This window comes from Streptococcus cristatus (genome assembly GCF_003944225.1).
Classification (GTDB): Bacteria; Bacillota; Bacilli; order Lactobacillales; family Streptococcaceae; genus Streptococcus; species Streptococcus cristatus_K.
Genome location: NZ_RJPN01000001.1, coordinates 57,672 through 519,044 on the forward strand (window position 1 = coordinate 57,672; position 461,373 = coordinate 519,044).

The 461,373-nt window shown below is 42.7% G+C and carries 451 protein-coding genes, 5 tRNA genes, 1 other RNA gene, 13 pseudogenes and 2 riboswitches (1 of these 472 cut by a window edge); of the genes and pseudogenes, 85 read left to right on the forward strand and 385 right to left on the reverse strand.

The window, feature by feature from the left end:
- Positions 1–157: 157 nt before the first annotated feature.
- Both D8797_RS00320 and D8797_RS00325 read right to left on the reverse strand, forming a co-directional pair.
- Positions 158–331, reverse strand: coding sequence for a transposon-encoded TnpW family protein (locus tag D8797_RS00320; RefSeq protein ID WP_125378843.1), 174 nt, complete (start codon positions 329–331; stop codon positions 158–160).
- Between the two features lie 174 nt (positions 332–505).
- The gene (locus D8797_RS00325) at positions 506–1,270 is read right to left on the reverse strand and encodes a class I SAM-dependent methyltransferase (protein WP_125378844.1); all 765 of its coding nucleotides are present in this window, start codon (positions 1,268–1,270) and stop codon (positions 506–508) included.
- Positions 1,271–1,486: 216 nt separating this feature from the next.
- Here D8797_RS00325 and D8797_RS00330 point away from each other — a divergent pair, with 216 nt between their 5' ends.
- Positions 1,487–1,657 (forward strand): tyrosine-type recombinase/integrase, encoded by a 171-nt coding sequence (locus D8797_RS00330; protein WP_257001501.1) that lies wholly within the window; start codon positions 1,487–1,489, stop codon positions 1,655–1,657.
- 83 nt (positions 1,658–1,740) lie between these two features.
- Here the strand turns inward: D8797_RS00330 and D8797_RS00335 are convergent, their stop codons facing one another.
- The 42 genes and pseudogenes from D8797_RS00335 to D8797_RS00535 all read right to left on the reverse strand — a co-directional run bounded on the left by D8797_RS00335 (position 1,741) and on the right by D8797_RS00535 (position 38,869).
- Entirely contained in the window at positions 1,741–2,622 is an 882-nt protein-coding gene (locus D8797_RS00335; RefSeq protein ID WP_125378845.1) for a class II fructose-bisphosphate aldolase, read from the reverse strand.
- Between the two features lie 182 nt (positions 2,623–2,804).
- Positions 2,805–2,890, reverse strand: a tRNA-Leu gene (locus tag D8797_RS00340).
- Between the two features lie 131 nt (positions 2,891–3,021).
- Positions 3,022–3,372 carry a 30S ribosome-binding factor RbfA gene (rbfA, locus tag D8797_RS00345; protein WP_005590924.1) on the reverse strand — a complete coding sequence of 117 codons (351 nt, stop codon included), beginning with the start codon at positions 3,370–3,372 and terminating at the stop codon, positions 3,022–3,024.
- A 174-nt stretch (positions 3,373–3,546) separates the two neighbouring features.
- Complete coding sequence (infB, locus tag D8797_RS00350; protein WP_125378846.1) at positions 3,547–6,348, reverse strand: translation initiation factor IF-2; 2,802 nt, start codon at positions 6,346–6,348, stop codon at positions 3,547–3,549.
- Positions 6,349–6,364: 16 nt separating this feature from the next.
- Complete coding sequence (locus D8797_RS00355; RefSeq protein WP_061911094.1) at positions 6,365–6,664, reverse strand: YlxQ-related RNA-binding protein; 300 nt, start codon at positions 6,662–6,664, stop codon at positions 6,365–6,367.
- Positions 6,657–6,953, reverse strand: a complete 297-nt coding sequence (gene rnpM, locus D8797_RS00360; protein WP_045498837.1) for an RNase P modulator RnpM — start codon at positions 6,951–6,953, stop codon at positions 6,657–6,659. The genes D8797_RS00355 and rnpM overlap by 8 nt, the downstream gene beginning before the upstream one ends.
- Positions 6,954–6,964: 11 nt before the next feature.
- A complete protein-coding gene (gene nusA / locus D8797_RS00365) occupies positions 6,965–8,215 on the reverse strand; it encodes a transcription termination factor NusA (RefSeq protein ID WP_310437722.1) in 1,251 nt (416 codons plus the stop codon).
- A gap of 63 nt (positions 8,216–8,278) precedes the next feature.
- Positions 8,279–8,767, reverse strand: a complete 489-nt coding sequence (gene rimP, locus D8797_RS00370; protein WP_045498833.1) for a ribosome maturation factor RimP — start codon at positions 8,765–8,767, stop codon at positions 8,279–8,281.
- Positions 8,768–8,913: 146 nt separating this feature from the next.
- Entirely contained in the window at positions 8,914–10,791 is a 1,878-nt protein-coding gene (gene pknB, locus D8797_RS00375) for a Stk1 family PASTA domain-containing Ser/Thr kinase (protein ID WP_125378848.1), read from the reverse strand.
- Complete coding sequence (locus tag D8797_RS00380; RefSeq protein ID WP_125378849.1) at positions 10,788–11,528, reverse strand: Stp1/IreP family PP2C-type Ser/Thr phosphatase; 741 nt, start codon at positions 11,526–11,528, stop codon at positions 10,788–10,790. Before D8797_RS00380 ends, pknB begins: the two co-directional genes overlap by 4 nt.
- A gap of 18 nt (positions 11,529–11,546) precedes the next feature.
- On the reverse strand, positions 11,547–12,863 hold the full coding sequence (rsmB, locus tag D8797_RS00385) for a 16S rRNA (cytosine(967)-C(5))-methyltransferase RsmB (RefSeq protein ID WP_185780813.1): 1,317 nt from the start codon (positions 12,861–12,863) through the stop codon (positions 11,547–11,549).
- Complete coding sequence (fmt, locus tag D8797_RS00390) at positions 12,853–13,791, reverse strand: methionyl-tRNA formyltransferase (protein ID WP_125378851.1); 939 nt, start codon at positions 13,789–13,791, stop codon at positions 12,853–12,855. Before fmt ends, rsmB begins: the two co-directional genes overlap by 11 nt.
- Before the next feature lie 100 nt (positions 13,792–13,891).
- On the reverse strand, positions 13,892–16,297 hold the full coding sequence (locus D8797_RS00395) for a primosomal protein N' (protein ID WP_125378852.1): 2,406 nt from the start codon (positions 16,295–16,297) through the stop codon (positions 13,892–13,894).
- A 51-nt stretch (positions 16,298–16,348) separates the two neighbouring features.
- Complete coding sequence (gene rpoZ, locus D8797_RS00400) at positions 16,349–16,663, reverse strand: DNA-directed RNA polymerase subunit omega (protein WP_005590937.1); 315 nt, start codon at positions 16,661–16,663, stop codon at positions 16,349–16,351.
- A gap of 26 nt (positions 16,664–16,689) precedes the next feature.
- The gene (gene gmk / locus D8797_RS00405) at positions 16,690–17,322 is read right to left on the reverse strand and encodes a guanylate kinase (RefSeq protein ID WP_005590938.1); all 633 of its coding nucleotides are present in this window, start codon (positions 17,320–17,322) and stop codon (positions 16,690–16,692) included.
- Between the two features lie 112 nt (positions 17,323–17,434).
- The gene (locus D8797_RS00410) at positions 17,435–17,968 is read right to left on the reverse strand and encodes a DUF177 domain-containing protein (protein ID WP_125378853.1); all 534 of its coding nucleotides are present in this window, start codon (positions 17,966–17,968) and stop codon (positions 17,435–17,437) included.
- A gap of 145 nt (positions 17,969–18,113) precedes the next feature.
- A complete protein-coding gene (locus D8797_RS00415) occupies positions 18,114–19,499 on the reverse strand; it encodes an amino acid permease (protein ID WP_185780814.1) in 1,386 nt (461 codons plus the stop codon).
- A gap of 181 nt (positions 19,500–19,680) precedes the next feature.
- A pseudogene (locus D8797_RS10610) lies at positions 19,681–19,842 on the reverse strand (DUF7716 domain-containing protein); the annotation flags it as partial.
- Positions 19,843–19,873: 31 nt separating this feature from the next.
- Positions 19,874–20,617, reverse strand: coding sequence for a GNAT family N-acetyltransferase (locus D8797_RS00425; RefSeq protein ID WP_125378854.1), 744 nt, complete (start codon positions 20,615–20,617; stop codon positions 19,874–19,876).
- Positions 20,618–20,637: 20 nt separating this feature from the next.
- Positions 20,638–21,336 carry a 3-oxoacyl-ACP reductase gene (locus tag D8797_RS00430; protein ID WP_125378855.1) on the reverse strand — a complete coding sequence of 233 codons (699 nt, stop codon included), beginning with the start codon at positions 21,334–21,336 and terminating at the stop codon, positions 20,638–20,640.
- Positions 21,329–21,565, reverse strand: coding sequence for a DUF2829 domain-containing protein (locus D8797_RS00435; protein WP_002899859.1), 237 nt, complete (start codon positions 21,563–21,565; stop codon positions 21,329–21,331). Before D8797_RS00435 ends, D8797_RS00430 begins: the two co-directional genes overlap by 8 nt.
- Before the next feature lie 62 nt (positions 21,566–21,627).
- The gene (locus D8797_RS00440) at positions 21,628–22,086 is read right to left on the reverse strand and encodes a GNAT family N-acetyltransferase (protein WP_125378856.1); all 459 of its coding nucleotides are present in this window, start codon (positions 22,084–22,086) and stop codon (positions 21,628–21,630) included.
- Between the two features lie 15 nt (positions 22,087–22,101).
- Positions 22,102–22,527 (reverse strand): GNAT family N-acetyltransferase, encoded by a 426-nt coding sequence (locus D8797_RS00445; RefSeq protein WP_125378857.1) that lies wholly within the window; start codon positions 22,525–22,527, stop codon positions 22,102–22,104.
- 63 nt (positions 22,528–22,590) lie between these two features.
- A complete protein-coding gene (locus D8797_RS00450) occupies positions 22,591–23,601 on the reverse strand; it encodes a S41 family peptidase (protein ID WP_125378858.1) in 1,011 nt (336 codons plus the stop codon).
- A 71-nt stretch (positions 23,602–23,672) separates the two neighbouring features.
- A complete protein-coding gene (locus D8797_RS00455; RefSeq protein WP_125378859.1) occupies positions 23,673–23,942 on the reverse strand; it encodes a hypothetical protein in 270 nt (89 codons plus the stop codon).
- Positions 23,943–23,983: 41 nt separating this feature from the next.
- Positions 23,984–25,384 carry an amino acid permease gene (locus tag D8797_RS00460; RefSeq protein ID WP_125378860.1) on the reverse strand — a complete coding sequence of 467 codons (1,401 nt, stop codon included), beginning with the start codon at positions 25,382–25,384 and terminating at the stop codon, positions 23,984–23,986.
- A 130-nt stretch (positions 25,385–25,514) separates the two neighbouring features.
- Positions 25,515–27,503, reverse strand: a complete 1,989-nt coding sequence (locus tag D8797_RS00465) for an ABC transporter permease (RefSeq protein ID WP_125378861.1) — start codon at positions 27,501–27,503, stop codon at positions 25,515–25,517.
- Complete coding sequence (locus tag D8797_RS00470; protein ID WP_125378862.1) at positions 27,496–28,263, reverse strand: ABC transporter ATP-binding protein; 768 nt, start codon at positions 28,261–28,263, stop codon at positions 27,496–27,498. The genes D8797_RS00465 and D8797_RS00470 overlap by 8 nt, the downstream gene beginning before the upstream one ends.
- A 527-nt stretch (positions 28,264–28,790) precedes the next feature.
- Positions 28,791–28,922 (reverse strand): hypothetical protein, encoded by a 132-nt coding sequence (locus D8797_RS10320; RefSeq protein WP_005590956.1) that lies wholly within the window; start codon positions 28,920–28,922, stop codon positions 28,791–28,793.
- A gap of 196 nt (positions 28,923–29,118) precedes the next feature.
- Positions 29,119–29,466, reverse strand: a complete 348-nt coding sequence (locus D8797_RS00480; RefSeq protein ID WP_125378863.1) for a class Ib ribonucleoside-diphosphate reductase assembly flavoprotein NrdI — start codon at positions 29,464–29,466, stop codon at positions 29,119–29,121.
- A gap of 9 nt (positions 29,467–29,475) precedes the next feature.
- Complete coding sequence (locus tag D8797_RS00485) at positions 29,476–29,823, reverse strand: hypothetical protein (RefSeq protein ID WP_185780830.1); 348 nt, start codon at positions 29,821–29,823, stop codon at positions 29,476–29,478.
- A 162-nt stretch (positions 29,824–29,985) separates the two neighbouring features.
- Positions 29,986–30,552 carry a TetR/AcrR family transcriptional regulator gene (locus D8797_RS00490; protein ID WP_125378864.1) on the reverse strand — a complete coding sequence of 189 codons (567 nt, stop codon included), beginning with the start codon at positions 30,550–30,552 and terminating at the stop codon, positions 29,986–29,988.
- Positions 30,553–30,736: 184 nt separating this feature from the next.
- Positions 30,737–31,138 carry a DUF3021 domain-containing protein gene (locus D8797_RS00495; RefSeq protein ID WP_125378865.1) on the reverse strand — a complete coding sequence of 134 codons (402 nt, stop codon included), beginning with the start codon at positions 31,136–31,138 and terminating at the stop codon, positions 30,737–30,739.
- 10 nt (positions 31,139–31,148) lie between these two features.
- Positions 31,149–31,604 (reverse strand): LytTR family DNA-binding domain-containing protein, encoded by a 456-nt coding sequence (locus D8797_RS00500; protein WP_125378866.1) that lies wholly within the window; start codon positions 31,602–31,604, stop codon positions 31,149–31,151.
- A 20-nt stretch (positions 31,605–31,624) separates the two neighbouring features.
- Positions 31,625–32,488, reverse strand: coding sequence for an ABC transporter permease (locus D8797_RS00505; protein WP_125378867.1), 864 nt, complete (start codon positions 32,486–32,488; stop codon positions 31,625–31,627).
- Positions 32,489–32,710, reverse strand: coding sequence for a hypothetical protein (locus D8797_RS10590; RefSeq protein WP_376739405.1), 222 nt, complete (start codon positions 32,708–32,710; stop codon positions 32,489–32,491).
- Positions 32,695–33,355, reverse strand: a pseudogene (locus tag D8797_RS00510) (ABC transporter ATP-binding protein); the annotation flags it as partial. The pseudogene D8797_RS00510 and the gene D8797_RS10590, both read right to left, overlap by 16 nt.
- 149 nt (positions 33,356–33,504) lie before the next feature.
- Positions 33,505–35,505, reverse strand: a complete 2,001-nt coding sequence (locus D8797_RS00515; RefSeq protein ID WP_125378869.1) for an ABC transporter permease — start codon at positions 35,503–35,505, stop codon at positions 33,505–33,507.
- Positions 35,486–36,265 (reverse strand): ABC transporter ATP-binding protein, encoded by a 780-nt coding sequence (locus D8797_RS00520; protein WP_005592422.1) that lies wholly within the window; start codon positions 36,263–36,265, stop codon positions 35,486–35,488. The genes D8797_RS00515 and D8797_RS00520 overlap by 20 nt, the downstream gene beginning before the upstream one ends.
- Before the next feature lie 83 nt (positions 36,266–36,348).
- A complete protein-coding gene (locus D8797_RS00525; protein WP_125378870.1) occupies positions 36,349–37,107 on the reverse strand; it encodes a TraX family protein in 759 nt (252 codons plus the stop codon).
- Between the two features lie 111 nt (positions 37,108–37,218).
- Entirely contained in the window at positions 37,219–38,199 is a 981-nt protein-coding gene (locus D8797_RS00530) for a sensor histidine kinase (protein ID WP_125378871.1), read from the reverse strand.
- Positions 38,183–38,869: a response regulator transcription factor gene (locus D8797_RS00535; RefSeq protein WP_037615348.1), complete on the reverse strand. Its 687-nt coding sequence runs from the start codon at positions 38,867–38,869 to the stop codon at positions 38,183–38,185. The genes D8797_RS00530 and D8797_RS00535 overlap by 17 nt, the downstream gene beginning before the upstream one ends.
- 205 nt (positions 38,870–39,074) lie before the next feature.
- Between D8797_RS00535 and D8797_RS00540 the strand changes: the two genes are divergently transcribed.
- Positions 39,075–40,334 (forward strand): NRAMP family divalent metal transporter, encoded by a 1,260-nt coding sequence (locus D8797_RS00540; RefSeq protein WP_125378872.1) that lies wholly within the window; start codon positions 39,075–39,077, stop codon positions 40,332–40,334.
- A 117-nt stretch (positions 40,335–40,451) separates the two neighbouring features.
- On the forward strand, positions 40,452–41,657 hold the full coding sequence (locus D8797_RS00545; protein WP_125378873.1) for a DUF2974 domain-containing protein: 1,206 nt from the start codon (positions 40,452–40,454) through the stop codon (positions 41,655–41,657).
- 241 nt (positions 41,658–41,898) lie between these two features.
- Here the strand turns inward: D8797_RS00545 and D8797_RS00550 are convergent, their stop codons facing one another.
- Together D8797_RS00550 and metG are read right to left on the reverse strand one after the other, a co-directional pair.
- On the reverse strand, positions 41,899–42,309 hold the full coding sequence (locus tag D8797_RS00550; RefSeq protein WP_061910048.1) for a DUF805 domain-containing protein: 411 nt from the start codon (positions 42,307–42,309) through the stop codon (positions 41,899–41,901).
- Between the two features lie 354 nt (positions 42,310–42,663).
- On the reverse strand, positions 42,664–44,661 hold the full coding sequence (gene metG, locus D8797_RS00555; protein ID WP_125378874.1) for a methionine--tRNA ligase: 1,998 nt from the start codon (positions 44,659–44,661) through the stop codon (positions 42,664–42,666).
- Between the two features lie 365 nt (positions 44,662–45,026).
- On the opposite strand from metG, the gene D8797_RS00560 reads away from it, so the two are divergent.
- Positions 45,027–45,497 (forward strand): DUF805 domain-containing protein, encoded by a 471-nt coding sequence (locus tag D8797_RS00560; protein WP_125378875.1) that lies wholly within the window; start codon positions 45,027–45,029, stop codon positions 45,495–45,497.
- A 125-nt stretch (positions 45,498–45,622) separates the two neighbouring features.
- Here D8797_RS00560 and D8797_RS00565 read toward each other — a convergent pair whose 3' ends face one another.
- The 31 genes and pseudogenes from D8797_RS00565 to D8797_RS00715 all read right to left on the reverse strand — a co-directional run bounded on the left by D8797_RS00565 (position 45,623) and on the right by D8797_RS00715 (position 72,427).
- A complete protein-coding gene (locus D8797_RS00565; protein WP_125378876.1) occupies positions 45,623–46,207 on the reverse strand; it encodes a hypothetical protein in 585 nt (194 codons plus the stop codon).
- Positions 46,208–46,252: 45 nt separating this feature from the next.
- Positions 46,253–47,089, reverse strand: a complete 837-nt coding sequence (locus D8797_RS00570; protein WP_125378877.1) for an energy-coupling factor transporter transmembrane component T family protein — start codon at positions 47,087–47,089, stop codon at positions 46,253–46,255.
- Positions 47,082–47,885 (reverse strand): annotated as a pseudogene (locus D8797_RS10595) (energy-coupling factor ABC transporter ATP-binding protein); the annotation flags it as partial. The pseudogene D8797_RS10595 and the gene D8797_RS00570, both read right to left, overlap by 8 nt.
- A 27-nt stretch (positions 47,886–47,912) precedes the next feature.
- Positions 47,913–48,767 (reverse strand): annotated as a pseudogene (locus D8797_RS10600) (ATP-binding cassette domain-containing protein); the annotation flags it as partial.
- Positions 48,768–48,773: 6 nt separating this feature from the next.
- A complete protein-coding gene (locus D8797_RS00580; protein ID WP_005591826.1) occupies positions 48,774–49,535 on the reverse strand; it encodes a nucleoside phosphorylase in 762 nt (253 codons plus the stop codon).
- A gap of 332 nt (positions 49,536–49,867) precedes the next feature.
- Entirely contained in the window at positions 49,868–50,779 is a 912-nt protein-coding gene (locus D8797_RS00585) for a DUF4299 family protein (RefSeq protein WP_045500798.1), read from the reverse strand.
- A 162-nt stretch (positions 50,780–50,941) separates the two neighbouring features.
- Positions 50,942–51,550 (reverse strand): DJ-1/PfpI family protein, encoded by a 609-nt coding sequence (locus D8797_RS00590; RefSeq protein ID WP_005592293.1) that lies wholly within the window; start codon positions 51,548–51,550, stop codon positions 50,942–50,944.
- A 317-nt stretch (positions 51,551–51,867) separates the two neighbouring features.
- Complete coding sequence (locus D8797_RS00595; protein ID WP_125378879.1) at positions 51,868–52,239, reverse strand: TfoX/Sxy family protein; 372 nt, start codon at positions 52,237–52,239, stop codon at positions 51,868–51,870.
- Positions 52,240–52,248: 9 nt separating this feature from the next.
- The gene (locus D8797_RS00600; RefSeq protein ID WP_125378880.1) at positions 52,249–52,665 is read right to left on the reverse strand and encodes a VOC family protein; all 417 of its coding nucleotides are present in this window, start codon (positions 52,663–52,665) and stop codon (positions 52,249–52,251) included.
- Between the two features lie 56 nt (positions 52,666–52,721).
- Complete coding sequence (locus tag D8797_RS00605; RefSeq protein WP_125378881.1) at positions 52,722–53,525, reverse strand: helix-turn-helix transcriptional regulator; 804 nt, start codon at positions 53,523–53,525, stop codon at positions 52,722–52,724.
- Positions 53,526–53,683: 158 nt separating this feature from the next.
- Positions 53,684–54,670 carry an oxygen-dependent tRNA uridine(34) hydroxylase TrhO gene (trhO, locus tag D8797_RS00610; protein WP_045500789.1) on the reverse strand — a complete coding sequence of 329 codons (987 nt, stop codon included), beginning with the start codon at positions 54,668–54,670 and terminating at the stop codon, positions 53,684–53,686.
- Between the two features lie 136 nt (positions 54,671–54,806).
- Positions 54,807–55,297 (reverse strand): annotated as a pseudogene (locus D8797_RS00615) (DUF6773 family protein).
- Positions 55,298–55,306: 9 nt separating this feature from the next.
- Positions 55,307–55,984 carry a CPBP family intramembrane glutamic endopeptidase gene (locus D8797_RS00620; protein ID WP_125378882.1) on the reverse strand — a complete coding sequence of 226 codons (678 nt, stop codon included), beginning with the start codon at positions 55,982–55,984 and terminating at the stop codon, positions 55,307–55,309.
- Positions 55,981–56,457 (reverse strand): DUF6773 family protein, encoded by a 477-nt coding sequence (locus D8797_RS00625; RefSeq protein ID WP_125378883.1) that lies wholly within the window; start codon positions 56,455–56,457, stop codon positions 55,981–55,983. Before D8797_RS00625 ends, D8797_RS00620 begins: the two co-directional genes overlap by 4 nt.
- Before the next feature lie 44 nt (positions 56,458–56,501).
- Complete coding sequence (locus D8797_RS00630; protein WP_125379194.1) at positions 56,502–56,996, reverse strand: DUF6773 family protein; 495 nt, start codon at positions 56,994–56,996, stop codon at positions 56,502–56,504.
- Between the two features lie 19 nt (positions 56,997–57,015).
- Positions 57,016–57,213 (reverse strand): helix-turn-helix transcriptional regulator, encoded by a 198-nt coding sequence (locus D8797_RS00635; RefSeq protein WP_005591814.1) that lies wholly within the window; start codon positions 57,211–57,213, stop codon positions 57,016–57,018.
- Positions 57,197–57,388, reverse strand: a complete 192-nt coding sequence (locus D8797_RS00640) for a potassium transporter (RefSeq protein ID WP_125378884.1) — start codon at positions 57,386–57,388, stop codon at positions 57,197–57,199. The genes D8797_RS00635 and D8797_RS00640 overlap by 17 nt, the downstream gene beginning before the upstream one ends.
- A gap of 134 nt (positions 57,389–57,522) precedes the next feature.
- The gene (locus D8797_RS00645) at positions 57,523–58,086 is read right to left on the reverse strand and encodes an ECF-type riboflavin transporter substrate-binding protein (protein WP_125378885.1); all 564 of its coding nucleotides are present in this window, start codon (positions 58,084–58,086) and stop codon (positions 57,523–57,525) included.
- 11 nt (positions 58,087–58,097) lie between these two features.
- Positions 58,098–58,943, reverse strand: coding sequence for an SAM hydrolase/SAM-dependent halogenase family protein (locus tag D8797_RS00650; protein ID WP_015605665.1), 846 nt, complete (start codon positions 58,941–58,943; stop codon positions 58,098–58,100).
- A gap of 225 nt (positions 58,944–59,168) precedes the next feature.
- A complete protein-coding gene (locus D8797_RS00655; RefSeq protein ID WP_125378886.1) occupies positions 59,169–59,762 on the reverse strand; it encodes an MptD family putative ECF transporter S component in 594 nt (197 codons plus the stop codon).
- 512 nt (positions 59,763–60,274) lie between these two features.
- Complete coding sequence (locus D8797_RS00660; protein WP_125378887.1) at positions 60,275–60,967, reverse strand: methionine ABC transporter permease; 693 nt, start codon at positions 60,965–60,967, stop codon at positions 60,275–60,277.
- A gap of 1 nt (position 60,968) precedes the next feature.
- The gene (locus D8797_RS00665; RefSeq protein ID WP_005591808.1) at positions 60,969–62,033 is read right to left on the reverse strand and encodes a methionine ABC transporter ATP-binding protein; all 1,065 of its coding nucleotides are present in this window, start codon (positions 62,031–62,033) and stop codon (positions 60,969–60,971) included.
- The gene (locus tag D8797_RS00670) at positions 62,023–63,399 is read right to left on the reverse strand and encodes a M20/M25/M40 family metallo-hydrolase (RefSeq protein ID WP_125372465.1); all 1,377 of its coding nucleotides are present in this window, start codon (positions 63,397–63,399) and stop codon (positions 62,023–62,025) included. The genes D8797_RS00665 and D8797_RS00670 overlap by 11 nt, the downstream gene beginning before the upstream one ends.
- A gap of 206 nt (positions 63,400–63,605) precedes the next feature.
- Complete coding sequence (locus tag D8797_RS00675; protein ID WP_045500767.1) at positions 63,606–64,481, reverse strand: MetQ/NlpA family ABC transporter substrate-binding protein; 876 nt, start codon at positions 64,479–64,481, stop codon at positions 63,606–63,608.
- Between the two features lie 86 nt (positions 64,482–64,567).
- Positions 64,568–65,401, reverse strand: coding sequence for an amino acid ABC transporter substrate-binding protein (locus tag D8797_RS00680; protein ID WP_005592302.1), 834 nt, complete (start codon positions 65,399–65,401; stop codon positions 64,568–64,570).
- Between the two features lie 204 nt (positions 65,402–65,605).
- Positions 65,606–66,742 carry an amidohydrolase gene (locus tag D8797_RS00685; RefSeq protein ID WP_125372467.1) on the reverse strand — a complete coding sequence of 379 codons (1,137 nt, stop codon included), beginning with the start codon at positions 66,740–66,742 and terminating at the stop codon, positions 65,606–65,608.
- A 109-nt stretch (positions 66,743–66,851) separates the two neighbouring features.
- Entirely contained in the window at positions 66,852–67,946 is a 1,095-nt protein-coding gene (locus D8797_RS00690; RefSeq protein ID WP_185780816.1) for a DUF4352 domain-containing protein, read from the reverse strand.
- Between the two features lie 454 nt (positions 67,947–68,400).
- Positions 68,401–68,961 (reverse strand): hypothetical protein, encoded by a 561-nt coding sequence (locus D8797_RS00700; RefSeq protein ID WP_125378889.1) that lies wholly within the window; start codon positions 68,959–68,961, stop codon positions 68,401–68,403.
- Positions 68,962–68,990: 29 nt separating this feature from the next.
- The gene (locus tag D8797_RS00705) at positions 68,991–69,401 is read right to left on the reverse strand and encodes a peptide deformylase (RefSeq protein ID WP_125378890.1); all 411 of its coding nucleotides are present in this window, start codon (positions 69,399–69,401) and stop codon (positions 68,991–68,993) included.
- A gap of 80 nt (positions 69,402–69,481) precedes the next feature.
- Complete coding sequence (scrK, locus tag D8797_RS00710; protein ID WP_005591797.1) at positions 69,482–70,381, reverse strand: fructokinase ScrK; 900 nt, start codon at positions 70,379–70,381, stop codon at positions 69,482–69,484.
- A gap of 159 nt (positions 70,382–70,540) precedes the next feature.
- On the reverse strand, positions 70,541–72,427 hold the full coding sequence (locus D8797_RS00715; protein WP_125378891.1) for a sucrose-specific PTS transporter subunit IIBC: 1,887 nt from the start codon (positions 72,425–72,427) through the stop codon (positions 70,541–70,543).
- Positions 72,428–72,626: 199 nt separating this feature from the next.
- On the opposite strand from D8797_RS00715, the gene D8797_RS00725 reads away from it, so the two are divergent.
- Together D8797_RS00725 and D8797_RS00730 are read left to right on the forward strand one after the other, a co-directional pair.
- Complete coding sequence (locus D8797_RS00725) at positions 72,627–74,081, forward strand: sucrose-6-phosphate hydrolase (protein WP_125372472.1); 1,455 nt, start codon at positions 72,627–72,629, stop codon at positions 74,079–74,081.
- Positions 74,062–75,027, forward strand: a complete 966-nt coding sequence (locus tag D8797_RS00730; protein ID WP_125372473.1) for a LacI family DNA-binding transcriptional regulator — start codon at positions 74,062–74,064, stop codon at positions 75,025–75,027. The genes D8797_RS00725 and D8797_RS00730 overlap by 20 nt, the downstream gene beginning before the upstream one ends.
- 344 nt (positions 75,028–75,371) lie before the next feature.
- Here the strand turns inward: D8797_RS00730 and D8797_RS00740 are convergent, their stop codons facing one another.
- From D8797_RS00740 to D8797_RS00780, 8 genes are all read right to left on the reverse strand, one after another.
- Positions 75,372–79,190 carry a pullulanase gene (locus tag D8797_RS00740; protein WP_125378892.1) on the reverse strand — a complete coding sequence of 1,273 codons (3,819 nt, stop codon included), beginning with the start codon at positions 79,188–79,190 and terminating at the stop codon, positions 75,372–75,374.
- A 549-nt stretch (positions 79,191–79,739) separates the two neighbouring features.
- Positions 79,740–79,946, reverse strand: coding sequence for a hypothetical protein (locus tag D8797_RS00750; RefSeq protein WP_125372475.1), 207 nt, complete (start codon positions 79,944–79,946; stop codon positions 79,740–79,742).
- Between the two features lie 55 nt (positions 79,947–80,001).
- Complete coding sequence (locus tag D8797_RS10325) at positions 80,002–80,217, reverse strand: hypothetical protein (RefSeq protein WP_125372476.1); 216 nt, start codon at positions 80,215–80,217, stop codon at positions 80,002–80,004.
- Between the two features lie 761 nt (positions 80,218–80,978).
- Entirely contained in the window at positions 80,979–81,416 is a 438-nt protein-coding gene (gene nusB, locus D8797_RS00760) for a transcription antitermination factor NusB (protein ID WP_005591788.1), read from the reverse strand.
- The gene (locus D8797_RS00765; protein ID WP_005591787.1) at positions 81,409–81,798 is read right to left on the reverse strand and encodes an Asp23/Gls24 family envelope stress response protein; all 390 of its coding nucleotides are present in this window, start codon (positions 81,796–81,798) and stop codon (positions 81,409–81,411) included. Before D8797_RS00765 ends, nusB begins: the two co-directional genes overlap by 8 nt.
- A 30-nt stretch (positions 81,799–81,828) precedes the next feature.
- On the reverse strand, positions 81,829–82,389 hold the full coding sequence (gene efp / locus D8797_RS00770) for an elongation factor P (protein WP_005591786.1): 561 nt from the start codon (positions 82,387–82,389) through the stop codon (positions 81,829–81,831).
- 61 nt (positions 82,390–82,450) lie between these two features.
- On the reverse strand, positions 82,451–83,512 hold the full coding sequence (locus tag D8797_RS00775) for a M24 family metallopeptidase (RefSeq protein ID WP_125378893.1): 1,062 nt from the start codon (positions 83,510–83,512) through the stop codon (positions 82,451–82,453).
- A 66-nt stretch (positions 83,513–83,578) separates the two neighbouring features.
- On the reverse strand, positions 83,579–84,985 hold the full coding sequence (locus tag D8797_RS00780; RefSeq protein WP_125378894.1) for a Cof-type HAD-IIB family hydrolase: 1,407 nt from the start codon (positions 84,983–84,985) through the stop codon (positions 83,579–83,581).
- Between the two features lie 66 nt (positions 84,986–85,051).
- Between D8797_RS00780 and D8797_RS00785 the strand changes: the two genes are divergently transcribed.
- Positions 85,052–86,014: an asparaginase gene (locus D8797_RS00785; protein WP_125378895.1), complete on the forward strand. Its 963-nt coding sequence runs from the start codon at positions 85,052–85,054 to the stop codon at positions 86,012–86,014.
- A 456-nt stretch (positions 86,015–86,470) separates the two neighbouring features.
- On the opposite strand, the gene D8797_RS00790 is transcribed toward D8797_RS00785, so the two are convergent.
- From D8797_RS00790 to glyQ, 3 genes are read right to left on the reverse strand one after another with little or no spacing between them, the layout of a single operon-like run.
- Positions 86,471–86,728 carry a DUF896 family protein gene (locus tag D8797_RS00790; protein ID WP_039975732.1) on the reverse strand — a complete coding sequence of 86 codons (258 nt, stop codon included), beginning with the start codon at positions 86,726–86,728 and terminating at the stop codon, positions 86,471–86,473.
- Positions 86,729–86,748: 20 nt separating this feature from the next.
- On the reverse strand, positions 86,749–88,788 hold the full coding sequence (glyS, locus tag D8797_RS00795; RefSeq protein WP_125378896.1) for a glycine--tRNA ligase subunit beta: 2,040 nt from the start codon (positions 88,786–88,788) through the stop codon (positions 86,749–86,751).
- Between the two features lie 2 nt (positions 88,789–88,790).
- On the reverse strand, positions 88,791–89,708 hold the full coding sequence (gene glyQ, locus D8797_RS00800; RefSeq protein ID WP_015605691.1) for a glycine--tRNA ligase subunit alpha: 918 nt from the start codon (positions 89,706–89,708) through the stop codon (positions 88,791–88,793).
- A gap of 791 nt (positions 89,709–90,499) precedes the next feature.
- Here glyQ and D8797_RS00805 point away from each other — a divergent pair.
- From D8797_RS00805 to serS, 5 genes are all read left to right on the forward strand, one after another.
- Positions 90,500–91,489, forward strand: a complete 990-nt coding sequence (locus D8797_RS00805; protein WP_005591780.1) for a PTS sugar transporter subunit IIB — start codon at positions 90,500–90,502, stop codon at positions 91,487–91,489.
- Between the two features lie 44 nt (positions 91,490–91,533).
- On the forward strand, positions 91,534–92,340 hold the full coding sequence (locus D8797_RS00810; protein WP_002908912.1) for a PTS mannose/fructose/sorbose transporter subunit IIC: 807 nt from the start codon (positions 91,534–91,536) through the stop codon (positions 92,338–92,340).
- Between the two features lie 18 nt (positions 92,341–92,358).
- Positions 92,359–93,300, forward strand: a complete 942-nt coding sequence (locus tag D8797_RS00815) for a PTS system mannose/fructose/sorbose family transporter subunit IID (RefSeq protein ID WP_125372482.1) — start codon at positions 92,359–92,361, stop codon at positions 93,298–93,300.
- A gap of 70 nt (positions 93,301–93,370) precedes the next feature.
- Positions 93,371–93,742 carry a DUF956 family protein gene (locus D8797_RS00820; RefSeq protein WP_125378897.1) on the forward strand — a complete coding sequence of 124 codons (372 nt, stop codon included), beginning with the start codon at positions 93,371–93,373 and terminating at the stop codon, positions 93,740–93,742.
- A gap of 212 nt (positions 93,743–93,954) precedes the next feature.
- Positions 93,955–95,232 (forward strand): serine--tRNA ligase, encoded by a 1,278-nt coding sequence (gene serS, locus D8797_RS00825; protein WP_125378898.1) that lies wholly within the window; start codon positions 93,955–93,957, stop codon positions 95,230–95,232.
- 283 nt (positions 95,233–95,515) lie between these two features.
- Here serS and D8797_RS00835 read toward each other — a convergent pair whose 3' ends face one another.
- Positions 95,516–97,474, reverse strand: a complete 1,959-nt coding sequence (locus tag D8797_RS00835; protein WP_185780818.1) for a peptide ABC transporter substrate-binding protein — start codon at positions 97,472–97,474, stop codon at positions 95,516–95,518.
- A gap of 279 nt (positions 97,475–97,753) precedes the next feature.
- Between D8797_RS00835 and pbp3 the strand changes: the two genes are divergently transcribed.
- A complete protein-coding gene (gene pbp3 / locus D8797_RS00840; RefSeq protein ID WP_125378900.1) occupies positions 97,754–99,031 on the forward strand; it encodes a D-alanyl-D-alanine carboxypeptidase PBP3 in 1,278 nt (425 codons plus the stop codon).
- Between the two features lie 190 nt (positions 99,032–99,221).
- Here the strand turns inward: pbp3 and sufB are convergent, their stop codons facing one another.
- From sufB to D8797_RS00885, 9 genes are all read right to left on the reverse strand, one after another.
- A complete protein-coding gene (gene sufB / locus D8797_RS00845) occupies positions 99,222–100,634 on the reverse strand; it encodes a Fe-S cluster assembly protein SufB (RefSeq protein WP_125378901.1) in 1,413 nt (470 codons plus the stop codon).
- A 17-nt stretch (positions 100,635–100,651) separates the two neighbouring features.
- Positions 100,652–101,089 carry a Fe-S cluster assembly sulfur transfer protein SufU gene (gene sufU / locus D8797_RS00850; RefSeq protein ID WP_125378902.1) on the reverse strand — a complete coding sequence of 146 codons (438 nt, stop codon included), beginning with the start codon at positions 101,087–101,089 and terminating at the stop codon, positions 100,652–100,654.
- Positions 101,076–102,308: a cysteine desulfurase gene (locus tag D8797_RS00855; RefSeq protein WP_125378903.1), complete on the reverse strand. Its 1,233-nt coding sequence runs from the start codon at positions 102,306–102,308 to the stop codon at positions 101,076–101,078. The genes sufU and D8797_RS00855 overlap by 14 nt, the downstream gene beginning before the upstream one ends.
- Before the next feature lie 40 nt (positions 102,309–102,348).
- Positions 102,349–103,611, reverse strand: a complete 1,263-nt coding sequence (gene sufD / locus D8797_RS00860; protein WP_125378904.1) for a Fe-S cluster assembly protein SufD — start codon at positions 103,609–103,611, stop codon at positions 102,349–102,351.
- A gap of 41 nt (positions 103,612–103,652) precedes the next feature.
- Complete coding sequence (gene sufC / locus D8797_RS00865) at positions 103,653–104,423, reverse strand: Fe-S cluster assembly ATPase SufC (protein WP_005591767.1); 771 nt, start codon at positions 104,421–104,423, stop codon at positions 103,653–103,655.
- Between the two features lie 83 nt (positions 104,424–104,506).
- Positions 104,507–105,679, reverse strand: coding sequence for a glycosyltransferase family 4 protein (locus D8797_RS00870; protein ID WP_045500708.1), 1,173 nt, complete (start codon positions 105,677–105,679; stop codon positions 104,507–104,509).
- Positions 105,670–106,413 carry an adaptor protein MecA gene (gene mecA, locus D8797_RS00875; protein WP_125378905.1) on the reverse strand — a complete coding sequence of 248 codons (744 nt, stop codon included), beginning with the start codon at positions 106,411–106,413 and terminating at the stop codon, positions 105,670–105,672. Before mecA ends, D8797_RS00870 begins: the two co-directional genes overlap by 10 nt.
- Positions 106,414–106,524: 111 nt before the next feature.
- Entirely contained in the window at positions 106,525–107,367 is an 843-nt protein-coding gene (locus D8797_RS00880; RefSeq protein ID WP_125378906.1) for an undecaprenyl-diphosphate phosphatase, read from the reverse strand.
- A gap of 88 nt (positions 107,368–107,455) precedes the next feature.
- Complete coding sequence (locus tag D8797_RS00885) at positions 107,456–109,351, reverse strand: DUF2207 domain-containing protein (RefSeq protein ID WP_125378907.1); 1,896 nt, start codon at positions 109,349–109,351, stop codon at positions 107,456–107,458.
- 130 nt (positions 109,352–109,481) lie between these two features.
- Here D8797_RS00885 and D8797_RS00890 point away from each other — a divergent pair, with 130 nt between their 5' ends.
- Together D8797_RS00890 and D8797_RS00895 are read left to right on the forward strand one after the other, a co-directional pair.
- Positions 109,482–111,047 carry an ABC transporter substrate-binding protein/permease gene (locus D8797_RS00890; protein WP_125378908.1) on the forward strand — a complete coding sequence of 522 codons (1,566 nt, stop codon included), beginning with the start codon at positions 109,482–109,484 and terminating at the stop codon, positions 111,045–111,047.
- Positions 111,044–111,784, forward strand: a complete 741-nt coding sequence (locus D8797_RS00895) for an amino acid ABC transporter ATP-binding protein (protein WP_125378909.1) — start codon at positions 111,044–111,046, stop codon at positions 111,782–111,784. The genes D8797_RS00890 and D8797_RS00895 overlap by 4 nt, the downstream gene beginning before the upstream one ends.
- A 93-nt stretch (positions 111,785–111,877) precedes the next feature.
- On the opposite strand, the gene D8797_RS00900 is transcribed toward D8797_RS00895, so the two are convergent.
- The 18 genes from D8797_RS00900 to D8797_RS00990 all read right to left on the reverse strand — a co-directional run bounded on the left by D8797_RS00900 (position 111,878) and on the right by D8797_RS00990 (position 126,345).
- Positions 111,878–112,093 carry a capsule biosynthesis transcriptional regulator gene (locus D8797_RS00900; protein ID WP_001130035.1) on the reverse strand — a complete coding sequence of 72 codons (216 nt, stop codon included), beginning with the start codon at positions 112,091–112,093 and terminating at the stop codon, positions 111,878–111,880.
- A gap of 110 nt (positions 112,094–112,203) precedes the next feature.
- Entirely contained in the window at positions 112,204–113,100 is an 897-nt protein-coding gene (locus D8797_RS00905; protein WP_048766446.1) for an SPFH domain-containing protein, read from the reverse strand.
- Positions 113,101–113,193: 93 nt separating this feature from the next.
- Positions 113,194–114,444, reverse strand: coding sequence for a threonine ammonia-lyase IlvA (gene ilvA / locus D8797_RS00910; RefSeq protein WP_062005023.1), 1,251 nt, complete (start codon positions 114,442–114,444; stop codon positions 113,194–113,196).
- Between the two features lie 66 nt (positions 114,445–114,510).
- Entirely contained in the window at positions 114,511–115,533 is a 1,023-nt protein-coding gene (gene ilvC, locus D8797_RS00915; RefSeq protein ID WP_125378910.1) for a ketol-acid reductoisomerase, read from the reverse strand.
- 171 nt (positions 115,534–115,704) lie between these two features.
- Positions 115,705–116,181 (reverse strand): acetolactate synthase small subunit, encoded by a 477-nt coding sequence (gene ilvN, locus D8797_RS00925; RefSeq protein WP_005591757.1) that lies wholly within the window; start codon positions 116,179–116,181, stop codon positions 115,705–115,707.
- Positions 116,174–117,874 carry an acetolactate synthase large subunit gene (locus D8797_RS00930; RefSeq protein WP_048766450.1) on the reverse strand — a complete coding sequence of 567 codons (1,701 nt, stop codon included), beginning with the start codon at positions 117,872–117,874 and terminating at the stop codon, positions 116,174–116,176. The genes ilvN and D8797_RS00930 overlap by 8 nt, the downstream gene beginning before the upstream one ends.
- A 161-nt stretch (positions 117,875–118,035) precedes the next feature.
- The gene (locus D8797_RS00935) at positions 118,036–118,635 is read right to left on the reverse strand and encodes a response regulator transcription factor (RefSeq protein ID WP_125378911.1); all 600 of its coding nucleotides are present in this window, start codon (positions 118,633–118,635) and stop codon (positions 118,036–118,038) included.
- Entirely contained in the window at positions 118,632–119,738 is a 1,107-nt protein-coding gene (locus D8797_RS00940) for a sensor histidine kinase (protein WP_125378912.1), read from the reverse strand. Before D8797_RS00940 ends, D8797_RS00935 begins: the two co-directional genes overlap by 4 nt.
- A gap of 4 nt (positions 119,739–119,742) precedes the next feature.
- Entirely contained in the window at positions 119,743–120,477 is a 735-nt protein-coding gene (locus tag D8797_RS00945; RefSeq protein ID WP_125378913.1) for an ABC transporter permease, read from the reverse strand.
- An 11-nt stretch (positions 120,478–120,488) separates the two neighbouring features.
- Positions 120,489–121,364: an ABC transporter ATP-binding protein gene (locus D8797_RS00950; protein WP_125378914.1), complete on the reverse strand. Its 876-nt coding sequence runs from the start codon at positions 121,362–121,364 to the stop codon at positions 120,489–120,491.
- Positions 121,351–121,545, reverse strand: coding sequence for a hypothetical protein (locus D8797_RS00955; RefSeq protein ID WP_125378915.1), 195 nt, complete (start codon positions 121,543–121,545; stop codon positions 121,351–121,353). Before D8797_RS00955 ends, D8797_RS00950 begins: the two co-directional genes overlap by 14 nt.
- 2 nt (positions 121,546–121,547) lie before the next feature.
- Positions 121,548–121,724 (reverse strand): hypothetical protein, encoded by a 177-nt coding sequence (locus D8797_RS10155; protein WP_185780819.1) that lies wholly within the window; start codon positions 121,722–121,724, stop codon positions 121,548–121,550.
- Between the two features lie 147 nt (positions 121,725–121,871).
- Positions 121,872–122,462, reverse strand: coding sequence for an SP0191 family lipoprotein (locus tag D8797_RS00960; protein WP_125378916.1), 591 nt, complete (start codon positions 122,460–122,462; stop codon positions 121,872–121,874).
- A gap of 263 nt (positions 122,463–122,725) precedes the next feature.
- On the reverse strand, positions 122,726–124,390 hold the full coding sequence (gene fakA, locus D8797_RS00970) for a fatty acid kinase ATP-binding subunit FakA (RefSeq protein WP_125378918.1): 1,665 nt from the start codon (positions 124,388–124,390) through the stop codon (positions 122,726–122,728).
- Between the two features lie 2 nt (positions 124,391–124,392).
- Positions 124,393–124,758 (reverse strand): Asp23/Gls24 family envelope stress response protein, encoded by a 366-nt coding sequence (locus D8797_RS00975; RefSeq protein WP_005591747.1) that lies wholly within the window; start codon positions 124,756–124,758, stop codon positions 124,393–124,395.
- A 145-nt stretch (positions 124,759–124,903) separates the two neighbouring features.
- Entirely contained in the window at positions 124,904–125,092 is a 189-nt protein-coding gene (gene rpmB / locus D8797_RS00980) for a 50S ribosomal protein L28 (protein WP_001140948.1), read from the reverse strand.
- Positions 125,093–125,227: 135 nt separating this feature from the next.
- A complete protein-coding gene (locus tag D8797_RS00985; RefSeq protein WP_125378919.1) occupies positions 125,228–125,893 on the reverse strand; it encodes a LiaF transmembrane domain-containing protein in 666 nt (221 codons plus the stop codon).
- 5 nt (positions 125,894–125,898) lie between these two features.
- Positions 125,899–126,345 (reverse strand): LytTR family DNA-binding domain-containing protein, encoded by a 447-nt coding sequence (locus D8797_RS00990; RefSeq protein WP_015605723.1) that lies wholly within the window; start codon positions 126,343–126,345, stop codon positions 125,899–125,901.
- A gap of 404 nt (positions 126,346–126,749) precedes the next feature.
- Between D8797_RS00990 and D8797_RS00995 the strand changes: the two genes are divergently transcribed.
- Complete coding sequence (locus D8797_RS00995; protein WP_005591744.1) at positions 126,750–127,013, forward strand: SemiSWEET family transporter; 264 nt, start codon at positions 126,750–126,752, stop codon at positions 127,011–127,013.
- Positions 127,014–127,065: 52 nt separating this feature from the next.
- Here D8797_RS00995 and D8797_RS01000 read toward each other — a convergent pair.
- Positions 127,066–127,138: transfer RNA gene (locus D8797_RS01000), tRNA-Thr, on the reverse strand.
- Between the two features lie 208 nt (positions 127,139–127,346).
- On the opposite strand from D8797_RS01000, the gene D8797_RS01005 reads away from it, so the two are divergent.
- From D8797_RS01005 to D8797_RS01015, 3 genes are all read left to right on the forward strand, one after another.
- Positions 127,347–127,799, forward strand: coding sequence for a DUF3290 family protein (locus tag D8797_RS01005; protein WP_125378920.1), 453 nt, complete (start codon positions 127,347–127,349; stop codon positions 127,797–127,799).
- Positions 127,799–128,428, forward strand: coding sequence for a DUF421 domain-containing protein (locus D8797_RS01010; RefSeq protein ID WP_125378921.1), 630 nt, complete (start codon positions 127,799–127,801; stop codon positions 128,426–128,428). The genes D8797_RS01005 and D8797_RS01010 overlap by 1 nt, the downstream gene beginning before the upstream one ends.
- Positions 128,429–128,562: 134 nt before the next feature.
- On the forward strand, positions 128,563–128,766 hold the full coding sequence (locus D8797_RS01015; protein WP_125378922.1) for a CsbD family protein: 204 nt from the start codon (positions 128,563–128,565) through the stop codon (positions 128,764–128,766).
- 346 nt (positions 128,767–129,112) lie between these two features.
- Here the strand turns inward: D8797_RS01015 and D8797_RS01025 are convergent, their stop codons facing one another.
- The 13 genes and pseudogenes from D8797_RS01025 to truA all read right to left on the reverse strand — a co-directional run bounded on the left by D8797_RS01025 (position 129,113) and on the right by truA (position 140,062).
- A complete protein-coding gene (locus D8797_RS01025; RefSeq protein WP_125379196.1) occupies positions 129,113–129,631 on the reverse strand; it encodes a GNAT family N-acetyltransferase in 519 nt (172 codons plus the stop codon).
- A 5-nt stretch (positions 129,632–129,636) separates the two neighbouring features.
- Positions 129,637–130,686 (reverse strand): DUF389 domain-containing protein, encoded by a 1,050-nt coding sequence (locus D8797_RS01030; RefSeq protein WP_125378923.1) that lies wholly within the window; start codon positions 130,684–130,686, stop codon positions 129,637–129,639.
- 273 nt (positions 130,687–130,959) lie between these two features.
- Positions 130,960–131,286 (reverse strand): annotated as a pseudogene (locus tag D8797_RS10330) (DUF898 family protein).
- Positions 131,287–131,631: 345 nt separating this feature from the next.
- Complete coding sequence (gene rpsI, locus D8797_RS01040; protein WP_002902303.1) at positions 131,632–132,024, reverse strand: 30S ribosomal protein S9; 393 nt, start codon at positions 132,022–132,024, stop codon at positions 131,632–131,634.
- Positions 132,025–132,042: 18 nt separating this feature from the next.
- Positions 132,043–132,489, reverse strand: coding sequence for a 50S ribosomal protein L13 (gene rplM / locus D8797_RS01045; RefSeq protein WP_003026230.1), 447 nt, complete (start codon positions 132,487–132,489; stop codon positions 132,043–132,045).
- 183 nt (positions 132,490–132,672) lie between these two features.
- Entirely contained in the window at positions 132,673–133,536 is an 864-nt protein-coding gene (locus D8797_RS01050) for a DegV family protein (protein WP_125378924.1), read from the reverse strand.
- A gap of 142 nt (positions 133,537–133,678) precedes the next feature.
- Entirely contained in the window at positions 133,679–134,323 is a 645-nt protein-coding gene (locus D8797_RS01055; RefSeq protein ID WP_125378925.1) for a hypothetical protein, read from the reverse strand.
- Positions 134,323–135,054, reverse strand: coding sequence for a 23S rRNA (guanosine(2251)-2'-O)-methyltransferase RlmB (gene rlmB, locus D8797_RS01060; protein WP_125378926.1), 732 nt, complete (start codon positions 135,052–135,054; stop codon positions 134,323–134,325). Before rlmB ends, D8797_RS01055 begins: the two co-directional genes overlap by 1 nt.
- Positions 135,055–135,802: 748 nt before the next feature.
- The gene (gene tig, locus D8797_RS01065; protein ID WP_005591726.1) at positions 135,803–137,086 is read right to left on the reverse strand and encodes a trigger factor; all 1,284 of its coding nucleotides are present in this window, start codon (positions 137,084–137,086) and stop codon (positions 135,803–135,805) included.
- A 427-nt stretch (positions 137,087–137,513) separates the two neighbouring features.
- Positions 137,514–138,077, reverse strand: a complete 564-nt coding sequence (locus D8797_RS01075) for a TIGR01440 family protein (protein WP_125378927.1) — start codon at positions 138,075–138,077, stop codon at positions 137,514–137,516.
- Positions 138,078–138,089: 12 nt separating this feature from the next.
- The gene (locus D8797_RS01080; RefSeq protein ID WP_125378928.1) at positions 138,090–138,572 is read right to left on the reverse strand and encodes an ECF transporter S component; all 483 of its coding nucleotides are present in this window, start codon (positions 138,570–138,572) and stop codon (positions 138,090–138,092) included.
- Positions 138,562–139,323 (reverse strand): bifunctional hydroxymethylpyrimidine kinase/phosphomethylpyrimidine kinase, encoded by a 762-nt coding sequence (locus D8797_RS01085; RefSeq protein WP_125378929.1) that lies wholly within the window; start codon positions 139,321–139,323, stop codon positions 138,562–138,564. The genes D8797_RS01080 and D8797_RS01085 overlap by 11 nt, the downstream gene beginning before the upstream one ends.
- Positions 139,313–140,062, reverse strand: a complete 750-nt coding sequence (gene truA, locus D8797_RS01090) for a tRNA pseudouridine(38-40) synthase TruA (RefSeq protein ID WP_125378930.1) — start codon at positions 140,060–140,062, stop codon at positions 139,313–139,315. The genes D8797_RS01085 and truA overlap by 11 nt, the downstream gene beginning before the upstream one ends.
- Positions 140,063–140,183: 121 nt before the next feature.
- Between truA and D8797_RS01095 the strand changes: the two genes are divergently transcribed.
- Positions 140,184–140,711 carry an NUDIX hydrolase gene (locus tag D8797_RS01095; RefSeq protein ID WP_125378931.1) on the forward strand — a complete coding sequence of 176 codons (528 nt, stop codon included), beginning with the start codon at positions 140,184–140,186 and terminating at the stop codon, positions 140,709–140,711.
- A gap of 111 nt (positions 140,712–140,822) precedes the next feature.
- On the opposite strand, the gene D8797_RS01100 is transcribed toward D8797_RS01095, so the two are convergent.
- From D8797_RS01100 to D8797_RS01130, 7 genes are all read right to left on the reverse strand, one after another.
- Positions 140,823–141,974 carry an FtsX-like permease family protein gene (locus tag D8797_RS01100; protein WP_125378932.1) on the reverse strand — a complete coding sequence of 384 codons (1,152 nt, stop codon included), beginning with the start codon at positions 141,972–141,974 and terminating at the stop codon, positions 140,823–140,825.
- A 3-nt stretch (positions 141,975–141,977) separates the two neighbouring features.
- Positions 141,978–142,658 (reverse strand): ABC transporter ATP-binding protein, encoded by a 681-nt coding sequence (locus tag D8797_RS01105; protein ID WP_125378933.1) that lies wholly within the window; start codon positions 142,656–142,658, stop codon positions 141,978–141,980.
- The gene (locus D8797_RS01110; RefSeq protein WP_125378934.1) at positions 142,655–143,233 is read right to left on the reverse strand and encodes a TetR/AcrR family transcriptional regulator; all 579 of its coding nucleotides are present in this window, start codon (positions 143,231–143,233) and stop codon (positions 142,655–142,657) included. The genes D8797_RS01105 and D8797_RS01110 overlap by 4 nt, the downstream gene beginning before the upstream one ends.
- A 270-nt stretch (positions 143,234–143,503) precedes the next feature.
- A complete protein-coding gene (locus D8797_RS01115; protein ID WP_125378935.1) occupies positions 143,504–144,859 on the reverse strand; it encodes a bacteriocin secretion accessory protein in 1,356 nt (451 codons plus the stop codon).
- A gap of 14 nt (positions 144,860–144,873) precedes the next feature.
- Positions 144,874–147,027: a peptide cleavage/export ABC transporter ComA gene (comA, locus tag D8797_RS01120; protein ID WP_048765893.1), complete on the reverse strand. Its 2,154-nt coding sequence runs from the start codon at positions 147,025–147,027 to the stop codon at positions 144,874–144,876.
- A gap of 364 nt (positions 147,028–147,391) precedes the next feature.
- A complete protein-coding gene (locus D8797_RS01125; RefSeq protein ID WP_260471185.1) occupies positions 147,392–147,616 on the reverse strand; it encodes a hypothetical protein in 225 nt (74 codons plus the stop codon).
- A 68-nt stretch (positions 147,617–147,684) separates the two neighbouring features.
- On the reverse strand, positions 147,685–147,858 hold the full coding sequence (locus D8797_RS01130; protein ID WP_125371132.1) for a class IIb bacteriocin, lactobin A/cerein 7B family: 174 nt from the start codon (positions 147,856–147,858) through the stop codon (positions 147,685–147,687).
- 225 nt (positions 147,859–148,083) lie between these two features.
- Here D8797_RS01130 and rnhC point away from each other — a divergent pair, with 225 nt between their 5' ends.
- The 4 genes from rnhC to D8797_RS01150 all read left to right on the forward strand — a co-directional run bounded on the left by rnhC (position 148,084) and on the right by D8797_RS01150 (position 153,076).
- Entirely contained in the window at positions 148,084–148,968 is an 885-nt protein-coding gene (gene rnhC, locus D8797_RS01135; RefSeq protein WP_125378936.1) for a ribonuclease HIII, read from the forward strand.
- Positions 148,969–148,971: 3 nt separating this feature from the next.
- Complete coding sequence (gene lepB / locus D8797_RS01140) at positions 148,972–149,604, forward strand: signal peptidase I (RefSeq protein ID WP_125378937.1); 633 nt, start codon at positions 148,972–148,974, stop codon at positions 149,602–149,604.
- 77 nt (positions 149,605–149,681) lie between these two features.
- Positions 149,682–152,039, forward strand: coding sequence for an SF1B family DNA helicase RecD2 (recD2, locus tag D8797_RS01145; protein WP_125378938.1), 2,358 nt, complete (start codon positions 149,682–149,684; stop codon positions 152,037–152,039).
- A 92-nt stretch (positions 152,040–152,131) separates the two neighbouring features.
- Entirely contained in the window at positions 152,132–153,076 is a 945-nt protein-coding gene (locus D8797_RS01150; protein WP_125378939.1) for a hypothetical protein, read from the forward strand.
- A gap of 96 nt (positions 153,077–153,172) precedes the next feature.
- On the opposite strand, the gene dinB is transcribed toward D8797_RS01150, so the two are convergent.
- On the reverse strand, positions 153,173–154,237 hold the full coding sequence (dinB, locus tag D8797_RS01155; protein ID WP_125378940.1) for a DNA polymerase IV: 1,065 nt from the start codon (positions 154,235–154,237) through the stop codon (positions 153,173–153,175).
- 393 nt (positions 154,238–154,630) lie between these two features.
- Here dinB and pflB point away from each other — a divergent pair, with 393 nt between their 5' ends.
- The 3 genes from pflB to D8797_RS01170 all read left to right on the forward strand — a co-directional run bounded on the left by pflB (position 154,631) and on the right by D8797_RS01170 (position 158,300).
- Positions 154,631–156,946 carry a formate C-acetyltransferase gene (gene pflB, locus D8797_RS01160; RefSeq protein WP_125378941.1) on the forward strand — a complete coding sequence of 772 codons (2,316 nt, stop codon included), beginning with the start codon at positions 154,631–154,633 and terminating at the stop codon, positions 156,944–156,946.
- Positions 156,947–157,063: 117 nt separating this feature from the next.
- Positions 157,064–157,837: a threonine/serine exporter family protein gene (locus D8797_RS01165; protein ID WP_125378942.1), complete on the forward strand. Its 774-nt coding sequence runs from the start codon at positions 157,064–157,066 to the stop codon at positions 157,835–157,837.
- Between the two features lie 4 nt (positions 157,838–157,841).
- Positions 157,842–158,300: a threonine/serine exporter family protein gene (locus tag D8797_RS01170; RefSeq protein ID WP_045498515.1), complete on the forward strand. Its 459-nt coding sequence runs from the start codon at positions 157,842–157,844 to the stop codon at positions 158,298–158,300.
- Positions 158,301–158,471: 171 nt separating this feature from the next.
- Here D8797_RS01170 and D8797_RS01180 read toward each other — a convergent pair whose 3' ends face one another.
- From D8797_RS01180 to fabM, 22 genes are all read right to left on the reverse strand, one after another.
- Positions 158,472–159,752, reverse strand: coding sequence for a hydroxymethylglutaryl-CoA reductase, degradative (locus tag D8797_RS01180; RefSeq protein WP_125378943.1), 1,281 nt, complete (start codon positions 159,750–159,752; stop codon positions 158,472–158,474).
- Positions 159,749–160,927 (reverse strand): hydroxymethylglutaryl-CoA synthase, encoded by a 1,179-nt coding sequence (locus tag D8797_RS01185; protein WP_125379198.1) that lies wholly within the window; start codon positions 160,925–160,927, stop codon positions 159,749–159,751. The genes D8797_RS01180 and D8797_RS01185 overlap by 4 nt, the downstream gene beginning before the upstream one ends.
- 291 nt (positions 160,928–161,218) lie before the next feature.
- Positions 161,219–162,529, reverse strand: a complete 1,311-nt coding sequence (gene der, locus D8797_RS01190; RefSeq protein ID WP_048765864.1) for a ribosome biogenesis GTPase Der — start codon at positions 162,527–162,529, stop codon at positions 161,219–161,221.
- A gap of 42 nt (positions 162,530–162,571) precedes the next feature.
- Positions 162,572–163,288 carry an NADPH-dependent oxidoreductase gene (locus D8797_RS01195; RefSeq protein ID WP_125378944.1) on the reverse strand — a complete coding sequence of 239 codons (717 nt, stop codon included), beginning with the start codon at positions 163,286–163,288 and terminating at the stop codon, positions 162,572–162,574.
- A complete protein-coding gene (dnaI, locus tag D8797_RS01200; protein WP_125378945.1) occupies positions 163,285–164,184 on the reverse strand; it encodes a primosomal protein DnaI in 900 nt (299 codons plus the stop codon). Before dnaI ends, D8797_RS01195 begins: the two co-directional genes overlap by 4 nt.
- Positions 164,185–165,339, reverse strand: coding sequence for a replication initiation and membrane attachment family protein (locus tag D8797_RS01205; RefSeq protein WP_125378946.1), 1,155 nt, complete (start codon positions 165,337–165,339; stop codon positions 164,185–164,187).
- 6 nt (positions 165,340–165,345) lie between these two features.
- Positions 165,346–165,819 (reverse strand): transcriptional regulator NrdR, encoded by a 474-nt coding sequence (nrdR, locus tag D8797_RS01210; protein ID WP_005591110.1) that lies wholly within the window; start codon positions 165,817–165,819, stop codon positions 165,346–165,348.
- A 148-nt stretch (positions 165,820–165,967) separates the two neighbouring features.
- On the reverse strand, positions 165,968–167,299 hold the full coding sequence (locus D8797_RS01215) for an alanine/glycine:cation symporter family protein (protein ID WP_125378947.1): 1,332 nt from the start codon (positions 167,297–167,299) through the stop codon (positions 165,968–165,970).
- A 90-nt stretch (positions 167,300–167,389) separates the two neighbouring features.
- Positions 167,390–167,479: riboswitch (glycine riboswitch) on the reverse strand.
- Positions 167,480–167,908: 429 nt separating this feature from the next.
- Positions 167,909–168,457, reverse strand: a complete 549-nt coding sequence (locus D8797_RS01220; RefSeq protein ID WP_185780820.1) for a carboxymuconolactone decarboxylase family protein — start codon at positions 168,455–168,457, stop codon at positions 167,909–167,911.
- A 182-nt stretch (positions 168,458–168,639) separates the two neighbouring features.
- Positions 168,640–169,410, reverse strand: coding sequence for an acetyl-CoA carboxylase carboxyl transferase subunit alpha (locus D8797_RS01225; protein ID WP_125378949.1), 771 nt, complete (start codon positions 169,408–169,410; stop codon positions 168,640–168,642).
- Positions 169,407–170,270 (reverse strand): acetyl-CoA carboxylase, carboxyltransferase subunit beta, encoded by an 864-nt coding sequence (gene accD, locus D8797_RS01230; protein ID WP_125378950.1) that lies wholly within the window; start codon positions 170,268–170,270, stop codon positions 169,407–169,409. The genes D8797_RS01225 and accD overlap by 4 nt, the downstream gene beginning before the upstream one ends.
- A gap of 65 nt (positions 170,271–170,335) precedes the next feature.
- Entirely contained in the window at positions 170,336–171,703 is a 1,368-nt protein-coding gene (locus D8797_RS01235; RefSeq protein ID WP_125378951.1) for an acetyl-CoA carboxylase biotin carboxylase subunit, read from the reverse strand.
- 18 nt (positions 171,704–171,721) lie between these two features.
- A complete protein-coding gene (fabZ, locus tag D8797_RS01240; RefSeq protein WP_008809611.1) occupies positions 171,722–172,144 on the reverse strand; it encodes a 3-hydroxyacyl-ACP dehydratase FabZ in 423 nt (140 codons plus the stop codon).
- On the reverse strand, positions 172,141–172,638 hold the full coding sequence (gene accB / locus D8797_RS01245) for an acetyl-CoA carboxylase biotin carboxyl carrier protein (protein WP_125378952.1): 498 nt from the start codon (positions 172,636–172,638) through the stop codon (positions 172,141–172,143). The genes fabZ and accB overlap by 4 nt, the downstream gene beginning before the upstream one ends.
- Positions 172,639–173,871, reverse strand: coding sequence for a beta-ketoacyl-ACP synthase II (fabF, locus tag D8797_RS01250; protein WP_045500616.1), 1,233 nt, complete (start codon positions 173,869–173,871; stop codon positions 172,639–172,641).
- Positions 173,872–173,923: 52 nt separating this feature from the next.
- The gene (gene fabG, locus D8797_RS01255; protein ID WP_125378953.1) at positions 173,924–174,658 is read right to left on the reverse strand and encodes a 3-oxoacyl-[acyl-carrier-protein] reductase; all 735 of its coding nucleotides are present in this window, start codon (positions 174,656–174,658) and stop codon (positions 173,924–173,926) included.
- Between the two features lie 12 nt (positions 174,659–174,670).
- Positions 174,671–175,591 (reverse strand): ACP S-malonyltransferase, encoded by a 921-nt coding sequence (gene fabD, locus D8797_RS01260; RefSeq protein ID WP_125378954.1) that lies wholly within the window; start codon positions 175,589–175,591, stop codon positions 174,671–174,673.
- Entirely contained in the window at positions 175,584–176,558 is a 975-nt protein-coding gene (gene fabK / locus D8797_RS01265) for an enoyl-[acyl-carrier-protein] reductase FabK (RefSeq protein WP_005591707.1), read from the reverse strand. The genes fabD and fabK overlap by 8 nt, the downstream gene beginning before the upstream one ends.
- Positions 176,559–176,687: 129 nt before the next feature.
- Positions 176,688–176,912, reverse strand: a complete 225-nt coding sequence (locus D8797_RS01270) for an acyl carrier protein (RefSeq protein WP_005591706.1) — start codon at positions 176,910–176,912, stop codon at positions 176,688–176,690.
- Between the two features lie 54 nt (positions 176,913–176,966).
- On the reverse strand, positions 176,967–177,941 hold the full coding sequence (locus D8797_RS01275; RefSeq protein ID WP_125378955.1) for a beta-ketoacyl-ACP synthase III: 975 nt from the start codon (positions 177,939–177,941) through the stop codon (positions 176,967–176,969).
- Positions 177,941–178,375, reverse strand: a complete 435-nt coding sequence (fabT, locus tag D8797_RS01280; RefSeq protein WP_045500607.1) for a fatty acid biosynthesis transcriptional regulator FabT — start codon at positions 178,373–178,375, stop codon at positions 177,941–177,943. Before fabT ends, D8797_RS01275 begins: the two co-directional genes overlap by 1 nt.
- Positions 178,376–178,492: 117 nt before the next feature.
- On the reverse strand, positions 178,493–179,284 hold the full coding sequence (fabM, locus tag D8797_RS01285) for a trans-2-decenoyl-ACP isomerase (RefSeq protein WP_048763491.1): 792 nt from the start codon (positions 179,282–179,284) through the stop codon (positions 178,493–178,495).
- 245 nt (positions 179,285–179,529) lie between these two features.
- On the opposite strand from fabM, the gene D8797_RS01290 reads away from it, so the two are divergent.
- Entirely contained in the window at positions 179,530–180,897 is a 1,368-nt protein-coding gene (locus D8797_RS01290; protein ID WP_125378956.1) for an aspartate kinase, read from the forward strand.
- A gap of 66 nt (positions 180,898–180,963) precedes the next feature.
- Here D8797_RS01290 and D8797_RS01295 read toward each other — a convergent pair whose 3' ends face one another.
- The 10 genes from D8797_RS01295 to D8797_RS01340 form a co-directional block, all read right to left on the reverse strand.
- Positions 180,964–181,875 carry a DMT family transporter gene (locus D8797_RS01295; RefSeq protein ID WP_125378957.1) on the reverse strand — a complete coding sequence of 304 codons (912 nt, stop codon included), beginning with the start codon at positions 181,873–181,875 and terminating at the stop codon, positions 180,964–180,966.
- 103 nt (positions 181,876–181,978) lie between these two features.
- The gene (locus tag D8797_RS01300; RefSeq protein WP_125378958.1) at positions 181,979–182,272 is read right to left on the reverse strand and encodes a hypothetical protein; all 294 of its coding nucleotides are present in this window, start codon (positions 182,270–182,272) and stop codon (positions 181,979–181,981) included.
- A 48-nt stretch (positions 182,273–182,320) separates the two neighbouring features.
- Positions 182,321–182,677, reverse strand: a complete 357-nt coding sequence (locus tag D8797_RS01305) for a hypothetical protein (RefSeq protein ID WP_125378959.1) — start codon at positions 182,675–182,677, stop codon at positions 182,321–182,323.
- Positions 182,678–182,767: 90 nt separating this feature from the next.
- Positions 182,768–184,201: an Asp-tRNA(Asn)/Glu-tRNA(Gln) amidotransferase subunit GatB gene (gatB, locus tag D8797_RS01310; protein WP_125378960.1), complete on the reverse strand. Its 1,434-nt coding sequence runs from the start codon at positions 184,199–184,201 to the stop codon at positions 182,768–182,770.
- Positions 184,201–185,667, reverse strand: coding sequence for an Asp-tRNA(Asn)/Glu-tRNA(Gln) amidotransferase subunit GatA (gene gatA, locus D8797_RS01315; protein ID WP_062003963.1), 1,467 nt, complete (start codon positions 185,665–185,667; stop codon positions 184,201–184,203). The genes gatB and gatA overlap by 1 nt, the downstream gene beginning before the upstream one ends.
- Positions 185,667–185,969, reverse strand: coding sequence for an Asp-tRNA(Asn)/Glu-tRNA(Gln) amidotransferase subunit GatC (gene gatC, locus D8797_RS01320; protein ID WP_005591696.1), 303 nt, complete (start codon positions 185,967–185,969; stop codon positions 185,667–185,669). Before gatC ends, gatA begins: the two co-directional genes overlap by 1 nt.
- Before the next feature lie 202 nt (positions 185,970–186,171).
- Positions 186,172–187,908 (reverse strand): aspartate--tRNA ligase, encoded by a 1,737-nt coding sequence (aspS, locus tag D8797_RS01325; protein WP_125378961.1) that lies wholly within the window; start codon positions 187,906–187,908, stop codon positions 186,172–186,174.
- A gap of 311 nt (positions 187,909–188,219) precedes the next feature.
- On the reverse strand, positions 188,220–188,777 hold the full coding sequence (locus tag D8797_RS01330; protein ID WP_125378962.1) for a cysteine hydrolase family protein: 558 nt from the start codon (positions 188,775–188,777) through the stop codon (positions 188,220–188,222).
- Positions 188,777–189,565 (reverse strand): GTP-sensing pleiotropic transcriptional regulator CodY, encoded by a 789-nt coding sequence (gene codY / locus D8797_RS01335; protein ID WP_005591692.1) that lies wholly within the window; start codon positions 189,563–189,565, stop codon positions 188,777–188,779. Before codY ends, D8797_RS01330 begins: the two co-directional genes overlap by 1 nt.
- A gap of 211 nt (positions 189,566–189,776) precedes the next feature.
- On the reverse strand, positions 189,777–190,991 hold the full coding sequence (locus D8797_RS01340) for a pyridoxal phosphate-dependent aminotransferase (RefSeq protein ID WP_048763466.1): 1,215 nt from the start codon (positions 190,989–190,991) through the stop codon (positions 189,777–189,779).
- A 257-nt stretch (positions 190,992–191,248) separates the two neighbouring features.
- Between D8797_RS01340 and D8797_RS01345 the strand changes: the two genes are divergently transcribed.
- Positions 191,249–191,704 (forward strand): universal stress protein, encoded by a 456-nt coding sequence (locus D8797_RS01345; protein ID WP_048763464.1) that lies wholly within the window; start codon positions 191,249–191,251, stop codon positions 191,702–191,704.
- Positions 191,705–191,817: 113 nt separating this feature from the next.
- On the opposite strand, the gene uvrA is transcribed toward D8797_RS01345, so the two are convergent.
- Complete coding sequence (uvrA, locus tag D8797_RS01350) at positions 191,818–194,643, reverse strand: excinuclease ABC subunit UvrA (RefSeq protein ID WP_125378963.1); 2,826 nt, start codon at positions 194,641–194,643, stop codon at positions 191,818–191,820.
- 122 nt (positions 194,644–194,765) lie between these two features.
- Between uvrA and D8797_RS01355 the strand changes: the two genes are divergently transcribed.
- Complete coding sequence (locus D8797_RS01355) at positions 194,766–195,710, forward strand: magnesium transporter CorA family protein (protein ID WP_125378964.1); 945 nt, start codon at positions 194,766–194,768, stop codon at positions 195,708–195,710.
- A gap of 18 nt (positions 195,711–195,728) precedes the next feature.
- A complete protein-coding gene (locus D8797_RS01360) occupies positions 195,729–196,403 on the forward strand; it encodes a DUF1129 domain-containing protein (protein ID WP_125378965.1) in 675 nt (224 codons plus the stop codon).
- A 32-nt stretch (positions 196,404–196,435) separates the two neighbouring features.
- On the opposite strand, the gene D8797_RS01365 is transcribed toward D8797_RS01360, so the two are convergent.
- The 11 genes from D8797_RS01365 to gla form a co-directional block, all read right to left on the reverse strand.
- Complete coding sequence (locus D8797_RS01365) at positions 196,436–196,945, reverse strand: GNAT family N-acetyltransferase (RefSeq protein WP_125378966.1); 510 nt, start codon at positions 196,943–196,945, stop codon at positions 196,436–196,438.
- A 97-nt stretch (positions 196,946–197,042) separates the two neighbouring features.
- Complete coding sequence (gene rpsR / locus D8797_RS01370) at positions 197,043–197,282, reverse strand: 30S ribosomal protein S18 (RefSeq protein ID WP_000068664.1); 240 nt, start codon at positions 197,280–197,282, stop codon at positions 197,043–197,045.
- Positions 197,283–197,322: 40 nt separating this feature from the next.
- Positions 197,323–197,817: a single-stranded DNA-binding protein gene (locus D8797_RS01375; RefSeq protein WP_061908743.1), complete on the reverse strand. Its 495-nt coding sequence runs from the start codon at positions 197,815–197,817 to the stop codon at positions 197,323–197,325.
- Between the two features lie 11 nt (positions 197,818–197,828).
- Positions 197,829–198,119 (reverse strand): 30S ribosomal protein S6, encoded by a 291-nt coding sequence (gene rpsF, locus D8797_RS01380; protein WP_002896497.1) that lies wholly within the window; start codon positions 198,117–198,119, stop codon positions 197,829–197,831.
- Positions 198,120–198,295: 176 nt separating this feature from the next.
- Positions 198,296–199,300 (reverse strand): type 2 isopentenyl-diphosphate Delta-isomerase, encoded by a 1,005-nt coding sequence (fni, locus tag D8797_RS01385; RefSeq protein ID WP_125378967.1) that lies wholly within the window; start codon positions 199,298–199,300, stop codon positions 198,296–198,298.
- A complete protein-coding gene (locus D8797_RS01390; protein WP_125378968.1) occupies positions 199,284–200,303 on the reverse strand; it encodes a phosphomevalonate kinase in 1,020 nt (339 codons plus the stop codon). The genes fni and D8797_RS01390 overlap by 17 nt, the downstream gene beginning before the upstream one ends.
- The gene (gene mvaD, locus D8797_RS01395) at positions 200,293–201,240 is read right to left on the reverse strand and encodes a diphosphomevalonate decarboxylase (RefSeq protein ID WP_125378969.1); all 948 of its coding nucleotides are present in this window, start codon (positions 201,238–201,240) and stop codon (positions 200,293–200,295) included. The genes D8797_RS01390 and mvaD overlap by 11 nt, the downstream gene beginning before the upstream one ends.
- Positions 201,222–202,100, reverse strand: coding sequence for a mevalonate kinase (gene mvk / locus D8797_RS01400; protein ID WP_125378970.1), 879 nt, complete (start codon positions 202,098–202,100; stop codon positions 201,222–201,224). The genes mvaD and mvk overlap by 19 nt, the downstream gene beginning before the upstream one ends.
- A 179-nt stretch (positions 202,101–202,279) precedes the next feature.
- Entirely contained in the window at positions 202,280–203,212 is a 933-nt protein-coding gene (locus tag D8797_RS01405; RefSeq protein ID WP_125378971.1) for a serine hydrolase domain-containing protein, read from the reverse strand.
- Positions 203,209–203,946 (reverse strand): CppA N-terminal domain-containing protein, encoded by a 738-nt coding sequence (locus tag D8797_RS01410; RefSeq protein WP_125378972.1) that lies wholly within the window; start codon positions 203,944–203,946, stop codon positions 203,209–203,211. Before D8797_RS01410 ends, D8797_RS01405 begins: the two co-directional genes overlap by 4 nt.
- A 191-nt stretch (positions 203,947–204,137) precedes the next feature.
- Positions 204,138–205,034 carry an aquaglyceroporin Gla gene (gene gla, locus D8797_RS01415; RefSeq protein WP_125378973.1) on the reverse strand — a complete coding sequence of 299 codons (897 nt, stop codon included), beginning with the start codon at positions 205,032–205,034 and terminating at the stop codon, positions 204,138–204,140.
- 102 nt (positions 205,035–205,136) lie between these two features.
- Here gla and D8797_RS01420 point away from each other — a divergent pair, with 102 nt between their 5' ends.
- The gene (locus tag D8797_RS01420) at positions 205,137–207,428 is read left to right on the forward strand and encodes a Xaa-Pro dipeptidyl-peptidase (protein WP_125378974.1); all 2,292 of its coding nucleotides are present in this window, start codon (positions 205,137–205,139) and stop codon (positions 207,426–207,428) included.
- Between the two features lie 36 nt (positions 207,429–207,464).
- Here D8797_RS01420 and D8797_RS01425 read toward each other — a convergent pair whose 3' ends face one another.
- On the reverse strand, positions 207,465–207,878 hold the full coding sequence (locus D8797_RS01425; protein ID WP_185780821.1) for a glycosyltransferase: 414 nt from the start codon (positions 207,876–207,878) through the stop codon (positions 207,465–207,467).
- A gap of 169 nt (positions 207,879–208,047) precedes the next feature.
- On the opposite strand from D8797_RS01425, the gene D8797_RS01430 reads away from it, so the two are divergent.
- On the forward strand, positions 208,048–208,347 hold the full coding sequence (locus D8797_RS01430; RefSeq protein ID WP_125378975.1) for a YbaB/EbfC family nucleoid-associated protein: 300 nt from the start codon (positions 208,048–208,050) through the stop codon (positions 208,345–208,347).
- A gap of 118 nt (positions 208,348–208,465) precedes the next feature.
- Here D8797_RS01430 and purH read toward each other — a convergent pair whose 3' ends face one another.
- From purH to rsgA, 22 genes are all read right to left on the reverse strand, one after another.
- Positions 208,466–210,013: a bifunctional phosphoribosylaminoimidazolecarboxamide formyltransferase/IMP cyclohydrolase gene (purH, locus tag D8797_RS01435; RefSeq protein WP_125378976.1), complete on the reverse strand. Its 1,548-nt coding sequence runs from the start codon at positions 210,011–210,013 to the stop codon at positions 208,466–208,468.
- 21 nt (positions 210,014–210,034) lie between these two features.
- On the reverse strand, positions 210,035–211,087 hold the full coding sequence (locus D8797_RS01440) for a PDDEXK family nuclease (RefSeq protein ID WP_125378977.1): 1,053 nt from the start codon (positions 211,085–211,087) through the stop codon (positions 210,035–210,037).
- Positions 211,087–211,638, reverse strand: coding sequence for a phosphoribosylglycinamide formyltransferase (gene purN, locus D8797_RS01445; RefSeq protein WP_125378978.1), 552 nt, complete (start codon positions 211,636–211,638; stop codon positions 211,087–211,089). The genes D8797_RS01440 and purN overlap by 1 nt, the downstream gene beginning before the upstream one ends.
- Positions 211,635–212,657 carry a phosphoribosylformylglycinamidine cyclo-ligase gene (gene purM, locus D8797_RS01450; RefSeq protein ID WP_125378979.1) on the reverse strand — a complete coding sequence of 341 codons (1,023 nt, stop codon included), beginning with the start codon at positions 212,655–212,657 and terminating at the stop codon, positions 211,635–211,637. The genes purN and purM overlap by 4 nt, the downstream gene beginning before the upstream one ends.
- 38 nt (positions 212,658–212,695) lie before the next feature.
- A complete protein-coding gene (gene purF / locus D8797_RS01455) occupies positions 212,696–214,138 on the reverse strand; it encodes an amidophosphoribosyltransferase (protein ID WP_125378980.1) in 1,443 nt (480 codons plus the stop codon).
- A 12-nt stretch (positions 214,139–214,150) separates the two neighbouring features.
- Entirely contained in the window at positions 214,151–217,876 is a 3,726-nt protein-coding gene (locus D8797_RS01460; RefSeq protein WP_125378981.1) for a phosphoribosylformylglycinamidine synthase, read from the reverse strand.
- 56 nt (positions 217,877–217,932) lie between these two features.
- Positions 217,933–218,640, reverse strand: a complete 708-nt coding sequence (gene purC, locus D8797_RS01465) for a phosphoribosylaminoimidazolesuccinocarboxamide synthase (RefSeq protein ID WP_125378982.1) — start codon at positions 218,638–218,640, stop codon at positions 217,933–217,935.
- A gap of 184 nt (positions 218,641–218,824) precedes the next feature.
- Entirely contained in the window at positions 218,825–220,171 is a 1,347-nt protein-coding gene (gene glnA, locus D8797_RS01470; protein ID WP_125378983.1) for a type I glutamate--ammonia ligase, read from the reverse strand.
- 30 nt (positions 220,172–220,201) lie between these two features.
- Complete coding sequence (locus D8797_RS01475; protein ID WP_125378984.1) at positions 220,202–220,567, reverse strand: MerR family transcriptional regulator; 366 nt, start codon at positions 220,565–220,567, stop codon at positions 220,202–220,204.
- Between the two features lie 75 nt (positions 220,568–220,642).
- Complete coding sequence (locus D8797_RS01480; protein ID WP_005591664.1) at positions 220,643–221,167, reverse strand: FUSC family protein; 525 nt, start codon at positions 221,165–221,167, stop codon at positions 220,643–220,645.
- A gap of 243 nt (positions 221,168–221,410) precedes the next feature.
- Positions 221,411–222,610 (reverse strand): phosphoglycerate kinase, encoded by a 1,200-nt coding sequence (locus tag D8797_RS01485; protein WP_125378985.1) that lies wholly within the window; start codon positions 222,608–222,610, stop codon positions 221,411–221,413.
- A gap of 244 nt (positions 222,611–222,854) precedes the next feature.
- Positions 222,855–223,862, reverse strand: a complete 1,008-nt coding sequence (gap, locus tag D8797_RS01490; protein ID WP_005591661.1) for a type I glyceraldehyde-3-phosphate dehydrogenase — start codon at positions 223,860–223,862, stop codon at positions 222,855–222,857.
- Between the two features lie 239 nt (positions 223,863–224,101).
- Entirely contained in the window at positions 224,102–226,180 is a 2,079-nt protein-coding gene (gene fusA / locus D8797_RS01495; RefSeq protein WP_125378986.1) for an elongation factor G, read from the reverse strand.
- Positions 226,181–226,451: 271 nt separating this feature from the next.
- Positions 226,452–226,922, reverse strand: coding sequence for a 30S ribosomal protein S7 (gene rpsG / locus D8797_RS01500; protein WP_005591659.1), 471 nt, complete (start codon positions 226,920–226,922; stop codon positions 226,452–226,454).
- A 19-nt stretch (positions 226,923–226,941) separates the two neighbouring features.
- The gene (gene rpsL / locus D8797_RS01505) at positions 226,942–227,355 is read right to left on the reverse strand and encodes a 30S ribosomal protein S12 (protein WP_005591658.1); all 414 of its coding nucleotides are present in this window, start codon (positions 227,353–227,355) and stop codon (positions 226,942–226,944) included.
- A 303-nt stretch (positions 227,356–227,658) separates the two neighbouring features.
- Positions 227,659–228,276: a hypothetical protein gene (locus D8797_RS01515; protein ID WP_061908702.1), complete on the reverse strand. Its 618-nt coding sequence runs from the start codon at positions 228,274–228,276 to the stop codon at positions 227,659–227,661.
- A 15-nt stretch (positions 228,277–228,291) separates the two neighbouring features.
- Positions 228,292–229,107 carry a pur operon repressor gene (gene purR, locus D8797_RS01520; RefSeq protein ID WP_061422196.1) on the reverse strand — a complete coding sequence of 272 codons (816 nt, stop codon included), beginning with the start codon at positions 229,105–229,107 and terminating at the stop codon, positions 228,292–228,294.
- Between the two features lie 201 nt (positions 229,108–229,308).
- Positions 229,309–230,253, reverse strand: a complete 945-nt coding sequence (locus D8797_RS01525) for a 3'-5' exoribonuclease YhaM family protein (RefSeq protein WP_045500508.1) — start codon at positions 230,251–230,253, stop codon at positions 229,309–229,311.
- Complete coding sequence (locus D8797_RS01530; protein WP_125378987.1) at positions 230,243–231,499, reverse strand: DNA recombination protein RmuC; 1,257 nt, start codon at positions 231,497–231,499, stop codon at positions 230,243–230,245. Before D8797_RS01530 ends, D8797_RS01525 begins: the two co-directional genes overlap by 11 nt.
- A 1-nt stretch (position 231,500) precedes the next feature.
- Entirely contained in the window at positions 231,501–232,133 is a 633-nt protein-coding gene (locus D8797_RS01535; RefSeq protein WP_125378988.1) for a thiamine diphosphokinase, read from the reverse strand.
- Complete coding sequence (rpe, locus tag D8797_RS01540) at positions 232,126–232,785, reverse strand: ribulose-phosphate 3-epimerase (RefSeq protein WP_045500502.1); 660 nt, start codon at positions 232,783–232,785, stop codon at positions 232,126–232,128. Before rpe ends, D8797_RS01535 begins: the two co-directional genes overlap by 8 nt.
- Before the next feature lie 14 nt (positions 232,786–232,799).
- Entirely contained in the window at positions 232,800–233,678 is an 879-nt protein-coding gene (rsgA, locus tag D8797_RS01545; protein ID WP_125378989.1) for a ribosome small subunit-dependent GTPase A, read from the reverse strand.
- Between the two features lie 99 nt (positions 233,679–233,777).
- Between rsgA and D8797_RS01550 the strand changes: the two genes are divergently transcribed.
- Positions 233,778–233,860, forward strand: a tRNA-Leu gene (locus D8797_RS01550).
- Positions 233,861–233,977: 117 nt separating this feature from the next.
- On the opposite strand, the gene rsmA is transcribed toward D8797_RS01550, so the two are convergent.
- The 5 genes from rsmA to D8797_RS01575 all read right to left on the reverse strand — a co-directional run bounded on the left by rsmA (position 233,978) and on the right by D8797_RS01575 (position 237,598).
- Positions 233,978–234,850 (reverse strand): 16S rRNA (adenine(1518)-N(6)/adenine(1519)-N(6))-dimethyltransferase RsmA, encoded by an 873-nt coding sequence (rsmA, locus tag D8797_RS01555; RefSeq protein WP_125378990.1) that lies wholly within the window; start codon positions 234,848–234,850, stop codon positions 233,978–233,980.
- Positions 234,847–235,182, reverse strand: a complete 336-nt coding sequence (locus D8797_RS01560) for a hypothetical protein (protein WP_125378991.1) — start codon at positions 235,180–235,182, stop codon at positions 234,847–234,849. The genes rsmA and D8797_RS01560 overlap by 4 nt, the downstream gene beginning before the upstream one ends.
- A gap of 217 nt (positions 235,183–235,399) precedes the next feature.
- Entirely contained in the window at positions 235,400–236,254 is an 855-nt protein-coding gene (locus D8797_RS01565; protein ID WP_125378992.1) for an SDR family NAD(P)-dependent oxidoreductase, read from the reverse strand.
- Positions 236,255–236,265: 11 nt separating this feature from the next.
- Positions 236,266–236,862 (reverse strand): ribonuclease M5, encoded by a 597-nt coding sequence (rnmV, locus tag D8797_RS01570; RefSeq protein WP_125378993.1) that lies wholly within the window; start codon positions 236,860–236,862, stop codon positions 236,266–236,268.
- Entirely contained in the window at positions 236,828–237,598 is a 771-nt protein-coding gene (locus D8797_RS01575; RefSeq protein ID WP_125378994.1) for a TatD family hydrolase, read from the reverse strand. The genes rnmV and D8797_RS01575 overlap by 35 nt, the downstream gene beginning before the upstream one ends.
- Positions 237,599–237,832: 234 nt before the next feature.
- On the opposite strand from D8797_RS01575, the gene D8797_RS01580 reads away from it, so the two are divergent.
- From D8797_RS01580 to D8797_RS01590, 3 genes are read left to right on the forward strand one after another with little or no spacing between them, the layout of a single operon-like run.
- Positions 237,833–238,309: a DUF2975 domain-containing protein gene (locus tag D8797_RS01580; RefSeq protein WP_041826919.1), complete on the forward strand. Its 477-nt coding sequence runs from the start codon at positions 237,833–237,835 to the stop codon at positions 238,307–238,309.
- A gap of 8 nt (positions 238,310–238,317) precedes the next feature.
- The gene (locus D8797_RS01585; RefSeq protein ID WP_005591644.1) at positions 238,318–238,536 is read left to right on the forward strand and encodes a helix-turn-helix domain-containing protein; all 219 of its coding nucleotides are present in this window, start codon (positions 238,318–238,320) and stop codon (positions 238,534–238,536) included.
- Positions 238,537–238,538: 2 nt separating this feature from the next.
- Positions 238,539–239,957, forward strand: coding sequence for a DUF4153 domain-containing protein (locus tag D8797_RS01590; protein WP_125378995.1), 1,419 nt, complete (start codon positions 238,539–238,541; stop codon positions 239,955–239,957).
- Between the two features lie 422 nt (positions 239,958–240,379).
- Here the strand turns inward: D8797_RS01590 and rpmH are convergent, their stop codons facing one another.
- From rpmH to D8797_RS01675, 15 genes and pseudogenes are all read right to left on the reverse strand, one after another.
- Positions 240,380–240,514 (reverse strand): 50S ribosomal protein L34, encoded by a 135-nt coding sequence (gene rpmH / locus D8797_RS01600; protein WP_000831905.1) that lies wholly within the window; start codon positions 240,512–240,514, stop codon positions 240,380–240,382.
- A gap of 139 nt (positions 240,515–240,653) precedes the next feature.
- Positions 240,654–241,286 (reverse strand): ribonuclease P, encoded by a 633-nt coding sequence (locus D8797_RS01605; protein WP_125378996.1) that lies wholly within the window; start codon positions 241,284–241,286, stop codon positions 240,654–240,656.
- Positions 241,287–241,337: 51 nt separating this feature from the next.
- Complete coding sequence (jag, locus tag D8797_RS01610) at positions 241,338–242,348, reverse strand: RNA-binding cell elongation regulator Jag/EloR (protein WP_125378997.1); 1,011 nt, start codon at positions 242,346–242,348, stop codon at positions 241,338–241,340.
- An 18-nt stretch (positions 242,349–242,366) separates the two neighbouring features.
- Positions 242,367–243,182, reverse strand: a complete 816-nt coding sequence (locus D8797_RS01615) for a YidC/Oxa1 family membrane protein insertase (protein WP_125378998.1) — start codon at positions 243,180–243,182, stop codon at positions 242,367–242,369.
- On the reverse strand, positions 243,166–243,525 hold the full coding sequence (gene rnpA / locus D8797_RS01620) for a ribonuclease P protein component (RefSeq protein WP_125378999.1): 360 nt from the start codon (positions 243,523–243,525) through the stop codon (positions 243,166–243,168). The genes D8797_RS01615 and rnpA overlap by 17 nt, the downstream gene beginning before the upstream one ends.
- 328 nt (positions 243,526–243,853) lie before the next feature.
- Entirely contained in the window at positions 243,854–244,495 is a 642-nt protein-coding gene (locus D8797_RS01630) for a DUF6287 domain-containing protein (RefSeq protein ID WP_125379000.1), read from the reverse strand.
- A 97-nt stretch (positions 244,496–244,592) separates the two neighbouring features.
- The gene (gltX, locus tag D8797_RS01635; protein ID WP_125379001.1) at positions 244,593–246,050 is read right to left on the reverse strand and encodes a glutamate--tRNA ligase; all 1,458 of its coding nucleotides are present in this window, start codon (positions 246,048–246,050) and stop codon (positions 244,593–244,595) included.
- A 111-nt stretch (positions 246,051–246,161) separates the two neighbouring features.
- On the reverse strand, positions 246,162–246,941 hold the full coding sequence (locus tag D8797_RS01640; protein ID WP_125379002.1) for an alpha/beta hydrolase: 780 nt from the start codon (positions 246,939–246,941) through the stop codon (positions 246,162–246,164).
- 159 nt (positions 246,942–247,100) lie between these two features.
- A complete protein-coding gene (locus D8797_RS01645; protein WP_005592096.1) occupies positions 247,101–248,768 on the reverse strand; it encodes a ribonuclease J in 1,668 nt (555 codons plus the stop codon).
- A 458-nt stretch (positions 248,769–249,226) separates the two neighbouring features.
- Positions 249,227–250,264, reverse strand: a complete 1,038-nt coding sequence (locus D8797_RS01650; RefSeq protein ID WP_125379003.1) for a zinc-binding dehydrogenase — start codon at positions 250,262–250,264, stop codon at positions 249,227–249,229.
- Between the two features lie 798 nt (positions 250,265–251,062).
- Positions 251,063–251,269 (reverse strand): CsbD family protein, encoded by a 207-nt coding sequence (locus D8797_RS01655; RefSeq protein ID WP_125379004.1) that lies wholly within the window; start codon positions 251,267–251,269, stop codon positions 251,063–251,065.
- Positions 251,270–251,303: 34 nt separating this feature from the next.
- Positions 251,304–251,903: an Asp23/Gls24 family envelope stress response protein gene (locus D8797_RS01660; protein ID WP_125379005.1), complete on the reverse strand. Its 600-nt coding sequence runs from the start codon at positions 251,901–251,903 to the stop codon at positions 251,304–251,306.
- Positions 251,904–251,916: 13 nt separating this feature from the next.
- Positions 251,917–252,090 (reverse strand): DUF2273 domain-containing protein, encoded by a 174-nt coding sequence (locus tag D8797_RS01665; protein WP_005591614.1) that lies wholly within the window; start codon positions 252,088–252,090, stop codon positions 251,917–251,919.
- A 12-nt stretch (positions 252,091–252,102) separates the two neighbouring features.
- Positions 252,103–252,669 (reverse strand): alkaline shock response membrane anchor protein AmaP, encoded by a 567-nt coding sequence (amaP, locus tag D8797_RS01670; RefSeq protein WP_125379006.1) that lies wholly within the window; start codon positions 252,667–252,669, stop codon positions 252,103–252,105.
- 57 nt (positions 252,670–252,726) lie between these two features.
- Positions 252,727–252,966 (reverse strand): annotated as a pseudogene (locus D8797_RS01675) (GlsB/YeaQ/YmgE family stress response membrane protein).
- A 283-nt stretch (positions 252,967–253,249) separates the two neighbouring features.
- On the opposite strand from D8797_RS01675, the gene D8797_RS01680 reads away from it, so the two are divergent.
- On the forward strand, positions 253,250–254,731 hold the full coding sequence (locus D8797_RS01680) for an AcpB/EbpR/MafR family transcriptional regulator (protein WP_125379007.1): 1,482 nt from the start codon (positions 253,250–253,252) through the stop codon (positions 254,729–254,731).
- Positions 254,732–254,894: 163 nt separating this feature from the next.
- Here the strand turns inward: D8797_RS01680 and D8797_RS01685 are convergent, their stop codons facing one another.
- From D8797_RS01685 to D8797_RS01760, 14 genes are all read right to left on the reverse strand, one after another.
- Positions 254,895–255,653 (reverse strand): ABC transporter ATP-binding protein, encoded by a 759-nt coding sequence (locus D8797_RS01685; RefSeq protein ID WP_125379008.1) that lies wholly within the window; start codon positions 255,651–255,653, stop codon positions 254,895–254,897.
- Positions 255,650–256,516, reverse strand: a complete 867-nt coding sequence (locus D8797_RS01690; RefSeq protein WP_125379009.1) for an ABC transporter permease — start codon at positions 256,514–256,516, stop codon at positions 255,650–255,652. The genes D8797_RS01685 and D8797_RS01690 overlap by 4 nt, the downstream gene beginning before the upstream one ends.
- Positions 256,517–256,618: 102 nt before the next feature.
- Complete coding sequence (locus D8797_RS01695; RefSeq protein ID WP_125379010.1) at positions 256,619–257,113, reverse strand: beta-class carbonic anhydrase; 495 nt, start codon at positions 257,111–257,113, stop codon at positions 256,619–256,621.
- Positions 257,114–257,280: 167 nt separating this feature from the next.
- A complete protein-coding gene (locus D8797_RS01700) occupies positions 257,281–257,976 on the reverse strand; it encodes a TIGR00266 family protein (RefSeq protein WP_125379011.1) in 696 nt (231 codons plus the stop codon).
- Between the two features lie 75 nt (positions 257,977–258,051).
- Entirely contained in the window at positions 258,052–259,416 is a 1,365-nt protein-coding gene (gene radA / locus D8797_RS01705) for a DNA repair protein RadA (RefSeq protein WP_125379012.1), read from the reverse strand.
- 10 nt (positions 259,417–259,426) lie between these two features.
- On the reverse strand, positions 259,427–259,942 hold the full coding sequence (locus tag D8797_RS01710) for a histidine phosphatase family protein (protein WP_125379013.1): 516 nt from the start codon (positions 259,940–259,942) through the stop codon (positions 259,427–259,429).
- Between the two features lies 1 nt (position 259,943).
- A complete protein-coding gene (locus D8797_RS01715) occupies positions 259,944–260,387 on the reverse strand; it encodes a dUTP diphosphatase (RefSeq protein ID WP_125379014.1) in 444 nt (147 codons plus the stop codon).
- 85 nt (positions 260,388–260,472) lie between these two features.
- Positions 260,473–260,922: an 8-oxo-dGTP diphosphatase gene (locus D8797_RS01725; protein WP_125379015.1), complete on the reverse strand. Its 450-nt coding sequence runs from the start codon at positions 260,920–260,922 to the stop codon at positions 260,473–260,475.
- Positions 260,923–261,176: 254 nt separating this feature from the next.
- Positions 261,177–261,866: a gamma-glutamyl-gamma-aminobutyrate hydrolase family protein gene (locus D8797_RS01735; RefSeq protein WP_005591601.1), complete on the reverse strand. Its 690-nt coding sequence runs from the start codon at positions 261,864–261,866 to the stop codon at positions 261,177–261,179.
- Between the two features lie 169 nt (positions 261,867–262,035).
- Entirely contained in the window at positions 262,036–262,779 is a 744-nt protein-coding gene (locus D8797_RS01740; RefSeq protein ID WP_125379016.1) for a 16S rRNA (uracil(1498)-N(3))-methyltransferase, read from the reverse strand.
- Entirely contained in the window at positions 262,780–263,733 is a 954-nt protein-coding gene (gene prmA / locus D8797_RS01745; protein ID WP_125379017.1) for a 50S ribosomal protein L11 methyltransferase, read from the reverse strand.
- 143 nt (positions 263,734–263,876) lie between these two features.
- A complete protein-coding gene (locus D8797_RS01750; RefSeq protein WP_125379018.1) occupies positions 263,877–264,347 on the reverse strand; it encodes a GNAT family N-acetyltransferase in 471 nt (156 codons plus the stop codon).
- Positions 264,344–264,796 carry an NUDIX hydrolase gene (locus D8797_RS01755; protein WP_125379019.1) on the reverse strand — a complete coding sequence of 151 codons (453 nt, stop codon included), beginning with the start codon at positions 264,794–264,796 and terminating at the stop codon, positions 264,344–264,346. Before D8797_RS01755 ends, D8797_RS01750 begins: the two co-directional genes overlap by 4 nt.
- A gap of 9 nt (positions 264,797–264,805) precedes the next feature.
- Entirely contained in the window at positions 264,806–265,276 is a 471-nt protein-coding gene (locus D8797_RS01760) for a DUF3013 family protein (RefSeq protein ID WP_125379020.1), read from the reverse strand.
- A gap of 87 nt (positions 265,277–265,363) precedes the next feature.
- On the opposite strand from D8797_RS01760, the gene D8797_RS01765 reads away from it, so the two are divergent.
- The 4 genes from D8797_RS01765 (at position 265,364) to D8797_RS01785 (ending at position 269,191) form a co-directional block, all read left to right on the forward strand.
- Positions 265,364–266,632, forward strand: a complete 1,269-nt coding sequence (locus D8797_RS01765; RefSeq protein WP_125379021.1) for a replication-associated recombination protein A — start codon at positions 265,364–265,366, stop codon at positions 266,630–266,632.
- Positions 266,633–266,897: 265 nt separating this feature from the next.
- A tRNA-Lys gene (locus D8797_RS01775) sits at positions 266,898–266,970 on the forward strand.
- 456 nt (positions 266,971–267,426) lie between these two features.
- Positions 267,427–268,236: a Cof-type HAD-IIB family hydrolase gene (locus tag D8797_RS01780; protein WP_125379022.1), complete on the forward strand. Its 810-nt coding sequence runs from the start codon at positions 267,427–267,429 to the stop codon at positions 268,234–268,236.
- 10 nt (positions 268,237–268,246) lie between these two features.
- Positions 268,247–269,191, forward strand: a complete 945-nt coding sequence (locus D8797_RS01785) for a LacI family DNA-binding transcriptional regulator (protein WP_125379023.1) — start codon at positions 268,247–268,249, stop codon at positions 269,189–269,191.
- A 268-nt stretch (positions 269,192–269,459) separates the two neighbouring features.
- Here D8797_RS01785 and groL read toward each other — a convergent pair whose 3' ends face one another.
- From groL to D8797_RS01810, 5 genes and pseudogenes are all read right to left on the reverse strand, one after another.
- A complete protein-coding gene (gene groL, locus D8797_RS01790) occupies positions 269,460–271,082 on the reverse strand; it encodes a chaperonin GroEL (protein ID WP_062123359.1) in 1,623 nt (540 codons plus the stop codon).
- Between the two features lie 23 nt (positions 271,083–271,105).
- On the reverse strand, positions 271,106–271,387 hold the full coding sequence (groES, locus tag D8797_RS01795; RefSeq protein ID WP_005591589.1) for a co-chaperone GroES: 282 nt from the start codon (positions 271,385–271,387) through the stop codon (positions 271,106–271,108).
- Between the two features lie 141 nt (positions 271,388–271,528).
- Positions 271,529–271,711, reverse strand: a pseudogene (locus tag D8797_RS01800) (DUF202 domain-containing protein); the annotation flags it as partial.
- Between the two features lie 57 nt (positions 271,712–271,768).
- On the reverse strand, positions 271,769–273,547 hold the full coding sequence (locus D8797_RS01805) for an ABC transporter ATP-binding protein (protein WP_125379024.1): 1,779 nt from the start codon (positions 273,545–273,547) through the stop codon (positions 271,769–271,771).
- A 1-nt stretch (position 273,548) separates the two neighbouring features.
- The gene (locus D8797_RS01810) at positions 273,549–275,255 is read right to left on the reverse strand and encodes an ABC transporter ATP-binding protein (RefSeq protein WP_125379025.1); all 1,707 of its coding nucleotides are present in this window, start codon (positions 275,253–275,255) and stop codon (positions 273,549–273,551) included.
- Between the two features lie 157 nt (positions 275,256–275,412).
- Here D8797_RS01810 and D8797_RS01815 point away from each other — a divergent pair, with 157 nt between their 5' ends.
- Both D8797_RS01815 and galU read left to right on the forward strand, forming a co-directional pair.
- Positions 275,413–276,429, forward strand: coding sequence for an NAD(P)H-dependent glycerol-3-phosphate dehydrogenase (locus D8797_RS01815; RefSeq protein WP_125379026.1), 1,017 nt, complete (start codon positions 275,413–275,415; stop codon positions 276,427–276,429).
- A gap of 29 nt (positions 276,430–276,458) precedes the next feature.
- Positions 276,459–277,361: a UTP--glucose-1-phosphate uridylyltransferase GalU gene (gene galU, locus D8797_RS01820; protein ID WP_005591576.1), complete on the forward strand. Its 903-nt coding sequence runs from the start codon at positions 276,459–276,461 to the stop codon at positions 277,359–277,361.
- Between the two features lie 290 nt (positions 277,362–277,651).
- Here the strand turns inward: galU and D8797_RS01825 are convergent, their stop codons facing one another.
- From D8797_RS01825 to D8797_RS01885, 13 genes are all read right to left on the reverse strand, one after another.
- Complete coding sequence (locus D8797_RS01825) at positions 277,652–278,335, reverse strand: rhomboid family intramembrane serine protease (protein ID WP_125379027.1); 684 nt, start codon at positions 278,333–278,335, stop codon at positions 277,652–277,654.
- Entirely contained in the window at positions 278,319–278,855 is a 537-nt protein-coding gene (locus D8797_RS01830) for a 5-formyltetrahydrofolate cyclo-ligase (protein ID WP_125379028.1), read from the reverse strand. The genes D8797_RS01825 and D8797_RS01830 overlap by 17 nt, the downstream gene beginning before the upstream one ends.
- A 20-nt stretch (positions 278,856–278,875) precedes the next feature.
- A complete protein-coding gene (locus tag D8797_RS01835) occupies positions 278,876–280,009 on the reverse strand; it encodes an N-acetyldiaminopimelate deacetylase (RefSeq protein WP_125379029.1) in 1,134 nt (377 codons plus the stop codon).
- A gap of 90 nt (positions 280,010–280,099) precedes the next feature.
- Entirely contained in the window at positions 280,100–280,798 is a 699-nt protein-coding gene (gene dapD / locus D8797_RS01840) for a 2,3,4,5-tetrahydropyridine-2,6-dicarboxylate N-acetyltransferase (protein WP_125379030.1), read from the reverse strand.
- A 124-nt stretch (positions 280,799–280,922) separates the two neighbouring features.
- Positions 280,923–281,747, reverse strand: coding sequence for a hypothetical protein (locus tag D8797_RS01845; protein ID WP_125379031.1), 825 nt, complete (start codon positions 281,745–281,747; stop codon positions 280,923–280,925).
- A gap of 52 nt (positions 281,748–281,799) precedes the next feature.
- Positions 281,800–282,690 (reverse strand): hypothetical protein, encoded by an 891-nt coding sequence (locus D8797_RS01850; RefSeq protein WP_125379032.1) that lies wholly within the window; start codon positions 282,688–282,690, stop codon positions 281,800–281,802.
- Between the two features lie 113 nt (positions 282,691–282,803).
- The gene (locus D8797_RS01855) at positions 282,804–283,781 is read right to left on the reverse strand and encodes a hypothetical protein (protein WP_125379033.1); all 978 of its coding nucleotides are present in this window, start codon (positions 283,779–283,781) and stop codon (positions 282,804–282,806) included.
- A gap of 75 nt (positions 283,782–283,856) precedes the next feature.
- Entirely contained in the window at positions 283,857–285,206 is a 1,350-nt protein-coding gene (locus D8797_RS01860) for a hypothetical protein (protein ID WP_125379034.1), read from the reverse strand.
- A 598-nt stretch (positions 285,207–285,804) separates the two neighbouring features.
- Complete coding sequence (locus D8797_RS01865) at positions 285,805–287,154, reverse strand: glucose-6-phosphate isomerase (RefSeq protein WP_000018243.1); 1,350 nt, start codon at positions 287,152–287,154, stop codon at positions 285,805–285,807.
- 375 nt (positions 287,155–287,529) lie between these two features.
- Positions 287,530–287,615: signal recognition particle sRNA small type (gene ffs / locus D8797_RS01870), an RNA gene on the reverse strand.
- A 38-nt stretch (positions 287,616–287,653) separates the two neighbouring features.
- The gene (gene tadA, locus D8797_RS01875; RefSeq protein WP_185780822.1) at positions 287,654–288,121 is read right to left on the reverse strand and encodes a tRNA adenosine(34) deaminase TadA; all 468 of its coding nucleotides are present in this window, start codon (positions 288,119–288,121) and stop codon (positions 287,654–287,656) included.
- Positions 288,122–288,302: 181 nt separating this feature from the next.
- Positions 288,303–288,959 carry an HAD family hydrolase gene (locus D8797_RS01880; RefSeq protein WP_125379036.1) on the reverse strand — a complete coding sequence of 219 codons (657 nt, stop codon included), beginning with the start codon at positions 288,957–288,959 and terminating at the stop codon, positions 288,303–288,305.
- 213 nt (positions 288,960–289,172) lie between these two features.
- A complete protein-coding gene (locus D8797_RS01885; RefSeq protein WP_048792129.1) occupies positions 289,173–290,465 on the reverse strand; it encodes an adenylosuccinate synthase in 1,293 nt (430 codons plus the stop codon).
- 301 nt (positions 290,466–290,766) lie between these two features.
- On the opposite strand from D8797_RS01885, the gene gshAB reads away from it, so the two are divergent.
- The 3 genes from gshAB (at position 290,767) to D8797_RS01905 (ending at position 295,370) form a co-directional block, all read left to right on the forward strand.
- The gene (gene gshAB, locus D8797_RS01890; RefSeq protein WP_185780832.1) at positions 290,767–293,019 is read left to right on the forward strand and encodes a bifunctional glutamate--cysteine ligase GshA/glutathione synthetase GshB; all 2,253 of its coding nucleotides are present in this window, start codon (positions 290,767–290,769) and stop codon (positions 293,017–293,019) included.
- Between the two features lie 224 nt (positions 293,020–293,243).
- Entirely contained in the window at positions 293,244–294,089 is an 846-nt protein-coding gene (locus D8797_RS01900) for a hypothetical protein (protein WP_125379039.1), read from the forward strand.
- Between the two features lie 24 nt (positions 294,090–294,113).
- On the forward strand, positions 294,114–295,370 hold the full coding sequence (locus D8797_RS01905; protein WP_125379040.1) for a toxic anion resistance protein: 1,257 nt from the start codon (positions 294,114–294,116) through the stop codon (positions 295,368–295,370).
- 142 nt (positions 295,371–295,512) lie between these two features.
- On the opposite strand, the gene tpx is transcribed toward D8797_RS01905, so the two are convergent.
- The 4 genes from tpx to D8797_RS01925 form a co-directional block, all read right to left on the reverse strand.
- Positions 295,513–296,004 carry a thiol peroxidase gene (tpx, locus tag D8797_RS01910; protein WP_125379041.1) on the reverse strand — a complete coding sequence of 164 codons (492 nt, stop codon included), beginning with the start codon at positions 296,002–296,004 and terminating at the stop codon, positions 295,513–295,515.
- Between the two features lie 152 nt (positions 296,005–296,156).
- The gene (scbA, locus tag D8797_RS01915; RefSeq protein ID WP_125379042.1) at positions 296,157–297,086 is read right to left on the reverse strand and encodes a metal ABC transporter substrate-binding lipoprotein/adhesin ScbA; all 930 of its coding nucleotides are present in this window, start codon (positions 297,084–297,086) and stop codon (positions 296,157–296,159) included.
- An 18-nt stretch (positions 297,087–297,104) separates the two neighbouring features.
- Positions 297,105–297,953, reverse strand: a complete 849-nt coding sequence (locus tag D8797_RS01920) for a metal ABC transporter permease (protein WP_312023856.1) — start codon at positions 297,951–297,953, stop codon at positions 297,105–297,107.
- Between the two features lies 1 nt (position 297,954).
- Positions 297,955–298,674: a metal ABC transporter ATP-binding protein gene (locus D8797_RS01925; protein WP_125379044.1), complete on the reverse strand. Its 720-nt coding sequence runs from the start codon at positions 298,672–298,674 to the stop codon at positions 297,955–297,957.
- Positions 298,675–298,822: 148 nt separating this feature from the next.
- Here D8797_RS01925 and D8797_RS01930 point away from each other — a divergent pair, with 148 nt between their 5' ends.
- Positions 298,823–300,715, forward strand: a complete 1,893-nt coding sequence (locus tag D8797_RS01930; RefSeq protein WP_125379045.1) for a M13 family metallopeptidase — start codon at positions 298,823–298,825, stop codon at positions 300,713–300,715.
- 71 nt (positions 300,716–300,786) lie between these two features.
- On the opposite strand, the gene D8797_RS01935 is transcribed toward D8797_RS01930, so the two are convergent.
- A complete protein-coding gene (locus tag D8797_RS01935; protein ID WP_125379046.1) occupies positions 300,787–301,488 on the reverse strand; it encodes an ion transporter in 702 nt (233 codons plus the stop codon).
- Between the two features lie 180 nt (positions 301,489–301,668).
- Here D8797_RS01935 and leuS point away from each other — a divergent pair, with 180 nt between their 5' ends.
- The gene (gene leuS / locus D8797_RS01940; protein WP_125379201.1) at positions 301,669–304,170 is read left to right on the forward strand and encodes a leucine--tRNA ligase; all 2,502 of its coding nucleotides are present in this window, start codon (positions 301,669–301,671) and stop codon (positions 304,168–304,170) included.
- A 63-nt stretch (positions 304,171–304,233) separates the two neighbouring features.
- Entirely contained in the window at positions 304,234–305,295 is a 1,062-nt protein-coding gene (locus D8797_RS01945; RefSeq protein WP_125379047.1) for a GTP pyrophosphokinase, read from the forward strand.
- 306 nt (positions 305,296–305,601) lie between these two features.
- On the opposite strand, the gene tsf is transcribed toward D8797_RS01945, so the two are convergent.
- Both tsf and rpsB read right to left on the reverse strand, forming a co-directional pair.
- Positions 305,602–306,645 (reverse strand): translation elongation factor Ts, encoded by a 1,044-nt coding sequence (tsf, locus tag D8797_RS01950; protein ID WP_005591546.1) that lies wholly within the window; start codon positions 306,643–306,645, stop codon positions 305,602–305,604.
- Positions 306,646–306,726: 81 nt separating this feature from the next.
- Entirely contained in the window at positions 306,727–307,509 is a 783-nt protein-coding gene (gene rpsB / locus D8797_RS01955) for a 30S ribosomal protein S2 (protein ID WP_015605907.1), read from the reverse strand.
- A gap of 275 nt (positions 307,510–307,784) precedes the next feature.
- Between rpsB and D8797_RS01960 the strand changes: the two genes are divergently transcribed.
- A tRNA-Cys gene (locus tag D8797_RS01960) sits at positions 307,785–307,855 on the forward strand.
- A 355-nt stretch (positions 307,856–308,210) separates the two neighbouring features.
- Here D8797_RS01960 and nusG read toward each other — a convergent pair.
- From nusG to pbp2a, 4 genes are all read right to left on the reverse strand, one after another.
- Positions 308,211–308,747 (reverse strand): transcription termination/antitermination protein NusG, encoded by a 537-nt coding sequence (gene nusG / locus D8797_RS01965; protein WP_125379048.1) that lies wholly within the window; start codon positions 308,745–308,747, stop codon positions 308,211–308,213.
- A gap of 294 nt (positions 308,748–309,041) precedes the next feature.
- A complete protein-coding gene (gene secE, locus D8797_RS01975; RefSeq protein ID WP_005592084.1) occupies positions 309,042–309,221 on the reverse strand; it encodes a preprotein translocase subunit SecE in 180 nt (59 codons plus the stop codon).
- A gap of 9 nt (positions 309,222–309,230) precedes the next feature.
- On the reverse strand, positions 309,231–309,383 hold the full coding sequence (gene rpmG, locus D8797_RS01980; RefSeq protein WP_015605910.1) for a 50S ribosomal protein L33: 153 nt from the start codon (positions 309,381–309,383) through the stop codon (positions 309,231–309,233).
- A 60-nt stretch (positions 309,384–309,443) separates the two neighbouring features.
- Positions 309,444–311,666 carry a penicillin-binding protein PBP2A gene (gene pbp2a / locus D8797_RS01985; RefSeq protein ID WP_125379049.1) on the reverse strand — a complete coding sequence of 741 codons (2,223 nt, stop codon included), beginning with the start codon at positions 311,664–311,666 and terminating at the stop codon, positions 309,444–309,446.
- A 151-nt stretch (positions 311,667–311,817) separates the two neighbouring features.
- Here pbp2a and D8797_RS01990 point away from each other — a divergent pair, with 151 nt between their 5' ends.
- The gene (locus D8797_RS01990) at positions 311,818–312,708 is read left to right on the forward strand and encodes an RluA family pseudouridine synthase (RefSeq protein ID WP_125379050.1); all 891 of its coding nucleotides are present in this window, start codon (positions 311,818–311,820) and stop codon (positions 312,706–312,708) included.
- A 323-nt stretch (positions 312,709–313,031) separates the two neighbouring features.
- On the opposite strand, the gene D8797_RS01995 is transcribed toward D8797_RS01990, so the two are convergent.
- From D8797_RS01995 to D8797_RS02240, 49 genes and pseudogenes are all read right to left on the reverse strand, one after another.
- Complete coding sequence (locus D8797_RS01995; RefSeq protein WP_125379051.1) at positions 313,032–314,225, reverse strand: acetate kinase; 1,194 nt, start codon at positions 314,223–314,225, stop codon at positions 313,032–313,034.
- 35 nt (positions 314,226–314,260) lie between these two features.
- A complete protein-coding gene (locus D8797_RS02000; protein ID WP_125379052.1) occupies positions 314,261–315,226 on the reverse strand; it encodes a class I SAM-dependent methyltransferase in 966 nt (321 codons plus the stop codon).
- 80 nt (positions 315,227–315,306) lie between these two features.
- The gene (comGG, locus tag D8797_RS02005) at positions 315,307–315,705 is read right to left on the reverse strand and encodes a competence type IV pilus minor pilin ComGG (protein WP_125379053.1); all 399 of its coding nucleotides are present in this window, start codon (positions 315,703–315,705) and stop codon (positions 315,307–315,309) included.
- Positions 315,686–316,123, reverse strand: coding sequence for a competence type IV pilus minor pilin ComGF (gene comGF, locus D8797_RS02010; RefSeq protein WP_125379054.1), 438 nt, complete (start codon positions 316,121–316,123; stop codon positions 315,686–315,688). The genes comGG and comGF overlap by 20 nt, the downstream gene beginning before the upstream one ends.
- On the reverse strand, positions 316,107–316,400 hold the full coding sequence (comGE, locus tag D8797_RS02015; protein ID WP_185774100.1) for a competence type IV pilus minor pilin ComGE: 294 nt from the start codon (positions 316,398–316,400) through the stop codon (positions 316,107–316,109). Before comGE ends, comGF begins: the two co-directional genes overlap by 17 nt.
- Positions 316,366–316,800 carry a competence type IV pilus minor pilin ComGD gene (gene comGD / locus D8797_RS02020; protein WP_125379056.1) on the reverse strand — a complete coding sequence of 145 codons (435 nt, stop codon included), beginning with the start codon at positions 316,798–316,800 and terminating at the stop codon, positions 316,366–316,368. Before comGD ends, comGE begins: the two co-directional genes overlap by 35 nt.
- Positions 316,760–317,077 carry a competence type IV pilus major pilin ComGC gene (comGC, locus tag D8797_RS02025; protein ID WP_125379057.1) on the reverse strand — a complete coding sequence of 106 codons (318 nt, stop codon included), beginning with the start codon at positions 317,075–317,077 and terminating at the stop codon, positions 316,760–316,762. The genes comGD and comGC overlap by 41 nt, the downstream gene beginning before the upstream one ends.
- The gene (gene comGB, locus D8797_RS02030) at positions 317,074–318,090 is read right to left on the reverse strand and encodes a competence type IV pilus assembly protein ComGB (RefSeq protein WP_125379058.1); all 1,017 of its coding nucleotides are present in this window, start codon (positions 318,088–318,090) and stop codon (positions 317,074–317,076) included. The genes comGC and comGB overlap by 4 nt, the downstream gene beginning before the upstream one ends.
- A complete protein-coding gene (gene comGA / locus D8797_RS02035; protein WP_125379059.1) occupies positions 318,038–318,979 on the reverse strand; it encodes a competence type IV pilus ATPase ComGA in 942 nt (313 codons plus the stop codon). Before comGA ends, comGB begins: the two co-directional genes overlap by 53 nt.
- 84 nt (positions 318,980–319,063) lie before the next feature.
- Positions 319,064–319,435, reverse strand: a complete 372-nt coding sequence (locus tag D8797_RS02040) for a DUF1033 family protein (protein ID WP_061910210.1) — start codon at positions 319,433–319,435, stop codon at positions 319,064–319,066.
- Positions 319,436–319,567: 132 nt separating this feature from the next.
- The gene (locus tag D8797_RS02045; RefSeq protein ID WP_125379060.1) at positions 319,568–320,836 is read right to left on the reverse strand and encodes a CapA family protein; all 1,269 of its coding nucleotides are present in this window, start codon (positions 320,834–320,836) and stop codon (positions 319,568–319,570) included.
- A gap of 242 nt (positions 320,837–321,078) precedes the next feature.
- Positions 321,079–321,306 carry a sigma(X)-activator ComW gene (gene comW, locus D8797_RS02055; RefSeq protein WP_185780833.1) on the reverse strand — a complete coding sequence of 76 codons (228 nt, stop codon included), beginning with the start codon at positions 321,304–321,306 and terminating at the stop codon, positions 321,079–321,081.
- 256 nt (positions 321,307–321,562) lie between these two features.
- Positions 321,563–322,249, reverse strand: coding sequence for a sugar phosphate nucleotidyltransferase (locus D8797_RS02060; protein ID WP_125379062.1), 687 nt, complete (start codon positions 322,247–322,249; stop codon positions 321,563–321,565).
- A 31-nt stretch (positions 322,250–322,280) separates the two neighbouring features.
- Positions 322,281–323,204 carry a DMT family transporter gene (locus D8797_RS02065; protein ID WP_125379063.1) on the reverse strand — a complete coding sequence of 308 codons (924 nt, stop codon included), beginning with the start codon at positions 323,202–323,204 and terminating at the stop codon, positions 322,281–322,283.
- Complete coding sequence (locus tag D8797_RS02070; RefSeq protein ID WP_125379064.1) at positions 323,176–325,062, reverse strand: NTP transferase domain-containing protein; 1,887 nt, start codon at positions 325,060–325,062, stop codon at positions 323,176–323,178. Before D8797_RS02070 ends, D8797_RS02065 begins: the two co-directional genes overlap by 29 nt.
- Positions 325,063–325,325: 263 nt before the next feature.
- Positions 325,326–325,532 (reverse strand): annotated as a pseudogene (locus D8797_RS02075) (transposase family protein); the annotation flags it as partial.
- Between the two features lie 211 nt (positions 325,533–325,743).
- The gene (locus tag D8797_RS02080) at positions 325,744–326,571 is read right to left on the reverse strand and encodes a LicD family protein (RefSeq protein WP_125379065.1); all 828 of its coding nucleotides are present in this window, start codon (positions 326,569–326,571) and stop codon (positions 325,744–325,746) included.
- 15 nt (positions 326,572–326,586) lie between these two features.
- On the reverse strand, positions 326,587–327,426 hold the full coding sequence (locus D8797_RS02085; RefSeq protein ID WP_125379066.1) for a glycosyltransferase: 840 nt from the start codon (positions 327,424–327,426) through the stop codon (positions 326,587–326,589).
- Positions 327,427–328,902, reverse strand: coding sequence for a flippase (locus tag D8797_RS02090; protein ID WP_125379067.1), 1,476 nt, complete (start codon positions 328,900–328,902; stop codon positions 327,427–327,429). It abuts the gene before it with no gap.
- Positions 328,895–330,193 (reverse strand): hypothetical protein, encoded by a 1,299-nt coding sequence (locus D8797_RS02095; RefSeq protein ID WP_125379068.1) that lies wholly within the window; start codon positions 330,191–330,193, stop codon positions 328,895–328,897. Before D8797_RS02095 ends, D8797_RS02090 begins: the two co-directional genes overlap by 8 nt.
- Before the next feature lie 10 nt (positions 330,194–330,203).
- Positions 330,204–331,340, reverse strand: a complete 1,137-nt coding sequence (locus D8797_RS02100) for a glycosyltransferase family protein (protein ID WP_125379069.1) — start codon at positions 331,338–331,340, stop codon at positions 330,204–330,206.
- A 32-nt stretch (positions 331,341–331,372) separates the two neighbouring features.
- Positions 331,373–332,470, reverse strand: coding sequence for a non-hydrolyzing UDP-N-acetylglucosamine 2-epimerase (gene wecB / locus D8797_RS02105; protein ID WP_125379070.1), 1,098 nt, complete (start codon positions 332,468–332,470; stop codon positions 331,373–331,375).
- Positions 332,471–332,540: 70 nt separating this feature from the next.
- A complete protein-coding gene (locus D8797_RS02110) occupies positions 332,541–333,533 on the reverse strand; it encodes a stealth family protein (RefSeq protein WP_125379071.1) in 993 nt (330 codons plus the stop codon).
- 18 nt (positions 333,534–333,551) lie between these two features.
- Positions 333,552–334,553 (reverse strand): glycosyltransferase family protein, encoded by a 1,002-nt coding sequence (locus D8797_RS02115; protein ID WP_049508892.1) that lies wholly within the window; start codon positions 334,551–334,553, stop codon positions 333,552–333,554.
- 137 nt (positions 334,554–334,690) lie between these two features.
- Positions 334,691–335,683, reverse strand: coding sequence for an acyltransferase family protein (locus D8797_RS02120; protein WP_446677492.1), 993 nt, complete (start codon positions 335,681–335,683; stop codon positions 334,691–334,693).
- 195 nt (positions 335,684–335,878) lie between these two features.
- Positions 335,879–337,033 carry a glycosyltransferase family 4 protein gene (locus D8797_RS02125; protein ID WP_125379073.1) on the reverse strand — a complete coding sequence of 385 codons (1,155 nt, stop codon included), beginning with the start codon at positions 337,031–337,033 and terminating at the stop codon, positions 335,879–335,881.
- A 3-nt stretch (positions 337,034–337,036) separates the two neighbouring features.
- Positions 337,037–338,212: a beta 1-4 rhamnosyltransferase Cps2T gene (gene cps2T, locus D8797_RS02130; protein WP_125379074.1), complete on the reverse strand. Its 1,176-nt coding sequence runs from the start codon at positions 338,210–338,212 to the stop codon at positions 337,037–337,039.
- A gap of 37 nt (positions 338,213–338,249) precedes the next feature.
- A complete protein-coding gene (locus D8797_RS02135) occupies positions 338,250–339,626 on the reverse strand; it encodes a sugar transferase (protein ID WP_125379075.1) in 1,377 nt (458 codons plus the stop codon).
- 3 nt (positions 339,627–339,629) lie between these two features.
- Entirely contained in the window at positions 339,630–340,343 is a 714-nt protein-coding gene (locus tag D8797_RS02140) for a tyrosine-protein kinase (protein WP_125379076.1), read from the reverse strand.
- A gap of 8 nt (positions 340,344–340,351) precedes the next feature.
- Positions 340,352–341,047, reverse strand: a complete 696-nt coding sequence (locus D8797_RS02145) for a CspC family polysaccharide chain length determinant protein (protein ID WP_125379077.1) — start codon at positions 341,045–341,047, stop codon at positions 340,352–340,354.
- Positions 341,048–341,075: 28 nt separating this feature from the next.
- On the reverse strand, positions 341,076–341,807 hold the full coding sequence (gene cps4B, locus D8797_RS02150; RefSeq protein WP_125379078.1) for a capsular polysaccharide biosynthesis protein Cps4B: 732 nt from the start codon (positions 341,805–341,807) through the stop codon (positions 341,076–341,078).
- A gap of 3 nt (positions 341,808–341,810) precedes the next feature.
- Complete coding sequence (gene cpsA, locus D8797_RS02155) at positions 341,811–343,268, reverse strand: LCP family glycopolymer transferase CpsA (RefSeq protein ID WP_125379079.1); 1,458 nt, start codon at positions 343,266–343,268, stop codon at positions 341,811–341,813.
- Between the two features lie 327 nt (positions 343,269–343,595).
- Entirely contained in the window at positions 343,596–344,195 is a 600-nt protein-coding gene (gene nrdG, locus D8797_RS02160; RefSeq protein ID WP_185780823.1) for an anaerobic ribonucleoside-triphosphate reductase activating protein, read from the reverse strand.
- Positions 344,161–344,706: a GNAT family N-acetyltransferase gene (locus tag D8797_RS02165; RefSeq protein ID WP_125379081.1), complete on the reverse strand. Its 546-nt coding sequence runs from the start codon at positions 344,704–344,706 to the stop codon at positions 344,161–344,163. The genes nrdG and D8797_RS02165 overlap by 35 nt, the downstream gene beginning before the upstream one ends.
- Positions 344,707–344,715: 9 nt before the next feature.
- Complete coding sequence (locus tag D8797_RS02170; protein ID WP_125379082.1) at positions 344,716–345,213, reverse strand: GNAT family N-acetyltransferase; 498 nt, start codon at positions 345,211–345,213, stop codon at positions 344,716–344,718.
- A 55-nt stretch (positions 345,214–345,268) separates the two neighbouring features.
- Positions 345,269–345,406, reverse strand: a complete 138-nt coding sequence (locus D8797_RS02175; RefSeq protein WP_005592063.1) for a hypothetical protein — start codon at positions 345,404–345,406, stop codon at positions 345,269–345,271.
- 1 nt (position 345,407) lies between these two features.
- Positions 345,408–347,603 carry an anaerobic ribonucleoside-triphosphate reductase gene (nrdD, locus tag D8797_RS02180; protein ID WP_125379202.1) on the reverse strand — a complete coding sequence of 732 codons (2,196 nt, stop codon included), beginning with the start codon at positions 347,601–347,603 and terminating at the stop codon, positions 345,408–345,410.
- A 121-nt stretch (positions 347,604–347,724) separates the two neighbouring features.
- Positions 347,725–349,281: a heme transporter CcmD gene (locus D8797_RS02185; RefSeq protein WP_125379083.1), complete on the reverse strand. Its 1,557-nt coding sequence runs from the start codon at positions 349,279–349,281 to the stop codon at positions 347,725–347,727.
- Positions 349,282–349,749: 468 nt separating this feature from the next.
- Positions 349,750–351,285, reverse strand: a complete 1,536-nt coding sequence (gene cls, locus D8797_RS02190; protein WP_125379084.1) for a cardiolipin synthase — start codon at positions 351,283–351,285, stop codon at positions 349,750–349,752.
- Between the two features lie 182 nt (positions 351,286–351,467).
- On the reverse strand, positions 351,468–351,965 hold the full coding sequence (locus tag D8797_RS02195; protein WP_061909721.1) for an SP_0198 family lipoprotein: 498 nt from the start codon (positions 351,963–351,965) through the stop codon (positions 351,468–351,470).
- 60 nt (positions 351,966–352,025) lie between these two features.
- Positions 352,026–353,258: a bifunctional folylpolyglutamate synthase/dihydrofolate synthase gene (locus D8797_RS02200; RefSeq protein ID WP_125379203.1), complete on the reverse strand. Its 1,233-nt coding sequence runs from the start codon at positions 353,256–353,258 to the stop codon at positions 352,026–352,028.
- A gap of 224 nt (positions 353,259–353,482) precedes the next feature.
- The gene (locus D8797_RS02205; protein WP_125379085.1) at positions 353,483–353,794 is read right to left on the reverse strand and encodes a DUF1292 domain-containing protein; all 312 of its coding nucleotides are present in this window, start codon (positions 353,792–353,794) and stop codon (positions 353,483–353,485) included.
- 20 nt (positions 353,795–353,814) lie between these two features.
- Positions 353,815–354,234 carry a Holliday junction resolvase RuvX gene (gene ruvX / locus D8797_RS02210; RefSeq protein WP_005591497.1) on the reverse strand — a complete coding sequence of 140 codons (420 nt, stop codon included), beginning with the start codon at positions 354,232–354,234 and terminating at the stop codon, positions 353,815–353,817.
- Entirely contained in the window at positions 354,234–354,500 is a 267-nt protein-coding gene (locus D8797_RS02215; protein ID WP_005592119.1) for an IreB family regulatory phosphoprotein, read from the reverse strand. Before D8797_RS02215 ends, ruvX begins: the two co-directional genes overlap by 1 nt.
- 167 nt (positions 354,501–354,667) lie before the next feature.
- On the reverse strand, positions 354,668–355,225 hold the full coding sequence (locus D8797_RS02220) for an SP0191 family lipoprotein (protein WP_125379086.1): 558 nt from the start codon (positions 355,223–355,225) through the stop codon (positions 354,668–354,670).
- Positions 355,226–355,268: 43 nt separating this feature from the next.
- On the reverse strand, positions 355,269–355,835 hold the full coding sequence (locus D8797_RS02225) for an SP0191 family lipoprotein (RefSeq protein ID WP_005591494.1): 567 nt from the start codon (positions 355,833–355,835) through the stop codon (positions 355,269–355,271).
- A gap of 106 nt (positions 355,836–355,941) precedes the next feature.
- Complete coding sequence (spx, locus tag D8797_RS02230; protein ID WP_005591493.1) at positions 355,942–356,340, reverse strand: transcriptional regulator Spx; 399 nt, start codon at positions 356,338–356,340, stop codon at positions 355,942–355,944.
- Positions 356,341–356,425: 85 nt separating this feature from the next.
- Positions 356,426–357,574 (reverse strand): recombinase RecA, encoded by a 1,149-nt coding sequence (recA, locus tag D8797_RS02235; RefSeq protein ID WP_048763545.1) that lies wholly within the window; start codon positions 357,572–357,574, stop codon positions 356,426–356,428.
- Positions 357,575–357,632: 58 nt separating this feature from the next.
- Positions 357,633–358,889: a competence/damage-inducible protein A gene (locus D8797_RS02240; RefSeq protein ID WP_185780824.1), complete on the reverse strand. Its 1,257-nt coding sequence runs from the start codon at positions 358,887–358,889 to the stop codon at positions 357,633–357,635.
- A gap of 270 nt (positions 358,890–359,159) precedes the next feature.
- Here D8797_RS02240 and relB point away from each other — a divergent pair, with 270 nt between their 5' ends.
- A complete protein-coding gene (gene relB / locus D8797_RS02250; RefSeq protein ID WP_125379088.1) occupies positions 359,160–359,570 on the forward strand; it encodes a type II toxin-antitoxin system RelB family anti-toxin in 411 nt (136 codons plus the stop codon).
- Positions 359,571–359,613: 43 nt separating this feature from the next.
- Here the strand turns inward: relB and D8797_RS02255 are convergent, their stop codons facing one another.
- The 4 genes from D8797_RS02255 to ruvA form a co-directional block, all read right to left on the reverse strand.
- Positions 359,614–360,171, reverse strand: a complete 558-nt coding sequence (locus tag D8797_RS02255; RefSeq protein WP_125379089.1) for a GNAT family N-acetyltransferase — start codon at positions 360,169–360,171, stop codon at positions 359,614–359,616.
- Positions 360,172–360,254: 83 nt separating this feature from the next.
- Complete coding sequence (locus D8797_RS02260; protein ID WP_125379090.1) at positions 360,255–360,908, reverse strand: CPBP family glutamic-type intramembrane protease; 654 nt, start codon at positions 360,906–360,908, stop codon at positions 360,255–360,257.
- A 4-nt stretch (positions 360,909–360,912) separates the two neighbouring features.
- Complete coding sequence (locus D8797_RS02265) at positions 360,913–361,467, reverse strand: DNA-3-methyladenine glycosylase I (protein ID WP_125379091.1); 555 nt, start codon at positions 361,465–361,467, stop codon at positions 360,913–360,915.
- Between the two features lie 9 nt (positions 361,468–361,476).
- Positions 361,477–362,067: a Holliday junction branch migration protein RuvA gene (gene ruvA / locus D8797_RS02270; RefSeq protein ID WP_125379092.1), complete on the reverse strand. Its 591-nt coding sequence runs from the start codon at positions 362,065–362,067 to the stop codon at positions 361,477–361,479.
- A 169-nt stretch (positions 362,068–362,236) separates the two neighbouring features.
- On the opposite strand from ruvA, the gene D8797_RS02275 reads away from it, so the two are divergent.
- Together D8797_RS02275 and D8797_RS02280 are read left to right on the forward strand one after the other, a co-directional pair.
- Positions 362,237–362,743 (forward strand): helix-turn-helix domain-containing protein, encoded by a 507-nt coding sequence (locus D8797_RS02275; RefSeq protein WP_125379093.1) that lies wholly within the window; start codon positions 362,237–362,239, stop codon positions 362,741–362,743.
- On the forward strand, positions 362,727–363,248 hold the full coding sequence (locus tag D8797_RS02280) for an RDD family protein (protein ID WP_185780834.1): 522 nt from the start codon (positions 362,727–362,729) through the stop codon (positions 363,246–363,248). Before D8797_RS02275 ends, D8797_RS02280 begins: the two co-directional genes overlap by 17 nt.
- 35 nt (positions 363,249–363,283) lie before the next feature.
- Here the strand turns inward: D8797_RS02280 and mutL are convergent, their stop codons facing one another.
- Entirely contained in the window at positions 363,284–365,227 is a 1,944-nt protein-coding gene (gene mutL / locus D8797_RS02285) for a DNA mismatch repair endonuclease MutL (RefSeq protein WP_125379095.1), read from the reverse strand.
- Positions 365,228–365,411: 184 nt separating this feature from the next.
- On the opposite strand from mutL, the gene D8797_RS02290 reads away from it, so the two are divergent.
- Both D8797_RS02290 and D8797_RS02295 read left to right on the forward strand, forming a co-directional pair.
- A complete protein-coding gene (locus D8797_RS02290) occupies positions 365,412–365,852 on the forward strand; it encodes a LytTR family DNA-binding domain-containing protein (protein WP_125379096.1) in 441 nt (146 codons plus the stop codon).
- Positions 365,849–366,319, forward strand: coding sequence for a DUF3021 family protein (locus D8797_RS02295; protein ID WP_125379097.1), 471 nt, complete (start codon positions 365,849–365,851; stop codon positions 366,317–366,319). The genes D8797_RS02290 and D8797_RS02295 overlap by 4 nt, the downstream gene beginning before the upstream one ends.
- A 191-nt stretch (positions 366,320–366,510) precedes the next feature.
- On the opposite strand, the gene mutS is transcribed toward D8797_RS02295, so the two are convergent.
- Positions 366,511–369,060 (reverse strand): DNA mismatch repair protein MutS, encoded by a 2,550-nt coding sequence (gene mutS, locus D8797_RS02305; RefSeq protein ID WP_125379098.1) that lies wholly within the window; start codon positions 369,058–369,060, stop codon positions 366,511–366,513.
- A 72-nt stretch (positions 369,061–369,132) separates the two neighbouring features.
- The gene (argR, locus tag D8797_RS02310; protein WP_125373085.1) at positions 369,133–369,573 is read right to left on the reverse strand and encodes an arginine repressor; all 441 of its coding nucleotides are present in this window, start codon (positions 369,571–369,573) and stop codon (positions 369,133–369,135) included.
- A 125-nt stretch (positions 369,574–369,698) separates the two neighbouring features.
- Between argR and argS the strand changes: the two genes are divergently transcribed.
- The gene (gene argS, locus D8797_RS02315) at positions 369,699–371,387 is read left to right on the forward strand and encodes an arginine--tRNA ligase (protein ID WP_125379099.1); all 1,689 of its coding nucleotides are present in this window, start codon (positions 369,699–369,701) and stop codon (positions 371,385–371,387) included.
- A gap of 51 nt (positions 371,388–371,438) precedes the next feature.
- Complete coding sequence (locus tag D8797_RS02320; protein ID WP_125379100.1) at positions 371,439–371,705, forward strand: MarR family transcriptional regulator; 267 nt, start codon at positions 371,439–371,441, stop codon at positions 371,703–371,705.
- Between the two features lie 47 nt (positions 371,706–371,752).
- Here the strand turns inward: D8797_RS02320 and nrdI are convergent, their stop codons facing one another.
- The 4 genes from nrdI to malQ form a co-directional block, all read right to left on the reverse strand.
- A complete protein-coding gene (nrdI, locus tag D8797_RS02325; protein WP_376739406.1) occupies positions 371,753–372,229 on the reverse strand; it encodes a class Ib ribonucleoside-diphosphate reductase assembly flavoprotein NrdI in 477 nt (158 codons plus the stop codon).
- A 62-nt stretch (positions 372,230–372,291) separates the two neighbouring features.
- A complete protein-coding gene (locus D8797_RS02330; RefSeq protein ID WP_125379102.1) occupies positions 372,292–372,810 on the reverse strand; it encodes an ABC transporter permease in 519 nt (172 codons plus the stop codon).
- 192 nt (positions 372,811–373,002) lie between these two features.
- The gene (gene glgP, locus D8797_RS02335) at positions 373,003–375,264 is read right to left on the reverse strand and encodes a glycogen/starch/alpha-glucan family phosphorylase (protein WP_125379103.1); all 2,262 of its coding nucleotides are present in this window, start codon (positions 375,262–375,264) and stop codon (positions 373,003–373,005) included.
- Positions 375,265–375,304: 40 nt separating this feature from the next.
- On the reverse strand, positions 375,305–376,822 hold the full coding sequence (gene malQ / locus D8797_RS02340; protein ID WP_260471189.1) for a 4-alpha-glucanotransferase: 1,518 nt from the start codon (positions 376,820–376,822) through the stop codon (positions 375,305–375,307).
- A 318-nt stretch (positions 376,823–377,140) separates the two neighbouring features.
- Between malQ and D8797_RS02345 the strand changes: the two genes are divergently transcribed.
- From D8797_RS02345 to pulA, 6 genes are all read left to right on the forward strand, one after another.
- Positions 377,141–378,400 carry an extracellular solute-binding protein gene (locus D8797_RS02345; RefSeq protein WP_125379105.1) on the forward strand — a complete coding sequence of 420 codons (1,260 nt, stop codon included), beginning with the start codon at positions 377,141–377,143 and terminating at the stop codon, positions 378,398–378,400.
- A gap of 145 nt (positions 378,401–378,545) precedes the next feature.
- Positions 378,546–379,835 carry a carbohydrate ABC transporter permease gene (locus D8797_RS02350; RefSeq protein ID WP_015605972.1) on the forward strand — a complete coding sequence of 430 codons (1,290 nt, stop codon included), beginning with the start codon at positions 378,546–378,548 and terminating at the stop codon, positions 379,833–379,835.
- A gap of 1 nt (position 379,836) precedes the next feature.
- A complete protein-coding gene (locus tag D8797_RS02355; RefSeq protein ID WP_125379106.1) occupies positions 379,837–380,679 on the forward strand; it encodes a sugar ABC transporter permease in 843 nt (280 codons plus the stop codon).
- A gap of 104 nt (positions 380,680–380,783) precedes the next feature.
- Entirely contained in the window at positions 380,784–381,596 is an 813-nt protein-coding gene (locus tag D8797_RS02360) for a DUF1189 family protein (RefSeq protein ID WP_125379107.1), read from the forward strand.
- 9 nt (positions 381,597–381,605) lie between these two features.
- Entirely contained in the window at positions 381,606–382,589 is a 984-nt protein-coding gene (locus tag D8797_RS02365) for a LacI family DNA-binding transcriptional regulator (protein WP_061910722.1), read from the forward strand.
- Positions 382,590–382,604: 15 nt separating this feature from the next.
- Positions 382,605–384,680, forward strand: a complete 2,076-nt coding sequence (gene pulA / locus D8797_RS02370) for a type I pullulanase (protein ID WP_125379108.1) — start codon at positions 382,605–382,607, stop codon at positions 384,678–384,680.
- A 130-nt stretch (positions 384,681–384,810) separates the two neighbouring features.
- Here pulA and D8797_RS02375 read toward each other — a convergent pair whose 3' ends face one another.
- From D8797_RS02375 to D8797_RS02400, 6 genes are all read right to left on the reverse strand, one after another.
- On the reverse strand, positions 384,811–385,746 hold the full coding sequence (locus tag D8797_RS02375) for a YitT family protein (protein WP_125379109.1): 936 nt from the start codon (positions 385,744–385,746) through the stop codon (positions 384,811–384,813).
- The gene (gene aspS / locus D8797_RS02380) at positions 385,733–387,487 is read right to left on the reverse strand and encodes an aspartate--tRNA ligase (RefSeq protein WP_125379110.1); all 1,755 of its coding nucleotides are present in this window, start codon (positions 387,485–387,487) and stop codon (positions 385,733–385,735) included. Before aspS (D8797_RS02380) ends, D8797_RS02375 begins: the two co-directional genes overlap by 14 nt.
- A gap of 167 nt (positions 387,488–387,654) precedes the next feature.
- Positions 387,655–387,867 carry a hypothetical protein gene (locus tag D8797_RS02385; protein ID WP_005591462.1) on the reverse strand — a complete coding sequence of 71 codons (213 nt, stop codon included), beginning with the start codon at positions 387,865–387,867 and terminating at the stop codon, positions 387,655–387,657.
- 183 nt (positions 387,868–388,050) lie between these two features.
- Positions 388,051–388,269 (reverse strand): hypothetical protein, encoded by a 219-nt coding sequence (locus D8797_RS02390; RefSeq protein ID WP_125379111.1) that lies wholly within the window; start codon positions 388,267–388,269, stop codon positions 388,051–388,053.
- A 124-nt stretch (positions 388,270–388,393) separates the two neighbouring features.
- A complete protein-coding gene (locus D8797_RS02395; RefSeq protein ID WP_125379112.1) occupies positions 388,394–389,398 on the reverse strand; it encodes a hypothetical protein in 1,005 nt (334 codons plus the stop codon).
- An 82-nt stretch (positions 389,399–389,480) separates the two neighbouring features.
- On the reverse strand, positions 389,481–389,918 hold the full coding sequence (locus tag D8797_RS02400; protein WP_260471192.1) for a hypothetical protein: 438 nt from the start codon (positions 389,916–389,918) through the stop codon (positions 389,481–389,483).
- Between the two features lie 189 nt (positions 389,919–390,107).
- Here D8797_RS02400 and D8797_RS02405 point away from each other — a divergent pair.
- Positions 390,108–390,341: pseudogene (locus D8797_RS02405) on the forward strand (transposase); the annotation flags it as partial.
- Positions 390,342–390,356: 15 nt separating this feature from the next.
- Here the strand turns inward: D8797_RS02405 and D8797_RS10520 are convergent.
- The 16 genes and pseudogenes from D8797_RS10520 to hisS all read right to left on the reverse strand — a co-directional run bounded on the left by D8797_RS10520 (position 390,357) and on the right by hisS (position 408,623).
- A pseudogene (locus D8797_RS10520) lies at positions 390,357–390,927 on the reverse strand (DUF6572 domain-containing protein).
- Between the two features lie 176 nt (positions 390,928–391,103).
- A complete protein-coding gene (locus tag D8797_RS02415) occupies positions 391,104–391,988 on the reverse strand; it encodes a DUF4299 family protein (protein ID WP_125379113.1) in 885 nt (294 codons plus the stop codon).
- A complete protein-coding gene (locus D8797_RS02420) occupies positions 391,985–392,452 on the reverse strand; it encodes a UCP033725 family protein (protein WP_125379114.1) in 468 nt (155 codons plus the stop codon). The genes D8797_RS02415 and D8797_RS02420 overlap by 4 nt, the downstream gene beginning before the upstream one ends.
- 1 nt (position 392,453) lies before the next feature.
- Complete coding sequence (locus tag D8797_RS02425; protein WP_125379115.1) at positions 392,454–394,694, reverse strand: hypothetical protein; 2,241 nt, start codon at positions 394,692–394,694, stop codon at positions 392,454–392,456.
- 2 nt (positions 394,695–394,696) lie between these two features.
- Entirely contained in the window at positions 394,697–395,344 is a 648-nt protein-coding gene (locus tag D8797_RS02430) for a hypothetical protein (protein ID WP_125379116.1), read from the reverse strand.
- Position 395,345: 1 nt separating this feature from the next.
- Entirely contained in the window at positions 395,346–396,002 is a 657-nt protein-coding gene (locus D8797_RS02435; RefSeq protein ID WP_125379117.1) for a hypothetical protein, read from the reverse strand.
- An 11-nt stretch (positions 396,003–396,013) separates the two neighbouring features.
- On the reverse strand, positions 396,014–396,346 hold the full coding sequence (locus D8797_RS02440; protein WP_125379118.1) for a hypothetical protein: 333 nt from the start codon (positions 396,344–396,346) through the stop codon (positions 396,014–396,016).
- Positions 396,347–396,356: 10 nt separating this feature from the next.
- Positions 396,357–396,746 carry a hypothetical protein gene (locus tag D8797_RS02445; RefSeq protein WP_125379119.1) on the reverse strand — a complete coding sequence of 130 codons (390 nt, stop codon included), beginning with the start codon at positions 396,744–396,746 and terminating at the stop codon, positions 396,357–396,359.
- A gap of 2 nt (positions 396,747–396,748) precedes the next feature.
- A complete protein-coding gene (locus D8797_RS02450; RefSeq protein ID WP_125379120.1) occupies positions 396,749–397,276 on the reverse strand; it encodes an MFS transporter in 528 nt (175 codons plus the stop codon).
- Between the two features lie 14 nt (positions 397,277–397,290).
- Complete coding sequence (gene essC, locus D8797_RS02455) at positions 397,291–401,706, reverse strand: type VII secretion protein EssC (RefSeq protein WP_125379121.1); 4,416 nt, start codon at positions 401,704–401,706, stop codon at positions 397,291–397,293.
- A 23-nt stretch (positions 401,707–401,729) separates the two neighbouring features.
- Complete coding sequence (gene essB / locus D8797_RS02460; protein WP_125379122.1) at positions 401,730–402,986, reverse strand: type VII secretion protein EssB; 1,257 nt, start codon at positions 402,984–402,986, stop codon at positions 401,730–401,732.
- Entirely contained in the window at positions 402,979–403,227 is a 249-nt protein-coding gene (locus D8797_RS02465) for an EsaB/YukD family protein (RefSeq protein ID WP_125379123.1), read from the reverse strand. The genes essB and D8797_RS02465 overlap by 8 nt, the downstream gene beginning before the upstream one ends.
- 94 nt (positions 403,228–403,321) lie before the next feature.
- Positions 403,322–403,786 carry a type VII secretion protein EssA gene (gene essA, locus D8797_RS02470; RefSeq protein ID WP_125379124.1) on the reverse strand — a complete coding sequence of 155 codons (465 nt, stop codon included), beginning with the start codon at positions 403,784–403,786 and terminating at the stop codon, positions 403,322–403,324.
- An 11-nt stretch (positions 403,787–403,797) separates the two neighbouring features.
- The gene (esaA, locus tag D8797_RS02475; RefSeq protein WP_125379125.1) at positions 403,798–406,776 is read right to left on the reverse strand and encodes a type VII secretion protein EsaA; all 2,979 of its coding nucleotides are present in this window, start codon (positions 406,774–406,776) and stop codon (positions 403,798–403,800) included.
- Between the two features lie 76 nt (positions 406,777–406,852).
- Positions 406,853–407,140 (reverse strand): WXG100 family type VII secretion target, encoded by a 288-nt coding sequence (locus tag D8797_RS02480; RefSeq protein ID WP_061587820.1) that lies wholly within the window; start codon positions 407,138–407,140, stop codon positions 406,853–406,855.
- A 202-nt stretch (positions 407,141–407,342) separates the two neighbouring features.
- Positions 407,343–408,623, reverse strand: coding sequence for a histidine--tRNA ligase (gene hisS / locus D8797_RS02485; protein WP_125379126.1), 1,281 nt, complete (start codon positions 408,621–408,623; stop codon positions 407,343–407,345).
- A 184-nt stretch (positions 408,624–408,807) separates the two neighbouring features.
- On the opposite strand from hisS, the gene D8797_RS02490 reads away from it, so the two are divergent.
- Complete coding sequence (locus tag D8797_RS02490) at positions 408,808–409,149, forward strand: metal-sulfur cluster assembly factor (protein ID WP_005591447.1); 342 nt, start codon at positions 408,808–408,810, stop codon at positions 409,147–409,149.
- Positions 409,150–409,218: 69 nt separating this feature from the next.
- On the opposite strand, the gene ilvD is transcribed toward D8797_RS02490, so the two are convergent.
- Positions 409,219–410,925: a dihydroxy-acid dehydratase gene (gene ilvD / locus D8797_RS02495; RefSeq protein WP_125379127.1), complete on the reverse strand. Its 1,707-nt coding sequence runs from the start codon at positions 410,923–410,925 to the stop codon at positions 409,219–409,221.
- 267 nt (positions 410,926–411,192) lie between these two features.
- On the opposite strand from ilvD, the gene rpmF reads away from it, so the two are divergent.
- Complete coding sequence (gene rpmF, locus D8797_RS02500; protein ID WP_000290416.1) at positions 411,193–411,375, forward strand: 50S ribosomal protein L32; 183 nt, start codon at positions 411,193–411,195, stop codon at positions 411,373–411,375.
- A gap of 15 nt (positions 411,376–411,390) precedes the next feature.
- Positions 411,391–411,540, forward strand: coding sequence for a 50S ribosomal protein L33 (gene rpmG, locus D8797_RS02505; protein ID WP_001265622.1), 150 nt, complete (start codon positions 411,391–411,393; stop codon positions 411,538–411,540).
- Between the two features lie 78 nt (positions 411,541–411,618).
- Here the strand turns inward: rpmG (D8797_RS02505) and D8797_RS10340 are convergent, their stop codons facing one another.
- Complete coding sequence (locus D8797_RS10340) at positions 411,619–411,804, reverse strand: hypothetical protein (RefSeq protein ID WP_002892741.1); 186 nt, start codon at positions 411,802–411,804, stop codon at positions 411,619–411,621.
- A 28-nt stretch (positions 411,805–411,832) separates the two neighbouring features.
- On the opposite strand from D8797_RS10340, the gene D8797_RS02515 reads away from it, so the two are divergent.
- The 3 genes and pseudogenes from D8797_RS02515 to D8797_RS10345 form a co-directional block, all read left to right on the forward strand.
- Entirely contained in the window at positions 411,833–412,441 is a 609-nt protein-coding gene (locus D8797_RS02515) for a CadD family cadmium resistance transporter (protein ID WP_261082950.1), read from the forward strand.
- Between the two features lie 17 nt (positions 412,442–412,458).
- Positions 412,459–412,797, forward strand: a complete 339-nt coding sequence (cadX, locus tag D8797_RS02520; RefSeq protein ID WP_000711078.1) for a Cd(II)/Zn(II)-sensing metalloregulatory transcriptional regulator CadX — start codon at positions 412,459–412,461, stop codon at positions 412,795–412,797.
- 50 nt (positions 412,798–412,847) lie between these two features.
- Positions 412,848–412,937 (forward strand): annotated as a pseudogene (locus tag D8797_RS10345) (helix-turn-helix domain-containing protein); the annotation flags it as partial.
- A 462-nt stretch (positions 412,938–413,399) separates the two neighbouring features.
- On the opposite strand, the gene D8797_RS02535 reads toward D8797_RS10345, so the two are convergent.
- Both D8797_RS02535 and D8797_RS02540 read right to left on the reverse strand, forming a co-directional pair.
- Positions 413,400–414,017 carry an SAP domain-containing protein gene (locus tag D8797_RS02535; RefSeq protein WP_125379129.1) on the reverse strand — a complete coding sequence of 206 codons (618 nt, stop codon included), beginning with the start codon at positions 414,015–414,017 and terminating at the stop codon, positions 413,400–413,402.
- Positions 414,018–414,104: 87 nt separating this feature from the next.
- Positions 414,105–414,309, reverse strand: a pseudogene (locus D8797_RS02540) (phosphomethylpyrimidine kinase); the annotation flags it as partial.
- A gap of 268 nt (positions 414,310–414,577) precedes the next feature.
- On the opposite strand from D8797_RS02540, the gene D8797_RS02545 reads away from it, so the two are divergent.
- Together D8797_RS02545 and D8797_RS02550 are read left to right on the forward strand one after the other, a co-directional pair.
- Positions 414,578–417,340, forward strand: a complete 2,763-nt coding sequence (locus tag D8797_RS02545) for a serine-rich family protein (RefSeq protein WP_260471193.1) — start codon at positions 414,578–414,580, stop codon at positions 417,338–417,340.
- 40 nt (positions 417,341–417,380) lie between these two features.
- The gene (locus tag D8797_RS02550) at positions 417,381–418,553 is read left to right on the forward strand and encodes a family 1 glycosylhydrolase (RefSeq protein ID WP_125379131.1); all 1,173 of its coding nucleotides are present in this window, start codon (positions 417,381–417,383) and stop codon (positions 418,551–418,553) included.
- A 100-nt stretch (positions 418,554–418,653) separates the two neighbouring features.
- Here D8797_RS02550 and D8797_RS02555 read toward each other — a convergent pair whose 3' ends face one another.
- The 4 genes from D8797_RS02555 to D8797_RS02570 form a co-directional block, all read right to left on the reverse strand.
- On the reverse strand, positions 418,654–419,301 hold the full coding sequence (locus D8797_RS02555) for a Maf family protein (RefSeq protein ID WP_125379132.1): 648 nt from the start codon (positions 419,299–419,301) through the stop codon (positions 418,654–418,656).
- Complete coding sequence (locus tag D8797_RS02560) at positions 419,298–419,525, reverse strand: helix-turn-helix transcriptional regulator (protein ID WP_125379133.1); 228 nt, start codon at positions 419,523–419,525, stop codon at positions 419,298–419,300. Before D8797_RS02560 ends, D8797_RS02555 begins: the two co-directional genes overlap by 4 nt.
- 2 nt (positions 419,526–419,527) lie before the next feature.
- Positions 419,528–420,130 carry a DUF3796 domain-containing protein gene (locus D8797_RS02565; protein ID WP_125379134.1) on the reverse strand — a complete coding sequence of 201 codons (603 nt, stop codon included), beginning with the start codon at positions 420,128–420,130 and terminating at the stop codon, positions 419,528–419,530.
- A 151-nt stretch (positions 420,131–420,281) separates the two neighbouring features.
- Positions 420,282–421,142, reverse strand: a complete 861-nt coding sequence (locus D8797_RS02570; RefSeq protein ID WP_125379135.1) for a cation diffusion facilitator family transporter — start codon at positions 421,140–421,142, stop codon at positions 420,282–420,284.
- Positions 421,143–421,313: 171 nt separating this feature from the next.
- Here D8797_RS02570 and D8797_RS02575 point away from each other — a divergent pair, with 171 nt between their 5' ends.
- From D8797_RS02575 to D8797_RS02590, 4 genes are all read left to right on the forward strand, one after another.
- Positions 421,314–421,835, forward strand: a complete 522-nt coding sequence (locus tag D8797_RS02575; RefSeq protein ID WP_125379136.1) for a TetR/AcrR family transcriptional regulator — start codon at positions 421,314–421,316, stop codon at positions 421,833–421,835.
- 76 nt (positions 421,836–421,911) lie between these two features.
- Entirely contained in the window at positions 421,912–423,084 is a 1,173-nt protein-coding gene (locus tag D8797_RS02580) for a CynX/NimT family MFS transporter (protein WP_125379137.1), read from the forward strand.
- A gap of 231 nt (positions 423,085–423,315) precedes the next feature.
- Positions 423,316–424,062 (forward strand): DeoR/GlpR family DNA-binding transcription regulator, encoded by a 747-nt coding sequence (locus D8797_RS02585; protein WP_125379138.1) that lies wholly within the window; start codon positions 423,316–423,318, stop codon positions 424,060–424,062.
- A 41-nt stretch (positions 424,063–424,103) separates the two neighbouring features.
- Positions 424,104–424,931: a Cof-type HAD-IIB family hydrolase gene (locus tag D8797_RS02590; protein ID WP_125379139.1), complete on the forward strand. Its 828-nt coding sequence runs from the start codon at positions 424,104–424,106 to the stop codon at positions 424,929–424,931.
- A 30-nt stretch (positions 424,932–424,961) separates the two neighbouring features.
- On the opposite strand, the gene D8797_RS02595 is transcribed toward D8797_RS02590, so the two are convergent.
- From D8797_RS02595 to D8797_RS02620, 6 genes are read right to left on the reverse strand one after another with little or no spacing between them, the layout of a single operon-like run.
- A complete protein-coding gene (locus tag D8797_RS02595) occupies positions 424,962–425,441 on the reverse strand; it encodes a GNAT family N-acetyltransferase (protein WP_125379140.1) in 480 nt (159 codons plus the stop codon).
- Positions 425,442–425,465: 24 nt separating this feature from the next.
- Positions 425,466–426,737: a D-alanyl-lipoteichoic acid biosynthesis protein DltD gene (dltD, locus tag D8797_RS02600; protein WP_125379141.1), complete on the reverse strand. Its 1,272-nt coding sequence runs from the start codon at positions 426,735–426,737 to the stop codon at positions 425,466–425,468.
- On the reverse strand, positions 426,730–426,969 hold the full coding sequence (gene dltC, locus D8797_RS02605) for a D-alanine--poly(phosphoribitol) ligase subunit DltC (RefSeq protein WP_005591431.1): 240 nt from the start codon (positions 426,967–426,969) through the stop codon (positions 426,730–426,732). The genes dltD and dltC overlap by 8 nt, the downstream gene beginning before the upstream one ends.
- Positions 426,970–426,990: 21 nt before the next feature.
- Positions 426,991–428,235 (reverse strand): D-alanyl-lipoteichoic acid biosynthesis protein DltB, encoded by a 1,245-nt coding sequence (dltB, locus tag D8797_RS02610; protein ID WP_125379142.1) that lies wholly within the window; start codon positions 428,233–428,235, stop codon positions 426,991–426,993.
- A complete protein-coding gene (gene dltA / locus D8797_RS02615; protein ID WP_125379143.1) occupies positions 428,232–429,782 on the reverse strand; it encodes a D-alanine--poly(phosphoribitol) ligase subunit DltA in 1,551 nt (516 codons plus the stop codon). Before dltA ends, dltB begins: the two co-directional genes overlap by 4 nt.
- A 20-nt stretch (positions 429,783–429,802) precedes the next feature.
- Positions 429,803–429,934, reverse strand: coding sequence for a teichoic acid D-Ala incorporation-associated protein DltX (locus D8797_RS02620; protein WP_125379144.1), 132 nt, complete (start codon positions 429,932–429,934; stop codon positions 429,803–429,805).
- Between the two features lie 266 nt (positions 429,935–430,200).
- On the opposite strand from D8797_RS02620, the gene D8797_RS02625 reads away from it, so the two are divergent.
- The 4 genes from D8797_RS02625 (at position 430,201) to D8797_RS02640 (ending at position 433,076) form a co-directional block, all read left to right on the forward strand.
- A complete protein-coding gene (locus D8797_RS02625) occupies positions 430,201–430,527 on the forward strand; it encodes a PadR family transcriptional regulator (RefSeq protein ID WP_125379145.1) in 327 nt (108 codons plus the stop codon).
- Positions 430,514–431,113 (forward strand): DUF1700 domain-containing protein, encoded by a 600-nt coding sequence (locus D8797_RS02630; protein ID WP_125379146.1) that lies wholly within the window; start codon positions 430,514–430,516, stop codon positions 431,111–431,113. Before D8797_RS02625 ends, D8797_RS02630 begins: the two co-directional genes overlap by 14 nt.
- Positions 431,106–432,005 carry a DUF4097 family beta strand repeat-containing protein gene (locus D8797_RS02635; protein ID WP_125379147.1) on the forward strand — a complete coding sequence of 300 codons (900 nt, stop codon included), beginning with the start codon at positions 431,106–431,108 and terminating at the stop codon, positions 432,003–432,005. Before D8797_RS02630 ends, D8797_RS02635 begins: the two co-directional genes overlap by 8 nt.
- Positions 432,006–432,122: 117 nt before the next feature.
- On the forward strand, positions 432,123–433,076 hold the full coding sequence (locus tag D8797_RS02640) for a S66 family peptidase (protein ID WP_125379148.1): 954 nt from the start codon (positions 432,123–432,125) through the stop codon (positions 433,074–433,076).
- A gap of 39 nt (positions 433,077–433,115) precedes the next feature.
- Here the strand turns inward: D8797_RS02640 and D8797_RS02645 are convergent, their stop codons facing one another.
- The 5 genes from D8797_RS02645 to D8797_RS02665 form a co-directional block, all read right to left on the reverse strand.
- Entirely contained in the window at positions 433,116–434,366 is a 1,251-nt protein-coding gene (locus tag D8797_RS02645) for a S41 family peptidase (RefSeq protein WP_125379149.1), read from the reverse strand.
- Positions 434,367–434,471: 105 nt separating this feature from the next.
- On the reverse strand, positions 434,472–435,719 hold the full coding sequence (locus D8797_RS02650; protein WP_125379150.1) for a carbohydrate-binding domain-containing protein: 1,248 nt from the start codon (positions 435,717–435,719) through the stop codon (positions 434,472–434,474).
- 20 nt (positions 435,720–435,739) lie between these two features.
- Positions 435,740–436,420: a DUF4956 domain-containing protein gene (locus tag D8797_RS02655; protein WP_061421930.1), complete on the reverse strand. Its 681-nt coding sequence runs from the start codon at positions 436,418–436,420 to the stop codon at positions 435,740–435,742.
- Complete coding sequence (locus D8797_RS02660) at positions 436,413–437,138, reverse strand: polyphosphate polymerase domain-containing protein (RefSeq protein ID WP_125379151.1); 726 nt, start codon at positions 437,136–437,138, stop codon at positions 436,413–436,415. The genes D8797_RS02655 and D8797_RS02660 overlap by 8 nt, the downstream gene beginning before the upstream one ends.
- Before the next feature lie 245 nt (positions 437,139–437,383).
- Positions 437,384–439,783 carry a YhgE/Pip domain-containing protein gene (locus tag D8797_RS02665; protein ID WP_125379152.1) on the reverse strand — a complete coding sequence of 800 codons (2,400 nt, stop codon included), beginning with the start codon at positions 439,781–439,783 and terminating at the stop codon, positions 437,384–437,386.
- Between the two features lie 141 nt (positions 439,784–439,924).
- Here D8797_RS02665 and D8797_RS02670 point away from each other — a divergent pair, with 141 nt between their 5' ends.
- On the forward strand, positions 439,925–440,455 hold the full coding sequence (locus tag D8797_RS02670) for a TetR/AcrR family transcriptional regulator (protein ID WP_125379153.1): 531 nt from the start codon (positions 439,925–439,927) through the stop codon (positions 440,453–440,455).
- A 104-nt stretch (positions 440,456–440,559) separates the two neighbouring features.
- Here D8797_RS02670 and rpsD read toward each other — a convergent pair whose 3' ends face one another.
- The 16 genes from rpsD to D8797_RS02750 all read right to left on the reverse strand — a co-directional run bounded on the left by rpsD (position 440,560) and on the right by D8797_RS02750 (position 458,703).
- Positions 440,560–441,171, reverse strand: a complete 612-nt coding sequence (gene rpsD, locus D8797_RS02675) for a 30S ribosomal protein S4 (protein ID WP_125379154.1) — start codon at positions 441,169–441,171, stop codon at positions 440,560–440,562.
- A 253-nt stretch (positions 441,172–441,424) separates the two neighbouring features.
- A complete protein-coding gene (locus D8797_RS02680) occupies positions 441,425–442,147 on the reverse strand; it encodes an ABC transporter ATP-binding protein (RefSeq protein WP_125379155.1) in 723 nt (240 codons plus the stop codon).
- Complete coding sequence (locus tag D8797_RS02685) at positions 442,147–443,145, reverse strand: ABC transporter substrate-binding protein (protein ID WP_185780825.1); 999 nt, start codon at positions 443,143–443,145, stop codon at positions 442,147–442,149. Before D8797_RS02685 ends, D8797_RS02680 begins: the two co-directional genes overlap by 1 nt.
- A 43-nt stretch (positions 443,146–443,188) precedes the next feature.
- A complete protein-coding gene (locus tag D8797_RS02690) occupies positions 443,189–443,941 on the reverse strand; it encodes an ABC transporter permease (RefSeq protein WP_125379156.1) in 753 nt (250 codons plus the stop codon).
- A complete protein-coding gene (locus tag D8797_RS02695) occupies positions 443,904–444,194 on the reverse strand; it encodes a thiamine-binding protein (protein WP_125379157.1) in 291 nt (96 codons plus the stop codon). Before D8797_RS02695 ends, D8797_RS02690 begins: the two co-directional genes overlap by 38 nt.
- Positions 444,195–444,416: 222 nt before the next feature.
- Positions 444,417–444,519: riboswitch (TPP riboswitch) on the reverse strand.
- Between the two features lie 84 nt (positions 444,520–444,603).
- Positions 444,604–445,227 carry an HAD family hydrolase gene (locus D8797_RS02700; protein WP_185780826.1) on the reverse strand — a complete coding sequence of 208 codons (624 nt, stop codon included), beginning with the start codon at positions 445,225–445,227 and terminating at the stop codon, positions 444,604–444,606.
- A gap of 204 nt (positions 445,228–445,431) precedes the next feature.
- Positions 445,432–445,704: a Veg family protein gene (locus tag D8797_RS02705; protein WP_061909899.1), complete on the reverse strand. Its 273-nt coding sequence runs from the start codon at positions 445,702–445,704 to the stop codon at positions 445,432–445,434.
- A gap of 1 nt (position 445,705) precedes the next feature.
- Positions 445,706–447,061 carry a replicative DNA helicase gene (gene dnaB, locus D8797_RS02710; protein WP_005592121.1) on the reverse strand — a complete coding sequence of 452 codons (1,356 nt, stop codon included), beginning with the start codon at positions 447,059–447,061 and terminating at the stop codon, positions 445,706–445,708.
- Positions 447,062–447,086: 25 nt separating this feature from the next.
- A complete protein-coding gene (gene rplI, locus D8797_RS02715) occupies positions 447,087–447,539 on the reverse strand; it encodes a 50S ribosomal protein L9 (RefSeq protein ID WP_061909903.1) in 453 nt (150 codons plus the stop codon).
- Between the two features lies 1 nt (position 447,540).
- Complete coding sequence (locus D8797_RS02720) at positions 447,541–449,526, reverse strand: DHH family phosphoesterase (protein ID WP_185780827.1); 1,986 nt, start codon at positions 449,524–449,526, stop codon at positions 447,541–447,543.
- Positions 449,527–449,815: 289 nt separating this feature from the next.
- Positions 449,816–451,726 carry a tRNA uridine-5-carboxymethylaminomethyl(34) synthesis enzyme MnmG gene (gene mnmG / locus D8797_RS02725; protein ID WP_125379159.1) on the reverse strand — a complete coding sequence of 637 codons (1,911 nt, stop codon included), beginning with the start codon at positions 451,724–451,726 and terminating at the stop codon, positions 449,816–449,818.
- A 146-nt stretch (positions 451,727–451,872) separates the two neighbouring features.
- Positions 451,873–452,304 carry an SseB family protein gene (locus tag D8797_RS02730; protein ID WP_125379160.1) on the reverse strand — a complete coding sequence of 144 codons (432 nt, stop codon included), beginning with the start codon at positions 452,302–452,304 and terminating at the stop codon, positions 451,873–451,875.
- A gap of 21 nt (positions 452,305–452,325) precedes the next feature.
- Positions 452,326–453,471 (reverse strand): tRNA 2-thiouridine(34) synthase MnmA, encoded by a 1,146-nt coding sequence (gene mnmA / locus D8797_RS02735; RefSeq protein ID WP_260471198.1) that lies wholly within the window; start codon positions 453,469–453,471, stop codon positions 452,326–452,328.
- Positions 453,472–453,729: 258 nt separating this feature from the next.
- Entirely contained in the window at positions 453,730–454,266 is a 537-nt protein-coding gene (gene apf, locus D8797_RS02740) for an aggregation-promoting factor (RefSeq protein ID WP_125379162.1), read from the reverse strand.
- A 144-nt stretch (positions 454,267–454,410) separates the two neighbouring features.
- Positions 454,411–457,005 (reverse strand): YfhO family protein, encoded by a 2,595-nt coding sequence (locus D8797_RS02745; protein WP_125379163.1) that lies wholly within the window; start codon positions 457,003–457,005, stop codon positions 454,411–454,413.
- Positions 457,006–457,080: 75 nt separating this feature from the next.
- Positions 457,081–458,703: an ATP-binding cassette domain-containing protein gene (locus D8797_RS02750; protein ID WP_125379164.1), complete on the reverse strand. Its 1,623-nt coding sequence runs from the start codon at positions 458,701–458,703 to the stop codon at positions 457,081–457,083.
- Between the two features lie 238 nt (positions 458,704–458,941).
- Here D8797_RS02750 and trpS point away from each other — a divergent pair, with 238 nt between their 5' ends.
- Both trpS and guaB read left to right on the forward strand, forming a co-directional pair.
- Positions 458,942–459,967 (forward strand): tryptophan--tRNA ligase, encoded by a 1,026-nt coding sequence (gene trpS / locus D8797_RS02755; RefSeq protein WP_125379165.1) that lies wholly within the window; start codon positions 458,942–458,944, stop codon positions 459,965–459,967.
- 166 nt (positions 459,968–460,133) lie between these two features.
- Positions 460,134–461,373, forward strand: partial view of an IMP dehydrogenase gene (gene guaB / locus D8797_RS02760; RefSeq protein ID WP_005591397.1) — the 5' portion only. Its footprint extends 242 nt past the window's final position; only the first 1,240 of its 1,482 coding nucleotides appear in the window; the start codon lies at positions 460,134–460,136; its stop codon lies beyond the right edge, outside the window.

Below are 461,373 nucleotides of genomic sequence, written 5' to 3' on the forward strand. Positions count from 1 at the left end.
CATTATACAAGAAAAATCCCACTGGAGCGAGATTTTCTATCTATAGCCTGATTATTCGTTTATATTTCCTATATTATGCAAGCCTTGCACTACATGAAATTAGAATAGACTTCACTGTTTTTCCTGTTGCTACTTGCCAAGGACTTTTTAATCAAAATCATCTTTTTTCATCCAATTTTCTCCTAAGCTCCCTCAGCATTATTCTTGTAAGTTTTTCTTGCATTGCTTCAGTTGCATTTTCATTGAAATGGACAAGAACCTCATAGGTGGTCTTTCCAATCTTTCTCTTTGTGCTAATGCCTTGTTTATCTGTGTTCTTCAGTTCTTCCATAAATTCTCCTTTCCGTTTTTGAATGTTTGACAAGAAAAAAGGAAGTATCAGCTATTTGCTTTTACTTCCTCTCTATCATTTTATTTAATTGTTTTGCTTCGACAAACTGAGATTTAGATTTTAACCCTTAAGGAAAATAAAATGGGCTATTCTCCTGAAGTATGTTCTATAACATTATAGTTTAATGCAAAGTGTAGCTATATAGTCATTTCCATAACGTGATAATCTATTTCTTTTATCACATGATTCATAAAAATCTATCATAGCGAGACCATTTTTAAGTTGTCCTCTAATCTGAGTTTCTAAGGTATGGCTAAATTCATATCCATATTCTGGATTTATGGTTATCTTGCCTTCCTCTTCAAGCTCTTTTGAATTAAAAGGTATTGAAAACTTTAAAAGTAATTCCTCATCAGGTTTGTCCCATACAATGTCAGCATCATACATGTATATCCAAGGGTTCATAAATCCGACCATTAACAGTCCACCCTTTTTCAATACTCGAGTGGCTTCTTTATACATGTTTTCTAAATCTTCTATATATACATTTGAAACCGGGTTAAAAATAATATCAAAAGTTTCATCTTCAAAGGGAAATGCTTTTGTCATATCGCCTTGAATCGTCTTGATTTTTAATCCTTCTCTTTTAGCAACCATCTCGTCTCTTTCTAATTGTGATTTAGAAAAATCCATTATGGTGACATCATAACCTTTTATAGCAAAAACTGGCCCCTGCTGTCCACCACCACAAGCTAACCCTAATATCTTTTTTCCATTTGCTTTTTCAAACCATTCTTTCGGAACTTTTTTCCCAACAGTTAAAGCAACAGAAATGGGATTATTTCTAGCTTCTTCTAATTCTTCATGTGTCAGTGGCTCAGTATAGTCATTTTTTACATTATTCCATCTATCTTCATTTAATTTTATATAATCGGTCATCTTATAATCTCCTCGTAATTCTATACTATTTCGATTAAGTTGAATATATTGCCATTACTTGATTTCATTCTATTATATCATATGTTCAATTACTATGTTTTATGCCATCTTTAAAATATTTGAAGCTTTTGTACTAGCTATTCTTATCATTCTGATTCAAATGTTAAATATCATCGCTCAAACTCTCGTACTAATGATGATTCTATTTCAACTCACATTTTTCGTCACACACATATCAGCTTTTTAGCTGAGCAAGGAATTCCACTCGAAGCAATTCAAGATCGTGTTGGGCACACACGAGGAAGTCGTGTTAGAGATATCTATTTGCACCTTACACAAAAAACAAAAGATCTAATTATTCCTGTATTAGATTCGTTAACTAAATAAGTATGGCAAATTTGTGGCAAAACAAAGAAAAAAGGTTTATCCAAATCGGATAAACCCTGTTATATCAAGCTTTTACAAGCTTCTTATGCTTTACCTTCTGAACCGAATACGTCGATACGTTCTTCAACTGATGCTTGGATAGCTTTTACACCGTCAGCCAAGAATTTACGTGGGTCGAAGAGTTTCTTCTTGTCGTATTCTGCTTCGTTTGCTTCGTAGTCACGAGCAAATTTACGAGTTGCGTTAGCGAATGCGATTTGGCATTCAGTGTTAACGTTAACTTTTGCAACACCAAGTTTGATAGCTGCTTGGATTTGGTCATCAGGGATACCTGAACCACCGTGCAATACGATTGGGAATCCTGGTACAGCTTCAGTCAATTTTTGCAAGTGGTCAAGATGAAGACCTTTCCAGTTTGCAGGGTATGGACCGTGGATATTACCGATACCAGCTGCCAAGAAGTCGATACCAGTTGCAACCATTGCTTTAGCATCTTCGATTGGAGCCAATTCACCATCACCGATGATTCCGTCTTCTTCACCACCGATAGTTCCAACTTCAGCTTCTACTGATACACCATTTGCGTGAGCAAATTCTACAACTTTACGAGCTTTTTCAAGGTTTTCTTCAACTGGAAGGTGTGAACCGTCAAACATAACTGAAGTATAACCAACTCGGATACACTCAAGTGCATCTTCGTAGTGACCATGGTCAAGGTGAATCGCTACTGGTACAGTGATACCCATTGATTCAACAAGGTTAGCGATCAAGTTGCGAGCAACTTTGTAACCACCCATATATTTAGCAGCACCCATTGAAGTTTGGATCAAAACTGGTGCTTTTTTAGCTTCTGCTGCACGCAAGATAGCTTGAGTCCACTCAAGGTTATTTGTGTTAAATCCACCAACTGCATAACCATTGTCACGAGCTGCTTGGACAAATTTTTCTGCTGAAACGATTGCCATTTGTAATAGGCCTCCTCTAATTTTTTGTGGAATGAACCACTTACATTGTTTATTTTATCACTTTTTCATTAAAATTGCTAGTTTTTCCTGAAATTTTAAGTAATTCCCAAGCAATTTTTGAATTCAGACATCTTCAGCTTCTTTGAGAAAACAAAAAAACTGACCGAAGTCAGCTAATCCTATGCGGAGAGAGGGACTTGAACCCTCACGACCTAAAGCGGTCACAGGATCCTTAGTCCTGCGCGTCTGCCAATTCCGCCATCCCCGCGATTGAGTACTTTACTAGTATAACAGGATAATCTCCACTTGTCAACACCTTTTTTCAAAACTTTTAAAAAGTATTTGCAAAAATAAAAATGAGACAGGGCTCGTAAACACTGCCCCATCTCACTCTTTTCATTAATGTTTTTCTAAATTGCGTAACATTTGATCAATCTTATTACCGTACTCAATAGACTCATCTTTGACGAAGGTCAAATCTGGAATCTTATACATCTTGAGGTTTCGGCCCAGTTCACGCTTAATGGTACCGGTTGCCTTTTCCAAGCCCAGCTGTGCCTTTTGATTATCTGAAGCCAAGTCACTCATGATGCTATAGTAGACCTTGGCCATAGACAGATCGCCCAACATTTGGACATCGGTAATGGTCACACCTTGGACACGTGGATCACGGACCTTCTTTTGCAAAATCTCATTGACTTCACGCTTGATTTCCATTCCTACACGGTCGGTACGAAAATGATTTGCCATAGGATTTCCTTTCTAATTTTTTCTTCTGCAATATAAGCTAGGCCTAGCCTAGCTTATATTTTTAATTTTAGTTGAATGAAATTCGCTCTAAACTCTTTGCGAAAAGGTGCTTGGGATAGAAGTATCGACTTCCACTCAATATGCTTTTCACTGGGAGTTTTCGGCGGAATTCTCTTATTTCTTGATTTCTTCCATGATGTAGGCTTCAATCGTATCATCCACTTGGATATCGTTATAGCCGTCAATCATGAGACCACCTTCGCGGCCGTTAGTGACTTCTTTCACATCATCCTTGAAGTGCTTCAAGCTAGCCAACTGACCGTCGTAAATTACGACGCCATCACGGATAACACGAACCTTGGAATCACGGGTAACTTTACCATTGATAACCATAAATCCACCGATAGTACCAACCTTGGAAACTTTGAAAGTTTCGCGGATAAGGGCTTCCCCGATGATTTTTTCTTGGTATTCTGGGTCCAGCATTCCTTTCATGGCATCTTCCATTTCTTCGATAACCTTATAGATAATGCTGTGAAGACGGATTTCTACATCATCAGCTTCTGCTTGCTGACGAGCTTGCGGTGTAGGACGAACGTTAAATCCAATAATAAAGGCATTTGAAGCTTCTGCCAAAGTTACGTCGGATTCATTGATAGCACCAACCGCTGAGTGGACAATGGTGATCTTAACACCTTCCACTTCAATCTTCTGCAAGGAAGCAGCCAAGGCTTCTACAGAACCTTGTACATCGGCTTTGATAATGACGTTAACAGACTTAACTTCACCGGCTTTGAGGGTATCAAAGAGATTTTCCAGACTGACACGATGAGTAGCTTGACGTTGCTTGAGAAGGGCACGTTTAGCACGTTCCTCACCAGCTGCACGCGCAGCTTTTTCATCTTCATAGACGGCAAAGTGGTCACCTGCCATCGGAGTTTCGTTGAGACCAGTGATAGAAACCGGCGTAGATGGACCTGCCGCTTTGACACGACGACCTAAGTCATTAGTCATAGCACGAACACGTCCGAAGGTATTTCCGACAACAATTGGATCTTGAACATTCAGCGTACCTTGTTGGACGAGAAGGGTTGCAACTGCACCTTTTCCTTTATCCAAACGGGCTTCGATAACAGTACCGATAGCACGAACTGTCGGATCTGCCTTGAGTTCTTGAATTTCTGCTACAAGCAGAACTGTTTCCAAAAGTTCATCGATGTTTTGGTTGAACTTAGCTGAGATTTCAACAAACTCAGAATCTCCACCCCAAGCAGTTGACATAACACCATGCTCAGCCAATTCACCAATCACACGCTCAGGATTGGCACCTGGCTTATCGATCTTGTTGATGGCCACAATAATTGGCACATTAGCGGCTTTAGAGTGGTTGATCGCTTCAATAGTCTGAGGCATAACACCGTCATCAGCTGCTACGACCAAGATGGTAATATCGGTAACAGAAGCACCACGCGCACGCATCGAAGTAAAGGCCGCGTGTCCAGGTGTATCCAAGAAAGTAATCTTCTTGCCATTTTCCTCAATCTGGTAGGCACCGATATGCTGAGTGATACCACCTGCTTCACCTGTCGCAACGCGAGAGTTACGTAGAGTATCCAAGAGGGTTGTTTTACCATGGTCAACGTGTCCCATGATAGTCACAACTGGCGGACGCTCTACTAATTCATCTGGATTGATGTAGCCTTCTTCGACAAAGAAACGCTCAATATCAGCTGTATCCACTTCTACCTTCTTCTTAGCTTCGATACCGTAATCCACCATTAGGAGCTCAATAGTATCACCGTCAAGAGATTGGTTTTGTGTTGCCATCACGCCCATCATAAAGAGCTTCTTAACAATTTCAGCTGGCTCGCGCTTGATCCGTTTTGCAATTTCCGCAACGGTCATGCCATCTGTGTATTCGAATTCGCTTGGCAACTCATGGAACTTGCGTTCTGTAACAGGTTTTGGAACCTGATTCTGGTTACCTTTTCCTTTTTTATTTTTCTTATTGTTATTCCAGTTACTGTTTCTTTGATTTCTCACTTGATTTTGACTATTTCGATTCTTTTGTTGTTTTCTTGGACCTTCTTCTTCGCGATCAAAATCATCGCGCTTCTTATCTGGTCGAGCTTGTTTTTTACGACGAGTATCTACCGCAGCTTGTGCTGGTGCAGGAGCAGCCGGTTGGACTGTTTCAGCCGGAGTAGCTTTAAATACTTCAGCAGTTGTTGTCTCTGCTTGGACTGGCTCTTTTCGTCTATTCTGGCGTTCCTGTGCCTCTTTAGCTGCTTGGGCCTGTTTAAAACGCTCCTCACTAGAACGTGCATACTCCGCATTTTGCTCTGCTTTCAGAGCTGCTGCCCGAGCCTTAAAGTCAATTTTCGGACTTTGAGGCTGTTGGCGGTTTTGACCCTTAAATCCTTGATGATTCTGACCATTCCGACGGCCATCTTGACCACGATTATCACGACGGTCATTGCGGTGCTCTTGGCGATCGTTGTTGGCCTTGCGGTCATGACGATCACGCTCTTTACTTTCCTTCTGGTCAGAATTTTGTGGTTTCCGATTTTGTTGCTGCTTACGTCGCTCTGCTTGTTCCTTGGCACGCGCTTCACGCTCTGCCTTAAAATTTCGACTTTGTGGCCGAGCTGGAGCCGGTTTAGCAGGGGCTTCAGCCACCGCTGCTTCAACAACTTTTGGCTCTTCTTTTCTAGCAGGGGCCACTTCCTTTTGGACTGGAGCAGCTGGTTTTTCAGCTACTTTATTTGGTGCTGGCTGGGAATTCACCTCTTTTTCTGGAAGAGGCTTAGCAACTTCTTTAGTTGCGAAGCTAGCCTTAATGCGCTGGCTTGCTTCTTCTTCTACGCTGGAAGAATGGCTTTTGACTTCTAGGCCTAATTCCTTAGCCCGAGCTACTACCTCTTTACTTTCCTTCCCCAATTCTTTTGCGATTTCGTACAATCTAATTCTAGACAATTCTTGTCCTCCTCTTCTATTGCATAAGAGACCTCATTTTCTTTGTAAAACCAGCATCTGTGATGGCGGCTACTTTACGAGCCTTGCCAATCGCAGTGCTTAATTCCAGTGTTGAAAACACGGTTGACACTTCTATCTTGTAATAATGGCTTTTATCAGTAATCTTTTTCGTCAGATTTGGTCCTGCATCTTCAGCTAGAAAGATCAGATGAGCCTTGCCTTCTTGGATGGCTTTGATGACCAATTCTTCTCCTGAAATGATGCGGCCAGCCCGCTGGGCCAAACCCAGCAAGTTTGCTAGTTTTTCTTTATTCAAGACCCAACTCTCTTCTCTTGACCTTGTGATCGACATAGGCAATCAGTTCGTCGTAGAAGCTTTCTTCTACTTCCATACTGAAACTACGATTAAAGACCCGCTTTTTCTTGGCCTGCTGAGCTTCTTCATTATCTAGCTTGATATAAGCACCTCGCCCATTAGCCTTGCCTGTCGGATCAATGAAGACCTGACCTTCTTTATTCTTGACGATGCGCAACAGATCACGCTTGTCAATCACTTCATTTGACACAACTGATTTTCTTAAAGGGATTTTTCTTGTTTTTGCCATATCTGCCTCCCTTATTCTGCGGCTACTGCTTCACTTTCTTCGAGTTCGATTTCAGTTGCCACTTCTGTACCATCTGCCAGCTCTTCTGCTTCAAATCCTGCTGAAAGGGCATCGACTTCGGCTGGTACTTCTTCTGCTACGTAATCTTGGCCAAATCCACCAAGCTCGTTGGCTGCTTCCATTGCTTCAAATTCGCTGGCTGACTTGATATCAATTCTGAAGCCAGTCAAATGAGCTGCCAAGCGAACGTTTTGACCACGACGGCCGATAGCCAGAGAAAGTTTATTATCTGGCACAACAACCAAAGCTCGCTTGTTGTCTTCTGCATGGAAGATAACTTGATCGACCTCTGCTGGAGCAATGGCATTGTAGATGTACTCGGCTGGATCAGCAACCCACTCGATGACATCGATATTTTCCTCAGTCGGAATCATACGACCACTTTTAGCATCGTATTTGGCTGGGTGGAATTTGCTGGTAATCTTCTTGATATTGGCACCACCACGTCCGACGATGGTTCCGATAGCATCCACGTTTGGATTGTGGCTGCGAACCGCTACCTTGGTCCGATCGCCCGCTTCACGAGACACGCTCATGATTTCTACCGTTCCGTCGTAAACCTCAGGAATTTCCTGTTCCATCAAGCGCTTGATCATCTCTGGATGACTACGGCTAACAAAAACATTGACACCACGCGGATTGTCTTCTACTTTGTAGACAAAAACTTCGATGCGGTCATGAGAAGCAAAGACTTCACCAGGAATCTGGTCTTGTTTAGATAATTGTGCTTCAATAGTGCCCAGGTTGACATAGATAAAGCGATTGTCAAAGCGCTCTACTGTTCCTGACATGATTTCATTTTCATGTTCTTTGTAGGTATTGTAAGTGATGGCACGAGTTTGTTTGCGCATCTTTTCCATGATGGTCTGCTTGGCAGATTGAGCTGCTACCCGGCCAAATTCAGCTGGCGCTTCTTCAAACTTGATCTTGTCTCCTAGCTCATAGGCAGAACTGATAGCCAAGGCGTCCTTGAGACTGATTTCCAAGCGGCTGTCAAAGACCTCGTCCACGACTTCACGGACAGTATAGACATGGAAATCACCTGTTTTTTCATTAAACTCAATGGCTGCGCTGTCTGCCTGACCGTAGCGACGACGATAAGCAGAGCGAAGGGATTCTGTCACTGCTTCGATAATATCTTCTTTTTTAATACCTTTGTCCTCTTCCAAAATACGGAAGGCCTCTAGCATTTCTTTACTCATCTTCATGTAACTTTTGCTGAAGCAAAAGTATTCCTTTCTTCATTATATTATTGCGATCTGTTACTAAAATTTAACGGCCAGTCTTGCTTTTGACACTAGATTATATGGAATTTCAACTTCTTTTTTGCGTGTTTTATCCATATATTCCATGAGCAAGACATCATCTTCAAATCCAAGCAACGTTCCTTCGAAAACCTTATTTTTATCCAGTGCCTTATAAAGGCTGACATGGATATAGCTTCCAACTGCAGCTGCCACAGCTTCCTTGGTCTTCAGCGGACGCTCCAAGCCTGGGCTAGTCACTTCCAGAAAATACTGGTCAGGAAAAGGATCGGGCTTGATAGAGTCCAACAGAGGACTGATAATATCAGTCAAATCTGCTGTATCATTGACCGTAATCCCCTCGGGCTTGTCTACAAAAACACTGAGAACATAGTCACCGCCCATCTTGCCGTATTCAATATCTACTAATTCATAGGGGTCTTGGATGGCTGGCTCAATGACTTCTCTTACTAATTCAACAATCGTTGCGATAAGACTGCACCTCCTCACAGACAAGAGGCGAAGATACTTCCTCGCCTCTCTTTTATATTCACTAAAATGATTATAGCATAGTCTGCCTTGAAAATCAAGGGATATACTTCTATTTCTCTACAAAGTCTAAAATAGACTAGATAGGATAACTGTAGCTAGTCGCCTTATTGATGGTCCGTAGATGCTGTTGTAGAGCTGCTGGAAGAGCTAGAGTGACTTTCACTCTCACTCGTGGTGCTGCTGGAAGGCGATGACGACGATGAACGTTCGCTTGTACTAGAAGAACTTGTTACCGTACCATCTGTCACGTAGAAAGTAATCTTGGTATTTGATTTCAATTTAATACCTTGACCAGCTGCTGGAGACTGGGCTGTCACCAAATCAGCTTGACTGGACTCCACGGAGCGATCAATCACTCGCTCAATACGAGACGAAGCGATTCCCATCTCCATCAGATAGGACCTCGCATAGGCATACGAAACTTGGAGATGACCAAAGTCCGGCATTGGAACAGTAGTCACTGTTTTAGCAACGGTCAGAGTAATCTGTTTATTTGACGTCACATCATAAGAAGAACCTGCAGCTGGAGTTTGGCTGATGACCACTCCTTCTTCAACATCAGAACTTTCTTCTTCTACGATCTTGATCAGCTTCTCAGGAATATTGTAAGTGCTTTTCAGATGTTCAATCGCCTCTGAGGACTTCTTACCGACGTAATTTTCTACTGTAAAGGTTTTTGCTCCTTTGGAGACAATCAAATCCACTTTACTGTTTTCACGACGTTGACTATTGGCTGGTGGATCTGTCTTGATGATCTTACCTTCCGCCACTTTATCACTGTAGTCCTCCTTGATCTCTCCTACCTCAAGACCCTTAGCAGTAATGGTCGAACGGGCTTCTGCCACTGTTTGTCCTGCTACATCTGGAACCGTAGTATTAGCAGGACTCTTGTAGATCAGAAAGAAGAAGGCTGCAAAAACTAAGAGAATAGCTAAAAACATAACTTTGTATCTAGCTCTTAAATGACGTTTTTTCGGCTTTTTGACTGGAGCTTTTAAAACAGGGGCCTCTCTCTTCACATCAGCCGCAGCTTTAGGAGCCACTGCTTCTGCGACAGGACTTGGAGCTGACTGAGGAATTGGAGGAACTTTTGGCAAAGTTTTAGTATCTGCCTTTACCCCATCATCAAAGACCAGTTTCTTTTCATTTCGACGGTCATAAGATAAGCTACTGGACAAATCAACATACATCTCTGCAACGGATTGATAGCGATCGCTCAGCTTTTTAGCCGTTGCCTTAATGACCACATTTTCCAAGGCCTGAGGTACATTCGGATTTTCTGCGATGATTGAAGGCAGGGGCTTTTGGAAATGCTGCAAAGCAATCGTCACAGCACTATCTCCGTCATAAGGGATATGCCCTGTCAGCATCTCATAGAAAATAATCCCCATGGCATAAATATCACTCTGAACAGTGGCTTTGGAACCCCGTGCCTGTTCTGGTGAAAGATAATGCACCGACCCCAGCATCGAATTGGTCTGGGTCAGACTGGTCTCTGCGAAAGCCACGGCAATCCCAAAGTCTGTTACCTTAGCATCGCCATCTGGTGTCAAGAGGACATTTTGTGGTTTTAGATCACGGTGGACAATCCCGCGTGTATGCGCCAGGCGCATAGCCAGTAGGATTTGCCCCATGATTCTGACTGCTTCTTCGTTTGAAAGTGGAGAATTTTCTTTGATATAGCGCTTAAGGTCAAGCCCAGACACATATTCCATGGCCAGATATTGCTGACCATCTTCTTCTCCAATATCGGAAATCCGGACAATGTAAGGATGATCCAAGTCCGCCATTGCTTTGGCTTCTCTTTGGAAGCGGGCAACTGCAATAGGATCCGTCTGATAATTGGTTCTAAGAACCTTTACAGCAACCTCCTCACCATCAAGTATCAGATCTCGAGCCAGATAGACATCTGCCATGCCTCCACGGCCAATCTGTTTGATGATTTTATATCGCCCGGCAAAAATCTTGCCGATTTGAATCATTCCTGTTCCTCCTTGTCAAAATGAACCAGAGCAACTGTGATATTATCCAGCCCTCCAGCATTGTTGGCAAAGCGAATTAAGGTTTCAGTTTTTTCAGATAGGCTGATATCGCTGGTGACAATATCATAAATTTCGCTGTCTGAAATCATATTGGTCAGACCGTCACTGTTGAGCAAAAGGTAATCACCATCTTCTAACGTGATCATGCCATAGTCAGGCTGCACTTCGTCTTTTTGACCGATAGATTGAGTGATAATATTCTTCTGTGGATGGCGTTCCGCCTCTTCTTGTGTAATCTGTCCAGCCTTGAGCAAAGCATTAACAAGTGAATGGTCACTGGTTAATTGGCTATATTCCTCACCACGAATCAAGCCAATTCGAGAATCACCAATATGAGCATAGATAGCTTGATTATCAATAATGGCTAAAGCTTCTAGCGTCGTGCCCATGCCCTTGTATTCTTCGTCTTGACCAAATTGGTGGATGCGCCGATTTTCTTGTTCCAAATGCTCTGCAAACCATTCACGGACTTGGTTCACTGAGTCAATCTGAGTATCAACCCATGCGGCACCCAGGTCTGTTACTGCCATTTCGCTGGCAATGTTACCAGCTCTGTGACCACCCATACCATCAGCCAAGATAATCATGGTCTTGCCAGCCCTATTCACAAAAAGATTGGCATAATCCTGATTATTTGTCCGCTTTTGACCAACATCTGTTAATATTGAAATTTCCATACTATCAGTTTCCTCCTCTTAGTCTGATATCTTCCTAAATTGACTGATAAAAAATCCATCGCTTCCATATAATTCCGGCGTAATCAAGATACAGCCGTCTTTCACGATATCTTCTCTTTCATGTTCTAGTCTAACTTGCTCAAAATTTGGGTGTCTCTCTAGAAATTTCTTAACTACTTCAAAATTCTCTGCAGACACAATCGTGCAAGTACTATAAGCTATTATACCACCTTTACGTAGACTTTGACAAACGCTGTCTAGTATATCCAGCTGAATTTTTTGTAAATTTTCAAAATCAGCGTTTTCTTTATTGTACTTAATGTCTGGTTTGCGGCGAATTAAACCGATACCAGAGCAGGGAGCGTCTACTAGGATTTTATCAAATGCATTTGGTCCAAAAGTCTCAAACACCTTGGTCGCATCCAGTTTTTTAGTGGTGATTTTATCTGTCAAGCCTAGACGTTCTGCATTTTGACGAATCAAGTCCAGCTTATGGTCGTAAAGATCCAAGGCTGTAATCTGACCACTCGTCAAATAGGAAGCCATGTGCACAGCCTTGCCACCCGGCGCACTGCAAGCATCCAAAATCTGCTCATGGCCTTCGATATGCAAGGTCGGAGCAACTAGCTGGCTAGACTCGTCTTGAATAGTGATCAAGCCTTTTTCAAAGAACTCATGACCAGCAAAATGGCCTTGCCTCTTGACCAAGGCTGAAGGAGCCAAGAGCGAATCGTCCGCATCCAAAACTGCTTTAATTTCTTCCTTTCGAGTCACATCCGTCACTCGAATGCTGGCCTTGTTGCGCTCAAAGAGACTAGCAAAGATGGATTCCGCGCGTTCTTCCCCGTATTCGTCAATCAAAACCTTGACCAACCAGACCGGCAGAGAATACTGGACTGAGTAGCGCTTGTTCTTGCGTTTGATGGTAGTCGGATCAGCTGCGCCTTCCCGCTCGATCTTCCGCAGGATCGCATTGACATATTTTTCACTGCCACGCTTACGGCCTTTTGCAATCTCAACGGCTTCATTGACAACAGCATGCTGGGGGATTTTATCCAGATAGAGCATCTGATAAAGGCTGAGCTCAAGCAGGATGTAAAGCCAAGCATCCAGCTTGTCTCTATCCTCCACAAAATGAGCCAATTGCCATTCCAGAGTGATTTTCCGAGCAACTGTACCATAAACCAGCTCGGTAACCAAGCTTTTATCAGCTGAACTGAGGGTACTCTGTTTCAGAGCCTTATTAAGGGCAATATTGGAATAAGCTCCCTCTTCAAAGACTTCTTCCAGAATTTCCAGAGCAAGCTCGCGGGCTCTTTTTTGCTTACTTTCCAAATTCATCACCTACTGCTAAACTTCGACCCAGACCGTTGAGGAAGTCCTTGATGTCCATCTTAGGCTTGCCGAATGGCTGCACCGTCTTTAGAGAAAGGGCACCCTGCCCCGCTGCGATCACTAATTCTTTCTTGCTGATCGTCAGGATTTCACCTGGACGACCGCTGCCTTCTACTTGGCTAACTTCGTAAATCTTGAAGCGCTGGCCAGCTAGTAAGGTATGGGCCACCGGCCAAGGATTCATGCCCCGAACCTGATTGAAAATCTGGCGACTGGTCTTTGTCCAATCAATCCTCTCTTGCTCTGGGCTGATATTCGGTGAAAAAGTCACCAGCTCTGGATCTTGAGGCTGGGCTTGAATCTCTCCCGCTACATAGGCTGGCAAGACTTCTAAAAGAAGGTCGCGACCAATCATAGCTAGTTTTTCAAAGAGAGTTCCGACATTATCAGACTCTTCAATGGCTGTCGCTCGACTGGCAATCATATCACCAGCGTCCATCTCCTTGACCATCTCCATAATGGTCACACCAGCTTCTTGGTCACCATTTATCAAAGCATAATGAATGGGCGCTCCGCCACGGTATTTAGGCAAGAGAGAGGCATGGACATTCACCGCGAAGTTAACGCTGTCCAGTAAGCGGCTCGGCAGAAATTGACCAAAGGCTGCTGTCACGATGCCGTCAGCTCCCAAGCTCATAATTTCTTCCAAGTCCGCGCTTTTAGCTAACTTTTCTGGTTGGTAAACTGGCAAGCCGTTAGCTAAAGCCACTTCCTTGACCGGTGTCATGCGGATTTCCTTTTTACGACCCACCGCTCGGTCTGGTTGAGTGACCACTGCTAAAATTTCATATTGTTCGCTTTCCAGCAGGCCTTTTAAGACCGTTGCTGAAAAGTCAGGCGTTCCCATAAAAATTAATTTCACTGTCATTTCCTCAAATCTGTCGCAGAATCCTGTCCCCTGCGACTGTTTTTCTTTCTATTATATCAAAAAAGCGAGCAAAGATGATAGCTCTCGCTCACTTTCGCCATCAGATAAAATTCTGGGGTTCATTATCAATACTGAGTCTCAGGTCCTTGTTTTCCGCTTGCTGCGTTAGTTCCAAGACCCGATTGAGTGTGGCTTGCAGGTCATCCTCAAAGCGATACTTCAGTAAAATCTGATAGTGGTAGAGATTGTGGGTTCGGGCAATGGGCTTGGGTGTGGGGCCCAAAATTTGCACCTTGTCCGATAAGCCACTCCGTAGAATATCCATGACCTGATAAGATTTCTTGACTACCGTTTCCTCATCTTTGTGGGATAGGGTCAGCCCGACTGTATAGTAATAAGGAGGATAGCCCAACTGCCGACGAATTCCCATTTCATAAGCGTAAAAGCCTTCGTAATCCTGCTTTCTGGCAAAGTCAATGGCATAGTGATGCGGGTTGTAAGACTGGATAAAGACTTGCCCAGCTTTTTCAGCCCGACCTGCCCGACCTGCTACCTGAGTCAGCAGCTGAAAGGTTCGTTCTGAAGAGCGAAAATCTGGCAGATTCAAAGCCGTATCCGCATTGAGCACACCGACCAGGGTCACATTAGGAAAATCCAAGCCCTTGGCAATCATCTGAGTTCCCAGCAGAATGTCTGCCTGTCCCTGACCAAAAGCCTCTAGGATTTCTTCATGACTGCCTTTCTTACGGGTCGTATCCACATCCATCCGCAGAATGCGAGCCTCTGGAAAGAGGGTCGCCAGCTCATCATAGGCCTTCTGCGTTCCCGTACCATAGTAGCGGATACTGCGACTGGCACAATTAGGGCAGGCTTGCGGAATATCCTTGGTAAATCCACAGTAGTGGCAGTTCATGGTCTTGGTATCCATATGCAGGGTCAGGGAAATATCACAGTTGGGGCAGGTGTCCACCGTGCCGCATTCCCGACACATGACAAAGCTGGAATAGCCTCGCCTGTTGAGCATGAGAACCGTCTGCTCGCCTTTATTTAGACGATCCTGAATAGCTTCTAGTAGGACTGGAGTGAAATTACTAGCTTCATTTTGCCCGATATAATCTCGGAAGTCCACCACTTGAACCTGAGGAATCTGTGCCAGCGGATTGGCCCGCTTAGTCAACTGCAAAAAGTCATAGACGCCACGGCTGGCTCTGGCCCTGCTTTCCAAACTCGGAGTCGCCGAACCCAGCACCAAGACAGCTTGATTGTAACGAGCTCTCAGAAGAGCCACCTCTCTGGCATGGTAGCGAGGATTGGAATCCTGCTTGTAGGAGGACTCATGCTCCTCATCAATGATGATAGCTCCGATATTTGTCAGCGGAGCAAAGATGGCTGAGCGCGCACCAACAACGACCTGAGCTTCTCCCCGCTCCACCTTGCGCCATTCATCGTACTTCTCACCGTCAGATAGACCTGAATGTAAAATAGCCACCTTGTCACCAAAGCGCGAAATAAAGCGATCGGTCACCTGAGGAGTCAGAGAAATCTCCGGCACCAACATAATCGCTGTCTTTCCTTGACCTAGAGCCTCCTCAATCACCTTGAGATAAACCTCAGTCTTGCCACTCCCCGTCACTCCTTCTAGCAAAACGGGTTGAGCGTCAGCTTGACCAATTTTTTCACAAATCGCAGCGACTGCGGCTGCCTGCTCCTCATTGAGAAGCAGTTTTTTATCCTGTCGCTCCTTTTGGAAATGCGCTGCAGACCGGCTGACCTCTCTCTCCTCTGTATGAAGAAGCTCCTTTTCTAAGAAAATATTGACGACTGCAGGTGAAAAGAGTTTTCGTAAGTCTTTGAGAAGACCTGATTGCGGATTTTCCAGCAGAAATATCTGAAGTTCCTGCTGCTTTTTCGCTCGGGCAGAAGGCAGGAACTGAGTCAATTTCTCTCTGTTCACATGATACCAAGTTTCAGTCTTGATATGCTTACGGTCCGTCGCTTGGTATTCCAAGCGAATCTTACCAGCCTGAGTCAACCGCATGAGCTTGGACTGACTTTTCTTGTCCAAATCAGAAAAACGAAGACTAGCTTCCTGACCAAAAATGGCCTGCCGCTCCTCAGAAGAAAGCTGCTCCGTTGGATAAAGCAACTTGTCATAGCTGGAATTAAGAAGACTCGGCAACATGGCCTTCAGGATGGAAATTTTATAGGAAAAGACAGACTGGCGCAATTGGTCAGCTAGCCAGAGCTGCTCCGCATTTAGAACCGGCCTAAAGTCAAGAACTTCAGCAATATCTTTCAATTCTCCGATATGCCCCGCCAAATCTTCAGCTTTCTCATCAGACAAGCCAACAATCAGCCCCTGAATCAACCGACCGCCCTTGCCAAAAGGCACATGCACCCGCATCCCAGCTTCTAGCATCCCAGAAAACTCCTCTGGAACCGCATAGCTGTATGGTTTATCCGTCTGCATCAGAGGAACATCGACAATAACCTTGGCAACTTTCACACTCTCACCCCGCTTTCCCTAAACGAAAAATAAGATTGAGTAACCCCAACCTTAAATTTTCTCACCCTCTTCTTTTTCTTTGGCAATTTGTTCTTTGATCTTGCGCTCTTCTTCTTCTTTGCGCAGGCGTTCTTCTTCCGCACGTCGGCGAACTGCTTCACGTTTTCCTTCTGGATCTGGGTGAATCACAACATTACCAGATTCAATTTCTTCTAAAGCACGTAGCGTTGATTTTACTGATTTAAAATCTTGAGTTGGCTTAGCGCCAGCTTCTAGCTCATGGGCACGCTTAGCTTCTAAGATAACCAAAGAATATTTTGACGGTACCTTGTCCAACAAGGTATCAATAGACGGTTTTAACATCATAACTATTTACCTAATTTCTAACTTTATTAACGGACGACTGCTTCATCTTTAGGAAGCATGTCTTGGTAGTGACCGATGACACGGTCCACACGAAAATGCTCGGCTTCAATCACACGTTTCACACGTTCAGCTGCCAAAGGCACTTGGTCATTGACAATAGCGTAGTCATACTCTCGCATCAAGGCAATTTCTTCTTTTGCTTTCTCAATCCGCTGAGCAATAACATCTGCGCTGTCTGTACCACGACCAACCAAACGGTCTTTCAGCTCTTCCAAGTCTGGCGGAGTCAGAAAGATAAACACAGCATCGGGCACTTTTTTCTTGACTTGGAGTGCTCCTTGAACTTCGATTTCCAAGAAAACATCTATACCCTTATCCAAGGTCTCATTGACATAAGTGAGTGGAGTCCCATAATAATTGCCGACATACTCTGCATACTCGAGCATCTGCCCTTGACGGATCAACTCCTCAAACTCTTCACGAGTGCGAAAGAAATAATCAACACCATCAACTTCTCCAGGACGCTGCGGACGAGTCGTCATAGATACAGAATACTGAAACTGATTGTCCGTACTCTCAAAAATTTCCCGTCTTACTGTCCCTTTTCCAACGCCTGAGGGGCCAGAAAAGACAATTAACAAGCCTCGTTCTGTCATCATATCTCCTTCACAGTCTTTCTATCTAGTGTAACAAAATTGCGCTCATATTTCAAGAAGATTCAAAGAGATTTCCTTGATAATCCTCCAGAATTCTGCTAGATTTTAGACGCTTTTATTCATCAAATAAGCCTTGAAGACTGGCGAAAGGACTGTTGGCTTCTTTCTTCTCCATTTGCTGCTTTTGGTAGTCTTCCTCCGTCAGCACCTGCCAGTCATTTCCCGTAGGCATACTCGCACCAGCTTCCTCTTCAGGAGTCAAAACTTTTAACGGAATATGAAGCAAAATATTGTCCGCCACACTGGCTGCCAAATCAATCGTATCTCCCTCAAATGGTAGAACCAAATCATCTTCCAGCAAATCCTTTTGCACAGAGCCATCTTCGACAGAAGCAAAGACTTCATGAACCGTGTAGGCTTCCTCCCTATCAACCGGAGCCATACTGCGACTAGAAGCCAGGGTAATCTTGTAGGTCAAGGTGTAATCCAAAAAATATAGCCCATTTTCATACTGAGCCTGACCTCTAGCCACGATGTTCTGGATATCTAGCACTTCACGATTACGCTCTTGTAGCTCTTGCGCCAAATCAAACTCTTGATCAAACTGCAAGCCGCCAGCATTCTTCTTAATTTCTTGAATATTTAACATTTCAGCCTCATTTTACATTATTTCTTTCTTCATTATATCATTTTCTCAGCCAAATACCTATACCCCAAACAGCCAATGAAACAACTAAAAACAAAATCTCTCAGCCAGCTGGACTGAGAGAAAATACATTTTTCCTAAAAAGGGATTATTTTCGGAATTTGAATTGGCTGTAAAGACCAAAGACGACGATCCAAACAGCTGAACCGATCGCTCCCACCACCGTTGACTCTTGTAAGAAAAGAGTGACAAAGACAAAGGCAAAGAAGAGCATGGTCAAAGGATTGAGAAACTTGTAAGCTGGCATGAGATAACCATCTGCCATAAAATCTGGTGACTTACGATATTTGAGGTGGGCCAGCATAGTCAGACCATAGATAGCGATGTAGACACCAGATGAGGAGGCCGTAATCAGAGCAAAGGAGTCTGATACTCCCGGAAGAATCTTGATAAAGGCCGCAAAGGCAATGGTAGCCGCCGAAGCCAAAATCGCATTCTGCGGAACATTTTGCCGAGATAGCTTCCCAGCTCCTATTTTCTCAAGAAAAGGATTGGGCGTATCGTGGGCAATCTGATACAAATGGCGGCCTGTTGAGTAGAGGGTCGAGTTCAGTGCGGAGGCCGCTGAGGTCAGAACCACGAAGTTAATCAAGGCTGCCGCCCATTTGAGACCCGCTAACTTAAAAACGATAACAAAGGGAGAGTCAGCCGTTGCTAGTTTTTCCCAAGGAATGATGGCCATAATGGCAAGGAGAGACCCCCCGTAAAACAAGACAATCCGCAAAGGAATTTCTTTGATGGCCTTTGGCAAGACCGCTCGTGGATTAGCCGTTTCAGAAGTGGTAATCCCGATAAATTCAATAGCCTGATAGGCAAAGAAGACCATCTGGAAAGCCATGACAAAACTTACAAAGCCATTAGGGAAAAGCTGAAAACCTCGACCAATATTCCCAAGACTAGCTACTCCGTGAGGCGTTTTAAAGCCTGTCAATACCATAAAAACAGCCGTTGCAATCAAAGCAATAATAGCTACAATCTTTATCATAGCAAACCAAAATTCGACCTCGCCAAAGACTCGAACCGCTATCAGATTGACCAAGCTAAGAAGGGCTAGAAAGACAAGCTGAATCATCCAAGCTGGCCAGTCAGGAAACCAGTACTGCACATACTGGGCAACAGCCGTAATCTCAGCCATTCCGATAAAAATCAGAGAAATCCAGTAGGACCAACCAGAAAAATACCCCCAGCCAGTTCCCAAATATTTGGTAATAAAGTTGATAAAGGTATGCTGGTCAGGGTCGTAGTAAAGCATTTCCCCAATCGCCCGCATCATCAGATACATGAAAAGGCCCGTCAGCATGTAAATCAAGATAATGGATGGACCCGTCAAACTAATCGAGCGACCCGCCCCCAAGAAAAGACCCGTACCAATGGTTCCAGCAATGGCTATAATCTGAACATGCCGATTTTGTAAGCCACGTTTCATCCCGTTCTTTTCTGTTTTTTCGTTGTTTTTCAACTCAGTTTCACTCATTCAATCATTTCCTTTCACAAATCGCTTTATTGTATCACAATTCAAGCAATTCTGCTAGATTTTTTCATTTTATATAAACATTTACTCTAGAAAATTTATGCAAAAAGACAGACTCATAGTTCGTAGAATCATTATAACAGACAGAATAAGGCATTGTATGCTGTTCTTATGAAGAGGCTCTATCTAGCTCTAACTCCCTTACTTGTCTAGGATAAACATCCCTATTATCCACCACTTGATGATAATCTGCAAGCAAGTAGCAGTCCTGAAAATTCAGTTCTTCATTTTCCTTAGCATACAAACAGAAATCATCCTCTAGCTCTTCCGATTTTACAGCCTCCATGATATATTTTAAGAAATAGGTTTAGTTTTCTTCATTGGTCAAAAGTCCCTTTCCATTCATAGGCCAGATAAGCTCCTAGACATTGATAGTCCAAGCTTTCTGCAACCTTCTTGGAAGCTTCGTTGTGCGCATCCCATAGTGGAAAGAGTGAGCGTTTTTGAGCTTCTAAAATCATCCGGGCTCCCAAGATTTTGGCCAAGCCCTGCCTTTGGTAGGCTGGCTTGGTAGCAATTTCAATCTCAAGAGCTCCATGATAGACCAATCCTGTCGATACAGCAGCGATGATTTCCTTATCTGAATAGAGTAAAAAACCAAAGCCACCCGACGCTTTAAAATGGTCAAAATCAGAAAAATCACCCCGCAAATCCTGAGACCAGACTTCCTCAGCCAAACGCTCATAACTCTCCTCAACAATCGGACAAAGGTGGTAGTTTACTGGTAGACTGCTCTGACATTTCTCCAAGGCCTCTGTGTCAAAGTCTGCCCTGTCAGCAAAAGCGTAGCGAGTAAACCGTTGCAACTCACTCTGACTATCCAGAAACTCTTGCCAACTGGGCTCCTCAGAGATAATGACCTTGTCAGCCAAGCTGTATTTTGTGCTATAGTCCTGCCACAAATCCGGATCCACCTGACCAGCTGGAAAAAGAAAGTTCCCTAGTTGGTAAAGACAGGATGTCTCAGGAGCATTCATAAAGAACTGCCCTAGACCAGCATCCAAACCGTAAATTACCATATTTTTGGTCCAGATTTGGAAAAGGTTCTTAGCTTTTTTCATTGTTCGCATCCTTCATTCACTTACTTCAAACTCCAGCCGCCGTCGATTTTGATAATCTCACCTTGCATAGCAGCTGCCTTACCGCTTGCCAAAAAGAGACTGACATCAGCTACTTCTTGAGGGTCCAGCCAGCGCTTGATCGGCGTTTCCTCAGCAACCCAGTCTGCCAGTCCGCCTGGCTCAAAATCTGCAGCAGTCATAGCTGTCTTGACAGCGCCTGGCGCCAGGCCAAAAACTTGGATATTTTGATCCGCATAGTCCAAGGCTATCTGCTTAGTCAAACCAGCTAGAGCATGCTTAGAGGCTGTATAGGCTGCACCGCCTCCGCCAGCCAAAAAACTAGCAATCGAGCACATATTAATGATGATACCAGACTTTTTCTCCAGCATTTTCTGAAGGTAAAAACGAGTGATTTTCATGGTTGCGGTCAGATTCAGCGCAAAAATCCGCTCCCAATCCTCGTCACTTGTCTCGTGCAAGGGACGATAATCGTCCAAAATACCGGCCGTATTACAGAGAATGTCCACTTCAGGCAAGCTAGTGAAAAGTGGTGTCAAATCATCTGTCAAATCCATTTTAAAAAAACGTAATTCATTTAGAAAGCCAGGATTTTCACCCTTATCTACTCCATAAACGCGGTAGCCATTTTCTAAAAAGGTCATAGCCTGAGCTCGGCCGATGCCAGAGCTAGCTCCCGTCACCAGTACTGTCTTAGTCATCCACTTCCACCCAATCTGTCGCGAGGACATCACAAGGAGTTGGACTCCACATGGAGAAACCCTCCCCTTCGCCTGAAACATTGATGAGGAAATAAGGTGTCACCTCGAGAGCTACCCCATTTTGCTCAATCGTATCAAAGAGCTGGACATAGTTTTCCGCTCCGCCCCAGCCTGTCCTCACATATTTTTTCTTGGCCTTAAGGCCTGGTAAAATTTCTTCAAATGTCATGGTTTTCTCCTTTTGTTTATTAATACTCTTATCAAAATTTGCTATTAGCAGTCATAGGTATTTTAGACTTTCTTCTCCATTTCCACAAAGAGATGAATATCGCCATTGCTTTCCTGCGGAATGCGTCTCACCACTTCAAAGCCCATGTTGAGATAAAGCTGCTGGGCTCGGTGATTGAAGTCAGCCACGGATAGGCTTATGACTTGGGGCGCAAAATTATCCATGATAAAGTCCAGAATTTCCTGCAGAAATCCCGCGCCCTGGCCTTTTCCGCAGTTCTCTGGCTTCATCCCCAAACCAAGCTCCAAAGTTCGATCTCCTTTCTGCTCTAAGCAGAAAAATCCATAGAGTTTCCCTTCTCTCAGGACTTGATAATAACGGTCCCCACGCGCTTCTTGGGAGACTATTTCTTCATAATCCTCCAGATCATTTTCCATATCATAAAAGTCATAAGGCGTCTCGTAATGCCAGTCGTTAGCAATTTCTAAAGCATGCTGCTGGCTTAATTGTTCAATCTCCATCTTCTCCTCTTTTCTCTAAAATTCCCAATAAAATCGTTTCTGGTCTGCTTTTTCGTTGCAGCCGAGGCTGCGGTAAAATTCATGGGCTGCGGAGCGGGAAATACCTGAATTAATCCGAATCCCTGTGTAGCCTGCGGCTTTTGCCTCCTCACGCAAGGCCTGCATCAGCGCTCTGCCATGTCCCTGCCCTTGAAAATCCTGAGCGACTGCTAAAGCCAAGAGATTGAGCAAGGACGGGAAATAGAGACAGTCGTAGCTAGCCGCATGAGCGTATCCTATGACCTGACCGTCTTCTTCAACTACCAAAATCAAATGCTGGTCATTCTCTAGTAACTTTTTCAGTTGAGCCTCCGTCGCTTCCCTATCGAAGTCATAGCCCAGGCACTCAGCATTGAGCCGCTGAATAGCTGCAGCGTCTCTTAGTTTTATCTTACGAATCATCTGTCACCTCGTTCTTCTCTTTATTATAGCAGAAAAGCAGTCTCTTTGACTGCTTTCAATAAACTATTCTCCCATCTGTCCCTTCAACCAAGGCTCCGCCTCTTCTAAAGGCTGGTCTGTTAGGACATCGGGCTGGATTGCCTCATTCTCATAAAGCTTGCCCGTGCGATCTAAGATACTCGAGGTGGTCAAGAGCAAAACCGCTCCATCATACAGTTGATAATAATTATTTCCCGTAGTATAGCTTGCCGTTGGCTGACCAAATATTTTAACATTTTCAAGTCCCTTAAAAGCTAAAACAGTCATCTCTCCTGAGCTACCTGTCTTCCCATTGATAAGAACAGCTATGGGCACTTTCTTTGCTTTTTCATCAGTCTGCTCCAGACCAAGCTGCTTAAGGACATCTAATCGCGAAACCGCGCTCTTGCTTCCGTTTTTATAAACGAATTGGAAGAGGTCTTCATCAGGCAAAAGAGAGGACAGCCCAGCAATCATCGGATACATATTCCCGCCAGTATTGTCTCTCAAATCCACAAGAACCGCCTGATAGTCATCCTTTTTAAGAGCTGCTGACAGCTTGTTGGCATAAGCTTTCGCTGCCTGTGCGTCACCAGTGAAAGCAGGAACTTTTACATAGAGAATACCCTCCCGATTCTGCACTTCAGGCTGATTTTTGCTTTCTGGACTGTTTTCAGGATTATCCTGTGGGCTTAAAAAATAAGAATGCTTCCCGCCAGCTTCTTTGGTTAATTTTTCCAAGACAGGATAGGTGTCTTGATAAGTCTTGGCTGATTCAAGCTTCTCTAAAGCTTTCTTTTTCTCATTTTCCCAATCTTTATCCGTATAAAGACCAAAATCAAGCTTTTTCACAACCGAGCGAGCGTAGTCCTGCGGACTAGGTGGAAAAAGAAAAATTCCATAGTCTGGACCAAAGTAGACTAGAAAACCTATTAAAAGAGCAAGCAAAACCAGTACTGTTCCCAAGCAACCTAAAAGAACTTTTTTCATAATTGCACAACCTTTCTTGTGAGGATTCCTGAGCTGATTATAGCAAAATAGAGACACGTTTTCCATGTCTCTACCTTACATTTATCATCGTCAATCTTACATTTTTGTAAGATTATTTTATTTTAATCTACAAAAGCTTATTTCCATCTTTCACTCTTGGAAAGCGCAATCATGAGACCAGAACCAGCTAGAACCGCTAAAATGACAAGACAGATATTTTTCAGAGGATATAGCCAGTCTTTATTTTCCTCATGCCATCTTGACTTCCAAAGGCCAACATAGTCAGCGCCCATATGTTCGGGTTGATTCATCTGAATATTGATCACAATGGCTAGTAAGATAAGGGCAAGCAAAGCAAGCGCAATCAGCCAAACTTTCTTCTTTTTCGTTAGCTTAACATTCTTCATTCTTTTCTCCTTCTACTTTCTGTTTAAAACAACTCTTTACACTACTTTTCTTTCACTTCTATTTCCGAATGACGATAGCCGTAGCTAAAGTAAATCAAAATTCCCAAAAGCAGGGCAATGCCAAAGGCCAACCAAGTGTCCCAGGTGTACTGAGTCATAAAGGAAAGGCAGATGACAATGGACAAAATCGGAGTTAGAGGCACCAGCGGAGTTTTAAACTCTCCTGCCTTGGGCTGCCCCTTTTCCTTGCGCAACTTCAAAATGGCAAAGGCCAGCATAATCAGATAAGTCAAGGTACAGATATTGAGGAAAGAGGCGATGCTAGCAAGAGGAAAGATACCCGCACAAATAGCTGAGGCAATCCCCACTAAGATGGTAGCATTTTGAGGCACGCGGCTAGTAGCAGTTAATTCCTTGAAAGACCGTGGTAAAAGTCCATCACGCGCTATACTGTAAATCATCCGAGACAAGGCATAAGTCATGGAGATGCAGACAGTGATCAGGGTCAAAATCGCTACGATAGAAACATAATTGGCAGCCCAATCTAGTCCAATACTGCGAAGTGAAAAGGCTACTGCATCTGGAACATTCAGCTTGGTATAGTGTACCAACCCCGTCAAGACTAAGGTTACCAATATATAGAGGATGGTTACAATCCCAAGGGAAAGAACAATGCCGCGTGGCACATTTTTTTGCGGCTCTTTGATCTCATCCACAGACATAGAAATCGACTCAAAGCCCAGAAAAGCAAAGAACATCAGAGAAGCTCCAGCCATAATCCCCGTCTGACCGCCATAGATCTGACCAAAACCGAAAGGTGCAAAGTTAGACCAATTCTCAGGTCGAAGATGGAAAAGCCCAACGAGAATAAAGAGAGCCAAGGCTGAGAATTTGAGGACGACCAAGGCTGAATTAAAGCGCAGGGCTGCTTTTGAGTTTAGAAGTACCACGCCTGTCACAAAGACCAAAACCAGAATAGGCAACAAATCTACATAAGTCCCTGCTTTTGGATTGAATGTGCCATTCAAGGCTGTCGGTAGCTGGATATGAAAGCCGCTCAAAAGCCCTTTCAAGTAAGAACCCCAGCCAGAAGCTACACCTGATATAGCTGTCATAAATTCCATGATGGTCAGCCAACCAGCCAGCCAAGCCGGAAATTCCCCTAAAACAGCGTAAATATAGCTGTAAGCTCCGCCATTAGCCGGAACTCGAGAGGCAAACTCCGCATAAAATAGGGCAGAGATGCTGACACACAGGGCAGAAATCACGATCGACACAATCAGAGCTGGACCAGCATAAGTCGCCGCCCCAATTCCTGTAACCGTGAAAATCCCTGTACCAACCATGGCACCGATCCCTAAAAGAATCAAATCCATCAGTTTCAGGTGCCGCCGCATTCCCGTCCTGTTTTTACTGGCATCTTTTTTTCGAAAAATATTCATAAAATCTCCCTCCAAAGCATAGATGGTTTATTATATCATAGATTATTGGATTTACCAAAGTCTCTTTTAAAATGCCACTTTATCGTTTGGCAAAGAAATGCAAAATAAGAAGCTGGGAAATCCCAACTTCTTACATAGAGACAATTTTACGATAACTGCGAGAAGTAATCATGAAGACAATCACATAGCTGATAAAGAAGATTGCACAGACACCCAGTGTCACAGCCAGCATGAGAGCTGAGTTAAGAACACCAAGAGCAGACAAGATCAAGCTCAGCATATGATAGGCAAAAGTCAGATGGATAAAGGCGAAAGCCAGTGGTAGGAAAAAAACAATCAAGATCTGTTTCCGAATGGTTTGTCTGATTTGCTTCTCATCCAGACCGACCTTTTGTAGAATCACAAAGCGATCCCGATCCTCGTACCCTTCTGAAATCTGCTTGTAGTAGATGATGAGGATGGTTCCCAGCATAAAGACGATTGATAGGAAGATACCGATGAAGAACATACCGCCCAGCATGCCTTTGATTTCTTGCTTATCAAAAGCTGTTACCGAACCATAGACTGCTTGATTTTCAGGCAAGGTCTGATTAAACTGCTGCAATTTTTCTTGGTAAGCATCCCTCAGATTACGCTGTTCTTCCGTTGACAGCTTTGTATCAAGCCAGCCATAATAATTAAGGTTTACAGCATATTTATCTGTCATTGTAGAGAAGATTTGGTCAGGATTTTTAAGAACCATGTAGATTTTCTCTGGGACGATCATGTTCATCTGATCGGGTAAATGACCAAAGATAAAGTCTTCTTTGAGTTCTTCTTTTATTTTAAAGGTCTGACCAGCCAGCTGCAAGTCTTGCTTGGAATCTAACTTCACTCCTTGCTGATAGAGAGCCACTTCATCATCCCCAAGATTCAGAGTTTTCCCCGTCATACTTTGATAGTCCGCTTCTGAAATAGCCAGAATATACGTTTTCGGTGTGACGAATTTTTGAGCGGCAGCATTGATATCGAGCTGGTTGCCAGCACGACTTGTCACTCCCATCGTATAGTATGGATAGACACCTTTCTTTGTGACCGGTAACTGCTGCTCATTCACAAACTCTGTCAGCACTTGGTCCATCTGCTCACCTGTGGTTCCTTTTCCTTGAATGCTAAAATCATGAGGAAACATAGCCTTTTGCATGTAGTCACCACCGGCATAGATATTAGCTCCGCCAGATAAGGTTACCAAAACCATGGTTGATAGGATAGCAATTGTTGCCAAGCCCACTGCATTTTTCTTCATGCGGAAAATCAGGTTGGAAACGGAAATCATGTTATTAGGTTGGTAATAATAGGACTTCCTCTTTTTCAAAAATTGCAGAAAGACTGTAATTCCAGCATTAAAGAGCAGATAGGTGCCTAGAATCACAAAGAGCACTGCGACAAAGAATGTAAAAATTGCTGATAGAGGATTGGTCACTCCTAGTGCAAGAAAGTAACCATAAGCCAAGGCTGCAAGCCCAAGTAGTGTCTGCAGGAATAAAAAGCGACTTTTCTTTTCTCCGCTATTCTTTTCTTTGACCAATTGCAACGCATCAAGCTTTCTCAGACGCAGACCATTGCTAATCATCAAGCAGAAAAAGACAAAGGCATAGAAAACAGCAACCGCGATAACGACAGCAGGCTGAAAAGTTGACACCAAGACGACCTTTATCGCCATGATTTTCAGCAAGAGAGCATAGATCAACTGGTCAAATAAGAGTCCAATCCCTAGTCCAAGGATAAGAGTGACCAGACCAAATACCAGTAATTCAATTACCACCATGACAAAGAGGTGGAATTTATTGAGCCCTAGCACACTGTAGAGGCCCAGCTCTTTGGAGCGATTCTTGAAAACAAAGCTATTAGCATAAAAGACGATAATGCTGGTCGTGATGCTGACAATCACCATCCCAAAAGATAGCACCATAGAAACGGCGCTTGCCCCCGTCATTTTTACTAAATTAGGATTAAAGGTCAGAGAGAAAAAGATGTAGGAGATGGCGATAGCCAGACAGGTCGCCAGAGCGAAAGGATAATAAAGCTTACGATTCTTGATTAAGTTAGAAAGCGCAAGCTTACTAGTTAATCTAAGCATGAGCTTCCACCTCACTTGCCATGACCGTCAGAGTATCGGAAATCTCTTGGAACATCTGCCGCTCGGTCTTGTTGCCACGGAAGATTTGATTATATAAAATCCCGTCCTTGATAAAGAGCACCCGCTTGGCCCGACTAGCTGCCGAAGTCGAGTGAGTCACCATGAGAATGGTCTGGCCGCGGTCATTGATGTCGTCAAAGACATCCAATAGAGCTGCCGAGGACTTAGAATCCAAGGCTCCCGTCGGCTCATCTGCCAGCAAAATCTCAGGCTCAGTAATGATAGCGCGGGCAACTGCCACCCGTTGCTTCTGACCACCAGAAATTTCATAAGGAAACTTTTCTTGGAGTTTGTTAATCCCCAACTCATTGCAGGTGGTGACCAGCTTTTGCATCATCTCGGTAATAGGACGACGAGAGAGCACTAGTGGCAGCAGGATATTATCCTTGACCGACAGAGTATCCAGCAAGTTGAAATCTTGAAAGACAAAGCCTAATTTCTCCCGGCGGAAGCTGGAAGCCTGACTGTTTTTGATGGTTGCCGTGTCAGTTCCGTTGAGAAAGACACGGCCTTCAGTCGGCTTGTCCAACATGGCTAGGATATTGAGCAGGGTGGACTTCCCAGAGCCTGACTCACCCATGATGGCCACATATTCGCCTTTTTCTATCGTAAAGTGAATGTCCTTCAGTGCCTCAACTTGGCTGCCCTGAAAGCGAGTTTTATAAATCTTTTTCACATGTTGTACATCTAATAATGTCATTACTTGAACCTCTTTTTTTATTTATATGTAAAATGGTTATTTAGCTTAGCTTTCAATGCTTTATTAGCTAGCTCTGCTCTACTGTTGCCTGAGCTGCTGCTCCCTACTGAAAGCGAAATAAAAACGATACTATTATCATACCGAAAAGCCCGATAAGTTTCCATAAGCTAATCTTTCATTTTGGACTCTAATCTTACATTTTTGTCACTTAGCGGTCTTCCCGTTATGGAAAAACCTGATGTTCATTAGAGAGAGCAGGCTGTATGATTGGCTTGCTTTGCAAATTTACCTCTCTAAACTTTCAGTTCCATTTGGGAAAAAAGGTGGTGGGACTGGGAAAAAAGTCCTAGCCTCTCAATTGTCTTTGGATTGTCGAGCAAGACGCAGTGGTTGAGCGGGCTCTACTACGCTGATTTCATCAGCTTTTACAGCCCTACTCAACTGTGCGGAGGTGGGACGACGAAATCGAATTCTAACGAATGACCGATTTCTGTCCCACTCTCCAGCCCCTTCACTGCATCTGCTTCTTAATGACTATACTGTAGCCAGAAATAATACTGGCTTGATGCACAGCCCAGTCTAGTTTTTTCGATTTCTTCTTTGGAAATCTTTTGCGCCATTTGTGTTTTTTGTTTATGGTTGAAGAGATTTGTTTTCATAGTGGGCCTCCTTTTATTTGGATATTATTTGTGATTTGTTTTTCCTTACACCTATATGATATAAAATTCCCCGTCCCGCTACCATCGAATAACCTTTCATTTTAGGATTTAAACTTACATTTTTGTCATTTTAAAAAAAGATGAGTGATTATCACCCATCCTTTTCCCATATATTTATCATATAAATCATCCGCTCTTAGAGTTTAGCTAGGTATTTCTGTACAAGTTTGATGTCTTCTTCCTTGCCACCTCGGTCAATATCGCAGATATGCGCCAGCCCATATTTTTCGATAATCAAAGGTGTCGCCCCGCAGAAGGTCCGTCCATGCTTCACCGAATCTCCATTATTGACAAAACCCTTAATCAAGCTTGAATGTTTCTTAATAAAGCGCTTAGTGGACCAGGGAATTTTCCCAGCCCCAGCATTTCGCGTAATCAGAATACAAGGTTCTTCCAACTTTTCCTTGATAGTTTGTGTCGGATAGCCCAGCGATTCTGCAAATTGCTTCCCAATGCCCGTTACTGAATCATAAACTATGATCATTTCCTCTACCTACTTTCTCAATAAAAGCACTGCCCAAAAAGCAGCAAAGCCTACAACAGCCACATCCGATATTAGTTGTAAGAGAAATGCTAAATCAGGCATACTGTGAATATAGAGCAAGATACTGATCGTCGTCAAGGCCAAGACCACCAGCTTGACAGCTACTGCTACACCTGGCATCACAAGCAATCCAACCAAGATACAAAGGAGACCACCAATCAGAAAAGACTGAAAGCCCAAACTTAGGTCAAAGCCAAATTCCACCACGCCATAACCAAGGGTCAAAAAACCAATCGCAACTAGGCAAACTCCCAAAATAGTCCTTCCACTCAATAGATTTCCACCTTGTTTCATCATCATTTTCCTCACTTTCTATTTGAATGAATGTTATATGCTATTCATTCAAGCATTGTCTCTAATTTAATTAATCTATCGCTCTATATCACACAAATCCACCTCCTTATCTGAATGAATATTCTTATAAATTCATTCACATCATCTTCCAAGAAAAGGAAATTCTTATTTAGAAAAAACTCCCTTTAAAAAATATTTCACCAAAGTCTCGATACTCTCAAAATAACCTGGAAAATCCTGCTCTGTCACATGCATGTCAATGTAGTAGATCAGATCGTAAGCCTTCATGATTTGGGCGACTTCCTCTTGTGAAAAGCCCTTCTCCTGCAAACGCTGGCTGAAAGTCCGAATCAGAAACTGGTGAAAGGCATTGGCCGCGCGGCCAGCATCCTGATTATAGTAGTCGTGCAAGATCTGAGAAATGCCCGGCTTGCTCCACTCAGCCAAAATTTTATTAGGCGAAATCAATTCAAAAGTGACTGCAAAAAGCTGCTCAACGACTGCCTCTGGCTCACCCTGCCAATCCACGCGCTGCATGGTTTCCTCACGTATGCGATTATTCTCCGCTACATAGACCTCTAAAAAAATAGCTTCCTTGGACTCATAATACTTATAAAAGGAACCAACAGCCATGCCAGCACGCTTGGTAATATCTGAAATATTCGTCTTTTTATAGCCTTTCTCAGCAAACACCTGCCTAGCCTCAGCCAATAATTCAGCTTTTTTGTCCATGATCTTCTCCTTTTATGAATGAATTAAATTTTATATTCATTCAAATTATAACACTTTAAAAATCTTTGTCAAGAAAATCGGAAATCGTACTTTGAAAGGAAGACAGCAGTTTGAAACAATAGCTCCTTTGTTAAATAAAAAAACAAACAAGTTCTCGAAAAAACTTGCTTGCGTCTTGGATACATTAGTGTTTTCTACGATTTTTCAAGGCCTCGTTGATTTTCTTGGTTTTAATCATCGAATCAATAGTGACAAGAAACCAAACCAAGAGGTAGATCAAAACAAAACTTAGCCAGAAGGGCCAACCAAAGAGCATGGTCCCCCAGCCATTGCAGATCATAGCTAGACTAACGATGGTCGCTGTCACTACAAAGTGGCAGAAAAGTAGGAAAGGAAATGGAAAGCGGTCTGTCGCGTCAAAGATATAGCTTGCTACTCCAATTAAGGCACTGACAAGGAGGACATTGAGAATTGAACGCGGAGTCAAGAGACTTGTTTTTCCTGAAATAAGGCTTACCAGCAGAAAGACCAAGCTACCTGTTCTCAAACCATCTTGCATACCGATCAGAATTTTTTTAAAGGTCATGATTTTCCTCCTAAATTCCCAAATAGTCCATGAGCAACTTGACATAACGGCGACTGACATCGGTTTTGAGCTGATTGGTCAGCTTAGCAGTCATGTTGCCCGAAAAGCTATCCGACAAGGATTCCAGATGATCGATGTTAATGACTGCGTGGCGAGATACCTGGATAAAATTGCGACTATTGAGACGATTTTGAAAGCGAGTCAGCGTTTCTGTCGTTGTATAAACGCCTTCGGTGCTGTAAATCATCAGGGTTGTCTGGTTGATATCGGCCAAGATAATGTCTTCCGTCTTGAGCATGACCAGCTTATCATCCGACTTAATAGGCAGGACACCACTTGGTCCAGCCTTGAAGTGTTCCAGATAGTCTAGGACGACCTTGGCCTCGCCAGTCAGCTGATCAGCTCTCACGACCACCAGCGGGTCTTGGGAGGAAATCTGGGCATCTTCTTCAAATCTTGTCTGCAAACCTAAGCCTCCTACTTTCTTTACTTGAAGCTCATCCGTCGATTCAGCAGCCAATTTTGACCTAGCCAGAACAGGGCTGCTACCGTGAGCACTACTCCAACTATATAGTATGTTTCTTGGCTTGTCAAGAGCTGTTGCCATTCGATACGGATACCTAGGAGCTTCTCAAATTCTTGCTGGAGCTGACTCTGGTCCGCAAAAACTTCTGTCAGAGAATCCTTCATCAGGACTTGTCTGAAGAGGGAGGCCATGTAGGTTGAGGGAGTCAGTTTCATGAGATTTTGGGCAAGGCTGGGCAAAGTCCCGATTGGAATATAAGTTCCTACTAGAAAACCAGAGGCCGCACCGATGACCGTTGCGTATTGCCCCAAGGAATTCACCGATTTAAAATAAGGGACAACTAGCGCATTGAGGAGACTTGCCAGCAAGCTATTGAGCATCATGAGGCCGACCAGCTGGGGAAGAAGACCCCAGTCAAAGGAAATCTTGTCTGCTAGAATAAAGTAGGTCAGCATGACAGCAAACATGAAGACTTGCATGACAAAACCAATCACAAGGGCACTGATTAAGTAGCTAAACCGCAAGCCCCATTGCCCCAAATCTGTGATAAAGAGGTCAGCGGTCACCTTTCTTTCTCGGTCTTCAGTTTGTTGTGAAAAAGCTGATAGGGTGGTTGTCAAGGCAGTAACAGCCAGCGTTCCGCTAATCAACCAGAAGTCGAGCAGTTCCGTCGCATGGCTACTGTCTGACCAAGAGCCTTTCATGTTGTTCTTTAGGAAAACCAGATATAAAACAAAGGGAATAATGGCTCCAAAGAGAGAGAGAATCACCCCACTATGATTTCGAAAATAAAGTAAAAAGTTTCGTTTGATCAACATTAACATTTAACGTACCTCTCTTCCTGTCAGAGCCATAAAGGCATCATCCATCGTCCCTGGTTGGAATTCAAATTGTTCAATATAGGAGCCAAGCTGGCTCAGCAACGTCAGCGCTTCTTGGGTCGTCTCTGGATAAAAGAAGAACTCATTTTCCTTGCCTTGCTCCCATTCGCAGCGAGCCTGCAAAGCAACCTTCAAGTCCTCTGAATCCGAGGTCTGAATCCGCAAAACATTGCGGGCATAACGCTCCTTGATCTGGTCAGCAGAGCCTTGCGCAATGACTTGACCATGGTCTACGATATAGATCTTATCCGCATCATCAGCTTCATTGAGATAGTGTGTGGTCAAAACTACGGTCATCTTTTCCTTCTGCTGCAGGTCTTTGAGCAGCTTCCAGATACTTTCTCTAGTCTGGATATCCAAGCCTGTCGTCGGCTCATCCAGAAAAAGTAGGTCAGGGCTATTGAGCAGCGCACGGGCAATGTCCACCCGTCGCTTTTGTCCACCAGAAAGCGTCCCGTAGCGTTGTTTGGCAAAGCTAGCCAGTCCTAGTTGCTCGATCAATTGCTCAATCTTACCAGTTTCCACCTGCTTGTACTGCTTAGCACGGATTCGCAGATTTTCAACTACTGTCAAATTGGCATCTAGCACACTATTTTGAAAGACTACGCCCAGCTTGGTTTGTTCTGCATAAATGATTTGTCCCGATGTCGGCTGCAAAAGTCCAATCAGCATCTGAATCGTTGTCGATTTTCCTGCTCCATTTGGCCCTAAAATTGCTGTGAAACTACCTGCCTCAATTTCTAAATTCAGGCCATTAACTGCTACCTTGTCTCCATAAACTTTGGTAAGATTTTTTACTTGGACTAACATGATCTTTTCTCCTGTCTTAACTTCTGAGACTATGATAGCAAGTCTTTTTTGAAAAATCTCGGCTTTTTGGACAAGTGGTAAAATGAGGGAGATGAGAGGTAAAAATCCAGACATCAAAAAATCCCCGACCAAGGGTCAGGGATTTGCTCTTATCTGGCGACAATCTTGCGGTAACTGCGAGAAGTTAGAAGAAAGACCAGAATATAGGTCAGGAGGAAGACGCCGCAAGTCGCAAGTGTTGTCTGGATTAAGAGAGGAAGATTGGTCACTCCCAATAGAGCAACTATCAACCGCAGCATATGAAAGACTGCTGCTATATGTAGAAAAGCAAAGATAAGAGGTAGGAAGAAAACAGTCAAAATCTGCTTGCGAATGGTACTTCTAGTCTGCTTTTCATCTAAACCAACCTTTTGTAAGATAATAAAGCCATCACGGTCTTCATAGCCTTCAGAAATTTGCTTGTAGTAAATCACAAGAACAGCTCCTAGAAGGAAGATAACGGAGAGGAAGACACCGATGAAGAGCAAGGTTCCAGTAAGTTCCTGATAGCTCTTTTCTGCGCTATGACGATCACTAGCCATTGCGTAGCTACCATCTTGGGCCTGTTCCTGATCCAAAGTGTCCCTCAGTCCCAGCTGGACTTGCTCAACAAATTTCTTACTGCCCTTAGTCTCTGAAGCAACTCCAATGTAGTAATAATGTGCAACATTAAGTCCAACTTCTTTACTATCATTGACCACCATATAAAGGCCCTGTTCCATGACCACGTCGTTTGGATTAGGGATTTCCCCATGCGTGAAATTCGACGGTAAAATCTGCTTAATCTTCCAGTCTTTACCATTTACTCGGAGAGGTTTATCCTTATTTAAGGAAACATTTTTTCCATAGACAAGAGTTTCATCATCTGCCAAGTCTATCTTTTTCCCTGTCATTTTTTCATAATCCTGACGATTGATAACTGTAATCGTGCCAGCAGACTTGGTCAAGATACTTGGATCCGAATCCAGCTCGCTTTGCGCTGGAACCGTGATATCATTTCCAGCTAGTTTCATGATGAAGGCTGATTGGTAGAGATAGGTAGTATAGCTTGGCTTCTTCAGGCCTGCGTCCTGAGCGACTTGCTGAACCTTATCCAACAGAGCTTCCGTCTGATCGGTCGATTTTGGCAAGACGACGCTAACATTGTAATCCTTTGGATGCAAGGTAGTAATATAATCCTGACCTCCAACATAGATATTGATTGTACCAACCAGAGTCACTAAGAGCATGGTAGATAGAATGGAGATAGTTGCCAATCCTGCTGCATTTTTACGCATCCGCGAGATGAGATTGGAAACAGAAATGAAATTCTGCGTTTTATAATAGTAGCCTTTGCGCTTTTTGAGAAATTGCAATAGTGTAATCGAACCTGCATTAAAAAGCAGATAGGTTGCTAGAATAACCATGATCACGGCTATAAAGAAATTGCCGATAGCAGCGACAGGCTTGGTAACGGTCAAAGCCATGTAATAAGCCACACCCATGAGTAGGAGCCCCAGCAAGGTTTGCACCCAAAGGAAGCGTCCCTTCTTCTCGCCTGCTTTCTTTTCTTTCATTAGGTTAAGAGAGCTATAGCGTAGAAGGCGAGTCGAGTTAAGCAACAAAATCACCGCAAATGCGACACCTAGACTGACTAGAGTCATCCAGACATTTTGCCATTGGAAGGTCGAGGCAAGAACTGCCGGCATTCCCATCAATTTCAAAAGAACGGCGTAGAGCATCTTATCTAAAGCTAGTCCAGACAAGACTCCCAGACCGACCGTGCCCAGATAAAAGACACAGAGCTCAAAGAAGGTCATAAGTAGCAGGTGGCGTTTTTCCATCCCCAGCACGCTATAAACACCGAGCTCCCGCGAACGGTTCTTCATAACAAAGCTATTGGCATAGGTGATAAGGATGAGCACCGCAATCTGAATGACCTGGATACCAAACTGCAAGGTCATGCGAGCCGCTGTACCACCATAAGAGCTCTCCATATTAGGGCTATGAGCCAGTGAGACAAAACTATACAAAATCGCTGTTGCCAGTACCGTTGCCAAAGCAAATGGATAATACAAACTGCGATTTTTGATCAGATTTGATAAAGCCAGTTTACTCGTTAGTTTGAACATAATTGCCCACCTCACTTGCCATGACTGTCAGAGTATCGGAAATCTCTTGGAACATCTGCCGCTCGGTCTTGTTACCACGGAAGATTTGATTGTAGAGAATCCCGTCCTTGATAAAGAGCACCCGCTTGGCGCGGCTAGCCGCTGAAGTCGAGTGAGTTACCATGAGAATGGTCTGGCCGCGATCATTGATGTCGTCAAAGACATCCAAGAGAGCCGCCGAAGACTTGGAATCCAAGGCTCCTGTCGGCTCATCCGCCAACAAGATCTCAGGCTCAGTGATAATAGCGCGGGCTACCGCCACCCGCTGCTTTTGACCACCAGAAATTTCATATGGAAACTTCTCTTGGAGTTTATTTATCCCTAGCTCATTGCAGGTTGTGACCAGCTTTTGCATCATCTCGGTAATGGGACGACGAGAGAGCACCAAAGGCAGCAGGATATTATCCTTGACCGATAAGGTATCCAGCAAGTTAAAATCTTGAAAGACAAAGCCTAATTTTTCTCGGCGGAAGCTGGAAGCCTGGCTGTTTTTGATGGTTGCCGTGTCAGTTCCGTTGAGAAAGACGCGGCCCTCAGTCGGCTTGTCCAGCATGGCTAGGATATTGAGCAAGGTGGATTTCCCAGATCCTGACTCACCCATGATGGCGACATATTCGCCTTTTTCCACCGTAAAGTGAATGTCTTTCAAGGCCTCTACTTGGCTGCCCTGAAAGCGAGTTTTATAAATCTTTTTCACATGTTGTACGTCTAATAAGGTCATCATGATCTCCTTTTCTATAATTCCATTTTAATACAGAAACAGCTTTATTTCCATATTTTACTAATTTTTAAATGCCAATATTTTTATCTCTGCACTAGATAAGCAATCAGTGCGATGATCCAGAGATGGGCTGGGTAAAAGATATAGAAGAAATACTTGCCCCACTTGCCATCATAGCCTCGCTCGCCATTGTAGAGATGGAGGAAGGGCAAGACAGTAATAAAGGCCCAATCTGAATTGTAGAGCATCATCGAAAGGGTCGCTCCCATGCTTGGGTAGATTTCAATGCTTAGGCAAAAGAGCAGAAAAGCCAAAACCATGTAAGAGAAAGTTCTAAGAGCAGGCTGATTGCGGAAGATATAGCTAATCAGCATCAAAGGAATAATGGTCATGCCTCCTTCTGTCAAAAAAACTCCTGCCAAACCAATTAAGACTGCCGCTCCAATCCGCAAATAGCGCTTCTCATCCATAACCTCTTTACTATTTTTTGAAAGGCCAAATACAAGATTAAGCACTAGAACGCCGCAGGCTAAGCTGAGAAAGATATTATTCTCAAGATGAATCCCCTTGCTATGAAAAAGCATGGTCAGGATGGTATTGCCCAGCTGCATGATAGCCGCCCAGATAAACAAGCGTGCATTGTAGGCCAAGCGGTTGCGCGTATGCAGAAAGCCTTCTACTGCGCTAAAAGCAAACCAAGCGGCTACACAGCGGGTCAGCAGGTGAAAAATCCCGTCCCAGCCCGTCGGCAAAAGCCCTGGAATCTTACCAATATGATCAAAAACCATTAAAAAGGCCATGAAAAGCTTGAGTTGGAAAGCATTTAATCCTCTTGTTTTCATTTCATATCTCCTTGTCTTCTTTATACATCTATCTTACAAAAAAAGAAAGGTCGGTACCATAACCTAACCTTTCAATTTCACTGGCCAACCTTACAAATTTGTAAGAATGCCTTATTCAAATATCATCTTCTTCTCTGAAAAGCTAATCATGACAGTTGTTCCCTGTCCAACCTGCGAAGCGATGCTAATCTGATGTCCCAGCTCATCTGCGATTTTCTTGGACAGATAAAGTCCCAAGCCAGACGATTGCTGGGTCAAACGACCATTATAGCCCGAAAAGCCTCGCTCGAAAACCCGCAGCAAATCCGCATCTTGAATGCCCAAACCGCTGTCTTTGATATAAAGCGTATCCTCCTGAAAATAAATTTCAATCCCGCCTTGGCTGGTGTATTTCAGACTATTTGACAGCACTTGCTCCAAAATAACGACAAACCACTTTTTATCTGTGATGATGGTTCGATCCAGATCATGCAGATTGAGGCTCAAGCCCTTTTGGATAAAGAAAATCGCATACTTCTTGACAATCTCCTTGACCAAGTCTTCAACATTTTCCTTTTTCAAGATCAAATCCTCGTGGAAACTCTCCAGACGAAGATACTGCAAGACGATATTGACATAGGACTCGATCTTGAAGAGCTCTTGCTCCAGCTGGTTCTTGACCTTCTTGTCCTCAATCTCTCCGACCAGCAATGAACTAGCTACAATAGGCGTCTTAATCTGATGAGCCCAGAGCGTATAATAGTCCATCAGGTCATTTAACTTCTCCCTCTCCTCAATCGCACGGTTCTTCTTGTCCATTTCCAAAAGAGCCAGTTTCTCAAAAAGGAGAGCCTCTAAGGCTGTCTGAGGCCGACCCGAGGCATAAAAGAGCTGGTTACGATATTCCTTATAGGCACTAGCTAGATCCATTCCCAAGAAAAAGCTAGCGAGGAGAAAGGCTAAGAGCAACTGATACTCTAGCAGACTGCGCCCATCCTCGAAAATAAAGGCAAACATCCCCATAATTGAAAATACAATCAGTAAGAGCAACAAGATGAAGCGACGGGAGTACAGATGATGCTTCAAAAAGAAAAATTTATCCTGCATGTCCATTGGTTAAACCGTACCCTATCCCTTTTTTCGTCTCAATGAAATGCTTCAGACCGTGCTCCTCCAACTTCTTGCGCAGGCGGGCAACATTGACGGACAAGGTATTGTCATCAATAAAGAAATCACTGTTCCAGAGCTCCTTCATCAAGTCATCACGCGCCACGATGCTACCGGAATGCTCAAAGAGCACCCGCAAAATCTGAAATTCATTCTTGGTCAGCGTTACAAGCTCGCCCTCATAGACCAAATCCATGGATTTAAGATTTAAAATCACGCCCTGATATTCCAAAAGGCTTTGATCCGTCCCAAACTCATACGAACGTCGCAGCAGGCCTTGAACTTTTGCCAAAAAGACATTATTATCAAAAGGCTTGGTCACATAGTCATCTGCACCCATATTGATGGCCATGACGATATCCATGGACTGGTCGCGCGAAGACAGAAACATAATCGGTACCGTCGAAATCTTCCGAATTTCCTGGCACCAATGGTAGCCGTTAAAGAGGGGCAGGCCAATATCCATCAGCACCAGCTGGGGCTCCTCCTTGACAAAGGTTGTCAAAACCTGCATAAAATCTTCAATCGCCACAACCTGATAGCCCCATTGCTCCAGCATTTTTTTGATCATTTGACGGATGACCGCATCATCCTCGACCAGTAAAATCTTGTGCATTCCATTTCCTCACTCATTTTTCTTACTGCTATTATATCAAATTCTCCCTTAAATCACAGAGACTTTTTTGATCTGAGATTCATCTTATTTTCAGAAAGTTTCAAGAAATCCTTCAAGGAGTATTGACAAAAATAGAGTAAAAAGATAAAATAACACTACATTCAGAATTGTCTGAAAATTCATTTTTTATAATAAGGAGATTATTATGCTAGAACAAACTCAGACATCTACCTGGCAGTCAAAACTGAAAGCCCTCGGTCCTGGGATCCTCATGGCCTCTGCTGCTGTTGGTGGCTCTCACATTGTTTCCTCTGCTCAAGCAGGCGCCAAGTATGGCTGGGCCTTGATGGGACTGGTCATCTTGGCCAACCTCTTCAAATATCCCTTCTTTCGCTTCGGTGCTGAGTACACCTTGGAAACTGGCCACAGCTTGGTTGAAGGCTATGCTCAAAAAGGAAAAGTCTACTTGGGCATCTTCTTCGTTTTAAATGTCTTCTCCGCCTTGGTCAATACAGCAGGGGTCGGGATTCTCTGTGCTGCTATCATCGCCAGCGCCTTTCCAAATGCCCTTGGACTCAGCATTACTCAATGGTCTCTGATTCTCATCATCCTGATCTGGGCAATGCTACTCTTTGGTGGCTACAAGTTTCTGGATGGCCTTGCCAAATGGATCATGTCCGCTCTAACCTTTGCAACCGTTATTGCGGTCATCGTTGCCATTATCAAGCATCCTGAGTACGGAGCAGACTTCGTTGAAAAGACACCTTGGCAGATGGCTGCCTTGCCTTTCATCGTTTCTCTAATGGGCTGGATGCCAGCTCCAATCGAGATTTCAGCAATCAACTCCCTCTGGACTGCTGAAAAAGGAAAATCTGTCAATATCTCTGTCACGGACGGACTCTTTGACTTTAACGTTGGCTATATCGGTACAGCTATTCTGGCCATCTTCTTCGTCGCTATGGGCGCTCTTATCCAGTATCCAACTGGTCAAGCAGTTCAGGATGCTGGGGCTGCCTACATCCAGCAATTCGTTGGGATGTACGCATCCGTTCTTGGCGACTGGTCACGGATCCTGATCACATTCATTGCCTTTCTCTGTATCTTCGGTACCGTTATTACCGTTATCGATGGCTATTCCCGTGTAAATGCTGAATCTCTACGCCTTCTTCTCAATGAAGAGCAGACTTCTCAAAAAACTCTGCATATCTGGATGACCGCTACAGCTATTATCGGTGGCGTTATCATCTACTTCTTCCAAGGTAGTGTGGCTCTCATGCTTCGTTTTGCCATGATTGCTTCCTTCCTGACTACTCCATTTTTTGCCCTTCTAAACTATCTCCTCGTTACAAGCGAGAATAAACATCTGAGCAAATGGCTAAAAGGTCTTTCCATCCTTGGTTTGATCTTCCTCTTTGGCTTCGCCTTATTCTTTATCTACGCCATCCTCATCGGTAAGGCTTACTAGATCAAAAGAGCTGGAAATTCTGAAGGATATCTTCAGGTTTCCGCTCTTTTCTTTTTCCTTTCTGACAACCTGCCCCACTTATGCTATACTGGAAGAAGATAGAATATGGAGATAAATATGGGAATAATTTTTGATTACCTAGACCAAGTAGCTTACGACAGTATCTACGACACCCCCTTTAATGAACTGGATATGCTGATGCTAACCGAGATAACTTATCTGCCTTTTGACCAGATCGTGTCTGATCATATGTCCCCCGATTGTACTTGCCGCTTCTTTGAAGCTGCTGAAAAAGTGCCTCAGGATTTATCCATGTTGGTAACTAAAAATCGTCTGAAACTTTTAGAAAAGGTAGCCAGCTCCACCCGCTTCAAAAATATCAAGCTCATGGGCTATGTCAATGACATTGATCCTGATGTTCAAAAGCAATTTGCAGCTATGATTTTCAAAATCAAGCCTGAGACCTATGTCCTGACCTTCCGCGGAACCGACGATTCCATTATTGGCTGGAAAGAGGACTTCCACATGACTTATATGGATCAGGTTCCAGCTCAAAAAACGGCGGTCAATTATCTGCGAAAAGCTATGGATGCTCTGCCTGGACAGTTCATCCTGACGGGTCACTCGAAAGGAGGCAATCTGGCTTCCTACGCTGCTAGTCAGATCGAGCCAGAATACCAAGAGCGGATTCAGAGTATTTACAGCTATGATGCTCCCGGACTGAATCATTCGGTCATCACCAGTCAAGGCTACCAGACTATTTCAGAGAAGATACAGCGCTACATTCCACAGGGCTCTATCGTCGGAATGATGCTCGAAACGCCCAAGCAGGCTCAGATTGTCAAAAGCACAGCTTTCGGCGGTCTGGCTCAGCACGATACCTTCACTTGGCAGATCATTGACCAGACTTTTGTCCTACTGGACAACCTCAATCCAGATAGCCTTCAAGTAGATAAAACTCTAAAAAATTGGGTTGATAGCGTTTCTGATGAGGAATTAAAAGACTTTTTCGATCTCTTTTTTGGCCTCATCCTAGATGCTGGCATCAGCTCCATCAATGACCTCACCAAGCTGGAAAATTTCAAAAAAATCCTGGCTGTTTTTGAAAATGCCAATGCTCTCACAGACCAAGAGCGGGAAATGCTGACGCGCCTGGCCAAACTACTGGTAGACATGCGCTACCAGTCTTGGAAAGACGACATGAATCTGCTGAAGCCTAGTAAACTTGTTCAAGAAGTCAAGGAAAATCTATCCGAATTCACTAAGAATCTTCCTTTTACAAGCAATGATTTCGCTCAAACAGATAAACCCGATGAGCAATAAGCTATAAATACAGCACTTGGAAACTCTCTAATATAAAAGAAAAACACTCCTGTCAAAATCTAGAAAACTAGATTCAGGAGTGTTTTATTATGACTAACAAGTTAATTCTCTAAAATTGGACGCAACATGTAGTATGATGAAGCAAGTTAAGCTCTCATCAAGGAGAAATCAACTATCGAACAGCATCGTACAAGAAAAACAGCTAATGCAGGTAACATAACGATTAAGCACGCTGCTTTTCTTAGTTAATATTAAGCGACTGCGTTTCTTGGTCGGTTTTAACATCTAATTCTACCGTATTCTTGCTTGGAAAAGCTAACAAAATAAGGAGTGCAATTGAGCCTACCCCAGGAATAAAAGCGATAAAAATCAGAGCCCAGTGAAAACCAGCATCTCTTAGACGACGAATGATTAGAGCCAAGGTAGGCAAGAAGAAAATGACTATCAGAAAGATACTAAAATAAGTTAAGGAATTTACTGTTTCAATTGCCTCAATACTGTTTGGATTAGATACTACAGTTGAGTAAGTTATCATGTACAAAAAAAAAGCAAGAATCAGATTGGTTAGGTAGATCCACCAATACTCAGCACGTGTAGAGCGACCAGAAAAATCCACATAACCTTTGAAAAAATTTTTATAAGCATTAATCATACAATAAACCTCTTTATTTTTTTATCATTTTATCATATGTAAGAAATTTTTACAAGATTTTCAGAAAATAACTTTCTTATATAAATAAATACCATGTGCCTTAATCCACATCAAGTGAGGAAAACTACTCAAACAAATTCTTCTTTTCCCTTAGTGTAAGACAGGTAGTAATGCTATTTCATAGTCCTGAACCATGGATTTCCAGAAGCTTGTGACTCCATTCTCTTCCTCTATGTTCTACCAATCGTCTCATTCGATCAAAAGAACCCCCAGCAAAATAAACTTGCTGGGGGCTTTACATTAGATGAGATTAACACAAATGTTATCAATTGAAATAATGGGCTACAAAATTCTCTACCCAATCAAACTTCCATTTGGTACTTTCTCGTCCACAGTTAGGAGAGTCAGTTGGTCGCCGTGCTCGGCTGATAGAATCATACCTTGGCTGATGCGGCCCATCATTTTGCGAGGTTTGAGGTTGGCTACGATTTGAACTTTTTTACCAACCAGTTCTTGCTCGTTTGGATAGTATTTCGCAATACCAGAAAGGATTTGACGATCTTCGCCGTCTCCTGCATCCAAACGGAATTGAAGAAGCTTGTCAGAACCTTCAACTTTAGAAACCTCTTTGACTTCTGCGACACGGATTTCCACCTTATCAAAGTCGTCAAACTTGATCGCTCCACGGTGAAGTTTGAGCTCGACTTCTTCTGGATTCCATTCTTTTTCAACCGCTGGTTTGCCAACTTCCATTTGTCCTTTGATATAGTCGACTTCTTCTTCCATATCGAGACGCGGGAAGATTGGTGTCCCTTTTTCTACAACTGTCAGACCTGCTGGGAGCTGGTCAATTGCTAGGTTTTCCAGCGAGGTTGCTTGAGGCAAGCCCAGTTGACTGAGGACAGCCTTGCTGGTTTCCATCATGAAAGGTGCGATCAAGTGCGCCACAACACGAAGACTCGCTGCCAAGTGGCTCATGACTGCTGCCAGTTCTTTGACCTTGGCTTCATCTTTTGCCAGAACCCAAGGAGCGGTTTCATCGATGTATTTATTAGTACGGGAGATGAGCGTCCAGACTGCTTCTAGGGCGCGTGGGTAGTCCACTGCATCCATGTGTTTGTAGTAGTCAGTGATGGATTCAGCTGCTACTTGAGCCAGAGTCCCATCAAAGTCCGTCACATTTTCTTCATAGGCTGGCACTTGACCGTCAAAGTACTTGTTAATCATGGAAACAGTACGGTTGAGCAGGTTTCCAAGGTCGTTGGCTAGCTCGTAGTTGATACGGCCAACATAGTCCTCAGGTGTGAAAGTTCCATCAGATCCCACGGGAAGACTGCGCATGAGGTAATAGCGCAAAGCATCCAAGCCATAACGTTCTACCAGCATTTCAGGATAGACCACGTTTCCTTTAGACTTAGACATCTTGCCATCCTTCATAACAAACCAACCATGGCCAATCAAACGTTCTGGTAATTTCACATCCAACATCATAAGGAGAACTGGCCAGTAGATGGAGTGGAAACGAAGGATGTCTTTCCCAACCATGTGGAAGACTGTTCCGTTCCAGAACTTATCAAAGTTACCGTGCTCATCTTGACCGTAACCAAGAGCAGTCACATAGTTGAGCAAGGCATCGAACCAAACATAGACAACATGTCTTGGATTAGATGGCACAGGCACGCCCCAAGTAAAGGTCGTCCGAGAAACTGCCAAATCTTCCAAACCAGGTTCAATAAAGTTTTTCAACATTTCATTGAGACGGCCGTCTGGCGTAATGAAGTCGGGCTGTGATTTGAAAAATTCTACCAAACGGTCTTGGTACTTGCTGAGACGGAGGAAGTAAGACTCTTCTGATACCCACTCCACTTCATGTCCAGATGGCGCAATCCCACCCGTTACATTTCCAGCTTCGTCACGGAAAACTTCTGCCAGCTGGCTTTCGGTAAAGAATTCCTCGTCAGATACAGAATACCAACCTGAATATTCACCCAAGTAGATATCATCTTGGGCCAAGAGTTTTTCAAAGACATCAGCTACAACCTTTTCGTGGTAGTCATCGGTCGTTCGGATAAAATTATCATACGAAATGTCCAGCAGTTTCCAGAGTTCCTTGACCCCAACTGCCATGCCATCGACGTAAGCTTGCGGGCTGATACCAGCTTCCTCCGCTTTTTGCTGGATTTTTTGGCCATGCTCATCAAGACCAGTCAAATAAAAAACATCATAGCCCATGAGACGCTTGTAGCGAGCCAAAACATCACAAGCAATGGTCGTATAGGCAGACCCGATATGGAGCTTGCCAGACGGGTAATAAATAGGTGTCGTAATATAAAAGGGTTGTTTTGTAGTCATTTTTTAATCCTTTCAAGGCTAATGAAACCTTTTTTGATAACACTTCATTATATCATATTTCCTAGCGATTGAAAGAGGATAACTGACATTGATTTTAGGCCTTCTTCTCTTAAAATAAATAAGGACGATAGGTTTTATTCCATAGTTTCTTTCGACGATAGTAATAGTAAAGAACAGCTCTATTCATCAAATCGGTTGAGAAACGATCTTCTTAGTTTGTTCATAATTCTTTTCTAGGGCTATAATAAAACACCTTGATTTAGCCATCTATTTTGTTCTGGCCAAAGATCGCTATTTCCCCAAAACTTGCCAATTCTTGCTAAATTATAGTAGACTATATAAAAAATATTTAAGGAGATTACTACATGATTGATGCATATAAAAAATTTTGGAAGGGCTATGTGGATTTCACCGGTCGCTCAACTCGCCCAGAATATTGGTGGCCAATTCTCTGCCATTTTTTAGTAATGATACTAATACTTTGTACTGCTCTTCTGATTGAGACGGTTTTGAACTCTGAGACTGGAGGAGCCTTATCTACCGCCTTATCTAGCCTGATAGTTGTCTATTACATTGCAATTCTGCTTCCCTCTCTCGCCATTCAAGTTCGACGATTGCGAGATGGTGGCTATCATTGGGCTCTTCTCTTTTTGTACTTGGTCCCACTTTTTGGCCGTTTGATTCTGTTTATTTTTTATTGTCAGCCTACAAAATATGAACTCGTTAGCAATGATTCCTATAATAATACAGACTACCGAGATCAGCAATTTAGCCAAAATCCCTATCAAGAGCAGCAAAATTACCAACAAAATTTTGTGGTAACTGAAAACGAGTAAAGTCCATTTGAATAAAATAAAAACCATTCTACTTTAACAGGCCTCCCGAAAAGTTAGATTTTTTATGTCTAACTCTTTGGGAGGCCTGTTAAATTCATCTGATTTTTTATGTTTGTTAGACCATGCTATTTTTCCACAGCTTCATTATAGATTCGAATCCGAGGGGCAACTTGATTTATCACATCTAAAAACTGTAATAAGTCAATATATTTTTGATCCGTATAAGGCCCAAAAGCTAGACGAATATCTTTGTTAGAACTCATTGGATTGTAATACAGATACAGGTGATGAACTTTTGCATACTTTGTTTCTTGCACTTCCTCAATCTTAATGGTCACATCAACTAAATCAGAAAGCATGAGAAATTGGAAATAAGCATCCACCCGTATGATGGCATCCTTGTAGAGATAAAGAGATAGGCTTTCACGCGCATAACGAGAATCGCTATAAATCAGTTGAAAATCCTTTTCAAGCTCTGGAAAGTGAGAATAAAGTTCTTGACAGCGTCGCAAACTCTTTTCTCTATTGACTATAGCAAGGCAAGTAAAGAGACCACTCATTGCCATTAGCAAGATGATTAAAATCAGGGTCATTCTCCCACCGATTTCATCTGTCTGTGACAAAGCCAAGAGCAAAACGAAAGCCCCTAGACCACAAAAAACAGGAAAAAGTAATTCCTTATAAAATTTAAGATTTATTTTTTCTTGCACCAATTATCCTCTCAATCCAAATATGGCTGGTTTTCCATCTTTATCCTATGCCCAAGGATTATAAAAGCGTCCTTGATTGACAACGAAAAGAAGAAGGCCGAGGGCTAGTAGAAGGACGGACACCATGATTACAAGTTTGTCTAGTTTTCCGAAGGCTTGCTGGGTGTACCAGGTCCGCTTTTTATTTTTCCCAAAGCGACGCAGCTCCATGGCTGTTGCGATAGTGTTGATTCGCTCGAGCGAGCTGAAAATCAGGGGAATGACGATTTGCAGATTGCCCTTGACCCGCTTGCTGAGGGGAGCTTTTTGGGATAATTCTTGCCCACGCGCCTCTTGAGACATCTTGATGAGGTAAAATTCTTCCTGCAAATCTGGAATATAGCGCAGGGTCAGACTGACCGCATAGGCAAGCTTATAGGAAAGGCCGATTTGATTTAGACTGGAAGCAAATTGACTGGGATGGGTGGTCATGAGAAAGATCACCGCTAGGGGAATCGTTGAGAAATACTTGAGCAAAAGATTCAAGAGATAAAAGAGCTCCTGAAGCGTGAGATTATAAGCTCCCCATCCTGTCCAGAGCAGATTCTTGGCTCCGTAAATTTCCACCCCATACTGAGGGGCAAAGAGATAGACCATGAGAATATTCAGCGCTGCAAAAGTTCCCGCAAAAGCTAAAACGAAAGAAATGTCTTTCAGCCGAATCTCAGACACTCGAAATAACATCAGGGAAAGCAGGGCCACAAGAAGGAGGAAACGCGTATCGTAGCTCATCATGGCCGCCACCGAAACCAGGATAAAAAAGATTAGTTTGCTGGCACCAGAAAGAGCATGGAGAAAAGTCCTTCCGGCATGGTAGCCAATCAATTTCTGTTGATTAAACATGACTTTCCTCCTTTTTTCGCATGTAAAATTGAGTCAGAGCTAGCGGATCCACTCCCAGCTTCTCAGCTAGGCTAAAAATCGAAGTTTCCTTTAGATTGGCCACTGCAATCAACTCATGATTGGACAAAACCTGAGCAGGCGACTGGTCTGCTAAAATCTGGCCGTCCAGCACCACGATTGCCCGATCAGAATAATCCAGCATAAGCTGCATATCATGGGTAATCATGATAATCGTATGTCCCTGCTGGTTTAGCTCATTGAGAAAGTCCATCATCTCTGTATAATGGCGCTGATCCTGACCAGCTGTTGGCTCATCCAAAAGGATAATCTCTGGATTTAGCACCAAAATAGACGCAATGGTCACCCGCTTCTTCTGACCAAAAGACAGGGCTGAGATTGGCCAACTGCGGAATTCATAGAGACCACAAGTTTTGAGCACAGCATGAACCCTTTCTTCAATTTCCGCCTCTGCCAAACCACGCAACCGCAGTCCTAGAGCTACTTCATCAAAGATCATTGTGGTCGAAATCATCTGATTAGGATTTTGCAGGACATAGCCAATTCGCTCCGCTCGCTCCTTGATAGAGTCGCCCTTGATATCCTGTCCCTGCCAATGATATTGCCCTTCTGTATCAATAAAACGACAGAGAGCCTTGGCTAGCGTAGACTTGCCAGCTCCATTTTTCCCAACGATGGCTATCCGCTCACCCTTGAAAATCTTCAGACTGATATCCCGCAAAATAGGTTGATTACTCTGATAGGCAAAGGAAACATGATCGAGCTCTAAAAGAGCTTCGTGACGATTGTCAATCTGCTCTGTTTTTTGCTCGGTCAGTCTCTGCGAAAGTCCTGTAAGTTCCAGCTTGGTCAAATCAGCCAGATGAGTCGCGCTTGCTACATCAAAACCAAGTTGCCGCAAGGCTGTGATATAGAGGGGTTCTCGAATCCCATTTTCTGCTAAGAGTTCCGTCTTGAGCAGATCATCCGGCGCGCCGTTAAAAAGGATTTGCCCATCATTGACAAGAACAACTCGATCAACAGGTCGATAAAGAACATCTTCCAAGCGATGCTCGATGATGATGGTCGTGGTCGCAGCTTCTCTATGAATCTGATCAATCAAGTCAATCGTGTCCTGACCAGACTTGGGATCGAGATTGGCCAAAGGCTCATCAAACAGCAAAATTGGACTCTCATCGATCAAGACACCCGCCAGACTGACCCGCTGCTTCTGCCCGCCAGACAAGTCTTGAGGACGATTGTCCAAAAGCTGCTGCAGATCTAACTGCTTCGCCCAACGCAGGACTTTCTCTCGCATCAAGGGCAAGGCCACCATATCATTTTCCAGGGCAAAGGCCAGATCCTCTGCCACACTGAGCCCGATAAACTGACCATCCGTATCCTGCAAGACCGTGCTGACTAGATTTGACTTGTCATAAATACTGGTGTCAAAAGCTGGCGCCCCCTTAATCAAGAGATGTCCACTGGCCTGACCCTTGTAAATATTGGGAATAATGCCGTTGAGACACTGACCTAAGGTTGACTTACCAGAGCCAGACGGCCCAATCAGCAGCACCTTTTCCCCTTCATAAATGGTCAGATTGATATGCTTCAAAGTTGGCTCCGACTGAGCCTGATATTGAAAACTAAAATCTTCAAATTGAATAATTGGTTTTTTCATGTTTTTCTATAAGGCCAGAGCGATCTGAATCGCCAGATTGGCCACCTTGTCTTTCTCGTCTAAGTCCGCGTGATTAGCCAGGTTGCGCATATCCCAAGCCTCCTCAGACAGATGATCCGCCGCATAAAAGAACTGGCAAACTTGAACGCCACGAAAGGCCGCCAGAGCTGCTACAGCCGAGCACTCCATATCCACACAGATAGCTCCCGCCTCTTTTCGCCTGCGCAGCTTGTCCGCAGTTTCTCGGAAAATACCGTCGGTCGTCCAAACCTTTCCCAAGCTATGGGAAATCCCTCGCTGTTCAAGGAAATTCACGAGAAAATCCTGCAAGCCGACATTGACCGCTATCTCCGAACTAGCCGGCTGGTAATGATAGCTAGTCCCCTCATCGCGCAAGGCTGCTGTCGGAATAATGACGGATGTTGCTTTGATATCCTCGTCCAGCACACCACAAGTCCCAAAGAGAACCAGCTTTCTCATACCAAAAGCAATCAAATCTTCCAGAATAGCCACACAAGCAGAAGCCCCAACTGGAGCGTTGAAAAGAGCTAGCTCCTGCCCATCCGCAAAAACCCGATAGATAGGAATTTCAATGTTAGCCATAGACGTCGTCGTAATCAACTCATGGTCAAAATCCGCCAACATTCGGGCAAAGGTCTCCCGAGCAAAGCAGGACACTGCCGTCTGAGGAAAGCCTTCAATAGGCTCTATCAAATCCTCTGGATTGATGATGGCCTTACGGTTTTGGTCAAACTCTTCAAGAATCATAAACTTCTTTTGTCCATTTCTTTAGCATAAAATAGCCAGTTAATCTCCACTGACTCTATCCTACTATTGTATCATAAAAAAGCAGGCTCCTGACTATCACCAGCATATTTTCTAGCTAGCCAAGGATATAGGCAGACTCTATAGCAAGGATGGGCTCAAGCGCATTTCAAAACAAAAAAATTGGGATAAAGCAACTGCCCCCATGCGCTAGATTAATATCTAGCTATCGGAGGGCAGTCAATCTGAACAAGAATTTTCACATAAAAAGATTATTTATCCATAATAGAAGCTGAAGCTAAACTGGCTGAGTCCAGTTTTGGCATGAACAAAGACTACAAAACAAACTCCTGGCAATCTTCAAAGAGAGCTTTCATTTGGGCAAAAGTCATAGCAGAAACAAGAACTTTCTCAGCATCAAATAATTGTGTCATATTTTCAGGAAGCTTGTCCAAAAAATCTGAATATGAAATTCTCTTGTAAATAAAGAATTTCTCCAGATTGTCCGGGTCTGCATCATCACATCCGACCAGATTACAGCACCAGCTAAGTTTTGATTCATCAATATATTCAGTATCTTCTGGTGCGAGAGTAGGTACGAGAGGAAGGATTGTATCAACACCAGCAGTTAGCGTATAGGTCCCTAAAATTTTTTCACTCTGCTCACTTCCATAAAATTTACTTTGAGCGTCATAGGCACCAATATACTGTCGAGTGGTGAAAAAATCACTATAACTCTGAGCAGGATTATCTGCCTTCAATAAACCTTCCACCAGATGTGGACTCAGGGCAAGCGTTCTCCGAATACCATCTTGATACACAAGCTCATAGCCTGATTTTAGAAAGTCCTCCAAGCCAAAAACTATGTCCTCTTGATAAGGGTAGTCCCAGACACTTGAACTGCTATATTCTCTACCATGTTCATCACGGATGCTTGTCCCCAAACGACTTGATAACTTAGAAATCAAAGTAAGGGTCTGAGACCAATCAGCAAGTGTTGAAGGAGTCAGAATCCGCACATTGTAAGTTTGTTGAGTCTTATCATATTCCAAGTCAATATAACGGCCTGACTTTGCAGGAACCCAGCATTTCAATAGAGCAAGCTTATCTAGTCCAAGGTACATAAACTCTTTCTGTATAGGGTGGGGTTCCAGTCCATCAACAAATCCAAGCAATTCACTGATTTTTAAAACTTTCTGAAATCCTAGAAACCCCCGTTTATTTGGAATAGAAAATGTAATACTCATAAAATAATGCCCCTACCATATTTTAACTATATTATAGCATAAATTGCTATGGGGAAAATTAGAATATGAAACAAGCTTTTCCATTTTTAATTCTTCATTTTGACATGGCAGTACAAATTACACAATCACTAAAAAAACAATCCGATCTCCTCAGATTGCTCTTTATTTACTAGAAAAAGGGTCTTGGTCAGCCTTGTTTTGCCACACGTATTCTGCTTTTTTAGCCAATTCTTCTGCCAAGTCCTGACCCCAGAAATTAGCCACAAAGCCTAAGGACATATCCATACCAGCCGAGACACCTGACGAAGTGTAGAACTTCCCATCTACGACCCAGCGTGCTTGATCTTGCCAAAGGACTTCTCTATCATGTGAAGCGACCCAAGACAAGGCAAGCTTGTTGCTAGTGGCTTTACGCCCCTTGAGTTGACCAATCTGAGCTAAAAGAGCTGCTCCTGTACAAATACTTAAGACCAACTCAGCTTGCTGGACAGCCTTTTCTAGCGAAGATAGGAAAATCTTATCCTCCACCATCTTTCTGACACCTTGACCACCAGGCAATAAGAGAAGAGAATTGGGAGGTAAGCTTTTAAAATTATCCGTCATGATTTGAAAACCTTGCCGACTAGAAATCAGACCACCATCAAGGGAGACATATTTCGTCTCTACATTGGGTAAAGTAGCTAAAAACTCTACTGGCCCCATCAAATCTAGGGTCTCAAAATCATCAAAGAGAAATGAAACCATCGTAATTGGTTGCTCTATTTTTAACATTGATCTCCTCTCATTTTCCATTGGTTCATAGCAGTCACTTATTCTACTTTCGATAACGCCCCAGTAGGAATAAAAGTACCACCAAACCAATAACAAAGAAGACGATCCCTAGAATCAGCTTAATTATAAAACCTACAAAATAGAATAAAAAGATTAAACCTAAAATAAATAGAAATAATAGAATTCCCATAAGATCACCTCTGGCTACTATTATACCTAAAATAACGAGATTGGGATAGTTTTTGCTTATTCTTAGCATATCATAGTAAGGCAAAACTCATTTTTTATACCAACAAGTCTAATAATCTTCTAGACTCTCAATTAACGGGATATCTAGTGCAAAAGTATATAAACATTTGTATTAAAAAAAAGGCTAGCTTGATCCAGTAAGACAGTTCCTTTTGTCCCTCGACATCTAAATCAATATAGCCATGATAAAGCCTGCCTTTCATCACTGTGACACTGGTACCATTTTTAGGTAGGACCTGCTTTTCCATTTCCTTACCGATGCGGACCATGACAAGCTCTTGACCTCTCGAACTCACAGTAACGGTCATCTTCCCTCGGACCATAAAAGCCAAGCCACCAAACATCTTCTTCTCTTCTACCTCTTCTTCAAAAACACGAGGAGAAAGTTCAGTAGCTAAAATGGTACGAATCTGTTGAGCCAAAGATTTACTATATGCCATCGCTCTCCCCTACTTCATCATCACATCCCAGCCGATACCAAAACGGTCAATCAAGCGGCCATAAAACTTAGCAAAAGCCTGATTCTCTAGAGAAAAGAGAATCTGCCCACCTTCAGCAAGCTTAGCAAAGAGCTCATCGGCTTCTTCTCTACTGTCTGGGCTCAGAACTAACCATTGATTAGGCTGATGATTGCTAGGAATAGATAGGTCGTTAAAAATGCCTACATCCTCACCATGCAGAGTTAAGTTTTCCGTATCTAAGGCAATCCAGGCAACCTTATCCCGTTTTTCTGCAAGAAGATCTGCTAGATCCATCATCTCACTAGCTCGGACAAGTCCCTTTATCTCTGTCTGAAAAAGATCTGCATAGAAACGAAAAGCTTCTTCGGCCTGACCATTAAAACTTAAAAACACGTCTAATTTCATTATTGTTCCTCCAATTGTTTATAACTGAGAATAAATCTCTAGTATCAGTTTATCAATTAAGATAAAAATTTTCTTATTCTCAATTGCGCTTGTTTGGCTAGGGAACGCATGATTAAAACTGGAAGATTAACTGTAATAGGTGGATCGCTTGGCAAGGGCCTGCGCATGCTGATTTCCTCTTGATAGATGCTATCGCCTGAAAAAGTGAGAGGCTCATCGCTGCCCCAGCGAAAGTTATGCTTCAAGACATAGTTTTTAGTTAGGCGTAAATCCTCCAGCAATTCACAGGCCAAAAGATAGTAGTGACCATCTGGTACATTTTCAAAAGTAAACTGTCTCTCCTGACTCAGTGCTACTCCGATAACCGGCTCTTCTTTGGGTATGCGGGTTTTAAACAGCCCGACACAGCTAATGCGTGGTTTATACCCCTCAGGATAAGATAGCGCCACAGTCAAGCGATTGCCACTTTTACAGTCGGGATCCTGATGTAACAAAGCTCCCTTCTCCTCCAGCTGTTTGACCATAAAATCATAAGCCTTGGTTGATTCTTGATAGTATTTTTTAGGCGAAAGTCCAGTATGCCGCTTAAAAGTATTAGAAAAACTACCCAGACTATCATAACCAGCGTCCATAGAGGTCTCGGTCACATTTTGCCGGCCTTCTACAATCTCCTGAATTCCTTTTTCCATCTTAAGAGCTTCTACATATTGCTTGATAGAAAAGCCCATCTTTTTCTTGAAAGTTCTGGATAGATGGGAAGGGCTATAATGGAAATACTGAGCCAAATCGGTCAGACTCAACTCTTCATCTGCATGCTGACGCAGATAGGCTGCCACTTTTTCCATGATAGCTTTAGACATAGACTTGCTCCTTTCCCATTTATTTAAGCCCATTATATCACATCAAAAAGAAGGGACAAAACATCGAAACCTGAATAAAGAAGAGCTAAGCTGCAACTAAATAATGAAAAAACTTTAGACGCTTGAAACATCTAAAGTTTTTTATCTTCACGATTAAATTACTGAGCTACCAATGTTTCCAAGCTTTCTCCAATCGCAGCTAAACGCTCCACTACTTCTGCTTGGCTCAGGCCGTTTTCAGTCACATAGCGGTTGCGAGGGTGAACACGGCATTCGTGAGAACAGCCACGGAGGTACTTGTCTTCGTTTTCTTCTGAAGTCAGGATGCGGCGGTTACACTCTGGATTGCCACAGTTGACATAGCGCTCGCAAGGAGTCCCGTCAAACCAGTCTTTCCCAATCACAACTGGGTCAACATGGTTGATATCAACGGAGATACGCTCATCAAAGACATACATCTTTCCATCCCAAAGCTCACCTTGAACTTCTGGATCCTTGCCATAAGTCGCGATACCGCCATGAAGCTGACCGACATCCTTGTAGCCTTCACGGACCATCCAGCCTGAGAATTTCTCACAGCGAACACCACCGGTACAGTAAACAACCACACGCTTGTCCATGAATTTTTCTTTGTTATCACGAACCCATTGCGGCAACTCACGGAAGTTGCGGATGTCTGGACGGATGGCTCCACGGAAATGTCCTAGATCGTACTCGTAATCGTTACGTGTGTCTAGGACAACAGTGTCTTCGTCCAAGAGGGCTTCCTTAAATTCCTTAGGTGACAGGTAAGCTCCTGTCGTCTCCAGCGGGTTGATGTCATTGTCAAAATCATTGTCTTCTAAGCCCAAGTGAACGATTTCTTTCTTGTAGCGAACAAACATTTTCTTGAAGGCTTGCTCGTTTTCTTCGTCAATCTTGAACCAAAGGTCTTCCATGCCCGGAAGGCTGTGCACATAATCCATGTATTTTTGAGTGGTTTCATAATCACCAGAAACCGTTCCATTGATTCCTTCATCTGCCACTAGGATACGGCCTTTAAGACCGATAGATTTACAGAAGGCCAGATGATCAGCTGCAAATTTCTCAGCATTCTCAATCGGAACATATTTGTAGTAAAGTAATACGCGAATATCTTTTGCCATAAGATTTCAACTCTCATTTCTCTATAAATTTTCTGAATTTTTTAATTCATCTATTAATTATAACCTGATTGAAAAAACTGGGCAAAAAATTTGTTTGGAAAATAGCAGAGCTAGAATCTCTACGCAGAAAAGCAGGTTAGCCCTCTTTCTCCAATTCTTCCAAATACTTTTCAAAGCGCTTCTTCTGCCACTTGCTGAGACTCTCCAAGAGAATATTGACCAGCAGCATCAAGGGAAGTGAATGACAAAAGTAATTAAAATAACAAATAGAAACATGGGGTGAAAAACACTATTGTGATAAATAGCATGATTGAGCTGAAAATTCTGGCAGGCAATCAAAAGGGTCAGAAAGCCTGTTGCAACCAGTACGCCCCAGATAGTCAGACTGAAACTATTGTAATAATTGGCTCCCAGATACTGAGTTCGACACATGAAATAAAAGCTAGTGATGAGAATCAAAAGCAAGAAGGGCTGATAGTGAACGACTCCCCCATTCATAGCTACAGAACCCATATATAAAGCTAAACTACCACATAGCATGAGACTGAAACTCTCCATACCAGCCTTGTTGACCAGTTGTTCTTCGCGTTCGTCTAAGATTTGACGTTTAATAAGTTTCATTTTCATTTCAAACTCCTATACTTCTACTCCAAAAATAGGGACTGACAACATAAGAATGGCAGGAATTCCGTTATTTATCATGTGAACTGCGATACTGACTTCCAAGCGCCGAGTTCGACAAGCCAGCAAGGTCAAAATCACAGAAGCACCGCCATAAATCACAAAAGACATGATATTGGTTGGACCATGAAAAATCGCAAAAAGCAGTCCGCCTATGATATAGCCCCAGCTTTCATAGCCTTTAAAGATTTTTTGAGGAATAATGCCACGGAAAATAATTTCTTCTGCGATAGGCGCCAAAACTCCAAGCATGATGGACAATAAAACTATATCTCCTCTTTGGAATTCCTCCATCAAAGATGCCTGATTAGCCGTTGTAACTTCTCCATGCAGCCACCGAAGTAATACCGCCCCAAGGACAGATATGAGCAACATGCCAAAGAGGCCTAGAGCAATTCGCTTCCCGTCTCCTTTTTGAAAGATTTTCCCAGACGGAGATAAGATGCCAGTTTTCTTTGCTGCCACGACAAAGACCAGTAAAATGAAGATTATCAGCAAAAGTCCAAGACCAATGGTCCACTGTTTAGGAAATTGATAAGTTATGGCTACCTGCTGAAACAGCATAGGGAGGATATACAAGCCCAAGGCTAAAAAAGCGCAGCCAACCCAGAGCAATCGTTTCCACCAAGTCATTCTTCATCCTCCAATTCCTGATCGAGCTTTTCCTGACCTTTACTGTTTAGATAAAGACTGATCTTGTCCATGGTCAAGCTTCCAAGCATAAACAGTATCATTGCAAGAGCCAGCTTGAGCAGATACAAAATGCTGAACATGCTTGCCAGACTTTCTCGCTGAGCAAAGGAATCAATGCCTATAACGATGAGAACAAAGATGACTCCACCGCCAAAACGCTCTGGCCATTTTTCTTCTCTCACCATATCACCAACGTCAATGCCCAGGCTTACGCGACGAAGCAAGGCATATAGACCTACTAGGGTAAGTAGAATCCCTTCTGGCAGATAGGCCAGCAAGCTTAGATGGAGGATATAGGCTTTGAAAAATACAGAGATAGCCAAGAAGAGGAACATTCCTAGCACTAACTCCCCTGCAACTTTGCCGTCTAATTTTTCTGTTCGTTCATCTTTTATAACAGGCTGCTTCTTCATTTTCTTTCTCACTTTCTTATTTATAAGTTAAAGATTCATTGATTCTAATTCTCATCATTTTCTAGTTCTTGGTCTAATAAAAGCTGTCTCTTCTGATAAAAATAATCGACCAACTGATCAAATATACTAGAAAAGGCAGTTAGCAAAGCTACAATAAAAATAAATTGCAAAATTGGATGATGGCGAAAGAATGGTCGAAGAGCTGAATTTCCACTCCACATCTGAACAGCCACGATTACAATCGCTAAGATAGCTCCGTTAGCCAAACGACTTCTGAAACTCCTATGCCCAATAGATGGCTTGTCGCGTCTGATATCAAGTCCCAACTGCCAGCTACGAATGCCAGCATAAATTTCCATACTCAAAATAACTAGAATTTCTGGTAAGTAGCCTTCGACTGGCACATGCCAAATCATAATTTTGATAAAAATAGAGATAAGGAGCAAGATAATCGCAAAAAATGCAACTTCATTTCCTAATTTTCGCTCAAGTTGTAGAGTCCGCTCGTCTGTATAGACTTTTTGTGGTTTGTCCTTCATTTTCTTTCTCACTTTCTTCCTATTCTTCCCAAAACAACTGATCCAGCGTTTTATTGAGACATTTGCAAATGGCCAAGCATAGACTGAGACTGGGATTGTACTTGCCTGCCTCAATCAGGCCAATGGTCTGACGAGTCACACCAATGGCATCAGCCAAGTCGCCTTGAGTCATGTCATGCTCAGCCCTTGCCATTTTTAACCTAAGATTTTTTGCCATGGCCACCATCCTTTTCGTATTTCTTTTGCCCACCTACGGCATAGAAAGTGCAGCAAAGGGCGACATTACTAAAAGCAAGTATGATAAAGGTTTGATTTTTCTGAATCGTGCCAACAACTGGTAGAACTATCGCCGATACAAGACAGATAAGCAGGACACTTACTTTCTTATTCATATCTGCGCTCCTTTCATCTTCATAAGTACATTATACAATATATTTTAAATAATGCAATATATAAATTACATTTTGTTTTTTATTTTGTACAAAAAAAGATTGGGACTTTCCCAATCTTGTAATATCTAGTTTGATTAATCTTTCTTAAGGCTGCCTGAGCGAGTCTGAGTACGGGCGTAGGCTAGTAAGAGCAGGGTTCCTGCTACGGCAACTGTCACTCCATTGGACAGAGTTGCTACAAAGCCTTGCACAAAGACCTTATTGACTGGCTCGCTATAAATCAAGATATCGCCAATCGGAGCGATCAAGAGCCAGACAAAAGCATTGGCCAAAAGCTGGAAGATATTGAAGTTGACGATGTCCTTCACTTCAAAAACACCTTCTGCTGCACGAATGCGATTTTTAAACAAACCAAGAATGAAACCAAAGAAGGCACTAGCGATAATCCATGACCACCAGAGACCGTAGCCAGCCATAGCGTCTTTGATAACGTGGCCGATCAAGCCCATCAGGAAGCCAACAAAGGGACCAAAAACGACACTGAAGAGGGCCTGAACCGCATATTGCAGCTGAATACTGGTATTTGGGACAGGTGTTGGAATGCTAATCATTCCGATAACTACAAAAAGTGCAGCTCCAATCCCCGTTGCAACGACTTCTTTAATGGTAAACTTTGTATCTAACAATTTCTTTTTCATAATGTTCTCCTTTAATTTTCTATACGTTTAATCTCAATATGCCATTGAGCACCAACACCGACATTGTAGGCCTTGGCAAAGGAACCTTGGTTGATAGCCAAGCCCACCCGATAGAGGGAATTGATGTACAAAATCGGCTGACCAATACGGACATCCGCAAAGGACTTGCCATAGGTCACTTGGTTTTGATAAACCAACATATCATTGTTGTAAATGGTGACTTCAAAACGGTCACCAAAGTTGGGCTCTAAGGTACAGAATTCCTCACGCGTAATCGAAGTCCAAAGGGAACCAAAGCGAACATCCAAAATATCAATGGCTCCGCTGACCAAATTATCCGCCAGCCTTGTTTCCACAACAGGGATTTCAACAATTTCTTCGACACTCAGTTCTGGACCAACTTCCTCAAAACTGATGTGGCCGCTAGCCAGCTTGGCACCTGTGTAGGCATAGACATCTCGCCCGTGGAAGGTATAAGAATGCTCGGTATTCTTGCGGCGATTTTCCACTTCTGAAATCTCACGAATAGCTACGATACCGACATGCTTTTTGATAAAGGACAGAGTACCATTATCAGGTGTCACGATATATTGATTTTTACTGGTCTTAGCAACCACGCTTTTCCGCTTGGAACCCACTCCCGGATCCACGACCGAGACAAAGGTCGTTCCCTCTGGCCAATAATCTACCGTTTGAAAGAGACGATAACTACCCTCAAAAATATTGTAGGGGGTGATATCATGGGTCAAATGATGGATTTTCAGCGTTGGTGATTCCTCCAAAGCCACTCCAATCATAGCCGACACTGCTCCATCTACCAGACCGAAGTCCGACTGCAGCACTAATATGTTGTTCATCTTATTCCTCCCAGGCCTTGAGCCTGATATTCTCCAAGTCTTCTAATCTTACCAAAATTAGGCTCTTTTCGCTAGAGCTGGAGGCATAGGATTTTTTTATAACTGTCTATTTCTCAAAGATATAGCATGCAAGCTAGGGCATTTCTGGATCCAACTTATGTCAGAATAATTCCTTGAGCAAGCCGGGATAAGAAAGTCCGGAAGCTTTCGTCTTGCTTAACTTTTTTATGACTGAGAATCAGCTTTTTCACTGCGTTTCTTTACCAGATATTGACCGAGCAGACCACCGATTAAAGCACCTGCCACTACCATCACGATAAAACTAGCAATGGTCGGGAAATCCAACGGCAACAAAATCCGATTGATGTATTCTGCTGTCTTGCCACGCGCCACCAAGCTATCAATATAAGCTCGCCGCGCTAACCACATGAGGATAATAGGGCCTGAATTGACAAAAGAGAAACAAACAAAGGAAAGCAGATTCAAGAATTTATTTTCGTATTTGCCTAAGCCTGCAATCGTGTCCGCCAAGAGACCGAACACCAAGCCCGGCAGACCAGCAATCATAAAATGACCAGACAGGAGGAAAAAGCCTCCCATTATTAGGCCTACTAAGCTGATCGCTCCAAATTTTTTAATCTTGCTTTGCAGCAACATATAAACGCTTCCGCCAAAAACTGCAGCAAATACTGGAGCATAGAGCATATTGCCAGCATTGTCAAAAAAGTGCCCTACTAGTACTCCTAGTCCGACACAGAGAAAGTAGAGCAGAGTAAAGACTCCCGTCCATTTTAACTCTTTCAGTGTTAACGATGTCATTATCGAATCCTTTCTAATTGTGAAGCTAAAACTTCATAAAACTATTGATAGCTATATCCTTGATACGTGCAAATGCGCATTTCATGCTTTGCCATCCTTCCTGCAGGAGGAAGTTCTAGCAAGGTTTGTAGATCTAGCATCCTTGATAAGCTTTCTTCCTAGGAAAACTAGTTGTTTATTAAAGCAACTTTCCTCGGCATGGGCAAAATCCAGCACTGCCAAGAAGTAATGTATTATGCTATTTTTCTATACTTAGCTTTATTTATTATAGCATTATGAAAATAGAATGTAAATTAAATTTTCAGACTTTTCAAAAGATGATAGCTGACAAAAGGAGGCTGGGACAAAAGTCCTAGCCTCTAAATTGTCTTTGGATTGTCGAGCAAGACGCAGTGGTTGAGTGGGCTCTACTACGCTGATTTCATCAGCTTTTACAGCCCTACTCAACTGTGCGGAGGTGGGACGACGAAATCGAATTCTAACGAATTACCGATTTCTGTCCCACTCTCTGTCTAGCGATGACTGATCTTTCTAGTTAGGAAATCTCCCAGAAACTGGATAAAGAAGATAAGAAACAAGAGCAAAACAGTCGCTAAAATGGTCACATCTTGGTTGAAACGTTGATATCCGTAGGCAATCGCCACATTTCCAAGACCGCCTGCACCGATCGCTCCCGCCATAGCTGTTTCACCAACTAGCGAGATTAGGGTCACTGTTGTCACCCGAATCAAATCTGGCAAACCTTCGCGCAGATAAACACCGATGATATCCCATGAGTTAGCTCCAACCGCCTGCGCTGCTTCAATCACACCGCGATCTAATTCTGATAGAACCACCTGCACCTGACGGGCAAAGAAAGGGAAGACCGCCAAAGATAGCGGTACCAAAGCCGCTGTTGGCCCAATCCCTGTGCCCACAATCATCCGTGTGAAAGGATTGATCAAAGCTAGGAGAATGATAAAGGGAATTGCCCGAAAGATGGATGTGACCTTGTCCAAGATGAAAAAAGCTGTTTTATTTTCTAAAATACCACCTGGCGCTGTCAATACAAGGAAAAGTCCAGCGATCAAGCCTAGAATCCCACCGATCAGGAAGGAAATAATTGTCATATAAAGGGTCAGATAAATCGCTGTGCCCCAGCCAGCCTGACCAGCCCAGCCCATTTTATAGACGTTAGGCAAAAATGTTTTAATCAAGTCTATCAATCTAAATTCCTCCCTTAAGCACCTTTAATTCTACGCCAGCAGCTTGTAAATTGCTTTGAGCAGACGCAAGATTTTCTGCATTTCCTGACAAAATGACTACCATCTCCCCGACAGGCACATTGTCTAAAATCTCAATGTTAGCATGTAAAATATTGGCTGAAACTTGATACTGCTTGTAGATATCGTTGATAATGGCTGTATCTGTCACCGTACCAGCATACTTCAAATGCGCCAATACAGAATCTGCTGGCAGATCTTGCACAATCTTCTGTTGATTGATTTTAACCATCGCTTCAGTGATGCCTGTTGCCGTTGTGATAAAGTCTTGGGTCAATTCATTCTGTGGATTGGTAAAGATATCCAAAACCGAGCCTTCCTCGATCAATTTCCCATTCTGCATAACAGCTACACGATTGGCAATATCTTTGACAATCTGCATTTCGTGCGTGATCAGTACAATCGTCAGCCCCAGCTTTTGGTTCAAATCCTGAAGCAAGGCTAAAATTTGCTTGGTTGTTTTAGGATCCAATGCCGAAGTCGCTTCATCTGAAATCAAGATTTTCGGGTCATTGGCCAAGGCTCTAGCAATCGCCACGCGCTGCTTCTGCCCACCAGACAGTTGAGACGGATAATTATCCGCTCGATCTTCCAGACCAACCAGTTCTAAAAGTTTGCGAACCTTCTCCTCTTTTTCAGCAGCAGACAAAGTTGAGTGCTTCAAGGCAAATGCGACATTTTCCTTGGCCGTCATCTGAGCCATCAGATTGAAATGCTGGAAAATCATGCCAATATCCTTGCGCTTTTCCCGCAGTTGAGCCGCATTCAGCTGGACAGTCTCCTTGTCGTATAGGACTGTCCCATCCACAGTGATGCGACCAGCAGAGGGCTTCTGCAAAAGATTAATAACCCGCACCAGAGTGGACTTTCCGGCACCAGAATAACCCACGATACCGTAAATATCCCCCTGATTGATATGAATGGTCACATCTTCAACTGCCTTGATGACACGATTTTTCTGCGTGAAAGTGACATCAATACGGTCTAATTTGATAATTTCATTGCTCATAACTTCTGATTAACTCCTTGATTAATTCAATATGGGTATAATAATCGGCAATCTTGACATTTTCATCGCCACCATGATCCCGACTGTTGGCATTTCCCAAGCCAAAGGCAGCCATCGGAACTTCCAAAGCCTCAAAGACTGTATGCATGGGTCCTGTTCCTGCAGATGTCGGAAGCACTGAGATGCCTTCTGGATAAAAATCCTTGGCCAGTTCAATCACATTCAGGATAGAAGGGGCACTCATATCGCTACGATAGCTCATTTCTCCCAATGTATAAGTTAATTCTATCTTATCATAGCCATTTTTGTCCAGTTGCTTGCGAATCTTGTCCAAGACATCATGGGGCTCCAAGCCTGGTACCAAGCGTACTTCCATCTTGGCAGATGCATATGCTGGGAGGATGGTTTTGACTCCTTGTCCCTGATAGCCCGAACCGAAGCCTTCAATGTTAATGGCTGGCTCAAAATAGAAGCGACGCAGAAATTCCTGCCTTTCCTCCTTCAAGACTGGAAGCTGGAGGCCGTAAATTTCCTTCAACTCTTCTGGTGTCTTCAGAGCGTACTGGGCAATCAAAGCCAGCTCTCGCTCATTGGGCTCCTCTACTTGTTCATAGATGCCCTCCACTAAGATTCGACCGTCCACACTACGCAGGCTAGAGATAGCATCCATCAAGTACCAAGAAGCTGAATTAATGACACCGCCATAGCTAGAATGGATATCGACTTCTGCACTGCGAACAGACATATCAAAGGTGACAATGCCCTTATTCCCACCAGAAATCTCCAACTGACCTAGATTATTACGCGTGCCCTGCTCCCAGACCAGCAAATCTGCTCCCCGCAAATGTTTCTTATGCTTGGCCAGATATTTATCCAAGTCTGTTGAAGCCGACTCCTCTGCTCCCTCCATCATGAAGATGATATTGACTGGCAGCGAACCATGCTCTCGGATATACTTACGTACCGCTGTCAAACGCGCAGTAATGTGCCCTTTGTCATCATCGACCCCGCGACCATACATAACACCGTAGTGGACTGACAGAGTAAAGGGGTCGTTGGTCCAAGGCTGGTCATTATCGGCCGGAACCGTATCATAGTGGTGATAGAAAATGATAGTCTTGGCCTCAGGATTGTCCGACTGAAACTCTGCCAATACAAAGGGAGCCGTGTAACTGTCATCAATCATCACTTTAGCACCCGCGGCAGTGAAAATTTCTCCCAGATAGGTAGCTACCTCCTTGAGCCCAATTTGCTGGGCAAAGATAGACTTTTTAGAAATCAAGGTCCGCAACACCTCAAAATAGTGCTGGGCTACCTCATCATTTTCAAACTTTTTAATTTGTTCACTCTCAGTTGAGAAAGGCATGTGTAACTCCTACTAATCGCATCTCTTTAAAGATTATCTGCTATGATTCACGAAAGAGCAAAGACTTGCTGTCATGTAAGTCTTTGACTCCGCGTTTTAATATTGCTAAACCATATCTGTTGATAAAAACTCTAACTAATAGCAGATAAAGGGCTGGAGAAATCCATTCCCCGCCCTTTCTATCTTCAATTATTTTCTATAAAATCTTACCAAACTGGTTGATCCATACCATCTGAAGACTCTTCAATGACTTTTTTAACTTCGTCAGTATGGTAAGCCTTGATGATTTTCTTGATGGCGTCTGCCTTGTCAGATTTTTCCCAATCTTTCTTAGCAGCAATCAGGTTGTACCACAGTTTAGAATTTTCATCTGTCTTTTCTTTGTAAAGAGCGCTCTTGTAGTCAATACCAGCTTCGCGAACGAAAGTATTGTTGACAACCGCTGCATCTACAGAAGTAAGAGAAGCTGCTGTTTGAGAAGCATCCAATTCAGAAATTTTCAAGTTTTTCTTGTTTTCTTTGATGTTAGCAACAGTCGCAAGTTTAGTTGAATCCACATCTAACTTGATCAAACCAGCTGCTTGAAGAAGGTTCAAAGCACGGCTTTCGTTTGTCGCATCATTTGGTACGGCAATGCTTCCGTTTTCTGGAATATCTTTTACATCAGTATATTTGTTTTTACCATCTTTAGTACCAGAGTAAAGGCGGATTGGTGCGATATATGTATCTGCTACAGACACCAAATCAGCATTGTTTTCTTTATTCCAGTTTTTCAGGTAGTAGTAATGCTGGAAGGCATTGATATCTACATCGCCGTCACGAACTGCTTGGTTAGGTTGAGAATAGTCTGTAAATTGGGTAAACTCCAATTTAACACCTGCTTTATCCTTATCAAGGATTTCCTGAACCTTGTTCCAGCGCGCTTCTTCTGTATCGCTGAGGCTCATCACACCAACTTTTACAGTCACTGTTGCACTGTCTGCTGACTTAGCGTTTTTTGATGTTGAAGACGAGCAAGCTGCCAAACCAAATGCTGCTACAGCTAAGAGCGCTGTTGCACCAAACCATTTTTTCAATTTCATGAGATAATCTCCTTATAAAATATATTTTTTTCTAATGAAAGGGTTGTAAGTTATTTCCGATTGCCTAGGGCAAAGAAAATCAGAACTTACTTGATATCCTTGGCATCTGGCAAATAAGTACCGCCAAAGAATTCTTTTGATAATTTTTCAAGTGTGCCATCCTCATAGAGTTCCTTGATCCGCTTGTTCATGAAGGTTTGAAGCTCTTCTTGTCCTGAAGCAAGGATTGGATAGACATATGGTTGTTGGTCACTTGGAAGTTCAATCACTTCGACATTATCCAGACCTTGGTCTTTGATGATGGTATCCACCGTGATACGTTCAAAGATCTTGTAGTCTGAGCGGCCATCATTCAAATTAGCCAAGATTTGCTGGATTGTACCATCTGTGTAGTTGATGGTTGTTGGATTTGAACTGTGTTCTTCATTGTACTTTTCCAGTTGTTTGGCTGTTGAAGTACCTTGAACAACCTCAGTGGACTTGCCTCCGATATCGTCCAGCGACTTGATATTCACTCCTTTACGAACCACCAAGACGGTTGGGTTTTTAGCGTAAGGGTTGGTATAGAGGTATTTACCAGCACGGTCTTCTGAATAACTGATGTTATTGGCACCAATTTGGTAGCGGTCACTATCCAAGCCAGAGAAAACAGAAGCCCATTTGGTCTTGTTGAAGTTGACTTCGTACTTATCTGAACCTTTGAAGATTTCACGAAGCACTTCAATTTCGTAACCAGTTAGTTTTCCGTCCTTATCTTCATAAGAGAAAGGCTTAGTTGTTCCAACCGTTCCGACTTCAATCGTCTTTTTCTTTGTAGCACTATCTTTACTTGCAGAAGACGAGCAGGCCACAAGCAGCCCAACTGCAAGACTTCCTACCACAGCAGTGGCAGTGTATTTCAATATTTTTTTAATATTCATATCTCTATCTCCTCCTAAAGAGCATGTTTCTATCATACCAAAAGTCGAAAATCCTGACCATTATATATTTTTTATCAAGGTGATAGATTTTCTTTATCACTGATTCGATTATTCAAACTATTTGAAAAGATCGAAATCTTGTTTTTCTATGATAACAAAAGAAGAGAAGCTTGCCTAGTTCTTATTTCCTATGAAAGACTATAGTTATTTCTTATAGTGCTTGAGGAGAAAGAGGGCGTTTTCGACATAGTAAGGCACAGAGACCTGAAAGGCTGCATCGTCAATCGTCATGCTATCATGGTGCAGGTCAGGCGCATCTGCTGCACCATTTGAGCCGATAAAAGCAAAGACACCAGGGATTCTTTCTTGATAAAAGGCAAAGTCTTCGCCAGCTGAAGATGGCTGAGCAGTCAATAGCTCCCCGATGTTCTGGGAGTTTTCAAAAATAAGCTCGGCCAATTCTGGATCATTATAGGTCACTGGCGGAGTCTGATCCCAGACAATAGTGACCTTAGCACCGAAATTCTCCGCCGTATGCTCCACAATACGGATAAAATCTGCTTTCAAACGCTTTTGCAAATCAAGGTTAAAACAACGAATCGTGCCTTCAAAGAAGCCATTTTGCGGCAGAACATTCCAAGTCGCCCCAGCCTCAATGTGGGTCACAGACAAAACAACTGGCTCAAAGGGCGAGACAGTCCGAGAAACCAGAGCTTGGAGATTTTGAATCATGCTGGTCAGAGTCAGCACCGTATCTACTCCCAAATCTGGCCGAGCCGCATGGCTACTGACTCCCTCCACAGTCACCTTGAACTTTTCCACACCTGCCATCATGGCTCCCGGCTTCAAGGCTATTTGTCCAGCTTTTAACTGGGGCATATTGTGAAAACCGATAATCGCAACTACATCGTCCAGCAAACCCGTAGCCAGAACTTGACTGGCTCCTTGAGAGGTCTCCTCAGCTGGCTGAAAAATCAGGCGAATGGTTCCCTGTAAATCTTCTTCCATAGCCTTGAGCAACTCTGCCGCTCCCAGAAGACTAGTCTGATGAAAATCATGACCGCAGGCATGCATGACACCAGGATTTTGGCTAGCGTAAGGCAGACCGGTCTGCTCTAAAATGGGCAGGGCATCAATATCTGCTCTCAAGGCGATAACTGGTTCTCCCTGACCGATTTCGGCAATCAAGCCCGTCTCTAGGCCAGAGTCCAAGATTTTTATCCCCAAGTCTTGCAAATAACGGCTTAGAAAGGCCGTTGTTTCATACTCTTGGCCAGACAGCTCTGGATGCTGATGAAGATAATGACGCGTTTTTACTAATTTATCATAGAATTGTTTCATGGCAGGCTCCTTTACTCTACATATCTATTCTCCAGTATAACACAAAGCTAGACTAGGAAACAAAATAAAATAGAGAGCAGAATGAAGCATCTGCCCTCTCATCTTGCTATTAGGATATATCGCCTTCAAAAGCTCTGACGATGGATTCATAAGAATAATCACGCTCTAGAACCCATTTGCCATCTGTTTTGACGAATTTCAACTGATAATCGCGTTCTGGCGTAAGAAGAGGACGTGAATCCATTCCAGCCATCATATCATTAGCATAGCTCTTATCGGTAGCTTTGTAGACGTCACTCAGACTTCCATATTCAGAACGATGCTTATCATAAAAATCTTGACGGTAGGTATACATGGTTTTATTTAGACTGACCGTTCTCGGTTTGATCTTGATAACGATTGAATTTGGCATGTACTGGGCTACTGTGTAATCAATTTCTGAGCGTTTGGCATTACTTTTCACATAGGCATCAATGAAAGCGTTGATTTCATCATCACTAAAGGGATAATCATGCAATTTACGTGTGAAATCTGCTGCAAAAGCTGCTCTATAATCTTTTTTATCTTGCTCCAAATCGCCACCTAAGACCAAATCGCCTTTGTCTTTGGAGGATTTTGTCTTTGCTTCTCCTCCCAAGAAAACAGCATTGAGATAATCAGAAGCTAATTTCTTTGATTCGTCAACGTGATTCGGATATTTCGCAGGATCAACTTTTAGTTTGATGGCTTCTGCTTTTTCATCGGAGCCGTAGGATTTCTTCTCATAGTGAAGTTCATATTTCTTGCCATCTTCAACCTTAAAGACCAGATTACCAGAAAGAGTCTTTCCTTCCGCTAAATCTTCATAGCTTAGTGTTTTAAAGTTTTCTTTGTCGTCATAGACTCCGACCGGCTGGATCTTCTCTCCCTCTGAATCATAAAAACCAATGTCTGAGGAGGAAATCATAATCTTATCATTTGTTTTATTCTTAATTTCCAAAGATAAGGCCAAGTATTTTGCATCAGCTGATCCGTTGCTTGGCATAATAAACTGACCTTCTTTAATCTGGATATCAACCTGCCCATTGCTGGCTGATTTTTTAACAGTCTTCTCCTGACTTGGCTTACCAGAATGTTTTTTATTTGGACTTGAAAGCAAAGCACAAGCAGTCAAGCTCACACCTGCCACAAGCAAGGCTGTGTATTTAAATACTTTTTTCATCATTGTCTCCTTAATTTCTTAATACTGTGACTTTTCTATTTTATCATACTTGGCTAAACTGGTAAATACCGTTTGAAATTATAAATATATAAAAATGTACCTTCGCAATTGCTAGAATGACTAAGCAGCTCAAAAAACTTGAAAAGTGAAGGCTTAAATAAAATATGCAAAACGCCTATCGCCCATATAAAGAATTGCTTACAAAAAAAGAGAGTGGGACAGAGATCGGTAATTCGTTAGAATTCGATTTCGTCGTCCCACCTCCGCATAGTTGAGTAGGCCTGTAAAAGCTGATGAAATCAGCGTAGTAGAGCCCACTCAACCATTGCGTCTTGCTCGACAATCCAAAGAAAATTGAGAGGCTAGGACTTTTGTCCCAGCCTCCATTATCTTCGATCCAACTGAGATTATAGAAAGTAAAATAAGCAGATCAAATCTCTACTCTATAATAATATTTCTATGGAAAAAGCCACTTGATATGAGGAGCAAGTTGAGAAATTTCTTGATGAAGTTCATTGAAGCTAGCATTTTTCACATCATCCAAGTCCAAAGAGACCGCACTCTCCTCTTGATTTTTGGGATAGAAATATAAAATCCGACCGGTCGGTCCTGAGCTAGATCGATAGATATCGTATTCAATTTGCTCAATCTCCTGCCACAAGAAGTACTTCTCTCTTTTAGCAGATAAGCCTCTCAGCCTTATTCCCATTTCATCCATCTCTAAAATCGGTGGTTTATGATTCGAAATATAGCCTAGAACGATCATAAAAATAGCGGTTATGCCCATTCCCCAATAGAGCGGATTGAGCATATTGTTGCTTTCTTCAGTAGTCTGCCTGCTTCTTTGGTCTTCTTTGCTGGTAGGACTCCTATGAACCAGTTGATTGCTACTATTTTGACTTGTTGACTCAGGGGAGACCTTATTCATAGATACAGAAGCCATGAAAAAAAAGATACCAAAGAGTAAGGCAAAGCCCATGGCATAAAATGTATCTCCATCGCGCTGATATACTTTCATTCTATTCCTATCCTTTCCAGATATATTTCCTATATGAGAATGCCTTCCAAATGGTCCAATTCATGCTGGCAGATTTGCGCTGGAAAATCCTCTAAAGTAATGGTCTTCTTCAGCCAATTCTGATCCAGATATTCGACCGTGATTTTCTGGTAACGAATGGTTGACCGACTGCCTGTCAAGGACAGACAGCCTTCTTCCGTCTCATAAGCTCCTGATTTCTGAATGAGAACTGGATTGAACATGATCATGGGCAACATACCATACATAAAAATAATCACCCGCTTTTGGAAACCAATCATATTGGCAGCAAGACCGACACAAGACTCTCTATGAGCCAACAAGGTATCCTGCAAATCCTGAGCCAAGAATAGATCAGCTTTCGTGGCAGGAACTGATTTTTGCTGTAAAAAGAAAGGATCTTTCACAATTGCTTTTTGCATCTTTCACCTCAAATGGAAGAGGCTGGATTCCCTATCTCAGCCTCCTTCGTTTATTTGAACACTCTCAACGCCTTGTTTACTTATTTTGCATAGCGTTCGCTAATATCTTTTGCGAGGACAAAATTTCCTAGTGTGGCTGAACCATTTCCTGCGACAGCCGGTGTGACAATGTAGTCACGCACATCTGGCACTGGCAGGTAGCCATTGAGCAGGACAGTGAATTTCTCACGAACACGGTCCAGCATGTGCTGCTGTGCCATCACACCACCACCAAAGACAATAACATCTGGACGGAAAGTCACCGTTGCTTGAATAGCTGCCTGCGCAATATAGTAAGCCTGAATATCCCAGACAGAATTATTGAGCTCGATATTTTCACCACGCACACCAGTCCGCGCTTCTAAGCTAGGACCAGCTGCTAAGCCTTCCAAACATCCCTTGTGGAAAGGACAAACGCCATTAAAGCCTTTTTCTTCATCCATCGGGTGCTTAGCCACATAGTAGTGACCCATTTCTGGGTGGCCTGTCCCCCCAACAAATTCACCACGTTGGATAGCACCAGCGCCAATTCCCGTTCCAATCGTATAATAAACCAGATTTTCAATGCGACCGCCAGCATTATTGCGGGCTACAACTTCACCATAGGCAGAGCTGTTGACATCTGTCGTAAAGTAAATAGGCACATTCAAAGCACGACGAAGCGCTCCTACGATGTCTACATTTGCCCAATGTGGTTTTGGAGTTGTCGTAATGTAGCCATATGTTTTTGAATTAGGGTCAATATCAATTGGACCGAAAGAGCCCACTGCCAGACCTGCTAAATTATCAAAACGAGAGAAAAACTCAACCGTTTTATCTAACGTCTCAATCGGCGTGGTCGTAGGAAATTGTGTCTTTTCTACAACATTAAAATTTTCATCACCCACAGCACAGATAAACTTCGTTCCACCAGCTTCTAAACTTCCGTACAATTTTGTCATTTCAAACACCTCTTGTATTCTTTATACTCCATTATAGCATATTTCCATATTGGAAATGGCTCTATATTTTAGATTTTCCTCTGTAAATCTTAGCACTCAAGTAAAAAACGAACAAACATAAGTTGTTCGTTTTCCTTTGTTGACTTTGTCTAGCTAAGATTAAGCTTTCACTTCAATAATCGCATCGCCTTTAGCAACCGTTCCTTCTGCTACTGGAGTCACAGAAGCGTAGTCAGCTGTGTTAGTCACGATAACCATAGTCGTGTCATCCAGACCAGCTGCTGCGATTTTAGCTGAATCAAAAGTTCCAATAATATCGCCAGCTTTGACTTTAGAACCTTGAGAAACTTTTTGATCAAATCCTTCGCCATTCATAGACACTGTGTCAATACCAACGTGGATCAGGATTTCAGCACCATTAGCTGTCTTCAAACCATAAGCATGGCCTGTCGCAAAAGCAATTGTCACTTCTGCATCGGCTGGGGCATAAACAACACCTTCAGTTGGTTTAATCGCAATCCCTTGACCCATTGCACCACTTGCAAAGACTGGATCATTAACATCAGCTAAAGCAACTGCACTACCAACGATTGGAGAAATGATTGTTTCATCTTGGAGAGCCGCTGGAACATTACCAGTTGTTTCTTCTTTGACCAGACGCTCTGTAGTAGCATTCGTAGCAACTTCAGCTTCATCTTCGTAACCAAACATGTAAGTAAGGGCAAAACCAAGAGCAAATGATACAGCTACCATGAAGAGATATTGGAAGAGTTGTCCATTACCAATGTAAAGCATTGTACCTGGGATGATGGTGATACCATTACCAGTACCAGCAAGGCCAAGGATAGAAGCCAAGCCACCACCGACAGCACCAGCGATCAATGAAAGGAAGAATGGTTTGCGGTAACGCAAGTTAACCCCGAAGATAGCAGGCTCTGTAATACCAAGGAAGGCAGAAAGAGCAGCTGGGAAGGCAAGAGTTTTAAGTTTAGGATTTTTAGTTTTGACACCAACAGCAACGGTTGCAGCACCTTGAGCTGTCATAGCAGCTGTGATGATTGCGTTGAATGGGTTAGCATGGTCAGCTGCAAGCAATTGCACTTCAAGCAAGTTGAAGATATGGTGTACACCTGATACGACAATCAATTGGTGAACTCCACCGATCAGCAAACCACCTAGACCGAATGGCAAACCAAGAATAGCTTTTGTACCAATAAGGATGTAGTTTTCAACAACGTGGAATACTGGTCCAATCACGAAAAGTCCAAGAATTGACATCACCAAAAGGGTTACAAATGGTGTGACCAAAAGATCCAAGACATCTGGAACAACCTTACGGACAGCTTTTTCAAACTTAGCTCCGACAACCCCGATAATGAAGGCTGGAAGAACAGAACCTTGCAAACCAACGACTGGGATGAAGCCGAAGAATTTCATTGCAGTCACTTCACCACCAGAAGCAACAGCCCAAGCATTTGGAAGTGAGCCTGAAACAAGCATCATACCAAGAACGATACCAACGGCTGGATTTCCACCGAATACACGGAAGGTTGACCAAACCACCAAACCTGGTAGGATAATGAAGGCTGTATCTGTTAAGATTTGAGTATAGGTCGTTACATCATCTGGAAGTGTCATACCAAGGGCAGTTAACAGCCCACGAACACCCATGAAGAGACCAGTTGCTACGATAACTGGGATGATTGGTACAAATACGTCACCGAATGTACGGATGGCGCGTTGGAACCAATTCCCTTGCTTAGCAGCTTCTGCTTTCATGTCATCTTTTGATGAAGTCGGCAAACCTAAGGCTACAACTTCGTCATAAATCTTATTAACCGTACCTGTACCAAAGATGATTTGGTATTGGCCTGAGTTAAAGAAAGCTCCCTGAACTTTTTCTAGGTTCTCGACAGTATTTTTGTCGATTTTACCTTCATCTTTAACCATGACGCGCAGACGAGTCGCACAGTGGGCTACACTGTTAACGTTCTCACGTCCACCCAAGGCTTCGATGACCTTTTTTGCAATTTCAGTATTAGTCATTTGCAAAAATCTCCTTATAAAAATATTGTAAAACTTTTTGAAAGCGATTTTATCACCTTTACGAATATTATTTTACCATGATTCAGAAATATGTCAAGCGTTTTACAGAAAAAATATTTTTTTACTGTTAAATGTTGATTTTTCAGCAGAAAACGTTTACTATAGTAATAAGAAATAATATGATTTGGAGGACAAAAGATTGGCTTGGACGACTGAAAAACGCTACAAACGCTATGAAGACTGGACTCAGGAAGAGGTACAGCAGATCAAAGAAAACATCGCTAAATCTCCTTGGCGGGCTAACTACCATGTGGAGCCTCAGACAGGTCTGCTCAATGACCCCAATGGCTTTTCTTACTTTGACGGCAAGTGGGTGGTGTTTTATCAAAACTTTCCTTTCGGGGCAGCACACGGTCTCAAATGCTGGGTTCAGATGGAAAGCGATGACCTAGTCCACTTCACCGAAACTGGCCTTCGAGTGCTGCCAGATACTGCTCTGGACAGCCACGGCGCCTACTCTGGCTCTGCCATGCAGTTTGATGACAAGCTCTTTCTCTTCTACACTGGCAATGTCCGTGATGAGAACTGGGTGCGTCACCCTTATCAAATCGGTGCCTTGTTAGACAAATCAGGCAAGCTCGAAAAAATTGACAAGGTTTTGATTGAACAACCTACTGAGGCTACTGACCACTTCCGCGATCCACAGATTTTCAACTACAAAGGGCAATCCTATGCTATTGTCGGTGGGCAAAATCTAGACAAGCAAGGCTATGTCAAGCTTTACAAGGCTGTTGATAACGACTATACCAACTGGGAAGCCGTCGGTGATTTGGACTTTGCCAATGACAAGACAGCCTACATGATGGAGTGTCCAAACCTTGTCTTTATCAATGACCGGCCAGTCCTGCTCTACTGCCCTCAAGGCTTGTCCAAGGAGGTGCTGGATTATGACAATATTTATCCAAATATGTATAAAATAGGTCAATCGTTTGACACAAACAAAGCTGCTATGATTGATCCTAGCCCTATCCAAAATCTGGACTACGGTTTCGACTGCTACGCGACCCAAGCCTTTAACGCACCTGACGGCCGTGCACTCGCTGTCAGCTGGCTAGGCTTGCCTGATGTGGAATACCCTTCTGACCGCTTCGACCATCAAGGAACCTTCTCACTCGTCAAGGAATTGACCCTGAAAGACGGCAAGCTCTACCAATACCCAGTCCCAGCCATCAAGAATTTACGAGCAGAGGCTCAGCCTTTCGCTGCTTTGGCAGAAAGCAAGAACAGCTATGAACTAGAGCTGAATCTTGCTGCAGACACTGAGCATGAAATCGTCCTCTTTGCAGACAAGGATGGCAAAGGCCTACGCATCAATTTTGACCTCAAGGCTGGGCAAGTGACAGTTGATCGTAGTCAGGCGGGTGAGCCATTTGCACTGGACTTTGGAACTATCCGAAGCTGTAATATTAGCAAAGAAGCCACAAGTGCTACTATCTTCATCGATAAATCAATTTTTGAAATTTTCATCAATAAAGGAGAGAAAGTATTTTCCGGTCGTGTCTTCCCGAGAGAAGACCAAACAGGTATTGCTATTACTAATGGCAATCCAACCGGTACTTACTATGAATTAGATTATGGTCGCAAAGCTAACTGATGTAGCAAAACTAGCAGGAGTCAGCCCCACAACTGTTTCCCGCGTCATCAACAGAAAAGGCTACTTGTCTGACAAAACGATTTCGAAGGTTGAGGCGGCCATGCGAGAATTGGCCTACAAACCTAACAATCTGGCACGTAGCCTCCAAGGAAAATCAGCCAAGCTAATCGGGCTCATCTTCCCCAATATCAGCAATGTCTTTTATGCAGAATTGATTGGCAAGCTAGAGCACGAGCTCTTTAAACAAGGCTATAAAACCATTATCTGCAATAGCGAGCACGACTCTGACAAGGAGCGTGAATACCTTGAGATGCTGGAGGCTAATCAGGTGGACGGCATTATTTCCGGTAGCCACAATCTAGGCATCGAAGACTACAATCGCGTGACTGCTCCTATCATTTCCTTTGACCGTAACCTTTCACCAGATATTCCAGTTGTCTCCTCAGACAACTATGGTGGTGGAGTGCTGGCTGCTCAGACCTTGGTCAAGGCTGGCGCTCAAAACATCATCATGATCACCGGCAATGACAACTCCAACTCGCCGACCGGCCTGCGCCATGCTGGTTTCGCCTCTGTCCTGCCGGACGCTCCTATCATCAATGTGTCCAGCGACTTTTCTCCAGTCCGAAAGGAAATGGAAATCAAACACATTTTGACCCACAAGAAGCCAGATGCTATCTTCGCTTCAGATGATTTGACAGCTATTCTAGTCATGAAAGTCGCTCAGGAGCTAGACATCCAGATTCCTGAAGATTTAAAAATCATCGGCTACGACGGCACCTACTTTGTGGAGAACTACTACCCTCAGCTGGCAACCATTAAGCAACCGCTGAAAGAGATTGCCAAACTTCTGGTCGATTTACTGCTACAAAAAATTGACAAGCAAGAAGTCACAACAACGGGCTACTTCCTGCCGGTGAACCTCTTGCCAGGCAAGAGTGTGTAATTTTCATTCAATCCCTACTAAATAAGAAAATGGAGTTTGGGACAAAAAGATTTCAATTTTTAAAAGTCTTAATTATTAAGCCCTTAAAATCTATAATTAAATGCGAAAAGCGAACAAAACAGAATTCTGATTACCAGAAAACTAGTTTTGTTCGCTTTTTATATTTGAGGTCGGACTTTTGTCCCAAACTCCTCAATTGTCTTTGGATTGTCGAGCAAGACGCAGTGGTTGAGTGGGCTCTACTACGCTGATTTCATCAGCTTTTACAGCCCTACTCAACTGTGCGGAGGTGGGACGACGAAATCGAATTCTAACGAATTACCGATTTCTGTCCCACTCTCACTTTATTGCTTCTTTCTAAAAGTGAACAAGCCAGCCAAGAAGGCAAGAGAACCACCTAAAATCGCCAGCAGGGAAGTTTCTGTGCCCGTTTTCGGCAAGACTTTTTCTGTCGAAGCTGTCACACTAGGACTTACTTTGTCCTGCTGTGGCTCTGCAGCAAGTGGCTTTTGACTCTCTGACGATAGAGATGTAGATGGAACTTGAACAAGCTTATTGGACAAGCTAGGACTAGGGTTTTGTTCTTTTTGAAGCTCCTTAACGCTGCCTTGAGACGGTTTTTGCTGGGTGTCTTTACTTGTATCTTGAGGCTTTTCTTCTTGAGCTGGACTCGCCTTTTTAATCCGCAAAATTGTCGCTGTCAGCGGAGCTAGGGTCAAGCCATTGCTGTTTCTGGTGACACCAGCTGGATTCGAAATAGCTGTAATTCCTGCGCTATTGCCATCAGCCACAACCTCTGCACCTGCTAGATGTTTGTAGGTTTCACCAAAGTTGAAGTTTCGCTCCTTTTTGTCTGCATTGACAAAGACTGCATAAATATCGCCATTTGAAGCAACCACTTGGTAGCCGAGAACAAGATCCTCTTTCTCAACGCCATCCTTGCCAGGCTGGGTAATGAGAGTCACATTTTGATCTACTTCATCTTTGGAACTGCGAGTGAAGGCGTCCGTTGATTTCCGCAGACTAATCAAGCCCTTCATATAGGCACGGCTCTTGGCATTTTCTGGGAATTTCTCCGAATCAGTCGCCTTGGTCCAATCAAAATGATTGACCGCGTCGCTCGAATCATAAGAATCATGAATGAAATACGGATATTCAAACGGCGTGCCGTCCTCATTGGTCAACAAATGCGCTTTGTTTGGGACCTTGTCTTCGGAAACAGGATATTTATAGGCAGGATCGCGGAATTGCTTGGTTCGGCCGTATTCTTGTCCAGAGTGGATAAATGGTGTTCCTTGCGAAGTCAGCATCATCAGATTTCCCAGGCGCAGACGGCGATGGATCTCTTGATTATTGGCAGCGACTGCTGGATCTTTCTTGATTGACTGGGCAATGATATCAAAGAGGGTCAGATTATCATGGGCTGCAATGTATTGGATCACATCCCCTGGGCTATCTGCCTCAAAATTGGTTGGCTGTGCCTTGATATTCTTGAAAACATCTTCTACATTTCGTTTACCACCAGTGATAAAGGCTGGTGTTCCCTCATTTGGATAACCTGATTTCAAGGTGTTGCGAATATCATCTGAGAAGACCGCCACCGTGTCTGTTGACTTCATCCAAGTTTGGTCAGCAGGCTGGACTGCTTTATTTTCATCACCTGCATAAGTCTTCCAGCCCTCACCCAGCATAATGAGATTTGGATTGAGCTTTTTAGCTTCTTCAAAAGCTTTTTGAATGGACTCTGCATCATGGTCTCCCATCATATCAAAGCGGAAACCATCTACCTTGTACTGCTCTGTCAGATACTTGATCGAATCCACCAAGACCCGTCTGCTCATATAGTGAGTAGTCCCCAAGCGGCCGCCACCAAAGCTGGTTCTCGGTGTACCATCCGCGTCCATAAAGTGGTAGTAGTTGGGCTCCAAGTCCTCAAAGATAGAGGTCTTGGCTGTGTGATTATAGACCACATCCATGATAACGCCCATGCCACGCTTATGAATTTCATTGACAAGATTTTTGAATTCCTCAATGCGCTTAGCTGGGTCTGTCGGTGTGCTCGAATACATACCTGTCAGCGAGAAGTAGTTTTGCGGGTCATAGCCCCAGTTATAGTTGCTGTTGCTGGAAGCATACTTGTCCATGCGCTCAGCATTTTTCAGCTCATTTACAAAGTAATAACTCAGAACTGGCAAGAGCTGAACATGAGTCACTCCTAGTTCTTTCAAATAATCCAATTTCTCAATGAAAGCTGAGAAGGTTCCAAATTGAGATTTCAAATCCTTTGAAATAGCTGGATCTGAAGTGAAATCACGGACATGTGCCTCATAAATCAAGGCATCTTCCCGCTTCTTGAAGTTCGGAATAGTAGCATAGGTCAGATCTTTCGGTCCATATTCACTTGGATCTACAAAGGCTGCCTTGGCAATCTTGTAGGCATCCCCCTTGTCCGCATCTTCATTGTTCCAAGCTGCTAAAGACTTGGCATATGGGTCTAGCACAAGAACTTTTTTACCACCACGGCTAATTTCATAATGATAGAAATATCCACGATAGTCAGAAAGACCTAGCCCGCTCTCAGGCGTCAAGCTACTAGTCCATGTGCCAGACTCCCCCTTCTGCATAGCTATGCGCCCAAGAACCTTGTTCTGATCTTTTTTGTCATAGACCACCAAATCGACTTGGTCCGCACTTGGTGACCAGAAGGTCAGATCCACTTGTTTGCCCGCTTGAGAAACACGCGCGCCCAAATCACCATCATACTTGTAAAGGCTGTCCTTCAACTGCCAGTTCATGCTGGTTTTGAATTGGTCATTGCCATATTTGATAAGGTAAGGTGACTGAGCTTGATTAAAATCACCGATTAATTTTGCGCTTTTATTCTTAGAGTCCAGAACCACATCTTTAACAGTGACTTCTCCACCATCTTTGTTGGTAATTTTTAGGTTTTTCAGAATATCTTCTTTTTTAGCATTTTCTAAGGTAGAGAAAGTCGCCTCAATTTCTGTCAGGCTAACATGCTGGGCTCCTGTCATGCGGATATCATTGACAAAGTATGGGTTGGTATAAACCGTTGGATCCGCATCACGCAAGAAAATCTGGCTAGTTTTACCCAAATTTGCGAAATTATAATCCTGTTTTTGAATCTTCACATCATCTCCTGACTTACTTTCATCTAAAAGCAGGAAACCAATCATCTTTGCAGCCTCTTTCAAAGGAACATCTACGTAGCGACCGTATTTCCCAGTCTTTTCAAAGTCCACGCCATCAGGCCAATTTTGACCTGGACGTTGCACATCTCCCCAGAGCCAGAGGGATTTCTTATCATACTGACCATCTGTACGATAATAATTGATGCGAAGCATTCCTTCTTTCAAAGGCTCGGAGGTATGAGGATTATAGTCTTTGTCAAACCAAACTTCATTCATCTGAGGGCTCAGCAGCTCAACTGTCTTATCACCTGTAATGTTTTGACCTGCCGTATTGTTGATTAAGAGACTAACCTTGCTTCTTTTCTCTGCCATCTTGACATCAAGGTAATAGCCATAATCATCTTTTTTAGCTGTCGCAAAACTAGTCGCACCAGTCGGCCAACCTCCCTTTTGACCAGAAGGCGTTTCAACATCATCCCAAGTCCATAAGCCTAAGCTATCCAGATTTTCGGATGGCAGATTTTTGAAATGGAAACGCATATGGCCATCTGCGATAGCATCCTTGGTCGATGTCTCCGACTGACTAGTTGACGCTGGCTTTTCTTTCTCGTCAGATACAACTGTTTCCTTTGCTTCTTTACCAGCTGCTTCTGGGGTCGCACTAGATTCTGCACCCTCTGTCGGCTGAGCAGCTTGATTTACTACTGCTTCAGGCTGGGCGCTTTTCTCAATATTGACTTTTTGTTTGCTTTCTTTTTGCGCTGAACTATCCACTTCCTCAGTTTTGGCTTCAACCTCTGGCTTAGGCAAAGCTTCTGAATTAGCAGCTGATACTGCTTCCGTTGCTGGGCTAGTCGTAGCCTTTGTCTCATCTGCTTTGGCTAACTGGGCACCTCCAAAGAGAAAGCCAGACGCAATCACGACAGATGCTACTCCGACTTTTAAGCGACGAATCCCAAAATAATGACGCTTTTCACTGGTCCGAGACTGTAGATGATAGTTTCTTTTCATAAATAAAAAAACTCCTTTATTTTTTCCTATAGAAAATACGTATGCAAACGTTTTCTGTATTTATTATACAGATTCTCTATCGAAATGTAAAGGTTTTCATAGACCATTTTTTTATTCCAAAGCTTTATGTATGATTTCAGATTCCTTTTATAGGAAATCCACTGGCTCTCTCTTTGTTGTTTAAGATAATGAAACGAAATATTTCTTTAGACTCATCAAAAAAAGAGTGGGACAGAAATCGGTCATTCGTTAGAATTCGATTTCGTCGTCCCGCCTCCGCACAGTTGAGTAGGGCTGTAAAAGCTGATGAGATCAGCGTAGTAGAGCCTACTCAACCACTGCGTCTTGCTCGACAATCCAAAGACAATTGAGAGGCTAGGACTTTTGTCCCAGACTCTTCTTTTAAAGTCTTTTTAATGTCGTTCAATCCCTGATTGCCTTTTGGTGTTAGAATCACTAGCGCTTTCCTTAGGCTATCACCTGCATTTCAATAGCACTGTCCGTTTTTTTAGAAAGATAAGATTTTCCCAAACTTTAAAGAAAATCGAACTAATCTATATAGAAAAATCTTCTATAAATTCGAGCAATTGTTAAAACAATGATTAAAAATATAGCTATTATAGACAATACTATTTTCCCAAAACTTACTTCCGAACGAATTATAAAAATGTGAAAGAGAGGTGCCAATCCTACACCTATAGCAATTAGATAACTAGCAAAGTTTATTGCACCAAGACCTGCAAAAAAATGTTTCATTTTTAATACCTAACTTTTTACCTTTCATTTTATAGTGACTCTCTCTAAATCAGTTTTATTGTTTACTTCTAACCTTTTCAAAGAAATTTGATAGTAAATGTACTCCACTGAGGGCTATTACTATATCAATTGGTAAGAAATGGTAATCCCATATAAAATGAGACAAAATCAATGATAGAAATAAAATACAATCCATATAACTATTCTTGAAATGTTCTGCGATTTTATGATATAGAAATGCAATAATAACTGAAATCAAAATAATCGCCATACTTGTCCTCTTGTAATCTGCAAATAATCCATATATTTACCTGCTCTAAGCTCTTCCTCTTCTTGGAATTTTTCAAGTACCTTAAAGCTTTTAACAATACAATCTATTAGATACTTCCTGTTTCCTATTATAGCAATTATTATTTAATCCATAAAGTTTATATGTAGAAATAGCATATAAAAACAGACAGGAACTTTTTCAACATTATCAAGTTTACTAGCAATTTAAATTTCCCCACGTAGCCGTATTCAATCCAAAGATCCCCCTCAAAAACTCTCTTCTGAAGAATTGCTCTTCAGGCGATTTTCTCTTATATCTTTCTTTTCTTACTTAGACTGACTAGACCATTCCTCATCTCTAAAAAACCTAGTAAAAATCGTAAGAAACGAAAGCGATTCATCCTATAAATAGAGATGAAAAGCACATTCGAGGTCTAGCTTGCCATGAATCTATAGGAAAAGTAAGCAGCCAAGGCCTAGATTCCCATGAATCTATAGGAAAAGTGAGCAGGCGAGGCCTAATTTACCATGATTTTATAGGAGAAGTGAACATCCGAGACCTAGATTGCCATGAATCTATAGGAAAAGTGACCAACCGAGGCCTAGGTTACCACGAATCTATAGGAAAAGTGAGCAACCGAGGTCTAGGTTGCCATTAACCTATAGCAAGCTAGACTAGTCCAGCCATAGACCTACAGAAACTTTCTTATGATTTGTCAGCGACTGCAACTATCAAAAACCAAAAAAGCTGAGACAGTCGTCTCAGTCTTTTTCTTCTGTTATAAATTGACTCAAAATCCCATTGATAAACTTACTTGATTTTTCATCAGAAAATTGCTTGGAAAGTTCAATGGCTTCATTGACCGCTACTCGCTCGGGAGTATCGAACTCTGTCATTTCAAAGATGCCTAATCGCAGGATATTCTTTTCCACCAAAGTTAGACGCTCAACTGTCCAGCCTGCTTTCAAGTGCTGGGCGATTTTCTTATCTAACTCTTCCTTGGACTGGAGCACTCCTGTGACCAAATTGAGTAGAAATGCTGGGATATTGACCTCAGCATCCGTCTCTTCTTCGTCCTTATCATAGGTATAGGCAAAGCGGCAAGCCTCAATGGCATCACCCTCATACTCCAGACTCATCAAAGCCTGAAAAGCCCGCTGACGTAGCTCTCTTCTAGATTCTAACAAAACATCAGTCATTGAGGAAATCCTCATCAAATAGATCTTTCAAATCTGGTTTTGGTGATTTTTCTGGAACAATGCCTGCCACATGGATATTGACAGCAGACAGCTCCACTTCAGCCATATCGCTTACAGCACTCTTGACTGCTTTTTGGATTGCAACTGCAACTGTTGGCACACTAATACCGTACTCCAGATAGAGGTAGATATCAACTGATATGTCGCCACTTTCATCCGTATGCAGCGCAACACCGCGTCCAAGCGTACGCATAGAAAGGCTATCTGACATGCTTTTATTTGCAAAAGAATGAACGCCCTCTACCTTAGCCGTAGCAATGGCAATAATTTTTTCCAAGACTCGTGGCGCAATAACGATTTCGCCTAATTGTTCGTTTGCCATAAGAATTCCTTTCTATATGAAAGATTGAAATTACGCACGAGAAACGTAAGTTCCTTCTGCAGTATTGATGACCAATTTTTGTCCAACTTCGATGAAGTCTGGTACGTTGACAACAAGACCTGTTTCAAGAGTTGCTGGTTTACCAGAACCTGTTACAGTAGCACCTTTGATAGATGGTTGTGTTTCTGTTACCACCAATTCAACAGTTGTAGGTACTGTCACACCGATCACTTCTGATCCGTAGAATTGGATTTTCACATCTGAGTTTTCAAGGATGTATTTCAATTCTTCCTCTACGTTGACTACTGGGATTTCGTATTGGTCATAAGTCTCAGTATTCATGAAATAAGCAGTGCCATCCATTTGGTACAAGTATTGTGCTGGTACTGTTTCGATGATAGCTTGTTCAAATTTTTCTTCTGGACGGTAACTAGTCTCAAATGTAGAACCAGTACGAACATCACGCAATTTCATACGCATGATGGTATTTCCCTTACCTGGTTTGTGGTGGCTTGCTTCCAAGACACGGATCAATTTACCATCAGCAGTTTCAAAAGTCATTCCAGCTTTCAGCTTGCTTGCTTCAATCATTTGTTTTTTACCTCTTTAATAAATAATTTACTCTTTATTCTACCATAAAGCTTGATAATTCTCAAATCACAATCAATTCTTTTGGAGCAAGGGTCAAGACCTCACAACCAGTCTCTGTGATCAGAAGGTCATCTTCGATCCGAACGCCATATTTGCCATCCAGATAGATACCCGGCTCATCGGTCAGAACCATGCCAGCCTTGATCGGCTCTTCTGACTTGCCAAAGTAAGGAATCTCATGGATGTCCAGCCCAATTCCGTGGCCAATTCCGTGGCTAAAGTAAGGGCCGTAGCCTGCATCGTTGATAATCTGGCGTGGAATCCGATCGAAGTCGATATAACTGAGTCCGGCTTTAGCTGCTTCTATCAGGGCTTGATTGCTGCGCAGGACAATGTCATAAATCTCTCGCTCTTCATCTGTCACCTGCCCCACATGAACAGTCCGTGTCATATCGCTGACATAGTGGTTATAATAGCAGCCAAAGTCCATGGTCAAGGTCTCACCATTTTGGATGACCTTGTCACTGGCCACACCGTGCGGCATAGCAGAGCGGTAGCCCGAAGCGATGATGAAGTCAAAGGAGGCACCTGAAGCACCTAATTGGCGCATACGGGCATCTAAAAAGTTCATAACAGCCAGCTCTGTTGTCTGACCGGGCTTGATAAAGTCCAGCACGTCTAGGAAGGCTTGATCCGAAATCTGACAGGCCTTGCGAATGGTCGCAATTTCTTGCTCATCCTTGATCATGCGCAGATTTTCGATAAAGGCTGTCATCGGCACCAACTCATGACCAGCAAACACACTTTCCAGCATCTTGAAGTAAGCATAGGAAATTTCATCATCAAAACCGATTTTTTGCAGCTTGTCGTCTGCAATGATTCTAGCAATTTCTCCAACTGCATCCCGTGTTTCAACAATATCAAAGCCCTCAACCACCCCCTTGGCAATCAAGGTATAGCGAGAATCCGTCAGGAAAATCCGTCGTGACTTGCTGATGAAAACCGTCGCTTCTGTGCCACTAAAACCAGTCAGATAGTAAATATTTTTCAGATTGGTTACTAGGACAGCATCGCATTCTGTCTGAGACAAGGCTGCTTCAAATTTTTCAACTCTTGATAACATGAGAAAACCTCCGTAAAATAATTCGATTGAGTATCGTAAAATAAAAATTTAGCTGATGAAGAGTCACTACTCTTCGTCTTTTGTTTCTTTTTGCGCCTTTTCCATATTGCGCTGATAGGCCTGAATCTGCCGCTCCAACTCTCTTTTGATTGCAGGCTCTGGTGCGTAATTTTCTTCCCAATCATCCGGCTTGAGGATTTTATGGGTCACTGGATCAAAATGAGCTTTTCCATCTGGGAAAATTTTCCCCATATTGGCCTGATGGACAATATCAAAAACCCGCTCAGGATCGACTCCCATCAAGACAAAACTACCATAAGTAAAATACAGCATGTCGATCAGGGCATCTACTTGCCCAACCAAGGAAACCTCGGCCTCTCGCTTGCTCCGCACCTTGGCAGCAGCCTTATCTAAAGCCTCATGCATTCTAGCCATCGACTGGTCAAATTCTTCTTCTGAAGAGCTGGCAGCTCTGAGAAATTCAACTACTTCTTCCAGCTTAAAGTCAGCGCGGTGCCGTGCTTCTTCTGGTGTCCAAGCGATAGGTTCTTCCTGCGTACACTCATCCATGACTCCATGGAAGGTCTTGACCTTATTGAAATGGTGATCGCGGGACACAAAGACTTTCTCACTGGCCAAAATACCGAAATGTTCCAGCGCCCGATGAATCCCATCCTGACTATTGCTGCTAGTCGTATGCTTGGCTACTTCCTTGACAGAGCTGGTGCCATTTCCCATGGCAATAGACAAGCCAACTCCCGACAGCATTTCCAAGTCATTGTCAGAGTCGCCGAAGGCCATGACCTGATGGATATCAAAGCCGTATTCTTGACCGACTAGACGAATCCCCTCTAGCTTGGACATCCCTTGATTGATAATGTCCGCCGCATAGGGGCTCGAACGAGTAAATTTCAAATGGGGAAAATCCGCTTCAATTTTTTCACTCTCAGCTGGATCCGCCAAAATCAGCACTTGATAAATAGGCTCTTGAATCAATTTCAACAGGTCTTCTTCATGCTGAGGCAAGGCCTTGCTCACAATCTTGTTAAAACCGTGGCTCACCGTCCGAGTCATGCTCCTAGGGATAAACTGGATAGCCCACTGAGAAAGGGAACTCATACCAAAGGTCATAATTTTTGAACCTTGCATGGCCTGTTCTGTCCCCAAGGAAATCTCTTTCCTGTGCTCCTTGGCATAGGCAATCAAATCACGCAGGCTCTGCTTATCAATCGGTGTGGCAGAAATAACCCTGTCCTTTGAAAAAATATACTGACCATTGTAGGTGACAGCAAAGTCTAAATCCAGCTTGTCCATAAAAGGCTTGACAAAGAAGGGGCCGCGGCCTGTCGCTAAACCGACCAAAATCCCTTGTTCTTGCAAACTCTTAATGGCGGCCTCTGTCGATTTCAAGACGGTTCGACTGTCATTAATCAAGGTTCCATCTATATCAAAAAAGACGGCTTTTATTTCCATTGATTTTCTCATTCTTTCCTTTTATGATACAATAAATTATAACACAATTCACGGAGAAGCACATCTATGAATAAGCAGATTTTAGTTTTACATACTGGTGGAACCATTTCCATGCAGGCTGACGGAAGTGGTGCCGTCAATAGCAGCCAAGACAATCCCATGAACCATGTGGCTGTTCCCTTAGATGGTATTGGGGTGACAGTGGTTGATTTCTTCAACGTTCCCAGTCCTCACATCACTCCCCAGCATATGTTAGAACTCTACCAAAAAATCAAGGCTGACGCTAACCAATACGATGGAGTGGTCATTACCCACGGAACCGATACTCTGGAGGAAACGGCCTACTTCCTTGATACCATGGACCTGCCTGACATCCCTGTCGTTTTGACCGGAGCTATGAGAAGTTCAAATGAACTCGGCAGTGACGGAGTTTATAACTACCTGACTGCTTTGCGGGTGGCCAGTGATCAGAAAGCCCGTGGCAAGGGTGTCCTCGTCGTCATGAATGATGAAGTCCATGCTGCCAAGTATGTCACCAAAACCCACACCACCAATGTCAGCACCTTTCAAACTCCGACGCACGGTCCTCTAGGCCTCGTTATGAAGCAGGAAATCCTCTATTTTAAAACAGCAGAGCCCCGTGTCCGCTTTAACCTGACTAGCATTTCAGGTCTGGTGCCCATCATTCCAGCCTATGCTGGCATGACGACAGAACTGCTGGATTTGCTGGATTTGCAAAAGCCGGATGGTCTCATCATCGAAGCCTTTGGTGCTGGCAATCTGCCAAAAGAAACTGCGGAAAAATTAACAGAGATGGCAAAAGCTGGGCTCCCCATCGCTCTGGTTTCTCGCTGCTTCAACGGCATTGCTGAGCCTGTCTACGCCTATGAAGGCGGCGGTGTCAAGCTACACCAAGCCGGAATCATGTTTGTCAAAGAGCTCAATGCACCGAAAGCCCGCATAAAATTGCTGATTGCCCTCAATGTCGGTCTAAGTGGTCAAGCATTAAGAGATTATATAGAAGGATAAAAAAAACAAGCTTGTTTACTCGCTTGTTAGGCATTATTTCTTGATTTTCCTTTATAAATGCTGTATTCTTCGGTATAAAGTTCCAAGTTCATAAATATTCTTATCCTCAAGCGAAGTTATAAATTCAAAAAAAGAGAGTGGGACAAAAGTCCAACCTCAAATATAAAAAGCGAACAAAACTAGTTTTCTGGTAATCAGAATTCTGCTTTGTTCGCTTTTCGCATTTAATTATAGATTTGAAGGCCTTAATAATTAAGATTTTTAAAAATTGAAATCTTTTTGTCCCAGACTCCTCAATTGTCTTTGGATTGTCGAGCAAGACGCAGTGGTTGAGTGGGCTCTACTACGCTGATTTCATCAGCTTTTACAGCCCTACTCAACTTTGCGGAGGTGGGACGACGAAATCGAATTCTAACGAATTACCGATTTCTGTCCCACTCTCTCTTTTTCTTGTTGTTATGAATTTGGGTCATCCAGACTGCGGCCATGAAGACCTTTCTCGCGCTGAACTTGGCGCAATTTTTCAGGCGTCACATCATTGCCATCCTCGTCAACTATCTTGATACCTTCAATGTGATGGCGAACAGAGCGACGGTAGCCCTCGATATACTCTTCACGAAGCTTGGCTTGTTCCACTTTTTCCTCAGCAGTTAAGCCTTCCGTTTTTTTCTTTTTAGCCAGTTCGTTGATGCGTTCAATTTTTTTAGGATCCATGATTCTACCTCTCTTACCTTTTATTTGGTATTAATCTGATTAAATTGCGCCATTTGTCCCGCCTTAGCCGTCAATGAAGCTAGGAGAGCTAGGCGGTTGTTACGCACAGCTTCATCTTCTGCCATAACCATGGTATGGTCAAAGAAAGCGTCAATAACTGGACTGAGGGCAAAGAGTTGGTCCAAATTGGCAGCTAAGTCTGTAGTCAGCTCCACTGCTTCAATGGCAGCTGCCAAGTCTTTTTCCTCTTGATTTTCAAAGAGTGCTGGATTGACAGCTGTCTGCCCTTGGGCTTTCTCAGCTAGATTGAAGACACGAGACAAGCTCTCTACCGCTGACTTGAAGTTATCTTCCTTAGCTTTTTCTGCTAGAAGCGCAGCTGTTTCTACCAAATCGCGTACAACGAAATGAGTGCTTTGAAGAACAGCTGTCACGATATCCTTCGGAATGCTGCGGTCCATCATTTTCTCAACACGGGCACGGAAGAAGTCCAGCACGGCCTCTTGATTGTCATAGCTTAGACTATCAAACTTGAGTTCGTAAAGTCGACCAAGAAGCTGAGCCAAGTCAATGTTCCAGCCAAACTTGTCCAAGATACGCACAACACCTTGAGTCGCACGGCGCAGTGCATAAGGGTCATTGGAACCACTTGGAATCAAGCCAACTGAGAAGAAGGACAGAATGGTATCCAGCTTATCAGCCAGCGCCAAGACGGCTCCGACCTTGGTGTCAGGCAATTCGCCATCGGCTGAAGTCGGCATATAGTGCTCCCGAATGGCAGCCGCCACCGCAGCATTCTCACCAGCCAGAAGAGCATACTTCTCACCCATGATGCCTTGCAACTCATCAAACTCACCGACCATGCCAGTCAGCAAGTCAAACTTATAAATAGCCGCTGCACGAGCCAAGTCAGCTGTCTCAGCAGCATCCAATCCTGCTTCTTGCGCCAAGAGAGCCGCAATCTTGCCCGTCCGCTCCATGTGCTCTGCTAGAGAGCCTATCTTTTCGTGGAAGGTCACATTGCTCAGCTTTTCAACCAAGTCAGCAATAGCCAGCTTTTGGTCTTCCCGCCAGAAGAATTCCCCATCTTCCAGACGAGCCACCAAGACCTTCTCATTTCCTTTGATGACATTTTCTAGATGCTCTGCATTTCCGTTGCGGACAGAGATGAAGTGCGGCAAAAGTTTGCCTTTAGCATCGCGCACAACAAAGTAACGCTGGTGCTCTTTCATGGAAGTTACCAAGACTTCTTCTGGCACCTCTAAGTATTTGGCATCAAAATTACCTAAGAAAGCAGTTGGATATTCGACAAGATTCAACACTTCATTGAGCAAGTCTTCGTCAATTTCGATAGAAACACCGTGCTCCTCTTCCAGTGCTCGAATCTGCTCGACAATCATATCTCCCCGCTCAAGAGGGTTGGTTATTACAAACTGAGCCCGTAGATCATCTTCATAGGAATCAGCTGAAACAATCTCCGTCTCTTTGCCCAAGAAGCGATGTCCACGGCTTGTACGGCTGCTCTTGATGTCCAAGAAATCCAAGTCAAAGGCCTGCTCATCTAAGAGTACAGTTAAGGTGTGGACCGGACGGATGTATTCAAAGGTGTTGTTAGCCCAGTGCATGCTGACAGGGAAGGTCAAAGCTTGCAGAACTTCTGTCACTGCTGGGATGATTTCCTCTACCGGGCGACCGATCTCTTCCTTGGTCACATAGACGTATTCCTCGTCCTTGATTTCACGGAAAGTAATGTCCTCAACCGTCAAGCCCTTGCCACGAACAAAGCCTTCGGCAGCCTTTGTAAAGTTGCCATCAGCATCAAGCGCGATTTTCTTAGAAGGGCCTTTGAAATCTTCGGTCAAGTCAGACTGCTTGTCCGCCAAGCCAACTACGCGCACCGCCAGACGACGAGGCGTTGAGAACATTTCAATTTTCTCAAAGGTCAGACGATGGTCTGTCAGGAAGGCTCCCATCTTGTCGCGCAGCTGCTTCATGCTCGGTGTCACGACATAGGCTGGCATTTCCTCCAAGCCTAACTCAACTAATAAATTTTTTACCATGATTATTCTCCCTCCTCTGCCAAGAGTTTCTCACGAGTCTCTGCATCCAAAAGCGGATAGCCCAGACGCTTGCGCTCAGCCACAAAGGTCTTGGCCACAACACGAGCCAGGTTACGAATACGGGCAATATAACCAGCTCGCTCTGTCACAGATACAGCGCCACGTGCATCCAAGAGGTTAAAGGTATGCGAGCATTTTAGAACATAGTCATAAGCTGGGTGCACCAGATGTTCGTCCAGACAGCGCTTGGCTTCTGCTTCAAACTTCTCAAAATTCCCCAAGAGCAAGTCTTGGTCGCTGACCTCAAAACTGTACTTGGAATGTTCATACTCAGGATGCGTGAAAATTTCGCCGTACTTAACGCCATCAGCCCACTCAATGTCATAGACAGAGTCTACTTCCTGGATATAAGAAGCCAGACGCTCCAGACCATAAGTCACCTCAGCGGTCACCGGCTGAGTTGGCAGACCTCCGACCTGCTGGAAGTAAGTGAACTGAGTGATTTCCATCCCATCCAGCCACACTTCCCAACCCAGACCGGCTGAACCAGTTGACGGGTTTTCCCAGTTATCCTCAACAAAGCGAATATCGTGCTCCAGCGGATCGATGCCCAAAAGCTCCAAAGACTGCAAGTAAAGTTCTTGGATATTGCTTGGAGATGGCTTCATGACCACCTGAAATTGATGGTGCTGGTAAAGACGGTTTGGATTTTCCCCATAACGACCATCTGCTGGTCGGCGAGACGGCTCTACATAGGCCGCATTCCAAGGCTCTGGCCCAATTGCCCGCAGGAAGGTATAGGGACTCATCGTTCCCGCCCCCTTCTCATTATCATAGGCCTGCATGAGCATACAACCCTGATCATTCCAGAACTGCTGTAAAGTCAAAATTATTTCTTGAAATGTTAACTTCTTAGACATTTTTTACTCCTTTATTTTCTTGAGATTCTTGCGAAGCGTTCAAAAGGGAACGATTATTTCCCTTTTGAAAAGCTAGTACATCGCCTAGACAAACCGCCCATAGCGGTTGTCGTTAGTCAATCGAGCCCTTAGGTTCGCAATTGACTTTGGCGAGGTGAAATGTTAATTTCTTAGACATTTGTTACTCCTTTATTTTTATTTCTAGCACTAGGCTCATCCTCTGTTCTGTTTGAACAAGCAAAAGAACCACATCCGACAGTCCTAGGCTATTGTGACCTAGGGGCGTCAAGACGCGGTTCCACCCTAATTTATTACTTCATTACGTTTTAAAATGTTAACCGAAAGCGCCACCTGCACTGCTTCCCTATCCGGCTCACACTATCCCGAACTCGCTAAAAAGTAGACAATGAGAATTCTCTCTGTAAAAGATTATAGCAGAAAATAGATGATTTGTAAAATACTTAATAATCTTTAAATAGGAATCCAAAGTAAGTTATTTCTATAATATAGGTTATAAAATTGAATAAGTATCTGTTTTCATAGAAATTTTCAAACACTTTCATATATTAACCTACTTACTTTAGAAACCTAATCTTTATCTAATTATTTATTAGGAAGAAACAGCCAGAAAAGCTTGATAGAATAAGATTTCTCTACAACAATAAACTTTGAAAATCTTTGTTGCTTTGACTCAGGTACTTGCATTTTTCATGAAAACGTTTTATAATAATAGTTAGCCTTAAAGTTTTCTTAAACTTAAGTCAAACATTTTATAAGGAGGAAAAACAATAATGAGTATTGGAATCATTATTGCCAGCCACGGTGAATTTGCTGCCGGCATTCATCAGTCAGGTTCTATGATTTTTGGTGAGCAAGAAAAAGTTCAAGTTGTAACTTTCATGCCAAACGAAGGTCCTGATGATCTGTATGCAAAATTCAATGACGCTGTGGCTTCGTTTGATGCGAACGATGAGGTATTGGTCTTGGCTGACCTTTGGAGTGGGTCTCCATTTAACCAAGCTAGCCGTGTCATGGGTGAAAATCCAGACCGCAAGTTCGCGATTATTACAGGTTTGAACCTACCTATGCTAATTCAAGCCTACACAGAGCGCATGATGGATGCAAACGCTGGTGTAGATGCTGTCGTTGCAAATATCATCAAGGAAGCTAAGGAAGGCGTAAAAGCACTTCCAGAAGAGCTAAATCCAGTCCTAGAAAGCGCTGCTCCTGCTGCTGCACCAGTTGCTCAAGCGGCTATTCCAGAAGGAACTGTTATCGGAGACGGCAAGCTCAAAATCAACCTTGCTCGTATCGATACACGTTTGTTGCACGGACAAGTTGCGACAGCTTGGACTCCAGATTCAAAAGCAGACCGTATCATCGTTGCTTCTGACTCTGTGGCTAAGGATGAACTTCGTAAAGAACTCATCAAACAAGCTGCACCTGGTAATGTTAAAGCAAACGTTGTTCCAATTGATAAGCTGATTGCTGTTTCAAAAGATCCACGTTTCGGTAATACGCACGCTCTTATCTTATTTGAAACTCCGCAAGATGCCCTACGCGCTATCGAAGGCGGTGTGCCAATCAAGACTCTCAACGTCGGCTCAATGGCTCACTCAACTGGTAAGACAATGGTCAACAACGTTCTGTCAATGGACAAGGACGATGTGGCAACTTACGAAAAATTACGTGATCTCGGAGTTGAATTCGACGTACGTAAAGTACCAAATGACTCTAAGAAAGATTTGTTTGACTTAATTAACAAAGCCAACGTTCAATAATCTGAAACGTTTCGCTCTCATATTATTATGAAAGGATTTAAAACATGTCTATTATTTCTATGGTTTTAGTAGTCTTTGTTGCCTTCCTAGCTGGTCTTGAAGGTATCTTGGACCAATTCCAATTCCACCAACCGCTGGTTGCTTGTACCTTGATTGGACTGGTAACTGGTAATTTGGCAGCCGGTGTTATGCTGGGTGGCTCTCTCCAGCTGATCGCTCTTGGCTGGGCTAATATCGGAGCTGCTGTAGCACCTGATGCTGCCCTCGCTTCTGTTGCCGCTGCCATCATCATGGTACTGGGTGGAGACTTCTCAAGCAAAGGAATCGCTGTAGCACAAGGTGTTGCTATTCCACTTGCTGTTGCTGGTCTCTTCTTGACTATGATTGTCCGTACTTTGTCAGTCGGTTTGGTTCACGGTGCAGATGCTGCTGCGAAAAAAGGAGACTTCAAAGGCGTTGAACGCGCTCACTTCATCGCTCTCTTCATGCAAGGAGCACGCATTGCTATCCCTGCAGCACTGCTTTTGATGATTCCTGCTGAGTCTGTTAAATCTGCTCTTGAAGCTATGCCAGCTTGGCTATCAGAAGGTATGCAAATCGGTGGTGGTATGGTCGTTGCCGTTGGTTATGCCATGGTTATCAACATGATGGCAACTCGTGAAGTATGGCCATTCTTCGCTATTGGTTTCGCTTTGGCTGCTGTCAGCGAACTCACTCTAATTGCCCTTGGTGCAATTGGTGTCGCTATTGCCCTCATCTACCTTGCCCTGTCTAAAAAAGGCGGAAATGGTGGTGGCGGAGCAACAGCTTCATCTAACGATCCAATCGGCGACATCCTAGAAGACTACTAAGAAAGGAGACACACTATCATGACAGAATTAAATACTGTAAAACCTGATGAGTCAGGAAAATTGACTCTTTCAAAGGCTGACCGTCAAAAAGTTTGGTGGCGTTCTACTTTCTTGCAAGGTTCTTGGAACTACGAACGTATGCAAAACCTGGGCTGGGCTTATTCACTGATTCCAGCCATTAAGAAACTTTATACTAAAAAAGAAGATCAAGCTGCTGCTCTTGAGCGTCACTTGGAATTCTTCAATACTCACCCGTATGTTGCAGCTCCAATCATCGGAGTTACACTTGCACTTGAAGAAGAAAAAGCAAATGGTGCAGCAATTGACGATGCGGCTATCCAAGGGGTTAAAATCGGTATGATGGGACCTCTGGCTGGTATCGGAGACCCTGTCTTCTGGTTCACAGTTCGTCCTATCCTTGGTGCACTTGGGGCATCTCTTGCTTTGACAGGAAATATCATCGGTCCACTTATCTTCTTTGTAGCTTGGAATGCTATCCGGATGACTTTCCTCTGGTACACACAAGAATTGGGCTACAAGGCTGGTTCTGAAATCACTAAAGACATGTCTGGTGGTATCCTCCAAGACATTACCAAAGGCGCTTCAATCCTAGGTATGTTTATCTTGGCTGTTCTGGTTGAGCGCTGGGTATCAATTAAGTTTGTCTTTAACGTTTCATCTGTTAAGCTAGATGATAAAGCATATATCCATTGGGACAAATTGTCTAGTGGCTATAAGGGTATCCAAGAAGCCTTTGCTCAAGTTGGTCAAGGACTATCTCAAACCCCTGAAAAAGTTACAACTTTCCAACAAAACTTGGATTCCTTGATTCCTGGTTTGATGGGACTACTTCTAACTTTCGCTTGTATGTGGCTGCTTAAGAAGAAAGTATCCCCTATCACTATCATCATCGCCCTCTTTGTAGTTGGTGTACTAGCTCACGTTGCTGGTTTGATGTAATCAAAAAGAAGGTTTCGGCCTTCTTTTTATTGTGGTATAATAGCTATATCATTTAAAAGGGAGATGTTCTATGGCGCAATCGCAAAATAAATCGATTGAATTTCAAACGACAGGAGTTTCCTATCTGGGTTTGGGTGGCAAGGTTGGGAAGTTTTTGATCGGTGATGTCGCACTGGAATTCTACGCTGACGCCAATGTAGAAGACTATATCCAGCTACCTTGGTCTAGCATTCAGCAGATCGGTGCCAATGTCTCTGGGAAAAATATCAGTCGACATTTCGAAGTGTTTACGGATAAGGGCAAGTTTCTCTTTGCCTCAAAAGACACTGGAAAGATTCTCAAAATTGCACGGCAACATATCGGGAATGAGAAAGTCGTCAAATTGCCTACTTTGATCCAAACAATTGGCCAATTCTTTAAAAATATATTTGCAAAAAAATAGAAAATCCTGTATAATCTAGGAAACGGATAAGTAAGACTATCGCTTCTTTCAGAAAGTCTGCGGGTGCTGCGAGCAGATAGGAGCCTAGTGTGAAATTCTACCGTTGCAATACAACTACATACATAATCAAGTGCACACCTGTGAAGTTGGATGGAACCGCGGCCTAGCCGCTCCAACAGTTTCCTCGGTGTGCTTTTATTTTTGGAGGTCTTATGTTAGATTTAAAACGTATTCGTACAGACTTTGATGCTGTCGCAGAGAAATTAGCTACCCGTGGCGTAGCAGCTGACGTGCTCAATCAAATGAAGGAAATTGATGAGCAACGACGTGATTTATTGGTAAAAGTAGAAAATCTCAAAGCAGAACGCAACACTGTTTCTGCAGAGATTGCCCAAGCCAAACGCAACAAAGAAAATGCAGATGACAAGATTGCAGCCATGCAAAAACTATCTGCCCAAGTCAAGGATTTGGATGCTACTTTGGCTGAATTAGATGCTAAATTGACCGAGTTCACCACAACCCTGCCAAACATTCCGCACGATAGCGTGCCAGTCGGGGCAGACGAGGATGACAATGTAGAGGTCCGTCGCTGGGGTACACCGCGCCAATTTGACTTTGAAGCTAAGGCTCACTGGGATTTGGGCGAAGATTTGGATATCCTGGACTGGGAACGTGGAGCAAAAGTTACGGGAGCCCGCTTCCTCTTCTACAAGGGCTTGGGAGCTCGTTTGGAACGCGCTATCTACAACTTCATGCTGGATGAGCATGGCAAAGAAGGTTATACAGAAGTCATCACTCCCTATATGGTCAACCATGACTCTATGTTTGGTACCGGGCAATATCCTAAGTTCAAAGAAGATACCTTTGAGCTAAGCGATACCAACTTCGTGCTCATTCCAACTGCTGAAGTTCCACTGACTAACTACTATCGAGACGAAATTCTAGACGGCAAGGAATTGCCAATCTACTTTACAGCTATGAGCCCATCTTTCCGTTCTGAAGCTGGTTCTGCTGGTCGTGACACACGTGGTCTCATCCGCCTGCACCAATTCCACAAGGTTGAAATGGTGAAATTTGCCAAGCCAGAAGAATCTTATGAAGAGCTAGAAAAGATGACTGCCAATGCAGAAAACATCCTACAAAAGCTCAATCTGCCTTACCGTGTCGTTGCTCTCTCTACTGGCGACATGGGCTTCTCAGCTGCTAAAACCTACGACTTGGAAGTCTGGATTCCAGCTCAGAACACCTACCGTGAAATCTCTAGCTGCTCTAACACAGAAGATTTCCAAGCTCGTCGAGCACAAATCCGCTACCGTGACGAAGCAGATGGCAAGGTCAAACTCCTTCATACTCTCAACGGGTCTGGACTGGCTGTTGGACGCACAGTCGCTGCTATCTTAGAAAATTACCAAAATGAAGATGGTTCTGTGACCATTCCTGAAGTTCTACGTCCTTACATGGGCGGTTTGGAAGTCATCACACCAAAATAAGCAACGAAAGGTCCGAAACAATCGGACCTTTTCTTATTCTACTTGAGGAGAAATCCAACAGTTCAAAAAAATAAACGAAATACAGGATTTTCTACTTTAAAGAGGCTGGGACAAAAGTCCTAGCCTCTCAATTGTCTTTTGATTGTCGAGCAAGACGCAGTAGTTGAGTGGGCTCTACTACGCTGATTTCATCAGCTTTTACAGCCCTACTCAACTGTGCGGAGGTGGGACGACGAAATCGAATTCTAACGAATGACCGATTTCTGTCCCAGCCTCTTTTCTGTTACTTAACGTGACTTGCTAACTCTTCTTGAGCTTTTTTAGTTGATTCTTCTTTTTCTTTTTCCCATTTTTTCAAAGCTTTTTGATAATCAGCTACTGTCAGAACCTTATCTTGAAGCTCCATTCCCTTAAATACATAGACATCACCCTTGATACCTACATAAGAGTAGGCTTTGGTAAATGGTACAACCTTTTGAACCATTGGTGAAGCACCTGCAGAAATAGATGGGATCACAATAGAACTATCTGTTAACCAAGCCTGCGCTGCTGCATATTTCGTATAGCGAGCATTGGTATCTTGCTTTTCTGCATCTGCCTGATCCAAAAGCGCTTTGTAGTCCGTTAAACCAACTTTGGAAGCAAGGTCTTGGTTTTGGCCTTTTGTCAGACCAATATTGTCCAAGATATCCCCTGTCTCTGGGTTAAAGATATTCAGATAAGTCACTGGGTCTTGGTAGTCTGCCGACCAACCAGACATATTGAGGTCATAGTCCTTTTGGGCAGCTGTTTCCGCAAAGTAAGTAGAGTTATCAAAATCGTCTGATGACATTTGATGCACGTCAATCACAACGTTTTCTTGGCCTAGAGCTGCCTCAACAGATTGTTTGAAGGAATTGGTCCGCTGCACCATGATTTTATCAGTTTGGTCAACTGGTACATCTAGATGAATCGGGAATTCAACTCCCTGTGCTTGCAAAGCTTCTTTTGCTTTAGCAAATTCTGCCTTGGCCTTTTCTGGGTTGTAAATGCTATCTTGGGCATCAGCTAATTTGACACCTTGCCATTCATCTCCATAAGAAGCTAACTGTGATTCAACGATATCTGAGAAGTCCTTGCCATCTACTTGCACAAAACTAGGAGGTACAAGCAAGCTTCTGATGATTTTCGTTGCTCCTTCATTACCATTCATCTGGGCACCAAAGGATTTACGGTCAAAAGCGAAGTTAATTGCCTGACGGAAGTCTTTATTTTGAATCGCTTCTTTGCTAGCAGCCTTTTGGGCATCTGTCTTAGAAGTGTGGCTATAAGCCTGACGATTCAAGTTAAAAGCATAGAAATAGCTAGTTGAGTTTTGTGGAGTAAAGATGATGTTGTCTTTGTATTTCTTCTCTACTGATGCGTAGTTTGAGCTAGTCGGATAGAGACGAGCTTGTGTGTAAGCACCATCAGTAAAGTTACGGATCAATGACTCCTGGTCAGAACCATCGTAGTAAGTCAACTTGACATCTTCGATCTTCACATTGTCCTTGTCCCAATAGTTTTGGTTTTTAGAATATTCGATAACAGACTTAGAAGTAAATGACTTTAATACATATGGACCATTGTAGAGGATACCTGAAGGTTTCACGGTACCAAAATCTTTGCCTTCTTTCTTCAGAAATTCTTCGTTAATTGGGAAGAGAATGCCCATCGTTGTCTTAGAATTCCAGTAGCTTTCTGGCTGATTCAGGGTGTATTGAACTGTATTGTCGTCGATTGCCTTGACACCTACAGTAGAGAAATCATTGCTTTCCCCTTTGATATAAGCATCCAAGCCCTTGATAGAGTTTTGCACGATTGGTAGTGCTTCTGATTTTTCATCTGCAGCGTGCTTGAGCCCTGTGACAAAGTCTTGTGCCTTGACAGCAGCATATTCTTCACCTTCTGCTGTGTACCATTTAGCATCCTTACGCAACTTATAAGTATAAGTTAGGCCATCTTTAGACACAGTCCAGTCTTCAGCCAATGAAGGGATAAGATTCCCATATTGATCATTTTCTAAAAGACCGTCGACCAAATTGGCAATAACGTCAGAAGTGGAGGCGCGATTGGAGTTTACATAATCCAATGTATCTGGATCTGTATTATAGACATAAGAATATGTCTTTGCCGAGCTGGTGCTTGACTTGCCACAAGCAGCTAAGAATAGCGCTGATGCTGCAACCAAACCAGTAATAGCCAACCATTTAGATTTTTTCATGAGCAAATCTCCTTCTTTAGATTATGTATTATTATACATCATTTCCAGACAAAAACAAGTCTTATTTAAGAAAATTTTAAAATTCTATGCATTTTTCTTATTTTTATTGAAACAAAGTATAGGAAAATTTTTATGCATTTTCATATATTTTCATAAACATGCAGAAAATCTTATAAATAAAAATTTGTTCAATATTTTACAAGGATTCTTGAATAGGATTATCAAAAATATCGGCTTTTTTATGTTACAATAGATTTATTACTAATCTAGGGGAAAGAAATGAAAAAACTTTTTGTATTCTTACTGCTATTCTTTGGCCTGATTGCCAAGCCTGTTCTGGCAGATGACTATGAAATTGCCGCTAAAAGCGCCATTGCTGTCGATGCAAACTCAGGAAAAATCCTCTATGAAAAGGAGGCTACAAGCCCACTAGAAGTCGGTGCTATTACTAACATTTTGACTGCTTATCTGGTTTACGAAGCCATTGCTAATGGCAAACTGAGCCTAGAAACTGAGGTTGATATTTCTGATTATGCTTACCAGCTGACAGTAAATCCCTCTATCGCGAACCTACCTCTGGAAGCGCGACGCTACAAGGTAAAGGACTTACTGAATGCTTCTCTTTTAGCAAGCGCCAACAGTGCTACCATCGCTCTGGCAGAAAAAGTTGGTGGAAGTGAAGAAAATTTTGTCAAAATGATGAAAGCCAAACTCAAGGAATGGAATATTTCTGATGCAATCATTGTAAATGCTACTGGTACGGATATTCGTTTACTAGATGGTTCGCTAGAAACTACTAATACCGAAGAGGAGCCCGCAGAGAATTCTAAAAGCAAGAAAAAACAAGAAACTGTCAATAAGTTCAGTGCTTATGATATAGCCGTGATTGCCTCACATCTGATTGATGACTACCCAGAGGTCCTTGGCGTCACTTCCAAATCTCATGTGAATTTTGCAGGAATCCAACTAGAAAATCCTAATTTAATGTTGGAAGGTTCTCCTAGTTTTCGGACAGGAGTGAAGGGTTTGAAGACAGGCGGGTCTGAGCAGAATGGTGTTTCATTTGTCGGTGTGACCAGTGAAAAAGGGATGCGATTGATCACAGTCGTTTTAGGGGTCGCACAGGAAGATAACGACCCTAATACCCGTTTTGGCGTTACATCTAGCCTAATGACCTACGTTACGCAAAATTTTTCTCCGACAGTCTTGGTCAAAAAAGGGGAAAGATACAACAACTCCCAAGTAGCTGTTAGAGACAGCCAAGAGGATAAGGTCGCTGCAGTTGCCAGTGAGGACTTGGTAATCTTAGAAAGGATAGCCAATCAGGCTGAACATAAAGTCACTTTTACTCCAAGCCCGCAGGAGCTGCAGGCACCTTTGAAAAAGGGTAGTGTAGTAGGTACCCTCACTTATACAGATTCTGAACCGATCGGCCAGGGCTACATTGAAAATAAGAAAACTTCTATTTCTATGGTTACAGAAAAAAAGGTTGAAAAAGCGATTATTTTTAAAGTCTGGTGGAACGACTTTGTCCGCTTCGTCAATGAGAAGTTATAAAAGAAATACCGCGAATCAATTGATTCGCGGTTATTTGTATAGTTTGTAAACGTTTAAAGTAATCAAAAAAAGTTCTTTGAGGGGTAAGCAATATAGTATTCTGCTACTGTTTAACAGGTCCTCTGAATTTTTTAAACACTTTGCTTAAGCAAAGATTTATTCACAATTAAAAAGAGGCCAACGCCTCTTTTTATCCAACAGACCCTTCCATTTCATAGCTGATGAGACGGTTCAGCTCAACAGCGTATTCCATTGGCAGTTCCTTGGTGAATGGCTCAACAAAGCCCATGACAATCATTTCAGTTGCTTCGGATTCAGATAGGCCACGGCTCATGAGATAGTAGAGCTGCTCTTCTGAAATCTTAGAGACTTTAGCTTCATGTTCCAAAGCTACTTGCGAGTTGTGGATTTCATTAAATGGAATGGTGTCTGATGCAGACAAATCGTCCATGATAATGGTATCACACTCGATATGGCTGACAGATTTCTTAGAATTGCGAGCAAAGGTCACTTGTCCGCGGTAGTCTACCTTACCTCCGCCCTTAGCAATGGACTTAGAAACAATAGACGAGCTAGTGTGTGGCGCATTGTGGATCATCTTAGCCCCTGTATCCTGATGCTGACCAGCATTGGCAAAGGCAATAGAAAGCATGGTACCACGCGCTCCTTCTCCGTCCAGATAGACTGATGGATATTTCATGGTTGTTTTGGCACCCAAATTTCCATCAATCCACTCAACTGTCGCATCTTTCATAGCCCGTGCACGTTTGGTTACCAAGTTATAGACATTATCAGACCAGTTTTGAATAGTCGTATAACGCATATAGGCGCCGTCCAGGGCAAAGATTTCGACAATAGCAGCATGCAAGCTGTTACTTGAATAAGTAGGCGCTGTACATCCTTCTACGTAGTGAACACTTGCTCCCTCATCAACGATAATCAGGGTCCGTTCAAACTGACCGGAATTTTCATTGTTGATACGGAAGTAGGTTTGAAGCGGAATGTCTACCTTAACACCTTTTGGCACATAGATAAAGGTACCACCAGACCAGACGGCAGAGTTGAGAGCTGCTAGCTTGTTATCTGTTGGAGGGACCAACTTAGCAAAATACTGTTTGAAAAGCTCTGGGTATTCCTTAAGAGCTGAGTCAGTATCTGTAAAGACGATTCCTAGCTTTTGGAACTCTTCCTTCATATTGTGGTAGACCACTTCGGACTCATACTGGGCAGCTGCACCAGCAAGGTAAGCTCGCTCCGCTTCTGGGATCCCAATCCGCTCAAAGGTTTCCTTGATCTTCTCAGGCACTTCATCCCAGCTTCTAGCTGGCTTATCAGAGGCCTTTTGGTAATAAATCAAGTCATCAAAATTAATTTCCGACAAATCCGGCCCCCAAGTCTGCATTGGCATTTTCTTGAAAACCTCGTAGGACTTAAGACGGAAATCCAACATCCATTCTGGTTCATTCTTGGCTGCAGAGAGCTCGCGAATAACCGCTTCATTCAGCCCTTTCCCTGTCGAGATAACAGGCTCAACATCGTCATGGAAACCAAACTTGTACTCACCAAGATCAATTGGTTTTGGTTCTACTCTTTCTTCTGACATAATTTCCTTTCACATTCTTACTTTTTATCTTCTTCAATTGCTCGCTTGAGGGCATTCCAACCCAAGGTCGCACACTTAATCCGCTGCGGGAATTTGGCAACGCCAGCTAAAAAGGCTCCATCTCCCAATTCTTTCTGGCGACTATCTTTCTGGCCCTGAACCATCTGCGAGAAGACTTCTGCTAATTCCAGTGCCTGCTCTTTTGTCTTGCCCAGAACCGCATCCGTCATCATGCTGGCCGAAGCCGTTGAGATAGTACAGCCTGAATTCACAAAGGCAATATCCTCAATCTGATTTTCAGCATTAAACTTCACAGACAGACTGATAACATCGCCACAGGTTGGGTTATTGAGAACTACCTGCTCCACATCTTCCAGTTTCCCATGATGATGGGGGTGAGCCGAGTGATCGGTCACAACCGCCTTGTAAAGACTGTCTAACTTAGAAAGTGCCATTGAAAAACTCCTTTGTCTTTTCTAAAGCATCTACCAGCTTGTCGCAATCCGCATAAGTATTGTAGATATAAAAGCTGGCCCGTACAGTCGCTGGTACCTGCAGATAGGTGAGCAAAGGCTGGGCACAATGGTGACCTGCTCGAACAGCTACTCCTTCGTAGTCCAGAGCTGTCGCGACATCATGCGGATGGAGACCATCCAGATTAAAGGCAATCACGCCGGAGCGCTGAGCTAAATCTTGAGAACCATAAATAGTCAAGCCTTCCACAGCCTGTAGCTTAGGAAATACGTAGGAAATCAGGTCCTGCTCATGCTGGGCAATGGCATCCATCCTCAAGTCTTCCAAATAATCAATGGCCGCCGCAAGACCGATTGCTCCAGCCATATTCGGAGTACCGGCCTCAAACTTCCACGGGAGCTCCTTCCAAGTCGCTTCCTGCTCATAGACAAAATCAATCATCTCGCCACCGAACTCGACTGGCGACATCTGCTCTAGCAGCTCTTCCTTGCCATAGAGAACCCCGATACCAGTCGGACCTGCCATCTTATGTCCCGAAAAGGCGAAGAAATCCGCATCCAAATCCTGCACGTTAATCTTCATGTGTGGAATGGATTGAGCCCCATCCACCACCAAAAGCGCTCCTTGCTGATGAACCAGTTGAGCAATTTTCTTGATGGGATTGATGACACCGAGGACATTGGAAGCATGAGCCAGAGAGACAAACTTGGTCCGTTCATTGAGTTTGGCACGGAAATCCTCCATATCCAGAGCCCCGTCCTTTAGATAGACATAGACTAACTTGGCTCCGGTCTTCCTACAAGCTTCCTGCCAGGGAATGACATTGGAATGATGCTCCATGATAGAAATCATCACTTCATCACCAGGCTGCAACCTTTCAGCCGCAAACTGAGCCACCCAATTGAGACTCGTCGTGGTTCCTCGCGTAAAGAGGACTTCTCTGCTAGAAGCCGCATTGATAAAAGAACGAACTCTTTCTCTGGCTGCTTCATAAGCTGCTGTCGCCCGCTCGGCCAGCGTATGCACACCACGGTGGACGTTAGCATTGTCTCTAAGATAGTAGTTTTCGATAACTGCCAATACCTGCTTGGGTTTCTGGGTTGTCGCCGCATTGTCCAAATAAACCAAAGGCTCATCATTGACAATTTGGTCCAAAATGGGAAAATCTTTCTTGATTGCTTCTGCATTAAATCCAGACATGAAGACTCCTATCTACTTATACGGGACAAGGCCCAGCTTTTTATCTTTTTGCGAGAATAATATCGATATTTTCAATCATTTCATCACGAACTTCTTTAACAGGGATTTCCACAATCACTGAACCTAAGAAGCCGCGCACGACTAAGCGCTCGGCTGTCGCCTTATCAAGACCCCGACTCATGAGGTAATACATATCTTCTGGATCCACCTGACCGATAGAAGCCGCGTGACCAGCCGTTACATCGTTCTCATCTATCAAGAGGATTGGGTTAGCATCTGAGCGTGCTTGGTCAGACAGCATGAGAACCCGGCTTTCCTGCTGGGCGTCTGCACCCTTAGCACCCTTGATAATATGGCCGATACCATTGAAAGTCAAGGTTCCTTTTTCTAGGATAACCCCGTGCTGCAGGATATTTCCGATAGAGTTGCAGCCATAGTTAGTTACGCGGGTGTCAATCCCTTGAACCTGCTTGCCGCTAGAGAGAGCCACCACTTTCATATCCGCATGGCTGCCGTTTCCATAGAGGTCGCTGTCAAAGTCAGCTACGACATTGCCTTCGTTCATAACGCCGATGGCCCAGTCAATCATGGCATCGTTGTCCAGCTTACCGCGACGGCTGATATAAGCCGTTACATTTTCGCCCAAGCGGTCAATAGCTGAAAACTTAATCTGAGCTCCAGCCTGGGCAATGACTTCAACGGTGATATTGGCAGTTGCTGGAACAGTTCCCTCACCGTAAGTTTCCAAGCGTTCCAAGTAGTTAACCTTTGAATGCTTGCCTGCGATAATCAAAATATGCTTGTTAAAAGGAACATCGCTTTCGCTATCCTGATAAAAAATTCCTTCAATCGGCTGGTCAATCTCAACATTGTCCGGCACATAAAGAACCGCACCACTGTTGAAATAGGCAGTGTGGTAAGCCGCCAATTTGTCCTCGTCATACTTGACTGCGGACATAAAATGCTTCTCTACCAACTCCGGAATTTCTTCCAAAGCAGAGTGGAAATCAGTGAAGATCACACCTTGCTCTGCTAAGTCAGCTGGCAATTGCTCAAGGACAGTTTGGGTTCCCATTTGGATAAACTTGAGATTGTCTCCGAGAGCCGTAAAATCTGGCACACTGGTCAAAGGCTCGCTATCAGAAATACGGCCGTCACCCAGATTCCAGCGATGAAATTTAACCCGCTCAATAACTGGCAAATCCAGCTGGTCCATCTTGTCAAAAGCCTGCTGACGAATATCAGCTAACCATGCTGGTTCTGCGTGAACTTGTGAAAATTCGTGAATCAATTCTTTTGTCATGTCATTCTCCTATCTTTTATCAAAGTCAAAAGAATGTTTGACTAGACTTCTTCAGTATAGTTGAAGCCCAACTCTTCAGCCAATTTGGCATAGCCTTCTTTTTCCAAGCGAACTGCCAATTCTGGACCGCCAGAAAGAACAACTTTCCCCTCCATCATGACATGAACTACATCTGGAGTAATATAGTTGAGCAGGCGTTGGTAGTGGGTGATAATCATAGCCCCAAAACCTTCACCGCGCATAGCGTTGACTCCTTTAGAAACGACCTTAAGAGCGTCGATATCCAGACCTGAGTCAATCTCGTCTAAGAGCGCAAAGGTTGGCTCTAGCATGAGTAACTGCAGGATTTCGTTGCGTTTTTTCTCACCACCTGAGAAGCCTTCATTGAGGTAGCGCTCAGCCATTTCTTCCTTCATGTTGAGCAGTTCCATCTTTTCATCTAGTTTAGTAATGAAGTCACGGACAGAGATTTTTTCGTCGTCTTCCTTGCCAGCATTCATGGCCGCACGGAGAAACTCCGCATTGGTAATACCAGGAATTTCACTAGGATACTGCATTGCAAGGAAGAGTCCCATACGAGCCCGTTCATCCACTTCTAGCTCCAAGATATTAACCCCATCAAAAAGCACCTCTCCTTGAGTTACTTCGTAGTTAGGATTTCCCATAATGGCTGCAGACAAGGTAGATTTCCCTGTTCCATTTGGCCCCATGATCGCTGCAACTTCTCCCGTTTTCAGAGTAAGATTTACCCCTTTGAGAATTTTTTTCCCTTCAATTTCAACATGAAGATCTTTGATTTCTAAGACAGACATTTCTTTTTCCTTTCTTTGCTTAGCTGATTTACATACTTTAGTATACCAAAAAAAAGCCTAAAAGGCTTTTATTTTGTTTAGAACTATTCTTGTTTATGTTTCTTTTGGTATCTCTTCTCTCGAACTTCTTCTCGATAAGAAGAGTTTCCTATAAAGCGCAGAATATTGAGCAGAGGCGTCCTCTGTGGACCCAGAACACCTATTAGTTCTACTAAGAGTTCGACACCTAGCAGAAGTCCAATTACGAGGAGGAGTCCACCGATGCGAGTCGATACATTTAGCAGGAGGGAAATCATTGAGAAAATCATCGAAATTCCATAGATAACCAGAACTGTTCCCCGATGTGTTAATCCCAAGGACAAGAGTCTATGGTGAAGGTGGTGACGGTCAGGCTGGTAAAATTTCTGGCCAGACAAAGTCCGACGAACGATTGCTAAAAAGGTATCGGTAATCGGTACCCCCAAGATAATCATAGGTGTAACAATCGCTACTGCCGTTGCATTCTTCAAGCCTTGTAGAGACAGGACCGAAATCATAAAACCGATGAAAAGAGCCCCCGTATCCCCTCCATATATAATGGCTGGATGATAATTGTAAGGAAAGAAGCCAGCAATAGACGCTACTAAGACCAAGATTGTCAAAGTCAGGAATAAATTATGGCCCGGCAAGAAAAAGTAGGAAACAATCCCCATGGTTAGCAAGGAAATAATGGAAACCCCGCTGACAAGGCCATCTAAACCATCCATGAGATTGACCGCGTTAGTAATAGAGACAATCCAGAGAATGGTCAAAATAAAAGATAGCCAAGGTGGGAAAAAAAGATGGGGACCACCAAACGGAATCTTAAAGTCATCCAAGCGGAAATCCGTCAGCCACCAAATCAGGCAGGCAGCCAGCACAATCCCCCCTAACTTCATCAGGGGACTTAATTCTTTAATATCATCGATAAGCCCCGTCAGGGCTACAATCAAGCCTCCTAGCACTACTGGCCAAATATAGTCAAAATAGGTCTGTTCAAAAAAAGTGACGCCAACAATCTGCGGCATGAAGACCAAAGTTGCCAAGGTAAAAGCCGCTACAACCGCCAGACCGCCTGCACTCGGCATGGGCTTTTTATTGATTCGTCGAGCATTAGGATAGTCGACTGCATCCATTTTAAAAGCCAAGAGCCGAACGAGGGGAGTCAGCAAAACTCCGACAAAAAATGTCGCTAGCAGCACCAAAATGAACTTCAATGGAAAAGCAATCATACGCATTCAACTTTCTGCAACTGTTGGATGGCTTCTGTCACCAAAAGCAGACGTCCGTGTTCTTGTAGGACAGAACGAGTAATATCTGTATCCTCAGCAAATTCACGCATTTTAGCCAGTAACCAAGCTGGATAAAGAGCAGGTTGCTCTTCCAAATCTACCAAAATAGTCAGGTAGTAGGCAGAGTCATATTTATAGAGTTCTGATAGGTCTATTGGGTAGTCAACCGTTTTGGCGAAAGAAACCGCACTCTGCAAATCAGTAAATGACAAAATATAGTAGACATAACGGTCTAGATTTTCTTCCCTATCTTCTGAAGAATCTACAGAGACCTCCTGATCAGCCTCTACTGCTTCTAAAGATTTGACTGCCTCAAGGTCATCCTTACTCTTTTCAAAGATATTTTTCTCTAAAGTCTTTAAGAACTCATCTGGAGACATCTGACTGAGCTCATCCATGTCTGGTAGATTTCCCAAATCTTCAAAATTCAAATTCTTATCAATCTTGGATCTCGTCACAAAGACATCCAGCTTGTCTGGCTTAGGCGTCACTCGAAAGCTGAGCATGCCACTGTCTAAAAAGCTTTCCGGCATTTCCAACTCATCCAAAATAGTATAGAAAAATTCTTCTGTTTTTTCTTGGGGCACTAGGAAATCTGCAATTTCCATTCCGTGTTCTTCCAAATCTTCCAACTGGATGGTGATTTTAATCGTCGAATCATTAATCTGTTTCACTTCCATCTCATCAACCTCATACTTTCATAGTCTTTCTATTATACTAAAATTCTAAACTTATTTCAAAAAAATAACTGGTCAAATAAGAAAAGGCTGGGAAAATTCCCCAAGCCTTGATTAGCCAATAATAACCTTAATCAGACCGTAAACCAACAGCAAAACTCCGAGTCCGATCCGATATTTACCAAAGATTGTAAAGTCATGATTCTTGACATAGTCTGTCAGGAAGCGAATCACATAAAGACTGACCCCGAAAGCCACTCCCATAGCAACCAATAAAAGGAATAATTGATCGAAACCTAAAGAATTACCCTTGATAATAAATTTTAGGATTTTCAGCCCACTTGCACCAAACATGATTGGAATCCCCAAGTAGAAAGTAAACTCTGTCACAACTGGTCGGCTGACACCATTCAAGAGACCACCAACAATGGTCGCACCTGATCGGCTAGTTCCTGGAAAGAGGGACAAGACTTGGAAAAGACCGATATAAAGGGCTGTTTGATAAGGAAGTCTACTCAATTCTGTAACAGTCGGTTCCACCTGCTCTCGTTTTTCCAGATAGATAAAGGCAACCCCGTAGATAATCAGCATGATTGCAACGGATACCAGATTATAAAAATGCGCTTCAAACCAATCGTCAAGGAAGAGACCGATGATTGCAGCTGGCAAAGCAGCAACGACTACCTTGGCCCAGAGCTGCCATGTCAGCTGAATTTGACGAGCTGTTTTCCCTGGTTTAAAAGGATTGAGCTTATCAAAATAAATCACCACAACCGCCAAGATTGCTCCCAGCTGAATGACTACATTGAACATTTCCATGAAGGCTGGATTTTCATTTTTATACTTGATAAAATCTTGAATCAGAATCAAGTGGCCGGTACTCGAAATGGGTAGCCACTCTGTAATTCCTTCAACAATTCCATAAATAATGGACTTTAAAATTTCAATAATAAACATAGATAACTCCTAAAACAACTTTAACATTTATTATACCACATATTGAAAGAGAGGAAAAGCTTTCTCAAGGGCTTTGGCAAGCTTTTTATCAAAAGGCTCCACCCCCGCCGCCTCCACCGCCACCAGAGAAGCCACCTCCTGCTCCGCCTCCTGATGAAACCGAGAAATGACTGGCCGTCGAGGCAATGTGTCCATAATTTGAAAAACTATGGGAACTTGCGTAGAAAATAGGATGAAGATTGTATTGTAGATAAGTATTCATAGACGCGTTCTCCAAGGAAATCTGACGCAGCTTCATGACCCGACTAACACGATCCGCATAGCCAAATAGGGTAGCATAGACCAAAAGTCGGTTCCACAGGACAATGCCCTCCACCTCGGTATCGTATAGGCGAGCGATGTAGCGTAGCATATTCGCAAAGCTATTCCAGAGATAGAAATCATGAGCTCCCTCATCGCTCAAGACACCATCCTGCTGATATAGCTGCAAGGCTCTGCCCAGCAGAACGGTCAACACCGAAGCAACAACTGCAAGTGGAAGATAGGACCAAATAAAACCGTCTAGCTTGATTAAATAGACAAAAAATGTCAAGAGAGACAAGCCAAAAGCAAGGAAACTTGCCATTAGAGCCAACCACAAGAGAAGCTTTTCTCCTCGTTTCAAAGGACGATAGTGATCCAGCAAGTTCAGCTCCCGAATCTCCTTTAATACTTGTTCAGACAAAAGGTTCAAATCAGTTGAAAAGCGATTTTTTATCCGATTGCCTATTTGACGGATTCGTGCTTCATCTGTTGATTTTTTATTTTTATAAAGATCTTCTGAAATCTGATAAGATTCAAACAAGTCTGCTACAGCAGCCTGTTTATGGTCGCCAAATGCCATCTGTAAGAATTGACCTTCAAACTCTGACAAACCTTTTTTATAAGTTAGTTTCAAGATTGGCTTGTCTGCAGTTCCTAAAAGCTCGATATAGCCTCGATCCATCAAATCCAGCAAGGTCGCCTGCACCAAATTTTCAAATTTCAAATGCGCCCGTCCGCCACTGGTCGGATCGACTTCCCTCATATCCACAGCAAAGATATTGGCCGCTACAATGAGCGGGGCCAGATCTTGCGGAGCTTCATAGAGGCGAGCGTCTTTTGGAAAGGCTTGTCTAGGGCGAATCTTAATCCGAAAGATCAGATAAAATATTCCCGAAAGCATCAGCAAGAAAAGACTTAAAAGTGGCAGATAAACTTCCCCCAAGCGATGATAAAACTGGCTCTTAGCTACAATCTCTTTCTCAACTGCTTGAAAAGTCTTTAGATAGTCGGTCGCTTTTGGATCCTCTGCTGCCTGATGCAGAGCTTGACGATGCCAATATCCATGCAGTTCAACCTTCTTCCTGCTAGGCAAATGAGATAGCTGAATCCGATAATCACCACGATTTTCATCTATGGTGGCCGATTGGCCAAAATAACCTGTATGAACATACATGTCCGTTAAGGTCCAAGTTCCTAGGCCCCAAACCTTAATCGTCACATTTTGCAGCTCTTCTTCCCAATCACTGATCGGCGTCCATTTGAGCTCTGCAATATCTTTATGGAGAAACAGAAGATTGGTCAGGTTCCATGTGACTGTTACTTTGACCGTGTCACCTTCTTTACCCGCATTGTAAATCTTAACCTCGTAGCCATCTCCTAAATCTGTGACTCGTGGCTCAAAGTCATATTTTACGACTCCATTCGTTTTCACGGAAACTTTTGGATCTGAATCAATAGCAAAGCCTTCTGGCATCTTTCCTGCTGAGCCTAGGGAGACCATCTGGCCATTGTAATCATCATCAAAATGATAAGTCACCTCTTCTGTATAGGTGGCTGTATTATCGGCGTGGATCTCCAAATCTCCTTGATAAGACTGGATTTGATAGTCTAAAGCTGACACCGTTCCAGCAAAAAATAAACTCAAAAAAAGAATAAAAATCCCTAACAAGTACCTTTTCATAAACCATAGTCCTTTTCTAAATCTTTATCCTATTATAGCATTTTTCTCAAGTAAGGGCTTACCGGGATTGAAAAGTCAAATATTTTTCGGTAGAATAGAAAGAACTATTTTAGAAGGACTAGGAGAGAATATGAAAAAATTCATTTTAACCTTATTGACAGCCCTCCTCGTCTGTCTGGGAACCCTTACCGTAGCTCAGGCAGATGATTATCTTAGAATTGGGATGGAAGCGGCCTATGCCCCTTTCAACTGGACCCAAGATGATGATTCAAATGGTGCTGTTAAAATCGAAGGAACAAATCAGTATGCCAATGGCTACGATGTCCAAGTTGCTAAGAAAATTGCTCAGGAAATGGGCAAGGAACCTCTAGTTGTGAAAACCTCTTGGAACGGACTGATTCCAGCCTTGACATCTGGTAAAATCGATATGATTATCGCTGGTATGAGCCCAACAGCCGAACGGAAAAAAGAAATCGCCTTTTCTAACAGCTACTATACTAGTGAGCCTGTTATGCTGGTTCGAAAAGACGGCAACTACGCCAATGCCAAGACCCTCAAGGACTTTAAAGATGCTAAAATCACCTCTCAGCAAGGTGTCTATCTTTACAATCTGATTTCTCAACTGCCAGGTGCTAAGCAAGAAACAGCTATGGGAGATTTCGCCCAAATGCGCCAAGCTCTAGAATCTGGTGTTATTGACGGTTACATTTCTGAACGTCCCGAAGCTCTGACAGCTGAAGCTGCCAACTCTAAGTTCAAAATGATCCAATTTAAAGAGGGCTTTGAAGTTGGCGAAGAGGATGCTTCCATCGCCGTCGGTATGCGTAAAGACGACAGCCGAATCGAGCAAGCTAATGCAGCTATCGCTAAACTATCAACGGATGACCAAGTCCAGCTGATGGATCAGATGATTAAAAATCAACCGGTAGATACTGATACCGACGATGCTGAAGACACATTCTTCAATAAAGTTTTTAAGATTTGGAAGGAAAATTGGCCACAGTTCTTACGCGGAGCTGGTTTGACCTTGCTCATTTCCATCACAGGGACAATCGCTGGCCTCTTTATTGGCTTGTTGATTGGGGTCTATCGGACAGCGCCCATTTCAAAAAATAAGGCTTTAGCCTTCTTACAAAAACTATTCGGTTGGTTCCTCAATGTTTACATTGAAATCTTCCGTGGTACTCCTATGATTGTACAATCCATGGTTATCTACTATGGAACGGCTCAGGCTTTTGGTATTTCGATTGACCGGACGGCCGCAGCCATCTTTATCGTTTCTATCAATACTGGTGCTTACATGAGTGAAATTGTCCGCGGTGGTATCTTTGCCGTTGATAAAGGACAATTCGAAGCGGCTACTGCACTCGGAATGACCCACGGCCAAACCATGCGCAAGGTCGTCCTGCCACAGGTGATCCGCAATATTCTACCTGCGACGGGGAATGAATTTGTCATCAATATCAAGGATACATCTGTCCTGAATGTTATCTCTGTGGTGGAGCTCTACTTCTCAGGAAATACCATTGCAACTCAGACCTATCAGTATTTCCAAACCTTCACCATTATCGCAGTTATTTACTTTGTCTTGACCTTTACCGTCACTCGAATCCTACGTTTCATCGAGCAGAAATTTGACACAGATCATTACACAACAGGTGCCAACCAAATGCAGACGGGAGAATTGAAACAATGACCGAAACAATTTTAGAAATTAAAAATCTCAAAAAATCTTATGGGAAGAATCAAGTCTTAAAAGACATTTCTCTAACTGTCCACAAGGGCGAGGTTATCTCCATTATCGGAAGTTCAGGTAGCGGAAAATCAACATTTCTCCGCTCCATCAACCTTCTAGAAACACCTACTGCTGGCGAAATTCTCTACCGCGGAAAAAATGTCTTAGACGAAAACTACGACCTGACTCATTACCGCGAAAAATTAGGCATGGTGTTCCAAAGTTTCAATCTTTTTGAAAATCTCAATGTCCTAGAAAACACTATAGTAGCTCAGACAACCGTGCTCAAAAGAGAACGTGCTGAAGCAGAAAAAATTGCCAAAGAAAATCTGGAAAAGGTCGGTATGGGTGAGCTCTACTGGCAAGCCAAGCCTAAACAACTCTCAGGTGGACAAAAGCAGCGGGTTGCTATTGCGCGTGCGCTTTCTATGAACCCTGATGCCATCCTTTTCGATGAACCAACTTCAGCTCTTGACCCAGAAATGGTCGGCGAAGTCCTGAAAATCATGAAGGAATTGGCTAAAGAAGGCCTGACTATGATTGTCGTGACCCACGAAATGGAATTTGCCCGCGATGTTTCCAGCCGTGTTATCTTTATGGATAAGGGCGTCATCGCAGAAGAAGGCACTCCACAAGAATTCTTTACCAATCCTAAAGAAGAACGAACCAAGGAATTCCTACATCGCTTCTTGAAATAAACAACCAATCAAACAAACAAGACGGAAAAAGATACATCCGCCTTGTTTTTTTATTCGCAAAATAAAAAAGCGGGTTTCCCCACTTTCCGAAGATTAGTCTTCAAACTTTTCATGATTCTTATCGTAGAAATCAATCAAGCCAAGAGCTGTTTCAAAAGAAATATTCTTTACTTTTGCACGTCCTTGAGCAAGAGCAATAATTGACATTTCACGCGCGTTTGTTTCTTTACTAATACGGTAACCTGTAATTTTTTTGTCACGAACCCATCCAACGACTGACTCTACTTTTTCAAAATTTGATTTAGCCATTTCTTACTCCTCTCTAACTTATTTCGAATACTAATATAATGGTTTTTATACAGTTTGTCAACTTAGAAAAACCAAAACAAACAAATTAAATAATTCTGAATATTCTATATTTATTTAGCTTTGAGGGCTGAAAGGATCTGGGTGCGAATACTCTCCACTCCATCAGGATTTGCTGGAAGGAAGATCGTGTTATTTCCTTGCTTATCTGCAAAATTATTCAAGGTATCTAAATACTGGTTAGTCAAGAGGATGGACATAATCTGTTCTTCTGTCAACTCAACATTGGCGCCTTTAAGCTCCTTAATTGAATCTGCTAAGCCGTCTACGATTGCCTTCCGCTGCTCTGCAATACCGACCCCATGAAGACGATCTTTCTCAGCCTCAGCTTCTGCAGCAGTTACAATTTTAATCTTATCTGCTTCTGCCAATTCCTGAGCTGCCACGCGCTTGCGTTGAGCGGCGTTGATTTCGTTCATCGATTGCTTGACTTCTGCATCTGGCTCAACCTTGGTAATCAGGGTTTTAACAATGATATAGCCATAAGTCGACATTTCTTCAGCTACCTGCTTTTGAACTTCTAGGGCGATCTCATCTTTCTTTTCAAAGAGCTCGTCCAAGGTCAGTTTTGGAACTGAGGAACGCAGAGCATCTTCGATGTAGGACTTAATCTGCGCTTCTGGCCGCATGAGTTTATAGTAAGCATCTGTAACATTGTGTTCATTTACCCGATATTGGGTCGCCACATTCATGGTCACAAAGACATTATCCTGAGTCTTGGTCTCAACAATAATGTCGCTCTGTAGCAAACGCAACTGAACACGAGCGGCGATTTTGTCAATTCCCAAAGGCAAACGGACATTCATCCCACTTGTGCTAGTCTTGTGGTACCGACCAAAACGCTCAATGATGGCAACAGATTGCTGGCGCACGACATAAAGCGAGCTAAATGCCAATAAACCACAAAGAAGGACAAAAATGAGAAAGAAGAAAAAGAAATTCAGTAACATAAGCGCATCTCCTTAATTTAATATAGTATATTCTAGCACAGTCCTCACTCACTTGCAATTAAAAAGTGGGATTTTGCTAAAATATTTTTAGGATCAGACTAACATGTTATAAAGCGTTTCATTTCCGTTTAGATTGATGAAGGAAGGATCAAAATGCTCGATTCGATTGATCAGACCCGCATAGTCATGCTTATTGGCCAAGGCAATCCCAATCAAGACCGGACCTGTTCCCTTGCTGGCCCGCTTGATGTATTCAAATCGAGTGATGTCATCATTTGGCCCTAAGATATCATTTACAAATTCACGTAAGGCACCAGGCCGCTGCGGGAAATTTACTACAAAATAATGCTTGATTCCATCATAGATGAGGGCACGCTCTTCCATTTCAGGCATACGGTTAATGTCATTATTTCCGCCCGAAATGATACAGCAGACTGTTTTTCCTTTGATATATTCTCGCAACACTTCCAAGGCTGCCACGCTAGCTGCACCAGCAGGCTCTGCGATGATTCCTTGTTTAGAATAAAGATCAATCAGGGTTTCTGAAATCAAGCCTTCATCAACCCCGATAAGTGTTTCTACATTCTTCTTCGTTGCTTCATAAGTAGAGGCCCCTACCTTTTGGACTGCGATACCGTCCGCAAATTTGTCAATTTCATTGAGTTTGACAGGACCGCCAGCTTCAAAAGCTGCTCTCATACTGCGAGCTCCATTCGCCTCTACCCCAATCACTTCAATTTGTGGCTGGCTTTCCTTGATGTAAGTGGATACTCCTGCGATGAGACCGCCGCCCCCTACTGGTACCAAGACCAAGTCTAAATTGATGGACTCCCGAGCTGTATCTTCTAGGATTTCATAAGCAACCGTTCCCTGGCCTGCTTGAACATGTGCATCATCAAAAGGATCGATGAAAGTCCGATTTTCCATCCGTGTGAACTCCATAGCCGCCCGAGCAGAAGCATCAAAAGTATCTCCTACTAGCTTAATCGTAACAAAATCACCACCAAAGAAACGAACCTGTCCAATTTTTTGTTGAGGAGTTGTGATAGGCATAAAAATAGTCGCTGGGATTTTCATTTCATTACAAGTGTATGCGACACCTTGAGCGTGATTGCCCGCAGAAGCGCAGACAACCCCACGTTCTCGCTCTTCCTTGCTCAACTGAGAAATAGCATAATAGGCACCACGTATTTTGAAAGAACGGACACGTTGGGCATTTTCCTTTTTAAGATAAATCTTTGCCCCATACTTCTCTGACAAGTAATGATCATAATCAAGTGGTGTATTGACAACAACATCTTTTAATACCTTATGAGCACGGACGATATCTTTTGCTGTTAACATTCCTTTTCCTTTCCAAATGAGGTAAACAAACTCAGCTGGGATACCAGCTGAGTTTTCCACACAATCTTAGTTGTAGATCTTGAAAGCGTCGTCGTCATTTTTACCAACGAATGGCATTGCTTTACGCAATTCTGCACCGACTTTTTCAATTTCAAGGTTAGCTGCTTGTTCACGGTAAGCAGTGAGTTTTGGACGTCCAGCTTTATAGTCATTTACAAAGTCATTTGCAAATTTACCATTTTGGATATCTGCAAGAACTGCTTTCATGTTTTCTTTGACTTGCTCAGTAATCACACGTGGACCTGATACATAGTCACCGTATTCAGCAGTGTTTGAAATAGATTGGCGCATTTTCTTGAATCCACCTTCATAGATCAAGTCAACGATGAGTTTCATTTCGTGCAGCACTTCAAAGTAAGCTAATTCTGGGGCGTAACCTGCTTCTGTCAAAACTTCAAAACCTGCTTCGATAAGGGCAGTCAAACCACCACAAAGTACAGCCTGTTCACCAAACAAATCTTCTTCGGTTTCTTCTTTGTAAGTTGTTTCAAGCAAACCAACACGAGCTGCACCAACACCTTTACACCAGTCCATAGCGATGTCTTTGGCATTTCCAGTCGCATCTTGATATACCGCGTAAAGAGCTGGAACACCGAAGCCTTCTTCAAAAGTACGACGAACCAAGTGACCAGGACCTTTTGGTGCACACATGAAGACATCCACATCTGCAGGAACTTTGATAAATTCAAAGTGGATATTGAAACCATGAGCAAATCCAACTGCGTTACCAGCTTCCAAGTTAGGAGCGATTTCTGTTTCGTAAAGTTCTTGTTGGATTTCATCTGGAGCCAAAATCATGATAACATCAGCCAATTTAGCTGCTTCTGCTACTGTGTATGTGTCGAAACCATCTTCTTTAGCCTTTTCAAATGACTTACCAGGACGAACACCGATAATCACATCATGACCTGTATCACGCAAGTTTTGTGCATGAGCATGACCTTGTGAACCATAACCGATAACGGCGATCTTTTTACCGTCAAGCGCTGCTACTTTTACATCTTTTTCGTATTCCATTGTTACTGCCATAATGTTTACTCTCTTTTCTATTTTTTATTGCCTCTTAGGCGGTTTTAACAAATTTAAGCTGGATTTTATACTCACTGAAAATCAAAGAGCAAACTAGGAAGCTAGCCACAGGCTGTACTTGGGTACGGCAAGGCGAAGCTGACGTGGTTTGAATTTGATTTTCGAAGAGTATTAATCACGGGTAAAGCCAGTTGCTCCAGTCCGTGCGATATTGCGAATGCCGTAAGGACGGATGACTCGTAAGAGCGCTTCGCTCTTTTCTGCATCGCCCGTCATCTGGATAGTGATCGAGCTTGGCGCCACATCGACTACCGTTGCCCGGAAAGGCTGGATAATGGCCAAGATTTCTGCACGCTTAGCAACCGGTGCTGATACCTTGATCAAAATAACTTCTCGCTCTAGGTGAGGATGATCAGTAATATCTCGCACCCGAATCACATCAATCTGGCGATTAAGCTGCTTGATAATCTGCTCCACTTCATTGAGAGAATTTACATCAATGATAATGGTGATCCGAGAAACATTTTCATCCTCGGTCGCACCGACAGAGATACTTTCGATATTGACCTGACGTCTGGAAAGCACACCCGTGAAGCGATTCAGAACACCCGAACGATTTTGGAGTTTAGCTGTCAACATTCTACGCATGGAACTTCACCCCCAACATCTCATGATTGCTCTTGCCAGCTGGCACCATTGGAAGCACGTGCTCCTTGCGGGAAATATCTACCTCGATAAACATCGGTATATCTTCCTTTAGGACTTCCAAATCTTGAGCAATGGTCTCCGGATTATCAAATTTATAAGATTTGACACCATAAGCCTGAGCCATCAGCTGAAAATCTGGCAAACTGTCAAAGACTGACTCGGAGGTACGACCATCATAGAAGGCTTCCTGCCACTGGCGAACCATACCTAGCGAATGATTATTGAGCATGATGACCTTAATCGGAATCTTGTAGATATTTAGGATGGCCATTTCTTGATTGGTCATCTGGTAGCCGCCGTCTCCAACGAAGAGAACCACTTCCTTATCAGGATTGGCAATCTTTGCTCCAATTGCTGCTGGAACACCAAAGCCCATGGTTCCAAGACCACCAGACGTAACTAACTGACGTTCGTTGCGATAAGGATAGTACTGAGCTGTCCACATTTGGTGCTGGCCAACGTCCGTTACCACAATGGCGTCGCCCTTGGTCAACTCACCCACGCGCTCAATAACAGCCTGAGGTTGGACAACTCGTTCCTTCTTATCATAGGAGCGCACCCGCTCCTTGTCTCGTGTCACCTTTTCTATCCACTTGCTGGTATTGTTGTGCACTTGCTCTTCTTCAAGCAACATTTGCAAAGCTTTCTTGGCATCTCCTACAATAGGAATATCCACGCTGATGATCTTGCCAATTTCTGCTGGATCGATATCAATGTGGGCCACCTTAGCACTTTTAGCAAAGGTCTTAGGATTACCAGTCAGACGGTCATCAAAACGACATCCAATGCTAATCATGAAGTCTGCTTCCGTCATCGCAATATTAGCCGCGAAAGAGCCATGCATGCCACCCATACCCAAGAACAAAGGATGATCTGTCGCAATCGTTCCCTGACCCAACAATGAGGTCACTACTGGAATCTGATACCGCTCTGCAAAAGCAACCATCTCCGCTGCTGCCCCTGCATAGCTAATACCACCACCAGAAAGAAGAACAGGTTTTTTAGCCTTGGAAAGCTGTTTAAGAATCTTCTTAATCTGTAATTCATTAGGCTCAATTGTTGGTTGATAGCTTGGCAGATGCAACTGAGTGTCATAGATAAAGTCCGTATCCAGAGCTGAGACATCCTTTGGCAAATCAATAACGACTGGCCCTGGACGACCTGTGGTCGCAATATGAATGGCCTCCGTAATGATTCTTGGTATGTCTGCCGTCTCCCGTACCTGATAATTGTACTTAGTGATGGGAGTAGTAATACCGACAATGTCGGCTTCTTGAAAGGCATCCTTACCAATGCCTGGCGTCGCTACCTGCCCAGTAAAAACTAAAAGGGGAACACTGTCACTCATCGCATCGGCGATCCCAGTAATGGCATTGGTTGCCCCCGGACCACTAGTTACAACGGCCACACCAATTTTCCCAGTAGACTTAGCGTAACCTTCTGCTTCATGAACACACCCCTGCTCATGGCGACCAAGAATATGGCGGATACCTTTAAAGCTATAAATAGCATCATAGAGGGGCAAGACTGCACCACCAGGATAGCCAAAAATAGTATCAACACCAAGATTTTTCAAGGTTTCCAAGACCAGCTGCGAGCCGGACTTAGGAGTTTCTAATTGGATTCTTTCCATATTTCCCCTTTCATTTATTTACAATTTTCTAAAAATTCAAAAAGCTTTCTACTATGATAACATTTTTGAAAAAAATTGCAAGTATCGCGGATGTTTTTTTTCATTCTGAATGAAAAAGATAAGAAAATCCCGCTAAATCCGAATGTAGCGAGATAATTATTTTATATCCATCCTTGTTCTTGAGCAATCCGGACAGCTTCCGTACGATTGTCAGCTGCTAGCTTGGTCAGGATGGCCGACATATAGTTACGAATAGTTCCATTTGATAAATAGAGTTTTTCAGCAATTTCTTTATTAGAAAGCCCAGTTGCTGCTGCTTCTAAGACTAGAAGCTCCTGATGAGAGAGGGGATTTTTATGAGTCATCAGCACTTCCATAAGTTCAGGCGAGTATTCTTTTTGTCCAGCCAAGACAGTATGAATGGTTTTCATCAGATCCGCAATGCTCCGCTCCTTGAGCACATAGGCATCCACATCCGCCTTAACCGCTCGCTCAAAATAACCCAGCCGCTTAAAAGTTGTCACAATGATGACCTTGACAGCTGGCTGATACTCCTTCACCCATTCTAGAACATCCAGCCCTGTCTGATAGGGCATCTCTACATCCAAGATAGCCACATCGACTGGATTGGTCTTGAGTAGCTCCATAGCTTCACGACCATCTGCCGCTTGAGAAACACTAGTAACATCCGGCTGCAACTGCAAGAGCTGGCTAAGGGCATCCCGCAACATACTCTGATCTTCTGCTAATAATATCTTCATCGCTCGTCCCCTCTAATCCTATATGGCAAGCGCACGCGAATAATGGTTGGCTTGTGATTGCTGATGACCTCCACGCTACCGTCAAGACCCTCCAAGCGCTCACGTACCGAATGCAAGTCTTGACCCGTCACTTGCTTAAAGCCTCGGCCGTCATCTTCAACTTCCAAGATCAAATCTCTATCCTGACTATACAAATCAATCCTGGACCTCTTAGCCTCTGCATGCTTGATAATATTGGTTGCCAATTCCAATAAAATCATACTAATGGTAAACTGTATTTCTATAGGAATGCTGGCGACATTGAGCTGATTATGAAGCTCCAAGTCAATATCGCTCATTTCCAGCATGGTTCGGATTGTTGCTAATTCTTCATCCAGTGTCCGCGTCTTGAGATTGTCTACAATCCGTCGAACATCTGCCATGGCCTGCTTACTAATCCGTCGCACTTCCTCCATCTCTTTCTCCGCCTGCTCGTAGGTCTTCATTTGCAGGAATTGCTGGGCTAACTCCGTCTTGACGCTGAGCATGGCAAAGGTATGGCCCAAACTATCATGTAAATCCCGTCCGATTCGATTGCGCTCATTTTCCGCTAGAAAGAGATTGAGCTGGGCATTCTGCTTACTTTTTTCTTCCTTGAGCTGTTCAGCAACTTGGATACGATGCAGACCTAGGGTCAAGAAATCCGAAAAGAGAAAGGTCGTTGAGAAAAAGACCAGATAGCCAGTGCTCAATTGATTTTGCAGATACACCCCGACCAGAAGAGCCGGTTGGATAGCTAAGAAACTCCAGAAGCGCCAAGATGTAAAGGAAATTTCCTTATAATGATAAATTAGAAGATTTGATAAATAAAAAATATACCACCCAAAGCCCACATTCAGCCAAATGGAAGTATAAAAAATATAGGCAAGCATGATCCACCAGGACAGCGCCTGATAGAAAGGCTTTTTCTCTGTGAGGATGGTATAGTAAGCCCCTATAAACAATGCTGTCCAAAGCAAAGTCAAAAGCGGGTATTCACCACTGATGACACCCGCTATTGGAAAAATAATAAAGACCAGAGAAATATGAAACATATGATGTATGTTTTTGAACTTTTCCCACATAAAACTATTTAACCTCAATCCGTTTTTTGAGCTGAAGGACTAAAATGCTAAAGAATATGGTATAGGCTAGGACGATTAGCATAGCAGAGACATTCCAGTCATGGTGTTCCAAATAGGCAGAAACCACCTGCATGAGCTGGTAACTCGGAGTTAGCTTGCCGATAGATTGCAACCAGTCCGGAAACATAGTCAGTGGAAACCAAAGCCCACCCAAGACCGCTAAAGCCATATAAACGATATTGCCTACGACCGACATGAGCTGGGCACTGGGCAGGAGACTAACCAAGACGCCCATGGCGATAAAGACCATACTACCGACCAAAAGAATCAGGGCAATCGCCAGCCAGTCCATCATGGGCATATTGACTCCACGAACGAAATGTCCAACAGAGAAGACCACGATGATGGAAAGCAGAAAGGTCAACAAAGTACTGAAAAGCTTTGATATATAATATTCTACCATAGAAACGGGCGAATGCTGAATCAATTTTTGCCAGTTATTGGTCTTGTCCGACTGCAAGGTGCTGGGAATGCTGAAAAAAGCACTGGACATGATGCTAAAAACTGTCATAGAAAAGAGGTAGGTATGAAGCACAAGCGTCGGCACATCAGAACCTGACATCATTCCTGAAAAGATCAGATAGAATACGCTGGGCAGACCGATAGAAAGCAGGTAGTAAGCCGCCTGCCGCTTCATCAAAATCAACTCCATTTTCATTAAACTAACCATATTTTTCATAATGCTCTCCTTTACTCTTGTGTCGTCTCAAAAATACTATCTAGCAGGGTGCGATTGCGGACTTCGATTTCTTCAATCGTACAGCCATGCTCCTGCAGAATTTGCCAGACCTGACTGGCGTCCTTGGTCGCAAAGGATAAGGCCTTTTGCTTGATTTCAATCTCTGTCACACCAGCTATCTTTTCCACGATTTCTTTATAGGAAAGGGGCAAGGTGAAGTGTTTTTCCTGCTCTTCCTTGCGCATGGCATAAGGCGTGGTGTCGCGGATCAGCTCTCCCTTATGAAGCACCAAAATCCGATCAGCCGTATGCTCCACTTCTTCAATATAGTGAGAAGAATAGACAATAGTCACACCTTGCTTCTTGAGCTGATCCACAATTTCCCAGAAATGCTGGCGGGTCGAGGTGTCCATGGCCGAAGTCGGTTCATCCAAGAAGAGAATCTTTGGACGACCAATCAAGGCTAAAATAAAGGAGAAGAGACGTTTTTGACCACCAGAGAGCTTGGCAGCCAGCTGGTTCTTCTGCTTGTCAGAAAAGCCCAACAAGGCATCGATTTCCTCTTCAGACAAGCTATTGGGATAGATGGATCGAAAGAAAGCAAGGAGTTCCTTGACTTTCAAATCCCCCACCACTGTATTTTCCTGTGGCAAAATGGCAACCATCTCTTTCAAACGATTATCCGTTGGCTTTAAGCCTTGAACCAATGCTTGACCAGAAGTCAGGAATTTATCGCCTAGGAGACAATCCATCAGAGTTGTTTTTCCAGCTCCGTTTGGACCAATCAGAGCCACACAATCTCCTTCTTCAATGTCAAAGGAAATGTGGCGCAAAATCTCCTTCCCCCGAATACTTTTAGATAACTTTTTCACTTCAATCAATTTCATGATCTTCCTCCTTAATAAAATCATAGATGAGCGGCCAGATGACAAAGACAGCTAGAATCACTCCCCCTACTCCTATATAAAATTGCCGGGGTAGAAATTCTAACAGAAAACCCGGTATCATTTGAAAATACCATACACCCATTGCAACTCCAATGAATAAGATGGACAGGTACTTTTTCATTTCTACTTTCTCCTCTTGCTTAACTTAGCCACTTCCTTTAGGACGTAGCTAGCCATTCCCAAGCTAGCAAAAATCTCCCAAGGAAAGCGGTAAAGACTTGCTCCGCTTATTCTTGCCAACTGATAAAACATCATCCCAACAAGACTCAAGACTGCTACTTTTATCAACCATATTTTCATGTAACTACTCCCTATTTCTTCATTTCTTACTTGTATTATAAAACTTCCTGCATCTTCCGACTAGATGATTTTGTCACTAGATCATATGACAAATGTCATAGTTTCTAGACAGCAAAAAAAGACGAGATGACTCGCCTTTATACACTCTTATTCTTCTTTCAAGCCGCCTAATTTCATACCTAAAATAAACATTGAAGGAGAGGCGTCTTTTATATCATTAAGTCCCAATTCTTTAAAGAAAGATAGACTTGCTACTTTCGCTACATCCATTTTCTCAAAATCCAGATCAACTATGGCCTGTAATTTCTTATCAGCTGTTACGGAGTATTCAATCGTCACTCCTTCCATATTCTTAGCTTCCACGTAGTTCGGTTCTGATTCCATTCCTTCTCGAATGATAGCTGTCATTTCCTCTGGGCTCATAGTAGCTGCAGCACCACTGGCTTCTTCTGGCAAATTACTCAACAGCTCCATTCGAAGTTTCAAGAGTTTGTCTCCCCGATAGGTCACCGTATCACGATGATGGATGCCTTTGAGGTCTCCGACCAAGGTTTTAGAGACAATAGCTGTACTTTCAGAAGAAGTACTCGTAGAGGAGTCACTTGAGCTTGAGCTAGAACTTGTTTTAGCAACTTTTGATTCAGCTGGAACTTTCGGACGATGCTTGCCATATTTTGGAAATACGCAACCTGTCAATAATACAGAAGCAGAAATAACAAGAATAAATAACTTTTTCATAGTACACCTTTTCTTTTTATTTTTTCCAGTATACCATAATGCCACTATCTTGTCTAAATCTTGCATATAAAAAAATCAAAGAGGCTGGGGCAAAAGTCCTAGCCTCTCAATTGTCTTTGGATTGTCGAGCAAAGACGCAGTGGTTGAGTGGGCTCTACTACGCTGATTTCATCAACTTTTACAGCCCTACTCAACTGTGCGGAGGTGGGACGACGAAATCGAATTCTAACGAATGACCGATTTCTGTCCCACTCCCAAATAAATTATTCTACACTGAAAATATATGGATACACTGGCTGATTTCCTTGGTGGATCTCAACTTCTAGATCTTCATATTCTTCCATCAGATCTTGAGCTAAGCCATTTGCTAATTCCTCGTCACCATCTTCACCGATATAGATGGAAACAATCTCACTGTCTTCATCCAACATCTTCGCAAAGGTCGCCTTCAGAGTTGTCAACATATCTGGATTTGACACAAGGATTTTGCCATCAACCATACCCAAGTTATCATTTTCATGGATTTCGAGGCCATCAATGGTCGTATCACGAACTGCTGTCGTAACACTACCGCTAACCACATCGCTCAAAGCCGCTGTCATTCTCTCATGGTTCTCTTCGATTGTTTTTCCACTATCAAAGGCCAAAAGACTTGTCAAACCTTGAGGAAGCGTGCGTGTTTCAATCACTGTCGTTGGTTGCTCAAGCACTTCTGCTGCAGATTGAGCCGCCATGAAGATATTTTTATTGTTAGGTAGGAAAATGATATTGCGCGCATTCACCTGGTCAACAGCCTTGATAAAGTCCTCTGTAGAAGGGTTCATAGTCTGACCACCAGAAATGATATAATCCACACCCTGAGCCTTGAAGATTTCAGCAAGACCGTCACCAGCGACTACGGCGATAATAGCGTATTCTTTTTCTTCAGCTGGCTTGGTAGCTTTTTCTTCCTTCTCAAGCTGGGCTTCATGCTGGTTGCGCATATTGTCCACTTTTACCTTGACAAGGCTACCATACTTCAGCCCTTCTTGCATAACAAGACCTGGATCTTCTGTATGGACGTGCACTTTCACGATTTCATCATCATTAACTACCAGCAAGGAATCTCCAAGCTCATTCAAATAATTACGGAATTCATCATAGTCAAAGTCTTTGACATAGGTTGGTCCTTGCTTCAAAGCCACCATGATTTCTGTACAATAACCAAAAGTGATGTCTTCTGTCGCCACATGGCCTGCTACAGATTTGTGGTGTTCAGCATTGATCATCTGGCTCATCGTAGCTGGAGTCGCTTGGAAATCTTCTGATGCGATATATTCGCCAGTCAGGGCAGAAAGGAAACCTTCATAGATAAAGACCAAACCTTGACCACCAGAGTCCACAACGCCAACTTCCTTGAGAACTGGTAACATATCTGGCGTTTTAGCAAGGGCAGCCTTTGCTCCTTCAAGAGCCGCTTTCATAACTTCGACAGCATCATTTGTCGCTTCAGCTTTCTTTTTAGCACCGATGGCCGCACCACGAGAAACGGTCAGAATTGTTCCCTCAACTGGCTTCATAACAGCCTTATAGGCTACTTCTACACCAGATTGGAAGGCAAGAGCCAAAGCTTGCCCATCAAGCTCATCTTTTCCTTTCACGCTTTGTGAAAAACCACGGAAGAGCTGAGACGTGATAACACCAGAGTTCCCACGCGCACCCATCAAGAGTCCCTTTGCAAAGATAGCGGCCACTTCACCAACTGTTGAAGCTGACTTATCAGCTACTTCTTTGGCACCATTTTCAATGGTCATGCCCATATTGGTTCCTGTGTCACCATCTGGAACTGGGAAAACATTTAAAGAATTGACATATTCAGCCTGTTTATTTAAACGAGTTGATGCCGCCTGCACCATTTCTTGAAATAAACTAGTAGTAATATTTGACACGATTATTCTCCTACAACTTTAATATTTTGGATATAGACATTCACTGTATGGGCAGTGATCCCAAGTTGATTTTCCAAACTAAACTTAACGCGTTCTTGGATATTTTTGGAAACTTCACTAATTTTAATGCCGTAGCTCAAAACGGTATAAACATCAACTGCAATACCACCATCCTCAGACGTTTTTACTACCACACCCTTGGCATAGTTTTCTTTACCCAAAAGAGCTTGAAAGTTATCTTTAATTGCATTTTTGCTGGCCATTCCAACCACACCAAAAATTTCGGTTGCTGCGCCGCCAACGATTGTCGCAATCACGTCATCAGTCAGCTCAATTTGACCATCTTTTGTATTGATTTTTACAGTCATCACTTGTACCTCAAAAGTATTTTATAGTTTATTTTACCATATTTTAGACAGGGTGTAAAAGAGGAAGGACAGAAATAAACTGTCTAGTCTGAAAATTCAACAACAAAAAAGGGAAGGAATAAATCTTTCCAATCCCTTTCATGTATTAAACGCGTTCAACTTTACCTGACTTAAGCGCGCGAGCTGAAGCCCAAACTTTTTTAGGTTTTCCGTCGATCAAAACAGTAACTTTTTGAAGATTTGGTTTAACAGCGCGTTTTGTTTGGTTCATCGCGTGAGAGCGGTTGTTTCCAGATACAGTCTTACGACCTGTAAAGTAACATACTTTAGCCATTAGTGTGTTTCCTCCTATTAGATCTAATATTACGGATGTGCTAGCACCACATACCGTACTATATTATCAAAAAACTTAGCTTTTGGCAAGTAAATTTTCCCAAACTTTGCAATTTCTGACCAATAATCCGTTTTCTTAAATGTAAACAATCTTCAAAGATCCAAAGGCGACGTTACCGCGCACATATAAAGTCTTGTCTTTCTCATTGACATTATGCGGATTGACAACCGTACCGAGAGCATTGTCCACATTTAGCTCTACTCGCCAGTTGCTTGGAATGTAAAGCACCGCACTACCGAAGGATACTTCCACATCAAAACTAGCAGAATCTCCTAAAATTCTGGCATTATCAAAATAGACGGCCGCACTGCCAAAAGCACACTCTACTTTATCATGGATAAAATTATCCGAGTTGATATAGCGAGTGCCGCTGCCAAAGGAAATCTCTCCTTCCGTTGTAGACAAGCCCTTTCTAGACAAACAACGAACGCCCCAGATCCTTCTCGGTTTAAAAATCATGTTAAGCCCAATGCAGGCCAAAACACCACCCATTACCAAGGTGCCTGTAGAGATTGCCAAGAAGTGATAGACAGAATTAGCAATTATCAGAGCAATAATCGTCATGATCAGAGCAGCCCCAAAATCTCGCTCCAAGAAATTTTCCAAAGCAAAATACGCAAACATGCCGACCAAAAGCAGGGGCCAGATATTGAAATTGAACATAGGAATACCAAAGTTTCCCTGAAGCAAAATCCAGCCGGCTAAAATCAAAAAACCGACGCCTAGAATTGTTTTTTTCATGATGATTACCTCACTTCACTTAACTTTTCTTTTAGTAGTTGATAATAATGCCTTGAAACATGCACTTTCTTATGTGTTTCAGAAAACTGGACGGAACTGGTACCCGAGAAAGACTTTTCTAGAGAATAAATCGCTCTAGCATTAGCAATGGTTGATTTGGAAATTCTGCAAAAATAGCGAGGCAGCAATTCCTCCAACTCATAGAGTTTCAACTTGACCTCATAGGCATCATTGCGCGCGTGAGCAAAGATTTTGGCTCCGTCCGTCTCGAAAAAGAGAATCTCCGCTAAATCTACAAAATACTCACTATTTTCCTTATAAAAGAGAATGGCTGGAGCAGTCGCTTCATTCAAAGCATCTTGAATCTTCTGAATCCTCTCATCAATCCGCGATACTCGAATCACCAATTCTGTATCAGCCAAACGATCGTCTAGCTCAATCCGAACCTTCATAAGCACTCCTCCCCTCTTTCTATCTTCATTATAACAATTTCTTGAAAAGAAACAAGGGACTTTCAGTAAGTGGTCAATTTGGAGCAGTAAGTGGTTATTTTAAAAGATTAAAATGAAATCAAAAATCTTGAATTTTCCCAGCATAAGGCTTCAAAGAAATTAATCATTACCCATTTTTATCAACACGACAATACTGATTTACTACTATTTCTATGATCATAAGCTCTCTATCCAGCCTAACAATGGATAAACCAGGTATGAACAATTCTAACGCTCCTTCTCAAACCACACTTGGCTATTTCGCTTAGTTTTAGATAAAAACTAAAACCTATTCTCCATACTGGCTTACGTCTCATTTGACAATTTTTTCCGTTTTGATATAATGGACGCTAAGGAGGTATCGTATGTCAAAACAAAAAATTAATCGTTTTGTCGGATCTATTGGAGCTTTTATTGGAATTCTTGTATTCGTCGCTTATATTCCACAAATTATCGCAAACTTACAAGGGTCCAAAGCTCAACCTTTCCAACCACTATTCGCAGCAGTTTCTTGCCTGATTTGGGTTATCTACGGTTGGACAAAAGAACCTAAAAAAGACTGGATCCTCATTATTCCCAATGCTGCGGGGGTGATATTAGGTGGCCTAACTTTTCTTACTTCTTTATAAGAATTATATAAACAAAACCAGCAACCCCATAAAAAGGTGCTGGTTTTCTTTCTGCCGATTGCAGGGCTCGAACCTGTGACCTACGCGTTACGAGTGCGTTGCTCTACCAACTGAGCTAAATCGGCCTCTACCTGTCTCCTATTCTAGCACTCTGAATGATTTTGTCAAGTTCTATTACAGTTTGAAAACTCGAATGAAGCAAATATTCTGCTTAGGAATATGAAGCTTCCATATTTAAAACAAGTTCCAGAAAACTTTATTTTTCAAAAAGCTATTGATACAGCTGCTGATTTGTTTTATAATAGCTTGAATTCAAAAAAAGTGAGGAATCTTATGAAATTCTATTCATATGACTATGTACTGAGTCAGATTAGCCAGCAGAATTGGGTGATGGTAATTGTGTCCGCCTGCTTGGTTTTGGTGACGGGATTTTTCGCCTTTAAGGCCTATAAAGACAAACGAGGAAGTAAGTTCCGTGAGTTGTCCATTATTTCTATTTTGACCCTAGTAGCAACTGTTCTGATTAGCATTACTAATTTCCAAAGTAATCAATCAAATGACAATCAATTCCGTAGCTCCTTGCATTTTATCGAGGTTGTCTCAAAAGAATTAGGCGTTGAGAAAGAAGAAGTCTACGTCAACACTTCAGCTACAACAGATGGAGCTATCATTAAGGTTGGCAAACAATTCTACCGTGCTATTAGCGGAACCGATCAGGATAGCTATTTATTGGAAAAAATGGAACTGTACAAATCAGACGTTGAACTCGTGGAGGTTGAAAAATAATGAGCTTTTTTATTACAATTGCAATTAAGTTAGCTTTGGGACTCGTTTCTCTCGTTTTTGTCATCAATATGACAGGTAAGGGAAATTTAGCACCAAGCTCTGCAACAGACCAAGTACAAAACTTTGTTCTCGGTGGCATTATCGGCGGGGTCATCTACAATAGCTCCATTACTATCCTTCAATATGCAGTCATCTTAATCATCTGGACCATTCTGATTTTGCTTTTAAAATGGCTCAACACCAACGTTTCCTATATCAAACATCTGATTGACGGGAAACCAACTATTATCATCAAAAACGGGAAATTAGATCCTGAAGCCTGCCGTTCAAAAGGGCTATCCGCATCAGATGTCGCTTTGAAATTACGCTCCCAAGGAGTCTTCCAATTGAAAGAAGTCAAAAGAGCCGTTATCGAGCAAAATGGTCAATTGATTATCGTAAGAATCGGCGATGAAAATCCAAAATATCCAATCATTACCGATGGAGTTGTCCAACTTGAAATCTTAGAAACCATTGGCAAGTCAGAAGAATGGTTGATGACCGAATTACAAAAAGAAGGCTTTGAAAATGTCTCCGATATCTTCATTGCAGAATATGACAAAGGCGAAATTAATGTCGTGACCTATTAAAATATTTTGTCATTTCGTAGCAGTTATTTGCTTTTTGTTACCAAAGAGTCTATACTGTATCTATTATCTCGCTTGAATGAGTATCAAACAGCATCCAACTTAGATAATACACTAAATAAACGGAGGAAATTTCCATGTCAATCGAAGAAAAATTCAACCAAGCTAAAGGTTCTATCAAAGAAGGTTTCGGTAAACTTACTGGCGATACAAAGACTCAAGCGGAAGGAACTGCTGAAAAAGTAGCTTCAAAAGTGAAAGAAGTCGCTGAAGACGCAAAAGGCGCTGTTGAAGGTGCTATCGCAGGCGTTAAAAACATTATCAAAAAAGACGAAGAATAATCAGCGTCTATCGTTCTTATAGAAAAAACACTCTTATCCTATGCTTTTAGCAGAACTAGGGATGAGGGTGTTTTTCTATATTGCTAAGGCATTGACTTTTCCAGAATAGAACAAAAGCATCCCATGAATGTCAAACTGAGACTTTTTCTACGATCCTTTTATAAACTGAGATACACAGAAAACAAGCTGGAGTTTCACTACAGCCTGTTTCTGAAGCCTTAACTCATAGTGATAAACAGGTAACAAAAGTATCTGATTCGCTAATCAAACAGTTGGTGAAAATTCTTGAATGTCCGCAAAGATTAATGACTCCATCATTCCTGTCACTAAACTGGAAATGATGATGTTATAGATTCATTATCTCAAATACCGCTGTATGAACCCACTCATTATTCATTTGTAGGTCATTTTCTATGATCCTACTAAAGGTGAAACCATTTTTTAAAAGCACTCTCTTAGAGGCAAGATTATCCGTTGCCGCTCCCGCAATGATTCTATTTAAACCATAAGTATGAAATGCTTTGTCTAAAACAAGTTTAACCGCTTCGCTTGCATAGCCTAAATTAGTAACATTTTCTCCAATCCTATATCCAAGTTCTGCTGTTTTTCTATCGCTCCCTAAAACACTTAAATTGATCCTTCCGACCATCATGCCTTGCGAATCTCTAATAAGATGCATGTAGGTGTCATGATTTTCTTGTTCCATTAACAATTCCGCTGTAATTTTTTTAAAACCTTCTGGATCAAAATAGTTAGCTGGTATGGGAGGTAAATTTCGCTCAAAATACTCCCGATTTTCTTTTTCAAAAGAATAGACATCTAGACTATTTTCTTCAGACAGCAACTCTAAACCTATTCTGTTCATTGCCATCAATCCTTGTCTGCTTCATTCTCTTTTACAAGATCTTTTTGCGAATCCTTTTCAGAGAGTTTTTGATCGATATACTTGTCAATGGTTTCATAAAATTCCTTTGTCGCTTCACTATCTAATTTTTGCGAATTATGGACTTGATTGACTTTCAATTGAACAGATTGAATACCGTAAGAGGCTTGTTTTTGGTGGATTGTTTCTAATTCTTCTTCTGAAATCGGGTCACCAACAATTGTCAAGACCAATTCATTGTCCCTTGACTTGTAGACTTGATTAATGACCGTATAATTGGCAAACTCTTTTCCTACAAACTGTTTGACACCTTCTTTTCGCGCTTGTTCTATAGTCAGAGTAACTGCCGAATAACCGGCTGGAACAACCAATAATACAATCAAAGATATCAAACCAATTTTCATTTTAATGCTTAGCTCTTTGAATGAAGTTAAGGGAGATTTTCTCATTAAAATTTTTGCTCCTATAATGTTGGCTAGCATTATAAAGACACAGTTAATCAAGAAAAGATAGAGAGCACCAAATAAAAATCGTACATTTCCATTAGCTAAACCATAGCCGGCAGTGCAGATAGGTGGCATCAGAGCTGTAGCAATGGCTACTCCTGGCACAATATTGTTTGCTTCTTTTTTCCTTGAACCGATCACACCAGCAATCCCACCGGCAATAGCAATTAGGACATCCCAAATCGTTGGAGAAGTTCGTGCAATCAACTCGCTACTTGCATAAGATAAGGGAGTAATCCAGAAATACAGAGTCGATACAAGTAAACTGACAAATACTTGAGTAAGTAAAACCCCTAGAGCTTGCTTAACTAAACGAGTGTCAAAAATAGCTAAACCTAATCCTAGTCCAACAATCGGTGTCATGAGAGGTGAAATTAACATGGCCCCTATAATAACAGCTGTTGAATTCATATTTAGTCCGATAGAGGCAATAAAAATTGCACACATCAAAATCGCTATATCTCTCGATCTAACATGAAGATCATCGTATAATTTTTCACGGTATTCCCGTGTTGAATAGTTTCTGGTCATTGTTACTCCTTTTATTTGATTTATTTCTGTTTATCCATTGATGAGGGCAGAGTGATTTTCTGTCAAACATTACATATGTATTTAAATTTTCTTAGTTCTCACCTGTAAGTCTTTTGAAAAATATCCCTTTTTTCTAGACAAATAAAAAAGCATCTATCAGTCTATCCTCCATATTATATCAAAAATTTCATGGTTTTTCCCTGAGGAAATCCATCGGTTTAAAAGATTTTTATATCCTTTCCAAGATAGAGAACAGACAAAATTTCAGTTTCCTTATTCTAAGAACAAAAGACTGCATCTCCTATAAAAGAAGATGCAGTTTAATGATTGAGTGTGATGAGTATGTTTCACAATCCATTGCTCCATTTTGATAGTTAACCAGAAGCCATAGATTCCAAACGTGATGATGGTTAGAAGAAACCACTTAATCTAATTACCGAACAATTGTACTCCAGTCCCGTCAAAGTATAGACGTTGACCATCCACTACTGTGTGTTTGGTTTTCCAATTTTGCATCGTGCAAACCGCCCAAGGTGTGGCAATCCCCAAGGTAAGCCCGCAAATTAGGGCTGATAACTCTGTTTGAAGCAGGTTGTTCATAGCTGTTCCAAGAGAAGATTGGAAAAATTCATCAATATCTTACTTTTGGGTTAGAAACTTAACAATTCTGTGGTAAACTGTGTCATAGGAATAAGTCTCTTTTTAGTAATGTTTCGCAACTCTACTATAACGAATTTATTCCTTTTTGTGTTTACACAACTTATTTTACACTACCGTTTTTTCATATCGTTTTTACATTATAACACAAAAGACTATTAACAAAATAATATTCAAAATTAAGGTAAAACTAAGGTGAACTTTGAGGTGAACTTTTCAAAAAACACGAAAAAAGCACCCATGAGGTAAACTCTTGAGTGCTTTGAAACATTGATATAATCGTATTGATTAACGTTTTGAGAACTGACTAGCTTTACGAGCTTTCTTAAGACCTGGTTTCTTACGTTCTACCATACGAGCATCACGAGTAAGAAGGCCTGCGCGTTTCAATGAGTCGCGGAAGTCTGGGTCTACTTGAAGAAGGGCACGAGCGATACCGTGACGGATAGCTCCTGATTGACCAGCGTAGCCACCACCATCAACGTTTACGAAAACGTCGTATTGGCCAACAGTTGAAGTAACTGCGAATGGTTGGTTGATAACCAAACGAAGGTCAGCGTGTGGGATGTACTCTTCAACATCTTTTTTGTTTACAGTGATTTTACCAGTTCCTGGAACAAGGCGAACGCGTGCAACAGCGTTTTTACGACGTCCAGTACCTGCATATTGTGCTTGTGACATACTTTATTGTTCCTTTCCTTAGATAAGTCCTGAAATATCAAGAACTTCTGGTTGTTGTGCAGCGTGAGTGTGCTCAGCGCCTACAAATACTTTCAACTTCATACCTTGAGCACGGCCAAGAGTATTGTGTGGAAGCATACCTTTAACTGATTTTTCGATCAAACGAACAGCGTTCTTAGAGCGAAGTTCACCAGCAGTGATAGACTTCAAACCACCTGGGTACATTGAGTGAGTGTAGTAAACCTTATCAGTTGCTTTTTTACCAGTCAATTTAACTTTTTCAGCGTTGATAACGATTACGAAGTCACCTGTATCAGTGTGTGGTGTGAATGTTGGTTTGTTTTTTCCACGAAGTACGCTTGCTACAACTGCAGAAAGGCGGCCAAGAGGTACATCAGTAGCGTCTACTACATACCATTTGCGTTCAACTTCACCTGGCTTAGCCATGTATGTTGTTTTGTTCATGATTTCTCCTATATGAATATCGTTTTTGTTTACAGGGCGGATGTTCCGGTCCGCGGGTTATTTGAAAGGTTCCGGGGCCTTACAAATGGGGTAAACAATACCGCCTACTATCATACCAAATTTTCTAACCAAAAGTCAATATATTTGATGCAATTATTTATAAAATAACGATTTCATTTCCATTTAGTCTGAAAGTTCACCGCCAATACTAAAGAGTCCTAGAGTACCTGGGCCAGTATGCGTCGAAATAACCGGACCAAGAGGCAGGATAAGGACTTCTATAACCTGTCCAGAAGCTAAAAGCTGCTCCTTGACAGTTTCAGCGACTTCTTTTTCACCTGCATAGGCGACCACCACCCGCGGATCAGAAATCGTCTCTAAGGTCATCCGAACCACCTCAGCCTGCGCCTTCTTCTTGCCTCGCACCTTAGCGACCGAATCCAGACTTCCGTCAGCTGTGACTGCGATGATGGGCTTGATATTAACCAAGCTTCCCATAAGAGCCGCTGCCTTGGAAATGCGGCCACCCCGCATGAGGTGATTGAGGTCATCTACTAAGAAATAGGTCTTTACTCTAGGCACTAGACTCTGAAGCAAGTCTGCCGTCTGCTCTAGGCTTTGACCTGCTGCCCTCGCTTCTACAGCCTTCATGACCAAGAGCCCTTCACCCATCGAAGCCGCCTTGGTATCAAGGATGGTGATAATTGCCTCAGGGTAATCCTCTAAGACCATCTCCCGCGCCATGACTGCACTTTGGTAGGTCCCAGACAAGGCGGAAGCAAAAGCCACATAGAGAACTGCTGTGCCCTCCTGAGCATACTGGCGAAAAACATCTTCAAATTGGCCGACATTGATCTGGCTGGTAGTCGGCTTGCTGCCAGACTCCATCTTGGCTAAAAGCTGCTCACTGGTCAGCTTATTCGGTCCGACGGTCTCGTGGGTTTGGCCGTCCAGCTGAATGGTCAAGCCCAGAACCTGCACATCATGTTCTTGAGTCCAGCTTTCTGGCAGGTCTGCCGTCGAATCCGTTAAAATTTTAAAGGTCATCTTTTTTCTCCATCATTTTTTAGTTGCCACAGAGAAGGCTTCTCCATGGACATAAGCGGGTTAGTAGTGGGGCTTTGACTGCCACCATATCGGGACTAGCTATTAGAAATTTCTTGCTTTTTAGGAAAGCTATTTCGCTCGGTCAGTCTAGAACAGGACTGACACCTTGAAAACCTTTCAAATCAAAAATATATTGGAAATATTCATCGTGTGAAGCTTTTAAAATCAAGTTTGCCTTGCCATCAAGTAATTCGATACAAATCCATTCCCCATCTAAACACTCAACATTATATTTTTTATCTTCTAAAAATAAATTTGTTAATTGTCCTTCTGGATATTTATTTTGAAAAGAAACCATTCCAGAGTTATCACTTCGGTAAGCAAGCACAGGAACTCCCACTTTTTGATTTCCCATATAAAAGGAACTCATACACCTCTTCTCAGCAAGGCACACATATTTTCCTTTTACATAATTCACAATCTCTTTATTTAAAATTGTAGAAAAATTGAGAATGCTGATCAAATCTGCCTTATCACTGGATAAGGTTTCTACCTCAATGAGGTATTTCAAAGCGCCATTTACCTGATTTCCTTTACCGTATAAATCCGTGCAATTCAAGGAATACTGGGTCAATAAGTCCTCTAAGGGATACTGATCTGCTTCCTCAGTGATTTCAAAGCAAAAGCAATAATTATCTTCTCTTTTATTATGGTAGATGGCATAAATGATCGGCTCAAACTTTTCTGTTTGGTATTTTTCTAACGCATAAGCTCCTAGTACTTGCATTAGCCCACCCGATTTCTAAAAACTTCATACATGAGAATGGCAGCTGCGACGCTAGCATTGAGGCTTTGGACATGACCATTCATCGGGATCGTCAGCATTTCGTCCACCTGCTTCTTGATGTTGCTGGAAATCCCCTTGCCTTCGTTGCCGATGATGAGTGCCAGCTTGCCTGCCGTATTCCACTTTTGAACAGGCGTCCCCTGCATATCCGTCCCAAAAATCCAGAAGCCAGCTTCCTTGAGCTTGTCCAGAGTCTGGCTGAGATTGGTCACACGGGCAATAGGAATGTGCTCGATAGCGCCCGTAGAGGTCTTAGCCACAACTGGTGTCACGCCGACTGCTCGGTGCTTGGGAATGATCACGCCCGTGACATTGGTCGCGTCAGCCGTGCGCAAGATAGAGCCCAGATTATGCGGGTCTGTCAAGCCATCCAAAATCAACAGCAGAGGATTCTCTTCCTGCTCCGCTTTTTTCAAAACATCCGCTAAATATGCATAGGCAAACTCTGATACCCGCAAGACAAAACCTTGGTGAACAGCTCCATCCGTCATCTCCTGCAAGGTTTTCTTGGGTGTCCAAGAGATAGAAACCTTCTTCTCTGCCGCCAAATCTTTCAGCTTGCTCACGTTTTTCCCACGCAAGTCGTCCTGAATGTAAAGTTTATTTCCCGTATTGGCCATCAAGGCCTCGGTCACAGCATGCACGCCGTAAACAATATCATTTTTTTCCATACTAACAGTATATCACAAGCTCCCCAAAAAAATCTGTCTAAAAGCTAAATATCTCTCTAAGACAGCCTAGCATTTCTCAGCAATCAGCTAAAAACTACTTTTCGTTATCCTATTTGTTTTTGAAATAATTCCTTATTTGAGACTTAGAAACCAGCTAGACTAGCCAGTTCCGCTAGCCGTTTTCCAAACAAGAGACACCCCCCTCTCGTCAGACACTTACTTTTGACCAACAGCTATCTCAAGTATCATTTACCTTAAAAACTAAAGGAAAGTGAACGGCCGAGGTCTAGATTACCATGAAGCTATAGGAAAAGTGACCAGCCTAGACCTAGGTTGCCAAGAAACTATAGGAAAATTAGTCAGCCGAGGCCTAGATTGCCATGAATCTATAGGAAAAGTGACTAGCCGAGACCTAGATTGCCATGAATCTATAGGAAAAGTAATCAGCCGAGACCTATATCCCCAAGAAACTATAGGAAAAATGACCGGCCGAGGTCTAGGTTGCCATGAATCTATAGGAAAAATGACCAGCCGAGGCCTAGATTGCCATGAATCTATAGGAAAAGTTGCCAGCCGAGACCTAGATTGCCATGAATCTATAGGAAAAGTGACCAGCCGAGGCCTAGGCTGCCCACATCTTTCTTGAACACTTCTTATTTTGAAACTATCCCTCCAACATCAAAAAAGAGAGAACAAATCGTTCTCTCCTGTGCTTACATTGTCATCCACTAGGGCTGACTAGAAGCTATTATTTTACTTTAGCAGTGCTTGTGATAACTTCAACTGCTTTCTTAACAGCGATATCATGTTTAAGCATTTCTTCTGAAAGCAATTGGCGAACGCGGTCTGCTTCCATATTGTAGTCTGTTGCCAATGAAGTGATTTCTGCTTCAACTTCTTCAGCGCTAGCTTCAAAGCCTTCTGCTTTCGCAACTGCTTCTACAACAAGGTTAGTTTTAGTGCGTGCTGCAGCATCTGCTTCATATTGTTTGTGAAGGTCTTCTTGAGTTGTACCAGTGATTTGGAAGTACATATCAGGAGAGATACCTTGACGTTGCATGTTGCCGAGGAATTCGTTCACAGCGCGATGAACTTCTTCGTGAATCATTTCTTCTGGAAGGTCAACGATTTCTGCATTTTCTACTGCAAGATCAATCGCTGCTGCTTCAACTGCATCGTTGTAAGCTGCTTCTTTCGCTTCTGCTAATTCTTTACGGTATTTTTCTTTCAATTCAGCAAGAGTTTCAACTTCTTCGTCGATGTCTTTTGCAAGTTCATCATCAAGAGCTGGAACTTCTTTTTCTTTTACTTCATGAATTGTTGTAACGAATTTTGCTTCTTTACCAGCAAGATCAGCTGCTTGGTAGTCTTCTGGGAAGGTTACAACAACGTCTACTGTCTCACCAGCTGAGTGACCAACCAATTGGTCTTCGAAACCTGGGATGAATTGACCTGAACCAAGTCCAAGTGAGAAGTTGTCGCCTTTTCCACCGTCAAATTCAACACCGTCAACAGAACCAACAAAGTCGATGACAACTGTATCACCTTCAGCTGCTGCTCCATCTTTCAGAACCAACTCAGCCAAGTTGTTGCGTTCACGTTCAATACGCTCATCAACTTCAGCATCAGTCACTTCCTTAGAAACTTCTACAGATACTTCAAGGTCTTTGTAAGCACCCAATTTCACTTCAGGTTTTGTTACAACATCAGCAGTGATGACCCAGTCTTGGCCTTTTTCCATTGAAGTTACATCAATTTTTGGTTGTGCAACCACTTCAAGACCAGCTTCTTTTACAGCTGCTTCATAAGCTGCTGGAAGCAATGCATTCAAGACATCTTGATAAAGTGATTCTTCACCAAAACGTTGGTTGAAGACTGGACGAGGAATATGACCTTTACGGAAACCTGGTACAGCAATATTCTTCTTAACTGCATTAAAAGCACGATCCAAAGCAGGTTTGATTTGGTCTTGACCGATAGTAAAAGTCAATACTCCACGATTTGTTTCTTTGTTTTCAAATGATACAGACATTCTGTCAGTTCTCCTTCAAATTTTTTGCATACAATCCATTATAACATAAGTAGCAGTTTTTTCAAGCGACACCTTTTATTTTTCGCCTTTTTCCCCTTTCATACGCTAAAATCCAAGCCACATTTTGCTCTTTTTTGACCATTGGCCCAGCTCTTAGCAGACAATATTTTCCTATAACTGTAGATTTATTTCCCTCTCCAGCACGAGAATCAACAGACAAAGTCTACCATTTGGGAAAAGAGAGTGAGACAAAAATCGGTCATTCGTTAGAATTCGATTTCGTCGTCCCACCTCCGCACAGTTGAGTAGGGCGGTAAAAGCTGATGAAATCAGCCTAGTAGAGCCCACTCAACCACTGCGTCTTGCTCGACAATCCAAAGATAATTGAGAGGCTAGGACTTTTGTCCCAGCCTCTTCTCTTCTTCTACTAAGATTTTCGAATCCTATCTTCAATATAAGACGCTCTAGCTCCGCCAATCAACTTGGGACGACTGGCAAGGGCAGTAACGTGAGCCTGACCTAAACTGCGTAGCTGAGGGCGAATCGGAACCTGAACATGCTTGACATGCATTCCGATTGATGTATCCCCCACATCCAAGCCAGCATGGGCTGTAATGAATTCAACCTCCACAGGATCCTGCATATAATCAAAAGCTGCTAGCTGGCCACTCCCGCCTGCATGGAGGCTGGGCAGGACATTGACAATTTCTAGGTCTTTCTTTTCTGCCAATTCTCGCTCTACGACCAAGGCGCGGTTGAGATGTTCACAGCCTTGAACGGCCAAGTAAATCCCCCGAGCTTGCAGAATATCTAACAAGGTCTTGACAATGACCTGACCGACTTCCCTACTGGAGTGCTGGCCAATGTGTCCCCCCATGACTTCACTAGAAGATAGACCTAGGACAAAAATATTTCCCTTGACCAAACCCGCCTTGTCCAAGACATCTGTGGCAATCTGTCTGGTCTCCTTTTCAAGTTTCTCTAAATCCATCTTTGACCTCACTTACTCTGGCTGAAGGGCTCTTTTCAAGACAAGGGGAAAGGCTCTGTAAAGGGCATAGCCGACCACCAAGCCAAAAATATTTTGCATGACATTGCCCCAAATCGCTGCGATAGCTGAACCAGGGCCACTCAAGATGCTACCAAAAAGAGCATAGCCACCGACCATGGCAAGTCCAGCCAAGAGCAAGCCGATATAACGCTGCTTGCCAGTGAAGCCGGCAAAGTAGCCTTGAAGACCATGGCAGATGAGGCTAAAGACCATCCACTGAGGATAGCCCGCCACCAAGTCAATCAAGAGACCGGACAAGCCACCCACCAAGGCTCCTTCCTTACGGCCAAAATAAAATGCGGTAAAGTAAATCCCTGCATCTAACAGGGTTAGAAAGCCAGTTGGCGTCGGGATTTTGAAAAAATTCCCCAAAACAATGGATAGGGCTGTAATGACAGCCAGCAAAGCGATTTTTCTTGTCTGATTATTTTTCATATTGAATAACTCCATACTGATCTGAGCGCTGGATAGCGCGGTAAACAAAATCTTTTGAATAGTTGACGGCTTCAAGAGGTGATTGGCCTGCCAAAAGCTGACTAGCGATGCTAGAAGCAAAGGTGCAACCTGCCCCTGTATTATTATTTGGTAAAACAGGACTTTCCAACAACACAAAGTCTTTGCCATCGTAAAATAAATCAAGGGCCTGATCTTGGCTGAAACGATTTCCTCCCTTGATGACGACATTTTGAGCTCCTAGTTCATGGAGGGTCACAGCCGCAGCCTTGAGATCATCCAGACTCTCGATCTCTGACTGGGTCAGGATCTCTGCTTCTGGTAGATTGGGCGTGATAATGGTCGTATAAGGGAAAAATTTGATCAATTCATCACGAAGAGCCGACACTTCCACATCGTGGGTCTCCTTACAGACTAGGACAGGGTCTAGCACGACTGGTATGCCCGCTTGCTTTTTGACAAACTCCAGAGCCTGATCTGCAATGGCAACCGTTGGTAATAAGCCCAACTTGATGGCCGAAAATTGTACATCTTTGAGCGAAAAGAGTTGCTGCGCAAAGACCTGCTCGTCGGTCGGAAGAACTTCAAATCCCTTGTCCGTCATAGCGGTCAAGCAAGTCACCGCTACAAAACCATGCAGGCCATGGACCGTATAAGTAGCCAAATCCGCATGAAGACCACCACCACTAAAAATATCATTGCCAGAGAGAGCTAAAATCAACTTATTCTTCATAAATAATCTCCTTTAGGTAAAGACCATTAGGCGCTGCGGTTGGCCCAGCTAGCTGCCGATCCTTTTCTTCTAAAATCCGTTCGATTTGGTTAACTGGCATCCGCTTATTTCCAATCTTGAGCAGGGTTCCCACCATGTTGCGGATTTGTTTATAGAGAAAGCCATTACCAGAAAAAGTAAAGACTAGAAAACCACGCTGCGCATCAAAAGTCAGACTGGCCGTTGTAATCGTGCGAACCTTATTTTCCACACTGGTTCCCGAGGCTGTAAAGCCCGTAAAATCGTGCGTTCCCTCCAAGGCTTTGATGGCCTGCTCCATTAGAGGAATCTCCAAAGGATAAGGGTAGTGGGTCGCATAGTGGCGCATCATCGGATTTTTTGGACGACCAATATCCACCAGAAACTCATAGGTCTTGCTGTGCGGCTTGTAACGGGCATGGAAATCTTCCGTCACTTCCTCCACAGAAATGACATCTATATCCTCTGGCGTCTGGGTATCCAAGGCAAAACGCAGCTTTTCTTCATCCCTAGCTGACGGGAGGTCAAAATGAATGACCTGCCCAAGCGCATGAACGCCGCTGTCGGTCCGACCAGCTCCGTGGATAGCAATGGGCTGACCTTTGTTGATACGAGTTAAGGTTTTTTCGATTTCTTCCTGAACGCTCCGAGCATGAGGCTGGCGCTGAAAGCCAGCAAAGTCATGCCCGTCGTAGGAAATAAGGGCTTTATAACGAATCATGCAACTATTTTAACAGGAAAAAAAGCCTGTCGCAAGAGAGAAAGAATACAACTGTCTGGGTACAGAAAGCATTGACAGAAAGAGCGAAATCAAGTAAACTAAAAAACGCAAGGAGGATACTATGGCAAAGGATATTTCTTATAGGCAAGGACAGGAGCGCTTTCGCTATCGGGCTGCTGCACTCATCATTGAGGAGGAATCCCTCTGTGTCATGTCTTCTCCTAGCGAGGACTATTTCTATTCAGTGGGAGGAGCGGTCAGATTTGGAGAGACCTCCGAAGAAGCTGTCCAGCGAGAAGTTTTCGAAGAAACTGGACAAACGTATGAGATTGAAAAGCTGGCTTTTGTCCATGAAAATTTATTTTCCAACTCAACTGGCGTCCTCAAAGGGCTAGACTGTCATGAGATTTGCTTCTATTACCTGATGAAGCCTCACTGCAAGCAATTTGACTATCAACATAAGCAAGAACAAGTCTATTGGATTCCCCTTACAGACTTGGAAAACTATAAAGTATTTCCAAAAGAAATCACACACATCCTCAAGCACCTCCAGACAGGCATCCAGCATATCATCAGTAAAAAAGAGAGTGGGACAGAAATCGGTAATTCGTTAGAATTCGATTTCGTCGTCCCACCTCCGCACAGTTGAGTAGGGTTGTAAAAGCTGATGGAATCAGCGTAGTATAGCCCACTCAACTACTGCGTCTTGCTCGACAATCCAAAAACAATTGAGAGGCTAGGACTTTTGTCCCAGCCTCTTTTATTCTCCCAACATGACCTGCTTAATAGTCAGTTGATCTAGCCTCCTGTTGGATAAATAGATTAAACTTTCATAGACTAAAACAAAAACTAGTAAAGTCATCAGGCAGACTCCAAAATCAAAATCATAGTCAACTTTCTGAGCTATTGATTTTTCCATCAATCTGAGTAAAAGCTGCATAATCCCGTATTGATAGCCCGTTCCTAAGACGAAGCCCAAAAAAGCAAGAAAGCGGTAGGGAGCAAACAAACTCTTATGGCACTCATTTCTGCTATAACCAAAAACCTTCATAATAGCTAGGGTTTCTTGATTTTCCTGCAGGAGTACTCCTAGCGACAGATAGAGGATTGCTACTGATAGGACAGTACCGATTGACATCATCATGATCTGAATGGTTTCATCTGTCAATTCTTTCATACCAAATGATAGCTGAATCATAGCTGAAAAGCACATCGAACCGAAAATGACAAAGAATATCAATAATTTTCTAGACCAGAGCAGACTGGCAGAAAGGTCTTTTAAAAAGGGACGGTCTTTCCTTATTTTCTTTCCTACTTTCCTTTTTGGTGACTTTTTACTAGAGCTGACCCGCTTGAGCAAGTCTAGAGCAGGCAAACGTATACAATAACTAGCGTAGAGGACAGCTAAAACAGCAAAGGCAAGAGTCGGCAAGACAACAAGAAACAGGAAAAGGGGCCAATGTTGCCGAATGGTAATTTCAGGCAAAACTCCGCTTTGATTACGCAACTGATAAAAATGCGGCATCATGACAAACGAAGAGAAATAGCCAATGCTCGTTCCCAAGCCAATTGGAAGACTAAAAAACCAAAACTTTCGAGCAATTTCCCAGTTTTTATAGCCTAGAGCCTTTAAAACTCCTAATTCTGGCTTATGCTGGTCAATAAATTGCCGAATGTAAAAGAAGAGGAGGAGCATCGATGTTAGAGATAAAACAGCTCCGCTAATGGATGCAATTAACCAAGAAATCGCAACTTGAGCATCGTAAGCAGCTCGAATCTCAGGCAACCAATTTGTTTGATCTAGTAAACGGATATCCAGATAAAAATTTAAGAAGAGATTGGTCACAAAGACCGCGCAAAAGCTAATAATTGATACAACGACTAATCTATACAAATCTTTTATTGAAAACATAGCTTACCATCCAATCTCATAGGCCGTCTTGGGCTGGTTATTTGTCTCTATGCTTTGGATCTGGCCGCTATTGATATGGACAACAGTCTTAGCCATCTGAGCAATATTTGCATTGTGGGTCACCATGACCAGCGTAAAACCTAGCTCCTCTTGAAGACTTGAAATATAGGCTAGAATCTGACGACCTGTTGCTTCGTCCAAGGCTCCAGTAGGCTCGTCCAAAAAGAGGACACGCGGTCTTTTAGCTAGGGCTCGTGCAATAGCCACCCGCTGCTGCTCACCGCCTGATAGCTGACTTGGATAATGCTGAAGTTTATCACCTAAACCTAAAGCCTCCAAAATACGGACATAATCTTGATTGCCTGCTAGGTTGGCTCCCATTTTGACATTTTGCTCCACTGTAAGATTTGGAAGCAAGAAATACTGCTGAAAAATAAATGCAATCTGCGCTCGGCGAAAAGCCGTCAATTGAGCTTCTGTCAGCTGGGATAGATCTTCATCACCGTAGTATACATGACCACTGTCTGGTTTTTCTAGGCCTGATAAAACGTTGAGCAAGGTTGACTTTCCAGATCCAGAGGCTCCCAAAATGACCAAGTAATCTTGGTCAACAACCTCTAAGTCGATCCCTTTTAAAACTTCTCTTCCATTGTAGGACTTGCGAATTTCCTTTAATCTAATCATTCTTGCTTTCCTTTCATTTCCTTTAGGAGGGAAGTAAATACTTGCGTTAAGCGTTCTGTCACTTCCTCCTGACTAAAAGAATAAATACCCGATGCTATCATGCTAGCCAAACCATGAGAATAGATAAATAAATGCTGATAAACAAACTCTGCACTCTCTATGGACATGGGATAATCCTCCACAATCGACTCTAATATCTGCTGATAACTGTGGTCTTTCTGAGGCAAAAAGTCCTTGAAAGACTCAATGGGGTGCTTGTGAGGATTTAGATAGAGAATTTTAAAGAGCTGAGGTTCCTGACTGGCAAAAAGGATATAGGCCATGCCAACTGCTCTGAAAGGCTTAGCTCGCTCCAAAGCCGAACGAATATATTGGACCAGAACGAATTCAGCCGCCCGAACAACCGAATGACTCAGATCCTCCATATTTTCAAACTGACCGAAAATAACCTTAGGACTAGACTGTAAACGCTCCGCGAGAGAACGAGCGGTCAAACCAGCCAAACCGTCTTCTCTGACAATCCCTAGAGCTGCTTGGATAATTTCATCACGAGTAAATTTATTTTTAGGTGGCATCAAAACTCCTTTTAGATACAATCGTTGCGCAACATCCGTTTCTTAGAATATGATATCACACAGAACATTAAAAAACAAGTATAAAAAGAAGCCTTTCGGCTTCGATTTTTTATATGATAAATCGCCAAATAAAACGGGATCCTCATTTAGTCAACAAAGGGGTAACAATTCCTCTATCTTTTAGGAATCCGTACAAACCATGGCACAACCATGGTTTTTTCATATTTACGAGATAAGAACTTCAATCAAAACTTATTGACCATTCTTTCTTTAGTCTCTTCTCAAGAATTGATCCAAGTAATAGTCAAAGTAGGTTTTGCTTCCTGTAATGACTACCGCACGACCTTCAATACCGTAACGTATCTTCTTGGCTTGGGTATCCGTTAAGCTTATTTCAGCTTCCACCTTAAAGAAGTTGCCTTTTTCCGTTTTCGTTGCATTGTTGTCAATGTTTGAAATTTTAGATTTGAGAACAAATTCTTTATTATTTCCATCCATTGCAGTGAAACGCAAAGTCTCACCTTTTTTCAGACTAGCTACATCTTTCGAGGTCACATAGGTTGTGATGACGACCTTTTTTTCCTTGGTCAAAACAGGATACAACTGAGCCAGCAACTTCCCTTCGGGAACCAGATTCGCTCCTGCTGTTTCAGGATTTAGGTGGAGAATACCATCTTCAGTTGCTGTGATCATGCCCTTTTGAGTGATACCACCTTGCACCTTGAGATTGTTTTCAACTTCTAAAATCTTTTGATTCAAGGCCGTCAATTCTTGACCAACTTTAGTCAACTGCTGAGCTTTCAAAGATTCAAGCTGACTATCCAAGCTCCCTGAATAAGCCTGCTGAGCACCAGAGCCCGCATACTGCACCCGATAACCTGCAAGAGCTGATTCAAACTGAGAAATCTGACTATCAATTTGCGAAAGAACCTGACTCTTTAGCTGACCTTGACTATCTGCAGCGGCTTGTGTCTCATAAGCCTGATAGATGCTATAGCCTGCATTAGTCGAAGGGACACTTGTCCCATTTTGGATAGCATTTCTAAGAGTCTGGTAATCTGCTAATTTAGCATTTGTTTCATTGATCAAATTCCCCAGCTCTGCCTGTGAATTACTAGCTGCTGAATTTTGAGAAGCAATGGTCGAATTTTGCTGCTCGGTATTACTACGGATACTCGCAGCTTGATTCTTGTAATCATTAAATGCTTGCTCATAGCCGAAGCGATCCTCTCCTGAAAACTGGCTAGTCCCCGTTTTCAGACTTTCTTGCAGCAGCTCCAACTGACGTTTTTGCTCCTTCAAGCTTTCTACTTGAGAGGAGAAGGTTTCTTTTTGAGTATTTTCGCTATCAGACTTATACTGAACTAAAAGGTCCCCTTTTTTTACAACCTTATTTTCCTTCAAATTATTCGTGACAATGGCATTGTTACTGGTTGATTGGATGTTAGCCAGAATCTTGCTAGGTTCAATAGAAGCACCTGAAGTAATAGTGATTTCTTTTTTAGCAAATAGGGAGAATAAGACCACAAAAATCAACAAGAAGAAAGTCGGTAAAATCACGCGCACAGAAAAGCTAGAATATCTACGGTTATAAAATTCGGCACTCTCTAAGTAATGTTCTTCCATCTTCTTTCTCCTTTCTAACTATTCACCAGATGAGCATAGAAGCCATCCTGAGCAACCAACTCTTCATGCGTTCCTTGCTCCACGATTTCACCCTTGTCCAGAACAACCACTTTTTCAGATCGCTCCGCAATGGTCAATCGATGGGCAATGAAAATAATGGTCTTGTCCAACTCTAAAAGGTTGTCAATAATCTTTTTCTCTGTCAAGATATCCAGATTGCTGGTCGCCTCATCAAGGATCAAAACAGGAGCATCGGTCAATAGAGCCCGAGCCAAGGCCAAGCGCTGACGCTGTCCACCTGAAATTCCTGAACCATCCGATGTCAATTCTGTTTGGTAATTCAAAGGCATCCGTTCAATATCTTCGCGAATTTCTGCAATTTCCAGCGCCCGAATGATTTCTTTCTGAGTCGTTCCGGGCTTGGCACCCAGGAGAACATTCTCCAAAATGGTACCATTAAAGACATAAGGCTGTTGCGGCAAGTAATTGATATGACGACGCAAGACATGCTTGTCAATCTGATTAAGGTTGATATTATTAACCAGAATTTCTCCCTCGTTCGGATCATAGAAATTCACAATCATCTTAGCAAGGGTCGTCTTTCCAGAACCAGAAATTCCGACAAAGGCCACCTTGCTGCCTCTTTCAATGGTCAAATTAATATCCGACAGAACGTTTCGTCCATAGCCATACTTATAGCTAACATTTCTCAACTCAATATCGCCCTTGGTCATGCTCAAATCACGGATCGCTTTTTTATCCATAAATTCAGAGTCAACCAGATAAACCTCGTTCAAGCGATTATTGGCAACTTGTGCTGTCTGAAGCTTAGTTTGTAAATTGATAATGTTTTCCAGCGGATTTGTGAAATAAACCAACAAAGTATTATAAGTAATCAGCTGCCCCAAGGTCATTTTGTTGTCCATAACCAAAAGGGCTCCCATCCAAAGGATTGCAACATTCAGCAAGAGCTGAGCTGTCTTCTTCAAACCAATTTGGATATTCTCCATCCGACTATAAGCGAATGATTTCTTCAAATAATCCACAAATTCTCTATCAATCTTTTGATAGCGGAAATCTTCACTTGTCAAGGATTTGATCGTCTCAATCCCATTGATATCTTCGATAATAGAAGAAGACAGAATGGCATTGGATTCCATGGTATCGCGATTCATTTTTTCAAATGGCTTCATGAAAGCGAAAATCACGACGATATAGATCGGCAGCGAGAGCAAACTGATAAAGAACAAGTAAAAGTTTTGCGAGAACAAAACAACCGCCATGACGACAACGATAGACACATCCAAAAAGATGGACAGAATAGTACTAGCCAAGGCATCAATGATACTATTAGCATCGTTGAAGCGCGATACGATTTCCCCTGTCCTTCTTGTCGCAAAAAAAGACATCGGTAGATGAAAGACATGCTTAATATAGGACAAAATCACATCAATCGAAAGGCGTTGGCCTAAAATAAGAAGCAGATAGCTCTGAGCATAAGTTAGGACCTGTTGCAAAATGTAGACAACTATTAGACCGAGAGAAATAATTCCTAAGGTATTCCTCATCTGATTCGGTACGTAAGTATCAATAATCCCCTGCATGTAGTAAGAGCCCACGATATTGATAATCGTCACCAACATCGTTGCAATAACGATATTGGCAATCAGTCCCTTTTGTTTCATTAAAATCGGAACAAAAGACCAGAGACCGTTTTTCTTTTCCTTGTGTGGTCTATATTCTGGCGCTGGGGCGATGAAAATAGAGACACCTGTCCACTCTTGCGCAAACTGTTCCTTAGAAAGTTTGGTCATTTTTACAGCCGGATCCGGATCTGCAATATAAACCGAATGTTTATCGTGCCCAGTCACAACATAATAGTGAAGCAATTTCTTGTCTTTGATAACATGGGCGATAAAAGGATAAACGATCCCCTTCATGTCAAATAAAGACATATCCGCTTTAAAGGCTCGTGTTTCAAAACCTAACTCTTCCGAAACCTTCACTAGCCCAAAAGCAGTTGTTCCTCTTAAAGTTGTCTTGGCCATTTCACGCAAACTGGCCAAAGAATAATAGGAACCATAATAACCATATATCATGGCTAGCGCTGCTACACCACAATCTCTCGCGTCAACTTGAGCCCTATAATGACGCTTTGTAAATCTCATACAAACTCCTTTATTCACAAAAGTGTAAATTTGCTTTTATGGAGAGTGACCCTCGCATAAAAACTCCTAATTAGTAAACATACTATTCAATAAAAACTGCTTGTCAACTTTATTCATAGCGATTCTCTCCAGTAAAAAAACAAGTACAAATTAGGAGGAAGAGCTTTCATAACAAGCAAAAATAGATATCTCTATCATACACTAATGTGGCGTATTTTTCCAATGGTATCAGTCGTTTTACTCCATGTAAACATAAAATTACTAAAAAAACAGACATAAAGTAACTTTATCAGACCATTCTACACTAAAAAGCCTCTTGTCCCAATCAAGACGAACAAGAGGCTCTATGTCGAAACAAAAAATATTAGTTAAAAATTCCTTGGTCTGCGCCGCCACCGTTGTTAGCGCCACCACCGTTGCTAGAGCCAGAACGTGATCCAATTCTAGAACGAATACGACCATATGCACGAATAGCAAGTCCACGTACAGTGCGACCAACTTCACGACCGATATCAAATACGGCACGTACAAGGTCACCACCGACCCATCCACCTTCTACTTCAACCAATTCAGCTTCAGTAAGAGGCATAAATTTTTGATCTAATGATTTAAAATCTTTGTTCATAAAATTCACCTTCTTCTATTTGAAATATTAAATTAGTTGAAAAGTCCTACTAAGAAACCTGAAACCAATGAGCCACCCAAAATAGCCAATGATACTGTGAAAATATCAACAGGGATACCGTAGAATGCCCATCCACCGTCGATCATCATCATTTCTTCTTCAGTCAACGCAGCAAATTGATTGTCCATCATAGCAAAGTTTTCCATATGTGTTCTCCTTTTTTACAAGGCTTCCTTAACCTTGTTAATATATTGTTTGTGGTCAGTTTTATTCAAACATCGCTTCAACACCTATATTATACAACAACCCTATCGGGTTCAACATGACATCGATGTCATGTTTAGAAGAAAAATGTGTAATTTTTTCATAATCTTTTAAATATCCTATTTTTCCCATTTTCCCTAGTTTCATTTTGTGGTACAATAGGGGCTATGGAAAGTATTACTTTGAGTCCTAAACGAGCGGAAATTGAGGCTTTTGTCCAGAAATATCAAGACAAGCTTGTGCCTAGTAAAAATCAGTATATCCAATATCTACTGAAATTCAACCAGGCAACTGTCAGTATCTATACTTCTGGCAAGGTTCTTTTCCAAGGAGAAAAAGCTGGTCACTATGCTGCTTTTTTCGGTCATCAAGCCGAGGAAACAAGCAAGATCGATCAGAACATTTCCCTTATCGGTACTGATGAGGTCGGAAATGGCTCTTACTTTGGTGGTTTAGCAGTTGTTGCTTCCTTTGTCAGCCCAGAACAACACACTTTCCTGCGTAATCTGGGCGTGGGCGACTCAAAGACCTTGACCGACCTTAAGATTCGGCAGCTGGCTCCAATTCTGAAAAAAGAAATCCAACATCAGGCTCTGCTCTTGTCACCAGAAAAATATAACGAAGTGATTGCCTCTGGTTACAATGCTGTGTCTGTCAAGGTAGCTCTTCACAATCAAGCCATTTATCTACTGCTGCAAAAAGTGTTGACACCAGAAAAAATTGTCATTGATGCCTTTACCAGCCAGCAGAATTATGACAAATACCTGAAAAATGAGAAGAATCATTTCCCAAATCCCATTAGCCTCATTGAAAAAGCGGAAGGAAAGTTTCTAGCTGTCGCCGTTAGCTCCATTATAGCTCGCGATCTCTTTCTGGAAAATCTGGAAAATCTGAGTCAAGAGCTTGGTTATACTCTTCCGAGCGGGGCTGGGAGTAAGAGTGATCAAGTTGCTTGCCTGATCCTCCAAGCCTATGGAATGGCTGGTCTCCAGCATACCGCTAAACTTCATTTTAAAAATACAGAAAAAGCTAAAAAGCTCTTAGAAAGGTAGACTATGAAAAACAAACGCTTTGACTTCCGTGCCTTCCTCAAGGAGTGGGGAGTCTTTACCCTGATTATCTCTGCCATCTTGCTCACTCGCTGGCTGCTCTGGGCACCTGTCAAGGTAGACGGTCACTCTATGGATCCAACCTTAGCCAATGGTGAGTATTTGATGGTTTTGAAACACCAGTCTATTGACCGTTTCGATATTGTTGTAGCCTCCGAAAAGGATGACGATGGCAAAAAGAAAGAAGTCGTCAAGCGGGTGATTGGCCTTCCGGGTGATACCATTCAGTACGAAAACGACACCCTCTATATCAATGGTAAGAAGACTGATGAACCTTATTTAACAGATTACATCAAGAAATTCCAAAAGGACAAGCTCCAGTCTACCTATGTAGGCAAGGATTACACGGACAACGGAACTTTCTTCCGCAAGCTAGCTTCTCAAGCCCAGGCCTTTACCGTGGACAAAGAGGGCAGCCCTGTCTTTACCATCAAGCTCCTAGATGACGAGTATCTGCTTTTAGGTGACGATCGAATCGTGTCCAAGGATAGCCGTCAAGTAGGTGCCTTTAAATCCAGTCAGATTCAAGGCGAAGCTAAATTCCGCATCTGGCCAATCCTACCTTTCAAGACTTACTAATACTTAAGAGTATACCCCATCCAAACTCAGTTGACTACTCAGCTGGGTTTGCTTTTTAAAGAACACATATAGAAACAATGACAGAATTTTATTTTTCAGGCACTATTGAGCGCATCATTTTTGAAAATCCCAGCAACTTCTTTCGAATCCTCCTCTTGGATATCCAAGACACGGATTGTGAAGATTTTGATGATTTTGAGATTATCGTGACCGGAACCATGGCCGATATTATCGAAGGCGAGGATTATACATTTTGGGGAAACCTAGTTCAACATCCAAAGTACGGACAGCAGCTAAAAATTTCCCGCTACGAGAGGGCAAAACCAACTAGCAAGGGGCTGGTTAAATATTTTTCCAGTGACCATTTTAAAGGTATCGGGGTCAAGACAGCTCAAAAAATCGTGGAACTCTATGGGGACGAAACCATTGACAAGATTTTAGCTGAGCCAGAAAAACTTAAAGAAATCACTGGCCTTTCTGCCAAGAACCGAGAAGCCTTTGTGGCCAAACTGCAACTCAACTATGGAACAGAGCTGGTCTTAGCTAAACTGGCCGCCTACGGCATTCCCAATAAATTAGCCTTTCAGATTCAAGAAACCTACAAGGAAGAAACGCTGGAAATCGTCGAGCACTATCCCTACCAACTGGTTGAAGATATCCAAGGCATTGGTTTTAAAATCGCTGACCAGCTGGCCCAGCAGTTGGGAATTGAAAGTGATGCTCCTGAGCGTTTTCGGGCTGGCTTGATTCATACCCTCCTGACCCAATGTATGGAAACTGGAGATACCTATTTGGAAGCTAGAGACCTATTGGCTCGTACTATTGAGCTTTTGGAAAGTTCGCGTCAAGTAGAACTAGATCCCAGTCTGGTAGCCGATGAATTGGCTCACCTGATTGAAGAAGACAAGGTCCAAAATGTTGAGACTAAGATTTTTGAAAACAGTCTCTTCTTTGCCGAGGAAGGCATCCGTAGTAATCTGCTCCGCCTCTTGGAAAAAGGCCATCAGGATCGCTTTAAAGAAGAGAAAATCCTCGATGCCATCAGCCAAGCTGAAGATGACCTAGGCATCCACTATGATCAGATTCAGAAGCAAGCCATTTTCGACGCTATCACACAAAAAGTCTTTATCCTGACGGGTGGACCAGGAACAGGCAAAACAACCGTCATCAACGGTATCATCGCCGTCTACAGCCAGCTTCGAGGCTTGGATTTGAAAAAGAAGGCAGATTTGCCCATCCTCCTTGCTGCACCGACTGGTCGGGCTGCTCGCCGTATGAACGAACTGACTGGACTACCCAGCGCTACGATCCACCGACATCTAGGTATGACCGGAGATGATGATACCAGTCATTTGGATGATTATCTGGATGCTGACTTTATCATCGTGGACGAGTTCTCCATGGTGGACACTTGGCTGGCCAATCAGCTCCTCAGCAATATCTCTTCCAATACCAAACTGCTTTTGGTGGGCGATGCAGAGCAGTTACCCTCTGTCAGTCCTGGGCAAGTATTAGCTGACCTACTGCAAATACCGAGCATCCCCCAAACCAAGCTAGAAAAGATTTACCGTCAGAGCCAAGATTCGACCATTGTCACTCTGGCTAGCCAGATCCAAAAGGGACTGTTGCCAGAAGATTTTACTGAAAAAAAAGCGGATCGTTCTTATTTTGAAGCTCGAAATGAGCACATCCCGCCCATGATTGAACGAATTGCCAGCGCAGCTATTCGCAGCGGCATTCCTGCTCAAGATGTGCAAGTGCTGGCTCCCATGTACCGCGGACAGGCAGGCATTGACCAGATTAACAGCCTCATGCAAAATCTCATCAATCCTGTGGAAAAAGACCAGCTGACCTTTGAGGCACCTGACTGCCAATATCGACAGGGAGACCGGGTCATCCACCTCGTCAATGATGCCGAAAGCAATGTTTTTAACGGTGACTTAGGCTATATCGTCGACCTGCTCCCAGCTAAGTACACCGAGTCCAAGCAGGACGAATTAACCATCAACTTTGACGGCAATGAAATTAGCTACCAGCGCAGCGAATGGTACAAAATTCGCCTAGCCTATGCCATGAGCATCCACAAGTCTCAAGGTAGCGAGTTTCCCGTGGTTATCCTTCCCATTACACGAAGTAGCCACCGCATGCTCCAGCGCAATCTGGTCTACACCGCTATTACCCGAGCCAAGAGCAAACTGATCCTACTTGGGGAAAAGTCAGCCTTTGACTACGCTGTAAAAAATACTGGAACAGCCCGCAAAACCTATCTAATTGAACGTTTTGGAGCTGTAGAATCCCCTCAAGAAATTATCCACAACCCTATGGATAACAGCGAACCACCTGTGGAAAACTATATCCTGACGGAGGAAAATATCCTAACAATCGATCCTCTAATTGGGTTGACCGAGGAAGATTTAAAGGGAATTTTTAAATAAGCCTTGACTCCCTTCACTGTTCTGTGTATAATGCTAAAATATGGCTATATGATTAGCCCAAATAACAACTAACTTTCTTCAAAGGAGATTGTATGAAATACAATAAATATTCTACTCTAATAAAGTGGGTACTTGTAGGATGCAGTCTCATTCTATTTGGCACCTTTTCATCAACAAAATCTAGAAATATCAGTGTGGAAACCTTGCGAAAAGAAGGAAAAATTCTTTCTGCAAAAATCTCTGACACCTTCTACAGCCAAGCAATAAAAATTACTCATATTGATGGACCAGTTGCAGAGTTAAAAGAAGATCATAACTCAACCTATTTCTACAAAGTATCTTATATAGATAAAAATGGTAGGGAAAGCGATATTGGCCTGCGCAATGATTCTTCAACTAGCCACTTCATAGATGAACTAGAAAAAGCGGATAATTTAGGAGGAGAACCAAAATGGTTGATTGCCTCAGTACACTCAGCTTCAGGTATTCCTGATTACGCTAAAATCATGAACTCGTATCTATTTAATGATGGAAATAACCAACAACTGAAATACTACATCACTCTCTCTAATGATAAAGAATTTCAAAAAGGTGGAGACGCTTCTTTCACTTTCTTCACCTATATTGGTATATTATGCATTTTGATCGGATTCATCCGTTATTACTTAAGCCACAAAAAATTGACTGATTTTTACAGTCTATATCCCGAATTAAATGGAACGTTGGATCAAATTGAAAACAATGGTGGCTATATTGATCCAGATATTCGTATCTTCTCATACAAGAATCATTTGGTCAGTTATAAATCTATTTTCAAATCATGTGACATGCACGAGGCACTAACAATGTATCACCATAGGTATTCATTCTGGTTTTATATCTTTCCAATCATCAGAAAAAACGAGATTCGGGTTGTGCTTTCAAATGGAAGCGAAAAGAAACTGCCTCTCAGACACCGAAATGTCCCTAAAACAGACCTTGCTTTAACTCGTTTAAAAAATCACATACATGCCAAATTTCCAAATCTTGAATTATAAATAGGACAGCTTACTGAACAGAACCGCACTGCCCCCCAAAAAGTTAGACAGAAAAAACTAACTTTGGGGGGCAATTCACGAACCAAGCCTTTATCTTTATCCAAACCCCGTCACTGTCAGTCCTAACAAGCGAACGCCTCGCAGCTGCTCTTCCAGGCTGTCATAGATTTCATGACTAATCCGCTCAATCACTTCGACTTCCTTCGTTTCTTGCTCCAAGGTCCTCCTTTTGGTCAGGGTTGAAAAGTCAGCATAGCGGATTTTGAGGACAACCGTCTTGCCGGCTTTCTGGTGTTTCTCTAAGCTGAGAGCGACCTTAGTTGCCAAGCGAGATAGTTCTTTTTTTATATCCTCCTCGCCATGGAGCAATTTGGCATAGGTTCGCTCCTTCCCGATCGACTTACGGATGCGATTGGACTTGACGGGACTATTGCTGATGCCACGCGCTTTCCGGTAGAGATCAAAGCCAAAGCGGCCGAACTTATCAATCAAGGTCATTTCTGGTATTTTAAGCAGATCCGCACCAGTATAGACCCCCATATCATGCAGTTTCTCGACACTCTTCTTGCCCACCCCATGAAACTTAGCAATGTCCATAGATGCCAAAAAAGCCTCAGCCCCTTCAGGCAGGATGACTGTCAGACCGTGCGGCTTCTCATAATCACTGGCAATCTTGGCTAGAAACTTATTATAAGAAACGCCTGCCGAAGCTGTCAGTTGCAGCTCATTCCAGATATCGTGCTGGATCAGCTTGGCAATTTTGACTGCGGATTTGATACCCAACTTATTTTCCGTCACATCCAGATAAGCCTCGTCGATGCTCATGGGCTCAATTTTATCCGTGTAGCGCTTGAAAATCTCTCGAATCTGCAAACCAACCGTTTGGTATTTCTCATAATTTCCCGAGATAAAAATCCCCTGCGGGCAGCGCTCGTAGGCTTCCTTGGAACTCATAGCTGAATGAACTCCGAACTTTCTGGCTTCATAATTACAAGTCGAAACCACACCACGTCCACCCGTCTGACGCGGATCACTACCGATAATCACAGGCTTTCCCTTAAGCTTAGGATTGTCCCGCTCTTCGACCGAAGCAAAAAAAGCATCCATATCAATATGAATGATCTTTCGCGATGTATCATTGATTAGCGGAAAAATTAGCATGCTGTCTCCTATAAGTTAGATTAGCTCTTTAGCAAATTTTATCATTTTTAAAGCAAGTTTCAAAGGATTTTTATTCAAAAGCAAGACCGGAAAATGTGAGAAACTTTCTGAAGTACATAAACAAAGTATAAAAATAGGAATTTCAGTATTGGGCAAATTTCTACACAGTAACATTCAAAACAAGGACAAAATAATTCAACTTATCAGCTTCTTTCTACTGTTTTCATTTACTATTTTCAAAATTATAAAACAGTTTGCAATAAAATATCGATCTGTATTATAAAAGAAAGCCTCTTTTAGCACTGAAATTCGTTTGTGAAACCGATTACCTTATGATATACTTTAATTATAAATGTAACAGTTTATTGTTGCTAGAATAAAGAGGAAAATCTAATGGTTGTTAAAACAGTTGTGGAAGCTCAAGATATTTTTGACAAAGCTTGGGAAGGCTTCAAAGGTGAAGACTGGAAAGAGAAAGCAAGTGTTTCTCGCTTCGTTCAAGCCAACTACACACCTTATGATGGAGATGAAAGCTTCTTGGCAGGTCCTACTGAGCGCTCACTCCACATCAAGAAAATCGTAGAAGAAACAAAAGCTCACTACGAAGAAACTCGTTTCCCAATGGACACTCGTCCAACATCTATTGCAGATATCCCTGCTGGTTATATCGACAGAGATAACGAACTAATTTACGGTATTCAAAACGATGAACTCTTCAAATTGAACTTCATGCCAAAAGGTGGTATCCGTATGGCTGAAACAACTTTGAAGGAAAATGGTTATGAACCTGATCCAGCTGTTCACGAAATTTTCACAAAATATGTGACAACTGTTAACGACGGTATTTTCCGTGCTTATACTTCTAACATCCGCCGCGCTCGTCACGCTCACACTGTAACTGGTCTTCCAGATGCCTACTCACGTGGACGTATCATCGGTGTTTACGCACGTCTTGCTCTTTACGGTGCAGACTACTTGATGCAAGAAAAAGTCAACGACTGGAATGCAATCAAAGAAATCGACGAAGAAACAATCCGCCTTCGTGAAGAAGTAAACCTTCAATACCAAGCATTGCAACAAGTTGTTCGCTTGGGTGATCTTTACGGAGTTGATGTTCGTAAACCAGCGATGAACGTTAAAGAAGCGATCCAATGGGTTAACATCGCCTTCATGGCTGTCTGCCGTGTGATCAACGGTGCTGCAACATCTCTAGGACGTGTGCCAATCGTATTGGATATCTTTGCAGAACGTGACCTTGCTCGTGGTACATTTACTGAATCAGAAATCCAAGAATTTGTTGATGATTTCGTTATGAAACTTCGTACAGTGAAGTTTGCTCGTACAAAAGCTTATGACCAATTGTACTCAGGTGACCCAACTTTCATCACCACTTCTATGGCTGGTATGGGTAACGACGGTCGTCACCGTGTTACTAAGATGGACTACCGTTTCTTGAACACTCTTGACAATATCGGTAACTCTCCAGAGCCAAACTTGACAGTTCTCTGGACTGACAAACTTCCATACTCATTCCGTCGCTACTGTATGCATATGAGCCACAAACACTCTTCTATCCAATACGAAGGTGTAACAACAATGGCTAAAGACGGATACGGAGAAATGAGCTGTATCTCATGCTGTGTATCACCACTTGATCCAGAAAACGAAGAACAACGCCACAACATCCAGTACTTCGGTGCTCGTGTAAACGTTCTTAAAGCTCTTCTTACTGGTTTGAACGGTGGTTACGATGATGTGCATAAAGACTACAAAGTATTTGACATCGATCCTATCCGTGACGAAGTTCTTGAATTCGAATCAGTTAAAGCGAACTTTGAAAAATCACTTGACTGGTTGACTGACACTTACGTAGATGCTTTGAACATCATCCACTACATGACTGACAAGTACAACTACGAAGCTGTTCAAATGGCCTTCTTGCCAACTAAACAACGTGCTAACATGGGATTCGGTATCTGCGGATTCGCTAACACTGTTGACACATTGTCAGCTATCAAGTACGCTACAGTTAAACCACTCCGTGACGAAAATGGCTACATTTACGATTACGAAACAATCGGTGAATACCCACGTTGGGGTGAAGATGACCCACGTTCAAACGAATTGGCAGAATGGTTGATCGAAGCTTACACAACTCGTCTACGTAGCCACAAACTTTACAAAGACGCAGAAGCTACTGTATCACTTTTGACAATCACATCTAACGTTGCTTACTCTAAACAAACTGGTAACTCACCAGTCCACAAAGGTGTATACCTCAACGAAGATGGTTCTGTGAACTTGTCGAAACTTGAATTCTTCTCACCAGGTGCTAACCCATCTAACAAAGCGAAAGGTGGCTGGTTGCAAAACTTGAACTCACTTGCTAGCCTTGACTTTGGTTACGCAGCTGACGGTATCTCATTGACAACTCAAGTTTCACCTCGTGCTCTTGGTAAGACTCGTGACGAACAAGTGGACAACTTGGTAACAATTCTTGATGGTTACTTCGAAAACGGTGGACAACACGTTAACTTGAATGTTATGGACTTGCAAGATGTTTACGACAAGATCATGTCTGGCGAAGATGTTATCGTACGTATCTCTGGATACTGTGTAAACACTAAATACCTCACTCCAGAACAAAAAACTGAATTGACACAACGTGTCTTCCACGAAGTTCTTTCTATGGATGATGCACTTAGCTAAGCCTCTTTCCTAATTATAAAACCAGCTGAAAATCAGCTGGTTTTCTTTTGCTTTGGAGAGATAGCTTTAAGCATTTGTGTTATAATAGAGTTATTGTGAAATGAAAAAGGGGATATAATGGCTGAGAAAATGTCTACAGATGAAAAAAATCTTAATCTGGCCGTTGATGTTATCATGCTAGCTGGGACCTTGCTATTACAAAGCGGCTCAGAAATTTATCGGGTCGAAGACACCATGATCCGGATTGCCCATTCGCAAGGCATCATGGACTGCAATGCCTTAGCCATGCCCGTTGCCATATTCTTTTCAATTGAAAATACTAATATTTCTCGAATGAAGCGAAATATCCATATGAACTACAATATCGAGAAAGTCTGCGATGTCAATCAGGTTTCTCGGCAACTGGTTAGTGGAGCCATCAATCTGGAAGAAGCGCTTGAACAACTAAAGGAACTTAAAATAAAAAAACTTCCTTATAGCAAAAAAGAGCTGATTACGGCTGCCACACTCAGTGCTCCTTTCTTTTCTATCATGTTCGGTGGAAATTTCTACGATGCTCTTGGAGCCGGCATCGCGACTCTGTTTGGCTTCTCTTTCTCTCTTTATGTCGATAAATATATTCGAATTCCTTTTGTTTCAGCCTTTGCTGGAGCTTTTGTCTTCGGATTATTAGCCCAGATTTGGGCTCACTATTCGGGCTTCGATTCAACAGCAGACTTGATCATCGCAGGAGCTGTTATGCCCTTCGTCCCAGGAATCGCTCTGACCAACTCAGTTAGAGATATCATGACCAACCATATCAACTCTGGAATGAGCAAACTATTTGAATCGCTTCTCATTACCCTTGCTCTCGGTGCCGGTACCTCTGTCGCCCTCATTCTTATGAAATAAGCCTATGACAATCTTGACCTTCTTACTACAAGCTCTGGCCAGCCTACTGGCTATCATCACTTTTCTAATCGTTCTAAATGTCCAGCGTAGTATGCTGATTCCTGGCGGAGTTTTAGGAATGGCTACTTGGCTACTCTATCTCTTGCTCAAGGGACCGACCAATGTCATCATTGCAACCTTTGTAGCTGCTATCATTGGTTCCTGTGCCAGCCAAATCCTCAGCATCATCTACAGAACGCCAGCTGTCGTCTTTATTTTGGCTATTCTAGCGCCTCTAGTACCCGGATATATTTCTTACCGGACAACTGCTTTCTTTGTGACAGGTGATTACAGTCATGCTATGGTCAATGCTACCTTGGTCGTCATCCTAGCCTTGGTCATCTCTATCGGCATGGCTAGCGGGACGGTTGTCTTAAAGATTTATAGCTACCTGAAGAAACATCCTCTTCACTATAAAAAATGAGAGTGGGACAGAAATCGGTAATTCGTTAGAATTCGATTTCGTCGTCCCACCTCCGCACAGTTGAGTAGGGCTGTAAAAACTGATGAAATCAGCCTAGTAGAGCCCACTCAACCACTGCGGCTTGCTCGACAATCCAAAGACAATTGAGAGGCTAGGACTTTTGTCCCAGCCTCATTTTTCTTTACGCATTTTGGTTAGAATTTCCTTAGCTTTTGCCTGATTAAATTGCTTCTCTTTGAGAAGTTCTGCAACAACAGCTGCAATCTCATCTTCCTGAGCACCTGCCAATAAAGCTAGAGATTTGGCTTGGAGCTTCATGTGGCCAGCCTGAATTCCCGTGGTCACCAGCGCTCTTAAAGCCGCAAAATTTTGCGCTAAGCCGACAGAAGCGATAATCGAAGCTAATTCTTTGGCTGTCGGTTGCCCCAATAAATCAAAACTGGCGACGACCATTGGATTAAGTCCAATGGAACCTCCCTTAGCCGCAACCGGCATGGGTAAAGTCAACTGGCCATAGAGTTTTCTTTCCTCTAGATTAGTCTCCCAGTTACTCAATCCTTGATAACGGCCATCACGAGCAGCATAGGCATGGGCCCCTGCTTCAATAGCGCGCCAGTCATTACCTGTCGCCAAAAGAACTGCATCAATCCCGTTGAAAATCCCTTTATTATGCGTGCTGGCCCGATAAGGATCCTGCTTTGCGAATTGACTGGCTAAAGCGATTCTTTGAGCAGTTCGTTCAGCTTCTGCCTTGTCTCGACTGAGTGAGTGGAAATCAATCTCACAAGAGGCTGTTACAAGCGCTTCAGTCGCATAGTTAGACAGGATGGCCATCAAGCTCTGTCCACCTGTTAACTCCTCTAACCGTTCTTTTAGGGCTTCTAGCATTGTATTAAGGATATTGGCACCCATGGCTTCCTGAGTGTCCACGACAAGGTAGACAACTAGAAAGTCCGTCTCTCCCTCCAGGAAATCCGTTCTCAAATCACGCGCCCCACCTCCTCGCTTGACGATGGAAGGATGGGCTTGATTTGCCAATTCTAATAAAGCTGACTTCTCATTTTGGATTTGCTCTAAGGCTTTAGCTACATCGGGCACATCATAGAGTGCGACCTGCCCAACCATCTGCCGATTATGAATCTTGGTCTTGAAACCGCCGTTGCGCTGAATGATTTTTGCTGCAAAACTAGCAGCAGCAACGACAGAGGGCTCCTCTGTTGCAAAAGGTACCTGATAAACCTGCCCATCTATAAGAAAGTCTGGTGCAATCGAATAAGGCAAAGCCAAAACAGAAAGCACATTTTCACTCATTTGATTGGCAGTCTCCAGCGGTAAATGGCTTTGATTAGCAAGGTTTTGCCAATTCTCAGCCTGGAGTAGCTCATGGGCTTTCAGAAACTCTAGTCGCTCTGCAGGCGTTTTTTTAGAAAATCCGGTCCAATTTATTTTCATGATGATTTCTCAACTTTGATATACTTGCGCTGGTGTTGATCGATTTGAACCAAGGCGTAAACTTGGTCATCGTAGTCAGAAAAAACAGCTGAGCCGTTTTCATCCAGCTGAGCTTCTGCAAAGAAAAGCTCTTCATAAGCAGCAACTGTCAGTTCTTGACGTTGATTTAATTTCTCCAAACGATTAGTCGTCAGCTGTTTCTCATAACCTTCTACCAGATTGGCACTAAAAATCTCGGCCACAGCGCCACTCCCATAACTAAAGAGAGCAATCTTGTCACCAGCCTTAAGATTTTCAGAGTTTTCTAAGAGGGACAAGAGCCCCAAAAAGAGGGAGCCTGTGTAGATATTCCCGACCTTTTGGCTATAGAGAATAGACTTGTCAAAGTTTTCTTGCAGGCCTTTTTGCTCCTCCTGAGACAAGCTTTTATCCATAATTTTATTCAGCCCCTTAAGCGCCAATTTGGGATAGGGAAGATGAAAACAAACCGCTGCAAAGTCTCCCAAAGCTAAACCATGACGTTTTTGGTATTCGTTCCAAGTCGTCTTGAGGCAATCCAGGTACTGCTGGGTTGAATAAACACCATTGACGTAAGGAGTCGTAGAGTAATTTGGCCGCCAGAAATCCATAATATCACGAGTCTGAGCCACATTATCTTCATTGAATTCAAGGATGCGTGGATTTTTACTGATCAACATAGCGACAGCGCCTGCACCTTGAGTCGGCTCGCCTGGCGTCTCTTTCCCATATTTGGCAATGTCGCTAGCGATAACCAAGACCTTGCTTTCTGGATATTGTCTGATATGCAGCTTGGCATAGTCTAAAGCAGCAGTTGCTCCATAGCAGGCCTCTTTAATTTCAAAGCTACGAGCAAAGGGCTGGATGCCCAAAAGACCATGAATAAAGACCGAAGCCGCCTTGCTTTGGTCGATGCTAGACTCTGTTGCGACAATGACCATATCGATGACCTTCTTGTCCTCGACAGTCAAGATTTGCTCAGCCGCTGCTGCGCCCAAAGTGACAATATCCTCAGTTAAAGGAGCAATGCTGATCTCCTTCATCAATAATCCCTTGCTGAGCTTGTCGGGATCAATGCCCCGCTCCTCAGCCAGATGATCTAATTTCAAAACATAATTGCTAGTCGCAAAACCGATTTGATCGATTCCGATTTTCATCATAAAGACCTCATTCAATTCATTTGATAGCTAATAGTATTCAGACATTATTTTACCATAATTAAGGCTAAAACTCTTTTAAAAACCATTTTTTAAGCTCAAATCCGACTTGAGACGGAGAAAGCTCATCATCAAAAAATGAGAGAAACTCAATTTTTCAAATTCAGTTTCCCTCATCAGTCTATTCCCAATTTTGAGCTGGCAAGTTTAGGGTTTTAAGGATAAGCATCCGCCCATGAATTCCCTGAAATCGCTCTTGTTTTTTTCTTTATAAACAGTCCGAAGCAAGTCCTACTTCCGCTTCCTTGCAATCAAGTGAATCGGTGTTCCTTCAAAGACAAAGGCCTTGCGGATTTGATTTTCTAAGAAACGCAGGTAAGAGAAGTGCATAAGCTCTTCTTCGTTGACAAAGATGACAAAGGTTGGCGGTTTGGTCGCTACCTGAGTCGCATAAAAAATCTTGAGACGCTTGCCCTTGTCAGTCGGCGTCGGATTAATCGCGATAGCATCCATGATGACATCATTGAGTACCGCTGATGGAATTCGGGTATTCTGACTCTGACTGATTTGCTTAATCATGTCCGGCAGCTTATGGAGACGCTGCTTGGTTAGGGCAGAGACGAAGATAATCGGCGCATAAGACAAGTACTGGAACTGGTCGCGGATATCTTCTTCCCAGTCTTTCATGGTATGGTTGTCTTTTTCCAGCGTATCCCACTTATTGACGACGATGATCATCCCTTTTCCTGCTTCATGGGCAAAGCCAGCGATTCGCTTGTCGTACTCACGAATTCCTTCTTCAGCATTCAGCACCATCAGAACGACATCTGAGCGATCAATCGCCCGCATAGCCCGCATAACAGAGTATTTCTCCGTATTTTCATATACCTTGCCCGACTTGCGCATACCAGCCGTATCGATCATGGTAAATTCCTGACCTTCACTGTCCGTAAAGACCGTATCAATAGCATCGCGCGTGGTACCAGCCACTGGACTGGCAATGACCCGATCCTCACCTAAGATGGCATTGATCAAGCTAGACTTGCCGACATTAGGCCGGCCAATCAAGCTAAACTTAATCATATCAGGATTTTCAACCACTTCCTCATGTGGAAGATTTTCAACGATAGCGTCTAGAACATCCCCTGTACCAATCCCATGGACAGAAGATACTGGAAATGGATCGCCCAAGCCCAGAGCATAGAAATCATAGATTTCATTGCGCATTTCAGGATTATCCACTTTATTAACCGCTAAAATAATCGGCTTGTGAGTCTTATAAAGCATCCGAGCCACATACTCGTCCGCATCAGTGATACCTTCCTTGCCAGACACGACAAAAACGATAACATCAGCCTCGTCCATAGCGATTTCAGCTTGGTGCTTGATTTGCTCCATAAAAGGCGCATCAACATCGTCAATTCCGCCTGTATCAATGATACTAAACTTACGATTCAGCCAATCTGCCGTCGCATAGATGCGGTCACGAGTAACCCCTTCCACGTCTTCCACAATGGAAATCCGCTCACCCGCAATCCGATTAAATAGCGTTGACTTGCCGACATTGGGACGGCCGACAATGGCAATAGTTGGTAAAGCCATGTTTTTCCTCTTTCATTCTTTGAGACAGAGCTGAGCTCCGCCTTATTTTTCTAATTTCTTTTCTTTGAACAATTGGTCAATTGCTTGATTCGGCTCTTGACCGAATTGGGCTGCCAAACGCTGGCTCCAAGTATCCTGTGCCCGATCACCAGCATACTCAGCCTGCACACGGTCATAAGCCTCAATGACAGAGCTGAGTTGCTCACAGTATTCTTCCTCAAAGACCACCGCTTCATACGGTAGGCGTGGCTTGACAGCATGGTTTTGATTGGGTTTTCCTAAAGCCATAGCAAAAACTGGATAAGTATAGTCTGGCAGATTAAAGAGCTGGGCAATTTTTGAAGCTTCATAGCGAACTAAACCAATAATAACGCCGCCATAACCCAGACTTTCAGCTGCTAAGAGGGTATTTTGCCCTGCCAAAGCAGCATCTACCGAGCTAATGAGAATATTTTCGGTTCCTTTAGGGTAAAAACCATCCGTGTGCAATTGAACGCCCTTTTGAGCACGATTGAGGTCGCCAACAAAAAGCAGGAAGGCCGAAGCCTGCCGAATGGCTTCTTGGGGAACCAAATCAAAGAGGGCTTCTTTTTTCTCTTTGCTTCGCACCACAATGATAGAGTAGGACTGAAAGTTTTTCCAGCTGGAAGCAGCACGTCCAGCATCGATAATGGCGCGTAGTTCTTCATCTGAAATCTGCTCTTCCGTAAAGCGCCGAACAGACGTATGAGCCTTCATCAAGGTAATTGTTTCATTCATCGGCGGTTCTCTCCTTCTAGATGCACTTCCTTGGCCAGAAACTTAATCCGCTCCATGACCCGCTTGGCTTGCCAGGTCTCATCGCCATTCTTAGAATTGGCAAAGTGACGCTCCAAATCCGCAAAACTAAAGTTAGAAGTGAAGAAGGTTGGCAGATTCTCCTGCATACGGTGCTGGAGAATGACCTGCAAAATCTCATCGCGCATCCAGGGGCTAGACTGCTCTGCACCGATATCGTCCAAAATCAGCACTTGAGCTGTCTTGACCTGGTCAATCTTGTCCTTGACCAAGCCGGAACTGATAGCATTCTTCACATCCAAAACAAAGCTCGGATAGTGGAGCAGAGTCGTTGAGACACTACGTTTTTCTGACAAATCATGCGCCAGTGCAGCCATCATGTAGCTCTTACCCACGCCGAAATCTCCGTAGAGATAAACAGCCTTTTGATAATGCGGAAAATCCGCAACAAAACTGGTCAAGAGCTCAAAAGCTTTGTAACGACCAATATCGTCTAAATCCACTTTGGCAAAACTAGCCTCTTTTAGACTGACTGGCAGATTGATAAGGTTGAGACGGCTTCTAATGGCCTCCTGTCTCTCCTGCTCAATCAACTCAGGTGTCTCTTCATAGGCAACATCCGCATAACCTTCATTTTTCACCAAAATTGGCTTATAACCCTTAGCAATATAGTTCTGATCTTCAAGCAGGAAGCGATCTCGTTCGGTAATGTATTGATTAAACTTAGAAATGCTCCGCTGAATTTCGGTTGGAGACAGTTGTTCTCGACTGATAAAGGCAGCGATATCTGGATCTGCTAAAATCTGCTGGACTAATTTTTGATAATCAAACTGCTTCACCTTATTCATATGAGGCATTGCCTGTCCTATTTTTTCCATTTAATCGTCTCCTTCTTCCAGTCTTGCTAAAAGCCTTCTTTTTTGTTCTTCTAGTTCCGCTTGTTTTTCTAAGCTGGTTTCATTCTTGTAATCTAGCTGACTCCAGTTCGGCACATTGCTTTTAGCAGCAGCTGGGCTGACTTGCGCAGGACGACTATTTGTCTGCTGATTGCGCTCACGGATTTTCAGGACCGCCTCTTCAGCCGAGGTCACCTTTTGATAAGAAAAGTCATTAGCCACCTTGAGGGCATACTTCTCATTGAGGTTGGCTGAATCCACCTTATTAAAAGTTAGTAGCAGGATGATATTGATAACTTCATCCAAAAGCCCCATCTCTGCCAAATCCTGAATCAGCTTCCGTTCACTACGCGTTATGGCCGCTTGACGGGTTTTCTTGATTTCTGCCAAAAAGAGCAAGGGCTGCTTGCTTTTAGCCTCACGGATAATAGACTGCTCTTGCTGAGAAAAATCTCTCGAAACTGGTTTCTGCTGAATCTTTTGCTGCATCCGTTTCGTCGAAATCACATGTGACACAGCCGTTTCACGCGCTAAGACATAAGTCTCGTACCACGTCCATTTCTTCTGCTCCGCAATCGCAAACAAGTCCAAGAGGTCCGCTTTTTCATCTGCAAAACGCAAGCCATCCTGGGCCATTCTCTGTTTAAAATGTGTCAAATCAAAATCATTCTGTCGACTGGTTCTCGTCGGACTGACCTCTTCCATGCCATAGATCTGGCTAAAAGAAGGACTGATCTTTTGCCCAGCTGGATTTTCCGGTCGTAGCTTATCTACCGCCGCCTGACCAATCTTTTTCTCCAAAAGACTAGTGTACACATGATGAGCAAAGAAGTCCTCAGCGGACAAGGTTGGATAGAGTCGGATGAAAAATCCCGTCTCCGTCTGGAAAAGCTCTAGCAAGCCAATAGCTGATAGGCGCTCTAAGCTTCTCTCCAACACTTCCATACCAAAATCAAGATGATTTAAAATATGGCTGAAAAGTCGCTGCTGAGCTCCATTATCCCAAAAAGAAACCAGATAAAGATAAAGCGCCACTGCATCCTTGCCCACAATGGGTAGATAATAACGGGTCAGCCCGCTCATATCTTGACTGACCTGGTTATTAGATAAGAAAGAAAAATGATCATTTGGTTTCATAAGCCATTATTTTTCCTTTTTCTTCTTAGAACCCTTGGTAATCTGCTTCAAAAGGCTTTCCAGCTCGCCAACATCTTTGAAACTCCGATAAACACTGGCAAAACGGACATAGGTAATTTCATCCAGCTCGGCCAGCTCATCCATGACCAGAGAGCCAATATATTCGCTGGCAATTTCATTTTCGCTCTGACTACGAAGTTTTTGCTCAATCCGATTGACCAATTCTTCGATCTCGTCACTTGAGACCGGACGCTTTTGAGCGGAGCGGATGATTCCGTTAAATATCTTATCCCGAGAAAACTGCTCACGCGTTCCATCTTTTTTGACAACGACTAGGGTTCTTTCTTCCACGCGCTCATAAGTTGTAAAACGATGCTGGCATTCCTCGCATTCACGGCGACGACGGATTGTATTTCCATCTTCTGCCTGCCGGCTGTCAACCACACTTGATTTGCTTCCGCCACATTTGGGACAACGCATGTCATTTCCTCCTAGAATCTTAATACTTCATTATACCATGTTTTGACCAATAACAAAAGACGAGAGATTTCCCAGCCATAAAAAAACTAAAGCTGGCAAAGCAGCTTTAGCAAGAAAATCTTCTTTCAAAAATCCAGCAAATGGAAACTCAGCCCTTCTTGTCAAAATACTTTTTGGTTTCAGCAATAATAACAGGAGATAAGACCAAGAGAGCAATCAGATTTGGCAAGGCCATCAAGGCATTGACAATATCGGCAATGACCCAAACTGCTTCTAACTCGATAAAGCCACCTAAGAGCACCATAGCGACAAAGATGATTCGGTACAAGCAAATATATTTAACACCAAAAAGGAACTCAAAGCAGCGCTCACCGTAGTAGTTCCAGCCTAAAATAGTAGTAAAAGCAAACAGAACTAGAAAAACGGATAGAAGGATTGGACCAAAATTAGCAAAGACGGTCGCAAAGGCTGCCTGAGTCAAGGACACACCATTGAGATTGCTATCCCAAACTCCTGTGATTAAAATTGTTAGACCTGTCAGACTACAAATAATCAGAGTATCGATAAAGGTTCCCGTCATAGAAATCAATCCTTGTTCGACAGGCTCCTTGGTCTTAGCTGCAGCCGCTGCAATGGGTGCTGATCCTAAACCAGATTCATTGGAGAATACCCCACGTGCGACCCCATTTTGAATCGCCATCTGGATGGTTGCACCAGCAAAGCCACCAACAGCAGCCGTCTGACTAAAGGCAGAACTAAAGACTAGCTGAAGAGTTGGCAGCAGACGATCTAGATTGACTGCTAAGACAGTCACAGTCCCCAAGATATAAATAGCCGCCATAAAAGGCACAACCTTGGTCGACACTCGAGCAATCGACTGAATACCGCTAAAAATAACTAGAGCCACCAAAATAGCCAAGATAGAGGCAGTCACAGCTGGAGGCAACTGAATGGTATTCTGCATAGCTTCTGTAATGGAATTCACCTGCGTAAAGGTTCCAATCCCTAAAAGAGCCACCAGGACACCCGCTACAGCAAAGAAGATAGCCAGCGGACGCCATTTTTCGCCCATTCCTAATAGGATATAATGCATGGGACCACCAGCAACGGCTCCGTGAGCATCCTTAGAACGATACTTAATCGCTAATAAACCTTCGGCATACTTGGTTGCCATTCCAAAGAAAGCAGCTAGCCACATCCAAAATAAGGCACCCGGTCCACCAACTTTTATGGCAGTCGCTACACCGATAATATTCCCCGTTCCAACCGTGGCCGCCAAAGCTGTACAAAGAGCAGCAAAGCTTGACACGTCTCCATGATGATCCTCGCCGGAAACAAAAATTAAGCGAAAGGCGCGAAAAAGGCGCGAAATCTGTAGCAACCTCAGACGAAGTGTCAGATAAAGCCCTGTTCCAACTAATAAAATCAAGAGGGGAGGTCCCCAGACCAGAGAATCAATTTGATTCAGCAATTTCAACATAAATCTTCTGCTCCTTTTCCACACCGAGAAAAAGAAAAGTACATGTGTAAACATGTACTCTGGATGCCTGAGAACGACCGTTTCTTGTCCTTCCCTTGCTCTGTCCTTTTACCTGAGAGTTTGAGCAGTTGCCTGCCTTGCCCCTTCGGTGCCAATCATGGTCTCTCCAGAGTTCCGTCCATTTCACAGTCATAAGGCTCAAGCACTTATTTCTGAAAAACTTCATTCGGTGTTTATTCTAAATTTTCTATTATTTTAAAATAATATTCGGTTTTTGTCAATGTTTTATGAAAAATTTTGAATATTATATTGACCCCAAAAGGTTAGACATATAATTTATTCGAAGGTAAGATAATAGTAGCTCGTAGAATCTCCTTTATTACCTGTTGATGTAGTTATTTATGGTTTACACTGTTTGAAGTTCTGTAAGTTTTTGTTGCACTATATTTTACAATTTTTCATTCCTTAAAGTATTGATGACATTCTTCCAATTGTTAGGCAAGAGAAAACTTAGAAAGTTCTGCTAGTTCAGCACTGATTTCTTGCTTGACTTGTAGTAAATGAAAAAGAATGGGTCGTTCTACAAAGCCCTTCTCACCTCCTTCAAGACTAAGCATAAGGCTGTAATTCCGGATTAATTGGTGTGTTGGCCATATTATTGGCATAATTGCAGAGGGTCGCAAGGCTGACACCCAGAACTACATCCAGAGCATTCTCATGCGTATAGCCCGCTTCTAGGAAGTCTGCCAACGCCTCGTCTCCGACCCGACCCTTGGTATTGATGACAGCAATGGTAAATTTAGCAAGCGTATCTAGCTTCGGATCGGTGTCAATCGGAGTTCGATTGCGCAGGGCCTCCAAAAGATCATCATTCATTTGAATCTGCTTGATTGAAAAAGCTGTATGACCCGCCACACAGAAAGCACAACCATTAGTAACTGCAGCCGTAATCTGCACTACTTCGCGCTCAGTCGGTGTCAGGCTGTTACGGCGATTGATAGCTCCAACCGTCCGATAAGTTTCCAAAGCCGTTGGCGCATTAGCCAAAAGACCGATAAGATTGGGAATGTAGCCACCGTTATCTTTTTGAACAGTTTCTAAAACCTCTTTCACCTCAGCTGGTGCGGACTCAATTGTATGGATAGTAAATTCTGACATATGAAACCTCATTTCTTTTGATTAGCAACTATCTTAACATAGGTCTGACAGCTTGTATAATATATATTTTATATGACCTCTATAAAGAGAATATATTGCTATATGTCAAACCAAAATATATTACTGCTTTAACTGTCTCCTTACCTCTCTCAAACAAGAAAAAGAAGCCCTAAGGCTTCTGACTAATATTTTCTAAAACGTTGATAGCGATCTTCCAAAAGTTGCTCGATAGAAAGTTTGGAAAGTTCCGCTAGTTCAGTACTGATCTCTTGCTTGACTGCAGCCAAGAGCTCATTTTTATTAAAGCCGCGTTCGGAGATGACCTTATCAACGACACCCATCTGCAAAAGCTCGTGCGAGGTGATTTTCATCATCTCCGCCGCCTCCATTGCTCGGCTGCCATCTTTCCATAAAATCGAAGCAAAACCTTCTGGACTGAGAATGGCATACATGGAGTTTTCCAGCATCCAGACCTTGTCAGCAACTGCTAAGGCCAGTGCCCCGCCAGAGCCACCCTCGCCGATGATAATGGCAATAATGGGCACCTGCAGATCGCTCATTTCCATGAGATTACGGGCAATGGCTTCACCCTGTCCGCGTTCCTCAGCACCGACACCAGGATAGGCACCAGCCGTATTGATAAAGGTCACGACTGGACGGCCAAATTTCTCAGCTTGCTTCATGAGACGTAGGGCCTTGCGATAGCCTTCAGGATGAGGTTGACCAAAGTTCCGCCGCAAATTATCCTGCAAATTGCGACCTTTTTGAATACCGACCACTGTGACCGGCTGACCATTTAATGTTCCGATACCGCCAATGACAGCACCATCATCACGAAAACCACGATCTCCGTGCAATTCCACAAAATCATCAAAAATTCCTTGGGCAAAATCCAAAGCCGTCAAACGGGACTGATCACGCGCTGCTTTGATAATCTGACTGATTTTTGTCATTGGTCACCTCCATGAAATCTCAAGAGAGTAGCAATCCGATCCCGCAATTCACCACGCTTGACGATCGCATCAACAAAGCCATGTTCCAGCAAAAACTCTGCCTTTTGGAAGTCATCTGGCAATTTTTCCCGTACAGTAGACTCAATAACCCGACGACCGGCAAAGCCTACCAAAGCCTGCGCTTCTGCCAAGATAATATCCCCTTCCATAGCAAAAGAGGCTGTGACACCGCCTGTCGTCGGATCTGTCAAAACGGTCAGGTAAAAAAGACCAGCCTTTGAATGACGTTGCACAGCAGCTGAGGTTTTAGCCATCTGCATCAGGCTCATGATACCTTCCTGCATACGAGCACCACCAGAAGCCGTAAAGAGGACGACTGGCAACTGATGCTCTGTCGCATACTCAAATAGGCGGGTAATCTTCTCTCCGACAACCGTTCCCATGGAAGCCATGATAAAGTTGGAATCCATGATCCCAAGAGCTAATTTTTGGTCTTTTATCATAGCGGTTCCTGTCAAAACGGCCTCATCTAGACCAGTCTTTTCCCGCATCTTTGCCAGTTTTTCTTGATAATTTGGAAAATGTAAGGGATCTGTCGTCTCAATACCGGTGAACAATTCCTCAAAGCTTCCTTCATTCACCGTCAAACTCAGGCGCTCAAAAGCTGAAATCCGAAAAGTGTAGCCACAGCTTGGACAGACACGCTCTGCCCCCAAATCCTTTTGATAAATGGTATGCTTACAACCTGGACATTTGGAAAAAAGCTCATCTGGAACTTCTGGTTTTGGCTGAGGCAAGGCACGAGAGGAACGATTAGGATTGATTCGAATATATTTATCCTTTTTTGAAAACAAAGGCATTGCTTACTCCTTCATTAAATTTTAGAGTGATTCTGCTTCTTTCAAACAAAATCACTCCTTGTCATCTATTTTTTCTCTTGATAAGCCGGAAGGAACTTCTCCATGAGAAAGGCTGTATCATAATCACCAGCAATCACATTAGGATCTGAAATCAGATCCAGTTGGAAACTGCTATTGGTCACGACACCGTCGATTTCTAGCTCATAGAGAGCCCGTTGCATCTTCATCAGGGCATCAAAGCGATTTTCCCCGTGAACGATGATTTTGGCAATCATACTGTCATAGTAAGGAGGAATGGTGTAGCCAGGATAGACTGCTGAATCGACGCGTAATCCCACTCCGCCACTTGGCAGATAAAGATTGGAAATCTTGCCTGGGCTCGGTGCAAAGTTAAAGGCTGGATTTTCAGCGTTGATCCGACATTCAATTGCATGCCCTCGGATTTCAACATCATCCTGACTGAAGGACAGCTCTTGACCATCTGCAATCTTAATCTGCTCTTTAACAATATCCACACCGGTAACAAACTCAGTCACTGGATGCTCTACCTGCACCCGAGTATTCATCTCCATAAAGTAGAATTCACCCTTGGCTTCATCCAGCAGAAATTCAATCGTTCCGGCATTTTCATAGCCGACAGACTCAGCAGCCCGAACAGCCGCTTCCCCAATCTGCTGGCGCAGGGTTTTCCCAATCGCCACAGACGGACTTTCTTCCAGCACCTTCTGATTATTCCGCTGCAAAGAGCAATCCCGCTCGCCCAAGTGGACTACATGCCCCTGCTGATCTGCTAAAATCTGAACTTCAATATGGCGCGCTGGATAGATGACTCGCTCCATATACATGGCACCATTCCCAAAAGCCGCTTTGGCTTCACTAGAAGCAGACTCAAAGGCCGCTACTAAATCCTCAGGCTTTTCAACCTTACGAATACCCTTTCCGCCGCCGCCAGCAGAAGCTTTGAGCATGACTGGATAGCCAATCTTTTCAGCTACTTCCAAGGCTTCTTCAGAGGTATGGACTTCCCCATCAGAACCCGGGATAACTGGCACTTTGGCCTTAATCATCTGAGCCCGAGCATTGATCTTATCCCCCATCAAGTCCATAACAGCACCTGAAGGTCCAATAAACTTAATGCCGACTTCTTCGCACATGGTCGCAAATTTAGAGTTTTCACTCAAAAAACCAAAACCAGGATGAATGGCTTCTGCACCTGTCAGAACAGCAGCAGACAGGACCGCGTTCATATTTAGATAAGAATCCGTAGACTTGGCTGGCCCGATGCAGACTGCCTCATCAGCCAGTAGGGTGTGGAGCGCTTCCTTGTCAGCCGTTGAATAAACAGCTACCGTATCAATTCCTAGCTCGCGAGCTGCACGAATAATTCTGACCGCAATTTCCCCACGGTTAGCAATTAAAATTTTACGAAACATGGTGAAATCTCCTCTTTCTTATTGACCAATTGCAAAGGTCAAGGTTCCGCTGGCTGCAAGTTTACCGTCAACTTCGGCCTTGGCCTCCACCACTGCAATAGTGCCACGACGCTTGACAAACTTGGCCGTCATAATCAGCTGGTCACCTGGTACAACTTGCTTCTTGAACTTGACCTTGTCCATGCCAGCATAGAAGACCAGCTTGCCCTTGTTTTCTTCTTTAGACAATTCCAGCACACCAGCCGTTTGAGCCAGTGCTTCCATGATTAAGACACCCGGCATAACTGGATACTGGGGAAAATGACCGTTAAAGAATGGCTCGTTGATCGTCACATTTTTCAAAGCGACAATCTCATCTTCGCTGACTTCCAATACACGGTCCACCAACAACATAGGATAGCGGTGCGGAAGCGCCTCTTTTATTGCATTGATATCAATCATTTGATGCGTACCAGCCCTTTCCCAAACTCAACCATTTCTTCATTCTGAACCAGAATTTCTGTAATCAGACCATCTTTCGGTGCTGGCACTTCATTCATGACCTTCATGGCTTCAATAATCATCAAGGTTTGACCTTTTTTAACTTGGTCTCCTACACTGACAAAAGCTGGTTTATCTGGACCTGCAGCCAAGTAAGCCACGCCAACCAAAGGACTTTCCACGACATCACCCTCAGCAGCTGGTACCGGAACCTCTGGAGCCACCTCAGGTGCTGCAGTTGGAGCTGCTTGGGAAACTGTCTCAGATACAGGTGCGCTTGCTGGCTGCACAGGAGCTACAACTGGAGCTGCGCTGACTGCTGGAGCTGTTGCAACCGCGGCTTGCCCTTCATTCTTACTGAAAGTCAGCTCATCGCTTTGATTTTTATAAGAAAATTCACGCAGGCTTGATTGGTCAAACTGAGCCATCAAGTCTTTAATCTCATTGATATTCATCTAGCCCTCCCAACGCTTGAATGCCAGAACAGCATTGTGACCGCCAAAACCAAATGTATTGGAAATCGCATAAGGAATTTCTTGCTCTAAGCCTTGCCCATAAACGACATTCGCTTCAATATAGTCTGACAATTCACTTGTTCCAGCTGTTTTTGGTACAAAATTATGGCGCATTGCTTCGATTGTAGCGATGGCTTCCACTGCTCCTGCAGCCCCAAGCAAGTGTCCTGTGAATGACTTGGTTGAAGATACAGGTACTTCTTTACCAAGAACAGCTACGATAGCTCCGCTTTCTCCTTTTTCATTAGCAGGAGTTGAAGTACCGTGGGCATTGACATAAGCCACTTGCTCTGGAGAAATCTCTGCCTCTTCCAAAGCCAATTTAATTGCCTTAATAGCACCTTGACCTTCTGGATGTGGAGAAGTCATGTGGTAAGCATCACAGGTATTACCGTAGCCAACTACTTCAGCCAAGATAGTCGCTCCACGTTTTTCAGCGTGTTCCAGACTTTCAAGCACCAACATACCAGAACCTTCTCCCATGACAAAGCCGTTACGGTCTTTATCAAATGGAATAGAAGCACGAGTTGGATCTTCTGTAGTTGATAGGGCAGTCAAAGCTTGGAAACCAGCAATGGCAAATGGAGTGATAGAAGCTTCTGATCCACCAACTAACATGACATCTTGGAAGCCAAACTTGATAGAGCGGAAAGCATCTCCAATCGCATCATTTGATGAGGCACAAGCTGTATTGATTGATTTACAAATCCCGTTTGCTCCGAAGCGCATAGCAACATTTCCTGAAGCCATATTTGGCAAAGCTTTTGGAAGAGTCATTGGCTTCACACGTTTTGGACCTTTTTCATGAAGACGGATAACCTGATCTTCGATTTCTTTAATTCCCCCAATACCAGAAGCCACGATGACACCAAAGCGATCTTTGTCGATTGCTTCTACATCAAGATTAGCATTTGTTACCGCTTCTTGAGCTGCATACAAGGCATACAAAGAATAATTGTCAAAACGATTGGTATCTTTCTTGATAAAGTATTTATCAAAAGGAAAGTCTTGGACTTCAGCCGCATTATGAACAGCAAAATCGCTGTGATCAAACTTGGTGATGGGACCAATCCCAATCTTACCTTCTTTTAAACTATTCCAAAATTCTTCTGGTGTATTTCCGATGGGAGAGGTTAAGCCATAACCTGTCACAACAACTCGATTTAGTTTCATGGTGAACTCCTTTATGATAATTGGTGAACTGTCAAATTCAAATGCATTGCACTTACTGCATGGTAAGCCCGCCATCAATCGCGATGACCTGACCAGTGAGATATTCCTGACCCGCTAAGAATAGGGCAACATCCGCCACTTCTTCGGTATTGCCGAACCGCTTCATTGGGATTTGAGCCAGAGAAGCTTCTTTGATTTTTTCAGAAAGCCCGTCTGTCATATCCGATTCGACAAAGCCTGGGGCAATCACATTGACACGGATATTGCGTCCTGCCACTTCGCGAGCAACCGACTTAGAAAATCCAATCAAGCCAGCTTTAGAGGCTGCATAGTTGGCCTGGCCGACATTACCAGTCAAGCCGACAACACTTGATAAGTTAATGATTGCTCCCTGACGAGCCTTGGTCATTGGTTTCAATACAGCTTGCGTCATATTAAAGGCTCCAGTCAGATTGACCTTCAGCACTTGCTCAAAGTCTTCCTCTGTCATCTTGAGCATAATCTTATCGCGGGTAATTCCAGCATTATTGACCAAGACATCTACAGAGCCCAAAGCTGCAATCGCCTCTTCAATCATTCGCTTAGCATCAGCGCCATCAGATACGTCGCCTGAAATAGCCACGACCTTGACCGGATAGCCAGCAAACTCAGCCAAAACTTCGTCTGAAATTTGTCCGCGACCGTTCAAGACAATATTGGCACCTGCACTTGCAAACTTATGGGCAATAGCCAGACCAATCCCACGGCTAGAGCCTGTAATAAAAACATTTTTATTCTTTAATTCCATTGGTATTCCCCATTATTTTTCCAGCAGGGCTGTCAAAGACTCCACACTTTCAACAGAATAAACAACTGCTGATTTATCAATTTTCTTCATAAAGCCAGACAATACTTTCCCTGGACCAATCTCGATAAACTCAGTCACACCAGCTTCCTGCATTTTAGCGATACTATCGTAGAAACGAACCGGTTCCATGACCTGACGAGTTAACAATTCCTCAATTCTATCGGCTTCCATGATATCCGCCTCTGTATTGCCCACTAGCGGAAGTTGAAAATCAGCAAATTCTGTTTCAGCCAAAACCTGAGCTAATTGCTCACTGGCTGGTTTCAAGAGTGCTGTATGGAAAGGACCTGAAACATTCAGCGGAATCAAGCGTTTCACACCTGCTTCCTTGAGGAGTTCTACCGCTTTATCCACCGCTGCCACATCTCCCCCAATGACGATTTGACCTGGAGTGTTGTAATTGGCAGGAGAGACCACTCCTAGCTGACTAGCTGTCTGACAGGCTTCCTCGATAAGAGCCACGTCCGCATTTAGGACCGCAACCATCTTTCCAGAGCCAGCAGGAGCTGCTTCCTCCATGAAAGCTCCGCGTTTAGCGACTAGAGCTACCGCTGTTTTGAAGTCCAGCGCACCAGCAGCTACCAAGGCAGAGTATTCACCTAGAGAGAGGCCAGCCACCATATCAGGACGGATTCCTTTTTCTACCAACAGGCGATAAATAGCAAGAGAAGTTGTCAAAATTGCTGGTTGAGTATAGCGAGTTTGGTTGAGTTTTTCTTCATCTTGGTCAATCAATGCCCGAACATCATAGCCCAGGACCTGACTAGCTTCCTCAAAAGTCGCCTTAACCACATCATACTGCTCATAGAGGTCACGAGCCATTCCCAGATATTGGGCTCCCTGACCAGCAAATAGAAAGGCTGTCTTAGTCATTTCTAGTTACTCCTGCCCAACGTTTTGCTTCTTGCTGAATCTTCTCAGCAGCGCCATAATAGATATCCTTGAGGATTTCTTCGACTGTTTCTTCCTTGCTGACCAAGCCGGCAATCTGACCAGACATGACGGAACCATTTTCCACATCGCCACGGACAACTGCATTGGCCAGAGCACCAGCACCCAGATTTTCAAAAACAGTCAAGTCTGGATTTTCTTGCTTGAATGCTTCTTTTTCAGCCTTTTCAAAATCGCGAGTCAGCTTATTCTTGAGCGCACGAACCGCATGACCGAAGTGCTGAGCAGAAATTGTCGTATCGATATCACGAGCTTTCAAGATCATATCTTTATAATTTTGATGGGCATTGGATTCTTTAGCCACAACGAAGCGTGTACCGACCTGAACTGCCTCTGCCCCCAACATGAAGCCAGCTGCAGCACCAGAGCCATCCGCAATACCACCAGCCGCAATAACTGGAATGTTAACTGCTTCTACAACCTGACGAACCAAGGTCATCGTTGTTAACTTACCGATGTGACCACCAGCTTCCATTCCTTCAGCAATGACGGCATCTGCTCCGATTTTTTCCATCCGTTTAGCCAAAGCCACACTTGGTACAACAGGAATCACCGTAATACCTGCTTCATGGAAACGAGCCATGTACTTGCTTGGATTGCCCGCACCAGTCGTTACCACTTTTACACCCTCTTCAATCACCAAATCCACGATGTCATCTACAAAAGGCGACAAAAGCATGATATTGACGCCGAAAGGACGATCCGTCAAAGACTTAATCTTGTCAATATTGGCTTTCACCACTTCCTTAGGAGCATTTCCGCCACCGATGATCCCGAGACCACCAGCCTTTGAAACCGCACCAGCCAAGTCACCATCTGCGACCCAAGCCATACCACCTTGGAAAATAGGATATTTAATATCTAATAATTCTGTAATTCGTGTTTGCATAATACCTTCCTCTAATCATTGCTTAAGTAATAGCTTGAGCCCAAACCGCTAGATAGCAGTCTTTTTACTTTGAAATTCAAACTATTACCTAAACAAGAGAGAATATCTTGCGATACTCTCAAATCTTTATTATTTTGTTTTTTCTTCTACGTAGGCAACCAAGTCACCAACTGTTTTCAAGCCTTCTTCAGTTTCGATTTGGATATCAAATGCATCTTCGATTTCTGAAATTACTTGGAACAAATCCAATGAATCTGCTTCAAGATCATCGAAAGTTGACTCAAGTGTAACTTCTGATGGCTCTTTACCAAGTTCCTCAACGATAATTTCTTGTACTTTTTCAAATACTGCCATGGATAGACTCCTTTTAAAAATATATTTTTTATCTATGTGTTTCCACATGATTAACTAAATTGTAACAATAAGCGTGCCCCATGTCAAACCTCCACCGAAACCTGACAATAAAATAGTCTGATCTCCGTTCAGCTTAATCAAGTCCTGTTGGACACACTCAGATAATAAAATCGGGATGCTAGCTGCACTAGTATTGCCATATTCCATCATATTGGCAGGTAGTTTTTCCCGAGAAACTCCGAGTTTCTTAGCCATTTTATCTAAAATTCGGATATTGGCCTGATGCAAGAGCAGATAATCAAGCTCCTCCACTGAAAATGGACTCTCTTCAATGGTATTTTTGATAGACTGTGCCACATCACGAATAGCGAAATCAAAGATTGCTCGGCCTTCCATTTTCAAATAGCGATCATCAACTTGCTTTTCCGAAAACGGAGAGGACAAACCAAGTCCACCACAAGTCAGACTCTGACCTCTCAAGCCATCAGTAAACTGACTTTCAGCCCAAAAATGCTGCTTTTCTGCCGCTTCAAGCAAGACTCCTCCAGCCCCATCACCAAACAAGACTGACGTCGCACGATCCGACCAATCAACGACTTTCGAAAGCGTTTCGCTACCGATGACCAAACCTCTTTGATAGCGACCAGAGGAAATGAACTTTTCTCCAGTTGATAAGGCAAAGATGAAGCCACTGCAAGCTGCCGTCAAGTCAAAAGCAAAAGCCTTGGCAGCTCCAATATTGGCCTGCACCCTAGCTGCAGTTGACGGCATCATAGAATCCGGAGTGATCGTCGCAACAATGATAAAATCAAGCTGATCAGCAGATAGTTGGGCCCTTTCTAGCAATTGCTCAGCAACCTTTGTAGCTAAATCACTGGTTGACTCAGTCCGAGATAAATGTCGCTGTTTGATACCTGTTCGACTTGAGATCCATTCATCACTTGTATCCATAATTTTGGCTAGATCATCATTTGTGACAATCTGCTCTGGAGCATAATGAGCTACTTGAGTAATTCTTGCATAGTTCATTATTTCAACTCCTCTAAAAAATTATACAAGTTCTGCAAACCTTTTTGCATTGCATTTTTTTCTTCTGAGGACATTCCTTCCACTACTTGCATGACCATGCGATTGTGGAAACGTTTATGAAGGCGATACAAGAGCCTCCCCTTCTTAGTCAAACTCAGATGAACTACACGACGGTCAATGGATGAACGGCGACGCTCGATATACCCTTTACGCTCCAAGTTATTCAAGCTGGTTGTGACAGTCCCCAAAGTGACTAACAATTCCTTTGAAATATCGCTTGGAGTCGCATTAGGCATGGTACCAATAACATCAATAGTGTGCATTTCTTTAATAGAGACATCTTTAAATTGACTGCCTCGGAGGCTGGACTCTTCAATAACCAAAACATTATTAAAAATGGATGTTAAATAATCATTGACTAATTGATAATTCAAACCAACACCTCCTTCATAAATACTTTGACATTCAAATTTTATCAGATCTCAAAATAATTTGCAAGTCCTTTTGAAAATTTATTTGATTTTCAAACAATTTTCTTATCCTACAAATCCTTACTTACCTGTAAATTGTGGACGACGCTTCTCAGTATAAGCTTGGACACCTTCTTTGAAGTCCTCAGTGAAAGCAAGAGACTTCTGTAAAGATAACTCCAACTCCGCATATTCTTTCCAACCGCTGAACAGGCTCTTCCAGACCATTTCTTTCATAGCTCTGTAAGAATTCAGCGAACCGCGTTTTAGCTTCTTCAGCAACTGTTCCGTTGTTTTTTCTAGCTTCTCTGCTTCACAGACCTTATAGAGCAAACCATAATCCAGAGCCTTCTCAGCAGTCAAGGCCTCTCCCGTCATGACCAAGTGAGTCGCTCGAGTCACACCAATTGCCCGAGTCAAAAGATAAAGCCCACCGGCATCTGGCGCTAAGCCCACTCCCACAAAAGCTTGAATGAAGCGAGATTTTTCTGTCGCAATGCAGAAATCTGCAGCCACGACCATATTGGCAGCTGCACCAGCAACAGGGCCATCCACACTCATAATAACTGGCTTTGGTAGTCGTTTCATAGCAAAGGAAATGTCATTGACCAGCTCTGCAATTTTTACCAAGGATTGAATATCGTCAGCACTGACAGCTCTTTGCATCTCAGCTAAGTCCCCACCGACAGAAAATACCTTCCCATTGGCATTGATCACTAGAAACTTCACTGCCTCATCATTTGCGGCCAGCTCAATCGCTTCTAAAATCTCCTCACACATAGGGATATTGAAACCATTTGAAACTTCAGGACGATTGAAGGTAATAGTCGCCACTTCATCAACTACCTTATAAAGAATACCATTAAAAGTCATTCTAACTCCATTCCAGACTGGGTAATTACAGTCATTTTATTTCATAATTAAATAATTTGATAGTCAAATTACATTTATTCTAGCATAAAAGATGTAAGAAAGAAAACAAAAACTGGGAAATTTAATTTTATATTCGTTTTTTGCTTATTTTTGCAATAAATTTATATAAAGCGGTGTTTCTGATAGATTTGCAAAATTTTCAGAATTTTGTTATAATTTTTCCTAAATCATGTTTAGGAGTTTCTATGAAAGTTGTAAAATTTGGCGGAAGTTCACTTGCTTCTGCTTCACAATTAGAAAAAGTCTTACATATTGTAAAGTCTGATGCTGAGCGTCGTTTCGTCGTCGTTTCCGCACCAGGAAAAAGAGATGACCAAGATACAAAAGTCACCGATGCCCTGATTAAGTATTATCGCCAGTACATTGCCGGAAATGATGTCTCCAAGGAGCAAAATTGGATTATTAAGCGTTACTCCGATATGGTCTCTGAGCTAGGTCTAAAATCTGCAATTATTGAAAAAATCTCTAAGAGCATCATCTCCCTAGCTACTCTGCCAATTGAAAATAATGAATTTCTTTACGATACTTTCCTAGCAGCTGGTGAAAACAACAATGCTAAGCTCATTGCAGCCTACTTTAACCACAATGGTATTCCGGCTCGCTACGTCCATCCTAGAGAAGCTGGACTAGTGGTTTCAAGCGAACCAGGAAATGCTCGGATCCTTCCTTCAAGCTATGATAAATTGGAAGAACTAATTCATTCCGATGAAGTCCTTGTCATCCCTGGCTTCTTCGGTGTCACTCAAGATGGACAAATCTGTACTTTTTCTCGTGGTGGCTCAGATATTACAGGATCAATTATTGCAGCTGGTGTCAAAGCTGATGTCTATGAAAACTTCACTGATGTAGACGGCATCTTTGCTGCTCACCCTGGGATTATTCATAAGCCACGTTCCATCGCCGAGCTTACTTACCGTGAAATGCGGGAATTAGCCTATGCAGGTTTTACTGTCCTTCACGATGAAGCTCTGCTTCCAGCCTATCGCGGAAAAATTCCACTCGTTATCAAAAATACCAACAATCCAGAGCACCCCGGTACGCGTATCGTCCATAAACATAGCGAAGATCATCCTCCTGTTGTAGGAATCGCTGGTGATTCTGGCTTCGTAAGTATTAATATGTCCAAGTATCTCATGAACCGAGAAGTTGGATTTGGCCGAAAGGCGCTTCAGATTTTGGAAGATTTAAATATCGGTTGGGAGCATATGCCAACAGGAATCGATGATCTTTCCATCATTCTTCGTGAACGTGAATTAACTCCAATCAAAGAAGAAGAAATTCTGCGCCAACTTGTACAAAAGGCAGAAGTAGACTACGCTGAGATTGAGCATGATCTTTCTATCATCATGATTGTCGGCGAAAAAATGAAAAGTCATATCGGGGTAACTGCTACTGCGACTAGAGCTCTTTCTGACAACAAAATCAATATCCAAATGATGTCACAAGGTTCCAGTGAAGTTTCTATCATGTTTGTTGTCAATAAAACCCAAGAAAAAGAGGCCATCCGTGCTTTATATAAAGCATTCTTTGGCAGCTCAGAAAGCAATGAATAAACCGAATAAATAAACAACAAAGACCTAGCTCTATTCAGAGCTAGGCCTTTCCTTATTCTTTCTTGCTTATAAGAAACCTTTTTTCTTTTCCAAGATTAGGTCTTTGACAGATATCAACAGGACAGCTAGCAAAATCATGCCCATACCTACAAAATCAAGCAGATAAAAGCGTTCATTCATAATGACAAAAGCAAAGAAGACCGCTGAAATAGGCTCAATCGAGGCTAAGAGGCTAGATTTGACAGGACCGACCAAGCTTGTTCCCTTCAAAAAGACGGTGTAAGCAAAGATTGTTCCGATGACAATAATGCCGACCAAGGCTAGAAGGATATCCAAATGGACTTGCCACTGATGCTGGAAAATACCGCTGAAAGGAAGGAGCAAGATACCTGCAATGGTCATCCCAATGCCGATAACCAGCATGCTTCCCCACCTTTTAATGAGCTCAATCGGCAACAGAATATATAGCGCGTATGTAAAGGCCGAAAAAACACCTAAAAATGGGCCCTTTGGCGTCATCGAGAGCTGATTGACCTGACCGTGGGTCGCAATTAGAAAGGTTCCTCCGATAGCCAAAATCATAGAGCAAACCTGAGCCACAGTCGGTGTTACTCTGTCTTTGATACAAGTGTATGCCAAAACTCCCACTGGACAGAGATATTGTAAGACCGTTGCTGTTCCTGCATTCGTCTCATGAATGGCCGCTAAATAAGCATATTGATTGATAAATAAGCCTAGAACTGCAAAAATTAAAATGTGTAGAAGAGAGCTCTTGTCCTTCCAAATCTCTTTAAAAGAATCTTTATTTGTCGCATAAGCCAACATCATCAAGACCAAACCCGCTAGCAACAAGCGCACATTGGTCAAGCTCAGTGCCGAAAAACCATGCTCCATCAGATATTGACCACTTGTTCCCGACAACCCCCAAGCAATCCCCGCAACCAAGGTATAAAGGGTTCCCCTTAAAACTTTTGACATCCCAAACCTCTTTCTGTTAGCTTTGATCATTATAACATAAACCATAAAGAAAAATCAGTCTGTTTTGACTGATTTTTTATGATTTAACAGAGCCCAAAAATGGCTAATCCTCTATCTCAAGAAGTAAATAAGGCAAACCTAATATAAAGCCAATAATTCCTAGCATAGCCCGCATTCCAGAAGCTGTAACAAGTACCTTCTGGCCATCTTTCACTTGAATCTTATGCGATTTCATAAAGCTTTGTCCAACCTGTAGTTCAACACTGTTTCCCTCAAAAGTCAACGTTTTACTTTCATCATTCGCAAGTTTATCCACAAGTTGACCATTTAGATATACCGCAACATTTTGGGCAACTCCAACCATACCGGTAGCACGCGTAATGGTAAATTTTGGCATCAGAAACCCCTTTATTTTAACCCAGCCTATCAACAAAAATTCTTCAGTTTATTCTTCAATCCTAGCTGAGTAAAAAGGCAGAAGAAACATTAAAACAATATAAAGAATTAAGAGAATTGCACGCACTAGACCACCAAAGAACAGGCCGAGCAACAAAACTCCTAGACAGATAGAAAAATTCGTAAAATTTGTTTCAACCAGCAAGGTTTGCCCTGCTTTAACTGTCACTGGCTTGGTTCTCATAGGAGCAGCTCCTACACGAACAACAGCTTCTTCTCCCTCAATAGGAAAGGACGCTTCGTCGCCATTCTGGATTGTACCAACCTTTTGACCATTGATTAAAATTGGAAAATTCCCAATGATCCCTACAAAGCCTGTTCCGCGTTTTACTTTAATTTCTGACATAAGGACTCCTTTATTTTTTATCTATTTTACCATAAGTTCCATTAAAATAAAAGGCGAAAACCAGTCTCACGACTGGTTCTCTATTTATTTTTAAAGTTTTTCCAACTCTTCGTTCAGCAGTTTTTGTGCTACTTGTGGGTTGGCTTGTCCCTTGGTAGCCTTCATGAGCTGACCAATCAAGGATTTGGCCGCATTCTTATTGCCACCCTTATAGTCATTGATGGCTTTTTCATTATCCGCAAAGACTTGCTGGATAATAGGAAGAAGTTGAGCAGGGTCTGAAATTTGGATCAATCCTGCTTTCTGTACATACTCTTTAGCAGAGCCACCATTTTTAGCCAGATGGACAAAGACCTTCTTAGCAATCTTAGAGGAAATCGTTCCGTCTGCAATCAGTGCAATCATCTCAGTCAGGTTCTCAGGCGTCAGCTCAATCTCAGAGATGGTCTTACCTTCGGCATTGAGGTATTGAGCCACTTCTCCTTGGAGCCAATTAGAAACAGCCTTAGCGTCACCACCTGCCGCAACAGCTGCTTCAAAAAAGTCTGACACAGCCTTGGTCGCGGTCAGCTGCTTGGCATCGTAGTCAGACAGGCCGTAATCGCCCACATACTTGGCACGACGCTCTTTTGGAAAGGCTGGCAGATTGCTGCGTACTTGCTCAATCCAAGCATCTTCAATCTCAAAGATCGGCAGATCAGGCTCTGGGAAGTAACGGTAGTCCGCTGAACCTTCCTTGACCCGCATAAGCAGAGTTTCGCCAGTTGCTTCATCATAACGACGGGTTTCCTGACGGATTTGACCACCGCTACGTAGGATTTCAGCCTGACGTTTTTCCTCAAAGGCTAGACCCTTGCGGACAAAGTTGAAGGAGTTAAGGTTTTTCAGCTCAGTCTTGGTACCAAACTCTTCCTGACCGTAAGGACGGATAGAAATATTGGCGTCAACCCGCATGGAGCCCTCTTCCATCTTGACATCCGAAATGCCCGTGTACTGGATGATTTCCTTGAGGGCAGTCAGATAGGCATAGGCTTCTTCTGGACTGCGCATATCCGCTTCAGACACAATCTCAATCAGAGGTACCCCTTGGCGGTTGAGGTCCACATAAGAGTAGCCATCGCTGCCGTGGGTATTCTTTCCAGCATCTTCTTCCAAGTGGGCTCGCTCGATACGGATTTTCTTGGTCGTGCCATCTTCTAGTTCAATCTCAATCCAGCCATTGTAGCCAATCGGCTCATCAAACTGAGAAATTTGATAGGCTTTTGGATTGTCCGGATAGAAGTAATTCTTGCGGTCAAAGTGCATTTTCTGGTGAATATCCATGTTCAAAGCCAGAGCAGCTTTGATTCCATAGTCGATGACACCCTTGTTCATAACAGGCAGGACACCTGGGAAGGACCAGTCGATGATATTGGTGTTGGCATTTGGATCTTCACCGAAGTGAGCTGGAGCCGGTGAGAAAATTTTTGAATTGGTCTTCAATTCAACATGGACTTCCAGTCCGATAACTGTTTCAAAGTTCATTATTTTTCACCTCCAAAGATAACTGGCTGCTGTTTGTGGTAGTCAGTCGTCGCTTCAAATGCTGCGGCTGCCTGATAGATGGTCGCTTCATCAAAGTGGTTCCCAATCAGCTGCAAGCCAACTGGAAGACCATCTGCAAAGCCAGCTGGGATTGAAATGCCAGGCAGACCAGCCAGATTGACTGGAATGGTCAAAAGGTCAGCCAGATACATGGCCACTGGATCTTGGTTTTGACTGCCCAAGTCATAAGCTACAGTTGGTGCAGTTGGACCTAAGATCAAATCATATTTTTCAAATACTTTAGCAAAATCTTGCATAATCAAGGTCCGAACCTGACCAGCTTTCTTGAAGTAAGCATCGTAGTAACCAGACGACAAGCTGAATGTCCCCAGCATGATGCGGCGTTTCACCTCTTCACCAAAGCCTTCGCTGCGAGATTTGACATAGACATCTTCTAGATTTTCAATGCCTTCTGCACGATAGCCATAGCGAATGCCATCAAAACGCTGCAGGTTAGAGCTGGCTTCAGAAGAAGCAATAATATAGTAGACTGCCACGCCGTACTTGCTGTGAGGCAGGCTGACTTCTTCAACGATAGCTCCTAGACTTTCCAAGTGCTTGGCTGCTGCCAGAATCGTTTCCTTGACCTTGCTGTCAATTCCCTCACCCATGTATTCCTTAGGCAAGGCAATCTTCATGCCCTTGATGTCTTGGCCAATCTTGCTAGTAAAGTCTGGCACTGCTTCTTGTGATGATGTAGAATCTTTAGGATCATTACCAGAAATAACATTCAGAAGCTGGGCATTTTCCTTAACTGTCTGAGAGAAAGGCCCAATCTGATCTAAAGAGGAACCAAAAGCAATGAGACCAAAACGAGAAACCCGTCCGTAGGTTGGCTTGAGACCAACCACACCGTTAAAGGAAGCAGGCTGGCGAATAGAACCACCCGTATCTGAACCTAGTGATAGACGAACCTGACCAGAGGCAACAGCTGTCGCTGAACCACCAGATGATCCGCCAGGAACCTTGCTGCTATCCCAAGCATTCTTAGTCGTCTTAAAGTAAGAGTTTTCGCTGGATCCACCCATGGCAAACTCGTCCATGTTGGTCTTCCCAACGATAATCATATCCTTACCATAGAGCTTTTCTACACTGGTTGCATCGAAAATCGGCTTATAGTTGTAGAGCATTTTAGATGCAGCCGTCGTCAAGATTCCCTTAGTTGAGATATTGTCCTTAACCGCTAGCGGAATTCCGCTCATGAGATTGTCAGCATCAATGCCCTTGGCATCCAGAGCTGCTGCCTGAGCCAATGCTTCCTCTTCGCTGATAGTGATGAAACTGTCCACGGCAGCTTCACGTTCTTTGATGTCTGCCAAAGTTGCCTGAGTTAACTCTACTGCAGAAATTTCTTTCTTGACCAGCAAATCATGCAGCTCTTCAATGGTCTTGTGATTAAAAGTCATTAGGCATCTCCTCCGTCATCTAGGATGGCAGGCACTTTGATGTAGCCCCGCTCTTTTTCAGGTACATTTTGGAAAAGCTCTTCTCGGTTCCAGCCCGGCTGAGCCACATCTTCTCGCATATAGTTGATGTTAGCTGCCACATTGGAAGTGAAAGGCACACCCTCCGTATCCACTTCATTGAGCAATTCGACCATGTCGACAATTTTAGACAAGGTTGTCGCAAACTCAGCTGTCTCTTCTGGTGAAAAAGCCAGTTTTGACAGTTTTGCAACGTGACTTACTTCTTCTTGAGTAATCTTCATCTCTGATTCCTTTCATAAGATAGGCGAGCCTGAATACCGACCGAAAACGATAAATCCAAGAAAGATCTTTGTTTTCGAGGTATTTAACTCGCATTGTTTTGCTAAGATAGAGGCACCAAGCTCTCGTAGCTGTGACCTCTTTCTTTAACTTCTTCCTGATTTCTTCAGGAATTCGCATCATTTCATTTTACCATATTTCAGGCTAATTCTTCAATTCCAAATACAGTTCTTTGAGCTGTCTTTGGTCCACCAAACTCGGACTTTCCAGCATAGGGTCAAAACCAGTACCATTTTTCGGAAAGGCGATGACTTGGCGGATATTTTCTTCCCCAGCCAAAATCATAACCAAGCGATCTAAGCCTAGAGCCAAGCCGCCGTGTGGTGGGAAGCCGTACTCCAAAGCTTCTAGGAAGAAACCAAAATCCCGCTCATAGTCTTCCCGGCTCATGCCCAATAGCTCAAACATAGCTTCCTGAGCCTTCCGATCATGAATCCGTAGACTCCCACCGCCGATTTCATAGCCATTCAAGACGATGTCGTAGGCATGGCTGCGGAATTGGTCTGGCTCTTGTCCATCTTCAAAGATGCCCTGTGTGAAAGGATGGTGCATGGCTTGATAGCGGTTTTGGTCTTCATTCCACTCCAGCAGCGGCCAATCCACAACCCAGAGGAAATGAAGCAGGCTTGGGTCAATCAAATCTAAAGTTTTTGCGACTTCTAGACGCAGATGTCCCAAAGCTTCCTGAGCCCGACGCTTCTTAGCCATAACTAGCAGGATGAGGTCTCCATCCTTGGCCTCAAAACGTGCTAGTAAATCCTGACTCTCAGCCTCAAAGGTACTAGCCAAATCTCCAACTAACTGGCCATCTTCAACCTTTAGACTGGCGAAACGACTGCAGCCAAATTCCTTCATTTCCTGATAGTAGTGACTCAGCTGTTTCTTACTAAAAGCACTAGCTGCATCTGGCACACAGATTCCCATCACTTCCTCTTGGTTGTCCAAGGCTTTCTTGATAAGAAGCGAGTCATTGGACTGGCACAAATCCGTCAAACTCTTTAGCTCCAGACCAAAGCGCGTATCCGGCTTATCAGAACCAAAGCGGCTCATAGCCTCTTCATAGCTAATCGTCGGAAAAGCTTCCGTCAGCTCTAAACCATGAGTTTTCTTCACAACAGCCTTGAGCATAGCTTCAACCAGAGCTCGGATTTCTTCTTCGCTTGCAAAACTCAGCTCCAAATCTACCTGAGTAAACTCTGGCTGACGATCGCCCCGCAAGTCTTCGTCACGGAAACAACGAACAATCTGATAATAGCGCTCGAGGCCAGCTCCCATCAGCAACTGCTTGAGCATCTGTGGACTCTGTGGCAAGGCGTAGAACTGATTTTTAAAGACCCGACTAGGCACCAAGAAGTCTCTGGCTCCTTCAGGAGTTGACTTGGTCAGATAAGGTGTCTCCACTTCCAAAAAGTCCAAACCGTTCAAATATTCTCGAATGGTTGAGGTGACCTGATGACGAAGTTTGAGGTTATGTGTCATCTTCTCACGACGCAAGTCCAGGTAGCGGTATTTCTGACGCAGATCTTCCCCAGTATGGGCATGCTGGGCCAGTTCAAAAGGCAATGCCTTGCTGCTAGCAATGACCTCAATCTTCTCTGCCCTTAGCTCAACCTGACCAGACTTGATGGACTTATTGACAAAGCGCTCTTCCCGCTGAACGACTTGCCCCGTTACTGAAATAACATCCTCTTTGCCAATGTCTTCCAGCTTAGCAAAATCTTCAATCTCACCGCCAACAAAGACCTGAAGCAAGCCCTCGCGATCCCGCAATTCAATAAAGGCTAGCTTGCCGTGATTGCGGATATTGGCCACCCAGCCAGTTGCGGTCATGGTCTGTCCGACCTGCTCTAAACCGTAGTTTCCGATAAAAATTTCTTTCATATTCTTTCCCTCTCACATCAATTTGTAGCTTCGCCCTGTTGTTCAGGATATTACCACGTTCTTCCATCGTCTTCACTTGAATCGCAGCAAAAGAAAAGGGCCTTCGTCTCTGAAACAGACGAAAGCCGTGGTACCACTGTTATTCGCCGCCCTAAAAGGCAGCCTCTGAGCTCGTAACGTGAGCGACGTTTGTGCTTAATCACACAAAAGATTACGAAACATGTTCTTCGGTTTTTGCTTTCTTGGTGCTGCTCTCAGCTATCAGCACTCTCTGTGCAAGTCAGCAAGCCTACTCTGCTTCTCTTTTACTCTTAAATTGTATCTATTATAGTCGAACCCAGAACATTTTGCAAGTGGTTTAAGGCAAATTTGTGATTTTCCTCTGAAATAGAAGCCACAGCCGTTTCTACAACCTGAATCTGATAACCAAGATTATAAGCATCAATCGCTGTATGCAGGACGCAAATATCCGTCAAGACTCCTGTCAAAATAACTGTATCTACCTTTCTTTCCCGCAGGCGGATATCTAAATCCGTGCCAGAAAAAGCAGAATAATGACGTTTATCCATCCAAAAGACCCGAGGGTCTGCTTGATGCTTCTCATAAAAATCAGCCAAAGGACCATAAAGATTACGACCACTGGTTCCTTTGATATTATGAGGCGGAAATAGCTTGCTTTCTGGATGAAAGGCATCATTCTCATCGTGGGCATCAATAGCAAAGAAGATATAATCGCCTCGGTCAAAAGCTGCCTTAGTTACTTGGGCAATGGCTTCAGAAATTGCCTGTGCTGGCGCTCCTGCTGTCAACTTGCCCTCATCTGCAACAAAATCAACTGTATAATCAATGGAAATCAGTGCTCTTGCCATTAGTAATCCCTCTTTTTAATTTCCTCAAAAACATCTGGAATCAGGACTTTCAGATAAGTTCCCTTCATCCCCAGCGAGCGGCTTTCAATAATCCCCGCACTTTCCAGCTTGCGCAAGGCATTGACAATCACTGAACGGGTAATCCCGATGCGGTCAGCAATGACAGAAGCCGTCAGTTGCCCTTCATTGCCATTGAGCTCGCCCAGAATAGCTGAAACGGCTCTTAGCTCTGAGTAAGACAGGGTATTAACCGCCATGGTCACAGCTGTCCGGCGACGGATGTTCTTCTCGTCCTCTTCCCGCTGGAAGTTAAGCAGCTGGATACCGACCACTGTGCTGGCAATCTCAACCAGAATCAAATCGTCATCCAAAAATTCCTTGTCATTACGCCAGATAATCAATGAGCCTAAGCGAATCCCTGAAACATGAATCGGCGCGATAGTAGTCAAACCATCTGGAAATTCATCCTTGGTTTCCACTGGGAAAATGGTCAAATCGTGAGTTACAGGCAGATTGGCCTCTGTCTCATACACCATGTTTGCTTCTTGGACATATTCTTTGGGGAATGTCTTGTCTTGGAAAAAGGCTTCTACACGATCATTATTTGTCTTGTAGCGCATGAAATAGCCCAAAAGACGGCCCTTGCTGTTGATGATGCAGGCATTGCAATGAATAATATCAGCAAGCTGGCGAGTGATCGCATTGTAAGGAAGTTCTTCCTGAAGTTGCTCCTCTGAACGTTTCAAGATAGAAGTAATCTTCCTTGTTTTTTCTAATAGTTTTGCCATACATTTACCTCGTATTTAGTCTCCTTGATTGTACCATAATCGACCGAAATTTTCAATAATTATCTGAAAATTGTGTATTGAAAAAAAATTCGCTACAATTCTGAAAGATTCAGAATTTAATGATAGCGAAAAAATCACTTCATCAAAAAAACCATTTAAAACAATTCTAAGACGAATTTGTTTTAAACGGTTTATAACTTGTATTTTATGCTTATCTGCGGTATTGGCGTAGGAAGCGTGTCATTTTTTCTTGGATCTGAGCTAGCTCATCTACCCGAGGCAGATAAACGATTCGGAAATGATCTGGATCCTTCCAGTTAAAGCCTCGTCCATGGACAAGAAGGACTTTTTCCTGCTTGAGGAAATCCAAGACAAACTGCTCATCATCATCGATCCGGTACATTTCCCGATCAATTTTCGGGAAGATGTAAAGACCCGCCTTAGGTTTTACTGCAGACAAACCTGGAATATCTTGAATGGCATTGTAAATGAAGTTTCTTTGTTCATAGATACGGCCACCTGGCAAAAGCAATTCATCCACCGACTGGTGACCTCCAAGCGATGTTTGCACAACCTGCTGGGCCAAGACGTTAGAGCACAAGCGCATATTGGACAGCATATTGAGGCCTTCGATATAGCCTTTAACATGCCGTTTAGGACCAGATAGCACCATCCAGCCAACTCGGAAGCCAGCGATACGGTGGGACTTAGACAGACCATTCATGCTGACACAGAAAACATCAGGTGCCAAGCTTGCCACAGGCGTATGCACATGTCCATCCATCACCATGCGGTCATAAATCTCATCCGCAAAAATGATAAGATTGTTCTGGCGAGCAATTTCCACGATCTCTAGCAAAAGTTCCTTAGGATAAAGTGCTCCCGTTGGATTGTTAGGATTGATGATAATGATAGCCTTAGTGTTAGAAGTGATTTTTGACTTGATGTCGTCAATATCTGGATACCATTCTGCCTGCTCATCACAGACATAATGAACCGCATTCCCACCAGCCAGACTAACTGCAGCCGTCCAGAGCGGATAGTCCGGCATTGGTACTAAGACCTCATCTCCATCATCCAAGAGTCCCTGCATAGACATAACAATCAGCTCGCTGACTCCATTTCCAAGATAAATATCATCGATATCAACATTAGGGAAATTTCTGAGCTGGCAATACTGCATAATGGCCTTACGGGCTGAGAAAATCCCCTTAGAATCAGAGTAACCCTCACTATCACGCGCATTCATAATCAAATCATGAATGACCTCGTCTGGAGCGGTAAAGCCAAATTCAGCTGGATTTCCCGTGTTCAGGCGGAGAATTTTCTCTCCATTGGCCCGCATCCGCATCGCTTCATCCAAAACTGGCCCACGAATATCATAGGCTACATGCTCCAGTTTACTGGACTTATTAAATTCTTTCATCCTATTTTCCTCAATTCATCTGAATGATTTTATTATACCATCAGAAAAAAAGATTGACAATCAGGAAGAATCTAAGAAAGCTCCATTCAACTAAAATAAGGCTTATAACTTAGGAAAATACACTTGTCCATCATGATAATTTCACTTGATTTCTGAATTTCATTTGCAGCTTTACTTTTTTTCTGAAAAGGTTTACAATATAAGTGAAGATATAAGAAGCTCGAATCTAGTATTCGACAAAAGATGGAGGTAGCTTTATGACTCAACAAAAATATGAAAATATCATGGTCGCTGTTGACGGCTCTCGCGAAGCAGAACTCGCTTTTGAAAAAGGTGTTAATGTAGCGCTGAGAAATGCTTCTCGTTTGACAATTGCTCATGTGATTGATACCCGGGCTCTCCAAAGCGTCTCAACATTTGACGCTGAGGTCTACGAAGATCTCCAAGAAGAAGCACAAAAGTTGATGACAGAGTACAAGGAAAAGGCGCAAAAAGCTGGGGTCAAATACGTCGATATCGTCATTGAATTGGGCAATCCCAAAACCCTCCTGTCAACTGACATTCCTGACGAACACAAGGTTGATTTGATTATGGTCGGGGCTACTGGTCTAAATGCCTTTGAACGCCTCCTAGTCGGCTCATCATCCGAATATATCCTCCGCCACGCTAAAGTGGACTTACTGGTCGTTCGTGACAAAGAAAAAACATTCTAAAATATCTAGTAGGCAGCTGCGATAGCTATGCCCTACTTCCCTCATAACTATAAGTTAAAATCCCTCATTAGGTTAGCCTAGTGAGGGATTTGTGTTTTAGAAGGATAAAAATCTTATTTCAGCTTGCCTTTTAAATACTGACCAGTATAGCTGGCTGGATTGGCCGCGACTTCTTCTGGTGTACCCGTCGCAATAATCGTACCACCACCGACACCGCCTTCTGGGCCTAGGTCGATGATATGGTCAGCTGTCTTGATAACATCCAGATTGTGCTCGATGACGAGAACTGTATTGCCATCATCCACGAAGCGGGCTAAAACCTTAAGCAAACGAGCAATGTCCTCTGTATGAAGCCCTGTCGTCGGCTCATCCAAGATATAGAAGGACTTACCAGTTGAGCGCTTGTGAAGCTCGCTGGCCAGCTTCATCCGCTGGGCTTCACCACCTGACAAGGTCGTAGCTGGCTGCCCTAGGGTCACATAGCCTAGTCCCACATCCTTGATGGTCTGGAGTTTGCGGGCAATTTTCGGAATATGCTGGAAGAATTCCACCGCATCATTGACTGTCATGTCCAGAACCTGAGCGATATTCTTCTCCTTGTAGTGGACTTCCAGAGTCTCACTATTATAGCGAGTGCCGTGGCAGACCTCGCAGGCCACATAGACATCAGGCAGGAAGTGCATCTCAATCTTGATAATCCCATCACCCGAGCAGGCCTCACAGCGACCGCCCTTGACGTTAAAGCTGAAACGGCCTTTCTTGTAGCCGCGAATCTTGGCTTCATTGGTCTTGGCAAACAGATCGCGAATATCGTCAAATACTCCAGTATATGTAGCCGGATTAGAGCGCGGTGTCCGGCCAATCGGACTTTGGTCAATATCAATCAGTCTGTCCACATGCTCAATGCCGCTGATTTTCTTGAACTTACCTGGCTTAGCAGAGTTGCGGTTGAGTTTTTGAGCAATAGCCTTTTTAAGGATAGAGTTGACCAGCGTTGACTTACCGGATCCAGACACTCCTGTCACAGCGATGAATTTGCCCAAGGGGAATTTAGCTGAGATATTCTGCAAGTTATTCTCCTGAGCCCCTGTCACTTCAATAAAGCGGCTATTTCCTACACGGCGGTCCAATGGTACTGGAATCTCGCGCTTACCTGACAAGTATTGGCCTGTGATAGATTTCTTGCTCTTGGCCACCTGTGCAGGAGTGCCGGCCGCGACGATTTCACCGCCGAAAACACCGGCTCCTGGTCCCACATCAATCAGCCAGTCAGCCTCCCGCATGGTGTCCTCATCATGCTCAACCACGATTAAAGTATTGCCCAGGTCGCGCATCTTCTTGAGGCTGGCAATTAGGCGGTCATTGTCACGCTGGTGCAAGCCAATCGAGGGCTCGTCCAGGATATAGAGGACGCCACTCAAGTTAGAACCGATCTGAGTCGCCAAGCGAATCCGCTGGCTCTCACCTCCTGATAGAGTCCCAGCCGAGCGAGACAGGGTCAAGTAATTAAGACCAACATTATTAAGGAAGGTCAGTCGGTCATGAATTTCTTTGAGAATAGGGCGCGCAATCGTAGCTTCATTATCAGTCAAGCTAAGCTTGTCCAACTGAAGCAAATGATCTGAAATAGACAAGTCTGAAATCTCACCGATATGCAAGCCATCTTCGCCGCCAACCTTGACAGACAAGGCCTGAGGGCTGAGTCGATAGCCATGACAAGCTGCACAAGTCAGCTCATTCATATATGTTTGCATCTGCGTCCGAGTAAAATCACTATTGGTTTCATGGTAACGACGGTTGATATTGGTGACAACCCCCTCAAAAGGAATATCAATATCGCGCACGCCGCCAAATTCATTTTCATAGTGGAAATGGAACTCCCGTCCATCTGAGCCAAAGAAAATCAGCTGTTTTTCTTCCTCCGTCAGCTCCTCAAAAGGCTTGTCCATATCAATGCCAAAGGCTGCCATAGCCTGCTCCAGCATCTGTGGATAGTAGTTGGAGGAAATGGGATTCCAAGGCGCTAGCGCTCCTTCGCGCAAAGTTTTGCTAGAATCTGGCACGACCACATCTAGATCCACTTCCAGCTTAACTCCCAGACCATCACAATCTGGACAAGAGCCAAAAGGCGCATTGAAAGAGAAGAGGCGTGGCTCTAGCTCTGGCACTGTAAAACCACAGACTGGACAGGCATAGTGCTCAGAAAAGAGCAGCTCTTGACCGTCCATGGTATCAATCACCACATAGCCCTCAGCAATCCGCAGAGCTGCTTCAACCGAGTCAAAGAGGCGGCTGCGCACCCCTTCCTTGATGACAATTCTGTCTACCACGACTTCAATATCATGCTGCTTGCTCTTAGAAAGCTCTGGCACTTCTGTTACATCGTAGACATCCCCATCCACGCGCACCCGGACATAGCCGTCTTTCTGAATCTTGTCAAAAACGGTCTTATGTTGTCCCTTTTTCTTGCGAATGACCGGCGCTAAAATCTGTAATCGCTGACGCTCTGGCAATTCTAAAACCTTGTCGACAATCTGCTCAACAGACGAGGCCTTAATAGCTCCATGTCCATTGACACAGTAGGGCGTTCCAACACGGGCATAGAGCAGCCGTAGGTAGTCATTGATTTCGGTGGCTGTTCCCACAGTTGAGCGGGGATTTTTGCTGGTCGTCTTCTGGTCGATGGAAATAGCCGGGCTAAGACCATCTATCGAATCAACATCCGGTTTTTCCATATTGCCCAAAAACTGCCGAGCATAGGCCGACAGACTCTCCACATAGCGGCGCTGCCCTTCTGCATAGAGGGTATCAAAAGCCAGACTAGACTTACCTGAACCAGACAGACCAGTCACCACGACCAGCTTGTCTCGGGGGATTTCTACATCAATATTTTTTAAATTATGAGCTCGCGCTCCATGAATCACAATTTTATCTTGCATCTCTTCCACACTTTACCTTTAAACTTCTTCTATTATAGCAAATTTTTCTGCAAACTTTTTCCCAAAAGACTAGAATTTGTAGTATAATAAGACGGTGCTTATAAACGATTCTAGGAGGAGATATGAAGCAAGTATTTTTATCAACAACAACCGAGTTCAAGGAGATTGATACACTTGAATCGGGAACTTGGATAAACATGGTCAATCCTTCCCAAAATGAATCTTTAGAAATCGCAAACGCCTTTGGCATTGACATAGCTGACCTACGAGCACCACTCGATGCCGAGGAAATGTCTCGGGTCACCATCGAGGATGAATACACACTGATCATCGTAGACGTACCCATCACTGAGGAGCGGAATAACCAGACTTACTATGTCACTATCCCGCTTGGTATTATCATCACAGAAGAAGCTATCATCACGACTTGCTTGGAAAAGCTGCCCCTGCTGGATATCTTTATCCACCGTCGCTTGCGTAACTTTTATACTTTCATGCGGTCACGTTTTATCTTTCAGATTCTCTATCGCAATGCCGAGCTATATCTGACAGCCCTGCGTTCCATTGACCGCAAGAGTGAGCAGATTGAAAGCCAGCTGCACCAATCAACTCGAAATGAAGAACTGATTGAGCTCATGGAGCTGGAAAAGACCATCGTCTATTTCAAAGCCTCCCTCAAGACAAATGAGCGCGTAATCAAAAAATTGACCAGCGCTACCAGCAATATCAAAAAATATCTGGAAGATGAGGATTTGCTGGAGGATACCCTGATTGAGACCCAGCAGGCCATCGAGATGGCTGATATTTATGGAAATATCCTCCACAGCATGACAGATACTTTTGCTTCTATTATTTCCAACAACCAAAATAATGTCATGAAGACACTGGCCTTAGTAACCGTTGTTATGTCCATCCCGACCATGCTTTTCTCAGCCTATGGGATGAACTTCAAAGATAATGAACTGCCTCTAAATGGCGAGCCACATGCCTTCTGGATTATCATGTTTATCGCCTTTGCTCTGAGTGGCTCTCTGACCCTCTACCTCTTCCATAAAAAATTATTCTAACCACCAGAAAGGACTCACATGTCACAAGTAGTATCAGACAAACTAACTAAAAAAAATAAGGAATTTCTCCACATCGCTACTCACCAACTCCTCAAAGATGGCAAATCCGATGAAGAAGTAAAAGCAATCTTAGAAGAAATCATTCCAAACATTTTAGAAAATCAAGCCAAGGGTATCCCTGCCCGTGCTCTCTACGGTGCACCAACTTACTGGGTCTCTTCTCTCACTACTAAGGAGCGCTATGACGCCGAGCATCCAAAACAAAACGATGATCCAAAATGGATGATGCTGGATTCCGTCCTCTTCATTTTCGGTTTCTTCACCGTTCTGACTTCCATCGTTAATTTGGCATCTTCTAAACCGTCTGTTTACGGCATGACGACACTTGTCTTTGGTAGTATTGTCGGTGGTCTCGCTTTCTACGCCCTCTATCATTTCGTTTACCGTTTTTACGGACCAGACACTGACCGTAGCCAGCGTCCACATCTACTCAAATCTATCCTTATCATGCTAGTAGCCATTGGTCTTTGGACCCTTTCAATTGTTGGTTCTAGCTTACTGCCCGACTCTCTCAACCCGCATTTGTCAAATATCGTCGTTGCCATCATCGGAGGGATCACCCTAGCACTCCGTTTCTACATCAAGAAACGCTTCAATATCAAGAGTGCAACTATGGGACCAGCGAAATACTAAGCAGCATAGAAAAAGAGGTTTTTCAACCTCTTTTATTTTGCTCTTTTTGAAAAGTATAAGACCAAGTCATCATTATTATCGCACGAATCATAGGGCGTGAGTGGCTGATTTTGAAACCAAACTCCTGACCCATCTGGCATATAACCGCGACCTACATACAGTCGTTGTGCTGGACCATAGCCTTTATGTAGCCCAACACCTAAGCTAACCACATCTGAATAATGCTGCGCTGCTTGCTCTGCTTTGTCCAATAAAGCTGTCCCGATTCCTCGCTTTTGGAAACTTTCAAAAACATTAAAATCCGTTAACTCAGGATAAAGACCAGCAAAAGGCCCATGCTTTGCCAATGGGATGACTGTAATGTAACCAGCCAAAGATTCCCCAACAACCGCCACCAAAACTTGGCGTTCACCCGCCTCTTGCTCCAGAAAGTAGCTTTCTAAAATCTCTCTCCGACCAGGCCAGCCCTGCTGGATAAGAGCATTCGATAAGCCTTCAATATCCTCAAAAAGCATCTTTCTGATGACTAGTTCTTCTGTCATGGCAAGCCTCCCATATCTCGATAGTTGCTCCTATTATAGCACTATCCCTTCCTATCATCAAGACAGCAAAAATCCCTGCTAGAAGCAGGGATTCATATTAGTCTTCATTTACGAAAGGCATCAAAGCCATTACGCGAGCGCGTTTGATAGCTGTTGTTACTTTACGTTGGTTTTTAGCTGAAGTTCCTGTTACACGACGAGGAAGGATTTTCCCACGTTCTGAAACGAAACGGCTAAGAAGCTCAGTATCTTTGTAATCAACATATTCAATCTTGTTTGCTGCGATGTAATCAACTTTTTTACGGCGTTTGAATCCGCCACGACGTTGTTGAGCCATGTTATTCTCCTTTATATTATAGTTCTAGTTTTGTCCATTTTTAGAATGGTAAATCATCGTCTGAGATGTCCATTGGATTGGAATTCCCAAAGGGACTTTCTTCACGAGAAAAGTTCGGTACTTGGTTGAATGAGTCAGCATTCCCATAGCTTGGTGCAGAATTTCCACCGAAGCCACCGCCACCAAAGCCAGCTGAAGGCTGCCCTTCACGGCTTGCACGACTTTCCAGAAGCTGGAAGTTGTCTGCAACGACTTCTGTGACATAGACACGCTGGCCTTGCTGATTGTCGTAGTTACGAGTCTGAATGCGACCAGTAATTCCGATTAGAGCGCCTTTTTTGGCCCAATTAGCAAGATTTTCTGCCTGCTGACGCCAGATAACAACATTGATAAAGTCCGCTTCACGCTCACCACTTTGATTTTTAAAGTTGCGATTAACAGCCAGAGTAAAGGTTGCGACCGCTTGGTTTTGCGGTGTATAGCGAAGTTCAGCATCACGGGTCATACGTCCCACAAGTACAACGTTATTAATCATAATTTACCTTCTTAAGCGTCAAGTTTGACGATCATGTGACGAAGAATGTCAGCGTTGATTTTTGAAAGACGGTCAAACTCTTTAAGAGCTGCATCGTCGTTTGCTTCAACGTTAACGATGTGGTAAAGTCCTTCACGGAAATCTTGGATTTCGTATGCAAGACGACGTTTTTCCCAGTCTTTTGATTCAACAACAGTTGCACCGTTGTCAGTCAAGATAGAGTCAAAGCGTGCTACCAAAGCGTTTTTAGCTTCTTCTTCAATGTTTGGACGAATAATATAAAGAATTTCGTATTTAGCCATTGATATGTTCCTCCTTTTGGTCTAATGACCCCAAGACGCTGCAAGGGGTAAGTGAGGTTCACTCACAAATAATAATTATACTAGATTTCCTTGCAAATAGCAAGAATAAATTTCGCTTTTCTTTGAATGATCTGCTAAAGCATTTTATCAGCTAGACAAAGCATACCAGCAAGTGATTATTGCACCTGTTCGGCTCCTTCTTTTAAGCGACCGTAAAGCAGATAGGGGACGGATGTTAATTCTTGAAGGTTGCGGCAGGACAGGGCACACATCAACAGCCGTAAATCTTCTTTCCAGCCATTTACAATAGCAATGACCTCTTCGACTGAGTGTTTTTCGACCAAGTCTAACATAGTCCGAGAAAGGCCGACTGCTTTGGCACCCAGAACTAAGGCTTTAACCATATCCAGAGGATGACGAATACCACCACTAGCTAGCAGGTCTACCTTGTCCACCCAATCTTGCGCTGCCAGTAAGGCTTGAGCTGTAGTCTGCCCCCAACCGTTGAGATAGTCTCGCTGGCCACTCCGCCGATTTTCAATATAGGCAAAGCTCGTTCCACCACGACCAGAAATATCAAAGGTTGAAATCCCTAGTGCCTGCGCTTCCTCAATCGTCTTTCGATCCATGCCAAATCCTACTTCCTTGAGGACAAGGGGGACTGGAAAATCTTTTCCATAGTCTTCCAAATGCTGCTTCCAAGTTCTGAAAGTCCGTTCTCCCTCAGGCATTAGCACTTCCTGCATGACATTGACATGTAGCTGGAGAAACAAAGGTTTCAAATCCGACACCACCTGCAAGCCTGCTGCTACTGGTTTGTCAAGTCCAATATTGCTGGCCAAGAGTAGACTAGGCTTATCCTTTGCCACAGCATAAGAGTCATCATCCGGATTTTTCAGAGCAGCACTGTAGGAACCTGTCACAAAGAGGATGCCACAGGCCTCTGCCACTTTAGCCAGTTTTTCATTGATTTCTCGACCTTTTGGACTTCCACCTGTCATGGCATTGATATAAAAGGGAAAATCCCAGTCACGCCCAGCGAAATGAGTGGATAAGTCAATCTCGTCCAAATCATAGGCTGGCAAAGAACGATGAATCAATTCTATATCATCAAAGCTATTGTAGCCAAGGGGCTGTTCTAGGGCGTAGTTGATATGATCATCTTTACGACTTTGGCTCATGAGCACCTATCCTTTCTTGGTAGAGCAATTCCAGACCAGCTTCTTGCCAGCGTTGGATCAAGGTTTGGCTACCTTCGGCAGCAAAAGACAGGGCGAAACCACAGTCTCCTCCGCCAGCTCCACTGCTTTTAGCGACACAATCCAAGCCCTGACTCGCCTCTCTTAAGGCCTGTAATTTCTCCGTGTAAATCAGCGGACTGAGCCTGTCTAAAAGTTGGCTAGCAGTCGATAGACTACTCTTTACAGCTATCTTATTCGCAGACTCAAGAGCTTCTTTCAGACCGTCCACCTGAAGCTGGGTTTGAGTCAAGAAGTCCTCGTTTAAACTCGACTTAACCTGCTTGACAAGGTCACTCGAAATAGCCGGTTCTCTCGTCCAACCCACCAAGAAATCACAAGATAAAGCAGGATGGATAGGCTTGATTTCATAGCCCCAATCTTGATCTAAAATTTCTAATAGACTTGTGCCGAGCAATCGCTGGCGGATTGCCATCCGATCAAGAGAGCGGTAATAAACCAGTTGTTCATAAGCAATGCAGGCTAGATCTCCCATGGAGCCATTATCCCCCCGCTTAAGAAGCACTACTGCAGCTAGTCTAAAGAGGAGGTCAGAGCTTAGTTGCAGCTGATAAAAGGCAGCCATAGCCTTGATCGTCAAGACAACCACGCTGCCACTGGAACCCAGCCCAAACTTGCGCCCGTCTTTCTCCATTTTTCCTCTGATAGTCAGAGCAAAAGGGCGCAATGGGCGTTGCAGCAAGCTGAGATAATCGTTCATCAACTGAATGGTCTCCTGAATCAAGGCATAATCCGCATCTGGTGCTAGACTGGCTTTATGGCTAAAAAGATCCGAATCCAGCTCATAGCTGTCCGCCGCCTCAATCTCTGCCCGCATATAGATGGGGATATTCTTAATCAAAGCCGCATGACCAGAGCTCAGAACAGCGTATTCCCCAGCTAGATAGAGCTTCCCGCAGGTCTGGACTTGCATCTTAGTTTCCATCAGGCAATTCCTTCGTTTTGGAGACAATCAGACGGTACTGAGCCGCAAAGAGGGGCACCAAGTCTTCCAAGTCCTCTTCAAGACAGAGAACCTTGACATTAGGACCAGCATCCATCGTGAAATAACAAGGATGTCCCTGGCCTCGGAGCTGGCGAACAAAGTCCATTGCAGCATAGCTTTCCTCTGTCAGATAAGTAAATGGAGGCGTGGCTGTCTCTGTCGTTGCATGCATCCGCAGGGCATTCTCCTCGGTCAACAGCCCAACTTTCTCAAAATCATTATCCTTTAGGTAGACCAGCATATCCTGATAGTCCTGTGCTGACTGGTCAATCCAAGCCTGAAAATTTTTGGACGTTTCGGCACAGAGCTGCATGCCAAGTCGACTAGAAATCGGCTTTTTCTCATCATGAAGCACCAACATAATCATGGCTAGCTTAAGATCGGTTTGCACAGGATAAATCGCTCCGCTATCCTTGTCCCATGCTGCCAAAGGACCAAAGAAGGAGCGGGCTGATGAACCTGAAGCAAACTTGGCCAACTGAGCCAGCTCCTCAGTATTGTAATGAGTTTCAAAATAAGCATCACAAGCCTTGACCAGAGCAGATAAACCGCTGGAACTAGAGGATAAACCTGCAGCTGTCGGCATATTGTTACTGGTGTCAATCCGAACCCAGTCACTTGGCTCCGTCCGAAAGCGATCAATAATCCGACTGACCTTAGTATGCTCTTCTGGGCTTTGCAATTGCCCATCGATATAAAATTCATCGCCAGCAGCCTCAGCAGAAAGTGGACTTAACTGGGTTTGGGTATACATATTCTCTAAAGTCAAGGAAATACTACTAGTAGCAGGAATCATCCGCTCGGCATCCGCCTTGCCCCAATACTTGACAATGGCAATATTGGCGTAAGACTTGACACTTACAGACTTTCTATCCATATGTTGCTGGCTCCTTTCTCTCTCAAAAGACGGGCTAAGTCTTCCGCCTCTTTCTTTTCTTTTATTAGCACAATCACGCAGCCACCTAGACCACCGCCACTCATTTTGGCTCCAAGAGCCCCATTTTCAAGCGCCAGCTCGACCAAGTCATCAGATAGCTGGCAGGAAACTCCCAACTGGGCTAGTTTGCCGTGCGCCTTGGTCATAGCCTGACCCATGGTTAGCAAATCCTTGAGCTGGATCGTCTTCTCAACAATTTTCGTCAGATTTCCCAGCTCCTGTAAGAGGGGCAGAGCCTCCTGACCCAAACTTTCCACCTTTTTGATGGCTTCCCGCGTATGGCCGTGAATACCCGTATCCGCAATCAGCAGATAAGCGCCCAAATCTAACTCGATCTCTGAAAATCCGACATTGCGGATAAACTTGATGGCTACATCACTAAGGCAGGTCTTGGCATCCAGACCGCTTGGATTCATATGGGCAATCATCTCTGCTCGATTGGCCAGAATTTCCAGAGTTTCATGATCCAAGGCCTCTTCGAAGTAGGCAAAAACCGCACGAATGGCTGCAATGCTGACAGCTGCAGATGAACCCATGCCTCGTTTTTCTGGCACCATGGAATTCACCTGGCAACGAATCTGAGCACCTTGCTTCCCCAAGTGCTCCAGACAGGCAAAAACAGCCATGGACAAGGTATCTTCCTCATAGAGAGTCCAAGGCTTCTCAGAAGGAAATACCTGACAAGTCACTTCGATATTATTGAGAGGCAAAGCCAAGGCTGGATAGCCATAGACCACCGAATGCTCCCCCATCAGAATAATCTTGCTATGTGCCTTGCCGACACCCTTCTCTTTTGTCATACTTTCTCTCTATTTCTTCCTTCTATCTTCTATATTTTAATATACTTTTGAAAAAAAAGCGATCTTTTCCTATCTTGACTGACAAAGTCACGTTAAGCAGTCAAAAACTCCAAGCAAAAGCCGGAGTTCTATCCTATTTTATCATCAGTGACGGGCCTTTGGCTTCGGTAGGGAGGAGGCTACCACTCTCTTCTGATTAGATCCATCAGTTCATTGCGGTCTAAAATCCACTGGGCACGCTCATCCTTTTCATAGGTGCGATTGGACAGAAAGATTGCGGCTTTCTGCTCCGCCCGATTATACATGATAAAAGTCCCCGTATAGCCAGTATGATCCAGCCATTCCCCTTCCAAATTCCAAGCTAAACTGCGTGTCTTGCCCGGCTCTAGAGCAAAGTTTTGGCTCAATTTCTCTGCAAATTCATCCTGCAAATAATGCTCTAAAAAAATCTGCAAATCCTCAAGTCTTGAAAAAAGCCCGGCACTTCCAGCATGATAGCCTAAGACACGCGCTTTGGGATCATGAACCACTCCCGCTTTCACGCCACGAACAGTCGGCACCGCAGAAGCTACTGGCCCAAAGCTGGTTTTCTGCATCGCCCACAGCTTAAAAATCTTTTCTTCAAATAAACGATCCAAAGCTTCCCCATACAGCTCCTCCAGCATAAAGCCCAGCAGGAGAAAATTAACATCTGTATAATGGAAGGCTTTGTCATCTAGCACTGTCAAGCTATTGAGAGCCACCTTTAATTCTTGAGCATTGAGCCTATCCCGATTGGGAATAAAAGGATCGAGCCCAGAGGTATGGGTTAACAGCTGGCGCAGAGTCACCCGATCATCATGAAAGGCTGGATAGTATTGCCGCAAAGGCGCATCGATATCCAAGTCACCAGTCTGAAACAAAAATGCCACCAAGGTCCCTACGCCAACCACCTTGCTGACGCTGGCCAGATCATAAACCAAACCGGCTCGCGTTACTGATTGATTGGCCGGGTCTGCTAAGCCAAGATAAAAACTCTGCCAGCGTCCGTCACGATAAAGAGACAAACTAGCCCCAGGATAGAGACCCGCAGCAAGTTGTTGATCGATCTTTTCTAAAATCCGCTGGGTCATAGTTGCTCAAACCATAGTTCAATATTATTTCGATCTTGGCTGACTAAGAATTTTTTAGATTTAGGTACAAAAAATTCCTGTGTCGCAAAAATCGATGACAATTTTTCCACATCAAAGTCTGCCATCAAACATTTGAGCATAGCCAGATCCCAAGTTTTCGTATTATCAGCTTGCAAATCTTCTCCTTTGGCTTCCTGCACATCTAGGAAATCCAAGACATTGCTCACTGGCTGATAGAAAGTTTTGACAGCCTGTAAATCGGGGACACGAAGCTCAATATTTTCCACATCAAATTGACTCAAGCCGATAAAATCGTCCTGCCCTTCAAATGCAGGAGTTTTTTCGACTGGTTGTAAGCTACTCAGATCCTCTTCCGCATGGAGTAAGATGCGATCGCCTTCTGGAGAAGTCGCTTCAAATGCATAACCTTTTTCCCCACGATATAAACTATCAACTTCAATCTCTCGAGCCAACAAAGCCTCAATTTCTGACGCTTGTGCCACCTTGATCACTAAGCGAGCCAATTTCTTTGCCCCTTTCACTCGACGAGAGCGCATGCTTGGAGATTCTTCTAAAATCAATCTTTCTGTTTTGGTTTGATCGCCCAAAGACAACTGGGCTCCTTCTTCTAATAGGGATTTCATCCCTAGCGTTTTGCTATAGAAATCTTGATTTAGGTTCCGATTATTTACTTTTATTACTGGAACAATTCTTGCAACATGATTCACACTCATAACTTCCTCCAAACTATTTTATTGTAATAAATTTTCATTTTTTTGACAAGAAATTATGCGCAAACCAACAATTTTCAGAACATTTCCACTATCCTAATCTAACAGATCAAAAATATAAAGCAAATCGCATTTTTCTATTAGTCAAAAGCTAATAAAAAAGACCAAGATTTCTCTCAGTCTTTTGATAAATATTATCCGTAAATCACTTTAAACAAAGCTACTGCTGCAATACCAGCTGCAATTGGTGCCACAACCGGTACCCAAGAATACCACCATTTTGAATCACCCTTGTGTTCACCAAGGATTGATTTTGGCAAGATAAAGTGCAAGATACGAGGTCCGAGGTCACGGGCTGGGTTAAGACCTGGTCCAGTAGGACCTCCAAGTGAAGTTACCAAGGCCATAACAAGGAAACCAAGCGCCAAGTGAGCGACAGCAGATGAACCATTTGTTGCTTGTGCAAATGTATTGTGAATAAGACTTTGAACATCTGATTCTGCTACTTTCTGACCAGCTTTAATTGCTTGATCAGCTTGTTGTTGTACATTCTTCTCAATAAGAACCTTCAGTTCCGCACCGAAGTGAAGTTTAGTCAAGCCCATCGCTGCAAAGAAAAGAACAAATGAACCAACAAACTCATTGATAAAGCCATTAATTGTTGCTGCTTTACGAGATCCAGGTGTTCCGTGATCTAGACTTGAAATGGTTGAGAAAGTACCCAAGATATTGTTTGGATTTTCTGTTTTCAAGTAGTAAGGGCGGTGTGTCGCTACGACCAAAGCCTGTCCGAAGATAGCACCCAAAACTTGAGCAAGAATGTAAGGTGCCACATGCGCCCATGGGAAGTAACCACTAATCGCAAGTGCTAAAGTGAAGGCAGGGTTGATGTGGTTACCTGAGGTATTTCCAAACATCAAAGCTGGAATCATAACCCCCATACCGTAACCAACAGCAATGACCAACCAGCCACTTTGATGACCTTTAGTTCCTTTTAATTCAACATTCGCAACAGCACCATTCCCCAAAATGATAAGGATAGCTGTTCCTAAAAATTCCGTGGCATATTTAATAGCCCAACTGAAATCCATCTAATTTCTCCTTTAAAATTTTTTAGACAATCTATATTTTATCAAGTATAATGGATAATGTAAAGGTCATTTTAAATAAAAACCAGAAAAAGAGGGAAAAATATGCGCTTCAATCAGTATAGTTATAGCAAGACAAATCCAGACACTATGCGCCAAGAATTAGCAGAGTTGGGCTTCATCTATGAGCCGCACCTTTCTGACAAAGACAATCTCCAAAGCTTCCTACGACGCTGTTTCTTTCTCTATCAGGATACTGACTACTTGCTTCGAGCTTGGGCAGCTGATAGCGAAACTGACCTATTGACCTTCTTCGAGTCAGACCGTGAACTGACAGCTGAGGTCTTCTATATGACCGCCCTTCAGCTCTTGGATTTTGTACCTTTTGTTGATTTCACCGATCTTGAGAAATTCCGAACAGAAAGTAACTTCCCTATCGTTTACGACGATCTGCTAGAAAACCTCTACCAGTTGCTCAACACTCGAACAAAAAATGGCAATTTGCTGGTTGATAAGCTGGTCAGCGAGGGATTGATTCCTGAGGACAATACCTACCACTACTTCAACGGCAAGAGCCTGGCAACCTTTTCCAGCCATGATGCCATTCGTGAGGTGGTTTATGTAGAATCACGCGTGGATACTGATGGAGACGGCCAGCCAGATCTGGTCAAAGTTAGCATTATCCGTCCTCGTTACCAAGGGCAAATCCCTGCTGTCATGACCGCTTCTCCTTATCATCAGGGAACCAACGATCCGGCCAGCGACAAGGCTCTCCATGATATGAATGTGGACTTAGCAAAAAAAGAGCCCCATCAAATCACAGTACAAGATCCTGAGCTCAAATTGCTCCAGCTGGATTCGCCGGCTCCTGCCCAAGAAGTCTCTGAAGCCGAGGAAAAATTGGGTCATATCGGCACCTACACCCTCAATGACTACTTGCTGCCCCGCGGCTTTGCTAATCTCTACGTGTCTGGCGTGGGAACCAAAGATTCTCAAGGCCTGATGACAAGTGGTGACTACCAGCAGATCGAGGCCTACAAGAATGTCATCGACTGGCTCAACGGCCGCTGCCGAGCCTTTACCGACCACACACGCCAGCGGGAAATCAAGGCTACTTGGTCCAACGGAAAAGTGGCTACAACCGGTATCTCCTATCTAGGCACCATGTCCAACGGGCTGGCAACGACTGGCGTAGATGGGCTGGAAGTCATTATCGCCGAAGCTGGGATTTCTTCTTGGTACAACTACTACCGCGAAAACGGTCTCGTCACTAGTCCCGGAGGTTACCCAGGAGAGGATTTTGAATCCCTGACCGAACTGACCTACTCCCGCAACCTGAGGGCTGGTGACTACCTGCGTCATAATGATACTTATCAGCGGAGCCTAGAGCAACAGCGCAAAGACCTAGACCGGCAAACCGGAGATTACAATCAATTTTGGCATGACCGCAACTATCTGCTCCATACAGATAAGGTCAAGGCCGAAGTCGTCTTCACTCACGGCTCTCAGGATTGGAATGTCAAGCCCCTCCATGTTTATAATATGTTCCGAGCTCTGCCAGCTCACATCAAAAAGCATCTCTTTTTCCATAACGGTGCCCATGTTTACATGAACAACTGGCAGTCCATCGACTTCCGCGAAGCCATGAATGCCTTTTTATCTAAAAAATTACTTGGTTATGCCTCAGACTTCGAACTGCCGCAAGTCATCTGGCAGGACAACAGCCAAGCTCAAAATTGGCTAACTCTGGAAGACTTTGGTGGACAAAAGAACTACGCTCATTTCCAACTAGGTGAAGGCTCTCAAAAGATTCAAAACCAATATTCAGAAGAAGATTACAATCGTTTTGCCAAAAACTACCAAAGCTTTAAAAACGAACTCTTTGACGGCAAGGTTAACCAGATCACTCTAGATTGGACTTTGGAAGACGACCTCTTCCTCAACGGAGCGAGCCAGCTCAATCTGCGCCTTAAATCCAGCACGGACAAGGGGCTGATTTCTGCCCAGCTACTGGACTTTGGACCAGCCAAACGCCTCACTCCGATTCCGACACCGCTTGAGCCTCGAGTCATGGACAATGGCCGCTACTATATGCTGGACAATCTGCTTGAGCTGCCTTTTGCTGAAACGCCACACCGTGTTATCACCAAAGGCTTCCTCAACCTGCAAAATCGGACAGATTTGCTGACAGTCGAAGAAGTTGCCCCTGACCAATGGATGGAATGTAGCTTTGAACTGCAACCAACGATCTATAAGATGAAAAAAGGCGACCAACTGCGTCTCGTCCTCTACACCACTGACTTTGAGCACACCGTCCGTGATAAGACCGACTATCAGCTGACAGTAGATCTAGAGCAGTCCAGCCTAGACTTGCCAATCATGGCATCACTGTCATAAAATCTAAAAGACGCTGAAATTCAGCGCCTTTTTCTTTTATTGTAGATTGAAATATTTCTCTGCATATTTTTTATAATCCGGCTTTTCCTTGCGGTTCATAGCAAAGAGCATACTGCCTGTGAGATAATCCTCGTCTGAATCAGGAATTAGCATAATAGCAACATTTTTATCTTTCTCAGGAAAGACGATAGAAAATATTTTGCCATTATCTTTCCGAGTCAGGCCATAATAACTCACCCCATTTTTAAAACCAACAGCATTTTGAGTATACTTATACTCTTCTTCGTTGATAATGATGGTCTTGTCTTTTATTTCAATGGTCATTTGTTCTCCTCTAACATCCTGAACATTCCATTTCCCCTGAATTTTAGGGCTACCACTACAGCCGATTAGGATGAAGAGGGATGAGAGCACTACCAACAGCAAAGCTTTTATCTTCTTATTTTTCAAGTTGTCTTCTCCTTGGGATATAGATTCATGACCATTCTACTATAAAGACTAAATCTTTGTCAAACCTTCTAGAAATGTTCTTCTTGCCACTTTTCCAAAAAATGATATAATTGAAGAGTGAAGATTACTAAGGGGCTCAGCCCTTGCGAGAGAAAGGAAAGAAAATCTTATGATGAATATGCAAAACATGATGAAGCAAGCCCAAAAACTTAAAAAAGAAATGGACATTGCTCAAGCAGAATTAGCCGCAACTGAATTTATTGGAAAATCTAGCCAAGATTTAGTTGTAGCAACTCTTACTGGTGATAAAAAGGTTGTCAAAATTGACTTTCAGCCTGCTATCGTAGATCCAGAAGATACAGAAACTCTGTCTGATTTGACTAGCCAAGCTATCAATGCTGCTATCGATCAAATCAACGAAGTAGCTAAACAAAAACTCAGCGCTTTCCAAAGTGGACTTTCTTTCTAATTCTGTTAAGCCCTTTTAAACATCAACTCCCAAAAGATGAACTACTCATCCTTTTGGGAGTTTTTTTGCACAAAAAATTGGAGAAAAGATCTAAGCATTTTCTCCAATATGAATCTTCTTAATGTCTAAAATGTCTCACGCCTGTGAAGACCATGGTCAAGCCGTATTTGTCCGCTGCTTCGATGGATTCTTGGTCACGGACTGAGCCTCCAGGTTGGATGATGGCCTTAATTCCTGCTTTGGCAATTTCTTCCACATTATCAGCAAATGGGAAGAAGGCATCTGAAGCAAGAACAGCACCATCAAGACGATCTTTAGCCTGATCAATGGCGATACGGACAGAAGCCACACGGTTGGTTTGACCTGGCCCAACTCCAAGTGTCATATGGTCGTTGGTTACGATGATTCCGTTTGATTTGACGTACTTGATAGCTTTCCAAGCGAACTCAAGGGCTGTCGCTTCTGTCTCGGTTGGTTGGCGTTTGGTCACCACTTGCCAGTCAGCTGGGCTTTCCTTGACCACGTCTTGATTTTGAACAAGGAGACCACCAACCACGCCTGTGTACTCAGCTTCCACTTCGCTGGCATATTGAGCATCAAATGGCAATTCTAGAATGCGTAAGTTTTTCTTTTTGTTGGTCAAAATGGCTAGCGCTTCATCCGTATAGCTCGGTGCGATGATGATTTCAAGGAAAACGCCGTGCATCTTCTCAGCTGTCGCAGCGTCCACCTCACGGTTAAGGACGACAATTCCACCAAAGATAGACACTGGGTCAGACTCATAAGCATAGTCCCAAGCAGTCTCGATGTCATCTGCTTGACCGATTCCACATGGATTCATATGTTTCAATGCTACAACGGTCGGACGATCTTTGAAGTCACGGATAATACGAATCGCCGCATCAGCGTCACGGATATTGTTAAAAGACAATTCCTTACCGTTGAGCTGTTTTGCTGAAGCAATCGAGTAATCCGTTGGCAAAGCTTTTTGGTAGAAATCTGCATCCTGTTGAGGATTTTCCCCATAGCGCATAGCTTGCTTGAGGTCATAAGTCAAGGTCAGTTTTTCAGGCTTGCTTTCGCCGACCTGAGCTGTGAAATATTCTGCAATCAAGGCATCATAAGCCGCTGTGTGACGGAAAACCTTGGCTGCCAAACGTTGGCGAGTTTCATAACTTGTTTCGCCGTTTGCTGACAATTCGTCAAGCACCACAGCATAGTCAGCAGGATCTACTACAACCGTAACGCTAGCATGATTTTTAGCTGCTGAACGAAGCATAGATGGCCCGCCAATGTCAATATTTTCCACCGCATCTGCATAGGTCACATCTGGTTTGAGAATCGTTTCCTTGAAAGGATAGAGATTGACTACAACAAGGTCGATGAGCTCAATCTGATTGTCCTTAGCCGCTTCCAAGTGGCTATCCAAGTCACGACGAGCCAAAAGTCCACCGTGGATATTTGGATGAAGGGTCTTGACACGACCGTCCATCATCTCTGGAAAACCAGTCACATCATCGATTGCAATGGTCTCCACCCCAGCATTATCAAGGGCAACCTTGGTCCCACCCGTCGAGATAATATCCCAACCGAGTTTTTTGAGTTCTTGGGCAAATTCAACAATGCCCGCTTTGTCTGAGACGCTGATTAAGGCGCGTTTAGTCATTATGTTCTCCAATCTAAAATGTTAATTATAGCGATCTACCAAGCGTTTCGTTTCTTCTTCATTAAATTTTAGTGTGCACAAAGTAGGATTTCTTCCATCAAGATAGGCGATAAATGATAACAATCCAAAACTTTTTCCTTTTTCCCTAAAAGCTCTCTGATCTTGATTTACTGAATTATTGAAAATATAATTTCGAATAATAGATGGTAATTGGAATGTAAGTCTATATTGTTCATAACCTTCAGTTGGTTCAATTATCCATACATCATTCTCATTTTCATTCCAAGTGATAGTTACTTCTTGATGTGGGTTTATAAGTAGCGAATTACGAAACATACGATCATCATCAGGTATAAGTGCTATGATTTGCGAACTCTTTGTGCTCGCTATATAAATACTTCCAACATTTTGTACAGCGAGTACAAATTCATCCGCAACTGATTGTAAATTATCAAAATCAAGCCATCTATAAAGTTGATCATAGCTTAAATTATTAATCTGACTAGAAAACTTTTCTTTAAAATTATTAAAATCATCACTACTAATATCATCGCCACTAATATTGTGTCTAAAAAATAATTCATCTACAATTTGATTTATAAAATCTCTAATCCATTGATAATAACCAGACGATAAATCCATTAAGTAAATCTTATGAGCGATAGCCAATCTTTGAGCATCATCTGTAAATCCTGATGTAGAAAAAATAGCATAATTATAATTATATTTAGGTAATTTTAACTCTTCATCTGTCATTGTAACTGTAGAATAATTAGTATTTACATCTTGTAGAATACCTATTCCCATTCTAACTCTATCTATACCTATCTTATTACTTGTATAGAATTTAGCCTCTAAAAATAAACGTATAGGATGAGTAAATGGGGGTGTAATACGAAATGTTTCTAACGAGTCAAATTGGTGATAAGCACCTCTCCCCTTGATATTTAGACCATTCCTAGGTAAATTTACAATATCATTATCGGTACTCGTTACTAAATCATATCCGTTAACTTCTAATAACTTGGCCAGCACAATTTCTAATAAATAACCTTTTGCTTGTGATTTTTTCATTATTTCATCTCTACTCCCAAGCTATCCAGAACCTCCGGATACAGCTTGTACTCCGCTTCATGAATGCGAGCTTCAAAGCTTTCGATGGTATCATCAGCTAGACGTGGTACACGGACTTGTTTGATGACCTTGCCTGTATCCACACCAGAGTCCACCCAGTGAATGGTCACGCCACTCTCAGCGACACCAGCATTCCAAGCATCCTCAATCCCATGAGCACCTGGAAATTCTGGCAGGTAGGCTGGATGAATGTTGATGATTCGATCTTCATAAGCCTCCAATAAGGTTGGCCCAACGATTTTCATGTAGCCGGCGAGGCAAACCAAGTCAATCTGGTGTTCTTCCAAGAGTTCGACAAGGGCTGCTTCGTAGTCTGCCTTGTTCTCGAACTCCTTGAGTTCAAAAGCATAAGACAGAACGCCAAGCTTGTCTGCACGCTCGAGCACATAGGCGTCACGATGGTCTGAAAAGACAAACTCCACCGGAAATTCTTCGGCAATCACCTGAAAATTTGAGCCATTACCAGAGGCAAAAACCGCTATTTTTTTCATTTGATGATGACACTTTCGTTTTCTTTCTTGACGATGCGACCAATTTCATAGACTGGTTCATCCAGCAATTCTTTGACGCGACCTACATTTTCAGGGCTAACTGCCAGCATGAGTCCTACACCCATATTGAAGATTTCAAACATTTCTTCATGCTTGATTTCACCGTATTTTTCAAGAGCCTTGAAAATAGGAAGGACTGGAACCTTGCTTTCCTCAATCTCTGCAGCCAAGTCAGCTGCAAACATACGAGGAACATTTTCGATAAAGCCACCACCTGTGATGTGGGCAATTCCATTGACCAATCCTTCCTTGATAAGTGGTAAGACAGCCTTGACATAGATACGAGTCGGCTCAAGAAGGACTTCCTTGAGTTTCTTGCCTTCCAATTCTGGCAAGACTTCCTTACCTGTGTAGTCGGCAAAAACACGACGCACGAGTGAGTAACCATTTGAGTGGATACCACTTGAAGCAAGTCCAAGAATCACATCACCTTCAGCTACTTTTGAACCGTCTATGATTTGAGATTTTTCAGCCACGCCGACCGCAAAACCAGCTAAGTCGTAGTCATCTTCGCCATACATACCAGGCATTTCAGCCGTTTCTCCACCGATGAGAGCAGCGCCTGCCTGCACACAACCTTCTGCCACACCAGCAACGACTTGTTCTAGTTTAGCTGGTTCATTCTTCCCTGTCGCCACATAGTCGAGGAAATAAAGGGGCTCCGCACCTGCAGCAATGATGTCGTTGACACACATAGCCACACAGTCCTGACCGATGGTATCGTGCTTGTCGTACTTGATAGCCAGCATGAGCTTGGTCCCGACACCGTCAGTCCCTGAGATCAAAACAGGCTCTTTGACACCTGTTTTTGAAAGATCAAACATGCCACCAAAGCCACCAAGAGCTCCCATGACACCTGCACGCTCCGTACGAGCCACGTGCTTTTTGATCCGCTCAACAACTTCATAACCCGCTTCAACATCCACACCCGATTGGGCATAAGCATTTTTATTTGTCATTTGTTTGTTCCTTTTTTTAATGAAGAATCGTCATCCGCCTATTTGTAAAAACTGGTCTTTTCTTCCAAACTTCTACGATAGTCTTCTTCATAGTCGTAGAGAGGAGTTGGGTAGTCACCGTCAAAGTAAGCGACACAGAGACCGCCATTTGGCGCATCTGTTTCAATCCCGATAGAATCAATCAAGCCATCAATCGAAAGATAGGTCAGGCTATCCGCACCAATGATTTGGCGTGTTTCTTCTACCGTATGATTAGCCGCAATCAGCTCCTGGCGCGTCTGGATATCAATCCCGTAAAAACATGGATAAGCTAGCGCTGGACTGCCAATAGCAACATGAACTTCAGACGCACCTGCTTCTTTCAAAAGCTGAACGATACGGCGAGAGGTCGTCCCACGAACAATGGAATCATCAATCATGACCACACGTTTACCTTTGACAACACCCGAAACAGCAGACAGTTTCATCCGCACACCTTGCTCTCGCAACTCTTGAGTCGGTTGGATAAAGGTGCGTTGGGTGTATTGGTTCTTGATAAGACCCATCTCATTTGGCAGACCGGATTCTTCCGCAAAGCCCATGGCTGCGCTGAGTGAAGAATTGGGCACACCGACCACAATATCCGCCTCATGCTTAAATTCACGCGCTAATTGGGCACCCATACGTTTCCGAGCTGTATGGACATTGACACCATGGATATTGGAGTCAGGGCGGGCAAAGTAGATATACTCCATAGAGCAAATCGCGAGCTGAGTATCATTTGTGTAGCTATCATACTGTATACCATTGTCGTCAATAATGACAATCTCGCCTGGTTTCACATCGCGAATCCACTCAGCACCGATTACTTCAAAGGCACAGGTTTCAGACGAAACGACGACCGCTCCGTTGGCCATTTTTCCGATCGAAAGAGGACGAAAACCATTAGGGTCAAGGGCAGCAATCAACTTGTCCTCAAACAGCAAGATATAAGCAAAGCCACCTTTGACAAGACTAAGCGCTTCCTTGATTTTGCCCATCAAGCTAGGATTGTGACTACGGCGAATCAAGTGAGCCAAGATTTCCGAGTCCGAAGTCGCGCTGAAAATCGCTCCTCTTTGTTCTAATTCTTGCTTGAGAGATTCTGCATTGGTCAGATTTCCATTATGAGCCAAGCCAAACTGCATATCATGAAAGCGGAAAAGGAAAGGTTGGATATTGTCTACAGAAGCTTCTCCTGCGGTCGCATAGCGCACATGTCCAATCGCGCTCGTCCCCGTCAGTTTATCCAATTTGGTGGGATTTTTGAAAACTTCTGATAGAAGCCCCATATCACGATGGCGTTTCAATTGCCCCTGATCATTGGAGAGGATCCCTGCCCCCTCCTGACCACGGTGCTGAAGACTGTGGAGCCCAAAATAGGTCATTTTAGCAGCATCTGGATGTCCCCAAATACCGAAAACACCGCATTCTTCATTAAGAGATTTTACTTCGTATGTCATTTTTTATACCTTTTATTTCCCTGTGAAATAACGCACCGCTGACGCGAACAGGTGCTGGTCTTTATTTCCTGGGATGTTTTGGAAGAGACCGTCTTCATAACGTTCTGAGTGTCCCATTTTACCGATGATTTGACCGTTCTTGCTGGTAATTCCTTCGATGGCATTTACAGAACCATTTGGATTGTACTTAGAGTCCATACTTGGTTTGCCGTCAAAATCAACGTATTGGCTAAAGATTTGTCCATTATCACGGAGCTCCGCAAATTCCTCAGCCGTCACAACAAACTTCCCTTCACCGTGTGAAACAGGAATAGCATGGATATCACCCACTTGCACTCCGGCAAGCCACGGTGAATTTGTATTAGCAATCCGAGTTTCCACCATCTTGGCCACGTGCTGGTTAGCATCATTGTAGAAGAGGGTTGGGCTAGTACTGCTGGCATCCTCAAAGTTCCCGTATGGAAGAAGACCTGATTTGACGAGGGCTTGGAATCCATTACAGATACCGATAATCAAGCCACCACGAGCGATAAAGCTATCAATGGCTGCACGCACTTTTTCATTAAGAAGGATATTGACAATAAACTTAGCTGATCCATCCGGCTCATCCGCAGCTGAGAAGCCACCTGCAAAGAAGAGGATATTAGCCTTGTCGATATTGTCGACCATGGTTTCAACTGACTTGACAATGGCTTCTTCATTCAAGGTCACGAATGGCACCAAGTTGACCTCTGCACCTTCTTTTTCGAAGGCTTTAGCTGAGTCATATTCTGAGTTGGTTCCTGGGAATACTGGGATGTAAACAACTGGTTTTTCAATAGTTTCCTTGGCTTTGATGACTGCGTCAGAAGCGACAGCTGGCACTTCTGCCAGTTCTTTGGCTTGGGCAAATTCTGTTGGGTAGACTGCTTCCAGTTTTCCTTGGAAAGCATTATCGAGTTTGTCTCCATCTAGCTTCACGCCGTTGACAAGGAGAGCAAAGTCTGCGCTTGTTTGTCCAATCTTCTCCACTCCAGCGATTTCTTGAGGAGATGTGAAGACAAATCCACCCGATTGTGCTGTCAAAGCCGTTTCAAGTTCAGGCAAGGTCACCTCTGCACCGATATGATTTCCAAAGGTAGCAAGAGCCAAGCTTTCAAGCACACCGCCGTATTTAACAGCTGAAGCCGATGTTACTTTGTGGTCAGCTTGGATGGCTTCAAACTGAGCAAAGTTAGACTTAATCAAATCAAAATCAATCTCTTGTGCCAAGGCTTGACCTGGGATGTAGTAGATGTTTTCATCAGCGGCCTTGAACTCAGGAGAGAGCACCTTACGGCTATCTGCCGTCGTCACCCCAAAAGCAACCAAGGTTGGCGGTACGGTTAATTCTTCAAAGGTGCCAGACATAGAGTCCTTCCCACCGATAGACGGCAAGCCAAGCTGAATTTGTGCTTCGATAGAGCCTAGGAGAGCTGCTACTGGCTGACCAAAACGTTCAGCTTGCTTGTCCATACGCTCGAAGTACTCTTGGTATGAGAACCGAGCCTTAGACCAGTTTGCACCAGCAGCCACCAAACGAGCAGTCGCTTCGATGACCGCATAGGCAGCACCGTGGTATGGAGACCATTCTGCCACATATGGATTGAATCCTTGCGCCATGACAGACGCAGTATTGGTCACACCGTGCTGAACTGGCAATTTCTGCACAGATGCCTCAGTTGGTGTGAGTTGGTAGCGACCGCCAAGTGGATGATTGACAGTTGAACGACCAACCGAGCAGTCAAAGATAGTTTGCAAGCCTTTTTGACTCGCATGGTTCAAGTCAGATAGAACCGCAAGGGTATCAGCTTCAAGTGTGTCAGCGCTTGTTGTACGCTCCTCTGGAAGTTCGACATCCTTATCCACAACCTTGGCATCGACAACAACACGCACACCATTGGTATCAAGGAAACGACGTTCCAAATCCACGATTGTCTCACCATTCCAGTGCATGACTAGATTTGGTTTTTCAGTGACTGTCGCAACCACAACAGCATCAATATTTTCTTTGTTACATTCCGCAACGAAGGCATCTACATCCTCAGGACGAACCACGACTGCCATACGTTCTTGAGATTCAGAGATGGCAATTTCTGTACCGTTCAAGCCTTGGTATTTAAGAGGAACCTTGTTGAGGTCAATTTCAAGACCATCTGCCAATTCCCCGATGGCTACACAGACACCACCAGCACCAAAGTCGTTGGATTTCTTGATAAGACGAGTGACATCGCCATTACGGAAAAGACGTTGAATCTTGCGTTCTTCGATGGCATTCCCTTTTTGAACCTCAGCTCCAGCAGTCTCTACAGACTCAACTGTTTGAACCTTAGAAGATCCTGTCGCACCACCGACACCATCACGTCCAGTCTTACCACCGAGTAGAATAATGACATCTCCCGCTTCCGGTTTTTCACGGACTACATTTCCCTTGGGAGCTGCACCAACAACGGCACCAAGCTCCATACGTTTAGCTACAAAGCCTGGGTGGAAGTATTCACGAACGTAGGTCGTCGCAAGCCCAATCTGGTTCCCGTAAGAAGAATAACCATGAGCCGCTGTCTTAGAAATGACTTGTTGTGGCAATTTACCAGCACGCGTTTCCGAAATCGGAGCTGTAATATCACCAGCGCCTGAGATACGCATAGCTTGGTAAACGTAGGAGCGGCCTGACAATGGGTCACGAATGGCTCCACCGATACAGGTAGCCGCCCCACCAAACGGTTCAATCTCCGTTGGGTGGTTGTGAGTTTCGTTCTTGAACATGAGAAGCCACGGCTCTTTCACACCATCAACGTCCACTTCGATTTCAACCGAGCATGCATTGATTTCGTCAGACACTTCCATATCGTCCAAACGACCATTAGCACGCTCATAACGACCAAAAATAGTCGCCATATCCATCAAGGTTTGTGGCTTTTCAGACCGACCTAGTTCCTCACGCATGGCAATATACTTATCATAAGTCGCCTGCAATTGTTTTTGGAATTTAGAGGCTGAGAAATCAATCTGTTTCAACTCTGTCTCAAAAGTCGTGTGACGACAGTGGTCAGACCAATAAGTGTCCAAAACCTTGAGCTCTGTCTCAGTTGGCACGCGCCCGATTGACTTGAAGTAGTCTTGGATAAAGAGCAAATCATCCACTTCCATGGCCATCCCTTGTTCGGCCTTGTAGCGGGCAAAGTCTTCTGCCGTATAGCTTTCAAAGAAGGTCAATTTTGGAATGGTCTTGTCTGACTCTGAAAATTCCTGCTTGGCAATTCCTATCGTGATGTCCTTGAAACGAGAATCAACTGGGTTGAGCAGGTAGTTCTTGACTGCTTCCAACTCAGTCGCATCAATATCTTTATTCACCAGGTAAAGTTGAGCCGTGTTGACTGTCACGTCACTCGAACTTCCCAGCAAAAGCAAGGCTTCTTGCGAAGAAGCCGCACGTTGGTCAAACTGCCCTGGCAGGCTTTCAATGGCAAAGAAAGCATAGTTGGCAAGATCCGCCTGCACAGCCGCTTCATCCAAGAAATGGTCTGTCACCTGCTCAGAGAAAATGTGCTTCTCTGCAGGCGCAAACAAGTCCTCTGCCAAATCAAAGACATCATAAACCTGCACAATGCGAATACTTTTTAAAGTTGAAAGTCCCAAGTTATGCTGGAGCTCTCTTACCAAACTCTCTGACTTGACCTGAAAATCAGCCTTTTTTTCAACAAAAATACGTTTATCCATCAATTCTTATTCCTTTATTTCAGCTCTTGCAATGTTCCCAAACAGCCTTTAGGTTGTTATTTCAATTCCTGCAATTTTTCCCAGACAATCTCGTAAACGTCTGTTAATTCACCTAGTCCTCTACGGAAAACATCCTTGTCCATGTGGTTGCCATCCGCATCCCACAAACGGCAGTTGTCTGGTGAAAATTCGTCTGCCAAGATAATCTTGCCATCCTTGTCAAAACCGAACTCTAGCTTAAAATCAATCAACTTAAGACCAATCTCAGCAAACCAAGCTTTCAAAAGTTCATTGATACGACGCGTTTCTTCCTTCAAGTAAGCAATCTGCTGGTCATCCGCAATCTGTAGGAATTTCACATGCTCGTCATTGATAAATGGATCATCCAAATCATCATTTTTATAGTAAAATTCGACAATCGGAGTCTCAAATGCGATACCTTCATCTACGCCAAAACGTTTTGAAAAGGAACCAGCCGTGTAGTTGCGGAGCACAACTTCCAAAGGAATGATATCAACTTTTTTATTGAGCTGATCTGTATCTGAGATTTTCTCGATAAAATGCGTTGCTACACCGGCAGCGTTCAACTTTTCAAAGATAAAGGCTGAAATCTGATTATTTAACACTCCCTTGCCCGCAATCTGCTCCTTCTTGACACCATTAAAAGCAGTCGCCTGATCCTTGTAGCGGGACAAAATCACCTGCTCATCTTCTGTCGCAAAAATATCCTTTGCTTTTCCCGAATATAACAACTTGTTTGACATTTTATTATTCGCCTTTCGTGCTTTTATGCTTTAAGTTTATCACTTTTAAATATATTTTACAAGTATTCCCCGTACATTGCAGATTAAAAAACAGGAAAAAGATTGGAAATACAACAGTTAAAAACTGAAAATATCTTGTTTCCATACAAAAACAGGACTTTTTCAAGTCCTGTTCTAGAATTCATTAATATAAGTCCAAATAATTATCAATTTCCCATTGGGAAACGAAGGTCGCATAGCTAGCCCATTCAATCCGCTTGGCTTCAAGAAAGCTAGTGTAAATATGGTTACCCAAAGCTGCCTTGACTACCTCATCTTCAGTTAAAGCCTTAAGGGCATTGTGGAGAGTAGACGGCAGGTCTGTGATACCAGCTTCCTTGCGCTCCTCAGCTGTCATCACATAGATATTTTCCTCGATTGGAGCTGGCGCTTCGATTTTATTTTCCACTCCATGCAGTCCGACTTCTAAGAGCACTGCCATAGCGATATAAGGATTAGCCATCGGGTCTACTGAACGCAACTCCAAGCGAGTTCCCATGCCGCGCGATGCCGGTACTCGAACCAAAGGTGAGCGATTTTGTCCAGCCCAAGCGATGTAAACTGGCGCTTCAAAGCCAGGCACCAAACGTTTATAAGAGTTGACAGTCGGATTCATGATAGCTGTATAGTTATAGGCATGCTTAATCAAACCACCCAAGAAATAGTAGGCTGTCTCAGACAACTGCATTCCTTTTGGATCCTCTGGATCATAAAATGCATTATTTCCATCTTGGTCAAAGAGGGACATATTGCAGTGCATACCAGAACCAGCAATACCAAACTTGGGCTTAGCCATGAAGGTCGCATAAAGGCCGTGTTTACGAGCGATGGTCTTCACCACCAACTTGAAAATCTGAATCTTATCACAAGCACGAAGCACTTCATCATACTTAAAATCAATCTCGTGCTGACCAACTGCTACCTCGTGGTGACTAGCTTCCACTTCAAATCCCATCTTAGTCAAAACATTGACAATTTCCCGACGGGTATTATCCGCCAAGTCTGTTGGCGCCAAGTCAAAGTAGCCACCCTTGTCATTCACTTCCAGTGTCGGATCGCCATTTTCATCCAATTTGAAAAGGAAAAATTCTGGCTCAGGACCAAGATTAAAAGACTTGAAGCCCAATGCTTCCATATGTTTGAGAGCTCGCTTAAGGTTACTACGAGGATCTCCTGCAAAGGGAACATGTTCTGTCGTATAAACATCGCAGATCAAGCCTGCTACACTGCCATTTTCATCTCCCCAAGGAAAAACTGTCCAAGTATCCAAATCAGGATAAAGATACATATCAGATTCATTGATCCGAACAAATCCCTCGATAGACGAACCGTCAAACATAGCCTTATTTGATAAGACCTTTTCAAGCTGCTCATCCGTTGCTGGAATTTCAACGTTTTTCATGGTTCCTAAAATATCAGAGAACATAAGACGGATAAAAGTGACATTTTTTTCTTTTACTTCGCGACGAATATCAGCTGCTGTGATGGGCATGGGTAACTCCTTATAGTTTTAAAAAATAGTTTATGGCCGACGCATGTGACCAAAGGTTGGCAGAGAAGAGCCAAAACGACCTTGCTGTAAAATATCATTGTGGAGAGCTCGACGGACTTCCTTTTCACTAATCATTTTGTGGGATTTAGCTTCACGCTCAGCATATTTCTTTTTGATAGCGGCGATATTATAACCTTCAGAAATATAATCCTTAATTTCCAAAAGTCGATCCATATCATTCAGAGAATACATTCGGCGATTGCCCTCATTCCGAAGGGGAGTGATGAGGTTTTGCTCCTCATAATATCGAATCTGACGGGCAGATAAGTCCGTCAACTTCATAACGCTACCTATGGGAAAGACTGCCATATTTCGGCGAAACTCTTTTTCCTTCATTTTTTTCCTCTCTATGCACTATTATAACTAATTTTTTTTGTATGTCAACAATCAATGTGAGATTTTCTCACACATTTAATTTATAGACTTAAAGAAATTCTTAATTCTATCCACATCCGAATTTACCACTATTGCAACAAAGACACCCATAAAGGTTTCAAAAACTCTAGCAAAAACGTATAAAATAGTATCTTCCGGACTAATGGAGAGAGTGATAATCAGCATAGCTGAAACACCACCAATCACCCCAGCCTTATTGTTCATAGCAACATTGGTCATGATCGTCAGCATCGTACAGATTGGCACAAATACCAAAGTCACCCAAAATTGGCCGTTCAATAAATTTCCCAACAGATAGAATAGCAAAGCATAAAAGCCCCCGACACTATTTCCTAAAATACGAGAAGTTCCGAAATGAACACTTTTATCAAAATCTTCTCGCAGGCTAAACACCGCTGTCAAAGCCCCAATTTGGAGCCCCTTCCAGCCAAACATACCAAAAATGAGTAGGACAATAAAGACTGCTATCCCTGTTTTCATCGTCCTCATGCCTAAGCGAAACTTTGATTTATCAAATTTGTACTTACTAAAATAGCTCATGCCTTTTCCCTTTTAAAAGTAAACTATCTCTATTCTAACATATTTTTCAACAAAAAGGCTCTGTCCATCGAGTTTATTGTTTGTATCCTACAAGAATGCATAGCCAGCTTCTACTGTATTTCTAACTATATTTCCCATTATTGATTACTCATTAGGAAAATAGAAGCCAAAAGCCCATTCCCTCAGACACATACGTGGACAAAAGAAAAAGAGTTGGTTTCCCAACTCTTTCCGTTTCAAAGATTATTTTTCAGTCAAAGCTGCAAGCCCTGGAAGAACTTTACCTTCAAGAAGCTCCATAGAAGCGCCTCCGCCCGTACTAATCCATGAGAACTTGTCTGCACGACCAAGGTTGATGGCTGCGGCAGCTGAGTCACCACCACCGATGATTGATTTCACGCCTGGTTGTTTCACGATAGCGTCCATCACACCGATTGTACCAGCTTGGAAGTCAGGGTTTTCAAACACACCCATTGGTCCGTTCCATACAACTGTTTTCGCACCAGTCAAGGCTTCGTCGAATTTAGCGATAGATTTAGGACCGATATCCAAACCAAGGAAGCCTGGATCCACTGCTTCACCTTCAGTGTCTTTCACTTCAGTGTAGTCCGCAAAAGCATTTGCTTCTTTAGAGTCAACTGGCAAGATCAATTTGCCGTTTGCTTTTTCAAGAAGAGCTTTGGCAACATCCAATTTGTCCTCTTCTACAAGTGAGTTACCGATTTCGATACCTTGCGCTTTGTAGAATGTGTAAGTCATACCACCACCGATAAGGACTTTATCAGCTTTTTCAAGCAAGTTTTCGATTACACCGATCTTGTCTGAAACTTTTGAACCACCAAGGATCGCCACGAATGGACGTTCTGGAGCTTCAACTGCTTCTTGGATGTAGGCAATTTCGTTTTCAAGAAGGAAGCCAGCAACAGCTTTTTCAACATTTGCTGAGATACCAACGTTAGATGCGTGTGCACGGTGAGCTGTACCGAATGCATCGTTTACGAAGATACCATCTCCAAGTGATGCCCAGTATTTACCAAGTTCTGGATCGTTTTTAGATTCTTTCTTGCCGTCAACATCTTCGAAACGAGTGTTTTCAACCAAGAGAACTTGTCCATCTTCAAGAGCGTTAACAGCGGCTTCCAAGTCAGCACCACGTGTAACACCTGGAATAAATTTAACTTCTTGTCCCAATTTAGCAGCCAAATCAGCAGCTACAGGAGCAAGTGATTTACCAGCTTTATCTGCTTCTTCTTTTACACGTCCAAGGTGAGAGAAGAGGATAGCACGTCCACCTTGTTCAAGGATGTACTTGATAGTTGGAAGTGCTGCAGTGATACGGTTGTCGTTAGTAATCACGCCATCTTTTACAGGAACGTTGAAGTCAACACGAACGAGAACTTTTTTCCCTTTCAAGTCAACGTCTTTAACAGTCAATTTTGCCATTAGATATGACTCCTTCTTTTTTTATACGTGTTAATTATATCACAAAATCTACAAAAGTGATAGCAAAAATTCATGGCTTTTCCTTTTCTCCAATCAAAGATAGATAAAAGACTACATGATTCTCATTTTTCTGATAAATGCTAATGATGTTACATGAGCAAGTTGATTTTCAATAGCCATTCCTTTAAACTGTTCTGCAAAACAAAAAAGAGATCCATTCGGATCCCTTCTTCATACAATTGAATTATTTAGCGATTTTTGCAAAGTATTCAAGAGTACGTACAAGTTGTGCAGTGTAAGACATTTCGTTGTCGTACCATGATACAACTTTAACCAATTGTTTACCGTCAACGTCAAGAACTTTAGTTTGAGTTGCGTCGAACAATGAACCGTAAGACATACCTACGATATCTGAAGATACGATTGGATCTTCTGTGTAACCGTATGATTCGTTAGCTGCTGCTTTCATAGCTGCATTTACTTCATCAACAGTAACGTTCTTTTCAAGAACTGCTACCAACTCAGTAACTGATCCAGTTGGAGTTGGAACGCGTTGTGCAGAACCATCAAGTTTACCGTTCAATTCTGGGATTACAAGACCGATAGCCTTAGCAGCACCAGTTGAGTTAGGAACGATGTTAGCAGCACCAGCGCGAGCACGACGAAGGTCACCACCACGGTGTGGTCCGTCAAGGATCATTTGGTCACCAGTGTAAGCGTGGATAGTAGTCATCAATCCTTCTACAACACCGAAGTTGTCTTGAAGTGCTTTAGCCATTGGAGCCAAACAGTTTGTAGTACATGAAGCACCTGAGATAACTGTTTCAGTACCATCAAGAACGTCGTGGTTAGTGTTAAATACGATTGTTTTAACATCGTTTCCACCAGGAGCAGTGATAACAACTTTCTTAGCTCCACCTTTAAGGTGTTTTTCAGCAGCATCTTTCTTAGCAAAGAAACCAGTTGCTTCGAGAACGATTTCTACACCGTCAGTAGCCCAATCAATTTGTTCTGGGTCACGTTCAGCAGAAACTTTAACGAATTTACCGTTAACTTCGAATCCACCTTCTTTAACTTCAACAGTACCATCGAAACGACCTTGAGTTGTGTCGTATTTCAACAAGTGTGCAAGCATAACTGGATCTGTAAGGTCGTTGATGCGAGTAACTTCAACACCTTCTACGTTTTGGATACGACGGAAAGCAAGACGACCGATACGACCGAAACCGTTAATACCAACTTTAACTACCATTAGTGATTTCCTCCTTATGAAAATCAAAAAAAATTTTATGTGAAAAGAGTAACTTGAATCACTACAAATCACCTTTCAACATATCTATTATATACCTTATTGAGCAAAATTGCAACTGATTTCATTATTATTAACAAGTAACAAATTTTCTTTCATGTATTTTCGATATTTTTCATAAATCTCATATTTTGATTCCAAAAAGAAAAAACGCCCGCTAGAAGCGAGCGTCATGTAGTGAATTATTCACCACGGTGTTTCTTAACGATTTCTTCTTGTACTGACTTAGGTACATCTTCGTAGTGGTCAAATACCATCATGAAGGTACCACGTCCTTGTGTTGCAGAACGAAGGACAGTCGCATAACCAAACATTTCAGCAAGCGGAACATAAGCACGAACGATTTGGCTGCTACCATGTGCTTCCATACCGTCAACACGTCCACGACGAGCTGTTACGTGACCCATAACATCACCAAGATTTTCTTCAGGAACAGTGATGGTTACAAGCATCATTGGCTCAAGGATAGCAGGCTGTGCAGTCTTAGCAGCTTCTTTCAAAGCAAGTGATGCAGCAACCTTGAAGGCTGTTTCAGATGAGTCGACATCGTGGTATGAACCATCGTAAAGTTTCGCTTTTACGTCAACAATTGGGTAACCAGCAAGGACACCATTCGCCATTGACTCAACCAAACCTTTTTCTACCGCAGGAATAAATTCACGTGGAACCACACCACCAACGATAGCATTTTCAAACTCGAAACCTTTTCCTTCTTCGTTTGGTGTAAACTCGATCCAAACGTCACCGAATTGACCTTTACCACCAGATTGACGTTTGAAGAATCCACGTGCTTGAGTAGAAGCACGGAATGTTTCACGGTAAGATACTTGAGGAGCACCTACGTTTGCTTCAACCTTGAACTCACGACGCATACGGTCAACAAGGACATCCAAGTGAAGCTCACCCATACCAGAGATAACTGTTTCACCAGTTTCAACGTTTGTTTCAACACGGAATGTTGGATCTTCTTCTGCCAATTTTTGAAGGGCAATACCCATCTTGTCTTGGTCTGCTTTAGATTTTGGCTCAACCATCAATTGGATAACTGGTTCTGGAACGTTGATTGACTCAAGGATGATTTTAGCTTTTTCATCTGTCAATGAGTCACCAGTTGTCGTATCTTTCAAACCAATAGCAGCTGCAATATCCCCAGCATAAACGGTTTCGATTTCTTGACGACTATTGGCATGCAATTGCACAAGACGTCCGATACGTTCACGTTTACCTTTAGAAGTGTTCATTACGTAAGAACCTGATTGAAGTACACCTGAGTAAACACGGAAGAAAGTCAAACGACCTACGAATGGGTCAGTCATGATCTTGAAGGCAAGAGCTGCAAATGGCTCTTCGTCAGATGCTGGACGAGTTTCTTCTTCTTCTGTATCTGGGTTGATACCTTTGATCGCTGGGATGTCAAGCGGGCTTGGCAAGTAATCAATAACTGCATCAAGCATCAACTGAACACCCTTGTTCTTAAAGGCAGAACCACACAATACTGGGAAGAATTCAACGTTGATAGTTGCTTTACGGATACCAGCTTTCAATTCTTCGTTAGTGATTTCTTCACCCTCAAGGTATTTCATCATCAATTCTTCATCAGTTTCAGCAACTGCTTCCACCAATTTTTCACGGTATTCTTGTGCTTGTTCAAGGTATTCAGCTGGAATATCTTCTTCAAGGATATCTGTACCAAGGTCGTTAGTATAGATTTCAGCTTTCATCTTGATCAAGTCGATGATACCACGGAAGTCATCTTCAGCACCGATTGGCAATTGAATCGGATGAGCATTTGCTTGAAGACGGTCATGAAGTGTGCTTACTGAGTAAAGGAAGTCAGCACCGATTTTGTCCATTTTGTTGGCAAATACGATACGTGGAACTCCGTACTCAGTTGCCTGGCGCCAAACTGTTTCAGTTTGAGGCTCAACACCTGATTGTGAGTCAAGAACGGTAACCGCACCATCCAATACACGAAGAGAGCGTTGTACTTCGATTGTGAAGTCCACGTGTCCCGGTGTGTCGATGATGTTTACGCGGTGGTTGTTCCATTGAGCTGTTGTCGCAGCAGATGTGATAGTGATACCACGTTCTTGCTCTTGCTCCATCCAGTCCATTTGTGACGCACCTTCGTGAGTTTCACCGATTTTGTGGATTTTACCAGTATAGTAAAGGATACGCTCAGTTGTAGTTGTCTTACCAGCATCGACGTGAGCCATGATACCGATATTACGAGTTTTTTCAAGTGAAAATTCGCGTGCCATGAGGTTAGTTTCTCCTATTTTTTTATTTTACAATCTATTATAACATTATTTAGAAAAAACGGATAGGCAGGACCTACCCGTTCTAAATGTTTATCTTGTTGGTTTCAACTTACGAAATGGTAAGTTGAATGATACTCGGGCTAAAGTTAATTAGCCGATTTGAGCCGGAACGGGATGCTGTGTGAAAAAGATAAACTTCCTTGTATTCGTTGAATACTGCGTCAGTTTCCTATTTTCACTTTGCATCCTTACCGTTCCTAGCATCATGATTTTACCAACGGAAGTGTGCGAAGGCACGGTTAGCTTCAGCCATACGGTGAGTATCTTCGCGTTTCTTAACTGCTGCACCAGTGTTGTTAGCAGCATCCATGATTTCTTTTGCAAGACGATCTTGCATAGTGTGTTCACCACGACCACGTGAAATTGTTACCAACCAACGAAGTCCAAGTGTAGTACGACGTTCTGGACGAACTTCAACCGGTACTTGGTAGTTTGAACCACCGACACGGCGTGCACGTACTTCAAGAACAGGCATGATGTTTTCCATCGCTGTTTCAAATACTTCAAGTGCATCATTTCCAGTAGCTTCTTTGATTTGCTCAAAAGCTCCGTAAACGATAGAAGCTGCTGTACCACGCTTACCATCAAGCATAACGCGGTTGATAAGACGAGTAACTAATTGTGAATTGTAAAGCGGATCTGGCAATACTTCGCGCTTAGGCGCACGGTTTTTACGACTCATTTATCTTTATCCCCTTTCTTTATGCTTTTGGACGCTTAGTACCGTATTTAGAACGGCCTTGCTTACGGTCAGTAACACCTGCTGTATCAAGTGCACCACGAACGATATGGTAACGTACCCCTGGAAGGTCTTTTACACGTCCACCACGAAGAAGCACCACGCTGTGCTCTTGCAAGTTGTGTCCGATACCTGGGATGTAAGCTGTAACTTCGATCAAGTTGCTCAAACGTACACGGGCAAATTTACGAAGGGCTGAGTTAGGCTTCTTAGGTGTCATAGTTCCGACACGAGTTGCAACACCACGTTTTTGTGGTGAAGATACGTTTGTTTGAACTTTTTTGTGGCTGTTGTAACCAACGTTCAAAGCTGGTGATTTAGATTTTTCTACTTTTGATTTACGCGGTTTGCGAACCAATTGGTTAATTGTAGGCATCTACATTCTCCTGTATTTTTTTAATTTTGGTGATGATACACTTGGTGACAGCTACCATCTGTGTGTACTTTTGCAACATTTGTCAGCACGTCTCTGTACACTTTTGAGAGACCAAAAGTAAAAAGTACCGTTTATCATTGTAACACAGAAGCATATCCTCGTCAATAGGTTTTCTTAATTTTTGACTTATCTTCACTTCTTAATCAACCTTTTGCTTGATTATTATCATCTTAAAGATCTGAAAATATGCTACAACAGATTGTTGATAAACACTTAAATACTAATCAAAATATGTATTCAATTCTATTTTTCACTTGAAGTCTGGGAAGGAACCACCGTATTTGAAGAGGCGCCCGAAGTATCTGAAGACGGGCTTGGTATCTCCGAAGATGGACTTGGGGTAACTTCTGGACTAGAGGATGGTGCAGGAGTCGAACTTTCTTGTGGCTGTATTCGTGGTTCGATGGAGATGGCAGGTGTTCGATAAACTGGCGCAACAGGCGTAGGAGAGAACGACTGCTGCTGGTCTGAATCAGGTTCAGTGGATTCCTCAGGTGTCTTCATTGCATCTTTTACGGCTTGAATTCGACCTTGGAACTTAGCTTTGGCTTCCTCATCTTTTACCTTGTCAACCGCTGCTTGTGCTTGAGTCAAACTTTCATCGGTACGCTCTTCTTCTAACTTTTTAACAGCTACTTCAGCATCCTGAATCGTATTATCTTCTGACGATGCTTTCTTAGTAGAACTAGCTTTACTGGAGCTTGAACGTCTACTATAACTGACTGTTTTGGTGGAGCCCGTATTCTTCTGAGCTGGTTTTAAAAATATAAGTCCAGAAACCAAGATAAGCAGCATTATTGCCAGGATTCCTAAACGAACAAGGTTAGAAGCTCTCTCTAATTTATCAAAAATATTTCTCATAATTCTTTCCTAAAGTTAATCAAATATATTCCCAATCTCAACATCAATCTTATTTGATTTAACGTCGATATTGGTCACCTTTAACAGCGATTTGTATTCCAGATGATCGCGATTGGCTTGCGCATTGTCCGCAAAGACCGCTACTCCTGCCAACTCCGAATCAAACTCGGACAGAAGGCTAATCATCCCATTAACTGTTCCGCCTCCCTTTAGAAAGTCATCAACAATCAGTACCCGACTGCCAGCTTTTAGGCTACGTTTAGAGAGGAACATTTTCTCAATCCGATCTCCACTAGAGCCAGAGACATAGTTGACACTAACCGTAGAGCCCTCAGTGATTTTCAAATCGCGACGGACAATGACAAAGGGAACATTCAAAACATTCGCGACAGCATTGGCAAGCGGAACCCCCTTGGTCGCCACTGTCATAACAGCATCAATCTTTTGATCTTTAAAAGCTTTGGCAATGATGCGGCCAATATTATTGAGGATAGATGGCGTACTGAGTAAATCTGACAAGTAGATATAGCCGCCAGGCAGGATTCGATTGCTTTCAGACAGCTGATCGCGGAGGTCTTGAACGATAGCCTTTGCCTCCTTTTCTGAAATGGAAGGAGTAAAGACGACACCTCCCCCAGCACCGGTAATTGTCTCAATTGTACCAATTTCGATTTCTTCAAAGGCACGTTTGATAATTACGATGTCTTCCGAAATAGAAGACTTGGCAGACTCATATTTCTCTGCAAATGTGTTTAAACTTGTTAATTGGTAAGGATGGTTAATCAAGTAATTGGAAATAACCACCATGCGCTCACTTCTTCTTAATTTCATTTTTTCACCAATTCGACTCCATCAAAATCAGCCACAAACTAATCTGAGAACCTAGCTCTTCTCGCATAGAGCAGTAATTCAATTCTTCCTATTTCAAAGTTTGGAGTGATTTCTATGAATATTTATTTTATTTTTTTCATTATATCATACTATATCAAAAAAACGAACATTATACTAAATATAATGCCCATTTTTCGTATTTCACTTATCAATTTTTGGTTTATAAAAGGAACGATTTTCCAGTGCGAAAATTTTATTGGTCATTTCTCCTGGAGCAACGAGAGACAGAGCCGTGGTCATCATCATCATCTCGGCATCCAGATTGTCAATCATGTGTAGGATTTCTGCTTCCATAATCTTTGGACGAACGGGACTACCGTATTCAAGGAGACCGTGATGACTGAGAAGGACGTGGCGCAAAACAATGACATCTTCTTTGGTATCATCGATTTTCAGCTCCGCCAAGGTTTTGGTCAATTCTTCGTCAATCAACGCAATATGGCCAATCAGATTGCCTCGGACAGTATATTCCGTATTTTCTGGACCGCTCAACTCAATGACTTTGGCCAAGTCGTGCAACATAATCCCCGCAAAAAGAAGGCTTTTATTGAGCTGAGGATAGATGTCACCAATTGCATCCGCTAGCTTGACCATGGTAGCTGTGTGAAAGGCAAGTCCTGATTCAAAAGCATGATGATTGGTTTTCGCTGCTGGGTAGGAATAGAATTCCTTATCGTATTTGCTGTAAAGGGAGCGCACAACCCTTTGCCAGACTTGATTTTCAATCTTGAAAATCATTTGTGCCAAATATTCCCGCAGTTCTTTTTGGTCAACGGGTGGTTTTTCTTTAAAATCAGCAGGATTATTGGGCTCACCAGCCTTTGGCAGACGTAGAGTCAGCTGATTAACCTGAGGGGTGTTATTGTAGACCTCGCGGCGTCCTTGCATGTGAACGACTTTCCCCGCTGTAAATTCTGCCACATTATGGGGTTGGGCATCCCATAATTTCCCTTCAATCACTCCAGTGTCATCTTGGAAAGTGAAGGCGAGGTAATTCTTCCCAGCTCTGGTCTGTCGGACTTCGGCTGACTTAATCAGATAAAAGCCTTCAAACATCTCATCTTTTTTCATTTGATTAATTTTCATAGTCTTCCCTTTCATCTGGAATATCGAGCAAGTGTAAGTGAAGGTCTTGGTCAGACAACTCAATGTGCCGTAGCGTTCTTTCAATGGCATTGGTTCGGCGAGTCAGTAGCTCATCAATGCTGCCAGAAGCGTTCTTGAGGTGCTTCTGAGCCTTGGCTAGAATGCCGCCAAATTTGTTGAATTCCAGCTTGACACTGCCCAGAACCTTGCTGATGTCATCTGCGCTACGCTGAATGTTTAGGGTTTTAAAGCCAACCGAGAGAGAATTGAGCAGAGCTGACAAGGTAGACGGTCCAGCTACGACAATCTGCTCATCTCGCCGCAAACCGTCGAAAAACTCTGGATTGCGAACCACCTCGGAATAGAGACCTTCCGTCGGCAAAAACATAATCCCAAAATTAGTCGTAGCTGGCGGAGCTAGATATTTACTGTTGATATCCTTTGCAAAGCGCTTAACACTAGCCAACAACGACTTGCGGTGAAGTTCAATCTCTCCCTTGTTGCCCGATTCATAAGCATCTTCCAAGCGATAGTAATCCGCTAGAGGAAACTTAGAATCGATGGGCAAGTAGACATAGTCCTGATCCGTCTGTCCCGGCAATTTGATGGCATACTCCACGCGCTCACTAGAACCTGCCACTGTGGCAAATTCCCGCTCATACTGGCTGGGGGTCATGATGTCTTCGATAATTTGTCCCAGCTGGAGTTCGCCCATAATGCCACGGGTCTTGGTATTGGAAAGAACCTTATTGAGACTGCCCACATCCCGAGCCACTGTCTGCATCTCTCCTAAACCACGATTAACAGACTCTAGTTGTTTGGACACCGTCTCAAAGGAGGTCTGCAGACGATTCTGCAAAGTCTTCTCTAATTTTTCCTCAACAGTTTGGCGCATCTGCTCCAGCCGTAAGTCATTTGACTCCTGAATCTGACGCATCCGCTCATCGGTCTTATCTCGATTTTTACTGAAACTATCCGCCATTTCGGTTCGCAAATCCGTCAAATGAAGGTGCAAATCTGTTCGAACTTCTGCCAGCCGATCTCCCAGAACAAGTTCCAACTCTTTTTGCCGAAGAACCTCCTGCTGTCTTTCCTGCTCAAAGCGGTAATCCAGCTGGTCGGACAAGTGATCCTCCTGCTCTTCTAGCAAGACTCTGATTGCCTGCTCCTGCTGCCCCTGTCTCTGCCAGAAGAAATAGAGAAAGACCAGATTGATGATAAGCAGGATGATGATGATATATTCCATATCAACTCCTATCTTTACTGTAAATAACAACCGTATAACCTCTGTCAAAGGATAAAAATACAGGTCTATCTATAAATTCGTTAGAAGCATAGACTTTTTTAAAGAAAAAATTCCTTTCATTTAAAGGATATTTAGCTCCTTCAATGGTCAGAGGCACATCCTCTGTCGGCAGAAAGGCCAGATAGTCCATGCCTTCTACTGGCTTGATTTCATGACGGCCAGAGGGCACATAGCGAATGCAATTCTGGGCATCCACTAAGATCAGCTGCTCCATATAGGGAGCGATTTTATCATTGCTGGGCAAGAAAACATTGGCCAGAGCATGGTCTAGACGACCGCCAAAGGCGCCGAAAATCGTCAGATGAGCATTTGGATAGCGCTCAAAGCAAGCCAGAACAGCCAATTCTAAGTCCGTATCATCCTTTTCAGGCTGAGCCTGAATGACTTCCTTGGCGCCAGCTTTTATGCGCAGCAATTCTTCATCGGAAACAGAATCAAAATCGCCAACCGCTAAGTCCAGAGGCAAGCCCTGCTTTAGCAAATAAAAGGCACCACGATCAACCCCGACAAAAAGATCAAAATCCCGATTGACCTCCGTCAAATCACCGCCAGCAAACAGAGCAATCCTAAGCATCTAGTGCATCCCTCAAGGTCTGAACTTGATGGCTGACATCACCTTTGAAGACATAGCTACCGGCCACAAAAATATTGGCGCCAGCTTCTCTAGCCATCTGAATCGTCTTATCGTCAATCCCACCGTCAACTTCAATATCAAAGTTCAGCTGATTGGCCTCTCGCAGAGCGACCAGTTCACGAATCTTACCCATGGTTTCGGGCAGAAAAGCCTGACCGCCAAATCCTGGGTTGACTGTCATCACTAGGACCTGATCCACTAGATTCAAGACATTTTTAATCGCTTCGACTGGAGTTCCAGGATTGATGACAACACTAGGCTTGACACCTGCCGCCCGAATCTTCTGCAGAGCTCCATGAATATGCGGCGTTGCTTCCACATGGATGCTGATAATATCTGCACCTGCCCGAGCAAATTCCTCAATATGATGCTCAGGATTGGACACCATGAGATGGCAATCAAAAACCATCTTGCTGTGGGGACGCATACTTGCTACGACACCAGCACCAAAGCTGATATTAGGGACAAAATGGCCATCCATGACATCCAAATGGGCATACTCCGCCCCGCTGGCTTCTAGCTTTTTCAACTCAGTCTCAAAATTAGCATAGTCCGCACTCAGAACAGAGGGAGCAATTTTAAATGTTTTCATGATAGTTCCTTTCTTTATTTAGGAAGTTTTTTAGCTGTCTTTTTATAGGTTTCACGACGGTTCTCGATTTCACTGAGAAATTGCAGGTAATTTTCAAAACGAAAAGCAGCAATTCGCTCGTCTTCTACGGCTGGTTTGACAGCACAAGCCGGCTCGTGCGTATGGGTACAAGTTCGGAATTTGCAGTCCCGACTGATTTCGGCAATTTCTGGAAAGGAGGCGTTCAGGTCTTCCGCCTTGCCTACCTCATAGTCTAAGGAAGAAAAGCCTGGAGTGTCCGCAATCTTTCCTCCGTTAAGATTATAAAAGCTGACCGCCCGTGTCGTATGGCGACCCCGCCCCAGACTTTCAGAGATTTCTCCTGTTTCTAACTGCAAGTCCGGTGCAATTTTATTGAGCAGGGTGGATTTCCCAACACCAGTCTGACCCATGAAAACAGTGATTTTCCCCGTCAGAAGTGGCAGTAACTCCTCAGTGGTTTTAACGACCTCATAGCCGATGGCCTGATAGGCCTGTACATAGACATCCAAGCTCTGCTCATCTTCAAGCAGGTCTAACTTGCTGATGTAGATAATAGGATGGATCCGCTTATGCTCCAAAAGCACCAAAAAACGATCCAAGAGATTGGCATTGAAGTCTGGCTCCTTGGCACTCATGATGACAACTGCCTGATCAATGTTGACAATGGGTGGCCGCACCAAACTATTTTTACGCTCGGCGATTTTTAAAATGTAGCCTTCAGAATCCTTGTCCGCTGAAAATTCGACATGGTCACCAACATAAGGCGTCTGACCTTTTTTGCGGAAATTCCCACGCGCTCTCGTCTGATACACCTGCCCATCTGACTCTACATAATAAAAGCCAGCTAAGGCTTTGATAATTATTCCTTGCAAGACTGCTCCTTTAAAGTTAATACAATTATTATATCAAAAAAACATATATTTGGCTTTTACTATTGGCATTTTCAAAAAATATGTTATAATAAAAAGCAAGCGGAGGTGGTGGAACGGCAGACACGCATGCTTCAGGCGCATGTGCCCGTACGGGTGTGAGGGTTCAAATCCCTTCCTCCGCATCGAACGGGAACTCTTGTCCAAGTTGACAAGAGTTTTTCTTTTGAAAAATTATGAAATCATCTTGAAATTTCTTTCAGAAAAACCAGCCTTTTTCAAAAAGGGCTGGTTTTCAAATCTTATAATCCTTGCGCCGTCAAAGCATTCGCCAGACGGGCAAAATCTGCCAAAGTCAAGGCTTCCCCCCGAACACTTGGAGACAATTCAGCTTGCTCTAAAGCGGCTGTTAGCTTGGCTTTTGTCCCCTCTGACTTCCCGAAATGACTGGTCAGGTTATTCCAGAGAGTCTTGCGACGGTGAACAAAGCTGGCCTTGGAAACCTTGAAAAAGAATTTCTCGTCTTGGACTGCAACTGCTGGCTGGTCTCTCCGCACCATCTTGAGAATAGCCGAATCCACATTTGGCGCTGGCACAAAGACTGTCCGTGGCACGATAAAGGCAACCTTGGCCATCATGTAATACTGGACCGCAATCGACAAACTGCCGTAAGCCTTGGTATTCGGCTGAGCCGAAATTCGATCCGCCACTTCCCTCTGCATCATAACGACAAACTCACTGAAAGGAATCCCGCTCTCAATCAAATGCATGAGAATCGGTGTCGTGATGTAGTAGGGCAAGTTCGCTACTACCTTGATAGGCAGGTCTGGATTTTTAAACTCTGCTATGTACTGAGCCAGATCAACCTTGAGAATATCCTGATTGACCACTGTCACATTGTCAAAATCGCGCAGAGTATCCGCCAAAATCGGTACCAGTCGCTCATCAATCTCAAAAGCCATGACCTCGGCGGCGCTCTCTGCCAAAAATTCTGTCAAAGCCCCAATACCGGGACCAATTTCAATGACATTGACATTTTTGTCAATCTCGGCGGTATCCACAATCTTCTGGAGGATATTGGTATCAGTCAAGAAATTCTGACCGAACGATTTTTTGAAAGTGAAACCGTGACGCTCCAGAATGGCACGGGTCACACTATAATCTGCAATTCTCATTTTTTCTCTTTTCTATTATAGTAAGCTTCTGGAGTATAATGATAGAGCAAAACAAATAAGGGTGTTCCATCAAATCCTTCCACCATATCTTTTAGGAGTGCATCTGGATGAATGATTTCTCGTGTTTTGGTGAAATAAACTCCGTGTTCCCCGTTTCTATTACGAAGTTCCCAGGCAACATTATTCCCTTGGACAGAAGGTAGGTAACGTTCCATTTCTAGAAAGTCAAAAAATTCTTTCACCGTCATATCTTCAGGAATCTCAAATTTCACCTCATGAGGCAGTACATCGTCCCCCATACACACAGAATCTCTATCAACTCGGATTTTCATTTTGCTCTCTCCTTATAAGTTTCTATTTGAACGCTATCAAAATAAATCTAAGTACCTCTATTGTAACACATTCTCCATGCATTTTGAGGTCTGCTCAACTATTATCATAAGATTTCATAGCTTCTTCCACTTCTGCCAAGATCACTCCAAACAGATTTAGATATCTGAATTTCCTTCCACTATTGAAGTAAGCATAAAAATTTATTTTTCTAAATCTTTATAGATTGTCTCTTGAAAAGGTCAGTTGTTCAAGTAAGTAATAGAGTCTTGCTTGCTCCTCTTCTTCGTAAGCAGATCTATTTGCTTTTACTTCCCTGCATTTCTCGTCATACAAAAAGCCCTCAAATCCATCTTCTGTAGATAAGGCTGTATAGACTTTCGCCATTTTTTCAGGACTAATCGAAAATCTCGACTTAATTTTATACAGATTTTTCATAAAAGCGCTGAGGTGATCATAGCGGCGCATATCTACTTTGACATTGGTTACACGGATGGCCTGAACCTTGATACCTTTCCAATGCTTCCGCATATAAAGCGACAGCATCAACAAGGCCAGTTTATTCTGATAATAGGTCTTAGCAGGACTGTAATGTTTTTGTCCAGATAAATTTTCAAAATCAAGCTTCATGAAAGGATAAAGCACCAGCCCTTGGGAAGAAATATTAATAATCCGACCACTTTCTGACTTTCCCAACAAGTCTTTCAATAAGGAAGAAAGTAAAAAGGGAGCAACCACGTTGGTCGCAAATTGCTTTTCTAATCCATCTTTGGTCATCACAGGACTTTTGATTGATAAATCAAAATCAGCCGCATTGTTAATTAAAACATCTAGAGCGTCTTCTTTTTTAATATACTGTTCTACCGCTTTCCTGACACTTTTCATATCAGATAAATCAACCAAGATATAATCTACATGCGGATTTCCTGTTTGTTGACGGATTTTTTCACAGGCTTGCTCAGCCGCTTCTTTTCGCCGACAAAACAAAGTCACTGACCAACCCTTTTCAGCCAACTGTTTAGCAGCCTGGTAGCCAATACCACTATTGCCGCCCGTAATAATTACTTTTTTCATTTCTGACTCCGTTAGAATGAATATTTGAGCATGGTTTCTTCCACTTCCGCCAAGGTCACGCCAAACAGTTCCAGCCGCTTGAGTAGCTGCTTGCCGTTAGAATAACCGATACGAAGCTCTTCTCCTAGATACTCTCGACGCTGACGGCTGTCGCTTCCTAGGAGCAATCCCAGCCGCATAAGGTCATTCTTTGTTACATCAAAATCACTGCTTGACTCAAAATGGCTGGTCACCCCAGTGAGGGCTGTTTTTAAGTCTTCAAAACTCGCATGCTCAATGCCTAATGAGCGCCCTTTGGTCTTGGACTTAGGAGCTGCTTCGTCACGTTTGAGAAAGGCATGTTGGACAGTAGGAATTTCCGTCATAATCAGACGGCGAATCCGCTCGCCATTGAAATCAGGGTCTGTAAAGACAATGACACCATGTAAGTCCTGCAAGCGACGAATCCGTTCAATATCCGCATCGCTGATAGCAGAACCTCTAGTTTCATAGGTCTCAACATCAAAATAGCGCTTGAGATTGGCTGTGTCATCACGCCCTTCCACAACGACCACTTGGGGGATTTTTATCTTTTCAATCAAGCCCAAACACCTTCTTTGCATTTTCATAGGTCACCTGAGCCACTTCTTCGACCGTCAGCCCGCGCAGTTCAGCAATTTTTTCCACAACATAGCGGGTATAGGCAGTTTTGTTTTCTCGGCCACGCTTGGGAACAGGTGCCAAGTAAGGTGCATCCGTCTCGACGAGGATTTTGTCCAAAGGCAAGTTCTGCGCAGCTTCTTGAATATCCGTCGCTTTTTTAAAGGTGACGACTCCAGAAAAGGAAATCATCATCCCCAGCTCGATAAAGCGCTCTGCCATTTCCAAAGAACCCGAATAAGAGTGCATGATACCGCCCCGAGGGCCCACACCCTCACTCTTGATAATCTCATAGGTGTCTTCTAAAGCGTCGCGCGTGTGGACGACAAAGGGCAGGTCTAACTCTTTCGACAACTGGATTTGTCGCCGAAATACTCGCTCTTGCACTTCCTTGGGCGCTGTCATCCAGTGATAATCCAGACCAATCTCGCCCAAAGCCACTACTTTTGGATGAGCAAGCTTGTCCAGCAGATAGGCTTCCACCGCCTCATCATAAGTCCCAGCCTCAGTCGGATGCCAGCCAATCGTAGCGTAAATCTGCTCATAATTATCTGCCAACTCCAAGGCGCGCTCAATGGTCGGCCGGTCAAAACCGACAACATTCATATTGCTGACACCCATTTCTGTAGCTAGCTGGAGCTCCTCTGCCTCTCGCCCAGCAAATTCTTCCACATTTAAATGCGTGTGTGTATCAAAAATTTTCATACTTCACTTCCTTGTATTTCCTGCCTTTCATTATACCAAAAAAGTCAGTTAAAGGGGCAAGAGCTTTACTTTCTCTCCATCTATTCCAGCGAGTATTTGTTATTTTTTCAGCGCCTATCAAAAATAATTTTACTGTTTTTTGATAATTTTTTATTATTTTTCGATATTTTGTTATTGATTATCGATATATTTTGTGATATAGTAAATAAAAATAGAAATTATTTGGAGGAATCCATGTCAAAGACAAGACAAAAAACAGCTGAAGATATAAGCATTGTGCTTACAAAAATCAGCCTCAGCATTTTATTTATTGCTTCCATTGTCCTGATAGCCATCGGACCTTGGGTAGTCAGCCTAGTCATCGAATTTCCCTCACCTTTCTTTCAGGGAGAAAGCCGCTATTGGATATTGTTGCTTCTAGGCTATGTCTTGGGCTGCCTGGCTCTGACCTGTATCGTGCATCTCTATCGACTCCTCAGCCGCATCGGGAAAAATCAGGTCTTTATCAGACAGAATGTTCAGTATATGCGCTATCTGGGCTGGGAAGTCGGAATGGTCGCCCTCATTTCTTTCTTTATGGGCTTGACAGTCTATATGCCCATGCTCCTCGTAGCCGTTTCTTGCTGCATTTTAACCTTGATTATTCGGGTTATCCGCAATGCTTTTGGCAAGGCAATTGAGCTGCAAGAAGAAGTAGACTACACGATTTAGGAGGGACTATGATTCAGATAAATTTAGACCTTGTCATGGCTCAAAAACGAATTAGTGCTGGACGCTTAGCAGAATTGATTGACCTCACCCCTGCCAACTTGTCCATCTTGAAAAATAACCGAGCCAAGGCAATACGTTTTTCAACACTTAATGCCCTTTGTCGGGAATTGGACTGCCAACCCGGCGATATTCTTGAATATATCACAGATGAAACCGAGGAGGAATAAACATGGAAACACCATCACAAGAACAGATGACGGGGCAACCCTACCTTCCTTTTGAAAAAGACCAAGAACGAAAAAACATCTTCACAGCTTTAAACATAAAGGAACAGAAGAATTTTAGAATCAGCTCTCTCATTCTCTATTTTTTGGCCTACTTTTATACAGTTGCCATTGACGGCAACAAAACCATTTACTTTTTTCCTATTGCGATTGGTTTAATTAGCCTGACCGAGTGGTTAGTAAGAAAAACGCCAAAAAGCTTGCCTCAAATCGAAAAGGATGTCTCTACTGGGCTCGAGTCCAAGCTTTTCCTGATTCTCAGTTTGACTCAGGCACTGGCACTCAGTATCTGGAGCTTTCACCCACAATTAGAAATTTTTCAGACTTTGGCTCTCCACATCTCCTTTTCTTTTTATATCCTGTCACGGACGGGTTGGCTCAATCAAGGTCGCTTGGGAATCATGGTTTGGTACGATAGCATTCAGGCTTTTGTAATTCTACCTTTTAGAAACTTTTTCGCTGGTCTTCAAGTCTTTGCTCTGAGCGATAAGACTTCAGATGCAACTACTGAAGACAGCGATTCTTCGAAAAAAGCACTCCAAAGTACGATGATAGCAAGTAGCCTTCTCATTGCTGGTACGCTTGTCTTCTTCGTTTGGTCACAACTCATCCAAGTCTCTGATCGATTTGCTCTTTTCTTTAGCGATACAGCTGATGCCTTGCATCTTTTCTTTGACTTGATCTTTTCAAATCTTGATACAGACGCCATCGCTCTTCGCCTCTTCTTGGCCCTACCTATCGGCCTCTATCTCTACAGTCTGATTGTTGGCAGCTTACTGAATCAAAAAGATATCAAAGTTACCTATCAAAGCTTCCAAAATAAAATTCAGCCACTGCGGATGTTCCCTGCTTTTACAGCCTATATCATCATCGGCAGCCTCTGCCTGACCTACGCTCTCTTTTTCCTCGTTGGTTTAGGAGAATTAAGCGAACTCCTTAGTGCTGGCACTAGCCTCCAAACCATTTCTCCACAAAATGCCTCAACCGTTGCTGTTGCTGGCTTCTGGCAGCTTGTGCGTGTATCACTTCTAAATTTCGCTGTGCTAGCCGCCTTTTATTTACTGGCCCAAAAACCTCTCTGGGACCAGAAAGGTACTCGTCTAGCCAGCACTATCCTCTTTATTTTCGCCTTTTTACTGGCCTTGCTTGCCGGCTGGAAACTCTTTGGCATCTATATCTATCTTTATGGTCCAACACCATTGCGCCTGATTTCAGCTTGGTTTATCCTTGTTCTACTGGTCTGGTGTATTCTAACCCTGATTCGCTTCTACAAGCCCATCCAAGCGATCCGAATCGGTATCTTCTACGCCCTGATTAGTTTCACGCTGCTCTGCTATCTCTATCCTCTGCTCTTAGCCGCTTGATAGAGAGCATACTAACATGCCAATATAATTATCAAAAAGAGGCTGGGACAAAAGTCCTAGCCTCTCAATTGTCTTTGGATTGTCGAGCAAGACGCAGTGGTTGAGTGGGCTCTACTAGGCTGATTTCATCAGCTTTTACAGCCCTACTCAACTGTGCGGAGGTGGGATGACGAAATCGAATTCTAACGAATTACCGATTTCTGTCCCACTCTCTTTTCTTTTATTCAAACTAGATAAGATATACCTAGAAACCACCTAGACTAGCCCGTTTACCTTCCATTTCATGTAAAGTTCCTATTCTGCACGGACTACTTCATAGCAATACTAGCCACCCTTAAACCATAAAAGCTTATTTTATCAAGAGCAATAGAAAAACCAGCGGTCTCGAGTCTCCACTGGTTTCTTTATGGTAATCGTTTGGATTATGCAGCCAAAACTTTGCGTCCTTTACGACGACGAGCTGCCAATACGCGACGACCGTTTTTAGTTGACATACGGTTACGGAATCCGTGTTTGCGCGCACGACGAAGTTTACTTGGTTGATAAGTACGTTTCACGATGAATACCTCCTCATAGATTTTGTACTCGTTTAGCCGGCTATAAAGTGATCAGTTACTAAACATACTTTACTATTCTATCGGATTCTCTCCTGTTTGTCAATAGTATTGGACGAATTGTTTCTTTTTGGAAACGAAATCATTCAAATCGTGTCGCTTCATAGAAGGGAATCAAGGCTGTCATAGCCTGCTCAAGCTCCGACAGAACTTGCTGCTTACTTGTAGCTTTAGAAAGATTGACGTCATATTTGATCAAAACCTTGCGGACTAATCCTGTAGCCACCTGCTGGCTTAGATGTTTCCTATTTTCCTCCGTAGCTTCGAAGCGTTGACTCTGGCCGTCTATCTGGGCAAAATAGTAAGCTAGCGGCTGAATGGGCAGATTCAGTACCCTATTTTGCTTGCTAAGGCTATGCTCATCTTTCTTGCGCTCCATGAAGCTCACCTCTAGCGAGACCCCAAAATCTTCTGCAGTTCCATACAAGCGCAGAGCGAACATGGGCTCTGTGATTTCCCCATAGCCTCTTAGGTAATTCCAAAAATGTGGGCGTAAAATCTGAGCCTGATTCAGCCAATTGCTGGTCCGCTCCAGACTCAGCTTAGGATAGATTGCCTGAAAGTCTCGGACCAAGTTCGCAAACTCTTGCCGAGCAGCCTGACCTCTAGCTTTCAAATCCAACATTGTCTCTCGCAGTTCCCCTGCCTTGTCTGGTGAAATGTATTTACTTCCTTGAACAGTCAAAAACGACTCAATAGCTGGAAAAAGTGACATGGAATTTTCTCCTTTCTGTATCTAAAAACCAGCTGAGCAGCTGGTTAAGATTTATTCCGAATCAATATCTACAACAACGTAGCGGTTAGGCTCATCGCCTTCTGAATAGCTAGTCACACCATCAATTCTTGAGATAATCCGATGGATGATTTTACGCTCACTATTGGACATAGGATCCGTATGCTGGCTGCGACGGTCTTCTAGAGCACGCTGAGCCAATTTTTGCGCATAGCTTTGCAAAACTTCAGCACGATGCTCCACATAGTCATTTACATTGATAGAAATGTAAAAACTCTTGGAATATTGATTGTAAAGATAATTCTGAGCCAACAGCTGCAAGGCTTTCAAGACTTTACCGTGGTAACCAATCACGCGCCCTGGCTCATTCGTATCAATTTGCATATTGATTGTTCGGCGATTGTGGCTACTAGAAAGAGTCGCTTCAACATCCATTTCATCCACAATCTTTTGCACATATGCGGTCACACTTGCGACAACTTCTTCAATATCACAATCATCCTCAACCTGGATACCCAAGTCAAAGAAGGACGACTCAGCTGGCTCTTGCTGACTAGGTGCCACTTCTGCTAAAGAGCTATCTTCCTCTGAGTCTTTCAGAGTCTGTGCTTCATCAACCGCTTGACTGGTCTTTAAGAAATCAATTGCACCTGTTTCTTCCAGAATGGTACTGGCATCTTTATCATTTTTAAGAATTTCAGCCTTGACTTTTTCTGAAACAACTTCACCTTCGCCTTCGGCCTTCTTGATAGCCGTCACCACTCGCCCTAAGTCGACTGTTGCTTCACTAACACTTTGTACCGGCTCGTTTTGCGCATTGATTTCCTCAGGAACTCCTTTTACCGCCTGTTGGTTGGCCTTGGCCACAGTCGTTTCAGCAATCGGCTCCACATCTACCCGCGCAGGTTTCTTGCCAAATAAACCGAGAAAACCTTTCTTTTCACGCGAAACAACGGTAATATGTGCTCTCATTCGTGGGATATCCAGCGTTTTTAGTCCATTTTGAATCGCTTCTTCAACACTTGCTCCTGTAAAAATAACCATCTGCAAGAGTCCTCCTTTTTACTTTTTCTTTTTCTGTGCTTTTTGAAGGGCACGTTTTTTCTTCATTTCCAATTGGCGCTCCGCCTTTGCCTTCGCTTCACGTTCAGCAATGATCTTAAAAGGATTGCTCAAAAGCAAGGTCTGACCAACTTGATAGGCGTTGGAGACTGTCCAGTAAAGAGCAACCCCGCTGGCTGCATACACCGCAAAGAAGAAAATCAATACTGGCATCAGGTAGGTCATCACTGCCGTTCCACCATTTTTTTCTGGCAAGGCTTTATTGGATAGCCAAGTGCTAAAGAAAGTAAAGAGAGCAGCGAGAATAGGTAGGATAAAGGTCGGATCCGTCGCACCTAGATTGAGCCAGAGGAAATGACCTGTTTTCAGAAATTCAACCCGTGTCAGAGCTTGGAAAAGTGCCAAAAGAACTGGCATTTGGATAAATAAGGGAAGAAAAGCGGCATAGGGATTGACACCCATTTCCTTGTAAAGCTTGCTGGTTTCCTCTGCTAAAGCGGTCTTACTATCCATATCCTTGCCTGGATATTTTTCCTGAAGCTTCTTGATATGAGGTTGAACTTCCTGCATCTTTCTAGATGAGGTCGTCTGAAATTGAAAGACTGGCAACAAGACTGTCCGAATAATCAACGTGAAGAGAATGATCCCGATCCCTGTACTTCCATTAAAGGACAAGAATTGAATCATCTCCGCAAAGAAATAAACTAATTTCTCCCAAAAATCACTTGAATTAGCGGTCACTTCGCTGGTGCCACAAGCCGTCAAAATAAGCAGCGAAGCCGCTAAAAGAAATCCTATCTTATTCTTCTTTTTCACAAACAAATCCTTCCTGATAAATTTTTGCAACCTTTAAGACATGCAATAAATTTTGTTCCACTTGATGGTAGTCTAGAGTTTCAACTCCCTTGCGAGCAATAACAACAAAGTCATCCTTTGTCAAATCCGCCCGATGCTGAATCAAGACATGACGAATCTTTCTTTTGATACTATTGCGGACAACTGCATTGCCCAGCTTTTTACTGACCGAAATCCCCACTCGAAAATGGCGCTGATCTTTTTCTAATTTATAAACGACAAACTTTCGATTGGCAAAATTCTGCCCATCTTTAAAAATCGCCTTGAAATCTTTTTCGCTCTTGACGCGATAGTTTTTTCTCAAAACTCAACTCCATCCACCAAAATTAACTCTATTATACCATATTTTCCCAAAAAGCCAATAAGAGCTAGGTGCGAGACGAGCCCTCTTTTTGAATAGTTTTACCGAATGAAAGAAGCTGTTCGGAAAGAAGAGATCGGCAGTACAGCTCCAAAAAAGAGTCCGGGACAAAAGTCCTAGCCTCTCAATTGTATTTGGATTATCGAGCAAGACGCAGTGGTTGAGTGGACTCTATTACGCTGATTACATCAGCTTTTATAGCCCTACTCAACTGTGCGGAGGTGGGACGACGAAATCGAATTCTAACGAATTACCGATTTCTGTCCCACTCTCATTTTACACGGTAAAAAACGTCTGGGTGCTCTGAGATGCCTTGGGCAATAATGAAGCGATCTCGACTGCTATCAGTCGGATCCTGCCCGCTAACAGTCTCTCCAGCTGGCAGCTTTTTCCCTGCTGGAATAATAGACAGGGCAGCACCTGTAAGATTATGCCAACGAATATTTGTGCGATAAATTCCATTTTCATCCAGACCAGCGTAAACCAGCTCCAACTTGGCAACATCTGATACCAGTCCCTTGGCATCAAATGTATAAGTGACGCCATTGGCATCCTGCCAAGTACCAGCCATGCTAGAAAAGTCCCCAGAAGCAACGGCCTGCATATCTAAACTAGAGGTAGCGGCAGGTTCTTTATTTCCCTTGCTTTCTGACTTAGCAGAAGACTCCTTAGTTGCTGGCTCCGAAGGCTCCTGACTGCTAGAGATAGAAGTGTCTGAACTAGTTGTTTCAGTAGACAGCTCTGTCGAACTTTTGCTCGTCTCAGACTTTTTGGAAGAGGCTGAGCTGGTCGAGGTCGAGCTAACTTTGGAACTACTAGAAGGCGAAGTCGGCTGGTCTTTCTTTTGACCGCAGGCCACTAACATAGATGATGCTACCAGAGTTCCAGCCAAGAGAATCATCCATTTTTTCATCTTTAGCACCTCGCAATATTTTTCTATTCTTGTAACATTATTGTAACATAAATACAGCTTTTTAGAAAGCAAAAACCAGCTCGAAAGCTGGTTTATCTTATTGAATTTTTTTCAACATATTGTCGATATGCTGGATGGATTTTTCACGGCCTAATAGATAGATGGTATCTGGCAATTCTGGACCGTGCATTTCACCTGAAACAGCGATACGAATTGGCATGAAGAGATTCTTGCCCTTGATACCTGTTTCTTTTTGGACTGCTTTGATTTGTGGGAAGATGTTTTCTGTCACAAATTCTTCATCTGTCATTGCTTCCAGTTTTGCTTTGAAAGCTTCCAACACCACAGGAACAGTTTCACCAGCCATCACTTCTTTCTCAGCTTCCGTCAACTCTGGGAAGTCTGAGAAGAAGAGGTCTGTCAATGGCACAATCTCATCTACTGACTTCATTTGTGGTTTGTAGAGTTCTACCATTTTTTCAGCCTTGTCGGTCAAGCGTCCTGCTTCCTCCAAGAATGGTTTTGCCATTTCAAAGATTGTCTCAAAATCCGCATTCTTGATGTACTCATTGCTCATCCAGTCCATTTTTTTCTGGTCAAAGGCCGCTGGAGATTTGCTGAGGCGATTTTCATCAAAGAGTTTGATGAGTTCTTCACGAGAGAAGATTTCGTCTTCCCCACCAGGATTCCAACCGAGAAGAGCGATAAAGTTAAAGACTGCTTCTGGCAGGTAGCCTTTCTTGCGGTAATCCTCGATAAACTGGAGAGTGTTAGTGTCGCGTTTAGACAACTTTTTACCCGTTTCAGAGTTGATAATCAGGGTCATGTGACCGAACTCTGGCGCTTCCCAACCAAGCGCTTCATAAACCATAAGCTGTTTTGGAGTGTTGGCAATGTGGTCGTCTCCACGAATAACATGGGAAATTTGCATGTCGTGATCATCGATGACAACGGCAAAGTTGTAAGTTGGGTAACCATCTTTCTTTTGGATCACCCAGTCACCACCAATATTGCCACCTTCAAACTCGATGTCGCCCTTGACCATGTCCGTCCACTTGTAGATACCAGCTTCATTGACAGCCAGACGAACCGTTGGAATGATGCCTGCTGCTTCGCGTTCTGCGATGTAAGCTGCTTTTTCATCTTCGCTCATGCCAAGGTATTCGTTGATGTAGCGAGGTGTTTCACCAGCCGCTTCTTGGCGCTCGCGCTCAGCAGCCAATTCTTCTTCTGTAACGTAAGATTTGTAAGCCTTGCCTTTAGCTAGTAGTTGGTCGATGTATTTCTGATACAATTCCAAACGCTCTGATTGGCGGTAGTTTTCATGAGTTTCTGGACTTTCATCCCAGTCCATACCCAACCAACGAAGGTTTTCAAGCTGTGAACGCTCCCCATCTTCGACATGGCGTTTGCGGTCTGTATCTTCAATACGGATGATAAAAGTTCCACCATGATGGCGTGCGTAAAGGTAGTTAAAGAGCGCCGTACGCGCATTTCCGATGTGTAAAAGTCCTGTTGGACTTGGTGCATAACGCACTCGAATATCTTTTGTCAATTTTCGATCTCCTATTTGGGAATAGCAGGAGTGTCTTGCCCCTGCTTTCGTATTCAAACGTTATTATTATATCACATTCTCGACCCAGAATCTGCTGAATCGTATGATTTTTTAAGACAGTCTTTCTTCGAGGACAAAATCAATCGGCAGCCAAGCTAAAACCTTCTCCAATTGCTTTTCCCAGTAGTACCATTCGTGCTTACCAGGACTGTGGCTGTAGCTAATATCCAGTCCTAGTTTTTTCAAATTTTCCACGGCATGGTTATTGGCCGCATAGAGGAAATCCTCCTCGCCGCACCAAGCCCAAAACTTGGTTTTTCCATCCGACTGCTTGGCCAAAGTTTCCAGCGAATAAGGGCTGCTGGTCCAGTCCTCCAAATCACCAAAAATACCACGCCAGTATGCCGGCTTGGCTAGGTCAGTATCATCTGGATGCTGATTGTGAAAGCTGAGTGCCCCAGACAAACTAGCTGCATAAGAAAAACGATTAGTCTTAAGCGCCAGCATAAAAGATCCATAGCCACCCATGGACAAGCCAGCAATAAAGTTTTTCTCCCGCTTATCAGACATATTGGGGAAAAAGCGTTTGAGCACCCGTGGCAGCTCCTCAGCGATAGCTTCATAGTAAGGATAGCCATACTGGGTATCGGTGTACCAGCCATTGTTGGTATTTGGCATCACAACAATCAAGTTAGTAGAGCGAACCAGACGTTCGATATTTGAGCGCTTGAGCCAGCTATTGTGATTACCGTTCATACCATGAAGCAGATACAAGACAGGAATATCCGGATCATCTGGTTCGTCCACGCGCGACGCATCTGGATAAAGGACATTGACTCCCCACTCCATCTCCAAGGCTTCTGAATAATATTCTATCTGCATCACTGCCATCTTTTTTCTCCTCTTGTAAAAACTACTGTTCTTAGCTAGGCGTCACCGCTAGCCACTCTCTGAAATCAAATCCTGTTCTGCGACCGCCAAAAGATAAGAAAAAGCCGATATTCGACTTTCTCTCTGCAAAATACTGGGAAAGCTGTTCCCACGAATAATCTAGCGAACTTCCATGACAACCGGAAGAATAGCCGGCCGGCGTTTGGTTTGCTCGAAGAGGAACTTGGCCAAACTATCACGGACGGTTCCCTTAAGCTCACCCCAGTCAAAGTTATCCTGAGCCAGATAGTCTTCCACTGTCTTATTGATCAAGTCAGTGCTCTCCCGCAAGATATCACGGCTCTTCTTAACATAGACAAATCCACGAGTATGAACCTTGGCTTTGGAAATGATTTTCTTTTCCTTGCGATTGACTGTAAGTGCCACGATAAAGATACCGTCTTCAGAGAGAACCTTACGATCACGCAGGACGATATTGCCCACATCACCGATGGCATTTCCATCAATCATGACATCGCCTGCTGACACTGCTCCAGCTGGCACAAAGTCGCCATTTTCGTAGGACATGACGCTACCACGCTTCGGTATCAAGATATTTTCTGGTAAAATCCCGACTTCCATGGCTGCCTTAGCATGGGCATCCAGCCCACGGTATTCTCCCTGAATCGGGAAGAGGTACTTGGGTTGCAATAAGTTGAGCATGAGCTGCAAGTCACGCGCATTGGCATGGCCAGATACACGCAAGTTTTGAGTAATCAGCTTAACCACGCCACCAGCTTGGTAAATCATATTTTCCACACGCGCTACGACTGCTTCCTTGGCAATAGATGGCGTTGTAACGATATAAACCAAGTCCCCGTCTTTAATTTCTACATAGCGGTGACGACCAATGGACATCTTGCGTAGACCATTAATAGGCTCGCCCATCCGACCCGTCTCCAAGATAATCAGCTCATGGTCCTCAAACTTAGACATTTCCTTAGGCTTGATCAAAAGGCGTTCATCCGCCAAGGATAATTTTTTGAGGCGGATAGCTGTACGGACGATATTTTCAATATCAAAGCCTGTCAAAACGACGCGACGACCTGTTTCTGCCGCAGCTTCAAAAACCTGCTGAATCCGAGACAGGTTGCTGGCAACCGCTGCTACGATGACACGCCCATCCCAATCAGAAATCGTGTCCGTAATCTCACGACCAACCTCGCTCTCACTAGCCACTTGCACAGTGCTATCAGCGTTGGCTGAATCACTCAAGAGAGCTAGAACGCCCTCACGGCCAATCTCAGCCAAACGGCCGAAATCTGTCGCATAAGATTCGCTGGCAGATTGGTCAAACTTGAAATCTCCCGTATAAACAATATTGCCTTCACGCGTCTTGACAACGATTCCCAGGCTCTCTGGGATCGAGTGGGTCGTCCGAAAGAAAGAGACAACTGTTTCGCCAAACTCAATCTCGGTATTTTCATCGATAACATGAAAATCATTGAACTTCTTAACAGCGTCATTGCTTTTGACAAAGAGCTTAGCTAGCTCAATCGTCAACTCCGAACCGAAAACCGGTACCTTGGCTTCTGTCAAAAGATAAGGCAGTGCACCGATGGCATCCGCATGACCGTGGGTCAGAAAGACACCTGCAATTCGGTCTTTGTTTTCAAACAAATAATCCATGTTGGGAATGACGACATCTACTCCCAGCTGCTCATTTTCTGGGTATTTGAGCCCAGCATCCAATACAAAAATGGAATCATCCACTTCGGCGACGTAGAGGTTTTTCCCATTCTCGCGCACGCCGCCCAAAGTAATCAGCTTAATAGTGCTTTTACTCATTTTTACTCCTATTCGATTTTAGAATCTCATTTATCAAAGATTCCTTGATTTTATTACTAACGGTCCTTGGCAAGCCAAGTCGAATTACAGTTTTGCAAACAAAGTTTGCACATCTTAGTCATTATAGCATTTTTTCACGCTTTTTTCAAAATAAAGGAAACTCATAGAGCAAGCTAGAAATCTAAGAATAGGTATTTGATACAGCAAGTCTCTGGCCACTTCTTCCTGATTAAAAGTGTAGCTGCGCTCTAGTCAATCTCTTCTCTAGCTCCACTATAACAAAAAAAGAAGACGCTAGCAACGCCTCCTTTTCGACTTCCTAAAAAGCCACTCTTTCTTCTATAATTTGTGGAAGACTAAAAATCCTGAATCCTTGCAAATCGCTTTACTGATATTTCAGAATTCCAAATTCCTTTGAGTGCCTTTAACATCTCCTAGCATGATAATCTTGACAAACCTTAGTCAAAGACAATCAAGGACTTAATAGTCTTCCGCTCATCCATATCTTTATAGGCTTGGTCAATCTCTTCCAGTTTATAGCTGGAAGTAAAGACGCGGCCTGGATTGATGTCGCCATCAAGGACGGCTTTCAGTAAGAGTTGCTTGTCATAGGTAGTGACAGAGGCCGCACCACCTGCCACTGTGATGTTTTGAGCAAAGGTGGAACCAATCGGATGCTTTTCGCAATGAGGAACACCAACAAAACCTAATCGGCCACCATTATGAAGGACACCAAGGGCTTGGTCGACAGCCGCTTCTGTTCCGACACATTCAAGCGCAGCGTCAGCTCCGCCACCGAGGAGTTCGCGCACCTTGGCAATGCCTTCTTCACCACGCTCTGCAACAACAGCTGTCGCTCCTGATTCAAGCGCCATCTTTTGTCGGTCTTCGTGGCGACTCATGAGGATGATTTGGGAAGCTCCCCGCATCTTAGCCGCGATAACAGCACATTGTCCAACAGCGCCATCCCCGATGACAACTACCTTGTCGCCCGGTTTAACATCTGCCACACGCGCCGCATGGTAGCCTGTTGGCATAACATCAGCCAGCGCCAAGAAGGACTTAAGCATCCCCTCTGAATAATCGGACGGCTGACCCGGAATCTTCACCAAAGCCCAGTTGGCATACTCGAAGCGCATATATTCCGCTTGTACCCCATCTGACCAGTTATTGCCAATATGCCGGTCACAAGTCCCATCATATCCTGCTCGGCAAGCGTCGCAGTCCCCGCATCCATGGGTAAATGGAGCAATGACAAAATCGCCTGCTTTCACAGTCGTTACTGCATCACCGACTTCCTCGACAATCCCGATCGCCTCGTGACCACTGTTCATGCGCCCAGGCTTCACCTGCTCATTTCGATAACTCCACAGGTCAGAGCCACAGACACAGGTACGAACAATGCGGATAATGGCATCATCTGGGTCTAGAATTTGCGGATAATCCATTTCTACTAGTCCAACTTGACCAGCCTTGAGATAAACTGCTGATTTCATTGCATTTCTCCTTGTGTTTTGCTAACTGTATTATATCACTTTTCAGATAGACAGACTAAGAAAAGCCAAAAGAGCTGTGAGGAAATCTTCTTCTCCAGCAAGCGCTAAATCCCTACCTCATCGCTTTTTAAAAGCTGCTTTCTTAGTCCTCACTAAGTGAAACTGGACTCCTCCAACAACTGCCTGAATCCATCAAAATGACCTCTAGCTTGACTCGGCTAGAGGTCTGACTTACCTTGCTGATATGGGAGCAATCAGTTTATCCTATTCGGAACTGACTAACAATTGATTGTTGATTATTTCATTTATTAAATTTTTAATTCCTTTAAGCGCTAATGATTTTCTTTTATCTTAGCATTAGAAATATTAATCACAAAGCAACTATCGGTTAACATCTCGAAGTCTGAAAACCATCTAAAAAGCTTCTACTTTCTATCCCACTGTCATAATCAGATAGGCTAAGCAGGCCTACCCAACGATTTAACCAATAGTCCAGTAAAGCAACGACTTATAAGTTACAAATAAATATATCAGCAAAGCAAAGCAAAGCAAAGCAAAGCAAAGCAAAGCAAAGCAAAGCAAATCGAATCGAATCGAATCGAATGCGAAATTTAGTTTTTCCTTTCCCTATCTTTACTTATATTATACTCCTTCTAGCAAAAGATTGCAAGCGTTTACACCGTGTAGATTGAAAATATTTTAACTAAAAAGAATGAATATAAAAGTAAAAGAGACCCTAAAAGAGGTCTCCTTTAAACTGTAAATGATTTCTAGCCCCTACTATATATTAGCTTAGGCTTATTTATCATCGTCTTTATGAAGTATGTTTTTTACACCTTCAATAGCGCCTTCAACTGCATCTTTTGCATCTTCAGCAACTTCTTTGACTTTAGAAACAACTTTTTCAGCTGCTCCTTCTTTTTCAAGTTTTTCGTCACCGATTACTTTCCCAACACCTTCTTTGACAGCGCCTTTAGCTTGGTTGAATTTTTCTTCTGTTGACATAACTATGTCCTCCTTTATTTCTTTTTGTTTTTAATTAATGTACGCGAGCTTTTTCACTTGATGAAGCAGCATCTTTAACAGCTTCTACACCTTCACCAACTTTTTCTTGAACGGCTGAAAAACCTCCGCTAAGACCAGATTTTGCTTTTTCGAATTGCTCTGAAGCGAATTCGCCTGTTGATTCAGCAACATCTGTTACTCGATCTTGAAGGCTAACTGAGTCAGCTTCATGTTGTTCTTTGGTCTTAATATCAACAACATTGACATTAACTTCAACAACTTCCAAATCAGTCATCTTAGAAACTTCCGCCACAACAACATCTTTAATTTCCTTGTACAAGGCAGGAACATTCTTTTGATATTCCACTACTACGTTCAAGTCAACAGCCACTTGTTCTTTACCAACTTCAACATTAACACCATTCGTTACGTTATCAGTGTTAATCAATTTATCTGCTAAGTTAGAGAAGAAGCCACCATCAACAGCTAGCAAACCTGAAACTTTCTCTAAAGAGAGACCAATGATTTTTTTAATGACCTTATCTTCGTAAGTCAATTCACCTTTTACTTCATGAGTTGCTTGCGCAACTTCCTTTTTAGCAACATCTTTGAAATCTTTATTTGTATTTGACATAAGAAACTCCTTATTATTTATTTAATATATTTTTTTGTTGTATATAATATCCGATTCCTGCTCCTATGGCAGCGCAAATCAAGACAAATAGCGTCTTAAAGAAGCCAAAGGATAGGATAAAGCAGGCTAGAACACCGCCCGCTAATCCAGATAGGATTAGATATTGATATTTTTTAAACCATTCCATTTTGGTACTTCCTTACTTTACACGACTAGTATTTTTTTCAGCCTGCGATTTTGGTTTGAAATCTGATACAGATATTTGAAGCTTGACATCATGATTGAGACCGAAGAATTCTGTTAATCCAGTAGCAATTTCATCCTGAATCAACTGACTTCTCTTGATGATATTTTCTGAAGGAACAATCGCTCCTTTAACAGAAACCATACATTTATTTTTCCGACTATTTACGGAAACTGTAGGATCTTTGATAAAATCATGGTCTGTCACCAGACTACGAACAAATCCTTCAATCGCTGAATTTTTCAGCATCAGTTTTCCATCCGCATCAGCTAACTGAATTTCCAAACGTCTCTTAGGATAAAAAATTATCACTAACATCAGCAACAATATTAAGCTTGCTAAAACCAGTGTTCCCCAGAAAACATATCTAGATAGATAATATCCTACAAACGGAATCTTTTTCCAAGTGAATAACTGGAGGTCTAAACCGCTAACTTTATGAAAATCTAGCAAAACAGGAATCAAAATAGTCAAGATTAAAATACAGAAAATAAGGGAAAGTATTTTTCTTGATTTTGACATATTGAATCCTTTCATAATTCAAATAAAATTGTATATAATTGTATATAAAAAGAATTCTTATGCCTTTTTACCTACAAAAAACGATACAACTGCAACTACAATAACCGCACCAATGATAGAAGGAATCAAAGCCATGCCAGCCAAACTAGGCCCTCAAGTTCCTAAAAGAGACTGACCAACAGCTGAACCAACTAAACCTGCAACAACGTTGGCGACAATTCCCATAGAACCGCCTTTTTTTGTTATTGATCCAGCAACCAGACCAATAAGCCCACCGATAATAATTGACCACAACATAGTGATGCTTCTTTCTAAATCAAAATTATTTAATATTATTTTTGATTAATATAATTATATAATTTTTCTTAAAAAAAGTATAATCATTCAACTTGGAATTGTTCCCAAATTTATGTATTATGGGTACTGAAAAATAATAGAACGCTTTCATTGTTTATTTAAAAGCGTATCGCGTTTTTTCTTTTTTTTTAAATACTATTGAATAAGTATAATCACTCATAACATGATATAATTGTCTAATAAAAAACAATATATAAACCATATATATGAAAGAAAAAATATTATGAGAGAATTATTGTCTAAAAAAAGCCTCAGGCAATTAGAATTGTTAGAATTACTCTTTAAAACTAAACGTCGGTTTTATATTTCTGAACTAGCCGAACGATTGAACTGCTCAGAACGGTTGGTAAAAGATGACCTATCTTATGTCAAGTCCTCTTTTCCTGACCTGATCTTTCACTCTTCTAATAGTGGTATTCGTATCATGAATACGGATGACAGTGATATTGAGATGGTCTATCATTATTTTTTCAAGCACTCAAGTCATTTTTCCATTTTAGAGTTCATATTCTTTAACGAAGGGTGTCAAGCTGAGGATATTTATAACGAGTTCTATATCAGTTCTTCCTCGCTCTATCGTATCATCAGTCATATCAATAAAACGATAAAAAAACAATATGATTTTAAAGTTAGTCTGACCCCTGTTCGAATCGTTGGGAATGAGATTGATATCCGTTACTTTTTTGCACAATATTTTTCGGAAAAATATTATTTCCTGGAATGGCCCTTTACAGATTTTCCCAAAGAGCCTTTGTGTCAGTTATTAGAGATTGTTTATAAAGAGACTAGCTTCCCTATGAATGTATCCACTCATAGGATGTTAAAGTTGCTGCTCGTTACAAATCTCTATAGAATACAGTTTGGACATTTCTTGGAAGTTGAGAATGATTCTTTCAATGAACAATTGATGGAATCTTTTATGCAGGCTGAAGGGGTAGACGAAGTGGTAGATAGATTTGCTACAGATTACGGTATTTCTTTGACTAAAGAAGTAATCGGTCAATTATTTGTTTCCTACTTCCAAAAAATGTTTTTCATTGATGAAACACTATTTATGGACTACGTAAAGTCTGATAGGTATGTGGAAAAGTCCTATCATTTATTAAGTGATTTCATTGACCAGATATCATCCGCATACAATTTTAAAATAGATAACAAGGACCATCTGATTTGGCATCTACATAATACTGCACAACTGCATCGGCGGGAATTATCAACAGAGTATATTCTGTTTGATCAAAAGGGCAATACAATCCGAAACTTTCAAAATATTTTCCCTCAATTTGTTTCAGAAGTAAAAGAGGGAATCTTAAATTATCTTGAAACCTTGGGTATCCATAGTAACCAAATGCATGTCAATCATTTATCCTATACCTTTATAACTCACAGTAAGCATTTGGTTTTGAATCTGTTGCAAAATCAACCTAAATTAAAGGTGCTAGTGATGAGTAGTTTTGATCAACATCATGCAAAATCCATAGCAGAAACCCTTTCATATTATTGTAGCAACAATTTTGAACTGGAAGTTTGGAACGAATTAGAATTATCAATTGATTCTTTAAAAGAATCACCTTACGATATCATCATTTCTAATTTTATTATCCCACCGATTGAAAACAAGAGGCTGATTTATTCCAACAACGTTAATACGGTTGAGTTAATATCCTTACTTAACGCCATGATGTTTATTGGAATAGATGAGTGAGCAAGATTTTCATAAGATAAAAAACCGCGATCTAGCGGTTTTTATTGATTTATTTGAGAAAATGTTAAAAAAAGATACAGTCCTGTGGAAAACAGAACTATATCCGTTTAATAACTATTCACTGCTTATTTCCTTTGTCAGCCTTACAAAAAACTAGTCAACTTTACTCAAACAAGCTATAATAGTCCGCTATGGTCATCTTGGCTTTTTCTTCTTGCTTGAGATCTTGGATGATTTGCCCTTCCTTCATGACAATCAGACGGTTGCCGTATTTGAGGGCATCCTCCATTTGGTGGGTAATCATCAGGGCCGTCAGCTGGTCTCTGCGGACAAAGTCGTCAGTTAGCTCCATAAGAGCCACACTGGTCTTGGGATCCAGCGCTGCTGTATGCTCGTCCAAGAGAAGTAGCTCTGGGCGTTTAAGCGTCGCCATGAGCAGACTCAAAGCCTGTCTCTGACCACCAGAGAGAAACTCAATCGGCGTATCCAGATGTTTTTCCAGACCATTGCCTATCTTATCAATCGTCTCCTGAAACTCCTGCCGATAGCTATTCAGCCGACGAGGGACTAGACCGCGCGATTCACCACGAAACTTGGCAATCAGCAGGTTTTCCGCCACTGTCATCCGAGGAGCCGTTCCCATCTTGGGATCTTGGAAGACACGCGACAGATATTTGGCTCTCTTTTCAGGTGAAAAGTTGGTCACATTTTCGCCTAGTATATAAATGCTTCCACTGCTCAGAGAGAGCGTCCCGGCAATCACATTAAAAAGAGTTGACTTCCCTGCTCCATTGCCACCCAAAATCGTGATAAAATCATGCTCATGAATCTCCAGCGACACATCGTTTAGGATGACCTTTTCTTCATCAAAGCCGTTATTGACCCGCTTGCTGGCATTTTTTAATTCTACAATCGCTGTCATTTGCTTAACTTAGCTCCTTTAAAGAATGTATTTTTCAAGGTTGGAATCATGAGGCAGATCGCCAAGATAACCGCACTATAAAGACGGAGATAGCTCGTGTTAAAGCCAAGAGCGATGACGCCCCAAATCAGAAATTGATAGGCAATGGCGCCAACTACAATGGTAATCAGGCGTTCCGCCAAGGTCAGGCTCTTAAAGAGAACTTCCCCGATAATCAGACTAGCCAAACCGACGACGATAACCCCAATCCCGCGAGACACATCAGCATAGCCTTCCTGTTGGGCAATTAGAGCACCAGACAAGGCAATAACGCCATTAGACAAGATCATGCCCATCAATTCCATGCGGCCAGTATTGATACCGAAACTACGCGCCATATCAGGATTGTCCCCAGTTGCGATGTAGGCCTGCCCTAGCTTGGTATCTAGGAAAAAGAGTAGAGCGACAACGACCAGACTGACAAAAATCAAGCCTGTTAGGAGATTGTTAATTTCTCCAGAGAAGGGTAAAAAGTCCTGAATCTGCCGAGTTCCCAGCAGACCTAGATTAGCCCGCCCCATAATCATGAGCATGATGGAATGGCAAGAAGTCATGACCAAAATTCCTGACAGCAGGGTCGGAATCTTGCCCTTGGTATAGAGAAGGCCTGTCGCCAAACCTGCCAGACAGCCCGCCAACACCGCAGCTGCCGTTGCCAAGAAAGGGTTCACCCCCTTGGTAATCAAGGTGACGGCTACCGCCCCACCTAGAGGAAAGGAACCTTCCGTCGTCATATCTGGAAAATTCAAAATCCGAAAAGTCATGAAAATCCCCAGACCCAAAATGGCCCAGACCAGACCTTGTGAAATAATGGAAAGAATCATCTTATTGTCCTAACTAAATTAAAATCGTATTCTATTTTAACACAAAAAAGCAGCCAATTTCAATGCCGAAATACTGACAGATAAATTGGCTTTCCTAGCTAATTACTGGACGACGGTCATTCGCCCTGTAGCAACGTCATATACTGCTCCCGAGATTTCTACATCATCTGGGATTAGGGGTGATTGGCGGAGAAGCTCCACGTCTTCCCGCACACTTTCCTCCACATCTGTAAAAGGAAGGAAATCCTGACCGCTAACATTAACGCCCAGCTCTTGATTGAGAAAAGCAGTAAATTCTTCATTTTTGAAAGTCTGTGCGCCACAATCCGTATGGTGCAAAACTACGATTTCCCGCGTGCCCAGCTGCTGCTGTGAAATAACCAGCGAGCGAATCATGTCCTCTGTGACTCGACCACCAGCATTGCGCAAGATATGAGCATCTCCCAGCGCCAGACCCAGAGCCTGTGCCACGTGGAGCCTAGAGTCCATGCAGGTCACGATTGCCACCTTAGTCTTGGGCCTAATCGGCAAATGGGAGGTCCCATGTAGGTCCACATAGGCTTGGTTGGCCTTCATAAAATTTTCAAAATAGGACATTCTTTCCCCTTACTAGAATTCGTTTGATATTCAAATCATTTCCTACCATCTTATCATCTTTTAGGTATTTTGTCAGTTTTTAACCCCCTATAAAGCAAAAATGTCCGCTTTTTATGAAAAAATAAAAGGAAAATTTAAAAAAGATGCGGAAATTCATCCGCACCTTTTTATGATCCTTTTGCGATATAGCGACTGAGTGAGCCCGCAAAGCTTTGAAGATTGAGACTTTGAACATAGATTTCCCCAGTGCCTCGGAAGGTGTTTACAACTCCCTCTCCCGTTCCGATCGACTGCCAGAAACCATTTTCTAGATGGATATTATAATCCAAAGACTGGCTCCAAGCTACGACATGGGCATTGTCAATGGTCACTTCTTGGTTATTCAGTTCAATTTTCTTAATCGAACCAAAGGCATTGGCCAAGAGAGTACCCTGACCTTGAGTCGTCATGACGAAGAGGCCGCCTTGACCGCCAAATATCGCCTTGCCAACAGATTGGCGTTCCATCGTATAGTAAGCTGTACCATCCAGAGCCAGAAAGGCACCGTCATTGAGCCGGTACTGCTTTTCTCCCAGATAAAGGGGAATAACTTGGCCGGGAACTTCTGGTGCTAAAGCTAGGAAACCATTGTCAGACTGGGCGACAGCTTGGGTGATGAAGGTACTTTCACCCGACACCATGGAACGACCGACTGCCTTGACAAAGCGGCCCAAACCTGAACCGTTGGCATTGAGCTGAGTGTTCAAGGTCACATTAGGGGTGTGATAGACCATACTGCCACGCTGGATAAAGACCGTCTCTCCTTGATTGAGGTAGAGGTCAACGAGTGGAAATTGCATGTTGCTATCCATGGAAAATTGCATAAGAGTTCCCTCCTTGTTTTTTAAGAAAATTATAGCAATAATAAAATATTTTTGCAATCTAAAACAAAGAAATCATCAAGCAAAGACTTTTTTCAAGACTTCTCCAATTGTTGTCACACCGATGACTTGGATATTGTCTGGCACTTTGAGGCCGTTCAGAGAGTTTTTGGGAGCATAAATCTTGGTAAAACCTAGTTTTGCCGCTTCGTTGATGCGCTGCTCGATGCGGTTGACCCGACGGATTTCACCAGTCAGGCCAATTTCACCGATAAAGCATTCTTGGGGATTGGTCGGCAAATCCTTGTAGCTGGAAGCAATGGCTACCGCCACCGCCAAATCAATCGCTGGCTCATCTAGCTTGACACCACCAGCTGATTTGAGGTAGGCATCCTGATTTTGCAGGAGGAGTCCCGCCCGTTTTTCCAGAACTGCCATGATGAGGCTGGCTCGGTTAAAGTCCAGTCCAGTCGTGGTTCGCTTGGCATTACCGAACATGGTCGGTGTCACCAAAGCCTGCACCTCTGCTAAAATCGGCCGCGTTCCTTCCATGGTCACGACAATGGATGAGCCTGTCGCGCCGTCCAGACGCTCTTCCAGAAAGACTTGGCTTGGATTGAGTACCTCGACTAGTCCGCCAGACTGCATTTCGAAGATACCAATCTCATTGGTTGAGCCAAAGCGGTTCTTGACTGCTCTCAAGATACGGAAAGTGTGCTGGCGTTCGCCCTCAAAATAAAGTACGGTGTCCACCATGTGCTCCAATGTTCGAGGACCAGCTAAGGTTCCTTCCTTGGTCATGTGACCAACGATAAAGGTCGCAATATTATTGGTCTTGGCCAGCTGCATGAGCTCAGCTGTCACCTCACGCACTTGAGAAACAGAGCCTTGAACACTGGAAATTTCCGGCGACATCACCGTCTGTATAGAGTCGATAATCAGAAAATCTGGCTTGATTTTCTCAATCTCCGTGCGGATGTTTTGCATATTGGTCTCGGCGTAGAGATAAAATTCACTGTCAATATCACCGAGACGCTCCGCCCGCAGCTTAATCTGCTCAGCTGATTCCTCCCCACTGACATATAGGACGGTGCCCTGGTGGGAAAGCTGGGTGGATACTTGCAGAAGCAGGGTGGACTTCCCGATACCGGGATCTCCGCCAATCAGAACCAGACTGCCCGGCACTACGCCACCACCCAGCACACGATTGAATTCGTCCATTTCTGTCTTGGTCCGATTGACATCAATCGAAGTGACCTCAGCCAGCTTCATGGGCCGAGTCTTTTCACCTGTCAAGGAAACACGGGCATGCTTGACTTCTGCGGCCTCCACTTCCTCAACAAAAGAAGACCAAGAGCCGCAGTTGGGACAGCGACCTAGGTATTTGGGCGAATGGTATTCACAATTTTGACAGACAAAGGTCGTCTTTTTCTTAGCGATGATAAACCTCTTTCTATATCTCTATCTCACATTCAATCACTTGGCAAAAATCAATTTGCTCATTTGGCACAAACTGACGGATCAGCATGCGATGGGCTACAAGGGCTACTGTCTGGTAATCTCGATACTTTGCCATACAGTCTACAAAACGAGCCTTCATCTCCTCAGCCGTCTCATACTGAATAGGACTACTGGGGAGCAAGGCACCATTATTTTCTAAAAACAGGCTTCGAGCTTTTTCAAAGTTCCCTCTTCCCGTTTGATAAACCCGCCATTCGTGTAGCAAAGGCTCCACTCTCAAAGGAAGGCCAGTGGCACAAGCCACATAAGATGCCGTTTCTAAAGCTCGCGTCATTGCAGAAGACACCAGCAAATCAGCTGAAGGCAGTAAAGGATGCTGGCAAAGTTCCTGAGCCTGCCGTCTTCCCTGCTCAGATAAAGGCGCCAAATCCAGACCAAAGCCAGTATAAGAACGCTCCTCTAACTCATGGTAATCAGGCTCACCATGGCGCACAAAGATCACTTTCATCTCAATGCCCAGTAGAGCCAAATCCGCCTATCCGCACACCGTCGGCTTCATCCCCATCCGCCATCAAAAATGGTGCGAAAACAGCCTGCACAATGCGGTCACCCACTTCCAGTACAACCTCTTGGTCTGTGATGTTCTGCATCTGAGCAAAGATATGCCCTTCGTTCCCAGGGTTGCCATAATAATCGCCGTCAATAACCCCAACGGAGTTAATCAAAACTAAACCTTTTTTACGAGGATTGGACGAGCGGTCGTAAAGATAAAGCACCTCGCCCGGCTGCATATAGGCCTTGACACCCGTCGGAACCAGCTTAATCTCCCCCGGCGCAATGATGGTGCGCTCTGCTACTTTCAAGTCATAGCCCGCTGCGTGAGCCGTCTCTCTCTTGGGTAATAAATCTTCATTTGGAAAGCTGGAAACCAGCTCGAATCCGCGAATTTTCATACATTTCTCTTTTCTATTTTTACTGTCCCTATTATACTAAATTCGCAAAAAACAAGCAAAAAAACCGCCGATTGGGCGGTTCTCCTTAGTATAAACCTTTGACGACCTCTCCATCCTCTAGGTAGGTAAACTGCTCCGTCAAATCTGACGTAAAAACCTGATACATTTCCTGAAAGCTCACGGCCAGCGAGTAGCAGTCAAGGTCTTTGCGGTCAATCCAGAATACCTCGCCTTCTTCGGATGAGACCAGTTCTCCCTCAAAACGATTGGTCTTGTAAAGAAAAACGATATAGCGCTCATCTTTTTCAGTGTAAAACTGCTTGACACCACACAAGCGAGGCTCATAGATCGTCAGCCCCGTTTCTTCCTTGATTTCCCGTATCACTGATTTGACAAAGGACTCACGATGTTCAACATGGCCACCTGGAAAGCAGAGGCCCGTCCAATCATCATTTACTTTATTTTGCACTAAAATGCGGTCCCCATCGTAAACCATACACATATTTGTTAAAATAACTCGTTCTGCTCTTGACATCTCTGCTCCTCCATCTACCGACCGATTCGCTCGGCCCGCTGTGACTCATTATAACATAAAAGTGATTAAATTGATGAAAATCCAGATTTCTCAGCCCTTCCAGCAAAAAAACCGCCGATTGGGCGGTTCTTATAGGGAGATTATTATGAAAAAGAAAAGTTTTAGGATTTCATCAAATAAAGTTAGGAGGTCTTCATTTGATGGTTATATTATATAAAGCTTATCTTAAAATTAGCTAAAAATAATTTCAGTTTTTATAATTCCTGCAAAAGATATTGAAATAGCTCTAAATTACCCTTTTCTTCGTTGATCAAAAACTCTGGATGCCACTGAAGGCCGATGATACGACTGCCATCCACAGCCTCAATCGCTTCGATGGTATTATCCCTTGGGTCAAAGGCGGTTGCTCGGAAATTAGGCGCCAAGTCCTTGATGCTTTGGCGATGGACAGAATTAATCTGGCTGGCTTGACCAAATAACCGCTCCACAACACTGCCTTTCTCTGTACGAATGGAGTGCGAAGTCCCAAATGGTTGCCCCTGCCAATGATTGTCAATCTGCTGATTGAGCGTACCACCAAAAGCAACATTGACCAACTGCAGACCACGGCAGATAGCCAAGACTGGCTTACCCTGACGAATAGCCTCCTTTAAGAGTGCTAGCTCAAACTCATCCCGAGCCAGATTGTAATCATCGCTATCAATGGCCTTTTCCTCTCCGTAAAACTGCGGATGAACATTTTGACCACCTGATAGAATGAGCTTATCAATGGTTTCTATATAGTCCTTGACCAGACTTTTATCCCCAACAGGAATCACCATGGGCAGACCGCCGACCAGCTTGATGCTTTCGGCAAATTTGCAAGATACAGATGAATGAATGTTTTTGCCCGCCTGATCCACTGGACAAAGATTAGCTGACACTCCAACAATTGTTCTGCACATAGATGATCCCCCCTTAACTTGATATAGAATATCTTACCATTCCACTTCTCAGCCGTCCAATAGTATTTTTTAAAGCTGGCCATAAAAATTTTTTATGTCAAGAACAGTTTTCCACAAAAAGGGATATCGTAGCGACAGATAAGAAAAAATCAGCAGAAGTCCGCTGATTTCATTTTTCTAATTCAAGCATGACACTGACTGCGGTCAAGGCATAGAGCGGAGCAGTTTCAGCCCGCAGGATACGTGGTCCTAAACCAGCGGAGACAGCACCAGCTTGGCCAAAGGCTGCTATTTCATCTGGCGATAGACCACCCTCCGGTCCGAAGATAAAGAGCACTTTTGCGCCGGCTGCCAAGCCTGATAGTGCCCGGACTAGAGCTGCAGATTCTCCTTCTTTGGCCGATTCTTCATAGGCTACGATGATGCGGTCAAAGTCTGCCAAGGCTGCCAGAAAATCTGCCTTTTTATCAAAGAGCCGAACCTCTGGAATCAGATTGCGCTTGCTCTGCTCTGCTGCCCCCTGAGCAATTTTCTCTAGCTTTTCACTCTTTTTGGCTAGCTTTTTGCCATCCCACTTGGCCACCGACCAGTCAGCTGGAAAGGCCCAGATAGCACTGGTTCCGAGTTCCGTTGCCTTTTGAGTGATAAACTCTAATTTATCGCCCTTAGGAAAGCCTGAAGCAATGGTCACTTGAACCGGCAGCTCGGTATTGTCTGCTAGCTCTTCCAAGATTTCCAAGCTCTGCTGACTGGGGTCCAACACCTGAGTCAGCCGTTTCAGGCCATCATCAAAGACCAGTGTGACTTGGTCACCCTCCTTGAGCCGCATGACTGAAAACATATGTTTGGCCGTGTCCTTATCCGTGACCACCAGAGGAGACTGAGGACTTCCTTTTATAAAATACTGCTGCATCTAACCACCTATCACGCCTGAAATGTCCTGCGTTTTCTTAAAGACACAGGCATTCCATTCGCCCTGAATCATATGTGTTTCCAGGAAAAATCCTGCTGCTTCCGCTGACTCGCGCACCATTTCCCACTTCTCAGAAATAATCCCACTCATAATCAGATAGCCCTCATCCTTGACCAGACGGTAGGCATCCTCTGTCAGATGGATGAGAATATCAGCCAAAATATTAGCAACAATGACATCCGCCTCGATTTCTACACCTCGAAGAAGATCCCCCGGCGCCACATGGATATTCTCCATACCGGGATTGAGCTCAATATTTTCCTGCGCCACGCGCACCGCCACCTCGTCTAAATCATAGGCGTAGATGTCCTTAGCGCTTAAGAGAGAGCTGGCAATAGAGAGAACGCCACTACCTGTACCTACATCTAACACCGTTTCTCCGCCACGCAGGACCTGCTCCAGCGCAAAGAGGCTCATCTTGGTCGTCGGGTGAGTACCCGTACCAAAGGCCATGCCAGGATCCAGCTTGATAATCTTCTCACCAGCTGTCGCCTCATAGTCCGTCCAAGACGGCACAATGGTCAAGTCATGGGTGATCCGAGCTGGCTCAAAGTATTTCTTCCAGTTGTCCGCCCAATCTTCCTCAGCCAGTTCCTGCCGAGTCAGCTGAATATCGCCCGTCTCCAAGCCAAAGCCATCCAGCTCAGCCAAACGCTCATTGGCCTGGGCCGCAATGGCCTCTATATCCACCGAATCCGGGTAGTAGCCGGTAATCCTGACCCGCTCGCTCTGCTCAACTTCTGGAAAAAGCTCACCGTACTGGTCAACCTGCCCCAGATAGTCTGCGCTGTCATCGATAGCCACACCCTGACTGCCCAGCTCAATCAGAATATTAGAGGCTGCTTCCTCCGCCTCTCGCTTCACTTCAATCGTTAATTCCTGCCATTTGTCCATGTTTAAAATACCAAGCCCGTAAAACATAAAGCCAAAATAGGAAATTCTCTGACGACGCTTGCGTCTATGAGAACTTTATCTTTTTGCCACAGTCTTTAGGGCGGGTTCAGTTTAGAAATTTAACTGAACAATCCTTTCTTTGTTTATTTCATTGTCTTCGTCATGTAAACCATATCCATGCCCTCTTTTTCGGGCTCCGTATGGGTCTGATGATAGCCGTTTTTCTCATAAAAAGCGACCATGCCTTTATCTTGGAAAACCGTACACAAATCCCATTTCATAACGGTGGAGAATGTCTCCTCAATCAGACCAAGCCCCTCAGAGCCATATCCTTTATTCTGGTGCTCTGGCAAAATCGCCACTGTCCCAATCCAGCCTGCTGTCTGTTCATCATTTGTATTCAAGCGGATAAAACCGATAAGCTTATCGGCATCTTTGACAAAATAATAAAAACTATTGAGCCGCTCAACCAGTTTCCAGCGAATACGCTCACGCTCCTCCAGATAGGGGTCGTATTGATCCTGATATTTCTCATAAACAGCCTTAAAACTCGCTCGCTGAATGGCAATAATGGTCTCTAAATCCTCAGCTCTTGCCCGCTCAATATAAATCATGATCGCACCTCCAAATAATCTCTCAACCTGTCCTGCAGCTGCGGAATAACCTTTTCATCTGCTAAAAACTGGCTCACATCCATCATCTGATAAGTCTGGCCCTCATCGCCAAAGGCAATACTGGCAAAATCTTCCTGAGTGAGGGTTCCCACCATAAAAATAGAAGTTTCTTCTGGATCAAGCATTCCTTGATATTCCTTAGCCCAGACAATGGCAGCTTCTTCAAGCTTCAAACCAAGCTCTTCGAAAACTTCTCTTTGGACACATTCAAAAGGAGCCTCCTCACCCTCGCGGCCACCGCCCGGCAACTCCCACATATTTGGCCAAGGAATGGATGAAATATCATCTCGCAAGATAGTCAGTAGCTTATCATCACAGAGCAAGGCAATCTTGCAGCCAGAAAATTCCATCTGTTTGTGCAGCAAATCTAGTCCTTCTGCATCCGCCATCAGCGCCTCCTAATATCTCGGATAAGGATAAAAGTCTGTCTCAGTCAAGTCCGCTCTGCCATTTTCAAAAGCCTCAGCATTCCAAGCTATCTCAAACTCTGCTGCCTCTGGATCTGCTAAGAAGTCCATGAGTGCATCGAGGCCAGACTCAGCTGTTTGGGTTAGGAAGTCCACGAAATAAGCTAGAAACTCCCGCGACAGCCCCTTCTTAGGCTCATAGGGCAGGGCAACCAGATAGTCCTCGGCCTCAAAACAAGACTTGGTCGGATTATAGAAAAGCACAGCTTCCTCAAAGTAAATATCCTCAGCCGAGGCATTGCCTTCAGCATCAACCGTCTCAATCCCACCTGGATTTTGCACCTCAAGGAGAAAGGCCACTTCCACTGCATGATTCTTCTTGTCCCAGTTTATCTCATAGTCAAAAGGAAAGCTCTTTTCCATTTCCTCGTCCAATATCTCCAAAAAACCGTACTTAGCCATGATTTCCTCTTTTCATTGTGATAAAATATTACTATCTATAATAGTAACACAAAACGCTAAGAAAAACACTTGCAGAAAGGAAATCTTATGCCAGAAAACCTCGCCCTACGCATGCGACCGACCAGCATTGATCAAATCATCGGCCAGCAGCATCTGGTCGGACCTGGGAAAATCATCCGTCGCATGGTTGAAGCCAACCGCCTGTCCTCGATGATTCTCTACGGGCCACCCGGCATTGGCAAAACCTCTATCGCCTCGGCTATCGCCGGCACAACTAAATATGCTTTCCGGACCTTTAATGCCACCGTAGATAGCAAGAAGCGCCTGCAAGAAATCGCCGAGGAAGCGAAATTTTCCGGCGGACTGGTGCTCCTGCTAGACGAGATTCACCGTCTGGACAAGACCAAGCAAGATTTCCTGCTGCCACTACTAGAAAGCGGGCTAGTCATCATGATTGGGGCGACGACGGAAAATCCTTTCTTTTCTGTCACTCCTGCCATCCGAAGCCGGGTTCAGATATTTGAGCTTGAGCCCCTCAGCAACGACGACATCCGGACAGCCATTCAGCTAGCCTTGACGGATAAGGAACGAGGATTTGATTTTTCAGTAGAGCTAGACGATGAGGCTCTGGATTTCATTGCTATCTCTACCAACGGAGACCTACGCTCCGCCTATAATTCGCTGGATCTAGCCGTGCTTTCTACCCCAGAAGATGGCAAGGGCATCCGTCACATCACGCTCGATGTCATGGAAAACAGCCTGCAAAAGAGCTATATCACCATGGATAAGGACGGGGACAGCCATTACGATGTCCTCTCTGCCCTGCAGAAGTCCATCCGTGGCTCTGATGTCAATGCTAGCCTCCACTACGCAGCTCGGCTCGTTGAGGCAGGAGACCTCCCTAGCCTAGCTAGACGCTTGACCGTTATCGCTTACGAGGATATTGGCTTGGCAAATCCTGACGCCCAAGTCCATACCGTTACAGCTCTAGAAGCTGCCCAACGGATCGGCTTTCCTGAAGCTCGTATCCTTATTGCCAATATTGTCATTGATTTGGCACTTTCCCCAAAGTCCAATTCAGCCTATGTGGCCATGGACAAGGCCTTGGCTGACCTAAAGAAGAATGGGAACTTGCCCATTCCCCGCCACTTACGCGACGGCCACTATGCCGGCAGCAAGGAACTGGGCAACGCACAGGACTATCTCTACCCTCACTCCTATCCTGGCAATTGGGTCAAGCAGGACTATCTGCCCGACAAGATAAAAGATGCCGATTATTTCACCCCTAACGAGAATGGCAAATACGAGCGGGCCCTTGGAATGACCAAGGATAAGATTGATGACTTTAAAAAATGATGGCATCGTTTGCAAAAAATCACATTTTTCTCTTGAATTTTTCAAAATTTATGGTATTATAATTATAGAAACGCTGTGGTGTACGACTTCACACTTAAGTGTTGACCGACTATTTTTTGTATTATTAGGGAAACAAAAGACTTCTAACAGCGTGCAAGCCGTGTCACGCGGAAGCAGCTTCAGTTAGAGCGAGTTGCCCACCTGCTTAATTGCGCGGGTTCAATACAAATCGTGAAGGTCCGGCACCAATACAGCTTTTTCTCTTGCCTCCTTAGCTCAGTTGGTAGAGCAGTAGACTCTTAATCTATGGGTCGCAGGTTCGAGCCCTGCAGGGGGCATAGAAAGTATGACTAAAAAGCCTTGGAATCCAAGGCTTTTTCTCTCGTCTCAAGAGCATTTGCCCCGTCACTTGCCCCACATTTTTTATGAGTAATCTATCCCGACTCCTCTGATGTAATTAAATTCTCCCTAATCTAATGGAACCTGCAAGTCGAACATCTGTTCCAATTCACTTATCATGGACTAGCGTTTGGCAAACCACAGAAGACCACCTCAAGGGTGGTCTTTTGTCTAAGAAAACTATTTCTCATCAACACAATTATAGCAGAATATATAACTATAGAATAATCGTTTTTCAACAAGTCTTATTAATGAATTACATAATTCTGGGATAATGCGTGAAGGAATGCAGAAAGGTCAAATACGATTTTTCTTAAAAAATTTGCAACTTTAAGCTTGACATGGAACGCGTTCCAGAATTTATAATGGTTTCAGAAGAAAGAGAGGTACATTTTATGAATATCAAACGTATTTTTTGTGACATGGATGGTACATTGTTAAATAGTGAAGGACGAGTGACTAACAACAATGCTGCCTTAATACGTGAAGCAGGGATTCCCATAACTTTAGTATCTGCTAGAGCACCAATGGAAATGAAGGATGCCATAGATGCCCTTCAATTAAAAGGTACCCAAGTTGCGTTTAACGGAGGATTAATTTATACAATAGGCGATCATAATCAAGTCCTACCTATTCGTTCACAAACCATTAAAAAAAGCACAGTAAAGCAGTTGCTGAGAGGAATACGGCTGCATTTCCCTCAAGTTAGTTTATCTTATTACGATCTTAATAACTGGTATTGTGATAAAATAGATGAAGGAATCCTATACGAACATAGTTTAACTCAACAAACACCAACGTTTATTCATAATGAAGATCAGTTTTTAGAAGGCCAAATAAATACTTTTAAGATTATGATGATTACTTTCGATGAAGCAAATATGCTAGAATTACAAAAATATCTTCAAAGTTTGGACTTACAAGAAATCACTATTCAACGTTCAGGTAAGGCATATCTTGAAATTACACATGTCTTAGCCAAAAAATCTAAAGGAATTGCTTACGTCCTTCGAAAAGAGCAGTTGGCTAAAGAAGAAACGGCTGCATTTGGAGACGGACATAATGATTTGCCGATGCTTGAAATGGTAGGTTACCCTATTGTTATGGATAATGCCTTTGATGACATCAAAGTGATAGCCTATAAAATAACGAAGTCTAATGATGAAGATGGCGTAGGATATGGGATTCAAAAATATTTAAAGTAGGACTCTTATAATGACGAGTATTAGTGATATAGCTAAAAAGGCAGGTGTTGCTAAATCGACAGTTTCCCGTGTGATCAATCATCATCCACATGTCTCTGATGAGACACGACAAAAAGTAATGGATCTTATCACTGAATTGGATTATATGCCAAACCAACTAGCGCGAGATCTCAGTCGAGGCAAAACACAAAAAATAGGTGTCGTCATTCCACACACGCGCCACCCGTATTTTACACAATTAATAAATGGTCTCCTAGATGCTGCTAAAGCTACCGACTATCAGCTTGTTATGATGCCTTCAGATTACAACCAAGAATTAGAACTATCCTACCTGAAGCAACTCAAAATGGAAGCTATTGACGCTTTAATCTTCACTTCAAGAGCCATTAGTCTTGATATGATTGAAACCTATGCAAAATATGGACGCATAGTGGTTTGTGAAAAATTACAGGAATCTAATCTCCTATCCTCTGCTTACCTTGACCGCTACTCTTCATTTGTAGATGCTTTTTCTGCTATGAAAGCACGAGATTTAGAACACTTAGTTTTGTTATTTTCAAGAGATAATGAATCATCTGCCACCTATCAATCTGCACTATTAGCTTATCACCATGTTTATGGTCAACTATCGACTCCACATACGGTATTTGGGAATATCCACGACTTCAATGATGGACTAAATTTATCTTATCAATTGGTAAAAGATGCTCATATCGATGGTGTATTAGCTACAAGTGATGAAGTTGCTGCAGGGCTCATAAAAGGATATGAAGAAAGTAAGAAAAAATGTCCCTATATTATTGGTCAGGAACATTTATTAGTTGGGCAACTGTTGAAACTCCCAACCATAGACCACAAATCCTATTCTTTAGGAAAATTAGCTTTTAAACAAGCTTTATCTGAAACAATTAGTCAAGAAGTTTTGATCTCAGAATTTTTACCTCAAGGCGATTAGCCATTGAAAATAATAGAAAAAGTTTCCAACTATACGAAATTGGAAACTTTTTTAGTTAACGATGCATCATTTTAAGTAGTTACTATTTGCCCCATTTTAAAATAATCAGATTTAAAATCATTCCAAGCATCTTCTAAAAATCATTTATATTTCAACATTGTTGATTACTTTCAATATGAAAAGGCTTCAAACCATTGTTTTGGATCAATAGTTTGAAGTCTTTTTTGCTTTATTGATTTCAAAAAAGTTGTACTTTCTTCGATATGTCTTACATCATGCCCCCCATCATGCTTGGATCCATAGCTGGTGCTGCTGGCGCAGGTTCTGGCTTGTTGGCCACAACAGCTTCTGTTGTCAAAATCAAGCTAGCAACTGAAGCGGCATTTTGCAGGGCTGAACGCGTTACCTTGACTGGGTCAATAATTCCAGCCTCAATCATGTTCACCCATTCGCCGGTCGCTGCATTGAATCCTGTACCTGCTTCAGAGTTTTTCAGGCGGTCAATGATGATAGAGCCTTCAAAACCAGCATTCAAAGCGATTTGACGGACAGGCTCTTCCAAGGCACGGAGGACGATGTTACGACCAGTCGCTTCATCACCTGTTAAGTCAAGGGCAGCTACTGCATCCAATACGCTAACAAAGGCTGTACCACCACCTGACACGATTCCTTCTTCTACTGCGGCACGAGTCGCATTAAGAGCGTCTTCAATGCGGAGTTTCATTTCTTTGAGCTCGGTTTCGGTTGCAGCACCGACCTTGATCACCGCCACACCACCTGACAATTTAGCCAGACGTTCTTGCAGTTTTTCCTTATCAAACTCAGAAGTTGTACTTTCGATTTGAGATTTGATAACAGCCACACGATTGGCAATGGCTTCAGGATTACCAGAGCCTTCCACAATCACAGTGCTGTCCTTGTCAACAGTGACTTTAGAAGCTTGTCCAAGCGCTTCAATCGTCGCATCTTTGAGCTCCAGACCAAGATCTTCTGTAATCACTGTACCACCAGTCAAAATGGCAATGTCTTCCAACATAGCCTTACGACGGTCACCAAAACCTGGTGCTTTAACAGCCACTACATTAAAGGTACCACGAATCTTGTTAAGAACCAGTGTTGGCAGAGCTTCACCATCCACATCATCCGCAATAATCAAGAGCGGACGGTTGGTTTTCAAAATACTTTCCAACAATGGCAGGATCTCTTGAATGTTAGAAATTTTCTTGTCTGTAATCAAGATATACGGGTTGTCCAAATCAGCTACCATTTTTTCACTATCCGTCACCATGTATTGAGACAGGTAGCCACGGTCAAACTGCATTCCTTCTACGACATCCAGCTCTGTTTCCATCCCTTTGGACTCTTCGATAGTGATAACGCCATCGTTGCCAACTTTTTCCATAGCTTCAGAAATGTACTCGCCGACTTTCTCGCTACGAGAAGAAACAGCAGCAACCTGAGCAATTGCTTCTTTGTTAGAAACTGGAATCGCAGTTTCTTTCAGCGCGCTGACAGCAGTCGCAACTGCTGCTTCAATCCCGCGGCGGATACCGATTGGGTTAGCACCAGCTGTAACATTTTTAATTCCTTCACGAACGATAGCTTGGGTCAATACAGTAGCAGTCGTTGTTCCGTCACCTGCGATATCATTGGTTTTTGAAGCAACTTCTGACACTAGCTTAGCACCCATATTTTCAAAATGGTCTTCCAGTTCGATTTCCTTGGCAATGGTCACACCGTCATTGGTGATAAGGGGTGAGCCAAAAGATTTTTCCAAAACGACATTGCGACCCTTAGGGCCCAAGGTTACCTTGACAGTATCTGCTAGAATATCCACACCACGAACCATTGCACTACGTGCATCTGATGAAAATTTAATATCTTTTGCCATTTTTAAACCTCTTTCTTAGATTTTTACTCCACAATTGCAAGAATGTTGGCTTCCCCAACAACCAAGAATTTCTCATCTTGATCTTTGACTTCAATGCCAGCATGGCTTTCAACTAAAACCTTATCACCTGGCTTGACACTTGGTGCAACCAGCTCTCCGTTCAATGTACGGATTCCTTGGCCAACTGCGATGACTTTTGCTTCTTTTGTCGCGTCTTGTCCTGCACCAGCAATGACAAAGCCACCAACTTTCTGTTCTTTTTCTTCTACTTTTAAGACCACACGGTCACCTAATGGTTTTAACATCTTTTTCCTCCAAAGATTGAATTTTAGCACTCTATGACACCGAGTGCTAATCTATAGTTATTATTTTATCACTTGGTCAGAAATAGTCAAGAAAAAACTTTGCCGAATGACAAAGTTTTTGGGGGAAATTAATTGGAAACATTATTGAGCTAACTTCAGTTTCTCTTCAAAATCATCAATAACCTTTTGCAAATTTAGTCTACCCTTGTAGATGCCATAGCCAAAGACCAGCATGACAAGAATTCCCAAAATAGCTAAGATGCCGCCTACGATGAACAGAAGCAGATTGGTTCGATGAAAGAGATAGATCAGGACAAAATTGATTAATTCCTTTCAAAAAACGAAGGTAGCCTCATGAAATACCTCCGTTTCTGTATATATTCATTCAAATACAAATTGATTGTGGTAGAGCTCAGAATAGAAGCCGCCTAGATGCAGCAATTCATGATGATTGCCTCTTTCAATGACTTCCCCATCTTTTAAGACAATAATCTGGTCCGCATTCAATATAGTCTTTAAGCGGTGAGCGATGACAAAGCTGGTTCGGCCTGCCACAATAGCCTCCATCGCGCTCTGGATCTTGCTCTCGGTTACCGTATCAACATTGGAGGTGGCCTCATCCAAGATCAGCACTTGAGGATCGGTCAAAAGGGTTCGAGCAATTGAAATCAATTGCTTTTGACCTGTTGAAAAGATGTTTTGATCATCATCTACGATCGTATCATATTTATCAGGCAAGCTTTCAATATACTCGTGAATATGGGTAGCACGCGCAGCGATTTCAACCATCTCCTGACTTGCATCCGGCACTCCAAATCGGATATTGTCTCGAATGGTTCCGCTGAACAAGACAGAATCTTGCAAAACGATACCCACATGACTGCGCAAGCTATCCAAGTCATAGTCTCGGATATCACGTCCGTCAAATTCGATACTGCCCTTATCCACATCGTAAAAACGATTGATCAGGTTCATGATGGTCGTCTTCCCTGATCCTGTCGGTCCTACAACAGCTATCATCTTGCCTTTTGGCGCTGAGATGGAAACATCCTTCAAAATCGGCTTACCTTCGACATAAGAGAAATCCACATGCTTTATCTCGACGCCTTCTCTCAGCTCGGTAAAGGCTGGTGCATTCTGCGGGCGCACTTCCTCGGGCGCATCAAACATTTCCTGAATCCGATCCGCACCAGTGAAAGCCAGCTGCAGACTTCCCCAGCTTGCCGCAACCTGAATGATAGGCTGATAGTATTGTTGAGAAAACTGTGTAAAGGTTGAAATCAGACCAATGGCTACTGAGGTCTTCACATTAGGATCATTGAGCATAATGGCTGAACCTACAAAAATCACAATAGCCGTATTGATCAGGCTCATTCCGTTCATGACAGGAAAGAGCAAGCCAGCAAAAGCGCGTCCTCTGAAAGTAGCTGACCGAACCTTATCATTTTGCTGGACAAAGCCTTTGATGACTTCTTCTTGCATTCCCTGCACAATGACTACCTTCTGGCCGGAAATCGTCTCATCCATATAAGCATTGAGCTGACCAACTTCTTTTTGCTGCAAGTCTGTGTACTTGCGAGCCAGCTTGACGATGGACACCAAGACAATGATGGCTACTGGCGTACTGGCAATCGTCACCCAAGCCAAAGTCGCATGCCGCATAAACATGATGATAATCAGACCAATGTAAAGAGCGATATTGCTCATCACTTGGACTAGGCTCTCGTTGAAAGCCTGCAAGATATTATCTAAATCGCTGGTAAAACGCGACAAGATATCCCCGTCTTGATGGCGGTCAAAGAAGGAAACGGTCAAGCGAGCCAATTTCCCAAAGAGCCCCTTACGCATTTCATTGGTTGAGTAAGAAATGATCCGACTCATCAATAACATGTAGATCAAGCTAGATAGCGAAAGGAAGATGAAAGCCAGCGCCAAATTCCACATGATTCCTTGAAAAGCGGCAAAGGCTGAAACATCACCTGAAGCAAGCTTGCCACTCGCAAAAGCACTGCCCAACTCCACCAGCTCACTGATGGCGAGACCAGTAAAAATCGGAAAGAGAACCTGTAAAACCGTCGAGATGATAATCATAATCATGACGACCAAAAAGGCCAGTTTATACTGCTTGAAATATTGCCAGAAAAATTTTGCTGTCTTCATCTTAGTCCTCCTTTCCTTTTTGAGTCTCATAAATTTCTCGGTAGACATCATTTGTAGCAACCAAGTCTGCGTGTCTACCTTGCCCAATCAAACGCCCTTGATCTAGCACCAAAATCTTGTCCGCATGAACCACGGAGCTAATCTTCTGAGCAATGATAATGGTTGTTGTTCCCTTCAAATCCTTGTTCAGCGCCTCTTGAACCAGCTTTTCGGACTTGGCATCCAGAGCGGAAGTCGAGTCATCTAGGATAAGAATATTAGGATTGCTGACGACACCACGCGCGATGGACATTCTCTGCTTTTGTCCGCCGGAGAAATTATTTCCCCGTTCTTCGACCTGGCTGTTGTAGGTATCTTCCATGCGATTGATAAACTCGCTTGCCTGAGCAATGCGCGCCGCCTGTTCTAATTCTGGCAGGCTGGCATTTTGCTTTCCTTGACGCAGATTGTCCGCAATCGTCCCCTTAAATAAAATAGCTTTTTGCAGAACGATGGAGACATTTTTTCTCAGCGAAGCTTCACTAATGTCTCGCAAGTCCTTGCCACCAATTTTGATGGAGCCTACCTGAGGATCAAAAAGACGTGGAATGAGCTGGGCCAGAGTTGATTTCCCTGCTCCCGTCGCTCCGACAACACCAATCATCTCTCCTGGTTTGACTTCAAAGCTAATATCCTTGAGCATGGGCTCTGTATCTGTCGGATAGGTAAAGGTCACATGATCAAAGACCAGACTACCTTCCAAATCTTCTTCAGCTTCATTCTTGAAGGTCATCGCTGGCTCTGTATCCAAGACCTCCTTGATCCGCCGAATCGACACCATGGCACGCGTAACAGTATTGCCCAAAAAGCCAACCATGATGATAGTAAACATGATTTGATTCAAATAAGAAATGAAAGAGACAATCGAGCTAACCAAGCCTGGATCCATCTGTATCATGCTAGATAAGAGCCACATGGTCAGATAGACAGCCCCATAGCCGACGATCATCATCATCGGTTGAACGATCGAAAAGGCGTATCCAATAAAGAGATTTTGCTCCAAAAGTTCATCTGAAACTTGCGTAAACTTCTGATACTGCTCTCTCTCCTGCACGAAAGATTTGACGACACGGACGCCACGCAGATTTTCTTTGGCAATTGAATTGATCTTTTCTAAGAGAACTTGGAATTTGGCAAAGCGTGGCCCCATCAAGCCCATCATCACTCCTGTCAAAAAGAAGACCAAAAAGACCATCAGGACAATCACCCACCACAAGGAAGGAATGGTCACCACCGCCAAAATAAAGGAACCTAAAAATAAAATAGGCAGGCGGAATAAAATCTGAAACATCATCATGACCAAATTTTGTACTTGGTTGATGTCATTGGTCATGCGGACGACGAGATTCCCCGCATTGAACTGTTCAATATTGGCATAAGAGAAGGTCTGGATTTTCCGAAAGGTTTTTTCCCGTAAATCTGACGACACACCTTGCGCAATATAGGCTGCCAGGGTCACATTTGCCCCGCCAGCAAGCAAGCCAACCAAACCAAAACCCAGCAACCAAGCCCCTAAACGATAGATTTCTTCCCGGTTTCCTGACAAAAGAGCATTCAAGACATCTTTGAGATACAGGGGCTGCAACAGCGAGCTAGCTAGCATCAGCGATGTCATAAGAAGAGATAAAAAGATAAATAATTTATAGGCTGATAAAGCTTTTTTGAACATAATTCCTCCTCGTAGATTTTTAACTTTGTTTAGCTTCCTTACTATATCATAGATAAAAACAATGTCAAGTAAGAAATTTCAACTATTGTATGGTACAATATAATAAATAACTCTAAATTGATTGAGTCCTTTTGTGGGTCTCGTACAAGGAGAAAAGATGGATAAACAACGAATTGCTGTGATTGGCCCTGGCTCTTGGGGAACGGCTCTGTCGCAAGTCCTCAATGATAATGGCCATGAAGTCCGAATTTGGGGCAATATTGCAGAGCAGATTGACGAAATCAGTCACCAACATACAAACAAACGCTATTTCAAAGATGTGGTTCTAAGCGAGGAAATTAAGGCTTATCATGACTTGAACGATGCTCTAGAAAACGTCGATGCTGTGCTTTTTGTCGTACCGACCAAGGTGACTCGTCTGGTAGCCAAACAAGTTGCGCAAACCTTGGATCACAAGGTAAAAATCATGCACGCATCCAAGGGATTAGAGCCTAACAGCCACAAACGGATTTCGACTATTCTGGAAGAAGAAATCCCTGCAGACTTGCGTAGCGAGATTGTCGTTGTTTCAGGACCTAGCCACGCTGAGGAAACTATCGTCCGCGATATTACCCTGATTACCGCAGCATCTAAGGACCTTGAAACAGCTAAATATGTGCAGGAGCTCTTCAGCAACCACTACTTCCGCCTCTACACCAATACCGATGTCGTCGGAGTGGAAACAGCAGGTGCTCTGAAAAACATCATCGCAGTCGGAGCTGGAGCTCTCCACGGACTGGGCTATGGCGATAATGCTAAGGCAGCCATCATCACACGCGGGCTGGCTGAAATTACCCGACTGGGTGTCAAGCTTGGTGCCAGCCCTCTGACTTACAGCGGTCTTTCTGGTGTCGGCGACTTGATTGTCACAGGAACTTCTGTCCACTCTCGCAACTGGCGGGCCGGCGATGCACTGGGTCGCGGCGAAAAACTGGCTGATATTGAAGCCAACATGGGCATGGTTATCGAAGGAATCTCTACAACCAAGGCAGCCTACGAACTAGCTCAAGAGCTCGGTGTCTATATGCCTATCACTCAGGCCATCTACAAGGTTATCTATGACGGCCATGATATCAAAGATGCCATTCATGATATGATGAATAATGAATTCAAAGCTGAAAATGAGTGGTCTTAAGTTATAGTATTTTTTATAAAGGAGAATTTATGCCAAAAGTCAGAAAAGCAGTCATCCCTGCAGCCGGTCTCGGAACCCGCTTCTTGCCAGCCACTAAGGCACTGGCCAAAGAAATGCTGCCAATCGTTGACAAACCAACTATTCAGTTTATCGTCGAGGAAGCTCTCAAATCTGGAATCAAAGACATTCTGGTTGTCACAGGGAAGTCAAAACGCTCCATCGAGGACCACTTTGACTCCAACTTTGAACTAGAATACAATCTCAAGGAAAAGGGCAAGAACGACTTGCTTAAGTTGGTAGATGAAACCACTGGTATTGGCTTGCATTTTATCCGTCAGAGTCATCCACGTGGACTCGGGGATGCCGTACTTCAAGCTAAGGCCTTTGTCGGAAATGAACCTTTTGTGGTCATGCTGGGTGATGATTTGATGGACATTACCAATGACAAGGCAGTGCCACTCACCAAACAACTCATGGATGACTACGCAGCAACCCACGCATCTACTATTGCAGTTATGCAGGTTCCTCACGAAGAAGTCTCTGCTTATGGCGTTATTGCACCACAAGGCGAAGGCGTCAATGGCCTCTACAGCGTTGAAAAATTTGTTGAAAAACCAGCACCAGAAGATGCACCAAGTGATTTGGCCATTATCGGGCGCTACCTACTAACGCCAGAAATTTTTGAAATCTTGGAAAAACAAACTCCCGGCGCTGGTAATGAAATTCAACTGACTGATGCCATCGATACCCTCAATAAGACTCAGCGCGTTTTTGCCCGCGAATTCAAAGGTGATCGCTATGATGTCGGCGACAAGTTTGGCTTCATGAAAACTTCTATCGATTATGCCCTCAAACACCCTCAAGTCAAAGACGATTTGAAACAATACATTATCGATTTAGGCAAAAAATTAGATAAGAAAACGAAAAAATAATAGAAGCGCTCAAGCAATAGATTAGCTAATGCATCAGCTTTTAACACTATACAGAAAACACCTAGATTTACTAGGTGTTAGATTGAAGAAAAAGTCCATTTTGGACAATTTCTTCAATCTTTTTCTTTTGCTGGATAAAGTAAAAAAACTCTTAAAAATAATATCACATCAACATCTCTAAGAGTTTTCACTATATGGTAATCAACCTCTATCAGCAATAGAAAAATTGATGATAGAGGTTGGCAACATTTTGGAATACCGCTTTAAAAAGCGGTAATTGAGTTCATTTCTCAAAAAATTGGTCGTTGAAAAGTCAGAAAAATCAAAATAACTGCTAATACAAGGTAGGCTGCCAGTGCTAAAAACCGTTGGGTCTTGCTAAAAGCGTAGCGCTCTCCTGAAACTGGTAAGATCACAGCTCCTAAAGCTCCACCGACTAGACCGCCCAAGTGGCCTGCAAGACTAATTCCCGGTAAAAAACTCATGACCAGATTAACAGCTAGCAGGCTCATATAGGACTGACCCAGCTGCTGCAGATAGTAGTTTCGCGTAGCAAAACGAAGCACAACAACGGAAGCAAAAAGGCCGAAAAGAGCAGTAGAAGCCCCAGCTGCCAAGCTATTAGGTGAAAAATAGACCACGAATAAATTCCCCATCACGCCTGACATCAGGTATAGGATCAAGAATTTCCAAGAGCCAAAGATAGCCTCAATCTGTCGACCAAGAAAGTAGAGCGTCAGCATGTTGACCACAAAGTGCTCCAAGCCAATATGGATAAAAATAGCAGCAAAAACCCGCCAAAACTGCTCCGGCAGCGCTTGAATCGTGTAACCGTGCACGGCTCCAAAGTGATACAAGGCTTCGGAACTGCTGTATTGAAAACCGTAAGAAAGAAACATCAAGGCAAAAACAAGGCTCGTTAGGATAAGCAGGATGCTTGTCACAGGATAGTCTCTATCAAAGATTTGCTTCATAAATAAGTAACTCCTTTACCGAAACATCATGTTGAGCTGGTACAAATTCTGCCTGTTGGACTGCATAAATAGTGCTAATGCTTGCCCCTGTATAATCAGCCAGATAGCGATCATAGTAGCCACCGCCGTAACCAATCCGAAAGCCTTGAGAATTAAAGACCACACCCGGCACATGAATCAGATCAATCTCCGTCTTCTCCACAGCCTCTTCGCTCATTGGCTCCAGCAAACCAAAAGAGCTCTTTTGCAGGCGGCTTTCATCATAATCCACAAATATCATCCGACCCTGGCCATAGGTTTTAGGCACCAAAACCCGCTTGCCATCCAACCGAGCCTGCTCGATAAAGGATGCAGTTGAGACTTCATGCGGCATAGAAAGATAAGTAGCGATAACATGAGCTTCTTGATAAGCTCTTGACTGGAGCAAGTGCTGGGTCAGCCAGCTATCTGCCAGCTCTTTTTCTTTTCGCAACAGTTTCTTCATTTGCTTTAGTACAGTTTGTCTCAGCTCTTTTTTCATGCAACTCGTCCACCTTTTTCTTATCTTTCGTTGATTTTATAATCTAGGAATTTCCCAATCTTTTCAATAGCAAAGGGCAGTGCTGCCTCATCCGGTGTCATCTTGGGATGATGGAGGGCATAGGGACTGTCCACTCCCAGCCAGAACATGACGCCCTTGACCTTGCTGAGCAGATAACCAAAGTCCTCACCTGTCATAGCCGGCGCAATATCAATCAGCTGCACTCCTTCTTCCTTCTGGAAAAAGCCCATCAATTCGTCTGCCAAGTCAGGATCATTTTCCACAGGCAGATAGCCACCTTGTTTAAGCTCCAAGTCCAATTCCAGACCGAAACTTTGGGCTATACCCTCTGCTATTTCTCGTAAGCGCTTCTGGGTCAAGAGATTCATCTCCTGAGTCAGAGTCCGAATGGTGCCATGCAAAAAGGCTGTTTCTGCGATGACATTGTTGGTCGTGCCAGCATGGAGCGAGCCAAAGGTCACAACTGCCCCCTCGATCGGATCGACATTGCGGCTGACAATGGTCTGCACCTGGGTGATAAAGTAGCTAGCCGCCACCAAAGCATCATTGGCTTCATGAGGAAAGGCCGCATGGCCTCCTTTCCCCTTAAAGGTCAGCTTGACTTCACAGGTACCAGCAAAAAGCGTTCCTCTGTTAGTGGCAATCTCACCGACCTTGAGGTCAGGCCGCACATGGAGACCATAAAACTCATCTGGCAACCAGTCGCCAAAGGCACCGTCTTCGTACATGAGCATACCGCCAGCTTCGTTTTCCTCAGCAGGCTGAAAGAGAAAGAGCAGATTGTGGGTAGGCTGAGCGCGCACAGCTTGCTCCAGCAGGCCTAGAGCCACCGTCATGTGCATATCGTGTCCGCAAGCATGCATCCGGCCTTCATGGGTACTTGCAAAGTCCAGGCCTGTATCCTCCACAATCGGTAGGCCATCGATATCTGTCCGCCAGCCAATCGTCTTATCGGGTGAACTTCCCTTGATAAAGACCAAAATACCAGTCCGCCAAGTTCGGATTTCCACAAAGTCTAGACCTGCTGTCAGTCCATCAATGACCTGCATCAAATAGGCATGGGTCTTGTATTCTTCCAGACCGATTTCCGGTATCTGGTGCAAATCACGGCGAATGTTCAGATAATCAAGCATTTTTCTTTCCTTTAAAATCCTGTCAGAGCAAACAAAGAGCTAGACCGCCCCCGATGAAGTTCAAGGGCGGCAGTATCCTGTTAACCAATATTAAAGCGTACGCAGAGCATCTTCCAGAGCTGTCTTCTGCTGGGTCTTTTCGTCAATGGTCTTGATAACTCGTGCCGGAACGCCAGCAACTACTACGTTTTCCGGAACATCCTGGGTCACAATCGCACCAGCCGCAACAACGGAACCACTGCCAATTTGTACACCTTCAATCACAACCGCATTGGCACCAATCAGCACATTGTCTCCAACCCGAACTGGCTCAGCACTAGCAGGCTCAATGACTCCCGCCAGAACCGCACCAGCACCAACGTGACTATTTTTGCCAACAATCGCTCGGCCACCCAAAATAGCACCCATATCAATCATGGTTCCCGCACCAATCTCCGCACCGATATTGATAACTGCTCCCATCATGATAACAGCATTGTCACCAATTTCAACTTGGTCACGAATAATAGCGCCCGGCTCAATACGGGCATTGATGTCGCGCTTATCCAAAAGCGGCACCGCAGAGTTGCGGGCATCCTGCTCTACAACATAGGTCTTATTTTCCTCTAAGTTCACTAGGAGTGGCTCGATTTCTTCCCAGTCTCCAAAAAGAACATTGCCTAGCTTCACAACAGACCAAGGAATCGATCCGTGCAATTCTCCATCAAAGGTTACCTTGACAGGAGTTTTTTTCTTGGCATCAGCGATAAATTTGATGATTTCTTGAGCATTCATTTTCGTAGCAGACATGGCGTCACCTCTTTGTTCTTTCTATTCTTTGTTGGGGGAGGAAAGTTTCCTCTCCTATCTCTTTTATTTCTCTATTATAACATAATTCGGCTATGCAGTTAGGACTTTATTAGCAGCTAGTATGCTATTTAGTCTCTTGAACTTTATTCAAATGAAATTGTCCGTCCTTGCCCTTTACAAAGTTTAAATGGAAGAAGGTTTTATCCTCTGCCCTATAGCCCATAGACATACTATAATATCCTTTCACCACTGCTTTGTAGTAGTTGTTGGGAAGTCCCAAATGTTCTATCACTTCTAGATCGGTGATGCCAGTTTCTTCATCTGACGTCATTCCCTTAAGGAAGGAAAGCCGTTCCCCTGTCAAATCCTCATTTTGATAAATATTATAAGCTATGCTAGTAAGATGTAGACCTGAACCAAAATCCCAGAATTGAAGGACGGCAAAGCCTCCTCCCTTCAAATCATAGATCAGTGATAATAATTTATCCTTCTTGCCAATCACCGTTTCATCGCTGCTTTTAGCTAAACCATGTTGACGAACAAAATTGGATACTGTTATATTTTTATCCTCGTCCTCTTCAATCTTATACTTTATAAAACCCCTTGGTTCCCAATCCAAAACTTCGGCATTTGAAGAAGAATATTTTGCTTCTGTTCTTACAAACGGATTCTTTCTGTAAGAATTGGTCCAATTCCCGATTAAGACAAGTAGGCCGATAACAAGGCCAATCAGGGCTAGAGCACTCATTAGCTTGAAAAATGGTGATTTGTGTTTAAACTTTGCGGTTCTCTTAAAAGTTGACTTTGATTCTTGTCTTGTGCCTTCCTTGAGGTTTGTTTCAGCTAGCAAACTAGCTCCTTCCTTAGACTCTCGTTTTAAGGGTTCCCTAGTTCTACTAAATTTTCCCTTATGTTCCCTTCGTAATTTTTCTAAATCTCTTTTTCCCATCTTTCTATCCTTGTCTGTTTAAGAAAAAATTCCGTGCTCTCAGTCTAGGCTCTCAGACCGTGCTTGTCATCATACTTTTTAGACGGTAAAGCCCATTCACTTCGTCAAAAAACAAAGAAACTGTCATATTGTCCGTGGTTGAATATTCAAGAAGAAGTGAATCAACTTGCCACTTAACTGGTTTAGAAGCATAAATAGTTTTAGGCATTCCCAGTTCTGCTATGGCCTGTTTTACTTCCATTCCTTCTTGCTTATCTTGAGGAATAAGAGTTCGGTAATCATCGACCGATTTCGTAACTGGCCCCCAAGCATTACGGAATAATCTAACGTATACTGATGAGAGCTCTGTTCGACCTTCAACATCCCTAAACCTTAAGGTAATAGCTCCTTTTTCTCCTATTAATTTATATGTCAAATCTACTAGTTGGCCGCCTTTCACGCGATTATCTATACTACCGGAACTAGCTTTGCCATACTTTTTGACAAAATCCTGTGGAAATACATTAGGCTCTTTCATTATTTCAATCATCTGTAGTATATCTTCTATTTGAGAGTCTATTTGTCGATTCTCGTCAACAAGATCAGAATCTGCCTCAGTCAGCTGCTTTATCTTGTTTTCTGATTCTGTCGGAACAGTATTAACAGACGATATAGCTGATTGATTTCCTTCTGACTTAAAAGCTGGTCTCATATACATCATCAAGAAGCTAATCAGTCCCACTAGACCTGCAGCAATCACTAAGAGTGAGGCATAACGAGATAGCGCAGACTTTGCTAAAAGCTGGCCATTGGGATTGCCTGCTGACTCTGTTCGCCGCTTTTCTTTACTTGAAAACTCAAAACCCAACTCTCGAGAGCCATCATGAGAGAAGGCTCTCTGCTTTTTTTGGTCTAAACTTGACCTTTTTCCCCAATCTCTTTGGACTTTTCTTCCTTTTCCCATCCTCATCTCCTCCAAGGAACCTAAGTTCCTCTTGTTTTTCTGGTAATTCCTGTCTTTCCGCTAAAAAACAACTTCTGCTAAATAAGCCAAGCTCTAGCACCAAGCACGTCCTATCAATAAACACTCTTCCGAGTCAACTCATAGTCACCTGTTGGACTTAAGACAAAGTCTAAATAGAGATATCTTCCATCTTTTAGTTTATATTTGATGTAAACTGTCGTTTGATTCCTATAGTCTGCCGACTTATTGATAACTTGTGGCACACCAAATCGTTCTAATACTGCTTGTAAATTTCTACTTGGTGCTGATTTATCCACAGTAAAATCCTGAAAATCCTCCTCAGTCCATAAATCCGAATGGCTTAATTGAGACTGGCTAGTCAAACCTTCCCCTCGAATTGTATTCAGCCGATACTGATCTCCGATAAGATTGAAATAGAGCTTGACGATTTGCCCTCCACCTGATGAGAGATAAAAAAGGTAGAGAGCCTTTTCTTCTCCATCTTTAGCCACACTTCCAGAACTTGCTTTTCCATATCGTTCAGCAATTTCCTCTGCTGTCGGAGATAGTTGCTCACCCGTCCCCTGCCCAGGCGAAGAAACCTGCAGAGCTAGGACATCCTCGAAAGTCCAAGTCATATTTTCTGGCCCCTTATCAGCACTAGAAGCCGACGATGCCGACTCCTGTGGCTCCGAAGCTTCCCATTCGCTAGACGAGTCTGCAACGTAAGCAGAAGCTATATTTTCTTGGCTCGATTCCCAGCTTATTTGGTCAATACTTTTGTCATGAGTGCCCATATTTGAAAGAAAACGATAAAGCAAAAGAAGGGCTAATGATAGCAAGACCAGACTCGCCAAAGCAGCAACTAGAGACTTAACATCCCCCTTCTTTCTTGTTCTAAGCCTACTCGATTTCCAACCAGTTTTAACTCCAAACTGATTCTCTCCTAGCTTTTCTTTCCTTGCTTCTTCCTTTGTCTCTTCGAGGGCAGCTCCTCCCCTTTCCCGCTGATTCTTGACCGACGAAGTGTTTCTAGCTTTAAACTTGGATTTGTGCTCCCGCCTCAATGCTTCTAAATTTCTATCTTTCACCTTTTCACCTATTAACTAAATACTTGATTGCTCATTCCCTTTCTACAAACGGCTGATGCTCCTGCTGGGCAAGCGCTAGTGAGCACCTGCATCTCCCGCTTCATTTCCCAAACCCGAACTCTCTGTTAATTGATAGCTCTGAGACTTATTATTTTCAAAAGAAAAACCGACTTCCTGCCCATCCTCTAAACGGTAATAAATCGATAAAGTAGCATTGCCAAAGATTCCCCCATTCCAATCAAGGCGCTCTGGAAGTCCCAACTGACTGACAATCTCTTGATAGGCCTTCCCTTTCTCTATACCAGCAAGTTCTTGACGAGTAAGTTGAGCATTTCGGTTTGGCAAATGCGCACTACTGAGATGAGCACATTTTAGGGATTGCAACTTAGGAGTTTCAGAAGAACCAAAATAGCTCTTAAAAGAGAGGCTCACTTTCGCTTCCGTCCCTGCTTGTGAGTAGTCTAAAGCTATCGTTTTGATTGGGTCATCTTGGTCTATTTCTTTACCGGACTCAGCTTTCCCTAACTTTGCAACCACCTCATCGACCTTTGTCAGATTTGGAACCGATGAAGTGAAGTCTGAGAACAAGGAAGTAACATCATCATAGCTAATATGAAACTGATACTCCTCTTTTTTAGCAATCCATTCTGGACGATTATCAGATTTCAAATCTTGATCCTTTCCATATGAGTCTAACATACGAGAAATAGCTGCAGCTTTTTCTTTATCTTTTACCTTTTCCATCTCTAGCCACGTTTTTCCAGCCTCAGCCAAAAAAGTCAAAATCCCCAAACTGGAAAGTACCATCACCCATATCTTAGAAAAGAATCCTAGTTTTTTCTTCTTAAACTCTACTTTATCTATCTCTCTAGCAAGCTCATTCGAGCTTATTCGCGGAGAAAGCTTTGCCTGCTTTGATTCAACAAGGCCTGACACCGGCTGGCTAGCTTGATTTCCACCAAGGACTTGGTTTTGTTTTTTAGCTTTCAGTGATTCTAAGCTAGAAATGAGACGCTTCAGCTCTCTCTGCTTTAATTCCAACAAATTCTGCGATAGAAGCGACAGAGGCTCCTTCACCTGCTGAGCTCCTGCTAACTGCTCAGAAAACACCGACTGGTCTTGAGGACTTGGTTTAGCCCCATAGCCGGTTTTGTCCTCTATCGAAAAGACGGCAGACGGCTCATTGCTTGAGCTCTCTATTGGAAATACCACTTTTGATGGAGACGAAACGGAAGGACGAGGTTGATTTTCTTCTGCCCCTCTCTGCGCTTCTTTCAATCCAGCAGATGATTTGATATGTTTGTCTTCCTTGGTTTTCCATTTGGATAGAAAGGATGATTGGCTATTTGCTGGCTTTTTCGTTTGGGCCTTCTTGAATTTTGATTGATGTTTCTGCCTCAAAGCTTCCAGATTTCTCTTTCCCATAGCTCCTCCTCATCTATTGGCTCTTCTATCATTGAAAAGACGACTCTATTAACAGTTCACAATGGTTCTTCGCTGGATGCTGCTATTCTCTTTTCTATAACCATACCAGTCAAATAGCTATGCAAACTATCAGGATGGCTACCTTTTATAAAATAACTATTTGAAGACAGTAGCCTAGCATGAAACTTGTCATGCTAATATAACTTTATTCCAGTATATCATATTTTGAACGGGCTTAGCTTGAAAGCACACAAGCAAGAAGGCACGAACTCTCGTCCGTGCCCACAAAACCAACTATATATGACCATTTTTATTTCACTTTTTCAGCCAATAATAACTTCATCCGAACTCCTTTCCAATCTTGGTCCTCTGCTTTTCTAGAACCGTTCAAATAGCAGCAAGCTCAACTTTCTAGGTAAAAGTCTATCCCATTGCTACTGCATCTTCTCTGATTGTAACATATAATTAGGGAAAGGAAAACTGTTGCTGAGTCGACAAGTAAGCGAGAAAGCCAGATAGCGGGCTGGCTAATAAAGCATGGTAACAGTTGATTTTTAAAAGAGCAAAAAACCTCCCCAAAGGGAGGCTGTGTTCTATATTACAAACGTGCGTTAAGTTCTTTGCTCAATTCTTCAAATCCTGGTTTACCAAGAAGGGCAAACATGTTGCGTTTGTAGGCTTCAACACCTGGTTGGTCAAATGGGTTGATAGCATTCAAGTAACCTGAAAGGGCGATGGCCAATTCGAAGAAGTAGATAGTGTAGCCAAGAGTGAAAGCGTCTTGCTCTGGAAGAGTCACATACATATTTGGTACGTCACCATCAGTGTGGGCAAGAAGAACGCCGTCGGTCGCTTTTTTGTTTACAAAGTCAACGTCTTTTCCTTGAAGGTAACCAAGTCCGTCAAGATCTTCTTCCAAGCTAGGGATAATCACGTTCTTACGAGGTTTGTCAACACGGACAACTGTTTCAAACATGATGCGAGTTCCTTCTTGGATAAATTGACCCAATGAGTGCAAGTCAGTTGAGAAGTTAGCTGAAGTTGGGTAAATACCTTTTTGGTCTTTCCCTTCTGATTCACCAGCCAATTGTTTCCACCATTCTGAGAAGTATTGAAGTGATGGCTCGTAGTTTACTAAGATTTCAGTTGCATAGCCTTTGCGGTAAAGGATGTTACGAACGGCTGCATATTGGTAAGCTTCGTTTTCAGCAATCTTGTCTGAAGTGTAGTCTTTACGAGCTGCATTCGCACCTTCCATAAGGGCTTTGATGTCAGCTCCTGATGCAGCGATTGGAAGCAAACCAACTGCTGTTAATACTGAGAAACGTCCACCGATGTCGTCTGGAACCACAAATGTTTCCCAACCGTTGGCATCTGCTTCAACCTTAACAGCACCTTTTTGGCGGTCAGTTGTTGCATAGATACGTTTGTTTGCTTCTTCTTGACCGTATTTCTTAACCAAAAGCTCTTTGAAGACACGGAAAGCGATAGCTGGTTCAGTTGTTGTACCTGATTTAGAAATCACATTTACTGAGAAGTCTTTGTCAGCTACGTACTCTACCAAGTCAGCAAGGTAAGTAGATGAGATTGAGTTCCCTGCGTAAAGGATTTGTGGTGCTTTACGCTCTTCTTTTGTTTGCAAGTTAGCAAAGTGGTGGTTCAGGAAGTCGATAGCTGCTTTGGCACCAAGATAAGATCCACCAATACCGATCACAACCAAGACATCACTGTCTGATTTGATCTGCTCCGCAGCTTTCAAGATGCGGTCAAACTCTTCGCGGTCGTAGTTTTCAGGAAGGTCCAACCAACCCAAAAAGTCGCTACCAGCACCAGTTCCTTTACGGATCAATTCGTCTGCTGCAGTTACCTGTGCTTGCATGTATTCCACTTCATGTGGAGCTACAAATTTATCTAAAACTTTTGAATAATCAAATTTAATATGTGACATGATATTCCTCCATTTTTTCTTCCACTCTATCATATCGCTTTCATACTTTTTTAGCAAGTAATTCCTTCAATGAAAACGCTTTTAGTTTATATTTTGTTAAAATTTTACAATTTTGCAAATCCTAGACCAGAAGCGAACGCAATCGTTTGCGCAATTTGCCGTTTTTACCAGAAAATCCCTGTTCCCAATTTCATGAGCAGATTGAGATTCATAGATTCTGTCCCATCAGAAAAATTGTGTCGATTGCTCTAAGATTCATCTGCGCCTTACACAGGCTTGATATTGTAGTTTTCGGAACCTAGTTCTCACTTCGTTCGAACTGCGTCAATGTCTCTAAACTCATCTTCCTCCTTCGGAGTTGATTCGTTAAGAGGCATAGAAAAAGAGCACACAGTTCAAATCGCTTAGGGCTGCTGGATTCCTCCCCTGACCCGCTTCACGCAGAACTGTTGCTCCACTAATTAGTATAACACAAACTTTCTTTTTTGGCTAATTTTCTTTACTTTTTCCTGCGATTTCTGAAAAAGTTCTGCATAATCGCCGCACATTCTTCTTCTAAAAGGCCGCTTTCAACCTCTACACGATGATTCAACCGCTCATCCGTCAGGATATCGTAGAGACTACCCCCAGCCCCGAATTTCTGGTTTTTCGCCCCATAGATCACCTTTGGAATCCGAGCCAGTCCGATGGCGCCGCTACACATGACGCAGGGCTCAATCGTGACAAAAAGCGTCGTATCCAGCAGACGCCAGCTATTTTCACGCTGATTGGCCTCCTCAATCGCCATGATTTCCGCATGCATGACCGCCCGCTGCAGCTCCTCACGCGCATTATGTCCACGTCCGATAATCTGACCATCCTTGACCAAGACACAACCAATCGGTATTTCATCATTGGCGAGGGCAATCTCCGCCTCCTTCAGCGCCTCCCTCATAAACATTTCTTTTTCCTCTATCGTGTAATCCATCTCTTCCCTCTTCCTTTTAGTTTCTTTGTTCATTATACCACAGGCGGCTCATGACTCACAAAAAAGCCGCCGATTGGGCGACTCTTATGGGAGATTATTATGAAAAAGTTTAGGAGGTTTAAACAAAGTTAGGAGGTCTTTGTTTATGCTTCTAGTATAGCTGGCCTATCTTAAATAAAGCTTAAGCTTTTTGAGTATTGATAATTTTAGCAATTTCTCCAACTTCTTGGACAATATAAGTCGCTCCAGCTTCTTCTAGCTCTTCCCTGCTACCAAAGCCATAAAGGACACCGATAGAATCAAGCTTTTGCGCTTGAGCGCCAAGCACATCGTGCTCCCTGTCTCCAATCATGATGGTATGCGCCAAATCTGTAATCCCATTTTGCTCTAAGGCATACTGGATAACATCGCTTTTTTTACTACGTTTTCTATCCATGGTCGCACCAGCAACAAAGTCAAAATAGTCATACAAGCCAAAATACTTGAGAATCTGAATGGAAAATTCTTCAGGTTTTGACGTAGCTACAATCAACTGTTTGCCAGCCTGTTTCAGAGAAGCTAGCAAGTCAGGTATACCTGGATAGACCTCATTTTCATAAAGGCCTTTTTCAGAAAAGTACTCATGATAGTAGTCAATGGCCTTTAAACATTCTTCCTTAGAAAATCCATAAAAGCGCTCAAAAGAATCCTGCAAGGGCGGACCGATGAAAACTCTCAATGCTTTCTTGTCTGGCACTTGAATTCCATATTTTCCTAAGGCATAGGTCACCGAGTTGGTAATCCCTTGTTCTGAATTGGTCAAGGTACCGTCTAGGTCAAATAAAATCGTTTGATACATTTTTCCTCTTTCTGCTTTCAAAAAGAGGCTGGGACAAAAGTCCTAGCCTCTCAATTGTCTTTGGATTGTCGAGCAAGACGCAGTGGTTGAGTGGGCTCTACTACGCTGATTTCATCAGTTTCCACAGCCCTACTCAACTGTGCGGAGGTGGGACGATGAAATCGAATTCTAACGAATTACCGATTTCTGTCCCACTCTCTTGTCTTCACTTGCTTATAAACTAGACCAAACACTTTCCAAAATATTGGTTTGCTCGCGACCTGGTCCGACTGAGAAAGTCGAAATGCGGACTCCAACCAGTTCGCTGACACGGCGAACATAATTGCGGGCATTTTCTGGCAGGTCTTCTAGACTGCGGACACCAGTGATGTCTTCTGACCAACCTGGCAATTCTTCATAGATTGGCTTGCAGCGCTTGAGCTGCTCCAAACTTGCTGGATAATGGTCGATTCGCTCCCCATCCAAATCGTAGGCTACACAGATTTTGACTGTATCTAGACCACTTAAAACGTCAATGGAGTTGAGTGAAAGGTTGGTAATTCCTGATACGCGGCGGCTGTGGCGCATCACAACGGAGTCAAACCAGCCCACACGACGCGGACGGCCCGTCGTTGTACCGTATTCATGGCCCACTTCGCGGATACGTTCGCCCACTTCATCAAACAATTCAGTTGGGAATGGTCCATCACCGACACGGCTCGTATAGGCCTTGCAGACACCAACTACCTTGTCAATCTTGCTTGGACCAACACCTGAACCAATCGTCACCCCACCAGCAACTGGATTAGACGAGGTTACAAATGGATAGGTCCCTTGGTCAATATCCAGCATGACACCTTGTGCCCCTTCAAAGAGGACACGCTTGCCTTGATCCAGGGCATCATTGAGAATGACTGATGTGTCGGTCACATACTGCTTGATTTGCTGACCGTATTCATAGTATTCTTCAAAAATATCGTCAACGCTCATCGCTTGGCTATCGTACAATTTCTCAAAGAGGCGGTTTTTCTCAGCAAGATTCCGCTCCAAGCGCTCTCTGAAAATGTCTTTATCCAAAAGGTCAGCGATACGGATACCAACACGCGCAGCCTTGTCCATGTAGGCAGGACCAATTCCCTTGATCGTCGTTCCGATTTTATTGTCGCCTTTAGCTTCCTCTTGCAGGCGATCCAGCTCGATATGGTAAGGCAGGATGACATGGGCACGGTCTGAAATGCGCAAATTATCTGTGGTAACACCTTCTTGGTGCAGATAAGCCAACTCCTTGACCAGAGATTTAGGATTGACCACCATCCCATTTCCGATCACTGAGATTTTTTCTGGGAAGAAAATTCCTGACGGAATCAAGTGCAATTTATATTTTTTCCCGTCAATCACAATCGTATGTCCAGCATTGTCACCACCTTGGTAGCGGGCAATCACTTCAGCATTGGCCGAAAGGAAATCCGTAATTTTCCCTTTTCCTTCATCTCCCCATTGGGTTCCTACAACAACAACTGATGTCATAATTTCGTCTGAGCTACAAGAGCTCTTCCTTTCTTAATCTACAAGGCAGGAGTTTCACCTGCAAACGTATCTTACACTTTATTATAAGAAAATTTTGAATTTTTTTCAAGATCAGGTATCTTTTAAATTTGGATTTTCACTTTTGAAAGCGAATAATTCTTTTTGGATTTTTCCATTTTCACGAAATATATTCAACAAATGGAAATAAAAGTTCGGAAATTCATCAAAAGCGTAGTGAATAGTTGTTTTCTGGCCTTTTTTATAATAGACTGAAAGTACTATACTAAGGACGGAAAACATGATGACTATTGATCGTTTACTCGAAAAGCTAGACCCTGCCAGCCCAATCTTACAGGCGACTTTTGGACTGGAAAGAGAATCCCTACGCGTGACAGAGGCAGGGACACTGGCATCAACTCCCCATCCCAGCTCTTTTGGCTCTCGGAGTTTTCATCCCTATATCCAGACGGATTTTAGCGAGCAACAGCTCGAATTGATTACGCCCATTGCCTCTTCAACTCAGGAGGCCCGTCGCCTACTAGGTGCCATTACTGATGTGACTGGACGCTCCATCTCGCAAGAAGAACTCATGTGGCCCTTGTCCATGCCGCCCCAACTACGAGATGAGGAGATTGAGATTGCCCACCTCGACAATACCTACGAGCTCCGTTATCGTCAAGGTTTAGCGGAAAAATACGGCAAACGGCTCCAGACCATTTCCGGTATTCATTACAATATCGAGCTAGGAAAAGATTTGATGACGGCCCTTTTTGAGGCTAGTGACTTCACCTCCCTCAAAGATTTCAAAAATGCTCTCTATCTCAAATTAGCTCGTAATTTCCTCCGTTTCCGCTGGTTCTTGACCTATCTTTATGGTGCAGCTCCACTGGCAGAAGCTGGTTTTTACGATAAGCCAGTTGAGGCTCCTGTCCGTTCACTCCGCAATAGCCATTATGGCTATGTTAATGAGGAGCATGTCCATGTGTCATTTAGCTCGCTGGAAAGCTATGTCTCGGACATCGAGTCCTATGTCGAGTCTGGCGATTTAAGTGCGGAAAAGGAATTTTACTCACCCGTACGCTTTCGAGGTCAAAAACGAAATCGAGATTATCTGCAACAAGGCATTACTTACTTGGAACTGCGCTGTTTCGACCTCAATCCTTTCGACGTTTTGGGCATCAGTCAAAAAACCTTGGACACAGTCCATCTCTTTCTCTTGGCTCTATTGTGGCTGGATGATGTGACAGATAGTGATGCACAGCTACAAGCTTCCTATGCTCTCAACGATGCTGTTGCTCTGGCTCACCCCTTGACGCCTCTACCTGCAGAGGCCGACAGCTCTGCTATTCTCCAAGCTATGGAAAATGTCATTCAGCATTTCAATCTCTCTGACGCCTACCGTCAATTGCTAGCGCAAGTCAAGGCTGCACTAGCTGATCCCAAGCTGACTCTGGCAGGCCAATTATTACCTCATATTGAGAAGAATTCCCTCTTAGATTTTGGACTTGCAAAAGCGCGGGAATATCGAGATTACGCCTGGACTGCACCCTACGCCCTCAAGGGCTATGAAAAGATGGAGCTTTCCACTCAAATGCTGATGTTTGACGCTCTCCAGAAAGGCCTCCATCTCGAAATCCTAGATGAAAATGACCAATTTCTCAAGCTTTGGCATAGTCAGCATGTGGAGTATGTCAAGAACGGCAACATGACCTCCAAGGATAACTATGTCATCCCTCTGGCCATGGCCAATAAAACCGTCACCAAAAAGATTTTGGCTGCAGCTGACTTTCCTGTTCCTGCTGGGGCGGAGTTTTCTTCTCTCGAAGAGGGACTGGCCTACTATCCTTTGATTAAAGACCGACAAATTGTTGTCAAACCCAAGTCAACCAACTTTGGACTAGGCATCTCTATCTTCCAAGAACCGGCTAGTCTGGAAGCTTATCGCAAAGCTTTGGAGATTGCTTTTTCAGAAGACGCTGCCGTTTTGGTGGAGGAATTCATCGCTGGAACAGAGTACCGTTTCTTTGTCTTAGACGGTCAATGTGAGGCAGTCCTCTTGCGTGTAGCGGCTAATGTGGTCGGAGACGGTCAGCATACCGTGAGAGAATTGGTTGCTATCAAAAACGACAATCCCCTACGCGGGCGCGACCATCGTTCACCGCTTGAAATCATTGAACTTGGGGACATTGAACTGCTCATGCTGGACCAGCAAGGCTATGGACCAGATGACATCTTGCCTGATAGAGTCAAGGTTGACTTGCGGCGCAATTCCAATATTTCTACTGGCGGAGACTCGATTGACGTCACAGACAGCATGCACCCATCTTATAAAGAACTAGCTGCGGACATGGCAAAGGCTATGGGAACTTGGGCTTGTGGCGTTGACCTGATCATCCCTGACAGCTCTGCTATTTCCACCAAGGAAAATCCCAACTGTACCTGCATCGAGCTCAACTTCAACCCCTCTATGTATATGCACACCTATTGTGCTGAGGGGCCGGGACAAAGCATCACCCCTAAAATACTAGCCAAACTTTTCCCAGAAATGGACTGATAAAACACGAATCGCAAGGAATGCCTTGCGATTTTTGCTTGCCCACTTGTGATAAAAAAGAACTCTTACGCTTACTTTTAGGAAAGGAAACAAAGCTCTTTCTTGATGAGGCAAATATTCTCATCAAATCTAAAAGTGAGATTGAATATATCAATCTTTCTCCTTCAAAAACTAGCTTTTATGTTAAAATAGAGATATCACATTGAGAAGAAAGAGAAAGGTTTATGTCGAGAAGGAAGAATAATTCTAACCAGCAGCCGGAATGGTTTAGCTGGATTTGGATACTTGCAATTATATTTGGTTCTGGAGTGGTAGCCAGCTATCTGATCCCCATTGCTATTTTGGGAGGTGTTGGCTACGGAATCTATCGCTACCAAAAGCAGAAAAGAGTTCGTATTGAAGCTAAACAAGCCAGCATTGGCCGCATTGAAGATTTAAAGGCAGAGATTGGTCAGGCTGACCGCCGTATTAAAGAATTAGAAAGCTACCAAGAATACGGCAAGAAGGAAGATTACCAAGATTTGGCCCTGCAAATTCTTCCCCAACTCACCTATATCAAAAACGTTGCTAAGGAATTGCGAGATGAAATTCCTGCATCTGTCTACCAGCGCATTCAGACTAAAATTACTACTGTAACCGAGGAAATTGATAAACAACTGCAAAAAATTGAACGAGAGAAAAGGCAGAAGGAAGCGCAGCCCAAGAAAACTAGCCTAGAAGAGCTAGCTCCAGAATTGGTCGCTACGGTTCGCAATATTCAGATTGACCACGAGGCCATTCTTCAAAAAATCTCTCAATCCGAAAGCAATAACAAGGAAGAGCTAACTGCCATTCATCAGTCCCAGATGGAGCACTACGAAGATATTTTAGAAGGCTACCTCAAAATCAAAGCCTCTCCCAAAGATTTTTACAATGCTGAGGAGCGGCTAGCCAAGGCCAAAGCAGCTATCGAGCAGTTTGACTTAGACCTAGACGAAGCGCTGCGTCAGTTAAATGAAGCTGATTTGAGGGACTTTGACATTAGCCTGCGCATCTTAGACAAAGAAAAGCAAACAGACACCGGCTTTTAAGCTAGATAAACCAAAGGAGAAACTATGAGCCAAGAATTTAATTTTGATATTGATAAAATTGCCAATAATGCTATCAGCAAAAGCGACAAAACAACAGAAATCATCGAAGCCAATACGACTCAAGAAAATGGCCAGCTAACTTTTCTAGAAAAGCTGACTCCTGAGCAACAGAGTGCGATTACTGCTAAAGCCCCTCAGCTTGTGGATAATTTTGTATCGGACCAAAATGCCTTGCTGGACTTTGGCCAATCTGCTGTAGAAGAAGTCAACGGCACCGTCAATCGTATCTTAGCCGAGCAGAAAAAATTGCAGATTCCTCAGGTAGATGAGCTCTTAAAAAACACTAACAAAGAACTCAATGGCTTTGTCGCAAAATACAAGGATGCTCAAGTAGCGGAACTAGACAAGAAGCCTAATTTCCTGGAAAAACTCTTCAAACAAAGCAAAAACACTCTTCAAGAATTCTATTTCGACTCACAAAATATTGAGCAGAAAATGGACGGCATGGCTGCAACAGTCGTCAAACAAGAAGATGTTCTGGCTCGCAATATTGTTTCTGCTGAAATGCTGATTGAGGACAATACCAAATCAATTGAAAACCTAGTCGGAGTTATTTCCTTTATCGAAGCTGCTCAGCAAGAATCTGGCAATCGAGCGCTGAACTTGCAGGCTGAAGTTGCTCAGCTAGATATGACAACCGTTGACTACCAAGTCAAATCGCAAGAATTAGCCCGAATGACAGAGGTGGTCAATACCTTAGAGCAGCAACACACTGAATATGTCAGCCGTCTCTATGTGGCTTGGGCAACCACTCCTCAAATGCGCAATCTGGTCAAGGTTTCCTCTGATATGCGCCAAAAACTTGGAATGCTCCGTCGCAATACCATTCCAACGATGAAACTGTCTATCGCCCAGTTAGGTATCCTCCAGCAATCCATGAAGTCTGGTCAAGTAGCTGACGCCATCTCTAATGCGAATAACGCTGCCCTGCAAATGCTCGCTGAGACCAGCAAGGAAGTCATTCCTCAGCTGGAACGGATTTCCCAAAGCCCTACTATCGCTGTTGAGTCTGTCACTAAGCTAGCAGAAAGCCTCGTCGCACAAAACCAAGGCATTATCGAAGCCATTGATAAAGGACGGGAAAAACGCGCTCTACTAGAAGCGGCTGTCATCCAATCCGCAGAAACCATCAACAACTCTGTCAAACTGCGTGATCAAAAGATTATCCAAGCCCTGCTGGATCAAGGCAAGGAAGCCCAGAAAGAATTAACTTCAGAATAAGCAAAAGAGCTATCCAGACTCTTTCAACTCGTAGACAAACGTCAAAACTGATGTTTGTCTTTTTGTATTTTTGGTCAAGAAGACAAAAATGCACTCAGCTCTTAGGGAGAATTGAGTGCATTTTTTGGAAAAGTATAATTCTTTACAGACTTTTGACTGCAGCAATGGCTGCATCATAATCTGGCTCGGTATTGATGTTGTCTACGTACTCAGCGTAGGTCACGGTGTTGTTTTCGTCTAAAACTAGGACTGCCCGAGCCAACAGGTGCCATTCATTGATGAGGACAGCATAGTCACGGCCAAAAGAATGGTCAAAGTAGTCTGATAGCATGACGGCATTTTCGATGCCTTCAGCAGTACACCATTTGCCTTGGGCGAAAGGTAGGTCAACTGAAACCGTGATAACAACGGTATTGTCCAAGTCAGAGAGTTCTTGATTGAAACGACGGGTCTGAGTTGAGCAAACGCCAGTATCGATAGACGGTACGATGCTTAGGACTTTCTTTTTGCCAGCAAAGTCAGCCAGAGTTTTCTTTGAAAGGTCAGTAGCTGTCAGGTTAAAATCATGGGCTGTGTCGCCGACTTGTAGTTGCTGACCTGTAAAGGTTACAGGATTTCCGAGAAAGGTTGTCATTAAAAATCTCCATTCATATTTTCTAGGATTATTTTACTGCTAATATGGATTTTTTTCTAGCAATTTGTCTGAAAAGACGGCACCCGAATTTGGATGCCGCCTTTTATATTAGAAAACTGAGAATCAATGTACATCTAGCGAATTTTTCGGTCTTATTTAGACAGACCTTCTGCGATCTTTTCTAAGTTGTATTTCATCATGTTGTAGTAGCTATCGCCTTCTTCGCCTTCTTCTGCAACAGAGTCAGTGAAGATTTTAGCGTAGATTGGGATATTAGTGTCTTTAGAAACAGTCTTCATCGGACGGTCGTCTACACTTGATTCCACAAAGAGAGATGGCACTTTCGTCTTGCGTAGTTTTTCAACCAAAGTTTTAATTTGGTCTGGAGTCCCTTCTTCTTCAGTGTTGATTTCCCAAATATAGGCAGATGGCACATTGTAGGCCTTAGAGAAGTACTTGAAGCAACCTTCGCTGGTTACAATCATTTTCTTTTCTTCAGGAATGTTGTTGAATTTCTCTTTGGCTTCCTTGTCCAAAGCGCTTAGTTTTTCCACATAAGCTTTAAGATTTTTCTCGTAAGTTTCTTTGTTAGCTGGGTCTTTTTCGCTCAAACGCTTAGCAATGTTTTGAGCATAGATGATCCCATTTTCCAAGTTGAGCCAAGCATGTGGGTCTTCCTTGCCCTTTTCATTTTGGCCTTCAAGATAAATGACATCAACGCCTTCGCTGACAGCGTAGTAGTCCTTGTTTTCTTTCTTCTTAGCATTCTCTACCAATTTTGTGAACCAAGCATTGCCGCCAGTTTCAAGGTTGATCCCATTGTAAAAAATGAGATCCGCTTGAGAAGTCTTTTTGACATCTTCAGGTAGCGGCTCGTATTCGTGCGGGTCTTGCCCAACAGGCACGATGCTATGCAAATCTATTTTATCGCCAGCTATATTTTTGGTAATATCAGCGATAATGGAATTGGTCGCAACAACCTTGAGCTTGGACGATCCGTCAGACGAGTTCTTTTGACTAGAGCAGGCAAAAAGAGTGCAGACTGCTAATAAAAGCAGTGATAAAAAACCTAATTTTTTCATAGGATTCCTCCATTAAATTTATTTTAGTTTAGGTCGATTTTTTAGTTTTAAATACCGCTGTTTTGGTGCGATAAAAAATGAAACCAAAAAGATCAGGGCAGAGGTTAGAACGATACTCGAACCTGCTGCAACATTAAAACTATAACCGATGAAGAGACCTAAAACAGATGCACCAGCCCCCAAGGCAGATGACAATAAAATCATGGTCTTGAGACTCTTGGCATAGAGATAGGCTGTCGCAGCTGGTGTAATCAACATGGCCACGATCAGAATCGTTCCGACACTTTGCATGGCTGTGACAGATACCAGAGTCAATAGAATCATCAGTAAATAGTGGTAAAAATTCACCTTCATTCCCATAGCTTGGGCTAAGAGCGGGTCAAAGGACGTCAGCAAAAGCTGCTTGAAGAACATAGTAATAACCAGCAGCACCAAAATACCCACGCCAATACTAATCCACATATCAAGGTCTTGTACCGCCAAGATATTCCCAAAGAGAATATGGAAGAGGTCGGTCGAACTCTTGGCAACGCTAATCAAAATGATCCCCAGAGCCAAGAAGGAAGAAAAAGTAATCCCGATAGCCGTGTCACTTTTGATAATAGAATTGCCCTTGATGTAAGTGATAATAATAGAAGCTAGTAAGCCAAAGGTAATGGCACCGATGAAGAAATTAATCCCCAAAATATAAGACAGGGCCACACCGGGCAGCACCGCGTGAGAGATGGCATCCCCCATGAGTGACATGCCCCGCAGAATGATAAAGCATCCAACGGCACCGGCCACCACTCCAATCACAATGGCTGTAATCAAAGCATTTTGCAGGAAATGAAAGTCATGTAAGCCTTGAATAAATTCCTGAATCATCCTAGGCACCTCCATTCATAAAGAGCTGAGAGCCGTAGGTCTGCTGCATATTTTCTTTGGTGAAGGTACTCTCGGTTGATCCGAAAGCGACGACTTTTTTGTTAAGTAGCAAGACCTGATCAAAATAAGCGACCACCTTGCTCAAGTCATGGTGGACAATCAAAATCGTCTTCCCGTCTTTTCTTAGCTGACGGAGTGTTTTCATAATAATCTCTTCGCTGACCGAGTCAATCCCAACAAAAGGCTCATCTAGGAAAATATAGTCCGCCTCCTGAACCAAGCAACGGGCAATCAAGACCCGTTGAAATTGCCCACCAGACAACTGGCTAATCTGCCGCTCAGCAAAATCTTCTAAACCAACGATTTTCAAAGCCCGAGCAACCTTTTCCCAGTCAGACACTTTGAGGCGTTGAAAGAGCTTGATCTTAGGATACAAACCTAGAGACACACACTCCTTAACCTTGATAGGAAAATTATAATCAATGTGAATTTTCTGCTCTACATAAGCAATCTTGCTTAATTCTTGCTTCATGGGTTTTCTGTCCAGAAAGGTCTGCCCCTCACTCTCAACAATTCCTAACATACCTTTTATAAGAGTCGATTTTCCAGCCCCGTTTGGTCCGATAATCCCTGTGATAGTCGGTCCTTTTATTGTCAAAGAAATTGGTTCTAAGGCCAGCTGACCTTGATAACTGACACTTAAATTTTTCATTTCAATCATTGTTATACCTCTTTTGTTTTAATATACATTAAAATGAAAATTAAGTCAAGTTAATTTTTAAAAAATCCTTAAAATCAATATAGGAAATATTTGAAAAAAAGAGCTAATTTTGATAAGGTTATATCAAAAGCATGAAAGTGAGAACAAGATGACACGTTTACAAGATGATTTTTATGATGCCATTAATGGTGAATGGGCCAAAACAGCGGTTATCCCAGATGATAAGCCTGTAACCGGCGGCTTCACAGATTTGTCAGATGAGATTGAAAAGCTGATGCTCTCCACTACTGATCAATGGCTGCGGGGTGAGGAAGTTCCTGACGATGCTATTTTGCAAAACTTTATCAAGTACCACCGTTTAGCAGCTGACTATGACAAGCGGGAAGAACTCGGTGTCAAGCCTGTTTTGCCTTTGATCGCGGAATACCAAGCGCTCAACTCCTTTGCAGAATTTACTACAAAGATTGCCGAGTTTGAGTTGGCTGGCAAGCCCAATTTCTTTCCCTTTGGTGTGGCGCCTGACTTTATGGACGCCCGTATCAATGTCCTCTGGGCAGATGCACCAGGTACTATTCTCCCAGACACAACCTACTATGCTGATGGGCATCCTCAAAAGGATAAGCTCTTGAAAAAATGGCGCGAATCTTCCGAAGCTTTGCTGCAAAAATTCGAATTTTCAGCAGAAGAAATCCAAGACTTGCTGGATAAAGTTTTAGAACTGGATGCTCGAATTGCCAAAGTCGTTCTGTCACGTGAGGAAAGTTCAGAATATGCCAAGCTTTACCACCCTTACAAGTGGGAAGATTTCAAAGCCTTAGCACCGAATCTACCTTTAGATGCGATCTTCACCCAACTCATCGGGCAAATTCCTGACCAGATTATCGTACCTGAGGAGCGTTTCTGGCAAGCTGCTGACCAATTCTACTGCGAAGAAGCTTGGCCCTTGCTCAAGGCCGTGCTTATCTTTAATGCTATCGCGTCAGCTGAAGCCTACTTGACTGACGAAATCCGTGTCCTAGCAGGCGCTTACCGTCGCGCCCTATCTGGAACACCTCAGGCGCAAGACAAGAAAAAAGCTGCCTTTTACCTAGCTCAAGCGCCTTTCAATCAAGCCATCGGACTCTGGTATGCTGGACAAAAATTCTCCCCAAAGGCCAAGGCCGATGTGGAGCAAAAAGTAGCCAACATGATCCAAGTCTACAAGGAGCGCCTCGCAAGCAATGACTGGCTAACACCAGAAACTCGGGACAAGGCCATTGTCAAACTCAATGTCATCAAGCCTTATATCGGCTACCCAGAGGAGCTGCCTGAGCGCTACGCAGACAAGATTGTGGATGAAAATCTCAGCCTCTTCGAAAATGCCCAAAAACTGCGACAAGTGGAAATTAAGTATGGTTGGAGCAAGTGGAACCAGCCAGTGGATTACAAAGAATGGGGAATGCCAGCCCATATGGTCAATGCCTACTACAATCCTCAGAAAAACCTGATTGTCTTTCCAGCGGCTATCCTGCAGGCACCTTTCTATGACCTGCACCAGTCTTCTTCAGCCAATTATGGCGGAATCGGAGCGGTTATTGCCCATGAGATTTCCCATGCTTTTGATACCAACGGAGCTTCCTTTGATGAAAACGGCAGCCTCAACAACTGGTGGACGGAGCATGACTACCAAGCCTTTACTGAGCGGACTCAGAAAGTCATTGACCAGTTCGAAGGTCTAGATTCCTACGGTGCCAAGGTCAATGGCAAGCTGACTGTTTCAGAAAATGTAGCGGACTTGGGCGGTATTGCAGCAGCTCTTGAAGCAGCCAAGAAAGAAGACGATTTCTCTGCGGAGGAATTCTTCACCAACTTAGCCCGCATCTGGCGGATGAAGGGGCGCGAAGAGTACATGAAGCTTCTAGCCAGCGTCGATGTCCATGCGCCAGCTAAACTTCGTACCAATGTCCAACTGCCTAACTTTGACGACTTCTTTACGACCTTTGATGTCCAAGAAGGAGACGGCATGTGGCGGAGCCCAGAAGAGCGCGTAGTGATTTGGTAACAACTTCAATAATATTTAATCAATCAAAAAACCTGCTCAGGAAGGGCATTAAAGCCTTCCCGAACAGGTTTTTATAGTTCTTTGATTTCTTTCATATAGCCGGCCGTGATGATACCAGCAGGCAGAGCCACAATGGCGATTCCTAAAAAGGAAGAAATCATGGTAATAATTTTTCCGGTCGTTGAAACTGCGTAAATATCACCATAGCCAACCGTCGTCAGGGAAATGGTTGCCCAGTAGAGAGCGTCAAAAAAATTAGGAAATGTACTAGGCTCGACATTAAAAATGATAAGGGCAGAAATGAAGATATAGCCGAGAGCCAAAAGACCCACGATCATCAAACTGTCCTTCTGCTTTTTTAAGACATTGGTCAATATTTGGATATTTTTAGAATAGCGAATAAACTTGAAGACGCGCAAGATCCGAAGCATGCGCAAAATCTTAAAGAGCCGCAAACTATTATTCAACAAAAAGAGGGATGGCAAAATGCAGAGCAAGTCAGCCAGCGCCAGAAAGGTAAATGGATAGAGGAAAAAAGAAAACTTCCCCTTTTCCAATTTATAATCAGCCGTTAGAAGCCGAAGAATGTAGTCAATAATAAAAATAATCGTTGACACAAAATCCAACCACACGAAGCTTCCAGTGTGACTCTTGGTGGTCAGGGGGATCAGGCTGACAATAATAGTCAGGAACATAAGCACATCATAGGCTTTTTCAATCGCATTTTCCTTTTGATGGGGCTCAATAATCTGAAATAAAGTCTTCCTTGTCATCCTCAACCTCACTTTTTTAAACTTGCTTTCATTCTATCTGTTTTTAAAAATAAGTCAAGGTCGATCCGCAAAGATTTTCTTCATTCTCCTTCGTCGGTTGCTTTCAAAATCCCTTGAAAATGGTATAATAGATAGAAACGTGTCTAGAACACGGAAAAGATCGTTGGAGAGTAGATGATTATGGCAACTTACAATCACAAAGAAATCGAGCCCAAGTGGCAGAAATACTGGGCTGAGCACCATACATTCAAGACAGGTACGGACAAGGACAAGCCTAACTTTTATGCACTGGATATGTTTCCTTATCCATCAGGAGCTGGTCTGCACGTAGGACACCCTGAAGGCTACACAGCGACGGATATCCTCAGTCGTTACAAGCGCGCCCAAGGCTACAATGTCCTTCACCCAATGGGCTGGGATGCCTTTGGTCTACCGGCTGAGCAATATGCCATGGATACAGGAAATGACCCAGCTGACTTTACAGCAGAAAACATTGCCAACTTCAAACGCCAAATCAATGCGCTTGGTTTTTCTTACGACTGGGATCGGGAAGTTAACACGACTGACCCTAACTACTACAAGTGGACCCAGTGGATTTTCACCAAGCTTTATGAAAAAGGCCTGGCTTATGAAGCTGAAGTGCCAGTAAACTGGGTGGAAGAGCTGGGAACGGCTATCGCCAATGAGGAAGTCCTGCCAGACGGCACTTCTGAGCGCGGTGGTTATCCAGTCGTCCGCAAGCCTATGCGTCAGTGGATGCTGAAAATCACAGCCTATGCAGAGCGTTTGCTCAATGATTTAGAAGAGCTGGACTGGCCTGAGTCTATCAAGGACATGCAGCGCAACTGGATCGGTAAATCAACCGGTGCTAATGTAACCTTCAAGATTAAGGACACAGACAAGGACTTCACCGTCTTTACGACTCGTCCGGACACTCTTTTTGGTGCGACCTATGCTGTTTTGGCTCCGGAGCATACTCTCGTTGATGCCATTACGAGTGCAGAGCAAGCTCAAGCAGTAGCAGATTACAAACACGCAGCCAGCCTCAAATCCGATCTAGCGCGGACTGATCTAGCTAAGGATAAGACCGGTGTCTGGACAGGAGCTTATGCCATCAATCCTGTCAATGGCAAGGAAATCCCAATCTGGATTGCCGACTATGTGCTTGCAAGCTACGGAACAGGGGCTATCATGGCCGTTCCTGCGCATGACGAGCGCGACTGGGAGTTTGCTAAGCAGTTTGATTTAGAGATTATTCCGGTTCTAGAGGGTGGCAATGTTGCTGAGGCTGCTTATACAGAAGACGGTCCGCACATTAACTCGGGCTTCCTAGATGGCTTGGACAAGGCTGCCGCTATCGAAAAGATGGTTGCTTGGCTGGAAGCGGAAGGTGTCGGAAATGAAAAAGTCACCTATCGCCTGCGCGACTGGCTCTTTAGTCGTCAGCGCTACTGGGGTGAGCCTATTCCAATCATTCATTGGGAAGATGGCACTTCAACAGCTGTCCCTGAAAATGAACTGCCACTTGTCTTGCCTGTAACCAAGGATATCCGTCCTTCTGGTACCGGTGAAAGCCCTCTGGCCAATCTGACTGACTGGCTGGAAGTGACTCGCGAAGACGGTGTCAAAGGACGCCGTGAAACCAACACCATGCCTCAATGGGCAGGTTCTAGCTGGTATTACCTGCGTTACATCGACCCGCACAACAATGAGAAATTAGCAGACGAAGAGCTGCTCAAGGCTTGGCTGCCAGTTGATATTTACATCGGTGGTGCAGAGCACGCTGTGCTCCATCTTCTCTACGCTCGCTTCTGGCATAAATTCCTCTATGATATCGGAGTGGTGCCAACCAAAGAGCCTTTCCAAAAACTCTTTAATCAAGGGATGATCTTGGGAACAAGCTACCGTGATCACCGTGGAGCCCTTGTGGCAACTGACAAGGTGGAAAAACGCGACGGTTCTTTCTTCAATATCGAAACGGGAGAAGAACTGGAACAGGCACCTGCTAAGATGTCTAAATCTCTCAAGAATGTGGTCAACCCAGACGATGTGGTGGAGCAATACGGTGCCGATACCCTTCGTGTCTATGAAATGTTCATGGGGCCACTGGATGCTTCCATTGCTTGGTCAGAAGAAGGTCTTGAAGGAAGCCGTAAGTTCCTGGATCGTGTTTACCGCTTGATGACAAGCAAAGAAATCGTTGCGGAAAATAGCGGAGCTCTTGACAAGGTCTATAATGAAACAGTCAAGGCTGTCACAGAGCAGATTGAGGAGCTCAAATTTAACACAGCCATTGCCCAGCTCATGATCTTTGTCAATGCAGCCAACAAGGAAGAAAAGCTCCATGTCGAATATGCCAAAGGCTTTATCCAATTGCTGGCGCCTTTTGCACCGCACTTGGCTGAAGAACTCTGGCAGGCAGTCGCTCAAACTGGCGAGAGCATTTCCTATGTAGCTTGGCCAACTTATGATGAAAGTAAACTGGTCGAGGCAGAGGTCGAAATCGTAGTTCAAATCAAGGGTAAAGTTCGTGCTAAGCTAGTCGTAGCCAAAGACCTGAGCCGTGAGGAACTGCAGGAAATCGCTCTGGCAGATGAGAAAATCAAATCCGAAATCGCCGGCAAAGAAATCGTGAAAGTCATTAGTGTGCCAAATAAACTGGTTAATATTGTGGTGAAATAATTGTAGACTATAGTTGATTAAAAAAAAGAAACAGTTTTTTTGTTCACTTTTTAGGAGGGATTTATGATGAATCAAAGTCATAAGAAGATTGTTGATGGATATTCTGTTTCACGGGGGAGTTATGAAGATTGCTTAAATTATGTAGAGAATACTGTAAAGAATATTATTAAAAGTCAATCTATTAACGTTCATGAAATAATTGGGAGAGTAAAAACTGTAGAGTCTCTTGAAGGCAAAGTAAAAAGGAAAAATTATTCTAATTTAGCTGAGATTACCGATTTATGCGGTATTCGTATCATAACGTACTTTAGTGATGATGTTGATAAAATAGCTGAGTTAATAAGTCAAGAATTCGAGGTTGATGTAGAGAATACTATTGATAAACGTAAAAGTGAGGATCCAACAAAATTTGGTTATGTTTCACTTCATTATGTGGTGGGTTTAAAAGCAGAGAACACTTCACCTACTTTATATGGTAGATTTAAGAATATAAAATTAGAGATACAAATTAGGACAGTTATGCAGCATGCCTGGGCTGAAATTGAACATGATTTGGGATATAAAAGTAAGGAAGATATACCTGATCAATATAGAAGACAATTCTCCAGATTGGCGGGATTAATTGAATTGGCCGATGATAATTTTTTACAGTTAAAAAATAATATTAATAACTATGAGCAGGAGATAAGGGAAAAATTACCTACTTCAAAAAAAGAATTACCGATAGATAGCAGTACGCTTATGACTTATGTAACAGAAGATCAAAATTACATTGAACTACTGAATACGATTAAATCGTTAGATGTGGATATAGATTTTAATATTAATAGTTCTTTTCTATCTACGGTAGTTCAGAGGGTGAAAAAATTGGGTTTGAAGACTATAGGAGATATAGATGAATTATTAGAAAGATATAAGGATATCTTTTTAAGGATATCGGCAATTGAGATGGATATTATACATTATACGAGTATGTCGGTATTGGCTCCATTATTACATATTACTAGTGTGTTAGAATCAGTTAATAGGATCGATATTTCTGATGAAGAATTTATGAAAGTTTCGAATGATCAATTTTCAGATGTATTTGATATATCGTACCCAATTGATGTATATGAAGGTTAAAAAGTAATTTTTTAAATATGAAAAGTGGTGCTTTTCGTTTGGATAGGTTACAGAAATTGTAGTATAACTCTTTCTAAAGTTGTACTGACCCCAAAAAGTTAGACAATCAATTTATCCAAAGAATTTAGTTCTGTATTGCACAGGGCTAAGTCCTTTTGATATAAACTCTCCTTAATTGGACTTACTGTCATCTATCTCGTAAAACAGTTTATCTCAATTTAAAAGAAGAGCTATTCAGACCAGCATAACAAAAAAAGATTGAAAAGAAATGATTTCTCTTCAATCTTTTTTTGTTATAAACTTAGATTAGTTTTGGCCAAGAGCAGCTGCCATTGTTGCTGCAACTTCTGATTCGAAGTCGTTAGCTGCTTTTTCAATACCTTCACCAACTTCAAAGCGAACAAACTCAACTACTGAAGCATTCACTGATTCAAGGTAAGCTTCAACTGTCTTGCTGTCATCCATGATGTACACTTGTGCAAGAAGTGTGTAAGCTTGGTCAACTTTAGTATTGTCAAGCAAGAAGCGATCCATTTTACCTGGGATGATTTTGTCCCAGATTTTTTCTGGTTTACCTTCAGCAGCCAACTCAGCTTTGATGTCAGCTTCAGCTTGTGCAATCACTTCGTCAGTCAACTGAGCTTTTGAACCATATTTCAAGTGTGGAAGTGCTGGCTTGTCAACCATAGCGCGGCTTTCATTGTCTTGATCGATAGCATGGTTCAATTGTGCCAATTCATCTTTAACAAATTGCTCATCCAATTCTTTGTATGAAAGAACAGTTGGTTTCATCGCAGCGATATGCATAGAAATTTGTTTCGCAAGAGCGTCATCGCCACCGTCAATCACTGAAACAACACCGATACGGCCACCGTTGTGTTGGTAAGCACCGAAGTGTTGAGCATCAGTCTTTTCAACCAAAGCAAAACGACGGAATGAGATTTTTTCTCCGATAGTCGCAGTTGCAGATACGTATGCAGCTTCAAGAGTTTCACCTGAAGGCATTGTCAATGCAAATGCTTCTTCGTTGTTAGCTGGCTTGCCTTCTGCGATAACTTTTGCAGTAGCATTTACCAATTCAACGAATTGAGCATTTTTCGCAACAAAGTCAGTTTCAGCGTTGACTTCAACGATAGCTGCAACGTTACCATCCACGTAAACGCCTGTCAAACCTTCAGCGGCAACACGGTCAGCCTTCTTAGCTGCTTTTGCCATACCTTTTTCGCGAAGCAATTCAATCGCTTTTTCGATGTCACCATCTGTTTCAACCAATGCTTTCTTAGCGTCCATGACACCAGCACCAGATTTTTCGCGCAATTCTTTTACAAGCTTAGCTGTAATTTCTGCCATTTTTCTTCTCCTATGTTTACTATTTTTAAATAAAGGGGCCGGGCTGAGCCCCGCCCCTTTAGGTTAATTGACTTATGAAAATTATGCGTTGTCGCCTTCTACAACTTCAACGATTTCTTCGATTGAGTCTGCTTGAGTTTCAGTTGCAGCAAATTCTGCTTCAACAGTCGCTACAGCGTCCTCACCTTGACGGCCTTCGATAACAGCATCAGCCATTTTCGCAGTGATCAATTTAACGGCACGGATAGCGTCGTCGTTAGCAGGGATAATCACATCGATATCGTCTGGATCAGTGTTTGTGTCAACCATCGCAACTACTGGAATACCAAGTTTCTTAGCTTCCTTAACAGCGATTTGCTCTTTATGAGGGTCAACGATGTACATTACATCTGGGATGCGAGGCATATCTTCGATACCACCCAAGAATTTTTCAAGACGAGCACGTTGTTTGTTCAAAAGTGCTACTTCTTTCTTAGGAAGAACTTCGAAGATTCCTTCTTCTTCCATACGTTTGATTTCTTTCAAACGAGCAACACGTTTTTGGATAGTTGTCCAGTTTGTAAGAGTTCCACCCAACCAACGGTGGTTGATGTAGTATTGACCAGCACGTTCTGCTTCTTCTTTTACAGCTTCAGCAGCTTGCTTTTTAGTACCAACAAACAAGATAACTGCATCGTTTGCAGCTGCATCACGCATGAAGTCATAAGCTTGATCTGCGTATTTTACAGTTTGTTGAAGGTCGATAACGTGGATACCGTTACGCTCAGTGAAGATGTACTTAGCCATCTTAGGGTTCCAGCGACGAGTTTGGTGACCAAAGTGAACACCAGCCTCAAGAAGTTGTTTCATTGAAATTACTGCCATGAGTAAATTCTCCTTTTTGTTTTTTTCCTCTTTTAGATTTCAGCTCGCAGAGCTACCAATCGGCAACGGCTCCACAATTCATCTAAAATGAGTATTTCTACCGTTTAAACGGCATCTACTATCATATCAAATTTTCTAGCTTTTGACAAGTATTTGGGCAGTATTTTCTCGCTTTGATTCAGCCCATCTGCTAGCCATCCTTCAAGAAATTCTCACTTAAGTCGGGTCAGGCTCTTGACGAACAGGCCATTTTAAGGTAGAATAGTAAGAGTTGTGGCGGTATAGCCAAGTGGTAAGGCACGGCTCTGCAAAAGCTTGATCGTCGGTTCAAATCCGTCTACCGCCTTTTTTATCGGTTCAAATCCGACTTTATACTAAGCAAGAGGCTGGGACAAAAGTCCTAGCCTCTCAATTGTCTTTGGATTGTCGAGCAAGACGCAGTGGTTGAGTGGTCTCTACTACGCTGATTTCATCAGCTTTTACAACCCTACTCAACTGTGCGGAGGTGGGACGACGAAATCGAATTCTAACGAATTACCGATTTCTGTCCCACTCTCTTTTTTGTTTGTATTTTTTACGTCACTGCTCAAGTTTAATGAATTGCAATGATACCAGAATGACCAGCTTTTATCTAATACCTCAGCGCTGCTAACAAAAAAGAGCGGAAAATGCTTTCCGACTCCTTTTCATGCATTCAAAAATTATAATTCAGTAATTTGGCTGAGGTTGACTTCGGCAACCGTGTCATTTCCAAACATAGAGATAATCATCTTGACCTTATTATTGTCAATTTCCGTGATTTTGCCAGTATAGTTAGCAAAGGCACCGTCAATGATGCGAACTGTATCGCCCACCTTGACATCCAAGTCAAACTCTTGAACCGTTTGTCCCATAGAAATCAGAATGCTACGGATTTCTTCTTCCAAGAGCGGAGTTGGTTTCGAACGGTTTCCGTGTGAACCCACAAATCCAGTTACGTTTGGTGTATTCCGCACGACAAACCAAGCTTCGTCCGTCATGACCATCTCAACCAATACATAACCTGGGAAGCGGTTTTCTTCGACTTCCTTGCTCTTGCCGTTTTTCTCGACTTGCACGGTCTGAGTTGGAATTTCCACGCGCAGGATATTTTCCAGCATATTATAGGTCTGGGCACGTTGCAAGAGATTTTCCTTTACCTTATTTTCATAGCCTGAATAGGTTTGCAGTACAAACCAGCCTTTATCAAAACTGTCCATGTTTTGTCCTTTCCTAAATAAAAAAGCCTAGGGCTTCTGCTTGATATCTAGCCTTATTATACCATAAAATCTAAAATTACAAAGCATTTTGGTAAATATTTTACAGACAAATGAGAGTGGGACAGAAATCGGTAATTCGTTAGAATTCGATTTCGTCGTCTCACCTCCGCACAGTTGAGTAGGGCTGTAAAAGCTGATGAAATCAGCGTAGTAGAGCCCACTCAACCACTGCGTCTTGCTCGACAATACAAAGACAATTGAGAGGCTAGGACTTTTGTCCCAGCCTCATCTTTCTTATGAAAACATGTTGATTATGCGGAAGAGACCGCTGGCAACTACCTTATCAAAAATATAGATCACAACAGCAAAGAATGCTGTGTATTCCATTACGGAAAGGAAATCAGTCCATCTTTCTTTACGGGTAGGCCAAGTTGTATCTCGTAGCAAAACGAAAACATCTTTAATGAATTTCACAACTATCTCCTATCTGGTTTCTTTATGCAGCGTATATTTACTGCAGTGTTTACAATATTTATTCACTTCTAGACGCGTAGGTTTTGGAGTGCTACTAAGTTTGATTGAGTAGTTTCGTGACCCACAAACTGTACACGCTAGACTCGCTTTTTTTAATGCCATGACGCCTCCATTCCCCTTATTATAGCAGTTTTCTACTTCTTTGACAAGCTGTTTAGACGATTAATGGAACCAGCCAGTAATGGTATCCCAGAGATTTTTGGCTTTTTCAGTAATCCCAGACTCATCGATAGCTTTCTTGGCATCATCTACCAGGTTTTGCGCCCGCTCCTGGACATCTTTCAGGAAGTCTTTATTTTCGCTAGTCGTATTCGTTTGACCAGTTCCGTAGGTATCGACCGGGGAAATCCCATTTTCAGCATAGGCATTTTTCTCACCCGAGAAGGAAGTTCCTTCCGTATAAGGCAGGATAGTGTTGGCTACATTACGGAAAATAGCCGAAGCTTCATTGGCACTTGTACCAGTCAGATAGTGAGTTTCATCCGTCTTAGGGAAGCCCAGCCATTGGCTGATAACCACATCTGGTGTGTAACCGATGACCCACTGGTCTCCTGACAAATCAGGGTTAAAGTCAGTCTCTGTCGTTCCTGTCTTTCCAGCCATTGTATAGCCATACGGAGCTGCATAGACTCCCGTTCCGTTTGAGAAAGTTCCCAGCATCATGCTGGTCATCTTTTCTGTGGTTGAGCGATTGAGAACGCGGGTAGAAGTCTGCCGGTGGGTTTTAACAACCTGACCACTAGCATTTTCTATCTTGGTGATAAGATGGGCATCATTCATAACTCCATCATTCGCAAAAACTGAATAGGCTTGAGCCATCTGAAGTGGATTGGTCGTCACTCCGCTTCCCAGAGCCACACCTAGATTCTGTTCTACCTTATCCATATTAAGCCCAAACTTTTTGCCGTATTCAAAGGCCTTGTTCACGCCTAATTCATCCACTGTTGAAACCGCGGGAATATTGAGGGATTCAGCCAAGGCTTGATACATTGGAACCGTCGGTGAACTTTGGATATTGCCGTAGTTATTGACCTTATAGTCACCAAAAACTGTCCGACTATTATCTAGTTCCTTATTCGTTGACCAGCCGGCTGCTATAGCTGGGCTGTAGGCCACCAAAGGCTTGATGGTTGAGCCTGGACTACGAGCAGACTGAGTCGCGTAGTTGAAAGTGCGAAAAGCAGAGCCATCAGCACTGTTGACACGACCAACCAGAGCCCGAACACCACCCGTCTTAGGATCCAGCGCTACGCTTCCTGACTCGGCCCTCGTTCCGTCTTCAGCCTGCGGGAAGAGATCAACATTGCTATAGATGACCTGCATGCTGGCTTGGTAATTTTGATCCAATTCGGTGTAAATCCGATAGCCGTTGTTGACGATTTCTTCTTCCGTCAGACCGTAATCATTGACCGCTTCATTGATAACTGCATCAAAATAAGATGGGTAGCGGTAGTCTTCTGACTTGCCCTCATAGGCATCGACTAGCTGGCCTCCAATGCCAACCGTCGCAGCCTGATCCGCCGTTGCCTGATCAATATAACCTGCCGCCACCATATTTTGAAGAACGGTGTCACGACGGTTGGTCGCATTCTCAATCGAATACAGGGGATTATATAGCTCTGGTCCTTTGAGCATACCAGCTAGAACCGCTGATTGATCCAAACTGAGCTGGCTGGCAGATACACCAAAATATTTCTTGCTGGCATCTTCCACGCCCCAAACGCCATTTCCAAAATAAGAGTTATTGAGGTACATGGTCAGGATTTCCTGTTTGCTGTATTTTTTGTTAATTTCCAAAGCTAGGAAAAATTCCTTGGCCTTCCGCTCAATGGTCTGATCCTGAGAAAGATAGGCATTTTTGGCCAACTGCTGCGTGATAGTCGAGCCACCGCCAGAGCGACCCGCAGTTAAAATGGCTAGAAAGAAGCGACTGTAGTTAATCCCGCCATTCTTATAAAAAGAACGGTCTTCTGTCGCAATAACAGCGTTCTGTAAGTCCTGACTAATCGCGTCTAATTCGACATAAGTTCCCTTTTGCCCAGACAAGCTGCCCGCTTCATTTCCATCCTTATCATAGATCAAGGTCGTGGCTTTAAGAGCATTCTGCAAGTCTTTGACATTGGTCGTCTTAGCTACATAAAAAAGATAGCCACCGACCACCAGACCAAAGGTCAAGCCGAGAATCAAGAATATCTTGGTCAGATGAAACCTGCGCCAAAAGCGACGGAAAGGATGTTGAGACAGGGGCTTCTTCCGATTCTTACCAGACCGGCTATAGCTAGGCTCAGGCGTCTCACCCTCCAGCTCCTCAGCAACTTTCTTCTGAGGATGATCCGTTTTAAACAGATTGACTAATTTTTCAAATATATCATTTAATTTCTTCATAAAACATATTTTATCACCTTATCCATGCAGACACAAGGCACGACTCCGCTACTTGCTACTCCTTTTAGCTTTCTTTAAGGAAATAGCAGATCAGCTTTCCCCTTTCCAACGAAGCATTTCCAAATGGACTAGTTTTTGCTACAATGAAAACATGAAATTTACTATTACCATCCCCGCAAGCCTGCCTCCGATGACTGTCAAAGAACTGCTAGAAGAGCAGCTGCTCATCCCACGAAAGATTCGTTACTTTCTCCGAACCAAGAAACACATTTTGGTCAACGGTGAGTCCATCCATTGGCAAACTTTGGTCAAGCCTGGTGACAGCATTCAACTGACCTTTGACAAAGAGGATTATCCAGAAAAAGAACTCCCCGCTGGCCAGCCTCATCTGGTCGAGGAGCTCTATCAGGACGAGCATCTCATCATCGTCAACAAGCCAAACGGCATGAAAAGTCACGGCAATGAGCCGACAGAAGTCGCTCTGCTCAACCATGTATCAAGCTATGTCGGACAAACCTGCTATGTCGTCCACCGACTGGACAAAGAAACAAGTGGCGCCATCCTGTTTGCTAAAAATCCCTTTGTCCTCCCCATTCTCAACCGCCTCTTGGAAAACAAAGAAATCTCCCGCGAATATTGGGCCCTTGCTCAAGGAAAATTTCCCAGCAAAACTATCGTCTATAAAGATAAAATCGGACGCGATCGCCATGACCGAAGGAAACGCCTCGTTGATCCGAAAAAAGGGCTCTATGCCGAAACTCATGTGACCCGACTCAAGGACTTTGGCAATACGACTCTGGTCAAATGCCAATTGAAAACAGGACGGACTCACCAAATTCGTGTCCATCTCGCCCATCACGGCCATCCCATCATCGGCGATCCTCTCTACCATCCTCAACCCCAAGGTCGCCTCATGCTCCATGCCCACCGCTTGACATTGACTCATCCATTTACCCTAGAAACCATCAACGTGGAAGCACCGTCAGAGAGTTTTGAAGCAGAAATCAAACGGCACAAAAGCAAATCTAAAAAAGATAGCTAACCAGATAACCGATTCCCCAAGACTTATACTCCACATCGCCAACTAACCACAATTCTTTCAAAAGCCAGATTTTCCCCAAAAGACGATTTCCTACCGGACATCGTCTTTTTCTTCTCCTCTAGTTAGCAACTTAGCACGCTAGATACAAACAAGCATCTACCCATTCTTTATAGGTCATCTACCTTGTGCCAAATTGATTTCCAGTCCATACTTGACTATTAGTTCTTACTGCTGCAAGCCCCGACCCGCTTTGAATCATCCTATCTGACCAAAGAATAATCACAAAGTCACAAGAAAAAGCTCAGCTAGGCCGAGCTTTTTGATTATTGATTTTTAAAGCGTTCTACATCACGCGCAATGACTAACTCTTCATCTGTCGGGATAACCAGAACTCTGACTTTAGCAGCTTCTGTTGAAATATCTCCTGTAGCACCAAAGAAATTCTTCTCTGGATCGACATCGCAGCCAAACCAAGAAATTCCTTCGATAACCATGCGACGGATGGTCACAGAGTTTTCACCAATACCAGCTGTAAAGATAATGGCATCTGCTCCATTTAAAACAGCTAAATACTGACCAATGTATTTTTGAATGCGATCCACAAAAATTTCATTTGCCAATTGTGCCTTTTCATCACCTGCACGCATAGCTTCATGAATATCGCGCATATCACTTGATTTCTCAGAAACGCCCAACAGTCCAGATTCACGATTCAGAATTCGACTGATATCTTCTGGCGTGTTAAAATCATCTGTATGTTGCATCAAGTATGGAATAATCGCTGGGTCGATGTCACCTGTACGTGTTCCCATCATAACTCCACCAAGAGGAGTGAAGCCCATAGAAGTATCCACTGAGCGCCCCTTATCAACTGCTGTGATAGAAGCACCGTTTCCGATGTGGCAAGTGATAAGTTTCAATTCTTCAATCGGTTTACCCAAAAGTTTCGCAGCTTCGTGGGCTACATACTCATGGCTGGTTCCGTGTGCTCCGTATTTACGGACCTGATTTTCAGTGTAGTACTTGGTTGGCAATGGGTAGCGATAAGCTTTTTCTGGCATGGTTGTGTGGAAAGATGTATCAAAAACAGCCACACTAGTGATGTCTGGAAGAAGTTGCTTGAAAGCACGGATACCTTCCGCATTAGCAGGATTGTGTAAAGGAGCTAGTAGAGACAACTCTTCAATCTTTTCCAGCACATCGTCAGTCACAAGAGCTGATTCTTTGAAATACTCGCCTCCAGCTACGACACGGTGCCCAACACCTGTAATTTCATCGTAAGATTGAATAATTTCAAATCGTTTCAAATCGTCCAATAAAATTTTCACAGCTTGTGTATGATCAGCAATATCTAAGGTTTGGCGTTCAGAACGACCATCAAATTTAACCGTAGAAATTGAGTCCTTGAGACCAATCCGCTCAATCAAACCTTTAGCCAGCACCTTTTCTTCTGGCATTGAATAAAGTTGCCATTTTACACTCGAACTTCCAGCATTAATAGAAATAGTTTTTGACATCTCGTCACCTCTTTAAGCGTTTTCAAACTATTATATCAGAAATTTGTTCGAATTTCACTAACTTTGACCCAGTTTTGAAAACTTTCACGAAACTTTAAGATTTCATCCTGACTCTGCAAGTCCTGCAAAGGGTAGATAAACGGCTGGGTGTCTGATTCGCCTTGTTTTTTCAGTACAAATATCGACTTAGCATTCTGTCGGCTCGCGAAAATCTTCTCTGGCAGGGAAATCATTGCCAAGAGCTGAGCGCTAGACAGTAGCCATTTTTTCAGCAGGTGACTTTGTGGGCTCGTCAGCAGATTATTTGGGGCGAGAAAGATAGCATAGCCCCCCGGTTTTAAATATTTTAACGATTGTTCCATCAAGAGATGATGGGCGTAAGTACGCTCGTCTGGACTGGCAACCTCATAACGAGCCGCCACGGCATCATCTGGATAATAGCCCACTGGCAAATCACTGACAATCAAGTCGCTTTCTTTCAGAACCTGAGGCCGCACCGCATCTCCTTGAGCAAAGTGTGCCTTAGAATTCATGACTTCGGCAATGCTGGCAGACAAATCAATCAGCAAGTCGTCAATTTCTAGGCCCAGATAATCCATGTTTTTTTTTGTGTGGTTGAGCAGAGTCTCCGCCAAATTGCCTGTTCCACTGCCGATCTCCAGCAAATCGACTCTCTCGTCTTGGGCCAACTGGTCAATCAAAAAACTCAGCAAGAAGCCGACCGAATCCGGTGTGAACTGATGATTGGCTTGAAGAGGCTCTGTTTGAGAAGCCTTCATGAAAATAAACTGATAAGCCCGACGCCACTCCTCCTTGGTCAAATGCAGGGCACGAAGCTTGTCATTATTTTTCAGAATTTCTTGTAAGTCTGTATCTCCATCCAGATAAATCCCATTTTGCTCAATCAAGGCATCATAGAAATTAGTTCCTAGCGCATTTTGGATATTTTGCACATTTTCTAAAAGCAGGTGAAAAGCTCGTTCTATTTTTTCAAATTTCATGGCATCCTCCGTTGTCTTATGATACCAAAAAGAAGCCCTCTTTCCAAGGGCTATCGGATTACAAATCTTTTACATTTATATTAGTCGCTTCTCTTGTCAGTTGAAGGAGAGGGCGCTTTACTTTTTTTAGTATCTTTGGGGTCTTTAGCTTCTTTATCCTTCTTCTCTGGCTCCTTTTTACTCTCAAAATAGAAAGAATAACTCTTCTGATTGGCGAGTTGGCTACTGACCTCCAGCATATTTCCCTGCCTGCGATAATGGGTGCTCCCTTGGTCAAAGGCTAATTGCCCGTTCTCCTCTGTGGCAGTCTCCTTGGTCAAAACAGCCAAGGCATAGGCTTCTGTCTGCTCCCGATTGGCTTGAAAGAGACGCTGATTGGCCACCTGCCGGTTCAGATAAAATTGCAAGAGCAAGCTAAAGACAGCTGCCATAAAGAGAGCATAAAGCAAGATGCCTGCCTTAACTTTTATCTTGAACATGATAGACGTACTCTCTTTCTAAATTATTTTCAAACCGGAAGCGAAAGCGAACAAGGTCCCCCTCCTGACTGACCGGAGCAGCCTTGAGCCCATAGATCATGGGCTGATAGCCGCGTCCCGAAGCATCCGTCTTTCGGAAATCATCACTCCGAGATTTGCCCAAAGCCAGATTCTTGCCATCCTGTTTGACATAGATTTTGTCGTTTTCGACTCGGTCAAATTGGCTGCGCGATAGCTCCGTCTCCAACTGATCGACAAATAAGAGCCATTCCTGCTGCTTATTTTCCTGTTGATGTCGCAGTTCAAAAGCCAGAAGCTTGGTCATCGACTGAAAGACTAACATACCACCACTCAAGACCAGCAGGGCGACTAGAGTCTCCAAAAGTGTAAAAGCTTTGATTTTAACGTTTTTTAACACTGAGCACCTTCTCTTCTTGGTGATAGACGGTTAATTGCTGGTCTGTTTTAACCTGGCGGACTGTAATGCCGTTGACTGTCAAATTTTCCTGCCCCGTCTGCATGGCCATCCGAGCAACCCGTAGGACTTCCTCCTCCTGCAATAAGCGAGTCTGTTCCTGCCGCGACTGGCTAATCTGGCCAAGCAGGAGGCTGGCAATAGCCGCAAAAACCGCCATTGCCACCAGAGCCTCCAGCAAAATACTAGCCTCCATTCGTCGTCTTTTTAAACTTTCCATTGCCCATATAAAGCTGGTAAACAACCTTTTTATCCTCCGTTTGAAAAACAATCTTGCTGAGCGAAGAATTCCCGCCAGCCTGATCAAACTGAATGGTCTGAAGAGCATGTTCCTGCAAAGTCTTGGGAAACTCCACCTGCTGATAGCCGTTGGAGATATTGCGCTCCGAAATGGTCAATTTGATCTTTTCATGTCCAGCCATACTTAGCTTTTGGCTCTCCTGATAAAGATGCTCAAATTCCATGAAAAACAGCTGCTCCTGCACCTGATTGAAACCAGCCTGAACAGAGCCAGATAGACCTAATAAAATGAAACTGACTACAAATAAAGCCAAGAGACTTTCCAGCAGCGTAAAAGCCTTAATCCGCAACTGCACGAGCTTCACTGCTGTTTTTTCCATAGTAGGCCTTATAAGATTCGACTTGCTTATCGGTAATCCGACCATCGGCAACCAATTTCCCTAGAGTGGCTTTTTCATTAACATTCTTCAATTCATAAAGCTCAGCCTGACTTTCTACGACCTTGACTACAGCCGCATTGCCTGTATCTGAAACAGCATCCTTCTGCTTAGTCAAATTCGGGACAAACAAGAGCATCAAGACGCTGATGATGAGAAGAACGACTAACATTTCCACCAAAGTAAAGGCTTTAACCTTCAAAGCTTTTAATTTTTTCATAATTGAATCTCCATATTCTGATAAATTGGCAGCAACATGGCTGCATAAAGTAAAACGATCACGAGGGCGACAAAGACGAAAACGAGAGGCTGAATCAAATTCATGGCACGGTTGATTCTCAGGAAAAACTCTTCCCAAGTCTTTTCGGCATACAATTCCAATTCGTCACCCAACTTGGACTTGACCTCGCCGTATTCAATGATTAAGGCCAACTCTTTCTTAAAGAAGGGATAGGTGCCGACCTTCTCGGCGTAGCCCTGACCTGCACCTAAGGCCGTCTCCAAGTCTCGTCCCAGCTCCTGAAAGAGCTGAGAAGGCTGGTCCTGCATGATGAGAAAGATCTGGCTCAATTCCAGTCCTTGCCCAATCATATTGCCCCATTCACGCGCATAGTAGGCCGTCAGATAGGCCCGCACTAAGGCGCCAACAAAAGGAAACTTAGCCAAACGGCTGAAAAATCTCATCTTAGAGCTCTTGCGATAATAGAGCCAGCCGCCGCAAATCAGCAAGCAATTCACCAGAACGCCTCCCAGAAAGATCTGCGGTAGATAATGAATGAACTGAGTGGCCATATTTTGGCTGTCCAGCTGAGGCAGGAGATAGTTACGCAAGCCCAGCATAATCAGTACTAAAAACCCAAGCAGCATCAGGGGATAAGTCCCCACCTCAATCAATTTCTTACGGACTTTCGAAAGATTTTCTAGATAATCTTCGATTTTACCCAAACTAAGATTTAGATTTCCGTGCAACTCTGACAAAGATAGCTGGGTGACCACATTATCTGAAAATCCTAAACGCTTCATAATCTGGGAAAATGACTGGCCAGCAGCCAAACCCGAACGCATTTCCGCGACATAGGCCTCTTCTAAAAGGGCACTCCGCCGCAGAAAATCAACAATCTCCGCCAGATGAAAACCGCTGGTAAAGAGATTACGAAACAGCTCGATAATCTTCTTTTGCTTAGGCGTAGATAATTTTTTCCGCCTGCCTTTGATCAGCTGTGATATGTCCATCTGCAAAAAGCTGGTCAATCTGCTGGTTCCAGAGATTGGCTTCGTGCTGTTGATAGTCTTGGTTGACAAAGTCGATCACACCTCCTCCCCCGATTAAACGCTGGTAACAAACGCCCTGTAATACCATGCGCAGTTCGTCCTCACTGACACCCAGCTCTAGCAGCCGCTCATACACTCCACGAATGCTCTTAGCATGGATAGTTGAAAAGACCGTGGCTCCTGTCAAACTAGCCCTTACCACCGCACGAGCCGTTTCTTGGTCGCGGATTTCCCCGATAATCAAGAGATCTGGTCGGTGGCGCAGAGACAGCTTGATGAGGCTGTCGTAGGTCATCCCAATCGTTTCATTCAGTTGAAGCTGGAGCATGTTTTCCTGCTTGATTTCCACAGGGTCTTCGATAGACATGACCTGTTGTTTCCCAAATCTCATCTGAGCCAGCTGGTGCATCAGCGTCGTCTTTCCACTGCCAACTGGCCCTGAAAACAAATAAAGGCCACGAGAATTGACTTTTTTACGAAGATCAGGCAGATTGTCAAACCAGAAACGCAGCTCACGCTCCTCATCGTGTAAGAGTCGAATCACCAAGCTCTCATAGCCACGGTAATCGCCGACAGTTGATAGACGAAGCGAGACCGTCACATCTCCACAATCATAATCGCAGGAGCCTAGCTGGCTGCGCCTCTTCTCCCCGACATTCATGCCTGAGACAAACTTAAAATGGCTGATGACTGACGATAATAAATCAAAATCATAGGTCTGAATGAAGCGCCTCTCATCCCCCACCCGCATATAAAGCTCATAGCAGGTGCTCTTGGGAATCAGATAGATATCTTGGGCCGCTTCCTGCCTGGCCAATTGAATCATTTCCTTTGCAATTTTTTGAACCATAAATCCTCCTCACCTTACTATTCGCACAAAATGAGAAAAAATAAAAAAGAATGAAGAAATTTTCTCCATTCTTTGACTTCTATCCTATCTAGCCCGCACTTTTATTTTGCAAATACGGTGTTTTTCAGTGGCATTTTGCTTGCGGTAGCCTGGACGATACTTGCTCTTGGGGATCTTGCTTTCATTTTCTAACAAAAGCAGGGAGTGGTATTGCTGAATATCTTCATTGCACTCCTCACACCAACGTTGATCGGCCGGATCCCAGAAAATCGTCATAAGATCACTGCGGCTTTTATAAAGTGGCGATGCTTCAGACATCTCTAGCCAGCGGTGCTTATAGTATTTGAGAGCGGTGTAATAATCATCGAAATACCTTTTTTCAATGATATCATCCTCCCAACCATCTAAAAACCACCAGGGCTCATAATCGCCATACATTTCTATTACGCTGTACATACCTGTCCCCTTTTGTATCCTATATTATATATAAAATTCTTTGATAATGAAACTATTTTGCTCGTAGGCTCTATAATAGTTCGTTTCTCATCAAAGAAAGCAAAGAAACAAAAGGGAGTGTCGTTTTTGTGCTTATTTCCAATTCAGATGCACATGCTCTTTCATTTCCTTATAGGCCGTATCAATCCGATCTTTGGTCGCCTGATCCAGCTGATTGCGATATTTTCCACCCTCGATGAAATCTTCTAAGATAAGGGTTTGGTAAGTGTAAAGCGGGTAACCCTCTGGCGAATAAGTTCCCTTTTCCACACGGCTGACCCAGCTTGGATGCGCCTGAGCTGTTTTGATAATGGTCCCCTTGTCCGTCTTTTCAATGGTCACATCCATCAAGACGCCACGCTCGGTCCATTCAGCCGTGTCCACACCAGCCATGGTTTCAATCCGCTGATTAGAGATAAAATTCCCCATAGAGTAGATAATCAACTTCTTCTGACCATCTTTTTCAAGAATTTCTGAAGGCTGCACTACGTGCGGATGCCCACCAAAAATGATGTCCGCTCCCCAGTCCACCATCTTATGATAGAGCTCGACCTGCTCCTCATTGGGCTCCAGCTGATATTCGATCCCCGTCTGCGGCATTACTACTGTAATATCCGCTTCTTTCTCCGCCTGCTCAATCTCCGCCTTCATCTTCTCCTCATCAAAGGTGGATAGGTGATGATCAATCTCCTTCTGACTGAGATTGGACTCCAAGCCATTAAAGCCATAAGAATAAGCCAGAATAGCAATCTTGATGCCTTTTACCTCTTTGATCAGGATGGGCGATTTGTCCCTGTTTTTGTGAGTATAGACGCCGACTGGACTAATTCCGTGATCTTCAAAGGCTTTCGCAGTCGTAAAGACTCCCTCAAGCCCTGAGTCTAGGATGTGATTATGGGCCAGATCCACCACTTGGTAGCCAGCATCTTTGATGGCGGGAACAACAGCCTCCGGAGCGTTGAAAAGCGGATAGCCTCCCAAAGGATAGTCCGAGCGAATAGTTCCTTCAAAATCCCCCAAGACCAAATCACCTTGATGAAGCCAGTCCTTGACATAGGTGAAATTTTCCGAAAAATCATAGCTACCATCAGCCTTTTGGGCACTCATATAAAGCCCATCATGATACAAAAGGTCGCCATTAGCCATAATGCGAACCGTTTTCGAGTCGGTCTTCTTTCCTGATAGCGAGGAGGATTTAGGAACATCTTTAGCAGCATTCCTACCGCTTCCCTTTGGCATCCCCATGATGCTTTGGAAGAATAAAATGACAGTCGCTGATACAAATACCGCTCCCAGCAGGGCAAAGATAAAGGCACGGTTGCTTAATGCTACTTGTCGCTTGGTTCCAGATCTTTTCTCCATTTTGCCAACCTCCGTATTACTTATATTTTATCATAAATTATCCTCCCAAGGGAATAAAAAAGAGGCTGGGACAAAAGTCCTAGCCTCTCAATTGTCTTTGGATTGTCGAGCAAGACGCAGTGGTTGAGTGGGCTCTACTACGCTGATTTCATCAGCCTTTACAGCCCTACTCAACTGTGCGGAGGTGGGACGACGAAATCGAATTCTAACCAATTACCGATTTCTGTCCCACTCTCTAAATATCAGGCCGAGCTCGGCATCAAGGACTGCAAATACCAGCGGTAGGCCGCCCGATAATGATAGGCATTAAAAAACTTTATCTCCCCAATACCATAGCGCATCAAATAGTAAATCAGATAACGCAGATGCAGGCTTTCCCACTCCGTGCTAGCCTTTTGACAATGAGCATACTCAGCCTCAAGCTCCCTATAGTAATCTCTGAATTGATTATAAATTTCTTGAATTTCCATCATAACTCCAATCTTTTTGCTTTAACACTAGTTTATCGTAAAAAGAAGAGGATTAGGGGCAAGAATCTTAACTTGTCTCATTTAAGAGCTGAAAGGTAGGGTTAGGCACTAGAAAATGACATTTCAGGGAATATTTTTGACATTTGGGAGCTACAGTAGAAGACTAAACTCCCTCATAAATATGATTCAATATATTTTCTAACTCTAGAATATAAATGACTAGACTAAATTTATTCCTCTAAGATATATAGCATATTTAGTTAATATCTAGTTCTTTATACAAATTCTGTAGGTCTTCTAAACTATCGAGTTCATAAATATCATTTTGAGAAATTGGTTGTCTTTTTATATTTAAATTTGGAAGCTGTTCTAAAACAATATTATCCCAATATATAGAAGCGTATTCTCCTGATAAGAAACGTTCCTGAATAACAGCTTGCAAAAATACTCCATCCTCTGCGTTCCAATATGAAACTCCCGAAATAATAGAGCCACTTCCATCTTCTATTGTTATGTCGGTAACATTTTGGTTTTCATCCGTATGAAGAACCCATTCTTGTTTAAAATCGGTCTTATAGGCTGAAAAATAAGTAGAATGTTTTAAATTAGTCTGTAAAAAATTGTTAACTAAATAGTTATCTGCATCTATAACATAAGTATCTGATAGATATTCTTTTACTAAAAACATCGTATAAAAATTATTATAAACATCGTACTTATCGTTATGAATCAAAGTTACTTGGTATTTTTCTCTTAGAAATTCAAATTTTTCAGCCAAATAGCCTGTAACGACAATCACATCATCAATGCCTTTTTCTTTTAAAAAACGAATTTGCCTCTCAATTAATGTTTCCTCTCCTATTTCAATCAGAGACTTTGGAGTCGTTAAAGTAATTGGTCTGAGTCTAGTTCCCATTCCAGCAGCTAAAATAATGGCTCTCATTATAACCTACTTTCTTAATTTTAAATAATATTTACTCTTTTGATATAAAAACAGTCCCAACGATAATCATTATGCTGCACATAATTAACTTTAAATCAAACTGCCCACCAAGTAAAAAAATGCTAAATATAATAGCCCAAACAGAATAGGTAACATTCATTCCCGTAGCCTTAACAGGTCCAATCATATCAATAGCTTGATAGTAATAAAGATATGAAGTTGTACCAATTAATGCCAAGCCAGCAATTATTATAATGACGGGACGACTTATGACACTATATATGTTAAACAAAGGATGTCCTCCAAGTATAATAAAAAGGAAATATGCAATACTTGATACCCATTGCCGAATAAATAGTGCTTCTTCGGGGAGAACATCTTCCTTCATACCATATGCGCAAATTACACTTTCAGCTGCCCAACCACCCGCACAAATGCAAGCAGCTGTGAACCCCCAAAAGGCATTAGAATTCAAAGAATTAAGCTGTGAATAACCTAAGATTGTAATAGCAAGGACAGATAGAATCAGCCCAAACCAGCCTTTCGGAGTTAAATAATCTTTTAAAATAATAGCTCCTAAAACAGCTGCAACAACTGGATATAGTGCGGAAATGCTGGCAGTATATCCTGCTCCAATCGTATCAATGGCATATAAGTAAGCGCGCATTCCAATCGGTCCACCAAATAATGCTGCAAGCATTACAAATAATGCACTTTTATTTCGAAGTTTTGAAACCGTTGTTTTCAACTCACATTTAATCACTTGCCTAGTCGTTAACCACAAAGCAGAAAATAAATCATGAAAAAATGCTAACAATAAGGATGCTGCAACTAAGCGCTTATCTACTAGCGAAAAGGGAACAGCTAACAATACCCAACCATTTATGGTAGTATCTGCTCCCCACAAGACACCTGATAGTAATCCACTAAATAGTCCTTTGCGATAAGGATTCATTGTAAGTCCTCCGTTTCTCTTGATACAGACTCATATTTTCTGCAGCACGTTCAAGTCTGTCTCGTCCGTAACTGCCAAAATCATCTCCCCTACTCTCTTTAAAAATGGTCCAAACTGACCAGACAAAGTCCGAACAAATTTTATAGGCTAACATTTTCAACTCAATATAAGGAGGAAGGTCATTTGTTTGATAATAATTCTCCAGCAACTGTCGTTCTTGACTATCTGTAAAATTACATTCAACACTATGATCCGCCAAATCCCATACAGGATCATTCATACCAGAATATTCCCAATCAATTAAGAACATTCTTTTTTGACCATTTTTTACAAAATTTTCTGGTACAGTATCAATATGACATGGAACTTTCTCGATTCCCATTCTCGACAAATCAGATTCTAAAGCTAGAACTAATGGACGTAGTTCATAATATCCCTCGTAGTAATTAGCCGCCATCTCATTCGCTAATGATTCATATTTTTTTATCTCATGAAATACATTAAACTCATTATTAAATTCTAATCCCGAAGTATGCAACTTTCTTAATAAATCCGTTGTCTGTCGCATATTTCTTGGGTAAGCAGCAGTTACAGGATTAAGAGTTTCCGCCTCTTCAATGAAGCGACTGATTTTAGATCCTGTTTCAGAATCAAAATAGGCTGTTTCAACATCTAATCCTAAAATCTGACCAAGAGTACTATTTTCCTTTTCTGAAATTCTATCAATAAAACGTTCAGTGCCATTTCCTGCAATTCGGATAATGAAAGATTGACCATTTAAAACAACTTTATAGTTTTTATTAGTCATACCTCCAGCACTTTCTAATAAATCAATATCATCATCCATCACATTCATCTTTTCTTTTATGAAAGCTCGTACTGTTTCAAGTGCTAAACGCTTTTCTTTTTGGATGATTCTAGGATAGATAGTTTGAGTTACAAATTTTATCTGAACTTGCTCATCAATCTCTCCCCAAATGAAATCATCTACACGAACATAACCTAAACGGTAATCACGTGCAACATCCATCATGATATATTCATAATTAACGAGAGGATTCTCATTTTCGGAAAAAATTTCCAGCATTTTTTTAAAGAAAGATAGAGAAAATTTCGAAATACCAATCATTTCTCCATCGATTCGATTAAATTGATGAATATCTTTACTCATCTTATAAATGTAGCCATCATGTATTTCAACCATAGCTTCATCATAAGTTTTTCGCACACTAGTAATCAAGATACTACTAGTATCTCTTGAACGGAGTAATTGTGTTAAACCACGTTCTTCAAAAACTAAATCACCTTCAAGCAATATAAAATCGTCTTTTATAAACGATTGGGCAGCTGCTAATGAAGCCATTGTACCCGTCTTTTTGAATTGCTCATTAACAACTATATGAACTTGAGGATATTTTTTTTCGATAGGTAGGAGCATTTCTTTGGCGAACCCAGCAACTATTACAATATTAGTAATACCAGATGAGATTAACAGCTGAATGCCTCTATCTAAAATAGTTTCATCGTTCAACGAAATTAGACCTACTGGTACATCTATTTGTCGTGCTTGACCTGCCATTAAAATAACAGCATTCGTAATTGATTCCGCTTCATTACTCAAAGAAATCTTCTTTTGCTGTTCCTCCTTCAAGTATCTTTCCAAAAGCTTCAAACCTATTTCTGTTAGCTGATAGCTATTCTTCTTATTTTTTTCAATACGCAGATAATGCTCTTCCTCTAGTATCTTAATAATGTTATTAATTTTTCCTAAAGAAAGCTGAGTTTTTTCAGAAATCTCCCTTTGAGATAAATATCTATTTTGATTCAATTCATATAAGACTGCAAACAAATCATTCATATAAGACTCACCTTCTGTTCATTTTTTGAACAACTTAATTGTACCTCAATTTTATATGCTTGTCAACGGGAATATAGCTACATGAAGCTAAAAAATTTAGCCCCACATGCAATAGAACTAAATTTTGACTTTATAATATCTGTAATTGGTAAATATCAGTCAGAAAGTACGGAGACTTTTCGGCTCTATAATTTCTGTAGTGGGTAAAACCACAGTAGGGATTATGGAGCCTTTTTGAGTGTTCAAATGTCAAATTAAGTGCACAATTCCCCACAATCTTGACATAGTAAACGCCGTTTCCTTAGACAAATCAATGTCTTGTATCCAGCACACTCTAGATAGAGTATTTTGGATTCTTTTTGGAACTCATACTTAGCCATCTGACCAAGACAGCTTATGCATTTAGGGTCAGGGTAATAAAGACTAGAAATGATTTCCTTGTGTGTTACAACATCAACATAATCCAACATAGAGATGTTAAGGTCTTTGATTTCCAGTAAGTTTGTAATGAAATTTTTTGTTCCGTTTGAGTCTTTCTAATGATAGTTTTGACACTTTTCATTATAGTCATATGGGACTTTTTTTACGCTCAAAAGGCTCTATAATTCCTATAGTGGATTTACCCACTACAGATATTATATAACCCTTCTATTCACTATGGTTATTGATTTTGTGAAATATTTAATCATTAGCCCATTTTAAATCATATGAATGATGAGAAACTTGTTTTTCTTTCGGAGGCAGCTGCATATAATTTCCATATTCGGATCTTAAAATTTTATCATAATCTTTAGGAACCTGAAATAATTCCCCATTAAACTCAAGATAGTGACCAAAACTAAATTCATCATATCTAAACACACACTTCTTAGCATCAGCAGTCCCAGTTTCATAGGTAGCAATATAAGTACTTCTATCAAAATCGTAAAGACTATTATGGCTTGTCAACCTTTTCATGAAGTACCGACTCCCCATTACTTTGAAAGGAAGATTTTTTAACCACCTGAGTAAGCCCTTTAATTTAGGCATAGAGGAAGGAAATAATTTTAAACGAGATTTTTTCCAATATCTATAGAGTTTAAAAGCTTCATCGTAGTGATTCACAGCAGCCTGATAATCATTACCAGCACCATCCATCAAAAATATATCAACATAGACACCTAATGGGACAGTTTCAACAATATCATAATCTTGAATAAGAACTGTTCGAGTATCAACCACTTTAGGTAATGGTACTTGAAAACGCTCATCCGTATCAGCAGATATGAGTTTATAGTATGGATGTGGTTTGCTGTTTAAAATTGCCAATAATTTTTTGTAATCTTTCCTAGGCATCATAATATCAACATCATCATCCCAAGGAATAAATCCTTTATGTCTTACAGCACCAATCAATGTCCCATACGCTAAGTAATAGCGAATTTGATTCTCATCACATATTCTTTTTATAAACTGTAAAATTCCAAATGATAATTCTTGAACCTTAGCTAACGTAAACTCTTCCTTCATTTCTTTCCTTACTTTTTACCTTAATTTTTTTAATGTTCTCTTTTGAAAAAAGCGTGCAAGGGCCAACATAAATCTACTAGATCTTAAATATTTTTTCATAAACAATAATCTACTATTGTATAAGATCTCAAGTTGTTTACTCTTTTGATTTATCGTTTTATTAATACTGACAGAATGCTCGTGCTTATAATAATCATCCAAAATCAATAGTGATTTATATCCTTTTTCCTTAAATTTGAATCCAAGAGTTGTTTCCTCGCCAAACAAAAACATGTCTTCATCATAGCCATCAACTTCTAAAAACATATCTACATTATATAGTAATAAAGCACCTGGAACACAGTCAACATACTGCTCAGATTTATTAAAATCTAACACATGATTCGTTGGAAAAAAGCGAGCAAACTTCCCTGAATTTAAAATAGCATATTCAAATGATGTAGGAATTTTCCATGCTAAATCTTGTATTTGTTGATTATTAATATCATGCTGAATAGCAGATACTAGAGCTAATTGAGGTTGGTTTTCCATCGTTGAAATAAATCTTTGAATAAGACTATTAGAAAATACTACATCTGGATTAGATAAGAGAATATACTTAGCATTAAAGTGTTCTTTGATATATTTCGTCCCAAAATTGTTACCATAGCCATAGCCTCCGTTTTTATCAGTCTTTATAACAGTAATTCTATCGGAAACTAAAGATTGTAACTCAATATAAGAATTATCTACCGAACAATTATCTACAATAACAATATGATCAAACACAGGATAACTTTCAATACCTAGTACAAGTTTTCTTACTGTTTTTGCATCATTATAATTCAAAATCATGCAGACACAAGTATCTACCATTTATACCCTCCTTGCTATCTTCGCTTTTAAACGATATAATGTTTCGCTGGCTAACCTCTCTCTAAAAAAAAGAAGTGACAATGCATAGATTCCCATAAATATTACACCATAGACTACACAGGCAAAAAAATTCATTTCAATTACCATATTATACTTTATTAGAAGCAGTGTTCCTGATGCAACAAAAGTAGATACTAGAGAAATGAATACTTCTTTCATTTCTAAAGTTCGGGTGACAATCTCTTTTAAGACTTTCAAATGGACAGATAAAACTGCTAACTCTGCTAAAGTTGAAGCAATGGCCGCACCAATTCCTCCCAAACTAGGAATCATTAAAAAGTTAAATATTAAATTAACAATCACTCCTGCAAGTGCGCCAATAACTGTAAATTTCTCTTTTCCTAAAGGAATTAATAGTTGCCATGCTGTTACACTACTTAACCCTATGAAAATCAATGAGGGTAGTAAAAATTGCAACACGGGTACCGCAGCCAAGTAATCTCTTCCTGCTAATACTAAGATAAGCTCTTTCGAAAGAATCATAATTAAAAAACACATTGGTATAGCAGAAATGATGATAAATTCAAAAGATTTCCTAATCATATTCTCAAAATTTTCCTGCCCTTCATTTTTTAAAGCATATGAAATTTTTGGCAACATGACCGCTCCTAGAGCAGTAATTAAGCTTACTAAAATATTCTGTATTTTAATTGCTGCTGCATAATGACCTACACTTTCATTACCCTTGATAAAACCAAGCATGACTTGATCAAGACTTGTGAAAATGATAGTAGTCGCATTGTATAAAAACAATGTCATAATCGGAGCCAAATGAATAAGTATCTCATACTTTTGATTTTTTTTAAAACCTAAATCAACATATTTTGACAATTTTAATACGTTCAAAATATTTGAACCAACTGATGCAAAAACATTTATACCCGCATATAGAATGTAATCTTGTGGTTGATGAACGAATACAAACATTAAAATAATTGAAATAATTTTAAAAGAAATATTTCTAATGGTGATATACTGATATTGTTCGATCGCTTGATAGAACCACTCTACTCCTAGCATATTAAACAAGATTGTTAATGAGGTAACGAAAAATAATAGAGACTCATTTGAGAATTGTGAAATATTTATCACTAAAATAATAAATACAATATAGGCTAGCAGAGTACAGATGGAATTGAGTATCAGTAATTCTGTAACTACTTTTGACAATTTTTCTCTATTATCCCTAACCTCAGCACATTTCCGAATACCGTATGATGGAATCCCCATAGAAGCAAGTAATGAGAAATAGCCTACTACTGAGCTTGCAAAAGCAATTTTCCCATTTGCTGTACTGAGCAGAACCCTAGAAACATATGGAAATGTTATTAAAGGAAAAACAACTCCCGATATTTTTAGAATGATATTCATAAAGAAATTGTATCTTACAGATTTTACTTTAAATTTTTCACCCATATATCTCTTTTACTCTATCTTCCTCGTATATTTCACTCGAAGATGCATCTGAAACTTTTGCATCTAAAAAACTATAAATTGCTAAATAAAAGGGTACATCGAAAATTCGCTGTCTATCAAAAATATTCAGTAGCAAACATGAACCAATTAAATAGACTGTTAGACCAAGTGCATATACTAAATAGTCTCTATTTACTTGTTTAAAACATTTTATTGTCACTTGAATAGCTTTCATAAATAGGAAACCATGTGTCACTATCGTAAATAAGCCAATTTGAATAACAGTTCCTAATAAGCCCAAATCATCCAGATAATAGATGCTCCATTGATTTCTAGCCATTAGAGCATCTACTGTCATGTTACCTTTGATTAAAAAACCTAATCCAAAATAGGCATTCTTTTGAGCCATAATAGACAAATAATGCTCTATCCCCTGAAATCTAACCGCTGTTGATGCTCCATATTGACCACTAGTTGAGATTTTATCTACAAAGGTTTCTAATAATTGAGAATTAAATATCAACATTCCAAACAGGCATATAAACAAGAGTGTTTTTAACAAAAAACCGCCTTTTGTCTTAGTTTTATAAAAACTGTATATCGCACCGACTGTTAAAACAGAAATAAAAGTCTGAAAGCGAACACGCGTAACAACTAGTAGAAATAAAATCATGAAAGCTAAGAGGCATTTATAAATCAATCCCTTCATTCTGTTATTTAAAGATTGAACTGCAACAAAGACTAGAGTTATCCCATAAAGCATACCGGATTCTATTCTCTGAAAACCATCTCTAATCCATTCTTCATACTGGAATAACAGTCTTGAAAAATAAATCTGTCCTTTAAAGTTATACATTCCCCAACTAAACATCCGTATGAGCAACATAAATAAAACAATTTTAGAAATAAGCGATAAATATCCCTCGATTGAATCATCCGTATGGAATATAAAAATAATTGGAAAAGCTGCTATAGGCAACAAGTACTCTAGTAAAATACCTTTAACCAGTTGATCCCACGAATAACCATAAGTCATGCGGGAAAAGTACACCATAATAATAATTACTAAAATATAGAGTAAAAAATATTGATTTAAAAACTTGAATTCTCTTTTCAATTCAGTATTTTTATCCGATAGTATAGGAATACAAAGTAAAATCGAAACTAGTATGATAATGATTCTTTGAGCAGAGCTCCCAATTATCTCAATAGGAAAAAGCAGAGGGACTCCTACCATAAAGGCTACAAAGATTACAACAATTGCCTTATATAAAGATGATAGTTTGACCATTGATAAATCCCTACCCCTCTATAATATCTTGAACAATTTTATCCAGATTATCTTTTTCAAAGAACCTCAGACAGTTTTTACTCATTTCATCATGATGTTCGTCAATATACTCAACACATTCTAAAACAGATTCCGGTGTCATATCTTTTGCACATTTTCCAATGCCATACTGCTCAAAAGGTCTTAACAGGCCTAAAACATTTGTTCCAATCATCGGAACTCCGAAGGCACTATATTCGTAAATTTTATTGGGTGCACAATAGAGAGCGTTTATGATTGGATGCAATTTTGATTGTGTTGGAATATATGGCGTTAAACCGATATGAGCATACTGGATAAACTCTAAATGAGACGGAGCAGTATGATAACCCAAATAAACAATGTTAGGATTTTCATCCAACAACTTATTTAAATAAGTTTCACTAGATGCATTCCTACCAATTACATATAAAGCATAGTCTTCACGATTTCGGATTGCCGCTGCAAATTCTTTTATATTTCTCTCAGGAGTAATAATTCCTGAATAGAGAAGAATCTTCCTTGTTTCAGTCTTGATTTTGTCCAGCGCCGCTTGAGTTGTTTCAGATATTTCTCCACGATTTATTGAATACGGTTTATTCGGTAAAACAGTAGGAACTTCTTTCAAATTCCACCAAGCTTGTTGGATATAAGCTCTATCTAAATCTGGCACAATAACCTTATAAGCTTTTCGAGCATATTCATCAATTGGAAAATCAAGGGCTTTGATATTTGTAAAATGTGGAAATCTCTGAATCAGTTCCATCAATTGCATCACATGCTTATACTCAAACAGTTGTTCTCCTAATACTTTAATAGCAACATCAGTAGTTGTCCAAAGAATATCTGACGTTTTCATTGATGCTGCAACAGTTTCTCTAATCGTTTTTCGATTTAAAAAAACTCGAACAATTCTTGATTTCAATCCAGACCCAAGATCGTAAGGAACGCAAATATAGTTGAAATCACTATTATTCTGCATGATTACCGGTATTCTGTGTCCCTCAGTCGAACTAATCAAATCCACTTTTACATGGTGATGTAAAAGATTCTCAATAAGACTAATGACTGGCGGATACCACAAAAAATCTCCTATATGTACGACTGTAATTTTATTATATTTTCCCATTAAACAACCTATTCTATGTCAATGACGTCAATTTATAAATAATCTTCCAAAATTTTAACAATTTTTGCACTAGCGAAACCATCACCATAAGGATTGCTAGCTTTGCTCATCTGATTGTAAAGTTCTTGATTTGTCAATAGTTTAGTGAACTCGTTATAAATTGTTTCTTCTTCTGTCCCAACAAGTTTCAGAGTCCCTGCCTCCACACCTTCGGGACGCTCTGTCGTATCACGCATAACAAGAACTGGTTTACCGAGAGAAGGTGCTTCTTCTTGAACCCCACCAGAATCTGTTAAAATCATATAAGACTGCTTCATAAAATTATGAAAATCAATAACTTCTAAAGGTTCAATTAGTTTAATACGTTTCTCACTACCAAAAACCTTGCGAGCAATTTCGCGAACCTTAGGATTTTTATGGATTGGATAAAGAACTTTCACATCTGTATGTTCTGCTAAAACACGCTTAACGGCCTTGAACATATTTTCCATAGGTTGGCCCAAGTTTTCACGTCTATGAGCAGTTAAAAGAATCAATTTGCTATCATTTACCCAATCCAAAATTGGATTCGTATAAGATTCAGTAATGGTTGTACGTAAGGCATCAATAGCCGTATTGCCAGTAACAAAAATTGTTGATTCTTTCTTACCTTCTTGTAACAGATTTTTCTTAGCTTGATCTGTTGGAGCGAAATTAAAATCTGAAACGATAGAAACAGCCTGTCTATTAAATTCTTCTGGAAACGGACTTTGAAGATTATAAGTTCGCAAACCAGCTTCCACATGCCCAACTTTAATATTTGAATAGAAGGCAGCTAATGAAGTAGCAAATGTTGTTGTCGTATCACCATGAACTAAGACAATATCGGGCTTTTCAACTTCTAGAACCGGCTTAATTTTATCCAAAATAGCCGTTGTAATACTATAAAGCGTTTGTCCTTCCTTCATAATGTCCAAATCATAATCAGGAACTATATCAAAAACATCTAACACTTGTTGCAACATTTCTCTATGTTGTCCGGTTACACAAACAAGTGTTTCAAACTTATTACTTTTCTTTAGTTCTTTAACCAATGGACACATTTTGATGGCCTCAGGGCGTGTCCCAAAAACCAACATTACTTTTCTCATAAGTTATTCCCTTCCTTAAGCCAATTTATACAACTATTTTCTATAGACAATCTTTTAAGTTCGTGCAATTCTATTTTTCAAACATGGATTTATTAGGATAACGATCTTGAAAAGCCTGCAAGATTACTTTCTTCGATTCTTCAAAATTATCAACCTCACCGTCATTCAAACAAATTAAGCTATGCTTGCTAAACTTAATGTCTTCAACAATTACAGTTAAATCACTATATATATTGTAATATTTACCAAAACTTTCTTTTCTAGGAATAAACTTTCCTTGACAAAGTTGCCAATAACGCATTAACCAATGGTTAATATCTTGATTTGTCCTAAATTTATGACTAGATGTTTCTTCTAATAGCTCTTTCTCTTTTTTCCATACCATATAAAATGTAGATTTTTTATAACTGACAGGAATATGAGAATCATAAAATCCTAATATGCTTTTCCAAGGTAATACACAAAAATTTTTTATTAAATGTTTACCATATTTTAAATTAAAAAATTTAAAAAAATTCTTTTTAATTACCTGTCTAGCATTAAAATAATCATTGATAATTTCTACATTGTTCAGCACTATACTCCCAATCGTCCCCCTACTTGGAACAATAGGACTAAATATTCCTGTATCTCTTGGATTACTATCTTCAAAAAAATCTTCAGGTCTAACTGATTTGTTTATTAGCATATCGTCATTAAATAACACAAAGTATTCTGACAAATCGCCAATGTTGCTAATATTCAACTCAATTACATTAGAATTAAAAGTAGGCAAATACTTTTCATCAATATAATCTTTATGACGAATATGTACTAATTTTTCACAACTTAAATCCAGCCATTCAGGTATATGACCTTCAGTTATTAAAAAAATTTTGTTGACCCAAGGTGCATTTTGTTCAACTGCGCGAAACCAATATTTCATAAACTCCCAGTCACGATAACGCGCGTCAGAGTTCATGATTTGATTCTCACTATCTGTTGCAAACATGGTTTTACTTTTTTTCCATACTGGGTCATTCCCATTAACCCATGTCACAACAAAATCAATTTTTTCTATCATTTCCTTACCCTCAATTTTCTAGATGTCTAATAACCTCTCCATTAATTGTAAAGATGTATAATGATTATTATATAAAGATTGAGAGACTTTTGTTCGTTCAATCACTTCACTGTCTGAAGGCTTAAAATTATCCAATAAACTTGCCAAAGACTCATGATCTTCTGAAGGATAAAAAAGTACAGAGCTCTCATCTACGTAGTCCCTAACTGATGGAATATCATTTACAATGATTGGAACTCCAAGTGACATTGCTTGCAACATTACCATATGTCCAGCAGATAGGTTAATATCTTTCAAAGATAACACCAAAGCTTCTGAATGATGCATAACATCTCCAAATGTCTCTACAACTACATCTGATAATACTTGAACTTTTGAATCATGCGCTGGTACTTTCCAAGGTTGAGTAGCAATCACACAAGGTAAGGTATTGTCAGATTTTTCAACGGCTTTAACAAGCGTTTCATAATCACGATTACTTCCTCCCCCTGAGAAAAAGAATTTTTCAGGAAGTTTACCTTGATAAGAGTCATTATTTTCATAATCTAAACCATAATGTATAAACTTAAATTTCTCTTGATATTTAGGAAAAATCTCTGAGTAATACTCAACTTCTTTGTTGCTATACACCACTACACGATTTACATTTTTTAATGTTCTATTCACCAAATACTTTCTCAAATTATAATAAATTTTATTTCTTTTGGGTTCAAAAAGAAAACCAGCTAGCGTAATATCAATTCCTTTATCATTAAACAAACCTAAAAATATGCCTACCAGAGGATTTAAACAAACAATTTTTTTTACATCTTTTTCAATTAATTTCTTAGCATAATTATAAGACTTTTTCCACATTAGAAAATGATAAAAAGGACTACCAACAATTTTGAAATTTCTAACTTTTCGAATCAATGGAGTTTCATAAGTAGTAATAACTACTTCACTACCTCCTTCTAAAGATTCATAAAATTCTTTCAAGTCTCTTCGAATTTCACTATCCAATATTATTAAATTTTTCATTAGTTAATTATCTCCCTCAAAATTTATACTAAATTTAGAATCGCTTTATACTTATCTTTAATTTATTATAGCAACCAACAAACTTATTTTCATTAGCTAAGATGATTCTTTCATCTTTAAAACAATACTATACAAAGCTACCTCCCGTTCTTGTTACAAAGGTGTGGTATAAGTAACATTGTCTTAGTATAAATCTTTTCTAAAACCATTGCGGTCACATATGAAATAAAAACTAATAATAGAAATACTAACAATGCAATTCTTGGTGAATATATTAAACTTGGTATTAGTTTATAACAGTAAAAACTGTGTGTCAACCACATGAACATACTACGATTACCAAGTTCCCTTAGAAATTTTTTTGCATGTTTCTTATTAGAAAGGGCATATTTAAAATATAAAATAAAAGCTGGACATATCAAACTCATAGAACTAGGTATTCGTGCTCCAATTATTAAGAGAAAGAAAAATATGAATAGTAAAAATAATAGTCCAATTATATTAGCAAATTTTTTACAAAAATAATCTATTCTTTCCATCACTATTGTTTCATACCTAGTGACTATAAAACCTATACCAAATGCAATAATAGGGGTGNAATTAGGAACAAAAATAAAAAAAGAATTTGAAGCAAGTAATCTATATCCTACAAAATGAAATACTGATAAAGTAACAGTTAGTAATAAAATTTTTATAGAAGATATTTTATAAAGAAAAGGTGTTATTAATAATAAAAATATATATAGAGTCACAAACCACCATTCTCCATTATAGCTTGTTTTTAAAGCAGTCAGATTAAAAAATAGGCTTAGGGGTGTGATCTCTACTTTCCCAACTAAGAAAGTAATTGGAATAAAAAGAACAAAAACTAGCCAATATCGTAGATAAAAATCTTTGATTCTATTAAAAAAATCATTAACAGTTTTTTTCTTTGTTTTAGCAAGCCCATATCCACTAATAAACAAAAAAATTGGAACACAAACATTACCAAATTTTGCTAACGTAACCGTAAAGTTGGAATAGTGTAAACCATTCGGAATTCTATCTGAAAATGCAAAAAGATGATGAAATAGCATTAGCAAAATTGCAATCCCTTTGATTTCTTGACTTTCCTCACGAGTTAAAAACACAGTTATTTTACCTACTTTCTTTCTCAAACTCTTTCCACCTTTGTTCAACTAATATATAACATTGAAGTACCTATATTTATACTAATCTTCTGTCTATGTCGATTCAACTATTCTTTAAACTTTAAATAATTAATAAATTTTTATAAAGAACAAAATAAACTATACTTAACAATTAAATTATTTTTAATCGTTTCGTTATTCCGACAATTTTTCATATTGATTTGAAAAATTATTTATATAGCTCTCCAGAGAAAACATCTCTTTCTGACGTTTCATCGAAGTTTGTCCAAATTCGCTGATTTTTTCTGGATTATCTATTAAATTCTGAATAAGTCGAGATAAAGCTTCAGAATCATTTGGTTTCGCTAACAAACCATTGATATCTTCTTCTACCATTTCACAAACACCACCATGTCGATAGCCTACAATCGGCTTTCCACATGCCATTGCTTCTAGCACTACTGTTGGTAGCGGATCTGGATTGGTACTTGGAAGCACAAAAATGTCAAACATATTATATAGCTCATTCGTATTAGCGTAATAATCAATACGCTTAATCTGTTCAGCTACTGGTAGGGAAGCAATTCTTGCATCCAACTCTTGCACGCGCCATTCTTCACCCTCAAAAGCACTCCCTGCTAGGAAAGCTACTATGTTAGAGTTACCTTTCAAAATCGGAATTACTGCATCTAAAAAATCATTCTGACCTTTCCATGCATTCACGCGTCCTATCATTCCAATAACCATGGAAGTCTGATCAATCTCAAATTGTTCCCGAATAGATTGATTATCTTTTGGATAATAAGTAGCATTATCCACTCCATTGTAAATGACAGAAATTTGCTCTTTATTCACAAAACGAGATGCCAATACATGATTTGCAACTGCTTCTGAAACTGTGATAATTCTATCAGCATATCGTCCCATTAGAATATTAATGAAATCAGAAACAAATTTAGGTCTAACAATGATTTCATGAACATGCCATAAAAGAGGCAACTTCAACTTCCGTTTGAGGTAAATTCCTTCCAAAACAGCCGTTGTATTATTATGAACAAGGTCAATCTGATGTTGTTTCGCATAAGTGGCAATCTTTTTAGCATAGCGATGATAGGAGCGGATATAGTCAATCATGCCTTTGGGATTAAAATATTTCCGTCGAAGAATAGGATATTCTATAACTTCAACTTTAGCACCCACTTGACGCAAAGCTTCAACTAAAACACCTTTGTTTGGTAAAATCACATGTGCTTCAAATTCTTGCTTATCCAGTCCTTTAATTAACTCTAATAAGACCTTATCTGCTCCATACATTTCTGCACCTGCATGTAAGTATAAAATCCTCTTCATTACCTATCCCTTAAACACCTTTTCATACTCACTAACAATCTTCTCCCAAGTAAAAGATTGATTGATTCGCTGGCTTGATTGATAATCTAATTTTTCAATTGCTGTGTTATCCAACTGCTCTGCTTTATCAATAATCTGAGCTAGTTCATCCTTCTTCCAATACATCACCCCATCTTCTCCGACCTCACGATTAAATCCAACATCAAGCAGAAGATTGAGCTTCGTTGAAGACAGTGCTTCTAACAAAGACGGATTGGTTCCACCAACTTCATGACCATGGAGGTAAGCAAAAGCATGCTCACGGATATACTTGAGCAACTCTTGGTCATAAACCGTCCCAACAAACTTGACACGTGGGTCTTTGTCAAAACCAGTCTCTTGACGCAGTTTCTCATAAAACTTATTTTGCTCAACATTGGTAATCAAGACAAAATCTTTCTTAGAGTTAGACTTCATAAAACCACGAAGCATAGCTTCATAATTATTTTCTGGTACGAAGCGTCCAACTACAAGATAATATTCATTCTCACGGACACCTTTTTCATCATACCAAGAACGCACTTTTTCATCTGAGGATGTCAGTTGTGATCTAGTTGTGTCAGTCCCATAAGCAATATAAGTTGTATTTGGTTGATAACGAGTATAGTCCGTTTGGATATACTTTTCGATATTCTTACTATCACAAATCAAAAGGTCTGCGTGCTTCACCATAAGGCGTTCGGAATGTTTCCAATATTTACGAACAGGCAAACTCCATTTAGCTCGTAGCCACTCATGTCCATCTGGATTAACCATCAAAGTGCTGCCCCCAAGAGCTTTGATTTTCTTTTTTAGATTTGAAATAAATGGACCAATTCGACAGGCTAAAATGTAAAATACTGGTGCTTCGTCCTTATTTTTCTTTGCTATTTCAATTGCCTTGTTGAGGGCAGCAATATCATAAGCGATTGCACGAGCCGGTCCAATATTCGGAACATCAATGTTAAAGCATGTGGCACCATTATGTTCAAAAACATCCTCTGTTATTCCAGACTTAGCTGAGTTTTCACGCATACAAGCGACATAATATTGAATGTCTTTATCCTTTTGAAACTCTGTTAATTTCTCTACAAAAGTTTCAAATCCGCCATATTTAGCTGGTATTCCTTTAGAACCGATAATATAAACTGTTTTTCCCATTCTCTCTTCCATCATAAATAGAGAGGAGGAAGTAGAACTACTTCGCTCCGTCTTTCATTAGTACGACTTTAACAGTCTTTAGTAAAATTTTAATATCTGACCAGATGGTCCAATCATCAATATAAGACACATCTAGTTTTACAACATCATCAAAATTCGTGATTTCGCTGCGGCCACTGACTTGCCAGAGACCTGTGATTCCTGGCTTGAAACTCAAACGTTTTTTCTGCTCAGGCGTGTATTTTTCATACTCATCCACAGTTGGTGGGCGTGTACCGACCAGGCTCATATCTCCTTTGAGGACATTCCAAAACTGAGGCAGCTCATCCAGACTTGTCTTGCGGATAAAATGTCCAATCGGTGTGATACGAGGGTCATTATCGACCTTAAACATACCGTCTGACATCGTATTTTGCACCATCAGCTCTTTTTTACGCTCTTCCGCATCCACAGCCATAGAGCGGAATTTATAAAATTTAAAGATGCGACCATTCTTCCCAACGCGATCTTGAGAGAAAATAGCTGGACCACCATCTTTTTTGATCTGAGGCACTAGGAAAATAGCGGCTATCCCACAAAGCAGCAAGCCAAATAGGGCACCAACAATATCCAGAAGTCGTTTCAAAAGAACATGGTAGTAACTATAAAAGCGAGTCGAAAACGTAACAATATTAAAACCAGCCACATTGCGAATGCGCTTCTCGCCATTGGTTGGAAAATCTAGGGCATTGATATTAACATTGACATCGATTCCCATATGCTCAAACTGAGAAATCAAATCTTCCAAGCGATAAAGATCGCTAGGTAGGTTGATAAACACCTCATCCACTACTGACCGGGTTGCGTACTCTATCATATCTTTTTCCAGCACCACATCAAAAGCAGAACTTGTAAAAGAAGGATCGTCCACTACTGTAACTGCCACTATCTGACCAGCAAAATCTTGTGCTTTTTCTATTTGAGCAAAAAACTTTTCTATCCTAGAACTTGTAGTAATGACAAAAACCTTTGTACTATTTTTTGATCTAGCATGAATAGAAGAATAGTAGTTTTTGAACAAAATATTGGCCACGTAAACTAGTAAACCATTTAGTAAGATAAAATAAATCAGCCCCCGGCGAGAGATAGAAAAGTGTTCCTCCATGATAAAGGAAGCAAAAGTGACAAAGAGGGCATAGAAGACACTGTATTTTAAAGTTTGGATAAACTCTACAAAGTAACCTCTGCGGAAAAAGTGATGAAAATAATTACTGATGTAAAAAGCAAGGATGTGAAGCAAAGAGAGGATAAAGACACTTGTCCTTGTCAAGTCAGAATTAGAAATAAAGCTCACTAAAACCGCTGCCAGCATAGACACCAGCAGTTCCAATACAGCTACTCCTAACTCTTGAATTTCCCTTTGCTTTCTAAACATACATTACTTCTCGCTTTTCTTTTCTTCTCTCAAACGATCTCCATAGTTTCCGTAGGAACCATAGAAACCGTATTTATCTGCTTCGACATTATATTTATTTAAGATTACACCAAGGAAAGGAGTAGAGGACTGCTCCAGCTGGGTCTTAGACTTTTGAACCATTTTCCGTTTCACTACATTACTAGCAACGACTAACATGCTTGCATCACAAAACTTGGAAATAAGAGTCGCATCTATGACCATACCGATAGGAGGAGTATCCACAATAATATAATCATAATGGCGACGGAGAACATCCATCATTACCTCAAACTTTTCGCTCTGCACAAGTGCCGTTGGATTTGGTGAGGCTTGCCCTGAAGTGATAACAAAGAGATTTTCCTCATCCGTTTCACACAATCCTTGCGATAAGTCTGTATTTCCAGACAAGTACTCTGTTAGGCCTGTGATTTTCTCACTACTCCTAAAAACACCACCAAGCATCTTAGAATTTCGAATATCCGCATCAATCAAAAGAGTCTTGTAACCCGCATTAGCAAAGGTCAGGGCCAGATTCGTTGATGTTGTCGTCTTTCCCTCTCCCGGGAAGGTAGAACTAACGGCAATCACCTTGATGTTCTCGCCACTAAGTTGGATATTGGTTCGAAGAGCATTGTAATACTCCTCTACCCTCGAAATAGAAAGTTTTTTCTTTTTTGCTAACTCTAGTATTGGCATTGTATCTCCTAACCTACCTTACTCATATCTGGAACGACACCAAGCAAGGTCATTCCTAAGACTTCTTCAATATCTTCTGGCTTCTTGACACGGTCATCAAGGATCTCAACAATCACTACTACAATGACCATCAAGACACCACCCGCAAGCACTCCAATGATGGTATTGCGACGAATGTTTGGAGAAGACGGTGTTTTCGGTGTTTCCGCTTCTTCCAGCGTTGTGACATCAGAGACTTTGGTAACAGCAATGATTTTTTCAGCAGCAACTTCACGCAAGGTATTGGCGATACGGCTGGCTTCTGCTGGATCCGCATGCGTCACTGTGATAGACACAATCCGAGTATCTGTCGGTACAGTCACTGTCACCTTAGATGCCAAGTCAGATGGTGAACCTGACAGTTTCAATTCTGAAATGACGGATGCCAAGACATCCTGAGACAGGATAATTTCCTTGTAGTCCTTTACCAAATAAGAACCAGCTTGCAAGTCTTGGTTGGTCAAGGTAGGATTTTCGCCCTGCTGACGATTGACAACGTAGATACGTGTTGTGCTTTGGTAGGTAGGTTTGGCAATAAAAACGCTGTAGCCTAGAGCTAAGATACCCGTCAATAAGGCAGTTAAAATTATTAAAAATTTCCGTTTCCAAATTGTCTTCAACAGAGACAACACATCGATTTCGATCATTTGATTTTCTTGATTCATGTATTTACTTTCTCCAGAGTTTGATTGATTAAATAAACTCGTTACTTAATAAGATTTCTTGGTTTGTCTTAAAGAGTTCTTCCGCACGCGCAGCTCCATATTTTTTCGCGACAATCTGATAGGCCTTTTGCATATAAGGCGGTCTGTCATCGAGATTGTGCATATCGCTGGCAACGAAATGAACTAAGTCCCGTTCCAGAAAGAACTGAACACGCTTTTTCATAAATTTGTAACGATCACCAAAGAACTTAGGTTTCAAAACATTTGAACTATTGACCTGCATATAGCAGCCCATATTGATCAATTCGCTGACCCTGTCTTCGTCATTTTCCAGACAGTGATAGCGCTCGATATGGGCCACTACCGGAGTCATACCGAGGCGAATGACATTGCCCAAGGCGGAATGAATATCTTTGTAGGGTGTATTCATACTAAACTCGATCAAGACATACTTGGTGCCACCTAGACTGGGGAATGTCCCCTCTTCTAGCTTTTTCAAAATATCACTAGTATAGTAAATCTCCGCTCCATATAGCACGGTCAAGTCGTCAGCAACTTGCTTGGCCAACTCCTGCACTTGCTTGAAGTTTGCCGCAATCTTTTCTTCGGGCGTCTCAAACATGCCCTTTCGGCGATGAGAAGTAGAAATAATAGTACGAACGCCCTGACGATAGCTTTCTTCGAGCAGACGTCGGCTATCCTCTAGTGCCTTAGGGCCGTCATCCACATCAAAAATGATATGTGAGTGAATATCAATCATGCTTTACTTCCCTTCCATTACTTCTTGGATCGCTGCTTTGGCAGCTGCCAAACTATTTTGATCAATTTCCATCATGTAGAGATTGGCTTCTGGCATCGCGTGGGAAGGCAGACCTGTATTTCCAGTTCCAGTCAAGGCCTGAGAAGTCACGTTATAACTTCCGCCTGACTCCAACTGAGTATTGATCAGATTCATCATCGTTTCCAAGCTCATATCAGTCTGGACAGAGTCCTGCAGTCCTGAAAGAATGGCGTTGTAATTCTTCAATGCATCTGTCGAGGTCAGTTTCTTAATGACTGCTGCAATAACCTTTTCTTGGTTCTTCCCACGATCATTATCTCCACCATTTAGGGAATACCGCTCACGGACGAAGCCTAGAGCTTGGTCAGAGTTAAGATGGACCTTACCTACAGGGAAATGGTAATTGCCGTGCAGACTAGTAAAGTCTTGGTCGTTCTCAATATCAATTCCGCCCAGCAAATCAATCAACTTGAGGAAGGAAGTGAAATTCAGGCGCACATAATAATTCAAATCAATACCGTAGAGGTTTTCCAAGGTGTGAACTGAAGCATCTACGCCGTAAATACCCGCATGAGTCAGCTTATCCGGCTGATTAAGGCCACCATCTGCAATTGGAACATAGGCATCCCGTGGTGTCGTCGTCAGCAAGACTTTCTTGGTCTTACGGTTGACTGTCATGATAATGTTAACATCCGAGCGTGACACAGAAGAAATCGGTCCATAAGTGTCAATACCACTGACATAGATATTAAAGACCTCTGCATTTGGATCTTGCTTGCCAATGGCTGTATCAATCTTCTTGCTTTTCTTGTAAGTGTAGATTTTTTTAATCTTAGAAGCATAGTCGGGGTCTTCTCCACGAATGGTATCTTCAAAAACACTATTCAAGACCATAGCCTTGGCTTCACCAGAAGTCAACGACTTATAGGCAGCGAGATAAGAAGATGCTGTATCTACTGTCAGCTCATGCCCTTGTGTCTGACTGATATTTTTCATCAGCGCTTGGATATTGTCTTGGTCATTGCCTGACGGTGCTAAGACATTTGTCAACTGCTTGAGGTCCTTAACATCACTATCTGCCGGCACCACGATACTCATCTCATACTCAGAGTAGTTGGAAGTGGAATTAACGCCAGTCGACAAGTCGACTAAACCCTTTACAGCATACATAGATACTGAACCCACAAGCAAGGATACTATTAGGATAGCACTAGTGGCCTTGCCTGCCTTACCCTTGAAAATCAGGAATCCCGATAGAACCGCCACTGCTAGGATGAGGGCTGTCACTAAGATATTCACATAGCGAAAAGCTAGAAAATGATAGCGGAAAATTGTGAAAATCAAGAAGGCCGCCAACAAAGTATAAACACCCAAGAGGGTGCTATTAACTATCTTTAATCGATTGCTTTTCTTTTTAGATTTCTTTGATCTCTGATACATTTACTTTACTGCTTTCTGTGCGAAATTACTCTAGTCTATTATAGCATAAAAATATGATTTTTTTAAGAATTTCTTAAGAATATTACATAATTGTAAAAAAATCCTATTCTTTTGTCAACGACTTCATCTTTGAAATCGAATTCAAGCTAAAACACAGAAAAATAAAGCGATACCAATGCATTGGTATCACCTTATTCTGTAAGATAGAACTCTGCTCATAAAATCCAGAGAGCCGCTAGCATATAATAAGGACATTTTAAAAATTGTGGACAAAGTTGGACAAAACGTCCTATTTTTATACTGAAAATTTTGCTCTGATCTTGACGATTATAGTAAGCCGTCTCGATCAACTTGCTCATAGGCTTGGAGACCATCATTGAGCTTGTCCCATATGACTACCTGTCCTGATCGAAGAGACTTCTGCACATCAATGATGCGCTGATTGGAGGAACCACGAAATTGTAACATGAGATTTTTCTTTGTGATATCAAAACGACCGTCCACTAGAATATCAATCAGACTCAGCAGCTCCAGCTTGTCCTCCGTTTCCAGCATCATCTCCTCCCAGGTGTAGCCCGTCCAGGACCAAATATCCTTGTCTGGAAGCTCTCTCCGAATCCGCTTGACCAAGGGCAGTAGAATGCCTGTATTGAGAAATGGTTCGCCGCCTAGAAGGGTCAGCCCCTGCACATAAGGCTCCGCCAAGTCTTTCATAATCTGTTCCTCCAGCTCTTGCGTATAGGGAATGCCAGCGTTGAAGGACCAAGTTGCTGCATTATAGCAGCCCTCACAGTGAAACATGCAACCACTGACATAGAGGGAATTGCGGACACCTTCGCCATCTACAAAGTTAAAGGCCTTATAGTCAATGATTCGCCCCTTGCTTAGCTCCTCACTTTTCCATTCTTGGGGTTTGGGATTGTTCATCTTCATCCTCCAAATCAATCCAGTAGCGCTGACTTCTGTCGATTGTATTTTCGTAAACACCGCCAGCAGAGAGAATGGTACGGCGGCTGGCTTCGTTGTCTTCATCGCAGGTAATCAGCACTCGTTCCAGTCCTTGCTTTCGAGCTTCTGCTAACCCGAGCTCCAGCTGCATCTTGGCCAAGCCCTTTCTGCGTTTGCTGGGTCGAATAGAATAGCCAATGTGGCCACCCTCCACAAATAATTTGTCATTCAAGGACAAGCGCAAGGCTAAAAAGCCCAAAGGCAAGCCAGTTTCACCAAAGGATAAAAATTGGATGGCAGGAACCCAGCCTGCTGGCAGATCCTCAATATCCTCCTGCTGCTCTACAATTCGCAACCAATCCTCATAATCCTTTGCTCGTTTCCAAGTAGAGCCCATGCCGCCGTGCATGTAGGATTTTGCAGCATCAAACTCCGCAATCATCTCTAAAATCGCGTCTTTATCTTCCACAGTTGGTCGTCGTAACTTCATAAACTTTCCTCAATCTAAATCAATCCAATAGCGCTCTTTTCCAGCTCGAATATCCTCTAATACTCCACCGTTAGCAAGAATCACTCCTCTGCTAGCAGCATTATCCCTATCGCAGGTCACTAGAGCCCGTTTTATATTTTTACCTTTAGCTACTTGCAAACCTTGTCGCAGCTGCTCTTTGGCCAATCCTTTCCTACGCGCAGACGGACGAATACTGTAACCGATATGCCCGCCTTCTTGGAGCAAATGGTCATTGAGCCGCAAACGCAGATTGAGAAAGCCCACAGCCTGGCCATCTGCAGCAAAAGAAACTAGTTGGATGTAAGGCACAAAACCTTGTGGCAAGCCTAGACCTGCCTCCGCTAGCTGAATAGTCTCCAGCCAGTCCTCATAAACAAAATCTGCTCCGCCAAAGAAGCCGTCCTGTCGGCTACCAGCCGCTTCAAAGTCAGCCAGCATCTCTAAAATCTTTTCCTTGTCTTCTAGTTTCGGTCGTCTAAGCTCCATAGTTCCTCCTGATACGAAGAGAGTGAGACCGCCTTGCGCCCCACTCTGACTTCTATTATTTCTTGTTCTTTTCTAAAAATTGCTGACGCAGTTTGGCTAATCGCTCTTTTTTGCCATTACCGCCACGCGAATGTTTTTCATGGAAACGCTGCACCTGAGCCTTTCCTTTGTCGTCCAATTGATACTTTCCCATCTTAATTTCCTTCGTACTTAATAGTTGAGCCATTCATGTGCTTGACCCGAGCTGATATTTCCTTGTGTCGGCCGTTGACCATCGGACGGGCTTGCGGATTTCCTAAGTAACCGCAGGTCCGCTTGACCACATCGACCGTCTTGGGATCGCTGTTGCCGCAGTTTGGACAGGTGAAGCCCCGCTCGGTTGGCGTAAAATCTCCCTCAAAGTTACACTTGTAACAGCGGTCAATCGGTGTATTTGTACCTAAGTAACCAACTCGGTCATAGGCATAGTCCCAAACAGCTTCCAGCGCTTTCGGATTTTGCTGAAGAACAGGGTATTCACAGTAGTGGATAAAGCCGCCCGAGGCTCCCACTTCAGGATAAATCTTCTCAAAGTCCAGCTTTTCAAAAGGCGTTGGATTCTTGCGCACATCGTAGTGGAAGGAGTTCGTATAGTATTCCTTGTCAGTAATATCCGGAACGACCCCAAACTTCTCAGTATCCAAGCGACAGAAACGGTCGGTCAGACTTTCAGATGGCGTTGAGTAAACAGAGAAGTGATAGTCATACTGCTCTGACCATTCTTCCACCCGGCGCTTCATATCTTTGACAATAGCAACCGTAAAGTCCTTGGCTTCTGGATTGGTCTCCCAATTGCCGCCATAAAAGACTGCTGCCACTTCATACAGGCCGATATAGCCCAGGGAAACCGTCGCACGACGGTGAGTAAAGAGCTGGTCAACCTGATCATACTTGCCCAAGCGTTTGCCAAAAGCCCCATACTGATAGAGAATCGGTGCATTGGCTGGACTGGCTTCCTTGGTCCGCTCCACTCGGTAGACCAAAGCATCTTCAGCGATATTCATCCGCTCGTTAAAGATTTCCCAGAATTTATCCAAATCTCCCTCGGATTCAAGTGCAATCCGCGGCAGATTGACAGTAACGACGCCTAGATTCATACGGCCGGAGTTGACTTCCTGACCATTTTCATCCTTCCAGCCTTGCAGGAAAGAACGGCAGCCCATCGGTACCTTGAAGGATCCAGTTAAGTCGATAATCTTGTCATATGAAAGGACATCTGGATACATGCGCTTAGTGGCACACTCCAGAGCCAGTTCTTTGATGTCATAGTTAGGCGTTCCCGGCTCGAGATTGAGCCCACGCTTAAGGGTGAAAATTAGCTTAGGAAAAATTGCTGTGCGGTGCTCGCTTCCCAATCCCTTGATACGGATATTGAGAATGGCCTTCTGAATTTCCCGCTCAAAACGGTTGGTCCCCAGACCAAAGCCCAGCGAAGTAAAAGGAGTCTGACCGTTAGAGGTAAAGAGAGTATTAATCTCATACTCTAGCGACTGCATGGCATCGTAGATATCCTTCTTGGTCTTCGCCCAAGCGTATTCTTCCTGCTTATCCGGCAAAACCCATTGCTCTGCATCCTTGAGATGCTTTTGATAGTTAAGCTCAGCATAGGGCGCCAAGACTTCATCAATCCGATCGGCTGAGCAGCCACCGTACTGACTGGAAGCTACATTGGCAATGATTTGCGAGATTTGCGCTGTCGCAGTCTGAATAGACTTGGGACTCTCTACTTCTGCATTCCCAATCTTGAAGCCATTTTTCAGCATGCCGTCAAAGTCAATCAGACAGCAGTTAGTCATCGGTGTATAAGGGCTGTAGTCCAAATCATGGTAGTGGATGTCCCCCTTCTGGTGGGCATTGGCCACATGAGGCGGCAACATCTTAAGCCCAATGGACTTACCAACAATCCCTGCGGTCAAATCCCGTTGGGTATTGAAAACATCGCTGTCCTTATTAGCATTCTCATTGACCACCGTACGATCTTTGTTGAGAAGCTTGTCAATGGTAAAGTTGATATCTGTCGCTTTTGAGCGCTCAAAATCCCGTTGGGTGCGGTAAGTGATGTAGTTCTCCGCAATGGCATATTCCTTGGCATTCAAAAGCTCATGCTCAACGATATTCTGAATCTCATAGATTTTGACATACTTAGCGAAGCGACTGCTGATTTCTGCCACAACACGGTCTGTGATGGTTTCGAGCTTAGCTTCCAGCATAGGCGTCATGGGACCAAGATCCTGAGCCGCTCGTACCATAGCCTTATAGATCTTAGTCACATCAAAAGCTACTCTCCGGCCGTCTCGCTTCTCAACGTAGATGGTAGGCGCTGTATCAAATTTTGCTTCTCTTAAAATCATCACAAACACTTCCTCTTCTCAATTAATCATCTACCAAACATTATATCACTCCAAAATAAAAAATCAATATGTTGTGGTAAAATTGTTATTTTTTTATTTTACACACAACATATTGATTGAATTACTTGATTTGATAAAGCTTGAAGTGATTGAGTTTTAGGTTCACTTCTTCATAATCTTGAGAAATCTTCTTTTTCACGTCCGAAAAGAGTTTCACATCTTTATTGACTAAAATAAACTTTGGACTTGCCTCGTTTAAAGCATTACGCAAGAAAATGCGATTTTCCTCCGTTCCTGTATAAAGCGACGGACTCAGTAGAGAAACAGCGGATAAACGCTGCGATTTTTTATAGAGGCTAGCTGTATTGTCCCAAGCATAAATACTATCCTTGCTAGTGCTGTTTTCACGAATATGTTGGGCAGCCAGATTTCTCTCTGCTGAAACTCCATTGGATAAAATATACTCATTTACAAATGGATAAGCTACGAGATAAAGCATCGCAAGCAGAGGCAGAAAGAGTTGCTTGCCCAAGTAACGATTCCAGCTAGAAGCCTGGGTAGGCTTACGGTGGCGTCTTTCATGTCCATCCCTGTCTCCACCTGTATCTAGCCGCAAGGCTAGTAATAGTAGGGCAAAAGGCAGAGTCGTCAACAATTGATAAGCACCCTTCTCTGGCAGACCCAGAACACCAACAAAGCTGATAGGAAGACCTAGCAAACCAATAAAGCGCATACCACGTGCAGCAGTTGGTTCTTCTTTGAAAGCAAAAGCCGTCATCAACGCTGTCGCAAAACCTAATCCTAGGAAAAGCAAGCCATAATAGAGCAAATGGTCTAATAAATAGCTGCTATTAAGACGAAAAGCCTCTAGAACATAAGTAGCTTGGCTAATCGCTACACCAAAGGAACCATTCAAAACTGTATAGTATCCCAGTGGATAAAAGACTAAAGAAAAACCTAATAGACCTGCTAGTAACTGATAAAAACCACGCGCTTTTCGCTTTTCAGCTATATTGTACAGGAGTAAGAACAGCGTCGTCAATGAGTAAAAGAGCAGACTAAAAGCTGGCTCGATTAGAAAAGCCAAGGCTCCAACCATCCCAAAACGAATAAAGGACTCATCTCGGACACGCCCTTGTAAGTACTTCACGAGATGGTACAGACTCCGAAAGATAAATGGAAAAGCAAAAATCATAGAATAAGTTCCGCCAAATCCCAGTGTCAGTACAAACAAATAGAACAGGATTGTAATCTGGCGAGCTAGACCACTTCTAACCGTTATTTGTGAAATTGTCTGGAAGAGATATATTCCTGCCAAGGTCAAAGCCACTACTTGGAAAAGTAAAAACAATAGCTGACCCAAAAATAAATTCCCCAACCAGCTTACCAAGTAGTAGAGAAGACCGCTGGTTCCATAAATATTTGCATAGGCAACTTCTCCCTGAGTCAAGGCCCAGCCAGCATATAGATTTTGCGATTGCAAATTGGTGGCTAAGTTGGTTAGTAGAGGATTGATCACACTGGTCAAACTGACCAAAACGCTCCAAAAAAATAGTTGTAAGGAAGGAAGCGGCTCGATTATTTTCTCTAACCGCCGTCTCTCACTCGTGTTTTGCCAGGTTTCTGCGGACATAGATACTAAAATTTCCACGTTTTCCTGCTGATTTCTATCGTTCATAAAAGTTCTCCTTGATTTCCATACTCTATAGTATATCAAAAAGCACTCTTTCTGTCAGCCTTATCTTGGCTCCCTTTCTTTTTCTGGCTCTTCTTTGCCAAGCGCTCCAAATCGCGGAATCTTAGGTAAACTAGCCGCTCTTCTGGACAAGAAAGCCGATAAATTATTTTTGCTATTTCCATCTATAATCCTCCTTTGATTCTCTGTCCCCTACTTACTATTCGTAAAATAAAGACAGTAATCACAAGAAAGCATGATGTGTAGCTAATGTCTCAGCAAAAGACAGAAAAAAGGGGCTGGGACAAAAGTCCTAGCCTCTCAATTGTCTTTGGATTGTCAAGCAAGACGCAGGGGTTGAGTGGGCTCTACTACGCTGATTTCATCAGCTTTTACAGCCCTACTCAACTGTGCGGAGGTGGGACGACGAAATCGAATTCTAACGAATTACCAATTTCTGTCCCACTCTCTTTAAAGTAGCGGAGCAAATAATTGCATGATTTCCTTCAGTAAACGCTGGTACCAGCTATTCTGAAGAGTTTCAAGAGAAATTTCTTTGGAAACATCAAACAATTCTTTAAAATCCTGCTTAATATCCGCAATCGATTCTGTTTGATACATAAGGACGGCATTTTCATAATGATGCACCAAACTACGGTAGTCAAAGTTAATAGTTCCCACCACAGCTAACTCATCATCCGAAACAACGTTCTTACTGTGGATAAAACCAGGAGTGTACTCATAAATCTTAACACCAGCCTCCAACAAGTCTGGATAGGCACCACGAGTGACTATCTGAATCAGCTTCTTATCAGGAATAAATGGTGTCACAATGCGAACATCCACTCCTCTCATGGCTGCATTTTTGATATCCTCTGTCAAATCATAGTCAATAATCAAATAAGGGGTCGTGATATAGACATAATCGATGGCTTGATTGATAATATTCTGGTAGACGGCCTTACCCACCTGTTCCTTATAAATCGGCTTAGGCCCGCTCCCGTAAGGGATATAAAGTCCCTTACCTTCCACTCGCTGGCTATCAAAATGATAACGGTCAAAGTCCGTAATTTCCCCGCGATTGATGTACCAATTCATCAAGAAAAGACGTGTCAAAGCCTTCACTGCTCGACCTTCCAAACGGACACCGCCATCTTTCCAATGCCCGAAGCGCACGATATGGTTGATATACTCGTCTGCCAGATTGATTCCGCCTGTATAGCCGACTTGCCCATCTACCACCAAAATCTTGCGGTGATCACGATTATTATAGGCTACCGTCATCCGCGGAATCACCTTATTAAACTTATGGGCATCAATTCCCATCTTGCGCAGCCTTTTCGTATAATCTCCTGAAAGGGTCGCCATACAGCCAATGTCATCGTAGAGCAGCTTGACCTCAACTCCTTGCTGGACTTTATCTACCAAAATCTCAAGGACACGGTTCCACATCAAACCTGGATCAATGATATAAAATTCAAGAAAAATGAATTTCTTGGCTGAGCGCAAATCATCCAGCATGGCCTCAAACATCTTTTCACCAAGAGGGAAATATTGCGAAGCCGTGCCATCATAGACATCCGCATTGTGATCCATACTCAGCAAGGACTTGACAATGCCAAAGGCTGATTTATTCTCCTGCTTGAGTTCGACTCGCAGGTCATAGCTGTTGTCCTCTCGAAACTTCATTGAGTCCATTTTTTCCAGCTGCTGAATTTCTTTTTTGGAAAGGCGCCGCTCACCAATCATCAGATAAAGCAAGAAGCCAAAAACGGGCACAACTGCAAACAAGAGCCAAGTCACCTTACTTTCGGGAGGCATATTCCGATTGACAATCGCCAAGATAGTCCCAATATATAAAGAAACAATGACAAGGGCTGACAACCAATTAGGCACCAACTGATTAAAATAGAAAAAGCCCGCAAAAACAAGAAATAATTCCAGTAACATGATAATGATGCTGAAACCATACTTGGACATCAGCAAACGAAACTTGCCCAGATTCATCCTAATCCTCCCTCGTCTCATATTTCATCTAGTATAACAATAATTAGCAGTAATTTCAAAACTTTTTAAAAGAAAATAGTCTCTAGTCCAAGATTAAAGAAAGCCCTAGCACTCCATTATCCAAACACACAAAAAGCTGGAGCATCTGTCCAGCCTTTTGTAGGATATTCCTTCTTTGAAAATTATTGCTTGGTGAAGACGATTGTGTCGTCATCATCGTTTTCCTGCGATAAATCTTCCAGAGTCAGTTGTTTCCCCTCTACGCGATAACGCTTAACGTCATCTCCAACGATCATAGTTTGATTAGTTGGATCAACCTGCACCTGTTCAATTTCCTGATCACCGTCGCGTTCGACTTTGGTTAGGGTTCCTTTATTTCCAGAAACTTCTAGAGTTAAAGCATCGCCTTCATGAGTGGCCTTATAGGTCCCATCTAAGTCACTAGCAGCCGTTTGACTGGAAGCAGAAGCCTCTGAACTACTAGTATTTGCGCTACTGTTTGTATTGCTACTTGCCTTGCTATTTGATGACACTGTCTCAGATGACTGAGAAGCAGAGGAACTCGCTTGAGATTGAGCTGCCTGATTAGATGGATTTTGACCAGAATTGCCACAAGCTACCAATACAAAAGCGGTCATAGCCGTAAGGGCTGAAAGAACTAATTTTTTTGAAACTTTCATTTTGTTTCTCCTTTCTTTGTTCCACTTCTATTTTACCAAACAGGGCTTTCTATGGTCAACTTATACACTCTGGAGGTAGGCTCGAACCTCTGCAATGAAATAGAGTGAGCCCGTTACAAAAAGAACTTGGTCGGCCGTCTGCTCCTGCTTGAAATTCTCAATAAAGGCTCTATAATCCGCCACATAATCAAAGTCCGCAGCTTCTGCCTGCCCCACAGATTCCCCGTAGTCAAAGCTGGTCACCGTCACCTGAACCTCTGGCAAGTTCTCCTGCAAATAGGCCAGCATACCGCTGTAATCCTTGCGCTTCAAAGCTCCAAACAGCAGGCTGCATGTCTTGCCCTTCTGCACCTTGATAAACTCGACCAAACGTGCCAAAGCTGGTAAATTATGAGCCCCGTCCAGATAGATATTCGGACGAATTTCCTCTAGCCGCCCCGCCCAATGGGTCTTCTGCAAAGAAGAAGGAAGTAGAGAAAAATCAATTTCCCAACTCATTTGTTTCATAAAAAGCAGAAAGGCCTGCAAAGCCAGCGCTGCATTTTCTTCTTGGTAAGCACCCTGCAGTCCCAAGGTTACATGCGATAAAAGAAGATCTTGATTCTTAAAAGAACCATCAGAAAACGAAAAATCTCGCCCATATTCATACAAATCCAAGTCCAAGCTTGCTGCCCGCTGTTCACAGACCTGGCGAGCCTCCTCTGGCAAAGGACCGATGACTGCAGAGCGACCGCTCTTGAAAATACCAGCCTTCTGCTCCGCAATCGCTGTAAGCGTCCGCCCCAACGTCTCCTGATGATCCAAGCCCACTGAGGTCACCACTGAAACTTGCCCATCCAAGACATTGGTCGTGTCCAAAAGTCCGCCAATCCCCACTTCGATGAGAGCCAGATCAACCTGCTCCTCTCTGAAATAAAGAAAAGCCAGCAAGGTCAAGATTTCAAAATAGGATAGCTGGTCATGAGTCTTGACCAATTCTCTCTCCATCTCCTGAATCTGCCGCCCTAAGCGAACAAAATCAGCATCCGAAATCGGCAGACCATTGATACAAATGCGGTCATGGACGCTGACCATATGCGGAGATGTAAAGCTAGCTACCTTTTTCCCTTGATCGGCAAATAAATTCCGCATAAAAGCAATGGTAGAGCCCTTGCCGTTCGTTCCCGTGACATGAATGACGGGGTAAGCCCGTTCAGGATTCCCCAGCAAATCTGCCGCTCTCTGCATCCGTTCCAAACCTGAACGAAAGTTCAGGCCAATACGACCATTCAACCATTTTTCAATCTCATTCATCATTTTCCTACATAAAAAGAGAAGCGAAGCGGACTTCAAATGTGAATCACCACTCGCTTCTCTCTTCTTTTCTATTCTTCGTAAAGAAACTAGCCATGGCCAAGCTGAGATAAATTCTCAAACTGGCTGATTTTCTAGTTTCTAAGTTCAGGCTAAAAAGGTTTCCCAGACCTTCCTCGCTTTCTAGTTTTAAAGCTCGGGCTAAAAAGGTCCAGAGGACCTTTTTACTCCTCCATAAAGCTGTTGAAGACTTCTTCAATCATATCCCACTCTGCATCAGAGTCTTCTGGGACTGGCTCCAACTCGCCTTCTGTTCCGTCTTCATTTTCTGTAAATGAGTAAGCTTGGATTTCAACTTCGCCGTTCTCATCTTCTTCAGCATTTACTGGTACCAAAAGTACGTAATTTTTTCCAAACTCTTCCTTACCATCAATCGTCAGAAGAATTTCAAATAAATTCTCGTTCCCTTGCTCATCTACCAAGGTAATCAATTCAGGCTGTGCCTGTTCGTGGTCATGATTATGATCGTGTGCCATAATTGTTTCCTCAATTCTTTCTAAAAGTTTCTATCTAAATAATTTTGTAAAATTAGCTGAGCCGCCAATTTATCAATCACTTTTTTGCGCTTGCTGCGGCTGACATCCGCCTGTTCAATCAGCATGCGCTCAGCAGCCACTGTCGTCAGACGCTCGTCCTGATACTCAACCGGGATTTGGAAAAGCTGGGCAATCTTCTCGCCATAAGCCTTACTCGCTTCCACTCGTGGACCGCTGGTATTGTTCATGTTTTTAGGGAGGCCAAGCACAAACTTGTCCACCTTATATTGCTCGACAAGCTCCGTCAAACGCTCAAAACCGAACTGCTCTTTCTCTTCATCAATCTGAATGATTTCAAGTCCCTGAGCAGTGAAGCCAAGCGGATCGCTAATTGCAACGCCCACTGTTTTCGAGCCGACATCTAGTCCCATAATTCTCATCAGAGGTCAATGCCTTGCCCTTTCAGATAATAACGCACCAGTTCCTCTACGATTTCATCGCGTTCGTATTTACGAATCTGATTTCGAGCATTATTATAACGAGGCACATAAGCAGGATCTCCACTCAGCACGTAACCTACGATTTGATTGATTGGATTATAGCCCTTATCATTGAGTGACTTGTAGACATCGGTCAAAGTCTCGCTAATTTCTTTTTTGTTTGAATCATCAAGATTAAAACGTACAGTTTCGTCTGTAAATCCCACAATTACACCCTCTTTCTTTAAGAATACCATCATTATAGCATAATTACAGCAGTTTCACAAACTTAATCCATGTAAATTTTCTACTTTTTCGACATTTTTTCAACTATTTACCGCTCCTTCCCATCAAAAAACTAGCCCTTTTCAAAGGCTAGTTTTCATCAGAAATATTAGGACGGATTGCTAATTTCCTTGCCCCCTTCATCTTGGAAGGACTTGATAAATTCTTCTGGAGTCTGAGACTTCATTTGGCTAAAGATTGGCCCATAGGTCGGTACTTTAGAAGCCGCATCATAATCAAGATTTGTCGGATCAATAATAAAATCAATATCAACAGTGCCTTTTTCAGTCACTTTAACATTCACTTGAATACCTTTTACTTGTTCAAGTTTATCCACTCCTGAACTTTGCTTGAAGCTCTTGCTCACCTCTTCTTGCAGAGAGGACAAGTCTTGACCAGCTAAGGCAGACTTAGCTTCTTCTGGCAAATTTTGTGAAATAGCAATATTCACTTTTTCATACTTCTTGCCCGCGTAGGTAACTGTCAAGGTCATCGTTTGATCGAGCCCTTGTACCTTTTGATTTAACTGATAAGACTTGGTAACCGATTTATCTTTTGCCTTGCTTTGGACAGACTGATTGCTACCAGCTTTTCCACTATGTGGTTGTTGTCCACAAGCTGTCAACACCGCCAAACTAGCCATTAAAAGTACTACTGATTTTTTCATTTCTTTCTCCTTTTTGGTTTTCTATGATTGACAAGAAGCTTCCTTACTGTTGCTCCTCAGCCCCGTTCATCAATAAATTATTGATATATTCTTCAGGTGGCATCTTTGTCATTTCTTTTAGATTGCTATTTTTAAAATAATTTAAAGTGAGTGCCTTTTCAATATCCAAATTGTCAAAATCGTAAGTTGACGTGATTTTCATTTCATTTTCATTAAGAATCTGAACAGTTCCGGTGAAACCCGCAACAGTTTTTGCCTGAGTATAGTCCGTATCCTTTTGCATTGATTCATCCAAGAGCCGCTGAGTCTCCTCCAGCCCCACTTCTTTAATCGCATTTTTGATACTATCATCCGTGGGAGTAATTCTCTCCATAATCACCTTGATAAAACGTTTCCCTTGATAAGTGATAATTTGACTAGATTGAATTCCTTGCTCATCTTTGGGGAAAACTAGTTTTTTGGTGATAACTTCCTGCTTTTCAGCCTGACTGATAATGGGAAGATTAGTTGTAATTTCCTCTTTTTTCCCCTTTGGCTTGTCTGCTTTCTTATGAGCGCAGCCAGTCAATATCACAGCTGCTAAGCCAAAAATTAGTAAAAATTTCTTCACGTTCTGTCCTCCTCAGAGATATTGTATCATAGTTTAACCGCTTGTCAATCATTTTTGGGTAATTAGACAGAAAAAGGCAGCCTAAAAGGCGCCTTTCCTTATCTAATTATAGAGCTGCTCGTAAGCGAGCTTCTGTATTCTCAACATTGCGCACTGCACGAGGTAAGAAGGCACGGATATCATCTTCCTTGTAACCAACTTGGAGACGCTTGTCATCCACCAAAATCGGACTTTTCAGAATCCGCGGTGTTTCCATGATAATGTCAATAACTTCGTTCACACTCAAATCTTCAATATCAACACCGAGTCCTTTTGCATAACGGTTTTTTGAAGATACAATGCTGGCAATGCCATTTTCAGTTTTTGCTAAAATATCAAGAATTTCTTCTTTGGTAATTCCTTCCTTACCAAGGTTTTGCTCCTTGTAAGTCAATTGATGGGCGTTTAGCCAGGTCTTTGCTTTTTTGCAGCTAGTACAACTTGAAACCGTATAAATTGTGATCATGCAAGTACTCCTTTCGCTACACGATACTACTATCGTAGTATATTATACCACAAAAACCATCGGTCTTGCGACCTATTTTGCAAAATTATTCTTCAATGTCAAAGGCATCGTCTAGGTCAAGAGTGACTTCTTCCAACTTTTCAAGAGGAGCCTCAGCCTTACCCTTCACTGCTTCTGCTGGCTCATCATCTTCAATCAAGCCGTAACGTACACGGACTTGACGGTCGATTTCATCAAAGACTTCTGGATGATCAGCCAAATATTTCTTCGCATTTTCAGAACCTTGGCCGATTTTTTCATCATTGTAAGAATACCAAGCACCAGCTTTTTTGATGATATCCAAGTCAGTTGCAATCTTAATCAGCTCGCCTGTCTTAGAAATACCTTCTCCGTACATGATTTCCACAAAGGCTTCCTTGAATGGTGGAGCTACCTTGTTTTTCACAACCTTGATCTTGGTTTCCTTACCAACATTGGTATCCTTCGCATCGCCAGTACCCTTGATTTGGGTATTGCCACGGACATCCAAACGAACAGAAGCGTAGAACTTCAAAGCACGTCCACCTGGTGTTGTTTCAGGATTTCCAAACATAACACCAACTTTTTCACGAAGTTGGTTGATAAAGATGGCAATCGTCTTGGTTTTGTTGATAGAAGCAGATAGCTTGCGCATGGCTTGGCTCATCATCCGAGCCTGCAAGCCGACGTGGCTGTCACCGATATCGCCATCGATTTCTGCACGTGGTACCAGAGCTGCAACAGAGTCGATAACAACAAGGTCAACCGCACCAGAGTCAATCAATTTACCAGCAATTTCCAGCCCTTGCTCACCAGAGTCTGGTTGTGACAGCAGCAATTCATCAATGTTGACACCCAGAGCTGCAGCATAGGATGGATCCAAAGCGTGCTCCGCATCAATAAAGGCTGCGATGCCGCCTTCTTTTTGAGCTTGAGCGACTGCATGAAGAGCAACTGTTGTCTTACCAGAAGACTCTGGGCCATAAATCTCAATAATCCGTCCCTTAGGATAGCCACCCGCACCGAGAGCAATATCCAAAGCCAGAGAGCCTGAACTCATGACTTGAACTTTTTGTTCCGCCCGCTCGCCCAGACGCATAATAGCTCCCTTACCGAAGTCTTTTTCAATATTCTTCAGAGCGTTATCCAAAGCTTTTTGGCGTTCATCTCCAAATTTCTTTGTAATTTCATCCAAATTTTTCTGTTTTTTTGCCATTTATTTCTCCTATTTTTTTCTAAAATGTCTTTTGGCCATCTGTTCATTATACCAAAAATCAGTTCTTTAATAAAGTTTTTCGTATGAGGTTGAAGGCATACATAACGGCAATCTTCCGCACATCACCTCGGCTGCGACCAGCAATATTTACCTTAATGGTTTCCGTTCCTGATTCACTCGCTAAGCCGATAAAAACCGTTCCAGCTGGATGACCTTCCAGTGAATCTGGTCCTGCCACACCTGTCAGACTGACAGCTAGGTCACTTTCAGTCAGCTTTCTAACCTGCTCTGCCATTTTCCCAGCCGTAAAAGCTGAAACGACACCGTGCTGCTCCAGTTCTCCCAACGGGATATCCAGCATACGGCTCTTTTCTTCCATGCTGTAGGTGACAAAGCCACCTGAAAAAATAGAAGAGGCTCCAGCAAAATCTGCCAAAGTCGCTTGAAAGAGGCCAGCTGTCAGACTCTCTGCCGCTGAAATCGTCTTGGCTTGACTCTTGAGCAAGTCAAAGGCAACGTGAGCCAAGGAATTGTCATCCCCATAACCGTAGAAAATCTCGGACAAAGGTTGCCCCTCAAAAGTCTGATGCGCCAAAATAGACTTTTCCACAGCCTCAAACTTAGCATCCGCTTCTGCCTGACTCAGAGCCTTAGTGGACAATCGCAAGGTTACTTCGCCCGTCTTTGCATAAGGTGCAATGGTCGGATCGCTTTGTTGCTCAATCATTTCAGCCAAAATAGTCACTAGCTGACTCTCGCCAATTCCGAAAAAGCGCAGCACCCATGAATACAGTTTTTGACCTGTGGATAAGAGGGGAACCAGCTCGTTATTAACCATAGGCTTGAGCTCGCTAGGCGGACCTGGCAGGACAACATAGGTCACTCCATCAACCTCTAGTAAACCACCAACGGCCAGACCTGTCGCATTTGGTAGCGGAGTCGAGCCTGTCACCAGCTGAGCCTGACGTTCATTGTTGGGCGTTCGGGCATAGTCTGGTCGGCTGGCAAAAAAACGATCCAACTTTTCCACAGCCGCTGAGTCGAAGCTCAAATCTCGACCGACAAACTTAGCCAAGGTCTGCTTGGTCAAGTCATCCTCTGTTGGCCCCAAGCCTCCTGTCAGGATAATCAAATCACTGCGCTCTTTGGCAATTTCTAGGACAGAGAGGAGACGGTTTTCATTGTCCCCTACTGCTGTCTGAAAATAGACATCAACTCCCAGACTCGCCAGTTTTTCAGATAAAAATTGGGCATTGGTATTGACAATTTGACCTGTCAGAATCTCGGTGCCCACAGCAATAATTTCTGCTTTCATAGAACCTCCTACCTTACTATTCGGAATTGGCTTTATTTTATCACAAAAAATCTTAAAAAAGGTGATTTTCTTTTCAGGAAATAAAAAGAGCTGTCAATTTGATTGACAAAGTTGTCAACATCCTGTGGATAACTTTCGAAAATCTGTTTGTTATGGAGAATAACTGGTTTGTTAGGCAGATGATATTGGCAAAGGAGACTTTTCTTTTTATAATAAACATGAAAAGGATGTAAAAAGTAATTTATTCATTTCGTTAGAAAGGGAATCATCATGAAAATTTCACAAGTTCTCAAAGATATTCGTCAACATCATCAGCTCACTCAGGAAGCCTTAGCAGAAAGGCTCAAGGTTTCCCGCTCTGCCATTGCCCGCTGGGAAAGTGGAAAAGGAAGCCCTGATATTGGCAACCTCATCGCCATTAGCCGCGAATTTGATCTCAGTCTGGACCAGCTCATCAAGGAGGATGAGCGCTTGGAGAAAAAGGTTATCGAAGATAGCAAGGCCAAGAAATGGCATAATTTAGTCATCCTCTACCTTTTGTCTATCTTGGTTTACATTGGTGTCTTTGCTTACTTACACCATATCTTTATGGCTGGCTTCCTCATCTCAACTCTCTTTATGCTCTTCTTCGAGCTGCGCATCTTTATCAAGGAAAAGATTTGGATGCAGAAAGAGGAGTAAAAATATCCATACTGTACAGAAAAGGCTTAGACAACTATCTTGTCTAGGCCTTTTTTTCGTCATTCTTTAACTGACTTTCATAGCGGAGACGGATGGTCGGCTCTCCGCGAAGGCTCAATCCCTCCTTTTCCCACATCAGGGTCATCCCAATTTTTTCTAAAACTCCTTGACTAGCAAGATTGGGCTTAGTCGTGTGGGCAAGAAATATTTTTACCCCCGGCATGTTCTGAGCCAATTCTTTCAAGGCTAAGGCTGCTTCAGTTGCGTAACCTTTTCTGTGATAGTTAGCATTGACTGTATAGCCTATTTCCGCCGTTTCTTGTTCTGTATCTATTCGAAGAGAGATATTGCCAATTAATTTGCCTTCAGATTTCAACTCGATACCGTAGCGGCCCAAAGGAGCACTTAAATTATATAAGACAAGGCTCTCTCGGCTTTCTTCTATGCTTTGGTGCTCTGGATAATCATATTTTAATAATTCTCCATCTGAAGTATACTCATGATAATCCAACAAATCATCCATGGTCATGGGACGTAGGAGAAGACGCTCCGTCTCCAAAATACAGTTCTCTGCCAAATATACTAAGGCTTTATTATCCATCCTTCATTTCCTTTATTAAAAATCTTCAAAATAGTTAAAAAGTAACCGCTAGACTTTCGCTTTATTTACTTATCGCTCTACTGCTACATTAAAAGAATTGTTATCATAAAAGCAATGATATTATTGCAACAATGAAGGGCAATTGGATACCAGATATTCTTGTCCTTTCTCAGATACAAGAGCGAGAGAAGAAGACCTCCGGCAATATAGGAAATAGCTGTCACCCACTCTGATAAGTCCCAGCTGTGCATATGAAGAGTGGCAAATAGAAAGGTTGTTAACACAATACCGAGCCAGTCAGAGAATTTTGCCAAGAAAGTGCCTAGGAAAAAGCGGCGGAAGAAAAACTCTTCAACGAACGGCCCAACAAAGCAACCGAAAACCAAGATTAGAAAGGGATTTTTCAACAAGGCACCTTGAATATTGGCATCATTCTGCCCCTGCAGCGGCAAGCCCAGACTCTGTTTAATCAAAGCTGAAAGCAGGTTGCAGGCAATGGACAGGAAGAAAACGAAGACCATGTACAAAGAAATCGTTTTTAAAAATTCCTTCTTCTTAGTCAGAATCAAGGCCAACTGCTCCTTTAATTCTTCACGATAAGCTAAGATTCCCAAGATAAATAAAAGGAAATAAACTGGATAAATTAGCCAATTTATTCCAATCAGCTGCAAGCCTCTACCTAGAAACAAAATAGTATAGAGGGTGATAAAAATGAGGAGAAATTTTCTTGTTTTCATTGTTCTACTTCCAATCACAATTCTTTTCATGGTCATTGATAAGGCCAGCTGCTTCTAGGAATGAATAAACACAAACTGGACCGACAAATTTGAAGCCTTGCTTTTTCAGTGCCTTAGACATGGTTTCTGATAGCTCAGTTTTAGTTGGGGCTTCCTTGTAGTTCATAATTTGATTGTCAATCGTTTTGAAATCGACAAAGGACCAGATGTAGTCGTTAAAAGAGCCAAACTGCTTTTGAACAGCCAAAAAAGCTTGAGCATTATCCCTAGTCGCATAGATTTTCATCTTATTGCGGACGATATCAGGATTGTACAAAAGAGCATCCAAGTCTGCATCCGTCATCTGGGCAATTTTCTGGGCATCATAGAAATGAAAAGCTTCCCGAAAAGCCTGACGTTTATTGAGAATGGTCTCCCAAGAAAGTCCAGCCTGATAAGTCTCCATGCAAAGCAATTCAAATAATTTCTGATCATCATGGAGGGGCTTGCCCCACTCCTCATCATGATAGGCCACATATAAAGGGTTGTTCATCTTTACCCAACCGCAGCGTTTGGTCATATCTTCCTCCTATTTCACCAACATCTTGAGAGCAGACTTGATATAGTTTTCAGCTGTATCAGTTGTGCCTTCAAAGAATTTCTTGATTTTCTTGAGCTCAGCAGCCTTGTATCCCAGAGCCAGCATAGCTTCCATAGCTTCTTCAAGCTCTTGATTATCCGCAGTCTGGACGGGCGCCTTGCTTTCTGCTTGACCATCTGCCGCCACTACCTTGCCTTCTAAGTCCAGCACCATCTGCTGGGCCGTCTTCTTGCCAATCTTAGGAAACTTGGTCAGATAGGTGATATTTTTTTGCTCAATAGCTTGCACTAAGCCAACATTATCATCCGCCGCAATAATAGCTAGGGCAGACACTGGGCCAATACCTGAGACTGAAATCAAGCTGAGAAAGAGCTGCTTCTCCTCCTCGGTCGCAAAACCGTATAAGAGCTCCGCATCTTCTCTCACCACCTGGTGCACATAGACCTTGGCTTCCTGATGAAGATGTCCTGAGTATGCATAAGGATTGCCCACATGAAGAATATAGCCGATCGAGTTGACTTCCAATACAATGTACTTGGCTGTGATTTTACTGATGATTCCTTTAAAATATTCGTACATAATCTTCCTTCTTTTTGTATCATTTTGCCCATCTAGTATATCATATTTTCTGTCTGGAAACTGCAAATAGAAGTGCAACCGGTGGTTGACAAAATGTACAGGAAGCTGTATTCTCAAGATAAGGAAAAGCTGTTAGGATAGAGTTAGCAAAGAAAAGGAGGCTGTGATCATGAAACTCGCTGATAAATTATTTGAACTAAGAAAAGAAAAAGGCTGGTCACAAGAAAAACTGGCTGAACAAATCAATGTCTCTCGCCAGAGCATTTCCAAGTGGGAGTCTGGCCAAGCGCTGCCAGAACTGGAAAAAATTGTAGAACTGAGCAAGATTTTCCAAGTGACGACAGATTATCTGCTTTTAGAAGAAAGTGACAAGCCGGAAATAAAACCCGTCCTCTCAGAAGACGAAAAAGACCGCTACTATAAGCAAGTAAAATCTTATGGCTTCTGGCATATTTTGTATATTCTTGTATCAGCCTTGGCTATTTATCTCTTTTCCGCAGGTTCTATCTTTCCAGCAAAATTCACTGGCCTGGTCTGGTTGGCCTTCTTCCTCTTAGTCGCATCCGCAATGGCTATTAACAAGGCGCTAAAGATTAAGGAAAAGTACCTGAACAAGGTTATCGGCTTTGATGGGGACGCTCAGAAAGAAGGTGCTCAAGATAAAGCTAAAAACTGACAATCCCATACCTGTCAAAACTCGTCTGAAAGAACTCTTTGGTGACTGGCTCTTTATCTCAGGCTACCTCATTGCTCTTTTTTTACTAGCTATAGGCTTTTACAATCTAGTTCTAGGAGGCATTCCTGCATTCACTGAAGCCCAGAGCCAGCTTCTGGCTTTTTCTAGCTCCGTCCTGCCTCTAACTATCATCTTTGCTTGGCTAGACTATCGAAAAGGAAGTCTTGGCAAGCGTTGGGCAGGTTTACAGTTGGTTTACAAACATAGGAGCCTTTCCCACAGCCTTTTGCGCTCTGCTATCAAGTTTTTCCCTTGGCAGCTGGGACATATGGGAGCTATCCGTAGTGCTTATCAAGCAGATGCCCTGTCAATTTTCTTGTCAACTTCAGCAGGTATTCTCTTCTTGACCTTTCTGCTGATGGGACTGCTTCGCAAGGACAAACGCCATCCAGCTGATTTGCTTGCTGGAACGCAAGTTCAGCTCAAAAATTCAAAACAGCTCTAGTTCTATGACTAGGGCTGTTTGATCTTCTATAAAGTTTAGTATTTCCCCAACTCCCGCAGGCTAGTGTGATTTTCCTGAATGCGGCGGAACATTTTTTCCATATCCGACTTGGTAAAGTTGACCAAGACCGGCCGGCCATGTGGGCAGTTGTAAGGATTGTCACACTGGGACAGCTGAAAAAGCAAGTCACGCGCAGAGTAGTCATCCAGACTGTGATTGGCCTTGATGGAGCGTTTGCAGCTCATCATAATGGCCAGCTCTGCTCGATATTTCTTGATAGAAACTTCCTTGGTCAGGAGAAGCATATCACACATCTCATAGATACCGGCTTCAATCTCCTCTTCCTTAAACCAAATCGGATGCTCACGGAGGATAAACTGGTTGGCTCCGTACTCTTCTAAAAAGATGCCAGCATCTTCTAATAGCTCCATCCGCTGCTTGATTCGCAGCATATCGTCTGCTGGAAATTCAAAGATATAGGGCACCAAGAGCTGCTGCTGGCTATTATCCACATCTCCAATCTTCTCCCGATAATACTCATACTTGACCCGCTCTTGGGCAGCATGCTGGTCAATAATGTAAAGACCGCCCTTGCCCTGAGCAAAGAGATAGGTACCATGCATCTGGCCGAAATATTCTAATTCTGGGAAGCTTGACTTCTCTTCCTGTTCCAACTTATCCACAGCCCGCTCCAGACTGGCTTGGTCTAGCTCTGGATGGTCTAGCTGGTCATAACTAACTGGCCTTCTCTCTGCAAATTTGACCGAAGTCGGTTGCGGTTCTGCTTTTTCATCTGTCGCTTCATGAACAGGCTCCGCTGTTTCTTCGAAAGATAACTGCTGCTCTGCCACCTGTGGCTTGAGGAAGAAGTCATTCTGCTCTTTATCGTAGTAGAGGCGATTTTCTTTCAGCGGAAGACTAGTCTGTTCAGGCTTAGCCGCGCGCTTAACAGTTGATTTGGCAAGATTTTCCAAAGCATCCGGGATAAGGTCCTGCTCCTTGAGACTGGTCGCAATGGCTTGCGAAATCAAGGCCATGAGTTCCCGCTCTTTAGAAATCCGCACCTCTTGCTTTGTCGGATGGACATTGACATCTGCCAGATAGGGGTCAATCTGAATATTGATGACTGCTAGTGGAAAGCGGCCTACCATCAGCTTGCTGCCGTAGCCGTCCAAAATAGCACGATTAAGCAGGAAATTCTTAATGTAGCGGCCGTTGATGAGGATTGTAATATAATTCCGATTCGCGCGAGTCAGCTCAGGCAGGCTGACATAGCCGCTCACTTCAAAATCCAAATCCGAAGCAGAGATTTCCACCATTTTCTTAGCTGTTGCCAGACCATAGATGCCTGCAATAGCCTGACGCAGATTACCACTGCCGGCAGTCCGTGTCATTTCGCGGCCGTCACTGATAAGGGTGAAAGCCACCTCTGGATGGGCTAGACTGAGCCGATTAATCACATCAACGATATGGGACAGCTCTGCCTGCTGGCTCTTCATATACTTAAGACGAGCCGGAGTATTGAAGAAGAGATCTTCTATCTTGATTTTCGTTCCTACCGGACTGCTAGTAGGCTCATGTTCTTCGATCTCGCCACCCTGCGCAACCAGTAGAGTCCCGTGCTGGCCTGCCTCCGTCGCTGTCTCAATGGTGAAACGCGAAACAGAAGCAATGGAAGGAATGGCCTCACCACGAAAACCTAGTGTCCGAATCCGAAAGAGATCCGCCTGCTTCTTGATTTTACTGGTAGCATGGCGTCGAAGAGCCAGAGGGACATCTTCGTGGTCTATGCCTTCACCATTATCCGTCACCTGAATGCTCTTGAGTCCGGCCTCCTCAATTTCGATGGTAATCTGACTTGCACCCGCATCAATTGAATTTTCCACTAGCTCCTTGACCACGCTGCTGGGCCGCTCAATGACCTCACCGGCCGCAATCTGATTGGCTAGAATTTCTGGAAGTTCGATAATTTTTGACATCTTTTTCTCCGTATTTGTTCTGCTATCTATTATAACACATTGGGCTCTTTCTAGCAGAGGGCAGCCTTGTCTTGACCATTCTGCCCGCAAGCCAAACCAGATAGACACAAATAGCTGCCACATAGACAAAAGGGCTTGTTTTCAATGCTAAGTTGCGGTTTAATAAAGGTGAAAGGAGGAAGTTATGAAAGTTAAGCTAAAAATCGATTCTCAAGTCGCCGAAGACTCCGTCAGCATTGAGGCTCGCCTCATGACAGAAAGCATTCAGGAATTGGTCCACTTTGCTCAACATCTAGGTAAAGAAGAAAAGATTCATGTCAAGAAAGAAGACGAAATCTATCTGCTAGACGCTAAGGAAATCCACCGAATCTATACAGAAAATCGCCAGATTCAGGTTCGAACAGCAAAAGACGGCTATCGAGCTCAACAAGCTCTTTATCAATTGCTGCAGGTCCTACCGGAATATTTCCTGCAGATTTCTCAGTCGGAGATTATCAACAGCCGGCAAATCAGCCACCTCAAGCTGACTCCAAATGGTCTGATTCAAATATTTCTGAAAAACGGCGATCAGACTTACTCGTCCCGCCGTTATCTCAAATCTATTAAAGAAAGGTTAAAATTATGAAAAGTCGTCATAAAGAACTCTTTTTCGGAGGAATTGGAGGGATTTTCATCGGTCTCTTCTTCTCCATGAGCATTTCTTATTTTTACAATCCAGCTTATCTACCGCTTCACCCTCGCTCTCCTATCGGCCACTTCTTTTTAAGCCAGCATGTCCATGTTTCCCTTATCATGCTCTACTGCATGTTTATCTGGTTTATCATGGGAGCTATCTTCAGATGGAGTGGAAGCTTCTTCCAAAGAGACTGGAGCATCCTGCGCTCCGTCGTTAGCCACTATGGCGTGATGATTCTAACCTTTGCACTTTTGGCTAATCTAGCTGGATTTTTCCCAAGAGAAAAAATACTCAGCTTGACACTGACTGCCGTCGGGGAATTCACCCTCATCTATCTAATCATTTCAGGTGCCATCTACTACCGCACTTACCGCAACATTCAAAAAATAAATAGCGGCTTGTCTAGCAAATCGTGAGAATAAAAAGAGAGTGGGACAGAAATCGGTAATTCGTTAGAATTTGATTTCGTCGTCCCACCTCCGCACAGTTGAGTAGGGCTGTAAAAGCTGATGAAATCAGCGTAGTAGAGCCCACTCAACCACTGCGTCTTGCTCGACAATCCAAAGACAATTGAGAGGCTAGGACTTTTGTCCCAGCCTCTTTGTTTTTACAACTTCTTCTTGAGCTCGGCCACTGCTGCCATGACTTCCAAGGGAGTCATATTGTAGATGTCCAAGTCTCGTAGTTCAGTCAGGACTGGATTTTCCATCCCTTCTGCAAAAAGAGATATCTGCTCAGCCACTTGTGACCGTGTCGGTCTGGATTCAGCAGGAAGCTCTGAGTCAAGTCCTTTATTCTGACTCTCCAAATGGCTCAAAATGCTATCCGCCCGCTCCAGTAATTTCTCAGGAAGTCCAGCAATCTTCGCCACATGGATTCCATAGGACTTATCAGCCGGACCTGGCTCAATCTTATGCAGGAAAGTCACCTGTCCGTCCTTTTCCAAGGTTGCCACATGGACATTTTCCAAATGCTCCAAGATGTCCTCTAAGGCTGTCAGCTCATGATAGTGGGTGGCAAAGAGGGTTTTGGCCCCAGTATAATGATGAATATGCTCGATAATAGCCTGAGCCAGCGCCATCCCATCGTAAGTAGCCGTCCCACGACCCAGCTCATCAAAGAGGATGAGCGAACGCTCGCTGGCCTGCCGAATGGCCCGATTGGCCTCCATCATCTCCACCATAAAGGTGGACTGGCCGGACACCAAATCATCTGCTGCACCGATGCGAGTGAAAATCGCATCGAATAGTGGCAGACTGGCAGACTGGGCGGGCACATAAGATCCCATCTGTGCCATAATGACGATGATAGCCAGCTGGCGCATATAGGTCGATTTCCCGCTCATATTAGGTCCGGTAATGAGCTGGATGTCCGTTTCCTGGTCCAGCAGAATACTATTTGGAATGTAGCTTTGGGAACCCATCACCTTTTCCACAACAGGATGGCGGCCTTTTTCAATCTGCAGACGGCGCTCCGCAGTAAAGACAGGGCGTACCAAATGCTGCTGCTCTGCCACCGCAGCAAAGCTCTGCAGGACATCCACAGCTGCTAGTGTTTGTGCCAAGGCCTGCAAGCGCTGGATGTATTTGCCAACTTCTTCGCGAATCCGCATAAAGATCTCGTATTCCAGATTAGCAGATTTTTCACGCGCCTCCAACATCTCTCCCTCAATCCGGGCCAACTCCTCCGTTCCGAAACGTTCCGAATTTTTCAGGGTCGCCTTGCGGAAGAAATGACTAGGCACATGAGCCAACTGAGAATTGGTCACATGGAAATAATAACCATCTTTTTTATTATAATCAATCTTCAGATTGCTGATGCCGCTATTAGCACGTTCTTTGACTTCCAGCTCTGCAATCCATCCAGTCCCCTCCCTCAGCACAAGCCGATACTGATCCAAGGTTTCATCAAAACCTGTCCGAATAATATTGCCCTCGGTGATTATATGAGGTGCATCCGGCGAAATGGCCGAGCTAATCAAGCCTGCCAACTCTGGAATAGGATCCAAACCCTCAATCAAAGGCGCTAGATGCGGGCTGCCGATTCCTTGCAAGATATCCTTAATCTGAGGCACATTGCCCAATGTTGCTGCCAGCTGCAGCAGATCCTTGGGATTAGTCTTGCCAAAAGACACTCGACTAGCTAGCCGCTCGATATCATAGACTCCCTTGAGGCTCTCCGTCAAATCACTCCGCTCAAAGAAATGATCCAGAAAAACCTCGACGACATTCTGCCGCTGGCTAATTCGCGCTTCATCAATCAGCGGACGCTGAATCCAAGAGCGCAGCATACGGCCGCCCATGGCCGTCTTGGTCTCGTCCATCAGCCAATAAAGACTGCCGTGCTTCTTGCCCGAGCGAGCATTTTCTGTCAAATCCAGACTCGCCTTGGTAGCATAGTCCATTTGCAGGAAGTCCTTGATTTCATAATGCTGAGCCTTCTTTAAATGGCTGAGCTCCCTCATCTGGGTCCGGTGCACATACTCCAGCAATTTCCCCGCTGCCTGACGTTCCATAGGAGACAGTTCCTCGCCTAGCAGCTGGACATCGTTCAAGGCCGTCTGTACATAGGACAGTAAAAGGGTCATCTGCCCAGCCAAGACCTGCTCCTCAGATTCTGGCAAGGTATAGCCCAGCACCACTTCCCTAGCTTTCAAATTGCGGATTTCCCCGCAGACCAAGGCAAAGTCCTCTAGACTAGTCACCTGAAACTCACCGGTCACCAAGTCCATATAAGCCAGACCATAAAGGCCATCTGAGTAATCCAAAGCCACCAGAAAGTTATTCGCAGAGTCGGGCTTAGTAGAGTCCACCACTGTCCCCGGTGTGATAACCTGGACGACCTCTCGCTTAACAACGCCCTTGGCTTCCTTGGGATCTTCCATCTGCTCCGCAATTGCTACCTTATAGCCTGATTCGACCAAAACATCAATATACTGCTGAGCCGAATGATAGGGAACTCCGGCCATGGGAATTGGATTTTCTGCATTTTTATTGCGGCTTGTGAGAGAAATCTCTAAAATCTGGGCGGCATTGACCGCATCATCATAAAACAACTCATAGAAATCCCCCATCCGAAAGAGCAAGAAAGCATCTGGATAGTCCTTTTTGATATCCAAATACTGCTGCATGCCTGGCGATAACTTTTCTACTGCCATCTCTATCCTTTCTAAAAACAAACGAGGTCAGGACTTGCGTCTCAAACCTCTCCGTCAATTCTAAGCTTTTGGCTATTCCATACCTTCTTTGACACTCGTCTCGATTTCTCTAGCCGCATCTTGATCCCGGCAAATCACGAGCAAAGTATTGGCCCCTGCAACGGTTCCTAAAATACGACTATCCAGAGAACCATCTACCACATTTGCCAAGACCGTCGCTTCGCCCAGTCCTGTACGGAAAACCAGCGTAAACTCCGCTCTAGAAACAGCTTGAACATGACTGGCCAGAAATCCAGCTAGGTCCAACTCCTCTGCTTCATGAGCCAGCACATAGTAGACTTGCCCGTCTTTCTTCAGCTTGGTCAAACCAATCTCTCTTAGGTCCCGCGAGAGGGTTGTTTGGGTCACAAATATCCCCTCATCTTCCAGTCTTTTTTGAATATCCTTTTGTGTTCCTAACTTTTCTTCCTTGATCATCCATTTAATAAGCTGATGACGCTCGCTTTTTCTCATACTCGACCTCATTGACTGAATATTTATACTTTCAATTATATCAAAAAATCTATCTTATACCAAAAAAATTGAAGATTCCTCATAAAATATGATAGAATAGTAACAAAAGACCCAAAGGAGCAAATATGGATAATAAACAATTAATCGCTAGCGAGTTGGCCAAAGTTATTGACAGCTTGGACCAAAGCGCTATCTCTAACCTACTAGAGCAACCGAAAAGTTCCGATCTTGGAGACATTGCCTTCCCAGCTTTCTCACTTGCAAAAGTAGAACGCAAGGCTCCTCAAGCTATCGCTACGGATATTGCTGAAAAGATCGACCCAAGTCACTTTGAGAAAGTTGTCGCAACTGGACCTTATGTCAACTTCTTCCTCAACAAAGCTAAAATTTCTGATCAAGTCATCAAAGAAGTCATCAAGGAAGGCGCTGACTATGGTCAACAGAACGAAGGTCAGGGCGGAAATATCACAATCGACCTTTCCAGTCCCAACATTGCGAAACCTTTCTCTGTCGGTCACTTGCGCTCAACCGTTATTGGAGATGCCTTGTCCAATATCTTCCGCAAGATGGGCTACAATACCATCAAGATCAACCACTTAGGTGACTGGGGCAAGCAATTCGGTCTCCTCATGGTTGCTTACAAGAAATGGGGCAACAAGGAAGCCGTTGAAGCCAACCCAATCGATGAACTCTTGCAACTCTACGTTCGCATCAATGCTGAAATCGAAAACGACCCAGCCTTGGATGAAGAAGGTCGCCTTTGGTTCAAGAAACTGGAAGATGGCGATCCAGAAGCAACAGAACTCTGGCAATGGTTCCGTGACGAAAGTCTCGTTGAATTTAACCGTATCTATGAATTGCTCGGTGTTGAATTTGATAGCTTAAACGGAGAAGCCTTCTACAACGATAAGATGGACGAAGCCGTTAAAATTTTGGAAGACAAGGGTCTCCTGAAAGAATCAAAGGGCGCTAGCATTGTGGACTTGGACGATGTCAATCTCCCACCAGCTATGATTAAAAAATCAGACGGTGCTACGCTTTACATCACCCGTGATATTGCCACTGCTATGTACCGTGCGCGCACTTACAACTTCGTCAAGAACGTTTATGTCGTTGGTCAAGAGCAATCAAACCACTTCCGTCAGCTCAAGGCCGTCCTTAAGAAGATGGGATTTAACTGGAGCGATGACATGATCCACGTGGACTTTGGTCTGGTTACGAAGAACCGTCAAAAACTTTCAACACGTAAAGGAAACATCATCCTTCTGGAACCAACTCTGCAAGAAGCGATCAGCCGTGCAAAAGCTCAAATTGAAGAGAAAAATCCAAATCTGGAAAACAAAGAAGCTGTTGCCCATGCAGTTGGTGTCGGTGCCGTTAAATTCTACGACCTTAAGACTGACCGTCGTAATGGCTATGACTTTGATTTGGAAGCAATGGTTTCCTTTGAAGGTGAAACTGGACCGTATGTGCAATATGCCTATGCACGTATCCAGTCTATCCTACGCAAAGCAGACTTCAAGCCAAGTCTTGACGCTAACTACAATCTCAACGATGCTGAAAGCTGGGAAATTATCAAACTGCTCCAAGACTTCGCTCGCGTAGTCAAACGTGCAGCTGATAACTTTGAGCCATCTCTGATTGCCAAATATGCGATCAGCCTAGCTCAAGCCTTCAATAAATACTATGCTCACACTCGCATCTTGGATGAAAATCCTGAACGCGACAGCCGTCTAGCTCTCAGCTACACTACTGCTGTTGTGCTGAAGGAAGCTCTCCGCATGCTTGGTGTAGAAGCACCAGAAAAAATGTAACCCTACACAAACCTTCCAGTTTTGGGAGGTTTTCTTAGGAAGAGATATTTTATGAATGAAACTGCTTATATTTTAATTGCCCTTAGCTTGGTCATTCTCTTTTTGTACAACAAAAGAGAAAAGGTAAAGTTGCAGATTTTGCTGCAGCAAGAACTCCTAAAAAGTGATCATTTTCGACAAGAACTCCAAGAAAAAATGGCCACTAGCGAAAACCAAAATGACCTTATTGCTTACGTTAACAAAAACTACCGTTTAGGAATTTTATATTCAAAAGAGCTGGTCGAAACTATCGCTGGCGAGCATGCAAGTCAAGAATAGAAACAAAAGCCGTTCGATCAAAAATATTGATCGAACGGCTTTTTTACTTATGCTTTTATTTCGTACAATTCCTCGATAATGCCAGCTACTTTTTTAATATCTCCTAGCATACCACGCATTTCAAAATCAGCTAAAACGGGGAAACCAAAACGTTGGCTGTATTGCTTAGCAGTCAGGCAGTACTGGTTATTAAAGTTACGGTTGCCACTTCCGATAACTCCCAAACACTTGCTAGCATTCTGTCCATAAGCTATAAAATCGGCCACATCCGTCGTAAGAATCTCAACATCGCCATTATCCACACCATTGCCACCTTCCAGATAGGTCGGTAGAAAGGTAATGAAAGGATTGGTCATTTCAAAGAACGGATGCCCCTCTTTTACTAGGTCTTTGATGTGGATTTTTTCAATCTCTAGGCTCGGATGCTGCTCTAACAAATAGTCGCTCAAACGACGGACAAAACTCTCTGTATTGCCACTCAAACTGATATAAACTAAGGAAACTTTCATGTTTATTTGCTCCATTCCAAAAAATAACATTTATCTGCCCATCTAGATTGTAGCAGGTAAATGTTATTTGTCAAATCTTATTCTTCTTCAGCTACTTCTGCACTTTCAGCTTCCTTTTGCTGCTTGATCAACTTAAAGATAACGATGGAGAGGAAGATAAGACTAACAACAACAGAGAAGCCAATAGTAAAGTTCAGTCCCAGCATCTGAGATGAGAGTAAGGTCGGATCTGAAAAAGAAGACGTCGCAATCCCTTTTGCTACCACATAACCATACGCTGTTCCAATCAGGCCAATAAGAACGTTCACGATGTAAATAAGATTGGCTTTGAAAATATCTTTCTTAAAAACGAAGAACCAAGCTGCAATCAAAAGAAGCAAGCCAACATAAAAGAAAATATTATTTATTAGCGAACCTGACAGTTCAGCGCTCTTGCTAAAGTAAGCTGCATACTGAGATTTTGCTGGCTCATTGATCCCCTTTAGTAAGGTTTCCACAGCATCATTTGAAGAGGAGAACTTCGAAATAAGCTCCCACAAAGTGCCTACTGTTTCTAAACCCAGTAAGACATAGAGATAAATTGGTTTCTTTTTCATAACAACCTCCTGTAAAGAAATACTTTTTCTTATTATACACCCAAAAGAAAAGACTGACAAGAGCCAAGGTCTGCTACGATTTTAAAGCTCCACTACCAAAAAAACTTATCTTCCAAGGCTACTTACTCTAGTCTTCTAACACGAGAAAAGCCAAGACAATCCTGTCTAGGCTTTTTCACTTATTTTAAATAATTAGTTCTCCAAATGCCATACTTCGTCATTGTATTGTTGGATCGTACGGTCTGCTGAGAAGAAGCCAGCTTTCGCAATGTTAACGATCACTTTATCCAACCATGCATCGCGGTCTTCGTAGTCCGCAAGCATTTGCTCTTTCACCTTGATGTAGTCTTCCAAGTCAAGAAGCGTCATGAACCAGTCTTTGTTGATCAATTCATTGTAAAGACGTTCCAAGCGTTCTTTCTTACCTACTGCAAGAACAGCATCGCTGATGATAAAGTCAACCAACGGTTTGATAGCTGGACGAGCGTAAAATTCGCTTGATTTGTAGGCTGCTTTTGCGTAAAGGTCGATAACTGTTTCTGAATCTTCACCAAAGATGTAGATGTTGTCTTTGCCAACCAACTCAGCGATTTCCACGTTAGCACCGTCCATGGTACCAAGTGTCAAAGCACCGTTAAGCATGAATTTCATGTTACCAGTACCTGAAGCTTCTTTAGAAGCAAGTGAGATTTGCTCAGAAATATCACCAGCTGCAATCAAGAAGCTTGATGCTGTAACGTTGTAATTTTCAACCATAACCACTTGCAAGTGTGGTGCAACTGCTGGATCATTCGCGATGATTTCTGACAAGCAAAGGATCAAGTGAATGATGTCTTGGGCAATTGTGTAAGCGGGCGCTGCCTTACCGCCAAAGAAGACAGTGATTGGGCGAGCAGGAATGTTACCAGCCTTGATGTCCAAGTATTTGTGGATAACATACAAAGCGTTCATTTGTTGGCGTTTGTACTCGTGTAGACGCTTGATTTGGATATCAAAGATAGAATCTGGATTGATTTCTACACCTTGAGCTTCCTTCAAGTGACGAGCCAATTTACGCTTATTGTGAGACTTAATGCCTTCCAGCTTTTCTTTCACTTCTTGCTTGCCAGCAAAGTCAAGTAGACCTTCCAACTTAGCGGCATCATGGTGCCAATCACGACCAAGAAGTTCATCTAAGTAGCTAGACAAACGTGGGTTAGCGTGCATGAGCCAACGACGGAATGTGATACCGTTTGTCTTGTTGTTGAATTTCTCTGGATAAATATCGTAGAAAGCTTTCAACTCAGAGTTCTTCAAGATTTCAGTGTGGAGTGCTGCAACCCCGTTAACGCTGTATCCATAGTGGATATCCATGTGTGCCATGTGAACACGGCCGCTCTCGTCAATAATTTGAACAGCTGGATCTTTGTATTCTGCTTTGACACGACGATCCAATTCTTCGATGATTGGTACCAAGTGAGGAACCACTTCTTGCAAGAATTCAAGAGGCCATTTTTCAAGGGCTTCAGCAAGGATAGTGTGGTTTGTGTAGGCAGTCATGCTACGCACGATTGAGATTGCTTCATCAAGCTCGATACCACGCGCAGTCAAAAGACGGATCAACTCAGGAATAACCAGTGATGGGTGAGTGTCGTTGATTTGTACAACTGCATAGTCTGCAAGGTCATGCAAGTTGCTTCCTTTTTCGATCGCTTCGTCGATGATCAATTGTGCACCGTTTGAAACCATGAAGTATTGTTGGAAAATACGGAGCAATTCACCTTGCTTGTCGCTATCATCTGGATAAAGGAAAAGAGTCAAGTTGTGAGCGATATCTGTCTTGTCAAATTCGATTCCCTCTTTGATGATTGAAGAATCAACTGAATCCAAGTCAAACAAGCGCAAACGGTTTTTAGTAGCTGTCTTGTAACCAGGCACATCAATATCGTAAAGAGTTGATGTCAAGGTGAAGTGCGCAAATGGCACTTGGTAGCTACGACTTGAGCGAACCAACCAGTTTTGCTCAGTCAACCAGAAGTTTGGAATAGTTGTTTGCTCATTGTTTTTCAGGACTTGTTGGAAAAGACCAAAGTGGTAGTTAAGACCCACACCGTCACCATTCAAACCAAGTGTTGCAATAGAGTCCAAGAAGCAGGCTGCCAAACGGCCCAAACCACCGTTACCAAGAGATGGTTCCAATTCTACTTCTTCGACTTCGATCAAGTCTTTACCGGCAGCGGCAAGTTCTTTTTTCACATCGTCATAAAGACCCAAGTTAATCAAGTTGTTTGACAAGAGTTTTCCGATAAGAAACTCAGCTGAGATGTAGTAGAGTTTCTTTTTACCAGTATTGACTGGTTTTTGAGCGCTCGCTAATTTTGTGTAGTTCAAGAGAGCCAAGTAAAGCTCTTCATTGCTACAATCAGCAATTTGCTTTTGATAAGTATTTTGGATATATGTTTGTAAGTTTGACATGATTTCTCCTAGTAAATTAGAAATTATTTCTTTTATTTTCTTATGGAAGTAAGTCAGTATTTACACGACGATAGATTTTCGTCAGGTAATAAAGCTGCTCTTCCACAGCAGAATTCAGCTCTTCAGCTGTCATCCGCCATGCCCAGTTGCCGCCAATCGTAGATGGCAGGTTCATACGGGCAGAGCCATCCAACTCCAGCAAGTCCTGCATCGTTGCGATAGCCATGTAGCTAACGGAAGCAAAGATTGTACGAAGCATTGCATGTGGCACCGTTTCGTATTCTTTGCGGTTGGTGTACTGAGCCATGTATTCACGGGTTGGATCATCGATCTCATCCTTATACCAGCCCAATACAGTATTATTGTCGTGAGTACCAGTGTACATCACAGAATTATGCGGTGCCAAGTGTGGACTATCAATGCTTTCATCATCTGGATTGAAAGCGAATTGCAGAATCTTCATACCTGGGAAGCCAGTTCGCTCACGCAATTCAATGACTTCATCCGTCATGAATCCAAGATCTTCTGCAATGATGTTCAAATCACCTAAAGCTTCTTTCACTGCGGCAAACAGCTTATAACCTGGACCTTTGACCCAGTGACCAGTAGCCGCGGTATCAGACTCAGCTGGCACTTCCCAATAAGACTCAAAGCCACGGAAGTGGTCGATCCGAACAATGTCGTAAATCTTGAAGCTTTCGCGCAGGCGCTCAATCCACCAAGCATAACCATCTTGATCCATGGCATCCCAATTATAAATTGGGTTACCCCACAATTGGCCAGTCTCTGAAAATTCATCTGGTGGGCAGCCAGCAACCTTAACTGGGCGACCTTGCTTATCTGTCTTGAAGAAGTGAGGCTGAGCCCAAACATCTGCACTGTCAGCAGCTACATAGATGGGCATATCACCAACGATTTCGATGTGATGGTCATTGGCATATTTCTTGAGTTCCAACCATTGTTTAAAGAAGAGATATTGAGTTACACGATGGTATTCCAGCTTGTCTGCCAATTTCTCACGATAGCTAGCCAAGCTTTCTGGTTGGCGACGACGAATCGCTTCATCTGGCCATTCTGTCCAAGCTTTCAGATCAAAATGCTCTTTAACAGCCATGTATTCCGCAAAAAGCTCCAACCAAGCTGCATTTTCTGCAACAAAGTGACGGAATTTGTCAAGATCGCCAACTTTAAGGAAACGAGCAACCGCTTTTTCCAAAAGAGGACGACGTGCTTCAAATACTTTTGCATAATCTACAGCTTTTGGATCATCACCAAAATCAACGCTTTTTAGATCTTCTTCTGCCAACAGGCCTTCGTCAATCAAGAAATCCAAATCAATAAAGTGAGTATTCCCTGCAAAGGCTGAGAAAGACTGGTAAGGAGAGTCCCCGTAACTAGTCGTTCCCAAAGGCAAGATTTGCCAATAACGTTGCTTCGTTCTAACTAAGAAATCCACAAAATCATAAGCAGACTGACCAAAAGAACCAATCCCGTACTTGCCTGGCAAAGAGGAAATGTGCATCAATACACCACTTTGTCTCGCTTTCATATGTAACACCTCAAAAATTTTTTCATGCTTGTTTCCTACTTTATTTAGCGAAAACGTTTGCGTTGCTTGAATTATAACCTATTTTTTTTTCAAGTGCAAGCTTTTTAAAAAAATTTTTTATTTATTATACCATAGATTTCAAATTTCTTTCCTTTTATATCATCTAAATTAACACTCTTTCCTTAAAAAATTTTTAAAATTTTCTTAAAAACGCTTGCAAGCGTTTACCTTTTGTGCTAAAATTATTTTAAGTTCAAGAAAACGTTTGCGCTATGCAAGCGTGTTCTTAGATGGTATTATATTTTTTATTCTTTAGGAGGAATAATCATGAAAAACAAAATGTTGAAGAGCGTTGCTGTTCTCGGTACTGTTGCTTTAGCAGGTTTTATTTTGACAGCCTGCGGTAGCAAATCTTCTAAAAAAGAAACTGCTGCAAGCAACGAATTGACTGCTTATGTAGACCCAGGCTACAAGAGCTACATGGAAGAAGCTGCCAAAGCTTACGAAAAAGAAACCGGAACAAAGGTCACTATCAAAACTGGTGATGCTCTTACAGGTCTTGATAACCTTTCACTTGACAACCAATCTGGTAAATCTCCAGATGTCATGATGGCACCATACGACCGCGTAGGAAGCCTAGGTGCTGACGGACAGCTTTCAGAAGTTGAGTTGGGTAAAGATGCAAAAGCTGACGATACTACTAAATCTTTGGTATCAATCGACGGTACTACTTACGGTGCTCCTGCTGTTATCGAGACCTTAGTAATGTACTATAACAAAGACCTGATCCAAAAAGCTCCTACAACATTTGCTGAACTTGAAGAGTTGGCTAAAGATAGCAAGTATGCTTTCGAAGGCGAAGATGGCAAAACATCTGCATTCCTCGCTGACTGGACAAACTTCTACTACGCTTACGGTCTTCTTGCTGGAAACGGTGCTTATGTCTTCGGTAAAGACGGTACAGATCCTAAAGATATCGGTTTGGCTAACGAAGGTTCTATCAAAGGAATTGAATACGCTAAAACTTGGTATGAAAAATGGCCTAAAGGTATGCAAGATACAGAAGGCGCTTCTAACTTGATCCAAACTCAATTCCAAGGTGGAAAAACTGCTGCAATCATCGACGGACCTTGGAAAGCTGCATCTCTTAAAGAAGCTAAAGTAAACTACGGCGTAGCAACTATCCCAACACTTCCAAACGGAAAAGAATACAAAGCCTTTGGTGGTGGTAAAGCTTGGGTCATCCCTGCTGGTTCTAAGAACGTTGACGGCGCACAAAAATTCGTTAACTTCCTTGCATCAACTGCACAACAAAAAGCTCTTTACGATGCAACAAACGAAGTTCCTGCTAACACAGAAGCACGTGAATACGCTGTAAGCAAGAAAGATGAATTGACAGACGCGGTTGTTAAACAATTTAAATCTGCAGAACCAATGCCAAACATCTCTGAAATGAGTACTGTTTGGGATCCAGCTAAGAACATGCTCTTCGATGCTGTAAGCGGCAAGAAAGATGCTAAAACTGCAGCTGAAGATGCTGTTAAATTGATCAAAGAAACTATCGATCAAAAATTCGGCAACAAATAAGCAGACTAAAATAAAGGGGTGGGAATTTTCCCTACCCCTTGTTTGATAGAATGAGGCTTTATTCTATCTTCTAATAAGAAAAACTCGGATTAGGACTTGTACTTGCTACACTTCCTCAATCTTTCTCGTATCTAAGGAGACTACAATGACAAAAAAAGATCCCAAACAAGCCATGTTGCGCTCCCTCATTCCAGGGTTGGGGCAAATCTATAATGATCAAAAGGCCAAAGGATACATCTTTCTTGGGGTTACGGTTGCATTTTTAGCTTATTTCGTAGCTATTGCCCTACCAGAAATTGAAAATCTCATCACTCTTGGTGAAGTCCGTGGGGACAACTCACTCTTCATGCTGATCCGCGGTGCCTTCCACCTCATCCTTGTGGCATTTTTCCTGATTTTCTATGGATTTAACTTGAAGGATGCCCGTACAGTTGCCAAGCAGTGGAACAATGATTATCCTGTTCATACTACCTTAAAGGAAATGACGAACGGAATCTATGAAAATGGCTTCCCTTACTTGCTGATTATTCCTTCTTATTTGGCGATGACCTTTGCCATCATTTTCCCTGTATTGGTAACACTCTTGATTGCCTTTACAAACTATGATTTCAAACACCTGCCACCAAATAAACTCTTGGATTGGGTTGGCTTTACCAACTTTGCTAACATTTGGCAATTGAGCACCTTCCGTGCGGCCTTTGGTTCTGTCTTGACTTGGACTATCATCTGGGCACTGGCAGCCTCTACTTTACAAATCGTAATCGGTATTTTCACCGCTATCATTGCCAACCAGCCATTCATCAAAGGAAAACGCATCTTCGGTGTTATCTTCTTGCTTCCTTGGGCAGTTCCAGCCTTCATCACTATCCTTACTTTCTCAAATATGTTCAACGATAGTATCGGGGCTATCAATACTCAGGTTATCCCACTTCTCGGCAAGGTTCTTCCTTTCTTGAATGGACATCTGATTCCGTGGAAGACTGATCCGACTTGGACTAAGATTGCCCTTATCATGATGCAAGGTTGGCTTGGATTCCCTTATATCTACGTCCTGACCTTGGGTATTTTGCAGTCTATTCCAAATGACCTTTACGAAGCAGCCTACATCGACGGAGCCAATGCTTGGCAGAAATTCCGCAACATCACTTTCCCAATGATCTTGGCAGTTGCGGCACCAACTTTGATCAGTCAATACACCTTTAACTTTAATAACTTCTCAATCATCTACCTCTTCAATGCAGGTGGTCCTGGTAGTGTCGGTGGAGGAGCCGGTTCAACTGATATCCTGATCTCTTGGATTTATCGTTTGACCACAGGTACAGCACCGCAATATTCAATGGCGGCGGCCGTTACCCTCATCATCTCCATCATCGTCATCTCTATCTCTATGATTGCCTTCAAGAAACTACACGCATTTGATATGGAGGATGTATAAGATGAATAGTTCTGTTAAATTTAAACGTTTTATCAACCATAGTTTGACCTATCTCTACCTTGTCGTGCTTTCCATTATCATTCTCTACCCGCTCTTGATTACGATCATGTCTGCTTTCAAGACAGGGAATGTCGTGGCCTTCAAGCTAGACACAGACATCAACTTCAGTCTGGAAAACTTCTCTCGTCTCTTCTCAGAGACTCTATATGGTACTTGGTACTTTAACACTATTATCATTGCCGTCTTGACAATGATTGTCCAAACCAGTATAGTTGTACTTGCAGGTTATGCATACAGCCGTTACAATTTCATCGCAAGAAAGCAAAGTTTGGTCTTCTTCTTGATTATCCAAATGGTGCCAACTATTGCAGCTCTGACCGCCTTCTTCGTTATGGCGCTGATGCTCAATGCCCTCAACCAAAGCTGGTTCCTCATCTTCCTTTATGTGGGTGGTGGTATTCCAATGAATGCTTGGTTGATGAAAGGATACTTCGATACCGTTCCTATGTCTCTGGATGAGTCAGCTAAATTAGACGGTGCTGGTCATTTCAGACGTTTCTGGCAGATTATCCTGCCTCTCGTTCGTCCAATGATTGCTGTGCAAGCTCTCTGGGCCTTCATGGGACCTTTCGGAGACTATATCCTCTCTAGCTTCCTTCTTCGTGAAAAAGAATTTTATACGGTTGCAGTTGGTCTTCGTACCTTCGTCAGCGATGTCAAGAATCAAAAAATTGCCTTCTTTGCTGCCGGTGCAATTCTCACTGCCCTACCAATCTGTATTCTCTTCTTCTTCCTGCAAAAGAATTTTGTATCTGGTTTAACAAGTGGTGGAGACAAGGGATAATCTTGTCCCACCCTGTTTTTGATTTAAAGACAATTATAGTTATATGGCAGCCAATAAGTTCTTTATTGGCCACCACCTGATTATAATTTTAGAAAGAGGCAGCTATGTTACCTTATCCTTTTAATTATTTTTCGAGCTTGATTGGTTTTAGAAAAACCTTCGCCAATCGTCGGATGCTTAGCTGGTTCCAGCTCATCTTTACCAGCATCTTTTTGATTTCTCTGTCTTTGATTCCTGTGGCTATTCAGACAGCGTCTTTGACGAGCTATGCTCTGGATACCTTTGTTGATAAGGCTTTTGACACTCTAGATGAAGACGTGATGATTGACTTTGACCATCATGCCCAGATGAAAGACCATGTGCTGACCACTGAAAATCCTGAAGGAATTCATCGCAATGCCGCTGGGACCGTCATTATCGGCCATCACGAGGAGCTTAAATTAGGCAAGGAGCTGACGCTTTACTTTGACAAAGAAAATCTTAAAATCACTAAAGAAGGAAAAGAACTGGCCAATATCCGCTACCAAGCCATTGACCAGAAGGCTCTAAAAAGTAAAGAAGCCCTGACCAAAGCCATTTCTAAAGACTGGTTCCAACAAAACCGCTTGGTGATCAGCCTCTTTCTAGTCCTCTCCGCAGGCTTCCTCTTTAGCATTAACTTTGCCTTTCTAGCACTCGGTGCTTCCTTCTTGCTCTATCTGACCAAGAAATCACGGTTATTTTCTTTTAAAACCTTTAAAGAATGCTATCATTTTATCCTCAACTGCCTAGGATTACCAACGATTATCGGTCTTATCTGCGGCTTATTTGGGCAAAGTCTGCCTACGATTATCACCGTTCAAAATATCTTGTTTGTTCTTTATTTGGTGATTATTTTCTACAAAACACATTTTCGTGATGAGGATTTCAGAAATTAGGAGGTTATTATGCGCGTTACGATTAAAGAAGTAGCGAAACTAGCGGGTGTGTCTCCCTCAACGGTGACACGCGTCGTACAAAACAAGTCTACCATCAGTGATGAAACAAAAAAACGCGTCCGCGCTGCTATGAAAGAGCTGGACTATCATCCAAATCTCAACGCTAGAAGTCTGGTCAGCCAATCAACCCAAGTCATCGGTCTGGTGCTGCCCGATGATTCGGATCTTTTTTACCAAAACCCATTCTTCCCAACTGTCTTACGAGGGATTTCACGCATCGCATCTGAACATGACTATGCCATTCAGATTAGTACTGGACAGGACGAAGAGCGTCGTTTAGAAAATATCAAACAAATGATTTTCGGAAAACGCGTCGATGGTTTGATTTTTCTCTATTCTAAGCCAAACGATCCGCTGGTTGACTTTGCGATTAAAAACCAATTTCCTTTCTTGATTTTAGGGAAAGCAGTGTCACCATTTGTTTCTTTGGTCGATAATGATAATATCAAGGCTGGCTACGATGCAACCAAATATTTCCTAGATCAAGGTTATAAAAAAATTGCCTTTCTAGCTGGGAATAAAGAGCTTGTCGTATCCCAAGACCGCTTTACCGGCTACAAACAAGCCCTAGAAGAAGCAGGCATCCCTCTCGATGAAAACATCGTCAAGTTTTCTTTCGGTTTCCTCTTGGAAGATAGCAGTTATAAGATTATGGAAAAGATGCCTATTCAGGAAATCGAAGCCTTTGTGACATCGGATAGTATGGTTGCCGAAGGGGCTCTCCACTATCTCAAAGACATTGACTACCGCTTCCCGATTATCACTTTTGACTCTATCAAGCCACGCATCAACGTGGATGCCTACATTAATATCAATACCCTCGAGTTGGGGAGGGAATCTTTCCGTACCTTACTCCAAATCATTAAAGATAATAAGGATGACAAGCATACTTGCTATCGCCAAGTCATCCCCCACAGCATTCTTACTCGTTAGTTAAGGAGAAATTTCATGGTTTATCGTATTTTCCAAGCCTACTTAGATGATGAAAATAACATCACTATCGAATTGGAAAAGTCCTTTGATGCTTATTCTATCCACTTTACTCTAGAGGACAAGCATAGCTCTAGTCCTTTGACCATCAAAAAAATTGAGAATCAAGAACATCAGATTGTCTACACCCTTTCAGTCAATGACCCGATTGATTTGACTGAATCCTATACAGTCTATGATCAAGACCGCAATCACACCATTCTCCAGTATCGTCACATTGTCCAAAAGCCAATTTTTGATGAATTATTTAGCTACCAAGAAAGAGATTTGGGAGCTAGCTATAGCCCTCAGGCAACAGATTTCAAACTGTGGGCGCCTATTTCAGAAAAAGTCTTGCTGCATCTGGAAGAGCAGGTCATTCCCCTCCAAAGGCAAGATAGGGGTGTCTGGCATACGCAGGTCCTTGGAGACTTAGAAGGCAAGGCCTACTACTATATCCATAAGGTGAACGGAAAATGGGTAGAAGTACATGACCCCTACGCTCTCTCTTCAGATGCCAACTCTGGTCATAGTTATGTCATTGACCGCAAAAAGATTAGCAGACCTATTCGTCGGGCTGCCAGCCAAGTAAAACCAACAGAAGCCGTTATCTATGAAATGAGCGTGCGTGATTTCTCCATGCAAAAGGAAGCTGGTTTCTCACAACCTGGTAAATTCGTTTCTCTGTCCGAATCTCCAAGCGTACACGGCCAGACCTTTGGTCTGAAATACTTGCAAGATCTAGGTATTACACACGTTCAGCTTATGCCAGTCTATGACTTTGGTAGCGTTGACGAAAAACACCCCGAGCTCGTTTATAATTGGGGCTATGATCCCGTCCAGTATAATGTTCCTGAAGGTAGCTTCTCAAGCGACCCACACGATCCCTATAGCCGTATCTTTGAACTACAAGACGCGATTGCAGCTTATCACCAGGCTGACATGAGCGTTATCATGGATGTCGTCTACAATCACGTCTACGAGGCAGATGCCTATGCTTTTGAAAAGATTGTGCCAGGATACTTCTATCGTCTAGATGAGCAAGGCCTACGGACAAATGGTACCTTCTGCGGAAATGATGTGGCTAGTGAAAAAGCTATGGTGCGCCATTATATCCAACAATCCGTCCAGCAATGGGTTAGCCTCTACGGCTTTGACGGTTTCCGCTTTGACCTGATGGGCATTCTCGATATAACCACCATGAAGCAAATCGCTCAGGAACTAAAAGCCATTCATCCAAACATCTACCTTTACGGAGAAGGTTGGCAGATGCCTACTGGTCTTGATAGTGACCTTCTGGCTCATCAGTTCAACGCTGAACAACTACCTGAGTATGGATTCTTCAGCGATCATTTCCGTGATACGATCAAGCAAACCATCGTCCAAGGTAGCCGACTGGACAAAGAGCACGCAACCAGCTGGCTAGAAAATGTCCTGACAGCCAATGTCGGCTTGACAGGAGAGCCACATTTCCTAGCGCCTCATCAGGCGATCAACTATGTAGAATGCCATGATAACGCAACGGTGTTTGATTATTTTGATATTCAAAATCCAAATATCAGCCTCCGTCAGCGCCTAGCTAACTCTCGTCTAGCACTGCACATTGTTCTCTTAGCGCAAGGAGTTCCTTTCCTCCACAGCGGGCAGGAATTTTATCGGACCAAGAATCTGATTGACAACACCTACAACCTGCCTGATGATATTAACAAGCTAGACTGGCTGCGCTCACTTCACTACACTGAAGACATTGAATTTTTAAAGCAACTCATTGCCTTTAGAAAGGCTCATCCACTTCTGACTCTGACAACTAGCTCTGCTATTCAAAAAGCTTGTCAGGTCAAATGGCTCAGCCCTAGCCTCCTTGAATATAAGATTCAAAAAGACAAACAAGCGCTGACCATTTTGATTAACTTTGGTACTGAAGCAGCGACTTATGAAAATAAAATGAAGCAAAGCATTCACCTTCAGTATCCGCACATTAACGCTAAAAAACCAATCGCCCCGCTAGCAGATTCTTATACAGTTCCTGCTAAGCAAGTCTTGGTTTTGAAATAAAGCAATAACTATAAAAAAGAACAGGTTCATTTTGGATGGAAAGACATCCAGCTGAACTTGTTCCTTTTTTTATGTATAAATGTATGCATTGAGTTTGAGTAAGATTCGACAGTGATGCCAATAATCAAGACTACTCTTCTACAAATCTTCCTAAAATATGTACATTGTCAGATACAGAGACAAAGGCTGTCGGATCTGTCTGCTTCATGATGTACTTAAATTCGCTAAATTCAGCACGCGTAATGACTGTAATCAGCACCGCCTTTTGCTCGTGATTGTAAGTTCCCTCCGCTCCATTGATAATGGTTGCACCGCGGTGGAGTTTGTGGTGAATTTTGTTAATCACTTCGTCAGGATGACTGGTGATAATCATGGCCTGCATCCGCTTTTGCTTGGTAAAGACAGCGTCCGTTACACGGCTCGATACAAAGATGGTAATCATCGAGTAGAGAGCGTATTCCCAACCGAAAGTCAGACCAGCAATCAGCATAATAATACCATTTACAATCAGGGAGATACTGCCTACATTACGGCCTGTTTTCTTGCGAATGGTCAGACTAACAATATCTGTCCCTCCACTTGAAATGCTTGACTTGAGGGCAAAGNCGATCCCTGTCCCCATGACAACTCCCCCGAACAAGGCATTGATAATGGGATTGGTCGTCAATGTCACTTCTGGCACAAAATGGATAAAAAGCGAGCTCATCGAAACAGTGATAAAAGTAAAAACAGTAAACTTATGGCCGATTTGGTACCAAGCCAAAATCATCAGTGGAATATTGATCGCATAAAAAGTAATGGAAACTGGAATGGTAAAGCCGATAAAGCGACCACTCAAAGCCGAGACAATCTGCGCCAGGCCCGTTGCACCACTTGAGTAGACATGGCCCGGCTGAAAGAAGAAATTGACCGCTACTGCTGAGAGAAATCCATATACCAGAGAGGCCGAAAATTTCTCATCATATTTTTCACGCGAAATACTTTTCAGAACTTCTAGCAACTTGACATGATAGGCAAAGCGATGAAGATAATAGCGAAAAAGTTTCCGCAAACTAGTCTTTTTCATGTGATTCTACTTTTAAACTTAATTCCTCTAATTGTGCTGGAGCAACCAAGCTTGGTGCTTGCGTCATTGGGTCAGAAGCCTTGTTATTCTTAGGAAAAGCAATGACTTCACGGATATTTTCTTCACCGGCCAAGAGCATGACGAAGCGATCCAGACCCAAGGCCAGACCTCCATGTGGTGGGAAACCATAATCCATGGCTTCTAGAAGGAAGCCGAACTGGTCTTGCGCTTCTTCAGCTGAGAAACCTAAAGCCTTAAACATCCGTTCCTGCAGATCTTTTTGGTTGATCCGTAAGCTACCACCACCTAGTTCATAGCCATTGAGTACGATATCATAGGCAACCGCACGAACCTTGCTCAGGTCTCCTTCCAGCTCCTGCTCAGAATCCTTTTGAGGCAGAGTGAATGGATGGTGGGCACTCATATAGCGGCCTTCTTCTTCCGACCACTCAAACATTGGCCAATCTACCACCCACAAGTAGTTAAACTTAGCAGGATCAATCAAACCTAATTCCTTGCCTAGGCGGACACGAAGAGCCCCTAGAGCTGCGTTGGCAACATCCAAGGTATCTGCCACAAAGAGAACTAAGTCGTTTTCTTCAAGCTGTAAAGCATCTGTCAACTCACTTGACAAGTCTGTCAAGAACTTAGCAACAGGACCAGATAGTTCTCCACCAGCAAATTTCACCCAAGCAAGCCCCTTGGCTCCATGCTGCTTAGCTTGCTCTGTCAGCTTATCAATATCTTTGCGTGAGTATTTGTCAGCAGCATTTTTCACTACAATCGCCTTGACAGTCGGTGCCTCAGAAAAGACCTTGAAGTCAACACCCTTGACAAGCTCTGTCAAGTCCTGCAATAACATGTCAAAGCGAGTATCTGGCTTGTCGCTACCATAAAGAGCCATGGCATCGTCATATTTCATACGCGGGAAAGGCAAGGTCACTTCAATTCCCTTGGTTTCCTTCATGACACGGGCAATCAAGCCTTCTGTAATGTCTTGGATTTCTTGCTCAGATAGGAAAGAAGTTTCCAAGTCCACCTGTGTAAACTCTGGTTGACGGTCTCCACGTAAATCCTCGTCTCGGAAACATTTGACAATCTGGTAATAACGGTCAAAACCAGCATTCATCAACAGCTGCTTGGTAATCTGTGGGCTTTGAGGCAGGGCATAGAAATGACCTTGGTTGACCCGGCTCGGCACCAAATAGTCACGCGCTCCTTCAGGCGTTGACTTGGTCAAAAACGGTGTTTCCACATCGATAAACTCCAGCTCATCCAAATAATTGCGGATGGAATGAGTCACTTTGGCACGCAACTTAAGGTTTTCTAGCATTTCTGGGCGACGCAGATCCAAATAACGGTAGCGCAAGCGCGTATCATCATTGGCTTCAATCCCATCCTTAATCTCAAAAGGAGTCGTTTTAGCAGTATTCAGTACTGTCAGACTGTCTACGTGAAGTTCTACACTTCCTGTGGCCAGCTTGTCATTGGCCTGCTCACGTGCGGCTACCTTACCAGTCACTTCAATGACAAATTCGCTGCGCAGGCTCTCAGCTGTCTTCATGACCTCATCTGAAACACTCTCAGGATTAATAACTAGCTGCATAATCCCTTCACGGTCACGCAGATCAATAAAAATCAAGCCTCCCAAATCGCGACGGCGGGCAACCCAACCTTTCAAAGTAATTTCCTGACCGACATGCTCACTACGAACACGTCCCGCATACATTGAACGTTTCATCTTTACTCTCCAAAATTTTAATTCTGTTACTATTTTACCACAAAGAGCCTAGGAAAGCCCCCCTACCTGTCCTTTTTCTGAAAAAAATTAAAAGTCTTTATTTCCAGTGCTCCTTTTATAAAAAAGGTCTAGAGGCAATATCCCCAGACCTGCTAACGCTATATAGATTATTCCTTTTTCTTCCCATCCTCATAAAGACTGGGAGCCAGCGTTTTTGTCACCATGGCTGTCAAGAAGCGAAAGGCTCCAGCTGCCAGACCAAAAATCGGCGCCAAAGCACGGAAGAAAAAATCCCCTCGCATAAAATAACAGAGCAGACCCGTTATCACAAATAAGGCCACTCCTTGCACTACAACCACTAATAATATTTTCTTCATCATTCCCTCGACTTTCTATAGACTATTATAGCATAAGCAGGGAAGGTTAGGGCAAAAACTATAACCCTTTGGAGAATAACAGGGCAGAATTGCTGATGAAAACTAGAGAAGTATCACTCGCTCTAAAAGAAATAACCACATTGTTATATCATCACATTAAATATAAAATTGGAAAAAGTATAGAGATTATTTACTTTTTTTCAATTCATTATAATAATCATTCGAGCGAATTTTTTCCTTTTCTGCAGCTTTTTTATTTTCCATTGGGATAGATTCCAAGCCATTATTTGCAGATATTAATTTTGCCATTTTTGAATCAGCTTTCTCAAATTCTGCTGCTACAGAATTTAAGTAGTTATTAAGATTCTCTACCGTAGTATGAATATCTGCTGAAGCCTCATCCAATAAAGTATTGCAATCTGCAAATAATTCTGTAGACGCATCATCAACCCACTCTGAAGCATCATTTGTACCTCACGACATTACTGCCGCATCTAACCGAACAGATGTTTCGTAAATTTGTGTCGTATTAATTTGTCTCTTTTTTCCTATTTGCGTTTATGCTTTCCTGTGCTTTTTTAGCTTCCGCTTTGGACCAATCAATGAATTCTTGGTAATTATTTAAAGGAGTTTCTTCATTCGTTTCATAATCCTTTGCGATTATATCTAGCTTATCCTGACCAACTGGCGCAAACCAATGGCGAAGATCTTCATAGTAATCCGCAGGAGAAACCAAGCCTCTACGATACAGAATTTCTGTAATTCTATTTTTCTTTAGACGTTTTACTAAGTCAGGAAATTCATGGCTAAAATTAATATCCTGACCAATCTCGTTCTCATTTTTATCATTAATATAACCTAGATCATTTAAGTCTGAAAATCCATTAAAATATAGAATATCATCAAGATTAGTTCTAGATAGGGAGGGGAAACTATTTTGTGCAAGAATTACCTCTTCCATCGCTTCACTAAGCTCTGTCAATTTCCCATTTTCCAGATTTAACAATAGTGTTTTTCTTTCTTTTATATTATTTTTTTTAGATACAAAAACTTCTATATAATCTATGTTATCATGATGAATACCGAACCCTATATTTTCCATAGAACCATCATCTATCAAGCTATACTCTGAAGTATACTTCTCTACAGTCTTTTTGAGGTCTATACGCTTTTCTTCAAAATTTTTCTTACGCAGATCATAGGTTAAAATTTCGAATGCTGTGAGCTTACTAGATAATCTTTTATATTCTTTAGAATATGTTTGATCATATGATACAAAAGAGGAAACTACATAATTTCTTGTAATTACTAAATCGTTAGATTGCCAATTTACATCTTTAGGACTAACTAAGACATAGCGCTCATCATCTATCAGAGTAATATCTTTCAGCGAAGAATCATATACAATCGTTTCCTTTCTAGACTCTTCCTTTGGCTTGGAAGGAGAAAAGAATTGTTTTTTTAGATAAACAAAGCTACAGAAAGCTACTAGTAAGACAGCTATCACTAAAATAATTTGTTTTCTTTTATTCATTTATTGTCCTCCTGAACCAACTAAACGATCAAACAGCTGATTATGTTGAATTCGGATATCCTCTCCTCTACGATAAGGTATATCAGCATCCCTTCCCTTGCATTAAGATTGATTCTTGATACTCTTGCCAATATTCCCCCTTATCTGGATAATTTTGTTCTAGAATAGGAAAATCATCTCGCACTTCATTCCAGGCGGATTTTGCTTTGAATCGCGCCGCATAGGAAACAAGGAAACGTCTGCCAGCTATTCGCCCTGGAGAGCCAAATTTAGGTTTTTTATCAAGAACACTTACTTGTTGATTGACTTCCTTTTTACTGTGCCAATCAACTGTGATCATTTTCCCATTTTCAATAAATTCATAATCCGTAATTTCTGTATCTACAATCCAATATTCATATTTAGATAAGTCTTGTTTTTCAAACTCTCGAATACCAAATACAAAAAGGCTACATACACCAATTAAAATTAGAAAGATAACACCAATTTTTTTGCTTTCAATTGCCCATTCTCCTATCATTAGACTAGTCGTCCATCTACCTTGTCCCATTATACCATATTGAATATTGAACATTGAGCGCCGATAGGAGGATATGGTCTGTCGCAAACAAAAAAGAGAAGATGGTCGTCTCCTCTAAATTCCCTCTCTTTATCACTCTGGCAATTCTACCTTAAAACTCATATTTGGGCTCTATAATTTCTGTAGTGGGTAAATCCTATCTTTCAAACTGTTTTTAAGACCTTTTTGAAAGAGAAAGATAAAATTATCAACGCACTGGAACTACCCTACTCAAATGCAAAAATGGAGGCTACCAACAACCTCATCAAAGTCATCAAGCGCAACGCTTTTGGCTTTCGGAACTTTGACAATTTTAAAACTAGAATCCTCCTCGCTTTGAACATCAAAAAGGAGAGAACCAATTTAGTTCTCTCCAGATTGTAACTTTTCAGCAACCCACTACAGTTGACAAAGAGCCTTTTTATTTGTGGGTTGCAAGACTTTCTGAGCAGCTGCAAGAAAAGCCAAGCCGTTATCAGATGGGGAATACTGAAATGTGATGTGGATGATTTTTTAGCAAAATTATCTCCATATCGCCCTATATACTGCTTACTTTCAAGGAAATAAATATAGTTGTTCAGTTTTTCTTGAAGAATTTCCAAATGGACTGCTTCCATCTCCTCCTGCCAATCCACTGTATTAACAAGAAGAAGTTCTAAATAATTATCAATTGTACCAATAGCGTCAAGTTCAATTGATTCTAGTTCTGAAGATATGGCTTTATATAACAACTCTTTAAATTCTTGATCGGAAAATAGCCGTTTCACTGACGACGGATTTACTAAAATACGAGTGGGTATTAATCTAAAACAATTTTGTCTAGCTACTTCCTTGATTTCCTTAGTCACCCACTCGCCAGTTGCCAAGAATAGTTCCACCTCATAAACGTCCTGTTCCGACCTTAGAGGCTTGTCTACTAATTCTTGACTGACTGGATAAAAACTTCTCTATCTTGAAGTCCTCCTGTCATCCAGGACGTTGTATAACAACCGTTTTCTTCATCCCTTTTATTTGGCTCATACTACCCTATTCTTACTCGACTTCGCATTAACAAGATCTATATGTAAATATACTTCTATTTTTTAAGATATTACGTTTCTCTTCACATTCTAACATTGAAAAAAGCTAACTGAAAGGGAATTTTTCTTAAAATCCTCCCTTTTTCAAGACCGCTTGCAAAGTATCAGGTGAAATTGGGTCCACCAGAACATACTTGGCATCCAGCATATAGATGCCCTCGGTCAATGACTCTAAGTACTGACGATAAGGAACTTCGGCTAGTTTTTCCCCATCGGCTGTCATGATAAATAGTCGTGGAACTGCAACCTTACTTCCTCTATACTGTTGCAAATATTGAGGTTCTAACTCTGGTTGAGCCGGTAAGATTGTTCGTCCTTCACTATTTAGATAGTTGACAGGAATGATGATATCCTCTCCATTTTGCTCTACTTTAAAAACTTGCTGCTCAGAGTAATAAGCATTCAGCTGTTGGGTAAAGCGCAAACGCTGGTCATAGCTATTCAAAAGTTGCTCGTCCGGAACATGGATAATCTGCCCTAGGTAGAGTTCATTGATGTAAATGGGACGTTTCACTCCCATAACTTCTACTATAGGATGGACTTTTACTTCCTTGGTCAATTCTGAAAGAGCAGATAAGAAAATATCCGTGAAATGAAATTCTAGAATAGAATCTTTATCATACGCCACACCATCATGTTCGCAGACATTTACATCTAAGAGAATGAGCAAGGTTTTCAAGAACATCAAGGCCCCAGTCCAGTCAGAAGCTGTCGCCAAATCTGGAACAGCTACCTGATAAACTTGACCATCAAAAGATAGACGGAACCCTAAACTAGACTTCTCTTTGACCCCAAACTGAACAGAATGGAAATCCGAAATAAGAGAGTCTGCAGATGGCTTTAATCCTGCATCCTTAGCGGAAACGCTGTAACATTCAAAGAGTTCTGCTTGAAGCACCTCACCAATTCTTAGTGATTGGTTGCTTTTTATTGTAAAATTAACTGATTTCATATTTTTCTCCTTCTGTCTACTGGTAGATTTTTTCTGCGACGTAGAATCGTTACTTCGCTGACAGGGATTTTTCCTGATGCATACATGGTCTGGCCATATTTCTCATCCAATAATTCCGCATCATCAGCTAAATTGTTTTCAATTAGAAATTCTTTATCAAAAACCAGGAGTCGCACATAAGAATCGGGTGCTGTAAAATCATCATCCCCATGCTTGTGACCAGCAATTGTAAATTCATGTTCTTTATACAAAACACGATCATAAACCGAATACCTCTGACTAACTTCACTATAAGGCACAAGCTTCCCGTATAGACCTTCTTCTTCACCATCTACATAGGAACTATAGGGGAAATAGCCTTCTTTCAACATTGCCGGATCTTCTGAAAGAAGGATATAGTCATTTATATAATTCACAAAATTAGAGTATACTTTATTTTGGTAAACTAAAAATTCTTTACGCATACTAACCCTCCACATATTCCATTATACCGTCTTTATTAACCCTACCAACCAAGACTTCCTCTCCTCCAACATTTAGATACAATTTAGAGCCTTCCTTGAGTCTACTTCTATCTGAATGAAGATATTCTGGAACCAAAAACTCGTCTGAATCTGATTTTATGAAGCCATTTCCACTAGCAGGGTCTATTACTTTCTCAGGCTCACCTGTAGATCGATTCTTTATAATATTACCATCGGTATCAATTAAATTCCCTTCCATATCCCCATATGGAATTTGAATATAGCCCGTCTCATCAGTAGTGTACTCTAAGCGAAGGTATGCATCTGTTTTTAGTTTCAAATTACCATTCTGATCACGTACTGCAACCCTATTGCCATTTGCATCAATCATAGTTTCAACAAATGGAGAATTTTCATAATCAAGGCGCAAACCTTCTACAGCTTCTCTGATATTAGTAATATTTTTCACATCCGAACGTCTGGCTACATAGCCACCTGCTGTTGCTTTTTCCTTCCTATTGAATAGCCAAACCTCAGCTTCAATAGGCATAATCTTTTGCATGACCGTTGATTTCTTTGGATACGGAATTGCATTACGAATATCAATCATCATGTCATATTCAGACTGTGTCATTTTGGTCACATGCGTATTCCTTAGTCGATTAAACTCATCCCAAGAAACACCATACTCTTTTAGTTTTTGGTCAATGATTTCTCGAATTGTTGGTTGACTTGGTGATGGATTCGCTGTCCCCTTCACCTTCGGCACATCCACATCACCTGGCTTGACTTTTCCAACTGCAGCTGCAGTTGCTGCATTAGATACTGTCTTGGAAGATAGATTCATATCCGTATGGGATTTGACAGTAGGTAAGTCGATATCAGCTGTTTTGTTAGTTGGTACATTAACTGTAGATTTAGTGGACAGATTCAAATCAGCTGTATGCTTCACTTTAGCAAGTTCTGCGTCAGCTACTCCTGAAGTAGGTACATCTACATGGGATTTAGCAGAAGCAGGTACGTCTACGTGGTTCTGAGTCTTTGGAATTGATAGATCTGAGCCAGTCTTCAGAGTCAGATTATTAGATTTGCTACTGCTTAGATCTGCTACATCATTATCAAGATTGTTTTTCAAAGAAACATCATCTGCTGATCTAATAGATGATTTTCTAATACTCTTAACTGCTGCTCCAGCACTCTTAAATAAAGCATACTGTGCAACTGAGCCAATGGCTTCGCTTTGATCTTTAGTCACTACATCGTACATGACATGAGCCGCATCAGCTGCTTCATCCGATTTGCTAGCCACATTAGCCACTGCAGCTAGTTTAGTCATCTTCCTACCCTCAAAGATTCTACCTAATTTCCCCATACCAGCACCGCTTACAGTAGCAACAGTCTCTATCATTGCCCATTTCTGCTCCTCCGAAGTAAGATGTGTTCCTGAAATCATCGTTTTTCCTGTCACAGCAGAGTATGCCCCATCTGCAATGATATAAGTAGCTGCAGCTGCTCCCCATCCCCCAGTTCCAACTATCGCAACAATGGCTGCTGCCCATTTAAAACCAGTCTCTACATAGCCAAGCCATTCTTTGTTATTCTCCTGCCAATTCGTTGCCTTTAATCGGTTGTAATCTGGAATCTGTGAAGGAAAGTATAGCTCTACCAACTCCTCAACATTTTTACCTTTAATGGCCTTTATCTCTTCATCAGTCATTTGATCCTGATGTTTTATGCGCTCTTTTACAAAACTCACTTTCCCATTATAAACCTCTCTAGCTGCCTTAATTGGACTTGTCTTGTAATTTAAGAGCTGTGATAAAGTATAATGTTCCTCGTAAGTTGAGCCTCCTGCCCCAGGACCTTCATAAGCTTTAGTATAGGACATCTTTTGGGTCTTATACTGCTTATTTTGGCCATTAACATCATTCAAATTATTAAATGTTTCATCCATCCCTAGCGTAAATTTGCTATCAATAGTTTCCATGATATCTTTATGGGCCTTTTGGGCAGAGGTCTGCATGTCAACACTACGATTGGATGATTTTTCAAAGGTTGAGTAACTTTTTTCAAGTCCCAATTCAGCAGTACCTATTTGTACATAAAGATGATCCACTTGTTCGTCTTTAATAATCTTAGTCGCTTCTATAATATCCGTTAAAAATTCACTCATCTCATGATTAAAAGTCGCAACGGGAAGTGAACGCTCAAAATGCTCTCGATTAGAATAATACTCTGTCACTACTACTTACCTCCCTTGCTGTTCTGACTAAATGAGCTACCTGTTGCTGGTGTGGAAAAGTGATTCTGTCCAATCGGATTTGTCCCAAATGTATTCGAGAATCGTACATTGCCATTACTATCCACTGTGGCATAGCTATTATTGATACCAAGATCGAGATTTGAATTACCACCAGAAGTAAGCCCATTATTATCAGCTTTGGAAGGCCCATAAACTTTCTTTTCTACAATAGCCTCTCTGCTCTTTTTAGCTTGCCCAGCCAAATAGTTAACGGCATCTTCTGGCTGTTCTCGCATATACTGTTTATATTCTTCACTTGTTTTTGAACTGTTTAACAATTGATTAGCGACATAAACCGCCATTGCGCGATCCACATCAATCATCCCTTCTAAGGTATTTTGAATATGTCTTGAAAAGACCTCGGATAACGTTTGAAATTCTTTGGCTTTTCTATCAAAATTACCTAATCCAACATTAGTCTTATTAGATACTACTAATTCATGAAAAGAACCTTGAGAAGACAAGTTTGGGAGGGTCCCAGTTACGGCGGTAATCTTTGCAACAATTTCTTGAGTCATATCTGTAATATGAGCAGCCCGACCAACAATATCTTCAAGCTCTGTGGTTTCAACTCCTATTTTTTCCACCATCTTAAACCTCTACTTTCATTCTTCTAAGAATAAGATGCTTCAGTTCGTCACTATCAATAGATCGTTGAACTTCCCGATTCAAATCATATTCATAGATACTATTGTTTTTCTCATAATATACAACATTCTGTGTATAACGTCCCAATTCCTCTACTGCTATTCGTAAGGCTTCTGTTTGTCCGTGATTAACTAGCAGGCTAAATAAAGGTTCTATCTCAAAATCAGAGTGTATGTAATCTTTTATTCTGTCATCAAGATGGTGCAGCAATTCATGTTTGCGCATAATAGCTCCGAGTAAAAGAAAACTAGGTAACCGATAAATACTATAAAAGCCTTCGTCATCTTTTAATAAAACAACTGTCATTCTTTTGAATTTATCAACTGATGGTGCGCAAAAATAACTCTGATCAATTTGATAATGATAAGATGATTCATGATATTCCTTTAAAAAGTAACCATACTCAACACATTCTTCCGTCGGTTTATCATCTTCGATGAGCCCCACCGCTTTTAGATCTTCATACCCTTTTTCAATTATACGAATTAGAGCCTCTTTTCGACTTTCATTTTTTAGAACAGGTAAAGGAATAAATGACAAATCACCTGAAAAATCATTAAATAGCTGTAGTAGATACAAAGATTCTAGAGTTAATTTCATCCCTATCCCCCCTATGCATTCTTAATTTCTTGTATGACATGAGACTGATCAATATTATGTAACAAAGTTTGCAGTTTAGAGACGGTAGAATATAATTCTTTAATACTCTTACCATAACCCGTTCCATAATCTTTCATAAATCTTTTCAACTCAAGATATTGATCTTTGGTTTTGCCATGCCAATTGTGTTCTTGCTGCTCAATTTTGGCAATTTCACTCTTTACCTCACCTAACAAGCTACTAATAGCTTTCAAATCAGTAAGAATTTTTTGAATATCACTATCATTATACTTAATAATATCAGCAGTATAGCTACCATCTTTTTTATTAATATTTGTATCCATAATTCCTCTCTTAAATCCACTCAAAAGGAAGTAGCAAGCCCTCATTATAAGCTGCACGATCCTTTTCAATTGAACTTTCTAGACTAGTAATCTTTTGCTCTAACAGAGTATAGAGGTTCATAAACGCAGCGTTAGAATCTTTGGCAAAATTCTTATATTCCTCTAAAACTTTGACATCTTCTGATAATTTAGTCTTAAATTCTCCTAAATAATGGTAACCTGCTTCACTATCTACATACTCAATTGCCTCCTTACAATGCTTAATATAAGTTTCTAATTGTTCCAAGCTTCTTTTTGTAGATAATCTATTATTTGCAATGCCATTTTTTGCGCGCTCATATCTTGCTTTCTTTGCTTTGTTAGCTATTACTCTCGCCTTTAGTGCTGGATCTTTTCCCATTTCTACTCCCCACTTTCATTTTGTCCGACCGACGAAGCATCTGATTGGTTGTCTTCTTGACTGTCGCCTGTGCTCGCTGAACTATCTGATTTTGGAAAATCCAAACTATACTCAGTTTCTGTACTAATCGCTGGGAGATCAACATCTATTATTTCCTGATTTTGAGCAGGATGATAATAAGCGAAAAAGGCCCAAACCATATAAACAAGAATAGCTGGATATACAATCAAATGTCTTCCCCAAAAATCCCCAGAAGCTTCAGCTCCTCTTGTAGACATTCCTTTCAATTCTGGATATTGAGCCTCGTATTGTTTCTTTTTTGTCCAATACGGCCTTGATATAACAATACCTGCAAACACAACTAAGCCAATTGAAACATTTTCAAAGATTAGATTCCTAGATCTTGAATAGACCAAAATAAAGGATAGAATAGCTCCTGTAACGGCCGTTAGCAAGAATATAATGCGGCTATAAATAGCTTCTTTTTTTACTCTAAGATATTCTTTGATAAGTAAGTCTTTTTCTTTCATGATAATCCTTTCGTTTACCGTGTAATTTTAAGCTGTATCTGGGAACCTTGGTATTGCAGGTAGACTTGGTCAGCTGGTAGATTTTCTTCTTTTCCAGTTTGAGACCTTGTATAAATGGTCTGATCTGACATTCTCATAGCTATAACAGCTGTATCAATGTGCGTTCTCATATATTTCGGAATATCTGTATAACTTGTTATAAAAGTTTTATGAGAAACAAATATAAAATGAAGTCCTACTCGTTGTCCTTCTTCCATTAGTAACGCTAGTTCATTTGGTTCTAGACTACTTTGAGCCACAAATTGATTCATTTCTGTGATAAGAATATAGTGATCAAATACTTTACGGCATTTTCTAGCTAAAATAATCTGTTCTTTCAGTTCATCCAATACTGTCCGAATATTTGTTTCATATCCTGCAAAATAACGAACCTCATCCGAATATTGACTGTAGTCGTCAACGGGATCAAAAATCGTAATTTTATCCTTAGAAACACTATGAATCAAAATATTAATCATATGATTGGTAACAGAATTTATTGATATTTCTTTATCTGATAATACCAATATATGTCTCAACTTGTTCACAGGCAGACCAACTGTTTTCACTTCTTCTAATTCCACACCAATTGGTAGCTCGTCATTTTCAATTGCTTCCTTAGTGGTCGGTAGATTCATAAATCCATCAATCGTCAACTCCTCTGGTACCATCGGAATGGCGCTTGGTCGTTGTCCAGTCCAATATTCTTGAAGAGAAACGACTTCCTGACGAAGATTATTGAGGACTTGTGCATCATTGACACCCGCTACTGGCAGAGCCAGCTGGATGACATCAACTTCCTCACGCTTCATGAGTGCCCGACCCTTGATGTCTTCCATGGTCATAGCTAATGGCGTAGATCCCACAATAGAGCGAACTTCGCTCACATCATTCTGTGGCAGGCTCAGCTGGTGCTTGAAGTTCGAGTAGAGTTGAGCGCGAAGGTTAGACTGACGGCCCGCTGTCATCAAGACATGAACCCCGACGCTAAGACCTTCACGGGAGATTCTCACTAAGAGCTTGAAGACCTCTGCCTCATAGGCCTCTTCCTTGATTGCCTCATAGCTATCTAAGAGAATAACAATAGAAGGCTCTTCCTGACCGCTAGCCTGACGGTAGAGCTCCAAGGTCCCAACGCCACAGTCCGATAGGAGTTTCTTACGGCGGTTGAGCTCTCGCTCCATAATCCGCACAAACTTAGAAATCTTCTCTGCTTGATCTAAAAGCATGGTATCTGCCACCTGCGGAAGCTTGGACAAGGGCGCCAAACCATTGGTCCCAAAGTCCATCAAGTACATAGTAAGATCCTTGGGACTGTGCTTTCTCGCCAAATCCATACCGGCAGTCTGAAGGAAGGTTGTCTTCCCTGTACCTGGACTTCCGTAAAGAAGGACATGCCCATCCTTAGAGAGGTTGATAGAGACCGCTTCTTGCTTCTGTGCCTGTGGGATATCTGCCATTCCCAATAGGAAGGAAAGAGACTTCTCTTGCTTCCAAGCCTCTACTGGCTGCACGGCTTCCAAGTCCTCTAGTGTGATTCGCTCTTTCAACGGTGGCAACCAAGGTTGTGGTACTGGCGGGATATTCTGCTCTTCACACAGGAGCTGGATATTTTGCACAATCGCATCCAGCTCTGTCGGAACTTCCTTGATCTCATCCGCCTCTTCTAAGCCCGATAGGTCTTCATTCAAGATTTCATATTGGCCCAATTCATTGATTAAATAAATTGTATGGTCCTCAATGCCCATATCATCCTTGTCCGGCTGATAGTCTGCGCCTGACCAGGCTGACTGGAAGAGTTCATAGACTTCATTGTTGCCGACTTGCAGATAAGCTCGTCCTGTCTGGGTGATCTCGGCCGCATCTGGCGTATGAAGCATTTCCATAGAGTCGCCTCGATCGGCTACCTTAAGCGCCAACTTAAAGCGGGAATTGGACCAGATCTGGTCATCTACGACCCCAGACGGCTTCTGAGTGGCTAGGATCAAGTGGACCCCGAGGGAACGCCCGACCCGAGCGATAGACACCAGCTCCTTGATAAAGTCGGGCTGGTTGACCTTAAGCTCTGCAAACTCATCCGAGATGAGAAAGAGGTGAGGTAAGGGCTCGGTCGCTTCCCCATTCCTAAATTTCTTCTGGTATTGATTGATGTGATTAACTTCAAACTCTCCAAAGAGCCTTTCCCGGCGATGGATCTCCGCATTGATCGAAGCCAGGGCCCGCATGGATTGGGCTCCATCCAAGTTGGTAATAGTTCCCAAGAGGTGGGGTAGGTTTTTAAAGAGATTGGCCATTCCCCCACCCTTGTAGTCGATCAACAAGAAGGCTACATCATGAGGGTGAAAGTTGACGGCAAGGGACAGGATATAGGATTGGATCGTTTCGGACTTCCCTGAACCCGTCGTACCTGCGATCAAACCATGTGGCCCATGGGCCTTTTCATGGAGGTTGAGCTGAACCAGGTCATCCTTGCCACGTAGACCGATTGGAACAGCCAAGCTCTTATAAGGGGCATTCTTTTTCCAACGACTCGATACCTGCAAGTCCTCAAAAGTCTCTGCCCCATACATTTCCATAAAGGTCACAGAATCTGGGATCGAACTCTTGAGGTTTTGGAGGTGATTGAGCGGTGCCAAGGTACGAGCAATCCGCTCCTTGTCATAATCTGCTGGGAAATGATCCAAAAGGAAGTCCGTCTCTTTCAAGACCCCTTCTTCCATGACCAGTTGGCCCGTATTACGGTCCTTGATGTTGATCACTGTCTGGATATTCTCAGACAAGGAACTCATCACATCCTCCACAAAGACCAGCGAACAGCCTAATTCTGTTGGGTCTTCGGTAAAGAACTCCATAATCACGTGGTCCAAAATCAGTTTTTCATCGGTCACTAAAACCACGTAATGGGGATGGAAAAGCGTGCTCTCCTTATGGGAGGCTTCCTCTTTTTGGGTACGGCGCAGTTTTAAGATTTGGTTCAAACTGTTTAAAACTTGGTCCCGTGTCCGTTGGTTGTAGACAAAACCACGGACATTCAGCTCTTGTAGCTTGGCATGCGGAAGCCACCGCATCCAAGACCATTGGTCTCTCTCCTCTTCAGGCAAGATGGTAATAAACTGCACATCGTGATAAGAGTGGAAAGTCGCTAACTGCATGACCAAAAGCTGGAGCTGTTCTAAGACGAGATTTCTAGGTCCGACATAACCCACTGGTCCATGGCTGAGATTCGCTGGAATAGGCATATCTGGAATCTTTTTATGACGGCTATAAAGTGCATAGCCCTCTTCTTCTAACGCATCCTTCTTCCCGCTTCGCTCCTGTTGGCCATAACTCAACTCATAGCTGGTAGGAAGTTTTCCTAACCCCAAGCGATAGTATAGGAAGTCAAAATGCAAAGGAGTCTTTTCGTAAATCCGATGGTTGTAGCTCTCAACCAAATCCGTCAATTCCAGAACCGTCGGAAAATGGTAATGCATCCCTTCTTTTTGTTCCCGCTCTAGACGGGTCAATTCCATGGCCTTATCTCTCAGATAAAGATGATATAGGTCAACCCGCTCCTTCTTATCCGCCTTATACTTCTTACGGTTTTTGATAAAACCACGGATTGAAAAAATCAAGCTGACAGCTGACATCCCGACCGTAGCGAGGATATAGATGCCTCGCGGTTGGACAAGGGTAATGAGGACAGTGACCCCAATCATCATAAGGGGAGGAATGATTAATTTTAAGAGTTCATCACTGGGCTTACTTGGTTCCTGTCCTGGAGGATTGATCAAGATTTTATCCTCACTCCCACGATAGATGATACGTGGTGAACGGTGATAATCTGGATAATCCTCATAAAAGCCATAACGAGAGGGCTCTCTTAGAGGCAATTGGTCTCCAACCTGAGCGGGTCCTTGAATCCAAACTTCATCTGGATAGAGTTTAATTGTCACTCCCCCAATACTCAGCTCATCTCCAAAGCGAAGCAGTTGCTGGTCCTCTACCTCCAAACAATTGTTTCGATAGAAGGTGCCCTTTAGCCGTGTCAACCTCCATTGCTTCTGAGATTTTTGGAGTAAGAGTTCAATCGCTTCGTCTACTGTGATCAGTGCATCTTTCTGTGAAGCGATCTGAAACTCGGATAAGTCCAATAGATCATAAATTCGTGTCTCTCCCTCGCGAAGGTAAAAGACGACTTCCCCCAGAGTTAGTCCGTCCTTCAAAAGGCCCGTTTCTTCCCCATACTGATAAAAAATATCCTCCCCATCAATCTTAAGTTGAATGGGAACAGTCTGTTGAGGGAGATGAACCTGCGCCTTTTCAGTTGCACCGATCAGGAATGTTTTATCTCCCTCCACTTCTAATTCATAGCGTAGGCCTTTTGTATAGAAAATTACTTGTTTTGTCATGTTTTCTTACTCCTTGGCCTATTTTATTTGCTCGAGGACGCACTAGATTTCGTCTCAGTTGAAGATTTGTTATCAGAGGCTTCATCTTGCTGACTGGATGCACTAGAGCTAGACTCACTTGCTAAAAGCTCACTTCGACTATCCCAATATTTCTTGTACTCGTTTTCCAAGGAATCCAGTTTAGCTTCACGGTCTTTACCTGACAACTTATCATCCTCACGAACTTGCTTGATTTCTTGGTTCAAAGCATAAAGAATCAAATCGCTATCATTAACACGCTTCGCAGTATCTAGAGCATCCTCAAACTTATTGCGACCAATTTGAATCCAATAAATCAGATAAAGCTCATCTGACTTAAGAGTCACATTATTAAGAATAACCTTCTTTTGATCGGAAGAAAACTCCAATCCTTGAATATAAGAGTAGGCTAATTCATACTTTTGAGTATTTGGCAGGCTAGAGGGGGTAATCCCTTCTAACTCTGTGATTACCCCACTATAGTCAACTTTGATGAAAGCAGTATCTGCCTGCAAAAGTTTTTCTTTAAAAGGATTTTGTAGGAAAATCAGATAGACTAGAGGAATGAAGAGCAGAATGATTCCTGCTGTCAACCAGATCGTTGCTAATTTAAAAACTCGGTGGCGCCTGCTTGGCACCAAAACTAAATTTGCCTTTTCCTGAGCCACTTTCTCCAAATAATATTTTTCTAAGACAGCCATCGCATCTGATATGGTCGTTGTCTGGCGTAGCTCGTTAAGAAAGTCTGGTAGAGTTTCTAATTCTAGCGATCCATTGTAGAGATCCATAAAGTCTAAGTCGCTAAAAAGTGTCACTGTAAAACATTTAGCCTGACGTAAAAAGTCCTCTGCTGATAAAGACTGGGGAGTCATGATCCCTGGTACACCTCTATAAGCGATTTTAGCTTGAGCATTCTTAGTGATAAAGAGATTATCTGGATGGAGCAGAAAAGTCACTGGTAGATCTAAGGCTGACTCTAGAGAAAAAACATTCAGCGCTAAACGAAGCCGCTCTGAAATCGTACGAGTCTTGAGTTCTCCATAGCTAAGTCCGTGGGGCTCTAATTCATATGTAAACGTCACACTATCCTCATCTGCCCCCATGGTCTGTTCCAAAAAGAACGGATGATGCAAATCCAAAAGCAGGAGCTCCCGCAAATCCTGACTGGCTACATCAGATCTCTTCAGTTTCAGCTGCCAGCTTGTTTCATTTTTTTCATAGATAAATGGCTGTTCGCCAAATACAAATCTTTCTTCAGTCACCTAGTATCTCCTCTATCTCTACTAAATCTCCTGTCGTCATAGGATAATCCGACAGATACTTACCCTCATCAATTAGTAAACCTTTATTGACAATCCGTAGCTGGTACTTTTTCCGCTTTATATCTGGATTGAAAATATTATCAATTTCTCGAATCAGCCTGCGTACTTCAATCTGCTGGGGAATTCTGATATCTACATCCCTATTTCTTAAGCGTAGAGTAATATTGATATGTTGTTCCATTTCTCACGTCTCTCCTATTTGATATGTCATTCTATGATTATTACTTACTGAGTCACTTCAGATCATCACACAAAGCCGTCTTCCCAAAATGTAGCTAATCCATCTCCGCCGTCGCTACTCGATAGCTCATAATACCTGTTGCTCCAATAAGCAATATAACGAGCACAGAGTAAAGAATCCCAGGAAGAACGTCACTCAAATCACTAGCATCTTCATCGCCTATGTTTGTTTGTAATTTAGATAATTTTTGAGAATCAAGTTGAAACAGCTGCTCTTCAGGTGATTTTTTCATTGCCTCCTGTATAGCAGAAAACAGCTGGCCCCTTTCGGTGATCAACTGTTCGTCTTGATAGTGTTGGATTTCCTGCAGTTTCTGTCGAGTCGATTCATTAAAAAGATCCTTGATTTGTTCAGACTGCACGCCAAAACTCAATTCCTCTTCTCTCTCAAGTCTGGAATTATCAATTTGTAGGCTATTGTCCTTCAGGTCATCTGCAGCAGCCATTGAGACTGCTGCAGTTATTCCCAAAGAAAGAAATAAGAGAACTATTTTTTTCATATCCTTATTTTCTATACTTTCTCAGTTTGAAGTATTTGATATTGCAAACTTTTCACTTTAACAAAGATATTTGTCATAAGTAACAAAGTTATAACAATCAACATCGCAAAGAAGACAAAGAAGTTTGCTGGCTGACCGTCAAAGTATCCTGAAAGAAGACCTTCTAAAACTGACAAGGCATTGAGACTCTTGATAAAGGAAGGGAAGCCTGTCAAGCTAGCTGTTGTACCGATAGCATTCGAAAGATAAACAAAACTAATCATCATAAAGAAGGTAAGGCCCATACCAATAATACGAGAATGCTTAAGCAACAAATATTGTCCTTGAACCAGAATGAAGGAAGCTGAGACCATTAATAGGACCCATGATGGTAAATATTCTCTACCAACTTGAAGCTGGACACTAGACACAACCCCAACAATCAAGCCAATAGTCAAAGCCAAGAAAGATAAAATACCGACATTCATAACATCTGTATCATGTAGTCTATCTAGTTTAAACTTATCTTTGACCTTGCGGATAATATTTTGTGTCGCAAAAAGATAAGCTGTAAATAAGCTGACAATCTCTAATAATAAAATCCAGGTAAATGGACGATAAACATTGATCGTTGCCTTAACAGAAGATGAATTTTGTGCCACTGGATTAGATAAAAATTTGAGTAGAACTTCATTTGGAACCCCATTTTCATAGGCATTATTAAGAACTTTGACAAAGGATTCAACAAAGTTTCCATTAGTAGCTAACTCTTCATTAAACTGCGCCATTAGAATCTCCGCGTCAGTAGACAACTTTTCTGTACTACCTTGAGCATTGGCTAGCTCACGATTAAAGCTAGTAAAGATTTGATTTGCAGATTCAGCGGCCTGAATATTACTTTGAGATGACGCCTTCACACCCGATGTTTCTGTTAACAACGAGCTAAATTCAGAATTAAGCGCAGACAAATCGGAGTCCGTTTTAGCTAGAGCTGCCGTACTACTAGTCTGAGCAGTAGCTATATTGGCCAAGCGCTCTTTCAAACTCTCATAATGCGCCATCTGTTTAGTAATACCGCTCGCTAGCTGTTCATTGTTTTTAGCAACTTCTTCTAAATTCTGCTTTAACTCAGGACCTGTTTTTTTCAACTGCCCCAATGTATCATCAAGTCTTTGTTGCACACTTTTGTTATCTGAAGTGTTCTCCGTCTTAGAAAGGCTTACTTTATACTCATCTAAATTAGATTGGATAGCTTCCAATAGAAGAGATGATAGCACTTCATTCATTCTTCCTGTTTTCAATTGCTCTATAGAAGAATAAACTTGAAGTAAAGAATTGACATGCTGATAAGTGGAGGCGATTCTTTGCGCTTTATCTCCATAACTAGCCGCTGCCTGCTGAAGAGCTTGAACATCAATAGGTGCACTAGTAGCAGGTACTCCATCTAGAAAAATCTCTATAGCCCCTGCTGTCGTTGTAGAGGCAACATCATTCGTCACACTATAGTGAATTTCAAACTGTGCATTCTCAGCTAGTAGGACCTCTTGGTTTTCTGTGATAGCAGCACCGTTATAAGACACTGAATCCACTGTTACACCCGTTTTCGCCTTCCAAGCTACTTTTACCTTCGTACCAGCTGGTGCAGGAATGGGATAGCTAGCCGTGATAGCTTTAGCAGCTAAAGCATTGAGCTCAGCGCTAGTAGTGCTATCACTAGGAGTCCCAAAGTTTTTCACATCAGGATTAAGAGTCGGTATATTTATAGAAAGATCAAAAGCAGTGAAACTTTTTCCACTGAAGTCTTCAGACGGTAAGGCTGCAATAGCTGAACTTAGTTTTGCTTTTAGCGTATTTTCTACATCAGTCAATGCAGTAATATTACCTTTATCAAGTACTTGACTTAGAGTAACTACATCACCTTCCTTTACACTATAGTAGTCTGACAGCTTTTTAGAAATAAATTCATTAACCCTATTTTCATGTTCTTTAAACTTTGTACGCTCAGCTGCAAGATTTTTCTCTAAATCATCAACCTGTTGTGTAATATTCTCTGTTAATCCTGCATACGTCCTAGTATCTTTCACATCAACTTGCCCCAACGAACCAATCTTTTTATCAAGAGCTTCCTGCCCTGTTTGTAAATCGTCATAAAGCTTCTTCGTCTCAGCACTTAAAGTATCACGGCTCATCCCCATCAGCTGATTCATGAAATCAGCATAGCTAATTTGATCTTCACCTCTTTGCTTCAATAAACTATTAAAGTTATTAGCATAAGTTGTCTGAGAGTGACCTAAAGTATCAAATACTTGAGAATAACTTTCTAAGGTCGTTTTTAACGTGTTATTCGCATCAACAGAAGATGTGGATAAACTATATAGTGTCGGAAAAAGATTTTTAGAACTAATAGCAGTATCTAGCAAATTCGTTTTATAATTCCCGATATTGGTGATTTGAACCTGAGAACTAGCTCGCACATTCTGTTGAGCCGTATAAAGATTACTCAAGATACTCGCCATATACATATCAACCAATTGACTGTTCAGGTCAGCAATGATATCCTTTGCTAACTTATTCGCATCATTTTCAATCTGCAAATTCCCTGATGAATTAACCTTGTAGGTCACAGTTGTCTTATCTACGTTGACGCTGTTAACATCTAGGATCTTTTCAGAAAAGTCACTCGGAATAGTTAGAACCAGCTGATACTTCCCTTTTTCTAAACCAGCATCCGCCACTCCACGTGTCACAACAAACCAATTTTGTGAATTATCTCGCTCAATATTCTTAACATAGCTAGCGCCAAGATTATATTCTTTCTTGTCTACATTAACGGATTGGTCTTCATTGACAATTGCCACATTGAGCTTCGTCTGCTGGCTTGCCTTTAGCTTCGTTTCATTACTACTGCTAGTATTTTTTTGTACAGCTATATTTAGAATAATCATAGTAGCAAGCAAGAAAGCCACTATTAAAGTATTACCTATATATTTTAAAATTTTATTGTTTCGCATTACCTTATTTAATCTCGATGTTATTATGATATGAAAACAGGAAGGCTCCCGCCTTCCTAAAGCCACTTATAAAAAATTAATGGATCTGTGCTGCAATATCTTGGTCAGTTCGCTCAATGATGTCAGCAACTTTAACCAACTGAGCATTGATATCTTGAAGTAATTGTGCAAATTCTTTAATTTTTGGAGACAATTCATTGAATTGTGCTTCAAAACTATCAAAAGCAGAACCGTCCCAATTTTCAGCAATAACTGCTTGCTCACGAGTCAAGTCATTAAGAACTTGGGTCACATTTTCAGAACCACTAGTATATTTAGTTGCAGACTGACGAAGGTCTTCTGGAGTTAATTTAATTTGTGCCATATTTTTCTCCTTAAAATAAATAATGATAATGTAATTGTAACAATTAATATCTATAATTTCAAGTGTTTAGATAAAAATAAATACAATTTTTTATAAATACTAATAATCTACAGATAATTTAAAGCCTAATTGTAACTTGATTTACTGGGTTCAGCTTAGTTTTTCAGTTTTAATAAATTGGTTATTTAAATCTAAAAGTCTATTAACAACCCAATTCTTCGAGAACAGCCTGATAGTTTTCTTGAACTTGATCCAGTCCAACCACCACTTCTTGACGAGTTTCATTATTCTTCACAGTGACTTGGTTGCTTTCGATTTCACTTTCACCTAAAGTAATGATGGTCTTGGCTCTGAAAGCATCTGCTGACTTAAACTGAGCCTTGAGCTTGCGATCCAAATAGTCTCGCTCGACCGCAAATCCTTGATTGCGGAGAGCCTGTACCAGCTCCAAAGCACTGCGATTGGCAGCTTCACCTAGAACGGCAATATAGGCATCCAAGCCTGTCTCAAGTGGCAAAGCTGCTCCCTGTTTTTCCAAAATCAAGAGCAGACGCTCCATTCCCATACCAAAACCAAAGGCAGGGGTTTCTGGCCCACCGAAATAGTCAACCAAGCCATCATAACGGCCACCCGCACAGATAGTTAGTTCGCTGCCTGCCACATCAGTCGTAAACTCAAAAATCGTGTGATTGTAGTAGTCCAGACCGCGCACCATATTGGTGTTAATGACATAAGGAACCCCCAGAGACTCTAGCATTGAGCGGACAGCCGCAAAATGCTCCTGGCTCTCCTCGTCCAGAAAGTCCAAAATCGAAGGAGCCTGTGCAACGGCTGCCTTATCTTCTTTTTCCTTCGAATCCAGCACCCGCAGCGGATTTTCCTCCAAACGACGCTGACTATCCTTAGAAAGACCGTCTTTCAGCGGAGTCAAATAATCAATCAAGGCCTGACGGTAGGCAGCTCGACTCGCTGCATTGCCCAAACTATTCAGCTGCAGCGTCACCTGTCCAATACCAATTTCCTTGAAGAACTGAGCCGCCATAGCAATCGTTTCTGCATCTGTCGCTGGATTTTCAGAGCCGAAGCACTCCACCCCGATTTGGTGAAATTCGCGCAAGCGACCAGCCTGAGGCCGCTCATAGCGGAACATAGAGCCCATATAATAAAGCTTAACTGGCTTTTGAACTTCTGGTGCAAAGAGCTTGTTTTCGACATAAGAACGAACGACCGGTGCAGTTCCTTCTGGCCGTAGCGTAATATGACGGTCTCCCTTATCGTAGAAATCATACATTTCCTTGGTCACGATGTCTGTTGTATCTCCAACAGAACGACTGATGACCTCATAGTGCTCAAAAATCGGTGTCCGAATTTCCGCATAGTTGTATTTTTTAAACGTCTTACGAGCAAACTCCTCCAGATACTGCCATTTAGCAGATTCCTGAGGGAGGATATCCTGAGTTCCTTTAGGTTTTTGTAATTTCATTTTCTAATCCTCTGCAACTATATAATATCTATTATTTTACCATAAATCAGATGTTTTGAGGAGTTAGAGCAGAAAAATTCCCTCCGAGAGACTAAATCCGTTTTCATTCGCCAGAATTTCTTGAAAAATTGTCAGAATTATGAGAAAATAAGACCACCATTCTATAGAGAAAGAAGGACCGAAGATGAGAGACGATATCAAAATCAATGACCGAGCAGCAGCTATCCAAGAAGAATTAATTAAAAAACTCGAAACGATTTACGATCCAGAAGTCGAGCTTGATGTCTACAATCTCGGACTCATCTATGAAATCAATCTTGACGAGACTGGCCACTGCAAGATTGTCATGACCTTCACAGACACAGCCTGCGACTGTACCGAGACCGTTCCCATTGAAATCGTCGAGTCCCTTAAGCAAATCGAGGGCATCGAAACTGTCTCTGTTGAAGTCACTTGGTCGCCCGCGTGGAAAATCACCCGCATCAGTCGCTTTGGACGAATTGCGTTAGGGATTAGTCCTAGATAAGAAGATGAACATTCATCCAAATTAATAAACCCGCTAGGAAAACTAGCGGGTTCTTTTGTCATATATAGGTTATTTCTTCCCTGTTTCTTCTGGTTTCCAGAAATCGGTAACAGCACCTTTAGCGGCAGAAGATACCATGTGAGCATATTTACCAAGTACACCGCGGCTATAAAGCGGTGGAATAGTTGTTTCTGCTTTTCGTTTTTCAAGTTCTTCTTCAGAAACTGCCATGGAAATTTCCTTGGTATCTTGGTCAACCGTGACCATATCGCCTGTGCGAAGGTAGGCAATCGGGCCACCATCCTGAGCTTCCGGAGCGATATGTCCGACAACGAGACCGTAGGTACCACCTGAGAAGCGACCGTCTGTCAAGAGTGCTACCTTATCTCCTTGCCCTTTCCCTACGATGATAGAAGAAAGTGACAGCATTTCTGGCATACCAGGGCCACCCTTTGGACCAACGTAGCGAACCACGACTACATCGCCATCGACTACTTCATCGGCCAGCACTGCATCAATAGCAGCTTCTTCTGAGTCAAAGACCTTGGCTGGACCGATGTGGTGGCGCACTTTAACACCTGATACCTTGGCAACCGCGCCGTCTGGAGCTAGATTACCATGCAGGATAATCAATGGACCGTCCGCACGTTTTGGATTTTCAAGCGGCATGATGACCTTCTGACCTGGCGTCAAGTCAGCAAAGTCAGCCAAGTTTTCCGCCACCGTCTTACCTGTACAAGTGATGCGGTCGCCATGTAGGAAACCATTTGCCAGCAAGTATTTCATAACAGCAGGCACACCACCGACATTGTATAGGTCTTGGAAGACATACTGGCCAGATGGTTTCAAATCCGCCAAATGCGGCACGCGCTCTTGAATGACATTAAAGTCATCCAAGGTCAGCTCCACATTGGCCGCATGAGCAATGGCCAGCAAGTGCAGAGTAGCATTGGTAGAGCCACCCAGAGCCATGGTCACTGTGATCGCATCTTCGAAGGCTTCGCGAGTCAGAATGTCAGACGGTTTGAGCCCCATTTCCAGCATTCGGACAACTGCTCGACCAGCTTCCACGATATCATCCTTCTTATCTTGAGATTCTGCTGGGTGAGAAGAAGAGCCAGGCAAGCTCATCCCAAGGACTTCAATAGCTGTCGCCATAGTATTAGCCGTGTACATACCGCCACAGCCACCAGGGCCAGGGCAGGCGTTACACTCGATGCGGCGCACTTCCTCAGCAGTCAAATCACCATGGTTCCACTTCCCGATGCCTTCAAAGACAGAAACTAGGTCAATGTCCTTGCCATCCAGATTTCCCGGTGCAATGGTTCCTCCGTAAGCGAAAATAGCTGGGATATCCATGTTTGCAATGGCAATCATGGAGCCAGGCATATTCTTGTCACAGCCCCCGATAGCGACGAAGGCATCCACATTATGTCCGCCCATGGCAGCTTCGATGGAGTCTGCGATGATGTCGCGTGAAGTCAGAGAGAAACGCATGCCCGGTGTTCCCATGGCGATCCCGTCCGCGACGGTAATCGTACCGAACTGAACAGGCCAAGCACCTTGTTCTTTTACTCCTTCCTTGGCTAGTTTACCAAAATCATGCAGGTGAATATTACAAGGCGTATTTTCTGCCCAAGTCGAAATCACTCCGACAATCGGAGTCTCAAAGTCCTTGTCTGTCATCCCTGTCGCGCGAAGCATGGCGCGGTTAGGAGATTTGACCATACTATCATAAATCTTACTTCTGTGGCGTGTATCTAATTTATCTGTCATGTCTTTCCCTTTCGTTGTAGTCATCTTTGTGCTTTATTATACCACACTTATGCTCTATTGGATAGAAGAAAATTTTTAAATTTTCAGAATATTGGAATAATAAACCTAAAAATAGATGCAACTGCTAAAAAGCTTGGCTATTGGCAAAAAGAAAATCAAAAATTTCTGTCAAGTAACTTTACTTTACAAAAAAGTTTTGTTATACTGTTAAAGTTGATGAAAATCATGAGATTGCATCGAATTACATTCTAAAAGGAGAAACAAACAATGGCAGTACCTGCACGTCGCACTTCAAAAGCGAAGAAAAACAAACGTCGTACACACTACAAAGTAACAGCTCCATCTGTAAACTTTGACGAAACTACTGGAGATTACTCACGTTCTCACCGCGTATCACTTAAAGGATACTACAAGGGACGTAAAATCGCTAAAGCTGCAGCAGCTGAATAATAGAAGGGAGATACCATGCGCGTAAATATTACACTTGAACACAAAGAATCTGGTGAACGCTTGTACCTTACTTCTAAAAACAAACGTAACACTCCAGACCGTCTTCAATTGAAGAAATACTCACCAAAACTTCGCAAACACGTTGTGTTTACAGAGGTTAAGTAAGGGTTTCAGTACACGTCAATAGACGTCAAAATATTGATTTTAAGTAATTTTTGATTTTTTGAAACTCATTATATCGCACTACAAATCAATAAAAACTCTACCTTTTACTCTACCTTTTTTAGATAAATATATCATCTGGATATTGAAGTTAAGCCCTGCTATCATTTCGATGGCAGGGCTTTTTAATATTTGGTACACTAACTTCTTATCTATATTTTGGTGGATTTTAAGTTGACATCTACAAAGTTTAATGTTAGAATACATTCAAAAATATATTTGAATGAGGTGTTTTATGATTCAAAATATTGTTACTTCAATAATCCTGTATTCTGGGACAGCCGTAGACTTACTTATTATCCTAATGTTATTTTTTGCCAAAAGAAAAAGCAGAAAGGACATCATTAACATCTATTTAGGACAATTTCTAGGCTCTGTTAGTCTAATATTCCTAAGTTTGCTTTTTGCATTTGTCTTAAATTATATTCCTAGTAAAGAGATTTTAGGTTTACTCGGTTTGATTCCAATTTTCCTAGGCCTCAAAGTTTTGCTTTTAGGAGATTCTGATGGAGAAGCTATTGCAAAAGATGGTTTGCGAAAAGACAATAAAAACCTGATTTTTCTAGTCGCTATGATTACTTTTGCAAGTTGTGGCGCTGACAATATTGGTGTCTTTGTCCCATATTTTACCACCTTAAATTTAGCGAATTTGATAGTGACTTTACTTACTTTTCTAGTCATGATTTATCTCTTGGTTTTTTCTGCCCAAAAATTAGCACAAGTCCCTTCTGTTGGAGAAACTTTGGAAAAATATAGCAGATGGTTTATTGCCGTTGTCTATTTAGGATTGGGGATGTATATCCTGATTGAAAACAACAGCTTTGACATGCTATGGGCTGTGTAAGGCTAGGAGAAAAAATTATGAAAAAAGATAGTATCTGTCAAGTGGATGTTATAAATCAACAAAATGTTACAACCGCAACGAACTACCTTGAAAAGGAAAAAGTCCAAAAATCACTTCGCATTTTATCAAAATTTACCGATAATAAACAGATAAATATCATCTTTTATCTCCTTGCCGTCGAAGAACTCTGTGTCTGCGATATAGCCTGTTTATTAAATCTCAGTATGGCATCTGCCTCCCACCATCTTCGTAAACTAGCCAATCAAAACATCTTAGACACTAGAAGAGAGGGGAAAATTATATATTATTTTATAAAAGATGAGGAAATCAGAGATTTTTTTAATCAACTAGGATAACAACTATTTTTACTACTTTATACTTTTCCATGATTATAGGGGGATTATATATGAAATTTTTTGAAGAAAATTATTCACAAGAAATACCTACTCGTATCAAAAATTTAAGAAAAAAATACAATATTACACAAAGCGAACTATGATGACACGACAAACGCGTAAAGAGAAAAGTTCCAATAAATTTTTGAAATACAAAAGATTTGAAAGATTAATTCCATATTTTTCTGAAAGACGCTTTAAGCTGATTCCTTGTTTCCTTAGTTCATAGATTTGAACTTTAGCTTCATAACGCAATTTCATTATAAAACACCCCAATGTTAGATTTTTTCTGTCTAACTTTTGGGGTGCAGTCCATTTCAAGCGTTTTTTCTTTTTCTTGAATTCAGTACATCGCAATATAAATCAACCGAATCACTACTTTTTTCACTACCTTTATTTGAAATGAGAATATTGATTCGGACAATAAAAAGTAAGAGGAACTTCATTATGAGGCTCCTCTTTTTCTATGCTCGCTCCAACATCTATTTTATTATTGTGTTATGATAAAATAACATATAAATTAATGTGTCTAGCTTTATTCAGCTCGACAAGCTGGAACCTATTTACTTACGGTATTCCTCTACTTTAGATTCATGCTTTTTTAAAAGTTCCCGTGAGTAAACTTTTTCATGTATCGAGTCTCTAACTTCTTTCCAGAGAATAGCTGCAACTTTTAACTTATTAGAATAACAATCGCTCAATTCATCTAAACAAAAGTCTTTTAGAAACTGATTCCATTGGCAAGCCGAACTATCATACTTGGCATAATCTGACTCACTATAATATATTTTAATCATATCTTGAATAGTGAATGTTATATCTTTATCCCTTTTTACTTTTCGCCAAGCCGTTGCCATATCAGCACTAAATTTAAACGGACTAATCCCTGTTATAGCTGAAAAATAATCTCGAAATTTTTGGTTAAAAGAAAAACCACAGTTAAGTAAAGGAGTCTCCAAGGTTATCACTTCGACTTGACTTTTGTTTCCTGTCTTCAAAAATTTTTCTACTTTATTTCCCCTGAAATATTGTTCGATAATATAGTTCAATTCTTGCTTCGTACATCTATACTCTAATCCAAGGGACTTACAAATTTGTGAAAGTTCTTCTCGATACCAATAGTATCTATTAAATTCTTCAAATGATTTTATATCTCGAAAATCAGGTCTTTTTTCTCCCATATGCACACCTTAATAAATTCAAATTTGTCAGACAATCAATTTACTTGCTAACTTGTAAACCCGTCTTATCACTTTACTTTCTAAGTTCTAGCTATCGAGCTCAATTTTAAGCAACTCTGGAAATTTCTTACTAATATCCCCTAAAGCATTTCCAACCGATTTTCTCACATATTCGCTTGCATCTTCTTTTAAGTTTGCAATCTTTCAATAGCTTCATTCGGATTTCCTTAAACTATGATCTACTCGTCTATATTCTTAACCCCTCTATAACTGCTCTCCTTGTATTAGGATTGAATAACCGGAATACAATCATAACTTCTCATATTATATCATTATTTCGAAGATATTATTTCTATCGACTTCAACTCCTTCAAAAAAGAGAGCAAAGATGGATAAAATTCGGAGAAAAACTCTTATAAAGTTCCAAGAAAACCCTTACTTTTGAAAATCTTCATTTTAATGCAATAAATTTTGACAGATGCTCTACTAGCCTTTATAATAGTATTATTACTAAAATTAGGGAGACTATGTCCATGCCAAATAATGAAGAGAACAAAGGTATGTTTCGTAATTTTTTAGGTGGCTTTAAGCGTCTTATAAAAGGAGAAGAGGACGAATCATCCACTTCTGCGGTTCATAACAATGAAGGAAGTAACCCACAAGTCAATGTGAACCCAGAAGATAGAGAAAATTTCCTCATTGAGAAAGCTTTGGAATCGATCCAATACTACGACCGCTTAGATGTTATGAATATCGGTGGAGAAGAGGATCCAGACGAATCTCCAGCTGTAGAAAGTGAAGCTAGTCTGGAGCAGGAAAAAATGGCAGCGAAAAGCCAGGCAGCCAGCACGACAGAATCTGCTGAGACAAGCATTTCTTCAGATTCTATGAAAAAGAGGGGCTTGAAGAGCACTGCTGATTCAATATCTCTGTCATTAAGTATAGAAAGTAAAAAGGCTTCTCGTAGTTTAGAAGTAACCGAATCACAGACACACAGTTTGGAAGTTGGGCAATCTGACAGCAAAGAAACGGATACTTCTGCTAGCTTGTCAATTGCGCAAAGTTATGCCTTCGAGCAATCAATCCTTGAAGAAAATAGAGCGTCTCTTAGCTTATCAATTTTTGAGTCAGTATCTCAAAGCATGGCCGCTGAAGAGTCTCTCAGTGCGGACAACGAAGCATCACTGAGTCTATCTGTAGCAGAGTCGGTTTCGCAAAGTATCGCGATTCAAGAATCAATTAGCGCAGCAATCGAAGCATCTACCAGCTTGTCTATCGCTGAATCTGTATCTCAAAGCATTGCTATCCAAGAATCGATCAGTGCGGAATTGGAAGCTTCTACTAGCTTGTCTATTGCTGAGTCTGTGGCGCAAAGCATCGCGATTCAGGAATCCATTAGAGCAGAATTGGAAGCTTCTACCAGCTTGTCCGTAGCCGAGTCTATTTCGCAAAGCATCGCGATTCAAGAATCTATCAGCGCGGAATTGGAAACGTCGTTGAGCCTATCCGTAGCTGAGTCTATTTCTCAAAGCATTGCCATTCAAGAATCTATCAGCGCGGAATTGGAAACGTCGCTGAGCTTATCCGTGGCGGAGTCTGTTTCTCAAAGCATTGCCATCCAAGAATCTATCAGTGCAGAGATCGAAACATCTACCAGCTTGTCCGTGGCTGAATCTGTGTCTCAAAGCATTGCTATCCAAGAATCCATCAGCGCGGAATTCGAAGCGTCTAACAGCTTGTCCGTGGCGGAGTCTATTTCGCAAAGCATTGCTATCCAAGAATCCATCAGCGCGGAATTCGAAGCGTCTAACAGCTTGTCCGTGGCGGAGTCTGTATCTCAAAGCATCGCGATTCAAAAATCAATCAGCGCGGAATTCGAAGCGTCTAACAGCTTGTCCGTGGCAGAGTCTATTTCTCAGAGCGTTGCCATTCAAGAATCAATCAGTGCAGAAATCGAAGCGTCTAACAGCTTGTCGGTGGCTGAGTCAGTTTCGCAAAGCATTGCCATCCAAGAATCGATCAGCGCAGAAATCGAAGCGTCTACCAGCTTGTCGGTGGCTGAGTCTATTTCTCAAAGCATTGCCATCCAAGAATCAATCAGCGCGGAAATTGAAGCGTCCCTTAGCCTGTCTGTGGCGGAATCTGTTTCGCAAAGCATTGCCATCCAAGAATCAATCAGTGCAGAAATCGAAGCATCTACCAGCTTGGCCGTAGCCGAGTCTATTTCGCAAAGCATTGCTATCCAAGAATCAATCAGCACAGAATTGGAAGCATCTACTAGTCTGTCGATAGCTGAATCTGTATCTCAAAGCATTGCTATTGAAGAATCAATTAGTGCTGAGAGCGAAGCATCTATCAGCTTGTCTGTAGAGGAATCCCAAGTCTTAGATAGAGCTATTGAACAGGATATTATCACAGAAAACGAAGTGTCTACTAGCTTATCTATCGTAGAGTCTGAAGCACTAAGTAAAGCGATCGAGTTATCAATTAGTGCAGAAAATGAAGCGTCTATCAGCCTATCTGTAGCGGAATCCGAAGCCTTAAGTCGGGCAATTGAACAGTCTATCAGTGCTGAAAACGAGGCATCACTAAGCCTATCTGTTACTGAAAATGAAATTCAAAGCATCGCTATTGAACAGTCGATCAGCCTAGAAAATGAAGTATCTACTAACCTGTCTATGGCGGAATCACAAGCGAAAAGCGTGGCCGTAGAGCAGTCTATCAGCTTGGAACAAGAACAGTCACGCAGCCTATCTATCGCTGAATCACAATCACAATACACAGCGATGGAACAATCCCGCAATCTGGAACAAGAATATTCATACAGTTTGGCAGCTGCGGAATCTAGAGCGAAAAGAGATACTATTGAGCAGTCTACCAGCTTGGAGCAAGAACAATCATTTAGTTTATCTACTGCAGAATCTAAAATCCTCAGCAGAGCCGTTGAACAATCAATCAGCGTCGAACAGGATCATTCATTCAGCATTTACCTTGCCCAATCTGAAGCCCAAAGTAAGATCATTGAGCAGTCTATCAGCCTAGAGCAAGAACAGTCACGCAGCCTGTCTGTTGCTGAATCGCAATCGCAAAGCATCGCTATTGAGCAATCAATGAGCGTGGAAAGAGAGCGTTCAATCAGTCTATCTATCGCTGAATCGCAATCACAAAGAATGATTATTGAACAATCAATCAGTGCAGAGAGAGCCCATTCGATCAGTCTGTCTGCTGCCGTATATCAATCGCAAAGCATGGCTTCTGAGTTCACTACTGTCACACAGAATTTATCAACCTTGGCCATGATTACTAAGAGACATAAAAAATAAGCTCAGAACAAACAGCGAATGAATACTGAAAGGAACTAATATGATTAGAAATATTCTATCAAGTAATGGTAAAAGTCTAGGAATCACTGACATCCTGCCCCAGTATGGTGAAGACTATCGTCTCTCTGTCATGGACGGAACAATTGACTATCGAACAATTCCCCTAGGAGCCTACGATCTGTTCAAACAAGGCTCCAGCAAACAGGATTATCTGGCAGACATTGAAAAAATTAAAACAATGGGCTTCAACACCTACCAGCTGTCCTTTTCATGGACTCGCCTCTTCCCGACAGGAGAAGAGCGGAGACCCGATGCTAAGGTTCTTGCTTTCTATGAGTCAATTATCGATGCACTGCTAGAGAATGACATCGAACCAATTGTGAGCTTGTCTCATTTCGATTTCCCGCTTCATTTGTATGAAAAATACGGCGCATGGAAAAGTCGTCAAATGATTGCCCTGTACGAAAAGTATTGCGAAGCCGTTTTGACCCACTTTAAAGAAAAAGTCACTTACTGGATTACCTTTAAAGAAATGAGTGCTCTTTCCTATTTGCCATTCTTGGGCGCTGGGCTACACTTTGACAGCACGGAAAACCAGGAGCAACAAATCTGGCTGGCTGCTCACCATCAACTAATCGCATCCGCAAATGTAGTCAAGCTCGGTCAAACCATCAATCCAACCTTCCAATTCGGTAGTTTGATTACCATCAATAGTGATTCCCACCAAGAAAATCACTCAGCTACCGATGCCTTGGGCCATGAGCTGAACAGACGTAAAAACTACATTTTTACAGATGTGCAGACCAAGGGACACTATCCAAATCACTTCCTTCGCTACATTGAGCGAAATCAGCTGGATCTAGGCATTACGGAAGAGGATGTCTTCGCCTTAAGAGAAGGCATCGTAGACTTTGTTGCTTTCTCACATTATGCGGCGGAAAATATCCAAGATTTGTTTACCAACAAATATGTCCGCAAAAATGTAGAAACTTGCCTTGCGCAACCTGTCCTTCTTCGGATTGCCATGTCTGAGCTATACGAGCGCTATCACAAGCCTCTATTGGTCATTGAGACTTGCTCTGAAGTTTCTGACCATCCGCAATTAGCTAAGAACATTCAAGACAACGTTCAAGAAATTATTAAATCCGTTGAAATTGACGGGATTGAGTTGCTTGGCTACACACCATTTAGCTGGAGCGATGTAAACATCTAGGATCCAGTCCCAAGTTCAAAACATAGAAAAAATCTCCCTAAGAAAGTGGATAATCACTTGTGGGGAGATTTTTTGATGTTTTAGAATAGAAATCAATTCCTTAATCTTTTCCTTTGCTATCTCTAAAAATCCGATAGCTGGTCTCAGCGACAGGCAGGCCGATGATGGTGTGCATATCACCTGTAATTGAGCGAATAAAGCGAGGATCCAGCTCCTGAAAACCATAAGCACCTGCCTTGTCTAGCGGACGCTTCTCATGCAGATAGACCTCAATGACAGGCTCTAATTCTGGGTAATAATCCACAAAGTCCACCTGCGCCACAGTGTAAAATACTTCTAGAAAACCCTGCATACGTAGGCAGACCGAGGTCACTACATGGTGGCTCTTGCCAAAGTAAGAGCGAAACATCCGACTGGCTTCAGCTAAATCCTGTGGTTTATTGTAAATCTGACCATCCACTACGACGATGGTATCAGCCGAAATATAAAGAGTCTCAGCTTCCAAGTCCAAATCAGACTTGGCCTTGGAAATCTCACAGCAAATTTTGGCTGCCTTAGTCAGAAAGTCCTGATCATCGATGGTTGCCATACAATGCTCTTCGATAGCTCGCTCATCCACTTCTACAGCCTGAATCTCTGGATTCAAAAAACTCAGCAATTCCTTGCGTCTGGGCGACGTAGATAGCAGGACAAAGCGGCGAATCCTTCCTTTTTCACCTTCCCTTTGGTAGTCAAAAACCGTCTTCATGATTGTCCTCCTATGTCCTTTAATTGAAAGAGTTCTTCCACCCGCAAATCAAAAACCTGAGCGATTTTTAAAGCCATCTCTAGCGAGGGATTATAGCGGTTATTTTCCAAGTGCAAGATCGTTTCGCGCCGCATACCGATGCGGTCAGCTAATTCCTGCTGGGTCATGCCTCTGGATTCGCGGACAGATTTGAGATTGGTGATAATCTTACTTTCTTTGGCCATTTTTAACCCCTCTTTTCAAATAAAAAGAAGACAAAGCCAAAGAGCAAAACCAAGATACCAATCATGATGAAAAATATTCCGGTATTGACTATGATGGAACCTACATTAGCGCTAAGGCCTGCAAGTACCAGTAAAGTTGCTATACAAATGGCAAACATCAAAGTCGCTGCTTTTGCCAGATTGGCATAGAAACGCTCGTCTGCTCTCTCCTTGACCTTTTTCAAGGCAAAAAATAACAGAAAGAGAAACTGGATAGCAAGGAGCCCTCCCAAGGCAATGTACTTTATAAAGGGCGGATTGGTGCTCGGAGTCCACAACCAAATTCCGACAGTATAGATAGAAGTTGCCGTAAGCGTTAGTAGATTATAAAATTTTATGGTCAGATCATAGACCTGCTTTTCTTGAACTTCTTTCATCTTCTTAGGCCATGGTTTCATGTGAAACCAAGACCAGATACTCACGAGCTGACCTAAACTTACTAAACCGACAATCATCCACTTGGCTGGCCAGCTGAGATTGCTAGGAGCAAGGAAAACAGTTAAATCAATAAAGAGAGCGGTGGTAACCATCAAAATGAAGCCACCCATTTTTTGACTTTTTTTCATGATAGACTCCTTTCGTAGTGTTAGAAATATTTAACATCTTTATGTTATAAATATATCACACATAAGAATAAAAGGCAAGTACTTATGTGCTGTTTGGGAAAATTTTTTATTTCCGCAAACAAAAGCCCCAGAATTTCTCTGGGGAGCTGGCTTATTCTTTACCAATACAATATTCTTGGTGTTCTTGTAAGCTTTCATCAGTCTGAATGGTCACTTTGGCAATGCCATAAGCCAAGAGCTTTTGGCGCAAGCTAGCCTGCGTTTCAGCCAGCAAATTTGGGTTTTCCAAACAGATATGAAGCATGGCAAATTTTTCCAAGCCATCCGTCGTCCATACATTGAGCTGGGTAATGGCTCGCACATTTTCCAGCGCTGCTATTTCCTGATAAAGCTGACCGAGGTCCACATCGCTGGGCACATGGTCTAGGAAGATCTGGATATTCTCCCAAAATTTTGGCAGAGCCTTACTGAGAATAAAGCCTGCGATAATGAGAGAAAGCAGCGGATCTAGGAAGTACCAGTCGGTGAAGCGCAAAATGAGGGAAACTACGATAACTGCTATCCAGCCCAAAATATCCTCAAGAAAATGCAGGCTGAGAATGGATTCATTGTGGCTATGTCCATGACTGACCACTCGGCTGGCTACTGTATTGACGACGATGGCGACAATCCCCAAAATCAACATGCCATCATAATTCACCTTCTCAGGGGCAAATAGTTTAGGGACATTTTCCACGATAACCAAGGTCGAACCGACCAGCAAAATCACTGAGGTCAAGAGAGCACCCAGCAAGCTGTAACGCTTATAACCCAAGGTATATTCTCGGTCTTCTTTTTTTGTGGAAATCTTTTCAAAAAGAGTCGATAGACCAATAGCCAAAGCATCTCCCGTATCATGAACCGCATCGGCTAAGACGGCGCTAGAGTTAAAGAGAAGGCCAAAGATAAACTCAATAATAGCAAAAGAAAAGTTCAAGAGAAAAGCGATTGTCATATTTTTACTGGATTTCATGTGAACCTCCTTTATATATTTGCTTAAACGGAATAGTATTTATGGTATAATCTAATCAATACCGAACACTCTGTTCAGTTATATTATCCACTATTATCAGAAAGGAAACAAGAGCCAGTTCATGCCCTTTGTCTCTTAGCAGACAAAAAACTCTTTTTGTACGGAATTTCCATGGATAGACGAGTAAAAAAATCACGCGCAGCCATTTACCAAGCCTTTATCAGCCTGCTCAATCAGAAAAGCTACGAAAGCATCACCGTTCAGGAAATCATTGATCTGGCAGATGTAGGCCGCTCCACCTTCTATAGCCACTTTGAGACCAAGGAAGCTCTGCTAGAGGAACTCTGTCAAGAGCTCTTTCAGCACACCTTTATCGAGCGCTCTGAAGGACGCGATTTATTTGAAGCGACAGCCCATATTTTCCATCACTTTCGGAAAAATCAGGATCGGATAGCTACCCTTCTCTTGGCTAAAAATACTTATTTCATCAACCGCCTGAAAATTGAGCTTGAGCGCTATCTCTTTCCCATGATCCAGCAGAAATTGTTGCAGGAAAAGAGCCATCTGCCTGAACATTTCCTCAAAAATTATGTGACGTCAACTTTTGTGGAGACGGTCAGCTGGTGGCTGCAGCAAAGAAAGCAGGTCGAGGAAGACACGATTTCTCACTATTTTCTGGACTTGATGGACTAAGCCACAATTCGCCTATCATTTTCTAAAAAGATATGGTATAATCGTTCCTTGACGTACGAAAGGAGATTGACTATTTATGAAAAAAGAACACTCACCATTTTTAATTCCAGGTATAGTGATGATCGGGATAGCACTACGGGCTCCTTTTACTGTTTTGCCTATCGTTCTGACAGATATTGCAGAGGGGCTACAGGTCCCAGTTAGTTCCCTAGGCCTCTTGACTAGCCTGCCCTTGATCATGTTTGCCCTCTGCTCGGTCTTTGCTCCGCGCTTGGCGCAAAAGATGAGCTTGGAAAAACTGTTTGCTCTTGTGTTACTCGTGCTAACTCTAGGCTCACTGATTCGCGTGTTTAATCTTCCCTTACTCTATACGGGGACTATTATTTTAGGAGCGGCTATTGCTGTCTTAAACGTCCTTCTTCCGAGCTTGATTCGGGCCAATCAGCCGCATCGTGTCGGTCTTTTGACGACTCTTTATATCACATCAATGGGGCTGTCGATTACGATTCTGTCTGCTTTGGCTGTTCCCATCGTTCAAATGGGCTCTTGGCAAGGTCTCATTTGGATATCAACCTTGATTTGCTTTGTGATTCTTCTGGTTTGGCTACCCAATGTCAAATATAGCCATCGCTTGGCAGCTAAACAGCAAGGAAAGCAAGAGCAAGGAGCGCTTCTGAAAAATCCAAGAGTCTGGGCCTTAATTTTATTTGGCGGCTTACAGTCACTACTCTTTTATACCAGCATGACTTGGTTGCCAACCTTGGGGCAGCAAGCTGGCCTTTCTACTGATACGACCGGACTACTAGCAGCGGTCTTTTCTCTGATTAGCCTGCCCTTTTCGATGACAATTCCTAGCTTGACAGCGCGCTTGAAGGCTCGTCAACGTCTGATTATGATTAGCTTGGTTTCTGCGGCAGGTCTGATCGGCATTACCATGCTCTTGATTCGGACAGATTCCTTTGCTTATTGGCTGATTCTTAATCTGCTCATTGGTATGTCTGTCAGTGCCCTCTTCCCCTATCTCATGGTGACCTTCTCCCTCAAGACCTCTACACCTGCGCAAACGGCTCAACTATCTGGACTGGCTCAAACTGGAGGATACATCCTAGCTGCCTTCGGCCCGAGCCTCTTTGGCTACAGTTTTGATTTATTCCATTCTTGGACACCAGCCATCCTCATCCTCCTCGGTCTGACCGTCATCATGACTATGAGCCTCTTTTACATAGAAAAATTTGATAAGATTCTATAAAACTTCTGATTCTCCATCAGGAGTTTTTTGCTGCCAAGTTTCTTGTAATTTCCGAAATTCACTTGAAATCATCTTTCCTCATCTTATCCGCTTGATTTTTTTGATTATAACCTAATTTTACAAAGACTTTTTTATTTTCGATAAAATAACTTATATTTCATTATAAAAACTTGCATATACTTATAAAATGAATTATAATGAACTTATAAAGAAGCAGAAAGGATGAGAAAGATGTATCAAGAGCAACGGCTTTCAAAAATGCTGGAACTTTTGGAGGACAAAGAACAGCTGGCGGCCAAGGACATGGTAGACTATTTTCAGGTTTCCAAGGATACCATTCGCCGTGACTTCTCAATTTTGAGCGAGCGAAAACTGGTTCAGCGCACCCATGGCGGGATTATTCCTTTGGAAAATAGTCGGCAAATTCCTTCTTTCAACGACCGTGTCAGCCAACTAAACCAAGAAAAAAAGGCCATTGCTCAGAAGGCTCTGGACTTTCTCAAACCCAATCAGGTCAATTTCTTTGATGTGTCGACGGTGGTTCTCAAGCTGGCTCAGCAAGTTCAGAAACCGATGACGATTTTTTCTCATTCTTTGGATAATGCCATCATGCTAAGTGATCAGGAGCAGATTGATTTCCATCTTTTAGGTGGGAAGTTCTATCCGAGAAATCGTTTTTACTACGCCCTCAATGAAGCCGAGCTGCTCAGAGATATCTCTTTTGATCTGTCCTTTATCGGAGCTGCAGGCCTAAAAAATGGCCAAGTTAGCTTTGAAGATCAGGAAGATGCCTATCTAAAGAAGCTAGCTCTCAAGCAGGCCAAGACAAAGATTCTGCTGGCCGAGCAGGCTAAAGTTAAGAAAGAATCAACCTATATTTTAGGAAGTATCAGCGATTTTGACTACTGGATCACCGATCAAAAACCTAGCCCTGAGTTAGAAGCTCTTCTGGCTGGGAAAGTCACCATTATTTACTAGCTCGACAAGATTTCATTTTGTAGCTTATGGAGGAAGCAACCATGACCAATCAAGATATTCGCTTAATTATCAGCGACATTGACGGCACAATTCTCGATGACCAGCACCAAGTAGATCCGCAGCTGAGGGAGCAGATTCCCTTGCTGAAAAAAGAAAATATCCCCTTTGTCCTAGCCTCTGCCCGCTCTCCTCTGGGCATGGAGCCAATTGCGCGTAAGCTGGGACTGGGAGATAATCCTCTAGCCTGCTACAATGGTGCTCTGGTCATCAAGGGTGACCCACAAAATTACAAGACCATTATCGAGCATCCATTGGATAAAAAAGAAATCCGCACTTTTCTGGAACTTGTCAAAACTAAGTTTCCTAGTATTTCCATCAATCTCTACTCTGGTAAAGATTGGATTGCTGATCGCTTAGACAAGTGGGTACAAATTGAAGCCGAGATTACAGGTGAGCGACCTCTTATTCAAAATGTTCTACTGCCCGTTCTAGATATGCTCATTCCAGCCCATAAGTTGCTGTTGATTGATGAGGCAGCTGTTATCCAGCAACTCCATGACTACTTACAAACGATGGATCTTCCAAATACAGCCTTCTACCTGTCCAAGGACAACTATTTGGAAGTCACACACAAAGAGGTGTCAAAAGAGCAGGTTCTTCTGGAAGTGGCCAAACACTACCAGATTCCACTGGAGCAGGTCATGACGATTGGCGACAACTTCAATGACCTTCCGATGCTGCGATTGGCCGGTCTGGGAGTTGCTATGGGCAATGCCCCTGAAGCAGTTAAGGCTGAGGCAACAGTCGTCACTAAAAGCAACAACCAGCACGGTGTCGCCAAAGCTATTGAAAAGTATGTTTTGATGTAACGAAAAAATCTGCCCTTGAGCAGATTTTTTTCATTGGTGATAATCATAGGCAAGGCGAGGGCTGCCATCTGGCAAATAAATCGTGCCACACTGGCTAAAACCGTAGCGGTGAATGGCTGCTTGCATCGGATGGTTATCCGCATGCGTATCGATGCGGAGATAGGAAATTTTCTGCAGGCAAAAGTCAAAACACTGGTGAGCCAAACCCTTGACTTGTCCATTTGAAGCGATACGGTGGATTGTACCGTAGGGCTCTGAAAAATGCCAAGCACCTTCAATCTCTTGGTAGGTTGGATCTGGTCCGATGATGAATGCAAAAGTTCCAACAACTTTCCCAGCCTCTTCAAAGACATAGCAGTGACCCGCTCGAATATCTTCCTCTACTAACTGACGATTTGGATAGGAAGTCGGCCACTGACTGGGATTTCCCATGGTCCGCATAAACTCCCTAGCCTGCTCAAAAATTGCTAAAATTGCTGGGATATCCTGCATTTCCGCCAAGCGAATCATAGCTTCTCCTTCCAGCTTGCATTCTTATTTGACAAATTCCTCATAATCGCCCGTGTAATTAGCCCACTCCTTACTGAAGAATTTTTCATTGATCTGATAATTCGGAGCAGGTTGAGGGTTAGACACAAAAGGATCTACAGCCTTGTCGAAGGCCAGCCAGCCATTCCAGCCCATGTGGATCGTATCCTGCATAAAGTAAGGCTTGTCGCCGTCCTTAGAAAAGTCAGCAATATTCGTAAAGCCTTGACTTTCCAGCTGGAACTTAATCTTCTCAACTGTCCGCTGGTACATCTCTTCACTCAGTCCAGTATAGGCCATCCATTTGGCATTGACCGGTGGAATGACAAAGATGACATTGGTTTTTGATTTGGCAAATTGCTCCAAAACCAGCTGCAAATCATTGTACTCAGGAGACTTTTCGTAAGACTGTTTGGATTGGAAGCCTTTGAACTTCTTGATTTTTCTAGCCAAACGCTTCTTATAAAAGTCGTTATCGATACCTAAATCATTGTTATTGGTCTGCTTGACAGCATCTGCCGTAGCCAGTTTTTCCAATTCTTCATAGGAGAATTCATCTGGAAGACGGGAAAGCTGAGGTAAAACCTTCGTGTCATAGTTGCCATTATTACCAGCAGCAAATGTACTGAAAAATGCATCCTCCCGCTGATAAATCCGGCTCATAGTGTTGATATACTGCTGCTCAAAAGAAGTCAGTTGGCTTCCATCAGCCACTTTCCTGACAATATCCCCCATAGCAATGTTGGGATAGAGCTGCAAAAGCCGCTGGGCTGCATACTGAGAGCCTACACCACCGTCCTGCCAGTTAAGAAATCCAGCTAGCTGGTCGCTATTGAAATACTGCTGAAAAGCCGCCGCATCATAGCCCTTTTTGGTAAACCATTGCGGAGACACGACATAGACAGCCGTCTTATTTTCCAGCTCAGAGGTCATCTGCTGCATCCCAAAATATTGGTTGAGCGAAGCCGCCCCCCGCTGCCCTAGAAAATAAGGTCGGTAATTGCGGTCATACTTCTCAGCCAAAACAGCTGGGTGCATACTGTCAAAGCGCAGCCATTCGCTGGAGCCAAAGTAGGGCACAAAACGGGTATCTTGATCTGTCAGGGCCGTCATTTTTTTGCTACGGCTCTTGAAAGTTTCTGCTGTAAGAGTCACAGCTGCCCGCTTCTCTGCTTCCACATCATGCTTTTTCTCAAGCGGATAGAAGAAAAAGAGCAGGGCGACCATGACCAAGGCGCAGAAGACCGGCCCCAGAATCAGCCAGAGTCGTTTAAGCATTACGAAGCTCCGTTACGCCTTCAACGATTTTATTGGCTGTATTCCAGTCATCACGGCCAAATTCTGATACTGGCACGCGGATGTCAAAACGGTTTTCCAGCTCAACAATCAGCTCCACCGTTCCCATACTGTCCAAAACGCCAGCATCAAACAAATCCTCGTCCATCATGTCCGAAACATCTTCCATAAATAATTCGTCAATAATTTCAATTACTTCTGCTTTTACATCCATTATAGTTTCCTCGTTTACATTTTATTTTTTAAACCAAAGGTCATTCAAAAATCCTGAGAAGATCAAGAATGAGAACATGACAACATGGAAGGTGATAACAACTCCCAGCGCTTGGGTCCACTTGTTGTCAGGCAGGGCTGGCAGTCCCTTACTTTTACGCTCTTTATTGATGGTCTTTTTCTTACGGAGCCAAGCGTCATTGACCACCAAGCCCAGACCGTGGAAGAGACCATAGGCGATATAGTACCAGGTCACACCATGCCAGAAGCCCATGACCAACATATTGATTATATAGGCTACACTGGAAGTCGTATTGCGGTTTTTAAAGACCTTATTACGCATGAGCACCATGACCAGGCGCATAAAGACAAAGTCTCGGAACCAGAAGGACAGGCTCATGTGCCAGCGATTCCAGAATTCTTTCAAATCGCGTGAAACAAAAGGCTTGTCAAAGTTGATAGGGCTCTTGATGCCCATGAGATTGGAAATGGCCACCGCAAACATCGAATAACCGGCAAAGTCAAAGAAGAGATCCAGACCAAAGACATACATGACGCCTAGCGTTCCCAGATTGAAGAAACCGCCAGTATAGAGGGCATAGGTCTTGACGTGCCCTAAAATCATGTGGCCAAAGATATGGGCCAAGACAAACTTATAGAGAAAGCCCAGCATGATATACTTGACCGACTGCTCCAGCATATCTAGAAGCTCATCGCGCTCTGGAATTTGGAGATAATTTTCATTGAAACGTTTGAAACGATCAATGGGACCACTAGAAAAAGTGGGCATAAAGAGCATAAAGCGGAGGAATTCCCAGAGGCTGAAATCAGTCAGCGCGCCATCCCTCAGCTCAATAATCATACCAACTGAGCGGAAGGTCAGATAGGAAATTCCCAGAAAGCCAAAGAGTGATTGATGGCCACTGATAGCTGGCTCGACCTTGACCCAGAATAGGGGCAGGATCGCCAATGATGTATGCAAATAAAATATCCACTTGCTGTCCCGCTTTTTGCGGTAGAATTTATAAGAATAAACCCAGATCGTCTGCCAGACGACATAAAAGAGCAGGGCATAAAGCTGCGCCAGACTAGGGCCCGTCAGCATCAAGACGATAAAGGCCAAGCTGACTAAGGCTTCATAGACCGGGAAGCGTTTTTTAAAGAAAAGTCCGATAAAGATTGGCAAAACAGCCAAGATAAGATAAAGGAAATACTGTGGGTCTCCGTAAGGCTCCAGATGAGGAAGCTGTTTCAAGAAATCCATCATGACTTGTTGACCTCACTAATCAGCCCCTTGATATCAATCTTACCGTTTGGTGTTAGGGGCAGAGATTCCCGATAGAGGAACTTAGATGGCATCATATAAGACATCATGATATCCTGCAGATCCTCCTTGATAGCCTTGGTAATATCGATTTCGCGGTCAAATTGCTCTGCAACACCGTCCTTCAAAATAACGTAGGCCAATAAGTTTTGAACCTTGTGGTCCTTATTGTAGCGTGGTACTGCTACTGCCGCCTCGATATACTTGGATTTGTTGAGGTTTTGAGATACGTCCTCTAGCTCGATGCGATAGCCGTTAAACTTAATCTGGAAGTCCATACGACCGCCGTAGAGTAGGAGACCTTCATCAGTCATCGTACCCACATCACCTGTATGATAGGCTGGCAGCCCCTCAAATTCAAAGAAGGCTTCAGCTGTCTTTTCAGGATTGTTGAGGTAGCCCTTGGATACGGCTGGTCCGCAGACAATGATCTCGCCCTGCTGTCCATTCGGCAACTTTTGCCCATTTTCATCGATGACAAAGGTTGGCGAATCCGCCTTGGTATAGCCGATTGGCAAGCGCTTGAGGGTCGCTAGCATCTCATCTGTGATAGCAACTGCAGACAGAGCCACCGTTGCTTCGGTTGGGCCATAGGCATTGATAATACGAGCCTCAGGGAAACGCTCCCGCAATTTCTGAGCTGTCTTGACCGTCAACTCCTCCCCATCAAAGTAAAAATGCGTAATGCCTGGCATCTTTTGGCTATTAAAATCTTCCGAAAGCATGGCCATATCCGCAAAGGACGGTGTAGAAGTCCAGATTGCTACAGGCAGGCTGAGAATCGCTTCAAATAGCTGCTTAAAGTCCTGAGTCAGACTAGACGGCAGGGCATAGAGAGTGCCTCCCAGTGCCAAAGTCGGTGCCCAATACATAACTGATAAGTCGAAAGAATAGGGCGGTTGTGCCAGCATTTGCGGACGGCTCGGTGTCGCAAATTCCTTGTCTGTAATCATCCAGTTGGTAAAGCTGAGCAGGTTATCATGAGAAATTTGCACACCTTTAGGTTTACCAGTCGTACCAGAAGTAAAGATGATGTAGTAATTGTCATCACCCTTGACAGGATGGCTCATCTCATAGGCAGTCTTTTCTGCGTAAGCCGCTCGAACCTCTGCCAGACTGAGAATGCTTGCATCTGTATCAGCCAGCGGAAAATCCGCAATGGCAATAATCAGGCTTGGTTCGGCTACTTCCAAAATAGCAGTCACGCGCTCCAAGGCTGAGTGACTATCAATAGGAATATAAGCATGACCAGCCTTGGTCAAGGCCACAAAAGTAGCCAACATTTCGTACTCCTGACCACCGTAAACAACGACGGGTGACTTGGGAGCCAGCCCCAAGCTATCAATCTTAGCTGCCAGTGCATCGGAATCGGACTTTAGATCTCCGTAGGTATGGACTTGTCCGAGGACATTGTAGACAGGGAAATCTGGCTGCGTCTGAGCAAAGTGCTCAATCGCTTCAATCATATCTGTAATTGCTGTATTTGACATGTGTATAGTACTCTCTTACATTAAAATTCATTGTAGATAAAGCCACCTTGACCTTGACCAAGATAACTAAAGAAATAAAGCAGGGCTACGAAAATCACAAAGTATAGCAATGTCTGCCCTAGAAACTTATAAATCGTCTTATATTTCGTCATTTCATTCACTCTTATCTTTTTTTAGATAGACATAGATTATTTTACCATTTTATAGAGAAAGATTTCAATATAAAAGCTATCAATTGTGTAAAGTTCTTGTAAGGAAATAAAGAGAAAAAGAGTTACTTCCCTTATCTTTCAAGGATGAAATCCTTTTCAATATCTATAAGTAAAATTTCTATATATTACTTGACTTTTTGTTCAAAAGGGGTTATCCTATATGTAGAAAGTTTATATATAATATTTTTATATATAGGAGGTAGTGCATGTATTTCCCTACATCTTCTACCCTGATAGAATTTCTGATTTTAGCAATTTTAGATAAAGAAGATTCCTACGGCTATGAGATTAGCCAGACTATCAAGCTCATTGCAGATATTAAGGAGTCCACGCTTTATCCTATCCTGAAAAAATTGGAAAAGAGTCAGTATTTAGCGACTTACTCTCAGGAATATCAAGGTCGAAAACGAAAATATTACTCTCTGACCCCAACAGGTCAGAAACAACTGGTTCGGCTCAAAAATGAATGGGAGCTTTATACCAGCATGATTAAGGGCATTATCGAAGGGAGTGTTCGCCATGACAAGAACTGAATATCTAGCTCAACTAGATAACTATTTGAAAAAGTTGCCAGCAAAAGACTATCAAGAAGCCATGGACTACTTCACCGAGTACTTTGACGAGGTCGGTCCAGAGGGAGAGGCAGCAGCTATAGCTGAGCTGGGTAGTCCCAAAGAAGCGGCTCACGAGATTATCATCAATCTTCTGGACAAGAAAATAGAAGAAGATAGCCAAGAAGCTAGCTCCGTCAAAAATAGTAAGCAGATCGTCCAGATTGCTATTCTGTCCATCTTGGCGGCTCCACTAGCAATTCCTCTATTAATTTTGGCTTTGACTTTGATTTTCACTTTCTTCCTCCTCGTCAGTGTCCTTGCTTTTGTCATGGCCGTCTTTACCTTTGCTATGCTTCTCCTAGGGGCTAGTCTGATTTGGGACAGCCTGACTCTCGGCATGACCACTTCGATTCCTGCTTTTGCCCTTAGTTTGGGTATGAGCCTTTTAGCCTTGGGACTGGCTGGACTCTTCTATCTCAGCATTGGTCCTATCCTTCGCTTTATCAAACTCAGCTTTGTCAAACTCGCCCAAGCCTTGGCACGGAAAGGAGGCCGTCATGTCTAAAGTAAGAAAAACCATACTCAGTATTGCTATAGCTGCCTGTCTTCTGGGTCTAGGCCTCATACTGGCAGGGCTAGCAAGTGGTGGTCTGCAAGATCTGGTAAGGAGCTCAGCTACTAGCACCAAGATGGCCAAGCAAGAAGAAACCTATGACAATATCCATTCCTTAAATCTAGACCTGAGCAACCGCTCGGTTGTGATTGGAGAATCACCCGATGATAAGGTTCACTTGACCTATTATCAAGGAGATGGCAAGACATCCGAAAAAATCAGTAGCAAGGCTGAAAACGGTAGTTTATACATTAAGGAATCCAGCTTTTTTATCAACATTAACAGCGGTCTACGCTCTTTACTGGGCTTGATAAATGGAGATTTTGAAAGGACTCAACAAATCATTCTAAGCCTACCTAAGGGAAGGAACTTGGAGCAGGTCAAGGCCAGTTTGGCTAACGGTAGCCTATCAATCAATGACCTGACAATCAAAAAAATAAAAGCCGATCTCAGTAATGGTTCGATCGAACTCAGTCAGAGCCAAATTAAGAGCGGCAGCATTGAAAGTGCTAACGGTAGCATCGAGCTAATCCAAACCAGCCTGACCGATACTCAAATCAGTCTCTCCAACGGTAGTATCACTAGTGATAAACTGACCCTCAAGGGCAATATCAACATGTCCAGCAGCAATGGCTCCATCGATCTCCATCTCGCCGAAGAGACCTACAAAGCCATCTCACTGGACCTGCAAACAGACCTAGGTGACATTGAACTGCCTAAGGACATGCAGACCAGCCACGACCAAGAGGACTTCATAGGCGATCGAGTCATTCATACCAATGAACAAGCTCAAGCCAAGCTGACCGCCCGCACCAGCACCGGCAGTATTGAGATTAGTCATTAAAAATAGAACGGAACCTGATTGGTTCCGTTTTTTATGGTCATTCTCTCTAATCCTACCTTTACTTCCTATAGCCTTTATGTTATGATACTCTATAAAATTTATCACAAGGAGGTTTCTATGAAAAAACTCACATCTGGCATGCACATTCGGGTCGTCAGTCCCTCGTCGTCAATCGAACGCCTTGGCGGCTTTGAGGCCAATCTAGCCGCCAAGGAGCGCTTGGAAAAGCTAGGATTTACCGTGTCTTTTTCGGAGCATTATCTGGAAAATGATATACTAGGCTCTGCCTCCATCGAAAGTCGGGTGGCAGACATTCATGCTGCCTTTTCGGATGACTCAGTTGATGCTATTCTGGCCACCATCGGCGGTTTCAACTGCAATGAGCTTTTGCCCTATCTGGACTTTGAGTTGATTGCTAGAAATCCTAAAATTTTCTGTGGCTACTCAGACACAACAGCTTTGCTCAACGCGATCTATAGCAAGACTGGTATGAAAACCTACATGGGACCGTCCTACTCTAGCTTTAAGATGGATGCCCTGCAGGACTATCAGACCGAGAGCTGGCTCAAGGCCATCAGCCAGACTTCTTATGAATTGACTCCTAGTGAAAAATGGGGCGACAATGCCTGGTATCTGCCCGATGCCTCACTGACCTTCCATGAAACAGAGTGGAAAGTCTATCATCACGGACAAGCCCAAGCCACTGTTATCGGCGGTAATCTTTCCACCTTCTCACTTCTGCGTGGGACACCCTATACCCCGACAGATGAAAACTACGTCCTCTTTGTTGAAGAGGCGGAGGAAGATGATTATGTGGAATTTGACCGCAATCTTGCCGCCCTCCTTCAGGCCTATCCCAACCCACAGGCCCTTCTCATCGGCCGCTTTCCAAAAGAATGCCAGATGACAGAGGAGCTGCTCTTTTATATCTTGGACAAACATCCGATTCTCAAACAAATTCCCGTCCTCTATGACTTGGACTTTGCCCATACTCAGCCACTCTTTACCATCACCATCGGTGCTCAAGTGACTGTGGATACGGAGACGATGTCTATCAAAATTGACGAATAAACAAGAAACGACCTCCAAACAAAAGGTCGTTTTTGATATCTAAAAGTCATGAATCATCTCTAAACAGCGCTCCAAATCCACATCCCGCTCCAGATGCTCAACTGTCCAAGGAATAAGGATGTCTGGTTCAATCCCCTTGTCTGTCATCCCCTGTCCCTTATCAAGTGCTAGAGCGCGTGAAGTTGGAAAGTTCAAACTATAGTCACCATAATCTACCTGACAGCAGTTGGAATAATCTAGTATTCCAAGAGTCGGGCGCCCCAGAACCGTCACCTTAGGAAACCATTTCATCATCTGGACAAAATTGTCTCCCGACGAAGCACAGTAGACATCTGCCAAGACAAAAATCTTCTCAGGATGGCTTCCTCCTTTCACATTAGGAAACATTTCCCTGTCCTCGCCTCCAAATTTGACATAGCCTTTGCCCCGATTGGCCTGCAGATCTTGCATGATTATCTCCAACAAATCCTTCGTCTCCTGATTAATCCCCTCCTGCTGCACGTAGGCTTCAAAATCTTTCAAACGCAGGTCAACATTCCGCTCTGTGTAGAGAATTTCCATCCCTTCATCAGTCCTACCCAAGTCAGAATAGACTTGCCCCTCAGAAAGAGCATAGTGGAGCAGGGGAAAATACAGCGAGTCCATCCCGCCAGTATTTTGACGGACATCAATCACCAGACAAGCAGCCCTCTTGATAGTATCTTGTGCTTCCTGATAGAGTTTGTTGATGGCTTTCTCGTTCCTAAAGTCATCCAAACGGAGATGAATAACACCCTTTTCTAACTCTTTCCATTCAAATCGACTTTCTATAGGATTCTGGCTAGGCTCAACTGAAAGGATTTGCTCTGCTCCTGCTCGCAAAACAGTCACTTGCCTAGCTTTTGAAATCAACTCGCTCCACTCACGGTAGTTTCGCTCGGGCGTTGAACTGGTAAAATACGCTCGGTGCATCCTATAAAACTCTTCTAGATGCTGTCCATCCAGTTTCACAATTTGATCGCCCGCCTGCAAATTCGTATCTGCATTAGCCTGCTCAACATAAAGTCCTTGGATTGTTGAACGTAGAACAAAACCTTTTGGCTTAGCATATTTCTCCCGAAAAGCTACGTGGCCGATAACTCCGAAGCTAGCTAGATAAGTCTGAACCTGATAAAGAAAGTCCTTTTCACTCATATCGTCTGAAATACATTCGCGAAAACCAGTTGGATCCGCACCGACAATATCCTTTTTAGTTGCTGAATCTTGGGTCATAATCGAAACAACATCTTCAAAAATAGCCGTTTTTCTCATTGTATTGCTCCTCGTCATTATTGAGACTAGTATATCATTTTTGTACATTTTATGCCGACTTAAACAAAAAAATCTAAGCACAATCTCTGCTTAGATTTTTTCTAATCAATGTCCACCAAAACCGCCTTGTCCGCCTGGGGCACCACCGCCACCAGGGCCATCGGCTGTGATTTCGGTTCGGGTTTGCCCATTAACCGTGATAGTCCCGCCCGTATAGGTAGCCTTACCATCAAAGTCAAAGGCAGACACAGTGGACGTGATAGCTAGGTTTCCGCCTATCATGATGATATCGCCGTTGGAATCAAGGGCGTCTGTATCGCCTTGGCCGACCTCAACCTTGATGTCACCACCAGTAATCTTGATGAAAATCTCAGCCCCAGTCGCCGTACTAGCTGCATTGATTCCATCATCCGTCGCATAAAGATCAAGTGTACCGCCATTAATCGTAACATTTGTTCCCTCTAAAGCTTCAACACTGGACTTGACTGTGATAGTTCCACCGTCAATCACCGCTGCATTGCTAGCATGGAGGCCGTCATCTCCAGCATTAATCGTAATGGTACCAGACTGAATATAGAGATTTCCGAGCGAGGTGTCCTCGTCATTATCTGCATGGATCGCATCCTCCGTCGCAGTAATATCTAGACTAGCCTCCTTGATGTTGATGGCATCATTGGCTGACAAGCCATTCTTGTAGCCTTTAATCGTATAAGTCCCGCCTGTGATGCGCAGGTCATCATTAGACTCGACCGCGTTACCGTATTTTCCTTCGATGGTCAGACTGCCTGAGCCGTTAAAGGTCAAGTCGTCCTTACTGTAAATGGCCGCATCGTAGTCAGTATTGGTGTGATTGGCTGAGTCAGAAATGCTATTCTTGCTGCCTTCAGCTAGGGTAATGAAGGTTTTATCCGCATTTTCTACCACAATCGCTGCATCCGTCCCTGTCATGGTCGCACCATCCAAGACGATTTGCACCTTGTCTTGATCGCCAGCTTTGACGACAATCTGCACATTTTCACTGCTGCCAGAGAGGACATAGGTTCCAGCTGCCGTAATCGTCACCGTGGAGCCAGAAACGCTCGCTCCGTCACCAGATGTCTTGGCTGTAGAGCCGCTCAAGCTAATCTTGGTCGCTGTCGACTCATCATAAGAAGCATCTTGATCACGATCTGTGAAATAGCTAGATGTATCTATCTTTGTCGTACTGGTAGCTGTTTGAGTGGTATTGGTGCTGGCGCTCGTACTGGTGCTGGACTGACTGGTCACGCTACAAGCTCCCAAGGTGGCAGTCATTAGCGCTAGGGGCACCATTAGTTTTATTTTCTGAAATATTTTTTTCTTGCCTGTTTTCATGATTGGCCTCTTTCTAGATATTATAATTCATTTTCTTTCGTGATATAGCGGCTGATGGCAATCTCTAGATTTCCATTGCGCGTGCGTAGGGCATCGATGAGTTCTTTTTCAGTCATTCGACCATTCAGCTGAATGATGTATTTAATCTTGAACAAACTCCCCATATCAGAGGTTTTGACATTAGCCAGTTCAACATGATTGGCAGCTTTGTTGAAAATATCATCAAAAATGCTTTCATAGTCCAGACTTTCTGGTATGACGATAGTCAGCTGGCGCATGGAATGCTTCATCTGTCCGAAATTGACCACTTCAAGCAGCAGCATGACGAGCGACATGATGAGGGTAAAGACGGTCGCAAAGACTAGATAGCCCATTCCGATGGCAATCCCGATTGTCATGACTAGGAAAATGGACACCAGCTCCTTGGCCCCTCCTGGTGCGGAACGGAAACGAATCAAGCTGAAGGCCCCCATGACGGCAACCCCTGCTCCCAAACTTCCATTGACCAAGAAAATCACAATTGCAATCAAGGTCGGCAAGAGCGCCAAACTCATCACAAAGGATTTGCTGTAAACTGTCTTAAACTGGTAAACCTTGGCAATGACTAAGCCCAAAAGCAAGGACACTCCGATTGCCAGCATCATCATGGCCGGATCTACAGCCGTATCGGTAAAAATATCATAAAATAAGTGACTAAGCATGATTTACAACTCCTTTATAGTCTGTCGTTTTCTTATAAGCAACCCCGTATTTGGAAAAGGAGCTTGGGAAGACCTGATGGCGATCCAAAATCTCACTCAGCCAGAGCGGATAGGCCCCTGGCACCTTGACTTCCATAATTACATGATGATCCGGTAGAAGATTTTCCCCGTAATGACCATGCAAGAGGCTCAAATCATAGTTGCGGTAGGTCAAATCGTGGTCAATGGTAATCCGAACATTGGGATCCTCAATCCCCTTCATAGAATAACGATTATAGTAGATATACATCATGGGCTGCAGGCCACCATAGCGCTGACTCAGCCAGTCGATTTCCTCACGAATCTGACAATCTTCAATCTTACTGTGATCGCCCTCCAAGTAAGCCTCTGCAGCCACTAAATCTGTCGAAATACGGCGTTTGTAGACAATCTTACGCACTTTTTTCTTGATTTCCAAAAAGACTTGACTGTCTTCTTTCGGATGTTCATCGTAGGTTCGCACGCGCAATTTTTCTTTAAAATAGGGCTTTTCTAAGGACTCACGAATCATTTGATAAGTCGGGGTGTCGTAGTAAAGATTATGGATGGTCGAGTAAGCATGCTCATCCTCCACCAGATGACTTTCAAACTCGGTCAATAAATCGGCCAAAGTTTCTTTGGAAATAATGTATTTGGTTTCAAATCGTTGAAATTTATCTTTAAATGTCTTTTTAGCCATGGATTCTCCCCCTGTCTTTCTTGTAACTAGAGCCATTTTACGGATGAAAACTTAAAGCAAGGCTAAAGAAAACTTAAAGAAAACAAAATATTCATATTTTCATACCGAATAACATAGACTTGTGGAGAAAATCTATACAATAAAATTCTCTGTTCTTTAACGACTGTTTCACGTGAAACAAAAAACTTGGTTCTGTTCACAAAACCAAGTTGTTCCTTTTATTAGATAAAATAGTCTACTCTATATTAAATGATTTCTTTCTTATCAGGGCGATAAGCTATTGTACCTAAAACCATGAAAAGCAGTAAAGTCGCGACCAAGAAGGCTAGTTGGCCACCGATTTGACCATTCATCGAGATCGTTTCCCGCAGTCCTGACACCGCATAGCTCATTGGCAAGATTGGATTGATCATTTGGAAGATTTTCGCCGTCAGGGGCAGCGGATAAGTACCAGCGCTAGAAGCCAGTTGCAGGAGTAAGAGGATCAAGGAGATAAAGGCCCCGACCTTACTATCCCAAGTGACTAGAGCCGTCACAACTGCCATAAAGGCCATGCTGGCTAAAACAGTCAAGGCCAGCGTCATCCATTCATAGTTGGCCTCAAGACCAATCAAATGAACCGCTCCGTAAACCAAGATGCCAGCCAAAACAGAAATCAAACCATTGACCTCCAGACGAGCCTTGAGCCAAGCTTTGCGAGAAGCTGGAACTTGACCAGAAGGGAGCGTGCCGAAAATAACATTGGTCGAAATCGCTGCTACAAAAAGAGCAACAGAAATCATGTAGGGGGCCATACCAACACCATTTTTACCAACCTGATCTTTATCTGTCTTTTTCAGCTCGACAGGGCCAGCCAAGGCGGCCGCATTGTCCTCTGTCACTGAAAGCTCGGATAATTGACCCTTGGCATCCGTCAACCCTGTATTTAGAGTCTGAGCACCGACTGACAAATCTCCCAGCCCACTAGTTAAAGTGAGACCACCAGTCGCTAACTGCTGAGAACCATCTGCCATTTGAGTGGCACCCGTAGATAATGTTTGCATCCCTGTGACCAAAGTCGAGGATTTATCATTTAATTGAGAGAGGCCTGAACTGATTTGACCGATTCCTGAAGTCACTTGGTCATTATGGCTCGCTAGATTGGCCGCTCCTTGAGAAAGCTGATCGACACCTGTAGTATAAGTAGCTACTCCCTGAGCTACTTGAGAAAGGCCACCTGTATAAGCCGTAATACCTTGAGAAAGGGTCGCTGAACCAGTGCTGGCAGAGGACAAGGCGTCATTTACCTGACCCAAGCCACCGTAGAGACCACTAATCATAGCTGAAGCACCTGGCAGGACTTGGTTGGCTGCTGCCGACAGCTGACTTGCCTGACTGCTGGCCGTTTGCAGTCCTTGCAGATTCGTCTGGATAGCTTGGACTTCCTGTACAATAGTTGCCGCTGCACTACTGCTAGAATCAGTACCGCCTGCTAGAGCTGCTTTTAGTTCTTCTTGCTCATCGGTAGAAAGTTTTTGGTAAGCAGCTGTTCCTTCCAAAGCCGCTACAGCTGCCGCCCGATCACTTTGTGCACTACTTGCCAAAGACTGGGCATTGGTCGCAATCGTCGTGAGAGAAGCCGCAATTGTTTCCGTTGGCAAGCCCGTTCCCGATGTGGCATTCTGAATAGCTGTATTGAGCTGATCTAGACCTGCCGTCAACTGAGCAACCTTTTCTTGATTAGCAGTAACACTACTATTAACAGATGATTGCAGTTCTGCCAAACCACTATTTAGTCGCTCCACACCAGCGACTAATTCCTGTGAATTACCTGTCAGTTGGTTGGTTCCATTTAGTAAAGTTTGTGACTGAGCGGTTAACTGACTAGCACCAGCTGAAAGCTGCCCAACTCCATCTGTATATTCCGTCATCTTGCTAGTAAAAGTCGGCAAGCCAGCATTGATCTGAGCCACTCCATTTGTATATGCTACCAGACCAGTCGATAGCGCTGTAGCTCCATCTGAGAAGATTAGGCTGGACTGGGCTAAGCTTTCCAAGTTAGTAGTCAGTTTTTGGCTTCCGTTTGCTAATTCCTGACTGCCTTCGGCCAATTTAGCTGTCCCATCTGCGGCTGTTCCAAGTCCACCTTTTAGCTTATCCATACTAGCAAAAAGGCTTGTTACATAGCTTTTCGTGATCTTCTGACTGACCGACTGCTTCATCGAAGTCATGGCAGAATCACTCATTTTACTAGCGATAAAACTATGCCCACTGGATGTTTGATAGTGAATCGTGATCTGCTTAGGCTGATTGCTCAAGATACTAGCCGCATTGGCTGATAGATCCTTGGGAAGAGTCACTACCATGTAATAGTCGCCCTTTTCCAGTCCCTTCTCTGCCTGATCCTTATCCACAAAATGAAAATCCAGCGCTGCATTTTTCTTCATATCTTGAACCATATCTGAACCAATGGACAAGTCTTTTCCATACAAGCTCGCCTTCTGGTCCTGATTGACCACCGCTACTGGCAAATCAGAAAGTTTGCCATACGGATCCCACATAGAGCTCAAAAAAATCACATTATACAAAGCTGGAATTAAGGCAACTCCCAGCATGACTATAATAATCTTCGGTTTTTTGAAGATGGCTTTCCATTCTTTGAACATCTTTTCTCCTTTTTTATACACATTGTCTAAAAATTTGATATAATAGATTATACACAATAAAAAAATTAAGGCAAGCAAAAAAATCTGTTTTTGTACACCTTGTCTAATTTTGTATAATTCAATGACAAAGGAAAGATTAAAATGACAGAAAGTAATAAACGTAAGAAAACCAAGGCCATCATTGAGAAGGCTATGGTTGACTTATTGCATCAGGAGTCTTTTGACCATATTACAACAGTCGAATTGGCCCGAGCTGCTGGCATCAGTCGCAGTAGCTTTTACACCCACTACAAAGATAAATATGATATGATTGAACGCTATCAGCAAGGCCTCTTCCATCAACTAGAATACATCTTTGAACACCATCGAGAAGATGTTGCAGTCGCTATCACAGAGGTCTTTCAGTTCTTGACCCAAGAGCCTCTTCTGGCTGCTCTCTTGACGGAAAACGGCACTAGAGAAATCCAAAATTTCCTACGCCACAAGCTCCAATCCTTACTTTCCCAAATCCTACAGGAACGGTTTCGCAATAAAGCTTTCAATCAAATCGAAAAGGAATACGGCATCGTCTACCTCGTTAATGCCTTCTTTGGCGTCTACCAGATGTGGATCGCCCGAGGCAGTAAGGAAAGCCCGGAACAAATGGCTAATCTTCTTTTAAAGATGCTATAAAACTCAAGAACTAATAAAGGCTGGGACAAGATATCCCAGCCTCTTTTTGTTAATCGAATAAAAAAGAAGCCAAAAACGGCTTCTGAATAAATTTCCAATAGAAATTAAAGCATTTTGTTGTAGAATTCAACGACAAGTGCTTCGTTAATTTCTGGGTTGATTTCATCGCGTTCTGGCAAGCGAGTCAATGAACCTTCTAATTTTTCAGTGTCGAATGATACGAATGCTGGACGTCCAAGAGTAGCTTCAACAGCTTCAAGGATCGCTGGAACTTTCAATGATTTTTCACGAACTGAGATCACTTGGCCTGGAGTTACGCGGTATGATGGGATATCAACGCGTTTTCCGTCAACAAGGATGTGACCGTGGTTTACGAATTGACGAGCTTGACGACGAGTAGTCGCAAGACCAAGACGGTAAACAACGTTATCCAAACGGCGTTCCAAAAGAAGCATGAAGTTGAAACCAAGGATTCCACCTTTGATTTTTGTAGCTTGTACGAACAAGTTACGGAATTGTTTTTCACCTACACCGTAAGTGAAACGAAGTTTTTGTTTTTCAGCCAATTGCAAACCGTATTCTGACAATTTAGAACGGTTGTTTGGTCCGTGTTGTCCTGGTACGTAGTTACGACGTGCCAATTCTTTACCTGTACCTGTAAGTGAAAGGCCAAGGCGACGAGCTTGTTTCCAAGATGGTCCTGTATAACGTGACATATGTATGTCCTCCTGATATAAATAATATTTCGGTGGAAATAGTCACTTAGAAAGCCCTGATTCGTGCAGATGCCCTTCGCCTAAACAGCCAAGGTTACTTGTCATAAGACACCTGTTGACGAGCTTCATGCTTTCCTGCTGCTATTTCACACAAAGGCTATTGTACCATGAATAAAGTCAAAAGTAAAGGGACTCCTACAAAAAAATCAAGCCCAAAGGCTTGATTAAAGTCATTTTTATAAAACAAGGCAGCTTACAGCCCCAAAAGCTTCAAAATCTCCTGCTTGTATCGGAGCTTCTGCAGTTCCTTATCCTCGCTGTCTGACCAAATCAGCTGGAGATCTGCTACGATTTGCCCAGGCCGATTTTTCAGAATATAGATACGGTCGCTGAGAGCCAGAGCTTCCTCGATGCTATGAGTAATGAGGAGAGTCGTCAAGCCTAGCCTACGATGAATGTCCAGATACCAAGCGTGCAGCTCCATCTTAGTCAGCTCATCCAAAGCACTAAAGGCCTCGTCCAGAAGAAATAGCTTGTGGCCGAACATATAGGTCCGTAGCAGAGCCACGCGCTGCCGCATCCCCCCGCTCAGCTCATGTGGATACTTGTCTGCCACATCAAAGAGGCTGAACTCCTTCAAAATCTGACTTGCCTGCTCCGTCGCTTCCTTTTTGGATACCTTTCGGATAAGCAGGGGCAAGATGACATTGCCCAGCACTGTCTTGTGCTCCAACAGCAAGTCCTTCTGCAGCATATAACTCACCCGGCCCTTGGGATTTTCCTGCCCGTCTAGGACAATCCTGCCCGACTGGACCTCCAAAATCCCAGCAATCAGATTAAAGAGGGTCGATTTCCCGACTCCACTAGGCCCCAAAATCGCTACGACCTGGCCTGTCTCTACCTCTAGGCTGATATCTTTCAAAATCTGCTGCTCATTATAAGCATAGCTTACATTTTCAAGTTTGATTTCTGTCATTATTTTATATAATCGTTGCTAAATCCCTTGTCACTCAAGTCATTGTTCACGATGCCATTGTCCTTGGTCCATTTGTAAAAGGCATTCCAGCGGCTAGCCTCAAACTGACCCCACTTGTCCTTATCCGATGCATATTGCTCGGACAAATATTTTTGGGAAGCCAAGACAAAGTCGCGCTTATTTTTTAACTCTGGCGCATGCTTGATTAAAATATCCGCTGCTTCTTCAGGGTGCTCCATGGCATATTGATAGCCCTTCTTGATGGCTTGAAGAACCTTTTTCGCATCTTCTGGATTCTTCTTCAGATAGTCATTATTGGCAATGATGACTGGAGAATAATAGTCAAACTCCTTGACATAGTCCTTCATATAAAAGAAATTCGTGTCCATGCCCTGAGTCTTTGCCATGATACCGTCCCAACCATGATAAATCCAGGCTGCATCAAACAAGCCATTTTCAATCGGCGTAATAGAGTTGGAATCGTTGTTGGGAACCTTTTCCACCTCATCAAACTGACCGCCTTGGCTTTCGACCAAGGTTTTGAGCATGCCCAGCTCTACCGGATCATTCCAAGTGCCGTATTTCTTGCCAGCCAGATCCTTAGGCCCTGTAATCCCTGCAGACTTCTTTGAAATAATGCCCGAAGTATTATGCTCTACAATGGCCGCGACAGCTGTGATTTCTGCGCCCTTGTCCAGTTTTTTAGCCATGGAGTCCTGAAAATAAATACCAAAAGGTGCCTTGCCGTTGATAATCAAATCCGAACTGCTATCTTCAGGCGGCAACTTGATATCCACATCCACGCCTGCTTCCTTGAAATAGCCCTTTTCCTGAGCCACATAAAGGCCGGTATGGTTGGTGTTAGGTGACCAGTCTAGGATAAAATCAATCTTTTTATCCTTACTAGCAGACTCTGAGCCTGACTTGCTGCAAGCCGCTAAGCCGAAGATAGACACGGCAGCCAAACCTGCCAACAACATTTTATAAGTTTTTTTCATTATAATCCTCTTTTCTTTTTTGGAAAATAGCAGAGCTGAGCTTCTATTTCCACTTGATGACATATTTTTCACTGACAGCCACCAGCTTCATCCCCAGCAGGCTGATGACCGAAACCAATATGATAATAGCAAACATGGTATCGTACTGGAAAAGTTTCTTGGACTGAATCATGTAAACACCCAAGCCTTCGAAACCGCCTAGCCATTCAGAAACCACGGTCGTGATAAAGGCATAGGAAACACTGACGCGCAAGCCCGCATAGAAATAGGGCAAACTGGCTGGAATCTTAAAGTGCCAGAGAATCTGCCAGCGATTGGCCTGCATAAGCTCAAAGAGAGTCAGAGTATCCTGGTCACAATGCCGAAAACCATCCAGAATACTGACGATAATTGGAAAAGTCGTCGTCAGAATAATCAGCACAATCTTGGGCAAAATCCCATAACCCAGCCAGAGAACCAAGATTGGCGCCAAAGCAATGGTCGGAATCGTCTGGACCACGACCATCATTGGGTAAATCAAATCATTGAGCCAGCTCATGCTGTCCATGAACACGGCTAATATACAGGCCAAGACGACACCCAAGACTAACCCCAGCAGGGCTACTTTTAAGGTGGCCCAGCTATGACTTGCTAGAAAGCCCGCATCTCTGATAAAGGCCTGACCGATTTCCAGAGGTGTCGGCAGGATAAACTTAGGCAAGAGCTTGAGCCAGCCCATGACCTGCCAGATGACAAGGATTCCCAGCATACCCAAAAGGCTAATCTGCTGCCGCAGGATATTTTTCAAGTTTTTCATCAATACTTAAAATCTTTCCATAGTTTATTTTCACATTAGCAAAAACATTGTCTGCCTGAGTACCTGCAAGCTCAATCGCCTGCTGCAGAATAGGAAATAAGGTCTCCCATTCACCTTCTAGAACGGTCTCAAAAGGCGTCACGACCATCTTCACTGGCTGTTTTTGCAAAAACTCAATTACTTCATCTATGACTGCCAAACGATTCACATCATGTGACAAAGGAAGAATTTGTAACGCAATGCTGGCTTTCATCTCTTCACCTCCTTACTTTCATGCTTCATCTGAGAATAATGTATGCAGATAGGATTAAAATTCACAAGAAAATAACTTGGTTTTTAAACAAAAAGACAGCGAGCTCCCTTTATAAACACCTTACTTTCCATACAAAAACACCTTCTCCAATATGGAAAAGGTGTTGCATGCATCAGTAAACTAAAGATTGGTGAATAATTCCCCATTTTAGCAAAACCACAAGGTCTTTACAAATACAATTCCCTACGCTGGCATTACCCAGATCAGGTACGGTCGAAGCTTACACTTCCTCTCAGACTGTACACAGACTCCCATATATAGGATTATGATAACGCAATCATCAGCAAATGTCAAGATTGGAGCTTGGACTCACTACTTTTCAGCGATAAGTGAAGCAAACGATCATCAATCAGGCAAACTCTCCTTTCGCAGCCAACAAAGCCTCCATAGCCCTGATATTCTCTGACTCACTTGTGGATAAGATGGTTTCAAAACCCAGTTCAGCTGCCGTATCCAAGTTAGCTTGAATGTCATCAATAAAGACTGACTCTGTCGGATCAAGACTATACTTTTTTAGTAGCTTTTGATAAATCTCTAGCTCTGGCTTGACAACCCCGACTTCTGAGGAAAGGATATAGCCCGACAGCAGTGGAAAGATGGGCAGCAAACCAGCTTTTTCAATACGGTAAAAAATCTCGCAAGTAGTTGACAGGATGTAAATGCGATAACCTTGATTAGCCCATAGTCGAATCTTTTCCTGTAAACCACTGTAAACCTCTACAACCTCATACCAATTGTAGAAGATATTCTGAACAGCAGGATGGTAGGAGTCATCCAGCTGAGCTAGCACTTCGTCACAGGCTTCTTTCAAGCTCAACTCTCCCTTGTCTGTTTGATGCCAGACACCCGAATCAAAAATAGCCTGTCTAAGAATCTGTCGACGCTCTTTCTCAGGTTCGAAAGTGGTCAAAATTTTCTCAGAATTCCATTCAATCAAGACATTTCCTAAGTCAAAAACTAAATTTCTTATCATTTCTTTCACCAGCCCTTTCTCTATATGTAGGAGCTTTCGTAAGCTCTAGCTCATGCCTTCGCAGATACACCATTCGGCTGATCTTAACCATCCTTGGTATGGCATATTTAGGTTAAGAAAAATCCCAGAAATGAACTGTTCCTCAAAGTTGGGTTTTACCCAACTCTAGGAAGCAATACAAAGTTCTGGAATCACCTATTATTCTTAGTCAAAATAGCGAATTAAATTTTTCTCTGTCAAAATATCTGAGTAAGTATAGGACTCCACATAGGTGTTGGCAATTTCACCTGGCTGCCCCCCTTCATTTTCATACTCAACGATAAAGAGAGAAGGATAAACTTCAATCAAACGACCTTGTTTACTTTTTTGGCGCTTACGGCCATTTTCCAAGGTCATCTCCACCATCTGCCCCTCGTGAGCCTTGATGTCCTCCTTGATTCTCTTCATTTTTGCTACATCTGTAAATGCATCACTCATACTATACATCCTCTCTTTTAGAAATACTTGAAAACTTATTATATTCTTTTTGGAAAATTAGCTCAACCGTACCACGCGCTCCGCTCCGGTTTTTCTCAATAATGACTTCAACCTTGTTGTTAGGAATGCCTTCCTCTTCCTCACCGGCCCGTTCATAATAGTCATCCCGGTAAAGAAAGGCTACGATATCCGCATCCTGCTCGATAGACCCAGATTCCCGAATATCTGATAGTACTGGGCGCTTATCCTGCCGTTGCTCCACGCCACGCGAGAGCTGACTCAGAGCAATAACCGGCACCTTAAGTTCCTTCGCTAAAATCTTAAGCTGGCGAGAAATTTCCGAAACTTCCTGTTGACGGTTTTCACGACCCGTTCCTGTAATCAGCTGCAGGTAGTCAATCAAAATCAGACCAAGATTCCCTGTCTCCTGAGACAACTTGCGAGCTCGCGAACGAATCTCCGTAATCCGAATCCCCGGCGTGTCATCGATATAAATACTCGCATTAGCCAGATTTGCCGTCGCAATGGTATATTTTTGCCATTCTTCATCTGTCAATTGCCCTGTACGAATGGAGTGAGAATTAATCACTCCCTCTGAGGCCAGCATCCGATCCACAAGACTCTCTGCCCCCATTTCTAGGGAGAAGATAGCCACTGTCTTATCCAGCTTAGTCCCAATATTCTGGGCGATATTGAGGGCAAAGGCTGTCTTACCAACCGCTGGACGAGCAGCTAGGATGATTAACTCTTCTTCATGCAAGCCCGTCGTCATCTTATCCAACTCACGGTAACCCGTCGCAATCCCCGTAATATCAGTAGTTTGCTGAGAACGGGCTTCTAGATTAGCAAAGTTAAGATTTAGAATATCTTGAATATTTTTAAACCCACTGCGGCTGGCCGTTTCGCTGACATCAATCAAAGCCTTCTCCGCACCCGCAATGATTTCCTCGGATGGTCTCTCACCATCATAGGCTTGGTTGATAGACTCCGTCAAGCGTGAAATTAGCCGGCGCAAGATTGCTTTTTCAGAGACGATCTTAGCATAGTACTCTGCATTGGCAGAAGTCGGCACAGAATTAACGACCTCTACCAGATAGCTCAAGCCACCAATATTCTGCAAGTCTCCTTGGCTATCCAAAATATTGCGAACGGTGGTCGCATCGATAGCATCCCCACGATCCGCCAAGTCAATCATGGCCTTAAAAATCAGCCGATGGGCATATTTAAAGAAATCCCCAGGCTCAATATATTCACGGACAAAGACCAGTTTGCTCTCATCGATGAAAATGGCCCCTAGTACAGACTGTTCTGCTAAAATATCTTGAGGCTGAGCTCGCAACTCATCAATCTCTGCCATAGGTGAATCCTTCCTTTAATTCTTTTTACCCTTCCGTAACCCGCAGGCGAATCACACTTGTCACATCTTGGTAAATCTTTACAGGAACATCAATCAAACCAATCGAACGAATGGGAGAATCAACCTTGATATTCCGTTTGTCAATTTTTAGACCAAATTGCTTTTGTAGTTCATCAGCAATTTTTTTATTAGTAATCGAACCGAAAGTCCGTCCGTCTGGGCCGACCTTCTCTGTAAAAGCAACAACCGTTGTTTCTTCTTCCAACTTAGCCTTAATAGCTTGAGCTTCTGCCACCATCTCTGCATGAGCCTTTTCCTGAGATTTTTGCTTTCCTCTCAGCTCACCGATAGCTTGTGCATTGGCTTCCTTAGCCAGATTTTTCTTAATCAGGAAATTTTGAGCATAGCCAGTAGGTACTTCCTTGATTTCCCCTTTTTTCCCTTTTCCTTTTACATCCTCTAAAAAAATAACTTTCATTTTATTTCTCCTTTTCTATTGATTCCTCATTATCCATCACTTGATCCATGATCTCTTGATTTAGACGTTGAGTGACTTCAGCAACCGTTTGATCGCTAACTTGCGCTGCTGCTAGATTAAAGTGGCCGCCACCACCCATTTTCTCCATAATCCGCTGAACATTGATCTTACTGCGACTACGAGCTGAAATGGATACGTAACCCTCAGTATTCCTGCTGACCACAAAGGTTGCTTCAATGCCCGACATGGCAAGCATGGTGTCAGCTGCCTTACTAATAACGACTGTATCGTAGCTGGCATTTTCAGCACCCGCTGCTACAATCACATTTGGCAAAAGCTTCTTACCTGTCAAAATCAGCTCATTGACTGCTCGATACTCTTCAAAATTCGTCGAAGAAATATCCTGAATGACTACACTATCACTGCCCCGAGCCCGCAAATAACTAGCTACATCAAAGGTTCGACTCGTTACTCTGGAGGTAAAATTCTTGGTGTCTAGCATAATCCCAGCCATGAGTAAACTAGCTTGAATTTTATTCAGGCGATTTTTCTTGGAATTTTGAAACTGAATCAGCTCCGTTACCAATTCGCTGGCACTGCTAGCTCCACTTTCGATATAGGCAATGACTGCATTTTCAGGAAAATCCTCATCGCGACGGTGATGATCCACCACAATCGTCTGACTAAATCGATCAAATAATTCTCTTGAAAGCGTTAAGGCCAACTTCGAGTGGTCCACCATTATCAAGAGCGAACGACTGGTCACTCGGTTTACAGCTTCCGAGATTGGCAAAAGATAATCAGAGCCTTCTGATGTCAATTTTTGAATAGAGCGATAGATATCCGAGCCCATCTGTTGGTCATCATACACAACATAGGCTTTCTCAATGATATTGCTAGCAAAAAGCTGCATACCCACCGCGGAACCTAAGGCATCCAAATCAAGATTGCGATGACCAACTACAAAAACTTGATCTACACTCTTGATTTTATCTGAAATAGCTGCCATCATAGCCCTCGTACGCGTGCGTGTACGTTTGACAGATGCAGCCGTTCCACCACCAAAGTAAACTGGATTCTTGGTCTCGTCATTCTCTTTGACAACCGCTTGGTCACCACCCCGAACCTCAGCTAAGTTAAGATTGAGGAGCGCGGTCTTACCAATTTCATCATGCTTACCATCCCCATAAGAAAAGCCCATACTAAGCGTCAGGGGAAGTTTTCGATTCTTGGCTTCTGTCCGAAATTGATCAATGATCGAAAATTTACTATCCATCAGTTGTTCCAAAACCGTATAATCCGTGAAAAGATAATAACGATCCATTCCCACCCGACGGTAGAACATATGAAATTGCTCAGAAAACTCTGCTACAAAGTTAGCTACAAAACTATTGATATGACTGATATCTGAATCTGACACAGCATCTTCCAAATCATCATAATTATCAACTGAGACAACACCGATAACTGGTCGCGTCGTAACGAGCCCAACTGTTGCTTCATACTCGCTTGATGCATCAAAAAAGTACAAGACACTAGAAGCTGAATCAAAGTAAACAGAATACTGGTTATCTCCTACTGTTGCGTAGCTACCCGATTTCGAAGCAGCAAGCTGGATAATTTCCTGAAGGAGATCACTATTTAGCTCCCCATCATCCGTTGTAAAAATCAATTCAGCATAAGGATTGAACCAATCTACATCTCCACTATTTTCATTGATTTTAATCACACCAACTGGCATCTTATCCAACAAAGAAGCTAAACTTCCCTCTGCTTGATGATTGACATAGCGAATCTGCTCAAGCTCGTCCAATTCGGTCACTCTTTGCTGCTGTATAAATAGCCAAACCAAGAGCACCAGCACTATGAAAAGAGACACCAACATAGGCAAACTATCACCAAAAAGGCGTAGACAAATAGCTAATATGATAAAGGAAGTAAACCCCACTATCGCAAAGTGGCTTGGGGAAAAACGAATTCTTTTCATTAAAAAACCTCTTATTGCGCCATTTTACCATATTTTCTTTAAAAAAGCGAGTTTTCACTGCCTTTGGATACTTGTAAAGCAAGAAAGGCTCAAATCCCGGATCTATTCTCAAATAAACATTCACAATTAATTTACAAGATGTGTAAATCTTGTAAATTTTATTAAACAAAAAGTTGACAGTAGTTGTAAACATTTCTCTATATAAAAGAGTTTTTTTGTAAACAGGTATTTACAATTCTGTAAATTATTCAAAAAAACGTACTATCAATAAGATAGTACGTTAATATGGCTATGATTTTGCTTTGTTTTTAGAAATGCTTCTAGACTTGCCTTCTAAGTAAACCATCAAAATAGAAATATCTGCTGGATTGACACCCGAAATACGACTTGCCTGACCAATCGTTTCTGGATTGATTTTCTTGAACTTCTGACGCGCCTCTGTCGCAATCGAGTCAATATCATCCCAGTCAATATTGGCTGGAATCCGCTTTTCTTCCATACGTTTCATCTTCTCAACCTGATCAAGAGCTTTAGAAATATAGCCTTCGTACTTAATCTCTGTCTCAATTAACTCGATAATCTTTTCATCAAGCTCCTCCGCCGCTGGACCAATGAACTGAACCACATCTTGATAAGACACTTCCGGTCTCCGCATAAATTCTTTGGCTGTCACTGCATCTGTCAGAGCTTTAAAGCCAAGCGCTTCTATCTTAGCATTGGTTTCCTTGATAGGTTTCAACTTGATGGATTCCAAGCGCTTCATCTCGTTGTCAAATTGATTCTTTTTAATCTCGAAACGAGCCCAGCGCTCATCATCTACCAGACCAATTTCTCGGCCCATCTCTGTCAAACGCATATCAGCATTGTCATGGCGGAGAATCAAACGGTACTCAGCTCGGCTAGTCAAGAGGCGATAAGGTTCTACAGTCCCCTTTGTCACTAAATCATCAATCATAACTCCAATATATCCATCACTACGCTTCAAGATTAACTCTGGCTTCCCTTGGACCTTCAAAGCCGCATTAATGCCAGCGATAATCCCTTGACCAGCGGCTTCTTCATAACCAGAAGTTCCATTGGTCTGACCTGCTGTAAAGAGCCCTGAAATTTTCTTAGTTTCTAAGGTTGCCCGCAACTGGTGAGGCATAATCATATCGTACTCAATGGCGTAGCCTGTCCGCATCATCTCAGCATTTTCTAAACCTTTGATAGAGTGAACCAAGTCCTTCTGTACATCTTCTGGCAGACTGGTTGACAGCCCCTGCACATAAACTTCTTCCGTATCACGACCCTCAGGCTCTAAGAAAAGCTGGTGGCGTTCCTTATCCGCAAAACGGACGATCTTATCCTCAATAGACGGACAATAACGTGGCCCTACTCCTTTAACGATACCTGAAAACATAGGAGCACGGTGCAAGTTATTTTGGATAATTTCATGACTTTCCGCATTGGTATAAGTCAACCAGCAAGGCACCTGATCCTTCACATAGTCCTCATCACGAGATGTGTATGAAAAATGATTGGCTTTTTCATCACCTGGCTGAATTTCTGTCACATCATAATTGATAGATGATGCCTTAACACGTGGAGGTGTTCCGGTCTTAAATCGACCAATTTCAAAACCTAGATCACGCAGATTATCTGCCAATGGAATTGCTGCCAAACTGTGGTTAGGACCAGATGAATACTTGAGATCACCAATGATAATTTCTCCCCGCAAGGCTGTTCCAGTCGTAACAATGACGGCTTTAGCCGCATACTCCTGATGGGTCGCTGTCTTAACACCAATTACTTTACCATTTTCAACCAAGATTTCATTAATCATGGTTTGTCGCAAAGTCAGATTTTCTTGATTTTCAACAGTCTTCCGCATTTCTTTGGAATAAAGCTCTTTATCTGCCTGCGCTCGAAGAGCCCGAACAGCGGGTCCCTTACCCGTATTGAGCATCTTCATCTGGATATAGCTCTTGTCAATATTCTTGGCCATTTCCCCGCCCAAAGCATCTACTTCACGAACGACAATGCCTTTTGCAGATCCTCCGATAGAGGGATTACAAGGCATAAAAGCCAGCATCTCAATATTGATGGTTGCCAAAAGAACTTTACAACCCATTCGACTAGCAGCAAGCGATGCCTCAACCCCAGCGTGCCCTGCTCCAATCACGATAACATCATAACTTTCAGTAAAATTGTGTGTCATTTCTTTTTCCTTCATTTTTTCACCAAAAAAGGCCAAGTCTCTAGAAGTGCAGGACAAAAAAGCCTGCAACATCCATGAGCTTTGACCATCATAGGTATTGCTTATCTTATTTTAGCAAATTATGTTGAATTGTCAATCTAAAGCAACTAAGATTGGCGAATCGCTTCAAAAGCTTCTTTATCAATCTCGACAGATTCAGAGAATGCGTCTAGAACAATCCCTCTTAATAGAAATCTCCCTCTGCCTTCAACTGCAAACAAACAATCTGTGACAGGCAGTTGCAACCAAGAAAAGCGATCATAGTATTCTTTTGGAATCTCTTGCTCGTTTGAGAAACAGGGATAGAAATAATCATCTCCCTTTTGCAGAATATCGGGTTTTAGGCGAACACCTTCTTGACCTTCACTTTCATCTATCAGATAAGCATTGAAGGGAACACAAACCTTAGATTGCTTTAATACCTTAAATAATGCCTCTATAGATTCTGTCGTTTTCTCATGCAAATACTGCTTCTTATAGTCAGAAAGAGTTTCAAGTCTGTCCTTCTTATCAGTCTTTTTCTTAAAAAATTGAAACATTCTCGTTCCTCTTGTAGTTACTTAAATGTACTGTAAGACTTGACCATTCTTATAAGCTCTGTCAATCAAGCCACCACCTAAGCACTCATCTCCATCATAGAAAACGACTGCTTGGCCTGGAGTAACTGCCCTTTGTGGTTGATCGAAGTTGACAACAGCCTTGTCATCCTTTACAGTAACTGTCACCTTGGAATCAGGCTGACGATAACGGAACTTAGCTGTACATTCCATAGTAAATTCTTCCGGCATTTCTTTCGTGAAATGAACCTGACTAGCGTCAAGGCTGGTTGACATTAAATGGTCATGATAGAATCCTTGACCGACATAAAGAATGTTTTGGCTAAGGTCTTTTCCAACTACAAACCAAGGCTCATTATCTCCCCCATGCTGACCTCCAATTCCAAGACCACCCCGCTGGCCAATGGTATAGTACATTAGTCCTGCATGCTGGCCCATATCTCGGCCTTCCAAGGTCATCATGCGACCAAGCTGAGCTGGTAAATATTGACTCAGAAATTCTTTAAAATTCTTCTCACCAATGAAGCAAATACCGGTCGAGTCTTTTTTCTTAGCAGTGGCTAAGCCAGCTCTTTCAGCAATCTCCCGAACTTCTGGTTTTTCTAAATGCCCTAGAGGAAACATGGTCTTTTGCAATTGTTCCTGTGACAGTTGACTTAAAAAGTAAGTCTGATCCTTATTGTTGTCTTTGCCACGTAACATATGGACTAGACCATCTTGGTCTCTCTTCACCTGAGCATAGTGACCCGTTGCAACATAATCCGCTCCCAGTGTCAAGGCGTAGTCAAGGAAGGCTTTAAACTTAATTTCCTTGTTACACATAACATCTGGATTCGGAGTCCTACCAGCGCGGTATTCCGCCAAGAAGTATTCAAAAACGCGATCCCAATACTCTTTCTCAAAGTTGACAGAGTAGTAAGGAATACCAATCTGGTCTGCAACAGCTGCTACATCCTTGTAGTCTTCTGTGGCCGTGCAGACACCAAATTCATCTGTGTCGTCCCAGTTTTTCATGAAGATGCCAATCACATCATAACCTTGCTCTTTCAAGAGTAAAGCAGTTACTGATGAATCGACACCTCCGCTCATACCAACGACGACACGAGTCTTAGAGTTATCACTCATTGTGTTCTCCCATCTTTTCGTTATTTCACGATTGAAGGTCGTGCTGTGCTTTCAACGATTGAAGGTCGCTTGAGCAAGGTCTATTATAGCATGATTTAGCACGGAGAACAACGAATAACCTTTGCTCAATCTGATGAGCTTTATAAGTTGTCAAGTAAATTTACAGTATTGTAAATACCTTGATGCAAAATATCATATTCCAAACAAAAATGTACTAATAATTATAAAAAAGGAACTAGAATGCAAATTCCAGTCCCTCTAAACATATTTCTAAATAAAGTTTTAATACCAGCCATTTGCTAACCAGAAATTTTTAGCAGCCGACCATGAGCCATAGCGACCTGCTACATAAGCATCCGCTGTCTTCTCTTGATTTTCTGGTGACAAATCTCCATTTAGATAGGTAATAGTCAACTGATAGCGACCATAGTATTGCCCATTTTGCGCTGTATAACTGCCGCTGGATTCTTTTTGAGCAATCCACTCCTTAGCCTCTGCATCCTCAGCACTCAAGCCAGAACTTGGATTTACAGTAGATTGCTCAGCCTTATCTGATTTTTCAACAGTCACCTGCTCAGATACATCATCGTCCAGTTCTAAAACCTGACCAACACTAATTAGATTGATATTGCTAATCTTATTTTTTTGCGCAATCTTGTCAACAGTCGTCTGATGAGAAGCAGCAATCGCGGACAAGGTATCACCTGACTTGACAGTATAACTTTCTGCATTGGCTACAATCGGAAGCAAAGCAGCAGCTCCTGCCATCAAACTGAGTAAGCCTGCTTTCATCATTCTATTTTTAAAATACAAATTCATGTTTAGAATTCTCCTTTTCTGTGATATATCTATCCTAAAGCAAAAGTATTACAGAACTTTATTACTTTGATGAATTATATTACAGACTATTGAAGAACTTGTAAAAACAGACCTATATTCTAAAGTTTTTTGATGATGTAAAGGCTATGCTGAACTATCTCTATGTTTTTTGCTCCATTTAAATCGAATTCTATCATAGAAGAAAAATAAAACTATTCCTAAAATGAAAGCTGCAGTTCCTTCCTTTAATCCCCTTGGAACAAATGATAAGGTAACCCTGCCTGCTCCTCTGTTCACATCAAGTTTCATAAAACCATTCTGCGCACGTTTTAACGGTACCTTCTTGCCATCTACACTAGCTGTCCAGCCCTTATCATAAGGAATGGTGAAAAAGAGAGAACTATCTCTATCCGCATGATAATCCACCGTTACCGTATTGGATTTTGTCGTCACAGAAACTTCTTGTTTTTTCAATTTACTTATGAGTTGCTGATATTTGTTTACATCCACAGAGAAAAACTCTGGCTGGTTAAAAGAGACAGTTCGATTCTCTGGGAAAGAAAATTGGATAGAAACCGTCTGTGCTTCCTTAAAGTAGCCAATATTCAAAAATGGAAAAACATTATGGGTCGGGTAACGATTCGTGATTCCATTTACAGTGATATTGACATCCGTCTGATTATCGTTTGAAAAATCAAGATCTGAAAGGTTGACATAGACTTGACTACCCGCAGGAACCTCAATTGTGTAAGTAACGCTAGCATAGCTTAATTGAGCGTCATTTTCGATACTTGCAGTTACTTTCCCTTCGGTTTCTTCCTGATCACCAGCGATAGAAATTCGCTCATAATATTTATGATCCAAACCCGATAGTTGATTTAAAAAGGCTGTCTGATTGTCGAGCGTTAAATTAGTGAACTTGACATCTTTGTAAACATCATTGGTTAAGAAAGCCAAACCCAAAGCATAATTATTTTCATACAATGTCATTGATCGCTCAGTCTTATCTGCAGAAAAACCAAATTTCTGCGGATCTGTTTCAGACAAGTTATACTTTACAGCAAAAAGGCTATCTATCAAAATGCTATTATTTTGATAGCGGAGATTAAGGTTAGTTCCTGCTGATTTAAAACCTAACTTATCTAACGTCGAGCTAGCTTGCGTGTTCCTGACTGATGAGAATTGAGAAATTCCATTATAATTAAATTTCATACTGTCATTCCCAGTCTGAGGATCAAGCCTCTCTGTTCGAAAGAAATCTCTGTTTTCTTTCTTACTATACTTGACAAGACTGTCAATTTCGTTCATCTTTTTCGAATAGGATGAACGACTTGCAAAAACCCATTCTTTAGCAATTCCATCAACCTGATAATAAGCGTTTAAGGTAAGCTCAAAAACCACAAAAAACAGTAAAGATAGTGTAAACATACTTTGCCTAACGTGACAACGAATAAAAGCGAAGCTGATTAAGAGATAGGCAAAGAAGAACTCTAAAGTAAAAATGTAATTTTCGGGACCAAGAAAATCATAGTGTTTTCTATAATGCAAAGTGGCTAGAAAACCAAAAGAAATTAGCAGAAAGTTAAGGAATACTTGTCGCCATTTAACTTCCTCCAAACGATTGAGCGTTTCTGCAGCCATCAAAATGATAAGAAGAGAAAAGAGCCAAGAATAGCGATGTAAAAACATATTTGGAGCATGCATTCCTTGCCAAAGCAAATCCAAATACTGCAGTCGAAAACTCACTATAAAAATGCCAATCAAGAAAATGTAGGCCAGTTTTACACGAAGCTTAATGCTTTTTATCGTAAAAAATAAGACACTTAAAATGAAAGGGAATAGACCAACATAAATCATAGGAATGGATCCATACTTAGTCGTATCAAAACTTCCTACAAAATTTTTAGCAAAAATATCTAGATACCAACTTTTCTCAGTAAACAAGTCTTCAACCTTTGTCAAGGTCTCACCATGTGAACTCAGATCTAGATAAGTCGGTAAAATCATAACTAGACTAGTAAGGCCTGCTAATATTGACACGATAGCAAAATCAGGAAAAGACCGAATCCTGGCCTTAAAATCCCAAGAAAGCTGAACGAGGTACCAAAGGACTAAAAACACGGCCATCATATAACCAAAATAATAATTTTGGATAAAGAGAATTGACAAGCTTGTAAAGTATAAAGTTCTCCCTTGTCCATTCATCAACTTGTGTAAACCATAGATGATAAGGGGTACTAGTATAAATACATCTAACCAAGTTTTAATTTCAAGTTGACTGACTGAGAAACTCATCAGGGCAAAGGAGGTTGACAGAATCAAGATTAGTGTTTCTGGAATTTTTTTAAAGATACCTTTAATGCTAATACAAGTTGTCAACCCAATCAAGCCAAACTTAATAAGTGTAAACAAGTAAACCGCATCTGGCATTGATTTTAAATCGAAAAAGTAGACGAAGGGGGAAAGGAAACTCCCTAGATAATAGCTAGATAAGGCATAGAAATTTTGTCCTAATCCACTTGAAAACGTGTAAAAAAGACTATCCGTTCCGTGAAGAATATTTCTCAAAGTCGTATCAAATACGACATATTGATGGAAGCCATCTCCAAGTAGCGGAGAAGTATTGCTACCCCAGTAGATACCTTGACTCAGATAAACAAAACACATAATGAGAAAAGGTAAGGTGAAGGAAGCTAAATAAAGCCAATTTTTCTTAAAAAAATATCTGATTTTTTCCATGTTTCTTATAGAGAAAGAGGCCGAAACGTTGTTTCATGCCTCTGTAAACTTCTGTCAACTTACATTGACAATTTATTAATCTTTCCAAAGTTCTTTGACTTTTGCCTGAACTTCTTGATTTTCCAAAAATTCATCATAAGTTTCGTCAATGCGGTCAATCACACCATTTTTTGAGAGAACGATGATATGGTTGGCCAAGGTTTGAATAAACTCATGGTCATGGCTGGCAAAAATGATCGACTCTTTAAAGTTCTTCAAACCATCATTAAGACTAGAAATAGATTCCAAATCCAAGTGATTGGTTGGGTCGTCCAAAACCAAAACATTTGACTTGAGAAGCATCAGTTTAGACAACATAACTCGAACTTTTTCTCCACCTGACAAGACGTTGACAGGCTTGTTAACCTCATCGCCAGAGAAAAGCATCCGACCTAAGAAACCTCGAAGAAAGGTATTATCGTCTTCTTCTTTACTAGCAAATTGACGAAGCCAGTCAAGAATAGATTCACCACCCGCAAAGTCGCGAGAATTATCTTTTGGCAAATAAGAACGACTAGTTGTAACGCCCCACTTGACAGTTCCTTCATAGTCAATATCTCCCATCAAGGCACGAATCAAGGCAGTTGTTTGAATATCATTTTGTCCAATCAAAGCTGTCTTATCGCCAGGACGAAGGATAAAGCTGATATTGTCAAGAATGGTTTCGCCATCAATCTTGACAGAAAGATTTTCTACTGTCAAGAGATCATTCCCAATTTCACGCTCCGCTTTAAAGCTGATAAATGGATATTTTCGACTTGACGGAACAATTTCTTCCAATTCAATCTTATCCAGCATCTTTTTACGAGAGGTTGCCTGTTTGGACTTGGAAGCATTGGCAGAGAAGCGAGCAACAAACTCTTGCAATTGCTTGATTTTTTCTTCCGCCTTAGCATTTCGGTCAGCGAGCAACTTAGCTGCCAATTCACTTGATTCTTTCCAGAAATCATAGTTTCCGACATACAGTTTGATCTTACCAAAATCAAGGTCAGCCATATGCGTACAAACTTTATTTAAGAAGTGACGGTCGTGGGATACGACAATAACTGTATTCTCAAAATCAATCAAGAAATCTTCCAACCAAGTGATAGACTGGATATCCAAACCATTGGTCGGCTCGTCCAGAAGCAAAACATCAGGCTTGCCAAAAAGAGCCTTGGCAAGAAGAACCTTGACCTTGTCGCCGTTCGTCAATTCACTCATATTTTGGTAGTGCAAGTCTTCTGGAATGTTGAGGTTTTGCAGCAATTGAGAAGCTTCGCTTTCAGCTTCCCAGCCACCCAACTCAGCAAATTCACCTTCCAGCTCAGCCGCTCGAACGCCATCCTCGTCAGAAAAGTCAGGCTTCATATAGATGGCATCTTTTTCTTTCATGATGCTGTAAAGGTGCTCGTTCCCCATGATAACAACATCAATGGCCCGCTCATCCTCATAGTCAAAGTGATTTTGACGCAAAACAGAAAGTCGCTCATCTGGACCCAAAGAAATATGGCCTGTTGTCGGCTCAATATCTCCAGCTAAAATTTTCAAGAAGGTGGACTTACCCGCACCATTAGCTCCAATCAGGCCATAAGTGTTTCCTTCTGTAAATTTAATATTTACTTCATCAAATAATTTTCGATCACTGAAACGCAGTGACACATCAGATACTGTAAGCAATGATTTTCTCCTATATATGTAGTCTCATCCATTTTACTAGAAAATTCTTCTTTTTTCAAATTATTATGGAATAAAAAACTATTTAAAGAGATGAAAATACTGTCAACTTTGTAAACATGCTGTAAATATATTGTCAACTAATTTCTTTTAAACTATGATTCTTCTTTTTTCTTCTAGATTCTTCCGCATTTTCTTTGAAAATGATATAATGAGAACAACACTAATTGAGGAGCAAGCAATGACAAAACCCATTATTTTAACCGGAGACCGTCCGACTGGAAAATTACATATCGGTCATTATGTAGGAAGCCTACGTAACCGTGTCCTTTTACAAAATCAAGACAAGTATGAGATGTTTGTTTTTCTAGCGGATCAACAAGCTCTGACAGACCATGCGAAAGATCCACAAACAATTGTAGAATCCATTGGCAATGTAGCCTTAGACTATCTGGCAGCTGGACTGGATCCCAAAAAAGCAACTATTTTCATCCAGAGTCAAATTCCAGAGTTGGCAGAGTTATCAATGTATTACATGAATTTGGTATCTTTAGCTCGATTAGAGCGCAATCCGACTGTCAAGACAGAAATTTCTCAGAAAGGATTTGGAGAAAGTATCCCAACAGGCTTTTTGGTTTATCCTATCTCTCAAGCCGCAGACATTACAGCCTTTAAGGCAAACTATGTACCTGTCGGAAATGATCAAAAACCGATGATTGAGCAGACACGTGAAATTGTTCGCTCCTTCAATCATGCCTATGGTTGTGAGGTTTTGGTGGAGCCTGAAGGGATTTATCCAGAAAATGAAGCAGCTGGGCGTTTACCAGGGCTTGATGGCAATGCTAAAATGTCAAAATCATTAAACAATGGGATTTATCTAGCGGATGACATGGATACACTCAAGAAAAAGGTTATGAGTATGTACACCGATCCCGACCACATCAAAGTTGAAGATCCAGGAAAAATCGAAGGTAATATGGTTTTCCATTATCTGGATGTTTTTGGTCGGCCAGAAGATGCTGCTGAAATTGCGGCTATGAAAGAACACTACCAACGCGGTGGTCTGGGGGATGTCAAAACTAAACGCTATCTCTTAGAGATTTTAGAGCGGGAATTAGGACCAATCAGAGAGCGTCGCCTCGAGTTTGCAAAAGACATGGGCCAAGTCTATGACATGCTGAAAGAAGGCAGTGATCGTGCTCGACAAGTTGCTGGACAAACCCTGTCAGAAGTCAAAAATGCAATGGGAATTAATTACTTTAAATAACGAACAATAATAGTAGTTTATATCAAAAACCATCGTCTTTTGCTCAAAAAAGAGATGGTTTTTAATTTTTGCATAATAATCATTGACAAATGCCTATAGAATGGTATGATATTAACAATAAAAAGACGAGCCCTGCTCAATTATATAAGAAAAGAGGAAACTGTGGATGTCTAACTGGGACACTAAATTTTTGAAAAAAGGTTTTACCTTTGATGACGTATTGCTTATTCCAGCTGAAAGTCACGTGTTGCCAAATGATGCTGATTTAAGTACAAAACTTGCTGAGAATTTAAAATTAAATATCCCAATTATTACTGCGGCTATGGATACAGTTACCGAAAGTCAAATGGCGATCGCCATTGCCCGTGCCGGCGGTCTAGGTGTCATCCACAAAAATATGTCTATTGCACAGCAGGCTGATGAAGTTCGTAAGGTAAAACGTTCTGAAAATGGTGTCATTATCGATCCATTCTTCCTGACTCCTAATCATACGATTGCTGAAGCAGATGAATTGATGGGGCGCTACCGCATTAGTGGGGTTCCAGTGGTTGAAACGATGGAAAATCGTAAATTAGTCGGTATCTTGACTAACCGTGATTTACGCTTTATTTCAGATTATAATCAACCAATTTCCAACCACATGACCAGTGAAAATCTTGTTACAGCTCCAGTCGGAACTGATCTGGCAACTGCTGAAAGAATTCTGCAAGAACACCGGATTGAAAAACTACCTTTAGTAGATGAAAACGGTCGACTTTCTGGTCTTATCACCATTAAAGATATTGAAAAAGTGATTGAGTTCCCAAATGCAGCCAAAGATGAATTTGGTCGTCTGCTAGTTGCTGGTGCGGTAGGTGTGACTTCAGATACATTTGAACGTGCAGAGGCCCTCTTTGAAGCAGGAGCAGATGCCATTGTTATTGATACAGCCCATGGTCATTCAGCTGGCGTTCTACGTAAAATTGCTGAAATTCGTGCTCACTTCCCAGATCGCACTTTGATTGCCGGAAATATTGCAACTGCTGAAGGTGCACGCGCCCTCTTTGATGCCGGTGTTGATGTAGTAAAAGTCGGAATTGGACCAGGTTCTATCTGTACAACTCGTGTCATTGCTGGTGTTGGTGTCCCACAAGTAACAGCTATCTACGATGCAGCTGCAGTCGCGCGTGAGTATGGAAAAACCATCATTGCTGATGGAGGTATCAAGTACTCAGGTGATATCGTCAAAGCGCTTGCTGCAGGTGGAAATGCAGTCATGCTTGGTTCCATGTTTGCTGGAACAGACGAAGCGCCAGGTGAGACTGAAATCTTCCAAGGACGTAAATTTAAAACTTACCGTGGAATGGGCTCTATCGCAGCTATGAAGAAAGGCTCCAGCGATCGCTACTTCCAAGGTTCTGTCAATG

What these genes read in the sequence shown, in the direction of transcription:
- purN (WP_125378978.1), bottom strand. Translation starts at nt 211,638, where the DNA reads ATGAAAAAAATAGCGGTTTTTGCCTCTGGTAATGGCTCAAATTTTCAG.
- D8797_RS02595 (WP_125379140.1), bottom strand. Translation starts at nt 425,441, where the DNA reads ATGATTCGCTTGGCGGAAATGCAGGATATCCCAGCAATTTTAGCAATT.
- relB (WP_125379088.1), top strand. Translation starts at nt 359,160, where the DNA reads ATGAAAATTTCACAAGTTCTCAAAGATATTCGTCAACATCATCAGCTC.
- D8797_RS00460 (WP_125378860.1), bottom strand. Translation starts at nt 25,384, where the DNA reads ATGAATATTTTTCGAAAAAAAGATGCCAGTAAAAACAGGACGGGAATG.
- D8797_RS00415 (WP_185780814.1), bottom strand. Translation starts at nt 19,499, where the DNA reads ATGAGTGAAACTGAGTTGAAAAACAACGAAAAAACAGAAAAGAACGGG.
- D8797_RS02420 (WP_125379114.1), bottom strand. Translation starts at nt 392,452, where the DNA reads ATGCGTAAAGAATTTTTAGTTTACCAAAATAAAGTATACTCTAATTTT.
- D8797_RS01005 (WP_125378920.1), top strand. Translation starts at nt 127,347, where the DNA reads ATGAAATTCTATTCATATGACTATGTACTGAGTCAGATTAGCCAGCAG.
- fabM (WP_048763491.1), bottom strand. Translation starts at nt 179,284, where the DNA reads ATGACTTTTAATGGTATTCTTTATAAGGTAGTTGATGAAGTGGCGACT.
- fni (WP_125378967.1), bottom strand. Translation starts at nt 199,300, where the DNA reads ATGAGCCAAAGTCGTAAAGATGATCATATCAACTACGCCCTAGAACAG.
- D8797_RS02200 (WP_125379203.1), bottom strand. Translation starts at nt 353,258, where the DNA reads ATGAATGAGATTGAAAAATGGTTGAATGGTCGTATTGGCCTGAACTTT.
- D8797_RS02720 (WP_185780827.1), bottom strand. Translation starts at nt 449,526, where the DNA reads ATGAAAAGAATTCGTTTTTCCCCAAGCCACTTTGCGATAGTGGGGTTT.
- galU (WP_005591576.1), top strand. Translation starts at nt 276,459, where the DNA reads ATGCCAAAAGTCAGAAAAGCAGTCATCCCTGCAGCCGGTCTCGGAACC.
- D8797_RS02560 (WP_125379133.1), bottom strand. Translation starts at nt 419,525, where the DNA reads ATGGCCAAAGAAAGTAAGATTATCACCAATCTCAAATCTGTCCGCGAA.
- metG (WP_125378874.1), bottom strand. Translation starts at nt 44,661, where the DNA reads ATGACTACAAAACAACCCTTTTATATTACGACACCTATTTATTACCCG.
- D8797_RS01640 (WP_125379002.1), bottom strand. Translation starts at nt 246,941, where the DNA reads ATGGCAGTGATGCAGATAGAATATTATTCAGAAGCCTTGGAGATGGAG.
- D8797_RS01750 (WP_125379018.1), bottom strand. Translation starts at nt 264,347, where the DNA reads ATGATTTATATTGAGCGGGCAAGAGCTGAGGATTTAGAGACCATTATT.
- D8797_RS01530 (WP_125378987.1), bottom strand. Translation starts at nt 231,499, where the DNA reads ATGGAATATATCATCATCATCCTGCTTATCATCAATCTGGTCTTTCTC.
- pflB (WP_125378941.1), top strand. Translation starts at nt 154,631, where the DNA reads ATGGTTGTTAAAACAGTTGTGGAAGCTCAAGATATTTTTGACAAAGCT.
- D8797_RS01945 (WP_125379047.1), top strand. Translation starts at nt 304,234, where the DNA reads ATGATGAATCAAAGTCATAAGAAGATTGTTGATGGATATTCTGTTTCA.
- pbp3 (WP_125378900.1), top strand. Translation starts at nt 97,754, where the DNA reads ATGAAAAAACTTTTTGTATTCTTACTGCTATTCTTTGGCCTGATTGCC.
- D8797_RS00950 (WP_125378914.1), bottom strand. Translation starts at nt 121,364, where the DNA reads ATGAAATTGATTGAAGTGAAAAAGTTATCTAAAAGTATTCGGGGGAAG.
- D8797_RS00535 (WP_037615348.1), bottom strand. Translation starts at nt 38,869, where the DNA reads ATGCACAAGATTTTACTGGTCGAGGATGATGCGGTCATCCGTCAAATG.
- D8797_RS00785 (WP_125378895.1), top strand. Translation starts at nt 85,052, where the DNA reads ATGAATAAGCAGATTTTAGTTTTACATACTGGTGGAACCATTTCCATG.
- groES (WP_005591589.1), bottom strand. Translation starts at nt 271,387, where the DNA reads ATGTTAAAACCATTAGGTGACCGTGTGGTCTTAAAAGTAGAAGAAAAA.
- D8797_RS01755 (WP_125379019.1), bottom strand. Translation starts at nt 264,796, where the DNA reads ATGGCGGATGCAGAAGGACTAGATTTGCTGCACAAACAGATGGAATTT.
- D8797_RS02350 (WP_015605972.1), top strand. Translation starts at nt 378,546, where the DNA reads ATGACAAAAAAAGATCCCAAACAAGCCATGTTGCGCTCCCTCATTCCA.
- cps2T (WP_125379074.1), bottom strand. Translation starts at nt 338,212, where the DNA reads ATGGGAAAAACAGTTTATATTATCGGTTCTAAAGGAATACCAGCTAAA.
- sufC (WP_005591767.1), bottom strand. Translation starts at nt 104,423, where the DNA reads ATGTCTGTCTTAGAAATCAAAGATCTTCATGTTGAAATTGAAGGGAAA.
- D8797_RS02320 (WP_125379100.1), top strand. Translation starts at nt 371,439, where the DNA reads ATGAATGAAACTGCTTATATTTTAATTGCCCTTAGCTTGGTCATTCTC.
- D8797_RS00895 (WP_125378909.1), top strand. Translation starts at nt 111,044, where the DNA reads ATGACCGAAACAATTTTAGAAATTAAAAATCTCAAAAAATCTTATGGG.
- glyS (WP_125378896.1), bottom strand. Translation starts at nt 88,788, where the DNA reads ATGGTAAAAAATTTATTAGTTGAGTTAGGCTTGGAGGAAATGCCAGCC.
- D8797_RS02265 (WP_125379091.1), bottom strand. Translation starts at nt 361,467, where the DNA reads ATGACCAAACGCTGCGGTTGGGTAAAGATGAACAACCCTTTATATGTG.
- D8797_RS01810 (WP_125379025.1), bottom strand. Translation starts at nt 275,255, where the DNA reads ATGTTCAAAAAAGCTTTATCAGCCTATAAATTATTTATCTTTTTATCT.
- D8797_RS02645 (WP_125379149.1), bottom strand. Translation starts at nt 434,366, where the DNA reads ATGAGAAAAACGGCTATTTTTGAAGATGTTGTTTCGATTATGACCCAA.
- ilvA (WP_062005023.1), bottom strand. Translation starts at nt 114,444, where the DNA reads ATGTTAACAGCAAAAGATATCGTCCGTGCTCATAAGGTATTAAAAGAT.
- trpS (WP_125379165.1), top strand. Translation starts at nt 458,942, where the DNA reads ATGACAAAACCCATTATTTTAACCGGAGACCGTCCGACTGGAAAATTA.
- D8797_RS01760 (WP_125379020.1), bottom strand. Translation starts at nt 265,276, where the DNA reads ATGGCTAAGTACGGTTTTTTGGAGATATTGGACGAGGAAATGGAAAAG.
- D8797_RS01585 (WP_005591644.1), top strand. Translation starts at nt 238,318, where the DNA reads ATGATTCAGATAAATTTAGACCTTGTCATGGCTCAAAAACGAATTAGT.
- D8797_RS01305 (WP_125378959.1), bottom strand. Translation starts at nt 182,677, where the DNA reads ATGTCAGAAATTAAAGTAAAACGCGGAACAGGCTTTGTAGGGATCATT.
- D8797_RS02330 (WP_125379102.1), bottom strand. Translation starts at nt 372,810, where the DNA reads ATGAAAAAGAAACCAATTTATCTCTATGTCTTACTGGGTTTAGAAACA.
- D8797_RS01735 (WP_005591601.1), bottom strand. Translation starts at nt 261,866, where the DNA reads ATGTGCAGAACAATTGTTGGAGTGTCAGCTAATCTTTGTCCAGTGGAT.
- D8797_RS02365 (WP_061910722.1), top strand. Translation starts at nt 381,606, where the DNA reads ATGCGCGTTACGATTAAAGAAGTAGCGAAACTAGCGGGTGTGTCTCCC.
- D8797_RS01460 (WP_125378981.1), bottom strand. Translation starts at nt 217,876, where the DNA reads ATGGATAAACGTATTTTTGTTGAAAAAAAGGCTGATTTTCAGGTCAAG.
- D8797_RS01375 (WP_061908743.1), bottom strand. Translation starts at nt 197,817, where the DNA reads ATGATTAATAACGTTGTACTTGTGGGACGTATGACCCGTGATGCTGAA.
- D8797_RS00440 (WP_125378856.1), bottom strand. Translation starts at nt 22,086, where the DNA reads ATGGAGATTGAACAATTAAGCCAGCAGCATGCTTTAGAAATTGCTAAC.
- D8797_RS00430 (WP_125378855.1), bottom strand. Translation starts at nt 21,336, where the DNA reads ATGACTAAGACAGTACTGGTGACGGGAGCTAGCTCTGGCATCGGCCGA.
- rpoZ (WP_005590937.1), bottom strand. Translation starts at nt 16,663, where the DNA reads ATGATGTTAAAACCGTCTATTGATACCTTGTTGGACAAGGTACCGTCA.
- nusA (WP_310437722.1), bottom strand. Translation starts at nt 8,215, where the DNA reads ATGAGTAAAGAAATGCTAGAGGCCTTCCGTATTTTGGAAGAGGACAAA.
- D8797_RS00585 (WP_045500798.1), bottom strand. Translation starts at nt 50,779, where the DNA reads ATGAGTATTACATTTTCTATTCCAAATAAACGGGGGTTTCTAGGATTT.
- D8797_RS01905 (WP_125379040.1), top strand. Translation starts at nt 294,114, where the DNA reads ATGAGCCAAGAATTTAATTTTGATATTGATAAAATTGCCAATAATGCT.
- D8797_RS01850 (WP_125379032.1), bottom strand. Translation starts at nt 282,690, where the DNA reads ATGGGAAAAGGAAGAAAAGTCCAAAGAGATTGGGGAAAAAGGTCAAGT.
- groL (WP_062123359.1), bottom strand. Translation starts at nt 271,082, where the DNA reads ATGGCAAAAGATATTAAATTTTCATCAGATGCACGTAGTGCAATGGTT.
- tig (WP_005591726.1), bottom strand. Translation starts at nt 137,086, where the DNA reads ATGTCTGTATCATTTGAAAACAAAGAAACAAATCGTGGAGTATTGACT.
- D8797_RS02080 (WP_125379065.1), bottom strand. Translation starts at nt 326,571, where the DNA reads ATGAAGGAAGAGTTTACGTTAGCTAAGGTTCAAGAATTATCATTTGGA.
- mecA (WP_125378905.1), bottom strand. Translation starts at nt 106,413, where the DNA reads ATGGAAGTGAAACAGATTAATGATTCGACGATTAAAATCACCATCCAG.
- mutS (WP_125379098.1), bottom strand. Translation starts at nt 369,060, where the DNA reads ATGGCAGTAGAAAAGTTATCGCCAGGCATGCAGCAGTATTTGGATATC.
- D8797_RS01700 (WP_125379011.1), bottom strand. Translation starts at nt 257,976, where the DNA reads ATGCAATTTTCCATGGATAGCAACATGCAATTTCCACTCGTTGACCTC.
- D8797_RS00490 (WP_125378864.1), bottom strand. Translation starts at nt 30,552, where the DNA reads ATGGACAAAAAAGCTGAATTATTGGCTGAGGCTAGGCAGGTGTTTGCT.
- D8797_RS00890 (WP_125378908.1), top strand. Translation starts at nt 109,482, where the DNA reads ATGAAAAAATTCATTTTAACCTTATTGACAGCCCTCCTCGTCTGTCTG.
- D8797_RS00930 (WP_048766450.1), bottom strand. Translation starts at nt 117,874, where the DNA reads ATGGAAAGAATCCAATTAGAAACTCCTAAGTCCGGCTCGCAGCTGGTC.
- D8797_RS00935 (WP_125378911.1), bottom strand. Translation starts at nt 118,635, where the DNA reads ATGAAGATATTATTAGCAGAAGATCAGAGTATGTTGCGGGATGCCCTT.
- D8797_RS00525 (WP_125378870.1), bottom strand. Translation starts at nt 37,107, where the DNA reads ATGAAAACAAGAGGATTAAATGCTTTCCAACTCAAGCTTTTCATGGCC.
- amaP (WP_125379006.1), bottom strand. Translation starts at nt 252,669, where the DNA reads ATGTCAAAATCAAGAAAAATACTTTCCCTTATTTTCTGTATTTTAATC.
- D8797_RS01560 (WP_125378991.1), bottom strand. Translation starts at nt 235,182, where the DNA reads ATGAAAATCCGAGTTGATAGAGATTCTGTGTGTATGGGGGACGATGTA.
- D8797_RS01660 (WP_125379005.1), bottom strand. Translation starts at nt 251,903, where the DNA reads ATGTCAAATACAAATAAAGATTTCAAAGATGTTGCTAAAAAGGAAGTT.
- purC (WP_125378982.1), bottom strand. Translation starts at nt 218,640, where the DNA reads ATGTCAAACAAGTTGTTATATTCGGGAAAAGCAAAGGATATTTTTGCG.
- D8797_RS00320 (WP_125378843.1), bottom strand. Translation starts at nt 331, where the DNA reads ATGGAAGAACTGAAGAACACAGATAAACAAGGCATTAGCACAAAGAGA.
- rpmG (WP_015605910.1), bottom strand. Translation starts at nt 309,383, where the DNA reads ATGGCATTAAAAAAAGCGAGTCTAGCGTGTACAGTTTGTGGGTCACGA.
- D8797_RS01695 (WP_125379010.1), bottom strand. Translation starts at nt 257,113, where the DNA reads ATGTCCTATTTTGAAAATTTTATGAAGGCCAACCAAGCCTATGTGGAC.
- D8797_RS01650 (WP_125379003.1), bottom strand. Translation starts at nt 250,264, where the DNA reads ATGAAATCAGCAGTTTATCTCAAGGCTGGTCAAGTTGGACTAGTAGAA.
- D8797_RS01235 (WP_125378951.1), bottom strand. Translation starts at nt 171,703, where the DNA reads ATGTTTCGTAAAATTTTAATTGCTAACCGTGGGGAAATTGCGGTCAGA.
- rpsL (WP_005591658.1), bottom strand. Translation starts at nt 227,355, where the DNA reads ATGCCTACAATTAACCAATTGGTTCGCAAACCGCGTAAATCAAAAGTA.
- D8797_RS00450 (WP_125378858.1), bottom strand. Translation starts at nt 23,601, where the DNA reads ATGGAAAACGTGTCTCTATTTTGCTATAATCAGCTCAGGAATCCTCAC.
- D8797_RS00425 (WP_125378854.1), bottom strand. Translation starts at nt 20,617, where the DNA reads ATGAAAAAAGCTAAGAACCTTTTCCAAATCTGGACCAAAAATATGGTA.
- D8797_RS01685 (WP_125379008.1), bottom strand. Translation starts at nt 255,653, where the DNA reads ATGACAGCGATTGTAGAATTAAAAAATGCCAGCAAGCGGGTCAATAAC.
- D8797_RS02355 (WP_125379106.1), top strand. Translation starts at nt 379,837, where the DNA reads ATGAATAGTTCTGTTAAATTTAAACGTTTTATCAACCATAGTTTGACC.
- rpmG (WP_001265622.1), top strand. Translation starts at nt 411,391, where the DNA reads ATGCGCGTAAATATTACACTTGAACACAAAGAATCTGGTGAACGCTTG.
- D8797_RS01170 (WP_045498515.1), top strand. Translation starts at nt 157,842, where the DNA reads ATGACAATCTTGACCTTCTTACTACAAGCTCTGGCCAGCCTACTGGCT.
- comGG (WP_125379053.1), bottom strand. Translation starts at nt 315,705, where the DNA reads ATGTTCAAGATAAAAGTTAAGGCAGGCATCTTGCTTTATGCTCTCTTT.
- D8797_RS00690 (WP_185780816.1), bottom strand. Translation starts at nt 67,946, where the DNA reads ATGATGAAAAAAGTATTTAAATACACAGCCTTGCTTGTGGCAGGTGTG.
- D8797_RS01845 (WP_125379031.1), bottom strand. Translation starts at nt 281,747, where the DNA reads ATGGGAAAAAGAGATTTAGAAAAATTACGAAGGGAACATAAGGGAAAA.
- D8797_RS02625 (WP_125379145.1), top strand. Translation starts at nt 430,201, where the DNA reads ATGTATTTCCCTACATCTTCTACCCTGATAGAATTTCTGATTTTAGCA.
- nusB (WP_005591788.1), bottom strand. Translation starts at nt 81,416, where the DNA reads ATGACTGATGTTTTGTTAGAATCTAGAAGAGAGCTACGTCAGCGGGCT.
- D8797_RS00805 (WP_005591780.1), top strand. Translation starts at nt 90,500, where the DNA reads ATGAGTATTGGAATCATTATTGCCAGCCACGGTGAATTTGCTGCCGGC.
- D8797_RS00455 (WP_125378859.1), bottom strand. Translation starts at nt 23,942, where the DNA reads ATGAAGAATGTTAAGCTAACGAAAAAGAAGAAAGTTTGGCTGATTGCG.
- D8797_RS01330 (WP_125378962.1), bottom strand. Translation starts at nt 188,777, where the DNA reads ATGGCAAGAGCACTGATTTCCATTGATTATACAGTTGATTTTGTTGCA.
- D8797_RS02000 (WP_125379052.1), bottom strand. Translation starts at nt 315,226, where the DNA reads ATGAAATTTGAAAAAATAGAACGAGCTTTTCACCTGCTTTTAGAAAAT.
- D8797_RS02135 (WP_125379075.1), bottom strand. Translation starts at nt 339,626, where the DNA reads ATGTTTAGAAAGCAAAGGGAAATTCAAGAGTTAGGAGTAGCTGTATTG.
- D8797_RS02660 (WP_125379151.1), bottom strand. Translation starts at nt 437,138, where the DNA reads ATGGCTAAAAAGACATTTAAAGATAAATTTCAACGATTTGAAACCAAA.
- D8797_RS01860 (WP_125379034.1), bottom strand. Translation starts at nt 285,206, where the DNA reads ATGGGAAAGAGAAATCTGGAAGCTTTGAGGCAGAAACATCAATCAAAA.
- D8797_RS00945 (WP_125378913.1), bottom strand. Translation starts at nt 120,477, where the DNA reads ATGAAAAATATGGTTAGTTTAATGAAAATGGAGTTGATTTTGATGAAG.
- purH (WP_125378976.1), bottom strand. Translation starts at nt 210,013, where the DNA reads ATGACTAAACGCGCCTTAATCAGCGTCTCAGACAAAGCGGGCATTGTT.
- D8797_RS01765 (WP_125379021.1), top strand. Translation starts at nt 265,364, where the DNA reads ATGCCAGAAAACCTCGCCCTACGCATGCGACCGACCAGCATTGATCAA.
- recD2 (WP_125378938.1), top strand. Translation starts at nt 149,682, where the DNA reads ATGACAGAATTTTATTTTTCAGGCACTATTGAGCGCATCATTTTTGAA.
- rnpM (WP_045498837.1), bottom strand. Translation starts at nt 6,953, where the DNA reads ATGGCAAAAACAAGAAAAATCCCTTTAAGAAAATCAGTTGTGTCAAAT.
- glgP (WP_125379103.1), bottom strand. Translation starts at nt 375,264, where the DNA reads ATGTCAAACTTACAAACATATATCCAAAATACTTATCAAAAGCAAATT.
- D8797_RS00740 (WP_125378892.1), bottom strand. Translation starts at nt 79,190, where the DNA reads ATGAAAAGAAACTATCATCTACAGTCTCGGACCAGTGAAAAGCGTCAT.
- D8797_RS00655 (WP_125378886.1), bottom strand. Translation starts at nt 59,762, where the DNA reads ATGACATCGTTAACACTGAAAGAGTTAAAATGGACGGGAGTCTTTACT.
- essA (WP_125379124.1), bottom strand. Translation starts at nt 403,786, where the DNA reads ATGAAAAAAATAGTTCTCTTATTTCTTTCTTTGGGAATAACTGCAGCA.
- D8797_RS00605 (WP_125378881.1), bottom strand. Translation starts at nt 53,525, where the DNA reads ATGTCTAAAGCTATCATGGAAAAAGTGGCAGCCTATCTGCGTCAGCAT.
- D8797_RS02295 (WP_125379097.1), top strand. Translation starts at nt 365,849, where the DNA reads ATGAAAAGTCGTCATAAAGAACTCTTTTTCGGAGGAATTGGAGGGATT.
- D8797_RS01340 (WP_048763466.1), bottom strand. Translation starts at nt 190,991, where the DNA reads ATGAAAGAATTTAATAAGTCCAGTAAACTGGAGCATGTAGCCTATGAT.
- D8797_RS01080 (WP_125378928.1), bottom strand. Translation starts at nt 138,572, where the DNA reads ATGAAAAATAATCAGACAAGAAAAATCGCTTTGCTGGCTGTCATTACA.
- D8797_RS00975 (WP_005591747.1), bottom strand. Translation starts at nt 124,758, where the DNA reads ATGACTGTAAAAATCAATACAAAAGATGGTCAAATTGAGCTGACTGAT.
- D8797_RS02745 (WP_125379163.1), bottom strand. Translation starts at nt 457,005, where the DNA reads ATGGAAAAAATCAGATATTTTTTTAAGAAAAATTGGCTTTATTTAGCT.
- D8797_RS00940 (WP_125378912.1), bottom strand. Translation starts at nt 119,738, where the DNA reads ATGTGGGAAAAGTTCAAAAACATACATCATATGTTTCATATTTCTCTG.
- D8797_RS01390 (WP_125378968.1), bottom strand. Translation starts at nt 200,303, where the DNA reads ATGGAAACTAAGATGCAAGTCCAGACCTGCGGGAAGCTCTATCTAGCT.
- D8797_RS00900 (WP_001130035.1), bottom strand. Translation starts at nt 112,093, where the DNA reads ATGGCTAAATCAAATTTTGAAAAAGTAGAGTCAGTCGTTGGATGGGTT.
- rlmB (WP_125378926.1), bottom strand. Translation starts at nt 135,054, where the DNA reads ATGGAAAAAAATGATATTGTTTACGGCGTGCATGCTGTGACCGAGGCC.
- D8797_RS10340 (WP_002892741.1), bottom strand. Translation starts at nt 411,804, where the DNA reads ATGTATTCTAACATTAAACTTTGTAGATGTCAACTTAAAATCCACCAA.
- D8797_RS01150 (WP_125378939.1), top strand. Translation starts at nt 152,132, where the DNA reads ATGAAATACAATAAATATTCTACTCTAATAAAGTGGGTACTTGTAGGA.
- D8797_RS01360 (WP_125378965.1), top strand. Translation starts at nt 195,729, where the DNA reads ATGTCACAAGTAGTATCAGACAAACTAACTAAAAAAAATAAGGAATTT.
- D8797_RS02165 (WP_125379081.1), bottom strand. Translation starts at nt 344,706, where the DNA reads ATGAAGTTACGACGACCAACTGTGGAAGATAAAGACGCGATTTTAGAG.
- comGD (WP_125379056.1), bottom strand. Translation starts at nt 316,800, where the DNA reads ATGGAAAAAACAGCAGTGAAGCTCGTGCAGTTGCGGATTAAGGCTTTT.
- gatB (WP_125378960.1), bottom strand. Translation starts at nt 184,201, where the DNA reads ATGAACTTTGAAACAGTTATCGGACTGGAAGTCCATGTTGAATTGAAG.
- D8797_RS00880 (WP_125378906.1), bottom strand. Translation starts at nt 107,367, where the DNA reads ATGTTTATTATTGAAATTTTAAAGTCCATTATTTATGGAATTGTTGAA.
- gmk (WP_005590938.1), bottom strand. Translation starts at nt 17,322, where the DNA reads ATGATGACAGAACGAGGCTTGTTAATTGTCTTTTCTGGCCCCTCAGGC.
- D8797_RS02060 (WP_125379062.1), bottom strand. Translation starts at nt 322,249, where the DNA reads ATGAGAGCCATTATTTTAGCTGCTGGAATGGGAACTAGACTCAGACCA.
- comGB (WP_125379058.1), bottom strand. Translation starts at nt 318,090, where the DNA reads ATGGACATATCACAGCTGATCAAAGGCAGGCGGAAAAAATTATCTACG.
- D8797_RS00750 (WP_125372475.1), bottom strand. Translation starts at nt 79,946, where the DNA reads ATGAAACATTTTTTTGCAGGTCTTGGTGCAATAAACTTTGCTAGTTAT.
- D8797_RS01480 (WP_005591664.1), bottom strand. Translation starts at nt 221,167, where the DNA reads ATGAGCTATTTTAGTAAGTACAAATTTGATAAATCAAAGTTTCGCTTA.
- D8797_RS01225 (WP_125378949.1), bottom strand. Translation starts at nt 169,410, where the DNA reads ATGACAAAAATCAGTCAGATTATCAAAGCAGCGCGTGATCAGTCCCGT.
- wecB (WP_125379070.1), bottom strand. Translation starts at nt 332,470, where the DNA reads ATGAGAAAAGTAATGTTGGTTTTTGGGACACGCCCTGAGGCCATCAAA.
- D8797_RS00810 (WP_002908912.1), top strand. Translation starts at nt 91,534, where the DNA reads ATGTCTATTATTTCTATGGTTTTAGTAGTCTTTGTTGCCTTCCTAGCT.
- comGE (WP_185774100.1), bottom strand. Translation starts at nt 316,400, where the DNA reads ATGGAAAGTTTAAAAAGACGACGAATGGAGGCTAGTATTTTGCTGGAG.
- fabZ (WP_008809611.1), bottom strand. Translation starts at nt 172,144, where the DNA reads ATGATTGATATCAATGCAATAAAAGAGGCGCTTCCGCACCGCTATCCT.
- rnhC (WP_125378936.1), top strand. Translation starts at nt 148,084, where the DNA reads ATGGAAAGTATTACTTTGAGTCCTAAACGAGCGGAAATTGAGGCTTTT.
- rpsI (WP_002902303.1), bottom strand. Translation starts at nt 132,024, where the DNA reads ATGTCACAAGCACAATATGCAGGTACTGGACGTCGTAAAAACGCTGTT.
- D8797_RS02730 (WP_125379160.1), bottom strand. Translation starts at nt 452,304, where the DNA reads ATGTTTCAATTTTTTAAGAAAAAGACTGATAAGAAGGACAGACTTGAA.
- D8797_RS02385 (WP_005591462.1), bottom strand. Translation starts at nt 387,867, where the DNA reads ATGATGAAGAAAATATTATTAGTGGTTGTAGTGCAAGGAGTGGCCTTA.
- D8797_RS02555 (WP_125379132.1), bottom strand. Translation starts at nt 419,301, where the DNA reads ATGAAGACGGTTTTTGACTACCAAAGGGAAGGTGAAAAAGGAAGGATT.
- D8797_RS01430 (WP_125378975.1), top strand. Translation starts at nt 208,048, where the DNA reads ATGATGAATATGCAAAACATGATGAAGCAAGCCCAAAAACTTAAAAAA.
- D8797_RS02630 (WP_125379146.1), top strand. Translation starts at nt 430,514, where the DNA reads ATGACAAGAACTGAATATCTAGCTCAACTAGATAACTATTTGAAAAAG.
- D8797_RS01440 (WP_125378977.1), bottom strand. Translation starts at nt 211,087, where the DNA reads ATGAAAAAATCACAAGCAAAAGGTTATTTATTAGAAATTGTGCTGGCC.
- D8797_RS02195 (WP_061909721.1), bottom strand. Translation starts at nt 351,965, where the DNA reads ATGAAAGTTTCAAAAAAATTAGTTCTTTCAGCCCTTACGGCTATGACC.
- rpmF (WP_000290416.1), top strand. Translation starts at nt 411,193, where the DNA reads ATGGCAGTACCTGCACGTCGCACTTCAAAAGCGAAGAAAAACAAACGT.
- D8797_RS01420 (WP_125378974.1), top strand. Translation starts at nt 205,137, where the DNA reads ATGCGCTTCAATCAGTATAGTTATAGCAAGACAAATCCAGACACTATG.
- D8797_RS00675 (WP_045500767.1), bottom strand. Translation starts at nt 64,481, where the DNA reads ATGAAATTGAAAAAATGGTTTGGTGCAACAGCGCTCTTAGCTGTAGCA.
- nrdR (WP_005591110.1), bottom strand. Translation starts at nt 165,819, where the DNA reads ATGCGTTGTCCCAAATGTGGCGGAAGCAAATCAAGTGTGGTTGACAGC.
- ilvN (WP_005591757.1), bottom strand. Translation starts at nt 116,181, where the DNA reads ATGCGTAGAATGTTGACAGCTAAACTCCAAAATCGTTCGGGTGTTCTG.
- D8797_RS01690 (WP_125379009.1), bottom strand. Translation starts at nt 256,516, where the DNA reads ATGATTCTTTCCATTATTTCACAAGGTCTGGTCTGGGCCATTTTGGGT.
- D8797_RS02085 (WP_125379066.1), bottom strand. Translation starts at nt 327,426, where the DNA reads ATGGTAGATACTTGTGTCTGCATGATTTTGAATTATAATGATGCAAAA.
- ruvA (WP_125379092.1), bottom strand. Translation starts at nt 362,067, where the DNA reads ATGTACGAATATTTTAAAGGAATCATCAGTAAAATCACAGCCAAGTAC.
- D8797_RS10325 (WP_125372476.1), bottom strand. Translation starts at nt 80,217, where the DNA reads ATGGCGATTATTTTGATTTCAGTTATTATTGCATTTCTATATCATAAA.
- D8797_RS01805 (WP_125379024.1), bottom strand. Translation starts at nt 273,547, where the DNA reads ATGAAGACAGCAAAATTTTTCTGGCAATATTTCAAGCAGTATAAACTG.
- pbp2a (WP_125379049.1), bottom strand. Translation starts at nt 311,666, where the DNA reads ATGAAGAAATTAAATGATATATTTGAAAAATTAGTCAATCTGTTTAAA.
- D8797_RS02550 (WP_125379131.1), top strand. Translation starts at nt 417,381, where the DNA reads ATGATTAGAAATATTCTATCAAGTAATGGTAAAAGTCTAGGAATCACT.
- dltC (WP_005591431.1), bottom strand. Translation starts at nt 426,969, where the DNA reads ATGGATGTAAAAGCAGAAGTAATTGAAATTATTGACGAATTATTTATG.
- D8797_RS02175 (WP_005592063.1), bottom strand. Translation starts at nt 345,406, where the DNA reads ATGGGAAAGTATCAATTGGACGACAAAGGAAAGGCTCAGGTGCAGCGT.
- ilvC (WP_125378910.1), bottom strand. Translation starts at nt 115,533, where the DNA reads ATGGCAGTAACAATGGAATACGAAAAAGATGTAAAAGTAGCAGCGCTT.
- rpe (WP_045500502.1), bottom strand. Translation starts at nt 232,785, where the DNA reads ATGAAAACATTTAAAATTGCTCCCTCTGTTCTGAGTGCGGACTATGCT.
- D8797_RS00905 (WP_048766446.1), bottom strand. Translation starts at nt 113,100, where the DNA reads ATGTTACTGAATTTCTTTTTCTTCTTTCTCATTTTTGTCCTTCTTTGT.
- leuS (WP_125379201.1), top strand. Translation starts at nt 301,669, where the DNA reads ATGGCAACTTACAATCACAAAGAAATCGAGCCCAAGTGGCAGAAATAC.
- D8797_RS00765 (WP_005591787.1), bottom strand. Translation starts at nt 81,798, where the DNA reads ATGGCAAACGAACAATTAGGCGAAATCGTTATTGCGCCACGAGTCTTG.
- D8797_RS01925 (WP_125379044.1), bottom strand. Translation starts at nt 298,674, where the DNA reads ATGATTGAAATGAAAAATTTAAGTGTCAGTTATCAAGGTCAGCTGGCC.
- serS (WP_125378898.1), top strand. Translation starts at nt 93,955, where the DNA reads ATGTTAGATTTAAAACGTATTCGTACAGACTTTGATGCTGTCGCAGAG.
- D8797_RS00600 (WP_125378880.1), bottom strand. Translation starts at nt 52,665, where the DNA reads ATGAAATTAGACGTGTTTTTAAGTTTTAATGGTCAGGCCGAAGAAGCT.
- comGC (WP_125379057.1), bottom strand. Translation starts at nt 317,077, where the DNA reads ATGAAAAAATTAAAAGCTTTGAAGGTTAAAGCCTTTACTTTGGTGGAA.
- rplI (WP_061909903.1), bottom strand. Translation starts at nt 447,539, where the DNA reads ATGAAAGTTATTTTTTTAGAGGATGTAAAAGGAAAAGGGAAAAAAGGG.
- D8797_RS00445 (WP_125378857.1), bottom strand. Translation starts at nt 22,527, where the DNA reads ATGATTCGTAAGATAAAACTAAGAGACGCTGCAGCTATTCAGCGGCTC.
- dltB (WP_125379142.1), bottom strand. Translation starts at nt 428,235, where the DNA reads ATGATGGATTTCTTGAAACAGCTTCCTCATCTGGAGCCTTACGGAGAC.
- sufU (WP_125378902.1), bottom strand. Translation starts at nt 101,089, where the DNA reads ATGGCACTTTCTAAGTTAGACAGTCTTTACAAGGCGGTTGTGACCGAT.
- D8797_RS02465 (WP_125379123.1), bottom strand. Translation starts at nt 403,227, where the DNA reads ATGGAACAACATATCAATATTACTCTACGCTTAAGAAATAGGGATGTA.
- nrdG (WP_185780823.1), bottom strand. Translation starts at nt 344,195, where the DNA reads ATGAACAATCCCAAACCCCAAGAATGGAAAAGTGAGGAGCTAAGCAAG.
- D8797_RS01215 (WP_125378947.1), bottom strand. Translation starts at nt 167,299, where the DNA reads ATGTTGAAATTGCTGAATCAAATTGATTCTCTGGTCTGGGGACCTCCC.
- esaA (WP_125379125.1), bottom strand. Translation starts at nt 406,776, where the DNA reads ATGCGAAACAATAAAATTTTAAAATATATAGGTAATACTTTAATAGTG.
- gshAB (WP_185780832.1), top strand. Translation starts at nt 290,767, where the DNA reads ATGACTATTGATCGTTTACTCGAAAAGCTAGACCCTGCCAGCCCAATC.
- dnaB (WP_005592121.1), bottom strand. Translation starts at nt 447,061, where the DNA reads ATGGCAGAGATTGATGAGTTGCGAGCTCAGCCTCAAGATATTTTAGCA.
- D8797_RS02275 (WP_125379093.1), top strand. Translation starts at nt 362,237, where the DNA reads ATGAAACTCGCTGATAAATTATTTGAACTAAGAAAAGAAAAAGGCTGG.
- D8797_RS01655 (WP_125379004.1), bottom strand. Translation starts at nt 251,269, where the DNA reads ATGTCAACAGAAGAAAAATTCAACCAAGCTAAAGGCGCTGTCAAAGAA.
- D8797_RS00435 (WP_002899859.1), bottom strand. Translation starts at nt 21,565, where the DNA reads ATGACATTTGAAGAAATTTTACCAGGCCTTAAGGCCAAGAAAAAATAT.
- D8797_RS01645 (WP_005592096.1), bottom strand. Translation starts at nt 248,768, where the DNA reads ATGAGTAAAAGCACTATTAAGCTGATTACTTTGGGCGGCGTGCGCGAG.
- D8797_RS00480 (WP_125378863.1), bottom strand. Translation starts at nt 29,466, where the DNA reads ATGATCATAGTTTATGATTCAGTAACGGGCATTGGGAAGCAATTTGCA.
- D8797_RS00835 (WP_185780818.1), bottom strand. Translation starts at nt 97,474, where the DNA reads ATGAAAAAATCTAAATGGTTGGCTATTACTGGTTTGGTTGCAGCATCA.
- D8797_RS01630 (WP_125379000.1), bottom strand. Translation starts at nt 244,495, where the DNA reads ATGAAAAAATGGATGATTCTCTTGGCTGGAACTCTGGTAGCATCATCT.
- glnA (WP_125378983.1), bottom strand. Translation starts at nt 220,171, where the DNA reads ATGCCCATCACAGCAGCTGATATTCGTCGCGAAGTAAAAGAAAAAAAT.
- D8797_RS00560 (WP_125378875.1), top strand. Translation starts at nt 45,027, where the DNA reads ATGATTGATGCATATAAAAAATTTTGGAAGGGCTATGTGGATTTCACC.
- D8797_RS00985 (WP_125378919.1), bottom strand. Translation starts at nt 125,893, where the DNA reads ATGAAAAAAACAATTCTAGGCGTCGGTTTTTTGATTTTAGCCGGCTGG.
- D8797_RS00540 (WP_125378872.1), top strand. Translation starts at nt 39,075, where the DNA reads ATGCTAGAACAAACTCAGACATCTACCTGGCAGTCAAAACTGAAAGCC.
- D8797_RS00625 (WP_125378883.1), bottom strand. Translation starts at nt 56,457, where the DNA reads ATGAAGAAGCAGCCTGTTATAAAAGATGAACGAACAGAAAAATTAGAC.
- D8797_RS01085 (WP_125378929.1), bottom strand. Translation starts at nt 139,323, where the DNA reads ATGAAGAATAAGTTGATTTTAGCTCTCTCTGGCAATGATATTTTTAGT.
- D8797_RS01410 (WP_125378972.1), bottom strand. Translation starts at nt 203,946, where the DNA reads ATGAGTGTGAATCATGTTGCAAGAATTGTTCCAGTAATAAAAGTAAAT.
- D8797_RS01220 (WP_185780820.1), bottom strand. Translation starts at nt 168,457, where the DNA reads ATGTCAGAATTTACTATCCATACAATTGAGTCCGCACCAGCTGAGGTG.
- D8797_RS00410 (WP_125378853.1), bottom strand. Translation starts at nt 17,968, where the DNA reads ATGTTAAATATTCAAGAAATTAAGAAGAATGCTGGCGGCTTGCAGTTT.
- D8797_RS01535 (WP_125378988.1), bottom strand. Translation starts at nt 232,133, where the DNA reads ATGCTTAGGATTGCTCTGTTTGCTGGCGGTGATTTGACGGAGGTCAAT.
- D8797_RS01930 (WP_125379045.1), top strand. Translation starts at nt 298,823, where the DNA reads ATGACACGTTTACAAGATGATTTTTATGATGCCATTAATGGTGAATGG.
- D8797_RS01100 (WP_125378932.1), bottom strand. Translation starts at nt 141,974, where the DNA reads ATGTTTTCAATAAAAGATTTGTATAGATTAGTCGTTGTATCAATTATT.
- D8797_RS02705 (WP_061909899.1), bottom strand. Translation starts at nt 445,704, where the DNA reads ATGAGTGATGCATTTACAGATGTAGCAAAAATGAAGAGAATCAAGGAG.
- D8797_RS02415 (WP_125379113.1), bottom strand. Translation starts at nt 391,988, where the DNA reads ATGAAATCAGTTAATTTTACAATAAAAAGCAACCAATCACTAAGAATT.
- D8797_RS01010 (WP_125378921.1), top strand. Translation starts at nt 127,799, where the DNA reads ATGAGCTTTTTTATTACAATTGCAATTAAGTTAGCTTTGGGACTCGTT.
- D8797_RS02400 (WP_260471192.1), bottom strand. Translation starts at nt 389,918, where the DNA reads ATGATAGGAGAATGGGCAATTGAAAGCAAAAAAATTGGTGTTATCTTT.
- D8797_RS01130 (WP_125371132.1), bottom strand. Translation starts at nt 147,858, where the DNA reads ATGGAAAACTTTGCTATGATGGACAATCAATTTGCTGCGTTGACTGAA.
- purF (WP_125378980.1), bottom strand. Translation starts at nt 214,138, where the DNA reads ATGACATACGAAGTAAAATCTCTTAATGAAGAATGCGGTGTTTTCGGT.
- D8797_RS02680 (WP_125379155.1), bottom strand. Translation starts at nt 442,147, where the DNA reads ATGACAGAAATCAAACTTGAAAATGTAAGCTATGCTTATAATGAGCAG.
- D8797_RS02580 (WP_125379137.1), top strand. Translation starts at nt 421,912, where the DNA reads ATGAAAAAAGAACACTCACCATTTTTAATTCCAGGTATAGTGATGATC.
- scrK (WP_005591797.1), bottom strand. Translation starts at nt 70,381, where the DNA reads ATGACAAAATTGTACGGAAGTTTAGAAGCTGGTGGAACGAAGTTTATC.
- D8797_RS00635 (WP_005591814.1), bottom strand. Translation starts at nt 57,213, where the DNA reads ATGGCAAAAAATCTTAGGTTAAAAATGGCAAGGGCTGAGCATGACATG.
- D8797_RS02255 (WP_125379089.1), bottom strand. Translation starts at nt 360,171, where the DNA reads ATGGATAATAAAGCCTTAGTATATTTGGCAGAGAACTGTATTTTGGAG.
- mnmG (WP_125379159.1), bottom strand. Translation starts at nt 451,726, where the DNA reads ATGACACACAATTTTACTGAAAGTTATGATGTTATCGTGATTGGAGCA.
- D8797_RS01295 (WP_125378957.1), bottom strand. Translation starts at nt 181,875, where the DNA reads ATGTCAAAAGTTTTAAGGGGAACCCTTTATACCTTGGTTGCGGGGATT.
- cls (WP_125379084.1), bottom strand. Translation starts at nt 351,285, where the DNA reads ATGAATCTGGGCAAGTTTCGTTTGCTGATGTCCAAGTATGGTTTCAGC.
- D8797_RS02535 (WP_125379129.1), bottom strand. Translation starts at nt 414,017, where the DNA reads ATGGGAGAAAAAAGACCTGATTTTCGAGATATAAAATCATTTGAAGAA.
- D8797_RS00780 (WP_125378894.1), bottom strand. Translation starts at nt 84,985, where the DNA reads ATGGAAATAAAAGCCGTCTTTTTTGATATAGATGGAACCTTGATTAAT.
- D8797_RS01075 (WP_125378927.1), bottom strand. Translation starts at nt 138,077, where the DNA reads ATGGATTTAGAGAAACTTGAAAAGGAGACCAGACAGATTGCCACAGAT.
- D8797_RS02640 (WP_125379148.1), top strand. Translation starts at nt 432,123, where the DNA reads ATGAAAAAACTCACATCTGGCATGCACATTCGGGTCGTCAGTCCCTCG.
- D8797_RS00595 (WP_125378879.1), bottom strand. Translation starts at nt 52,239, where the DNA reads ATGGCATATAGTAAATCTTTGGCTCAACAGATTCGTACCATTTTAGCT.
- D8797_RS02240 (WP_185780824.1), bottom strand. Translation starts at nt 358,889, where the DNA reads ATGAAAGCAGAAATTATTGCTGTGGGCACCGAGATTCTGACAGGTCAA.
- aspS (WP_125379110.1), bottom strand. Translation starts at nt 387,487, where the DNA reads ATGAAACGTTCAATGTATGCGGGACGTGTTCGTAGTGAGCATGTCGGT.
- D8797_RS01015 (WP_125378922.1), top strand. Translation starts at nt 128,563, where the DNA reads ATGTCAATCGAAGAAAAATTCAACCAAGCTAAAGGTTCTATCAAAGAA.
- der (WP_048765864.1), bottom strand. Translation starts at nt 162,529, where the DNA reads ATGGCTTTACCAACTATTGCCATTGTCGGCCGTCCCAATGTCGGCAAG.
- D8797_RS02170 (WP_125379082.1), bottom strand. Translation starts at nt 345,213, where the DNA reads ATGGAGCTTAGACGACCGAAACTAGAAGACAAGGAAAAGATTTTAGAG.
- D8797_RS00545 (WP_125378873.1), top strand. Translation starts at nt 40,452, where the DNA reads ATGGGAATAATTTTTGATTACCTAGACCAAGTAGCTTACGACAGTATC.
- ruvX (WP_005591497.1), bottom strand. Translation starts at nt 354,234, where the DNA reads ATGAGAATTATGGGACTAGATGTCGGCTCGAAAACAGTGGGCGTTGCA.
- D8797_RS01405 (WP_125378971.1), bottom strand. Translation starts at nt 203,212, where the DNA reads ATGACCCAGCGGATTTTAGAAAAGATCGATCAACAACTTGCTGCGGGT.
- D8797_RS01355 (WP_125378964.1), top strand. Translation starts at nt 194,766, where the DNA reads ATGAAGCAAGTATTTTTATCAACAACAACCGAGTTCAAGGAGATTGAT.
- D8797_RS01825 (WP_125379027.1), bottom strand. Translation starts at nt 278,335, where the DNA reads ATGAAGCAAATCTTTGATAGAGACTATCCTGTGACAAGCATCCTGCTT.
- fabG (WP_125378953.1), bottom strand. Translation starts at nt 174,658, where the DNA reads ATGGAATTAAAGAATAAAAATGTTTTTATTACAGGCTCTAGCCGTGGG.
- gatC (WP_005591696.1), bottom strand. Translation starts at nt 185,969, where the DNA reads ATGAAGATTACTCAAGAAGAAGTAAGTCACGTTGCAAAACTGTCAAAA.
- mvaD (WP_125378969.1), bottom strand. Translation starts at nt 201,240, where the DNA reads ATGGATAGAAAGTCTGTAAGTGTCAAGTCTTACGCCAATATTGCCATT.
- D8797_RS01485 (WP_125378985.1), bottom strand. Translation starts at nt 222,610, where the DNA reads ATGGCAAAATTGACTGTTAAAGACGTTGACTTGAAAGGGAAAAAAGTT.
- D8797_RS01055 (WP_125378925.1), bottom strand. Translation starts at nt 134,323, where the DNA reads ATGCAAGTACTAGGAGCTTATGCGTTAGAAAAATACCAAACAGAAAAG.
- D8797_RS01195 (WP_125378944.1), bottom strand. Translation starts at nt 163,288, where the DNA reads ATGAATGAAACAATTACCTTGATGAAGGCTCATACGTCTGTTCGGCGC.
- D8797_RS02070 (WP_125379064.1), bottom strand. Translation starts at nt 325,062, where the DNA reads ATGAATGATTTGTTTGCAGTCTTATATGAATTGAATCAAAATAGATAT.
- D8797_RS00630 (WP_125379194.1), bottom strand. Translation starts at nt 56,996, where the DNA reads ATGAAGGACAAACCACAAAAAGTCTATACAGACGAGCGGACTCTACAA.
- spx (WP_005591493.1), bottom strand. Translation starts at nt 356,340, where the DNA reads ATGATCACAATTTATACGGTTTCAAGTTGTACTAGCTGCAAAAAAGCA.
- D8797_RS00335 (WP_125378845.1), bottom strand. Translation starts at nt 2,622, where the DNA reads ATGGCAATCGTTTCAGCAGAAAAATTTGTCCAAGCAGCTCGTGACAAT.
- D8797_RS02440 (WP_125379118.1), bottom strand. Translation starts at nt 396,346, where the DNA reads ATGGATACAAATATTAATAAAAAAGATGGTAGCTATACTGCTGATATT.
- accD (WP_125378950.1), bottom strand. Translation starts at nt 170,270, where the DNA reads ATGCCTTTGTTTTCAAAAAAGGATAAATATATTCGAATCAATCCTAAT.
- mutL (WP_125379095.1), bottom strand. Translation starts at nt 365,227, where the DNA reads ATGTCAAAAATTATCGAACTTCCAGAAATTCTAGCCAATCAGATTGCG.
- apf (WP_125379162.1), bottom strand. Translation starts at nt 454,266, where the DNA reads ATGAATTTGTATTTTAAAAATAGAATGATGAAAGCAGGCTTACTCAGT.
- scbA (WP_125379042.1), bottom strand. Translation starts at nt 297,086, where the DNA reads ATGAAAAAATTAGGTTTTTTATCACTGCTTTTATTAGCAGTCTGCACT.
- D8797_RS01025 (WP_125379196.1), bottom strand. Translation starts at nt 129,631, where the DNA reads ATGAACAGAATAGGTTTAGAGTTGCTGTCTGAAGAAAATAGTCTAGAT.
- D8797_RS00885 (WP_125378907.1), bottom strand. Translation starts at nt 109,351, where the DNA reads ATGAAAAGGTACTTGTTAGGGATTTTTATTCTTTTTTTGAGTTTATTT.
- D8797_RS01865 (WP_000018243.1), bottom strand. Translation starts at nt 287,154, where the DNA reads ATGTCACATATTAAATTTGATTATTCAAAAGTTTTAGATAAATTTGTA.
- D8797_RS01785 (WP_125379023.1), top strand. Translation starts at nt 268,247, where the DNA reads ATGACGAGTATTAGTGATATAGCTAAAAAGGCAGGTGTTGCTAAATCG.
- D8797_RS00680 (WP_005592302.1), bottom strand. Translation starts at nt 65,401, where the DNA reads ATGAATATTAAAAAAATATTGAAATACACTGCCACTGCTGTGGTAGGA.
- D8797_RS01125 (WP_260471185.1), bottom strand. Translation starts at nt 147,616, where the DNA reads ATGCCTCTTACTGAAGCTGAATTGGTTGAAGTAGAAGGTGGATGGGTC.
- D8797_RS00990 (WP_015605723.1), bottom strand. Translation starts at nt 126,345, where the DNA reads ATGAAGGTTCGGATTGAGCTAGACGATCGTTTGGCTGATACAGAATTG.
- D8797_RS01715 (WP_125379014.1), bottom strand. Translation starts at nt 260,387, where the DNA reads ATGAAAATTCGCGGATTCGAGCTGGTTTCCAGCTTTCCAAATGAAGAT.
- cadX (WP_000711078.1), top strand. Translation starts at nt 412,459, where the DNA reads ATGAAAAAAGATAGTATCTGTCAAGTGGATGTTATAAATCAACAAAAT.
- D8797_RS00515 (WP_125378869.1), bottom strand. Translation starts at nt 35,505, where the DNA reads ATGTTCAAACTAACGAGTAAACTGGCTTTATCAAATCTGATCAAAAAT.
- D8797_RS02450 (WP_125379120.1), bottom strand. Translation starts at nt 397,276, where the DNA reads ATGAAAGAAAAAGACTTACTTATCAAAGAATATCTTAGAGTAAAAAAA.
- D8797_RS02655 (WP_061421930.1), bottom strand. Translation starts at nt 436,420, where the DNA reads ATGCTTAGTCACTTATTTTATGATATTTTTACCGATACGGCTGTAGAT.
- D8797_RS02430 (WP_125379116.1), bottom strand. Translation starts at nt 395,344, where the DNA reads ATGGTGGAAAAAATAGGAGTTGAAACCACAGAGCTTGAAGATATTGTT.
- rpmB (WP_001140948.1), bottom strand. Translation starts at nt 125,092, where the DNA reads ATGGCTAAAGTATGTTACTTTACAGGTCGTAAGACTGTATCTGGAAAC.
- hisS (WP_125379126.1), bottom strand. Translation starts at nt 408,623, where the DNA reads ATGAAATTACAAAAACCTAAAGGAACTCAGGATATCCTCCCTCAGGAA.
- D8797_RS02650 (WP_125379150.1), bottom strand. Translation starts at nt 435,719, where the DNA reads ATGAAAACAGGCAAGAAAAAAATATTTCAGAAAATAAAACTAATGGTG.
- D8797_RS02065 (WP_125379063.1), bottom strand. Translation starts at nt 323,204, where the DNA reads ATGAATCCTTATCGCAAAGGACTATTTAGTGGATTACTATCAGGTGTC.
- D8797_RS01780 (WP_125379022.1), top strand. Translation starts at nt 267,427, where the DNA reads ATGAATATCAAACGTATTTTTTGTGACATGGATGGTACATTGTTAAAT.
- D8797_RS02620 (WP_125379144.1), bottom strand. Translation starts at nt 429,934, where the DNA reads ATGACGAAATATAAGACGATTTATAAGTTTCTAGGGCAGACATTGCTA.
- D8797_RS02345 (WP_125379105.1), top strand. Translation starts at nt 377,141, where the DNA reads ATGAAAAACAAAATGTTGAAGAGCGTTGCTGTTCTCGGTACTGTTGCT.
- dapD (WP_125379030.1), bottom strand. Translation starts at nt 280,798, where the DNA reads ATGTCTGCTACGAAAATGAATGCTCAAGAAATCATCAAATTTATCGCT.
- D8797_RS02590 (WP_125379139.1), top strand. Translation starts at nt 424,104, where the DNA reads ATGACCAATCAAGATATTCGCTTAATTATCAGCGACATTGACGGCACA.
- tsf (WP_005591546.1), bottom strand. Translation starts at nt 306,645, where the DNA reads ATGGCAGAAATTACAGCTAAGCTTGTAAAAGAATTGCGCGAAAAATCT.
- D8797_RS01205 (WP_125378946.1), bottom strand. Translation starts at nt 165,339, where the DNA reads ATGAAACCAAATGATCATTTTTCTTTCTTATCTAATAACCAGGTCAGT.
- D8797_RS00715 (WP_125378891.1), bottom strand. Translation starts at nt 72,427, where the DNA reads ATGACTAATACTGAAATTGCAAAAAAGGTCATCGAAGCCTTGGGTGGA.
- D8797_RS01935 (WP_125379046.1), bottom strand. Translation starts at nt 301,488, where the DNA reads ATGACAAGGAAGACTTTATTTCAGATTATTGAGCCCCATCAAAAGGAA.
- ilvD (WP_125379127.1), bottom strand. Translation starts at nt 410,925, where the DNA reads ATGACAGATAAATTAGATACACGCCACAGAAGTAAGATTTATGATAGT.
- D8797_RS01290 (WP_125378956.1), top strand. Translation starts at nt 179,530, where the DNA reads ATGAAAGTTGTAAAATTTGGCGGAAGTTCACTTGCTTCTGCTTCACAA.
- D8797_RS02360 (WP_125379107.1), top strand. Translation starts at nt 380,784, where the DNA reads ATGTTACCTTATCCTTTTAATTATTTTTCGAGCTTGATTGGTTTTAGA.
- argS (WP_125379099.1), top strand. Translation starts at nt 369,699, where the DNA reads ATGGATAATAAACAATTAATCGCTAGCGAGTTGGCCAAAGTTATTGAC.
- D8797_RS02100 (WP_125379069.1), bottom strand. Translation starts at nt 331,340, where the DNA reads ATGGGAAAATATAATAAAATTACAGTCGTACATATAGGAGATTTTTTG.
- D8797_RS00325 (WP_125378844.1), bottom strand. Translation starts at nt 1,270, where the DNA reads ATGACCGATTATATAAAATTAAATGAAGATAGATGGAATAATGTAAAA.
- dltD (WP_125379141.1), bottom strand. Translation starts at nt 426,737, where the DNA reads ATGCTTAAACGACTCTGGCTGATTCTGGGGCCGGTCTTCTGCGCCTTG.
- D8797_RS01105 (WP_125378933.1), bottom strand. Translation starts at nt 142,658, where the DNA reads ATGATTAGATTAAAGGAAATTCGCAAGTCCTACAATGGAAGAGAAGTT.
- D8797_RS00960 (WP_125378916.1), bottom strand. Translation starts at nt 122,462, where the DNA reads ATGAAAAAGTTATTTATTCTTGTTATTTCTGCTTCTGTATTATTGACA.
- D8797_RS01830 (WP_125379028.1), bottom strand. Translation starts at nt 278,855, where the DNA reads ATGAAAAAAGAGCTGAGACAAACTGTACTAAAGCAAATGAAGAAACTG.
- cps4B (WP_125379078.1), bottom strand. Translation starts at nt 341,807, where the DNA reads ATGATTGATATTCACTCACATATCATTTTTGATGTGGATGACGGCCCT.
- D8797_RS00485 (WP_185780830.1), bottom strand. Translation starts at nt 29,823, where the DNA reads ATGATGAAACAAGGTGGAAATCTATTGAGTGGAAGGACTATTTTGGGA.
- D8797_RS01900 (WP_125379039.1), top strand. Translation starts at nt 293,244, where the DNA reads ATGTCGAGAAGGAAGAATAATTCTAACCAGCAGCCGGAATGGTTTAGC.
- recA (WP_048763545.1), bottom strand. Translation starts at nt 357,574, where the DNA reads ATGGCAAAAAAACAGAAAAATTTGGATGAAATTACAAAGAAATTTGGA.
- D8797_RS02515 (WP_261082950.1), top strand. Translation starts at nt 411,833, where the DNA reads ATGATTCAAAATATTGTTACTTCAATAATCCTGTATTCTGGGACAGCC.
- argR (WP_125373085.1), bottom strand. Translation starts at nt 369,573, where the DNA reads ATGAGAAAAAGCGAGCGTCATCAGCTTATTAAATGGATGATCAAGGAA.
- D8797_RS02480 (WP_061587820.1), bottom strand. Translation starts at nt 407,140, where the DNA reads ATGGCACAAATTAAATTAACTCCAGAAGACCTTCGTCAGTCTGCAACT.
- D8797_RS01575 (WP_125378994.1), bottom strand. Translation starts at nt 237,598, where the DNA reads ATGAAAATTTTTGATACACACACGCATTTAAATGTGGAAGAATTTGCT.
- D8797_RS02575 (WP_125379136.1), top strand. Translation starts at nt 421,314, where the DNA reads ATGGATAGACGAGTAAAAAAATCACGCGCAGCCATTTACCAAGCCTTT.
- rpsF (WP_002896497.1), bottom strand. Translation starts at nt 198,119, where the DNA reads ATGGCTAAATACGAAATTCTTTATATTATTCGTCCAAACATTGAAGAA.
- fabK (WP_005591707.1), bottom strand. Translation starts at nt 176,558, where the DNA reads ATGCAAACACGAATTACAGAATTATTAGATATTAAATATCCTATTTTC.
- D8797_RS01725 (WP_125379015.1), bottom strand. Translation starts at nt 260,922, where the DNA reads ATGTCAAGAGCAGAACGAGTTATTTTAACAAATATGTGTATGGTTTAC.
- D8797_RS00705 (WP_125378890.1), bottom strand. Translation starts at nt 69,401, where the DNA reads ATGCAAAAAGCAATTGTGAAAGATCCTTTCTTTTTACAGCAAAAATCA.
- D8797_RS01095 (WP_125378931.1), top strand. Translation starts at nt 140,184, where the DNA reads ATGGCAAAGGATATTTCTTATAGGCAAGGACAGGAGCGCTTTCGCTAT.
- D8797_RS01995 (WP_125379051.1), bottom strand. Translation starts at nt 314,225, where the DNA reads ATGTCAAAAACTATTTCTATTAATGCTGGAAGTTCGAGTGTAAAATGG.
- rbfA (WP_005590924.1), bottom strand. Translation starts at nt 3,372, where the DNA reads ATGGCAAATCATTTTCGTACCGACCGTGTAGGAATGGAAATCAAGCGT.
- D8797_RS00855 (WP_125378903.1), bottom strand. Translation starts at nt 102,308, where the DNA reads ATGTCTGGATTTAATGCAGAAGCAATCAAGAAAGATTTTCCCATTTTG.
- D8797_RS02435 (WP_125379117.1), bottom strand. Translation starts at nt 396,002, where the DNA reads ATGAAATTAACTCTAGAATCTTTGTATCTACTACAGCTATTTAATGAT.
- D8797_RS01300 (WP_125378958.1), bottom strand. Translation starts at nt 182,272, where the DNA reads ATGCCAAAATTTACCATTACGCGTGCTACCGGTATGGTTGGAGTTGCC.
- D8797_RS00870 (WP_045500708.1), bottom strand. Translation starts at nt 105,679, where the DNA reads ATGCGTATGATTGCTTTTCCATTGAAGTTCATTTTGGTGCTGCTAGCG.
- D8797_RS01665 (WP_005591614.1), bottom strand. Translation starts at nt 252,090, where the DNA reads ATGGAATGGTTTAAAAAATATCAATATCTAATCCTATCTGGATTAGCG.
- gatA (WP_062003963.1), bottom strand. Translation starts at nt 185,667, where the DNA reads ATGACTTTTAATCACAAGACCATTGAAGAGCTGCATGATTTGCTGGTC.
- rpsD (WP_125379154.1), bottom strand. Translation starts at nt 441,171, where the DNA reads ATGTCACGTTATACAGGACCATCTTGGAAACAAGCTCGTCGCCTTGGC.
- tadA (WP_185780822.1), bottom strand. Translation starts at nt 288,121, where the DNA reads ATGGATTACACGATAGAGGAAAAAGAAATGTTTATGAGGGAGGCGCTG.
- D8797_RS01885 (WP_048792129.1), bottom strand. Translation starts at nt 290,465, where the DNA reads ATGACATCAGTTGTTGTTGTAGGAACCCAATGGGGAGATGAAGGAAAA.
- nrdI (WP_376739406.1), bottom strand. Translation starts at nt 372,229, where the DNA reads ATGGAGCAAATAAACATGAAAGTTTCCTTAGTTTATATCAGTTTGAGT.
- trhO (WP_045500789.1), bottom strand. Translation starts at nt 54,670, where the DNA reads ATGGCAAAAGATATTCGCGTATTACTTTACTACAAATATGTTCCGATT.
- D8797_RS00775 (WP_125378893.1), bottom strand. Translation starts at nt 83,512, where the DNA reads ATGTTATCAAGAGTTGAAAAATTTGAAGCAGCCTTGTCTCAGACAGAA.
- rpsG (WP_005591659.1), bottom strand. Translation starts at nt 226,922, where the DNA reads ATGAGTCGTAAAAACCGTGCGCCTAAGCGCGAAGTATTGCCAGATCCG.
- D8797_RS00650 (WP_015605665.1), bottom strand. Translation starts at nt 58,943, where the DNA reads ATGAACAACATATTAGTGCTGCAGTCGGACTTCGGTCTGGTAGATGGA.
- D8797_RS02670 (WP_125379153.1), top strand. Translation starts at nt 439,925, where the DNA reads ATGACAGAAAGTAATAAACGTAAGAAAACCAAGGCCATCATTGAGAAG.
- cpsA (WP_125379079.1), bottom strand. Translation starts at nt 343,268, where the DNA reads ATGTATCAGAGATCAAAGAAATCTAAAAAGAAAAGCAATCGATTAAAG.
- D8797_RS00730 (WP_125372473.1), top strand. Translation starts at nt 74,062, where the DNA reads ATGGTCGCAAAGCTAACTGATGTAGCAAAACTAGCAGGAGTCAGCCCC.
- D8797_RS00470 (WP_125378862.1), bottom strand. Translation starts at nt 28,263, where the DNA reads ATGACATTATTAGATGTACAACATGTGAAAAAGATTTATAAAACTCGC.
- D8797_RS01475 (WP_125378984.1), bottom strand. Translation starts at nt 220,567, where the DNA reads ATGAAGGAAAAAGAGTTTCGCCGAAATATGGCAGTCTTTCCCATAGGT.
- D8797_RS00465 (WP_125378861.1), bottom strand. Translation starts at nt 27,503, where the DNA reads ATGCTTAGATTAACTAGTAAGCTTGCGCTTTCTAACTTAATCAAGAAT.
- D8797_RS01680 (WP_125379007.1), top strand. Translation starts at nt 253,250, where the DNA reads ATGAGAGAATTATTGTCTAAAAAAAGCCTCAGGCAATTAGAATTGTTA.
- D8797_RS00590 (WP_005592293.1), bottom strand. Translation starts at nt 51,550, where the DNA reads ATGTTAAAAATAGAGCAACCAATTACGATGGTTTCATTTCTCTTTGAT.
- D8797_RS00955 (WP_125378915.1), bottom strand. Translation starts at nt 121,545, where the DNA reads ATGAAAAAGTACCTGTCCATCTTATTCATTGGAGTTGCAATGGGTGTA.
- D8797_RS02545 (WP_260471193.1), top strand. Translation starts at nt 414,578, where the DNA reads ATGTTTCGTAATTTTTTAGGTGGCTTTAAGCGTCTTATAAAAGGAGAA.
- rplM (WP_003026230.1), bottom strand. Translation starts at nt 132,489, where the DNA reads ATGAACAAAACAACATACATGGCTAAGCCAGGTGAAGTTGAACGCAAA.
- D8797_RS02260 (WP_125379090.1), bottom strand. Translation starts at nt 360,908, where the DNA reads ATGAAAACAAGAAAATTTCTCCTCATTTTTATCACCCTCTATACTATT.
- D8797_RS00380 (WP_125378849.1), bottom strand. Translation starts at nt 11,528, where the DNA reads ATGGAAATTTCAATATTAACAGATGTTGGTCAAAAGCGGACAAATAAT.
- D8797_RS02115 (WP_049508892.1), bottom strand. Translation starts at nt 334,553, where the DNA reads ATGAAAAATTTAATAATATTGGATAGTGAAATTCGAAGAGACTTGAAA.
- D8797_RS01115 (WP_125378935.1), bottom strand. Translation starts at nt 144,859, where the DNA reads ATGGAAGAACATTACTTAGAGAGTGCCGAATTTTATAACCGTAGATAT.
- rpsR (WP_000068664.1), bottom strand. Translation starts at nt 197,282, where the DNA reads ATGGCTCAACAACGTCGTGGCGGATTCAAACGCCGTAAAAAAGTTGAT.
- D8797_RS00620 (WP_125378882.1), bottom strand. Translation starts at nt 55,984, where the DNA reads ATGACTTGGTGGAAACGATTGCTCTGGGTTGGCTGCGCTTTTTTAGCC.
- comA (WP_048765893.1), bottom strand. Translation starts at nt 147,027, where the DNA reads ATGAGATTTACAAAGCGTCATTATAGGGCTCAAGTTGACGCGAGAGAT.
- sufB (WP_125378901.1), bottom strand. Translation starts at nt 100,634, where the DNA reads ATGTCAGAAGAAAGAGTAGAACCAAAACCAATTGATCTTGGTGAGTAC.
- D8797_RS00570 (WP_125378877.1), bottom strand. Translation starts at nt 47,089, where the DNA reads ATGTTTAATCAACAGAAATTGATTGGCTACCATGCCGGAAGGACTTTT.
- D8797_RS02585 (WP_125379138.1), top strand. Translation starts at nt 423,316, where the DNA reads ATGTATCAAGAGCAACGGCTTTCAAAAATGCTGGAACTTTTGGAGGAC.
- D8797_RS01030 (WP_125378923.1), bottom strand. Translation starts at nt 130,686, where the DNA reads ATGACCAGAAACTATTCAACACGGGAATACCGTGAAAAATTATACGAT.
- D8797_RS02565 (WP_125379134.1), bottom strand. Translation starts at nt 420,130, where the DNA reads ATGAAAAAAAGTCAAAAAATGGGTGGCTTCATTTTGATGGTTACCACC.
- D8797_RS02665 (WP_125379152.1), bottom strand. Translation starts at nt 439,783, where the DNA reads ATGTTCAAAGAATGGAAAGCCATCTTCAAAAAACCGAAGATTATTATA.
- D8797_RS01990 (WP_125379050.1), top strand. Translation starts at nt 311,818, where the DNA reads ATGAAATTTACTATTACCATCCCCGCAAGCCTGCCTCCGATGACTGTC.
- D8797_RS02090 (WP_125379067.1), bottom strand. Translation starts at nt 328,902, where the DNA reads ATGGGTGAAAAATTTAAAGTAAAATCTGTAAGATACAATTTCTTTATG.
- efp (WP_005591786.1), bottom strand. Translation starts at nt 82,389, where the DNA reads ATGATTGAAGCAAGCAAGCTGAAAGCTGGAATGACTTTTGAAACTGCT.
- D8797_RS01565 (WP_125378992.1), bottom strand. Translation starts at nt 236,254, where the DNA reads ATGAAAAAAGTAATTATTACGGGCGGCAATAGTGGTATTGGCTACCAG.
- rpsB (WP_015605907.1), bottom strand. Translation starts at nt 307,509, where the DNA reads ATGGCAGTAATTTCAATGAAACAACTTCTTGAGGCTGGTGTTCACTTT.
- D8797_RS02490 (WP_005591447.1), top strand. Translation starts at nt 408,808, where the DNA reads ATGAGAGACGATATCAAAATCAATGACCGAGCAGCAGCTATCCAAGAA.
- D8797_RS10155 (WP_185780819.1), bottom strand. Translation starts at nt 121,724, where the DNA reads ATGAAAATATGGTTGATAAAAGTAGCAGTCTTGAGTCTTGTTGGGATG.
- D8797_RS00670 (WP_125372465.1), bottom strand. Translation starts at nt 63,399, where the DNA reads ATGCCTTTCTCAACTGAGAGTGAACAAATTAAAAAGTTTGAAAATGAT.
- fabF (WP_045500616.1), bottom strand. Translation starts at nt 173,871, where the DNA reads ATGAAACTAAATCGAGTTGTTGTGACAGGTTATGGCTTAACCTCTCCC.
- tpx (WP_125379041.1), bottom strand. Translation starts at nt 296,004, where the DNA reads ATGACAACCTTTCTCGGAAATCCTGTAACCTTTACAGGTCAGCAACTA.
- D8797_RS02110 (WP_125379071.1), bottom strand. Translation starts at nt 333,533, where the DNA reads ATGATAGAAAAAATTGATTTTGTTGTGACATGGGTTAATGGGAATGAC.
- D8797_RS01185 (WP_125379198.1), bottom strand. Translation starts at nt 160,927, where the DNA reads ATGAAAATCGGAATCGATCAAATCGGTTTTGCGACTAGCAATTATGTT.
- D8797_RS02695 (WP_125379157.1), bottom strand. Translation starts at nt 444,194, where the DNA reads ATGAAAGCCAGCATTGCGTTACAAATTCTTCCTTTGTCACATGATGTG.
- lepB (WP_125378937.1), top strand. Translation starts at nt 148,972, where the DNA reads ATGAAAAACAAACGCTTTGACTTCCGTGCCTTCCTCAAGGAGTGGGGA.
- nrdD (WP_125379202.1), bottom strand. Translation starts at nt 347,603, where the DNA reads ATGATTTTAAGAGAAGCAAAATTTGATACAGCGCCTACCATCTACGTT.
- D8797_RS02635 (WP_125379147.1), top strand. Translation starts at nt 431,106, where the DNA reads ATGTCTAAAGTAAGAAAAACCATACTCAGTATTGCTATAGCTGCCTGT.
- D8797_RS02125 (WP_125379073.1), bottom strand. Translation starts at nt 337,033, where the DNA reads ATGAAGAGGATTTTATACTTACATGCAGGTGCAGAAATGTATGGAGCA.
- D8797_RS00550 (WP_061910048.1), bottom strand. Translation starts at nt 42,309, where the DNA reads ATGATTAATGCTTATAAAAATTTTTTCAAAGGTTATGTGGATTTTTCT.
- purR (WP_061422196.1), bottom strand. Translation starts at nt 229,107, where the DNA reads ATGAAATTAAGAAGAAGTGAGCGCATGGTGGTTATTTCCAATTACTTG.
- dltA (WP_125379143.1), bottom strand. Translation starts at nt 429,782, where the DNA reads ATGTCAAATACAGCAATTACAGATATGATTGAAGCGATTGAGCACTTT.
- purM (WP_125378979.1), bottom strand. Translation starts at nt 212,657, where the DNA reads ATGACAAATAAAAATGCTTATGCCCAATCGGGTGTGGATGTTGAAGCG.
- D8797_RS02690 (WP_125379156.1), bottom strand. Translation starts at nt 443,941, where the DNA reads ATGAAAAACTTGAAAAATATCCTGCGGCAGCAGATTAGCCTTTTGGGT.
- D8797_RS00530 (WP_125378871.1), bottom strand. Translation starts at nt 38,199, where the DNA reads ATGGACATGCAGGATAAATTTTTCTTTTTGAAGCATCATCTGTACTCC.
- D8797_RS02140 (WP_125379076.1), bottom strand. Translation starts at nt 340,343, where the DNA reads ATGCCAATACTAGAGTTAGCAAAAAAGAAAAAACTTTCTATTTCGAGG.
- aspS (WP_125378961.1), bottom strand. Translation starts at nt 187,908, where the DNA reads ATGAAAGAAATTTTTATCGGAAACTACGGTTTAGAGCAGGTCGGACAG.
- D8797_RS00645 (WP_125378885.1), bottom strand. Translation starts at nt 58,086, where the DNA reads ATGAAAAAGAAATTGTTAGATACAAAGTTTACCATTAAAGAAGTCGTT.
- D8797_RS00790 (WP_039975732.1), bottom strand. Translation starts at nt 86,728, where the DNA reads ATGGATCCTAAAAAAATTGAACGCATCAACGAACTGGCTAAAAAGAAA.
- D8797_RS01580 (WP_041826919.1), top strand. Translation starts at nt 237,833, where the DNA reads ATGTCAAAGACAAGACAAAAAACAGCTGAAGATATAAGCATTGTGCTT.
- D8797_RS01525 (WP_045500508.1), bottom strand. Translation starts at nt 230,253, where the DNA reads ATGAAAATTAATCAAATGAAAAAAGATGAGATGTTTGAAGGCTTTTAT.
- essC (WP_125379121.1), bottom strand. Translation starts at nt 401,706, where the DNA reads ATGACAAAACAAGTAATTTTCTATACAAAAGGCCTACGCTATGAATTA.
- rnmV (WP_125378993.1), bottom strand. Translation starts at nt 236,862, where the DNA reads ATGAAAATGCAAAGAAGGTGTTTGGGCTTGATTGAAAAGATAAAAATC.
- uvrA (WP_125378963.1), bottom strand. Translation starts at nt 194,643, where the DNA reads ATGCAAGATAAAATTGTGATTCATGGAGCGCGAGCTCATAATTTAAAA.
- pulA (WP_125379108.1), top strand. Translation starts at nt 382,605, where the DNA reads ATGGTTTATCGTATTTTCCAAGCCTACTTAGATGATGAAAATAACATC.
- D8797_RS01740 (WP_125379016.1), bottom strand. Translation starts at nt 262,779, where the DNA reads ATGCAGCAGTATTTTATAAAAGGAAGTCCTCAGTCTCCTCTGGTGGTC.
- comW (WP_185780833.1), bottom strand. Translation starts at nt 321,306, where the DNA reads ATGGAAATTCAAGAAATTTATAATCAATTCAGAGATTACTATAGGGAG.
- dinB (WP_125378940.1), bottom strand. Translation starts at nt 154,237, where the DNA reads ATGCTAATTTTTCCGCTAATCAATGATACATCGCGAAAGATCATTCAT.
- nusG (WP_125379048.1), bottom strand. Translation starts at nt 308,747, where the DNA reads ATGGACAGTTTTGATAAAGGCTGGTTTGTACTGCAAACCTATTCAGGC.
- mvk (WP_125378970.1), bottom strand. Translation starts at nt 202,100, where the DNA reads ATGACAAAAGAGAAGGGTGTCGGCAAGGCACATAGCAAGATTATTCTG.
- D8797_RS01270 (WP_005591706.1), bottom strand. Translation starts at nt 176,912, where the DNA reads ATGGCAGTATTTGAAAAAGTACAAGAAATTATCGTTGAGGAACTTGGT.
- D8797_RS02290 (WP_125379096.1), top strand. Translation starts at nt 365,412, where the DNA reads ATGAAAGTTAAGCTAAAAATCGATTCTCAAGTCGCCGAAGACTCCGTC.
- fabD (WP_125378954.1), bottom strand. Translation starts at nt 175,591, where the DNA reads ATGACTAAGACAGCCTTTCTATTTGCTGGTCAGGGAGCCCAATATCTG.
- D8797_RS01590 (WP_125378995.1), top strand. Translation starts at nt 238,539, where the DNA reads ATGGAAACACCATCACAAGAACAGATGACGGGGCAACCCTACCTTCCT.
- codY (WP_005591692.1), bottom strand. Translation starts at nt 189,565, where the DNA reads ATGGCAAAACTATTAGAAAAAACAAGGAAGATTACTTCTATCTTGAAA.
- D8797_RS00520 (WP_005592422.1), bottom strand. Translation starts at nt 36,265, where the DNA reads ATGACCTTATTAGACGTACAACATGTGAAAAAGATTTATAAAACTCGC.
- D8797_RS00700 (WP_125378889.1), bottom strand. Translation starts at nt 68,961, where the DNA reads ATGAAAGTATATCAGCGCGATGGAGATACATTTTATGCCATGGGCTTT.
- D8797_RS01345 (WP_048763464.1), top strand. Translation starts at nt 191,249, where the DNA reads ATGACTCAACAAAAATATGAAAATATCATGGTCGCTGTTGACGGCTCT.
- sufD (WP_125378904.1), bottom strand. Translation starts at nt 103,611, where the DNA reads ATGACAAAAGAATTGATTCACGAATTTTCACAAGTTCACGCAGAACCA.
- accB (WP_125378952.1), bottom strand. Translation starts at nt 172,638, where the DNA reads ATGAATATCAATGAGATTAAAGACTTGATGGCTCAGTTTGACCAATCA.
- D8797_RS02040 (WP_061910210.1), bottom strand. Translation starts at nt 319,435, where the DNA reads ATGTACAGCGTAATAGAAATGTATGGCGATTATGAGCCCTGGTGGTTT.
- D8797_RS01920 (WP_312023856.1), bottom strand. Translation starts at nt 297,953, where the DNA reads ATGATTCAGGAATTTATTCAAGGCTTACATGACTTTCATTTCCTGCAA.
- prmA (WP_125379017.1), bottom strand. Translation starts at nt 263,733, where the DNA reads ATGGACAAATGGCAGGAATTAACGATTGAAGTGAAGCGAGAGGCGGAG.
- D8797_RS02045 (WP_125379060.1), bottom strand. Translation starts at nt 320,836, where the DNA reads ATGGAGAAAAGATCTGGAACCAAGCGACAAGTAGCATTAAGCAACCGT.
- pknB (WP_125378848.1), bottom strand. Translation starts at nt 10,791, where the DNA reads ATGATTCAAATCGGCAAGATTTTTGCCGGGCGATATAAAATCATCAAA.
- D8797_RS01835 (WP_125379029.1), bottom strand. Translation starts at nt 280,009, where the DNA reads ATGCTTGATTATCTGAACATTCGCCGTGATTTGCACCAGATACCGGAA.
- D8797_RS02700 (WP_185780826.1), bottom strand. Translation starts at nt 445,227, where the DNA reads ATGATAAGAAATTTAGTTTTTGACTTAGGAAATGTCTTGATTGAATGG.
- glyQ (WP_015605691.1), bottom strand. Translation starts at nt 89,708, where the DNA reads ATGTCTAAGAAGTTAACATTTCAAGAAATAATTTTGACTTTACAGCAG.
- D8797_RS00995 (WP_005591744.1), top strand. Translation starts at nt 126,750, where the DNA reads ATGTCAAAACAAAAAATTAATCGTTTTGTCGGATCTATTGGAGCTTTT.
- D8797_RS02145 (WP_125379077.1), bottom strand. Translation starts at nt 341,047, where the DNA reads ATGAATCAAGAAAATCAAATGATCGAAATCGATGTGTTGTCTCTGTTG.
- gap (WP_005591661.1), bottom strand. Translation starts at nt 223,862, where the DNA reads ATGGTAGTTAAAGTTGGTATTAACGGTTTCGGTCGTATCGGTCGTCTT.
- gla (WP_125378973.1), bottom strand. Translation starts at nt 205,034, where the DNA reads ATGGATTTCAGTTGGGCTATTAAATATGCCACGGAATTTTTAGGAACA.
- D8797_RS02205 (WP_125379085.1), bottom strand. Translation starts at nt 353,794, where the DNA reads ATGGCACACGATCATAATCATGACCACGAACAGGCACAGCCTGAATTG.
- D8797_RS02445 (WP_125379119.1), bottom strand. Translation starts at nt 396,746, where the DNA reads ATGGGAAAAGATCCAGCACTAAAGGCGAGAGTAATAGCTAACAAAGCA.
- D8797_RS02095 (WP_125379068.1), bottom strand. Translation starts at nt 330,193, where the DNA reads ATGGTCAAACTATCATCTTTATATAAGGCAATTGTTGTAATCTTTGTA.
- D8797_RS00580 (WP_005591826.1), bottom strand. Translation starts at nt 49,535, where the DNA reads ATGATTCTTGAAGAGTTTGACCAAAACCGTAAGGCCATCATCAATCCA.
- rsmA (WP_125378990.1), bottom strand. Translation starts at nt 234,850, where the DNA reads ATGAGAATTGCAGATTATAGTGTGACCCGTGCCATTCTGGAGCGTCAC.
- D8797_RS00505 (WP_125378867.1), bottom strand. Translation starts at nt 32,488, where the DNA reads ATGTTAATGTTGATCAAACGAAACTTTTTACTTTATTTTCGAAATCAT.
- D8797_RS10320 (WP_005590956.1), bottom strand. Translation starts at nt 28,922, where the DNA reads ATGAAAACAAATCTCTTCAACCATAAACAAAAAACACAAATGGCGCAA.
- D8797_RS00640 (WP_125378884.1), bottom strand. Translation starts at nt 57,388, where the DNA reads ATGAATAAGAAAGTAAGTGTCCTGCTTATCTGTCTTGTATCGGCGATA.
- D8797_RS01365 (WP_125378966.1), bottom strand. Translation starts at nt 196,945, where the DNA reads ATGACAGAAGAACTAGTCATCAGAAAGATGCTTTTTGAGGATATTGAA.
- truA (WP_125378930.1), bottom strand. Translation starts at nt 140,062, where the DNA reads ATGATTCGTTATAAAGCCCTTATTTCCTACGACGGGCATGACTTTGCT.
- fusA (WP_125378986.1), bottom strand. Translation starts at nt 226,180, where the DNA reads ATGGCACGCGAATTTTCACTTGAAAAAACTCGTAATATCGGTATCATG.
- D8797_RS01050 (WP_125378924.1), bottom strand. Translation starts at nt 133,536, where the DNA reads ATGACCTTTAAAATTTTAACGGATTCGACGGCAGACCTGCCAGAAAGC.
- D8797_RS02570 (WP_125379135.1), bottom strand. Translation starts at nt 421,142, where the DNA reads ATGAAATCCAGTAAAAATATGACAATCGCTTTTCTCTTGAACTTTTCT.
- comGA (WP_125379059.1), bottom strand. Translation starts at nt 318,979, where the DNA reads ATGGTTCAAAAAATTGCAAAGGAAATGATTCAATTGGCCAGGCAGGAA.
- D8797_RS01165 (WP_125378942.1), top strand. Translation starts at nt 157,064, where the DNA reads ATGGCTGAGAAAATGTCTACAGATGAAAAAAATCTTAATCTGGCCGTT.
- D8797_RS02395 (WP_125379112.1), bottom strand. Translation starts at nt 389,398, where the DNA reads ATGAATAAAAGAAAACAAATTATTTTAGTGATAGCTGTCTTACTAGTA.
- D8797_RS00665 (WP_005591808.1), bottom strand. Translation starts at nt 62,033, where the DNA reads ATGAGCAATGAAATTATCAAATTAGACCGTATTGATGTCACTTTCACG.
- D8797_RS00815 (WP_125372482.1), top strand. Translation starts at nt 92,359, where the DNA reads ATGACAGAATTAAATACTGTAAAACCTGATGAGTCAGGAAAATTGACT.
- D8797_RS02220 (WP_125379086.1), bottom strand. Translation starts at nt 355,225, where the DNA reads ATGAAAAAATCAGTAGTACTTTTAATGGCTAGTTTGGCGGTGTTGACA.
- D8797_RS01710 (WP_125379013.1), bottom strand. Translation starts at nt 259,942, where the DNA reads ATGAAAGTGATCTTTGTGCGCCATGGTGAGCCTGATTACCATGAGTTA.
- jag (WP_125378997.1), bottom strand. Translation starts at nt 242,348, where the DNA reads ATGGTTATTTTTACAGGAGCAAGTGTTGAAGAAGCGATTCAAAATGGA.
- fmt (WP_125378851.1), bottom strand. Translation starts at nt 13,791, where the DNA reads ATGACAGTGAAATTAATTTTTATGGGAACGCCTGACTTTTCAGCAACG.
- D8797_RS01605 (WP_125378996.1), bottom strand. Translation starts at nt 241,286, where the DNA reads ATGTCACTTTTTCCAGCTATTGAGTCGTTTTTGACTGTTCAAGGAAGT.
- D8797_RS00820 (WP_125378897.1), top strand. Translation starts at nt 93,371, where the DNA reads ATGGCGCAATCGCAAAATAAATCGATTGAATTTCAAACGACAGGAGTT.
- dnaI (WP_125378945.1), bottom strand. Translation starts at nt 164,184, where the DNA reads ATGGAAAAAATAGGACAGGCAATGCCTCATATGAATAAGGTGAAGCAG.
- D8797_RS01275 (WP_125378955.1), bottom strand. Translation starts at nt 177,941, where the DNA reads ATGAACTATGCAAGAATTACTCAAGTAGCTCATTATGCTCCAGAGCAG.
- D8797_RS01815 (WP_125379026.1), top strand. Translation starts at nt 275,413, where the DNA reads ATGGATAAACAACGAATTGCTGTGATTGGCCCTGGCTCTTGGGGAACG.
- D8797_RS02685 (WP_185780825.1), bottom strand. Translation starts at nt 443,145, where the DNA reads ATGAAAAAAACTTATAAAATGTTGTTGGCAGGTTTGGCTGCCGTGTCT.
- D8797_RS00495 (WP_125378865.1), bottom strand. Translation starts at nt 31,138, where the DNA reads ATGACCTTTAAAAAAATTCTGATCGGTATGCAAGATGGTTTGAGAACA.
- D8797_RS01880 (WP_125379036.1), bottom strand. Translation starts at nt 288,959, where the DNA reads ATGTATCAAACGATTTTATTTGACCTAGACGGTACCTTGACCAATTCA.
- D8797_RS00685 (WP_125372467.1), bottom strand. Translation starts at nt 66,742, where the DNA reads ATGAAACAATTCTATGATAAATTAGTAAAAACGCGTCATTATCTTCAT.
- D8797_RS01110 (WP_125378934.1), bottom strand. Translation starts at nt 143,233, where the DNA reads ATGCCACCTAAAAATAAATTTACTCGTGATGAAATTATCCAAGCAGCT.
- D8797_RS02185 (WP_125379083.1), bottom strand. Translation starts at nt 349,281, where the DNA reads ATGAACGATAGAAATCAGCAGGAAAACGTGGAAATTTTAGTATCTATG.
- D8797_RS01515 (WP_061908702.1), bottom strand. Translation starts at nt 228,276, where the DNA reads ATGAGAAATATTTTTGATAAATTAGAGAGAGCTTCTAACCTTGTTCGT.
- D8797_RS01180 (WP_125378943.1), bottom strand. Translation starts at nt 159,752, where the DNA reads ATGAAAATAAATTGGACCGGATTTTCTAAAAAAACGCCTGCAGAGCGA.